At 70.2% G+C, this 450,840-nt stretch carries 448 protein-coding genes, 2 tRNA genes, 3 rRNA genes and 2 riboswitches (2 of these 455 only partly in view); of the genes, 323 read left to right on the plus strand and 130 right to left on the minus strand.

Annotated features, from left to right (window positions below):
• Window positions 1–1,045, minus strand: the beginning of a protein-coding gene (locus JOF40_RS11990; RefSeq protein WP_129185034.1) for a multifunctional oxoglutarate decarboxylase/oxoglutarate dehydrogenase thiamine pyrophosphate-binding subunit/dihydrolipoyllysine-residue succinyltransferase subunit. Its footprint begins 2,774 nt before the window's first position; 1,045 of the gene's 3,819 nt are visible here — the first part of the coding sequence; its start codon is at window positions 1,043–1,045; its stop codon lies beyond the left edge, outside the window.
• Between the two features lie 244 nt (window positions 1,046–1,289).
• Here JOF40_RS11990 and JOF40_RS11995 point away from each other — a divergent pair, with 244 nt between their 5' ends.
• From JOF40_RS11995 to JOF40_RS12005, 3 genes are all read left to right on the plus strand, one after another.
• Window positions 1,290–1,799 carry a hypothetical protein gene (locus JOF40_RS11995; protein WP_209674561.1) on the plus strand — a complete coding sequence of 170 codons (510 nt, stop codon included), beginning with the start codon at window positions 1,290–1,292 and terminating at the stop codon, window positions 1,797–1,799.
• Window positions 1,796–2,548 (plus strand): hypothetical protein, encoded by a 753-nt coding sequence (locus JOF40_RS12000; protein WP_129185030.1) that lies wholly within the window; start codon window positions 1,796–1,798, stop codon window positions 2,546–2,548. The genes JOF40_RS11995 and JOF40_RS12000 overlap by 4 nt, the downstream gene beginning before the upstream one ends.
• Window positions 2,549–2,642: 94 nt before the next feature.
• Window positions 2,643–3,089, plus strand: coding sequence for a hypothetical protein (locus JOF40_RS12005; protein ID WP_129185028.1), 447 nt, complete (start codon window positions 2,643–2,645; stop codon window positions 3,087–3,089).
• On the opposite strand, the gene JOF40_RS12010 is transcribed toward JOF40_RS12005, so the two are convergent.
• Window positions 3,086–4,129, minus strand: a complete 1,044-nt coding sequence (locus tag JOF40_RS12010) for a winged helix DNA-binding domain-containing protein (RefSeq protein ID WP_129185026.1) — start codon at window positions 4,127–4,129, stop codon at window positions 3,086–3,088. The genes JOF40_RS12005 and JOF40_RS12010 overlap by 4 nt on opposite strands.
• A 15-nt stretch (window positions 4,130–4,144) precedes the next feature.
• Entirely contained in the window at window positions 4,145–5,740 is a 1,596-nt protein-coding gene (locus tag JOF40_RS12015; RefSeq protein ID WP_129185024.1) for a glycosyl hydrolase family 18 protein, read from the minus strand.
• Between the two features lie 225 nt (window positions 5,741–5,965).
• Here JOF40_RS12015 and JOF40_RS12020 point away from each other — a divergent pair, with 225 nt between their 5' ends.
• Window positions 5,966–8,164 (plus strand): glycosyltransferase family 2 protein, encoded by a 2,199-nt coding sequence (locus JOF40_RS12020; RefSeq protein ID WP_246152970.1) that lies wholly within the window; start codon window positions 5,966–5,968, stop codon window positions 8,162–8,164.
• 81 nt (window positions 8,165–8,245) lie between these two features.
• Here the strand turns inward: JOF40_RS12020 and JOF40_RS12025 are convergent, their stop codons facing one another.
• From JOF40_RS12025 to JOF40_RS12040, 4 genes are all read right to left on the minus strand, one after another.
• Window positions 8,246–8,695 carry an OsmC family peroxiredoxin gene (locus tag JOF40_RS12025; RefSeq protein ID WP_129185021.1) on the minus strand — a complete coding sequence of 150 codons (450 nt, stop codon included), beginning with the start codon at window positions 8,693–8,695 and terminating at the stop codon, window positions 8,246–8,248.
• Window positions 8,696–8,763: 68 nt separating this feature from the next.
• On the minus strand, window positions 8,764–9,903 hold the full coding sequence (locus tag JOF40_RS12030) for a N(5)-(carboxyethyl)ornithine synthase (protein ID WP_129185019.1): 1,140 nt from the start codon (window positions 9,901–9,903) through the stop codon (window positions 8,764–8,766).
• Between the two features lie 73 nt (window positions 9,904–9,976).
• The gene (locus JOF40_RS12035; protein WP_129185017.1) at window positions 9,977–10,663 is read right to left on the minus strand and encodes a GNAT family N-acetyltransferase; all 687 of its coding nucleotides are present in this window, start codon (window positions 10,661–10,663) and stop codon (window positions 9,977–9,979) included.
• 54 nt (window positions 10,664–10,717) lie between these two features.
• Window positions 10,718–10,789 (minus strand) — tRNA-Arg (locus JOF40_RS12040).
• Window positions 10,790–10,842: 53 nt separating this feature from the next.
• Here JOF40_RS12040 and JOF40_RS12045 point away from each other — a divergent pair.
• From JOF40_RS12045 to JOF40_RS12060, 4 genes are all read left to right on the plus strand, one after another.
• Window positions 10,843–11,247, plus strand: a complete 405-nt coding sequence (locus tag JOF40_RS12045; RefSeq protein ID WP_188111920.1) for a response regulator — start codon at window positions 10,843–10,845, stop codon at window positions 11,245–11,247.
• A gap of 308 nt (window positions 11,248–11,555) precedes the next feature.
• Window positions 11,556–13,220 carry an arginine--tRNA ligase gene (argS, locus tag JOF40_RS12050; RefSeq protein WP_129185015.1) on the plus strand — a complete coding sequence of 555 codons (1,665 nt, stop codon included), beginning with the start codon at window positions 11,556–11,558 and terminating at the stop codon, window positions 13,218–13,220.
• Window positions 13,221–13,223: 3 nt separating this feature from the next.
• Window positions 13,224–14,618 carry a diaminopimelate decarboxylase gene (gene lysA, locus JOF40_RS12055; protein ID WP_129185013.1) on the plus strand — a complete coding sequence of 465 codons (1,395 nt, stop codon included), beginning with the start codon at window positions 13,224–13,226 and terminating at the stop codon, window positions 14,616–14,618.
• A 5-nt stretch (window positions 14,619–14,623) separates the two neighbouring features.
• Window positions 14,624–15,295 carry a DUF1345 domain-containing protein gene (locus tag JOF40_RS12060; RefSeq protein WP_209674565.1) on the plus strand — a complete coding sequence of 224 codons (672 nt, stop codon included), beginning with the start codon at window positions 14,624–14,626 and terminating at the stop codon, window positions 15,293–15,295.
• Here the strand turns inward: JOF40_RS12060 and soxR are convergent.
• The 3 genes from soxR to JOF40_RS12075 are packed head-to-tail and all read right to left on the minus strand — an operon-like array spanning window position 15,279 to window position 16,801.
• Window positions 15,279–15,752, minus strand: a complete 474-nt coding sequence (gene soxR, locus JOF40_RS12065; protein WP_209674567.1) for a redox-sensitive transcriptional activator SoxR — start codon at window positions 15,750–15,752, stop codon at window positions 15,279–15,281. The genes JOF40_RS12060 and soxR overlap by 17 nt on opposite strands.
• A gap of 45 nt (window positions 15,753–15,797) precedes the next feature.
• A complete protein-coding gene (locus JOF40_RS12070) occupies window positions 15,798–16,109 on the minus strand; it encodes an AzlD domain-containing protein (RefSeq protein WP_129185009.1) in 312 nt (103 codons plus the stop codon).
• Window positions 16,106–16,801, minus strand: a complete 696-nt coding sequence (locus JOF40_RS12075; RefSeq protein ID WP_246152976.1) for an AzlC family ABC transporter permease — start codon at window positions 16,799–16,801, stop codon at window positions 16,106–16,108. Before JOF40_RS12075 ends, JOF40_RS12070 begins: the two co-directional genes overlap by 4 nt.
• Before the next feature lie 101 nt (window positions 16,802–16,902).
• On the opposite strand from JOF40_RS12075, the gene JOF40_RS12080 reads away from it, so the two are divergent.
• The 5 genes from JOF40_RS12080 to rho all read left to right on the plus strand — a co-directional run bounded on the left by JOF40_RS12080 (window position 16,903) and on the right by rho (window position 23,886).
• On the plus strand, window positions 16,903–18,267 hold the full coding sequence (locus tag JOF40_RS12080; protein WP_129185007.1) for an MFS transporter: 1,365 nt from the start codon (window positions 16,903–16,905) through the stop codon (window positions 18,265–18,267).
• A 121-nt stretch (window positions 18,268–18,388) separates the two neighbouring features.
• Entirely contained in the window at window positions 18,389–19,723 is a 1,335-nt protein-coding gene (locus JOF40_RS12085; RefSeq protein ID WP_129185006.1) for a homoserine dehydrogenase, read from the plus strand.
• Window positions 19,723–20,787, plus strand: coding sequence for a threonine synthase (thrC, locus tag JOF40_RS12090; protein WP_129185004.1), 1,065 nt, complete (start codon window positions 19,723–19,725; stop codon window positions 20,785–20,787). Before JOF40_RS12085 ends, thrC begins: the two co-directional genes overlap by 1 nt.
• Window positions 20,784–21,665, plus strand: a complete 882-nt coding sequence (thrB, locus tag JOF40_RS12095) for a homoserine kinase (RefSeq protein WP_129185002.1) — start codon at window positions 20,784–20,786, stop codon at window positions 21,663–21,665. The genes thrC and thrB overlap by 4 nt, the downstream gene beginning before the upstream one ends.
• A gap of 196 nt (window positions 21,666–21,861) precedes the next feature.
• Complete coding sequence (rho, locus tag JOF40_RS12100; protein ID WP_246152992.1) at window positions 21,862–23,886, plus strand: transcription termination factor Rho; 2,025 nt, start codon at window positions 21,862–21,864, stop codon at window positions 23,884–23,886.
• A gap of 80 nt (window positions 23,887–23,966) precedes the next feature.
• Here the strand turns inward: rho and JOF40_RS12105 are convergent, their stop codons facing one another.
• Complete coding sequence (locus JOF40_RS12105) at window positions 23,967–24,506, minus strand: hypothetical protein (protein WP_129184998.1); 540 nt, start codon at window positions 24,504–24,506, stop codon at window positions 23,967–23,969.
• A gap of 174 nt (window positions 24,507–24,680) precedes the next feature.
• Here JOF40_RS12105 and JOF40_RS12110 point away from each other — a divergent pair, with 174 nt between their 5' ends.
• The 18 genes from JOF40_RS12110 to JOF40_RS12195 all read left to right on the plus strand — a co-directional run bounded on the left by JOF40_RS12110 (window position 24,681) and on the right by JOF40_RS12195 (window position 38,274).
• A complete protein-coding gene (locus JOF40_RS12110) occupies window positions 24,681–25,166 on the plus strand; it encodes a glutathione peroxidase (protein WP_129184996.1) in 486 nt (161 codons plus the stop codon).
• Between the two features lie 121 nt (window positions 25,167–25,287).
• A complete protein-coding gene (rpmE, locus tag JOF40_RS12115) occupies window positions 25,288–25,494 on the plus strand; it encodes a 50S ribosomal protein L31 (protein WP_056607186.1) in 207 nt (68 codons plus the stop codon).
• A gap of 89 nt (window positions 25,495–25,583) precedes the next feature.
• Window positions 25,584–26,663 carry a peptide chain release factor 1 gene (gene prfA, locus JOF40_RS12120; RefSeq protein WP_129184995.1) on the plus strand — a complete coding sequence of 360 codons (1,080 nt, stop codon included), beginning with the start codon at window positions 25,584–25,586 and terminating at the stop codon, window positions 26,661–26,663.
• Window positions 26,664–26,665: 2 nt separating this feature from the next.
• Window positions 26,666–27,514: a peptide chain release factor N(5)-glutamine methyltransferase gene (prmC, locus tag JOF40_RS12125; protein ID WP_129184993.1), complete on the plus strand. Its 849-nt coding sequence runs from the start codon at window positions 26,666–26,668 to the stop codon at window positions 27,512–27,514.
• Between the two features lie 13 nt (window positions 27,515–27,527).
• On the plus strand, window positions 27,528–28,070 hold the full coding sequence (locus JOF40_RS12130) for a VTT domain-containing protein (protein ID WP_129184991.1): 543 nt from the start codon (window positions 27,528–27,530) through the stop codon (window positions 28,068–28,070).
• Between the two features lie 139 nt (window positions 28,071–28,209).
• Window positions 28,210–28,863 carry an L-threonylcarbamoyladenylate synthase gene (locus tag JOF40_RS12135; RefSeq protein WP_129184989.1) on the plus strand — a complete coding sequence of 218 codons (654 nt, stop codon included), beginning with the start codon at window positions 28,210–28,212 and terminating at the stop codon, window positions 28,861–28,863.
• A complete protein-coding gene (locus JOF40_RS12140) occupies window positions 28,863–29,984 on the plus strand; it encodes a glycosyltransferase family 4 protein (protein WP_129184987.1) in 1,122 nt (373 codons plus the stop codon). Before JOF40_RS12135 ends, JOF40_RS12140 begins: the two co-directional genes overlap by 1 nt.
• Window positions 29,981–30,409 carry a Cg1360 family ATP-synthase-associated protein gene (locus JOF40_RS12145; RefSeq protein ID WP_129184985.1) on the plus strand — a complete coding sequence of 143 codons (429 nt, stop codon included), beginning with the start codon at window positions 29,981–29,983 and terminating at the stop codon, window positions 30,407–30,409. Before JOF40_RS12140 ends, JOF40_RS12145 begins: the two co-directional genes overlap by 4 nt.
• Window positions 30,410–30,543: 134 nt before the next feature.
• Window positions 30,544–31,335, plus strand: coding sequence for a F0F1 ATP synthase subunit A (gene atpB, locus JOF40_RS12150; RefSeq protein ID WP_246152994.1), 792 nt, complete (start codon window positions 30,544–30,546; stop codon window positions 31,333–31,335).
• 106 nt (window positions 31,336–31,441) lie between these two features.
• Complete coding sequence (locus tag JOF40_RS12155) at window positions 31,442–31,642, plus strand: ATP synthase F0 subunit C (RefSeq protein ID WP_197983596.1); 201 nt, start codon at window positions 31,442–31,444, stop codon at window positions 31,640–31,642.
• 28 nt (window positions 31,643–31,670) lie between these two features.
• Window positions 31,671–32,222 (plus strand): F0F1 ATP synthase subunit B, encoded by a 552-nt coding sequence (locus JOF40_RS12160; protein ID WP_129184983.1) that lies wholly within the window; start codon window positions 31,671–31,673, stop codon window positions 32,220–32,222.
• Window positions 32,222–33,022 (plus strand): F0F1 ATP synthase subunit delta, encoded by an 801-nt coding sequence (locus JOF40_RS12165; RefSeq protein WP_129184981.1) that lies wholly within the window; start codon window positions 32,222–32,224, stop codon window positions 33,020–33,022. Before JOF40_RS12160 ends, JOF40_RS12165 begins: the two co-directional genes overlap by 1 nt.
• 32 nt (window positions 33,023–33,054) lie before the next feature.
• Window positions 33,055–34,695, plus strand: a complete 1,641-nt coding sequence (atpA, locus tag JOF40_RS12170; protein ID WP_129184979.1) for a F0F1 ATP synthase subunit alpha — start codon at window positions 33,055–33,057, stop codon at window positions 34,693–34,695.
• A gap of 1 nt (window position 34,696) precedes the next feature.
• Window positions 34,697–35,629 (plus strand): F0F1 ATP synthase subunit gamma, encoded by a 933-nt coding sequence (locus JOF40_RS12175; protein WP_129184977.1) that lies wholly within the window; start codon window positions 34,697–34,699, stop codon window positions 35,627–35,629.
• Window positions 35,630–35,634: 5 nt separating this feature from the next.
• On the plus strand, window positions 35,635–37,092 hold the full coding sequence (gene atpD / locus JOF40_RS12180) for a F0F1 ATP synthase subunit beta (RefSeq protein ID WP_129184975.1): 1,458 nt from the start codon (window positions 35,635–35,637) through the stop codon (window positions 37,090–37,092).
• Complete coding sequence (locus tag JOF40_RS12185; RefSeq protein WP_129184973.1) at window positions 37,092–37,472, plus strand: F0F1 ATP synthase subunit epsilon; 381 nt, start codon at window positions 37,092–37,094, stop codon at window positions 37,470–37,472. Before atpD ends, JOF40_RS12185 begins: the two co-directional genes overlap by 1 nt.
• Window positions 37,473–37,506: 34 nt before the next feature.
• A complete protein-coding gene (locus tag JOF40_RS12190; protein ID WP_129184971.1) occupies window positions 37,507–37,953 on the plus strand; it encodes a DUF2550 domain-containing protein in 447 nt (148 codons plus the stop codon).
• A 111-nt stretch (window positions 37,954–38,064) separates the two neighbouring features.
• Window positions 38,065–38,274, plus strand: a complete 210-nt coding sequence (locus JOF40_RS12195; protein WP_129184969.1) for a hypothetical protein — start codon at window positions 38,065–38,067, stop codon at window positions 38,272–38,274.
• A gap of 41 nt (window positions 38,275–38,315) precedes the next feature.
• Here the strand turns inward: JOF40_RS12195 and JOF40_RS12200 are convergent, their stop codons facing one another.
• Window positions 38,316–38,888, minus strand: coding sequence for a cob(I)yrinic acid a,c-diamide adenosyltransferase (locus JOF40_RS12200; protein ID WP_129184967.1), 573 nt, complete (start codon window positions 38,886–38,888; stop codon window positions 38,316–38,318).
• Between the two features lie 122 nt (window positions 38,889–39,010).
• Between JOF40_RS12200 and JOF40_RS12205 the strand changes: the two genes are divergently transcribed.
• Complete coding sequence (locus tag JOF40_RS12205) at window positions 39,011–40,984, plus strand: ethylmalonyl-CoA mutase (RefSeq protein ID WP_129184965.1); 1,974 nt, start codon at window positions 39,011–39,013, stop codon at window positions 40,982–40,984.
• 66 nt (window positions 40,985–41,050) lie between these two features.
• On the opposite strand, the gene JOF40_RS12210 is transcribed toward JOF40_RS12205, so the two are convergent.
• The 6 genes from JOF40_RS12210 to JOF40_RS12235 form a co-directional block, all read right to left on the minus strand.
• Window positions 41,051–41,827 carry an isocitrate lyase/PEP mutase family protein gene (locus JOF40_RS12210; RefSeq protein ID WP_129184963.1) on the minus strand — a complete coding sequence of 259 codons (777 nt, stop codon included), beginning with the start codon at window positions 41,825–41,827 and terminating at the stop codon, window positions 41,051–41,053.
• 37 nt (window positions 41,828–41,864) lie between these two features.
• The gene (locus JOF40_RS20260) at window positions 41,865–44,303 is read right to left on the minus strand and encodes an ABC transporter permease (protein WP_129184961.1); all 2,439 of its coding nucleotides are present in this window, start codon (window positions 44,301–44,303) and stop codon (window positions 41,865–41,867) included.
• A 3-nt stretch (window positions 44,304–44,306) separates the two neighbouring features.
• Window positions 44,307–45,071 carry an ABC transporter ATP-binding protein gene (locus JOF40_RS12220; RefSeq protein ID WP_129184959.1) on the minus strand — a complete coding sequence of 255 codons (765 nt, stop codon included), beginning with the start codon at window positions 45,069–45,071 and terminating at the stop codon, window positions 44,307–44,309.
• 127 nt (window positions 45,072–45,198) lie between these two features.
• A complete protein-coding gene (locus JOF40_RS12225) occupies window positions 45,199–45,855 on the minus strand; it encodes a response regulator (RefSeq protein WP_281286538.1) in 657 nt (218 codons plus the stop codon).
• Window positions 45,852–47,009: a sensor histidine kinase gene (locus JOF40_RS12230; RefSeq protein ID WP_188111921.1), complete on the minus strand. Its 1,158-nt coding sequence runs from the start codon at window positions 47,007–47,009 to the stop codon at window positions 45,852–45,854. The genes JOF40_RS12225 and JOF40_RS12230 overlap by 4 nt, the downstream gene beginning before the upstream one ends.
• 106 nt (window positions 47,010–47,115) lie before the next feature.
• Window positions 47,116–47,256: a hypothetical protein gene (locus JOF40_RS12235; protein WP_188111922.1), complete on the minus strand. Its 141-nt coding sequence runs from the start codon at window positions 47,254–47,256 to the stop codon at window positions 47,116–47,118.
• A 64-nt stretch (window positions 47,257–47,320) separates the two neighbouring features.
• On the opposite strand from JOF40_RS12235, the gene JOF40_RS12240 reads away from it, so the two are divergent.
• Together JOF40_RS12240 and JOF40_RS12245 are read left to right on the plus strand one after the other, a co-directional pair.
• The gene (locus JOF40_RS12240) at window positions 47,321–47,845 is read left to right on the plus strand and encodes a ferritin (RefSeq protein ID WP_129184955.1); all 525 of its coding nucleotides are present in this window, start codon (window positions 47,321–47,323) and stop codon (window positions 47,843–47,845) included.
• Window positions 47,838–48,278 carry an SSI family serine proteinase inhibitor gene (locus JOF40_RS12245; RefSeq protein ID WP_209674569.1) on the plus strand — a complete coding sequence of 147 codons (441 nt, stop codon included), beginning with the start codon at window positions 47,838–47,840 and terminating at the stop codon, window positions 48,276–48,278. Before JOF40_RS12240 ends, JOF40_RS12245 begins: the two co-directional genes overlap by 8 nt.
• Window positions 48,279–48,396: 118 nt before the next feature.
• Here the strand turns inward: JOF40_RS12245 and nucS are convergent, their stop codons facing one another.
• Window positions 48,397–49,074 (minus strand): endonuclease NucS, encoded by a 678-nt coding sequence (nucS, locus tag JOF40_RS12250; protein WP_129184953.1) that lies wholly within the window; start codon window positions 49,072–49,074, stop codon window positions 48,397–48,399.
• Window positions 49,071–49,451 carry a hypothetical protein gene (locus tag JOF40_RS12255; protein ID WP_129184951.1) on the minus strand — a complete coding sequence of 127 codons (381 nt, stop codon included), beginning with the start codon at window positions 49,449–49,451 and terminating at the stop codon, window positions 49,071–49,073. Before JOF40_RS12255 ends, nucS begins: the two co-directional genes overlap by 4 nt.
• An 81-nt stretch (window positions 49,452–49,532) precedes the next feature.
• Here JOF40_RS12255 and JOF40_RS12260 point away from each other — a divergent pair, with 81 nt between their 5' ends.
• From JOF40_RS12260 to JOF40_RS12275, 4 genes are all read left to right on the plus strand, one after another.
• A complete protein-coding gene (locus JOF40_RS12260; RefSeq protein ID WP_129184949.1) occupies window positions 49,533–50,726 on the plus strand; it encodes a 3-hydroxyacyl-CoA dehydrogenase family protein in 1,194 nt (397 codons plus the stop codon).
• Window positions 50,727–50,865: 139 nt separating this feature from the next.
• Window positions 50,866–51,213 carry a hypothetical protein gene (locus JOF40_RS12265; protein ID WP_129184947.1) on the plus strand — a complete coding sequence of 116 codons (348 nt, stop codon included), beginning with the start codon at window positions 50,866–50,868 and terminating at the stop codon, window positions 51,211–51,213.
• A 40-nt stretch (window positions 51,214–51,253) separates the two neighbouring features.
• Window positions 51,254–51,523 carry an Rv1322 family protein gene (locus JOF40_RS12270; RefSeq protein WP_129184946.1) on the plus strand — a complete coding sequence of 90 codons (270 nt, stop codon included), beginning with the start codon at window positions 51,254–51,256 and terminating at the stop codon, window positions 51,521–51,523.
• Window positions 51,524–51,530: 7 nt separating this feature from the next.
• The gene (locus JOF40_RS12275) at window positions 51,531–52,325 is read left to right on the plus strand and encodes an alpha/beta hydrolase (protein WP_129184944.1); all 795 of its coding nucleotides are present in this window, start codon (window positions 51,531–51,533) and stop codon (window positions 52,323–52,325) included.
• Window positions 52,326–52,367: 42 nt separating this feature from the next.
• Here JOF40_RS12275 and JOF40_RS12280 read toward each other — a convergent pair whose 3' ends face one another.
• The 3 genes from JOF40_RS12280 to mce all read right to left on the minus strand — a co-directional run bounded on the left by JOF40_RS12280 (window position 52,368) and on the right by mce (window position 55,508).
• Entirely contained in the window at window positions 52,368–53,510 is a 1,143-nt protein-coding gene (locus JOF40_RS12280) for a DivIVA domain-containing protein (RefSeq protein WP_129184942.1), read from the minus strand.
• A 128-nt stretch (window positions 53,511–53,638) separates the two neighbouring features.
• On the minus strand, window positions 53,639–54,976 hold the full coding sequence (ccrA, locus tag JOF40_RS12285) for a crotonyl-CoA carboxylase/reductase (protein ID WP_129184940.1): 1,338 nt from the start codon (window positions 54,974–54,976) through the stop codon (window positions 53,639–53,641).
• Window positions 54,977–55,058: 82 nt separating this feature from the next.
• Window positions 55,059–55,508, minus strand: coding sequence for a methylmalonyl-CoA epimerase (gene mce / locus JOF40_RS12290; RefSeq protein ID WP_129184939.1), 450 nt, complete (start codon window positions 55,506–55,508; stop codon window positions 55,059–55,061).
• 131 nt (window positions 55,509–55,639) lie between these two features.
• Here mce and JOF40_RS12295 point away from each other — a divergent pair, with 131 nt between their 5' ends.
• The 7 genes from JOF40_RS12295 to JOF40_RS12325 all read left to right on the plus strand — a co-directional run bounded on the left by JOF40_RS12295 (window position 55,640) and on the right by JOF40_RS12325 (window position 61,787).
• A complete protein-coding gene (locus JOF40_RS12295; RefSeq protein WP_129184937.1) occupies window positions 55,640–56,830 on the plus strand; it encodes an acetyl-CoA C-acetyltransferase in 1,191 nt (396 codons plus the stop codon).
• 13 nt (window positions 56,831–56,843) lie between these two features.
• Window positions 56,844–57,800 (plus strand): methylmalonyl Co-A mutase-associated GTPase MeaB, encoded by a 957-nt coding sequence (gene meaB, locus JOF40_RS12300; protein ID WP_129184935.1) that lies wholly within the window; start codon window positions 56,844–56,846, stop codon window positions 57,798–57,800.
• A 73-nt stretch (window positions 57,801–57,873) separates the two neighbouring features.
• On the plus strand, window positions 57,874–58,032 hold the full coding sequence (locus tag JOF40_RS12305; protein ID WP_188111923.1) for a hypothetical protein: 159 nt from the start codon (window positions 57,874–57,876) through the stop codon (window positions 58,030–58,032).
• 7 nt (window positions 58,033–58,039) lie between these two features.
• Complete coding sequence (locus JOF40_RS12310) at window positions 58,040–58,594, plus strand: PH domain-containing protein (RefSeq protein WP_188111924.1); 555 nt, start codon at window positions 58,040–58,042, stop codon at window positions 58,592–58,594.
• 63 nt (window positions 58,595–58,657) lie between these two features.
• On the plus strand, window positions 58,658–59,569 hold the full coding sequence (locus JOF40_RS12315; protein ID WP_129184931.1) for a tetratricopeptide repeat protein: 912 nt from the start codon (window positions 58,658–58,660) through the stop codon (window positions 59,567–59,569).
• Window positions 59,570–59,742: 173 nt separating this feature from the next.
• Window positions 59,743–60,816: a hypothetical protein gene (locus tag JOF40_RS12320; RefSeq protein WP_129184929.1), complete on the plus strand. Its 1,074-nt coding sequence runs from the start codon at window positions 59,743–59,745 to the stop codon at window positions 60,814–60,816.
• A complete protein-coding gene (locus JOF40_RS12325; RefSeq protein WP_188111925.1) occupies window positions 60,813–61,787 on the plus strand; it encodes a DUF8094 domain-containing protein in 975 nt (324 codons plus the stop codon). The genes JOF40_RS12320 and JOF40_RS12325 overlap by 4 nt, the downstream gene beginning before the upstream one ends.
• A gap of 11 nt (window positions 61,788–61,798) precedes the next feature.
• On the opposite strand, the gene JOF40_RS12330 is transcribed toward JOF40_RS12325, so the two are convergent.
• The gene (locus JOF40_RS12330) at window positions 61,799–62,659 is read right to left on the minus strand and encodes an NUDIX hydrolase (protein WP_209674571.1); all 861 of its coding nucleotides are present in this window, start codon (window positions 62,657–62,659) and stop codon (window positions 61,799–61,801) included.
• A 101-nt stretch (window positions 62,660–62,760) separates the two neighbouring features.
• On the opposite strand from JOF40_RS12330, the gene JOF40_RS12335 reads away from it, so the two are divergent.
• The 6 genes from JOF40_RS12335 (at window position 62,761) to treY (ending at window position 72,041) form a co-directional block, all read left to right on the plus strand.
• The gene (locus tag JOF40_RS12335) at window positions 62,761–63,291 is read left to right on the plus strand and encodes a winged helix-turn-helix domain-containing protein (RefSeq protein ID WP_129184928.1); all 531 of its coding nucleotides are present in this window, start codon (window positions 62,761–62,763) and stop codon (window positions 63,289–63,291) included.
• Entirely contained in the window at window positions 63,288–64,595 is a 1,308-nt protein-coding gene (locus tag JOF40_RS12340; RefSeq protein ID WP_209674573.1) for an MFS transporter, read from the plus strand. The genes JOF40_RS12335 and JOF40_RS12340 overlap by 4 nt, the downstream gene beginning before the upstream one ends.
• Window positions 64,588–65,367: an enoyl-CoA hydratase/isomerase family protein gene (locus tag JOF40_RS12345; protein ID WP_129184926.1), complete on the plus strand. Its 780-nt coding sequence runs from the start codon at window positions 64,588–64,590 to the stop codon at window positions 65,365–65,367. Before JOF40_RS12340 ends, JOF40_RS12345 begins: the two co-directional genes overlap by 8 nt.
• A 224-nt stretch (window positions 65,368–65,591) precedes the next feature.
• Window positions 65,592–67,562, plus strand: a complete 1,971-nt coding sequence (gene malQ, locus JOF40_RS12350; RefSeq protein ID WP_129184924.1) for a 4-alpha-glucanotransferase — start codon at window positions 65,592–65,594, stop codon at window positions 67,560–67,562.
• Window positions 67,563–67,653: 91 nt separating this feature from the next.
• Window positions 67,654–69,768 (plus strand): glycogen debranching protein GlgX, encoded by a 2,115-nt coding sequence (gene glgX / locus JOF40_RS12355; RefSeq protein WP_129184922.1) that lies wholly within the window; start codon window positions 67,654–67,656, stop codon window positions 69,766–69,768.
• On the plus strand, window positions 69,765–72,041 hold the full coding sequence (gene treY / locus JOF40_RS12360; RefSeq protein WP_129184920.1) for a malto-oligosyltrehalose synthase: 2,277 nt from the start codon (window positions 69,765–69,767) through the stop codon (window positions 72,039–72,041). Before glgX (JOF40_RS12355) ends, treY begins: the two co-directional genes overlap by 4 nt.
• Window positions 72,042–72,047: 6 nt before the next feature.
• Here treY and JOF40_RS12365 read toward each other — a convergent pair whose 3' ends face one another.
• Complete coding sequence (locus JOF40_RS12365; protein WP_129184918.1) at window positions 72,048–72,308, minus strand: hypothetical protein; 261 nt, start codon at window positions 72,306–72,308, stop codon at window positions 72,048–72,050.
• Here JOF40_RS12365 and JOF40_RS12370 point away from each other — a divergent pair.
• Window positions 72,307–73,887: a hypothetical protein gene (locus JOF40_RS12370; protein WP_129184916.1), complete on the plus strand. Its 1,581-nt coding sequence runs from the start codon at window positions 72,307–72,309 to the stop codon at window positions 73,885–73,887. The genes JOF40_RS12365 and JOF40_RS12370 overlap by 2 nt on opposite strands.
• A 25-nt stretch (window positions 73,888–73,912) precedes the next feature.
• Window positions 73,913–75,547 carry a malto-oligosyltrehalose trehalohydrolase gene (treZ, locus tag JOF40_RS12375; protein ID WP_129184914.1) on the plus strand — a complete coding sequence of 545 codons (1,635 nt, stop codon included), beginning with the start codon at window positions 73,913–73,915 and terminating at the stop codon, window positions 75,545–75,547.
• Between the two features lie 120 nt (window positions 75,548–75,667).
• Here the strand turns inward: treZ and JOF40_RS12380 are convergent, their stop codons facing one another.
• On the minus strand, window positions 75,668–76,483 hold the full coding sequence (locus tag JOF40_RS12380; RefSeq protein WP_129184912.1) for a PhzF family phenazine biosynthesis protein: 816 nt from the start codon (window positions 76,481–76,483) through the stop codon (window positions 75,668–75,670).
• 145 nt (window positions 76,484–76,628) lie between these two features.
• Between JOF40_RS12380 and JOF40_RS12385 the strand changes: the two genes are divergently transcribed.
• The 8 genes from JOF40_RS12385 (at window position 76,629) to glgB (ending at window position 88,440) form a co-directional block, all read left to right on the plus strand.
• A complete protein-coding gene (locus JOF40_RS12385; protein ID WP_129184910.1) occupies window positions 76,629–77,582 on the plus strand; it encodes a putative endonuclease domain-containing protein in 954 nt (317 codons plus the stop codon).
• Window positions 77,583–77,696: 114 nt separating this feature from the next.
• Window positions 77,697–78,281: a hypothetical protein gene (locus JOF40_RS12390; RefSeq protein WP_129184908.1), complete on the plus strand. Its 585-nt coding sequence runs from the start codon at window positions 77,697–77,699 to the stop codon at window positions 78,279–78,281.
• A 57-nt stretch (window positions 78,282–78,338) separates the two neighbouring features.
• The gene (gene glgX, locus JOF40_RS12395) at window positions 78,339–80,468 is read left to right on the plus strand and encodes a glycogen debranching protein GlgX (protein WP_129184906.1); all 2,130 of its coding nucleotides are present in this window, start codon (window positions 78,339–78,341) and stop codon (window positions 80,466–80,468) included.
• 39 nt (window positions 80,469–80,507) lie between these two features.
• Window positions 80,508–81,188 carry an alpha/beta hydrolase gene (locus tag JOF40_RS12400; protein ID WP_209674575.1) on the plus strand — a complete coding sequence of 227 codons (681 nt, stop codon included), beginning with the start codon at window positions 80,508–80,510 and terminating at the stop codon, window positions 81,186–81,188.
• Between the two features lie 127 nt (window positions 81,189–81,315).
• Window positions 81,316–83,292: an alpha-1,4-glucan--maltose-1-phosphate maltosyltransferase gene (locus JOF40_RS12405; protein WP_129184904.1), complete on the plus strand. Its 1,977-nt coding sequence runs from the start codon at window positions 81,316–81,318 to the stop codon at window positions 83,290–83,292.
• A complete protein-coding gene (gene treS / locus JOF40_RS12410) occupies window positions 83,289–85,133 on the plus strand; it encodes a maltose alpha-D-glucosyltransferase (protein WP_129184902.1) in 1,845 nt (614 codons plus the stop codon). Before JOF40_RS12405 ends, treS begins: the two co-directional genes overlap by 4 nt.
• Window positions 85,130–86,551 carry a maltokinase N-terminal cap-like domain-containing protein gene (locus tag JOF40_RS12415; protein ID WP_129184900.1) on the plus strand — a complete coding sequence of 474 codons (1,422 nt, stop codon included), beginning with the start codon at window positions 85,130–85,132 and terminating at the stop codon, window positions 86,549–86,551. Before treS ends, JOF40_RS12415 begins: the two co-directional genes overlap by 4 nt.
• A complete protein-coding gene (glgB, locus tag JOF40_RS12420; protein ID WP_129184898.1) occupies window positions 86,548–88,440 on the plus strand; it encodes a 1,4-alpha-glucan branching protein GlgB in 1,893 nt (630 codons plus the stop codon). The genes JOF40_RS12415 and glgB overlap by 4 nt, the downstream gene beginning before the upstream one ends.
• Before the next feature lie 146 nt (window positions 88,441–88,586).
• On the opposite strand, the gene JOF40_RS12425 is transcribed toward glgB, so the two are convergent.
• The 4 genes from JOF40_RS12425 to JOF40_RS12440 form a co-directional block, all read right to left on the minus strand.
• Window positions 88,587–89,243: a class I SAM-dependent methyltransferase gene (locus JOF40_RS12425; protein WP_246152997.1), complete on the minus strand. Its 657-nt coding sequence runs from the start codon at window positions 89,241–89,243 to the stop codon at window positions 88,587–88,589.
• A gap of 8 nt (window positions 89,244–89,251) precedes the next feature.
• Window positions 89,252–90,301 carry a prenyltransferase gene (locus tag JOF40_RS12430; protein ID WP_129184896.1) on the minus strand — a complete coding sequence of 350 codons (1,050 nt, stop codon included), beginning with the start codon at window positions 90,299–90,301 and terminating at the stop codon, window positions 89,252–89,254.
• Window positions 90,302–91,015 carry a class I SAM-dependent methyltransferase gene (locus JOF40_RS12435; protein ID WP_129184894.1) on the minus strand — a complete coding sequence of 238 codons (714 nt, stop codon included), beginning with the start codon at window positions 91,013–91,015 and terminating at the stop codon, window positions 90,302–90,304.
• Window positions 91,016–91,089: 74 nt separating this feature from the next.
• Entirely contained in the window at window positions 91,090–92,352 is a 1,263-nt protein-coding gene (locus JOF40_RS12440; protein WP_129184892.1) for a glycosyltransferase family 4 protein, read from the minus strand.
• Window positions 92,353–92,707: 355 nt separating this feature from the next.
• Between JOF40_RS12440 and JOF40_RS12445 the strand changes: the two genes are divergently transcribed.
• The 16 genes from JOF40_RS12445 (at window position 92,708) to JOF40_RS12520 (ending at window position 113,071) form a co-directional block, all read left to right on the plus strand.
• On the plus strand, window positions 92,708–95,221 hold the full coding sequence (locus JOF40_RS12445; protein ID WP_129185998.1) for a coiled-coil domain-containing protein: 2,514 nt from the start codon (window positions 92,708–92,710) through the stop codon (window positions 95,219–95,221).
• Between the two features lie 64 nt (window positions 95,222–95,285).
• The gene (locus JOF40_RS12450) at window positions 95,286–96,428 is read left to right on the plus strand and encodes a hypothetical protein (RefSeq protein ID WP_129184888.1); all 1,143 of its coding nucleotides are present in this window, start codon (window positions 95,286–95,288) and stop codon (window positions 96,426–96,428) included.
• A gap of 151 nt (window positions 96,429–96,579) precedes the next feature.
• Window positions 96,580–96,747, plus strand: coding sequence for a hypothetical protein (locus tag JOF40_RS12455; protein ID WP_209674577.1), 168 nt, complete (start codon window positions 96,580–96,582; stop codon window positions 96,745–96,747).
• A 170-nt stretch (window positions 96,748–96,917) separates the two neighbouring features.
• Entirely contained in the window at window positions 96,918–97,700 is a 783-nt protein-coding gene (locus JOF40_RS12460) for an electron transfer flavoprotein subunit beta/FixA family protein (RefSeq protein WP_129184884.1), read from the plus strand.
• Window positions 97,701–97,720: 20 nt separating this feature from the next.
• Window positions 97,721–98,668 (plus strand): electron transfer flavoprotein subunit alpha/FixB family protein, encoded by a 948-nt coding sequence (locus JOF40_RS12465; protein ID WP_209674579.1) that lies wholly within the window; start codon window positions 97,721–97,723, stop codon window positions 98,666–98,668.
• A gap of 233 nt (window positions 98,669–98,901) precedes the next feature.
• Window positions 98,902–100,545, plus strand: coding sequence for a peptide ABC transporter substrate-binding protein (locus tag JOF40_RS12470; RefSeq protein WP_129185961.1), 1,644 nt, complete (start codon window positions 98,902–98,904; stop codon window positions 100,543–100,545).
• 138 nt (window positions 100,546–100,683) lie between these two features.
• Complete coding sequence (locus tag JOF40_RS12475) at window positions 100,684–101,613, plus strand: ABC transporter permease (protein ID WP_129185960.1); 930 nt, start codon at window positions 100,684–100,686, stop codon at window positions 101,611–101,613.
• Window positions 101,606–102,577 (plus strand): ABC transporter permease, encoded by a 972-nt coding sequence (locus JOF40_RS12480; RefSeq protein WP_129185959.1) that lies wholly within the window; start codon window positions 101,606–101,608, stop codon window positions 102,575–102,577. The genes JOF40_RS12475 and JOF40_RS12480 overlap by 8 nt, the downstream gene beginning before the upstream one ends.
• The gene (locus tag JOF40_RS12485) at window positions 102,574–104,301 is read left to right on the plus strand and encodes a dipeptide ABC transporter ATP-binding protein (RefSeq protein ID WP_129185958.1); all 1,728 of its coding nucleotides are present in this window, start codon (window positions 102,574–102,576) and stop codon (window positions 104,299–104,301) included. The genes JOF40_RS12480 and JOF40_RS12485 overlap by 4 nt, the downstream gene beginning before the upstream one ends.
• A 192-nt stretch (window positions 104,302–104,493) precedes the next feature.
• A complete protein-coding gene (gene imuA', locus JOF40_RS12490) occupies window positions 104,494–105,168 on the plus strand; it encodes a DnaE2-dependent mutagenesis accessory factor ImuA' (RefSeq protein ID WP_246153048.1) in 675 nt (224 codons plus the stop codon).
• On the plus strand, window positions 105,168–106,682 hold the full coding sequence (locus JOF40_RS12495) for a DNA polymerase Y family protein (protein WP_307800769.1): 1,515 nt from the start codon (window positions 105,168–105,170) through the stop codon (window positions 106,680–106,682). Before imuA' ends, JOF40_RS12495 begins: the two co-directional genes overlap by 1 nt.
• Before the next feature lie 123 nt (window positions 106,683–106,805).
• Window positions 106,806–110,207 carry an error-prone DNA polymerase gene (locus JOF40_RS12500; protein ID WP_129185956.1) on the plus strand — a complete coding sequence of 1,134 codons (3,402 nt, stop codon included), beginning with the start codon at window positions 106,806–106,808 and terminating at the stop codon, window positions 110,205–110,207.
• Between the two features lie 78 nt (window positions 110,208–110,285).
• Entirely contained in the window at window positions 110,286–110,576 is a 291-nt protein-coding gene (locus JOF40_RS12505) for a hypothetical protein (RefSeq protein WP_129185955.1), read from the plus strand.
• Window positions 110,573–111,700, plus strand: coding sequence for a putative T7SS-secreted protein (locus JOF40_RS12510; RefSeq protein WP_129185954.1), 1,128 nt, complete (start codon window positions 110,573–110,575; stop codon window positions 111,698–111,700). Before JOF40_RS12505 ends, JOF40_RS12510 begins: the two co-directional genes overlap by 4 nt.
• Window positions 111,697–112,470, plus strand: coding sequence for a hypothetical protein (locus JOF40_RS12515; protein WP_129185953.1), 774 nt, complete (start codon window positions 111,697–111,699; stop codon window positions 112,468–112,470). Before JOF40_RS12510 ends, JOF40_RS12515 begins: the two co-directional genes overlap by 4 nt.
• Entirely contained in the window at window positions 112,451–113,071 is a 621-nt protein-coding gene (locus JOF40_RS12520; RefSeq protein WP_129185952.1) for a hypothetical protein, read from the plus strand. The genes JOF40_RS12515 and JOF40_RS12520 overlap by 20 nt, the downstream gene beginning before the upstream one ends.
• A gap of 25 nt (window positions 113,072–113,096) precedes the next feature.
• Here JOF40_RS12520 and JOF40_RS12525 read toward each other — a convergent pair whose 3' ends face one another.
• A complete protein-coding gene (locus tag JOF40_RS12525) occupies window positions 113,097–114,602 on the minus strand; it encodes an ATP-dependent DNA ligase (RefSeq protein WP_129185951.1) in 1,506 nt (501 codons plus the stop codon).
• Between the two features lie 262 nt (window positions 114,603–114,864).
• Here JOF40_RS12525 and JOF40_RS12530 point away from each other — a divergent pair, with 262 nt between their 5' ends.
• Genes JOF40_RS12530 through JOF40_RS12555 form a run of 6 tightly spaced genes read left to right on the plus strand, consistent with a single transcriptional unit; the run spans window position 114,865 to window position 121,327 of the window.
• Window positions 114,865–115,554: an NUDIX hydrolase gene (locus tag JOF40_RS12530; protein WP_129185950.1), complete on the plus strand. Its 690-nt coding sequence runs from the start codon at window positions 114,865–114,867 to the stop codon at window positions 115,552–115,554.
• Entirely contained in the window at window positions 115,551–116,807 is a 1,257-nt protein-coding gene (nadA, locus tag JOF40_RS12535) for a quinolinate synthase NadA (RefSeq protein ID WP_129185949.1), read from the plus strand. The genes JOF40_RS12530 and nadA overlap by 4 nt, the downstream gene beginning before the upstream one ends.
• Before the next feature lie 9 nt (window positions 116,808–116,816).
• Window positions 116,817–118,352, plus strand: coding sequence for an L-aspartate oxidase (gene nadB, locus JOF40_RS12540; RefSeq protein ID WP_129185948.1), 1,536 nt, complete (start codon window positions 116,817–116,819; stop codon window positions 118,350–118,352).
• Window positions 118,345–119,187, plus strand: coding sequence for a carboxylating nicotinate-nucleotide diphosphorylase (gene nadC / locus JOF40_RS12545; protein ID WP_129185947.1), 843 nt, complete (start codon window positions 118,345–118,347; stop codon window positions 119,185–119,187). Before nadB ends, nadC begins: the two co-directional genes overlap by 8 nt.
• The gene (locus tag JOF40_RS12550) at window positions 119,184–120,311 is read left to right on the plus strand and encodes a cysteine desulfurase family protein (RefSeq protein WP_129185946.1); all 1,128 of its coding nucleotides are present in this window, start codon (window positions 119,184–119,186) and stop codon (window positions 120,309–120,311) included. The genes nadC and JOF40_RS12550 overlap by 4 nt, the downstream gene beginning before the upstream one ends.
• Window positions 120,308–121,327, plus strand: a complete 1,020-nt coding sequence (locus JOF40_RS12555; RefSeq protein WP_129185945.1) for a hypothetical protein — start codon at window positions 120,308–120,310, stop codon at window positions 121,325–121,327. The genes JOF40_RS12550 and JOF40_RS12555 overlap by 4 nt, the downstream gene beginning before the upstream one ends.
• Window positions 121,328–121,330: 3 nt before the next feature.
• Here the strand turns inward: JOF40_RS12555 and JOF40_RS12560 are convergent, their stop codons facing one another.
• The 3 genes from JOF40_RS12560 to JOF40_RS12570 all read right to left on the minus strand — a co-directional run bounded on the left by JOF40_RS12560 (window position 121,331) and on the right by JOF40_RS12570 (window position 123,351).
• Window positions 121,331–121,807: a DUF3995 domain-containing protein gene (locus JOF40_RS12560; RefSeq protein ID WP_209674581.1), complete on the minus strand. Its 477-nt coding sequence runs from the start codon at window positions 121,805–121,807 to the stop codon at window positions 121,331–121,333.
• The gene (locus JOF40_RS12565) at window positions 121,804–122,544 is read right to left on the minus strand and encodes a hypothetical protein (protein ID WP_129185943.1); all 741 of its coding nucleotides are present in this window, start codon (window positions 122,542–122,544) and stop codon (window positions 121,804–121,806) included. The genes JOF40_RS12560 and JOF40_RS12565 overlap by 4 nt, the downstream gene beginning before the upstream one ends.
• A gap of 144 nt (window positions 122,545–122,688) precedes the next feature.
• Complete coding sequence (locus JOF40_RS12570) at window positions 122,689–123,351, minus strand: DsbA family oxidoreductase (RefSeq protein WP_129185942.1); 663 nt, start codon at window positions 123,349–123,351, stop codon at window positions 122,689–122,691.
• Window positions 123,352–123,424: 73 nt separating this feature from the next.
• Between JOF40_RS12570 and JOF40_RS12575 the strand changes: the two genes are divergently transcribed.
• The 31 genes from JOF40_RS12575 to JOF40_RS12725 all read left to right on the plus strand — a co-directional run bounded on the left by JOF40_RS12575 (window position 123,425) and on the right by JOF40_RS12725 (window position 153,404).
• On the plus strand, window positions 123,425–123,811 hold the full coding sequence (locus JOF40_RS12575) for a universal stress protein (RefSeq protein ID WP_129185941.1): 387 nt from the start codon (window positions 123,425–123,427) through the stop codon (window positions 123,809–123,811).
• A gap of 87 nt (window positions 123,812–123,898) precedes the next feature.
• A complete protein-coding gene (locus tag JOF40_RS12580) occupies window positions 123,899–125,077 on the plus strand; it encodes a glycosyltransferase family protein (protein ID WP_129185940.1) in 1,179 nt (392 codons plus the stop codon).
• A gap of 21 nt (window positions 125,078–125,098) precedes the next feature.
• Entirely contained in the window at window positions 125,099–126,358 is a 1,260-nt protein-coding gene (tyrS, locus tag JOF40_RS12585; RefSeq protein WP_129185939.1) for a tyrosine--tRNA ligase, read from the plus strand.
• A gap of 490 nt (window positions 126,359–126,848) precedes the next feature.
• A 16S ribosomal RNA gene (locus JOF40_RS12590) occupies window positions 126,849–128,365 on the plus strand.
• 357 nt (window positions 128,366–128,722) lie between these two features.
• A 23S ribosomal RNA gene (locus JOF40_RS12595) occupies window positions 128,723–131,825 on the plus strand.
• A gap of 129 nt (window positions 131,826–131,954) precedes the next feature.
• A 5S ribosomal RNA gene (gene rrf, locus JOF40_RS12600) occupies window positions 131,955–132,071 on the plus strand.
• Together the 16S, 23S and 5S rRNA genes form the textbook arrangement of a ribosomal RNA operon.
• 110 nt (window positions 132,072–132,181) lie before the next feature.
• On the plus strand, window positions 132,182–133,159 hold the full coding sequence (locus tag JOF40_RS12605) for a tetratricopeptide repeat protein (RefSeq protein ID WP_129185834.1): 978 nt from the start codon (window positions 132,182–132,184) through the stop codon (window positions 133,157–133,159).
• 102 nt (window positions 133,160–133,261) lie between these two features.
• Window positions 133,262–133,636 (plus strand): single-stranded DNA-binding protein, encoded by a 375-nt coding sequence (locus JOF40_RS12610; protein WP_129185835.1) that lies wholly within the window; start codon window positions 133,262–133,264, stop codon window positions 133,634–133,636.
• Window positions 133,633–134,637, plus strand: a complete 1,005-nt coding sequence (locus JOF40_RS12615) for an HAD-IIA family hydrolase (protein WP_129185836.1) — start codon at window positions 133,633–133,635, stop codon at window positions 134,635–134,637. The genes JOF40_RS12610 and JOF40_RS12615 overlap by 4 nt, the downstream gene beginning before the upstream one ends.
• On the plus strand, window positions 134,634–134,861 hold the full coding sequence (locus tag JOF40_RS12620; RefSeq protein ID WP_129185837.1) for a hypothetical protein: 228 nt from the start codon (window positions 134,634–134,636) through the stop codon (window positions 134,859–134,861). Before JOF40_RS12615 ends, JOF40_RS12620 begins: the two co-directional genes overlap by 4 nt.
• Entirely contained in the window at window positions 134,858–135,688 is an 831-nt protein-coding gene (locus tag JOF40_RS12625; RefSeq protein ID WP_129185838.1) for a TlyA family RNA methyltransferase, read from the plus strand. Before JOF40_RS12620 ends, JOF40_RS12625 begins: the two co-directional genes overlap by 4 nt.
• Entirely contained in the window at window positions 135,685–136,599 is a 915-nt protein-coding gene (locus tag JOF40_RS12630; protein WP_129185839.1) for an NAD kinase, read from the plus strand. Before JOF40_RS12625 ends, JOF40_RS12630 begins: the two co-directional genes overlap by 4 nt.
• Window positions 136,599–138,308: a DNA repair protein RecN gene (recN, locus tag JOF40_RS12635; protein WP_129185840.1), complete on the plus strand. Its 1,710-nt coding sequence runs from the start codon at window positions 136,599–136,601 to the stop codon at window positions 138,306–138,308. The genes JOF40_RS12630 and recN overlap by 1 nt, the downstream gene beginning before the upstream one ends.
• Before the next feature lie 83 nt (window positions 138,309–138,391).
• Window positions 138,392–139,567 (plus strand): putative cytokinetic ring protein SteA, encoded by a 1,176-nt coding sequence (gene steA, locus JOF40_RS12640; protein ID WP_129185841.1) that lies wholly within the window; start codon window positions 138,392–138,394, stop codon window positions 139,565–139,567.
• Window positions 139,564–140,439 (plus strand): copper transporter, encoded by an 876-nt coding sequence (locus JOF40_RS12645; protein WP_188111950.1) that lies wholly within the window; start codon window positions 139,564–139,566, stop codon window positions 140,437–140,439. The genes steA and JOF40_RS12645 overlap by 4 nt, the downstream gene beginning before the upstream one ends.
• 140 nt (window positions 140,440–140,579) lie before the next feature.
• Window positions 140,580–142,259 carry a CTP synthase gene (gene pyrG / locus JOF40_RS12650; protein ID WP_245343135.1) on the plus strand — a complete coding sequence of 560 codons (1,680 nt, stop codon included), beginning with the start codon at window positions 140,580–140,582 and terminating at the stop codon, window positions 142,257–142,259.
• Window positions 142,256–142,864, plus strand: a complete 609-nt coding sequence (locus tag JOF40_RS19755; RefSeq protein ID WP_129185844.1) for an NUDIX domain-containing protein — start codon at window positions 142,256–142,258, stop codon at window positions 142,862–142,864. The genes pyrG and JOF40_RS19755 overlap by 4 nt, the downstream gene beginning before the upstream one ends.
• Window positions 142,865–142,949: 85 nt before the next feature.
• Window positions 142,950–143,879 (plus strand): site-specific tyrosine recombinase XerD, encoded by a 930-nt coding sequence (gene xerD, locus JOF40_RS12660; RefSeq protein WP_129185845.1) that lies wholly within the window; start codon window positions 142,950–142,952, stop codon window positions 143,877–143,879.
• A 124-nt stretch (window positions 143,880–144,003) separates the two neighbouring features.
• Window positions 144,004–144,852: a ParA family protein gene (locus tag JOF40_RS12665; protein WP_129185846.1), complete on the plus strand. Its 849-nt coding sequence runs from the start codon at window positions 144,004–144,006 to the stop codon at window positions 144,850–144,852.
• Between the two features lie 38 nt (window positions 144,853–144,890).
• Window positions 144,891–145,211 carry a hypothetical protein gene (locus JOF40_RS12670; RefSeq protein WP_129185934.1) on the plus strand — a complete coding sequence of 107 codons (321 nt, stop codon included), beginning with the start codon at window positions 144,891–144,893 and terminating at the stop codon, window positions 145,209–145,211.
• Window positions 145,208–146,113, plus strand: a complete 906-nt coding sequence (locus JOF40_RS12675) for a segregation and condensation protein A (protein ID WP_209674583.1) — start codon at window positions 145,208–145,210, stop codon at window positions 146,111–146,113. Before JOF40_RS12670 ends, JOF40_RS12675 begins: the two co-directional genes overlap by 4 nt.
• Entirely contained in the window at window positions 146,106–146,831 is a 726-nt protein-coding gene (scpB, locus tag JOF40_RS12680; protein ID WP_129185848.1) for an SMC-Scp complex subunit ScpB, read from the plus strand. The genes JOF40_RS12675 and scpB overlap by 8 nt, the downstream gene beginning before the upstream one ends.
• On the plus strand, window positions 146,824–147,552 hold the full coding sequence (locus tag JOF40_RS12685) for a pseudouridine synthase (RefSeq protein ID WP_246153045.1): 729 nt from the start codon (window positions 146,824–146,826) through the stop codon (window positions 147,550–147,552). Before scpB ends, JOF40_RS12685 begins: the two co-directional genes overlap by 8 nt.
• The gene (locus JOF40_RS12690; protein ID WP_129185849.1) at window positions 147,549–148,625 is read left to right on the plus strand and encodes a prephenate dehydrogenase; all 1,077 of its coding nucleotides are present in this window, start codon (window positions 147,549–147,551) and stop codon (window positions 148,623–148,625) included. The genes JOF40_RS12685 and JOF40_RS12690 overlap by 4 nt, the downstream gene beginning before the upstream one ends.
• Window positions 148,626–148,700: 75 nt before the next feature.
• Window positions 148,701–149,366: a (d)CMP kinase gene (cmk, locus tag JOF40_RS12695; protein WP_129185850.1), complete on the plus strand. Its 666-nt coding sequence runs from the start codon at window positions 148,701–148,703 to the stop codon at window positions 149,364–149,366.
• Window positions 149,363–150,064: a lysophospholipid acyltransferase family protein gene (locus tag JOF40_RS12700; protein ID WP_129185851.1), complete on the plus strand. Its 702-nt coding sequence runs from the start codon at window positions 149,363–149,365 to the stop codon at window positions 150,062–150,064. Before cmk ends, JOF40_RS12700 begins: the two co-directional genes overlap by 4 nt.
• Complete coding sequence (gene der, locus JOF40_RS12705) at window positions 150,057–151,382, plus strand: ribosome biogenesis GTPase Der (RefSeq protein WP_129185852.1); 1,326 nt, start codon at window positions 150,057–150,059, stop codon at window positions 151,380–151,382. The genes JOF40_RS12700 and der overlap by 8 nt, the downstream gene beginning before the upstream one ends.
• A 144-nt stretch (window positions 151,383–151,526) precedes the next feature.
• Window positions 151,527–151,600 (plus strand) — tRNA-Pro (locus JOF40_RS12710).
• A 152-nt stretch (window positions 151,601–151,752) separates the two neighbouring features.
• The gene (locus JOF40_RS12715) at window positions 151,753–152,349 is read left to right on the plus strand and encodes an LOG family protein (protein WP_129185853.1); all 597 of its coding nucleotides are present in this window, start codon (window positions 151,753–151,755) and stop codon (window positions 152,347–152,349) included.
• Entirely contained in the window at window positions 152,346–152,759 is a 414-nt protein-coding gene (locus JOF40_RS12720; RefSeq protein ID WP_129185854.1) for an NUDIX hydrolase, read from the plus strand. The genes JOF40_RS12715 and JOF40_RS12720 overlap by 4 nt, the downstream gene beginning before the upstream one ends.
• A 21-nt stretch (window positions 152,760–152,780) precedes the next feature.
• Entirely contained in the window at window positions 152,781–153,404 is a 624-nt protein-coding gene (locus tag JOF40_RS12725; protein WP_129185855.1) for an alpha/beta hydrolase, read from the plus strand.
• Between the two features lie 19 nt (window positions 153,405–153,423).
• Here the strand turns inward: JOF40_RS12725 and JOF40_RS12730 are convergent, their stop codons facing one another.
• On the minus strand, window positions 153,424–153,789 hold the full coding sequence (locus JOF40_RS12730) for an RNA-binding S4 domain-containing protein (RefSeq protein WP_129185856.1): 366 nt from the start codon (window positions 153,787–153,789) through the stop codon (window positions 153,424–153,426).
• A gap of 22 nt (window positions 153,790–153,811) precedes the next feature.
• Between JOF40_RS12730 and JOF40_RS12735 the strand changes: the two genes are divergently transcribed.
• A complete protein-coding gene (locus JOF40_RS12735; RefSeq protein WP_129185857.1) occupies window positions 153,812–154,045 on the plus strand; it encodes an RNA-binding S4 domain-containing protein in 234 nt (77 codons plus the stop codon).
• A 2-nt stretch (window positions 154,046–154,047) separates the two neighbouring features.
• Here JOF40_RS12735 and JOF40_RS12740 read toward each other — a convergent pair whose 3' ends face one another.
• Window positions 154,048–154,470, minus strand: coding sequence for a hypothetical protein (locus JOF40_RS12740; RefSeq protein WP_129185858.1), 423 nt, complete (start codon window positions 154,468–154,470; stop codon window positions 154,048–154,050).
• Window positions 154,471–154,523: 53 nt separating this feature from the next.
• Between JOF40_RS12740 and JOF40_RS12745 the strand changes: the two genes are divergently transcribed.
• From JOF40_RS12745 to JOF40_RS12790, 10 genes are all read left to right on the plus strand, one after another.
• On the plus strand, window positions 154,524–155,579 hold the full coding sequence (locus tag JOF40_RS12745) for an LLM class flavin-dependent oxidoreductase (protein WP_129185859.1): 1,056 nt from the start codon (window positions 154,524–154,526) through the stop codon (window positions 155,577–155,579).
• A 101-nt stretch (window positions 155,580–155,680) separates the two neighbouring features.
• Window positions 155,681–156,886 (plus strand): cysteine desulfurase family protein, encoded by a 1,206-nt coding sequence (locus tag JOF40_RS12750; RefSeq protein ID WP_129185860.1) that lies wholly within the window; start codon window positions 155,681–155,683, stop codon window positions 156,884–156,886.
• Window positions 156,887–156,908: 22 nt separating this feature from the next.
• Window positions 156,909–158,018 (plus strand): tRNA 2-thiouridine(34) synthase MnmA, encoded by a 1,110-nt coding sequence (gene mnmA / locus JOF40_RS12755; RefSeq protein WP_129185861.1) that lies wholly within the window; start codon window positions 156,909–156,911, stop codon window positions 158,016–158,018.
• A 129-nt stretch (window positions 158,019–158,147) separates the two neighbouring features.
• Window positions 158,148–159,122, plus strand: coding sequence for a methionine synthase (locus JOF40_RS12760; RefSeq protein ID WP_129185862.1), 975 nt, complete (start codon window positions 158,148–158,150; stop codon window positions 159,120–159,122).
• Window positions 159,123–159,174: 52 nt separating this feature from the next.
• Window positions 159,175–161,295 carry an NAD-dependent DNA ligase LigA gene (gene ligA / locus JOF40_RS12765; RefSeq protein WP_129185863.1) on the plus strand — a complete coding sequence of 707 codons (2,121 nt, stop codon included), beginning with the start codon at window positions 159,175–159,177 and terminating at the stop codon, window positions 161,293–161,295.
• 119 nt (window positions 161,296–161,414) lie between these two features.
• Window positions 161,415–162,347, plus strand: coding sequence for an NAD-dependent epimerase/dehydratase family protein (locus JOF40_RS12770; protein ID WP_129185864.1), 933 nt, complete (start codon window positions 161,415–161,417; stop codon window positions 162,345–162,347).
• Between the two features lie 51 nt (window positions 162,348–162,398).
• Complete coding sequence (locus tag JOF40_RS12775; RefSeq protein WP_188111949.1) at window positions 162,399–163,433, plus strand: hypothetical protein; 1,035 nt, start codon at window positions 162,399–162,401, stop codon at window positions 163,431–163,433.
• Between the two features lie 39 nt (window positions 163,434–163,472).
• On the plus strand, window positions 163,473–163,721 hold the full coding sequence (locus JOF40_RS12780) for a DUF1272 domain-containing protein (protein WP_129185865.1): 249 nt from the start codon (window positions 163,473–163,475) through the stop codon (window positions 163,719–163,721).
• Entirely contained in the window at window positions 163,718–164,425 is a 708-nt protein-coding gene (locus JOF40_RS12785; RefSeq protein WP_129185866.1) for a hypothetical protein, read from the plus strand. The genes JOF40_RS12780 and JOF40_RS12785 overlap by 4 nt, the downstream gene beginning before the upstream one ends.
• Window positions 164,426–164,523: 98 nt before the next feature.
• A complete protein-coding gene (locus JOF40_RS12790; RefSeq protein ID WP_209674811.1) occupies window positions 164,524–165,348 on the plus strand; it encodes a pseudouridine synthase in 825 nt (274 codons plus the stop codon).
• Here the strand turns inward: JOF40_RS12790 and JOF40_RS12795 are convergent.
• Window positions 165,336–165,683: a YrdB family protein gene (locus tag JOF40_RS12795; RefSeq protein ID WP_129185868.1), complete on the minus strand. Its 348-nt coding sequence runs from the start codon at window positions 165,681–165,683 to the stop codon at window positions 165,336–165,338. The two genes, JOF40_RS12790 and JOF40_RS12795, sit on opposite strands and share 13 nt — an antisense overlap.
• A 32-nt stretch (window positions 165,684–165,715) precedes the next feature.
• Here JOF40_RS12795 and JOF40_RS12800 point away from each other — a divergent pair, with 32 nt between their 5' ends.
• Window positions 165,716–167,389 carry an NAD(P)/FAD-dependent oxidoreductase gene (locus tag JOF40_RS12800; protein ID WP_129185869.1) on the plus strand — a complete coding sequence of 558 codons (1,674 nt, stop codon included), beginning with the start codon at window positions 165,716–165,718 and terminating at the stop codon, window positions 167,387–167,389.
• 76 nt (window positions 167,390–167,465) lie between these two features.
• Here the strand turns inward: JOF40_RS12800 and JOF40_RS12805 are convergent, their stop codons facing one another.
• On the minus strand, window positions 167,466–168,305 hold the full coding sequence (locus JOF40_RS12805; RefSeq protein ID WP_129185870.1) for an alpha/beta fold hydrolase: 840 nt from the start codon (window positions 168,303–168,305) through the stop codon (window positions 167,466–167,468).
• Between the two features lie 125 nt (window positions 168,306–168,430).
• On the opposite strand from JOF40_RS12805, the gene gatC reads away from it, so the two are divergent.
• Genes gatC through gatB form a run of 3 tightly spaced genes read left to right on the plus strand, consistent with a single transcriptional unit; the run spans window position 168,431 to window position 171,746 of the window.
• A complete protein-coding gene (gatC, locus tag JOF40_RS12810; RefSeq protein WP_129185871.1) occupies window positions 168,431–168,739 on the plus strand; it encodes an Asp-tRNA(Asn)/Glu-tRNA(Gln) amidotransferase subunit GatC in 309 nt (102 codons plus the stop codon).
• Window positions 168,739–170,253, plus strand: a complete 1,515-nt coding sequence (gatA, locus tag JOF40_RS12815) for an Asp-tRNA(Asn)/Glu-tRNA(Gln) amidotransferase subunit GatA (protein ID WP_129185872.1) — start codon at window positions 168,739–168,741, stop codon at window positions 170,251–170,253. The genes gatC and gatA overlap by 1 nt, the downstream gene beginning before the upstream one ends.
• On the plus strand, window positions 170,250–171,746 hold the full coding sequence (gene gatB, locus JOF40_RS12820) for an Asp-tRNA(Asn)/Glu-tRNA(Gln) amidotransferase subunit GatB (RefSeq protein WP_129185873.1): 1,497 nt from the start codon (window positions 170,250–170,252) through the stop codon (window positions 171,744–171,746). The genes gatA and gatB overlap by 4 nt, the downstream gene beginning before the upstream one ends.
• Window positions 171,747–171,839: 93 nt before the next feature.
• On the opposite strand, the gene JOF40_RS12825 is transcribed toward gatB, so the two are convergent.
• Window positions 171,840–172,724 (minus strand): alpha/beta fold hydrolase, encoded by an 885-nt coding sequence (locus tag JOF40_RS12825; protein ID WP_188111948.1) that lies wholly within the window; start codon window positions 172,722–172,724, stop codon window positions 171,840–171,842.
• Between the two features lie 94 nt (window positions 172,725–172,818).
• Between JOF40_RS12825 and JOF40_RS12830 the strand changes: the two genes are divergently transcribed.
• Window positions 172,819–174,153 (plus strand): glycosyltransferase family 87 protein, encoded by a 1,335-nt coding sequence (locus JOF40_RS12830; RefSeq protein ID WP_188111947.1) that lies wholly within the window; start codon window positions 172,819–172,821, stop codon window positions 174,151–174,153.
• A 195-nt stretch (window positions 174,154–174,348) separates the two neighbouring features.
• Here JOF40_RS12830 and JOF40_RS12835 read toward each other — a convergent pair whose 3' ends face one another.
• A complete protein-coding gene (locus JOF40_RS12835) occupies window positions 174,349–175,197 on the minus strand; it encodes an ATP-grasp domain-containing protein (RefSeq protein ID WP_209674585.1) in 849 nt (282 codons plus the stop codon).
• 73 nt (window positions 175,198–175,270) lie between these two features.
• Between JOF40_RS12835 and JOF40_RS12840 the strand changes: the two genes are divergently transcribed.
• The 6 genes from JOF40_RS12840 to JOF40_RS12865 all read left to right on the plus strand — a co-directional run bounded on the left by JOF40_RS12840 (window position 175,271) and on the right by JOF40_RS12865 (window position 181,551).
• Complete coding sequence (locus JOF40_RS12840; RefSeq protein ID WP_129185877.1) at window positions 175,271–175,921, plus strand: SatD family protein; 651 nt, start codon at window positions 175,271–175,273, stop codon at window positions 175,919–175,921.
• Entirely contained in the window at window positions 175,918–176,580 is a 663-nt protein-coding gene (locus JOF40_RS12845; RefSeq protein WP_129185878.1) for a hypothetical protein, read from the plus strand. The genes JOF40_RS12840 and JOF40_RS12845 overlap by 4 nt, the downstream gene beginning before the upstream one ends.
• 47 nt (window positions 176,581–176,627) lie before the next feature.
• A complete protein-coding gene (ilvD, locus tag JOF40_RS12850; RefSeq protein ID WP_129185879.1) occupies window positions 176,628–178,313 on the plus strand; it encodes a dihydroxy-acid dehydratase in 1,686 nt (561 codons plus the stop codon).
• A gap of 160 nt (window positions 178,314–178,473) precedes the next feature.
• Window positions 178,474–179,403, plus strand: coding sequence for a hypothetical protein (locus tag JOF40_RS12855; protein WP_129185880.1), 930 nt, complete (start codon window positions 178,474–178,476; stop codon window positions 179,401–179,403).
• On the plus strand, window positions 179,400–180,065 hold the full coding sequence (locus tag JOF40_RS12860; protein ID WP_129185881.1) for a hypothetical protein: 666 nt from the start codon (window positions 179,400–179,402) through the stop codon (window positions 180,063–180,065). Before JOF40_RS12855 ends, JOF40_RS12860 begins: the two co-directional genes overlap by 4 nt.
• Before the next feature lie 43 nt (window positions 180,066–180,108).
• Window positions 180,109–181,551, plus strand: coding sequence for an SDR family NAD(P)-dependent oxidoreductase (locus JOF40_RS12865; RefSeq protein WP_129185882.1), 1,443 nt, complete (start codon window positions 180,109–180,111; stop codon window positions 181,549–181,551).
• 88 nt (window positions 181,552–181,639) lie between these two features.
• Here the strand turns inward: JOF40_RS12865 and JOF40_RS12870 are convergent, their stop codons facing one another.
• A complete protein-coding gene (locus tag JOF40_RS12870; RefSeq protein ID WP_129185883.1) occupies window positions 181,640–181,951 on the minus strand; it encodes a hypothetical protein in 312 nt (103 codons plus the stop codon).
• A 350-nt stretch (window positions 181,952–182,301) separates the two neighbouring features.
• Here JOF40_RS12870 and JOF40_RS12875 point away from each other — a divergent pair, with 350 nt between their 5' ends.
• The 17 genes from JOF40_RS12875 to JOF40_RS12955 all read left to right on the plus strand — a co-directional run bounded on the left by JOF40_RS12875 (window position 182,302) and on the right by JOF40_RS12955 (window position 198,692).
• Window positions 182,302–184,080: an acetolactate synthase large subunit gene (locus JOF40_RS12875; RefSeq protein WP_245343136.1), complete on the plus strand. Its 1,779-nt coding sequence runs from the start codon at window positions 182,302–182,304 to the stop codon at window positions 184,078–184,080.
• Window positions 184,081–184,162: 82 nt separating this feature from the next.
• Entirely contained in the window at window positions 184,163–184,696 is a 534-nt protein-coding gene (ilvN, locus tag JOF40_RS12880) for an acetolactate synthase small subunit (protein WP_129185884.1), read from the plus strand.
• Between the two features lie 46 nt (window positions 184,697–184,742).
• Window positions 184,743–185,768 (plus strand): ketol-acid reductoisomerase, encoded by a 1,026-nt coding sequence (gene ilvC / locus JOF40_RS12885; protein WP_129185885.1) that lies wholly within the window; start codon window positions 184,743–184,745, stop codon window positions 185,766–185,768.
• Window positions 185,769–185,921: 153 nt separating this feature from the next.
• Window positions 185,922–186,017: riboswitch (TPP riboswitch) on the plus strand.
• Entirely contained in the window at window positions 186,007–186,810 is an 804-nt protein-coding gene (gene thiM / locus JOF40_RS12890; protein WP_129185886.1) for a hydroxyethylthiazole kinase, read from the plus strand. (Overlaps the previous riboswitch by 11 nt.)
• On the plus strand, window positions 186,807–187,448 hold the full coding sequence (thiE, locus tag JOF40_RS12895; RefSeq protein ID WP_129185887.1) for a thiamine phosphate synthase: 642 nt from the start codon (window positions 186,807–186,809) through the stop codon (window positions 187,446–187,448). The genes thiM and thiE overlap by 4 nt, the downstream gene beginning before the upstream one ends.
• Window positions 187,445–188,242, plus strand: a complete 798-nt coding sequence (gene thiD / locus JOF40_RS12900) for a bifunctional hydroxymethylpyrimidine kinase/phosphomethylpyrimidine kinase (protein WP_209674587.1) — start codon at window positions 187,445–187,447, stop codon at window positions 188,240–188,242. The genes thiE and thiD overlap by 4 nt, the downstream gene beginning before the upstream one ends.
• The gene (locus JOF40_RS12905) at window positions 188,239–188,895 is read left to right on the plus strand and encodes a TenA family protein (RefSeq protein WP_129185888.1); all 657 of its coding nucleotides are present in this window, start codon (window positions 188,239–188,241) and stop codon (window positions 188,893–188,895) included. Before thiD ends, JOF40_RS12905 begins: the two co-directional genes overlap by 4 nt.
• A gap of 77 nt (window positions 188,896–188,972) precedes the next feature.
• On the plus strand, window positions 188,973–189,815 hold the full coding sequence (locus JOF40_RS12910; RefSeq protein WP_129185889.1) for an amidohydrolase family protein: 843 nt from the start codon (window positions 188,973–188,975) through the stop codon (window positions 189,813–189,815).
• A gap of 84 nt (window positions 189,816–189,899) precedes the next feature.
• On the plus strand, window positions 189,900–190,424 hold the full coding sequence (locus tag JOF40_RS12915; RefSeq protein ID WP_129185890.1) for an MSMEG_0572/Sll0783 family nitrogen starvation response protein: 525 nt from the start codon (window positions 189,900–189,902) through the stop codon (window positions 190,422–190,424).
• Window positions 190,425–190,426: 2 nt separating this feature from the next.
• Entirely contained in the window at window positions 190,427–191,518 is a 1,092-nt protein-coding gene (locus JOF40_RS12920; protein WP_129185891.1) for an MSMEG_0568 family radical SAM protein, read from the plus strand.
• A gap of 4 nt (window positions 191,519–191,522) precedes the next feature.
• Window positions 191,523–192,971, plus strand: a complete 1,449-nt coding sequence (locus JOF40_RS12925) for an MSMEG_0567/sll0787 family protein (protein WP_129185892.1) — start codon at window positions 191,523–191,525, stop codon at window positions 192,969–192,971.
• The gene (locus tag JOF40_RS12930; protein WP_129185893.1) at window positions 192,968–193,819 is read left to right on the plus strand and encodes a carbon-nitrogen hydrolase family protein; all 852 of its coding nucleotides are present in this window, start codon (window positions 192,968–192,970) and stop codon (window positions 193,817–193,819) included. The genes JOF40_RS12925 and JOF40_RS12930 overlap by 4 nt, the downstream gene beginning before the upstream one ends.
• Window positions 193,812–194,120 (plus strand): MSMEG_0570 family nitrogen starvation response protein, encoded by a 309-nt coding sequence (locus JOF40_RS12935; RefSeq protein ID WP_129185894.1) that lies wholly within the window; start codon window positions 193,812–193,814, stop codon window positions 194,118–194,120. Before JOF40_RS12930 ends, JOF40_RS12935 begins: the two co-directional genes overlap by 8 nt.
• Window positions 194,117–195,370, plus strand: a complete 1,254-nt coding sequence (locus tag JOF40_RS12940; protein WP_129185895.1) for an MSMEG_0569 family flavin-dependent oxidoreductase — start codon at window positions 194,117–194,119, stop codon at window positions 195,368–195,370. The genes JOF40_RS12935 and JOF40_RS12940 overlap by 4 nt, the downstream gene beginning before the upstream one ends.
• Before the next feature lie 3 nt (window positions 195,371–195,373).
• Complete coding sequence (locus JOF40_RS12945) at window positions 195,374–196,222, plus strand: carbon-nitrogen hydrolase family protein (RefSeq protein ID WP_129185896.1); 849 nt, start codon at window positions 195,374–195,376, stop codon at window positions 196,220–196,222.
• On the plus strand, window positions 196,219–197,301 hold the full coding sequence (locus tag JOF40_RS12950; RefSeq protein WP_129185897.1) for an MSMEG_0565 family glycosyltransferase: 1,083 nt from the start codon (window positions 196,219–196,221) through the stop codon (window positions 197,299–197,301). Before JOF40_RS12945 ends, JOF40_RS12950 begins: the two co-directional genes overlap by 4 nt.
• A gap of 5 nt (window positions 197,302–197,306) precedes the next feature.
• Complete coding sequence (locus JOF40_RS12955) at window positions 197,307–198,692, plus strand: AMP-binding protein (protein ID WP_129185898.1); 1,386 nt, start codon at window positions 197,307–197,309, stop codon at window positions 198,690–198,692.
• A 9-nt stretch (window positions 198,693–198,701) separates the two neighbouring features.
• Here the strand turns inward: JOF40_RS12955 and yczR are convergent, their stop codons facing one another.
• Window positions 198,702–200,153, minus strand: a complete 1,452-nt coding sequence (gene yczR / locus JOF40_RS12960) for a MocR-like transcription factor YczR (RefSeq protein ID WP_129185899.1) — start codon at window positions 200,151–200,153, stop codon at window positions 198,702–198,704.
• Between the two features lie 60 nt (window positions 200,154–200,213).
• Between yczR and JOF40_RS12965 the strand changes: the two genes are divergently transcribed.
• Both JOF40_RS12965 and yczE read left to right on the plus strand, forming a co-directional pair.
• Window positions 200,214–200,372 carry a hypothetical protein gene (locus JOF40_RS12965; protein ID WP_188111946.1) on the plus strand — a complete coding sequence of 53 codons (159 nt, stop codon included), beginning with the start codon at window positions 200,214–200,216 and terminating at the stop codon, window positions 200,370–200,372.
• Window positions 200,369–201,016: a membrane protein YczE gene (yczE, locus tag JOF40_RS12970; RefSeq protein WP_188111945.1), complete on the plus strand. Its 648-nt coding sequence runs from the start codon at window positions 200,369–200,371 to the stop codon at window positions 201,014–201,016. Before JOF40_RS12965 ends, yczE begins: the two co-directional genes overlap by 4 nt.
• Here yczE and JOF40_RS12975 read toward each other — a convergent pair.
• Together JOF40_RS12975 and JOF40_RS12980 are read right to left on the minus strand one after the other, a co-directional pair.
• A complete protein-coding gene (locus JOF40_RS12975; protein ID WP_129185900.1) occupies window positions 200,949–202,796 on the minus strand; it encodes a hypothetical protein in 1,848 nt (615 codons plus the stop codon). The genes yczE and JOF40_RS12975 overlap by 68 nt on opposite strands.
• Before the next feature lie 58 nt (window positions 202,797–202,854).
• On the minus strand, window positions 202,855–203,418 hold the full coding sequence (locus tag JOF40_RS12980; protein WP_129185901.1) for an O-methyltransferase: 564 nt from the start codon (window positions 203,416–203,418) through the stop codon (window positions 202,855–202,857).
• Window positions 203,419–203,953: 535 nt separating this feature from the next.
• Here JOF40_RS12980 and JOF40_RS12985 point away from each other — a divergent pair.
• The 3 genes from JOF40_RS12985 to aspA all read left to right on the plus strand — a co-directional run bounded on the left by JOF40_RS12985 (window position 203,954) and on the right by aspA (window position 207,768).
• Window positions 203,954–205,039, plus strand: a complete 1,086-nt coding sequence (locus JOF40_RS12985) for a 3-isopropylmalate dehydrogenase (RefSeq protein WP_188111944.1) — start codon at window positions 203,954–203,956, stop codon at window positions 205,037–205,039.
• 42 nt (window positions 205,040–205,081) lie between these two features.
• Window positions 205,082–206,179: a branched-chain amino acid aminotransferase gene (locus tag JOF40_RS12990; RefSeq protein WP_129185903.1), complete on the plus strand. Its 1,098-nt coding sequence runs from the start codon at window positions 205,082–205,084 to the stop codon at window positions 206,177–206,179.
• A 146-nt stretch (window positions 206,180–206,325) separates the two neighbouring features.
• Window positions 206,326–207,768: an aspartate ammonia-lyase gene (gene aspA, locus JOF40_RS12995; RefSeq protein ID WP_129185904.1), complete on the plus strand. Its 1,443-nt coding sequence runs from the start codon at window positions 206,326–206,328 to the stop codon at window positions 207,766–207,768.
• Between the two features lie 131 nt (window positions 207,769–207,899).
• Here aspA and JOF40_RS13000 read toward each other — a convergent pair whose 3' ends face one another.
• The gene (locus JOF40_RS13000; RefSeq protein ID WP_129185905.1) at window positions 207,900–208,595 is read right to left on the minus strand and encodes a hypothetical protein; all 696 of its coding nucleotides are present in this window, start codon (window positions 208,593–208,595) and stop codon (window positions 207,900–207,902) included.
• Window positions 208,596–208,771: 176 nt separating this feature from the next.
• Between JOF40_RS13000 and cimA the strand changes: the two genes are divergently transcribed.
• Together cimA and JOF40_RS13010 are read left to right on the plus strand one after the other, a co-directional pair.
• Window positions 208,772–210,358 carry a citramalate synthase gene (cimA, locus tag JOF40_RS13005; protein ID WP_307800770.1) on the plus strand — a complete coding sequence of 529 codons (1,587 nt, stop codon included), beginning with the start codon at window positions 208,772–208,774 and terminating at the stop codon, window positions 210,356–210,358.
• Between the two features lie 51 nt (window positions 210,359–210,409).
• Window positions 210,410–211,159: a hypothetical protein gene (locus JOF40_RS13010; protein ID WP_129185907.1), complete on the plus strand. Its 750-nt coding sequence runs from the start codon at window positions 210,410–210,412 to the stop codon at window positions 211,157–211,159.
• Between the two features lie 21 nt (window positions 211,160–211,180).
• Here the strand turns inward: JOF40_RS13010 and JOF40_RS13015 are convergent, their stop codons facing one another.
• Window positions 211,181–211,609, minus strand: a complete 429-nt coding sequence (locus JOF40_RS13015; protein ID WP_129185908.1) for a GNAT family N-acetyltransferase — start codon at window positions 211,607–211,609, stop codon at window positions 211,181–211,183.
• Between the two features lie 117 nt (window positions 211,610–211,726).
• Here JOF40_RS13015 and JOF40_RS13020 point away from each other — a divergent pair, with 117 nt between their 5' ends.
• Together JOF40_RS13020 and JOF40_RS13025 are read left to right on the plus strand one after the other, a co-directional pair.
• Complete coding sequence (locus JOF40_RS13020; RefSeq protein ID WP_129185909.1) at window positions 211,727–212,092, plus strand: hypothetical protein; 366 nt, start codon at window positions 211,727–211,729, stop codon at window positions 212,090–212,092.
• A gap of 22 nt (window positions 212,093–212,114) precedes the next feature.
• A complete protein-coding gene (locus JOF40_RS13025; protein ID WP_129185910.1) occupies window positions 212,115–212,768 on the plus strand; it encodes a 4a-hydroxytetrahydrobiopterin dehydratase in 654 nt (217 codons plus the stop codon).
• A gap of 34 nt (window positions 212,769–212,802) precedes the next feature.
• On the opposite strand, the gene JOF40_RS13030 is transcribed toward JOF40_RS13025, so the two are convergent.
• Genes JOF40_RS13030 through JOF40_RS13045 form a run of 4 tightly spaced genes read right to left on the minus strand, consistent with a single transcriptional unit; the run spans window position 212,803 to window position 215,790 of the window.
• On the minus strand, window positions 212,803–213,192 hold the full coding sequence (locus JOF40_RS13030) for a Fur family transcriptional regulator (RefSeq protein ID WP_129185911.1): 390 nt from the start codon (window positions 213,190–213,192) through the stop codon (window positions 212,803–212,805).
• A gap of 21 nt (window positions 213,193–213,213) precedes the next feature.
• Window positions 213,214–214,059 (minus strand): metal ABC transporter permease, encoded by an 846-nt coding sequence (locus tag JOF40_RS13035; RefSeq protein ID WP_129185912.1) that lies wholly within the window; start codon window positions 214,057–214,059, stop codon window positions 213,214–213,216.
• Window positions 214,052–214,843 (minus strand): metal ABC transporter ATP-binding protein, encoded by a 792-nt coding sequence (locus tag JOF40_RS13040; RefSeq protein WP_129185913.1) that lies wholly within the window; start codon window positions 214,841–214,843, stop codon window positions 214,052–214,054. Before JOF40_RS13040 ends, JOF40_RS13035 begins: the two co-directional genes overlap by 8 nt.
• Window positions 214,840–215,790: a metal ABC transporter substrate-binding protein gene (locus tag JOF40_RS13045; RefSeq protein WP_129185914.1), complete on the minus strand. Its 951-nt coding sequence runs from the start codon at window positions 215,788–215,790 to the stop codon at window positions 214,840–214,842. Before JOF40_RS13045 ends, JOF40_RS13040 begins: the two co-directional genes overlap by 4 nt.
• Before the next feature lie 167 nt (window positions 215,791–215,957).
• On the opposite strand from JOF40_RS13045, the gene JOF40_RS13050 reads away from it, so the two are divergent.
• The 6 genes from JOF40_RS13050 (at window position 215,958) to JOF40_RS13075 (ending at window position 221,599) form a co-directional block, all read left to right on the plus strand.
• A complete protein-coding gene (locus JOF40_RS13050; protein WP_129185915.1) occupies window positions 215,958–217,358 on the plus strand; it encodes a glycine--tRNA ligase in 1,401 nt (466 codons plus the stop codon).
• Between the two features lie 25 nt (window positions 217,359–217,383).
• Window positions 217,384–217,989 (plus strand): hypothetical protein, encoded by a 606-nt coding sequence (locus tag JOF40_RS13055; protein ID WP_129185916.1) that lies wholly within the window; start codon window positions 217,384–217,386, stop codon window positions 217,987–217,989.
• A 169-nt stretch (window positions 217,990–218,158) separates the two neighbouring features.
• Window positions 218,159–219,082, plus strand: a complete 924-nt coding sequence (locus tag JOF40_RS13060) for an ABC transporter ATP-binding protein (RefSeq protein ID WP_129185917.1) — start codon at window positions 218,159–218,161, stop codon at window positions 219,080–219,082.
• Entirely contained in the window at window positions 219,079–219,858 is a 780-nt protein-coding gene (locus tag JOF40_RS13065) for an ABC transporter permease (RefSeq protein WP_129185918.1), read from the plus strand. The genes JOF40_RS13060 and JOF40_RS13065 overlap by 4 nt, the downstream gene beginning before the upstream one ends.
• Window positions 219,859–219,875: 17 nt before the next feature.
• Window positions 219,876–220,988, plus strand: coding sequence for a sensor histidine kinase (locus JOF40_RS13070; protein WP_209674592.1), 1,113 nt, complete (start codon window positions 219,876–219,878; stop codon window positions 220,986–220,988).
• Window positions 220,985–221,599: a response regulator transcription factor gene (locus JOF40_RS13075; RefSeq protein WP_129185919.1), complete on the plus strand. Its 615-nt coding sequence runs from the start codon at window positions 220,985–220,987 to the stop codon at window positions 221,597–221,599. Before JOF40_RS13070 ends, JOF40_RS13075 begins: the two co-directional genes overlap by 4 nt.
• Window positions 221,600–221,638: 39 nt before the next feature.
• Here JOF40_RS13075 and JOF40_RS13080 read toward each other — a convergent pair whose 3' ends face one another.
• Complete coding sequence (locus JOF40_RS13080) at window positions 221,639–222,265, minus strand: hypothetical protein (RefSeq protein ID WP_209674595.1); 627 nt, start codon at window positions 222,263–222,265, stop codon at window positions 221,639–221,641.
• 165 nt (window positions 222,266–222,430) lie between these two features.
• Between JOF40_RS13080 and dusB the strand changes: the two genes are divergently transcribed.
• Window positions 222,431–223,576, plus strand: coding sequence for a tRNA dihydrouridine synthase DusB (dusB, locus tag JOF40_RS13085; protein WP_129185921.1), 1,146 nt, complete (start codon window positions 222,431–222,433; stop codon window positions 223,574–223,576).
• A 97-nt stretch (window positions 223,577–223,673) separates the two neighbouring features.
• On the opposite strand, the gene JOF40_RS13090 is transcribed toward dusB, so the two are convergent.
• On the minus strand, window positions 223,674–224,987 hold the full coding sequence (locus tag JOF40_RS13090) for a PH domain-containing protein (RefSeq protein WP_129185922.1): 1,314 nt from the start codon (window positions 224,985–224,987) through the stop codon (window positions 223,674–223,676).
• A complete protein-coding gene (locus JOF40_RS13095; RefSeq protein WP_129185923.1) occupies window positions 224,971–225,462 on the minus strand; it encodes a PH domain-containing protein in 492 nt (163 codons plus the stop codon). The genes JOF40_RS13090 and JOF40_RS13095 overlap by 17 nt, the downstream gene beginning before the upstream one ends.
• Before the next feature lie 144 nt (window positions 225,463–225,606).
• Here JOF40_RS13095 and JOF40_RS13100 point away from each other — a divergent pair, with 144 nt between their 5' ends.
• The 4 genes from JOF40_RS13100 to JOF40_RS13115 all read left to right on the plus strand — a co-directional run bounded on the left by JOF40_RS13100 (window position 225,607) and on the right by JOF40_RS13115 (window position 230,498).
• Window positions 225,607–225,807, plus strand: coding sequence for a hypothetical protein (locus tag JOF40_RS13100; RefSeq protein WP_129185924.1), 201 nt, complete (start codon window positions 225,607–225,609; stop codon window positions 225,805–225,807).
• A gap of 115 nt (window positions 225,808–225,922) precedes the next feature.
• Window positions 225,923–229,474: a chromosome segregation protein SMC gene (gene smc, locus JOF40_RS13105; RefSeq protein WP_129185925.1), complete on the plus strand. Its 3,552-nt coding sequence runs from the start codon at window positions 225,923–225,925 to the stop codon at window positions 229,472–229,474.
• Window positions 229,471–229,914 (plus strand): acyl-CoA thioesterase, encoded by a 444-nt coding sequence (locus tag JOF40_RS13110; protein ID WP_129185926.1) that lies wholly within the window; start codon window positions 229,471–229,473, stop codon window positions 229,912–229,914. The genes smc and JOF40_RS13110 overlap by 4 nt, the downstream gene beginning before the upstream one ends.
• 26 nt (window positions 229,915–229,940) lie before the next feature.
• A complete protein-coding gene (locus JOF40_RS13115; RefSeq protein ID WP_129185927.1) occupies window positions 229,941–230,498 on the plus strand; it encodes an NYN domain-containing protein in 558 nt (185 codons plus the stop codon).
• Window positions 230,499–230,627: 129 nt separating this feature from the next.
• Here the strand turns inward: JOF40_RS13115 and JOF40_RS20265 are convergent, their stop codons facing one another.
• Both JOF40_RS20265 and JOF40_RS13125 read right to left on the minus strand, forming a co-directional pair.
• On the minus strand, window positions 230,628–231,515 hold the full coding sequence (locus JOF40_RS20265; RefSeq protein ID WP_129185928.1) for a M56 family metallopeptidase: 888 nt from the start codon (window positions 231,513–231,515) through the stop codon (window positions 230,628–230,630).
• Window positions 231,512–231,886 (minus strand): BlaI/MecI/CopY family transcriptional regulator, encoded by a 375-nt coding sequence (locus JOF40_RS13125; RefSeq protein ID WP_129185929.1) that lies wholly within the window; start codon window positions 231,884–231,886, stop codon window positions 231,512–231,514. The genes JOF40_RS20265 and JOF40_RS13125 overlap by 4 nt, the downstream gene beginning before the upstream one ends.
• Window positions 231,887–232,013: 127 nt before the next feature.
• Here JOF40_RS13125 and JOF40_RS13130 point away from each other — a divergent pair, with 127 nt between their 5' ends.
• Genes JOF40_RS13130 through cydC form a run of 4 tightly spaced genes read left to right on the plus strand, consistent with a single transcriptional unit; the run spans window position 232,014 to window position 237,669 of the window.
• On the plus strand, window positions 232,014–233,414 hold the full coding sequence (locus JOF40_RS13130; RefSeq protein WP_129185930.1) for a cytochrome ubiquinol oxidase subunit I: 1,401 nt from the start codon (window positions 232,014–232,016) through the stop codon (window positions 233,412–233,414).
• A gap of 24 nt (window positions 233,415–233,438) precedes the next feature.
• Complete coding sequence (gene cydB / locus JOF40_RS13135) at window positions 233,439–234,434, plus strand: cytochrome d ubiquinol oxidase subunit II (protein WP_129185931.1); 996 nt, start codon at window positions 233,439–233,441, stop codon at window positions 234,432–234,434.
• Window positions 234,435–234,439: 5 nt separating this feature from the next.
• Window positions 234,440–236,056: a thiol reductant ABC exporter subunit CydD gene (gene cydD / locus JOF40_RS13140; protein WP_129185932.1), complete on the plus strand. Its 1,617-nt coding sequence runs from the start codon at window positions 234,440–234,442 to the stop codon at window positions 236,054–236,056.
• Window positions 236,053–237,669, plus strand: a complete 1,617-nt coding sequence (cydC, locus tag JOF40_RS13145) for a thiol reductant ABC exporter subunit CydC (RefSeq protein ID WP_129185933.1) — start codon at window positions 236,053–236,055, stop codon at window positions 237,667–237,669. The genes cydD and cydC overlap by 4 nt, the downstream gene beginning before the upstream one ends.
• Here the strand turns inward: cydC and JOF40_RS13150 are convergent.
• On the minus strand, window positions 237,651–238,907 hold the full coding sequence (locus JOF40_RS13150; protein ID WP_209674597.1) for an HNH endonuclease: 1,257 nt from the start codon (window positions 238,905–238,907) through the stop codon (window positions 237,651–237,653). The two genes, cydC and JOF40_RS13150, sit on opposite strands and share 19 nt — an antisense overlap.
• A 238-nt stretch (window positions 238,908–239,145) precedes the next feature.
• On the opposite strand from JOF40_RS13150, the gene ftsY reads away from it, so the two are divergent.
• Complete coding sequence (gene ftsY / locus JOF40_RS13155) at window positions 239,146–240,294, plus strand: signal recognition particle-docking protein FtsY (protein ID WP_129184772.1); 1,149 nt, start codon at window positions 239,146–239,148, stop codon at window positions 240,292–240,294.
• A 10-nt stretch (window positions 240,295–240,304) separates the two neighbouring features.
• On the opposite strand, the gene JOF40_RS13160 is transcribed toward ftsY, so the two are convergent.
• A complete protein-coding gene (locus JOF40_RS13160; RefSeq protein ID WP_129184770.1) occupies window positions 240,305–240,736 on the minus strand; it encodes a hypothetical protein in 432 nt (143 codons plus the stop codon).
• Entirely contained in the window at window positions 240,723–240,917 is a 195-nt protein-coding gene (locus JOF40_RS19765) for a helix-turn-helix transcriptional regulator (protein ID WP_129184768.1), read from the minus strand. The genes JOF40_RS13160 and JOF40_RS19765 overlap by 14 nt, the downstream gene beginning before the upstream one ends.
• A 252-nt stretch (window positions 240,918–241,169) precedes the next feature.
• Here JOF40_RS19765 and JOF40_RS13170 point away from each other — a divergent pair, with 252 nt between their 5' ends.
• From JOF40_RS13170 to ffh, 4 genes are all read left to right on the plus strand, one after another.
• The gene (locus JOF40_RS13170; protein WP_129184766.1) at window positions 241,170–242,417 is read left to right on the plus strand and encodes an ammonium transporter; all 1,248 of its coding nucleotides are present in this window, start codon (window positions 241,170–241,172) and stop codon (window positions 242,415–242,417) included.
• A 2-nt stretch (window positions 242,418–242,419) separates the two neighbouring features.
• Window positions 242,420–242,758, plus strand: coding sequence for a P-II family nitrogen regulator (locus JOF40_RS13175; protein WP_129184764.1), 339 nt, complete (start codon window positions 242,420–242,422; stop codon window positions 242,756–242,758).
• Between the two features lie 102 nt (window positions 242,759–242,860).
• The gene (locus JOF40_RS13180) at window positions 242,861–245,143 is read left to right on the plus strand and encodes a [protein-PII] uridylyltransferase (protein WP_129184762.1); all 2,283 of its coding nucleotides are present in this window, start codon (window positions 242,861–242,863) and stop codon (window positions 245,141–245,143) included.
• A 148-nt stretch (window positions 245,144–245,291) separates the two neighbouring features.
• The gene (gene ffh, locus JOF40_RS13185; RefSeq protein ID WP_129184760.1) at window positions 245,292–246,818 is read left to right on the plus strand and encodes a signal recognition particle protein; all 1,527 of its coding nucleotides are present in this window, start codon (window positions 245,292–245,294) and stop codon (window positions 246,816–246,818) included.
• On the opposite strand, the gene JOF40_RS13190 is transcribed toward ffh, so the two are convergent.
• Window positions 246,802–247,791: an AF_0692 family protein gene (locus tag JOF40_RS13190; protein WP_129184758.1), complete on the minus strand. Its 990-nt coding sequence runs from the start codon at window positions 247,789–247,791 to the stop codon at window positions 246,802–246,804. The two genes, ffh and JOF40_RS13190, sit on opposite strands and share 17 nt — an antisense overlap.
• A gap of 117 nt (window positions 247,792–247,908) precedes the next feature.
• Between JOF40_RS13190 and JOF40_RS13195 the strand changes: the two genes are divergently transcribed.
• Window positions 247,909–248,424, plus strand: a complete 516-nt coding sequence (locus JOF40_RS13195) for a gluconokinase (protein WP_129184756.1) — start codon at window positions 247,909–247,911, stop codon at window positions 248,422–248,424.
• Entirely contained in the window at window positions 248,421–249,800 is a 1,380-nt protein-coding gene (locus tag JOF40_RS13200) for a GntT/GntP/DsdX family permease (RefSeq protein WP_129184754.1), read from the plus strand. The genes JOF40_RS13195 and JOF40_RS13200 overlap by 4 nt, the downstream gene beginning before the upstream one ends.
• 49 nt (window positions 249,801–249,849) lie before the next feature.
• On the opposite strand, the gene JOF40_RS13205 is transcribed toward JOF40_RS13200, so the two are convergent.
• On the minus strand, window positions 249,850–250,713 hold the full coding sequence (locus tag JOF40_RS13205; protein WP_209674599.1) for an alpha/beta hydrolase family protein: 864 nt from the start codon (window positions 250,711–250,713) through the stop codon (window positions 249,850–249,852).
• A 216-nt stretch (window positions 250,714–250,929) separates the two neighbouring features.
• On the opposite strand from JOF40_RS13205, the gene JOF40_RS13210 reads away from it, so the two are divergent.
• Together JOF40_RS13210 and JOF40_RS13215 are read left to right on the plus strand one after the other, a co-directional pair.
• Window positions 250,930–252,666, plus strand: coding sequence for an ABC transporter ATP-binding protein (locus JOF40_RS13210; protein WP_129184752.1), 1,737 nt, complete (start codon window positions 250,930–250,932; stop codon window positions 252,664–252,666).
• The gene (locus tag JOF40_RS13215) at window positions 252,663–254,585 is read left to right on the plus strand and encodes an ABC transporter ATP-binding protein (protein ID WP_209674601.1); all 1,923 of its coding nucleotides are present in this window, start codon (window positions 252,663–252,665) and stop codon (window positions 254,583–254,585) included. Before JOF40_RS13210 ends, JOF40_RS13215 begins: the two co-directional genes overlap by 4 nt.
• Before the next feature lie 65 nt (window positions 254,586–254,650).
• Here the strand turns inward: JOF40_RS13215 and JOF40_RS13220 are convergent, their stop codons facing one another.
• Both JOF40_RS13220 and JOF40_RS13225 read right to left on the minus strand, forming a co-directional pair.
• Window positions 254,651–255,007: an arsenate reductase family protein gene (locus JOF40_RS13220; protein ID WP_129184750.1), complete on the minus strand. Its 357-nt coding sequence runs from the start codon at window positions 255,005–255,007 to the stop codon at window positions 254,651–254,653.
• A 55-nt stretch (window positions 255,008–255,062) separates the two neighbouring features.
• Window positions 255,063–255,410 (minus strand): zinc ribbon domain-containing protein YjdM, encoded by a 348-nt coding sequence (locus JOF40_RS13225; protein ID WP_129184748.1) that lies wholly within the window; start codon window positions 255,408–255,410, stop codon window positions 255,063–255,065.
• Window positions 255,411–255,624: 214 nt separating this feature from the next.
• Here JOF40_RS13225 and rpsP point away from each other — a divergent pair, with 214 nt between their 5' ends.
• The 15 genes from rpsP (at window position 255,625) to dprA (ending at window position 266,133) form a co-directional block, all read left to right on the plus strand.
• On the plus strand, window positions 255,625–256,098 hold the full coding sequence (gene rpsP, locus JOF40_RS13230; protein ID WP_129184746.1) for a 30S ribosomal protein S16: 474 nt from the start codon (window positions 255,625–255,627) through the stop codon (window positions 256,096–256,098).
• A 2-nt stretch (window positions 256,099–256,100) separates the two neighbouring features.
• On the plus strand, window positions 256,101–256,352 hold the full coding sequence (locus tag JOF40_RS13235; RefSeq protein WP_129184744.1) for an RNA-binding protein: 252 nt from the start codon (window positions 256,101–256,103) through the stop codon (window positions 256,350–256,352).
• A gap of 10 nt (window positions 256,353–256,362) precedes the next feature.
• A complete protein-coding gene (rimM, locus tag JOF40_RS13240) occupies window positions 256,363–256,914 on the plus strand; it encodes a ribosome maturation factor RimM (RefSeq protein WP_129184742.1) in 552 nt (183 codons plus the stop codon).
• Between the two features lies 1 nt (window position 256,915).
• The gene (gene trmD, locus JOF40_RS13245) at window positions 256,916–257,596 is read left to right on the plus strand and encodes a tRNA (guanosine(37)-N1)-methyltransferase TrmD (protein ID WP_129184740.1); all 681 of its coding nucleotides are present in this window, start codon (window positions 256,916–256,918) and stop codon (window positions 257,594–257,596) included.
• 183 nt (window positions 257,597–257,779) lie between these two features.
• Window positions 257,780–259,066: an ammonium transporter gene (locus tag JOF40_RS13250; protein WP_129184738.1), complete on the plus strand. Its 1,287-nt coding sequence runs from the start codon at window positions 257,780–257,782 to the stop codon at window positions 259,064–259,066.
• Between the two features lie 399 nt (window positions 259,067–259,465).
• Complete coding sequence (gene rplS / locus JOF40_RS13255) at window positions 259,466–259,816, plus strand: 50S ribosomal protein L19 (RefSeq protein ID WP_129184736.1); 351 nt, start codon at window positions 259,466–259,468, stop codon at window positions 259,814–259,816.
• 14 nt (window positions 259,817–259,830) lie between these two features.
• On the plus strand, window positions 259,831–260,367 hold the full coding sequence (locus JOF40_RS13260) for a GNAT family N-acetyltransferase (protein ID WP_129184734.1): 537 nt from the start codon (window positions 259,831–259,833) through the stop codon (window positions 260,365–260,367).
• Entirely contained in the window at window positions 260,360–261,022 is a 663-nt protein-coding gene (gene lepB / locus JOF40_RS13265; RefSeq protein WP_246152869.1) for a signal peptidase I, read from the plus strand. Before JOF40_RS13260 ends, lepB (JOF40_RS13265) begins: the two co-directional genes overlap by 8 nt.
• 79 nt (window positions 261,023–261,101) lie before the next feature.
• Window positions 261,102–261,764 carry a signal peptidase I gene (gene lepB / locus JOF40_RS13270; protein WP_246152868.1) on the plus strand — a complete coding sequence of 221 codons (663 nt, stop codon included), beginning with the start codon at window positions 261,102–261,104 and terminating at the stop codon, window positions 261,762–261,764.
• A gap of 13 nt (window positions 261,765–261,777) precedes the next feature.
• Window positions 261,778–262,431, plus strand: a complete 654-nt coding sequence (locus JOF40_RS13275) for a ribonuclease HII (protein ID WP_129184732.1) — start codon at window positions 261,778–261,780, stop codon at window positions 262,429–262,431.
• Window positions 262,428–262,742 (plus strand): DUF2469 domain-containing protein, encoded by a 315-nt coding sequence (locus JOF40_RS13280; protein WP_129184730.1) that lies wholly within the window; start codon window positions 262,428–262,430, stop codon window positions 262,740–262,742. Before JOF40_RS13275 ends, JOF40_RS13280 begins: the two co-directional genes overlap by 4 nt.
• Before the next feature lie 25 nt (window positions 262,743–262,767).
• Window positions 262,768–262,953 carry a hypothetical protein gene (locus JOF40_RS13285; RefSeq protein WP_129184728.1) on the plus strand — a complete coding sequence of 62 codons (186 nt, stop codon included), beginning with the start codon at window positions 262,768–262,770 and terminating at the stop codon, window positions 262,951–262,953.
• 104 nt (window positions 262,954–263,057) lie between these two features.
• Window positions 263,058–263,420: a YraN family protein gene (locus JOF40_RS13290; RefSeq protein ID WP_129184726.1), complete on the plus strand. Its 363-nt coding sequence runs from the start codon at window positions 263,058–263,060 to the stop codon at window positions 263,418–263,420.
• Entirely contained in the window at window positions 263,420–265,000 is a 1,581-nt protein-coding gene (locus JOF40_RS13295) for a YifB family Mg chelatase-like AAA ATPase (protein ID WP_209674604.1), read from the plus strand. The genes JOF40_RS13290 and JOF40_RS13295 overlap by 1 nt, the downstream gene beginning before the upstream one ends.
• A complete protein-coding gene (dprA, locus tag JOF40_RS13300) occupies window positions 264,997–266,133 on the plus strand; it encodes a DNA-processing protein DprA (protein WP_129184724.1) in 1,137 nt (378 codons plus the stop codon). Before JOF40_RS13295 ends, dprA begins: the two co-directional genes overlap by 4 nt.
• Before the next feature lie 12 nt (window positions 266,134–266,145).
• On the opposite strand, the gene JOF40_RS13305 is transcribed toward dprA, so the two are convergent.
• Window positions 266,146–266,796, minus strand: coding sequence for a pyridoxamine 5'-phosphate oxidase family protein (locus tag JOF40_RS13305; protein ID WP_129184722.1), 651 nt, complete (start codon window positions 266,794–266,796; stop codon window positions 266,146–266,148).
• Window positions 266,793–267,368 (minus strand): TetR/AcrR family transcriptional regulator, encoded by a 576-nt coding sequence (locus JOF40_RS13310; RefSeq protein WP_129184720.1) that lies wholly within the window; start codon window positions 267,366–267,368, stop codon window positions 266,793–266,795. Before JOF40_RS13310 ends, JOF40_RS13305 begins: the two co-directional genes overlap by 4 nt.
• Before the next feature lie 120 nt (window positions 267,369–267,488).
• Here JOF40_RS13310 and JOF40_RS13315 point away from each other — a divergent pair, with 120 nt between their 5' ends.
• Window positions 267,489–268,424, plus strand: coding sequence for a tyrosine recombinase XerC (locus JOF40_RS13315; protein ID WP_129184718.1), 936 nt, complete (start codon window positions 267,489–267,491; stop codon window positions 268,422–268,424).
• A gap of 33 nt (window positions 268,425–268,457) precedes the next feature.
• Here the strand turns inward: JOF40_RS13315 and JOF40_RS13320 are convergent, their stop codons facing one another.
• Genes JOF40_RS13320 through JOF40_RS13335 form a run of 4 tightly spaced genes read right to left on the minus strand, consistent with a single transcriptional unit; the run spans window position 268,458 to window position 273,029 of the window.
• Window positions 268,458–269,840: a hypothetical protein gene (locus JOF40_RS13320; protein ID WP_129184716.1), complete on the minus strand. Its 1,383-nt coding sequence runs from the start codon at window positions 269,838–269,840 to the stop codon at window positions 268,458–268,460.
• A 15-nt stretch (window positions 269,841–269,855) separates the two neighbouring features.
• A complete protein-coding gene (locus JOF40_RS13325; protein ID WP_129184714.1) occupies window positions 269,856–270,665 on the minus strand; it encodes an ABC transporter permease in 810 nt (269 codons plus the stop codon).
• The gene (locus JOF40_RS13330; RefSeq protein WP_129184712.1) at window positions 270,662–271,615 is read right to left on the minus strand and encodes an ATP-binding cassette domain-containing protein; all 954 of its coding nucleotides are present in this window, start codon (window positions 271,613–271,615) and stop codon (window positions 270,662–270,664) included. Before JOF40_RS13330 ends, JOF40_RS13325 begins: the two co-directional genes overlap by 4 nt.
• Window positions 271,616–271,670: 55 nt before the next feature.
• The gene (locus JOF40_RS13335; protein WP_129184710.1) at window positions 271,671–273,029 is read right to left on the minus strand and encodes an amino acid adenylation domain-containing protein; all 1,359 of its coding nucleotides are present in this window, start codon (window positions 273,027–273,029) and stop codon (window positions 271,671–271,673) included.
• Between the two features lie 187 nt (window positions 273,030–273,216).
• On the opposite strand from JOF40_RS13335, the gene JOF40_RS13340 reads away from it, so the two are divergent.
• Genes JOF40_RS13340 through JOF40_RS13350 form a run of 3 tightly spaced genes read left to right on the plus strand, consistent with a single transcriptional unit; the run spans window position 273,217 to window position 277,515 of the window.
• Window positions 273,217–274,623: a condensation domain-containing protein gene (locus JOF40_RS13340; RefSeq protein WP_188111860.1), complete on the plus strand. Its 1,407-nt coding sequence runs from the start codon at window positions 273,217–273,219 to the stop codon at window positions 274,621–274,623.
• A gap of 47 nt (window positions 274,624–274,670) precedes the next feature.
• On the plus strand, window positions 274,671–276,128 hold the full coding sequence (locus JOF40_RS13345; protein WP_209674606.1) for a condensation domain-containing protein: 1,458 nt from the start codon (window positions 274,671–274,673) through the stop codon (window positions 276,126–276,128).
• Window positions 276,109–277,515, plus strand: coding sequence for a condensation domain-containing protein (locus tag JOF40_RS13350; RefSeq protein ID WP_188111859.1), 1,407 nt, complete (start codon window positions 276,109–276,111; stop codon window positions 277,513–277,515). The genes JOF40_RS13345 and JOF40_RS13350 overlap by 20 nt, the downstream gene beginning before the upstream one ends.
• Here the strand turns inward: JOF40_RS13350 and JOF40_RS13355 are convergent.
• Window positions 277,466–278,377, minus strand: a complete 912-nt coding sequence (locus JOF40_RS13355; RefSeq protein WP_209674608.1) for a peptidoglycan DD-metalloendopeptidase family protein — start codon at window positions 278,375–278,377, stop codon at window positions 277,466–277,468. The genes JOF40_RS13350 and JOF40_RS13355 overlap by 50 nt on opposite strands.
• A 308-nt stretch (window positions 278,378–278,685) precedes the next feature.
• Between JOF40_RS13355 and rpsB the strand changes: the two genes are divergently transcribed.
• From rpsB to rlmN, 11 genes are all read left to right on the plus strand, one after another.
• Window positions 278,686–279,684, plus strand: coding sequence for a 30S ribosomal protein S2 (gene rpsB / locus JOF40_RS13360; RefSeq protein ID WP_129184702.1), 999 nt, complete (start codon window positions 278,686–278,688; stop codon window positions 279,682–279,684).
• Window positions 279,685–279,721: 37 nt separating this feature from the next.
• Complete coding sequence (gene tsf, locus JOF40_RS13365; RefSeq protein WP_129184700.1) at window positions 279,722–280,540, plus strand: translation elongation factor Ts; 819 nt, start codon at window positions 279,722–279,724, stop codon at window positions 280,538–280,540.
• A gap of 48 nt (window positions 280,541–280,588) precedes the next feature.
• On the plus strand, window positions 280,589–281,365 hold the full coding sequence (gene pyrH, locus JOF40_RS13370; protein WP_129184698.1) for a UMP kinase: 777 nt from the start codon (window positions 280,589–280,591) through the stop codon (window positions 281,363–281,365).
• Window positions 281,366–281,428: 63 nt separating this feature from the next.
• Window positions 281,429–281,950 (plus strand): ribosome recycling factor, encoded by a 522-nt coding sequence (frr, locus tag JOF40_RS13375; RefSeq protein ID WP_245343662.1) that lies wholly within the window; start codon window positions 281,429–281,431, stop codon window positions 281,948–281,950.
• Window positions 281,940–282,848, plus strand: coding sequence for a phosphatidate cytidylyltransferase (locus JOF40_RS13380; RefSeq protein WP_245343137.1), 909 nt, complete (start codon window positions 281,940–281,942; stop codon window positions 282,846–282,848). The genes frr and JOF40_RS13380 overlap by 11 nt, the downstream gene beginning before the upstream one ends.
• A gap of 171 nt (window positions 282,849–283,019) precedes the next feature.
• On the plus strand, window positions 283,020–286,328 hold the full coding sequence (locus tag JOF40_RS13385) for a transglutaminase family protein (protein ID WP_129184696.1): 3,309 nt from the start codon (window positions 283,020–283,022) through the stop codon (window positions 286,326–286,328).
• Complete coding sequence (locus JOF40_RS13390; protein WP_129184694.1) at window positions 286,325–288,781, plus strand: circularly permuted type 2 ATP-grasp protein; 2,457 nt, start codon at window positions 286,325–286,327, stop codon at window positions 288,779–288,781. Before JOF40_RS13385 ends, JOF40_RS13390 begins: the two co-directional genes overlap by 4 nt.
• Window positions 288,778–289,659 (plus strand): transglutaminase family protein, encoded by an 882-nt coding sequence (locus JOF40_RS13395; protein ID WP_129184692.1) that lies wholly within the window; start codon window positions 288,778–288,780, stop codon window positions 289,657–289,659. Before JOF40_RS13390 ends, JOF40_RS13395 begins: the two co-directional genes overlap by 4 nt.
• Before the next feature lie 63 nt (window positions 289,660–289,722).
• On the plus strand, window positions 289,723–290,208 hold the full coding sequence (locus JOF40_RS13400; RefSeq protein ID WP_129184690.1) for a hypothetical protein: 486 nt from the start codon (window positions 289,723–289,725) through the stop codon (window positions 290,206–290,208).
• A gap of 55 nt (window positions 290,209–290,263) precedes the next feature.
• Entirely contained in the window at window positions 290,264–291,247 is a 984-nt protein-coding gene (locus JOF40_RS13405) for a zinc-binding metallopeptidase family protein (RefSeq protein WP_129184688.1), read from the plus strand.
• A 154-nt stretch (window positions 291,248–291,401) separates the two neighbouring features.
• Window positions 291,402–292,529: a dual-specificity RNA methyltransferase RlmN gene (gene rlmN / locus JOF40_RS13410; protein ID WP_246152867.1), complete on the plus strand. Its 1,128-nt coding sequence runs from the start codon at window positions 291,402–291,404 to the stop codon at window positions 292,527–292,529.
• Here the strand turns inward: rlmN and JOF40_RS13415 are convergent, their stop codons facing one another.
• On the minus strand, window positions 292,530–292,988 hold the full coding sequence (locus JOF40_RS13415) for a hypothetical protein (RefSeq protein WP_129184684.1): 459 nt from the start codon (window positions 292,986–292,988) through the stop codon (window positions 292,530–292,532).
• Window positions 292,989–293,037: 49 nt separating this feature from the next.
• On the opposite strand from JOF40_RS13415, the gene JOF40_RS13420 reads away from it, so the two are divergent.
• Entirely contained in the window at window positions 293,038–293,838 is an 801-nt protein-coding gene (locus tag JOF40_RS13420; RefSeq protein WP_245343138.1) for an HAD family hydrolase, read from the plus strand.
• A gap of 127 nt (window positions 293,839–293,965) precedes the next feature.
• On the opposite strand, the gene JOF40_RS13425 is transcribed toward JOF40_RS13420, so the two are convergent.
• Window positions 293,966–295,681 carry a TIGR03767 family metallophosphoesterase gene (locus JOF40_RS13425; protein WP_129184682.1) on the minus strand — a complete coding sequence of 572 codons (1,716 nt, stop codon included), beginning with the start codon at window positions 295,679–295,681 and terminating at the stop codon, window positions 293,966–293,968.
• A gap of 97 nt (window positions 295,682–295,778) precedes the next feature.
• Here JOF40_RS13425 and JOF40_RS13430 point away from each other — a divergent pair, with 97 nt between their 5' ends.
• Window positions 295,779–296,498, plus strand: a complete 720-nt coding sequence (locus tag JOF40_RS13430; protein ID WP_129184680.1) for an enoyl-CoA hydratase — start codon at window positions 295,779–295,781, stop codon at window positions 296,496–296,498.
• A complete protein-coding gene (locus JOF40_RS13435; RefSeq protein ID WP_129184678.1) occupies window positions 296,498–296,953 on the plus strand; it encodes an AMP-binding protein in 456 nt (151 codons plus the stop codon). Before JOF40_RS13430 ends, JOF40_RS13435 begins: the two co-directional genes overlap by 1 nt.
• 113 nt (window positions 296,954–297,066) lie before the next feature.
• On the opposite strand, the gene JOF40_RS13440 is transcribed toward JOF40_RS13435, so the two are convergent.
• The gene (locus JOF40_RS13440; protein ID WP_188111857.1) at window positions 297,067–297,546 is read right to left on the minus strand and encodes an Lrp/AsnC family transcriptional regulator; all 480 of its coding nucleotides are present in this window, start codon (window positions 297,544–297,546) and stop codon (window positions 297,067–297,069) included.
• A gap of 154 nt (window positions 297,547–297,700) precedes the next feature.
• Here JOF40_RS13440 and JOF40_RS13445 point away from each other — a divergent pair, with 154 nt between their 5' ends.
• From JOF40_RS13445 to JOF40_RS13460, 4 genes are read left to right on the plus strand one after another with little or no spacing between them, the layout of a single operon-like run.
• Window positions 297,701–298,864, plus strand: coding sequence for an ABC transporter substrate-binding protein (locus JOF40_RS13445; RefSeq protein ID WP_129184674.1), 1,164 nt, complete (start codon window positions 297,701–297,703; stop codon window positions 298,862–298,864).
• Window positions 298,848–300,011, plus strand: a complete 1,164-nt coding sequence (locus JOF40_RS13450; RefSeq protein WP_129184672.1) for an ABC transporter ATP-binding protein — start codon at window positions 298,848–298,850, stop codon at window positions 300,009–300,011. Before JOF40_RS13445 ends, JOF40_RS13450 begins: the two co-directional genes overlap by 17 nt.
• Window positions 300,011–300,922, plus strand: a complete 912-nt coding sequence (locus JOF40_RS13455; protein WP_129184670.1) for an ABC transporter permease — start codon at window positions 300,011–300,013, stop codon at window positions 300,920–300,922. Before JOF40_RS13450 ends, JOF40_RS13455 begins: the two co-directional genes overlap by 1 nt.
• On the plus strand, window positions 300,919–301,740 hold the full coding sequence (locus tag JOF40_RS13460; protein WP_129184668.1) for an ABC transporter permease: 822 nt from the start codon (window positions 300,919–300,921) through the stop codon (window positions 301,738–301,740). The genes JOF40_RS13455 and JOF40_RS13460 overlap by 4 nt, the downstream gene beginning before the upstream one ends.
• Window positions 301,741–301,815: 75 nt before the next feature.
• On the opposite strand, the gene JOF40_RS13465 is transcribed toward JOF40_RS13460, so the two are convergent.
• Window positions 301,816–303,216: an aspartate aminotransferase family protein gene (locus JOF40_RS13465; RefSeq protein ID WP_129184666.1), complete on the minus strand. Its 1,401-nt coding sequence runs from the start codon at window positions 303,214–303,216 to the stop codon at window positions 301,816–301,818.
• Between the two features lie 159 nt (window positions 303,217–303,375).
• On the opposite strand from JOF40_RS13465, the gene JOF40_RS13470 reads away from it, so the two are divergent.
• The gene (locus tag JOF40_RS13470; RefSeq protein WP_281286524.1) at window positions 303,376–304,701 is read left to right on the plus strand and encodes a flavin monoamine oxidase family protein; all 1,326 of its coding nucleotides are present in this window, start codon (window positions 303,376–303,378) and stop codon (window positions 304,699–304,701) included.
• A 10-nt stretch (window positions 304,702–304,711) separates the two neighbouring features.
• On the opposite strand, the gene JOF40_RS13475 is transcribed toward JOF40_RS13470, so the two are convergent.
• The 3 genes from JOF40_RS13475 to JOF40_RS13485 all read right to left on the minus strand — a co-directional run bounded on the left by JOF40_RS13475 (window position 304,712) and on the right by JOF40_RS13485 (window position 307,621).
• Window positions 304,712–305,698 carry an SDR family NAD(P)-dependent oxidoreductase gene (locus tag JOF40_RS13475; RefSeq protein WP_129184662.1) on the minus strand — a complete coding sequence of 329 codons (987 nt, stop codon included), beginning with the start codon at window positions 305,696–305,698 and terminating at the stop codon, window positions 304,712–304,714.
• Between the two features lie 115 nt (window positions 305,699–305,813).
• Complete coding sequence (locus JOF40_RS13480) at window positions 305,814–306,467, minus strand: response regulator transcription factor (RefSeq protein WP_129184660.1); 654 nt, start codon at window positions 306,465–306,467, stop codon at window positions 305,814–305,816.
• Window positions 306,464–307,621 (minus strand): sensor histidine kinase, encoded by a 1,158-nt coding sequence (locus JOF40_RS13485; protein ID WP_129184658.1) that lies wholly within the window; start codon window positions 307,619–307,621, stop codon window positions 306,464–306,466. Before JOF40_RS13485 ends, JOF40_RS13480 begins: the two co-directional genes overlap by 4 nt.
• 128 nt (window positions 307,622–307,749) lie before the next feature.
• Here JOF40_RS13485 and JOF40_RS13490 point away from each other — a divergent pair, with 128 nt between their 5' ends.
• From JOF40_RS13490 to JOF40_RS13525, 8 genes are all read left to right on the plus strand, one after another.
• Window positions 307,750–308,661, plus strand: coding sequence for an ABC transporter ATP-binding protein (locus JOF40_RS13490; protein WP_129184656.1), 912 nt, complete (start codon window positions 307,750–307,752; stop codon window positions 308,659–308,661).
• Window positions 308,658–309,446: an ABC-2 transporter permease gene (locus JOF40_RS13495; RefSeq protein ID WP_129184654.1), complete on the plus strand. Its 789-nt coding sequence runs from the start codon at window positions 308,658–308,660 to the stop codon at window positions 309,444–309,446. Before JOF40_RS13490 ends, JOF40_RS13495 begins: the two co-directional genes overlap by 4 nt.
• Window positions 309,447–309,583: 137 nt before the next feature.
• The gene (gene dxr, locus JOF40_RS13500) at window positions 309,584–310,789 is read left to right on the plus strand and encodes a 1-deoxy-D-xylulose-5-phosphate reductoisomerase (RefSeq protein ID WP_129184652.1); all 1,206 of its coding nucleotides are present in this window, start codon (window positions 309,584–309,586) and stop codon (window positions 310,787–310,789) included.
• Window positions 310,786–312,084, plus strand: coding sequence for a M50 family metallopeptidase (locus tag JOF40_RS13505; protein ID WP_129184650.1), 1,299 nt, complete (start codon window positions 310,786–310,788; stop codon window positions 312,082–312,084). Before dxr ends, JOF40_RS13505 begins: the two co-directional genes overlap by 4 nt.
• Window positions 312,081–313,226, plus strand: coding sequence for a flavodoxin-dependent (E)-4-hydroxy-3-methylbut-2-enyl-diphosphate synthase (ispG, locus tag JOF40_RS13510; protein ID WP_129184648.1), 1,146 nt, complete (start codon window positions 312,081–312,083; stop codon window positions 313,224–313,226). Before JOF40_RS13505 ends, ispG begins: the two co-directional genes overlap by 4 nt.
• A 65-nt stretch (window positions 313,227–313,291) precedes the next feature.
• Complete coding sequence (locus JOF40_RS13515; RefSeq protein ID WP_129184646.1) at window positions 313,292–314,134, plus strand: GNAT family N-acetyltransferase; 843 nt, start codon at window positions 313,292–313,294, stop codon at window positions 314,132–314,134.
• Window positions 314,135–314,186: 52 nt separating this feature from the next.
• Complete coding sequence (locus tag JOF40_RS13520) at window positions 314,187–314,549, plus strand: DoxX family protein (RefSeq protein ID WP_129184644.1); 363 nt, start codon at window positions 314,187–314,189, stop codon at window positions 314,547–314,549.
• Between the two features lie 48 nt (window positions 314,550–314,597).
• Window positions 314,598–316,343 carry a proline--tRNA ligase gene (locus JOF40_RS13525; RefSeq protein WP_129184642.1) on the plus strand — a complete coding sequence of 582 codons (1,746 nt, stop codon included), beginning with the start codon at window positions 314,598–314,600 and terminating at the stop codon, window positions 316,341–316,343.
• A gap of 12 nt (window positions 316,344–316,355) precedes the next feature.
• Here JOF40_RS13525 and JOF40_RS13530 read toward each other — a convergent pair whose 3' ends face one another.
• Window positions 316,356–316,760: a DUF4439 domain-containing protein gene (locus tag JOF40_RS13530; RefSeq protein WP_129184641.1), complete on the minus strand. Its 405-nt coding sequence runs from the start codon at window positions 316,758–316,760 to the stop codon at window positions 316,356–316,358.
• On the minus strand, window positions 316,757–317,239 hold the full coding sequence (locus tag JOF40_RS13535; RefSeq protein ID WP_129184639.1) for a hypothetical protein: 483 nt from the start codon (window positions 317,237–317,239) through the stop codon (window positions 316,757–316,759). Before JOF40_RS13535 ends, JOF40_RS13530 begins: the two co-directional genes overlap by 4 nt.
• Window positions 317,240–317,377: 138 nt before the next feature.
• On the opposite strand from JOF40_RS13535, the gene rimP reads away from it, so the two are divergent.
• The 9 genes from rimP to JOF40_RS13580 all read left to right on the plus strand — a co-directional run bounded on the left by rimP (window position 317,378) and on the right by JOF40_RS13580 (window position 326,232).
• On the plus strand, window positions 317,378–317,833 hold the full coding sequence (rimP, locus tag JOF40_RS13540; protein ID WP_129184637.1) for a ribosome maturation factor RimP: 456 nt from the start codon (window positions 317,378–317,380) through the stop codon (window positions 317,831–317,833).
• Complete coding sequence (gene nusA, locus JOF40_RS13545) at window positions 317,833–318,870, plus strand: transcription termination factor NusA (RefSeq protein ID WP_129184635.1); 1,038 nt, start codon at window positions 317,833–317,835, stop codon at window positions 318,868–318,870. The genes rimP and nusA overlap by 1 nt, the downstream gene beginning before the upstream one ends.
• 3 nt (window positions 318,871–318,873) lie before the next feature.
• Complete coding sequence (locus JOF40_RS13550; RefSeq protein WP_129184633.1) at window positions 318,874–319,206, plus strand: YlxR family protein; 333 nt, start codon at window positions 318,874–318,876, stop codon at window positions 319,204–319,206.
• A 140-nt stretch (window positions 319,207–319,346) separates the two neighbouring features.
• Window positions 319,347–322,178, plus strand: a complete 2,832-nt coding sequence (gene infB, locus JOF40_RS13555) for a translation initiation factor IF-2 (RefSeq protein ID WP_129184631.1) — start codon at window positions 319,347–319,349, stop codon at window positions 322,176–322,178.
• Between the two features lie 90 nt (window positions 322,179–322,268).
• The gene (gene rbfA / locus JOF40_RS13560; protein WP_129184629.1) at window positions 322,269–322,736 is read left to right on the plus strand and encodes a 30S ribosome-binding factor RbfA; all 468 of its coding nucleotides are present in this window, start codon (window positions 322,269–322,271) and stop codon (window positions 322,734–322,736) included.
• Window positions 322,733–323,611 carry a tRNA pseudouridine(55) synthase TruB gene (gene truB / locus JOF40_RS13565; RefSeq protein WP_129184627.1) on the plus strand — a complete coding sequence of 293 codons (879 nt, stop codon included), beginning with the start codon at window positions 322,733–322,735 and terminating at the stop codon, window positions 323,609–323,611. The genes rbfA and truB overlap by 4 nt, the downstream gene beginning before the upstream one ends.
• 10 nt (window positions 323,612–323,621) lie before the next feature.
• Window positions 323,622–324,863, plus strand: coding sequence for a phospholipase D-like domain-containing protein (locus tag JOF40_RS13570; protein WP_129184624.1), 1,242 nt, complete (start codon window positions 323,622–323,624; stop codon window positions 324,861–324,863).
• A 141-nt stretch (window positions 324,864–325,004) separates the two neighbouring features.
• Window positions 325,005–325,376 (plus strand): hypothetical protein, encoded by a 372-nt coding sequence (locus tag JOF40_RS13575; protein WP_129184622.1) that lies wholly within the window; start codon window positions 325,005–325,007, stop codon window positions 325,374–325,376.
• A gap of 4 nt (window positions 325,377–325,380) precedes the next feature.
• Window positions 325,381–326,232 (plus strand): serine/threonine-protein kinase, encoded by an 852-nt coding sequence (locus tag JOF40_RS13580; protein ID WP_129184620.1) that lies wholly within the window; start codon window positions 325,381–325,383, stop codon window positions 326,230–326,232.
• A 120-nt stretch (window positions 326,233–326,352) separates the two neighbouring features.
• Here JOF40_RS13580 and JOF40_RS13585 read toward each other — a convergent pair whose 3' ends face one another.
• The 4 genes from JOF40_RS13585 to JOF40_RS13600 all read right to left on the minus strand — a co-directional run bounded on the left by JOF40_RS13585 (window position 326,353) and on the right by JOF40_RS13600 (window position 329,803).
• A complete protein-coding gene (locus tag JOF40_RS13585) occupies window positions 326,353–327,213 on the minus strand; it encodes a hypothetical protein (protein WP_129185997.1) in 861 nt (286 codons plus the stop codon).
• Between the two features lie 167 nt (window positions 327,214–327,380).
• Complete coding sequence (locus JOF40_RS13590) at window positions 327,381–328,040, minus strand: response regulator transcription factor (RefSeq protein ID WP_129184616.1); 660 nt, start codon at window positions 328,038–328,040, stop codon at window positions 327,381–327,383.
• Entirely contained in the window at window positions 328,037–329,470 is a 1,434-nt protein-coding gene (locus JOF40_RS13595) for a sensor histidine kinase (RefSeq protein WP_129184614.1), read from the minus strand. The genes JOF40_RS13590 and JOF40_RS13595 overlap by 4 nt, the downstream gene beginning before the upstream one ends.
• A gap of 6 nt (window positions 329,471–329,476) precedes the next feature.
• On the minus strand, window positions 329,477–329,803 hold the full coding sequence (locus tag JOF40_RS13600; protein WP_129184612.1) for a hypothetical protein: 327 nt from the start codon (window positions 329,801–329,803) through the stop codon (window positions 329,477–329,479).
• A 108-nt stretch (window positions 329,804–329,911) separates the two neighbouring features.
• Here JOF40_RS13600 and JOF40_RS13605 point away from each other — a divergent pair, with 108 nt between their 5' ends.
• The gene (locus JOF40_RS13605; protein WP_246152866.1) at window positions 329,912–330,853 is read left to right on the plus strand and encodes a bifunctional riboflavin kinase/FAD synthetase; all 942 of its coding nucleotides are present in this window, start codon (window positions 329,912–329,914) and stop codon (window positions 330,851–330,853) included.
• Here JOF40_RS13605 and JOF40_RS13610 read toward each other — a convergent pair.
• Entirely contained in the window at window positions 330,850–331,722 is an 873-nt protein-coding gene (locus tag JOF40_RS13610) for an SGNH/GDSL hydrolase family protein (protein ID WP_129184609.1), read from the minus strand. The genes JOF40_RS13605 and JOF40_RS13610 overlap by 4 nt on opposite strands.
• A gap of 204 nt (window positions 331,723–331,926) precedes the next feature.
• On the opposite strand from JOF40_RS13610, the gene rpsO reads away from it, so the two are divergent.
• Both rpsO and JOF40_RS13620 read left to right on the plus strand, forming a co-directional pair.
• Window positions 331,927–332,166 (plus strand): 30S ribosomal protein S15, encoded by a 240-nt coding sequence (gene rpsO, locus JOF40_RS13615; RefSeq protein ID WP_372440774.1) that lies wholly within the window; start codon window positions 331,927–331,929, stop codon window positions 332,164–332,166.
• 246 nt (window positions 332,167–332,412) lie between these two features.
• On the plus strand, window positions 332,413–334,635 hold the full coding sequence (locus tag JOF40_RS13620; RefSeq protein ID WP_129184605.1) for a polyribonucleotide nucleotidyltransferase: 2,223 nt from the start codon (window positions 332,413–332,415) through the stop codon (window positions 334,633–334,635).
• Window positions 334,636–334,710: 75 nt separating this feature from the next.
• Here the strand turns inward: JOF40_RS13620 and JOF40_RS13625 are convergent, their stop codons facing one another.
• Window positions 334,711–334,896, minus strand: coding sequence for a hypothetical protein (locus tag JOF40_RS13625; RefSeq protein ID WP_129184603.1), 186 nt, complete (start codon window positions 334,894–334,896; stop codon window positions 334,711–334,713).
• A gap of 87 nt (window positions 334,897–334,983) precedes the next feature.
• Between JOF40_RS13625 and kynU the strand changes: the two genes are divergently transcribed.
• Both kynU and dapB read left to right on the plus strand, forming a co-directional pair.
• The gene (gene kynU / locus JOF40_RS13630; protein WP_129184601.1) at window positions 334,984–336,183 is read left to right on the plus strand and encodes a kynureninase; all 1,200 of its coding nucleotides are present in this window, start codon (window positions 334,984–334,986) and stop codon (window positions 336,181–336,183) included.
• A gap of 4 nt (window positions 336,184–336,187) precedes the next feature.
• Window positions 336,188–336,931, plus strand: a complete 744-nt coding sequence (dapB, locus tag JOF40_RS13635) for a 4-hydroxy-tetrahydrodipicolinate reductase (RefSeq protein ID WP_129184599.1) — start codon at window positions 336,188–336,190, stop codon at window positions 336,929–336,931.
• Window positions 336,932–336,952: 21 nt separating this feature from the next.
• Here dapB and JOF40_RS13640 read toward each other — a convergent pair whose 3' ends face one another.
• Genes JOF40_RS13640 through JOF40_RS13655 form a run of 4 tightly spaced genes read right to left on the minus strand, consistent with a single transcriptional unit; the run spans window position 336,953 to window position 338,953 of the window.
• Window positions 336,953–337,279, minus strand: coding sequence for an AzlD domain-containing protein (locus JOF40_RS13640; protein ID WP_307800771.1), 327 nt, complete (start codon window positions 337,277–337,279; stop codon window positions 336,953–336,955).
• Window positions 337,255–337,926 (minus strand): AzlC family ABC transporter permease, encoded by a 672-nt coding sequence (locus JOF40_RS13645; RefSeq protein ID WP_129184597.1) that lies wholly within the window; start codon window positions 337,924–337,926, stop codon window positions 337,255–337,257. Before JOF40_RS13645 ends, JOF40_RS13640 begins: the two co-directional genes overlap by 25 nt.
• Window positions 337,923–338,456 (minus strand): GNAT family N-acetyltransferase, encoded by a 534-nt coding sequence (locus tag JOF40_RS13650; protein WP_129184595.1) that lies wholly within the window; start codon window positions 338,454–338,456, stop codon window positions 337,923–337,925. The genes JOF40_RS13645 and JOF40_RS13650 overlap by 4 nt, the downstream gene beginning before the upstream one ends.
• Window positions 338,453–338,953: a hypothetical protein gene (locus JOF40_RS13655; protein ID WP_129184593.1), complete on the minus strand. Its 501-nt coding sequence runs from the start codon at window positions 338,951–338,953 to the stop codon at window positions 338,453–338,455. The genes JOF40_RS13650 and JOF40_RS13655 overlap by 4 nt, the downstream gene beginning before the upstream one ends.
• 52 nt (window positions 338,954–339,005) lie before the next feature.
• On the opposite strand from JOF40_RS13655, the gene JOF40_RS13660 reads away from it, so the two are divergent.
• A complete protein-coding gene (locus JOF40_RS13660) occupies window positions 339,006–339,800 on the plus strand; it encodes a thymidylate synthase (protein ID WP_129184591.1) in 795 nt (264 codons plus the stop codon).
• Entirely contained in the window at window positions 339,797–340,303 is a 507-nt protein-coding gene (locus tag JOF40_RS13665) for a dihydrofolate reductase (protein ID WP_129184589.1), read from the plus strand. Before JOF40_RS13660 ends, JOF40_RS13665 begins: the two co-directional genes overlap by 4 nt.
• Before the next feature lie 58 nt (window positions 340,304–340,361).
• Here the strand turns inward: JOF40_RS13665 and JOF40_RS13670 are convergent, their stop codons facing one another.
• The gene (locus tag JOF40_RS13670; RefSeq protein ID WP_129184587.1) at window positions 340,362–341,150 is read right to left on the minus strand and encodes a thioesterase family protein; all 789 of its coding nucleotides are present in this window, start codon (window positions 341,148–341,150) and stop codon (window positions 340,362–340,364) included.
• A gap of 54 nt (window positions 341,151–341,204) precedes the next feature.
• Here JOF40_RS13670 and dapA point away from each other — a divergent pair, with 54 nt between their 5' ends.
• The 18 genes from dapA to JOF40_RS13760 all read left to right on the plus strand — a co-directional run bounded on the left by dapA (window position 341,205) and on the right by JOF40_RS13760 (window position 360,706).
• A complete protein-coding gene (gene dapA / locus JOF40_RS13675; protein WP_129184585.1) occupies window positions 341,205–342,122 on the plus strand; it encodes a 4-hydroxy-tetrahydrodipicolinate synthase in 918 nt (305 codons plus the stop codon).
• Window positions 342,123–342,144: 22 nt separating this feature from the next.
• Window positions 342,145–343,824 carry a ribonuclease J gene (locus JOF40_RS13680; protein ID WP_129184583.1) on the plus strand — a complete coding sequence of 560 codons (1,680 nt, stop codon included), beginning with the start codon at window positions 342,145–342,147 and terminating at the stop codon, window positions 343,822–343,824.
• A gap of 8 nt (window positions 343,825–343,832) precedes the next feature.
• Window positions 343,833–344,432: a molybdenum cofactor guanylyltransferase gene (gene mobA / locus JOF40_RS13685; protein WP_129184581.1), complete on the plus strand. Its 600-nt coding sequence runs from the start codon at window positions 343,833–343,835 to the stop codon at window positions 344,430–344,432.
• Window positions 344,425–344,679 carry a DUF6457 domain-containing protein gene (locus JOF40_RS13690; RefSeq protein ID WP_129184579.1) on the plus strand — a complete coding sequence of 85 codons (255 nt, stop codon included), beginning with the start codon at window positions 344,425–344,427 and terminating at the stop codon, window positions 344,677–344,679. Before mobA ends, JOF40_RS13690 begins: the two co-directional genes overlap by 8 nt.
• Before the next feature lie 150 nt (window positions 344,680–344,829).
• Window positions 344,830–346,383 (plus strand): MFS transporter, encoded by a 1,554-nt coding sequence (locus JOF40_RS13695; RefSeq protein ID WP_129184577.1) that lies wholly within the window; start codon window positions 344,830–344,832, stop codon window positions 346,381–346,383.
• 6 nt (window positions 346,384–346,389) lie between these two features.
• Complete coding sequence (locus JOF40_RS13700) at window positions 346,390–348,534, plus strand: molybdopterin oxidoreductase family protein (RefSeq protein WP_129184575.1); 2,145 nt, start codon at window positions 346,390–346,392, stop codon at window positions 348,532–348,534.
• Window positions 348,531–350,000 carry an FAD-dependent oxidoreductase gene (locus JOF40_RS13705; RefSeq protein WP_129184573.1) on the plus strand — a complete coding sequence of 490 codons (1,470 nt, stop codon included), beginning with the start codon at window positions 348,531–348,533 and terminating at the stop codon, window positions 349,998–350,000. The genes JOF40_RS13700 and JOF40_RS13705 overlap by 4 nt, the downstream gene beginning before the upstream one ends.
• 46 nt (window positions 350,001–350,046) lie before the next feature.
• A complete protein-coding gene (nirB, locus tag JOF40_RS13710) occupies window positions 350,047–352,665 on the plus strand; it encodes a nitrite reductase large subunit NirB (RefSeq protein WP_129184571.1) in 2,619 nt (872 codons plus the stop codon).
• A complete protein-coding gene (gene nirD / locus JOF40_RS13715; RefSeq protein WP_129184569.1) occupies window positions 352,662–353,012 on the plus strand; it encodes a nitrite reductase small subunit NirD in 351 nt (116 codons plus the stop codon). Before nirB ends, nirD begins: the two co-directional genes overlap by 4 nt.
• Window positions 353,009–354,127: a uroporphyrinogen-III synthase gene (locus JOF40_RS13720; protein WP_246152864.1), complete on the plus strand. Its 1,119-nt coding sequence runs from the start codon at window positions 353,009–353,011 to the stop codon at window positions 354,125–354,127. Before nirD ends, JOF40_RS13720 begins: the two co-directional genes overlap by 4 nt.
• Entirely contained in the window at window positions 354,124–354,852 is a 729-nt protein-coding gene (locus tag JOF40_RS13725; RefSeq protein WP_129184567.1) for a sirohydrochlorin chelatase, read from the plus strand. The genes JOF40_RS13720 and JOF40_RS13725 overlap by 4 nt, the downstream gene beginning before the upstream one ends.
• A 327-nt stretch (window positions 354,853–355,179) precedes the next feature.
• Window positions 355,180–355,905 (plus strand): sirohydrochlorin chelatase, encoded by a 726-nt coding sequence (locus JOF40_RS13730; protein ID WP_129184565.1) that lies wholly within the window; start codon window positions 355,180–355,182, stop codon window positions 355,903–355,905.
• A gap of 152 nt (window positions 355,906–356,057) precedes the next feature.
• Window positions 356,058–358,553, plus strand: a complete 2,496-nt coding sequence (locus JOF40_RS13735; protein ID WP_188111856.1) for an FtsK/SpoIIIE family DNA translocase — start codon at window positions 356,058–356,060, stop codon at window positions 358,551–358,553.
• Between the two features lies 1 nt (window position 358,554).
• Window positions 358,555–358,992, plus strand: coding sequence for a hypothetical protein (locus tag JOF40_RS13740; protein WP_129184563.1), 438 nt, complete (start codon window positions 358,555–358,557; stop codon window positions 358,990–358,992).
• A 34-nt stretch (window positions 358,993–359,026) separates the two neighbouring features.
• Window positions 359,027–359,647 (plus strand): CDP-alcohol phosphatidyltransferase family protein, encoded by a 621-nt coding sequence (locus JOF40_RS13745; protein ID WP_129184561.1) that lies wholly within the window; start codon window positions 359,027–359,029, stop codon window positions 359,645–359,647.
• Window positions 359,644–360,141, plus strand: coding sequence for a CinA family protein (locus JOF40_RS13750; RefSeq protein WP_129184559.1), 498 nt, complete (start codon window positions 359,644–359,646; stop codon window positions 360,139–360,141). Before JOF40_RS13745 ends, JOF40_RS13750 begins: the two co-directional genes overlap by 4 nt.
• A 33-nt stretch (window positions 360,142–360,174) precedes the next feature.
• A complete protein-coding gene (locus JOF40_RS13755; protein WP_129184557.1) occupies window positions 360,175–360,474 on the plus strand; it encodes a helix-turn-helix domain-containing protein in 300 nt (99 codons plus the stop codon).
• A 37-nt stretch (window positions 360,475–360,511) separates the two neighbouring features.
• Entirely contained in the window at window positions 360,512–360,706 is a 195-nt protein-coding gene (locus tag JOF40_RS13760) for a DUF3046 domain-containing protein (RefSeq protein ID WP_129184555.1), read from the plus strand.
• A gap of 24 nt (window positions 360,707–360,730) precedes the next feature.
• On the opposite strand, the gene JOF40_RS13765 is transcribed toward JOF40_RS13760, so the two are convergent.
• Window positions 360,731–361,807: an ABC transporter ATP-binding protein gene (locus JOF40_RS13765; RefSeq protein WP_129184553.1), complete on the minus strand. Its 1,077-nt coding sequence runs from the start codon at window positions 361,805–361,807 to the stop codon at window positions 360,731–360,733.
• Between the two features lie 211 nt (window positions 361,808–362,018).
• Here JOF40_RS13765 and JOF40_RS13770 point away from each other — a divergent pair, with 211 nt between their 5' ends.
• From JOF40_RS13770 to JOF40_RS13800, 7 genes are all read left to right on the plus strand, one after another.
• Window positions 362,019–363,308, plus strand: a complete 1,290-nt coding sequence (locus JOF40_RS13770) for an ABC transporter substrate-binding protein (protein ID WP_129184549.1) — start codon at window positions 362,019–362,021, stop codon at window positions 363,306–363,308.
• 106 nt (window positions 363,309–363,414) lie between these two features.
• Window positions 363,415–364,326: a carbohydrate ABC transporter permease gene (locus JOF40_RS13775; RefSeq protein WP_246152863.1), complete on the plus strand. Its 912-nt coding sequence runs from the start codon at window positions 363,415–363,417 to the stop codon at window positions 364,324–364,326.
• A gap of 1 nt (window position 364,327) precedes the next feature.
• Entirely contained in the window at window positions 364,328–365,149 is an 822-nt protein-coding gene (locus tag JOF40_RS13780; RefSeq protein ID WP_129184545.1) for a carbohydrate ABC transporter permease, read from the plus strand.
• Complete coding sequence (locus JOF40_RS13785) at window positions 365,146–366,507, plus strand: GH1 family beta-glucosidase (RefSeq protein ID WP_129184543.1); 1,362 nt, start codon at window positions 365,146–365,148, stop codon at window positions 366,505–366,507. The genes JOF40_RS13780 and JOF40_RS13785 overlap by 4 nt, the downstream gene beginning before the upstream one ends.
• 22 nt (window positions 366,508–366,529) lie before the next feature.
• Entirely contained in the window at window positions 366,530–367,570 is a 1,041-nt protein-coding gene (locus JOF40_RS13790; RefSeq protein ID WP_129184541.1) for a LacI family DNA-binding transcriptional regulator, read from the plus strand.
• A 214-nt stretch (window positions 367,571–367,784) separates the two neighbouring features.
• Complete coding sequence (gene recA / locus JOF40_RS13795) at window positions 367,785–368,843, plus strand: recombinase RecA (RefSeq protein WP_129184859.1); 1,059 nt, start codon at window positions 367,785–367,787, stop codon at window positions 368,841–368,843.
• 12 nt (window positions 368,844–368,855) lie between these two features.
• On the plus strand, window positions 368,856–369,374 hold the full coding sequence (locus JOF40_RS13800) for a regulatory protein RecX (RefSeq protein ID WP_129184539.1): 519 nt from the start codon (window positions 368,856–368,858) through the stop codon (window positions 369,372–369,374).
• Window positions 369,375–369,406: 32 nt separating this feature from the next.
• Here the strand turns inward: JOF40_RS13800 and JOF40_RS13805 are convergent, their stop codons facing one another.
• Window positions 369,407–369,952 (minus strand): PadR family transcriptional regulator, encoded by a 546-nt coding sequence (locus tag JOF40_RS13805; RefSeq protein WP_129184537.1) that lies wholly within the window; start codon window positions 369,950–369,952, stop codon window positions 369,407–369,409.
• Between the two features lie 43 nt (window positions 369,953–369,995).
• Between JOF40_RS13805 and JOF40_RS13810 the strand changes: the two genes are divergently transcribed.
• The 4 genes from JOF40_RS13810 (at window position 369,996) to JOF40_RS13825 (ending at window position 373,194) form a co-directional block, all read left to right on the plus strand.
• Entirely contained in the window at window positions 369,996–371,078 is a 1,083-nt protein-coding gene (locus tag JOF40_RS13810) for a WD40/YVTN/BNR-like repeat-containing protein (protein ID WP_129184535.1), read from the plus strand.
• A gap of 50 nt (window positions 371,079–371,128) precedes the next feature.
• The gene (locus tag JOF40_RS13815) at window positions 371,129–371,587 is read left to right on the plus strand and encodes a hotdog fold domain-containing protein (protein ID WP_129184533.1); all 459 of its coding nucleotides are present in this window, start codon (window positions 371,129–371,131) and stop codon (window positions 371,585–371,587) included.
• A 32-nt stretch (window positions 371,588–371,619) separates the two neighbouring features.
• A complete protein-coding gene (locus JOF40_RS13820) occupies window positions 371,620–372,510 on the plus strand; it encodes an META domain-containing protein (protein ID WP_129184531.1) in 891 nt (296 codons plus the stop codon).
• 72 nt (window positions 372,511–372,582) lie between these two features.
• Window positions 372,583–373,194, plus strand: coding sequence for a hypothetical protein (locus JOF40_RS13825; protein WP_129184530.1), 612 nt, complete (start codon window positions 372,583–372,585; stop codon window positions 373,192–373,194).
• A gap of 23 nt (window positions 373,195–373,217) precedes the next feature.
• Here JOF40_RS13825 and JOF40_RS13830 read toward each other — a convergent pair whose 3' ends face one another.
• Complete coding sequence (locus JOF40_RS13830; RefSeq protein WP_129184528.1) at window positions 373,218–373,895, minus strand: hypothetical protein; 678 nt, start codon at window positions 373,893–373,895, stop codon at window positions 373,218–373,220.
• A 232-nt stretch (window positions 373,896–374,127) separates the two neighbouring features.
• On the opposite strand from JOF40_RS13830, the gene JOF40_RS13835 reads away from it, so the two are divergent.
• The 3 genes from JOF40_RS13835 (at window position 374,128) to JOF40_RS13845 (ending at window position 378,371) form a co-directional block, all read left to right on the plus strand.
• Window positions 374,128–374,976 (plus strand): hypothetical protein, encoded by an 849-nt coding sequence (locus JOF40_RS13835; RefSeq protein WP_129184526.1) that lies wholly within the window; start codon window positions 374,128–374,130, stop codon window positions 374,974–374,976.
• An 88-nt stretch (window positions 374,977–375,064) separates the two neighbouring features.
• Entirely contained in the window at window positions 375,065–376,534 is a 1,470-nt protein-coding gene (gene miaB / locus JOF40_RS13840; protein ID WP_129184524.1) for a tRNA (N6-isopentenyl adenosine(37)-C2)-methylthiotransferase MiaB, read from the plus strand.
• 148 nt (window positions 376,535–376,682) lie between these two features.
• A complete protein-coding gene (locus tag JOF40_RS13845) occupies window positions 376,683–378,371 on the plus strand; it encodes an alpha/beta hydrolase (protein WP_129184522.1) in 1,689 nt (562 codons plus the stop codon).
• Between the two features lie 73 nt (window positions 378,372–378,444).
• On the opposite strand, the gene JOF40_RS13850 is transcribed toward JOF40_RS13845, so the two are convergent.
• Both JOF40_RS13850 and JOF40_RS13855 read right to left on the minus strand, forming a co-directional pair.
• Window positions 378,445–380,565: a YhgE/Pip domain-containing protein gene (locus JOF40_RS13850; RefSeq protein ID WP_129184520.1), complete on the minus strand. Its 2,121-nt coding sequence runs from the start codon at window positions 380,563–380,565 to the stop codon at window positions 378,445–378,447.
• Window positions 380,562–383,444 carry an MMPL family transporter gene (locus tag JOF40_RS13855; protein ID WP_129184518.1) on the minus strand — a complete coding sequence of 961 codons (2,883 nt, stop codon included), beginning with the start codon at window positions 383,442–383,444 and terminating at the stop codon, window positions 380,562–380,564. The genes JOF40_RS13850 and JOF40_RS13855 overlap by 4 nt, the downstream gene beginning before the upstream one ends.
• 74 nt (window positions 383,445–383,518) lie before the next feature.
• On the opposite strand from JOF40_RS13855, the gene JOF40_RS13860 reads away from it, so the two are divergent.
• Window positions 383,519–384,157, plus strand: coding sequence for a TetR/AcrR family transcriptional regulator (locus JOF40_RS13860; RefSeq protein ID WP_188111855.1), 639 nt, complete (start codon window positions 383,519–383,521; stop codon window positions 384,155–384,157).
• A 7-nt stretch (window positions 384,158–384,164) separates the two neighbouring features.
• Here the strand turns inward: JOF40_RS13860 and JOF40_RS13865 are convergent, their stop codons facing one another.
• Together JOF40_RS13865 and JOF40_RS13870 are read right to left on the minus strand one after the other, a co-directional pair.
• The gene (locus tag JOF40_RS13865) at window positions 384,165–384,479 is read right to left on the minus strand and encodes a DMT family transporter (RefSeq protein WP_129184514.1); all 315 of its coding nucleotides are present in this window, start codon (window positions 384,477–384,479) and stop codon (window positions 384,165–384,167) included.
• A 9-nt stretch (window positions 384,480–384,488) separates the two neighbouring features.
• Window positions 384,489–384,552, minus strand: a riboswitch (guanidine-III (ykkC-III) riboswitch).
• 37 nt (window positions 384,553–384,589) lie between these two features.
• The gene (locus tag JOF40_RS13870; RefSeq protein ID WP_188111854.1) at window positions 384,590–385,072 is read right to left on the minus strand and encodes a GNAT family N-acetyltransferase; all 483 of its coding nucleotides are present in this window, start codon (window positions 385,070–385,072) and stop codon (window positions 384,590–384,592) included.
• 133 nt (window positions 385,073–385,205) lie between these two features.
• On the opposite strand from JOF40_RS13870, the gene JOF40_RS13875 reads away from it, so the two are divergent.
• Window positions 385,206–385,772 (plus strand): HhH-GPD-type base excision DNA repair protein, encoded by a 567-nt coding sequence (locus JOF40_RS13875; protein ID WP_129184510.1) that lies wholly within the window; start codon window positions 385,206–385,208, stop codon window positions 385,770–385,772.
• Window positions 385,773–385,808: 36 nt separating this feature from the next.
• On the opposite strand, the gene JOF40_RS13880 is transcribed toward JOF40_RS13875, so the two are convergent.
• A complete protein-coding gene (locus JOF40_RS13880) occupies window positions 385,809–386,417 on the minus strand; it encodes a hypothetical protein (protein WP_129184508.1) in 609 nt (202 codons plus the stop codon).
• A gap of 35 nt (window positions 386,418–386,452) precedes the next feature.
• Between JOF40_RS13880 and JOF40_RS13885 the strand changes: the two genes are divergently transcribed.
• Window positions 386,453–387,118, plus strand: a complete 666-nt coding sequence (locus JOF40_RS13885) for a class III extradiol ring-cleavage dioxygenase family protein (protein WP_129184506.1) — start codon at window positions 386,453–386,455, stop codon at window positions 387,116–387,118.
• Between the two features lie 34 nt (window positions 387,119–387,152).
• Here the strand turns inward: JOF40_RS13885 and JOF40_RS13890 are convergent, their stop codons facing one another.
• Window positions 387,153–387,377, minus strand: a complete 225-nt coding sequence (locus tag JOF40_RS13890) for an Rv0909 family putative TA system antitoxin (RefSeq protein ID WP_129184504.1) — start codon at window positions 387,375–387,377, stop codon at window positions 387,153–387,155.
• 63 nt (window positions 387,378–387,440) lie between these two features.
• Between JOF40_RS13890 and miaA the strand changes: the two genes are divergently transcribed.
• From miaA to JOF40_RS13910, 4 genes are all read left to right on the plus strand, one after another.
• Window positions 387,441–388,358, plus strand: a complete 918-nt coding sequence (miaA, locus tag JOF40_RS13895; RefSeq protein ID WP_129184502.1) for a tRNA (adenosine(37)-N6)-dimethylallyltransferase MiaA — start codon at window positions 387,441–387,443, stop codon at window positions 388,356–388,358.
• Window positions 388,359–388,368: 10 nt separating this feature from the next.
• Window positions 388,369–389,205 (plus strand): diaminopimelate epimerase, encoded by an 837-nt coding sequence (gene dapF, locus JOF40_RS13900; protein ID WP_129184500.1) that lies wholly within the window; start codon window positions 388,369–388,371, stop codon window positions 389,203–389,205.
• Window positions 389,202–390,611 carry a GTPase HflX gene (gene hflX, locus JOF40_RS13905; protein ID WP_129184498.1) on the plus strand — a complete coding sequence of 470 codons (1,410 nt, stop codon included), beginning with the start codon at window positions 389,202–389,204 and terminating at the stop codon, window positions 390,609–390,611. Before dapF ends, hflX begins: the two co-directional genes overlap by 4 nt.
• A 102-nt stretch (window positions 390,612–390,713) precedes the next feature.
• A complete protein-coding gene (locus JOF40_RS13910; RefSeq protein WP_129184496.1) occupies window positions 390,714–391,460 on the plus strand; it encodes a hypothetical protein in 747 nt (248 codons plus the stop codon).
• 19 nt (window positions 391,461–391,479) lie between these two features.
• Here the strand turns inward: JOF40_RS13910 and JOF40_RS13915 are convergent, their stop codons facing one another.
• Window positions 391,480–392,568: an SLAC1 family transporter gene (locus tag JOF40_RS13915; RefSeq protein WP_129184494.1), complete on the minus strand. Its 1,089-nt coding sequence runs from the start codon at window positions 392,566–392,568 to the stop codon at window positions 391,480–391,482.
• 92 nt (window positions 392,569–392,660) lie between these two features.
• Between JOF40_RS13915 and JOF40_RS13920 the strand changes: the two genes are divergently transcribed.
• The 5 genes from JOF40_RS13920 (at window position 392,661) to galE (ending at window position 398,850) form a co-directional block, all read left to right on the plus strand.
• Entirely contained in the window at window positions 392,661–393,593 is a 933-nt protein-coding gene (locus JOF40_RS13920) for a LysR family transcriptional regulator (protein ID WP_129184492.1), read from the plus strand.
• Between the two features lie 88 nt (window positions 393,594–393,681).
• On the plus strand, window positions 393,682–394,254 hold the full coding sequence (locus tag JOF40_RS13925; protein ID WP_129184490.1) for a hypothetical protein: 573 nt from the start codon (window positions 393,682–393,684) through the stop codon (window positions 394,252–394,254).
• 131 nt (window positions 394,255–394,385) lie between these two features.
• Window positions 394,386–396,239, plus strand: coding sequence for an ATP-dependent DNA helicase (locus JOF40_RS13930; RefSeq protein WP_129184857.1), 1,854 nt, complete (start codon window positions 394,386–394,388; stop codon window positions 396,237–396,239).
• A 39-nt stretch (window positions 396,240–396,278) separates the two neighbouring features.
• Entirely contained in the window at window positions 396,279–397,871 is a 1,593-nt protein-coding gene (locus tag JOF40_RS13935; protein WP_129184488.1) for a carboxypeptidase-like regulatory domain-containing protein, read from the plus strand.
• A gap of 13 nt (window positions 397,872–397,884) precedes the next feature.
• Window positions 397,885–398,850 carry a UDP-glucose 4-epimerase GalE gene (gene galE / locus JOF40_RS13940; protein ID WP_129184486.1) on the plus strand — a complete coding sequence of 322 codons (966 nt, stop codon included), beginning with the start codon at window positions 397,885–397,887 and terminating at the stop codon, window positions 398,848–398,850.
• A gap of 13 nt (window positions 398,851–398,863) precedes the next feature.
• Here galE and lexA read toward each other — a convergent pair whose 3' ends face one another.
• Window positions 398,864–399,589, minus strand: coding sequence for a transcriptional repressor LexA (gene lexA / locus JOF40_RS13945; RefSeq protein WP_129184457.1), 726 nt, complete (start codon window positions 399,587–399,589; stop codon window positions 398,864–398,866).
• 83 nt (window positions 399,590–399,672) lie between these two features.
• Here lexA and JOF40_RS13950 point away from each other — a divergent pair, with 83 nt between their 5' ends.
• Entirely contained in the window at window positions 399,673–400,509 is an 837-nt protein-coding gene (locus tag JOF40_RS13950; protein ID WP_129184455.1) for an SDR family oxidoreductase, read from the plus strand.
• Window positions 400,510–400,527: 18 nt separating this feature from the next.
• Here JOF40_RS13950 and JOF40_RS13955 read toward each other — a convergent pair whose 3' ends face one another.
• On the minus strand, window positions 400,528–401,508 hold the full coding sequence (locus JOF40_RS13955; RefSeq protein ID WP_188111853.1) for a YihY/virulence factor BrkB family protein: 981 nt from the start codon (window positions 401,506–401,508) through the stop codon (window positions 400,528–400,530).
• Between the two features lie 274 nt (window positions 401,509–401,782).
• Between JOF40_RS13955 and JOF40_RS13960 the strand changes: the two genes are divergently transcribed.
• The 5 genes from JOF40_RS13960 (at window position 401,783) to JOF40_RS13980 (ending at window position 406,132) form a co-directional block, all read left to right on the plus strand.
• On the plus strand, window positions 401,783–402,148 hold the full coding sequence (locus JOF40_RS13960) for a LysM peptidoglycan-binding domain-containing protein (RefSeq protein ID WP_188111852.1): 366 nt from the start codon (window positions 401,783–401,785) through the stop codon (window positions 402,146–402,148).
• Between the two features lie 159 nt (window positions 402,149–402,307).
• Entirely contained in the window at window positions 402,308–404,209 is a 1,902-nt protein-coding gene (locus JOF40_RS13965) for a penicillin-binding transpeptidase domain-containing protein (protein ID WP_209674616.1), read from the plus strand.
• Window positions 404,206–405,201, plus strand: coding sequence for a hypothetical protein (locus tag JOF40_RS13970; protein WP_129184449.1), 996 nt, complete (start codon window positions 404,206–404,208; stop codon window positions 405,199–405,201). The genes JOF40_RS13965 and JOF40_RS13970 overlap by 4 nt, the downstream gene beginning before the upstream one ends.
• Before the next feature lie 14 nt (window positions 405,202–405,215).
• On the plus strand, window positions 405,216–405,905 hold the full coding sequence (locus tag JOF40_RS13975) for a type 1 glutamine amidotransferase (RefSeq protein ID WP_129184447.1): 690 nt from the start codon (window positions 405,216–405,218) through the stop codon (window positions 405,903–405,905).
• Complete coding sequence (locus JOF40_RS13980; RefSeq protein WP_129184445.1) at window positions 405,902–406,132, plus strand: hypothetical protein; 231 nt, start codon at window positions 405,902–405,904, stop codon at window positions 406,130–406,132. The genes JOF40_RS13975 and JOF40_RS13980 overlap by 4 nt, the downstream gene beginning before the upstream one ends.
• A gap of 85 nt (window positions 406,133–406,217) precedes the next feature.
• Here JOF40_RS13980 and JOF40_RS13985 read toward each other — a convergent pair whose 3' ends face one another.
• Window positions 406,218–406,787, minus strand: coding sequence for a Dps family protein (locus JOF40_RS13985; RefSeq protein ID WP_129184443.1), 570 nt, complete (start codon window positions 406,785–406,787; stop codon window positions 406,218–406,220).
• Between the two features lie 143 nt (window positions 406,788–406,930).
• On the opposite strand from JOF40_RS13985, the gene JOF40_RS13990 reads away from it, so the two are divergent.
• Together JOF40_RS13990 and JOF40_RS13995 are read left to right on the plus strand one after the other, a co-directional pair.
• The gene (locus JOF40_RS13990) at window positions 406,931–407,188 is read left to right on the plus strand and encodes a GlsB/YeaQ/YmgE family stress response membrane protein (RefSeq protein ID WP_129184441.1); all 258 of its coding nucleotides are present in this window, start codon (window positions 406,931–406,933) and stop codon (window positions 407,186–407,188) included.
• Window positions 407,189–407,299: 111 nt separating this feature from the next.
• The gene (locus JOF40_RS13995; RefSeq protein WP_129184439.1) at window positions 407,300–408,151 is read left to right on the plus strand and encodes a hypothetical protein; all 852 of its coding nucleotides are present in this window, start codon (window positions 407,300–407,302) and stop codon (window positions 408,149–408,151) included.
• A gap of 16 nt (window positions 408,152–408,167) precedes the next feature.
• Here the strand turns inward: JOF40_RS13995 and JOF40_RS14000 are convergent, their stop codons facing one another.
• Together JOF40_RS14000 and JOF40_RS14005 are read right to left on the minus strand one after the other, a co-directional pair.
• Window positions 408,168–411,320 carry a sensor domain-containing protein gene (locus JOF40_RS14000; RefSeq protein ID WP_188111851.1) on the minus strand — a complete coding sequence of 1,051 codons (3,153 nt, stop codon included), beginning with the start codon at window positions 411,318–411,320 and terminating at the stop codon, window positions 408,168–408,170.
• 124 nt (window positions 411,321–411,444) lie between these two features.
• The gene (locus JOF40_RS14005; protein WP_129184435.1) at window positions 411,445–412,020 is read right to left on the minus strand and encodes a mycothiol transferase; all 576 of its coding nucleotides are present in this window, start codon (window positions 412,018–412,020) and stop codon (window positions 411,445–411,447) included.
• A 365-nt stretch (window positions 412,021–412,385) separates the two neighbouring features.
• On the opposite strand from JOF40_RS14005, the gene nrdR reads away from it, so the two are divergent.
• From nrdR to JOF40_RS14020, 4 genes are all read left to right on the plus strand, one after another.
• Window positions 412,386–412,868, plus strand: a complete 483-nt coding sequence (gene nrdR / locus JOF40_RS14010; RefSeq protein WP_129184433.1) for a transcriptional regulator NrdR — start codon at window positions 412,386–412,388, stop codon at window positions 412,866–412,868.
• Window positions 412,869–412,961: 93 nt separating this feature from the next.
• Entirely contained in the window at window positions 412,962–415,880 is a 2,919-nt protein-coding gene (locus JOF40_RS14015) for a vitamin B12-dependent ribonucleotide reductase (RefSeq protein WP_129184431.1), read from the plus strand.
• A gap of 361 nt (window positions 415,881–416,241) precedes the next feature.
• Window positions 416,242–416,376, plus strand: a complete 135-nt coding sequence (locus tag JOF40_RS20030) for a hypothetical protein (RefSeq protein WP_281064705.1) — start codon at window positions 416,242–416,244, stop codon at window positions 416,374–416,376.
• A 63-nt stretch (window positions 416,377–416,439) separates the two neighbouring features.
• A complete protein-coding gene (locus JOF40_RS14020; RefSeq protein ID WP_129184429.1) occupies window positions 416,440–418,311 on the plus strand; it encodes a hypothetical protein in 1,872 nt (623 codons plus the stop codon).
• A gap of 101 nt (window positions 418,312–418,412) precedes the next feature.
• On the opposite strand, the gene JOF40_RS14025 is transcribed toward JOF40_RS14020, so the two are convergent.
• From JOF40_RS14025 to JOF40_RS14045, 5 genes are read right to left on the minus strand one after another with little or no spacing between them, the layout of a single operon-like run.
• Complete coding sequence (locus JOF40_RS14025) at window positions 418,413–419,150, minus strand: helix-turn-helix domain-containing protein (protein WP_129185996.1); 738 nt, start codon at window positions 419,148–419,150, stop codon at window positions 418,413–418,415.
• Window positions 419,147–420,418: a hypothetical protein gene (locus JOF40_RS14030; protein WP_129184425.1), complete on the minus strand. Its 1,272-nt coding sequence runs from the start codon at window positions 420,416–420,418 to the stop codon at window positions 419,147–419,149. Before JOF40_RS14030 ends, JOF40_RS14025 begins: the two co-directional genes overlap by 4 nt.
• Entirely contained in the window at window positions 420,415–421,164 is a 750-nt protein-coding gene (locus tag JOF40_RS14035) for an AAA family ATPase (protein WP_129184424.1), read from the minus strand. Before JOF40_RS14035 ends, JOF40_RS14030 begins: the two co-directional genes overlap by 4 nt.
• Window positions 421,161–422,651: a TnsB C-terminal domain-containing protein gene (locus tag JOF40_RS14040; RefSeq protein ID WP_129184422.1), complete on the minus strand. Its 1,491-nt coding sequence runs from the start codon at window positions 422,649–422,651 to the stop codon at window positions 421,161–421,163. The genes JOF40_RS14035 and JOF40_RS14040 overlap by 4 nt, the downstream gene beginning before the upstream one ends.
• Window positions 422,648–423,139, minus strand: coding sequence for a hypothetical protein (locus JOF40_RS14045; RefSeq protein WP_129184420.1), 492 nt, complete (start codon window positions 423,137–423,139; stop codon window positions 422,648–422,650). The genes JOF40_RS14040 and JOF40_RS14045 overlap by 4 nt, the downstream gene beginning before the upstream one ends.
• 173 nt (window positions 423,140–423,312) lie before the next feature.
• Here JOF40_RS14045 and JOF40_RS14050 point away from each other — a divergent pair, with 173 nt between their 5' ends.
• Window positions 423,313–423,618 carry a helix-turn-helix transcriptional regulator gene (locus JOF40_RS14050; protein WP_129184418.1) on the plus strand — a complete coding sequence of 102 codons (306 nt, stop codon included), beginning with the start codon at window positions 423,313–423,315 and terminating at the stop codon, window positions 423,616–423,618.
• 36 nt (window positions 423,619–423,654) lie between these two features.
• Here JOF40_RS14050 and JOF40_RS14055 read toward each other — a convergent pair whose 3' ends face one another.
• From JOF40_RS14055 to JOF40_RS14090, 8 genes are all read right to left on the minus strand, one after another.
• The gene (locus JOF40_RS14055) at window positions 423,655–423,870 is read right to left on the minus strand and encodes a hypothetical protein (RefSeq protein ID WP_209674617.1); all 216 of its coding nucleotides are present in this window, start codon (window positions 423,868–423,870) and stop codon (window positions 423,655–423,657) included.
• Window positions 423,867–424,166, minus strand: coding sequence for a DF family (seleno)protein (locus JOF40_RS14060; RefSeq protein WP_129184416.1), 300 nt, complete (start codon window positions 424,164–424,166; stop codon window positions 423,867–423,869). Before JOF40_RS14060 ends, JOF40_RS14055 begins: the two co-directional genes overlap by 4 nt.
• 154 nt (window positions 424,167–424,320) lie before the next feature.
• Window positions 424,321–424,992, minus strand: coding sequence for a DUF4396 domain-containing protein (locus JOF40_RS14065; protein WP_188111850.1), 672 nt, complete (start codon window positions 424,990–424,992; stop codon window positions 424,321–424,323).
• Window positions 424,992–426,182, minus strand: a complete 1,191-nt coding sequence (locus JOF40_RS14070) for a GNAT family N-acetyltransferase (protein WP_209674618.1) — start codon at window positions 426,180–426,182, stop codon at window positions 424,992–424,994. The genes JOF40_RS14065 and JOF40_RS14070 overlap by 1 nt, the downstream gene beginning before the upstream one ends.
• Window positions 426,179–426,946, minus strand: coding sequence for a DUF3152 domain-containing protein (locus JOF40_RS14075; protein WP_307800772.1), 768 nt, complete (start codon window positions 426,944–426,946; stop codon window positions 426,179–426,181). Before JOF40_RS14075 ends, JOF40_RS14070 begins: the two co-directional genes overlap by 4 nt.
• Window positions 426,943–427,761 (minus strand): F510_1955 family glycosylhydrolase, encoded by an 819-nt coding sequence (locus JOF40_RS14080; RefSeq protein ID WP_129184412.1) that lies wholly within the window; start codon window positions 427,759–427,761, stop codon window positions 426,943–426,945. Before JOF40_RS14080 ends, JOF40_RS14075 begins: the two co-directional genes overlap by 4 nt.
• A gap of 68 nt (window positions 427,762–427,829) precedes the next feature.
• A complete protein-coding gene (locus JOF40_RS14085; RefSeq protein WP_246152862.1) occupies window positions 427,830–428,411 on the minus strand; it encodes a DUF305 domain-containing protein in 582 nt (193 codons plus the stop codon).
• A gap of 79 nt (window positions 428,412–428,490) precedes the next feature.
• Window positions 428,491–428,952, minus strand: coding sequence for a hypothetical protein (locus JOF40_RS14090; RefSeq protein ID WP_129184411.1), 462 nt, complete (start codon window positions 428,950–428,952; stop codon window positions 428,491–428,493).
• 141 nt (window positions 428,953–429,093) lie between these two features.
• Here JOF40_RS14090 and JOF40_RS14095 point away from each other — a divergent pair, with 141 nt between their 5' ends.
• The 7 genes from JOF40_RS14095 (at window position 429,094) to JOF40_RS14125 (ending at window position 433,309) form a co-directional block, all read left to right on the plus strand.
• Entirely contained in the window at window positions 429,094–429,780 is a 687-nt protein-coding gene (locus tag JOF40_RS14095; RefSeq protein ID WP_245343139.1) for a DUF4396 domain-containing protein, read from the plus strand.
• A 71-nt stretch (window positions 429,781–429,851) separates the two neighbouring features.
• Window positions 429,852–430,211 (plus strand): ArsR/SmtB family transcription factor, encoded by a 360-nt coding sequence (locus tag JOF40_RS14100; protein ID WP_129184409.1) that lies wholly within the window; start codon window positions 429,852–429,854, stop codon window positions 430,209–430,211.
• Entirely contained in the window at window positions 430,208–430,933 is a 726-nt protein-coding gene (locus JOF40_RS14105; protein ID WP_129184407.1) for a cation diffusion facilitator family transporter, read from the plus strand. The genes JOF40_RS14100 and JOF40_RS14105 overlap by 4 nt, the downstream gene beginning before the upstream one ends.
• The gene (locus JOF40_RS14110; protein ID WP_129184405.1) at window positions 430,933–431,844 is read left to right on the plus strand and encodes a cation diffusion facilitator family transporter; all 912 of its coding nucleotides are present in this window, start codon (window positions 430,933–430,935) and stop codon (window positions 431,842–431,844) included. Before JOF40_RS14105 ends, JOF40_RS14110 begins: the two co-directional genes overlap by 1 nt.
• A 35-nt stretch (window positions 431,845–431,879) precedes the next feature.
• Complete coding sequence (locus JOF40_RS14115) at window positions 431,880–432,530, plus strand: DsbA family protein (protein ID WP_245343140.1); 651 nt, start codon at window positions 431,880–431,882, stop codon at window positions 432,528–432,530.
• 121 nt (window positions 432,531–432,651) lie between these two features.
• Window positions 432,652–432,846, plus strand: a complete 195-nt coding sequence (locus tag JOF40_RS14120) for a hypothetical protein (RefSeq protein WP_129184401.1) — start codon at window positions 432,652–432,654, stop codon at window positions 432,844–432,846.
• 46 nt (window positions 432,847–432,892) lie between these two features.
• On the plus strand, window positions 432,893–433,309 hold the full coding sequence (locus JOF40_RS14125; protein ID WP_129184399.1) for a hypothetical protein: 417 nt from the start codon (window positions 432,893–432,895) through the stop codon (window positions 433,307–433,309).
• Window positions 433,310–433,333: 24 nt separating this feature from the next.
• Here the strand turns inward: JOF40_RS14125 and JOF40_RS14130 are convergent, their stop codons facing one another.
• The 3 genes from JOF40_RS14130 to JOF40_RS14140 form a co-directional block, all read right to left on the minus strand.
• Complete coding sequence (locus tag JOF40_RS14130) at window positions 433,334–433,627, minus strand: hypothetical protein (RefSeq protein WP_129184397.1); 294 nt, start codon at window positions 433,625–433,627, stop codon at window positions 433,334–433,336.
• 323 nt (window positions 433,628–433,950) lie between these two features.
• Window positions 433,951–434,409, minus strand: coding sequence for a PIN domain-containing protein (locus tag JOF40_RS14135; protein ID WP_129184395.1), 459 nt, complete (start codon window positions 434,407–434,409; stop codon window positions 433,951–433,953).
• Window positions 434,406–434,753, minus strand: coding sequence for an AbrB/MazE/SpoVT family DNA-binding domain-containing protein (locus JOF40_RS14140; protein WP_188111848.1), 348 nt, complete (start codon window positions 434,751–434,753; stop codon window positions 434,406–434,408). Before JOF40_RS14140 ends, JOF40_RS14135 begins: the two co-directional genes overlap by 4 nt.
• A 192-nt stretch (window positions 434,754–434,945) precedes the next feature.
• Here JOF40_RS14140 and JOF40_RS14145 point away from each other — a divergent pair, with 192 nt between their 5' ends.
• Together JOF40_RS14145 and JOF40_RS14150 are read left to right on the plus strand one after the other, a co-directional pair.
• Window positions 434,946–435,668, plus strand: a complete 723-nt coding sequence (locus JOF40_RS14145; RefSeq protein ID WP_129184391.1) for a hypothetical protein — start codon at window positions 434,946–434,948, stop codon at window positions 435,666–435,668.
• A gap of 116 nt (window positions 435,669–435,784) precedes the next feature.
• Complete coding sequence (locus JOF40_RS14150) at window positions 435,785–436,048, plus strand: hypothetical protein (RefSeq protein ID WP_129184389.1); 264 nt, start codon at window positions 435,785–435,787, stop codon at window positions 436,046–436,048.
• A gap of 48 nt (window positions 436,049–436,096) precedes the next feature.
• Here JOF40_RS14150 and JOF40_RS14155 read toward each other — a convergent pair whose 3' ends face one another.
• Both JOF40_RS14155 and JOF40_RS14160 read right to left on the minus strand, forming a co-directional pair.
• The gene (locus JOF40_RS14155) at window positions 436,097–437,143 is read right to left on the minus strand and encodes a hypothetical protein (RefSeq protein ID WP_129184387.1); all 1,047 of its coding nucleotides are present in this window, start codon (window positions 437,141–437,143) and stop codon (window positions 436,097–436,099) included.
• Entirely contained in the window at window positions 437,140–437,601 is a 462-nt protein-coding gene (locus tag JOF40_RS14160) for a hypothetical protein (RefSeq protein ID WP_129184385.1), read from the minus strand. The genes JOF40_RS14155 and JOF40_RS14160 overlap by 4 nt, the downstream gene beginning before the upstream one ends.
• Before the next feature lie 88 nt (window positions 437,602–437,689).
• On the opposite strand from JOF40_RS14160, the gene JOF40_RS14165 reads away from it, so the two are divergent.
• Window positions 437,690–437,941: a hypothetical protein gene (locus tag JOF40_RS14165; protein ID WP_129184383.1), complete on the plus strand. Its 252-nt coding sequence runs from the start codon at window positions 437,690–437,692 to the stop codon at window positions 437,939–437,941.
• A 54-nt stretch (window positions 437,942–437,995) separates the two neighbouring features.
• On the opposite strand, the gene JOF40_RS20375 is transcribed toward JOF40_RS14165, so the two are convergent.
• The 3 genes from JOF40_RS20375 to JOF40_RS19770 form a co-directional block, all read right to left on the minus strand.
• Window positions 437,996–438,343 (minus strand): helix-turn-helix domain-containing protein, encoded by a 348-nt coding sequence (locus tag JOF40_RS20375; RefSeq protein ID WP_129184381.1) that lies wholly within the window; start codon window positions 438,341–438,343, stop codon window positions 437,996–437,998.
• A 145-nt stretch (window positions 438,344–438,488) separates the two neighbouring features.
• Entirely contained in the window at window positions 438,489–439,829 is a 1,341-nt protein-coding gene (locus tag JOF40_RS14175; RefSeq protein WP_245343141.1) for a restriction endonuclease, read from the minus strand.
• Window positions 439,830–440,050: 221 nt separating this feature from the next.
• Window positions 440,051–440,260: a hypothetical protein gene (locus JOF40_RS19770; protein ID WP_245343875.1), complete on the minus strand. Its 210-nt coding sequence runs from the start codon at window positions 440,258–440,260 to the stop codon at window positions 440,051–440,053.
• On the opposite strand from JOF40_RS19770, the gene JOF40_RS14180 reads away from it, so the two are divergent.
• Complete coding sequence (locus JOF40_RS14180; RefSeq protein ID WP_245343683.1) at window positions 440,174–441,340, plus strand: DUF222 domain-containing protein; 1,167 nt, start codon at window positions 440,174–440,176, stop codon at window positions 441,338–441,340. The two genes, JOF40_RS19770 and JOF40_RS14180, sit on opposite strands and share 87 nt — an antisense overlap.
• A 1-nt stretch (window position 441,341) precedes the next feature.
• Here the strand turns inward: JOF40_RS14180 and JOF40_RS14185 are convergent, their stop codons facing one another.
• The gene (locus tag JOF40_RS14185) at window positions 441,342–441,869 is read right to left on the minus strand and encodes a YbhB/YbcL family Raf kinase inhibitor-like protein (protein WP_129184377.1); all 528 of its coding nucleotides are present in this window, start codon (window positions 441,867–441,869) and stop codon (window positions 441,342–441,344) included.
• Between the two features lie 18 nt (window positions 441,870–441,887).
• Between JOF40_RS14185 and JOF40_RS14190 the strand changes: the two genes are divergently transcribed.
• A complete protein-coding gene (locus JOF40_RS14190; RefSeq protein WP_129184375.1) occupies window positions 441,888–442,691 on the plus strand; it encodes a TrmH family RNA methyltransferase in 804 nt (267 codons plus the stop codon).
• Here the strand turns inward: JOF40_RS14190 and JOF40_RS14195 are convergent.
• Complete coding sequence (locus JOF40_RS14195) at window positions 442,678–443,583, minus strand: DUF5343 domain-containing protein (protein WP_129184373.1); 906 nt, start codon at window positions 443,581–443,583, stop codon at window positions 442,678–442,680. The two genes, JOF40_RS14190 and JOF40_RS14195, sit on opposite strands and share 14 nt — an antisense overlap.
• An 87-nt stretch (window positions 443,584–443,670) precedes the next feature.
• The gene (def, locus tag JOF40_RS14200; protein WP_129184371.1) at window positions 443,671–444,297 is read right to left on the minus strand and encodes a peptide deformylase; all 627 of its coding nucleotides are present in this window, start codon (window positions 444,295–444,297) and stop codon (window positions 443,671–443,673) included.
• Window positions 444,298–444,529: 232 nt separating this feature from the next.
• Here def and JOF40_RS14205 point away from each other — a divergent pair, with 232 nt between their 5' ends.
• The 4 genes from JOF40_RS14205 (at window position 444,530) to JOF40_RS14220 (ending at window position 447,953) form a co-directional block, all read left to right on the plus strand.
• The gene (locus JOF40_RS14205) at window positions 444,530–445,846 is read left to right on the plus strand and encodes an acyl-CoA dehydrogenase family protein (RefSeq protein ID WP_246152861.1); all 1,317 of its coding nucleotides are present in this window, start codon (window positions 444,530–444,532) and stop codon (window positions 445,844–445,846) included.
• A gap of 14 nt (window positions 445,847–445,860) precedes the next feature.
• Entirely contained in the window at window positions 445,861–447,078 is a 1,218-nt protein-coding gene (locus JOF40_RS14210; protein ID WP_129184369.1) for an acyl-CoA dehydrogenase family protein, read from the plus strand.
• A gap of 82 nt (window positions 447,079–447,160) precedes the next feature.
• Window positions 447,161–447,610, plus strand: coding sequence for a MarR family winged helix-turn-helix transcriptional regulator (locus tag JOF40_RS14215; protein WP_129184367.1), 450 nt, complete (start codon window positions 447,161–447,163; stop codon window positions 447,608–447,610).
• A 10-nt stretch (window positions 447,611–447,620) separates the two neighbouring features.
• The gene (locus JOF40_RS14220; RefSeq protein WP_129184365.1) at window positions 447,621–447,953 is read left to right on the plus strand and encodes a DUF952 domain-containing protein; all 333 of its coding nucleotides are present in this window, start codon (window positions 447,621–447,623) and stop codon (window positions 447,951–447,953) included.
• On the opposite strand, the gene JOF40_RS14225 is transcribed toward JOF40_RS14220, so the two are convergent.
• Complete coding sequence (locus JOF40_RS14225) at window positions 447,931–448,977, minus strand: zinc-dependent alcohol dehydrogenase family protein (protein ID WP_129184362.1); 1,047 nt, start codon at window positions 448,975–448,977, stop codon at window positions 447,931–447,933. The genes JOF40_RS14220 and JOF40_RS14225 overlap by 23 nt on opposite strands.
• Before the next feature lie 59 nt (window positions 448,978–449,036).
• Between JOF40_RS14225 and JOF40_RS14230 the strand changes: the two genes are divergently transcribed.
• Together JOF40_RS14230 and JOF40_RS14235 are read left to right on the plus strand one after the other, a co-directional pair.
• Entirely contained in the window at window positions 449,037–449,396 is a 360-nt protein-coding gene (locus JOF40_RS14230) for an FKBP-type peptidyl-prolyl cis-trans isomerase (protein WP_129184360.1), read from the plus strand.
• A 79-nt stretch (window positions 449,397–449,475) separates the two neighbouring features.
• A complete protein-coding gene (locus JOF40_RS14235; protein WP_129184358.1) occupies window positions 449,476–450,171 on the plus strand; it encodes a GAP family protein in 696 nt (231 codons plus the stop codon).
• 21 nt (window positions 450,172–450,192) lie between these two features.
• Here JOF40_RS14235 and hrpA read toward each other — a convergent pair whose 3' ends face one another.
• Window positions 450,193–450,840: the end of an ATP-dependent RNA helicase HrpA gene (hrpA, locus tag JOF40_RS14240; protein ID WP_129184355.1), read on the minus strand. It continues 2,973 nt past the right edge of the window; the window shows 648 of its 3,621 coding nt (coding positions 2,974–3,621); its start codon lies beyond the right edge, outside the window; the stop codon is at window positions 450,193–450,195.

Raw genomic sequence — 450,840 nt, forward strand, 5'->3', positions numbered from 1 at the left:
CCTGGAACTCGGGCGGGTACTCCATCGAGCCGACGCCGATGATGACGCCCTGCCCTGACATCAGACGCGGCACCGAGTGGTTGGTGCCGATGCCACCGGGGTTGGTCAGGCTCAGCGTCGTGCCCTGGAAGTCGGAGACCTCGAGCTTGTTGTCGCGCGCCTTGCGCACCATGGTCTCGTAGGCGGACCAGAACTCCGCGAAGCTCATGGTCTCGGTGGCCTTGATCGATGGCACGAGGAGGGTGCGTGATCCGTCGGGCTTCTTGAGGTCGATCGCGAGACCGAAGTTGACGTGCTCGGGCTTGAGCTGGTTGGGCTTGCCCTTCTCGTCGACCTCGTAGCCCGTGTTCATCTCGGGCATGGCCTTGACGGCCTGGACGATCGCGTAGCCGATGAGGTGCGTGAACGACACCTTGCCGCCGCGGGCGCGGGCGAGGTGGTTGTTGATGACCGTGCGGTTGTCGAAGAGCAGCTTGACCGGCACGGAGCGGACGCTCGTGGCGGTCGGGACCGTCAGGCTCGCATCCATGTTGGCCACGGTGCGGGCCGCGGCTCCGCGCAGGACGACCTTCTCGACCTCGCCGGGTCCGGAGGGCTGCTCGGCGGCCTTGGCGGGCTCGCGTCCCTTGTCGGACGCCTTGGCGCTCGACGCGGGCTTGGCGGGGGACGGGTGGCTGCCGTTGGGCGTCGGTGCGGCGGCCTCGGCGGGCGGGGTGGCGGGGACGGGCTTGACGGGCGCGGGGGAGTCGGGGGCCTTCTCCTCGGGCGGCGTCGCGGTCGCGGGCTCGGTCTTGGCGGCGGGCGTGACGTCGGAGGCGGGGGACGTCACTGGCGGCGCGGGAGTCGCGGCGGTTGCGGCCGTTGCGGGTGTCGAGCCGTTCGTCGCAGCTCCGTTCAGACCGGCACCGTCACCGGTCTCGAAGAAGGTGACCCAGGTGTCGTCGACCGAGGAGGGATCCTCCCGGTAGCGGTCGTGCATCTCTTCGACGAGCCACTGGTTCGTGCCGAAATCAGGGGTTGGATGGTCTTGGGAGGACTCGGCCACAGCCTCGATCGCCTCTTCCGATGTAAGTGCTGGCGCGCAGGGGAAAGTGTGCTCCCCACACTAACGCGGCGGGCCAGCCGGTCGCAGGCAGGTCGACAGGCGTGGTGGGTCACATGCGCGCCCCTCGACGTTCGTCCTCGGCGCAGCGGCGAGACGCCAGATGTGACCGGCATCACCCTTCACCGTCACGTGCGAGTCGCCCTAGGATCGTGACGCCCTGTCGACAACCGAAGGACTTCCCGTGGTGGAGCACGCCCAGATCGCCGCCCGTCTGACCTCTCCCGAAGGATTCCTCGAGCTCTGCGACGAGTCCGGCGTCATGGGAGCCAAGAAGAAGGCCAAGGCCGCCTTCGAGCTGTGGAGCCAAGCCGACCAGAAGTACGTCGGCACGTACCGCGGCATCCCCGCTCCCGGTGGCAAGGGAACGGGCTTCGTCATCCGCCTGTTCTGGGACCCGACGACGACCACGCCCGACCTCGCGGCCATCGAGGCCGCGATCCACGGTGCCGTGCCCGTCGACCTGATCCAGGCCGACGAGAAGGCCACCTACAAGCTGCGCGACAAGAAGCAGGGCCCGTTCTTCCACTGGCAGGGCATGAGCTCGCGGCCGCTGTCGCAGTGGTTCGGCGAGCGCTTCGGTGTCGGTGCGTGCGCCACCCAGCTGTTCGACCGCTCCGACCTGACGCAGGACGTCGCGGTCGTGGCGGTCACCGGCGGCGTCGACCACCTCTGGTCGTTCACCGCACCGCAGTGAACCCGGGCCGCGCCGCCCGCGACGTGGGCGGCTGGCTGCTCACCGCCGTCGGTGTCGTCGTCATCCTCCTCGTCACGACCGGTGACCACCGCTTCTCGCGCGGCGCAGGAGCAGTCGTCGCGGTGGCTGTCGGCCTCAGCGCGCTCGCACCCGTCCTGGCCGGCATCGCCTACTTGGCCGTGCGCCGTCGCAACCGCGCGACGGAGGCAGCAGTCGACGGGACATCCGTGTCGCCGAGGGCCCGAGCCGTGCAGACGTCGCTGGCCTCGGTGCTCGATCGCGTCGCCGAGTCGACCGATGGCGCCCTGGGGATGAGCCGCGTCGTGCTCGGCGACCGCCTCGAGCTGACCGCGACGACGCTGCGCGACATCGACGACCCGTGGGAGGCGCTGCGGGTCATGTGGTTCGTCCGTCCTTCGCAGGTGGCCGATTATCCGCAGTCGCAGCACCTGCGCAACCTCCCTGCATGGGCGCAGGACACGGTCGTGCTCCTCGACCTGCGGCGTGAGCTCCAGCTCCGCGGTGTCGGTTCGGCGCTGTCGGACGAGCCGGGCTTCTACCGCCACGGCTTCGCCCGCGTGTGCGAGGCGGCGACGCACACCGGCAGCGCCGAGCTCGTCGACGTCCTGCTGGGTGCGCGGCGGGAGGCATCGGCCGACGTCCGGACCGCCCATCGCGAGCGTCAGAGGCTGCTCGAGCTGCTCGACGACGTCGCGGTCTGGACAGGGTTGCTCGACGGTCGCCCCTAGGCGTACGCGGCAGGGCCGGCAACGACCGGCGTCGTAGGATGGCGCGACGGCGACGTGTCCGCCCGGGATGCCGGTGGACGTGAGGGGGGGCACGATGTTCGGTTCGAAGAATTCGAAGAAGAAGATCGACGACCTGATGGCGCAGCTCAGGCCGGACCTGAGTCGGGAGTCGCTCGGCGTCGGCCCCGACTTTCCGGGCGTCGCCCCGAATCCGCTCCTGAGCAGGGACGCGTCGAGACGTGCCGCGGAGCTGCGCGCCGGCTCGCTCGCGCTCGGCGTCCTCGTCGACTGGCGAGAGGTCAACAGCAATCCACGTGTCGTCCTGATGCTCGACGTCGAGACCGCCGATGGCGTCTCCTTCCGCGGCATCGCCGACGAGAGCCTGACGATCACCGAGCTCACCCGGCTGGCCGCGGGCCAGACGATGCCCGTGCGCTACCGGCCTGCCGTCATGGATCACTGCGTCGCCCTCGCCCGGGACGCGGACCCCATCGAGGTGCAGCAGCTGTCCGACAGGATCGCGAGCCGCAGGCAGAGCTAGTCGACGAGGCGCAGCTCGGGCTCGAGGCCGACGAACCGTCCGAACGCCGCGGCCTCGCCCTCGAGTCCTCGGCGCAGGCGGGCGGTCACCGGCACCGTCGGCCGCACGGTGACCACGACCCGGCGAGCAGCGAGGGTGCGGGTCCACGACCCGGCCAGGCATCCGTCGACGAACAGCAGACCGGTGGCCCGCATGACCTCATCGGTCGAGGTCGCGATGAGCGCGTAGTCGTCGGCGTCGCGGGCGTACGACACGTACTCGTCGAAGTTGGAGAGCAGCATGACCGGCGGCACCTCGGCCGGCACCGGCTCGTCGAGCGTCCAGCGCTCCGTGCCGTCGACGACGACGGGTGACAGCTCGCCCAGCACGATCGCCCGTCGGCTGTCGGTCAGGGTCAGGCTCGTCCACCATGCGAGGTCCTTGTCACGCACGGGGCCGTGGCCGCGGGCGTACCGCCGGGCCACCTCGGCGAGCATCTCGTCACGGGTCAGCCCGACGGGACGAGGCGCGAGCAGGCGGTAGGTGTGCTGCTTGCCCCGGACAGGGCCATTGGCGACGAGGGTCTCGATCTCGGCGGCCATCATGACGTGCGCGACGGCCTGGCCGGGCAGCCCGAGACCCGCCTCGTCCAGCACCGTCGCCAGCTCGGCCCGCGTGAGCGTCGCGCCGTCGGACAGCGCCTCGACGACCAGCTCGACACCTCGCTCGACGACGTCGTCCGTCAGGCCGATCGTGCGATTCGTCGACTGGATCAGTCGGCGGACGCGCGGCGCGGTCAGCGCCTGCAGCCAGTGGACGTCGTCGGCTGCGACGAGGTGCCAGGTGGGGCGCAGCACATGGGTGCGGACGACCTCGCCGCCGCCGAACGCCTGCTGCAGGTCGGCCAGCGTGGCGGCCTGCAGCCGCCGGGACACGCCCCACAGCGCCATGTCGTGCAGCTGCGACTGCACGCACCCGAGGTGACGCACGACGTCGACCAGTGCGTCGAACCTCGGCGCGTCGAGCGCCTGGGCGTGCAAGCGTCCGGTGACGGGCCTCATCGCGCGCCGGTCACGTCAGTCGGTGCCCTCCGCGGCGACCTTCGCCGCCAGCCGCAGCTCGGCATCGGTGAGCTGCCGCCACGGCGACGGCTCGTTCTGCGTCGACCGAGCGTCAGGGCTGGTGCCGGCGGAGTACCACTTCGCGACGAACGGGGTGCCCTTCAGCATGACGCGCTCGCCCTTGCGGTACGCGACGTCCTGGTCCCATGCGGGGTAGGTGCCGACGGGCAGCACGGGCAGCACGATCGGCTTCTCGCCCGGCAGGACCGGACCGATGAGCCGCCACGGGGAAGCGCTCTCGTCGACCACCGGGTCGTCCGGCACGTCGCCGAGCGACCACCACTTCGCGACGTAGGCGTTGCGGTGCCACACGACCCGTGTGCCCTCGACGTACGTCTCGTCCTGCGCCCAGATGGGGTACGGGCTCGTGCTCGGGTCGTCGGCGAGCGGCATGTCGGCACCGTCACGACCGCCGGTGGGCTTGCCGGTGGGCGTGGCGGTCGGGGCGACCTCGGTCTTGTCGGGCGTGCCCGTCATGGTGCCGCGCAGCAGCGTCGCGAAAGAGTCGGACCCCTGGTTGACGCCGCTGCAGGAGTTGGACACCACCGTGAGGTCGGGGTAGTTGGCACCGCAGGTGCGATCGCGGTTGAGCGACCACATCGACATGCGCCCGAGCCCCTTCTCGGCGGCGAACGCGCTGAGTCGGCGGGCAGCGGCGATCGAGAAGATCTCGCCCGGGACGTCGTTCTGGCCGACCATCGGCGTCGCGCCCATGCGGCGCCACAGGGTCGCCGAGCCGACGTCCTGACCTGCCCGGGCGTAGACCTGGCTGAGCTGCCGGTGGGTCGCGGTCAGCGCGGCGGTCGACGCATCGAGCATCGACTGGCCCTTGGCGCGGCTGGCGCCGTAGTCCATCGTCATGACGTTGACGCCCGACAGGTCGACCTTCTGCTCGAGCATCGCCGCGACGACCTGGCGACCCTCGGTCGACAGCCCTTCCGGCGACACGGGCAGCGTCAGCCAGACCCGCAGGTTCTTGCCGGCCTTGGCCCGCTCCACCTGGAGCGCCTTCATCGCCACCGCGCGCCGGGTCGTGGCCGTGGTGTCGCCGAGCTGGGCGCCCTCGATGTCGAGATCGATCGTCCGCAGGTCGTAGCGCTCGACCACCGACCGGTACGCATCCACCAGCGCGGCCGGATCGGTGCACGTGGTCGACAGCTCGGAGTTCACCGCACCGCCGAACGACACCACGACGCTGCCGCCCTGCTGGCGCAGTCGGGCGATGCGTCGGTCGAGGTCGAGATCGTCCGACGCGGCGTCGAGCGAGTAGGCACCGCCCCAGGCGGGCTCGCAGGTGCTGGTCTGGCTGGCCACGACGAACGACAGCACGATGTCGCGGTCGGCCTTCGTCGTCGGCTGCTCGAACTCGTAGAGCGGGGTCACGGTCGCATCGACGTACGCGGCATACCAGGCGGCACCGTTGGAGCTGGCGGCCTGCGCGTCCTGCACGTAGCGCCAGCTGGACGTTCCGGCATAGGTCAGGCCCGCGATGACCGTCACGAGGACGGCCAGTCGGGGAAGGGACAGTCGTCGTCCGTCGAATCGGCCCACCGGCCACGCTCCTCAGCACTGCTCCCCGAACACCCCCATGGTGACACCCCGTCCGGGGCCGTGAGCGAGTGGGACCTGTCGATGGCTACTGTGGCCGCGGGGGTTCACGAGGGAGAAGTAGGCGTGCGGCTCAGGCTCAGGCGCAAGGTGACAGGGACGGAACCGAAGACCCGGAGGCAGTGGGGTGCCGAACGGCGGTCGGAGCCGTTGTCGATCATCCATCCGGTGCCGAGCAGCTCCAAGATCACGCGCGGACGCATCGGCATCGTCGTCACGATCCTGGCGTGGATCGGCTACGTCGTGTCGACCATCATCCGCCAGTTCATCGACTACGGCGGCAGCTTCCGGTTCACGATGGAGGCCCTGTCGTACCTCGTCGTCGTGACGTTCCTGACGTTCTCGGCGCTGATGTACCTCGTGGCCAGGCAGGGCGCGCTGATCCGCTTCCGCGACCACGACCGCGCGCCCCGAGGGATGCTCGACCGGCACTTCGCCGACACCCGCAGCGAGCGCCTGACGGTGCTCATCCCGTCGTACGCCGAGGAGCCCGACGTCGTCCGGCTGACGCTGTGGAGCGCGGCGCTGCAGGAGTACCCCTATCTCGACCTGGTGCTGCTGATCGACGACCCGCCGACGCCGAGCGACCCCGACGTGCTCGCCAAGCTCGAGGCCACGCGCCGGCTGGCCCCCGACATCGAGGAGGCCCTGAGGGCACCCCGCGAGCGGTTCCGGACGTCGCTCGACAAGGCCTCCAAGCGCCTCGCCACCCGAGGCGTCGACCGCCGGGCGGTGACGACCTTGCTGGCCGACTATCGGGCAGCGGTGACGTGGTTGGAGGACATGGCCGCCGCCGAGGAGGTCGTCGACCACGTCAGCGAGTTCTTCGTCGACCAGGTCCTGTTCGGGCTGGCCAACGAGCTCAACCTCACCGCGATCGCCCTGCAGGCCGCGCTCGACCAGGGCGGCCTGCCTGACGCGGACCGGGTCGAGGAGCTGCACCGCCGTCTGGCCTGGACCTTCCGGGCCGATCTCTCCAGCTTCGAGCGCAAGCGGTACGCATCGTTGTCGAACGAGGCCAACAAGGCCATGAACGTCAACTCATACCTCGGCCTGATGGGCCACGTGTGGCGACCCAACCGGACCGCGGCGGGCCTGATGCTCGACAAGGTCGAGGAGGCGGCACCGGGTGACGTCGACATCCCCGACTCCGGCTACGTCCTGACGCTCGACGCCGACTCGCAGCTGCTGCGCGACTACTGCATGCGCCTCGTGTACTACCTCGAGCAGACCGAGAACCAGCACGTCGCGATCATCCAGACGCCGTACTCGTCGTTCCGCGGCGCGCCGACCCGCATCGAGCGGATCGCGGGGGCGTCGACCGATCTGCAGCACATCCTCCACCAGGGCAAGACGCATCACAACGCGACGTTCTGGGTGGGCGCCAACGCCGTCATCCGCAAGCGGGCGCTCGAGGACATCGTCGAGGTCGAGAACGTCGGCGGCTACGAGATCAAGACCTACATCCAGGACCGCACCGTCATCGAGGACACCGAGTCGAGCATCGACATCGGCACCGCGGGATGGTCGCTGGTCAACTATCCCGAGCGGCTGAGCTACAGCGCGACGCCGCCCGACTTCGGGTCGCTCGTCGTGCAGCGCCGGCGCTGGGCCAACGGCGGTCTGCTGATCATGCCGAAGCTCTGGCGGCAGGTGCGCCAGCGTCGCCACAGCCGCGAGCGGGTGCACCTGACCGAGCTCGCGCTGCGGGTCAACTACATGGGCTCGATCGCGTGGGCCAGCTTCGGGCTGATGTTCCTGCTGTTCTACCCCTACGACAGCCGGCTCCTGAGCCCGCTGGTGCTGGTGGCGGCGCTCCCGTACTTCTTGGCGATGGGCAGCGACCTGCGGGCCTGCGGCCACCGGTTCTCCGACATCTTCCGCATCTACGGGTTCAACCTGGTGCTGCTGCCGGTCAACCTCGCGGGCGTGCTGAAGTCGATCCAACAGGCGTTCACGGGCGAGAAGATCCCGTTCGCCCGCACGCCCAAGGTGCGCAACCGCACGGCCGCGCCGGCCCTGCACGTGCTGGTGCCCTACCTGATCGTCGGGTTCTCGATCCTGACGGCGTACCGCGACTTCAATCACCAGAACTGGGGCAACTTCGGCTTCGCGGTGTTCAACGCGGTGCTGGCCGGCACGGCGATCCGCGCCTACATCGGCGTCCGGGCCTCGCTGGTCGACATGGGCCTCGGCGTCGTCAACTGGCTGTTCGTCGAGCGTCGTCCCCAGAAGGTCGAGGCCCCACCGCCGACCGACACCGCGATCGACTGGGCGTCGATCCTCTACTACGGCGACCGCCGGCTGGCCCGCGACCTGAGGCGGCGCGACGACCGGCGACGGAGGCTGCGCAGCGCACCTCGCTAGCCCCCCAGATGTGTGACGATCCGCCCCGGTGCTCCGTCGGGAGCGGGGCGGATCGTCACACTTCTCGGGGACGGATGAGGGCTACGCGCTCTCGAGCGTCGCGTCGAGCGTGATCTCGGGGACGGACGCCAGTGCCTTGCTCAGCGGGCAGCTGACCTTGGCTGCCTCGGCGGCCTCGAGGAACCCGGCCTCGTCGATGCCCTCGACCTCACCGCGGACGGTCAGGGCGATCTTGTGGATCTTGAAGCCCTGGTCGTCCGGGTCCTCGCCGAGGGTGACCTTGGCCGTCGTCTCGATCGAGACGGGCGTGGCGCCCTTCTGGCCGAGGATGGCCGTGAGCTGCATCGTGTAGCACGACGAGTGGGCAGCACCCAGCAGCTCCTCGGGGTTGGTCGCGCCCCCGCCGTCGTCGGACGAGCGCTTCTTGAACGACATCTCGAACGTGCCGAGACCGGAGTCGGTGAGCTCGACCTGTCCGGAGCCGTCCTCGAAGCCGCCGTCCCAGGCGGTGCGTGCAGTGCGTGTGGGCATGCTGTGAACCTCTCGTCGGTGTGTGCCATCGACGCTACTGCCGACCCCGCGACACGCAACCGGGTTCGTCAGACGGCGACGTGCGGGAAGTCGCCCGACCGCTTCTGGAAGGCCAGGATGTCGGGGTTCTGGACGACGCCCTGGCGGATCTCGATCGAGCGCCGGACCGTCTCGTCGGCGTCCCACGAGTCCGGTCCCGCCAGCACCTTGCCGAGGTAGGGCAGCAGCGCCTGGCTGATCTCCCACGTCGCGGAGTTCCACAGGTACGACGGGCTGTGGTCGACCGCGTAGTACGTCACGCCGTGGCCCACCGTGAACGTCGGGTCGTCGAACGTCGTGGGGCGCGCCCACTCGAAGCCCATTCCCTCGTCGCACGAGACGTCGACGATGACGGTGCCGGGTGCGAGGGTCGGCAAGTCGACGTCCATCAGGAACGAGACGGGGGAGTTGGGGTCCTGCAGGACGCAGTTGACGATGACGTCGTGCTCGGCCAGCAGCGCCGGCAGCGGCACCCACTCCTGGTCTACCAGCGCGCGGCTCTCGGCGGGGGAGTCGGCCGGGTCGAAGTGCACGATGCGGGCGGAGTGGATGGGCGCGCTGACGGCCGCGACGCCGCGCTGCGTGAAGATGTCGACGTCGTGGATGCCGTGCGACGTCAGCGCCGTGACGGCGCCGCGGGCGGTCGCGCCGAAGCCGATGACGGCGGCCGTGAGCCGGCGACCGTAGGTGCCGGTCAGCCCGGCCAGCGACATCGCGTGCAGCACCGAGCCGTACCCCGCGAGCTCGTTGTTCTTGTGGAACACGTGCAGCAGGAAGCTGCCGTCGCCGCCCCAGTGGTTCATGGCCTCCCACGCGACCAGCGTGAGGCGGCGGTCGATCGCGACCTGGGTCAGTGCGGCGTCCTGCACGCAGTGCGGCCAGCCCCACAGGATCTGTCCCTCGCGCAGCTCGCGCAGGTCGTCGGCGTTGGGCTTGGTCAGCAGGATGACGTCGCAGCGCGCGATGAGCTCGGCACGCGTCAGCAGTCCGCCGACCAGAGGACGCAGCTCGTCGTCGGTCACGCCGAAGCTCTCGCCGTACCCCTCTTCGAGGAACACGTGCGGCCGCACGTCGTCGCTCAGGCGGTCGAGGTGGCGGGGGTGGAGCGGCAGCCGTCGCTCGTTCTCCTTGGCCGTGTGGGCGATGACTCCGAGGTCGAGCAGGTCCATGGAAGCTCCGTGCTGGGTGTTTCCGCAGAGGGTCCGCTGCTCGGCCAAGCCGGTCCGAAGGACTGCTGTGAGGCTACCCGGTGCGCGCCGTGGGACGTTCGTCGCGCGCGGCACGGCGGAACAGCTGCAGCGAACCGACGGGCGTGAAGCCCGCCGCCAGCACGGCTCGCAGGCTGGCCGCGTTGCCGGGCGCCACGGCGGCCACCACGAGCTCGCCGGCGGCGACGGTCGTCAGTGCGTCGCGGACGAGCGACGTCCCGGCCCCGCCCCGGTGCGCGGGGTCGACCTCGAAGCTCAGCTCGCGCAGACCGCCCACGCCGCGGCCCACCGTCGCGACGCTCGAGTCGTCGCCGCCGGGATGCCCGAGCACCTCGACGTCGTCCCGCAGCCCGGCCGCCAGGAGCGCTCGGGGATGGCTGCGCAGGTCGGGACGGGGCACGAGCCGGGCAGGGGCGTCCGTGGTCCTGGTGCCTCGTCCGACGAGCAGCGCGTCGAGGCTGTCGATCCAGGCACCCGGCCCGGCGATGGCGGCGATGAGCCTGGGGTCGTGCGCGCCGCCGAATCCGTCGGCACCCAGGGCCATCAGCTCGTCGTCACCGACGGTCGGGGAGATCGCGAACACCGCCCGGCCGGTGAAGGCGATGACGGCCTCCAGCCCCGGACGCCACGGATCGACCCGCTGCCAGCCGCCGTCGGGCGGGAGGAAGTCGCCGGCTGCGAACGAGGCGATCAGCTGTGCGACGGGGTGGTGGTGCGGCACGTGCCCTCCGCGTCTCGATCGAGACCGCGGGGGCTGCGGCACCGAGGATATCGGTGCCCCCGGGAGGATTCGAACCTCCGCTTCCGCCTCCGGAGGGCGGCGCTCTATCCCCTGAGCTACGGGGGCCAATGCGGCCAACTGCGGTGTGAGCCTACCGCACGCCCACTACCGTGATGACCATGCCCAGAGTGCTCGTCGTCGACGACACCGCCTCCATCCGTTTCCTCATCCGCACCAACCTCGAGCTGGCCGGACACGAGGTCGACGAGGCGGTCGACGGTGTCGACTGCCTCGCGATCCTGCGAGACCTCGACGTGATGCCCGATCTGATCACGGTCGACGTCATGATGCCGCGCCTCGACGGCGTGGCCACCGTGACGGCGATCCGCGCCGACCCCCTGACCCGCGACATCGCGGTCGTCATGGTGTCGACGCAGGGGCAGACCGCCGACATCCAGCGGGCCACCGAGGCGGGGGTCGACGCCTACGTCACGAAGCCCTTCGATCCCGACTTCCTGGTGCGCACCGTCGACGAGGTCATCGAGCGCACGCACGACCGCCGGCAGGGCGGCACCATCTCGTGACTCGTCGACCTCTTGAAGAGCGTCGACTTCGGACGTACCGTTTTGAGTACACGGAGAGGAGGTGGTCCCGAGAATGCATTCTTCTTGGACATGTGAGGTGGCTGTCCGCTAGTCGCGGACCCCAGTTCAGTCAGCATCATCTGCACCAACTGGACCGGTGACGGCGAATACCCGCAGTCATCCGACCCGCAGGGTTCCGAGTGTGTCCGCTCGGAAACGGGGCCTCAGCCCCAGCCCTGCGGGTCGTCCACGCTCGGGACCCTTCGACAGGCTCAGGGGGCGGGGGACGTGGCCGATACGCTGGTGACGTGACCCCCGAGCAGCTCTCCAGCACGATCGTCGATGCCCTGACCGCCCTGACCGAGTCGGGGGCGATCTCCCTTCCGGACGGCGTGCCCGCGCAGGTCCTGGTCGAGCGTCCGAAGGTCAAGGACCACGGCGACTACGCCACCAACATCGCGTTGCAGCTGGGCAAGAAGGCCGGCAAGAACCCGCGCGAGTTCGCCCAGCTGCTGGCCGACCAGCTCGCCACGGCCGAGGGCGTCGCGAGCGCCGAGATCGCCGGCCCGGGCTTCTTGAACATCCGCGTCGCGGCCGGCGCTCAGGGTGCCCTGGCCCCGCAGATCGTCGCCGCCGGGACGTCGTACGGCACGAGCGACCTCTACGCCGGTCAGAAGGTCAACCTCGAGTTCGTCAGCGCCAACCCCACGGGTCCGATCCACATCGGTGGCGTGCGGTGGGCGGCCGTCGGCGACTCGTTGGGCCGCATCCTCACCGCGATCGGTGCCGACGTCACTCGCGAGTACTACTTCAACGACCACGGCGTCCAGATCGACCGCTTCGCCCGGTCGCTCCTGGCCGACGCCCGGGGCGAGGAGGCGCCCGAGGACGGCTACGGCGGCCAGTACATCAGCGACATCGCCGCGACCGTGACGGCCAAGGTGCCGGGGGCGGCCGAGCTGCCCGACGACGAGGCGCTCGAGACGTTCCGCGCCGAGGGCGTCGACCTGATGTTCGGCGAGATCAAGGCGAGCCTGCACGACTTCGGCGTCGACTTCGACGTGTTCTTCCACGAGAACGACCTGCACGAGTCGGGGGCCGTCGACCGGGCGATCGCGAGGCTCCGCGAGCTCGGGATGATGTACGACAAGGACGACGCGACGTGGCTCAAGACGTCCGAGTTCGGTGACGACAAGGACCGCGTCGTCATCAAGTCGGACGGGCAGCCCGCCTACATCTCCGGCGACCTGGCCTACTACCTCGACAAGCGCGAGCGCGGCTTCGACCGCTGCCTCATCATGCTGGGGGCCGACCACCACGGCTACGTCTCGCGCATGATGGCGATGTGCGCGGCCTTCGGTGACACCCCCAAGGTCAATCTCGAGCTCCTGATCGGCCAGCTCGTCAATCTCGTGCGCGACGGCCAGCCGCTGCGCATGAGCAAGCGCGCCGGCACGGTGCTGACGCTCGAGGACCTCGTCGAGGTCATCGGCGTCGACGCCTCCCGCTACGCGCTGGCGCGCTACTCGATGGACTCCACGATCGACCTCGACCTCGACCTGTGGGCGAGCCAGACCAGCGACAACCCGGTCTTCTACGTGCAGTACGCCCATGCGCGGCTGTCGTCGATCATCCGCAACGCGGTCGACCTCGGCGTGACGATCGACGAGTCGACCTTCGACCCGTCGCTGCTGGTCGTCGACCAGGAGGGTGCTCTGCTGCGCTCGCTGGCCGACTACCCGAAGGTCGTCGCCCGGGCCGCCGAGCTGCGTGAGCCGCACCGCATCGCCCGCTACCTCGAGGACACCGCCTCGGCGTTCCACACGTTCTACTCCGTCGCCCACGTCCTGCCCAAGGGCGACGAGGATCCCACCGACCTGCACCGCGCCCGCCTGATGCTGGTGGCCGCGACCCGCCAGGTGATTGCCAACGGCCTCGGCCTGCTCGGCGTCTCCGCCCCCGAGAGGATGTAGTCGATGCGCTCCCACGAGGCCGGTGCCCTGCACGGCCAGGCCGGCGACCGCGGTCCCGCCTGGCTCAAGAACCCCGAAGACCCCAACCAGCTCGTCCCGCACCTGTGGTCCGACGGCGTCGCGAAGGTCGACGGCGTGCTGACCGTCGCGGGCGAGTCGGTCGTCGACCTCGCCGCCGAGTTCGGCACCCCCACGTACGTCGTCGACGAGGACGACTTCCGTCGTCGTGCGCGGGCGTTCAAGGACGCGTTCGTCGGAGCCGACGTCTACTACGCCGGCAAGGCGTTCCTGTGCGTCGCGGCCGCCCGGTGGATCGTCGAGGAGGGTCTCAACCTCGACGTCTGCTCCGGAGGAGAGCTCGCGGTCGCGCTGAAGGCCGACGTCCCGCCGTCCCGCATCGGCCTGCACGGCAACAACAAGTCGTCGGCCGAGCTGCGTCGCGCCCTCGAGGTCGGGGTGGGTCGCATCATCATCGACTCCGTCGAGGAGATCGGACGCCTGCGTGAGCTCACCGCCGAGCTGGGCGTCACGGCACCCGTCATGATCCGGGTGACCGCGGGCGTCGAGGCGCACACGCACGAGTACATCTCGACGTCGCACGAGGACCAGAAGTTCGGCTTCTCGATCTCCGGCGGTGACGCGCTCGATGCCGTCCGCCGGGTGGTCGCCGAGCCGGGTCTCGACCTGCGGGGCCTGCACTCGCACATCGGCTCGCAGATCTTCGTGACCGACGGCTTCGAGGTCGCGGCCCGCCGCGTCCTGCGGTTGCACGCCGAGGTCGAGCGCGAGCTCGGCGTGGCGATGCCGGAGTTCGACCTCGGCGGCGGCTTCGGCATCGCCTACACGACCCAGGACGACCCGTCGACGCCGGCCGACCTGGCCGGCAACATGCTCAAGATCGTCGCCGACGAGTGCGCCGCGATGGGCATCGCAGTTCCCCATCTGTCGATCGAGCCCGGGCGGGCGATCGCCGGCCCGTCGACGTTCACGCTGTACGAGGTCGGCACGAGCAAGTCGGTCGCCCTCGACGGCGGGGCGTCGCGGCGCTACGTCTCGGTGGACGGCGGCATGAGCGACAACATCCGTCCGGCGCTCTACGGGGCCGACTACTCGTGCACCCTGGCGTCGCGCGCCTCCGACGCCCCGGCCGTGCTGAGCCGGGTCGTGGGCAAGCACTGCGAGTCGGGCGACATCGTCGTCAAGGACGAGTTCCTGCCGGGCGACGTGGCCGCGGGCGACCTGCTGGCCGTGCCCGGCACGGGTGCGTACTGTCGGTCGCTGGCCAGCAACTACAACCACGTCCCGCGCGCGGCGGTCGTCGCGGTGCGCGACGGCGAGGCCCGCGTCATCCTGCGACGCGAGACCGAGGAAGACCTCCTGACGCTCGACGTCGGGTGACACCCGTGTCCGCGCCGGTGACGCACCGCTACCTGGCCCGCTTCGTGGCGATGGTCGTCGTCGCGGCGGTCGTCGGCACGGGCGTGACGGTCCTCGAGTCGTGGGAGCTCGGCCTCGTCGCCGGGTGGGCGGCGGCCTGCCTGCTCTACGTCGGGTGGGTGTGGCTGGTCATCGGCCGGATGGACGCCGCGACGACGGCCGAGCACGCCCGTCGCGAGGACCCCGCGCGTGGCGTGTCGGAGCTGCTGATCCTGGTCGCCTCGGTGGCGAGCCTCGTGGCAGTGGCGCTGCTGCTGGTCAACGCGCGGGGGGAGTCCGACACCCGGTCGGGTGCGCTGGCCGGGGCTGCCCTCGGCGGCGTCGCCCTGTCGTGGCTGCTGGTGCACACGCTCTTCACGCTGCGCTACGCCGCCCAGTACTACGGGGGAGAGGCCTACTCGGGCGAGGCCCACGCGGGCGACGTGCGCGACATCGACTTCAACACCGAGGCACCGCCGCGCTTCACCGACTTCGCCTACGTCGCGTTCTCGGTGGGGATGACGTTCCAGATCTCCGACACCGACCTGCGCACGAGCGACGTGCGGTCGCTGGTGCTGCGGCACGCCCTGCTGTCGTACGTCTTCGGCACCGTCGTGGTCGCCACGACCATCAACCTGGCGATCAGTCTCGCCGGTTGACCGGTGTCGGCGAGGGGGTCCTGAGCAGGCGGCGCGCGCCCGGACCGTCCACGGCAAGCATGTCGTCGGCGTTGTACAGCGAGCAGCTCCTGAGCGACAGGCAGCCGCAGCCGATGCATCCGTCGAGGTCGTCGCGCAGCCGCTGCAGCCGGTCGATACGGGCGTCCAGATCGGCCCGCCATCCCCGCGACAGCCGGGCCCAGTCGGCTTTGGTCGGCACGCGGTCGTCCGGCAGCGTCCCGAGAGCCGTCCGGATCTGGGCCAGCGAGATGCCCAGGCCCTGCGAGACCCGGATGAACGCGATGCGACGCAGCACGTCGCGGTGGTACCGGCGCTGGTTGCCCGCGGTGCGGTGGCTCTCGATGAGTCCCTCGCGCTCGTAGAAGTGCAGCGCCGACACGGCGACGCCGGTGCGCGACGACACCGCAGCCGGTGTGAGGTCGAGGCGCTGGCTCATGACCTCAACCATAGGTGAGGTCTGTGGCGTGGCGTGGAATGGCGCTCAGGAGATCGCGCGGAGACCGGCCGTGACGCCGACGGCCAGCACGACCGCGAGGAGCAGGGGGCCGCGGCGCAGCAGCACCAGGCCGCCGACGGCGACGCCGACCGTGTGGGCCCCGACGTGCCACCGGTCGCCGGTCGCGAACGTGCTGGTCACGACCAGCGCGGCCAGCAGCGCCGGTGCCATGAGGGCGATGACGCCCGTCAGGCGAGGCGGGACGTCGCGGCCGCCCAGCGCGACCGGGCCGATGCCCTTGATGATCGCGGTGACGACCGTGCAGCCGGCGATCGTCCACCAGACCGTCGCGGTCATGCGGTCCGTCCTCGGCGGAGGCCCCACAGTGCGACGAGGCTCGCGGCCAGGACCGGCAGGCCCGCGGGTGCCACCTCGACGAGGCTCAGTGCGAGCAGGCCGCCGACGACCGCGATCACGAGCGTCGTGCGGTCCTTCACCTCCGAGATCACGAGCGCCAGGAAGAACGTCGGGTAGATCGCGTCGAGCCCGTAGCGCGACGGATCGCTGAACAGGTCGCCGCCGAGCGCGCCCAGCGTCGTCCCTGCGATCCACGTGACGTACTGCGGTGCCGTGGAGCCGAAGAGGAACCACCGGTCGAACGTCCCGTCGCCGCGGTTGGCCATGGCCCACGAGGCGTCGATGACCGCCTGCCCCTGGGTGGCTCGCCACGGAGCACGACCCGGGAGGGAGGGGCCGAGCGCGATGCCCATCGGCAGGAAGCGGGAGTTCATGAGAGCGGCTGCGGCGATGGCTGCGCCGGCCGTGCCACCCGATGCGATGATCGAGACCGCCGCGAACTGGGCCGAGCCGGCGAAGACGATCGCCGACATGACGATGGCCGCCTCGGCCGGGAAGCCCGAGTCGCGGGCGAGGATGCCGAACGACATCGACAGCAGGAAGCCGACGGCGGCATAGGGGAGCGCGGCCCGGAAGCCCGCCCGCAGCGAGGTGTTGCGCTGGTCCTTCGCGTCTCCGGGCGTCGAGCTCACGGGATCACCCTTCCAGCACGCTCACGGTCGTCGACCGTCGGGCTTGACCTCAACCGTCATTGAGGTTGTCGGATGGAGGCACACCACGACGACGGAGGAGCATGCAGGCGATCAGACAGCACGAGCTGGGAAGGGCCGACCGGCTCTGGACCGGTCCGCACGGGCGGGTCGTGCTGGGCATCTTCTCGCTGGCGTTCCTGGTCGCGTTCGAGTCGCTCGCGGTCGCTACCGTCATGCCGGCCGTGGCCGACGAGCTCGGTGGACTGCGGCTGTATGCGCTGGCGTTCGCGGCCCCGATCGCCGTCGGCATCGTGTCGATGACGGCGGCCGGTCCCCTGATGGACCGTCGCGGACCGGGTCCCGGGCTCCGCCTGGGCGTGGCGGTCTTCGTCGTCGGCCTGCTCGTGGCCGGGCTCGCGCGGAGCATGCCGATCTTCTTGGCCGGCCGGGCCGTCCAGGGGCTCGGCATGGGATTCGTCGGCGTGGGGCTGTACGTCGTGATCGGGCAGACGTTCCACGAAGACCTGCGCGCCCGGGTGTTCACCGTCGTGACGAGTGCCTGGGTGCTGCCGGCGCTGGTCGGACCGTTCATCGCCGGGGCCGTGACGGACCTGGTCGGCTGGCGGTGGGTCTTCCTGGCTGTCCCGGCCATCGCCGTCGCCTCGCTCGGCCTGATCTGGGAGGCGCTCGACGCGATCGAGGGCGATGCCGAGGTCGTCGTCGATCGGTTCCGCGTGGTCTGGGCCGTGATCGTCGCCACCGGCGTGGTCGCCGTCAGCGTCGGAGGGCAGCGCGTGGTGCCGTGGTGGCCGGTCGTCGTGGTCGTCGCCGTGATCGCCACGCTGCGGTACGCATCGCGTCTTCTGCCGGCCGGGGTCTGGCGAGCACGTCGCGGCCTGCCGGTTGTCGTCATCACTCGAAGCCTGCTCTGTGCTGCGTTCCTCGGCGCGGAGACCTACATCCCGCTGTCACTCGTGCAGCACCGGGCCCTGAGCGTCACCCGAGCGGGCCTGCTGCTCACCAGCGCTGCTGTCCTGTGGTTCACGGGCGCGTGGCTGGCGGCGCACGTGCCCGCTCTGTCGTCCAAGCCGCTGCGGGTACGGCTGGGAGCGGCGTGCGTGCTGACGGGGGTGGGAGCGGGGTTCCTGACGTTGCTGCCCGGGGTGCCCGTCTACGTCGTGACGGCCTGGTGGGCCGTCGGCGGTCTGGGGATGGGCCTCGCCGTGTCGACGCTGGGGGTGTTGATGCTCGACCACTCGACGCCGGCCGAGCAGGGAGCCAACAGTGCGGCGATGCAGACGAGCGACGCGGTGCTCGAGTCGTTGGTGCTCGCGCTGGGCTGTGTCGTGTTCGCGATCATGCTGGCCCAGCACGAACAGGGCGGCTACCTGCTCGTGTTCGGTGCTGCCGCAGCCGTCGCGGCGCTGGGCGTGCTGGCCTCGTACCGAGTGACCAGCCCCGGATGACCGTCGGCGTCGGTGCGCCAGCGTCCACGCGGCGGCCGACCGTGGACGCTGACGCACCGCCCGACGTCCGCGGTTGCAGGGGAGTGCGAGAACCGGCCGCGTGCGCCGATACCCTTGCCCGGTGAACCCTTCATCGTCAGATGCCGTCTCGTGGACCCCCGGACGTCCGCTCCGTGTCGCCCTGCTGGGCTGCGGGGTCGTGGGCACGGAGGTCGCCCGGCTGCTGACGCGTGACGCCGACGAGCTGGCCCAGCGGGTCGGCGCGCCGCTCGAGCTGGTCGGCATCGCCGTGCGCCGGCTCGGCCGCGAGCGCGACCTCGACGTCCCCGCCGAGCTGTTCACGACGGATGCCGCGGGGCTCGTCTCGCGCGGCGACATCGACGTCGTGATCGAGGTCATCGGCGGCATCGACCTGGCTCGCGACCTGATCCTGTCGGCGCTCGAGCACGGTGCCTCGGTCGTCACGGCCAACAAGGCGCTGCTCGCCGAGGACGGCGCGACGCTGTTCGAGGCGGCGCACAAGGCCGAGCGCGATCTCTACTTCGAGGCTGCCGTCGCCGGTGCGATCCCGATCGTCCGACCCCTGCGCGAGTCGCTCGCCGGCGACCGGGTGCAGCGCGTGCTGGGCATCGTCAACGGCACCACCAACTTCATCCTCGACGCCATGACCACGACGGGTCAGGGCTTCTCCGAGGCGCTGGACGAGGCACAGCGGCTGGGCTACGCCGAGGCCGATCCGACCGCCGACATCGAGGGCTTCGACGCCGCCTCCAAGGCCGCGATCCTCGCCGGTCTCGCGTTCCACACCCGCGTGACGATCGGCGACGTGCACCGCGAAGGCATCACCGACGTCACGGCCGCCGATGTGCGCTCGGCCGAGGAGATGGGCTGCGTCGTCAAGCTGCTGGCGATCTGCGAGCGCCGCGACACCCCCGACGGACCAGCCGTCTCGGCCCGCGTGCACCCCGCGATGATCCCGCTGACGCACCCGCTCGCGAGCGTCCGCGGCGCCTACAACGCGGTCTTCGTCGAGAGCGAGTCGGCCGGCGAGCTGATGTTCTACGGCCCCGGAGCCGGCGGCGCGCCCACCGCGAGCGCCGTGCTCGGCGACGTCGTGTCGGTCGCCCGCAACCGCCGCAGCGACGTCTTCGGACCCGGCGAGTCGACCCACGCCCAGCTCGAGGTGCTCGACATGGGCCGTGCCCGCACCCGCTACCACGTCTCGATCGACGTCGACGACCGCGCGGGCGTGCTCGCCTCGGTCGCCGGGGCCTTCGCGGAGTACGACGTCTCGATCAAGACGGTGCGGCAGGAGGGCAGCGGGTCCGACGCCCAGCTGGTCATCGTGACCCACGAGGCCGAGGACGCCGCGCTGTCGGCGACCGTCGCGTCGCTGCGGGGTCTCGACATGGTGCGAGACGTGACATCGGTGATGCGCGTCGAGGGAGGATTCTGATGGCACACGTGTGGAGAGGCGTCATCGAGGAGTACCGGGAGTGGCTCCCGGTGACCACCGCGACCCCCGTCGTCTCGCTGGGGGAGGGCGGCACGCCGCTCGTCCACTCCGCGTGGCTGTCGGGCCTCGTGCGCGGCGACGTCTGGATCAAGGTCGAGGGCAACAACCCGACCGGCTCGTTCAAGGACCGTGGCATGACCACGGCCGTGTCGGTCGCCGTCGGCGAGGGCGCCAAGGCCGTCGTGTGCGCCTCGACCGGCAACACGTCGGCGTCGATGACCGCGTACGCCGCCAAGGCCGGTCTCACCCCGGTCGTGCTGGTGCCGCACGGCAAGATCGCGGCCGGCAAGATGGCCCAGGCCGTCATGCACGGGGCCGAGGTCATCCAGGTCAAGGGCGGATTCGACGAGTGCCTGCAGCTGTCGCGTGCACTCGCCGACAAGTACCCCGTCGCGCTGGTCAACTCGGTCAACCCCGTGCGGCTGCAGGGCCAGAAGACGGCCTCGTTCGAGATCGTCGACCAGCTCGGTGCCGCCCCCGACCTGCACGTGCTGCCGGTCGGCAACGCCGGCAACATCTCGGCGTACTGGCTGGGCTACCGCGAGTACGCCGACGCCGGCATCTCGACCGGGACGCCGCAGATGTGGGGCTTCCAGGCCAAGGGCTCCGATCCCATCGTCCAGGGCGCTCCCATCCCGCACCCCGAGACCGTCGCGACGGCCATCCGCATCGGCAACCCGGCGTCGTGGCACCTCGCGGTCGCGGCCCGGGACGAGTCGGCCGGACGCATCGGATCGGTCAGCGACGAGCAGATCCTGCAGGCCCAGCGCGATCTCGCTTCGCGCGACGGCGTGTTCGTGGAGCCGGCGTCCGCCGCCGGTGTCGCTGGACTGCTCGAGGCCGCCGCGGCAGGTCAGGTCGAGCCCGGCCAGACCATCGCGGTCACCGTGACGGGCCACGGCCTCAAGGACATCGACACCGCGCTGTCGGGTGCCGGCGCGCTCGTCGACGCCATCATCGAGTTCGACGTCGACGCGGCGGCCGAGGCCGCCGGCCTGCTGTGACGTTCGTCGCCGGCCCGGTGGCCGTGAGGGTCCCCGCCTCCAGCGCCAACCTGGGCCCCGGGTTCGACGCGCTGGGGCTCGCGCTGGCGCTGCACGACGAGGTCACGGGCGAGGTCGTCGACGCCGGCCTCGAGATCCGGGTGACCGGTGAGGGCATGGACGGCGTCCCGCTCGACGAGACCCACCTCGTCGTCCGGGCCATGCACGCGGCCTTCGACCTGCTGGGCGGTCGTCCGCCGGGCCTGCGCTTGACCTGCACCAACGCGATCCCGCACGGCCGCGGCCTCGGCTCGTCGGCAGCGGCCATCGTCGCAGGGGTCGTGCTGGCCAGGGCGCTCGTCGAGGGCGGCGACGAGCTGCTCGACGACGCGGCGGCCTTCCAGCTCACGGTCGACCTCGAGGGACACCCCGACAACGTCGCCGCCGCGTTCTTCGGCGGGCTGACGATCGCCTGGGTCGACGGCGCGGCGGCCGAGGTCGAGCGTCTCGATACCGATGTCGAGGTCACGGTGTTCGTCCCCCCGACCGCCGTGTCGACCGAGAAGGCCCGTGGGCTGCTGCCCGAGACGGTGCCGCACCGCGACGCCTCGTTCAACGCCGGTCGCGCCGCGCTGCTGGTCGCAGCACTCACCGGATCGCCGCAGCGGTTGATCTCGGCGACCGAGGACCGCCTGCACCAGTCGTACCGTGCCGAGGCGATGCCGGAGTCGTACAAGCTGCTGCGCCGCCTGCGCGTCGACGGCGTGCCGGCGATCATCTCGGGGGCGGGGCCGACCGTGCTGGCCTTCGCTCGTGGCGTTGCCGGCGAGGCGCCCGACGGATGGGCCGTGCACGAGCTCGGTGTCGACGCCGACGGCGCACAGGTCGCGCGCGCCTGACGTCCTGCCGCCGGTCGGCCGTGGCGTGGACGCTCGTGGTGTTATGGTGACTGAGTCGGAGTTGAGTTCATCTCCCCGACTGTGACAACGCAAGTGCGCAGCGCCACTCCCGCCGCCCGTCAGATACGGGCCTGCCTCGATGCCACCCGGACTCCCGGAGCACAGGCCGTGTGGCCTCATCCCCAAAGGAACCTACGTGACCGACACCACCACGACACCTGCTGCTTCCACGCCTCCCGACGCGCCCGCGACCCCCGCTGCCAAGCGCACCGGGGGAGGACTGGGCGGCAAGGTGCTCGCCGAGCTGCAGGAGATCGCCTCCGAGCTCGGCATCTCCGGCGCCGAGAAGATGCGCAAGGGCGCGCTGATCGACGCCATCAAGATCGCCCGCGGCGACGCCGGCACGTCGACCAAGGCGGCCGTCAAGGCTGCTTCGGGTCCGGCCGTCGACACGACGCCCCCCGCAGCCGTGACGCTGCCCGACGTCCTGCCGGAGCCGGCTGCAGCCGAGGCGGCACCCGCCAAGGCCGACAAGCCCGCCCGTACGCGTCGGGCCAAGGCCGACAAGCCGGCCCAGGCCGACCAGACCGCGCCGGCCGAGAAGGCCGATGGCGTCGAGGCCAAGGCCGACAAGAACGCCACGTCGGACAAGGGCGACAAGGCCGACAAGGCTGAGCCGAAGGCCGAGGCCAAGGCCGACGACCAGCCGAAGGACGATGACGCGGGCACCGAGGCCGGAAGCGGCAGCGGTCGTGGTCGTGGCCGTGGCCGCAACCAGAACGCCAACCAGGGCGGCCAGAACAACCAGAACGCCCAGAACGCCGAGCAGGGCGGCGGCCGCAACCAGGGTGGACAGAACAACCAGGGCAACCAGGCTGGTGGCCGCAACCAGGGCAACCAGGCCGGCGGAGCCGCGGCGGCGAACCAGAACCCGAACCGCAACCAGCCCGCGGCCCAGGGCAACGGCCCCGACGACGATGACGAGGCCGGCGGACGCCGCCGCAACCGTCGCGGCCGCAACCGCAACGCCTCGGGCGGACGGGCCGGCAATGTCGACGTCGACACGTCCTACACCGAGGACGACGTCCTGGTGCCGGCCGCCGGCATCCTCGACATCCTCGACAACTACGCGTTCGTCCGCACGACGGGCTACCTGCCGAGCGACAACGACGTCTACGTGTCGCTGTCGATGGTGCGCAAGTGGGGCCTTCGCCGTGGCGACGCCGTCGTCGGCCAGGTGCGTCAGCCCCGTGAGGGCGAGCGCAAGGAGAAGTTCAACCCGATGGTCAAGATCGACTCGGTCAACGGGATGAGCCTCGACGAGGCCAACAAGCGCGTCGAGTTCTCCAAGCTGACCCCGCTGCACCCCAGCGAGCGCCTGCGCCTCGAGGGCGAGGCCGGCGGCCTGACCGGTCGGGTCATCGACCTGGTCTCGCCGATCGGCAAGGGCCAGCGCGGACTCATCGTGTCGCCGCCCAAGTCGGGCAAGACCATGGTCATGCAGCAGCTCGCCAACGCCATCACGGCCAACAACCCCGAGTGCCACCTGATGATCGTCCTGGTCGACGAGCGTCCCGAGGAGGTCACCGACTTCCAGCGGTCGGTCAAGGGCGAGGTCATCGCCTCGACGTTCGACCGTCCGGCCACCGACCACACGATGGTCGCCGAGCTGGCGATCGAGCGGGCCAAGCGGCTCGTCGAGCTGGGTCACGACGTCGTCCTGCTGCTCGACGGCATCACGCGTCTCGGCCGCGCCTACAACCTCGCGGCCCCGACGTCCGGTCGGGTCATGTCCGGTGGCGTCGACGCCTCCGCGCTCTACCCGCCGAAGAAGTTCTTCGGCGCCGCGCGCAACATCGAGGACGGCGGATCGCTGACGATCCTGGCCACCGCGCTGGTCGAGACCGGATCGCGCATGGACGAGGTCATCTTCGAGGAGTTCAAGGGCACCGGCAACTGGGAGCTGCGCCTGCGCCGCGACCTGGCCGACAAGCGCATCTTCCCGGCCGTCGACCTCAACGCGTCGAGCACCCGCCGCGAGGAGCTGCTGATGGGCGCCGACGAGCTCGCGATCACCTGGAAGCTGCGCCGTGTCCTGGCCGGCCTCGAGGGCCAGCAGGCGCTCGAGCTCGTCCTCGACAAGCTCAAGAAGACGTCGACCAACGCCGAGTTCCTGCTGCAGATCACCAAGACGCTGCCGGCGGACGACGCCACCAGCTGATCAGCACGCTCTGAGCAGGGGTGCATCCGGTGGTCCGGGTGCACCCCTGCTCGTCGTTCTGCCTCAGTCGGGCGTCGTGGTCAGGGTGTCCGCCGTGCGACTGACGCCGGACCAGACGCACCCGCTGGACCGATGAACGGGCGCAGCCGCAGGATGCTCCCGAGCTCGGGCTGGGCGTCGTCACGGCTACCGACGGCGATGCGTGCCCCGGCTTCCCGGTAGTCGTCGAGCGCCGTCGTGGTCCTCGACGAGGCGTCGCTGGCGAAGTCGGTGACGTCGAGCACCAGCCCGCCGAGGTCGCCGTGGGACAGGAGCCGGGCCCGAACCACCGGGTCGCCCACCAGGTCGTGGGAGACGGGGATCGAGATGAATCTGTCGTCCGGCAGCGTCGCTGACTCGTGCAGGGCGACGTCGATGGTCGTCATCACGACGGCCAGCGGGTCGATGCGCTCGGCCGGATCGGCAGGACGCACCCCCGCCACCGCCTGGTGTCCCGCGGCAGCCCCCCGGGCGACGTCGAGGACAGGCCGGTAGAGCACCGTGACACCGGCGCGGCCCCTCGTGAGCGCGACGACCTCGGGGTCGGGCGGTGCCGCGTCTGGGCATGCAGGAACGTTCATGGGCGGACCTCCCGGTTCCGGCGGGTGCCGCTCCTCTTTGGCCCTGCGACCACGGTCCCGAATCTGCCCAGAACACGGCAGTTTGTGGCCTGTGGTCGCGGTGTGGGCGAACCCGTCGACCTGCCACCGGGATTTCGGATGGTCGGTGCCCTGACCCACCCCTACGATGGTCCGATGACCACCGCATACGACTTCTCCGCCACCGCGATCGACGGCACCGACCGGCTCCTGGCCGACTACCGGGGCAAGGTGCTGCTGATCGTCAACACCGCGACGCAGTGCGGTTTCACGCCGCAGTTCAAGGGCCTCGAGGCGGTCTACCAGGAGTACGTCGACCGCGGGCTCGTCGTCCTCGGCTTCCCGTGCGACCAGTTCGGCCACCAGAACCCTGACGGCGACGAGGGCACCGCGACCTTCTGCGAGAAGAACTTCGGCGTGACGTTCCCGCTGTTCTCCGAGATCGAGGTCAACGGCGACGGCGCCCACCCGCTGTACCAGTGGCTCAAGAACGAGAAGGGCGGCGTGGGCCCGTCCAAGATCAAGTGGAACTTCACCAAGTTCCTCGTCGACGCCGAGGGCAACGTCGTCAAGCGCTACGGCTCGGCCACCAAGCCCGAGAAGATCCGTGGCGACATTGAGAAGCTCCTGCCCAAGGCCTGAGCGCGGAATAATCTCGGCCCCGATTTCGCTGTAACGGGTGCCAACTGGCACAATCCATCCTTGGTTCTGGTTCACGCCACCGCACTCCGCGGGACGACCCAGCGACCGCCGAGAGGACATCATGAAGAACGGCATCCACCCCGACTACGTCGACACCGAGGTCACCTGCACCTGCGGCAACACGTTCACGACCAAGAGCACGGCACCCGAAGGCGTCCTGCGCGCCGACGTGTGCTCGGCCTGCCACCCGTTCTACACGGGCAAGCAGAAGATCCTCGACACCGGCGGCCGCGTCGCCCGCTTCGAGAAGCGCTACGCCAAGAAGTAGCAACCTCACGGCGCCGACCCCAGCCTCCGGGCTCGGGTCGGCGCCGTCGTTGTGCCCAGCCGTCGCCGCCATCCCACCAGGAGCCGTCCATGTTCGAGGCAGTCGAGTCGCTCGTCAGCGAGCACGCCGAGCTCGAGCAGCGCATGGGCGACCCCGCCGTGCACTCCGACCCGGGCCTGGCCAAGAAGCTGGGACAGCGCTACGCCGAGCTCAGCGCGATCGTCAAGACGTACCGCGACTTCCAGCAGGCCACGGACGACATCGAGGCTGCCCGCGAGCTGGCGGCGGAGGATTCGTCCTTCGCCGACGAGATCACGGCGCTCGAGCCGCGGCTGCACGAGCTGTCCGAGCGCCTGCAGCGCCTGCTCGTGCCGCGTGACCCGCAGGACGCCAAGGACGTGATCATGGAGATCAAGGGTGGCGAGGGTGGCGAGGAGTCGGCCCTGTTCGCCGGCGACCTGCAGCGCATGTACTCCCGCTACGCCGAGCAGCGCGGCTGGAAGACCGAGATCCTCGACGCCACCGAGTCGGCGCTGGGTGGCTACAAGTCGGTCACGATGGCGGTCAAGGCCAAGGGCACCCCGGAGCCGGGCGAGGCGCCGCACGCCCTGCTGAAGTTCGAGGGCGGCGTCCACCGCGTGCAGCGTGTGCCGGTCACCGAGTCGCAGGGTCGCATCCACACCTCCGCGGCCGGCGTCCTGGTGCTCGCCGAGGCCGAGGACATCGACGTCGAGATCAACGACGGCGACCTGCGCATCGACGTCTACCGGTCGTCTGGCCCCGGCGGCCAGAGCGTCAACACGACCGACTCCGCGGTGCGCATCACGCACGTGCCGACCGGCATCGTGGCGAGCTGCCAGAACGAGAAGAGCCAGCTGCAGAACAAGGAGCAGGCGATGCGCATCCTGCGGTCGCGCCTGCTCGACGCGGCGCAGGCGGCCGCCGATGCCGAGGCGTCCGACGCGCGCAAGGCGCAGATCCGCACGGTCGACCGCTCCGAGCGCATCCGCACCTACAACTTCCCCGAGAACCGCCTGTCCGACCACCGCACGGGGTTCAAGGCGTACAACCTCGACCAGGTCATGGACGGCGCCCTCGACGACGTCGTCAAGTCGCTGGTCGACGCCGAGCTGGCCGAGCGCCTCGCCTCGGTCGAGTCCGGGTCGTAGGGGTGGCCGTCAGGTCGCAGGCCGAGCGTCTGCTCGAGCAGGCGACGCTCGACCTCGAGGCCGGGGGAGTGTCGTCCCCGCGCCACGACGCCGAGGTGCTGATGAGTCACGTCACCGGGGTGCCGCGCATGATGCTGATCGGCAGCGCCCGACCGAGCGGCGTGCAGGTGCAGCAGTTCCTCGACCTGGTCGGTGCCCGTGCGTCGCGCGTCCCCCTGCAGCACCTGACCGGCAGCGCGGGATTCCGCTACGTCGACGTCGAGGTGGGCCCCGGCGTGTTCGTGCCCCGGCCCGAGACCGAGCTGCTCGCGGGCTGGGCGATCGACCATGCCAGGACGCTCGAGTCGCCCGTGGTCGTCGAGCTGTGCGCGGGCGCCGGTGCCATCTCGCTGTCGGTCGTGCACGAGGTGCCCGCAGCCCAGGTCCACGCCGTCGAGCTCGACGAGCCCGCGTACGAGTGGGCGCAGCGCAATCTGGCCGGCACCGGGGTCGACCTGCGCCTGGGCGACATGGCCGACGCTTTCGCCGACCTCGACGGGCAGGTCGACGTCGTCGTCGCCAACCCGCCCTACATCCCGCTCGACGCGTGGGAGAGCGTCGCCCCCGAGGCGCGCGACCACGACCCCGCGCTGGCCCTCTGGTCGGGCGACGACGGCCTCGATGCGATGCGGGTCGTCGACCGCGTCGCGTGGCGCCTGCTCAGGCCGGGGGGAGTCGTGGGTGCCGAGCACGCCGACGCGCAGGGCGAGTCGGCGCCGGCGGTCTTCGCCGACCGCTGGTCCGACGTCCGCGACCACCTCGATCTCGCGGACCGCCCACGCTTCGTCACCGCGACCAAGCCGCGCCGATAGGCTCTGGACCACCATGGGCATCGACGAGCTGGGACTGATCGGTGCCGCGATCGCCGTGGGCCTCGGTGCAGCGGTGCTTCCGGTGTTCGTCAACGCCGAGGTGTACGTCGTGGCGATCGGCGCGACGGTCAACAGCCGTCCGTTCCTGGCGCTGCTGATCCTGATCCACGTCATCGCGACGACGATCGGCAAGGCATTCGTCTTCCAGCTGGCCCGCAAGGGCACCAACAAGATCCGGATGGTCGAGCCGCGGCCGCCGCGCAGCGCCCTGGCCGCCCGCACCCGCCGCATCGGGCACCGGCTGGCCCGCACCCGCCTCGCGCGGTGGCTCAAGCGGGTCAACGACTGGCTCCTGACGCTGCTCGACCGGCCGTACTCGGGCGGCCTCACGGCGTTCATGTCGTCGCTGACCGGCATCCCGCCGCTGGCGGTCGTCACGATCCTCGCGGGGGCGTCGAAGCAGCCGCAGTGGCTGTTCCTCACGATGGTGTTCACGGGCCGCCTGATCCAGTTCCTCGCGATCGCCTTCCTCCTCCACCAAGTGAGCTGGTTCTGACGTGACGCAAGGATTCGCCGTCAGCATGGGCCGAGCGAGCGCAGCGAGTGAAGGCTGGCGCCCGGGCGAAGCCTGGCCGTGGCGAGGCACGAGCCACGGGGGCGACGACGAAGGAGTCGCGCGCCCTTAGGATGGGCGCGTGAGGTTCGACTGCAGCGTGGACGAGGAGTACGACCGCGGGCTCCTGGCAGCGCAGGCCGCCCTCGAGGAGGGCAAGCTCGTCGTCCTCCCGACCGACACGGTCTACGGGCTGGCGGCCGATGCCTTCTCGCCGCGAGCGGTGCAGAACCTGCTCGACGCCAAGGGTCGCGGCCGCGACATGCCGCCCCCCGTGCTGGTCGGCTCGCCGACCACGCTCGACGCCCTCGCGGTCGACATCCCGACGTGGCTGCGCTCGATGGTCGAGGCGCTGTGGCCCGGCCCCCTCACCGTGGTGTGCCGCCAGCAGGCCTCGCTCACGTGGGACCTCGGCGAGACCCACAACACCGTGGCCGTCCGGATGCCCGACGACAAGCGAGCGCTGGCCCTGCTGAAGCAGACCGGGCCCCTCGCGGTCAGCAGCGCCAACACGACCGGCTCGCCCGCCGCCCAGAACGTCGACGACGCCGAGGAGATGCTGGGGCCACGCGTCGCGGTCTACCTCGACGGCGGGCCCACGACGTCGGGCACCCCGTCGACGATCCTCGACGCGACCGGCGCGACGCCCCGGGTGCTGCGCCAGGGTGCCGTGCCCCTCGAGGTGCTGCACCAGTTCAACAACACGATCGAGCCGGCCGACGACGGATCCGTCTAGTGCGCGAATATCTCGTCGTCTTCGGCGTCGCGCTGGGCGTGACCTACCTGCTGGCATCCATCGCGCGGCAGGCGGCGCACCACCTCGGTGCGGTCGCCCGCGTGCGCGACCGCGACGTCCACGCCATCCCGACGCCCTACTTCGGTGGGCCGGCGATGCTCGGCGGGCTGCTCGCGGCCTATCTGGTCGCCACGAGCCTGCCGTTCCTCTCCCTGGCCGACGACGGCGTGTTCAAGGACGTGCGGGCGGTCGTGCTGGGCGGTGCCGTGATCTGCGCCGTCGGCATCGTCGACGACCTGTACGAGCTCGACGCGCTCAGCAAGTTCGCGGGCCAGGTGCTGGCCGGCATCATCGTGGTCGCGCAGGGCGTGCAGTTCTACTACCTGCCGCTCTACGGCACCTACATCGGGCTCGACCAGGTGCAGGCCATGATCTTCACGGTGCTGCTGATCGTCGGCACGGCCAACGCCGTCAACTTCGTCGACGGCCTCGACGGTCTGGCCGCCGGGATGGTGGCGATCGGTGCCGTCGCGTTCTTCGCCTACGCCTTCGTGCTCGCGGTCGAGAACGGCGAGACCCGCGCGATCGCCGCGGCGCTGCTCACGGCGGCCCTGGCCGGCGCGTGCATCGGCATCCTCCCGCACAACTTCTTCCCGGCCCGGATGTTCATCGGCGACTCCGGCTCGATGCTGATCGGCTTCGTGCTGGCCTGCTCGTCGATCAGCCTCACGGGACAGTTCCCGGCCCAGGACATCGCCGAGGGCATCGGGGGAGCGGAGCAGAGCTTCCTGCCGACGCTGCTGCCCCTCGTCCTGCCGTTCACGATCCTGATGGTGCCGTTCGTCGACCTCGCCCTCGCGGTGGTGCGCCGCACGCGTGCGGGCCGCTCGCCGTTCAGCCCCGACAAGATGCACATCCACCACCGACTGCTCGAGATCGGCCACTCGCACCGCCGTGCCGTGCTGCTGATGTACGCCTTCGCGGGCCTCGTGGCCTTCGGCAGCGTCGTGATCAGCCTGTTCAGCGGATGGCAGTCCATCGCCGGCTTCGGCGCCTTGGCCGTGCTGACCGTCGCGGCGGTCTTCTTGCTGCCCAAGCTCGAGGCCAAGGTGTGGTCATGACCAGGCCCGGGCCGGGAGGACTCGCAGGAGTGGCGCAGCGGGTGCTGCTGCCCGTCGTGGGCATCACGCTCGTCGTCGCGGTGGGCTTCGGTCTGGCCCAGGGTGCGGGCGGCGTCTACGGGGCGTTGCTCGGCGGAGCCGTGGCAATCCTGTTCCTGGGGTCCACCCCGGTGATCCTCACGCCCCTGGTCAGGCGCAGCGCGGCGGCCTCGTTGCCCGTCGCGCTGACCTTCCTCGGGGTCAAGTCGATCGCCGCGCTGATCGTGCTGGCGCTGCTGTTCGACATCGGCGGGCTGGCCGACTCCATCGACTTCCTCGCCTTCGGGATCGCCGCCGTCGCAGCCTCGCTGGGGTGGTCGATCCTGCAAGTCGTTGCGTTCCGCAATGAGCGTGTGCCCACCTATGACCTGGGTAACAAGCAGTGAGCAGACCCTGATAACCTCGGCACAGCGAACCGGGTCAGCGCCTTGCGCCTGACTCCTCGCACGACAATGACGCTGGCCGTATGCCCCACCGACGCGAGTCGAGGGCGACCGCGCCATGAGACAAAGGTGAATGAGTGACGCTCGCCTCCATCGCATTCGCTGCGGTGTCCGGTCCGCCCAGCCCCGGCCCCTCTGATTTCGATCTCCCCGGCATCGCCGGGTCGGCCGTCACCAAGCCGATGGTGCTCGTGGCCCTGTCGGTCGTGATCATCGTGGCGCTGTTCTACTCGATGGCTCGCCCCGCCGCAGTCGTCCCCGGACGCATGCAGTTCGCCGGTGAGCTCGTCTACGGCTTCGTCCGCAACGGCATCGCCCGCGAGAACATCGGCTCGCACGACTTCCAGAAGTTCGTGCCATTCCTGTTCTCGCTGTTCCTGTTCGTGCTGGTGAACAACTTCTACGGCATCATCCCGGTGATCCAGTTCCCGACGATGTCGCACATCGGCTACCCGCTGGCCATCGCCGCGCTCGCCTGGCTCGTCTACAACGGGGCCGGCATCGCCAAGAAGGGCTTCTTCGGCTACCTCAAGCACGAGACCGTGCCCCCGGGCATGGACTGGTGGATCCTCCCGCTGCTGGTGCCGCTGGAGTTCCTGTCCAACATCATCCTGCGCCCGATCACGCTGACGCTGCGTCTGTTCGCGACGATGTTCGCCGGCCACCTCCTCGTGATCCTGTTCTCGCTCGGCGGCGAGTACCTCCTGCTGCACTCCGACCCCGTGCTCAACAAGGTCGCCGGCGGCTTCTCGGTCATCCTCGCCATCGCCATCAGCTTCCTGGAGATCCTCGTGATGTTCCTCCAGGCCTACGTGTTCACTCTGCTGACCTCGATGTACATCAGCGAAGCCATCGCTGACGAGCACTGAGTCCAGCACCCGAACGACAACTTCACAGTCTCTCTTCCAAACCCCGACTCGGACTCTCCGCGTCGCAACGAAAGGAAATGCCGTGGAAACCATCGGCACTCTGAACATGGTCGGTCTCGGCCTCGCCGCGATCGGCCCCGGTATCGGCGTCGGCCTGATCTTCGCCGCGTTCGTCACCGGTGTCGCCCGTCAGCCCGAGGCTGAGGGCAAGCTGCGCCAGATCGCGATCCTCGGCTTCGTCCTCGCCGAGCAGTTCTTCATCATCGGACTGGCCCTGGCGTTCGTCCTCAAGGCCAGCAACACCTGATTCCGATTCTTCGACAGAAGGCAGCTACATGATCTCGACACTCGTCTTCGCGGCAGCGGAGAACGCGGAGGAAGAGGAGCTGAACCCGCTGATCCCGCACACCGCGGAGATCATCATCGGCTTGGTCTTCTTCGCGATCCTCTTCCTGCTGATCTGGAAGGTCGTCGTCCCGCTGTTCGAGAAGGCCTACGCGGAGCGCACTGCGGCCATCGAAGGTGGCATCGAGGAGGCCCAGGCAGCCCAGAAGGAAGCCAAGGCCGCTCTCGACCAGTACACCGCGCAGCTCGCGGGGGCGCGGCAGGAAGCTGCCGCCATCCGCGAGGAGGCCAAGGAGCAGGGCGCGCAGATCATCGCAGAGCTGCGGGCCCAGGCACAGGCCGAGGCCGAGCGCATCACCACGACCGCGCACGCGCAGGTCGAGGCGGAGCGTTCGCAGGTCCTGGCCCAGCTCAAGGGTGAGGTCGGATCCATGGCCACGGCGCTGGCAGGTCGCATCGTCGGCGAGGTCCTCGACGACTCCGCGGCACAGAAGCGCACGGTCGACCGCTTCATCGCCGAGCTCGAGGAGTCGGCGAACTGATGCGAGGCATTTCAGCCAAGTCTCTCGACGAGGTCCTGGCCGCGGTCAGCGCGGCCGGGTCCGGATCGGGTGACCTCGGAACCGAGCTGTTCGACGTCGTCGCGACGCTCGATCGTGAGCCCGCGCTGCGTCGCGTGCTCACCGACCCGTCGACCGAGGCCGAGGCCAAGGCCGGGCTCGCCGAGCGGATCTTCGGCGGCAAGGTCAGCGCCGACGTCGTCACGGTCCTGCGGGTCGCCGTCAGCGGTCGCTGGGCTTCGGGCCGCGACCTCACCGACGGTCTCGAGACCGCCGGCGTCACCGCGCTCATCGCGGCAGCCGACGGCAAGGGCGAGCTTGACGCGGTCGAGACCGAGCTGTTCGAGGTCGGCCGCTTCGTGCGGTCCGACGCCGAGCTGCGACAGATCGTGTCCGACCGCGGACTCCCGTCGGCGGCCAAGGGCGAGCTGCTGAGCACGCTGCTCAGCGGCAAGGTGTCGACCACGACGCTCGCGCTGGCCTCGCAGGCAGCGGCCGCACGCACCGGATCGTTCGAGCGGGTCCTCACCGCGTTCGGCGTCATCGCCGCCGACCGCCGCAGCAGGCTGCTGGCCGAGGTGCGGGTGGCCACCGAGCTGGACGACAGCGACAAGACCCGACTGGCGGCCGCGCTCGCCAAGAAGTACGGACGCGACGTCCACCTCAACATCGTCGTCGATCCCTCGATCGTGGGAGGCATCTCCGTCTCCCTCGGTGACGAGGTCGTCGACGGCTCCATGTCCACTCGCCTCGAGGTCGCCCGCCGGCGACTCGCGGGCTGACACACTCTCCACAGAAGAAGGCAGGCACACACATGGCGGAACTCACCATCCGTCCGGACGAGATCCGTGACGCGTTGCAGAAGTTCGTGGCCGACTACAAGCCGAGCGCCGCGGCCACCGAAGAGGTCGGCATCGTCGCGACCGCCGGTGACGGCATCGCCCGCGTCGAGGGTCTGCCCTCGGCCATGGCCAACGAGCTCCTCGAGTTCGAGGACGGCACGCTGGGCCTGGCGCTCAACCTCGACGTCCGCGAGATCGGCGTCGTCATCCTGGGTGAGTTCTCCGGCATCGAGGAGGGTCAGACCGTCCGTCGCACGGGCGAGGTCCTCTCGGTCCCCGTCGGCGACAACTACCTCGGCCGTGTCGTCGACCCGCTCGGAGCGCCCATCGACGGCCTCGGCGCGATCGAGACCACCGAGCGTCGCGCCCTCGAGCTGCAGGCGCCCAACGTCATGCAGCGCAAGAGCGTCCACGAGCCGATGATGACGGGCCTCAAGGCGATCGACTCGCTGACGCCCATCGGCCGCGGACAGCGCCAGCTGATCATCGGCGACCGCCAGACCGGCAAGACCGCGATCGCGATCGACACGATCATCAACCAGAAGGAGTTCTGGGAGTCCGGCGACCCGAGCAAGCAGGTCCGCTGCATCTACGTCGGCATCGGTCAGAAGGGCTCGACGATCGCCTCGGTGCGCGGCGCGCTCGAAGAGGCCGGCGCGCTGGAGTACACCACGATCGTGGCCGCTCCCGCCTCCGACTCCGCGGGCTTCAAGTACCTCGCCCCCTACACCGGCTCGGCCATCGGCCAGCACTGGATGTACGCGGGCAAGCACGTCCTCATCGTGTTCGACGACCTGTCCAAGCAGGCCGAGGCGTACCGCGCCGTGTCGCTGCTGCTGCGTCGCCCGCCGGGCCGCGAGGCCTACCCCGGCGACGTGTTCTACCTGCACTCGCGGCTGCTCGAGCGTTGCGCCAAGCTCAGCGACGAGCTGGGTGCCGGCTCGATGACGGGTCTGCCGATCATCGAGACCAAGGCCAACGACGTGTCGGCGTACATCCCGACCAACGTCATCTCGATCACCGACGGCCAGATCTTCCTGCAGTCGGACCTCTTCAACGCCAACCAGCGTCCTGCGGTCGATGTCGGCATCTCGGTGTCGCGCGTGGGTGGCGCGGCGATGCAGAAGTCGATGAAGAAGGTCACCGGCTCGCTCAAGGTCGAGCTCGCCCAGTACCGCGCGATGGAGGCGTTCGCGATGTTCGCGTCCGACCTCGACGCCGCGTCCAAGCAGCAGCTCGCCCGTGGTCAGCGCATCATGGAGCTGTTCAAGCAGGGCCAGTACGCACCGTTCCCGGTCGAGCACCAGGTCGTCTCGATCTGGGCGGCCTCGGCCGGCAAGCTCGACGCGGTCCCGGTCGAGGACGTCTCGCGGTTCGAGACCGAGTTCCTCGACTACCTCAAGCGGTCGCACGCCGGCATCCTCGATGCCATCCGTGAGACGGGCAAGTTCGAGGACGACAACGCGGCTGCGCTCGACAAGGCGTACGACTCGTTCACCGATCAGTTCGAGACCTCCGGGGGCGGCTCGATCAAGGCCGGCCACGAGGAGTTCGAGGCACTGTCCGACGAAGACGTCGAGCAGGAGCAGATCGTCAAGCAGAAGCGGGGCTGACGTGGCCGCATCGGTACGCGAGCTACGCGCGAAGATCAGGTCGACCCAGGCGACCAAGAAGATCACGCGCGCCATGGAGCTCATCGCTGCGTCGCGCATCATCAAGGCGCAGCAGCGGGCGGCGGCGGCAGCGCCGTACGCCCGTGAGCTCACGCGCGCCGTGTCGGCCGTCGCCACCTTCTCCAACGTCGACCACCCGTTGACGACCGAGAAGGACAATCCCACCAAGGCGGCGGTGCTGGTCATCACGAGCGATCGTGGTCTGGCCGGCGCCTACTCCTCGGCGGTGCTCAAGGAGGCCGAGCGCCTGGTCGAGAAGCTGCAGGGTGAGGGCAAGGACGTCGATCTCTACCTGAGCGGCCGCAAGGCCGAGGCGTACTACAAGTTCCGGTCGCGCGAGTTCGTCCAGTCCTGGACGGGATTCTCCGACCAGCCGCAGTACTCGGACGCCCGCGAGATCGGCAACACGCTGGTCCGCACCTTCGCGCTCAGCGAGACCGACGAGGACGCCCTTGACCCGGCGCTGGCGTCGGACGAGCTGCACGTCGTCTTCACGCGGTTCAAGTCGATGCTGGTGCAGGAGCCCGACGTCATCCGTCTGCTCCCGCTCGAGGTCGTGGAGGGAACGCAGGCACCTGCTGCCGACGACGTCCTGCCGCTCTACGAGTTCGAGCCGTCGGCGCACGATGTGCTCGACGCGCTGCTGCCCAAGTACGTCCACAGCCGCATCTACTACTGCCTGCTCCAGGCCTCGGCTTCCGAGCTCGCGGCACGCCAGAAGGCGATGAAGTCGGCGACCGACAACGCGCAGGACCTCATCGAGAAGTACACCCGGACAGCCAACCAGGCCCGCCAGGCGGGTATTACCCAGGAGATCAGCGAGATCGTGGGCGGCGCCAACGCGCTCGCCGATGCCACCGCTGGGAGTGAGTGAGAGAGATGACTGCACAGACCGCAGACCTGACCACGGACGACGCGACGCTGGCCACGGGCCGGGTTGCTCGTGTCACCGGCCCCGTGATCGATGTCGAGTTCCCGAGCGACGCGATCCCCGACATGTACAACGCTCTCAAGGTCGACACCACGATCGACGGCGTCACCGAGACGCTGACCCTCGAGGTCGCCCTCCACATCGGTGACGGCCTGATCCGCGCGATCAGCCTGCGTCCGACCGACGGCATCGTCCGCGGCGCGACGGTCACCAACACCGGCGAGCCCATCATGGTGCCGGTCGGCGACCAGACGCTCGGCAAGGTGTTCAACACCACCGGCGACGTCATGAACCTGGCCGAGGGCGAGGTGTGGGAGGTCAAGGAGCGTCGTGGCATCCACGGCAAGGCGCCGGCGTTCGACCAGCTCGAGCCCAAGACCGAGATGTTCCAGACCGGCATCAAGGTCATCGACCTGCTGACGCCCTACGTGCTCGGTGGAAAGATCGGCCTGTTCGGTGGAGCCGGTGTCGGCAAGACCGTGCTGATCCAGGAGATGATCGCCCGCGTCGCCAAGGACCACGACGGCGTGTCGGTGTTCGCCGGTGTCGGCGAGCGCACCCGTGAGGGCAACGACCTCATCGTCGAGATGGAGGAGTCGGGCGTCCTCGACAAGGTGGCGCTGGTCTTCGGTCAGATGGACGAGCCGCCGGGAGCGCGTCTTCGCGTCGCCCTGTCGGCCCTGACGATGGCCGAGTACTTCCGCGACGTCCAGAACCAGGACGTGCTGCTGTTCATCGACAACATCTTCCGGTTCACGCAGGCAGGTTCCGAGGTCTCGACGCTGCTCGGCCGCATGCCGTCGGCCGTGGGCTACCAGCCCACGCTGGCCGACGAGATGGGCGTCCTGCAGGAGCGCATCACCTCGACGCGTGGTCACTCGATCACGTCGCTCCAGGCGATCTACGTCCCCGCCGACGACTACACCGACCCGGCGCCGGCCACGACGTTCGCGCACCTCGACGCGACGACCGAGCTCAACCGTGAGATCGCGTCGATGGGCATCTACCCGGCGGTGGACCCGCTGACGTCGACGTCGCGCATCCTCGACCCCCGTTACATCAGCGCCGATCACTACAACACGGCCAACCGGGTCAAGAGCATCCTGCAGCGCAACAAGGAGCTGCAGGACATCATCGCGATCCTCGGTGTCGACGAGCTCAGCGAAGAGGACAAGACGCTCGTGTCGCGTGCTCGTCGCATCCAGCGCTTCCTGTCCCAGAACACCTACGTGGCCAAGCAGTTCACCGGCATCGAGGGCTCGACCGTCTCCATCGACGAGACGATCGACGGCTTCACCAAGATCTGTGACGGTGACTACGACCACGTGGCTGAGCAGGCCTTCTTCATGTGCGGCGGTCTCGAAGACGTCGACAAGAAGTGGGAAGAAATCCAGAAGAGCCTCTGATGGCCGAGCCTTTGCAGATCGAGCTCGTCGCCGCCGACCGCGTCGTGTGGTCCGGACAGGCCCGGGAGGTCCTCGCGCGCACCGTCGCCGGAGACCTCGGTGTCCTGTCGGGCCACGCCCCGCTGCTGTCGCTGCTGGTGCCGGGAGTCGTGGAGATCAGGCCGCTCGAAGGTTCTGAGATCGTGCGTGTCGCGGTCGAGGACGGCTTCTTGTCGGTCTCTGACAACCACGTGTCGATCCTGAGCGAGGACGCGTTCCTCGCCTCGGAGATCGACGCGGCGGCGGTCAAGGCCGAGATCGAGACAGCACGAGCCGAGGGCGACACCGAGGCCGAGCGGCGGGCGACCGCCAAGCTGCGCCTCGTCGACGCCTCGGCGTGACCCGCCAGGACTGAGACGACAGGAGGGAATCGGCATGCCGCTGTGGTGGTGGTTGGTCGATTCCCTCCTGTTCGTCGTCGTCCTGCTGGTGCTGCTGGTCGTGGGACTCCTGGTCCGCGGCCGGCTGTTGGCACGATCAGGTGGTGCCTTCGACATGAGCGTCACCCGTGGTGCCGACGCCCGCGCGCAGGGCTGGATGCATGGCCTGGCGGTCTACGGTGAGACCGAGCTGCGGTGGTTCCGCACCTTCTCGCTGTCGTGGCGTCCCCGCTACCGGTTCACCCGGGGCGACGTGCAGGTCGACGGCCGTCGTGAGCCCGTCGGCGACGAGGTACACGCGATCCATCCCGGTCACCTCATCGTGGGCACGAAGCACTCCTCCGGGGTGCAGCAATTCGCGATGAGCCCGAACGCGTTGACGGGGCTGCTGTCGTGGCTCGAGTCGTCGCCTCCGGGCCAGCGGGTCAACAACGTCCTGTAGGAGCCGGATTCGGCGTTTCGGTTGACGGCCTGTCGAGCAGCGCGAGACAATCGGGGGACGTTCTGCGGATTGTCTGATCCGCGCCCCCTGGAACTGTGAAGGTGAATCACCGTGACGAAGCGACTTATCGCTGGCGTGCTCCTGTCAGGCCTGACGCTGTTCGGGATCGCTCCGGTGGCCTCCGCGGCGACGTCGAGCGACAGCTCCGTGGTCAAGGTCGCCAAGGTCAAGAAGCCCAAGGTGCCCAAGGTCATCGACTGGGACGCCCCGGCACCTGCGCCGGGCGGCGGGTTCACGACGCAGCGCATCGACTGGGACTGAGCACCGCCGCTCGTTGATCGCGGCTGACTCGCCTGGGCGAGTCAGCGGTCACCACCCGGGACCCAGAGGACGTCGCCCTCGGCCCGGTTGGCGTGGCGACCGAGGATGAACAGCAGGTCGCTCAGCCGGTTGAGGTACTTCGCCGTCAGCACGTTCATGGTGTCGCCGTGCACCTCGAGCGCAGCCCAGGCCGACCGCTCGGCACGCCGCGTCACGGTGCAGGCGATGTGGATCGAGGCCGCCGCCGGTGTGCCCCCACGCAGGATGAACGACCGCAGCTTCGGCACCTGCTCGTTGTAGTGGTCGCACCAGCCCTCGAGCCGGTCGACGTAGTCGGGCTCGACCCGCAACGGCGGGTACTCGGGGTTCTCGACGACGGGGCACGACAGATCGGCACCGACGTCGAACAGGTCGTTCTGCACGTGCGTCAGCACTGCCACGACGTCTTCGTCGAGCGTCCCGAACGAGAGCGCCATGCCGATCTGGGCGTTCGCCTCGTCGACGTCGGCGTAGGCCGCGATGCGCAGGTCGAGCTTGCTCGTGGTGCTCATGTCGCCGAGGTTGGTGGTGCCGGCGTCGCCGGTGCGCGTGTATATCCGGGTGAGGTTGACCATGACGCTGAGTCTAGGTGGGATCACCGTCGGACGAGCGGGGCCGTGACCCGTCCGGGGTGACAGGCATGTGATCCGCGCCGCAGTATGGCCCCCGCAGGTTACGGAACGGTAACCTGACCCCCATGCCTGACAAGCCCTGGGTGATGCGGACCTACGCTGGACACAGCTCTGCCGCCGAATCGAACGCTCTCTACCGCTGCAACCTGTCGAAGGGCCAGACCGGTCTGTCGGTCGCCTTCGACCTGCCCACGCAGACGGGCTACGATCCCGATCACGAGCTCAGCAGGGGAGAGGTCGGCAAGGTCGGCGTCCCGATCCCGCACCTCGGGGCCATGCGGCGGTTGTTCCAGGACATCCCGCTCGACACCATGAACACGTCGATGACGATCAACGCGACGGCGATGTGGCTGCTGGCGATGTACCAGGTCGCCGCCGAGGAGCAGGGCGTCGACCCGGCGCAGCTCCAGGGCACGACCCAGAACGACATCATCAAGGAGTACCTGTCGCGCGGCACGTACGTGTTCGGTCCCGCGCCGTCGTTGCGCCTGACGACTGACATGATCGCGTACACCGTCAGCACGATCCCGAAGTGGAACCCGCTCAACATCTGCAGCTACCACCTGCAGGAGGCTGGGGCGACGCCCACGCAGGAGCTCGCCTACGCCCTGACCACGGCGATCGCGGTGCTCGACTCGGTGCGCGACTCCGGCCAGGTGCCGCCCGAGGAGTTCGAGAAGGTCGTCGGCCGCATCTCGTTCTTCGTCAACGCCGGCGTGCGCTTCGTCGAGGAGATGTGCAAGATGCGCGCCTTCGGCCGGCTGTGGGACGAGATCACCCGCGAGCGCTACGGCGTCCAGGACCCCAAGATGCGACGCCTCCGCTACGGCGTGCAGGTCAACTCGCTGGGCCTCACCGAGGCGCAGCCCGAGAACAACGTGCAGCGCATCGTCCTCGAGATGCTCGGCGTGACGTTGAGCAAGGACGCCCGGGCCCGGGCCGTGCAGCTGCCGGCCTGGAACGAGGCCCTCGGCCTGCCGCGTCCGTGGGACCAGCAGTGGTCGCTGCGCCTGCAGCAGGTGCTGGCGTTCGAGTCCGACCTGCTCGAGTACGACGACATCTTCGAGGGGTCGGTCGTCATCGAGGCCAAGGTCAGCGAGCTGATCGACGGCGCGAAGGCCGAGATCGACCGTGTCCAGGCGATGGGCGGTGCCGTTGCGGCCGTCGAGTCCGGCTACATGAAGCAGGCGCTGGTCGGATCGCACAGCGAGCGCCGCGCCAAGATCGAGAGCGGCGAGCTGAAGGTCGTGGGCGTCAACTCCTACGTCGAGACCGAGCCGTCGCCGCTGACCGCCGATCTCGACGGCGCGATCATGACCGCCGATCCCGAGGCCGAGCGCAATGCGATCGCCGACGTCCAGGCATGGCGCGAGCAGCGTGACCAAGCAGCCGTCGACGAGTCGCTGCTGCGCCTGCAGCGCGAGGCCAAGTCGGACACCAACTTGATGGAGGCGACCCTCGCGGCCGTCCGCGCGGGCGCGACGGTGGGCGAGTGGGCCGGAGCCCTCCGCGAGGTCTTCGGCGAGTACCGGGCACCCACGGGCGTCAGCGGCGTCGCCAGCATCGCCGAGGCCGGAGCCGAGCTGACCGCGGTGCGTGAGCGCGTCCGGCAGACGGGCGAGCAGCTCGGCACCAGGCTGCGCTTCCTGGTCGGCAAGCCGGGCCTCGACGGACACTCCAACGGTGCCGAGCAGATCGCCGTCCGGGCACGCGACGCGGGCTTCGAGGTCGTCTACCAGGGCATCCGCCTCACCCCTGCGCAGATCGTCGCCGCCGCGGTGGCCGAGGACGTCCACGCCGTGGGCCTGTCGATCCTGTCCGGCTCGCACATGGAGCTCGTGCCCGACGTGCAGGCCGCGATGCGCGACGCCGGCATCGGCGACGTCCCGCTGATCGTGGGCGGCATCATCCCCGAGTCGGACGCCCGCACGATGGAGGCAGCAGGGGTCGCCGCGGTCTTCACGCCCAAGGACTTCGGCATGACGACGATCATGGATCGCATCGTCGACGAGATCCGCAAGGCCAACGACCTGACCTGACGCTGAGCCTGACGTTCTGACGAACACGCCGACGGTGTGTCGGTCAAAACGTCAGGCCCAGCGGGGTCAGTTCAGACCGCGGAAGTCCTCCGGCAGGCCTCCGCCGGCGACGATGTCGGCCGTGAGGTCCTGCAGCGCCATGAGCGCGACGGACTGCGAGGTGGGCCCGTACGACACCCGGGCGACGCCGAGCTCCTGCATGCGGGCCAGCGGCACCGACCCGGGGACGCCGATCAGGGTCAGCTTCTGCGGCCCCCACACCTCGACGATCGCCGAGATGTCGTCCTCCGACAGCTTGCCGGGCACGAAGACCACAGGAGCGCCCGCCGCGAGGTAGGCCGACCCGCGCTCGATGGCGTCCGCGAGCACCTCGGCGTGGGGGCGATCTCCGGCCTTGACGAAGGCGTCGGTGCGGGCGTTCAGCACGAAGTCGATGCCCTCGGCCTGCCCGGCCGCGAGCACCGCCTCGACCGCGGCGATCGACTCGGCCAGCGGCTTCATCTGGTCCTCGAGGTTGGCACCCACGACACCGACCGAGATGGCCTTGCGGGTCGTCTCACCGGGATCGCCGTAGCCCGCTTCGAGATCGGCCGTGACGGGCAGATCGGTGGCCGAGACGACCGTGCCGACGGCCTCGATCATGAGCTCGACCGGGATGTTCTCGCCGTCCTCGTAGCCGTACGCGGCGGCGATCGAGTGGCTGGCGGTGGCGAGAGCCGTGATGCCCTCGACCTCGGAGACGACGCGGGCGCTGATGGCGTCCCACACGTTGACGACCTTCAGCAGCTCGGGAGCGGCGTGCAGGTCGAGGAGCTTGCGGGACTGGGCTTGGATGTCGGTCATGACAACAACGATATGGCCCAGCCCCAGAAGCGCGGGCTCAGTCGGCGACGAGCCCGGCCGCCGGGGGGATGCGCGCAGCCCGCCGGGCAGGCAGGACGCAGGCGACCAGGCCGGCCAGCGCGGCCACGGCCAGGATCGTCGCGATCTGTCCCCACGGCATCGTCAGGCCGGGTTCGGTGTTGAAGACGCCGACCGACGTGGTCCGCACCCCGAACCATGCGTACGCCGTGCCGAGCGCGACGCCCAGCACCGCCGCGACACCTGCCATGAGCAGCGCCTCGATCGCCAGCATGGCCCGTAGACCCGAGCGTCCGAGGCCCAGTGCCCGCAGCAGGGAGCTCTCGCGCACCCGTTCGAGCACCGACAGGCTCAGCGTGTTGCCGACGCCGACCAGGGCGATGAGGACGGCTATCGCGAGCAACCCGATCGTGACGGCCATGACGACGTCCAGGGTCTTGAGGATGTCGGCCCGGTCCGGAAGTCCTCCCGTGACGTCGAGGTCGGCGGTCCTGGCGACGGCCGTGACGTCTCCCACGACGTCCGTCGCATCGGCCGACGGGTCGGCGCGAACCCACACGGCGCGGGTCCCGTCGCCCGTCGCGCCCATCGACTCCAGCGTCTTGGTGCTCACGAGCGGCTGGTCGCCGAGACCTGTTCCGTACAGCACCTTCATGTCCCGGATCTGGCCGGCGATCGAGACCTCGACGGTGTCGCCGGACGGTGACGTCTTGACGCCGTCGACCGTGTACGGCAGGACGATCTCGTCCGGGCCGAGGCGACCGAAGTCGGGCGTCCCGTGGATCAGTCCGAGGGCCCGCTGGTCGACGCCGAGCACGTCGAGGTCCTGCGCGCCGACGCGGACCGACCGGCCCGGCAGCGTGGCGACACCGTCCACCCCGTCGACGCGTCGGATCTCGTCGGCGACACGGTCCGGCACGGGCGCCGTGCTGGAGGTGACCATCAGGTCGACGGGGTTGTTCTTGTCGAGCGAGGTGTTGACCTTGTGCGAGACCGACGCCGACCCCACGACGACGGCCGTGATGAGGGTGACGCCGATCAGCAGGGCCGTCGACGTCGCTGCGGTGCGGCGCGGGTTGCGCAGCGAGTTGGCGTGGGCCAACCGGCCGGCCAGGCCCAGGCGACGCACGATCGGCCCGGTGAGGCGGATGGCCGCAGGCACGATCACGGGCGTCAGGAGCATGAGTCCGACGAACGACAGCATGCCGCCGACCATGCCGACGGGCAGGGAGCCGCCGAGCCCGGCCACGAGCCCGCCCCCGCCGAGGACGACCAGCGTGCTGGCGCTCACGAGCCGCACCGCCCCGGATCGTGAACGGATCTCGACGACGTCCTGCGGCTGCAGGGCGCTGAGCGGCGACTGTGCACCCGCCCTCTGGGCGGGCAGGTACGCGCCGGCGGCCGTCACGGCCACTCCGAGGGCAATCGGCACTGACGCGGCGAGCGGCGTCAATGATGGCCAGCCCATCGGCGTGTCCGGTGAGAGCCGTCCGATCAGTGCCACGCCGGCCATCGCGATGCCGAGGCCCAGCAGCACGCCCGTGACGGCACCCACCGCGCCCAGCACGACACCCTCCAGGACGACCGAGCGGGCGACCTGCGAGCGGACGGCCCCGACGCACCGCAGCAGCGCGAGGTCGCGCGCCCGCTGCGCCAGCAGGATCGTGAACGTGTTCGCGATGACCAGAGCGCCCACGAACAGCGAGATGCCCGCGAAGACGTAGATCAGCTTCTGGAAGACGTCGATGCCGCGGGTCGCGTCGAGGCGCAGGCGCTCGCGGTACGTGTCGCCGATCGTGACGGTGTCGGCACCGAGCTCGCGGTTGACTGTCTCGGCCACGACGAGCGTGTCGCGATCGGTGGCCGCGACGGCGTCCACGGGAAAGGCGGCGTCGCCGAGACCTGCGAACGCCTTCTCCGGGAGGTACGCGGTGGCCGACAGGGAGGCGGCTGGGTCGTCGACCGTCCCCGTGACGGTCAGGCGACGATCGCCGCCGGGGATGTTCAGGGTGATCGTGGAACCGGTTGCGATGTCGTGCTTGGCCGCGTCCGACGACGAGACGGCGACTTCGTCGTCGGTCCGAGGCAGGCGTCCGGTGGCGGCGTGCTGCCAGCGCAGGGCGGACGCGGTGGCCACGCTTCCGAGCGAGATGTCGCGCGGCCCGTCCGGCAGGGTCGCGCTGCCGTAGGCGCTCCAGTTGACGGCGACGGCGCGCACACCGGGCACAGCTGAGACACGGGCGACCTTCTGGCCGAGCTCCTCGACGTTGCCCGTGCCGGGGACGACCAGGTCGGCCGCGCCGTACTGCTCGTCGACGGCCTCGGCCGAGCCGGCCCGTGCTGCCGAGCTCAGGGCGTTGATGGCCACGATGAAGGCCGTGGCGATGACGACCGCGACCAGCGCGGCGACGTACCGACGCGCGTAGGTGCGCATCGAGGCGAGGATGACGGTGCGCACGGGTCAGCCGCCCATCGTGCGCAGGGCGTCGAGCACGTCGTCCTGGGTGGGGGAGTCGAGCTGCCCGGCGACCCGGCCGTCGGCGACCACCACGACGCGGTCGGCATAGGCGGCGGCGGAGGGCTCGTGGGTCACCATGACGACGGTCTGGCCCAGCTCGCGGACGGAGCGGCGCAGGAACTCCAGCACCTCCGCGCTGGTGCGGCTGTCGAGGTTGCCGGTCGGCTCGTCGGCGAAGACGATGCGGGGACGGCTCATGAGCGCCCGGGCGACCGCGACGCGCTGCTGCTGCCCGCCGGACAGCTGGGTGGGTCGGTGCGTGAGGCGATCGGCCAGCCCCAGCACGCCGATCAGCTCGTCGAACCACGTCCAGTCGGGGTCGACGCCGGCCAGGTCGAGCGGCAGCAGGATGTTCTGCTTGGCGGTCAGCATCGGCAACAGGTTGAACGACTGGAACACGAAGCCGACGTGGTCGCGGCGGAATCGCGTGAGCTGGTTGTCCGACATCGCCGCGAGTCGTTGGTCGCCCACCACGACCTCGCCCGACGTGGCCTGGTCGAGGCCCGCGAGGCAGTGCATCAGCGTCGACTTGCCGGAGCCCGACGGGCCCATGATCGCGGTGAACCGCCCGCTCTGGATCGTGAGGTCGACACCGGCGAGCGCGTGCACCTGGGCCTCGCCGGTCCCGTAGACCTTGGTCAGGCCCCGGGTCTCGGCGGCGACGCCGGGCGAGGCGGTGGGATGGTCGAGGACGGGTGACGTGCTCATGCGTGCTCCTGGGCTGGACGATGTGTGCGTCCACCACGCTAGGAAGGATCGGACGCCGAATCGTCAGTCCGTGGGACCATCCGCAGAGACCGGAGTCATACCGCGGTCGTACTCGGCCACCGCCGGCTCAGCCCGCGGGGGCGACCAGCCCGGTGTCGTAGCCCAGCACGACCAGGTGGACGCGGTCGCGCGATCCCGTCTTGGCGAGGATGCGCCCCACGTGGGTCTTGACCGTCGCCTCGGCGAGGAACAGCTCGGCGGAGATCTCCTGGTTCGACCGGCCCCGTGCGATGAGCTCGAGCACCTCGCGCTCGCGCGCCGTCAGGTCAGCGAGGCGAGGGTCGCCGTCTGGCCGGGGTGCCGCCGGCTCGCTCAGGAACCGCTCGAGCATGCGACGGGTCGCGCTGGGTGCGACCACGGCGTCGCCGGCATGGACGTCACGGATCGCGGCGAGCAGGACCTCCGGCGGGGCGTCCTTCAGCAGGAAGGCCGAGGCGCCGGCGTGCAGGGCGCTGTAGACGTACTCGTCGAGGTCGAACGTCGTCAGCACGACGACGCGCGGGCGCTCTCCCCGCGCGGCTATCACACGGGTGGCCTCGACGCCGTCCATGCGGGGCATGCGCACGTCCATCAGCACGATGTCGGCGGCGGTGACGGCGAGCCGCTCGGTCGCCTCTGCGCCGTCACCGGCCTCGCCGACGACCTCCATGTCGTCCTGCGACTCGATCAGCATCCGGAAACCGGCACGGACGAGCTGCTGGTCGTCGACCAGGAAGACCTTCACGGGGCCTCCAGCGGGACGACGGCCGTGACGCGGAACCCGCCGCCGGGCCGTGGTCCGGCCTCGACCTGCCCCGCATGGACGGCGATCCGCTCGCGCATGCCGACGATGCCGTGCCCGGCCCCGTCGTCGGCGACGGTCGATCCGCGTCCGTCGTCGTCGACGCGGATGCGGACCGAGTCGGTCGTCATGCGCACGTCGACCGAGGCGCTGACGTCGGGCCCGCCGTGCTTGAGCGTGTTGGTGAGCGCCTCCTGCACGATCCGGTAGGTCGTCAGGCCCGTCGCGGCGTCGACGCGCCGCAGATCACCCGTGACGTCGAGGGAGATCGTCAGGCCGCTGGCGCGCAGCTGCTCGACGAGGTCGAGCAGGTCGGCCGCCCCGGGCACCGGCGCGAGGGTCGCGTCGGCAGCGGCGTCGTCACGCAGCAGGCCGAGCAGCTTGCGCATCTCGGCGAGCGATGAGCGGCCCGTCGACGAGATGGTGCGCAGGGTCTCGACCGCCTGCTCGGGGCGCCGGCGCGAGGCGTAGAGCGCACCGTCGGCCTGCACGACCATGACCGACAGGCTGTGCGCGACGACGTCGTGCATCTCGCGAGCGATGCGCGCGCGCTCGGCGGCGGTCGCGATCTGGGCCTGCTGCGCGGCGTCGCGCTCGAGCTGGGCCGCGCGGTCCTCCAGGGCGGCGACGTACGCACGCCGGGTGCGCGACAGATATCCGAGCAGCCACGACGCGAAGACGACCGTGGCCAGGGTGACGAGCGAGACCGTCGTCGTCTTGGGGTCGGCACGGCCGCCCATCCAGTCGGCCGTCGCCACGACGGCCCCCAGCAGCCCGGCGACGAGACCGCTCCACACCGCCCACAGCGGCCCGTACGACGCGATCGCGTACAGCGCGAACAGCAGGGCGACGTCGCCGTACCGGGACGTGTCGACCAGGACGGTCTGCGCCGCCAGGAGCAGGCAGATCGTCGCGAACGAGAGCACCGGCGCGCGCCGTCGCAGCACGAGCGGGAGGATCAGCAGCGCATCGAGGATCAGGTCGCCGTTCGCGGACGCCAGGCCGATCAGGATCGGGACGGCCATCAGCGCGCCGGCCAGGACGATGTCGAAGCCGATCGACTCCAGTGGCCGCCAGCCCCGGACACGTTCGCGCATGGCGTCAACCCTAGTGACGTCCGGCGTCGTGCGCGTCCACCCGTGGGATGACCTCAGGCCAGCCATTCCTTCGTGGCGCTGTCGCCCGGCGGTGGCTAGGGTCGAATCAGATCTTGACGAGCTTGCGCTTCTTGACGGTGTAGCCCGCCGGGAGCGTGCCTTCCTTCATCATCCGAAGAGGGCACCGCTTGCAGGCGGGCTTGTCGCTGCAGCACTTCTTCTTCGGCAGCTTCTTGGACTTGGACACGACTCAGACGATACCAGCGTGAGGTGAGGCTCGCCTTATGCGCGACACTAGGAGCATGGGACACATGGCAGCACCAGCATTCGTCGAGCGACTCAACGAGCAGATCGGCCACGAGTTCAGCGCGCACCAGCAGTACATCGCGATCGCGACGTACTACGACGCGCTGACGATGCCCCAGATGGCGGCGCTGTTCTACCAGCAGGCGCAGGAGGAGCGCGATCACGCGATGATGATGGTCCAGTACCTCCTCGACGCCGATCACACCCCGGTCATCCCCGCGCTCCCCGCCCCCCGTGTCGACTTCGCCGATGTCATCGAGCCCGTCGCGGTCGCGCTCGAGCAGGAGAAGCGGGTCACCGAGCAGATCGGCGAGCTGACGCGCATCGCCCGCGACGCCAACGACTTCGCCTCCGACCAGTTCATGCAGTGGTTCATCAAGGAGCAGGTCGAGGAGCTGTCCAAGATGGGCGACCTGCTGGCCGTCGTGACCCGCTCCAAGGCCGACTACGAGCGCATCGAGGACTGGGTCGCCCGCGAGGAGACCGGCGGCGAGACCGATCCCACCGCGCCGAGGATCGCCGGTGCGTAGGGCGGGGCTGGTCGCCGTCTCGTTCGCCGCGATGGCGGCGCTGTCGGCCTGCGGCTCGGATGCCTCGAGCGACGGTGGAGGGTCCGACGGCTCCGGCGCCTCGCCGGCCGCCGGCACGTCTCTGACGATCGCCGTCACGCCCGACGAGGGTGCCACGCCCAAGACCTACCGGCTGACCTGTGACCCGGCCGGGGGAGACCACCCCCAGGCCGAGCAGGCCTGCGACGCGATCGCCGCCGCGGGTGCATCGGTCTTCGAGCCCGTGTCGTCCGACCAGACGTGCACGCAGGTCTTCGGCGGACCGCAGCAGGCCACGGTCAAGGGCACCTACGACGGCAAGGACGTCGACGCGTCGTTCAGCCGCCAGAACGGTTGCGAGATCGACCGCTGGGAGAAGCTCGGCACCACGGTCTTCAACGTCCCCCTGCAGTAGGGCGCGCGGCTTCGCCGCTCCAGCCGTTCGTTCCTCACGGCTGCCGGGCTCCGCCCGGGCGCCTGCCGTCGCTCGCTGCGCTCGCTCGGCCCGGGGTGGCGACGTGGATCGGGTCGAGCTAGAACAGCCGGAGGCTGGGATCGTCGATGCCGCGGAGCTCGTCGTAGTTGACGATGACGCACTCGATGCCGCGATCGGCTGCCAGCACGCGGGCCTGCGGCTTGATCTCCTGGGCCGCGAAGATGCCGCGCACCGGACGCAGGGCGGGGTCGCGGTTCATGAGCTCGAGGTAGCGGGTCAGCTGCTCGACCCCGTCGATGTCGCCGCGGCGCTTGATCTCGACCGCGACAGCGGCGTTGGAGGCGTCGCGGCACAACAGGTCGACCGGTCCGATCGCGGTCATGAACTCACGACGCACGAGGCTCATGCCCGGTCCGAGAGCGGCGGTGTGCTCGGCCAGCAGCTCCTGCAGGTGCTTCTCGACGCCGTCCTTCTGCAGGCCCGGGTCGACGCCCAGCTCGTGGGCCGAGTCGTGCAGCACCTCCTCGATCAGGATGCGCAGGGTGTCATCGGTCTTGCCGGCCGTGACGGTCCACTCGATCGTGCCGTCCTCGGCCATGCCCTCGCGCAGCGTGCACGGCGGGCTCATCCAGTTGAGCGGCTTGTAGGAGCCGCCGTCGGAGTGGATCAGCACCGAGCCGTCGTTCTTGACCATGATGAGGCGCGTGGCCAGGGGGAGGTGCGCCGCCAGCCGACCTGCGTAGTCGACCTGGCAGCGCGCGATGAGGAGTCTCACTCGAGTCGGGTGGCCGTACCGAGCGTGAACTCGAGCGAGTCGCCGGTGATCTTCGCCTTGTCGGTGTTGCCGTCGTCGCCCACCAGCGAGAGCGTGTCGCCGTCGACCTTGTACTTGCCGGTGCGGAAGTCGAGCACGCCCTGGAAGTCCTCGATGAACGTGCCGTCCTCGACGAGGTGCAGGACGTACTGCTCTGACGGGATCTGCCAGTCGCCGCGGAGGGCGACCGCTGCGGGATCCTGCGGATCGACGTCGGGAGCCTCGCTGATCGTGGCCGACGGCGTGGTCGGCGACGTCTGTGGAGCATCCGATCCCTCGGAACCGCAGGCTGTGAGCGTCATCAGGACGGCTCCGGTCACGGCTGTGGCCAGCGTCATACGAACTTTCATTGTTCCCCCTAGGGCGACAGGCAGGGCCACGCTAGTGTGTCACGACCGCTTTATTACTGAGGAGTAGCCATGCAGGAAATCGTCGATCGTCTCACCTCGACTGACCCGGCCGCCGACGTCGCGCGGACGCTGCTGCTGCCCTATCTGAACCACGCAGCCACGATGTATGAGAGTGGCTACGCCACCAGCGACGACATCGACGCCTCGATGCGGTTCGGCTGCGGCTACCCGATCGGCCCGCTGGCCCTCGTCGACGCCCTGGGCGCCCAGACCGTCGTGAACGGCCTGGAGAAGCTGTACGCCGAGACCGGCGACGAGCTGCACCAGCCCGCATCGGTGCTGGCCGACCAGGCGGCGCAGGGCACCTCGTTCGCCGCTGCCGCCGATGCCGATGGCACCTCGGCCCCCCAGCTGCGCCACGAGATCACCACGGTCGGCGTGGTCGGCACCGGCACGATGGCCTCGGGCATCGTCGAGGTCTTCGCCAAGGCCGGCTACGACGTGACCTTCGTGGGACGCGGCGAGGACAAGATCGCCGGCGTCGTCGCCGCGATCACCAAGAGCCTCGACAAGGCCGTGGCCCGGGGCAAGCTCGACGAGGACGGTCGGTCGGACGTCCTGGTACGCCTGACCGGCTCGACCGAGCGCGAGGCCCTCGCCGGCGCCGACATCATCGTCGAGGCCATCGCCGAGGACCTCGACGTCAAGCTCGCACTGTTCGCCGATCTCGATCGCATCGCCAAGCCCGGCGCGATCCTGGCCACGACGACGTCGTCGCTGTCGATCAACGCCTGTGCTGCGGCGACGAGCCGTCCGCAGGACGTCATCGGCATGCACTTCTTCAACCCCGCCGCGATCATGAAGCTCGTCGAGGTCGTCACGGCCGACGACACCTCGGCCGAGGTCGACGAGACGGTGCGGGCGCTGTGCCTGGCCACGGGCAAGCACCCCGTGTCGTGCGGCGACCGTGCTGGCTTCATCGTCAACGCTCTGCTGTTCCCGTACCTCAACGACGCCATCCGTCTGCACGAGGCCGGTGGCGCGAGCCTCGACGAGATCGACGAGGCGCTCAAGGGCACCAAGCTGCCGATGGGCCCGTTCCAGCTGCTCGACGTCGTGGGCAACGACGTGTCGCTCGCGATCCAGCAGTCGTTGGTCGAGACCTTCGGCCACGCGGGCTGGCAGCCCGCGCCGACCCTCGAGCGTCTCGTCGCCGAGGGCAAGCTCGGTCGCAAGACGGGCGAGGGCTTCCACACGTACTGAGTGGTGGTGGGCGCCCACGCGCAGGAGGCGCAGACGTCACGCCCTCCGAGATGTGGTGTCTTTCTCGACGAGGCCGGTAACCCCAGGGGTGCCGGCCTCGTTGCTGTGTGCGGGGGCCGACCAGACGTAGGAGACTCCCATGACGATCGCGACGTATGCCGTCGGCGGAGCGCGCGTGGTCCGGGCACTGTCGATCGGTCTCGCGCTGAGTGTCCTGGTCGCCGTCGTCGCCTTGCAGGCCTTCCAGGCCCAGTACGGCCGCCCGACCGCCCGGGTCGCCACTCGGGCGGACGTCGAGAGTCCTCAGCTCTCCGCAGCCATCGCGCAGCAGGGGGCGCTGGGCCGCCAGTGCTCGACCCGGCCCTCGTTGGCGGACGCGATCCTGTTCCAGGCGAACGGGCAGGACGAGATCAGCGTCGTCACGTTCGACGAGGCGCTGCTCGCGTCGTCGGCGCGATCGGGCTGGATCCGCCGCTACTGCACCTGACCCCTGCGGGTCGGGCGACGGCCGACCCTAGACTTGGCCCATGCCCCGCCGCCGTGTCGCCCGCCCGGCGGCGGCACCCGTCCTGCGGACCAGCTCCGACGCCCGCGAGCACAAGTCGGACGGTGAGTGGTTCGTGCGCACGCTGCGCGGCTCGTCGACCAAGGAGTACCGCTGCCCCGGCTGCTCACAGCTGGTCCGCGTGGGGCTCGCGCACGTCGTCGTGTGGCCCGTCGAGAAGGCCCTGCTGAGCGACGCCGCGATCGACGAGCGTCGCCACTGGCACACCGCCTGCTGGGCGAGGAAGCACTGAGGAACCCATGACCGAACGAATCCGCGGCAACTCCGTCCTGCCCGCCAGGCGTGAGCCGATCACGCTCGAGACGGCCGACGGCCTCCAGCTGGTCGGCGAGCTGGCCCTGCCGCTCGACCGGCCGCCGGTGGCGACCATGATCTGCCTGCACCCCCTGCCGACCCACGGCGGCATGATGGACAGCCACCTGTTCCGCAAGGCGTCCTACCGCCTGCCCGCCCTCGCCGGCATCGCTGTGCTGCGCTTCAACACGCGCGGCACGTCGAGCGTGCAGGGCACCAGCGAGGGCTCGTTCGACAACGGGGTGGGGGAACGGTTCGACGTCGCCGCCGCGGTCGAGCACGCCGAGTTCGCCGACCTGCCGAACATCTGGCTGGTCGGCTGGTCGTTCGGCACCGACCTGACGCTGATGTACGGGTTGGAGCCGTCGGTGCAGGGCATCGTGCTGCTGTCGCCACCGCTGCGCTACTCCCGCCCCGAGCACCTCACGGCCTGGGCCGAGTCGGGCCGGCCGGTCACGGCGCTGGTGCCCGAGCACGATGACTACCTGCAGCCTGCCGAGGCGCGAGAGCGCTTCGCGGCGATCCCGCAGGCCGAGGTCGTCGGCGTCGACGGGGCCAAGCACCTGTGGGTGGGTGACTCAGAGCGCGCTCTGGACGAGATCACGCGCCGCCTCGTGCCCGATGTCGCCGTCCCGCTGCCCAACACCTGGGACGGCCCGATGGACCGCGCGGACTCATCGGCCTACGCCGACCGCACCGTGGCGGCCTTCAAGGACGTCCCGGTGCAGCCGGCCGACTGATCCGTGCCCCCCGCACTCGTCGGGCGCGGGGGTCGTGCCAGGTCAGCTGGAGCTCGAGGCCGATGACTCGTCGTCGACCTCATCGGCCTCAGGCTCGTCGGTGTCGGCAGCGGCGGTGCTGGCCTCGGTGGCCGGCGGCTCGGTCGCGGCTCCCGGGGCGAAGGTCGCCACGATGTCGCGCAGCTGACCCATCTGGGCCATGATGCCGTCGCGCTTGCGCTGCAGCTCCTCGACCTCGGCCCGCAGCGACCGGGTCTGGCGCTCGGCGTCGGTCGTGGCCGTCGCGCGGATCTTCTGGGCCTCGGCGCTGGCGCTCGACACCTGCTGCGACGCCTCGGTCTTGGCGTTCTCGAGCAGGCGTGCCGCGTCGGCACTGGCGGCCTCGCGCGACTTGGTGGCCTGCGCCATCATCTCGCGGGCCCGCTCGTCGGCGGCCTTGGCGCGGGTCTCGGCGTCCTGAACGAGCTTGCCGGTCTGCTCCATCGCGGACGCGTGGTTCTCGGACGCCTCGCGGGCCAGGCGCTCCTTCTCGACCGCGAGCACGCGACGCGCCTCGGTGACCTCGCGGTCGGCGGCGGCGCGCGCCTGCTCGACCTCGCGGGTCGCGCCGAGTCGGGCGTTCTGCGCGTCCTGCTCGGCGGCGAGCTTGACCTGTGCGGCCTCGCGCTCGGCCTGGGCGCGGAGGTCCTCGGTGTGGGCCACGGCATCGGCGTGCATCGCCTCGGCGTCCTCGAGCAGCTGCTTGCGCTTCTCCTCGAGCTCGACGACGGCCCGTCCGCGCATCTCCTCGGCGTCGTGGTTGGCCGTGGCGCGCACCATGGCGGCTTCTTCCTCGGCCTTCTTGACGAGCTCGTCGGCCTCGCGGATCGCCCGGTTGCGGACGTCTTCGGCCTCCTGCTCGGCCAGGCCGAGCAGCTGGGCCGCGTGGTTGCCGAGGCCCGTGTAGGTGGGCTTCTCGACGGCCTCGACGCGATCCTTCAGGTTCTCGATCGTCTCGCGCAGCGTCTCGTTCTCGTCCTGGCTCGCGCGCAGGCTGTCGGCGACGCGCTGCAGCTCGGCGTTCTGGGTGCGCACCCATGCGTCGACGGCGTCGCTGTCGTAGCCGCCCCGGCGCGCCAGCGGGAACGACGCGTCGTTGGAGCTCGAGGAGGAGTCGAAGATGGACAAACCGGGCTGGTCGGACATGCTGATCCCATTCGTGGCGGCGGACGTGAAGCGGTCTCGTGCGGGCGGTGCGAGTCCACCCTACCTGCCGAAAAGGGGCACCCGGTCGGCTGTCGTCAGCCGCGTGGGTGCCCCTCGTCGGTCGTGGATCAGATGCCGCGGAAGCGGTTGATCTCGGTCAGGAACTGGGCGCGCTTGGCCTCGTCGCGGACGCCCAGGCCCTCCTCGGGTGCCAGGCACAGGACGCCGACCTTGCCCTGGTGGAGGTTGTGGTGGACGTCGAGCGCCGCCTGGCCGGTCTGGTCGAGCGTGTAGACCTTCGACAGGGTCGGGTGGATCAGTCCCTTGTCGATCAGGCGGTTGGCCTCGAAGGCCTCGCGGTAGTTGGCGAAGTGCGAGCTCTTGATGTTCTTGAGGTTCATCCAGAGGTAGCGGTTGTCGTACTGGTGCATGTAGCCCGAGGTCGACGCGCAGGTGATGATCGTGCCGCCCTTGCGGGTGACGTAGACCGACGCGCCGAAGGTCTCGCGTCCCGGGTGCTCGAAGACGATGTCGGGGTCCTCGCCGCCCGTGAGCTCGCGGATCTTCTTGCCGAACCGCTGCCACTCCTTGGGATCCTGGGTGTTCTCGTCCTTCCAGAACGTGTATCCCTCCGCGGAGCGGTCGATGACGTGCTGGGCACCCAGCGAACGCACGATCTCGGCCTTCTCGGGCGACGAGACGACGCACACGGGGATGGCTCCTCCGTTGAGGGCCATCTGCGTCGCGTACGAGCCGAGGCCTCCCGAGGCGCCCCAGATCAGGACCACGTCGCCCTGCTTCATGTGGGCACCGTTCTTGGAGACCAGCTGGCGGTAGGCCGTCGCATTGACGAGGCCCGGGCTGGCCGCCTCCTCCCACGTCAGGTGGTCGGGCTTGGGCAGCAGCTGGTTGGACTTGACGATCGCGAGCTGCGCGAGGCCGCCGAAGTTGGTCTCGAAGCCCCAGATGCGCTGCTGCGGGTCCATCATCGTGTCGTCGTGGCCGTCGGGGCTCTCCAGCTCGACCGACAGGCAGTGCGCGACGACCTCGGCACCGGGCTTCCAGGCGTTGACGCCGGGGCCCGTGCGCAGGACGACGCCGGCGAGGTCGGAGCCGACGACGTGGTACGGCAGGTCGTGGCGCTTGGTGAACTCCGACAGCTTGCCGTAGCGCTCGAGGAAGCTGAACGTCGAGACGGGCTCGAAGATCGACGTCCACACGGTGTTGTAGTTGATCGCGCTGGCCATGACGGCGACCAGGGCCTCACCGGGGGCGAGCTCGGGAACCGGCACGTCGTCGAGGTGCAGGCTCTTGCGGGGGTCCTTGTCGCGGCTAGCGAGCCCCGCGAACATGTCGACCTCGTCCTTGTGGACGGTGATGCCCTTGTAGGTCTCGGGAAGGGGGATCGCCGCGAAGTCCTCCGCGGCGGTGTCGCCCGCAAGGATGGCGTCGAGGATCTGCTGCACGGTGTGACCTCCAGGTAGATATTGCCGGAAGGTTACCGAGTCGTAACCTCGAGCGTCACCCGTGCGGTGTGTGATCCGGCACTCAGTGCGTTGACGCCTTGGCGGGCTCGACGAGCTCGACCAGAACGCCGCCCGCGTCCTTGGGGTGGACGAAGTTGACCCGCGAGTCGGACGTGCCTCGCTTGGGCGCGTCGTAGAGCAGCCGGACGCCGCGCTCGCGCAGGATCGCCGACACCGCCTCGATGTCGGCGACGCGGTACGCCAGCTGCTGGATGCCCTGTCCGTTGCGCGCGATGAACTTGGCGATCGTCGACTCCTCGCTGAGGGGCGCGAGCAGCTGGATGCGGGTGTCGGAGTCGCCGACGGCGAGCATCGCCTCGCGGACGCCCTGCTCCTCGTTGACCTCCTCGTGGACCGAGTGGAGGCCGAACGTCGTGGCGTAGAACTCCAGCGCGTCGTCGAGATCGGGCACGGCGATGCCGACGTGGTCGATGGTCAACAGCAGGTGCGCGGGCACGAGGGGCTCAGTCATGTGGAGCAGCGTAGAGCAGCCCGCGGACTCCGGCAGGGGTGATCCGGCGCACACCGCCTCGACGCCACGTTACCGATGGGTAAAGTGCAGATCACTCTCTTGTCTGAGACTGCCTTCCATAGGAGCTACCCATGACCCAGTCCGTCATCGTCGCCGGCGCGCGCACCCCGATCGGCCGCCTGCTCGGCGGTCTCAAGACCCTCTCCGGGTCCGACCTCGGCGGCCTTGCCATCAAGGGCGCGCTCGAGAAGGCCGGTGTCTCCGGCGACCAGGTCGACTACGTGATCATGGGCCAGGTGCTGCAGGCCGGCGCCGGCCAGGTGCCCGCCCGTCAGGCGGCCCACAAGGGCGGCATCCCGCTGAACGTCCCGGCCCTGACGATCAACAAGGTGTGTCTGTCGGGCATCAACGCGATCGCCCTGGCCGACCAGCTGATCCGCGCGGGCGAGTACGACATCGTCGTCGCGGGTGGCCAGGAGTCGATGACCCAGGCGCCCCACATGCTGCTCGGCTCGCGCGAGGGCACCAAGTACGGCGACACCAAGCTCGTCGACCACATGGCCGCCGACGGCCTCTGGGACGCCCTGACCGACCAGGCCATGGGCGGCCTGACCGAGCAGATCAACGCCGAGAAGCAGCAGTTCACCCGCGAGCAGCAGGACGCCTTCAGCGCCGCGTCGCACCAGAAGGCCGCCGTCGCGCAGAAGAACGGTGTCTTCGACGAGGAGATCGTCCCCGTCGAGATCCCCACGCGCAAGGGCGACCCGATCGTGGTGTCCGCCGATGAGGGCGTCCGCGGCGACACGACGACCGAGTCGCTGGGCAAGCTGCGTCCCGCCTTCGACAAGGCCGGCACGATCACGGCCGGCTCGGCCAGCCAGATCTCCGACGGCGCTGCCGCCGTCGTGGTCATGAGCAAGGCCAAGGCCGAGGAGCTCGGCCTGTCGTGGATCGCCGAGATCGGTGCCGCCGGCACGGTCGCCGGCCCCGACTCGAGCCTGCAGAGCCAGCCCGCCAACGCCATCGCCCTGGCGTGCCAGAAGGAGGGCATCACGCCCGCCGATCTCGACCTCGTCGAGATCAACGAGGCGTTCGCGGCCGTCGGCATCGCCAGCACCGCCGAGCTCGGCATCAGCGACGACATCGTCAACGTCAACGGCGGTGCGATCGCACTGGGTCACCCCATCGGCGCCAGCGGGGCCCGCATCGCCCTGCACCTGGCGCTCGAGCTGGGTCGTCGCGGCGGTGGCGTCGGTGCGGCGGCGCTGTGCGGCGGCGGTGGCCAGGGCGACGCCCTGATCCTGCGCGTCCCCCAGAAGTAGTCGAGCAGCTCGCGTGGCTCGCCCCGAGGTCGACGTCGCCGCACTCGTCGCGGCAGCGACCGAGGGGCAGCCGCGCGCCGTCGCCCGGCTGATCTCGCTGGTCGAGGACCGGTCGGCGTCGCTGCGTGAGGTCAGCGCGGCGCTGACGCCGTTGGCCGGCCGCGCGCACATCGTCGGCATCACGGGCTCGCCTGGGGTCGGCAAGTCGACGTCGACCTCGGCGCTCGTGACGGCCCTGCGTGCCCAGGGTCGTCGCGTCGGCGTGCTCGCTGTCGACCCCACGTCGCCGTTCTCCGGGGGAGCGCTGCTCGGCGACCGCGTGCGCATGCAGGACCACGCGCTCGACGACGGCGTCTTCATCCGGTCGATGGCCAGCCGTGGTCACCTCGGCGGCCTGTCCGCGACCGCGCCCCAGGCCCTGCGGGTGCTCGACGCAGCCGGCTGCGACGTCGTGCTGGTCGAGACCGTCGGGGTGGGACAGTCGGAGGTCGAGATCGCCGGACTGGCCGACACGACCATCGTGCTGCTGGCTCCCGGCATGGGAGACGGCATCCAGGCCGCCAAGGCCGGCATCCTCGAGATCGGCGACGTCTTCGTGGTCAACAAGGCCGATCGCGACGGAGCCCAGGCCACCCGTCGCGAGCTGCGGTCGGTCATCGCGATGACCGACCGCGCCGACGGGTCGTGGACCCCGCCGATCCAGCTCACAACGGCCACGACGGGCGAGGGGGTCGACGAGGTGGTCGACGCCATCACGGCTCACCGCGAGCACCTCGACGTCTCGGGCCAGCTGACGCGTCGCCGCCTGGCCCGCATCCGTCGCGAGATCGAGGGCCTGGCACTCGCCGAGGTGCGGGCGCGCTTCGACCACCTGTCGGGCGACGCGCGGCTCGACACGCTCGCAGACCAGGTGCTGGCAGGGGCCACCGATCCCTTCGCCGCGGCCGACACGCTGGTGGAGACGCTTTAGGACGACACGGGTCGCGCCGTTCCCATCGGCGCGCCTGCCGCGGATCGCCGCGTGGCCCCGGCACACTGATCGGGTGCTGAAGAAGGTCATCACGCTGCTCGTGGTCGGGTTCATCGTCTACTACCTGTTGAACACACCAGCCAGCGCCGCCGACGCCGTGAGCGATGCTTTCGGCGCGGTCATGGACGCCTTCCGCCAGTTCGGGGTCTTCTTCAACGAGCTGGTCGAGTAGTCCTGCCATGATCCGGGCGCTGCTCGACTGGATCCTGGAGCTCCTGCCCGATCACGACATCGACGGCAACCTGCTCCAGAACCCGACCGAGCACAAGGTGGGGGAGTACGCCCACCACCCCGTGGTCTACGCCCGCGCCGTCGCCGAGCTCGTGGGTGCCGTGGTGCTGCTGGTGCTGGCCGTCGTCGGGCCGGCCGTCATCGGCTGGCTCCCGCTGCTGCTCGCCGCCGGCCTGGTCGTCCACGCCGCGTACCTCTGGTTGCGCGACCGGCGCGACATCTTCGTGCTGACCGACATGCGCGTCTTCCGTGTCACGGGCATCTTCTCGACCAAGCGCGCGACCGTGCCGATCAACCGCATCCTCGACGTGACGGTCGAACGTCCCCTCCTCGGGCGCTGGCCGTTCTCGTACGGCCACATGACCTTCGAGTCGGCGGCGCAGGAGCAGGGCGTGCGCCACATCCGCTACATCGCCGACGTCGACGTCATCGACCACGCGATCCAGAAGGTCGTGCAGGACGCGGGCCTGCGCGGCCGCCGTCCTGACCAGCACTTCACCTAGCCAGCACTTCAGCTGAGGGCGAGGGGCTCGGGCGGGTTGCCGGAGCGTTCATACAATGGCTGCATGAACTTCTCACGTCCCGGTGCCATCGACCTCTCAGCACTCAAGCAGCCGGCCCAGCGGTCCGCCGCGCCCGCCGCCGCGGCAGGTGGGGGCTCGTACGTCATCGACATCGACGAGACGACGTTCCAGACCGCGGCCCTCGAGGCGTCGATGTCGTACGTCGTCGTGCTGGGCCTGTGGTCGTCGCGCTCGCCGCAGAGCGGCGCGTTCAACGACTCGCTCGCCACGGTCATCAACTCGTACGGCGGCCAGATCGTCCTCGCCCGCATCGACGTCGACGCCAATGCGCAGATCGCCCAGGCGCTCCAGGTGCAGGGCGTCCCGTACGTCGCCGGCCTCGTGAAGGGGCAGCCGGTTCCCCTGTTCCAGGGCACGGTCGACGAGACGGAGATGCGCCGCTACTTCGACGAGCTGGTCCGGCTCGCTGCCGAGAACGGGCTGACGGGTCGCGCGCAGCCCTCTGGTGCGACCGCTGACACTGCCGAGACCGAGGAGCCCGACGACCCTCGCTTCGCCGCGGCAGAAGAGGCGTTCATGGCCAGCGACTTCGACACTGCGGTCGCCGAGTACGAGAAGCTGCGCGTGCAGTACCCGGCCGATGTCGAGGTGGCCGAGCGGCTTGCCCGCGTCAAGTGGCTGTCGCGCATCCGCGGTGCCGACCTGCAGGCGGCGCGCGCGGCGGCCGCCGACAGTCCGGACGATGTCGACGCCCAGTTGCTCGTGGCCGATCTCGACGTCAGCGGCGGCCACGTCGAGGACGCCTTCGACCGGCTCATTGCGTTGGTGCGCGTCACGGCCGGCGACGAGCGCGAGCGCGTCCGCGAGCGGCTGCTCGAGCTCTTCACGGTCGTCGGCATCGCCGATCCCGCGGTCATGACGGCGCGTCGGGCCTTGGCATCCGCTCTGTTCTGAGTCGTTGCCGGCCTCGGGCGACGAGAAAATCTGGGTTGGTCCGCACAGGTGCGGACCAACCCAGATTTTTCCCTCTCGCGGCGGGCCTCAGCCTCACGGCGGGGCGGGCTGGCGGAGGGTAGGGTCGCAGGCGCGTCACCGCTCGGGGTGACCCCCCCTGAGAGTGAGTGTCGATGCGGACGAGATCGGGCTGGGCGCTGTCGGTGCTCGGCGTGCTGATCGCTCTCGCCGGTGCAGCGGTCATGGTGGTGCTCGGCCCCGACAGCCGCATGACGACGGGCCCGCACGCGATCGAGACCGATGACATCGCGGTCGTGACCGCGCCGAAGGTCATCCGCTGGGCCGACGTCCAGGTCGACGTGCTGGCGGAGGTGCCGGTGCGCAAGCCGGTGTTCATCGGCATCGGCAACGCCGTCGACGTCCAGGACTACGTGTCCAAGACGCAGCGGCTCGAGATCACGAGCTTCACGAGGCCCTGGTCGATCTCGTCACGGTCCGTCGAGGGCCAGCCCAACCTGCCGGGCGCGCCCACCGCGATCGACTGGTGGATCGACAGCGCGGCCGGGCTGGGCGGAGCCTCGATCAGCACGCGGCTGCCCGACGAGACGGTGTCGATCGCGATCCTCTCGGTCGGGTCGTCCAACCTGTCCGGGCTCGAGGTCACGCTCGCCTACGGCGTCAAGGGCGGATTCTCCCGGGGGCTGGCGGCGGTGCTGATGGGACTCGCGGTGGTGTGGATCGGCGTGCTGGTGCGGCGCGGGACGTGGCCGGCTGTCGTGGTCGACGAGGACGAGGACGACGACGAGGCGTATGACGACCCCGACGGCCAGGACGTCGAGGAGGTCGAGGAGGTCGTGGTCTACGTCTACGTGGACGACGACGGCGTGGAGCACGAGCTGACCGCCGAGGAGGCCGCTGAGCTCGAGCTCGACGACGAGGTGGTCGTCGAGGTCGTGGAGGAGGTCTCCGGGATCGGTGCCGACGTCGCCGCGAAGGACGAGGACGCGGCGCTGCCGACGGTTCCGCAGGTCACGGTGCCGGGGGTGCCCACCGCGGCCGACATCGCGGCGGGTCTCGACGAGCCGGGTATCGACAAGCTGGTGCCCGGTGCGTCGCGAGAGACCGACACCGAGCCCGAGGGGGTGGTCTATGTGTACGTCGACGACGACGGCGTGGAGCACGAGATCAGCGAGGAAGAGCTCGCCGAGTTCGAGGTCGTCGACGACGACGAGGAGGATCGGTCATGAGGCGCATCGTCCCGGCGATCGTCTGCTCCCTGGCCCTGTCGGCGTGCGCGGTGCCGCACCACCGAGACGACATCACGGTCGAGAAGACAGCGGCTCGCCAGAGCGAGGTCACCGAGATCTTCGACCGCTACCGGGAGGTCCGCAGATCCGCGGTCGAGCTGCTCGACCCCAAGCCGTTGTCGACCGTCGAGACGGGTGCCGTGCTCGCGATCGACTCCGGCTCGTTCGAGGTCTCGCAGCGGCTGGCGCAGACCCAGGAGGGCGACACCGGCGCGGTCGAGGTGACCGATGTCGAGGTGCCGCGTTTCGCCCAGTACCCCCTGTGGTTCTACGCCGTGGTGCGCGACCCCGAGCTCGGCGTCAATCGCGTGCAGATCTTCGAGCGCGCGTCCTCGGTCGACCCCTGGTTGCTGACGGCGAGCCCCGAGACGCTGGCCGCGACGAGCCTGCCGCCGATCCGCCGGTCCTCCGGGGCGGCGCTGACCGTGGCCGCCGACGACGGCACGGGCATGTCGATGTCGCCCCAGGACGCGGCCGCCGCCTACGCGGCCGTGCTGGCCGACCCGAAGGCCGAGGAGGCGGCCGACATCCCCGACGACTCGTTCATCCGGCAGATGCGCTCGACCGCGCAGACGAGTGCGGCGTTGAAGGACGTGCAGTTCAGCCAGACGTGGGAGGCGCAGGACGTCTCGTACGCGCTGCGCACGACCGACGGCGGGGCGCTCGCGTTCGTCACCCTGCTGCGCAAGGACACCTACACCGTCGACGACGGCCTGACCGTCACGTGGCCCGAGGGCTCACCCCAGCGGGCGTTCCTGTCCGAGGGCATCTCGGGCTCGGGGACGCTCAGCTATCTGCACCAGGTGCTGCTGTACCTGCCGGGCGGCAAGGGGGCACCGCGGGCGCTGGGGCAGTACGGCGGTGTCGTGAGCGGTGAGGGCGGCGAGAGCGGGGCGACCGGCGTCCGCTGACCGCCCGCTACTTACTCGGCCTGCTTGGGTGCCTCGCGGTAGGTCGGCAGCGAGCCGGCCTCGACGGCCTCGAGCAGCTCGATCGCGGCACCCGTCGCCCGGTCGCGGATGTCGGCGGGGTCGCACCAGTGCACGGCCTTGATCTCGGTGGGCTGCAATGACATCCCGTCGGTGATGTCGCTGTCGACGACGCCCAGGTCGAACAGGAAGATGCACGCATCGTCCCAGCCGCGCCAGGCCGGCAGCCAGTTGACGGTCAGCAGGCGGCGCACCTCGACGGTGATGCCGAGCTCCTCCTGCAGCTCGCGCACCAGGCCGACCGACGGTGCCTCGCCCACCTCCACGACGCCGCCGGGCAGGTCCCACTCCTGCTTGTACGTCAGCTCGCACAGCAGCACGCGGCCCTGCTCATCGCGCACGAGTCCCTGGCTGATGACCCGCTTGGTCGGCAGGCCGGCGTTGAGGATCGCGATGAAGCCGTCGCGGGACTCGGCCGCGGGGTCGTCGCTGAGGCGCGCCATCAGCACGTCATCGGGTCCGTCGCCCGGCAGCCGCACGATGCCCTCGCGGCGTAGGCCGGCGATGGAGGCAGCGCGGACGTCGCGAGTCGCGTCGGCCGACAGGCGCACCTCGACCCGTCCGACGCCGAGGGTCGCGAACGCGTGACCGATCGCGAGCCGCAGCGCGCGGGCCACGACGAAGGGCTGCTCGATGCGGGACTTCCAACGGATCGAGGCCGTGCCGGCCGTCTCGGCGCGCAGCGCGACGGTGCCGACCCGTTCGCCGTCGAGCACGATCGCGAAGCCGGTGAACTCCTCGGAGCCTGACGTCGGCTCGAGGGTGAGGTCGTCGTCGCGGAGGCTCGCAGGCATGGGCTCAGGCTATCGGGAGGGGTGGGACACGGCTCAGCCGTGCGGCCGGCGTATCGCCAAGAACCCTTTGCAAAATATTCTTTGCGGTCTATCGTCGTGGCATGCCGTTCACCTCCAAGGTCGTCGACGACCTCGAGACCCTCAAGGCCGTCTCCCACCCGTTGCGGCTCGAGCTGCTCGGTCGGCTGCGCACCGCGGGCCCGGCCACCGCCTCGCAGCTGGGTCGCGCGCTGGGTCAGTCGAGCGGGTCGACGTCGTACCACCTGAGGCAGCTCGAGCGGTTCGGCTTCGTGGCCGACGACGAGGAGCAGCCGTCGGCCCGCGAGCGACGCTGGCGGGCTCTGCACGACGCGACCTCGTTCCCCTCGTCGCTGTCCGACCTCGACGGGGGTCGGGAGTACGTCGACGCGGTCCGTCGGCGGCAGGAGCGTTACCTGCGGGAGGGGCTCGAGGCGTGGACCGAGCCCCGTCCGGGCATCGGCATGAGCGACTACGGCCTGCGCCTCGATCCGGCCGACCTGCAGGCGCTGCAGGACGAGCTGCACGCCGTCGTGACCCGGTACACAGGCCGCGCGGGCACCGAGGACGTCGTGCTGCACGTGCTGACGCTGCCCAGGCCGACGGCACCGTGAGGGTCAGGACGCGGTTCTGGCTGCTCGCCGGTATCCGGTGGCTGTCGACGGGCCTGATCGTGCCGGTCGCGGCGCTGCTTCCGCTCGAGCGCGGTCTCTCCATCGCGCAGTACGGTGCCGTGGCGGCCGTGCAGGGCGTCGTCGTGCTGGTGCTCGAGCTGCCGACCGGCGGCTTCGCCGACGCCATCGGACGCAAGCCCGTCTTCCTGGCCTCGGCGGTCGTGTGCGTCGCCTCGTACTCCGTCTACGCGCTGGCGCACACGCCAGCGGCCTTCGCCGTCGCGACGGGCCTCGCCGGCGTGTACCGCGCCCTCGACAGCGGTCCGCTCAACGCGTGGTTCGTCGACGCGGTCCACGCGACGACCCCGCCGGCCGACAGGACGTCCGTGGTCGCCCGAGGCCTCGCGGGGTACGCCACGATCGGCGGGATCGGCATCGCGACGGGCGCGATCCTGGCTGCGGGACTCGTCGCCTGGGCACCTCTGGGGCGGGCCGATGCGCTGGCCCTGCCGTACTGGGTCGCGATCGGGCTGACCCTGCTGCAGATCGTCGCCGCGCTGATCCTCATGGACGAGCCGGGTCGCTCTGGGCGGGGGCGACTGGGCGCCTCGATCAGGGCGACGCCGCGCACGATCGTGACCGGCGCGCAGCTGGTGCTCAGGTCGCACGTGCTGGCAGCGCTCATGGGGGTCATGCTGCTGTGGGGCTTCGGCATGATCGCCTTCGAGACGATGACCCCGGTCCGCCTCGCCGAGCTCCTGGGCGACCGCGATTCCGCGGCGTCGGTGATGGGGCCCGCCACAGCGGCCGCTTGGGGCGTGTCGGCGGTCGGCGCGGCCCTGGTGCCGGTGATGCTGCGGCGCTGGAGCATGGTCGCGGTCTCGGTGGCGCTGCGCCTCGTCCAGGGGGCGACGGTCGTCGCGATGGGCCTGGCGGGTGGGCCGGTCGGCGTCGTCGTGGGATTGCTGGCCACGTACGCGGTGCACTCTGCCGCAGGAGCGATCCACGAGACCCTCCTGCACGAACGGGTCGGTCCCGAGCACCGGGCGACGGTGCTGTCGCTGTCGTCGATGGCGATGCACCCCGGCGGGTCGCTCGGCCTGGTGGTGCTCGGCGCGGTCGCGACCGACGCGTCGCCCGGTGCCGCGATGGTCGTCGGCGGGATCGTGCTCGCGCTGGCTGCGCCGCTGTTCCTGGTCCGCGACGGCAAGGGCCGCGGTGCTGCGACGGCGGGGCCTCCTATGCTCGACCACGACGGCGGCACCCAGCCCGCCGGCGACGCTGTGGAGGCACGACATGACTGAATTCGTCCGACTCGAGGTCACCGACGGGGTGGGCACGATCCGCCTCGACCGGCCCAAGATGAACGCGCTCGACGCGCAGCTGCAAGAAGAGCTGATCGCCGCGGCGAAGGAGGCGGATGCGCGCGATGACGTCGCGGCGGTGGTCCTCTACGGCGGCGAGCGGGTCTTCGCGGCAGGCGCGGACGTCAAGGAGATGGCCACGATGTCGCACGGCGAGATGGTCAAGCACGCCCACCTGCTGCAGGCGTTCACGCGGGCCATCGCCGCGATCAGCAAGCCCACCGTCACGGCCATCACGGGCTTCGCGCTCGGTGGCGGGTGCGAGCTGGCCCTGTCGACCGACGTCCGGTTCGCCGCCGACAACGCGAAGCTCGGCCAGCCCGAGATCCTGCTCGGCATCATCCCCGGAGCAGGCGGCACGCAGCGACTCACGCGTCTCGTCGGTCCGGCCAGGGCCAAGGACCTGATCTTCACCGGACGCTTCGTCGACGCCCAGGAGGCGCTCGCGATCGGCCTGGTCGACCAGCTGCACCCCGCCGACCAGGTCTACGACAAGGCCGTCGAGTGGGCGTCGCAGTTCGTCGGCGGGCCGAGCCTCGCGCTGCGGGCGGCCAAGAGCGCGATCGACCGCGGCATCGAGGTCGACCTGCAGACGGGCCTCGAGATCGAGCGCATCGAGTTCTCGGGCCTGTTCGCGACGGACGACCGCACGGCCGGCATGACGTCGTTCGTCGAGAACGGTCCCGGCAAGGCGACGTTCACGGGCTCATGACCCCTGCGACGGCGGCGGATGCGTCGAGGAGCCCCGAGTGGGTACACCCCACGCGTCACGTCGCCGTCGAACAGGAAACGCCATGCTGCACCCCTTGCTGATCGCCCGTTCGATCGCTGCTCGCGCCATCTCCCCGCTGGGCCCGCCCGAGCCGATGCGGCATCGTGCCGCCTTCGCGGCAGGCGGCGCCGCGACGTCACCACCCACCCGAGATGCTGGGTGGCATGCCCGTCACTCGCGCTGACCAGCTCGCCCGGCTCGCCGCCGCCCACGGCGTCGCCACGACCTACGAGGGCTCCGACCGCGAGGTCGTGCACGTCGATGACGCGATCGTCGTGGCCGTGCTGGGCATGCTGGATGTCGACGCGACGTCGGACGAGGCGGTCGCCGAGGGTCTGAGGGCAGTCGAGGAGCGCGATGCCCGACAGGGCCTGCCCCCGACCGTGGTGGTGCGGCACGGGGAACGACTGCACCGGCTCGGCACGGCGGCACGGATCGACCTCGAGGACGGCACGAGCCTGCACGTCGAGGCCGACCACGATCTTCCGGGCGACCTGCCCCTCGGATGGCACGCGATCGCCGCCGGCGACCAGACGTCGACCCTGGTCGTCGCGCCCCCACGGATGCCCGACATCCGGCCGACCTGGGGATGGATGCTCCAGCTCTACGCCCTGCGATCGGCCGATTCGTGGGGGATGGGCGACTTCGGCGATCTGGCGGAGTTCTCGCGCCGTGCCGGCACCGAGCAGGGGGCAGGGGTCATCCTGGTCAATCCCGTGCAGGCCGTGGCGCCGACGCACCCGATCCAACGCTCGCCGTACTCGCCGGCCAGCCGCCGATTCGCCAACCCGCTCTACCTCCGCGTCACCGACACCGCGGCCTATCGCTCGGCAGACGCGGCGGTCCAAGCCGCGGTCCTGGCTCTCGCTCCCCGCAACGACACCGCCGAGATCGAGCACGATGCGGTCTGGGACGCCAAGCACGCCGCGCTCGAGCTGCTCTGGCCGCACCGACCCGATGCCGAGAAGTCGTTCGAGCCCGACGCTCAGCTGCGCGACTTCGCGACGTTCTGCGCCCTCGCCGAGCTGCATGGCGGCGACTGGCGCGACTGGCCCGCGTCCCTGCACGACCCCGCGGGGTCGGCCGTCACCCAGCTGCGGGTCGAGCTGGCCGAGCGCATCACGTTCCACGCATGGCTCCAGCAGCTGTGCCGCGAGCAGCTCGACGCGGCCAGGTCGGCCGCCCGCGACAGCGGCATGGGCGTCGGCATCGTCCACGACCTGCCGGTGGGCGTCAGCGCCGGCGGCCCCGACACGTGGTCGCAGCGCGAGGTGTTCGCGCCGGCAGCGCGCGTGGGGTGCCCCGCCGACGCCTTCAACGAGCTGGGCCAGGACTGGGGACTGCCGCCGTTCAGGCCCGCCGAGCTGGCCGCCGCCGGCTACGCGCCGTTCCGCGAGGTCGTCCGCAGCGTCCTGCGCCACGCCGACGGCATCCGCATCGACCACATCGCGGGCCTGTGGCGCCTGTGGTGGATCCCGCCGGGAGAGCCCGCCCACCGCGGCACCTACGTGCACTACGACGCCGAGGCGATGCTCGCGGTGCTGGCGCTCGAGGCGCACCGCGCCGGCGCGATCATCGTCGGCGAGGACCTCGGGACGGTCGAGGACGTCGTCACCGAGACGATGCACGAGCGCGGCATGCTGAGCTCGTCGGTGCTGTGGTTCGAGCGCGACTGGGACGCCCCCGGGCAGCCCTTCGTGCGGCCCGGCGACTGGGAGCCCGAGACCATGGCGAGCGTCACGACGCACGACCTCCCGACGGCCACGGGGTGGCTCGACGCCGAGCACGTGCGCCTGCGGGCCTCCCTCGATCTGCTCGACGGCTCCGAGGACGACGCCCTGGCCGCCGCGGCCGCCGACCGGGAGTCACTGATGGACCTCGTCGAGGCCGAGGGCATCGACGTCGACGATCCCGTGGTCGCCCTGCACGCCGTCATCGCCCGGGCGGCGTCCCGCCTCGTCCTCAGCGCGCCCACCGACGTCATCGGCGAGCGCCGCCAGCCCAACCTGCCGGGCACGGTCGACGAGTACCCCAACTGGCGCATACCGTTGCCGGTGTCGCTCGAGGAGTTCTTCGACGACGCCCACGTCGCCGAGGTCATCGCGCCGTTGCAGGCCGAGCGTCCGCGCGACTGACCTCACAGCCGCCGACCGGTTGCACCTCGCCCATCAGGGGTAGTAGGGGTGGACCACCGAACGACCATCACCCACCAGCACTGGAGACTCCTTGCGCCCCTGGCCCGGAAGTGCCTACCCGTTGGGCGCCACGTACGACGGCGTCGGCACCAACTTCGCCCTCTTCTCGGAGGTCGCCGACCAGGTCGAGCTCTGTCTGTTCGACGACGACGGCACCGAGACGCGCATCCGGCTGGAGGAGGTCGACGGCTTCGTCCACCACGGCTACCTGCCGAGCGTCGGACCCGGTCAGCGCTACGGCTATCGCGTGCACGGGCCGTACGAGCCCGCCCAGGGCCTGCGCTGCAACCCCAACAAGCTGCTGATCGACCCGTACGCCAAGGCCTTCTCGCACGGCGTCGACTGGGACGACTCGCTGTTCGGCTACTCCTTCGACGACCCCGAGGCGCGCAACGACCTCGACTCCGCCGGGCACGTGCCGTACTCGCTGGTCACCAACCCGTTCTTCGACTGGGCCAACGACCGCCTGCCCCGCACGCCGTACAACGAGTCGATCATCTACGAGGCCCACGTCAAGGGCCTGACCATGACGCACCCCGACGTCCCCGACGAGCTGCGCGGCACGTACGCCGCGCTGGGCCACCCCTCGATCGTCGACCACCTGCAGGGACTCGGCGTGACGGCGATCGAGCTGCTGCCCGTGCACCAGTTCGTGACCGATCACTACCTGGTCGAGAAGGGGCTGACCAACTACTGGGGCTACAACACCATTGGCTTCTTCGCGCCGCACGACGCCTACACCTCGCGTCCCGGCGCGCAGGTCGAGGAGTTCAAGGGCATGGTGCGCGCCCTGCACGAGGCTGGCATCGAGGTCATCCTCGACGTCGTCTACAACCACACGGCCGAGGGCAACCACCTCGGACCGACGCTGTCGATGAAGGGCATCGACAACCAGTCGTACTACCGCCTGGTCGAGGACGACCAGCAGTACTACATGGACTACACCGGCACCGGCAACTCCCTCAACGTCGGCAACCCGCACGCGCTGCAGCTCATCATGGACTCGCTGCGCTACTGGGTCACCGAGATGCACGTCGACGGCTTCCGCTTCGACCTCGCTGCGACGCTGGCGCGCGAGTTCTACGACGTCGACAAGCTCGCGACGTTCTTCGAGCTCGTGCAGCAGGACCCGGTGGTCAGCCAGGTCAAGCTCATCGCCGAGCCGTGGGACGTCGGCCCCGGTGGCTACCAGGTCGGCGGCTTCCCCCCGCAGTGGACGGAGTGGAACGGCGAGTACCGCGACGTCGTGCGCGACTTCTGGCGCGGCGAGCCCGCGACGCTGGGCGAGTTCGCGTCGCGCATCACCGGCTCGTCCGACCTCTACCAGGACAACGGACGGCGACCGTACGCGTCGGTCAACTTCATCACGGCGCACGACGGGTTCACGCTCGCCGATCTCGTGGCCTACAACGACAAGCACAACGACGAGAACGGCGAGGACGGCAACGACGGTGCTGACGACAACCGCTCGTGGAACTGCGGCGTCGAGGGGCCGACCGACGACACCGAGATCATCTCGCTGCGCGACTGCCAGCGCCGCAACCTGATGGCGACGCTGCTGCTGTCGCAGGGCGTGCCGATGATCCTGCACGGCGACGAGCTCGGTCGCAGCCAGGGCGGCAACAACAACGCCTACTGCCAGGACAACGAGGTCGCGTGGATCGACTGGGAGAAGGCCGGCGGTGACGAGTCGATGACGCAGTTCACGTCGGCACTCGCGGCCTTCCGACACCAGCACCCCGTGTTCCGGCGGCGCCGGTTCTTCGAGGGCAAGCCGATCCGCAAGGACGACGAGCTCCGCGACATCGCGTGGTTCACTCCGGCCGGCGAGGAGATGAAGGAGCAGAACTGGGACGACGGCTTCGGCAAGTCGATCGTGATGTTCCTCAACGGCGACGCGATCGCCGACCGCGACCGGCGCGGCGAGCGGGTCGTCGACGACTCGTTCCTGATGGGGTTCAACGCCCACTTCGAGGACATCGAGTGGACGCTGCCGGACGAGCACTACGGACCGGGCTGGAGCATGGTCGTCGACAGCTGCGCCGGCACCGTCGAATCCACGCCGATGGGCGACACGGTGCCCGCCGGAGGGACGCTGACCCTGCCGGGGCGGTCGTTGGTGGTGCTGCAGCGGGTCGTCTCATGACGACGCCCACCTCGACGTACCGGCTGCAGCTGCGGCCGGAGTTCACGTTCGACGACGCCCGCGACGTGGTCGGCTACCTGACCGATCTCGGCGTCGGGGCGGTCTACGTCTCGCCGGTGCTCGACGCGACGCCGGGGTCGACGCACGGTTACGACGTCACCGATCCGCGCATCGCGCGTCCGGCCCTCGGCGGCGAGGAGGGCCGGCTCGCGCTGGCGGACGCGCTGCGGGCCGCGGGCCTCGGATTCGTGGTCGACATCGTGCCCAACCACATGTCGATCGAGGTGCCGTCGGCCAATCCGTTCTGGTGGGACGTCCTGTCGAAGGGCCGCGCCTCGCAGTTCGCCCACTGGTTCGACATCGACTGGTCGCGCGATCGCGTCCTCGTGCCCGTCCTCGGATCGGCCGACGACCTCGACGCGCTGACGGTCGAGGGCGACCAGCTGGCCTACTACGACCAGCGGTTTCCGATCACGGGTGACGCCTCCGGCACGCCGCAGGAGGTGCATGACCGGCAGAGCTACGAGCTCGTCGACTGGCGCCGTGGCAGCACCGAGCTCAACTACCGCCGCTTCTTCGACATCACGACGCTCGCGGCCGTGCGGGTCGAGCTGCAGGACGTCTTCGAGGCGGTGCACGCCGAGGTGCTGCGCTGGGTCGCCGACGGCGACGTGTCGGGTCTGCGGGTCGACCACCCCGACGGCCTGGCCGATCCGACCGGGTACATGCAGCGCCTGCGGGACGCCGCGCCGCAGGCGTGGATCGTGGTCGAGAAGATCCTGCACCCCGGCGAGCAGCTGCCGATCAGCTGGCCCGTCGACGGCACGACGGGCTACGACGCGCTCGGCGAGATCTTCGGCGTGCTGGTCGATCCGGCCGGCGAGGGCGCGCTGACGTCGTTGGCTGCCGACCTCGGTCAGGACACCGACTACGCAGCGGTCGAGCAGACCGCTCGCCGCCTCGTCACCGACGACATCCTGGTTGCGGAGGTTCATCGCATCGCGGCGCTGGTGAAGGACGTCGACACCGCGGCGGCTCGGGCCGCCGTGGCCGAGACCATGATCGCCTTCGACGTCTACCGCTCCTACCTGCCCGACGAGGCCGGCCACTGGCACAGCTCGATCGCCACGGCTCGCGAGCGTCGCCCCGACCTGTCAGCTGCGCTCGACTCGCTCGACAGGCAGGTCACCGACGACCCCCAGGGCGAGCTCGCGACCCGCATCCAGCAGACGTCAGGCATGGTCGTGGCCAAGGGCACCGAGGACACCACGTTCTACCGCTACACGCGCTTCGCCGCGCTCAACGAGGTCGGCGGCTCGCCCGACCGGTTCGGCATCGGCGTCGACGAGCTGCACCGTCTGGCCGCCGCCCGCGAGGCCGGCTCTCCCGGTGCCATGACGACGTTGACGACCCACGACACCAAGCGCTCCGAGGACGTCCGTGCGCGCCTGGCGGTGCTCGCGGAGGTCGCCGACGAGTTCGCCGTCCACGTCCGCGACTGGTCGCCTCGGGCCGGTCTCGGCGAGCCGTCGCTCGAGCTGCTGGCGTGGCAGACCCTCGTCGGAGCGGCCCCCATCAGCGACGAACGGCTCGTCGACTACCTGCTCAAGGCCGCGCGCGAGTCGAAGATCCGCACCACGTGGACCGACGCCGACGAGGAGTTGGAGCAGCGCATCCGCGACTGGCCGGCCGCGGTGCGCGACGCCGTCGGTGACGAGGTCGACGCCTTCGTCGACGGCATCACGCCGCACGGCTGGACCAACGCACTGAGCCAGAAGCTGCTGCAGCTCACCGCACCGGGTGTCCCCGACGTCTACCAGGGCACCGAGCTGTGGGACTTCTCGCTCGTCGATCCCGACAACCGTCGACCCGTCGACTACCAGCAGCGACGCCGCATGCTGGCGCGCATCGGCGACGGCGAGGTACCAGCCGTCGACGAGTCGGGTGCCGCGAAGCTGCTGCTGGTCCACCGCGCGCTCACCCGGCGGCGCGACCGTCCCGAGCTGTTCCGCGGCTACCGGGCGCTGCACGCCGAGGGTCCGGCGGCCGAGCACGCTGTCGCATACGCACGGGGTGCCGACGACGGCCTCGTCGTGGTCGCCACCCGGCTGCCGGTGGGCCTCGGCCGTGCGGGCGGCTGGCGCGACACCACGATCGAACTGGGCCCGGGGGAGTGGACCGACCTGCTCACCGGCGACGTGCTCGAGGGGGCACCGGCGCGCCTGGCGTCCCTGCTCGACCGCTACCCGGTGGCGCTGCTCGTCCGATCGTGACGGTGGTCAGAAGCCGCCGCTGAACCGGGTCCACGCAGCGCGTCCCTGGGCGCGACGGGCGGCCTCGTGCCCGTCGACCGACGACTCGTCGCCGACCCGGAGGGTGTCGTCGCGCGTGACGCGGTGCCGGCGGCGAAGGCCGACGACGGAGATGGCGGCAACGACGACCAGGAGCGCGGCGACGACGATCATCCGTCCACGGTAGGACGGACGGCAGACGTCGTCCATGCTGTTGGCCGAGCGTTCACCGTCTACCGTGGCGGGCATGGGGGCATCCGTGGTGAGACGAGCGCTGGCCGTGCTGTCAGCTGCCGGGCTGCTGGCCGCGTGCGGGTCGACGCCGGACGACACGGGGTCGCTGCAGCCGCAAGGCTTCCAGGCGGCGACCACGACGAAGCTCCCCGGGGGTGGACGTGTCTCGGTGGGCTCTCCCGACGGGCACCGGGTCGTCGCGCAGTGGCAGGCGAAGGGCTCGTCCGGGTGGTCGGAGCCGCAGACCGTCTACACCGAGGCCGAGCAGTTCACGCACGGCATCTCGGTCACGGCGGCGGGTGACACCATCGCGATCGACGCCGACTTCTGGACCGAGAAGGTGCTCGACGACGACTACGCGCCCCAGCACACCGCCCAGGTCATCTGTCGCGACCGCGACTGCGCGCCCGGCCACCGCACGCCCGACGGCACGCTGAGTCACACCGAGCTCGCCGCGTCGGGCCGACAGGCGTCCTTCGACCTCGCGGGCGACGACGTGCTGCTGTGGGACGACGGCACGTTCAGCACCGAGGCCGTCGTCGGACTGCCGAAGGGTGCGTCGTCCGAGATGTTCCCCGACGGCAGCTTCGGCGCGATCGCCCCGGAGGCGCACGGCGACGGCTGCCGCTACCGGCTCCTGACCAGCGCCGTGGGCGAGGCGGCCTACGTCTCCCGCGCCGTCAGCGCCGATCACGCCGCCGACCAGCCGTGCTCGATCTCCGGCATCGAGCTCACGAAGAGCTCCGCCACGGTGTACGTCGAGGACATCGCCGACTCGGTCGAGTTCCGGCGGATGAAGGACGGTTCCTGGGCCGTCGAGGAGCCGAAGGCGCCGCTGCAGGGATATCCCGACACCGAAGGGCAGTCGTCGATCGCCAACGTCACGTCCGGGAGGTCCGACGGCAGCACGCTCTCGCTGGGATCGCCCGACGGCCGGCGCATCATGGCCCAGCTGCGGCGTGACGGGTCGAAGGAGTGGTCAGCACCCGTCCAGGTCGCCACCGCGCCGCGCGGCACCACGTGCCGGTTCCTGTCGTCCGAGCGCGACGAGCTGGCGGTGCTGGCGATGGTCAGCTGCTACCGGTCCGACCGCCCGTTCGAGCTCGGCACGACCGACGACCCCGATGCCGGCATCGCGATCGCGACCGCCGACGGCACGACGTTCGACGTCGAGACGCTCGTCCGGCCCGCCGTCGAGGTCGGCCGCGGCGACGACCACGTGCACCTGTTCCAGGGCGCGGAGGCCAGCTACACGTGGAGCCCCACGACGTCCATGCGCCGGGTCGACCTGCCCAGCGACCCGCGGCGCGACGCGCTGATGGCGGCCGACGACGGCGAGATCATCCGGGTCAGCGGCAACGTCACGGGCGCGAAGGCCTGCCGCCCCTCGTTCCAGGTGGCGAAGGCCGACGCGACCAGCTGGCCGGCACCCACCCCGATGCCCGACGTCGCGACGACGACGTCCGACGACGACGGCTGCGTCGCGACCCTCTACGGCGGGGGCGACAGGTTCGACGCCGAGTTCTGGTACGCGTGGACCGGCACGATCGAGCGGCGTGACGGCACGTGGGTGGCGGTCGCCTCGGGCGGGTAGCGGTGGCGCCGCCTAGGCTCGGAGCATGACGTTCCGCGTGTGGTGCCCCGACCTCGAACGAGTGCGCGTGCGGGTCGACGGTGTCGACCACGACATGTCCCGCGAGAGCGACGGCGGGTGGTGGGCGGCGGACGTCGCCGCGTCACCCGGCACCGACTACGCCTTCGTGCTCGGCGACGACGAGACGCCCTTGCCCGATCCGCGCTCGAGCTGGCAGCCCCAGGGCGTCCACGCGGCCTCGCGCGTCTACGACCACGACGCCTTCGGGTGGTCCGACCAGTCGTGGACGGGCCGCGAGCTCGCCCGCTCGGTCATCTACGAGCTGCACATCGGCACCTTCACGCCCGGCGGCACGTTCGACGCCGCGATCGAGCGCCTCGACCACCTCGTCGCTCTCGGCATCGATCTCGTCGAGGTGCTGCCGGTCAACTCGTTCGACGGCCCGCACGGCTGGGGCTACGACGGAGTGCTGTGGGGCGCGGTGCACGAGCCCTACGGCGGGCCCGACGGATTCAAGCGCTTCGTCGACGCGTGCCATGCGCGCGGTCTCGGCGTGGTGCTCGACGTCGTCTACAACCACCTCGGGCCGTCGGGCGCCTACCTCGACCGCTTCGGCCCGTACTTCGCCGGCCAGAACGACTGGGGGCCGGGCCTCAACCTCGACGGACCGGGCTCCGACGAGGTGCGCCGCTACGTGCTCGACAACGCGCGCACGTGGTTCGAGCACTTCCACGTCGACGGCCTGCGGCTCGACGCCGTCCACGCCCTCGCCGACAAGCGGGCACTGCCGATCCTCGAGGAGCTGTCGGCCGAGACCGCCGCGTTGTCCGCGGCGCTGGGACGTCCGCTGACGCTCATCGCGGAGTCCGACCTCAACGACCCCCGCACCGTCACGCCACGCTCGGAGCACGGGCTCGGCATGGACGCGCAGTGGTCGGACGACCTGCACCACGCGATCCACGTCCGCCTGACCGGCGAGACCGACGGCTACTACGCCGACTTCGCCGCTCCGGGTGCCCTGGCCAAGACGCTGCGGGGAGCGTTCTTCCACGACGGCTCGTGGTCGTCGTTCAGGGAGCGCTCGCACGGCCGGCCGGTCGACGTCGCCGCGCTGCCCGGTACGGCGTTCCTGGCGTACGTGCAGAACCACGACCAGATCGGCAACCGGGCCACGGGCGACCGCATCTCGGCCACGGTGTCACCGGGGCTCATCGCGTGCGGCGCGGCGATCGTCCTGCTGGGGCCCTACACGCCGATGCTGTTCATGGGCGAGGAGTGGGCCGCGTCGACGCCGTGGCAGTTCTTCGCCTCTTTCCCCGATCCCGACCTCGCCGACGCCGTCCGCAACGGTCGCCGCAAGGAGTTCGGCCGGCACGGGTGGGGCGAGTCGGAGGTGCCCGATCCGATGGACGAGGCCACGTTCCGCCGGTCGAAGCTCGACTGGTCGGAGCTCGACCACCCCGACCACGCCGACATCCTCGAGCTGCACACGTCCCTCATCGCGCTGCGCCGGGAGTTCCCCGAGCTGTCCGATCCGTCGCTTGCTGACTTCCGCGTCGAGGTCGCCGACGACGACTCGTGGATCGTGATGCACCGCGGACGCTTCCAGGTGCGCGTCGACTTCGCCGCCGGGGCGATCGACGTCACCTCCACCGACTGACGGGTCCGCGAGTGGCGCAGTCTCGCGAGTGGCGGGTCCGCGAGTGGCGCAGTTTCGCGCTTCTGGGACGGCGTGTCGCGCGAACCTGCGCCACTCGGCACCCGGTTTGCGCCACTCGCGCTACAGTGCGGCCTCGCCGGAGATGCCGACGACGGTGTCGCCGCCCACCCAGATGTCGTCGCCGATGCGCTCGACGTGCACCCGACCTCGTCGCCCGAGACGGGTCCCCTGGGCTGCGACGTAGGAGTCGGTGGCCAGGCCCGAGCCGATCAGCCACTGGCCGATCGCGGCGTTGAGGCTTCCCGTGACGGGGTCCTCGCCGGGCGGGAAGAACGCCCGTACCTCGACGTCAGCCGGCCCGCCGGGCGCGTGGGGCCCCACGATGCCGATCTTGTCGATCGCCCCGAACGTGCCCGGCTCGACCGCCAGGACGGCAGCGGCGCTGCGGAGCAGCAGCGCGACCCAGCCGGGTCCGTTGTCGGCCCACTGGGCACCGATGACGTCCGCGCGGTCGATGCCGAGTGCCGTCGCGGCCGCCACGACATCGGCCTCGTCCACGGGTCCGCCGCGCTGCAGCGGGGGAGCGGCGAACGCCAGACGGCCGTCCGTCTCTCGAACCCGCACGAGCCCGGCACCGCACTCCTGCACGATCTCGCCGGCCACCTTCGGGACGCCGCCAGCGGCCAGCCACGCCCGGGCCGACCCCAGGGTGGGATGGCCGGCGAACGGCAGCTCGCGGTACGTCGTGAAGATCCGCAGCCGGTAGTCGGCCGCCGGATCGGTGGGCGCGAGCAGGAACGTCGTCTCCGACAGGTTGGTCCACCGCGCGAACGCGGCCAGCTGGTCGTCGTCCAGGCCGTCGGCGTCGTGGACGACCGCGACGGGGTTGCCGTACATGAGCTCGTCCGTGAACACGTCGACCTGGCTGAATCGCATGCCCCGAGGCTATCGATCCCGTGATCGGGGAAACGTCCGGTCACCAGGTGCCTGGATGTCTCCCCAACGACGCTCCAGAGGTCGGTCGTCCACAGGCTGCCGTGCCGTGGGGACGCCGTGCCCGACCACGGATGACGCTGGCGACGTGAAGCGGTTCCTCGTCGACCAGTCCGGCACGGTCTCCCGACAGCAGCTGCTGTCCGACGGCCTGAGCGAGAACGACGTCCGTCGGCTGGTGCGACGGCGTGACCTGACCGCGATCCACCCCGGCGTCTTCGTCGACCACACCGGGACGCCGACCTGGCTGCAACGTGCCTGGGCGGCCGTCCTCTACGCGAGGCCGGCAGCGCTCGGAGGGGAGTCGGCGCTGCGCGCCGCAGATGGCCCGGGCCGGACGCTCCGCTCGGACGACATCACCGTGGTGATCGACCACGAGCGCCGAGTCCGCGCCAGGGCGGGGCTGGTGGTCGAACGACGCCGGGCGCTGGACGACCATGTGCTCTGGAACCTGGGACCGCCGCGGCTGCGCTACGAGGACGCCACGGTGGACGTGGCACTTGCCGCAGGCACAGACCTCGATGCGGTTGCGGCCTTGGCGGCTGCCTGCGGAGGACGCCGGACGACGGCCCGTCGCCTGGCACAGACTGTGCGTGACCGGGCACGAGTGCCCCGGCGCGCGTGGCTCATGGCGGTGCTGGACGACGTCGCCGAGGGCACGAGCTCGGTGCTCGAGCACCGATACCTCCGCGACGTCGAGCGCGCCCACGGCCTGCCGCGGGCTCGCCGACAGCTGCGAGCCCTCGCCGCCGGGACCGTCACCTACCGGGACGCCGATGTCGCGGGTCTGGTCGTCGTCGAGCTGGACGGCCGGCTCTTCCACGACTCGGCGTCGGCTCGCGACCGCGACATGGAGCGCGACCTTGACACGTCGCTCGACGGGCGGACGACAGTGCGTCTCGGCTGGGGACAGGTCGTCGGGCGTCCGTGCAGCACCGCGGGCAAGATCGGGGCGTTGCTCACGATGCTGGGCTGGACTGGTGTGATCGTCCCGTGCAGGCCTGGCTGCACCGCAACGGGGAACATCCCGGTCATCAGGTGACCGGGATGTTCCCCGATCACGAAGAGCGCCCCGATCCGCCTCCGAGCGGCGGCATCGGGCCCGCCCCCGTACGGTGGGGGACGAGATTTGAACCGTCATCCACTCGGAGGTCCCATGTCGTTCCGCCTGTCCCACGTCCCGCTGCGCGCCACGGCCGGCGCGTTCATCCTCAACTCGGGGCTGTCGAAGTGGTCGGCCGACCGTGCGACGGCCGAGGGACTGCACGGATTCGCGTCCGGCACGTACCCCGCGGTCAAGAACATCGACCCGCCGATCTTCGTCAAGGCCCTCGCGGCCGGCGAGATCGCCCTCGGTGCCGCGCTGCTGCTGCCGGGCGTGTCCTCGACCAAGGCCGGTGCCGGACTCACCGCGTTCTCGGCCGGTCTGCTGGGCCTGTACGTCAAGACCCCGGGGCTGCGCGAAGGCCTGCGCCCGACGCAGGACGGCATCGCGATCGCCAAGGACGTCTGGCTGCTCGGCATCGGCACGAGCCTGGTCGTCGACGGCAGCGGCGACAGCCACAAGGTCCGCAAGGCCGAGCGCAAGGCCGCACGTGCCCAGCGCAAGACCGAGCGGCTCGAGCGCAAGGCGTCCGGCGAGGGGCTCGTCTCGAAGTCGCAGAAGAAGGCGCTGAAGAAGTCGACCAAGAAGGCCAAGAAGAAGGCCGCCAAGACGCTCGCCAAGGCCACCGCGCACTGACGGAGCGCAGCACCTCGCGTCGTCGGCGCGCACCTCACGCCTGAGACACTGGACGACATGGTCACCCACCCCACCGCCGATGCCCCCGTGCTCGCCGGTCGTCCCTTCCCGCTCGGTGCCCACCCCGAGGCGGGAGGGGTGCGGTTCGCGGTGGCCAGCAGCGTCGCCGACGGCGTCGAGGTGTGCCTGGTCGACGACGACGGCACCGAGCGTCGCATCGCGCTGACCGAGCGGACGTTCGGCGTGTGGCACGGGCTCGTCCCCGGAGTCACGCCCGGCCAGAAGTACGGCTTCCGGGTGCACGGCCCGTACGAGCCCAAGACGGGCCTGCGGTGCAATCCGCACAAGCTGCTGGTCGACCCCTACGCCCGCCGCATCAGCGGGACGATGACCGACTTGGACGCCGCCCTCGGCTATGCCGACGACCCCGACGGAGTCGAGCCCAGCACCGTCGATTCCCTGGGCAGCGTGCCGCTCAGCGTCGTCACGAGCCCCGGCGGGCCCGACACGGGCGTCAAGCCGGAGATCCCGTTCGAGGAGACCGTGGTCTACGAGCTGCACGTCAAGGGCTTCACGGCGCAGCACCCCGACGTCCCCGAGGCGCTGCGCGGCACCTACCTCGGCCTCGCGCACCCCGCCGTCATCGAGCACCTCGTGCGTCTCGGCGTCACGAGCGTCGAGCTGCTGCCGGTGCAGGCATTCAGCGACGAGCCGTCGCTCGTGCGCGACGAGCGCCACAACTACTGGGGCTACTCGCCGCTCGGCTACTTCGCTCCGCACGCGGGCTACGCGAGCGAGCCGGGTCGCGAGGTCGAGGAGTTCCGCACGATGGTCGCCGCCCTGCACGCGGCCAACATCGAGGTCATCGTCGACGTCGTCTACAACCACACCTGCGAGGGCGGTCCGGACGGCCCGACGCTGAGCTTCCGCGGCTACGAGGCACCGGCCTACTATCTGCACGACGACGACGGCCACATGGCCGACATCACGGGTTGCGGCAACACGCTCGAGGCCAGCTCGCCGACCGTCATCCGCCTGGTCACCGACTCGCTGCGCTACTGGACCACCGAGCTGGGGGTCGACGGGTTCCGGTTCGACCTCGCCAGCACCATGGGACGTCCGCGCGGCGGCGCGTTCGACCGCGACTCGGCCCTGCTGACCGCCATCACGACCGATCCGGTGCTGTCGCGGTGCAAGCTCATCGCCGAGCCGTGGGACGCGACGGGCGAGGGCTACAAGGTGGGCTTCTTCGCCGCGCAGTGGGCCGAGTGGAACGGCGTCTACCGCGACACCGTTCGCGACTTCTGGCGCGGCGAGGCCGGCGGTGTCGACAACCTGGCCTACCGCCTCTCGGGATCGTCAGACCTGTACGACCACACGCTGCGCCGCCCGTGGCAGTCGATCAACTTCGTCAACGCCCACGACGGCTTCACGCTGCGCGACCTCGTGTCGTACGACGAGAAGCACAACGAGGCCAATGGCGAGGACAACCGCGACGGCACCAACGACAACCGCTCGTGGAACCACGGTGTCGAGGGCGAGACCGACGACGCCGGGGTCAACGAGCTGCGCTCGCGCCAGGCGCGCAACCTGTTCGCGACGCTGATGCTGTCGACCGGCACGCCGATGTTCGTCGCCGGTGACGAGCGGTGGCGCACGCAGGGGGGCAACAACAACGCGTACTGCCTCGACGACCCGACGTCGTGGGTCGACTGGACCGAGACCGAGGCGTCCGAGCAGATGCTGGCCTTCGCCCGGCGGGTCGTCTTCCTGCGCGCCAACAGCCCGGCCCTGCGGCAGCCCGAGTTCTTCGACGGCCGCACGACGCCGACGGGTCGGCCCGACCTGATCTGGCTGCGCCCCGACGGCCGCGAGCTCGACGAGGACGACTGGGCTGACGACGAGTGCCGCACCCTCGGCATGTGGATCGACGGGTCCAACAGCCAGTCGCGCACGCGTGAGGGCGAGCTGCTGACCGACCACTCCTGGCTCCTGTTGATGCACGCGGGTGCCGATGCCGTCGACGTGACGCTGCCGGGTGCCGAGTTCGGCACGACGTTCGAGCCCACGCTCGACACGACGAGCCCTGACGGCGCACCGCGCGCCGGCGAGCCGCTGCCCGCCGGTGCGACGGTGACGCTCGAGGGACGGTCTCTGCTGCTGCTCAAGGCACCGCGAGAGCAGTGACACAGTGTCGGGCCGGCCACGAGGGGTAAGACTCGTCACGTGACCAACAGCCCCCGACTGATTGCCGTCTCCGAGCCACGTCGCGCGGAGGCGGTCGTGCTCGTCCTGCATGGTGGCGCGAGCCGGCGGGACGACCCGCGGGTCAGCCCGACGCAGCTGTCGGTGCTGCGCATGATCCCCATCGCCCAGCGCGTCGCCAAGGCCGACCGGCGACGTCTCGCGGTCTACCGGCTGCTCAACTCCACCCGCGGGTGGGCCACGGGCCACACGCCCGTCGACGACGTCCACTGGGCGATCGACCAGCTGGCCGACGGATTCGGCTCCGGGCTGCCCGTCGGCCTGGTCGGGCACTCGCTGGGCGGTCGGGCGGCGATCCTGGCGGCCGACCGTCCCGAGGTCCGCAGCGTCGTGGCGCTCAATCCGTGGGTCTACCCGGCCGACGGCGACGTCGACCTGACCGGTCGGCGCGTCCTCGTGGTGCACGGGTCCGACGACCGCATCGCGACGCCCGACCGCTCGGCCGCCGCGGCGAGGAGGCTGTCGCGCACCGCCGACGTGTCGTTCGTCAGCGTCACGGGCGGCAAGCACGCGATGCTGCGGCGGGGACGCGAGTTCGAGCGTCTCGCGGCAGACTTCTCGGCCGCGACGCTGCTGGACGACCGCACGCCCCGCGGCGTCGTGGCCCAGGCGCTGGCCGGCGAGTCCACGATCCAGATCTGAGCCGCGCGGGTTGTTGCGTCAGGCGTGGGGCGTGACAGGGTGGGTACGGGGCCTGCTCACGAGCGCGAGCGGGTTCACGCCCAGCACCGCGTGACCACGATCGTCCGACAACAGTGAGGGAGCGTGCATGACCGGCCGTCTCGGCATCGATGACGTCACACCTGAGGTCGCAGGCGGGAGAGACCCCGCCAAGGCCGTCGCCGGCGAACACGTCCCGGTCACCGCCACGGTGTGGCGCGAGGGCCACGACGCCGTCGCCGCCACCGTCGTGTGGACGGGCCCCGACGGCTCCGAGCGCGCGACCCGCATGGTCGAGGTCGGCTCGGGGCTCGACCGATTCGCCGCGACGATCGTGCCCGACGCGGTCGGCACGTGGACGTTCCGGGTCGACGCCTGGGGAGACCCCTGGTCGACGTGGACGCACGCCGCCACGGTCAAGCACGCCGCCGGCCAGGACGCCGCCGAGCTGGCCAACGACCTCGAGATCGGCGCGCGCGTGCTCGACCTCAAGGCCGGCACCAAGGGTCTTCTGCGCGATGCTGCGGTGGCCCTGCGCGACACGTCCCTGTCGCTCGACGAACGCCTCGCCCCGGCGCTTGGTCCTGACGTGCAGCAGGCCATGCACGACGATCCCGTCCGTGAGCTCGTCACCGAGGGCGTGCCCCACACGCTGACGGTCGACCGCTCGAGGGCGGCCTTCGGCTCCTGGTACGAGCTGTTCCCGCGCTCGACCGGTGGCGTCGACAAGAAGGGACTGCCCAAGCACGGCACGTTCAAGACGACGGCCAAGGCCCTCGACCGCGTAGCGCAGATGGGCTTCGACGTCGTGTACTTCCCGCCGATCCACCCGATCGGCCGGCTCAACCGCAAGGGCAAGGACAACACGCTCACCCCGACGCCCGACGACGTCGGCTCGCCGTGGGCCATCGGCGCGGCCGAGGGCGGACACGACGCCGTCCATCCCGACCTCGGGACGATGAAGGACTTCGACGCCCTCGTGCGCCGCGCCCGCAAGCTCGACCTCGAGGTCGCGCTCGACCTCGCGCTGCAGGCCGCGCCCGATCACCCGTGGGCGTCCGAGCACCCCGAGTTCTTCACGGTGCTGCCCGACGGCACGATCGCCTACGCCGAGAACCCGCCCAAGAAGTACCAGGACATCTACCCGCTCAACTTCGACAACGACCCCGACGGCGCGTTCGCCGAGATGCTGCGCATCACCATGGTGTGGGTCGAGCGCGGCGTCCGCATCTTCCGGGTCGACAACCCGCACACCAAGCCCACGAGCTTCTGGGCGTGGCTCATCGCGACGGTCAAGCAGACCCACCCCGACGTGCTGTTCCTCGCCGAGGCGTTCACGCGTCCGGCCCGGCTCTACGGCCTCGGCCGCGCCGGCTTCACGCAGAGCTACACCTACTTCACGTGGCGCACGACCAAGGACGAGATCGTCGACTTCGGTCAGGAGATCCGCGACCGGTGGGACGAGTCGCGCGCCAACCTGTTCGTCAACACCCCCGACATCCTGCCCGAGCACCTGCAGGTCGGCGGCCCCGCGATGTTCGCGATCCGCGCTGCCCTGGCCGCGACGCTGTCGCCCACGTGGGGCGTCTACTCGGGCTTCGAGCTGTTCGAGCACGAGCCGCAGAAGCCCGGCAGCGAGGAGTACCTGCACTCCGAGAAGTTCGAGCTGCGTCCCCGCGACTGGGTCGCCGCGCTCGAGGAGGGACGCTCGCTCGAGCCGTGGATCACCCGGCTCAACGAGATCCGCCGCGCCCACCCGGCGCTGCAGCAGATGCGCACCCTGCACTTCCACGACGTCGACCACGACGCGCTCGGGGCGTACTCCAAGCAGGATCCCGCCACCGGCGACACGGTGCTCGTCATCGTCTCGCTCGACCCGCACGAGTCGCGTGAGGGCACGGTCCACCTCGACCTGCCCGCTCTCGGCCTCGACTGGGACGACCGACTCATCGCCCATGACGAGGTCACCGGCGAGACGTACGACTGGGGCGCGGCCAACTACGTCCGACTCGACCCGCTCCGCGCGGTCGCCCACATCATCACCCTCCAGGCCAGGGGCGAACAGCCCGAGAGAGAGCTGACATGACCGACGAGCAGACCATCGACACCGCTGAGGCACCCGCGCCCGACGCGGCCCTCGCGGGGCTGGAGCAGACGCCGCACACCGGAGAGGCGGTCGAGCCCGACGGCACCTTGGTGCAGCCCGAGGCCGACGACTTCGGCCACGCCGAGCAGGCACCCAGCAACCCCGACTGGTTCAAGCGCGCGGTGTTCTACGAGGTGCTCGTGCGGGCGTTCGCCGACTCCAACGGAGACGGCACCGGCGACCTGCGCGGCCTGGCCGGCAAGCTCGACTACCTGCAGTGGCTCGGCGTCGACTGCCTGTGGCTGCCGCCGTTCTACGCCTCGCCCCTGCGCGACGGCGGGTACGACATCAGCGACTTCCGGGCCGTGCTGCCCGAGTTCGGCACGGTCGACGACTTCGTCTACCTGCTCGAGGAGGCGCACAAGCGCGACATCCGCGTCATCACCGACCTCGTCCTCAACCACACGTCCGACGCCCACCCGTGGTTCCAGGCGTCGCGCAACGACCCCGACGGCCCGTACGGCGACTACTACGTGTGGAGCGACGACGACGCCAAGTACCCCGACGCGCGCATCATCTTCGTCGACACCGAGTCGTCCAACTGGACGTACGACCCCGTGCGCGGGCAGTTCTTCTGGCACCGGTTCTTCAGCCACCAGCCCGATCTCAACTTCGAGAACGCCGAGGTGCGGGAGGCGATGATCGACGTCCTGCGCTTCTGGCTCGACCTCGGCATCGACGGATTCAGGCTCGACGCCGTGCCCTACCTGTTCGAGGAGGAGGGCACCAACGGCGAGAACCTGCCGCGCACGCACGAGTACCTGCGCGAGGTGCGCTCGACGATCGATCGCGAGTACCCCGGACGCATCCTGCTGGCCGAGGCCAACCAGTGGCCGGCCGACGTCGTGGAGTACTTCGGCAACCCCGACGTCGGCGGCGACGAGTGCCACATGGCGTTCCACTTCCCGCTCATGCCGCGCATCTTCATGGCGGTGCGCCGCGAGTCGCGGTTCCCGATCTCGGAGATCCTGCAGCAGACCCCCGAGATCCCGTCGGGCACGCAGTGGGGCATCTTCCTGCGCAACCACGACGAGCTGACCCTCGAGATGGTCTCCGATGAGGAGCGCGACTACATGTACGCGGAGTACGCCAAGGATCCGCGCATGAAGGCCAACATCGGCATCCGTCGCCGGCTCGCGCCGCTGCTCGACAACGACCGCAACCAGCTCGAGCTGTTCACCGCGATGCTGCTGAGCCTGCCCGGCTCGCCGGTCCTCTACTACGGCGACGAGATCGGTATGGGCGACAACATCTGGCTGGGCGACCGCGACGCGGTCCGTACGCCGATGCAGTGGTCGCCCGACCGCAACGCCGGTTTCTCTCGGTCCGACCCGGGTCGCGTCTACCTGCCGCCGATCATGGACCCGACCTACGGGTACGAGGCCATCAACGTCGAGGCCCAGCAGGACAACGCCGCCTCGCTGCTCAACTGGACGCGCCGCATGATCGCGATCCGCAAGCAGCACGGGGCCTTCGCGGAGGGCGAGTTCATCGACCTCGGCGGCTCCAACCCGAGCGTGCTGGCCTACCTGCGGCGTTGGGAGCGTCCGGACGGCGAGCTCGACGTCGTGCTGTGCGTCAACAACCTCTCGCGGTTCCCGCAGCCCGTCGAGCTCGAGCTGGGGACGTTCGAGGGATCCACGCCGGTCGAGCTGACCGGCAGCGTGCGGTTCCCGCGCATCGGCGAGCTGCCGTACCTGCTGACCCTGCCGGGTCACGGCTTCTACTGGTTCCAGCTCTCCGAGCTCGGCGACCAGGGCGAGCGAAGGAGCATGACATGAGCGGACCTCTCGAGCCTGTCGACTCCCTTGAGCCTGGCGAAAGGTCCCACGAGGCCACGGTCGAGGCCATCGCCGCGGCCCTGCCGCAGTGGCTGCCCTCGCAGCGATGGTTCGCGGGCAAGGACCGCGAGGTCACCGGCGTCCGGCCGCTGACCTGGTCGACGATCCTCGACGGCGACCCGCTGCTGCTGCACCTCGTCGTCGAGGTCGAGCAGGACGACCGCGCCGAGCCCTATCAGCTGCTGGTCGGCAGCCGGCGGTCCGAGGTGCCCGATGTCGCGAGCTCGGTGACGATCGTCGATGTCGACGGTGCGACGTTCTACGAGGCGTGCGGCGACGCCGACCTGACCTCCGCGCTGCTCGACTCGATGGCCGACGGCACCTTGGTCGACGGGCTGCACTTCGAGTCCGAGCCCGGTGCCGAGCTGGCCCGCGGTCTCCGCGCGCACCCCATCACGACCGAGCAGAGCAACACCTCGCTGGTCTACGGCTCGCAGTACATCCTCAAGCTGTTCCGCAAGCTCAGCCCCGGGGTCAACAAGGACCTCCTGCTTCACCGGGCCCTGCGGGAGGTCGGCTCGCAGCACATCGCCGAGCCGCTCGGCTCGATCAGCGGGACGCTGGCGGGGGAGCCCACGACGATCGGCATGCTGCAGCGCTTCATGACCGACGCCGTCGACGGCTGGGTCATGGCCACCACGAGCGTGCGCGACCTGATGGCCGATCCGTCGGTGGCACCCGAGGAGCTGGGCGGCGACTTCGCCGGTGAGGCGTCACGACTGGGTGCAGCCGTCGCCGACGTGCACGCCGACCTGCGCACGGCGCTCGGCACGGAGGACGCGGACGCCGACGAGCTCGAGCGCACGGTGCAGGTCATGCTCGACCGCCTCGACCGCGTCGCGGCGGACGTCCCCGAGCTCGCCCCCCACGTGCCGGGACTGCGCGACGCCTTCGACGCGATGCGTCACCACCCCGTCCCGGTCGAGATGCAGTACGTCCACGGTGACCTGCACCTCGGCCAGGTGCTGCGTACCCTCGGCGGCTGGTTGATCCTCGACTTCGAGGGCGAGCCCGCCGCATCCGTCGCGGAGCGGTCGAGGCTGCGGTCTGCGCTGCGCGACGTCGCCGGCATGCTGCGCTCGTTCGACTACGCGGCGCAGCAGCTGCTCGTGGGTCGTCCCGACGACCCGATCCTGACCGATGTCGCGATGAGCTGGGCACACCGCAACCGCGAGGCGTTCTGCGACGGCTACGCCGAGGTGGCGGGGTCCGACCCGCGCGACGCGGCCGTCCTGCTCCGCGCCCTCGAGCTCGACAAGGCCGTCTACGAGGTCTCCTACGAGCACGCCAACCGTCCCGACTGGCTCTCGGTGCCCCTGGCATCGATCGAGCGCATCATGACCGAAGGATCCTCATGACAGCCACCCACTGGCCCGCCAGCATCGGCGAGCTCGACCTGCACCTCATCTCCGAGGGACGCCACGAGCGCCTCTGGGACGTCCTCGGGGCCCACGTGCGGACGCTCGAGGACGCCGGCGGCGGCTCGGTCTCGGGCACTGCCTTCGCGGTGTGGGCACCCAACGCCCGCGCCGTGCAGGTCATCGGCGACTTCAACTTCTGGGGCGGCGACCAGCACGAGATGCGCCCGATCGGCTCCGGCGTGTGGGACCTGTTCGTCCCGGACGTCAGTGCCGGCACGGCCTACAAGTTCCGTGTGCAGGGTCCCGACGGGTCGTGGCGCGAGAAGGCCGACCCCATGGCGTTCGGCACCGAGGTGCCGCCCGCGACCGCGTCGGTGGTCACGGCCTCGACCCACACGTGGAGCGATGACGACTGGATCGCCCAGCGCGCGGCCGTATCACCGCTGACGTCACCCATGAGCATCTACGAGGTGCACCTCGGCTCGTGGCGCCCGGGCCTCGACTACCGCGAGCTCGCCGACGAGCTGGGCGACTACCTGACCGAGACGGGCTTCACGCACGTCGAACTGATGCCCGTCGCCGAGCACCCGTTCGGCGGGTCGTGGGGCTACCAGGTCACGTCGTACTACGCACCCACCTCCCGCTTCGGCTCGCCCGACGACTTCCGGTGGTTCGTCGACCAGCTGCACCAGCGCGGCATCGGCGTCATCGTCGACTGGGTGCCGGCGCACTTCCCGAAGGACGAGTGGGCGCTGGCCCGCTTCGACGGCACGCCGCTCTACGAGCACCCCGACCCCCGCAGGGGCGAGCAGCCCGACTGGGGCACCTACGTCTTCGACTTCGGTCGTCGCGAGGTGCGCAACTTCCTGGTCGCCAACGCCCTCTACTGGTTCGAGGAGTTCCACCTCGACGGGCTGCGCGTCGACGCCGTCGCGTCGATGCTCTACCTCGACTACTCCCGCAACGAGGGGGAGTGGCTGCCCAACCAGCACGGTGGGCGCGAGAACCTCGAGGCCGTCCAGCTGCTGCAGGAGCTCAACGCGACGGTCTACAAGCACCACCCCGACGTCATGATGATCGCCGAGGAGTCGACGGCTTGGCCGGGCGTCAGCCGTCCCACCGACGGCGGCGGACTCGGCTTCGGCTTCAAGTGGAACATGGGCTGGATGCACGACACGCTCTCGTACCTCGGCCACGACCCCATCCACCGCTCCTACCACCACGGCGAGATGACCTTCTCGATCGACTACGCGTTCAGCGAGAACTTCGTCCTGCCGCTGTCGCACGACGAGGTCGTCCACGGCAAGGGCTCCCTGTGGGGACGCATGCCCGGCGACGCCTGGAACAAGGCGGCCGGCGTGCGCGGCCTGCTGGCGTTCATGTGGGCGCACCCCGGCAAGCAGATGCTGTTCATGGGCGGCGAGTTCGGCCAGGAGAGCGAGTGGGCCGAGTCGCGGTCGCTCGACTGGGGGCAGCTCGACGACCCCCTGCACCTCGGCATCCTGCACCTCGTCACCGACCTCAACGCGTTCTACCGGTCGGCACCTGCGCTCTGGACGATCGACGACCGTCCCGAGGGGTTCCGGTGGATCGATGCGAGCGACACCGCGGGCAACGTCATCGCGTTCGTGCGCACGGGGTCGGACGGCTCGCAGGTCGCGTGTGTCGCGAGCTTCGCTGGCCAGCCGCACCACGACTATCGCATCGGCCTGCCAGCCGGCGGCACGTGGCGCGAGGTGCTCAACACCGATGCCGAGATCTACGGCGGATCGGGCGTCGGCAACCTCGGCGCGGTCGAGGCCGAGGACGTCCCGATGCACGGCTTCGAGCACTCGGCCGTCCTGCAGCTGCCCCCCAGCGGCGTCCTCTGGCTGACCCCGGCCTGACCCACGCCTGAGGGCGGTGCGCTGGCGTCCACTCGTTTCGGCGGGCGGTGCGCCAGCGTCCAAGGCTCGGGCGATCTTGGACGCTGGCGCACCGCCCCAGTCGCAGGGTGGACGCTGGCGCACCGCCTCGCGGACTGGGACGGGGTCTAGTGGTGGTGGGCGGAGAGGACGACGCGCTGCAGCACGCGCAGCGAGCCGGTGACCGACCGCTCCACGAACTCGCCGCTGTCGATCGCCTGGCGGTAGATGTGGAACGGTGCCTGGCCGCCGTCGGCGGGATCGGGGAACACGTCGTGGATGACGAGCACGCCGCCGAGGCGCACGTGCGGTGCCCAGCCGTGGAAGTCGGCCTGCGCCGCCTCCTCGGTGTGCCCGCCGTCGACGAACACCAGGTCGAGCGGCGTCTGCCACCACCGCGAGATCGCCGACGAGCGACCGACCATCGCGACAACGAAGTCCTCGAGGCCCGACAGGGCGATCGCCCGGCGGGCGAACGGCAGGGTGTCCATGAGCCCCAGCTCGGGGTCGACCAGCGACTCGTCGTGGTACTCCCAGCCCGGCTGCTGCTCCTCGGAGCCGCGGTGGTGGTCGATCGTCACGACGGTCGAGCCGGTCGCCGACGCCGCATGCGCGAGGTAGAGCGTCGACTTGCCGCAGTAGGTGCCCACCTCGAGCGCGACCCCGCCCTGCAGGTGCTCGACCGCGGCAGCGTGCAGCGCCAGGCCCTCGTCGGGCGGCATGAATCCCCGGGTCGACTCGATCAGGGCCGCGAGCTCGTGGGGCAGCGTCACAGCGGGTGTCACGGGGGGCGTCACAGGGTGCACGGGGCGTCGACCTTCCAGTCGCGGAGGAGGGGCAGACCGGTGCCGCGGAAGAGTCCGCTGCCCGGGGTGGTGCGCGACAGCGCGTCGGCGGCCAGGACGACGGTCGCTGCCGTCCACGTCGTGCGCTCGACGGGCCACCGGACGTCGTCGTCGAACACGAGCCCCGTCCAGTACGACCCGTCCAGCTCGCGCAGGTGCTGCATCGACGCCAGCAGCCTGACGGCGTCGTCGGTGCGACCCAGTGCGTCGAGCGCCAGCACGAGCTCGCACGTCTCGGCACCCGTCACCCAGTTGTTGGGCGTGACGCAGCGGCACCCGACGCCGTCGACGACGAACTCGTCCCACCGGTCGTCGATGCGGGCCTCGGCCGCCGCCCGCGGCATAGCGCCGCCCAGCACGGGGTAGTACCAGTCCATCGAGTGCGGCTTGGCGACGAACAGCTCGGGATGCTCGTCGAGCGCGTGACGCAGGCGGGATCCCGCGAGCTCCCAGTCGGGACGCTCCGTGCCGACGAGCTCGGCGAGCGCCACCCCGCACCGCAGGCTCAGGTGGATGCTGGCGTTGCCGGTGACCAGCGCGTCGTCGACCGGACCGCCGTCCCCTGACGCCCAGACCACCGCTCCGTCGGGACGTTGCATCGTCAGCGCCGCGTCGAGCCCGCGCTCGACCACGGGCCACATCTGGTCGACGAAGGAGCGGTCACCCGTGACGAGCCAGTGGTGCCACGTGCCGGTCGCGAGGTAGGCGCAGAAGTTGGAGTCGGTGTGGGAGTCGGTGACGGCCTCGTCGTCGAACCGGATGGGCCACGAGCCGTCGTCGCGCTGGGTCGAGCGGCTCCAGGCGTACGCGCGGGCCGCGTCGTCGACGAGGCCGGCAGCACTGAGCGCCATCGCGCCCTGCACGTGGTCCCACGGATCGGTGTGCCCGCCCGCGTACCAAGGGATCTCGCCCGACGGCAGCTGCACGGCGGCGATCGACCCGGCCGTCAGGGCGACCTGCGCGCGGCTCAGCACGCCCGGCACGTGGGGGAGCGCCATTCAGAAGGGCTTGGAGAAGTAGAGCGCGACGCTCTTGCCGATGACCGGGTCGAGCGCACGCTCGGCGAGCCGGGTCGTGCGCGGCGCCTTCATCATGTCCCACACCAGCAGGCGGTGATAGCCACGGACGAGCGGGTGCTGGTCGCGCTCGACGCCGACGGCGCACTTGAGCCACCAGTAGGGGGAGTGCAGCGCGTGGGCGTGGTGCCGGTGCGTCGTCACGAGACCGTGGCTCTCGACCTTGGCCTGCAGCTCGTCGGCCTTGAAGATGCGGATGTGGCCGCCCTCGTTGGCGTGGTACTCGTCCGACAGGGCCCAGCAGATGCGCTCGGGCAGCCACCGCGGGACCGTGATCGCCAGGATGCCGCCCGGGGCGGTGATGCGGACGAGCTCGGCGACGGCCTGGTCGATCTCCGGCACGTGCTCGAGGATCTCCGAGGCCAGGACGACGTCGAACGACCCGTCGTCGTACGGCATGTCGAGGATCGTGCCGACCTTGACCTGTGCGCTGCCGCCAGGGGGCACCTCGCCGACCTCGTCCATCGCGCCGAACATGTCGTCGACGGCCTTGAGCTCGACCTCGTCCATGTCGAACGCGGTCACGTCGGCGCCCCGGCGCAGCGCTTCGTACGAGTGGCGGCCCGCGCCGGCACCCACGTCGATGAAGCGGGTGCGGCGGCCGACCCTCAGGCGGTCGAAGTCAACGGTCAGCATGCTGGGTCCTCACGGTCAGGCAGATCGGGCGGGCAGGTCGGTCGGTGCATATCGGTCAGGGCAGGTCGGTGGGATCAGGGGCGGCGGGTGCGTCGACGCGCGGCGTCGACGGCCTCGGAGTACGCCGCGACGGTGGCCTCGGCCACCGCCGTCCAGCTGTAACGCTCCAGGGCACGCCGACGTCCGGCAGCACCCAGGCGCGCACGGTCGGTCGGCGACTCGACGAGCCCGCGGATCGCGCTCGCGAGCGCCTCGGCGTCGCCCGGCTCGACCAGCACGGCGCACTCGCTGATCCCGGCGTCATCGGTGCCCACGACCTCGGGCAGGGCACCGGCATGGGTCGCCACCACAGGGGTGCCGCACGACATCGCCTCGACGGTCGGCAGCGAGAAGCCCTCGTAGAGCGAGGGGACGCACATGATCTCGGCGCTGGCCAGCAAGGTGGCCAGCGCCTCGTCGGAGATGCCGGTCACGACGTGCACGGCGTCGGCGATGCCCAGCTCGGCGATGCGTCGCTCGGTCGCGCCGCCCGGCTCGAGGCTGGAGACGAGCTCGAGGTGCACGTCGTGCTCGGTACGCACCTTGGCCAGGGCCTCGAGCAGGTGGACGACGCCCTTGAGCGGCTTGTCGGCGCTGGCGATCGCGACGATCCGTCCCGGCACCCGGTCGCCGGCGGGGGCGAACAGCTCGGTGTCGACGCCGAGGGGCACGACGCGCATCTGGTCGGGGTCTAGGTCGAAGTCGGCGACGGAGTCGGCCGCCGAGGCCCCCGCCACGGCCAGGACGATCGGGATGCGGCGGGCGACGCGTGCCTGCATCGGCACGAATCCGTACCACCGCGACACCGACAGCTTGCGTCGCCACGAGGTCGCCGCGGTGAGCTCGACCCGACGGTCGCGGCTGATGGGATGGTGCACCGTGGCTGCCAGCGGCGTGCCCCGGCGCATGATCGCGAGGAGTCCGTAGCCCAGGCTCTGGTTGTCGTGCACGACGTCGAAGTCGGCGGCACGGTCCTTGAGGATCGCGGAGGCGCGCAGGCTGAACGTGAGCGGCTCGGCGAAGCAGCCCGTCAAGGTGAGCGCGTACTCGAGCACGTCGGTCGCGCTGCCGAACTCGCGGAGCCGCGGGGTGCGGAACGGATCGGGCTCACGGAAGAAGTCCATGCTCGGGACCTTCGTGAGCCGCACGCGGGGGTCGAGGTCGTCCGGGTAGGGCTGGCCCGAGAACACCTCGACCTCGTGCCCCAGCTGGGCCAGGCCGCGGCTGAGGTGGCGGACATAGACGCCCTGGCCGCCGCAGTGCTCCTTGGTCCGGTACGACAGCAGTGCTATGCGCACGCACACTCCTCGGTTACTGATCGGTAGAGGGACCATCATGCCGGGTGACGCCTCTGTCCGGTGCGGCGGCCGGTGTCGATGCCGTGGGCTGATCATTCGGAACCTCGGCCGTCCTCGCTCGTTGAGGAGTCGGTCCCGTCCCGACCGATGGAAGTGCCTGTCGCTACGGGCCGTCCGCCCGCGAGAAGTCGCGTGACAGGGGTGACGGATGGGGCATACTGATCCACGACGTGCCACCAGGGGTAGATGAAAGGGAGTCATGACCGACTCACAGTCCAACCAGCCGGTCGACCGTCGGCGGGCAGATCCCTTGCAGGTCGCCGCTGACATGATCGATCAGGAACAGGGAGACACCTTGCCCTCGCCCGCCGCCGCGTCCGCGCCCGAAGAGGGCCAGACCCGCCACGACGTGCCGTCGCGCGGCGACGACTCCGCCGGCTCCGACGACAACAGCCCCCGCGCGCGTCGCGCTGCTGCCCGTGCCGCCCGCCAGGCCGCCGCCGACAAGCGCCGTGCCGAGCGCGCCGCCGCCAAGAACTTCGCCGCCTCGCGCCGCCAGTCCACCCCGGCAACCGAGTCGTCCGACGACGGACGTCAGTCCGCCGCCGAGGCACCAGTCGAGCAGACGCTCGCCCAGAAGCTCGACGCCGCTCGCGAGGCGGTCTCGACCCCGCCCGACCGCGCACCCGAGCCCGCCCGCGAAGAGCCGGCCACCGTGACGCAGACCTTCCCGGCGGTGACGCCCGAGCCCGCCTCCGACACATCGGCCTATGAGCGCCCGCGCACCGAGCCGGCAACCTCTGCCGCGGCAACCTCTGCCCCGACGGACTCGCCCTTCGGACGGTTCGGCAGTGCGCCGACCGCCGCGGAGTTCTCGTCGGACGCCCCGGCACCGGCCGAGGAGCCGGAGCCCACGCCTGAGGTCCGCCCCGAGCCGGTCGCAGTGACGCCGGAGCCCGTCGTCGTCGAGGAGCCGGTCGTCGAGACGATCGTCAACACCGACCCCGAGCCCGAGCCGGAGCCGACCCCCGAGCCGGAGCCGACCCCCGAGCCGGAGCCGACCCCCGAGCCGGAACCGACGCCAGAGCCCACGCCCGAGCCCGAGCCGGAGCCGACGCCAGAGCCCACGCCCGAGCCGGAGCCCGCGCCGATCCCCGTGTCGTTCGGCGAGCCGGTCGAGGAGTCGCGGCCCGAGCCGCAGCCCGTCGCCGTGGCCACGTCGGAGCCCGCACCCATCACGTTCGCCGAGAAGCTCGCCGCCGCCAGCGCGGCAGCCCAGCAGCGCGTCGCCGCCGCCCGGGCGGAGGCAGCACGCCTCATGGAGGAGGCCGCCCGCGAGCGGGCCGAGGTCTCGGCCCGCCTGACGGCAGACGAGGCCGCGCAGCGCGAGGTCACCACCGCCAAGCTCAAGGCCGCCGAGCAGGCCGCCGCCGAGCGCGTCAGCGCAGCCCAGCGGGAGGCCGACCGGGTCTCGGCCGAGATCGCGCGTGAGCGCGAGGCCGCTGCCGCCAAGATCGCCGAGTTGCAGCGCGAGGCCGATGCCCGTGTGGCCGCGGCCAAGGCGAAGGCCGAGGACGAGGCACAGCGTCGTATCGAGCAGGCCGAGTCGCAGGCACGCCAGCTGGCCGAGCAGGCCGAGGCCGACGCCAAGATCACCGCCGAGCGCCGCCTGGCCGAGTCCGAGAAGGCAGCCGAAGAGGCCGCGCAGCGTCGTCTCGAGCTCGCCGAGCAGGACGCCCAGCGCCGGATCGAGGAGGCACGCGCCGAGGCCGACAAGGTCGCCGCGCAGGCCGCCGCCGACCGCGATGCGGCCACCGCACGGCTGGCGCGTGAGCGTGAGGAGGCCGACGCCCGTCTGGCCGAGGTCAGGCAGCAGGCCGAGCGCACGATCCGCGAGGCCGAGGAGACTGCCGCCAGCCACGTCGCCGCCGCCAAGGCAGAGGCCGAGAAGTACGCGCAGGAGACCGCTGCGGAGCGCGTCGCCATCGCCGTGCGGGTGTCCGATGCCGAGCGGGCCGCCGAGGAGAAGCTCGTCGCGGCCAAGGTGCAGGCCGACCGGCTTGCCGCCGAGGCTGCGCAGCGCCACGAGGAGGCTGCCGCCGAGCTCGCCCGCGAGCGCGACGACGCCAAGGCGCTGGTCGACCGCGCCAACGAGGAGGCCGCCAAGCTGGCGCGCGAGGCTGAGGCCGAGCGCGCCGAGGCCGCGGCCAAGCTCGCCGATGCCGAGCGCTACGCCGCCGAGAAGATCCGTGCCGCCGAGGCTGAGGCCGAGCGGGTCGCTGCTGACGCCGCCGAGTCCAACCGGATCGCTGCCGCTGCGCGTGACGAGGCCGAGCGCAAGCTCGCGACCGACGTCGAGGCCGCCCGCCTCGACGCCGAGCGCAAGATCGCCGAGGCCGAGCGCGATGCCGCTGCCCGCATCGCTGCCGCGCAGGAAGAGGCGCGACGAGTCGCCGAGAAGGCCGAGCAGGATGCCCGCGAGCGGGTCGCTGCCGCCCAGGCCGAGGCCGAGCGCGTCACGATGCAGTCCAAGCGCGATGCCCAGGACCGGCTCAGCCAGGCCGTCGCCGCGGCACGGTCGGCTGCCGAGGAGAAGCTGCAGGAGGCCGAGCGCACCGCACTCGAGTGGGTCGCCGCGGCCGAGGCCGAGGCCGAGCGGGTCGCCCAGGAGCACATCGTCATGGCCAACCACTCGTCGGTCGCGACGCCCCTGTCAGCCCCAGCTCCCCTCGTCGACGAGTACGTCGACGAAGCACCTGAGCCAGACACCGCACCGTCGCCAGCTGCCGACCAGACGCCCGAAGAGGTGAGTGACGAGTCCGGGGCCCTCGCCCCCAAGATCAAAAAAAGGGTCGTCCGACGCAGGTGAGCGACGTGCAGCACCCGTAGCGCCGACCACGCAGACGGTCGAGGTTTCGCCGATCACGATTCCGGTGGCCCTCGAGGCGTCGGCGGCTGAGCCGGGCCGCGAGGTGTCCGACGCGCCGGCCGACCGGCGTGCCGGCCGGTCGTCCCGGCGTGAGGCGAAGCTCGCGGTGCGACGACAGCGCGCCACGGCCAAGCAGGCTGCGGCTGACGCGCGCGCCAGGGCACGTGCTCTGGCTGCGGCGACGAAGGCCGCGGAGCGGGTCGACTCCGCCAGGGCGGACGAGATCGCCCCGGAGGTGCGCGAATCCGCTGAGCCTGACGGTGCGTCCGCGCTCGCCGACGGGACCGCCGCGCCTGCCGAAGAACACGACGAGCCGCCCGTTGCCGACTTCACTGGAGGACCTGCCGTGCAGCCCGACGAACACCCGTCCACCGATGACACCCAGATCCGGCCCGGAGAACAGATGGTGGTCGAGCAGCCCCTCCACGAGGAGCAGGCCGAGGACGTCGTGGCCGACGAGGAGCCCCGACGCGAGGCAGAGGCACCCCGACACACAGAGCTCGAGGCTCCTCTGGCGCATGCTCTGGCCCGCGCCGCGCAGTTCGAGCGCGAGAACGAGGCCGCGCGACAGGCAGCAGCCGAGGAGGCCGAGCTGCAGGCGCGGGCCGAGGCCGACAAGCCGCCCCGTGAGGGGCGCTCCGAGGCCAAGGCGCTGCGACGGAGCGCCAAGGAGTCGAAGCGTGCCGCCACGCCCCCGCGGCGGACCGCCAAGACATCCCAGCGTCCCGCCAAGGACGACCACATCGTCGAGCCGCCGCGCGAGCCGAAGGTGCCACTGCGCGAGCGACTGGTCAAGCGGCGCACGGACGGAAAGGGCTCGCCCACGGCAGCGGCTCCGGCCACGCCGCGGGGGAGTCGGGTCGTGTCGGCGGTCGCCGGGCTGATCGGCGCGCTCGGGCTGATCTGCTCGGTCGTGCTGGCCTTCGGTGCCCTGCTGGTGGCGCTCGACGAGACCGGTAGCGGGGTCTACGACACCGTCTCGTCCGTGTGCGACGCCCTGGTGGGCCCCGCACGCGACATCGTGTCCTTCTCGGGCAGCAACGCCGCGATGAAGGAGGCGCTCGTGGCCTGGGGTGCCGGCGCGATCGTCTACCTGGTGGTCGGCATCGCGGCCCAGACGGTCCTGCGGTCCAGGATCGACGACTGACCGACGCCGACCGACCGACCGCGGGCGGAGGCGGAGGCGGACGACCCGGGGCCGGGGGAGTCGTGCGCCACGTGCGATGTCGCGTCATGAAGTGCGGGCCAGCGGGTCTGTACAGGTGTCACCGCCCGTGTCACCACAGATCGGACCCCGCATGCTCCTGGCCATCGCACTCGTCGTCGTCGCGGCCTTCGTCGCCTCCGTCGTCTCGGCGGTGCTCATCAGCACGCGCCGCGCCGCATCGCTGGTCGACGGCTCGATGCTCGAGCTCGTGCTGGAGGTCAAGCCGCGTACCGCTGGCTCGAACCGATCACGGATGTGATCTACCGCATGCCGCCCATTTGTCGCCCTCATTACTACGCTTGGGTAACATTCAGGTGAAGTAGGGTCACCTCACCGAGCCGCTCGGCACGGGTTGTCAGACCCCCAACAGTCACTGACTGACGCGGCGACCGCCTGGTCGTCGTGCCCCAGATTCACAGGAGGGTCCTCGTGACCAAGATCGTTGTTGCTGTGAAGTACGTCCCGGACGCTACGGCTGACCGGACGTTCAGCGCCGATAACACCGTCGATCGTGTTGGTGTGGACGGTCTGCTGTCCGAGCTCGACGAGTACGCGGTCGAGCAGGCGCTGCAGACGATCGAGGCCGGTGACGGCGAGGTCGTCGTGCTGACGGTCGGGCCGGAGCAGGCGGCCGACGCGGTGCGCAAGGCGCTGCAGATGGGTGCCGATTCGGGCATCCACGTGCAGGATGACGCGATCCACGGTTCCGATGCGTTCGCGACGTCGGAGATCCTGGCCAAGGCGATCGAGAAGGTCGGCGACTTCGACCTGCTGTTCTTCGGCATGGCCTCGACCGACGCTGGCCTGGGTGTCGTCCCGACGCTCGTGGCCGAGCGCCTCGGCCTTCCGGCCGTCACGTTCGCCTCGGAGATCACGGTCGACGGCGACACGGTCAAGATCCGCCGCGACGGCGACGTCGCGACGCAGGAGATCGAGGGCACGGGCAAGCTCGTGGTCTCGGTGACCGACCAGACCGGCGAGGCCCGCTACCCGTCCTTCAAGGGCATCATGGCCGCCAAGAAGAAGCCTGTCGAGGAGTGGTCGCTGGCCGACCTGGGTCTGGATGCGAGCAGCGTGGGTCTGGACAACGCCTGGACCAAGGTCGAGTCGTTCGAGCCCCGTCCGCCGCGCACGGCCGGTGAGATCGTCACCGACGAGGGAGACGGCGGCGTCAAGCTCGTCGAGTTCCTCGCGTCCAAGAAGTTCGTCTGAGAAGGCCGAAGGAATCTGACATGACTGAAGTTCTCGTTCTCATCGACGCTCCCGACGGCAAGGTCACCAAGCCCTCGCTCGAGCTGCTCACGATCGCCCGCCGCATCGGCGAGCCCTCCGCGGTCGTCTTCGGCTCCGCCGACAACGGCGTCCTCGCCGAGTACGGCGCCGAGAAGATCTACACCTATGACGACGCCGTCTACGACGAGTACCTCGTCGGTCCCAAGGCCGAGGCGCTCAGCCAGCTCGTGGCCGAGGTCAGCCCCGCCGCGGTGCTCACCGGGTCGTCCACGGAGGCCAAGGAGATCAGCGCCCGCGTGGCGCTCAAGACCGAGTCGGGCTGGATCGGCGACGCGGTCGACGTCCAGGCTGATGGTGGCACGGTCACCACGACGCAGTCGGTCTTCGCCGGCAACTTCACGGTGCGGTCGCAGGTCACCAAGGGTGCGCCGGTCATCTCGGTCAAGCCCAACTCGGTGGCTCCCGAGGCCGTCAGTGGTGCCGGTGCGGTGGAGGCCAAGACGGCCGACATCACGGATGCTGCCAAGGGTGCGAAGATCACGGCGTCCAAGGAGAAGGCCGCCTCGGGTCGCCCCGAGCTGACCGAGGCCGCGATCGTGGTCTCCGGTGGGCGTGGCACCGGTGGCGACTTCACCGAGGTCGAGGCGTTCGCCGACAGCCTCGGTGCCGCCGTGGGAGCGAGCCGTGCTGCGGTCGACTCCGGCTGGTACCCGCACAGCTTCCAGGTCGGCCAGACCGGCAAGACGGTCTCGCCGCAGCTGTACGTCGCCAACGGCATCTCTGGTGCGATCCAGCACCGGGCCGGCATGCAGACGTCCAAGACGATCATCGCGGTCAACAAGGACGACGAGGCCCCGATCTTCGAGCTCGTCGACTTCGGCGTCGTGGGCGACCTCAAGGCCGTCCTGCCCGCCGCGACCGACGAGGTCAAGAAGCGCAAGGGCTGATCCCAGCCCCTCACGACGGCCGGTCCGCACCCTCGGGTGTGGGCCGGCCGTCGTCTTGCCATCTGAGACAGGCCATCACCGATCTGACCAGGTCGGATGACCCCGCGGAACTATTGACTTTTTTGGTGTCACTTTGATTAAGCAGGCCGCGAGTGCTGTCCCGTGCAGGGTCCTCGGTGATAGTCATAGGAGGCGCGCGTCAGCGTGCACCTGATCTAACACAGGAGGAATCCATGCGACTCACCCGGCGAACACGCCTTGCGGGAGTGGCCCTGATCGCCGCCGCCAGCCTCACCCTGGCTGCGTGTGGCGGCGGCAGCGGCGGCGGCAGCGGCGGCGGCAGTGGTGACGGCGTCATCACGGTCTACGGCACCAACCCCCAGAACCCGCTGATCCCGACCGCGACCAACGAGGTCGGCGGTGGTGACCCGATCCAGAACCTGTTCTCCGGTCTGACCGCATACAACTCCGACGGATCCATCGTCAACGACGTGGCCGAGTCGATCGAGCCCAACGACGACAGCACGCTGTGGACGGTCAAGATTAAGGCCGATCAGAAGTTCACCGACGGTTCGGCCGTCACGGCCAACTCCTTCGTCAAGGCGTGGAACTACGGCGCCAACCCGGCGAACAAGCAGCTCAACAACTACTTCTTCTACCCGATCGCGGGCACGGACGACGTCGGCAACACGGAGAAGGGGGCGGATACCGTCTCGGGCCTGAAGGTCGTCGACGACTCCACGTTCACGATCCAGCTCAAGGAGCCGGAGTCCGACTTCCCGCTGCGCCTCGGCTACTCGGCCTACTTCCCGGTTCCCGACGCCGCCTACGACGCGAGCGGCAAGATCACCAAGGCCTACGGCAACAAGCCGATCGGCAACGGCCCCTACATGCTGACCGACAGTGGCTGGGAGAAGAACAAGCAGATCTCCCTCAAGCCCAACCCCGACTACACCGGCCCGCACAAGCCGAAGAACAAGGGCCTGGTCTTCAAGTTCTTCAACTCGGTCGACTCGGCGTACACCGCCGTCCAGTCGGGAACCCTCGACGTCCTCGACCAGGTGCCGCCGAGCGCTCTCACGACCTTCGAGAAGGACCCGGCCGTCAAGGCCTACAACCAGCCCGGCTCGAGCTTCTCGTCGTTCACGATCCCCGAGCGCCTCGAGCACTTCGGCAATGACGAAGAGGGCAAGCTGCGTCGCGCGGCGATCTCCGAGGCGATCAACCGTCCCGAGATCACCGAGAAGGTCTTCAACAACGCCCGTACGCCCGCCACCGACTTCACCTCCCCGGTGCTCGACGGCTGGACCAAGGACGTGCCCGGCAACGAGGTGCTGACGTTCAACGCCGACGACGCCAAGGCCAAGTGGGCCGAGGCCGACAAGATCAAGCCCTGGAGCGGCACGTTCGAGCTGGCGTACAACAACGACGGCGCGGGCAACAAGGAGTTCTCCGAGGCCATGACCAACCAGATCAAGAACGTGCTGGGCATCGATGCGGCCCCCAAGGCCTACCCGACGTTCGACGAGCTGCGCACGGTCGTCACCGACCGCAGCATCAAGACCGCGTTCCGCACCGGTTGGCAGGCCGACTACCCGTCGATGCTCAACTACCTGGCACCGATCTACGCCAAGGGCGCCGGCTCCAACGACGGCGACTACGACAACCCGGAGTTCGACAAGCTCATCCAGCAGGCCGCGGCCGCCACGGGTGACGATCGCTACAAGCTCATCACCGAGGCCCAGACGGTCTTGCTGACTGATCTCCCGGCGATCCCGCTGTGGTACCAGAACGCGACTGCGGTCACGAACAAGGACCTGAAGGGGTACGTGTTCAACTGGCAGCAGAAGCCTGACTACTACGCACTGACGAAGTAGCTTCTCAGGCCCCGCCGCTCGCGGGGGCAGCCCTTCACGGGGCTGCCCCCGTGCGCTGTGTGGTCCCAAGGTGCACCATTGCCCTTGGGTCAGCGGCAATGCTCCAGTCCCATCTCTTCGACATCTCAGGAGGCTCCTGTGTGGTGGTACGTCGTCAAGCGGCTGCTCCAGGCCATCCCAGTCTTTCTCGGGGCCACGCTGATCATCTTCATCCTGACGAAGCTGCGTCCGGGTGACCCCATCCTCGGCCTCACCGGCAACAAGCCCGTCTCGCCCGAAGTCCGGCAGGCTCTGCGTGACCAGTTCCACCTCGATGACTTCATCGGTCTTCAGTGGCTGTACTTCATCAAGGACGTCGTGACGTTCAACCCCAACTTCGTGGGGCTCGACGGCCAGCCGATCTTCGACAAGATCAGCAATGCGCTTCCCGTCACAGCGACGCTCGCTGTCATGGCACTGGCGATGGACGCGGTCATCGGCATCGTGGTCGGCACCATCGCCGGTCTGCGACGCAACGGCTGGTTCGACTCCGTCACGCTGGTTCTCTCGCTGATCCTGCTGTCGGTCCCGATCTTCGTCGTCGGATTCGTGCTGCAGTTCCTGCTGGGAGTGAAGTTCACGGTGTTCCCGGCCACGGTCCCGGTCGACTGGTCCATCGGTGACCTCGTGCTGCCGGCGTTCGTGCTGGCGATCGCCAACATCGCGACGACGACCCGTCTCACCCGCACCTCGGTGGCCAACAACCTCACGGCCGACCACGTGCGCACGGCCAGGGCCAAGGGCCTCAGTGGAGGGCTCGTGGTCCGCAACCACGTGCTGCGCAACTCCCTGGTGCCCGTCGTGACGTACATCGGCATCAACCTCGGCTCGCTGATGGCCGGTGCCATCATCACCGAGGGCATCTTCAACGTCCAGGGCATCGGCAACCTCGCCTTCGGCGCGGTCAGTCGCGGCGACACCCCGTTGACCGTCTCCGTCGTCGCGGTCATGGTCATGCTCTACGTGATGATGAGCCTGGTCGTCGACCTCCTGTACGCCGTTCTCGACCCGAGGATCCGCTATGCATGACACATATCCCGGCCAGGAGCGGTTCGTGGCCCCGCTCGACGAGACCCCGCTGCGTGCCATCGACGCCGTCGACGTCGACGCGGTGCCCGAGAGCCAGTGGCGCGAGGCGTGGAAGCGTCTGCGCAAGTCGCCGCTGTTCTGGCTGTCTGCCCTGATCATCCTGGTGCTCGCCGTCATGGTCGCCTTCCCGGGGCTGTTCACGAGCGCCGATCCCAACCAGGCCTCGCTCGACAAGCAGTTCGCGCCGGCCAGCGAGGGGCACCCCTTCGGTTACAACTTCCAGGGTGCCGACATCTGGGCCCGCACGGTCTACGGTGCACGGGCCTCGGTCGCGGTCGGCGTGATCGCGACTGTCGTCACGGTCATCCTGGGCATCGTGACCGGCGCGATCGCCGGCTTCTTCGGTGGCATCACCGACACCGTGATGTCGCGTCTGAGTGACATCTTCTTCTCGATCCCAGTGTTGCTGGGCGGCATCGTGATCATCTCGGTGATCAACAACCTGTACCCCAACCGTGGGTTCTGGGGGTCGGTGCTGGCCGTCGTGCTGGCACTCGCGGTCTTCGCATGGCCGCAGATCACGCGGCAGATGCGTGGCGCGGTGCTGGAGGTCAAGAATCTCGAGTTCGTCGACGCGGCCACCGCCATCGGGGCGTCGAAGGTCACCAATCTGCGTCGCCACATCGTCCCCAACGCCCTGTCCCCGGTCATCGTGTCCGCCACGATCATGCTCGGCGTGTTCATCGTCTCGGAGTCGGCGCTGTCGTTCCTCGGCATCGGCCTGCCGCAGAGCATCGTGTCGTGGGGCAACGACCTGTCCGACGCTCAGACTCTCGTCCGTTCAGGTCAGCACCTGGTCGTCATGTGGGTGCCCGCGACGGCGCTGGCCATCACCGTGCTCGGATTCGTCCTGCTGGGCGAGGCCGTGCGCGAAGCACTCGACCCGAAGGCGAGGAAGTCATGACCACGCAGCCGCTGGGCTCAGCGCCCCTTCTCGAGATCAAGGACCTGCGGGTCGGGTTCAGGGTCGACAAGAAGAAGGTCCTCACCGCGGTCGACGGTGCCAACCTGAGCATCTATCCCGGCCAGACCATCGCGATCGTCGGCGAGTCCGGCTCGGGCAAGTCGACCCTGGCTCACGCCGTCATCGACCTGCTGCCCGGCTCGGGGCACATCATGTCGGGCCAGATCCTGTTCGAGGGTCATGACATCTCCCACGCCGATCGCAAGGCGATGATGGCACTGCGCGGATCGTCGATCGGTCTGGTGCCGCAGGATCCCATGTCCAATCTCAACCCGCTCTGGAAGGTGGGTCGCCAGATCAAGGAGTCGCTGGTCGCCAACGACATCGCGACGGGCGATGCTGCCGACAAGCGGGTCGTCGAGCTGTTGGAGGAGGCCGGGCTTCCCGATGCCGAGCGACGGGCGAGGCAGTATCCGCACGAGTTCTCCGGAGGCATGCGTCAGTGCGCCCTGATCGCCATGGGGCTGGCCGCACGGCCCAAGCTGCTCATCGCGGACGAGCCGACGTCGGCGCTGGACGTCACGGTGCAGAAGCAGATCCTCGACCACCTCGACACCTTGACCGACACGCTCGGCGTCGCGGTCATGCTGATCACGCACGACCTGGGGTTGGCTGCCGAGCGAGCCGATCACCTGGTGGTCATGTACCGCGGCAAGATCGTGGAGTCCGGCCCGGCCCGCGAGATCCTGCAGGATCCCCAGCATCCCTACACCAAGCGCCTCGTGTCGCATGCGCCCTCGTTGGCCTCGCAGAGGTTGTCATCGGTTAGCGCTCGGGCCGAGGTGCGCGAGCAGGCGGTCCAGACGGCTGCCGAGATCGCGGCCGAGGTGGCCGTGAGCGAGACGGCCCTGGGGGAGGGGCGCGACGACATCCTGGTCGCCGAGAACCTCACCAAGGTGTTCACGCTCCGGGGTGCCAAGCCGTGGGACAAGATCGATTTCGCAGCCGTCGAGGACGTCTCGTTCCGCCTGCGTCGCGGCACCACCACGGCCATCGTGGGGGAGTCGGGCTCCGGCAAGTCCACGGTGGCTCGCATGGTGCTGGACCTGTTGCCCCCCACGTCCGGCAACGTGATCTTCGACGGCAAGAACGTGCGCGAGCTCAAGGGGCGGGCCGAGCACCTGAGGCTTCGTCGTCAGATGCAGCCGGTCTTCCAGAACCCGTACGCCTCGCTGGATCCGTTGTACTCCATCTACCAGTCGATCGAGGAGCCGCTGCGCACGCATGGCATCGGCACCAAGAAGGAGCGCGAGGCCAAGGTCCGCGACCTGCTCGACAAGGTCTCGCTGCCGACGACCGTCATGTCGCGCTATCCGGGTGAGCTCTCGGGCGGTCAGCGTCAGCGCGTGGCGATCGCCCGGGCCCTGGCCCTCGACCCTGAGGTCGTGATCTGCGACGAGGCCGTTTCGGCGCTCGACGTCCTGGTGCAGGCGCAGATCCTCGAGCTGCTCAACGACCTGCAGGCCGAGCTCGGGCTCAGCTATCTGTTCATCACCCACGACCTCGCGGTCGTGCGGCAGATCGCCGACGACGTCCTGGTCATGCAGAACGGCAAGGTCGTCGAGGCCGCGCCGGTCTCGCAGGTGTTCGACAACCCGGCCGAGGAGTACACGCGTCGTCTGCTCGACGCGATCCCCGGAGGCTCGATCCGCCTCGGCGCCTGACCGCTCCGGATTCCGCGAGGCATCCCGCGAGTGGTGCAGTCTGGTCTTCTTGAGACGGCGTGTCTGACCAGATTGCGCCACTCGCGCACCGGAATGCGCCACTCGCGGGCCCGGTGACGAGGGGCTGTCCGCCCCCTGGGACGAGGCCGCCACGAGATTGACTCGTTCGAACAGATGTTCGATCATGGACGGGTGAACGTCGCCGCCCCCACCCTCAGCGAGCTGCGGGCGAGGGTCGACCAGATGCAGGGTCGGCCCGCCGCCCAGCCGGTCGCCACGCACCCTGCCTTCGCAGGCCTGCTGCAGCTGCAGGCGGGGTCGACCTACTCGGTCGACTCAATGAGCCTGGCGGTCGCGCTCATGGCCGGTCCGTCGGCCGACGGGGCGTGGTGCGGGGTCGTGGGCACTGCCGAGCTGGGGCTCGAGGCCGCTGCCGCCGCGGGCGTCGAGCTGCGTCGCACGATCCTGGTGCCCGATCCGGGCGAGGCGTGGCTCGAGGTCACCGCGGCGCTGATCGACGTCCTGGGGGTCGTGGTCTTGCGAGCCCCGGCCCACGTGGCAGCCAAGGACGTCAGCCGCATCGCCGCCCGGCTGCGGCAGCGCGGAGGCATCCTGATCGCCCACGGCGACTGGCCCCGCAGCGAGGCCCGGCTCTCGATGTGCGACGTCGAGTGGGTCGGCGTTGGCAGGGGCCACGGCCACCTGCAGGCACGACGCGCCACGGTCGAGGTGCGTCGTGGGGGAGCCGCCCCGGCCCGCCGCCGGCAGCTGTGGATGCCCGACGCCGACCAGGCCATCCGGCAGGTCGAGGACGTCGCCGCGTCCACATCGTCCGACGCCCCGACGCACCTGCGGAGCGTGTCGTAGTGAGCCGCACGATGGTGCTGTGGGCACCCGACTGGCCGATCGTCGCGGTCGGCGGCCCGGCCTCCGTCCCGGCCGCGGTGCTCGACAAGGGGTCGGTGCTGGCCTGCTCGCAGGCGGCCCGCGCCGAGGGCGTCCGCCGGGGCATGCGGCGGCGTGACGCCCAGTCGCGGTGCCCCGAGCTGGTGCTGCACGAGCACCACCCCGACGTCGACGCCCGGGCCTTCGAGGCGGTGCTCACCGCGATCGAGCAGCTCAGCCCCGGGGTCGCCCCGCTGCGTCCGGGCCTGTGCGCGCTCGAGGTGCCGGCCAGGTTCTACGGCGGCGAGGCCGAGGCGGCAGCGGTCATCGCCGAGCGGCTCGTCGAGCTGGGGGTGTGGGACGTGCGCGCCGGCATCGCCGACGGCCTGTTCGCCGCCGAGCAGGCCGCCCGCCGGGCCCTCGCGCAGGACAGCATCGTGGTGCCCGAGCGGGGGTCAGGGCAGTTCCTGCGCGACCTGCCCATCGAGGCGCTCGACGATGCGTCGCTGGTCGGCCTGCTGCGGCGCATGGGGCTGCTGACCCTGGGAGACTTCGCCTCGCTGCCACCGGCCGACGTCCACACCCGGTTCGGCACGCACGGGGCGCTGCTGCACCGCCTGGCGCGCGGGCTCGATCCGCAGCTCATCAGCCGTCGGCAGGTGCCGCCGGAGTTCGACGCCACGCTGCTGCTCGAGCCGCCTCTCGACAACGTCGAGCCGATCGCGTTCAGCCTGCGCACGACGGCGGAGGCCTTCGTCGCCGATCTGGCCGATCACGGCCTGGTCTGCACGACGGTGCTGATCGAGGTCGACGCCGACGGCTCGCTCGCCACCTCGAGACGGTGGATGCACCCGCGCTGGTTCGGGCCCACCGACCTGGTCGACCGGGTCCGCTGGCAGCTGGGTGTCGACGGTGCCATCCGCGCGCCCGTCGACGCCGTGCGGCTGATCCCCGAGGTCACCGAGCCGCTGGGCGATCACGCCGACAGCCTCTTCGGCGGTGGCCCCGACGAGCGCGTCGAGCGGGGGGTCGCGCGGGTGCAGAGCATCGTCGGTCACGAGGCGGTCGTCTCGGTGACGGTGCAGGGAGGACGCGGACCGGGGGAGCGACGGCTGCTCACGCCGTGGGGCGAGCGGCCCGTGCCTGCTCGGTCGGCCCGGCAGCCCTGGCCCGGCAGCCTGCCGGCCCCGGCACCGGCACCTGCGACGGTCTACAGCGAGCCACAGCAGGCCATGGTGGTCGGTGCCGAGGGGCAGTCGATCGGGGTCACCGGTCGCGGCATGGTGACCGGCGAGCCCGCCCGCTTCCGCGCCGCTGCCGACCAGGCCTGGCAGCCCGTCGCGTCGTGGGCCGGGCCGTGGCCGGTCGACGACCAGTGGTGGGACGAGGCCGCGAGCCGTCGACTGGCCCGCTTCCAGGTCGTCGGCGTCGACGGCAGCGCGTTCCTGATGATCGTCGAGGGCGGTCACTGGTGGACGGAGGCCCGCTATGACTGACTCCCCGGCCCGCCGAGTGGCGCATTCTCGCGATTCCGAGACGGCGTGTTGCGCGAGTCTGCGCCACTCGCGACCCCATCTGCGCCACTCGCGCCCACGACTGCGCCACTCGGCGGTCGCCTGATGGGCTGGAACAATCCCGACGTCCCGTGGGCCGAGCTCGAGCGCCGGCTCTCGGGCCGTCCGGCCCCCGACGGGGGCGACGCGCCGGGTTGGTCGCGCAAGCGCCGCAAGACCGGACCGCGCGAGATCGAGGGCCCCGACGGTCCGGTCGTCCCCTACGCCGAGCTGCACTGCCACACGCACTTCAGCTTCCTCGACGGGGCCAGCGGACCCGATGCCCTCGTCGAGGAGGCGATCGGGCTGGGGCTCGACGGTCTCGCGATCACCGATCACGACGGCTTCTACGGTGCCCCCCGGTTCGCCGAGGAAGCGGCCAAGTACCCCGAGCACGACCTGCAAACGGTCTACGGGGCCGAGCTGTCGCTGGGTCTGCGCACTCCGCAGAACGGGGTGGCCGATCCCGAGGGCAGCCACCTGCTGGTGCTGGCCCGCGGCGTCGAGGGCTACCACCGATTGGCCGCCGCGATCACCGATGCCCAGCTGCGCGGCGACGAGAAGGGACGTCCGCTCTACGACCTCGACGAGCTCGCCGACCGGGGCCGCGACCACTGGGTCGTCCTGACCGGGTGCCGCAAGGGCCACGTGCGCCAGGCGCTCGCCGCGGGCGGACGCCCTGCCGCCGCCGAGGCGCTCGACGTGCTGACTCAGCGCTTCGGCATCGACGGCGTCGGCGTCGAGCTGATCGACCACGGCTTTCCGGTCGACAGTGCCGCCAACGACGCCCTCGCCGATCTCGCCCGCGACCACGGCCTGGCGACAGTGGCCACCAACAACGTCCACTTCGCGCAGCCTGCCCAGGGACGGCTCGCGGCCGCGACCGCGGCCGTCCGCGCGCGACGCAGCCTGGCCGACATGGACGGCTGGCTGCCCGCGACGGGCGCGGCGCACCTACGGTCGGGGGTCGAGATGCAGCAGCTGTTCCGCCGGTATCCCGGAGCCGTCGCGCGCACCGTCCCCCTGGCGCACGAGCTGGCCTTCGACCTGCGCGCCGCGACCCCGCAGCTGCCGAAGCGCGGTATCCCCGACGGGCACACGGCCATGAGCTGGCTGCGGGTGCTGGCCGAGAGGGGCATCCAGAAGCGCTACGCCCACAACCAGACGGCCGCCCGTGAGCGCATCGAGCGCGAGCTCGCGGTCATCGAGGAGAAGGACTTCCCGGGCTACTTCCTGATCGTCCACGACATCGTGAAGTTCGCCCGGTCGCAGGGCATCCTGTGCCAGGGTCGCGGCTCGTCGGCCAACTCCGCGCTCTGCTACGCCCTCGAGATCACCGCGATCGACTCGATCTTCTTCAACCTGCCGTTCGAGCGCTTCCTCGCCACGACCCGCGAGGAGGAGCCCGACATCGACGTCGACTTCGACTCCGACCGTCGCGAGGAGGTCATCCAGTGGGTCTACGACACCTACGGACGCCGCAACGCCGCGCAGGTCGCCAATGTCATCAGCTACCGTCCGCGCTCGGCGATCCGCGACGCCGCCAAGGCGCTGGGGCACTCGGTGGGCCAGCAGGACGCCTGGTCCAAGCAGATCGACGGCTGGGGACCGCTGGGCAGCGAGGACGTCGAGGGCGTCCCGGCACCCGTCACGTCCCTGGCCCGGCAGATGATGACCGCGCCCCGCCACCTCGGCATCCACTCCGGCGGCATGATCCTGACCGAGCGGCCGATCGGCGAGGTCTGCCCCATCGAGCGCGGACGCATGGACAAGCGCACGGTCCTGCAGTGGGACAAGGACGCGTGCGAGTTCATGGGCCTGGTCAAGTTCGACCTGCTGGGTCTCGGCATGCTCGGCGCGCTCGACCACACGATGCGCATCGTGGCCGAGCACCTCGACGAGCACTGGGACCTCGACTCGATGCCCAAGGAGGAGGCAGGCGTCTACGACATGCTGTGCCGGGCCGACTCGATCGGGGTCTTCCAGGTCGAGAGCCGGGCGCAGATCGGCACGCTGCCCCGGCTGCAGCCGCGGCGGGCGTACGACCTGGCGATCGAGATCGCCCTCATCCGTCCCGGGCCCATCCAGGGCGGTGCGGTGCACCCCTACATCCGCCGGGCCATGGGCAAGGAGACCGTCACCTACCCGCACCCCATCCTGCAGCCGGTGCTCGAGCGCACGCTGGGCGTCCCGCTGTTCCAGGAGCAGTTGATGCAGATGGCCATCGCGATCGGCGACTGCACGGGTGACGAGGCCGATCTGCTGCGGCGCGCCATGGGGTCCAAGCGAGGCATCGAGCGCATCGAGTCGCTGGAGGACAAGCTCTTCGCCGGCATGGCGAGCCACGGCCTGACGCCCGAGGAGTCCGACGAGATCTATCTCAAGATCAGGTCGTTCGCCAACTTCGGCTTCGCCGAGAGCCATGCCCTGAGCTTCTCGCTGCTGGTCTACGCCAGCTCGTGGCTCAAGCTGCACTACCCGGGTGCCTTCCTGGCGGCGCTGCTGCGCAACCAGCCGATGGGGTTCTACTCACCCCAGTCGCTCACGACCGACGCGCGCCGGCACGGTGTGGAGGTCCTGCGTCCCGACATCGTCGTCTCGGGGGCGCAGGTCGATCTCGAGGCCCTCGACGGTCGTGGGGGACCGACCGGACGCGATGCGTGCCTCGACCGTGCGCAGCCCCCCGTGCCGCGATTCGTCCGCGGCACCCCCGACCCGACGCCGGAGCACCGGCGCGACGGACGGTTCGCGGTGCGGCTCGGCCTCGACGAGGTGCAGGGCATCGGCAAGGACGTCGCGCAGCGCATCGTCGACGTCCGTGCCGAACGGCCCTTCGCCGACATGTCCGACGTGGCGCGACGCACCGGTCTGTCGGTCGCCCAGATGGAGTCGCTGGCCACAGCGGGAGCCTTCGATGCCTTCGGGGTCACGCGGCGTCAGGCACTCTGGAACGCGGGTTACGTCGAGAGCGCCGACCAGCTGGACGGCACGGCGGTCGTCGCCCCTCCGCCGATGCTGCCGGGCATGAGCGACGTCGAGATCACGATGGCCGATCTCTGGGCGACCCGCATCTCGCCCGAGACCCACCCCATCGAGCACCTGCGACCCCTGCTGATCAGCGAGGGCATCCTCTCGGTGTCGGACATCGCGACCGCCGAGGCCCGCCGGCGGGTCAAGGTCGCCGGGCTCATCACGCACCGCCAGCGCCCCGCGACGGCGTCGGGCATCACGTTCCTCAACCTCGAGGACGAGACCGGCATGGTCAACGTCGTGTGCTCGCAGGCGCTCTGGACCCGCTACCGCGTCGTGGCCCGCAGCTCCGCGGGCATGGTCATCCGCGGCATCCTCGAGCGCAGCCCCGAGGGGGTCGTCAACCTCGTGGCCGACAAGCTCATGCGCATCGAGGAGGTCTACCCGCAGGCCGCGCGGGCCATCCCGCCCAAGCACCGGGGCCGCGACTTCCAGTGAGTCGTCCCGACCAGATGACGGATGATCTGGATGTTGCTAGCGTGCTCTCAGATTGTTCGTGAGCGCCGGGGGGCAGACGTGGCAGATCTCTACATCGACATGGATGGGCTGGCCCGCACGCGGGACGACATCGACCGCATCGGCGACCTGATGAAGGACCCGGTGGGCCGGATGTCCGACAAGGCAGGTGCTGCCACCAGCATCGAAGAGCTCCGGTCGAAGTTGCAGGCCTTCGGCGACGAGTGGGACTACGGCATCGGCCGCCTGGAGAAGTACGCCAAGGGCGTCAGCGAGTCGCTCGAGCACATCCGCAAGACGTTCGCCGACCTCGACCAGCAGCTGGCGGACGTGCTCAAGGACCAGAAGTGAACGCCGTCCGCGACTACCCGCACCTCGGGTTCGACCCGGTGGGTAGCGACGAACGCACGAGCGACGAGATCAGTCGCGATCTGCGGGCCACCGTCAACCGCCTCGCCGAGGTCGACGACGTGCTCAGGGGCTCGGGCCAGCAGGACTGGCAAGGACGAACGGCCGACGCGTTCCGCGCATCGGTCGACGAAGAGCTGCGCCCCCGCGTGCACGACGCCCACCTCAGCTTCGCCACCGCGAGCCGAGCATTCGACGGGTTCGCCGCACAGCTCCCGGGCTGGCGCCGCCAGGCAGATGCGCTGGAGGTCGAAGCCGAGGCGGCCACGAAACGGGTCGAAGCCGCAACCACGAAGCTCGACGGCCTCACGAAGCCAGAAGACGACGCCGACTCGGCAGCCAAGAGCTCCTACGACGACGATCTCGCCGCGGCCAAGACCTCGATGAGCTCGTCGCGGGCCGAGCTGGCTGACATCTTGCGCCGGGCCAACGCCTTGCGCACCGACGTCGAAGAGGTCGCCCGTGGTGTGGCGAGGGCCTTCAGCACCGCGATGGACCTCGCTCCCGACGAGCCCGGTCTGTGGGGCAAAGCGAAGGACCTCGCGTCGGACGTGGGTGACAGGCTCAGCGAGGCCTTCGACTGGTTCATGGAGAACGTCGCCCCGGTTCTCCAGAAGCTCGCCAAGATCGTGGGTGCGGTCGCCACGATCCTGTCCATCGTGTGCTTCGTCGTGGGATTCGTCTTTCCGCCCGCAGCCGCCCTCGGGGCCACGCTTGCGACGGTGGCCAAGGTCGCAAGCCTCGTCGACATCGGCATCCAGGCGCTGCGCGTCGTGCACGGAGAGCCCGGCGCGCTCCAAGGTCTTGTCCTCCAGGGCGCCAGCATGGCCGCCGGCTTCGGACTCGCGCGAGCCATCGGGCCGGTGGCGATGGAGGCTCCGCAGATCCTGCGCAACGGCCTCCTGATGCCTCAGATGGCCGGAGTGAGCGGGTCCATGGGCAGCATGGTGGCGACGCAGGCGATCAAGATCAACCCCGACTTCTTCTCGTCCCTAACCTACTGGGGCTTGACGAGCTTCAAGGACCTCAGCGGGTCGTTCGACACCATCCGCGAGGAGACGAGGTGACGGCCGCCGCAGACACGCCCGCCATGGCCACGGGACTGCCGCCGGGATGGATCGAGCTGGCTGCTTTTCCCGACGAGCGCACCCTGCTCGGATTCCTGGACACGCAGATCGACGCCGACGGCGATCTGTTCACGGCCGAGAACCGAGCGATGTTCGTGCAGGGTTGTCTGCTGGGATACCGGACAGTGCGCGACCAGGGGTGGCTGCATCTGGGCGCCGTCGCCACCTGGCTGCCGGGCGACGACGGTGAGCTGCGGACGACCGTGTGGACCATCGGGGTCGGACTCCTGCCGGTCCCGTCGTTCGGCGACGTCAACCCCGTCGGCGTCGCCGAGCGGGTGCTGGGCAGTCGCGGTGACGTGGGGCAGATCGAGCCCTTCGAGCTCGTCGACGGCCGCGAGGGCATCGTCATCGGTGCCACCACGTCGGTGGACGTCTCCGATCTCGACTTCGACCCCGTCGAGCTCATGCCGCACCTGCGCCCCGACGAGCTCGGCGTCTACATCGTGGTGCTGCCCATGAAGGACCTGCCGACGCACCTGGGTGTCACTGTCGGCATCGCACCGAACGTCGCGGAGCGGACGCCGATGTCCGTGGTCGCGTCGCAGATGGCCACCAGTCTGCAGAGACTCGACGGTGCCGACGAGCTGCCTGCCGACCTCGTTTTGGTCGACACGACGCGTACTGTTCGTCCCGAAGGCTTCATGCCCGGAACCGCCGACAAGTCCGACCACGGGAAGGCCGACGACGTTGTCACTGCTGATCTCTGACGAGGCGCTTGCGCTGATCGAGGCGGCCGGGTCCGACCCCGCGGAACGGTTCCATCACCGCAGGGCGGCCGCTCGCCTCGACGACGAGTTCGGGAGTCCCCGCCGGTTCGGGCTCGGCCTCGGGAGCCTTGTCGGCATCGTCGTGGCCGGGTTCGTGCTGGGCCTCGGTGTCGAGTCGATCGGTGACGACGGCGCGCTGGCCCTGCTGGGCCTCGCGGCTGGTCTGGCGATCGGTGCGCCGAGCGTCTGGCTGGGGATCATGGTGGTCCGGGCGGGTGATCGGGTCCGTCGCGCCTACGCGCGGTGGGTGGCCGACGACGCGTTCGGCTCGCCCGGCCGCGGCTCGATGGTGACGCGGCTGTTCTCGGGTCGCAACATCGTGCGATCCGCTCTTGCGGCCTTCGCGCTGATCGTCGCTGTCTTCGCGTGGTCGTGCTTCGGCCTCGCTCTGGCCCCGTCCGACCTCGCCGACCTCCGGCTCGCGTTCGCGACGATGAGCCTGATCTGGGCCGTGGCCTTCACTGCGTCTGCCTATTTCTTGGTCGCGGGCGAGGTGCGCATGGGCTGGGCCCACTCGCAGTCGGTCATCCGGGGACTGTGAGCTCTGCCCGTGCCCGTGCCCGACCTCAGGCCAGGTGGGTCCTGACGTCGGCCAGGGTGTCGGCCTCGGCAGCGGTCTTGTCGTCGCGGTAGCGGACGACGCGGGCGAAGCGCAGCGCGACGCCGCCCGGATAACGGGTCGAGCGCTGCACGCCGTCGAAGGCGATCTCGACGACCTGCTCGGGACGCACCGTCACGACGTGGCCGTCGTCGGATGTCTGCAGCTCGCGGAACCGTTCGGTCTGCCACCGCAGGATCTCGTCGGTCATGCCCTTGAACGTCTTGCCCAGCATCACCAGCTCGCCCGAGTCGGCGTCGCGTGCGCCGAGGTGGATGTTCGACAGCCACTCGCTGCGGCGACCCGAGCCGCGCTCGACCGCCAGCACGACGAGGTCGAGCGTGTGGACGGGCTTGACCTTGACCCACGTCGCGCCGCGGCGACCGGCCGCGTAGGGCGCGGCGAGGCTCTTGACGACGACACCCTCGTGGCCGCGCTCGAGCACCTGCGTCGCAAAGGACTCGGCCTCGACGGGCTCGGACGTGATCAGACGGGGCACGAGGTTGTCGGCCGGGACCAGCGCCTCCAGCATCTCCAGCCGCACGTGCGTCGGCTCGTCGACCAGGTCACGCCCGTCGACGTGGAGCACGTCGAAGAACGACGGGGTGAGGTGGACGCCGGTCGACGACGCTGCACGGGAGGCCGTCTCCTGGAAGGGCCTCGGCCGGCCGTCAGGCCCCAGCGCCAGCACCTCGCCGTCGAGAACGACGTCGTGGCAGGGAAGTGCCCTCGCAACGGCGACGACCTCGGGGTGCCTGGCGGTGACGTCGTCGAGCGACCTGGTCACCACCAGGACGTCGTCGCCGCTGCGGTGCACCTGGATGCGGACGCCGTCGAGCTTGGTGTCGATCGCGACGGTGCCCCCACCGGCCTTGGCCATCGCCTCGGCGACCGTGCTCGCGGACGACGCCAGCATCGGGAGCACGGGCCGTCCGACCTGCAGCACGAACTCCGCGAGGGCATCGGGGTCGCCGGTGAGAGCCGCAGCCGCCACGTCGACCGTGGACCCCGCCATCATCGCGGCTCGTCGCACCGCGGCGACCGGCACGCCGCCCACGACAGCCAGGGCCTCCTGCACCAGCGAGTCGAGCGCCCCCTGGCGCACCTCGCCCGTGACGAGCCCCTTCAGCCACTGCTGCTCGTCGGACGTCGCCCGCCCGAACAGCTCGGCCGTGGCATCGGCACGGGCGCGCTGCGAGCCGGTGCCGGACAGTGCGGCGATCTGCTCGAACGTGTGGTGCACCTCGGACACCGTCAGGCTCGCCTCGTCGGCGGGGGAGGGCAGGTGCTGCAACGACCGCCAGCCCAGCCCGGTGCGCCGCTGGCGCAGGCTGCCGGCGAGGTACGAGGTGACCGTCGTGACGTCTTCAGGGTCCTGGCCGCGCAGCAGCTGGGCGAGCAGCTCGACCTTGGCGAGACGCGAACGGGTCGCGGCGACCGCCCGGGAGGTGGCGACGACGTCGGCGAGGAGCATCTGCCCATCATCGCCGCCGCCACCGACACCCGCACGGCGTTCACGCAGCGACCCGGGTGGCGGTGACCTGGTCGCCCGTCCCGGCACGTGATGGCCGACGGACGCACCGACCGAACCGACGTCGTGCGACTGGCTCACCGCCCGCTGCACCGATGGGCGACCACGTCACCGCTTCAGGACGACCTTAGTGTTGACATGACTTTAAGGTGGGGTTACAGTCGACTTAGAGTCAGACCTACTTTAAGTCCGCGGAAGGTGCCCCATGACGGTCTCGTCGATCGACCAGCGGGTGTCCCTCGCCGTTTCGACCGTGATCTTCGCGCTGCGCCCGCACCCCGAGTCGGGCCTGATGACGCTGTGGCTGCCCCTCGTGCGCCGCATCCGCGAGCCCTACGAAGGCATGTGGGCCCTGCCGGGCGGCCCTCTCGAGGCCGACGAAGACCTCGTCGCCAGCGCGCAGCACACCCTCGAGCGCACGACCGGCCTGGCGCCGCACTACCTCGAGCAGCTCTACGCCTTCGGGCGCGTCGACCGCTCACCCGACGACCGCGTCGTCTCGATCGTGTACTGGGCCCTGGTGCGCCAAGAAGAGGTCGCGCGCGCCGTCGACGGCGAGAACGTCGAGTGGTTCGTCGCCGACGATCTGCCTCAGCTGGCGTTCGACCACGCCCAGATCGTCGACTACGCCCTCGCCCGCCTGCGGGCCAAGATCACGTACACGCCGATCGCCCACGCGTTCCTGCCGCCGGAGTTCACGCTCGCCGACCTGCGCGCCGTCCACGAGGCCGTGCTGCGCACGACGCTCGACCCCGCCAACTTCCGCCGTCAGGCACTCGGCACCAAGACGCTCGTCCCCACCGGCACGTGCCTGCAGGGCACGAGCCACCGTCCACCCGCGCTGTTCCGTTTCGAGGCCGGCGCGCCCTCTCCCGCCCCCGAGGAGCACCGATGAGTTCGGTCAACACCCTGATCGTCGACCAGCCCGCCGCCAGCTGCGACGTCGAGCTGGCCAAGGGACCGTGGGAGTTCGACACCCTCCCCGGCTACGGACCCGGCGCGTCCGAGGACGACGTCATCCCCGAGCCCGTCGTGCGCCCCGGCCAGCTGCCGGCGGCCTACCAGCGCATGAGCCCCGACGAGCTGCACCAGCGCATCGTCGCGGCCAAGCAGACACTCGGCGACAAGCTCGTGATCCTGGGCCACTTCTACCAGCGCGACGAGGTCATCCAGTACGCCGACTTCGTGGGCGACTCGTTCCAGCTCGCCAATGCCGCGCTGACCAAGCCTGACGCCGAGACCATCGTGTTCTGCGGCGTGCACTTCATGGCCGAGACCGCTGACATCCTGGCCCGCCCCGAGCAGAAGGTCATCCTGCCCAACCTCGCGGCGGGATGCTCGATGGCCGACATGGCCGACGAGGACTCCGTCGAGGCGTGCTGGGAGGACCTCATGGACCTCTATGGCTCCGCGCCCGACGCCGACGGGCGCCAGCCCGTCATCCCGGTGACGTACATGAACTCCTCGGCGGCGCTCAAGGCATTCTGCGGACGCAACGGCGGCATCGTCTGCACGTCGTCCAACGCCGCGACGGTGCTCGAGTGGGCCTTCGAGCGCGGCCAGCGCGTGCTGTTCTTCCCCGACCAGCACCTGGGCCGCAACACGGCCAAGGCCATGGGCGTCCCGCTCGACCAGATGCCGATGTGGAACCCGCGCAAGCCGCTCGGCGGCAACACCGAGGCCGAGCTCGCCGATGCCAAGGTCATCCTGTGGCACGGCTTCTGCTCGGTGCACAAGCGCTTCAGCGTCGCGCAGATCGACAAGGCCCGCGCCGAGCACCCCGGGGTCAAGATCATCGTCCACCCCGAGAGCCCCATGCCGGTCGTCGACGCGGCCGACGCCGCCGGCTCCACCGATGCGATCCGCAAGTTCGTCATCGCGTCCGAACCCGGCGACACCATCGCGATCGGCACCGAGATCAACATGGTCAACCGGCTGGCCGCGGAGTTCCTCGACCGGACGATCTTCTGCCTCGACCCCGTCGTGTGCCCGTGCTCGACGATGTACCGCATCCACCCCGGCTACCTCGCGTGGACGCTCGACGGCCTCGTCGCAGGCGAGGTCAACAACCAGATCGTGGTCGCCGACGACGTCGCGACCCACGCCCGCGTCGCGCTCGAGCGCATGCTCGCGGCGCTGCCCAAGTAAGGACCGACCATGACACGCAGCCTCATCGTCGTCGGCAGCGGCATCGCCGGCATGACCACCGCGCTCGACGCCGCCGCGACGTTCGACGTCACCCTGCTGACCAAGGCCGATCTCGCCCAGAGCAACACCCGGTACGCGCAGGGCGGGGTCGCGGTCGTGATCGACGACATGGTCGACCCCGGCGCGCCGACGCTGGGGGACTCCGTCGCGTCCCACGTGGCCGACACGCTCGTGGCCGGGGCTGGCCTGGGCGACGCCGACACCGTCGGCATCCTGTGCGCCGAGGGACCTGCAGCGATGGACGAGCTGATCGCCCGCGGCGTGCCGTTCGACCGGCACGACGGCGAGCTGTCGCACGGTCTCGAGGCCGCGCACGCGTTCCCGCGCATCCTGCACGCCGGGGGTGACGCGACCGGCGCGGCGATCGCCTACGCGCTGATCGACCGCCTGCGCGAGAGCGCCGTGACCGTCCGCGAGCAGACGACGGTCGTCGATCTGCTGCTGGAGGACGGACGGTGCGTCGGCGTCACCCTGCTGGGCGGCGAGGTGCTGCGTGCCGACGCGGTCGTGCTCGCCACCGGGGGAGCGGGACAGCTGTTCCCGTTCACGACCAACCCCGAGGTCGCGACGGCCGACGGCCTCGGCATGGCGCTGCGGGCCGGAGCCGTCGCCGCCGACCTGGAGTTCTACCAGTTCCACCCCACGTCGCTCGACGCCCCGGGCAACTTCCTCGTGTCCGAGGCCGTGCGCGGAGAGGGCGCCGTGCTGATCGACGTCGACGGGCACCGGTTCATGCCTGACGTGCACCCCGACGCCGAGCTGGCCCCCCGCGACGTCGTCGCGCGTGGCATCGCTCAGCAGATGAGCCGCCAGCCGGGCATCCCCGTGCGCCTCGACGCGACCGCACTGGGGCCTGAGTTCCTCGCCCGACGGTTCCCCAACATCGACGCGGCCTGCCGCGCCCAGGGCTACGACTGGGGACGCGTGCCGATCCCGGTCGCCCCCGCGGCCCACTACTACATGGGCGGCATCCGCACCGACGAGTGGGGACGCACCTCGCTCCCGGGCCTGCTCGCGGTCGGCGAGGTCGCGTGCAACGGCCTGCACGGGGCCAACCGGCTCGCCTCCAACTCGCTGCTCGAAGGGGCCGTTTACGGACGCCGCGTCGTTGAGGGCCTCGTCTCGTTCCCGCCGGTCGGCGTGTTCGACGACGAGTGGGCGGCACCGATCGGCCTCGACCTCACCGACGACCCCGATGCGCACGACGTCAGCCGCGCCGATCTGCAGCAGCTCATGTGGGACGCCGCCGGGCTGGTCCGCGACGGTGCCGACCTGGAGGAGGCCGCCGCCGAGCTGAGGCACTGGAAGTCGCCGGCGGTCACCGATGCCAAGGCGGCTGAGGACGCCAACCTGCTGGTCGTCGCCCGGGCCGTCGTGGCCAGCGCGCTGGCCCGCCGGGAGTCACGGGGCGGGCACTACCGCACCGACTTCCCGCAGACCGATCCCGCCCAGGCCCGCCACTCCGCGATCGTCGCCCATGCTTGAGCGCCGTCAGATCCAACGCGTCGTCGACCTCGCCCTCGACGAGGACGCCCCGTTCGGCGACCTCACCTCGCAGACCCTCGTGCCGTCCACCGCGGTCGCTCACGCCCAGCTCGTCGCGCGGGAGCCGGGCGTCCTCGCGGGTGCCGAGGTGTTCGTCGTCGCGATGACGACGCTCGACCCGACCGTCGACGTCACGGTGCACCTGGCCGACGGTGACGCCTTCGAGACCGGCGCGGTGCTGGCGAGTGTCGACGGCCCCGCGCGCGTCGTGCTGCAGGCCGAGCGCGTCGCGCTCAACCTCGTGCAGCGCATGACCGGCATCGCGACCCTCACCCGCACGTACGTCGAGGCCGTCGCGGGCACCCGCGCGCGCGTCGTCGACACCCGCAAGACGACTCCCGGCCTGCGCGCGCTCGAGCGCCACGCGGTGCGCTGCGGGGGCGGTCACAACCACCGCTACTCGCTCTCGGACGCCGTGATGGCCAAGGACAACCACCTCGCGGTCATCCCCGACATCACCGCCGCCCTGCGCCGCGCCGCCGACGACCTGCCGCACACGACGCACATCGAGGTCGAGGTCGACCGGCTCGACCAGATCGAGACGGTGCTGGCGTCCGGCGTCGTCGGCACGATCATGCTCGACAACTTCAGCCTCGACGACCTGCGAGCGGGCGTCGCCCAGGTCGGCGGACGTGCACGCGTCGAGGCCAGCGGCGGCATCACGCTCGAGACGATCCGCGGCGTGGCCGAGACCGGTGTCGACGTCATCTCGGTCGGGGCGCTGACCCACAGCGTCCGCGCCCTCGACCTCGGTCTCGACATCACGGTCCATTGATCTATCTCGACGAGGCGGCCACCACGCCGGTCAGACGTGAGGTCATGGAGGCGATGTGGCCGTACCTCGGGCCGCAGTTCGGCAATCCGTCGAGCCACCACGAGGTCGGTGAGGCGGCTGCGCGCGCTCTCGTGCAGGCCCGGGCCGATGTCGCCGCGGTGCTCGGCTGCCGCGCGTCGGAGATCACCTTCACCTCGGGTGGCACGGAGTCCGACAACACCGCGATCAAGGGCATCGCCCTGGCCGCCCCCCGTGGGCGCCACGTCGTCGTGTCGGCCGTCGAGCACCCGGCGGTGCTCGAGTCGGCGCAGTTCTTGGGCCGCATCGGCTACGAGGTCACGGTCGTGGGGGTCGACGAGCACGGCAGCGTGCAGCCGGACGCGCTCGCGGCGGTGCTGCGCGACGACACGACACTCGTCAGCGTGCAGCACGCCAACAACGAGGTCGGCACGATCCAGCCCATCGCCGAGCTGTCGGCCCTGGCCGCGGGGCACGGGGTGCCGTTCCACACCGATGCCGTGCAGACGGCCGGCTGGCTCGATCTCGACGTCGGACGTCTGGGGGTGCAGGCGTTGAGCATCTCGGGCCACAAGATCGGCGCACCCAAGGGCGTCGGCGTGATGTACGTCAACCGGCGGGTGCCGTTCGAGCCGTTGATCCACGGAGGCGGGCAGGAGGGCGGACGCCGCTCGGGCACCGAGAACGTCGCCGCTGCCGTCGGCATGGCCGCGGCGCTCCGACTCGCGGCCGGTTCGTCCGACGAGACCGCCGGACGACGCGACGACTTCATCGCCCGCGTGCTGCGCGAGCTGCCGGGTGCGAGCCTGACCGGGTCGCCGCACGACCGACTCCCCGGCAGCGCGTCCTTCGTCCTTCCCGGCACGAGCGGGGAGTCGATCCTGCTCGAGCTGGAGGCGCGAGGCATCGTCTGCTCGTCCGGCTCGGCCTGTGCCGCGGGCAGCGACGACCCCTCCCACGTCCTGGTCGCGATGGGCGTGGCCGACGAGGTGGCGCAGACGGCGGTGCGGTTCACGTTCGGCCGATCGACCACCGCGGACGACCTCGAGACGGCCGCGACCGAGCTGGTCACCGCGGTGCATTTCGTCGGCGGGCTGGCCACATGACGACCGTCGACGAACCGCGCGTGCTGCGTGCATCGCGACAGCGCTACCGCCGCTGGCTGCGCGGCAGCCTGGCGTCGGGCGGTCTGCTCGTGGCGTTCCTGGTGGCGTCCAACCTCCGCCGGGCCGACTCCCTGACCGATGTGCTGATCCTGGCCGGTCTGCTGGTGGGCACGCCGGCCGCGGCCCTCGCGGCGGTCGCGATCCACATCGCGACGAGTCGCGTCACGATCGTCGGCGACGAGGTCGAGTACCGCCGCTGGTGGCGCCGCACCGTCCTGCGTGCAGGCGACGGACTCGTCGGTCTCCTCGCGGTCTACTCCCCACGCTTCAGCACCGGTCCGGCGACGCCCGTGCTCGTCGCACGTGGTGTCGACGGCGGCCCCCGCATCCACCTCAGCGGTGCCTACTGGGACCAGGCCGATCTCGACGAGATCGCCCGGGCCCTCCGCATCCCGGTGCGTGACCGGGCGCTGGACGCCAAGGGCTACGAGCGGCGCGCCCCCGGTGCCCTGCCGTGGCGCGAGCGCCATCCCTGGGTGTTCGGTCTCGGCGGCGCGGCCGTCATCACAGCCATCGTCACCGCAGGAGTCCTGGCCTACTTCATGAGCAACAACCTCCCGCCCTTCGACGAGCAGCCGCCTCGTGGTGTCGCCGCCGAGACCGTCGCCCGCCAGGACGCTGTCGCCCGCGACGTCGTCGCCGCCGTCGGGGGCAGCTGGGAGACACCCGTCGAGCAGCTGCAGGAGTGCCAGGACGACGACGACCGCAAGGGCTGGGAGCGGACGCTCGACATCGAGCCTGTCGACGTGCCGAGTCGTCTGACGGACGCCTCGCTGTCCGCCGTCGTCGACGCGATGGCTCGACAGGGGTATCTCCGCGTGACGGGCAGCAAGGTCGACGACGTCGCCGGGCACCTCCTCGGCGCATCGTTCTCCGAGGACGAGGTCCGGGTCGATCTCGAGGATCGCTTCACCGAGATCACGGTGAGTGGGCACTGCGAGACTCCCGACCGCTGAGGGTCAGCGGCGGCGGCTCGCCCGCAGCGCCGCGAGCGTGCACGCCCCCCAGAGGAGGAACCACGGGTCCCAGAAGAATGCGTGCCACCGCAGGGCGCGCGGATCGCTGCTCCGCGAGATGTCGGCGGCACCGAAGCACACGATCGCGATGCCGGCGATGGTCAGCACGCCTCCGTACACCGTCAGGACGGCACCGGCCACCCCGGCCACCAGCCGCTCGAATCTGCCGCGACGCTGCACCGCGAGCCACAGCGCCCCGACAGCGGTGACCTTGGCGAGCACCACGCAGAGCAGCGCGAGCCGGACGACGGCACCGCCCTCGCGGCCCCAGCGTTCGAGCTGACCGCCGACGGTGTCGAGCAACCAGGGCGATCCGAACAGCCACAGCAGGCTGACGAGGGCGTGTGCCAGACCCAGCACCGCAGCTGCCGCCAGCCACCTCGTGCCGGGGCGAGGAGGCCCCATCGGCGGACGACTCACGCGTCGCGGCCCAGCAGCCCTCGCTGCACCGGGTCACGCTCGGCCTGGGCGCGGTTGGCGCGGACGAGGCCGCCCAGCACGACCGTTCCCGCGACGACCCCGGCCGTCGCGAGCAGGAGCACGAACACCGTGACCGCTGGTCCTTGCCCGTCCTGCCAGGTCGGCGTGTACCGCGGACCTCCCTGCAGCGCCAGAGCGATGAACGCCAGCGGACTCACGAATGCCGCGGCTCCTGCGAGGAGACGCAGGGGACGCCAGCCCCGTGCCAGGAACACCCGTGCCTCGACGGCGTCCAGGACGGGCAAGGCGCGCCACTGCTCGACGCCCTCGCCGCCGTGGGGCAGACGCTCGGGCAGCAGCGTCCACCAGCACAAGGCGTCGACGACGCGTCGGCCGGCGCGCCACACCTGCACGCCTGCCGCGAGGGCGACGACCGACAGGGCGAGTCCCGCTGCCGGTGCTGCGACGCGCTGCCACGACGGCGCGCCCGTCCACAGGGAGTAGGCGAGTCCCGCGTCTCCGACGACGGCGGCGACCCAGGAGATGAGTCCCACCGCCAGACGGGCGGGGGAGTCGGCGGCTCGCGTCAGCGTCTCGAGGGCGCGGTGACGCTCCGGCAGTCGACGCGCCGCGTCCTCGGCCGACGGGCCGGTCTGTTCGCGGCCGAGGAACGGTTGCGCTTCCTGACCGACCAGGACGGTGTCGAGGCGGGCGGCAGCATCGGCGAGCCAGGACATGATGGCGACGCTAGCAAAGGCCAGCGGCGAGAACGGACGGTCAGGCGGTCGTCGCCTCGTGGTCCTCGTCGGTCGGAAGGTCGCAGAAGCCATCGACGCACGACGGCGCGTCGGCGTCACCCACGATCTCGAGCGGCCCGCTGGTCATGCCGAAGCACCCGCATGGTTCGACGCCTCGCGCAGCGCTTCGGCGAAGGCCGACGGGTCCTGCGCACCGGACACGCCGAGCCGCCGATCGAGGACGAAGAACGGGACACCGCTGATGCCGTACGCCATGGCCTGCTCCTTGTCGGCGACGACGTCGGGCAGGTGGGTCGAGGCGTTCAGCGCCGCCAGAGCCTCGTCGCGGTCGAGACCGATCTCGGCGGCGACGTCGGCCAGGTCCTCGACCCGGCCGACGTGCCGTCCCTGCTCGAAGTAGGCCGCGAACAGCCGCTCGACCAGGTCGAGCTGGCGGCCCTTCGTCTTCGCGAAGTGCAGCAGCTCGTGGGCCTTGACGGTGTTGGTGTGCTGGAGGGCGTCGAAGTCGTACGACAGGCCCTCGGCGGCCGCGAGCTCGGTCATCTGCGCCAGCATCTGCTCGACCTGGCCGGCCGGCATGTGCTTGTGCGCGACCAGGAAGTCGACCTCGGATCCCTCGAAGTCGACCGGTGTGTCGGGGGCGAGCTCGAACGAGTGGTACTCGATCTCCAGCTCACCACCCTCGGCGACGAAGGCGGCCGCAGCCGTCTCGAAGCGGCGCTTCCCGACGAAGCACCAGGGGCATGCGATGTCTGACCAGATGTCGACCTTGACGGGGTTGCTCATGTGCGGGAGAACGCTCGGGTCCAGCTCGCTATTCCGCTTCCTTCAGGCACCCGCGGGGGAGTAGGTTCATGTCATGACAATTGCCGTGGCCTACCGGCCTGACGAGTTCGGACGCGCAGCCCTCGAGTGGGCGGCGGAGCACGCCACCGCCGTCGACGACTCCATCGTCGTGATCAACATCAGCCGTGGCGAGCCGCGCCTCGACGCGGGGTTCGCCCGCGGGCGCGACATCCAGGGCATCACCGAGAGCCTGACGGCCAAGGGCGTCTCGCTCGAGGTGCGTCAGACGGTCGGCGACAACGTCTCCGACGCCGTCCTGTTCGAGGCCGAGCAGGCCGGCGCGTCCCTCATCGTGGTGGGCATCCGTCGGCGCAGCCCCGTCGGCAAGATGCTGATGGGCAGCGTCGCGCAGTCGATCCTGCTCGATGCGTCCGTGCCGGTCGTCGCCGTCAAGCCCTGACGGTCAAGCCCTGACCGTCGAGCTGCTCGGCGCAGCCGCCGCGGGCCGTGGACGCCCCGACGGCCGCGCCTCGCTAGGCTCGGCTCCGTGAGAGCACTGACGCCGCGCCGCCTGTCGCACGCGCTGGCCCGACGTCGTCGGCGCGCGCAGCAGCTCGCCGAACGACGGGCCGGGCTCCTCCCGTACTACGACTTCGACGGTCACGGGAGGCGACGGCTCAACGTCACCCTGGTGCTGCGGAGCGCCAAGAAGCCCACGAGCTCGACGTACATCCGTCTGCTGGGCCCGATGGCCCGGCCGGCGTTCGGCCGGGTGGGCCTCGAGGTCGTCGACCGCAAGACTCTGTTCATCTCGCGACGGGCGGACGTCTGCATCGTGCAGCGCACGGCCTTCGACCACGCCGACACGGCGACCCGCTTCATAGACGAGGCCCGCAGCAGGGGATGCGTCATCGTCGTCGACAGCGACGACGCCTTCTCGGCGCTCGAGCCCGACCACCCCCAGTACGCCGAGCAGATCCAGCGGGCCCAGGTGCTGGAGGACGTCATGCGCCGCGCCGACGAGGTGTGGTTCTCGACCGACGACCTGCGTCGAGCCCACGATGTGCCCGCGTCGCTGGTCGTCCGCAACACGCTCGACCTCGACCTCTGGCAGCCCGGCTCGGGGCCAGCGGCCGAGACCGACCCCACAGCGCCGCTGCGCATGCTCTACATGGGCACGACGACCCACGACGGAGACCTCGCGATGCTCGCTCCCGTGCTCGAGCGGCTGCACGCCGCCCACCCGGGCGAGTTCACGGTCGTCATGGTGGGTGTCGCCAAGGGGCTGGCCGAGCAGCCCTGGATGCAGGTCGTCAAGCCGCCGAGCAGCTCGTACCAACAGTTCGTGCCGTGGCTCGCGTCGCAGGGCCCCTTCGACCTCGGCCTGTCGCCGTTGCTCGACTCGCGCTTCAACCGCGCCAAGTCCGACATCAAGTGCCTCGACTACCTCGCGCTCGGAGCACGTCCGGTGGTCTCGGACGTCGAGCCCTACCGCGTCGACGAGCTCGACGACCTGGTCGATCGCGTGCCCGAGCTCCCCGAGGCCTGGTTCGCCGCCCTCGAGCGTCACGTCGTCGGTCGCGCAGCGCTCCGTCAGGCTGCCGTGCGCGACCGGGCCACCGGATTCGACTACCTGTCGACGCAGCGATCGGCTGACCAGACCGCTGCGCTCCTGCGCGACCGGCTCGACGCCCTGGTCGCCGCCCGCTCCACGTCCCGTCCCTAGCACCGCTCGAAAGGCACACCTGTGACCCACGTCCTCGACGACCTCGAAGCGCGCGGCCTCGTCGCGCACTCGACAGACCGCGACGCCCTGCGCGCCGAGCTGTCCGCGGGGCCGATCACCTACTACGTGGGCTTCGACCCGACCGCGCCGAGCCTGCACATCGGCAACCTGCTGCAGATCCTCACGGCGCGCCGGCTCCAGCTGGCCGGCCACCGACCGCTGCTGCTGGTCGGCGGGTCGACGGGCCTGATCGGCGATCCCAAGGAAGCGGGGGAGCGGGTCATGAACACGCGCGAGACCGTTGCCGACTGGGTCGAGCGCATCGCCTCGCAGGTGTCGCGGTTCGTCGACTTCGACGGCGACAACGGTGCCACGATCGTCAACAACCTCGACTGGACGTCGGGGCTCAGCACGATCGACTTCCTGCGCGACATCGGCAAGCACTTCCCGGTCAACCGGATGCTGGCGCGCGACGTCGTCAGCAGCAGGCTCGAGTCGGGCATCAGCTACACCGAGTTCAGCTATGTCCTGCTGCAGTCGATGGACTTCCTCGAGCTCAACCGCCGCCACGGGTGCGTCCTGCAGACGGGTGGCAGCGATCAGTGGGGCAACATCACCGCCGGCGTCGAGCTCATCCGCCGTGCCGACGGCAAGAAGGCGCACGCTCTCGCGACCCCGCTGATCACCAAGGCCGACGGCACCAAGTTCGGCAAGACCGAGAGCGGCACGGTGTGGCTAGACCCCGAGCTCATGAGCCCGTACGCGTTCTACCAGTCGTGGATCCAGGCGGAGGACTCCAAGGTCGTCGAGTACCTCAAGCAGTTCACGTTCATCGAGCTCGACGAGATCGCGCAGATCGAGGCCGAGCATCTCGAGAAGCCCGGGTTGCGGGCCGCCCAGCGCCGGCTGGCTGCGGAGATGACGACCATCGTTCACGGGGAGGCCGAGACCGCGGCGGCCGAGCTCGCCTCGCGGGCACTGTTCGGGCGCGCAGAGCTCGCCGATCTCCCCGAGGCGACGTTGGCCGCGGCGCTGCGAGAGGCCGGTGCCGCAGAGCTCGCGGCCTCCGACCGGCCGACGATCGTCGACGCCCTCGTCGCCACGGGCCTGGCCGACAGCAAGTCGGCGGCACGTCGAGCCGTGGGGGAGGGCGGCGCGTACCTCAACAACGAGCGCGTGACCGACCCCGATCTCGAGCTCACGAGCGACCTGCTCCTCTACAGCACGTGGGCAGTCATTCGCAAAGGCAAACGCTCCGTCTCGGGCGTCTCGATCGCCTGAACACTGCAACGCCGGGCATCTAGCCGGCTGTGGCATGGACCACAGGGAGGCGATTTGACGAGCGGGGAAACGCCCCCGTAATGTTCTTCTTGTTGGACAGCAAAGCGGGGCTCGGCCCCGCAGCTTCTGACCAGCTCGACCGAAACGATCAACAGCACGGTGCCTCACGGCTCCCGGAGACGGATCGCAGACAACAGAGTTGTGCATGGTGACCGACCCGGTTTGACCGGTGAAAACGAGCCGTGTAAGTTGGACGAGTTGCCCTGAGGTCCTGGTCTTTTGATTGGGGGTTTGGTGTGCGTCTGATCCTTGAGAACTCAACAGTGTGCCAAAAATCGACGAGATTAATTAGATGTATCCCCGTCGAGACTGGCTGATGGCCCTTTTGGGGTTGTTGGTTGTTTTGATGGTATTAATTCCGGCAAAATTTATTTTGCCAGCGAATGTTTGGTTAGGTTGAACTGAAGTTTGAGTCACGCTTTTGTGGCTTTCAATGGAGAGTTTGATCCTGGCTCAGGACGAACGCTGGCGGCGTGCTTAACACATGCAAGTCGAGCGGTAAGGCCCTTCGGGGTACACGAGCGGCGAACGGGTGAGTAACACGTGAGCAATCTGCCCTTCTCTTTGGAATAACCATTGGAAACGATGGCTAATGCCGAATATGAACCCCTTTCGCATGTTGGGGGTTGGAAAGCTCCGGCGGAGAAGGATGAGCTCGCGGCCTATCAGCTTGTTGGTGAGGTAATGGCTCACCAAGGCATTGACGGGTAGCCGGCCTGAGAGGGTGACCGGCCACACTGGGACTGAGACACGGCCCAGACTCCTACGGGAGGCAGCAGTGGGGAATATTGGACAATGGGCGAAAGCCTGATCCAGCAACGCCGCGTGAGGGATGAAGGCCTTCGGGTTGTAAACCTCTTTCAGCAGGGACGAAGCGAGAGTGACGGTACCTGCAGAAGAAGGACCGGCCAACTACGTGCCAGCAGCCGCGGTAATACGTAGGGTCCGAGCGTTGTCCGGAATTATTGGGCGTAAAGGGCTCGTAGGCGGTTTGTCGCGTCGGGAGTGAAAACTCAGGGCTCAACCCTGAGCGTGCTTCCGATACGGGCAGACTAGAGGTATTCAGGGGAGAACGGAATTCCTGGTGTAGCGGTGGAATGCGCAGATATCAGGAGGAACACCGGTGGCGAAGGCGGTTCTCTGGGAATTACCTGACGCTGAGGAGCGAAAGCATGGGGAGCGAACAGGATTAGATACCCTGGTAGTCCATGCCGTAAACGTTGGGCGCTAGGTGTGGGGACCTTCCACGGTTTCCGTGCCGCAGCTAACGCATTAAGCGCCCCGCCTGGGGAGTACGGCCGCAAGGCTAAAACTCAAAGGAATTGACGGGGGCCCGCACAAGCGGCGGAGCATGCTGATTAATTCGATGCAACGCGAAGAACCTTACCTGGGTTTGACATATGCCGGAAAGCTGCAGAGATGTGGCCCCCCTTGTGGTCGGTATACAGGTGGTGCATGGCTGTCGTCAGCTCGTGTCGTGAGATGTTGGGTTAAGTCCCGCAACGAGCGCAACCCTCGTTCTATGTTGCCAGCACGTTATGGTGGGGACTCATAGGAGACTGCCGGGGTCAACTCGGAGGAAGGTGGGGATGACGTCAAGTCTTCATGCCCCTTATGTCCAGGGCTTCAAGCATGCTACAATGGCCGGTACAAAGGGCTGCGAAACCGTAAGGTGGAGCGAATCCCAAAAAGCCGGTCTCAGTTCGGATTGGGGTCTGCAACTCGACCCCATGAAGTCGGAGTCGCTAGTAATCGCAGATCAGCAACGCTGCGGTGAATACGTTCCCGGGCCTTGTACACACCGCCCGTCACGTCATGAAAGTCGGCAACACCCGAAGCCAGTGGCCCAACCGTTTACGGAGGGAGCTGTCGAAGGTGGGGCTGGCGATTGGGACGAAGTCGTAACAAGGTAGCCGTACCGGAAGGTGCGGCTGGATCACCTCCTTTCTAAGGAGCATCTGGCAGCTGCCCATCGTGGTGGTTGTCCATGAGTCGTTTATTCACCGTTCGTGTGGATGCGGTCTCAGCTCACTAGTGGATTGTCGATTATTTGGCTTGATGGATGCCATCAGTGATGAGTACACCTCCTTTGGGAGGCAGGAAAGTTGTTGGGACGTGTTCATTGAATCAGGCACACTGTTGGGTCCTGAGGGATCAGCTCGTCAGAGTTGGTTTCCTCGGACCGCATATTCTTACGAACCGTCAGGTTCTCCTCTTGAGGAGTTCTTGGTAGGCGTGGGGGTGTTGTGCGGGACCGATCGTATTTTGAGAACTTCACAGTGGACGCGAGCATCTTTGTAGTAACAACAAGCTACTAAGTGCACATGGTGGATGCCTTGGCATCGAGAGCCGATGAAGGACGTTGGAGTCTGCGAAAAGCCCCGGGAAGGTGACAACCGACCTGTGATCCGGGGATGTCCGAATGGGGAAACCCACCTGGAGTAAAGTCTAGGTACCTGCGCCTGAACACATAGGGCGTTTGGAGGGAACGTGGGGAAGTGAAACATCTCAGTACCCACAGGAAGAGAAAACAAAAGTGATTCCGGTAGTAGTGGCGAGCGAAACCGGATCAGGCTAAACCGTATTGATGTGATAGCCGGCAGGCGTTGTCAGTGCGGTGTTGTGGGACCACATGGTCTGGACTGCCGTCCAGGCAAAGAGTCATAAACCATGAGTGAAGTGAAAGCCGACTGGAAAGTCGCGCCGTAGAGGGTGATAGCCCCGTACACGTAAGCTCATGGCTCTTTTGTGTCATCCCAAGTAACACCGAACCCCTGAAATTCGGTGTGAATCTAGCGGGACCACCCGTTAAGCCTAAATACTCCTCGATGACCGATAGCGGACTAGTACCGTGAGGGAAAGGTGAAAAGTACCCCGGGAGGGGAGTGAAATAGTACCTGAAACCATGTGCATACAATCCGTTGGAGCTCATCCTTGTGATGTGTGACAGCGTGCCTTTTGAAGAATGAGCCTGCGAGTTAGCGTTCTGTAGCGAGGTTAAGGCGTCGAGCCGTAGCCGTAGCGAAAGCGAGTCCGAATAGGGCGACCATAGTTGCAGGATCTAGACCCGAAGCGGAGTGATCTATCCATGGCCAGGTTGAAGCGCGGGTAAGACCGCGTGGAGGACCGAACCCACCTAGGTTAAAAACTGGGGGGATGAGCTGTGGATAGGGGTGAAAGGCCAATCAAACTCCGTGATAGCTGGTTCTCCCCGAAATGCATTTAGGTGCAGCGTTGCGTGTTTCTTGTCGGAGGTAGAGCACTGGATGGGCTAGGGGGCCTACAAGCTTACTGAACTCAGCCAAACTCCGAATGCCGATAAGTGAGAGCGCAGCAGTGAGACAGTGGGGGATAAGCTCCATTGTCGAGAGGGAAACAGCCCAGACCATCAGCTAAGGTCCCAAAGCGATAACTAAGTGGAAAAGGATGTGGAGTCGCCCAGACAACCAGGAGGTTGGCTTAGAAGCAGCCACCCTTGAAAGAGTGCGTAATAGCTCACTGGTCAAGTAATTCCGCGCCGACAATTTAGCGGGGCTCAAGTTATCCACCGAAGCTATGGGATTTACACAATAACCAGGCCTTCGTGGTCCAGGTGTGTGGATCGGTAGGGGAGCGTCGTGTGGCCAGCGAAGCGGCGGAGTGATCCAGCCGTGGAGGCTACACGAGTGAGAATGCAGGCATGAGTAGCGAATGAGGAGTGAGAAACTCCTCCACCGAATGACCAAGGGTTCCAGGGTCAAGCTAATCTTCCCTGGGTAAGTCGGGACCTAAGGCGAGGCCGACAGGCGTAGTCGATGGACAACGGGCTGATATTCCCGTACCGGCATTAGATCGCCCATGCTGAACCCAGAAATGCTAAGTGCCCAAAGCTAGCGGGACTCTTCGGAGCGATGCTGGTGCTGCGCACGACCCGATCTGGTAGTAGGCAAGCAATGGTGTGACGCAGGAAGGTAGCTCATCCCGGGCGATGGTTGTCCCGGGCTAAGGATGTAGGGCGAATGATAGGCAAATCCGTCATTCACATAGCCTGAGATCTGATGGGGAGACGTTTTAGTCGAAGTGAGTGATCCTATGCTGCCGAGAAAAGCATCTAGCGAGATCTAGAGCCGCCCGTACCCCAAACCGACTCAGGTGGTCAGGTAGAGAATACTAAGGTGATCGAGTGAACCATGGTTAAGGAACTCGGCAAAATGCCCCCGTAACTTCGGGAGAAGGGGGGCCCGATTCGTGAGCACACTTGCTGTGCGAAGCGTTGACGGCCGCAGAGACCAGGCCCAAGCGACTGTTTACTAAAAACACAGGTCCGTGCTAAGTCGAAAGACGCCGTATACGGACTGACTCCTGCCCGGTGCTGGAAGGTTAAGGGGACGTGTCAGCGCAAGCGAAGCACAGAACTTAAGCCCCAGTAAACGGCGGTGGTAACTATAACCATCCTAAGGTAGCGAAATTCCTTGTCGGGTAAGTTCCGACCTGCACGAATGGAGTAACGACTTGGGCGCTGTCTCAACCATGGACTCGGCGAAATTGCATTACGAGTAAAGATGCTCGTTACGCGCGGCAGGACGGAAAGACCCCGGGACCTTTACTATAGTTTGGTATTGGTGTTTGGTTCAGTTTGTGTAGGATAGGTGGGAGACTGTGAAGCATTCACGCCAGTGAGTGTGGAGTCATCGTTGAAATACCACTCTGGCTGTACTAGATATCTAACCTAGGTCCATTATCTGGATCAGGGACAGTGCCTGATGGGTAGTTTAACTGGGGCGGTTGCCTCCTAAAATGTAACGGAGGCGCTCAAAGGTTCCCTCAGCCTGGTTGGCAATCAGGTTTCGAGTGTAAGTGCACAAGGGAGCTTGACTGTGAGAGTGACAGCTCGAGCAGGGACGAAAGTCGGAACTAGTGATCCGGCGCTGGCAAGTGGAAGCGGCGTCGCTCAACGGATAAAAGGTACCCCGGGGATAACAGGCTGATCTTCCCCAAGAGTCCATATCGACGGGATGGTTTGGCACCTCGATGTCGGCTCGTCGCATCCTGGGGCCGTAGCAGGTCCCAAGGGTTGGGCTGTTCGCCCATTAAAGCGGCACGCGAGCTGGGTTTAGAACGTCGTGAGACAGTTCGGTCCCTATCCGCCGCGCGCGTAGGAAACTTGAGAAAATCTGTCCCTAGTACGAGAGGACCGGGATGGACGAACCTCTGGTGTGCCAGTTGTTCTGCCAAGAGCACTGCTGGTTAGCTACGTTCGGAAGCGATAACCGCTGAAAGCATCTAAGCGGGAAGCGTGTTTCAAGATGAGGTTTCCCACTGGTTTACCAGGTAAGGCCCCCAGCAGACCACTGGGTTGATAGGCCGGAAGTAGAAGCACAGTAATGTGTGGAGCTGACCGGTACTAATAGGCCGAGGGCTTGTTTCTTACAAAGTTTGCACCACCGCGTCCACTGTGAGGTTCCCGAGATATGTATCGGTTACCCCATCTCCAGTCACTCTGGGAGCTCATCGGAGCTCTCAGATGGGGGTGAGGGTCTATATATCTCCATAGAGTTACGGCGACCATGGCGAGAGGGAAATACCCGGCTACATTCCGAACCCGGAAGTCAAGCCTCTCAGCGCCGATGGTACTGCACTGGAGACGGTGTGGGAGAGTAGGACGTCGCCGGACAATCATTAGCGCGAGGCCGCCCCACAGTTGGGGCGGCCTCGCTGCATTTACACAGCAATTCGTCCGTCTAGCATGGACGAACATCATCAGATCGATGGAAGGAACGACTCATGGCAGAGTCGAGAGGACCCCGCCGCGACGGCGGACAGGGTTCGTCGAAGGGCGGCACCGGCCGCGGCGCCGCTGGCGGCGGACGTGGAGGCAAGCCTGCCGGCCAGGGCGGGCGCGATCGGCGGGGCAGCGGCGACGCCCCCCGCGGTGTCGGCAAGCCCAGCGATCGCCGGGACGGCAAACCTGCTCCTGCACGCCGGGACGGCAAGCCGCAGACCCCGCGCCGCGACGGCAAGCCCTACGAGGCACGTCGTGATCGCCGCCAGGAGGAGGGCGACCGCACCGCGGCCCAGAAGATCTATGACGGTCCGCCGATCCCCGACGACGTCAGTGCATCCGATCTCGACAAGCACGCGCGTCAGGCGCTGCAGGGTCTGCCGGAGAAGCTTGCCGACAAGGTCGCCCGTCACCTGGTGATGGCCGGCCTCCTGCTGGCCGAGGATCCCGAGACTGCGCACAAGCACGCTCTGGCAGCGCGTGCCCGGGCCACCCGCACTGGCCTCGTGCGCGAGGCCTGCGGCGAGACCGCATATGCCTGCGGCAAGTGGGCTGAGGCGCTGTCGGAATTCAGGGCAGCCCGTCGTATGACCGGCGGCTACCTCTACGCGCCGATGATGGCCGACTGCGAGCGGGCGCTCAAGCGGCCCGACAAGGCCATCGCCTACGACACGACCGAGATCCGTTCGCAGCTCGACGACGCAGGTCAGATCGAGTTGTCGATCGTGGTGGCCGGTGCACGACGCGACCAGGGTCAGTACGACGCCGCGATCCGGTTGCTCGAGACGGAGCCGCTCCACACCAAGGGCCGTGGCGAGTGGGTGCCGCGTCTTCGCTACGCCTATGCCGACTCCCTGCTGGCAGCCGGTCGCAAGGACGAGGCGATCGAGTGGTTCCACCGCACGGTGGCCGTCGACGGCAACAAGACCACCGATGCCGAGGAACGTCTCGCCGAGCTCGACAAGCGTCCGCAGTCCTGAGCGCGCTGTCCTGAGTCCACAGCCGTGATCGACGCTGTTCGTCGTCCACAGAGCTGACTCGTCACGATGCCTCCCACCACCGGTGGGAGGCATCGTCGTCGTATGACCCATGACATCGCTGATCCTGCCACCGACCGACCCGTCAACGAGGTACGCCTGATCGGTCGGGTGTCCGCCGCCCCCGAGATCCGAATGCTGCCCAGCGGCGACGAGCTGGTGTCGTTCCGACTCGTGGTGAGGCGCAGTGCCGCGGCCCGCCGACGGTCCAAGCAGGTCGTCGACACGATCGAGTGCACGGTGTGGCGAGCAGCCCTGCGGCGCTCGGTCATGAGGCTCGAGGCCGGTGTGGAGGTCGCGGTGACCGGTGAGCTGCGTCGACGCTTCTCACGCGCCGGCGGCGGTGCCGTGAGCTGGGTGTCCGTGGAGGTCGACTCGTGCCGACGCGTGCCGGTGCCGGCGGTAGCCTCGGACTCATGACCTTGGGCTGTACCGCGCAACCGCTCAGCACGACGTACGACCTGGCGATGCTCGATCTCGACGGCGTCGTCTACCTGGGATCCGACCCCATCCCGGGCGTGGCCACCGCTCTGGCTGCGGCGCGTGACCGGGGGATGCGGCTCGCGTACATCACCAACAACGCCTCGCGCACGGCAGACACCGTCGCCGACAAGCTCCGCGCGATGCACATGCCCGACGTCACAGACGCCGATGTCGTGACCTCGGCGCAGGCCGTGGCGCACCTGATGGCCGACGCCCTGCCCGCCGGATCCGCCGTGCTGGTGGTGGGCGGCGAGGGCCTGCGCGTCCCGCTCGAGCAGCGAGGCCTGCGGTGCGTGTCGTCGCTCGGCGACTCCCCGGTCGCCGTCGTGCAGGGCTTCCATGCCGACATCGGGTGGCGAGACCTGGCCGAGGCGGCGTACGCGATCGAGTCCGGCCTGCCCTGGTACGTCAGCAACACCGATCTCACCGTGCCCACGGCCCGCGGCATCGCGCCCGGCAACGGCTCGTTGGTGCAGGCAGTGCGCAATGCGACGGGTGCCGAGCCGATCGTGGCCGGCAAGCCGCAGCGGGCGCTGTTCGACGAGACCATCGCCCGCGTCGGAGGCACCCGTCCGCTGATGGTGGGCGATCGCCTCGACACGGACATCGACGGTGCGATCAACGCGGGCATCGACAGCCTGGTGGTGCTCACGGGCGTCAGCAGCCTGCAGGAGATCGCCGACGCCGGTGACGGTCACCGCCCGACGTACGTGGCGGCCGATCTCCGTGGGCTCGACGAGGATCATCCCGAGGTGGCGATCGACGGCGACCAGGCCAGGTGCGGCTCCTCGGTCGTGTCCGTCGTCGACGGATCCGTGGTCATCGAGAGCGGCGAGCCGTCATCGACGACCGTGCTCCGGGCCGCGGTCGAGCTCGCGTGGCACGTGCACGATCGCTCCGACACGCCGGTGCGCCTGGATGGGACACTGGTGGCATGAGCGAGCAGCACGACGAGGTCGGCCCGATGGATGCGCCCGACACGATTCCGCTCGAGGTGCCGGTCACGGGTCATGTCGCGATCGACGAGGCTCTCGAGAGGCTGAGCCGCATCGACGGTCTCGACATCTCGCTGCACCCCGAGGAGTTCGACGCGGTCCACGGGGTGCTGCGCGAGTCGCTGGCCAATGCCGGCCGCGACGGGGTCGCGCCGGAATCTCCATGAGCAGGCGACTGCGCCTCGACGCCGAGCTCGTGCGCCGCGGCCTGGCCCGCTCCCGAGAGCACGCCAGCACGCTGATCGACGACGGACTCGTCAAGGTCGCCGGATCGGTCGCCACCAAGGCCGCCACCGGCGTCACGACCGATCAGGCGATCGTCGTGCGGGAGAGCAACGAGCCGTCCTACGCCTCGCGCGGAGCCCACAAGCTGCTGGGTGCGCTGGCGGTGTTCGAGCCCATGGGGCTGACGGTCGACGGCCGCCGATGCCTCGACGCGGGGGCCTCGACCGGCGGTTTCACCGACGTCCTCCTGCGCAAGGGTGCTCGCGAGATCTGCGCCGTCGACGTGGGCTACGGCCAGCTGGTCTGGTCGCTGCAGTCCGACGAGCGGGTGCACGTCTTCGACCGCACCAACATCAGGCACCTCGAGGCGGCCGACATCGGCGGTCCCGTGGAGCTGATCGTGTCCGATCTGTCGTTCATCTCCCTTACGGTGGTCATGCCGGCACTCACGCGGGTGTGCGAGCCGAGTCCGAAGGGCGACATCGTGCTGATGATCAAGCCGCAGTTCGAGGTCGGCAAGAGCAACCTCGGCAAGAACGGCGTCGTCCGCGACCCTGCCCTGCACGCCGATGCCGTGCACCGGGTCTGCCTGTCGGCGCACGAGCTCGGCTGGGGCACTCGGGCGCTGGCACCCAGCCCGCTGCCCGGACCGGCCGGTAACGTCGAGTACTTCTGCTGGCTGCGCTCCGATGCCGAGGCCCCGAGCCTGCAGGCCGCCCACGACGTCGTCGCGGCCGGGCCGCTGGTCGTCCACGAGGCGTCGTCGTGAGGCGCGTGCTGATCGCGGTCCACGAGGGACGCGAGGAGGCCGTCAAGGTCGCCGCGGCCTTCGCGGCCGACCTGCGTGCCGAAGGCATCCACGTCCGTGTGCTCGAGCCCGAGGCCGAGGCGCTGCTGGCCGCAGGAGTCGACGACGCCGAGATCGTCGTCGCGGGTCCGGCTGCGGCCGCCGACTGCGAGCTCGCGCTGGTGTTCGGGGGCGACGGCACGATCCTTCGCGCCGCCGAGCTGTGCCGCGGCACCGAGACCCCGGTCCTCGGGGTCAACCTGGGGCACGTGGGCTTCCTGGCCGAGGCCGACGTCGACGACATGCAGGACGTCGTCCGGTCGGTGGTCGACTGCACCTACACCGTCGAGGAGCGCCTCACGGTCGACGTCTCGGTCATGGTCGGGGGAGAGGTCGTCGCGACCAACTGGGCGCTCAACGAGGCATCGGTCGAGAAGGCCGCCCGTGAGCGGATGCTCGAGATCGTCGTCGAGATCGACGACCGTCCCGTGTCGCGCTGGGGCTGCGACGGCATCGTCTGCGCGACCCCGACCGGCTCGACGGCCTACAACTTCAGCGCCGGCGGGCCCATCGTGTGGCCCGAGGTACAGGCCCTGCTGATGGTGCCGATCAGCGCCCACGCCCTGTTCTCCCGCCCCCTGGTCGTGTCGCCCGACTCCACGCTGGCGATCGAGGTCGTGGGGGAGCAGTCCAGCGGCGTGCTGTGGTGCGACGGTCGACGTGCCGCAGACCTGCCCGTCGGCTCGAGGGTCGAGGTCGTCAAGGGACGCGAGACCGTGCGCCTGGCCCGACTGCACGAGGCATCGTTCGCCGACCGGCTGGTGCGCAAGTTCGACCTTCCCGTGGCCGGGTGGCGCGGCGGGGCCGAGCGGCGCTGGGAGGGACGTTCCTGATGGCCGACCCGCGCACGATCTGGCAGCAGCTCACCCTGCGCGACCTGGGGGTCATCGACTCCGCCGAGCTCGAGCTCTCCGAGGGGTTCACCGTCATCACCGGCGAGACCGGTGCCGGCAAGACGATGGTCGTCACCGCGCTCGGTCTGCTGCGCGGTGACCGCGCCGACCCCGGGCTCGTGCGTCGCGGTGCCGCCCAGGCGCGCATCGAGGCCAGCATCGGCGTTCCCCGCGGAGCGTCCGCGGCCTCGGCGGTCGAAGAGGCCGGCGGTCGCATCGACGACGACGTCGTGATCCTCGGACGCATCCTGTCGGCGCAGGGTCGCTCGCGCGCCGTCGCGGGCGGTGCCACGGTGCCGGCGGCGCTGCTCACCGAGGTCACAGACGAGCTCGTCGCGGTGCACGGGCAGTCCGACCAGCACCGGCTGCTCCGGGCCGCCGAGCAGAGGGCGGCGCTCGACCGCTTCGCCGGCGAGCCCTTCGCCGCGGCGTTCGCGGCCTATGCGCCGGTGCACGCCCGCTGGCGTGCGGTCGAGCGCACCCTCGACGAGCTGCGCACCCACGCGCAGGAACGGGCGCGTGAGCTCGACGTGCTGCGGTTCGGCCTCGACGAGGTCGAGGCCGTCGACCCGCAGCCGGGCGAGGACGAGTCGCTCAAGGCCGAGGAGGGCGTCCTGGCCCACGCCGAGTCGCTGGCGCGCGCGGCCGACCTGGCCCACCGGGTGCTGGTCGGCGACGCCGACCTCACGGCGGCGCGCACCCAGATCGCCGAGGCCTCGGCCCACCTGCAGGACGTCGCGGGCCACGATCCGACGCTCGACGCCCTGACCGAGCGGGTGCTCGAGGTCGGCATCCTCGTCGACGAGGTGGGTGCCGACCTGGGTGCCTACTCCGGCGGCATCGAGCTCGATCCCGAGCGGCTCGCGACGTTGCAGGACCGCAGGGCATCGCTGGCCGCGCTGCAGCGCAAGTACGGCCCCACCCTCGACGACGTCCTGGCCTGGGCCGAGAAGGGGGCCGCGCGCCTCGGCGAGCTCGGCAGCGACGACGACACCGTCGCGGCGCTGGTCGCCGAGCAGGACGAGCTGGTCCCGGAGGTCCGCCGGCTCGCAGGGGAGATGTCGCGCCTCAGAGCCGAGGCTGCCGGACGACTGGCCGAGCTGGTCGACCTCGAGCTGGCCCAGCTGTCGATGCCGTCGGCCCACCTCGAGGTGTCGGTCACGACCCATGCCGACGCTGTCCCCGGCCCGCACGGGCTCGACGACGTCGAGCTGCTGTTCGCCGCCAACAGCGGTGCGGGCATGCGCCCGCTGCACAAGGGTGCCAGCGGCGGCGAGCTGTCGCGGCTGATGCTGGCGCTCGAGGTCGTCCTCGCCGACCGCACGACCGTCCCGACCCTGGTGTTCGACGAGGTCGACGCAGGCATCGGCGGCAAGGCCGCGGTCGAGGTCGGCCGCCGCCTGTCGCGCCTGGCCCAGCACGCCCAGGTCATCGCCGTCACGCACCTGCCGCAGGTCGCAGCGTTCGCCGATCACCACTTCGTGGTGTCCAAGGACGACGACGGCACCGTCACCAGCAGCTCGGTCACCGAGGTCGAGGAGTCGGGGCGAGTCGACGAGCTCGCCCGCATGCTGGCCGGCCAGGAGGAGTCGGCGGCGGCGCAGGCACACGCCCGCGAGCTGCTCGAGCTGGCCCGCGACCGTTCCTGAGAGCTCGCCGAAAACGTGGTTTCGGCGCGACACGCCGCAGTCGCTCCCGGCTGAGCCGGCCGCAGCCGGAACCATGGAGCGCGATGGTCACCTGGAGACGCAAGACATCCCTGCCCCCTGACGCCAAGGGGGTCGTGGGCACGATCCGGCTCGCACGCCGCGACAACGACCTCGCCGCCCTCCTGGAGGGCGAGGTCGCCGTCGTCGAGCAGCCCGACCTCGACGCCCGGCAGGCCAAGGCGCTGATCGACCGCCGCGTCGCCGCGGTGCTCAACGTGGCCCGGTCGACGTCCGGACGGGCACCGAACACCGGTCCGCAGCTGCTGTCGCAGGCCGGCATCGTGCTGATCGACGTCACGAGCGAGGACACGTGGGCCCGCCTCAAGAACGGCGACCTCGTGCGCGTCGAGGGCGGGCAGGTGTTCCGTGACGAGGTGCTCGTCGCGAGCGGCATCGAGCTCGACGCCGAGCGCATCGCGGGCGACCTCAAGGCGGCGCGCGACGGCCTCGCGACACGGCTCGACTCGCTGGCGGCCAATGCGACCGACCACATCCACCGCGAGCACGCGATGCTGATGTCAGGCGCCCAGGTGCCGCACCTCAGCACGCCGCTGCGGGGCCGGGCCGTGGTCGTCGTGTCGCGTGCGTACGACGACATCGCCGACCTCAAGCGGCTGCGACGCTGGATTCGCCACCACGACCCCGTGCTGATCGGCGCCGGACCCGGTGCCGACGTGCTGATCAAGGCAGGCCTGACGCCCGGCATCGTGGTCGGCCCGCTCGACCTGATCTCCGATGCTGCGATCAAGCAGTCGGGCGAGGTCGTCGTGACGACCCCGTCCGGCATGGTCGAGGGCGTCGAGCGGCTCGAGCGCCACGGCAAGGAGATCGTGACCTTCGTGTCGACCGGCTCGGCCGACGACCTCGCGATCCTGCTGGCCGACACCAACGACGCAGGCGTCATCGTGCACGTGGGTGCCCCGAGCTCGCTGGCCAAGCTCATGGAGCAGCCGCCCACCGAGGCGTCGCGCATGTTCGTCGCCCGCCTGCGAGCCGGAGCCAAGATCGTCGACGCCAAGGCCGTCCACCACTTCTCGTCGCAGCGCAACGCGGTCTGGCCCGTCCTGCTGCTGCTGGTCGCCGGCCTCGCCGCCGTCGCCGTCGCCATCGGCATCACCCCCGTCGGGCAGGACTGGTACGACGCCGTCGGCGACCACCTGACCGATTTCGGCTCCTGGATCAAAGGACTCTTCTCGTGATCACCTTCCGCTACCACCTCGTCTCGGTCGCCGCGATCCTCATCGCGCTGGCAGCCGGCATCGCGCTCGGCTCCGGGCCGCTCGACGACGCCGGTGACACGCTGCGCGGCGACGGCGGCAGCACGGCCGTCGACCCCGCGGTGGCCTCGTTCGAGGAGGGCTTCGCGGGTCGCACCGCCGGCGGTCTGCTCGAGGACCGGCTCAAGGGGCAGTCCGTCGTCGTCCTGACCGTGCCCGGCGCGAGCCAGGCAGAGGTGGGCGGCATCGTCAGCGACCTGCAGGCAGCGGGTGCCGAGGTCACGGGCCAGGTCGAGCTCACGAGCAAGATGCTCGACGCCGCCGACCGGCAGTTCGCCGAGGGCGTCGCGCAGCAGTCCGCGGCTGACGTGCCCGGTGTCAGCAGTGCCACGGACAGCTACGGCCGCATCGGTGCCGCCTTGGCGCGGGCGCTGCTGGCCGACGAGACGACGCCCGCCGACCAGACGGCCGCGACGATCCGCTCGGCGTTCGCCGAGGGAGACCTGCTCAGCACGCCGACCCCGCCGGCCAACCTCGCGACTCTCGCGGTGCTCGTGACGGGTCCGCAGCGCGCCGGCACCGCCGACCGCAGCACGGTCATCGCGGCGCTGGCCGGCGCCATGAACGAGACCGGCAAGGGCGTCATCGTGGCCGGCCCGTCGTCGTCCAGCACTGACGGTGGCGCGGTCAAGGCCGTCCGCGACGGTGCGTTCGCGACGTCGGTGTCGACCGTCGACGTGACGGACTCCGCAGCGGGCCGCATCGTGACGGTGCTCGCCGCGGCCTCGCAGGTCGACGGCGAGCCCGGTGCGTGGGGCACGTCGCGCAGCATCGGCGGCGCTCTGCCGAAGTGAGCCGGCCTGTCGACGAGTGGCGAGCCGGGTGTGTCATTGGCTTCGGCGGGCCATTCGTTGGTAGGCTGGAATCCCGTGGAGGCCTGATGCAGATTCCTGCATCGTGAGCGCTCGACATGAACTCGACCACGGGAGTCACCTTGTCAGGTAGCGCGGTTACCAAGCACGTCTTCGTCACCGGAGGAGTCGCGTCGTCGCTCGGCAAGGGCCTGACGGCCTCGAGCCTCGGGCGGCTGCTGAAGTCACGCGGCCTGCGCGTCACGATGCAGAAGCTCGACCCGTACCTGAACGTCGATCCAGGCACGATGAACCCGTTCCAGCACGGCGAGGTGTTCGTGACCGAGGACGGTGCCGAGACAGATCTCGACGTCGGCCACTACGAGCGCTTCCTCGACGTCGACCTGTCGGGCAAGGCCAACGTCACGACGGGCCAGGTCTACTCCGAGGTCATCGCCAAGGAGCGTCGCGGCGACTACCTCGGCGACACCGTCCAGGTCATTCCGCACATCACGAACGAGATCAAGTCGCGCATCCGCGCGATGTCCGGCCCTGACGTCGACGTCGTCATCACCGAGATCGGCGGCACGGTCGGCGACATCGAGTCGCTGCCGTTCCTCGAGGCCGCCCGCCAGGTGCGCCATGACGTGGGTCGCGGCAACGTGTTCTTCCTGCACGTCTCGCTGGTGCCGTACATCGGTCCGTCGCAGGAGCTCAAGACCAAGCCGACGCAGCACTCCGTCGCGGCGCTGCGCTCGATCGGCATCCAGCCCGACGCCATCGTGTGCCGCGCCGACCGCGAGATCCCCGAGAGCATGAAGCGCAAGATCTCGCTGATGTGCGACGTCGACGAGGAGGCCGTCGTCACCGCGAGCGACGCGCCCTCGATCTACGACATCCCCAAGGTGCTGCACCGCCAGGGCCTCGACGCCTACGTCGTGCGTCGTCTCGACCTGCCGTTCCGCGACGTCGACTGGACGCAGTGGGACGAGCTGCTGCGCCGCGTGCACCAGCCTGCCGAGGAGGTCACGATCGCGCTGGTCGGCAAGTACATCGACCTGCCCGACGCGTACCTGTCGGTCGGCGAGGCGCTGCGCGCCGGAGGCTTCGCGCACGACGCCCGCATCCGTTTGCGCTGGGTCGGCTCCGACGACTGCGAGACCGAGTCGGGCGCGGCGCAGCACCTGGCCGACGTCGACGGCATCTGCGTGCCCGGCGGCTTCGGAATCCGGGGCATCGAGGGCAAGCTCGGCGCGCTGACGTACGCCCGCGAGCGGGGCATCCCGGTGCTCGGCCTGTGCCTCGGCCTGCAGTGCATGGTGATCGAGTACGCCCGCAACGTCGCCGGGATCGCGGGTGCTAGCTCGTCGGAGTTCGACGCCGCGACCCAGCACCCCGTCGTCGCGACGATGGCCGAGCAGCTCGCGATCGTCGACGGCGAGGGCGACCTGGGCGGCACGATGCGTCTCGGCTCGTACCCCGCGACCCTCGATGCGGGCAGCGTCGTCGCCGAGGCGTACGGCGCGACGTCGGTCGACGAGCGTCACCGTCACCGCTACGAGGTCAACAACGCGTACCGCGAGCAGCTCGCCGCGGCGGGTCTGGTGTTCAGCGGCACGTCGCCCGACGGCACCCTGGTGGAGTTCGTCGAGCTGCCGCGGGAGGTGCACCCCTACTACGTCGCGACCCAGGCCCACCCCGAGCTGAAGTCGCGCCCCACCAAGGCGCACCCCCTGTTCGCCGGCCTGATCGGCGCGGCGCTCGACCGCCAGCGCGAGACGCGTCTGCCGGTCGACGAGCGCCTCGCCGAGGTTGAGGCGTGACGGCACACCCGTGGCTGCCCGGGCTGCTCGCCGATCCACTGATCGGTGACTCCGACGAGTCGTGGCCGGTCAGCGGCAGCGAGGTCAAGCACCAGAACGGATACCTGAGTCTGCGAGTCGACACGATCGTCGACCCGCAGGGCGGTGAGCACCCGCGGTCGGTCGTGCAGCCCCACGGCGCTATCGGGGTCGTCGCGATCGACGAGCACGACCGCATCCTGCTGGTCGAGCAGTACCGCCACCCGGTCGCTCGCCGATTGCTCGAGATCCCGGCAGGCACGCTCGACGTGCCGGATGAGTCGACCCAGGCCGCGGCGGCCCGTGAGCTCGCAGAGGAGGCCGACCTCGTCGCCGAGGACTGGGAGTCGATCCTGCGCCTGCTGGCCACGCCCGGCTACTCGACCGAGCACTGGGAGGTGTTCGTGGCGACGGGGCTCAGTGCTGTGCCGGCCGACCAGCGCACCGTGCGGGAGGCGGAGGAGGCCGACATGGCCCAGTGGTGGCTGCCGTTCGGGCAGGCCGTCGATGCCGTCCTCGCCGGCCGGATCACTGACTCGATGACCGTCGCGGCGATCCTGGCCGTGCAGGCGCAGCGCGCGCGATGAGCCCCGCCCCGCCGCGATGTGTGACGCCTACGGCGCCAACGGCGATCGATGACGCCGTAGGCGTCACACTTCGCGGTCGCGCGCGATGAGCGAGGACGTCGGACGCGGCGTCCACGACTACCTCAGCCACCTCACGGTCGAGCGAGGCCTGGCCGACAACACGCTGCGCTCGTACCGCCGCGACCTGCGGCGCTACCTCGACTTCTTGGTGGGACGCGGCATCACCGACCCGCGGGCCGTCACCGAGAACGACATCGCGGCGTTCCTCGGCTCGCTGCGCACCGGCGACGACGACCACGCGGCGCTCGGCACCGCCAGCGCTGCCCGCACGATCGTGGCGGTGCGCGGCTTGCACAAGTTCTTCCTGCGCGAGCAGCTCGTCACGACCGACGTCACGACCGCCGTCAAGCCGCCCCGGCCCGCCTCCCGGCTGCCCAAGGCGCTGCCGCTGAACGACGTCGAGGCGATCCTCGACGCCGCCGGTGCCCCCGGGACGACGCTGTCGGCGCGCGACCGGGCACTGCTCGAGGTGCTCTACGGCACGGGGGCCCGCATCTCGGAGGCCGTGGGGCTCGACGTCGACGACCTCGACCTCGAGGAGTCCACGATCCTGCTGCGCGGCAAGGGCGGCAAGCAGCGCATCGTGCCGCTCGGCTCGTACGCCAAGGCGTCGCTGGCCGACTACCTGTCGGCCTCACGGCCCGCCCTGGTCTCGGTGCGCACCCAGACGCCCGCGGTGTTCCTCAACGCCCGCGGCGGCCGCCTGTCGCGACAGAGCGCGTGGACCGTGCTGACCAAGGCCGCCGAGCGTGCCGGCCTCACGGTCGACGTCTCGCCGCACACGCTGCGCCACTCGTTCGCGACCCATCTGCTCGACGGCGGCGCGGACGTCAGGGTCGTCCAGGAGCTGCTGGGCCATGCCTCCGTGACGACGACGCAGATCTACACGCTCGTCACGGTCGAGAAGCTGCGGGAGATCTACGCGACGGCCCATCCGCGGGCCGCACGCGACTAAGCGCCGGGGTTGCACGGCACGCTGGACGGACGGTCCGACGGATGGTCGCCATGTCGACATCTGGCGGTAGAGTGTCGGTCGTCCGCCGGGTCGAGTTGCAGGGGTAGCGCATGAGCAGGAAAGCATGACCGCGGAACTGGGGCCCACCGGCCGTCCGATGCCCGACTTCCCCGAGCCGAAGCCTCGCGATCCGGCCAAGCCGGCGACGATCATCGCGCTGTGCAACCAGAAGGGCGGCGTGGGCAAGACCACGACGACCATCAACCTGGGCGCCGCGCTGGTCGAGCTCGGCCGCCGGGTGCTGCTGGTCGACTTCGACCCGCAGGGCTCGATGACCGTGGGCCTGGGCGTCAATGCCCACGAGCTCGACCAGAGCATCTACCACGTCCTGATGGACCGCGAGATCGCGCTGAAGGACCTGATCATGTCGACAGGCGTCGAGGGCCTCGACCTCGTGCCGTCCAACATCGACCTGTCGGCCGCCGAGATGCGCCTGGTCACCGAGGTCGGCCGTGAGCAGGTGCTCGCCCGGGTGCTCAAGCCCGTCCGGGCCGACTATGACGTCATCCTGATCGACTGCCAGCCCTCGCTGGGGCTGCTGACAGTCAACGCGCTGACCGCGGCCAACGCCGTGCTCGTGCCGCTGGAGTGCGAGTACTTCGCGCTGCGCGGCGTCGCGCTGCTGAAGGACACGATCGAGAAGGTGCGCGACCGCACCAACGACGAGCTCGAGATCATCGGCCTGCTGGGCACGATGTACGACAGCCGCACGTTGCACGGCAAGGAGGTGCTGCAGACGCTCGTCGAGGGCTGGGGAGACCTGGTGTTCCACACCGTCATCCGGCGCACCGTCAAGTTCTCCGACTCCACCGTCGCCGGCGAGCCGATCACCGAGTACGCGACGACGTCCCCGGGCGCTGCGTCCTACCGTCAGCTGGCCCGCGAGGTCCTCGTTCGGTGCCCCGACGCGTGAGCACGTCATCGGGCGGCGGTGGCGGCCGGCGGCCGTCGATGCCGGGTGCCGACGAGCTGTTCCGCGCGACGGCCCCCGCGCGCCGCAGCCGTGAGTCCACGCCCGACGACGAGACCCCGGTCGAGCCCGAGGTCGCCGTCGCGGCGAGCGGACGGGTCAAGCACGACGAGAAGATGACGGTGTACGTCACGGCGGCTGAGCTGCTGGCCGTCGAGCAGGCCCGCCTGGGCCTGCGGGCCGAGCTGGGCCGCAGCGTCGACCGCGGCAGGTTCGTGCGGGCGGCGCTGGCCGTCGCGCTGGCAGATCTCGAGGCACGCGGCACGCACAGCGACGTCGCACGGCGATTGAGCGAGTCGTGAGCGTCGCGGACGTCGACGAGTCCGCGCCGACCGGCTTCCAGGTCAACCTCGCCAACTTCGAGGGCCCCTTCGACCTGCTGCTGCAGCTGATCTCCAAGCACGAGCTCGACATCACGGAGGTCGCCCTGTCGGCGGTCACGGGCGAGTTCATCGCCTACATCAAGACGCTCGACGACGACCTCGAGCAGACGACCAACTTCCTGCTCGTCGCCGCGACGTTGCTCGACCTCAAGACGGCCCGGCTGCTGCCACAGGCCGAGGTCGAGGACGAGGAGGATCTCGCCCTGCTCGAGGCCCGCGACCTGCTGTTCGCTCGCCTCATGCAGTACCGCGCGTTCAAGCAGGTCGCCGGCATCATGGCCGAACGCCTGGCGCAGGAGTCGCGTCGCTTCCCGCGCATCGTGACGCTGGAGCCACGCTTCGCCGACCTGCTGCCCGAGGTGCTGATCTCGGTCGGGCCACTGGAGCTGTCGATGCTGGCGGCCAGGGCCTTCGAGGACAAGCCCGTCCCGATCCTGTCGCTGGCCCACCTGCACGCCCCGCAGGTCAGCGTGCGGGAGCAGGCGCACCTCGTCGTCGACCAGCTGCGTCGCAAGGGCGGCATGACGTTCAGGTCCCTGACCGCCGATGCGCCCGACCTGGCCACCAAGGTCGCCCGGTTCCTGGCGGTGCTCGAGCTGTTCCGTGAGGGCGCGATCTCGTTCGAGCAGGCGACGCCCCTGGGCGATCTGCACATCCGCTGGACCGGCACCGACGACGGCGACATCGACGTGGGCGACGAGTTCGACGCGCCGCAGGGCACGTCCGACGACGAGCCGGTTCTTGTTGACGCGAGCCTGATGGACACGAGCCCGGACGACGCGTCCGTGGCCGCAGACGACCCCGAGAGCACCGATGACTGAGCACAACCTCCCCACCGGACCCCACGAGCTCGAGCTGGAGATGCTCGAGCTCCACCCCGCCCTCGAGGCGGTGCTGATGGTGGCCGACCAGCCGCTCGACCACCTGACGCTGGCGCAGGCCGTCGGGCATCCACCGAGCGACGTCGAGCAGGCGCTGACCGCGCTGGCCGACGAGTACACCGAGCAGGGCCGCGGCTTCGAGCTGCGCAACATCGCCGGCGGCTGGCGGTTCTTCACGCGCGAGGAGTACGCGGGCGCCGTCGAACGCTTCATCCTCGACGGCCAGCAGGCGCGGCTCACGCAGGCCGCGCTCGAGACCATGGCGGTCGTCGCCTACCGGCAGCCCATCAGCCGGTCGCGCATCTCGGCCATCCGCGGCGTCAACGTCGACGGCGTCGTGCGCACCCTGGTGACGCGCGGCCTGATCGAAGAGGGCGGCGTCGACGGCGAGAGCGGAGCCGTCCTGTACCGCACGACGAGCTACTTCCTCGAGCGCATGGGGCTCGGCAGCATCAGCGAGCTGCCCGACATCGCGCAGCACCTGCCCGAGATGGAGGACATGGAGGACGAGGTGCTCGCCGGGGCCGACGACGTGCTGGCCACGATCGCGGGGGAGGAGCCCGCGCAGGGGGAGATGGACGAGGCTTCGACGGGCTCAACCGGCGAGGTTTCGACCGGCTCAGCCAGCTCAACCGGCGAGGGGGACGACCGTGGCTGAGATCAGGCTCCAGAAGGTGCTGGCACAGGCAGGTCTCGGCAGCCGCCGTCGCTGCGACGACATGATCGCCCACGGGCGGGTCGAGGTGAACGGCGAGGTCATCGACGTCATGGGAGCTCGGGTCGACCCCGCGACCGACGTCATCCGGGTCGACGGCAAGCGCATCCCGGTCGCCAGCGACCACGCTTACGTCATGCTCAACAAGCCGCGCGGCATCGTGACCTCGATGGCCGACGAGCAGGGCCGCCCCGACCTGTCGACGTTCGTCGCGGGACGCAGCGACCGGCTGTTCCACGTCGGCCGGCTCGACACCGACACGTCCGGGCTGCTGCTGCTCACCAACGACGGCGACCTGGCCCACAAGCTCGCGCATCCCTCGTTCGAGATCGTCAAGACCTACATCGCCCTCGTCGACGGCGACGTGCCCGAGACGCTGGGCGCGCGGCTCAAGGCCGGCATCGAGCTCGACGACGGACCCGCCAACGTCGACCGCTTCCAGGTCAAGGACCGTTCGCGCGGGCGCTCGTTGGTCGAGCTCGACATCCACATGGGCAAGAACCGCATCGTGCGCCGGCTGCTCGACGCGGCAGGTCACCCCGTCCGCGAGCTGACGCGCACGGCGCTCGGCCCGCTGCACGTCAAGGGCCTTGCCTCGGGCGCCATGCGCGACCTGACCCGCGACGAGCTGGGAGCCCTCTACGACAGCGTCGACGACGCATGACGGCGCTGTCACCGCACGCGCTCGACGGGCCCGTCCTCGTCGTGGGCTGCGGGCTGATCGGCACGTCCGTGGGTTTGGCGCTGCGCCAGCACGATGTCGACGTCGTGCTGCACGACGCGCTGCCCGGCCACGCCGAGCTGGCCGTCTCGCTGGGCGCGGGTCGTCCGCTGACCGACGACGTCGTGCCGTACCTCGTGGTCGTCGCGGTGCCGCCGTCGGCGTCGGCGTCCGTCGTGGTCGAGAGCCTGGACAGGTGGCCCGAGGCGCTCGTCACGGACGTCACGAGCGTCAAGTCAGGCGTGCAGTCGTCCGTCGACGGGACGCCCGGTGTCGACCGCTTCGCCGGGGGACACCCCATGGCCGGCAGCGAACGGTCCGGGCCGATGGCGGCCTCGGCCCAGCTGTTCGAGGGACGTCCGTGGGCCGTGACGCCCAGCGCCGCGACCCGGCCCGCGGCACTCGACGCCGTCGTCGACCTGGCTCTGCACGTCGGCGGGGTGCCGATCGTCATGGATCCGACCGCGCACGACCGGGCCGTGGCGCTCGTCTCGCACGTGCCGCAGGTCATGTCGACCCTCACCGCGGCCCGGCTCAACGACGCGGCCGGCAACGACCTGGCGCTGTCGGGCCCGGGCCTGCGCGACACGACCCGCATCGCGGCCAGCGACGGCGCGATGTGGCTCGACATCCTCGGCACCAACGCCCGCGACGTCAAGGCAGTGCTCGAGCTGGTGCGGGACGACCTCGACCGCGTCATCGGGGCGATCGGTCACGACGACGAGGTGCTGGCCGGCGTGCTCGAGTCGGGCCGGCGCGGCACGACCCTCATCCCGGGCAAGCACGGCTCGTCGGCGGCCCGGTTCGACCTGGTGCACGTGCAGGTCGCCGACCGTCCCGGCGAGCTGTCGCGCCTGATGACTGATACGGGAGAATCGGGCGTGAACATCGAGGACCTGCGCCTCGACCACGACCTCGGACGTCCCGTCGGCCTGGCCGAGATCGCGGTCGCCCTCGGCGTCGGCCAGTCCCTGGTGCAGGCACTCACCTCGCGCGGCTGGACCGCGTACCTGTGACCGATCCGTTCCACCCAGACCCGTTCCACCCAGACCCGCGTGACCTTGACCGTCCCTGAAGGAAGTTGGACCCCTGTGACATCCCCTCTCGTCGTCGCGATCGACGGACCGTCCGGCTCGGGCAAGTCGAGCACGTCCCGCGGCGTGGCCGACCGCCTCGGGCTGGCCTACCTCGACACCGGTGCGATGTACCGCGCCATGACGTGGGCCCTGCTCCAGCGCGGCGTCGACCTCGACGACCCGGCCGCCGTGGCGTCGGCGGCCGACGCGGTGCGGCTCGAGTCGGGCACCGATCCGCTCGCCCCGACGATCCACGCCGACGGCACCGACGTCGCCGAGCCGATCCGCACCGACGAGGTCACCGGCGCGGTCAGCCTGGTGGCGGCCGTGCCGCACGTGCGCGAGCTGCTGGTCGATTTGCAGCGCCGAGCGATCGGCGAGGCACCCGGGGGGATCGTGGTCGAGGGACGCGACATCGGCTCGGTCGTGGTTCCGGACGCGCCGGTGAAGATCTACCTCGTCGCCGATCCCGCAGCCCGGGCCGCTCGTCGTGCCGCCGAGAACGGCGGTGCCGACGCCGCCGCCACCGAGGCCGCGCTCGCGGTCCGTGACCAGATCGACTCCACCCGGGCGGCGTCGCCGCTGGTGCAGGCCCACGGCGCCGTCGTCGTCGACGGCACGCACCTGACGCTCGACGAGGTCATCGACACGATCGTCGGGATCGTCGACGCGGCGTCGTGAGCGTCCCCCTCGACCCCGGCGCGGGGCTGCCCGAGCGCGGACTGCGATTCGCGCGCGGACGTGCCGTGGGCTGGTTCCACCGGCGGTGGGAGATCCACGAGCGCGGCCAGGACCTCGTCCCCGCGGACGGGCCGGTCATCCTCGCGAGCAACCACATCGGCTGGCTCGACGGTCCGCTGCTCGTCGCCACCGCGCCGCGTCCGCCGCACGCGATGGTCAAGGAGGAGGAGTTCGCCGGTCGCGCGGGTCGGCTCCTGCGCCTGGTTGCCCAGATCAAGGTCGCCCGCGACCGCACCGACACCGGGGCACTGCGCCTGGCCGTCCGTTCGCTGGCGGCCGGCCAGTGCGTCCTGGTGTTCCCCGAGGGCCGCCGCGGCGACGGCGAGCACACCGAGTTCAAGGGCGGTGTCACCTACCTGGCGCTCGTGACCGGTGCCCCCGTCGTGCCCGTCGCGGTGTTCGGCACGCGGCAGCCGGGGGAGGGCCCGAGCGCCCGTCCGGCCCCGCGGACGCGTCTCGACATCGTCTACGGCGAGCCCATCCACCTGCCGATGCAGGCCTGGCCGCGAGATCGTGGGATGCTGGAGGACGCAGGCGACACCATCCACGATCATCTGCGTGCCCATGTATCCCGGGCCAAGGACGCGCTGCAGCGCGATCTGCCCGGCCCCCTTCCGACAGGATCCCCTGATGTCTGACGTCGTTCCCGTACTCGCCGTGATCGGGCGACCCAACGTCGGCAAGTCGACGCTGGTCAACCGCATCATCGGCCGACGCGAGGCCGTCGTCGAGGACGTGCCGGGCGTGACCCGCGACCGTGTCTCGTACGACGCGGTCTGGAACGGTCGCGCGTTCACCGTCGTCGACACCGGCGGCTGGGACCCCGACGCCCGCGGCCTGGCCGAGCGCATCGCCGCGCAGGCCGAGATCGCGATCCAGGTCGCCGACGCCGTGCTGTTCGTCGTCGACGCGACGGTCGGCATCACCGACGTCGACGAGAAGGTCGTCCGCCTGCTGCGTGCGGCCAAGAAGCCCGTCGTGCTGGCGGCCAACAAGGTCGACGACCAGCGCACCGAGATGGAGGCCGCCGGGCTCTGGAACCTGGGACTGGGCGAGCCCTTCCCGGTCTCGGCCCTGCACGGCCGTGGCAGCGGCGACATGCTCGACGCCGTCATCGACGCCCTGCCCGATCCGCCGCCGGAGGACTTCGACGCCCCGATCGGCCCGCGCCGCGTCGCGATCGTCGGCAAGCCCAACGTCGGCAAGTCGAGCCTGCTCAACCGCCTCGCCGGCGAGGAGCGGGTCGTCGTCGACGACGCCTCGGGCACGACGGTCGACCCCGTCGACGAGATCGTCGAGCTGGGCGGCCGCACCTGGAACTTCATCGACACCGCCGGCATCCGTCGCCGTGTGCGCGACGCGTCGGGACACGAGTACTACGCGAGCCTGCGCACGAGCTCGGCGATCGACCGTGCCGAGGTGGCCGTCGTCATCATCGACGGCAGCGTGCCGCTGACCGAGCAGGACACCCGCATCATCAGCGCGGTCGCCGAGGCGGGTCGCGCGCTCATCATCGCGTTCAACAAGTGGGACCTCGTCGACGAGGAGCGTCGCTACTACCTCGAGCGCGAGATGGAGCGCGAGCTCGTGCAGGTGCCCTGGGCCCCGACGATCAACATCACGGCCCGCACGGGCTGGCACGTCGACCGCCTCGTCAGGGCCCTCGACGCAGCCCTCGAGGGCTGGGAGACGCGCGTGCCCACGGGCATGCTCAACGCCTTCCTCGGACGTCTGGTGGCCGAGCACCCGCACCCCGTGCGTGGCGGCAAGCAGTCGAAGATCATGTTCGGCACCCAGGCGTCCACGGCACCGCCGACGTTCGTGCTGTTCACGTCGGGCAAGCTCGAGGCGTCGTACATGCGCTTCATCGAGCGTCGTCTGCGCGAGGAGTTCGGCTTCGTCGGCTCGCCGATCCACCTGCAGCAGCGTCCGCGCAAGAAGCGCGAGCGCCGCTGACCCGTCCCCGCGGCGTCCCCGCGATGTGTGACGGTTTGCACCGTTCTGCCTGCAACACCGGGGCACCTCGTCACACTTCGCGCGGGTGGGTGGCCGATGCGGGGGACCGGAGGGGTCTGCGGTAAAGTTCCTCTTCGGTACGAACGGGCTGTAGCGCAGCTTGGTAGCGCACCTGACTGGGGGTCAGGGGGTCGCAGGTTCAAATCCTGTCAGCCCGACGTTCGTCTGAGTAAGACCGGAAGCCCCGGGCCTGCGAGAGCGGGTCCGGGGCTTCGTGCATCCCGACGCGTCGAACCGCGAGCACTGTCGAGGCGCTCGTCGGCGGCCGACGTGTCTGCGGGACGATGGTGCCCATGACACGAGGTGCGACATGGCTCTGAACACGATCGCCGTCTTCTGCGGATCCAGCTTCGGCACCGATCCCGCCTTCGCCGACGCAGCGCGCCTGACCGGCCGCACGCTGGCGGAGCGTGGCATCGACGTCGTCTACGGCGGGGGACACGTGGGCCTGATGGGGGTCGTCGCGGACGCCGCGATCGAGGCCGGTGGCCGGGTGGTCGGCGTCATCCCGCGTCAGCTCGACGACCGCGAGCTCGCGCACCGCGGCGTCACCGAGCTGCACGTCGTGGAGTCGATGCACGAGCGCAAGCAGCTCATGGCCGATCTCTCCCAAGCGTTCATCGCCCTGCCGGGAGGTGCCGGCACGCTCGAGGAGATCGCCGAGCAGTGGACGTGGGCGCAGCTGACGATCCACGCCAAGCCCAGCGGCTTCCTCGACGTCGCGGGGTTCTGGGCCCCCATGCGGCAGATGCTCGACTCGATGGTGTCGTCGGGCTTCGTGCGGACCGAGCAGTCGGGCATCGTGTCGTTCGACGACGACCTCGACGCCCTGCTGGAGAAGCTGTCGGCCCCGCCGTCGTGGACCGACAAGTGGGGCGCGCCCACCGCACCTGCTCCGACGCCGTGACGCCGCCGGTCATCCACGTCGCGGCAGCGCTTGCGGTCGACGACCGCGGCCGGGCCCTGATGGTGCGCAAGCACGGCACGACGATGTTCATGCAGCCCGGCGGCAAGATCGAGCCGGGGGAGCACCCGCTCGACGCGTTGCGGCGCGAGCTGGGCGAGGAGCTCGGTCTCGACCTGCCGACCGCCTCGTTCACCTGGGTCGGGACGTTCGAGGAGGACGCCGCGAACGAGCCGGGTCATGTCGTGCGGGCCGAGGTGTACTCGGTGACCGTCGACGGTGCATCGCCTGTCGCAGCCGCCGAGATCGCGGAGTGCCGCTGGGTCGACGTCGCCGACCCGGGCGACATCGACCTCGCGCCGCTGAGCCGCGAGGCGCTCCTGCCCATCCTGGTGGCGCGCACCGGTGGTTGAGATGTCAACTACCCTGTGGGCATGACGTTCACGATCGACGACGCCCAGACCATCCGCGGCGGGGAAGACAGCGCGCCGCTGGTGCTGCTCCTGCACGGCTACGGCTCGAACGAGCAGGACCTCCCGAGCCTGGTGCCGCATCTCCCGCCGGGTCTCGCCCACGCGTCGGTGCGAGCACCCATCGCGATGGCCCAGGGCGCATACGCGTGGGTGCCGATCGGCGTGCCGGGACGCCCCGACCCCGCAGTCATCGCCGACTCGACCCGGGCCCTGCTGTCCTGGCTCGACGGGCACGTCGCCCCCGAGCGTGTCGTCGTCCCGCTTGGGTTCTCGCAGGGCGGTCTGATGGTCACGCAGCTGCTGCGTGCCCGCCCCGACCGATTCGCTGCGGCGCTCGTGCTGTCGGGCTTCGTGCTCGACCAGCCGGCCGTCGGCGACGCGGCGCTCGCGGCGAGCGGGGTGCCGGTGTTCTTCGGCCACGGCGACGCCGACCCGATCATCCCGGCCGATGCGACCCAGCGGGCGTCCGCCTGGCTCGCCGACCACGCCGACGTCACCGACCGGACGTACACGGGACTCGCGCACAGCATCTCGGCCGACGAGCTCGCCGACGTCCATGCCTTCGTGACGTCGCACCTCGGCTGAGACTGGGACTGACGCCGGGTCAGCGTCCGCGCAGTCGGTCCATCGCGCGCCGGTCGCGCTTGGTCGGACGTCCGGCACCGCGGTCGCGGCGCGGCATGACAGCGACCTCCTCCTTGGGCGGCGGCGGAGGGGTCTTGTCGACGTAGCACTGCACCGCCACTGGGGCACCGACCCGCTTGACGATGATCTTGGTGACCACCACGATGCGCAGACCGCCCTCGGTCAGCGCCTCGATGCGGTCGCCGATGTTGACCGGCTGCGAGGGCTTGGCCTTGGCACCGTTGATGCGCACGTGCCCGGCCTTGCACTCCTTGGAGGCGATCGAGCGGTTCTTGTACAGCCGCACGGACGACACCCACACGTCGGCGCGGGCGGAGCTGTCCATGCGGCGACTCTAGACTGGCCGCATGAGCACCGAAGGGGTCGAGGTCATCGAGATCAGCGGCGACATGATCCGGCTGGGCCAGTTCCTGAAGTTCGCCAACTTCGCCGACTCCGGTGCCCACGCCGGGGCGATGATCGCCGACGGCGACGTCCTGGTCGACGGCGTCATCGAGACCCGGCGCGGACGCCAGCTCGGCAAGGGCATGGTTGTCGAGGTGCGGACGGCCGCCGAGACGCACGTCGCCCAGGTCGGCTGACCTCAGGCCAGGCGGTCGCGCCAGGCACCCACGTCGGGCACCGTGAACGCGGCCGCGTCCGTGAGCCCGTCGACGTCCCACGTGACGAGCAGCAGATCGGTACCCGTGGTCTTGCCCAGGAAGTGCCGGGTCGCACGGGTGGACGTGATCGCGTCGCGCGGCACCACGACGTCGCGCTCGGGAAGCAGCTGGGCGAACAGCAGGTGAGTGTCGCCCATCGCGAGGGTCCCCATGCCGCGGGTCTGGATGCGACCCTCCGACGCGATCCCCAGGAGACTCGCGGGCTCGGAGTGCGTGGGAGTGACGGTCGCGAGCCGCTCGCGGTGACGCGTGCGCAGCGAGCGGACGCGCAGGAGCCCGACCAGCGCGAAGGCCAGCAGACCGAGCAGCAGTCCGGCGATGACGATGATGACGATCTCCAGCACGGCCCCAGTCTGCACCAGGCACGTGCCGCGGCGGACGTCCCTACGATGGATGCATGGCTGCCCACCACACCCCGCTCGAGCTCGGCCTCGACACGTTCGGCGACGTCACGGCCGATGCCGACGGACGTCCGCTTCCCTACGACCAGGTGATCCGCGACATCGTCGAGCAGGCCGTGCTCGCCGATGAGCTGGGGCTGTCGTTCTTCGGCGTCGGTGAGCACCACCGCGACGACTTCGCCGTGAGTGCGCCCGAGGTGGTCCTGGCGGCGATCGCGTCGCGCACGACACAGATCCACCTCGGGACGGCCGTGACGGTGCTGAGCTCTGACGATCCCATCCGCGTGTACGAGCGCTTCGCGACGCTCGACGCGGTCTCGAACGGCCGGGCCGAGGTCATCCTCGGACGCGGCTCGTTCACGGAGTCGTTCCCGTTGTTCGGTCTCGATCTCGGCCAGTACGAGGAGCTGTTCAGCGAGAAGCTCGATCTGTTCGCCGCGCTGCGCGCCGAGGGGTCGATCACCTGGCAGGGTGCGCTGCGGCCCCCGTTGGTCGATCAGCACGTCTTCCCGAAGACCGCCTCGGGATCGCTCCGCACATGGATCGGGGTCGGCGGAAGCCCGGAATCCGTCGTTCGCGCGGCTCGCTACGGCATCCCGCTGATGCTCGCGATCATCGGTGGCCCGCCGGCGCAGTTCGCGCAGTTCACCGATCTCTACCGCCGGGCCCTCGACCAGCTGGGCCAGCCGCGGCTGCCGGTCGGCGTGCACTCGCCGGGACACGTCGCCGACACCGACGAGCAGGCCCGCGACGAGTTGTGGCCGCACTTCGCGCAGCAGCGCGAGCGCATCGGTCGCGAGCGGGGCTGGCCCCCGCCGACGCGAGCGGAGTTCGATGCCGCGGCGGGTCCCGAGGGAGCCGTCTACGTCGGCTCGCCACAGACCGTCGCCGACAAGATCGTCCGCAACACCCGCATCCTCGGCCTCGATCGCTTCGACCTCAAGTTCAGCAACGGGGCGCTGTCGCACGACCGCCTGATGCGCAGCATCGAGCTGTACGGCCGCGAGGTCGCCCCCCTGGTGCACGCGGCGCTCGCCGAAGGCGTCGCATGACGCCGCGGCAGGCCTGACCGAGCCGGTCAGGTGGCCACCGCCGGGGGCGCTGCACGGCGGGGGCCGGATGCCTTCCGGCGGCGGACTACGCTTGTCCTGCGATGACCACGACCCCACGCTCCGTCTACCTCGACCACGCGGCGACCACGCCGATGGTCCCCGAGGCGATCGCAGCACTCGCCGAGCAGCTGGCGGTCACGGGCAACGCCTCGTCGCTGCACGCCTCGGGTCGCGCGGCGCGCCGCACCGTCGAGGAGGCCCGTGAGCTGATCGCCGAGCGGTTCGGTGCCCGTCCCAGCGAGGTCGTGTTCTGCTCGGGAGGCACCGAGGCCAACAACCTCGCGATCAAGGGCATCTACTGGTCGCGCCGGGCCCAGCGGCCGGAGCGCAACCGCATCGTCTTCAGCTCGATCGAGCACCACGCGCTGCTCGACCCCGTCACCTGGCTGGCCCAGCACGAGGGTGCGCGGGTCGACATGACCCCCGTCGACAAGCAGGGACGCATCGTCGTCGACGAGCTGCGGGCCGCGGTCGAGCGCGATCCGTCGAGCGTCTCGGCCGTCACGACGATGTGGGCCAACAACGAGATGGGCACGATCCAGCCCATCGCCGACGTCGTCGACATCGCCCGTACGCACGGCATCCCCGTCCACAGCGACGCCGTGCAGGCCGCCGGCTACGTGCCGCTCGACTTCGCCGCCAGTGATCTGGACGCCATGACGATCACGGCGCACAAGCTCGGCGGGCCGGTGGGCGTCGGTGCCCTGGTGATCGGTCGTGAGCTCGCCGCTACGCCGCTGCTGCATGGGGGTGGCCAGGAGCGCGACCTGCGCTCCGGCACGGTCAGCGTGCCGCTGATCGCCGCGTTCGCCGCGGCCGTCGACGTGACGGTCGGCCGGCAGGGCGAGACCGTGGCGCGCATCGAGTCGCTGCGCCGGCGGCTCGTGGCCGGCATCGTCCGGGCCGTGCCCGACGCGATCGTCAACGGCGACCCCGAGCCCGGCAACGACCACCGGCTGCCCAACATCGCGCACGTCACGTTCCCGGGCTGCGAGGGCGACGCGATGCTGATGCTCCTCGACGCCCAGGGCATCGAGTGCTCGACCGGATCGGCGTGCGCCGCGGGTGTGCCGCAGCCCAGCCACGTGCTGCTCGCGATGGGCTACGACGACGTCGCTGCCCGTGGGTCGCTCAGGTTCAGCCTCGGTCACACCTCCACCGAGGCCGATGTCGACCGGCTCGTCGCGGCGCTGCCGGCCGTGCACGAGCGGGCCCGTCGGGCGTCCCTCGTGCGGAGCAGCTCGTGAGAGCCCCGTGCCGGAGGCACCGATGAGGATCTGTGCTGCGATGTCGGGCGGGGTCGACTCGGCCGTGGCCGCGGCGCGCGCCGTCGACGCGGGCCACGACGTCACGGGCGTCCACCTCGCGCTGAGTCGCAACCCGCGGTCGTACCGCTCGGGTGCGCGCGGGTGCTGCTCGATCGAGGACGCGGGCGACGCCCGTCGCGCCGCCGACGCCCTCGGCATCCCGTTCTACGTGTGGGACATGAGCGAGGAGTTCGCCGACCACGTCGTCGACGACTTCGTCGCCGAGTACACCGCCGGACGCACCCCCAACCCGTGCCTGCGCTGCAACGAGAAGATCAAGTTCGCCGCGGTGCTCGACCGGGCGCTCGCGCTGGGCTTCGACGCCGTTGCGACGGGTCACTACGCGCAGCTCGAGACGTCCGCCGACGGCACGATCGAGATGCACCGAGCGATCGACATGGGCAAGGACCAGTCGTACGTCCTCGGCGTGCTGACGCAGGAGCAGCTGGCCCACTCGCTGTTCCCGCTCGGCGACACGACCAAGGACGTCGTCCGTGCCGAGGCCGCCGCCCGGGGCATCCAGGTCGCCCAGAAACCCGACAGCCACGACATCTGCTTCATCCCCGACGGCGACAACGCGGGCTGGCTGGCCGAGAAGCTGGGTCCGAAGCCCGGCACGATCGTCGACGAGGACGGTGCCGTGCTGCGCGAGCACGACGGTGCTTACGCGTTCACGATCGGCCAGCGGCGTGGGCTGCGCCTCGGGGTTCCGGCCGACGACGGCAAGCCCCGGTTCGTGCTCGACATCGAGCCGGTCAGCGGCACCGTGACGGTCGGATCGCGCGAGGCGCTGCTCGTCGACGCCCTCGAGTGCATCAAGCCGCTGTGGTGCGGGGCACCGCCCGCGGGGACGCTCGACTGCACGGTGCAGCTGCGCGCACACGGCGACGAGCACCGGGCGCGGGTCACGGTCTCGCCGGGGTCGCCGGTTGAGCCTGTCGAAACCGTCCACGTCGAGCTGATCGATCCCGCCAGCGGCATCGCCCCCGGCCAGGCCTGCGTCGTCTACGCCGGCACGCGCGTCGTCGGATCCGCCACGATCGCCTCCACCTCCCGCGTGGCGGTGCACTAGCGTCCACCCCAGCCAGGGGCCGGTGCGCTGGCGTCCAGCCCGGCGCGTCAGGTGGACGCTGTCGCACCGCTCAGATGGCGGGTGGACGCTCACGCACCGCCTCACGAACCATCGACAGACAGGAACCGCATGGCGCTCGCCACCGGCATCGGCTCGATGCCCGGCACCGACTTCGCCGAGTCGATCCGCATCGTCCTCGACACGGTCGGCGGACTCCCGCACGTCCCGGAGCTGCCCGGTCGCGGAGTCCACGCCGGGATGATCGGCCGCACGCTGTCGCTGCTGTCGGGCCTCGAGGCCGATCTGCAGCCCGACGGGTGGCGGGTCGGCGTCGGCGAGGGCACGGACGTCCGGCGCGCCCGCTCGCTGCTGGCCCACGACCTCGACCTCGCGGAGGAGATCGCCGAGGGGCACACGGGTCCGGTCAAGATCCAGGTCACCGGCCCGCTCACGCTCGCTGCGACGGTCGAGCGTCCCCGCGGCGACAAGATGCTCGCCGACCACGGTGCCCGCCGAGAGATCAGCGAGTCGCTGGCCGAGGGCCTGCGTGACCACGTCGCCGACGTGCGCCGCCGGTTCGGACAGGCCGATCTGGTCGTGCAGGTGGACGAGCCTGCCATCGCGGCGGTTCTCGACGGCGGCATCCCGACCGCGAGCGGCTGGTCGCGTCATCGCAGCGTGCATCCGCCGGAGGCCGACGCGCTGCTGCGCAACGTCGTCGAGGCGATCGTCGCCGGGGGAGCGCGGCCGGTCGTCCACTCCTGCGCGCCCGACGTGCCGGTCGAGCTGCTCGCCGGAGCCGGGTTCACGGCGATCTCGTTCGACCTGTCGCTCGTGCGGCCCGACGACATCTGGGCCGAGACGTTCGAGCGGGGCGTCGACCTGTGGTTCGGGGTCGTGCCGTCGACCGACACCGCCGGAGTGTCCGACAAGGACCTCGTGGGCCGGGTGCGGACGTTCCTCGACCGCTTCGGCTTCGACGTCGACGAGCACGCCGACCGGCTGGTCATCACACCGACGTGCGGCCTCGCCGGTGCCTCCCCGCAGTGGGCCGGCCGGGCGCTCGAGCTGGCTGCTGCCGCCGCCGAGCGGCTCGAGGGCTGACCTCGGGCGTGCGCCGACCTGCGCTGTCCGTGCGCGGCGATAAAGTCGGGGCATGGCGACCGACGACGAGCTGAGGCAGCAGCACAAGATGCTGGCCGAGACGCTCACCGAGCACCGCGAGCGCTACTACGTCGACGACTCGCCGACGGTGTCCGACGCCGAGTACGACCAGCTCATGCGCGATCTCGAGGCCATCGAGGAGCAGCTTCCCGAGCTGCGAACCCCCGACTCGCCCACGCAGACCGTCGGCGGGCGCGCGTCGTCGTCGTTCGAGGCCTACGAGCACCGCGAACGGCTCATGAGCCTCGACAACGCCTTCTCCACCGACGAGCTCGAGGCCTGGCACGGGCGCCTGATCCGTGAGGGCGTCGACGACGCCGAGTTCCTGTGCGAGCTCAAGGTCGACGGGCTCGCGATCTCGCTGACCTACGAGGACGGCCGTCTGACCCGTGGGGTCACGCGCGGTGACGGCCGGGTGGGGGAGGACGTCACCAACAACGTCCGCACGATCAAGGTCATCCCGCACCAGCTGGCTGCGTCCGACGACTACCCTGTCCCGGCCTACGTCGAGGTGCGCGGCGAGGTGTTCTTCCCGGTGAAGGAGTTCGAGGAGTTCAACACCGCGTGGGCCGAGTCGGGCAAGACGCCGTTCTCCAACCCCCGCAACGCCGCCGCCGGCACGCTGCGCATGAAGGACGTCTCGGTCACCGCTGGCCGTCCGCTGTCGATGGTGTGCCACGGTCTCGGCTACCGCGAGGGATTCAGCCCAGAACGGCAGAGCGAGGCGTATGACGCGCTGAAGGCCTGGGGCCTTCCGACGAGCGACCGGGCCAAGGTCGTGCCCGACCTGAAGGGGGTCGAGGAGTTCATCGCCTACTACGGCGAGCACCGGCACGACGTGTCACACGAGATCGACGGTGTCGTGGTCAAGGTCGACCAGGTCGACCGCCAGCGCCGGCTCGGCTCGACGTCGCGGGCACCGCGCTGGGCCATCGCCTGGAAGTACCCACCCGAGGAGGTCAACACCCGACTGCTCGACATCCGGGTCAACGTGGGCCGCACGGGCCGCGTCACGCCCTACGGCGTCATGGAACCCATCAGGGTCGCGGGATCGACCGTCGAGATGGCGACGCTGCACAACCAGTACGAGGTCACCCGCAAGGGCGTCCTGATCGGCGACATGGTCGTGCTGCGCAAGGCCGGCGATGTCATCCCCGAGATCGTCGGTCCGGTCGTCGCCCTGCGCGACGGCACCGAGCGCGAGTTCGTCTTCCCGACCGACTGCCCCTCGTGCGGCACGCCGCTGGCACCGTCGCGCGAGGGCGACAAGGACATCCGCTGCCCCAATACGCGCTCGTGCCCCTCGCAGCTGCGCGAGCGGCTGACGCACGTGGGCGGTCGTGGTGCCTTCGACATCGAGGTCTTCGGCTGGGAGGGCGCCACGGCGCTGCTCGAGGCGGGCGTGCTGACCGACGAGGGCGGACTGTTCTCGCTGACGGCCGAGCAGCTGCTCACGGTGCCGCTCTACACCCGCGCCGCCAAGAAGAAGGAGGTCGAGGACGGTGCGGGCGACCGAGTGCTGAGCGCCAACGGACTGGCCCTGCTCGACAACCTCGAGAAGGCCAAGACGCAGCCGCTGTGGCGGGTGCTGGTCGCCCTGTCGATCCGCCACGTCGGGCCGACGGCCGCTCGTGCGCTGGCCACGCACTTCGGCACGATGCACGCGATCGAGCAGGTCATGACCGTCGACGACCCCGTGCAGACGCTGTCGGCCGTCGACGGCGTCGGCCCCACGATCGCCGAGGCCGTCGTCGAGTGGTTCGCGGTCGACTGGCATGCCGACATCGTCCGCCACTGGCGCGAGGCAGGGGTCGTGATGGCCGACGAGCGCGACGAGTCGGTCCCGCGCACCCTCGAGGGGCTGACGATCGTCGTCACGGGATCGCTCGAGCGGTTCACCCGCGACTCCGTCAAGGAGGCGATCATCGCCCGCGGCGGCAAGGCCTCGGGCTCGGTGTCCAAGAAGACCGACTTCGTCGTCGTCGGCGAGAACGCGGGGTCGAAGGCCGACAAGGCCGAGGAGCTCGGCCGGCCCATCCTCGACGAGGAGGGCTTCGAGAAGCTGCTGGCCGAGGGCCCGCCGCCTGCTCCCGACCCTGACGCAGAGTCCTGAGGTGACGCAGCAATCGGGGTTTGTCCGCGCCGGCGCGGACAAACCCCGATTCTCTGGTCCCGCCGGGCGGACGAAGTCAGCTTCGGTCCGGTCACCGGGGCGGTGGCACAGTGGGAAACATGACGTCATCACCGAGTCCTGACAGCTCCCGCCGCCCCACCGTCGTCGTCACCGGAGCCAACGGCTTCGTCGGCGGGCAGGTGTGCCGCGCTCTCGTCGAGCGGGGTTCGGTCGTTCGCGCCGTCGTGCGTCGTCCCGGCACCGCTCCGACGCATCCGGACGTCACGGAGACGGTCGGCGACTTCACGGACGCGTCGTTCGCGGCGCAGGTCGTCGACGGTGCCGATGCTGTCGTCACGACGGTCCACCCCATGGGATCGGACCGCGCCGCGCAGCACGAGATCGGCGTCGTCGGCACGTCCACGATCGCCCGAGCAGCGGCCGGCGCGGGAGTGCCCCTGCTGGTGCACGTGTCGACCGCGGCGGTCTACGACCGGTCGCCCGGCGTCGGGGACGTCAGCGAGACCTCGCCCCTGGTCGACGACGACGCCAACGACTACAGCCTCACCAAGCGCGACACCGACGCCGCCCTGGCGGCCGTGGACGGCATGACACGCGTGCTGGTGCGACCGCCGGCGATCCTCGGGCCGGGAGAGACCTCGGTCTGGAACACGCTGCGTCCCGCCGCGGTGCGCGACGACGAGGACGAGCGCCGCGCCCTCGCGGGCCAGTCGTTCCCGTGGGTGCACGTCACCGACCTCGCCGCGCTCATCGCCGACGTCGCGGTGGGCCGCATCGCGCTCTCCGACTCCGCGGCCACGGGCCCGGTCGAGGGGGCGTGCACCCCGGTCGACGTGGCGGCTCCAACGGCGCTCTACGCCGACTACCACCGGGTGGTCGCCGACGCCGTGGGTGTCGAACCGGTGTGGGACGAGTCCCCGGCGTGGACAGGACGCATCCCGGCCGACCGTGCGCGCGGATGGGGATGGTCGCCGGCCGTCACGCTGGACGCCGCGCTCGACGAGGTGAGGGCGGGCCTGACCGCGGGCTGATGATCGTCCCGATCGTGGTGCGGACGCTCGCGGTTGCCGTACGGTCGTCGTGTGCCCCCAGAGGATGTCGCGACGCTCGGTGACCTGCTGCTCGACGCCCAGGTCGCGTTCCACCTCGACCGGTTGACCGGCGACGAGCTCGAGGCGACCGTGACCCGGCTCGCCGGCTGGGCGCTCGAGGTCTCCGGGCAGCACCAGCTCGCCGACCTCGTCGACGCTGCCGCGGTCAAGGAGGTCGTCGGCCGGGCGCTGACCCAGGTGCCGTCCAGTCCGGCGGTGTCGGCATTCATCGACCTGGCGATCGAGCTCGTGCAGGCCGGCCCGCCGACGCCGTTCCCGTTGTCGGACGTCGTCGAGCGCGAGCACGTCGAGCGGGTGCTCGACGAGGCGCTGGGCCTGACCCCCGTGCTGGAGAGGGGGCTGGAGCGGCTGACGGCCAGCCCCCTCGTCGGCGCTACGGCGACCCGGTTCATGGGCCGCGTCGTCGGTGAGGCGCTCGCCGCCAACCAGGCCGTCGCCGACAAGGTGCCGGGGCTGGGATCGCTGCTGTCGATGGGCACCAAGGCCGCTGCCGGCGTGGTGGGCGCCGCCGACCGGCAGCTCGACGGCCTGCTCGCCGACACCGCCGGCAAGGGCGGCACGCTGGCCGTCCGCCGGCTCAACCGCATCATCGTCGACACGCTCAACGACGCGACGACCCGCGAGGCGGCCCTGCAGGTCTGGGACCTCGTCGCCGCCGAGCCCGTGCGTGGGCTCGGCGACCGGGCCGGGCGCGAGGAGCTGTCGGGAGTCGTCGACGCGACCCACGACCTGGTCGTTGCGGTCCTGGCGCACCCGCACGTCGTCGCGTTCGGCCACGCTGCCGTCGACGGATTCTTCGAGGCCTTCGGCGGCTACACGCCGCTGGAGCTGCTCGAACAGCTCGAGCTCGAACCGGCAGACCTCGTGGCCGACGCCGTCCGGTTCGCACCCGGGGTCGTCGAGGCGCTCGTGGAGTCGGGCGAGCTCGAGCAGCTGCTGCGGGCCGAGCTGGCCCCGTTCTACGCCTCCGATGCGGTGGCGCAGCTGCTCGCCGGTCGCGACTGACGTCCACATGAGCGCGGGGCCGACCGCCATACTGGTCGCATGCTGGAGATCCGCCCGAGCTGCGAGTGCTGCGACAGGGACCTTTCGCCGACGTCGACCGACGTGCTGATCTGCACCTACGAGTGCACGTGGTGCAGGCCCTGCGCCGACGACGTCCTGCACGGCACGTGCCCCAACTGCGGCGGCGAGCTGGTTCGTCGACCCGTGCCGTCCGCGTCGAGGCTCGCCAACGATCCGCCGTCGACCGTCCGCGTGTTCAATCCCGACTGTCGTCCGGTGACCGCATGACGACGGACGGGCACAGGTCCGACCGTGCGCTGCTCGAGGCGCTGCAGGAGCTGTTCGACGCCGACGACCCCGCGGACGGTATCGACCGTCACGACGGCTACGGCCGCGACTACCGCATCACCGGCGTGCGCCTCGTCCCGTCCGACGACGGCTTCGACGACCTCGAGGTCACGGTCGGTCACGGCAGCGAGGTGCTCGTGTCGCGGGTGCTGTTCGACCGCGCCTGGCGCGAGGCCAGCGGGCTCGTCGACGTCCGTTCGTGCGCCGCCTACGTGGTCGGTACCTGGCAGCACTGCCCGGGTGGCCAGGCGCGCACGGGAACGGCGCCGCGTCAGGCAGCAGCGGACACCGCCGGGCTGTGGAGGGGGCTCCAGGAGACGCTGGTCCGCGATCACGCGAGCGTCAACCAGCCCGGTCACGGCCGGACCGAGCTGGTCGAGGAGGACGGCGAGATCGTCACGATCCACCTCACCGCGCAGCAGTGGCGCGCCTTCGTCGACGACTGCGAGGCCGCCGCCGAGAGCGACTCGGGCGAGGACGCCTGGCGGGCCGGCGACGGGCTGTCCATCGCGCTGGGCGAGCTCGATGAGCTGATCGGCTCGCGGTGGGACGACGAGGAGCACATCGTGTTCTTCCGCGACCGGCTCTGGCTCTCGGTCCGCGCCGAGCTGCCGCCGGTGCGCAGCAGGATGTCACCGATCTAGTGCCGCCCCGCTCGCCGCTCCCGCCACGTCACGGTCTCGCCGCGGCGTGGTTGCGCACCCCCGACCGTGGTCTGCCTCGTCCCGGTGCCTGGCCGACGATGGGTGCGTGGCTGCGCGACCGGCTGCCCGAGCGGGTCGACATCGCGGCGATGCTCGCCGAACGCCGGTTCGTGCACGACGACCTCACGCCCGTGCGCGACGACGAGCCGTACACGCCGCACACCTTCGTCTGGTTCCACCGCGACCTGCCCCACGAGGTCGACGTGCCGGGCCGCATCCACGTCGTGCACCGCGACGAGCGGCTCGTCGTGGTCGACAAGCCGGCGTTCCTGTCGTCGATCCCGCGCGGTCAGCACGTGCGACAGAGCGTCGTCGTGCGACTGCGCGACGAGCTGGGCCTGCCCGAGCTGTCGCCGCTGCACCGGCTCGACCGCATCACGTCGGGGCTGCTGCTGCTGGCGACCGAGCGGCGGTGGCGGGGTCCGTACCAGTCGCTGTTCCAGGCAGGCACCGTGCGCAAGACGTACGGCGCGCTGGCCCCGGTGCGCGACGACCTCGAGCTGCCGACGACGGTCGCCGACCACATCGTCAAGCGTCGGGGGAGCTGGCAGGCCGAGGTCGTGCCCGGGGCGCCCGTCAACGCCGAGACGCTCGTCGAGCTGGAGTCGCAGGTCGATGGCGTCGGACGTTACCGCCTGACACCGCGGACCGGCCGCACCCACCAGCTGCGCATCCACCTCGCAGGCCTCGGCATCCCGATCGTCGACGATCCGCTCTACCCGACCGTGCAGGACGTCGCGGTCGATGACTTCAGCCGTCCGCTGCAGCTGCTGGCCCGCGAGGTCTCGTTCACAGATCCGGTCGACGGGACGCCGCGAACGTTCGAGAGCGTGCGGCAGCTGCCGCTGGGTCAGACGTCCTGACGCGACAGCGCGACGAAGACCCCTGAGGCGACGACCGCGAACACCAGCCCGGGCCACAGCAGACCCCCGGCGGCGCAGTAGAAGGCCGTCGTGACGAACAGCATGATCTGCGCGACGAGCCGGGTCGGCAGGTCGAGCCTGCGCGGCGACGTCGTGGCCATCCACTGCGCCCAGATGCCCACCGCGACCATCGCCAGGAATACGCCGACGGCCCAGCCGCGCCATCCGTCGACGAAGCCGTGGCCGGCCAGGACGAGGAGCACGACCATCGCGACCTCGCAGAGAAAGGCGACGGCGTCGAGCGGCCCGAGGTCCGTCGGCTTCTGTGGGGGCATGACACCACCCTAGGGACTGCTATTTTCACGCCATGACCGAGTCGCCGCGTCCGAAGCCCGTCATCCTGCTGGTCGCCACGGCGGAGAGCCGCGACGTGCTCGAGAACGAGTTCCGGGGTCGTTACGCGCGCGACTACGACGTCCGGACGCTGCTGGGGCCGGACGGCGTCCTCGAACCGGCGGGGGCGCTCGTCGCGGAGGGTCGACAGATCGCCCTCGTCGGGGTCGACCACGGCCTCGGCGAGGTGGCGCTGGGCCTCGTGGACGATCTGCGCAAGCTGTCGCCGAGCAGCCGGCGCATCGTGCTCGTGCCGTCGGGGACGTTCCAGCAGGCGCTGGAGGTGCTTCGCCCGGCGCTCGCAGTGGGCAGGCTCGACACCTATCTGCTGATCCCGCAGGGTCCGCGCGACGAGGAGTTCCACACCGCCATCACCGAGTACCTCTCGGAGTGGGCGACCTCGACGTCGACGCCCGAGGTGGCCGGGGTGCGCATCGTCGACGACGGGACCCAGCCCGCGGTGGCCGGCATCCGCGACTTCCTCGACCGGATGGGGGTGCCGTGGACGCGCTACCGCCCCGACAGCGCCGTCGCCGACGAGCTGTTCGCCGAGGTGGGGTCAGGCGCCGAGCTGCCGCTCGTGTCGGCGTTCGGCAGGCCGACCGTCGTCGGGGCGACCGATCGGCTCGTCGCGGCCGGGTTCTACGGCGCCCCGTCCGACCTCGGCGACGACTTCGTGGCCGATCTGCTGATCGTCGGTGCCGGCCCGGCCGGGCTCGCCGCAGCCGTCTACGGCGCGTCCGAGGGGCTGCGCACCGTGGTGCTCGATCCGGAGGCGGTCGGTGGGCAGGCCGGCACGAGCTCGATGATCCGCAACTACCTGGGGTTCCCGCGCGGCGTCTCCGGCATGCGCCTCGCCTTCCGGGCGCGCCTGCAGGCGACGCGGTTCGGCGCGCGGATCTTCACGGGGCGCGCGGTCGAGGGGCTCACGCTGGGCGACGTGCACGAGGTGTCGTACGACGAGGGGGTGCTGCAGACCCGATCGGTGCTGATCGCCTGCGGCGTCCGCTATCGCCGGCTCGGCGTCGACGGGCTCGAGGCGCTCGTGGGCATGGGCGTCTACTACGGCGCGGCGACGAGCGTGGCCCGCGAGATGGAGGGGCGGGACGTGTTCATCGTCGGCGGGGGCAACTCCGCGGGACAGGCTGCCCTGCACCTGGCCAGGTTCGCCCGGTCGGTGACGATCGTCGTGCGCCGGCCGACGCTCGCCGAGACGATGTCGGCCTACCTCGTCGACGAGATCGCGACGCACGACGACATCACGGTGCTCACGCGCGCGCAGGTCGTCGACGGTGGAGGCGACGGGCACCTGGAGCGGATCTCGCTGGCCGACCTCGACGCCGACGGCACCACGCGGACGGTGCCCGCCGACGGGCTGTTCCTCCTGCTGGGTGCCGAGCCCGGATGCGACTGGCTGCCCGACGAGGTGGTGCGCGATGCGCGCGGCTTCGTGCTCACGGGGCGCGACGTGCCGAAGGAGCTGTGGCGGGACGGCCTGCCGCCGGCACCGCTCGAGACGTCCGTGCCCGGGGTGTTCGCGGCCGGTGACATCCGTGCGGGGTCGATGAAGCGCGTCGCCTCGGCCAGTGGCGAGGGGGCGGGGGCCGTGTCGCAGGTTCACGCGCACCTCGCGGCCGCCCGGGACTGACACCCCGCTGGGCCTGACGTTTCTGCAGACACGCTGGCGGTGTGTCTGCGAGAACGTCAGGCCGAACCGCGAGGCGTCAGACGGAGCCCACGCGGCGCTCGATGATCTCGGCGAGCTCGACGGGGTTCTGGTCGGGGATCCAGTGCGTCGCCCCGCTCATCACCACGAGCTCGTAGGGGCCCGTGACGTACTGCGGCGTGAGATCGGCCCCGCGCCGCACCAGCGCCGTGTCGCCGTCGCTCCACACGTACGTCGTCGGCACCGAGACCTTGCGGCCGAAGGCTCCGGCCGACTTCGGGAGCGACCGGTAGTAGCCGAGGCCGCCGCGCAGGGCCCCGTCGGCGACGATCTCGGCACGAAAGGTCTCGATCATCCGGGTGTCCATGCCAGACGCCCGCAGGATCTTCTCGCCGAGCCCGCCGCGACGGCTGAGCATCCGTTCGGGAACGGCGGGCAGCTGGAACATCAGCATGTAGTACGACTTGAGCAGCTGCGAGCTGCTGACCATCGACTTCAGGAACGCGCCGGGGTGGGCCACCGACACCGCGGTCAGCGACCGGACGGAGTCGGGGTGGGACGCCGCGACGGCCCAGGCGACGGCCGAGCCCCAGTCGTGACCGACGACGTGAACAGGCGTGCGGATCTCGTCGACCAGCGCCTTGACATCGGCCACGAGCTCGTCGATCCCGTAGGCGAACCGCGACCTCGGACGGGCACCGGGGGAGTAGCCCCGCTGGTCGAGCGCGTACGTGCGCAGCCCGGCCGCGTGCAGGCGCTCGGACACCGCGGCCCACGACGTCGCGCGCTGGGGGAAGCCGTGCAGGAGGACCACGGGTATGCCGTCGAGGGGCCCGGTGTCGATGACGTCGAACGTCAGGCCGACGCGGCCGATGTGGGAGATGCGCTCGGTTGCCATGCACCGATCCTGTCAGAGAATGCCGTTATCCGGTGGGGCGTGATGCCCGGTGGGGCCGGGTACCCGCGGTCACTAGGATGGATCGGTACGCCCCCGCATCACACCCACGATCCCAAGGACCGCGCATGTCTGAGCCCGTCACGGGTATCTCGCGCGACGACGTCGTCCATCTGGCCGGCCTCGCCCGCATCGACCTCAGCGACGCTGAGCTCGACCACCTCGCCACCGAGCTGCCGGCGATCCTCGAGCACGTCGCGAGCGTCCAGGAGGTGGCCGGCGACGACGTCCCGGCCATGAGCCACCCCGTGCCGGTCGACAACGTCTTCCGCGAGGACGTCGTCCGTCCGAGCCTGTCGCCCGAGGACGCGCTCGCGGCCGCCCCGGCGTCCGACCAGCAGCGCTTCCTGGTGCCCAAGATCCTGGGGGAGAGCTGATGAGCACCGACCTGACCCGCAAGACCGCCGACGAGCTGGCCCGCTCGCTGTCGGCCAAGGAGGTCTCCTCGGTCGAGGTGACCCAGGCCCTGGTCGACCGCATCGGAGCCGTCGACGGAGCGATCCACGCCTTCCTGCACGTCGACGCCGAGGGTGCTCTCGCGACGGCCGCCGACATCGACGACCGTCGCGCCAAGGGCGAGCAGCTGTCGTACCTCGCGGGCGTGCCGATCGCCGTCAAGGACGTCCTGGCCACGCGCGGGATGCCCACGACGTGCGGCTCGAAGATCCTCGACGGCTGGATCCCGCCCTACGACGCCACGGTCACCGCCAAGATCAAGGCTGCGGGCCTGCCGATCCTGGGCAAGACCAACATGGACGAGTTCGCGATGGGCTCGTCGACCGAGCACTCCGCGTACGGTCCGACCCACAACCCCTGGGACACCACGCGCATCCCCGGTGGCTCCGGCGGTGGCTCGGCCGCTGCCGTCGCCGCGTTCGAGGCGCCGCTCGCGATCGGCACCGACACCGGCGGCTCGATCCGCCAGCCCGGAGCGCTCACCGGCACTGTCGGCGTCAAGCCGACGTACGGCGGGGTCAGCCGCTACGGCCTCGTCGCGATGGCCAGCAGCCTCGACCAGGCCGGCCCGGTCACCCGCACGGTGCTCGACGCCGCGCTGCTGCACGAGCTCATCGCGGGTCACGACCCCATGGACTCCACGAGCATCCCCGACGCCGTCCCGGCCGTCGTGGCCGCCGCACGTCGCGCCGACGTCAAGGGGCTCAAGATCGGCATCGTCCGCGAGCTCGGCGGCGAGGGCTTCCAGCCCGGCGTCGAGGCGCGTTTCACCGAGGCCGTCGAGCTGCTGACGTCCGCCGGTGCCGAGGTCGTCGAGGTCTCGATCCCGAGCATCTCGTACGCCCTGGGTGCCTACTACCTCGTGATGCCGAGCGAGGCGAGCAGCAACCTCGCCAAGTTCGACGCTATGCGCTACGGCGTCCGCGTGCCGCCTGCCGGCGTCGACGACCCCAGCGCCGAGCAGGTCATGGCGTCGAGCCGCGACGCGGGCTTCGGCAGCGAGGTCAAGCGCCGCATCATCCTCGGCACCTACGCGCTGTCGAGCGGCTACTACGACGCGTACTACGGATCGGCGCAGAAGGTCCGCACGATCCTGGCGCGCGACTTCGACGCCGCGTTCGCCGACGTCGACGTGCTGGTCTCGCCGACGTCGCCGACCACGGCCTACCCGCTGGGCGACAAGCTCGACGACCCGTTGGCGATGTACCTCGGCGACATCGCCACGATCCCGGCCAACCTCGTCGGCATCCCGGGCCTGTCGCTGCCGGTCGGCCTCGCTGCGGAGGACGGCCTCCCGGTCGGACTGCAGTTCCTGGCCCCGCAGAAGGCCGACGACCGCCTCTACAACGCGGCGGCCGCCCTCGAGCAGCTGCTCGAGCAGAAGTGGGGCGGCACGCTGCTGTCCCAGGCACCCGAGCTGGAGGCAACCCGATGACCGTCGAGACGCTCGTCCCCTTCGACGAGGCCCTGACCCGCTACGACCCCGTCATGGGCCTCGAGATCCACATCGAGCTCAACACCGCGACCAAGATGTTCTGCGGCTGCCCGACGGAGTTCGGTGCCGAGCCCAACACCCAGGTGTGCCCCGTGTGCCTCGCGCTGCCGGGCGCGCTGCCCGTCGTCAACGCCAAGGCCGTCGAGTCGGCGATCCGCATGGGCCTCGCGCTCAACTGCTCGATCGCCGAGTGGTGCCGCTTCGCGCGCAAGAACTACTTCTACCCCGACATGCCGAAGAACTTCCAGACGTCGCAGTACGACGAGCCCATCGCGTTCGACGGATACGTCGACGTCGAGGTGGACGGTGAGACGTTCCGTATCGACATCGAGCGTGCCCACATGGAGGAGGACACCGGCAAGGCGCTGCACGTCGGCGGCTCCACCGGACGCATCCACGGTGCCGACTTCTCGCTGGTCGACTACAACCGCGCCGGCATCCCGCTGATCGAGATCGTCACCCGCACGATCGAGGTGCCGCCCGAGAAGGCCCCCGCCGTCGCCCGTGCTTACGTCTCGTACGTCCGCGACCTCATCGGCGGCCTGGGCGTCTCCGACGTCCGGATGGACCAGGGATCGCTGCGCGCCGACGTCAACCTGTCGCTCAAGCCCAAGGGCTCGACGACCCTCGGCACCCGGTCGGAGACCAAGAACGTCAACTCGTTCCGGTCGGTCGAGCGCGCCGTTCGCTTCGAGATCTCGCGTCACGCGGGCATCCTCGACGCCGGTGGCAAGGTCGTGCAGGAGACCCGGCACTTCCAGGAGGACACCGGCACGACGTTGTCGGGCCGCGAGAAGTCCGACGCCGACGACTACCGCTACTTCCCGGAGCCCGATCTGGCCCCCGTCTCGCCGTCGCGCGAGTGGGTCGAGGAGCTGCGGGCCACGCTGCCCGAGCCGCCGGCCGTCCGCCGTGCGCGGCTGCAGGCCGACTGGGGCTTCTCCGATCTCGACATGCGCGACACGATCGGCGCGGGTGCGCTCGACCTGATCGTCGAGACGGTCGGGGCCGGCACGACGCCGCAGGCCGCCAAGAAGTGGTGGCTCGGAGAGATGGCGCGCCGCGCCAACGAGACCGGCCGCGACCTCGACGCGCTGGGCATCACGCCCGCGCAGGTCGCCGAGATCCAGGGCCTCATCGATGCCAAGCGCATCAACGACAAGCTCGCTCGCTCGGTCTTCGACGGCGTCATCGCGGGTGAGGGCACGCCCGAGGAGGTCGTGGTCGCCCGCAAGCTCGAGGTCGTCTCGGACGACGGTGCGCTGGGCGCAGCCGTCGACCGGGCCATCGAGGCCGATCCCGACGCCGCGGCCAAGATCCGCGCCGGCAACCAGGGAGTGGCCGGGGCGCTGATCGGTGCGGTCATGAAGGAGATGCGCGGTCAGGCCGATGCCGGCCGCGTGCGCGAGCTCATCCTCGAGAAGCTGTCGTAGACCCCCGCGGCGGCGGTGGATCTGCCACCGAAACGCGCGAGTTTCGGCGTCATTCGGTGGATGATCCACCGCCCACGGGTGGGCGCGGGTGGCTCAACCCACGCGGGCCAGCAGCTCCTTGAGCTCCTCGAGCACGACGTCGGGGAATTCGACGGGGATGAAGTGCGTGCCGTTGAGCTCGCGGTAGCGGGAGCCGCGGACTCGCTGCGAGGCGGTCAGCATCGCGGGCGCTCCCGTGAACACGTCCCACTTGCCGGCGACGAACGTCACCGGGATGTCGATGTCGCGCAGTGACACCCGGGCGTGCTCGGAGACGCTCAGTGCCAGCTTGGCGTACCAGGCGGGGTGGGTCGTGAAGAACTCCTGCAGCAGCGTTCGCAGCTCGGCGGTGTCGGCGGACGGGAAGATGATGTGCGTCTTGCGGACGACGTCGGTCGTGAGGTTGGTCCAGGGCAGCTTGCGGGTCACGGGTGCCAGCACGTGGCCGGTGACCGTGACCGACCGGGCGAGGGCGACCATCATCGCCCGGGCGACGAGCGGCGGCACGTGCAGCGGGGCGAGCATCGTCGAGAACGTGTTGCCGGGCACCCCGGCGACCGCGAGGATGCCGGAGACCCGCTCGGGGTGGCGGGTCGCCAGCTCGAAGGCGATCGTGACGCCGGTCGACCAGCTCGCGACAACCGTGGTCTCGAGCCCCGCGTCGTCCATGACGGCGAGGGCGTCCTCGATGAACGAGTCGAGGTCGACGCGGCCGTCGGCGGGGCGGGCGGATCCGCCGGTGCCGCGGTGATTCCAGCCGATGACGCGCACGCCGCTGCCCGCGCGCATGAGGGTCGGCCAGGCGTGCGGGTTGGTGCCGAGGCCGTTCGAGACCAGCACCGTCGGGCCGTCGCCATCGTTGGTCCAGGCGCGGATGCGCGTGCCGTCGGCGCTCGTGACGTCGTAGTAGCGCACGAGGGCCGCGGTGGGTGTGGTCACGCGCCGATTGTCCACGGGGAGGGCCGGTGCTGCAACGCCAGCCACATGTCGCGAACGCCCTCGCGTGCCCCACCTCATGACCGACAATGGGCCGGTGCGCCGCCTCGTCACCCGTCTCCGGTCGTCGTCGGCGGTCGCGGCGTCGGCCGTCGACCGGTTCGTCTCGCCGGAGCGGATGCTCCTCTACCCGGTTGCCCTGCTCATCGGCAGCGTGGTGGTGATGACGGCGGCCATCGCCCTCGGTGACATGCCGTTCATCGCCGGCGGGAACGTGGTGCTGCCCGACTTCCTGGCCCACTGGACCGGTGGCCGCATGCTGCTGGACGGCGACGCCGGAGTGCTCTACGACCCCTTCGCCCAGAAGGTGCTGCAGACCGACGAGCTGGGCGAAGGACCCCTCTCGTGGTTCGTCTCCCCGCCCTTCTCGGCCTATCTGTACGTCCCCTTCGCGATGCTGGACTACGGCACGGCCGCCCTCGCCTGGACGGTGCTCTCCGCAGCGTGCCTGGTGGCGGCCGGCCACCTCGTGCGTCCCTTCGCGCCTCGGCTGTTCCGCGACCACGCCCGAGGCGTCTACGTCGTGCTGCTCGCGACCCAGCCCGTGTTCGAGCTGCTGGGATCCGGCCAGGACACAGGGGCGTCGGTGCTGCTGTGGGTCGCCGGGATCAGGCTGCTGCTGGCGGGTCGCGACGTGCTCGGCGGCTCCGTCCTGGCCCTGGGACTGTTCAAGCCGCAGCTGTTCTTCGTCGTGCCGATCGTGCTCGTGGTGCAGGGCCGGTGGCGGGCGCTGGCCGCCTGGGCGGCGACCGCGGCGGCTCTGGCCCTGCTGTCCGTCCGAGCAGTCGGGGTCGATGGAGTCGTCGACTGGGCCCAGGTGCTGACGTCGGACACCTTCCACACCGTGGTCCAGGCCGCGCAGGCCTGGAAGATGCAGTCGCTGCCGGCTCTCGCGACCACACTGGGCCTTCCCTCGTCGACGAGCGGCGTCATCGCGGTCGCGGCCGTCCTCGTCGTCATCGGTCAGCTGTGGCGGGCGCGGTCACGTGGTGTGGCCGAGCTGCCGATGTGGATGCTCGCGATGACCGCGACAGTCGTCGCCTCGCCCCACCTGGTCGTCTACGACCTGGTCGTGGCCCTCGTGCCGATCCTGTGGATCGTGGAGCACATCGGGTCACGCACGACACGGCTCTCCTGCGTGGCGCTGTTCGTCCTCACCTGGACGATCCCGGTGCGTCATGTCATCGGTGGACCGTTCGAGGCAGCCTGGTCGGCGATCCCCCTGACGATCCTGTGGGTGGTGCTCGCCCGTTCGATCGGCGTCACCGGTCGAACGGTGCGCGGCCCTGCTCGACGCTGGCCCAGCAGGACCGCGTCCCAGTCACGTGTTCGCCCTGCGACACGTGGCTCAGCCGCCGGGGATGGGACGTAGCGCGAGGATCTCGGCGACGAGCGGGGCCGTCGCCGTCATGGGTCCAGCCGCGGATGCGCGTGCCGTCGCCGTCATGGGTCCAGCCGCGGATGCGCGTGCCGCCGGCGCTCGTCGGACCATCATGGCGTCGGGGGCGGTGCGCTGGCGTCCATGGTGAGATCGGAAGTCGACGCTGGCGCACCGCCTCGGGTGGGATCAGACCCGGGCGAGGATCGCGTCGACCAAGCGGTCCGCTCCGCCGCCGGACTGGGGCAGGAACAGGCTGGGCTCGGCCAGCTCGAGCTCGATCAGCAACGGCGACCCGTCGGTGGCCGTGACGAGGTCGACACGGGCGTATAGCGGCGGTTCGTCGAGCGAGAGCGCCTCGCAGGCCGCGGCGATGGCTCGCTGCGACACCTCGTGCTGGGCCTCGCTCGGCGACCGGGGCGTGATGCTCTCGCGGCTGTCCCGGTCCTGGCGGACGCCCTCGCCGCGCTCGAGCAGGGGCCCCTTGCGGATCGCGTGCGAGAACGTGCCGTTGAAGTGCAGCATCGCGGTCTCGCCCTCGTCGTCGACCGAGGCGATGTAGGGCTGGGTCATGGACGCCCTGCCGGCCGCGACGAGCGACGCGCTGTGCTCCCAGACCTCCTCGCGGGTGCCCCATCGCGCGGTGTCCTTGGATCCTGCCGAGATGGTCGGTTTGACGACCCACTCCGCGTGGTCGCCGAGGTCGTCCCCGGTAGCGACGTCCCACCGTGTCTCGATGATCGGGACGCCTGCCGCCTCGAGCTGCCGGAGGTAGACCTTGTCGGTGTTCCAGGTGAGGACGTCGGCGGTGTTGTGCAGGCGGGGCACCGAGGCGGCCCAGGCGAGGAACTCGTCGCGGCGGGCGAGGTAGTCCCAGCACGACCGCACGACGACGGCGTCGTACGAGGCCCAGTCGACCGTCGGGTCGTCCCAGACCACGACCTCGCCGCCGGTACCCCGGTCGGCCGCGGCCGCGGCCAGGAGCGGGAGGTCGGTGTCGTGGACGCGGCTGCCGGAGCTGGTGACGAAGGCGATCATGCTCAGCATGCTATCGAGTGAAGCTCGACACTTCACTCTTGCGTATTGAAGCAGGACGCTTCACTATAAAGAAATGAACCGTGACGCTTCATCTCTGTACGCCGTGATCGGCGACCTCGTGGGGTCCCGTGACCAGCCCTCGCGCGCCGAGGCCCAGCGGAGCCTGCAGGATGCCCTCGACACGGTCAACCAGCAGGTCGCGTCCGCCCTGCAGCCGCTCGAGCCGACGATCGGCGACGAGCTGCAGGGGGTGTACGCAGACCTCCACGACGCCCTGCTGGCGACGGTGCTGGTGCGACTGGCGCTGCCCGACACGATGGACTGCCGCTTCGGCATCGGGGTCGGGACGATCGAGATCGTCGGTACGTCCAACTACGGTCTGACGCAGGACGGCCCCGCTTGGTGGTCGGCGCGCACGGCGATCGACACCGCCAAGGACAAGAGCCGTCACCTGCCGGGGCTGCGCACCTGGATCGTGCGCGACGAGACGGAGGAACCCGACATGGCCAATGCCTACCTGCTGATGCGCGACGAGCTCGTCAGCGGCTTCGACGCCCGCCAGCGCCGCATCGCGCTCGGCGTGGTCCAGGGCCGGACGCGGACGCAGCTGGCCGAGCAGGAGGGCATCTCGGTCTCGGCGGTGTCGCAACGCCACCGCGCCGGCATCGGGGCGCTGATCGAGTCGATCGACCACCTGCCGATGCTCTCCGGCGGCCGGGCATGAGCGCCCTTGCCGTCCTGCTCGCAGCCGTCGGCATCGCCGACCTCGTGCGACGGTTCAAGATCGTGACGGCGCTCGTCGTGACCGTGGCGGGCCTGCTGCTGCTCGGCGGTGGCTGGCACACGATCTGGTTGACGCTCGTCATCGCCCTCGTGGTCGTCATCTGGGTCGACGCGGCGAGCCACGACTCATCGGCGGGGCTTACGGTGCTCGCGGTCGTGGCCGCGGCCCTCGTCGTCACCTCCGGATGGGTGTCGTTCGGCGAGGCGGCCCTCGACGACTGGTACGTCGACCTGCCGATCCCGCGGCTGGCCACAGTCCCGCTCGACCGGGCCGCGCTCGGGCTGGGCGTCGTGCTGTTCCTCACGACCGCCGCCAACGTCGTGGTGCGACGGGTCCTGGGTGCCACGGGTCCGCAGGTGCTGGCCCAGGGGGCCGACCTCAAGGGAGGACGCGTGCTGGGCCCGCTCGAGCGGTGGTTCGTGCTGGCCTGCGCACTGAGCGGCAACCTCGCCGCGATCGCGATCGTCGTCGCCGCCAAGGGCATCCTGCGGTTCCCCGAGATCTCGCGCGACAACACCGACGGCCTGAGGGCCGAGTACGTGCTGGTCGGCAGCTTCGTCAGCTGGGGCCTCGCGCTGCTGTTCGTCCCGCTCTTCTGAGCGGACTCGCAGACCGGCGACCGGGGCCACCGCGTAATCTGTGCACCATGCCCCCCGAGAACGAGATCGACATCAAGCCGCGCAGTCGCACCGTCACCGATGGCCTCGAGGCCACCGCGTCGCGAGGCATGCTGCGCGCGGTCGGCATGGGCGACGATGACTGGGTCAAGCCCCAGATCGGTGTCGCGTCCAGCTGGAACGAGATCACCCCCTGCAACCTGTCGCTCGACCGCCTGGCCAAGCGCGCCAAGGAAGGCGTGCACGCCGGCGGGGGATACCCGCTCGAGTTCGGCACGATCTCGGTGTCCGACGGCATCTCGATGGGCCACGAGGGCATGCACTTCTCGCTCGTGAGCCGTGAGGTCATCGCCGACTCCGTCGAGACCGTCATGATGGCCGAGCGCCTTGACGGCTCGGTGCTGCTGGCGGGATGCGACAAGAGCCTGCCCGGCATGCTGATGGCCGCCGCGCGGCTCGACCTCGCGAGCGTCTTCGTCTACGCCGGCTCGATCATGCCCGGCAACGTCGACGGCAAGGACGTCACGATCATCGACGCCTTCGAGGCCGTCGGCGCGTGCCTGGCCGGCAAGATGTCGCGTGAGCAGGTCGACAAGATCGAGCGCGCGATCTGCCCCGGCGAGGGAGCCTGCGGCGGCATGTACACCGCCAACACCATGGCATCGGCCGCCGAGGCGCTCGGCATGAGCCTGCCCGGCTCGTCCGCGCCGCCCGCGATCGACAGCCGCCGCGACGAGTACGCCATCGCCTCGGGCGAGGCCGTGGTCGAGCTGCTGCGCCAGGGCATCACGGCCCGCGACATCCTCACCAAGAAGGCCTTCGAGAACGCCATCACGGTCGTCATGGCGCTGGGCGGCTCGACCAACGCCGTGCTGCACCTGCTGGCGATCGCCCGCGAGGCCGAGGTCGACCTGACGCTCGCCGACTTCAGCCGCATCGGCGACAAGGTGCCGCACCTCGGCGATCTCAAGCCGTTCGGCCGCTACGTCATGAACGACGTCGACAAGGTCGGCGGCATTCCCGTCATCATGAAGGCGCTGCTCGACGCCGGCCTGATGCACGGCGACTGCCTGACGGTGACGGGCAAGACCATGGCCGAGAACCTCGCGCACATCGAGCAGCGCATCGACGGCGACGTCATCCGCGCGATCGACAAGCCGATCCACAAGACCGGTGGCCTCACGATCCTGCACGGCACGCTGGCCCCCGAGGGTGCCGTCGTCAAGAGCGCGGGCTTCGACTCCGACGTGTTCACGGGCACCGCGCGGGTCTTCGACGGCGAGCGCAAGGCGATGGACGCGCTGGAGGCCGGCACGATCGTGGCCGGCGACGTCGTGGTCATCCGCTACGAGGGCCCCAAGGGCGGCCCCGGCATGCGCGAGATGCTGGCCATCACGGGCGCCATCAAGGGAGCAGGCCTCGGCAAGGACGTCCTGCTCATGACCGACGGACGCTTCTCCGGCGGCACGACGGGCCTGTGCGTCGGTCACGTCGCGCCCGAGGCCGTCGACGGCGGTCCGATCGCGTTCGTCCAGGACGGCGACCAGATCACCCTCGACGTGGCCAACAAGCGCCTCGACGTCGCGGTCGACGCCGACGAGCTCGAGGCCCGCAAGGTCGGCTGGGAGCCGCTGCCGCCCAAGTACACCAAGGGCGTGCTCGCCAAGTACCGCAAGCTCGTCAGCTCGGCCGCCGACGGTGCCGTCTGCGGCTGATCTGACACTCCACCGGTGGCGTTGACCGCCGCCGCGACAACCCGGAGGCGATGATGGGTATGCCCGCCGCGGAGGTCCGCGCGACCTGCCGCGCCGCGCTCACGTCGGAGAACCTCCCCGCTCCGGGGGTTGATCTCGAGGCTCTGCGGTGGCGACAACGGTGAGGTGGCTACGCCGGTGGGTGCGCCGCCGTCCGGCCGACTCCGCCGTGGACGTGGTGCGGGACTTCTTCGCGCGACGTCAGCCGGTCGGCCTGATCCTGCCGGACGGCCGGTCCTACGACGACGGTGCCACGCTCCACGCCGTGACGGGTGACTTCCGCGGGCTCACGATCGAGCTGGACACCGGTCGCTCGGTGGTCGTGACCGGTGACGCCACGATCCGCGAGGTCGGCGGACGTCTGGTGATCCGCGACTTCGACGTCGCCACATTCGGCCGTGAAGGCGGCGGCGTCCACACCGTCCGCGAGGGAGCGATCGAGATCGGCAGCGCGGGCCCGGCGCGGATGACTCGCACGCTGACCGTCGCAGACGTCCGCGCGGCCGTCGCCGCGTCCGACCGCCCGGGCCGGCACGTGCGGATTGGTGACGACGACGGTCGCCTGCCCGGCGACGACACATCGGTCCTGCTCCATCGTCCTGACGACACCTGGTTCACGGCGTACGCCGAACGGGGCACCTACTACGACCTGCGGGTCTTCGAGGACGAGGACGCGGCCTGCCGCGACTTCCTCGAGATGATCGGCCAGCTGTCCGCCGCGGTCGTCCGCGCCTTCTTCGGGCGGTGGAGCAGCGTCTACGTGCTGATGCCGGACGGATGGCTCGGAAGGCCCTACGACAGCTGGTACGAGCTCGAGTCGGTGACCGACGACAGGATTGAGCTCACGATCGCCTTCGCGGGCGGCCTGTCCCTCACCGTTCCGCATGCTGCGACGGTGCGTGACGTGGGGGAGAGCCTGCTGATCACCGACTTCGACAGCGCGATGCTGCGCGGCGGTGGGTTCGGGACGAGGAGATATCGTCCAGGGGTGATCGAGCTCATGGCAGTCAGCCCCGGCGTGCTCCCCGTCGGCCACCACGGTCCACGATGAGCGCAGTGTTCGCGACCAGGTGGGACTTCCTGTTCGCCACCGTGCTGATCGGCGTCGACCGGACGACCGGCGTGTTCTCGGGTGCCGAGCCGGCACCCGGCCAGCAGGTGGTCGCGGTGTGGACGAGCGCCGGGATCGCCGAGCAGGCGCTGCACGTCGAGTCGTGGGAGCTCAAGCCGATCCTGGTGCGCGACCTCCTGAGGCTGCTGCCCGACGGCATCGGCGTCCAGGTCGACCCCGAGACCACGACGGGCATGACGGCGTCGCCGGCCTACGTGGCCGGTCTGAAGCCGTTCACGGCAGCCTTCCCGGTCGACGTGGCCGTGCGGGTCACGACGTGGGACGAGATCCCCGCCGGTGCCGCCGCCTCAGTCGTCCAGTCTGCCGAGATCGCGGGGGTCACCGCGCTGCCGGCCTTCATGTACACCGTCGACGACAGCCCGCCGATCGGCTGCCTCGCGTGGGACGCCGGTGACGACGTCGACCGCTCCGTCGTCAGCAGGTCGCTGGAGAGCGCGCTGCTCACGGCGGCGTCTCCTGCGGCCCTCGGCGTCGCGACGGTCCGCGTCCTTCCGTTGGCCGAGGTCCCCCCTGAGGTGCGGTCGGCCGTCGGCGGGAACGACCTGGTCGGCCGCCGCCGTCGGCGTCTCTGGCGGCGCTGAGCCCGCGGCCGGGCGCAGGTGAGCGGTCGGCGACAATGGAGCAATGCCATCCCCACGTCCCGCGTCCTTCACCGAGGACGAGCTCGCGACCGCGCTGAAGGTGCTGGGCGAGGCCCAGTTCCTCGAGGACGAGGACGCGGCCTACGTGGCCCTGCGCCACGCGTGCGGCAAGTTCTACAAGGACGTCAAGAAGCAGCGCCGCCTGGCCAAGCGCGCCGAGGTGGCCGCCGCCGACCGCGCCGTCGTAGCCACGACCGCCACAGGCTCGCCGACCCGCATCGACGACGAGACCGAGGGCATCCCGCTGGTCTCGAATGCTGCCGGAGCGTCCGCTGGGACGCTGCTGGTGCCGAGGCCCTGCTACATCTGCAAGCAGAAGTACACCGTCGTCGACGCCTTCTACCACCAGCTCTGCCCCGACTGCGCGGCCCTCAACCGGTCGAAGCGCGACGCCCGCACCGACCTGACCGGCAAGCGCGCCCTCCTGACGGGCGGTCGCGCCAAGATCGGCATGTACATCGCGCTGCGGCTGCTGCGCGACGGAGCCCACACGACCATCACGACCCGGTTCCCCCACGACGCCGTGAGGCGGTTCACCGCGATGCACGACAGCGCCGACTGGATCCACCGCCTGCGCATCGTCGGCATCGACCTGCGCGACCCGGCGCAGGTCGTGGGCCTCGCCGACTCGGTCGCCGCCCAGGGACCGCTCGACATCCTGATCAACAACGCGGCCCAGACCGTGCGCCGCACGCCGGGCGCATACGCCCCGCTGGCCGAGGCAGAGTCGGCACCGCTGCCCGACGGCCCGCTGCCCGAGCTGCTGACGTTCGGCCACACCAGCGACGCCCACCCGGCAGCTCTCGTCGGCTCGGTGTCGGCCCACCCCGTGCTGGCAGGCGACGCCTACACCGCCGAGGAACTCACGTCGCTGGCGCTGGCCGCGGGCTCGGCCGATCTCGAGCGCATCGACGCCGGGGGACTCGTGCCCGACACCGTCGACGTCAACAGCTGGACGCAGCGGGTGCACGAGGTCGACGCCCTCGAGCTGCTCGAGGTGCAGCTGTGCAACACCACCGCGCCGTTCATCCTGGTCAGCCGGCTGCGACCGTCGATGGCCGCGGCCGACGCGCGCCGCACGTACGTCGTCAACGTGTCGGCGATGGAGGGCCAGTTCAGCCGTCGCTACAAGGGACCGGGCCACCCGCACACCAACATGGCGAAGGCGGCGCTCAACATGCTGACCCGCACGAGCGCGGGGGAGATGCTTGCCGAGGACGGCATCCTGATGACCGCCGTCGACACGGGCTGGATCACCGACGAGCGTCCCCACCCCACCAAGGTGCGGCTGGCCGAAGAGGGCTTCAAGGCACCGCTCGACCTCGTCGACGGCGCGGCACGCGTGTACGACCCGATCATCCGCGGTGAGGCGGGCGAGGACGTCCACGGCGTCTTCCTGAAGGACTACGTCGCGTCGCCCTGGTGACGGTGGACGACCGACGGACGACTGACGACGCACGAGGGCCCGGCGAAGACGTGCTTCGCCGGGCCCTCGTGGAGCTACGGGGTGTTGATCAGCTGGGCGTGACGCACTTGGCGAATTCCTTGGTCAGGCTCGTGAGGGCCTTCTCGTCGTCCTTGCTGCCCTTGTAGTCGTCGTCGCTGTCGACGATCGCCTTGAGCGTCTTGTCCGAGACGTCGGAGTCGACGAGCACGCCGGCGACGCAGTCGGCGGACTTCTCGGGGATGGCCGAGCCGAAGACGCTGTCCTTGCTCGTGATCGCGGTCTTGACCTCGGCCTTGGTGGGCCGGTCGCCGCCGCCGCCACAGGCGGACGTGAGGGCGAGTGCTGCGACGACGAACGCCGCGCTCAAGGTCTTCTTCATGTGGGTTCCCCTAGGTAGATGGGTGCCTGCGTCGTGCAGGTCAGGACTCCATCTCACCGCATCGACCCGGGATGAGGCCAATCGGGGGCGTCGTCAGGGGTCGTGGCGTCCACATGGTGGTACGTCCTGTCTCGCGGCTTGATATTTGTCGTGGGGCCGATCATGCTGGATGCATGCATGCGCACCTGCTCGTAGTACGTGACTGACGCGACGTCCACCAGACATCGCGTCGCCCTCGATCGCACCCAGTGAACGCTTCTGGGGCCGAGGGCTTTTTTTATGGCCACACGCCGAGAAGGTGCCGGGCACGCCCGGCCTAGGATGAACCGAACAGTTAGGTACCGACACTCATGACAGAGCAGATCTCCGAGCAGCTGACCGGGGCGCAGAGCCTCGTGCGGGCGCTGGAGCATGCCGGCGTGGACACGATCTTCGGCATCCCGGGCGGCGCGATCCTCCCGGCCTACGACCCCTTGTTCGACTCCGAGCAGATCCGCCACATCCTGGTGCGGCACGAGCAGGGTGCCGGCCACGCCGCACAGGGCTACGCGATGGTCACCGGACGGGTCGGCGTGTGCATGGCGACCTCCGGCCCGGGTGCCACCAACCTCGTCACCGCGATCGCCGACGCCTTCATGGACTCGGTCCCGATCGTCGCCATCACGGGCCAGGTCGCGACGCACCTGATCGGCACGGACGGCTTCCAGGAGGCCGACATCCGCGGCATCACGATGCCGATCACCAAGCACAGCTACCTCGTGACCGACGCCGCCGACATCCCGCGCGTCATCGCCGAGGCGTTCCACATCGCCGGCACGGGGCGTCCCGGCCCGGTGCTGGTCGACATCGCCAAGGACGCGCTGCAGGCGTCCACGACCTTCGACTGGCCGACCGAGCTGGCGCTGCCGGGCTACCGTCCGACGACGCGTCCGCACGGCAAGCAGGTGCGCGAGGCCGCGCGGCTCATCGCCGCCGCCGAGCGTCCCGTGCTGTACGTCGGCGGAGGCGTCATCAAGGCCGAGGCGGCCGCTGAGCTCAAGATGCTCGCCGAGCTGACGCAGATCCCCGTCGTCACGACGCTCATGGCCCGTGGTGCGTTCCCCGACTCGCACGAGCTGCACCTGGGCATGCCGGGCATGCACGGAACCGTCGCAGCCGTGACGGCCCTGCAGCGCAGCGACCTGCTGATCTCGTTGGGTGCGCGGTTCGACGACCGCGTCACCGGCAAGCTGTCGACCTTCGCGCCGCTGGCCAAGATCATCCACGCCGACATCGACCCTGCCGAGATCTCCAAGAACCGCACCGCCGACGTCCCGATCGTGGGCGACTGCCGCGAGGTCATCGCCGAGCTCATCGGCACGCTGCGCAAGCAGGCCGACGACGACGGCGTCGAGGGCGACTACGCCGCGTGGCGCGAGCAGGTGCTGGGCATCAAGGCCAGGTTCCCGGTCGGCTACGACAAGCCCGCCGAGGGCCTGGCACCGCAGACCGTCATCGAGCGCCTCAGCGCGATCGCGGGTCCCGAGGCCACCTACGTGGCCGGTGTCGGCCAGCACCAGATGTGGGCCGCGCACTACGTCGACTACGAGCGTCCCCGCCAGTGGCTCAACTCCGGTGGCGCGGGCACGATGGGCTACTCCGTCCCGGCCGCCATGGGTGCCCAGGTGGGTCTGCCCGGCTCGGTCGTGTGGGCCATCGACGGTGACGGCTGCTTCCAGATGACCAACCAGGAGCTCGCGACGTGCGCGCTCGAGGGCATCCCGATCAAGGTCGCGGTCATCAACAACTCCTCGCTCGGCATGGTCCGCCAGTGGCAGACCCTGCTGTACGAGGGCCGCTACTCCAACACCGACCTCAACACGGGCCCGGAGTCGATCGGCGCACGCCGCATCCCCGACTTCGTCAAGCTCGCCGACGCCTACGGCTGCGTCGGGCTGCGCTGCGACAACGAGGCCGATCTCGACGCGACGATCGAGAAGGCCATGGCGATCACCGACCGCCCGGTCGTGATCGACTTCGTGGTCGAGCGCGACGCCATGGTGTGGCCCATGGTCCACGGCGGCGCCAGCAACGACGACATCCAGATCGCGCGCGACCTGGCCCCCAACTGGGACGACGAGGACATCTAGTGAATGAGCGCCAGCGAATGAACCATGTCAGGCATGCAGTCCCGGCTGCGTACCGTGCCCTTCCCACGCAGGGGGGACTGCGATGACGACGCAGCACACTCTCTCCGTCCTGGTCGAGAACACCCCCGGTGTCCTCGCCCGCGTGTCGAGCCTGTTCATGCGCCGCGGCTTCAACATCGAGTCGCTCGCCGTGGGTCCGACCGAGATCCCAGAGATCTCGCGCATGACGATCGTCGTCAACGTCGACGAGCTGCCCCTCGAGCAGGTCACCAAGCAGCTCAACAAGCTCGTCAACGTGCTCAAGATCGTCGAGCTCGACTCGTCCAGCGCGGTCGAGCGCGAGCTGATGCTGATCAAGGTCAAGACCGACCCGCAGACCCGCGGACAGGTGCTCGAGACCGTCAATCTGTTCAGGGCTAAGGTGGTCGACGTGGCCACCGATGCCGTGACCATCGAGGCGACGGGCGACGCCGGCAAGCTCACGGCGATGCTCAACGTCCTCGAGCCCTTCGGCATCCGCGAGATCGCCCAGTCGGGACGTGTGGCCATCGGCCGCGGACCCCGATCGATCACCGACCGCACGCTGCGCACCGTCCCCGGCACGCAGGCCAGCTGACCACCCCCGAACCCCTTCATCACGCCTTCCAAGGAGACCTGAACCCGTGGCTGAACTCTTTTACGACGACGACGCAGACCTGAGCATCATCCAGGGCCGCAACGTGGCTGTCATCGGATACGGAAGCCAGGGTCACGCTCACGCGCTCAACCTGCGCGACTCCGGTGTCGACGTGCGCGTCGGACTGCCCGCCAACTCCAAGAGCCGCGCCAAGGCCGAGGCCGAGGGCCTGCGGGTCCGCGACGTCGCCGAGGCCGTGGAGGAGGCCGACGTCATCGTGATCCTCGCGCCCGACCAGGTGCAGCGTCACGTCTACGCCGAGCACATCGAGCCCAACCTGGTCGACGGCGACGCTCTCGTCTTCGGTCACGGCTTCAACGTCCGCTTCGGCTACATCGCGCCGCCCAAGGGCGTCGACGTCGTGCTCGTCGCGCCGAAGGCCCCGGGCCACACAGTCCGTCGCGAGTTCGTCGACGGCCGCGGCATCCCCGACATCATCGCGGTCGAGCAGGACGCCAGCGGCAAGGCGTGGGACCTCGCGCTGTCGTACGCCAAGGCCATCGGCGGCACCCGCGCCGGCGTCATCAAGACGACGTTCACCGAGGAGACCGAGACCGATCTGTTCGGCGAGCAGGCCGTGCTGTGCGGCGGCATGTCGCACCTGGTCCAGGCCGGCTTCGAGACGCTGACCGAGGCGGGCTACCAGCCCGAGATCGCCTACTTCGAGGTGCTGCACGAGCTCAAGCTCATCGTCGACCTCATGTGGGAGGGCGGCATCGCCAAGCAGCGCTGGAGCATCTCCGACACCGCCGAGTACGGCGACTACGTCTCGGGACCGCGCATCATCGACGGCTCGGTCAAGGAGCGCATGCAGAGCGTCCTCGCCGAGATCCAGGACGGCACGTTCGCCAAGCGCTTCATCGACGACCAGGACGCCGGCGCGCCGGAGTTCCTGCGCCTGCGCGAGGAGGAGGCCGGACACCCCATCGAGAAGACCGGCAAGATCCTGCGCTCGCACTTCTCCTGGAAGCAGCAGGACGCCGACTACATCGACGGCCAGGCCGCCCGCTAGTCACCACCACCCCGCTCGCGAGTCACCCAGTACCCCTCGGCGAGTCACTCGTTCACACCTCGTGTGTGAGCGAGTGGCTCGCCGTTGGTGATTCAGCGACTCGCGAGCGTGAGGGGGCGCTCTGGGCGGCGGAGCGGGATGTGTATCGTCGGCGTCATACAGCCGGGGTGCCCCACGAGGGGCTGAGATGAGACCCGACGAACCTGATCCGGTTAGCACCGGCGCTAGGGAGCCTGTCATGAGTAGCACTGTCACGTCCGCGACCCCGTCGATCGTCGCGGCGGTCCGCGCGCAGTCACCGTTGGTGCAGTACCTGACCAACTACGTCTCGATGGACGTCGCCGCCAACGTCCTCAACGCCGTCGGGGCGTCGCCGGCGATGGTGCACGACCCGCACGAGTCGGGGGAGTTCGCGCGCATCGCCTCGGCCGTCGGCGTCAACATCGGCACGCCGTCACCGAGCTGGGTCGACGGGATGATCGAGGCGGCCCGGGCCGCGCACGAAGTGGGCACGCCCTGGGTGCTCGACCCCGTGGCGGTCGGGGCGACGGCCTACCGGCGCGAGATCGTCGCACAGCTGCTGGAGCACCGGCCGACGGTCGTGCGCGGCAACGCCAGCGAGATCCTCGCGATCGCCACGTCGCAGACCGGGGGCCGCGGCGTCGACAGCGACGCCGCCTCGTCGGACGCCGTCGACGCGGCGAGGGGTCTCGCCCGTGACCTGGCGACCGTCGTCGTGGTCACCGGGGTGGAGGACGTCGTCACCGACGGCTCCCGCACCGCGGTCGTGCACGGAGGCCACGCCTGGATGCCGATGGTCACCGCGCTCGGGTGCTCGGCCACGGCGCTGGTCGCGGCGTGCTGCGCCGTCGAGCCCGACGCCCTCGAGGCCTCGGTCGCGGCGATGGTGATGCTCGCGGTCGCGGGCGAGCGGGCCGGCGAGCGCTCGGCGGGGCCGGGATCGTTCCGGGTCGCGCTCCTCGACGAGCTGGCGGCGCTCGACGACGTCCGCGTGGCCTCGGCCCGGGTCGTCCGGTCGTGACCATCGACCTGCGCCTGTACCTCGTCACCGACCCCGGAACGGAGCGGCTCGACGACGTCGTGGCCGCGGCTGTCAGCGGGGGAGCGACCTGCGTGCAGGTGCGTGACAAGCACGCCACGACACGAGCCCTGACCGATCGGGCGCGGGCCCTGCGGGCGACGCTGCCGGCTCATGTGGCCGTCATCGTCGACGACGACGTCGAGGCCGCGCGGGCCGTCGACGGCGTGCACGTCGGCACCGGCGACGTCCCGCCCAGCGTCGCGCGGGCCACGCTCGGACCGGATGCCGTCATCGGCTGGTCGATCAACCACCTCGACCAGCTGGGCGACGACACGCAGCTGGCGGCGTGCGACTACGTCGCGGTCAGCCCCGTGTGGGCGACGGTGACCAAGCCCGATGCGACCGAGCCGTTCGGGCTGGCGGGCGTCCGGGCCGTGGCGGACCTGCTCGCGCGGCGGCTCCCGCTGGTGGCGATCGGCGGCATCGACCTCGACAGGACGGCCGACGTCGTCCGCGCCGGTGCCGACGGGGTGGCGGTCGTGAGCGCGATCTGCGGCGCGGCCGATCCGCGGTCTGCGGCGGAGCACCTGCGCCGCGTGGTCGACGCCGCACTCGCGGAGACGGCGGCGGTGCGATGACCCGCACGGGAGTCATGCTGACCATCGCGGGATCGGACCCCTCGGGCGGTGCCGGCATCCAGGCCGATCTCAAGACGGCAGCCGCACTGGGCGTCTACGGTGCCACGGTCGTCACGGCCCTGACGGCGCAGAACACGCTGGGCGTCACCGGGGTGCACGCCGTGCCGGCGGCCTTCGTCAGGCAGCAGTACGAGGCCGTCGTCACGGACCTCGACGTGCGCGCCGTCAAGATCGGCATGCTCGGCTCGGTCGAGGTCGTCCGGGCCGTCGCGGCGATGCTGCGGGAGCGCCCTGTGCCCGCGGTCGTGCTCGACCCCGTCATGGTCGCGACGTCCGGCGACCGGCTCGTGCCCGAGGACGCCGCCGCCGCGATCCGTGAGCTGCTCGTGCCGCTGGCGTCGCTCGTGACGCCCAACGTGCCCGAGGCCGAGGTGCTGACGGGGCTCGGCATCGACTCGCCGGACGACCTCGAGGCGGCCGCGCGGGCTCTGCTCGCACTCGGCCCCGGCGCGGTGCTGGCCAAGGGCGGGCATCTCGACGGTGACCGGTGTGTCGACGTGCTGGTCTCGGCGAGTGGCGTCCGCCGTCTCGAGTCGCCCCGGGTGCGCACCCGCAACACCCATGGCACGGGCTGCACCCTCTCGTCGGCGATCGCCGCGTACCTCGTGCGTGGGGACGACCTGCCCGACGCGGTGACGTCGGCCAAGGACTACCTGACGCGGGCGCTGGTCGCCGGTGCCGGGCTCGAGCTGGGGCGCGGCAGCGGGCCCGTCGACCACCGGGTGCACGGATGACCGCCGTCTCGCAGGAGTGCTGGCAGTCGGTCGGCGACTGGTTCGACGCGATCTGCCGGCACGGGTTCGTCATGGGGCTGGCCGACGGATCGCTGCCCGAGGACGTCTTCGCCCGCTACCTGGTCGACGACGCCCACTACCTCGACCGCTACGCGCGGGTGCTGTCGACGCTGGCGGCACGGGCCCCGGACGTCGCCGGGGTCGAGCTGCTGGCCGGATCCGCGGTGGGGGCCGTCGCCGCGGAGCGTGAGCTGCACCGGGCCTACCTGGTCCCTCGTGGCCTCGATCCCGACACGGCGGCCGTGCCCGAGGCGTCACCGACGTGCGTCGCCTACACCGGCTCGCTCGAGGCCGCCGCGCACGCGGCGCCGTTCGACGTCGCGCTGGCTGCGGTGCTGCCGTGCTTCCGCGTGTACGCCGAGGTCGGACGGCACGTCATGGCGCGCCGTGCGCCGGGCGACCATCCGTTCGGGGCATGGATCGACGCCTACGCGGCGCCGGAGTTCGACGAGGCGGTCGGCCGCGCCGAGGCCTACCTCGATGCCGTCGCGACTGATCGCACCGCGGTCCTGCACGCCTACCGTCGCTCGACCCGCTTCGAGTGGATGTTCTGGGACAGCGCCTGGCGCGGCGAGGCCTGGCCGGTCGCGTAACACGCGGACACAGCCACTTCACGGGCCTTTGTTCCGGGCGTGACCAACCCGAAACATCCGGGGCGCTGACTGGATGCATGACGTTGACCGGATGCTTGACCAAGAGCGTGTTCGACAGCCACCGTCACATCGGCGCGCTGCCTGCGTACCCGTTCTACGGCGGCCCCGCGATCCGCGCCGACGTCACCGCCAAGGAGACCGTCGAGGGCTTCTTCGCCGACCTCGACCGCGAGGGCACCGAACGCGCGCTCGTGCTGCCCAACTACGGCGTGCCGGTGCCCGATGCGGCCTTCGACCTCAACCCGTTGGCGGTCGAGGCAGCACAGAAGGACGACCGCGTCAGCTGCGGCCTCTGGGTCTCGCCCAAGGCATCCGACGCCGCGCGCAACGACGAGGCGCTGAAGCTCGTGGGGGAGTCGGGCGTCAAGGCGCTCAAGACGAGCTTCCTGCTCGGCGGTCACCCCACAGACCCCGACTGCGCCGACGAGATCGACAAGATCTTCACGACCGCCGCGCAGAACGACCTGGTCGTGCACGTGCACACCTCGCCGGGCGCCGCGTCCGACATCGACCAGGTCGGGACGCTCGTCGACACGTACGGCGACGACACCAAGATCCACCTCGTCCACCTCGGCGGCGGCATGAGCGGACACATGAAGCTCATCGGCGGTCGCCTCTTCGACTGGATCGAGGCCGGCAAGCAGGTCTACACCGACACGAGCTGGACGATCGGCTTCGCGCCGGTCTGGCTCGTGCAGGAGATCGAGAGGCGCGGCGTCGGCCACGACCGCATCCTGTTCGCCACCGATTGCCCCTGGGGCGACTTCGAGGGCGAGCACGCGCGCCTGTCTGCCGTCGCGAAGGACCCCGAGCTGTTCGAGGCATTCTTCCGCGGCAACTTCGAGAGCTTGTACGGCTGAGCCGTCGTACGGCTGACTCCCACGAACCCTGGCCGCATCCCACCGGCCAGTGCAGCACCCCATACCCATCGCACAGGAGACGACATGACCGAGATCGACGACCAGATCACCGCCAACATCGAGGCCTCGCTCGCCGAGATCCAGCACCCCTCGCTGCCGAAGGGCACCAACCTCTACGGCTCGACCAAGATCTTCCCCGACTACCAGGCCGAGGAGGGGCAGTCGTACTTCACGCTGATCCACGGCATCCCGCACGAGTCGTCGGTCAGCTTCGTCGCGATCCTGCAGGCCACCCGCGCACTGCGCAAGGGCTTCGAGACCGCGATCTACTTCTACGGTCCCGGCACGCTCGCGTGCTCGGCCAACCGCGGCTTCCCGACGACCGGCGACGCGGGCTTCCCGGGCGAGCTCAACATGAACGCCTCGCTCGAGACGTACATCGCCGAGGGCGGGACGGTCTACTGCTGCCGCTTCGGCCTGGCGCTGCACGGCATCCGCGAGGAGGACCTGATCGAGGGCGTCATTCCCGCGCACCCGCTCGACGTGCAGGACGCGATCATCCACTACGCCCGCAAGGGCGCGATCATCAACTCCGTCTACAACCTCTGATCATGACCGCGCCCGCCTGCGGTGGATCCACCGCCACACGGACGACGACCCGGGTCGACGTCGCGATCCAGGGCATCCGGCTGCTCGACGCGCCCGTGAGCCGGCAGTCGGGTGCGGGACCGAGCGATGACGGTCACGTGCTGCTCGGGGGGGTCGGGACCGCGATCCCGATCAATCCCGACAGCCCGTTCACGATCAACCGGGGGCGCCTGCTCCTCGACGGGGCCGACACCGGCCTCGGCGTGGAGCCGGTGCGCCGCCCGGCGTTCTACGACCTCGAGACCGCCGACGGCGTCTCGTACGAGAAGATCGCGCGCCTGCACTCGGCCAACGTGCTCGCCACGACCGTCGTGCAGACGTGCGTGCGGTACGACGAGGCCGAACGGTGCCGGTTCTGCGCGATCGAGAAGTCGCTCGAGGCGGGCTCGACGATCGCGGTCAAGACGCCCGCGCAGATCGCCGAGGTGGCCAAGGCCGCCCACGAGCTCGACGGCATCACCCAGATGGTGATGACGACCGGCACGTCGAACGGACGCGACCGCGGTGCGACCCACCTGGCACGGTGCGTGCGGGCCGTGCGCGAGGTGCTGCCCGATCTCGCGATCCAGGTGCAGTGCGAGCCGCCGGCCGACCTGCGCACGATCACCGACCTGTACGAGGCCGGTGCCCGGTCGATCGGCATCCACGTCGAGTCGATGGACGACGAGGTGCGCCGCCGCTGGATGCCGGGCAAGTCGACGGTGCCGCTCGACGAGTACCGCGCCGCGTGGCGCGAGGCCGTCCGCGTGTTCGGCCACAACCAGGTCTCGACCTATCTGCTGGTCGGGCTGGGCGAGGACCCGGACGAGATGGTTGCCTCAGCGCAGGAGCTCGTCGACATGGGCGTCTACCCCTTCGTCGTGCCGTTCAGGCCGCTGGCCGGCACGCTCGCGACGGACGTCGACGGCGTGGCCCCGCCGCCCGCCGAGGTGCTGCAGGACGTGACCCGTCGTGTCGCCCACGCCCTGATGGAGGCCGGCATGCACGGCTCCGACCAGGCCGCCGGGTGCGCCGCGTGCGGTGCCTGCAGCGTGCTCCAGAGCGAAGGGGCGTGACGAGATGACGATCGTCGACCTCGACCGGGGCATCCTGACCGGCACGCGGCCCGTCCCCGTGCCGACCTTCATCGTCGAGCAGGCACACGCGCGCGCCGACCTCGACGCCTTCCGGGCGCTGCGGCGCGAGGTGTTCGTCGCGGAGCAGGGGATCTTCGATGCGGACGACCACGACCGCATCGACGACGACCCGCGCGCCGTCGTGCTGGTCGCCCGGGCAACCGACGGGACGCTGCTCGGCGGAGTCCGTGTCGCGCCCGCCGTCGAGGGACGCGACATCGGCTGGTGGTCCGGGAGCCGGCTGGCCGTCAGCGCCGAGGCACGCACGCACGCGGGCATCGGCGCGGCACTCGTGCGGGCTGCCTGCGCCCGGGCCGAGGCCGAGGGTGCGCTGCGCTTCGACGCGACGGTGCAGGCACAGAACGAGCGGCTGTTCCGCCGACTCGGGTGGAGGTCGCTGACGACGCTCGACGTGCACGGCCGTCCGCACGTCCACATGCTGTGGCCGATCGACCGGGCCCAGCGGCTCGCCGACGCCACCAAGGCGGTCCTCGGATCGCTGCTGCACGACCTCGGCGGTGGCGGTGCCGCTGCCTTGACCGGTGCCCTGGGCGGTACGGGGTTCATCGGCGACGATGCGGCCCCCGTGCCCGGCTCGGACCTGCTGGCCGCATGCGACGCGATCCTGCCGTCGATGGTCGAGCGCGATCCCGAGTGGGCCGGCTGGTGCGCCGTGCTGGTCAACCTCAACGACATCTCCGCGATGGGCGCCTCGCCCGTCGGTCTGCTCGACGCCGTCGGTGCCCGGGACGCCTCGTTCGCGCGGCGGATCTTCCGGGGCCTGCGGGCCGCCTCGCAGGCCTGGGGGGTGCCGATCATCGGCGGGCACACGCAGCTGGGTGTCCCGGCCGCGCTCAGCGTCACGGCGCTGGGCCGCACCGACTCCCCGGTCGCCGGGGGTGGCGGCAGCCCGGGGGAGTCCTTGAGGCTGACCGCCGATCTCGGCGGCGAATGGCGGCCCGGCTACACCGGCAGCCAGTGGGACTCCTCGTCGCACCGCCGCGCAGGCGAGCTGCGCGCGCTGGCCGGGGTCGTCCCGGCGCTGCGCCCCACGGCGGCCAAGGACGTCAGCATGGCCGGCGTCATCGGCACGACGGGGATGCTCGCCGAGGCGAGCGGCTGCAAGGCCGTCCTCGACGTCGACCAGGTGCCCATGCCACCGGCGACGACGGCCGGCGACTGGATGACCTGCTTCCCGGGGTTCGCGATGGTCACGACAGAGCGCACCCCGGCACGCGCCGCGCTTCCGGCCTTCGTCGACACCGTCGTCTGCGGACGGCTGACCGACGGGCGCGGGGTCGACCTGCGCTGGCCCGACGGCGTCGTGACCTCCGCGATCACCGACACCGTCACCGGACTGCCCACCATCACGACGACGAAGGACCGCTCATGACCATCACCCACCTGGCCGCGGCATCGGCCGCCTTCGGGCGAGACCTCGACGAGGCCTACGCGCTGATCGCCCGGCTCGTCGACGAGGCGCGAGCACGCGACGTCCGACTGCTCGCACTGCCCGAGGCGACGCTGGGCGGCTACCTCTCGACGCTGCACACCGATGGTGACGGCCCCGACTCGCTGCCACCCGTCCTCGACGTGGACGGACCCGAGCTGCGCCGGGTCGCCGAGATCGCCGGCGACATGACCCTCGTGCTCGGCTTCTGCGAGGCGGACGGCGGCACCCGCTACAACAGCGCGGCGGCCGTGAACGGTGACGGCGTGCTGGGCGTGCACCGCAAGGTGCACCAGCCGCTGGGAGAGAACCTCTACTACGAGGCCGGAGACGTGTACCAAGCCGTCGACACTCCGGTCGGCAGGCTCGGCATGCTGATCTGCTACGACAAGGCCTTCCCCGAGGCGGCGCGCGCCCTGGCCCTCGACGGGGCACAGGTCGTTGCCTGCATCTCGGCCTGGCCCTCGTCGCGCACCGCGGGTGCTGCCGACATCGCCGAGGACCGGTGGACCAAGCGGTTCAACCTGTTCGACCAGGCGCGGGCGCTCGAGAACCAGATCGTGTGGGTCGCCGCCAACCAGGTCGGCACGTTCGGGTCGATGCGGTTCGTCGCGAACGCCAAGATCGTCGGGCCGGGCGGCGACGTGCTCGCCACGACCGGCACCGACGCCGGGCTGGCGATCGCCGGGGTCGACCTCGACGAGGCGCTCGACACCGCGCGGCGGTCGATGTTCCACCTGCGCGACCGCCGCCCCGAGACCTACGTCATGAAGGCGCCGGTCCATGCCTGAGATGACCGTGACGGTGCGCTGGCCCGACGGGCGCGTCGCCGACTGCTACTCGCCGTCGCTCGTGATGCACGACCACCTGTCCGCCGGGACGTCGTACCGCGTCGACGAGTTCGTCCGCCGGGCCGCGGTGGCCCTCGGCGAGGCGAGCGAGCGCGTCCGGGCCACGTACGGCTTCACGTGCTCGGCGTCGGCCGCCTCGCTCGAGCGCATCGAGCGGAGCGCCGCGACCTTCGACCCGCACGACTCGGTCGACGTCCTCGACATGCAACCACCCCTTCCCGTCACCCAGGAGACCGCATGAGCATTCCCGTCGCGATCGTCGGCGCCGGCCAGGCCGGACTGTCGGTCAGCTGGTTCCTGAAGCGGGAGGGCGTCGAGCACGTGCTGCTCGAGGCGTCCACCACCGCCCACGAGTGGACCGATCGGCGGTGGGACAACTTCACCCTCGTGACGCCCAACTGGCACTGCCGGCTGCCCGGCTACGCGTACGACGGCGACGATCCCGACGGGTTCATGACCCGCGAGCAGGTCGCCGCCTGGCTGGCGGGCTACGCCGACAGCTTCGCCCCGCCTGTCCGCGAGCACACCGCCGTGACGTCGCTGGTCGAGCGTGACGGCGGCGGGTTCGTGCTGACGCTGCGGGGACCGGACGGCGAAGAGACACTCGAGGCCGAGCACGTCGTCCTGGCGACCGGCGGCTACCACGTGCCGATCGTGCCGCCGTTCGCCGCGGCGATCGACCCGTCGATCACGCAGGTGCACTCGGCCGACTACCGCAACGCCAGCCAGCTGCCGGACGGCGACGTGCTCGTCGTGGGATCGGGACAGTCGGGCGCGCAGATCGCCGAGGACCTCCACCTGGAGGGACGGTCGGTGCACCTCGCGCTGGGCGACGCGCCACGCGTCGCGCGCACCTACCGTGGGCGTGACTGCATGACCTGGCTCGCCGACATGGGCCTGTACGACACCCCCGTGCAGCAGTACCCGGGCGGTCGGGCGGCACGGGAGAAGACCAATCACTACGTCACGGGCCGCGACGGCGGGCGCGACATCGACCTGCGCCAGTTCGCGGCCGAGGGCATGCGCCTGTACGGGCTGATGTCGGGCGCGGAGGGCACGACCCTGTCGTTCGAACCGACCATGACGCAGGCCCTCGACAGCGCGGACGCGGTCTACAACTCGATCTGCCGCGACATCGACGCGTACATCGAGCGGGAGGGCATCGACGCCCCGCCCGGTGGCCGGTACGACCCGGTCTGGGTGCCCGACCACGAGCCGCGGGTGCTCGACCTCGCAGCTGCCGGCGTCACGTCGATCATCTGGGGCATCGGCTACCGACCCGACTACCGCTGGGTCAAGGTGGGGGTGTTCGACGGTGCTGCGGCACCCACCCACACGCGTGGCGTGACGTCGGTGCCGGGGCTCTACTTCCTCGGCCTGCCGTGGATGCACACGTGGGGATCGGGACGGTTCGCCGGCATCGCACGCGACGCCGAGCATGTCTTCTCGTGCATCGTCGGGGCTCGCCGGCCCGCCGCGGCGGATCGCTAGGCCGTGCGCCTGGCCTCGGTCGCCGCGCACTTCGGGCGCGACATCGACCGGTCGCTCGAGAAGATGGCCGGCATCGTCGCCGACGCCCGCAGCGCTGGCGTCGACCTGCTGGTCTTTCCCGACGCGACCCTCGGCGGCTACCTCTCCGACCTGCGGCACCCGGACGCCCATGCGCTGCCGCCTGCCGTCACGGAGGACTCGTTCGAGGTCGGCCGGGTCGTCGCGATGGCCGGCGACATGACGGTGTGCTTCGGCTACACCGAGGAGGAGGTCGTCGACGGGCACGCGCATACCTACAACGCGGCACTGTGCGTGACGGGCGACGGCATCCTCGGCCGCCACCGCAAGGTGCACCAGCCCGCGGGGGAGGCCCTGGCCTACCGGGCCGGCTCGACGTTCGAGGCCTTCGACAGCCCGGTCGGGCGCATGGGGATGATGATCGACTACGACAAGACCTTCCCCGAGGCGGCCCGGTCGCTGGCCCTCGACGGCGCGCACGTCGTGGCCTGCCTGTCGGCGTGGCCCGCGAGCGTCACCGACCGGGCGTCCCGCCTGCCGCAGGACCGGCAGTCGCGCCTGTTCGACCTCTACGACAGCGCGCGGGCCGCCGAGAACCAGATCGTGTGGGTCTCGTCCAACCAGACGGGCGTCATGGGCGGTCTGCGGTTCCTGGGCCAGGCGAAGATCGTCGGCCCCGGCGGTGACGTGCTGGCCCGGACGTGGTCGAAGGGCGCGCTCGCCGTCGCCGAGATCGATGTGGAGGCCGAGATCGTCCGGGCCCGGCGCATCCTGCACCACCTCGACGAGCGCGCGCCGGACAGCTACGTCACGACGCCGCGGGGGGACGCGTGAGGATCGCGCTGCTGACGTACTCGACCAAGCCGCGAGGCGGCGTCGTGCACACGCTGGCCCTGGCCGAGGCGCTGAGCCGCGCGGGGGCCGAGGTCGACGTCTGGACGCTCGGACGTGGGGGCGACGCGACGTTCTACCGCGCCGTCGACCCGTCCGTCGGGGTTCACGCGGTGCCGTTCCCCGAGCAGCCCGGCGAGGACGTCGGGGCGCGCATCCAGCGGTCCATCGTGGTGCTGCGCGACGCCTTCAGGCCCGACGCCTACGACATCGTGCACGCGCAGGACTGCATCAGCGCCAATGCCGCGCTGCCGTGCCTGCGCACGATCCACCACCTCGACACCTTCACGACGCCCGAGCTGGTCGCGTGCCACGAGCGGGCGGTCGTCGACCCGGTCGGACGCATCTGCGTCTCGGAGTCGGTCGCCGCGGAGGTCAAGGCGGGCTGGGGCCTGCAGCCGACCGTGATCCCCAACGGGGTCGACGCTGGGCGATTCGCCCGGGCCGCCGGTCCAGACGGCGCGGCGGGGCGGGCGGCGTGGCACGACCGGCTCGGGCCGTACGTCCTCGCGCTGGGTGGCATCGAGCCGCGCAAGGGCAGCATCGACCTGCTCGAGGCCTATGCGCTGATGCGGCGCCGCTGCGCAGACGTCCGCCTGGTGTTCGCGGGCGGCGAGACATTGTTCGACTACCGCGACTACCGGGCCGCCTTCGAGCGGCGCGCCGCCGAGCTGAGCGTCGACCACGAGATGCTCGGCGTCGTCGACGAGGGCGAGCTGGCGTCCCTGGTGGCCGGCGCGGCGGCGATGGCGTTCGTGTCGACCAAGGAGGGCTTCGGGCTCGCGGCCATGGAGGCGCTCGCGGCGGGGGTGCCGGTCGTCGCCCGTGACCTGCCGGTGCTGCGCGAGGTCTTCGGCGACGCCGTGCGGTTCGCCTCCGAGCCCATGGCGATGGCCGGGGCGCTGGCCGCGGTGCTGTCCGACCCGCCCGATCCGCAGATCGGCCGCGACCTGGCGGCGTCCTACACGTGGGAGGCGGCGGCGCGGGCGCACCTCGACTTCTACGCCGCGCACCTGACGTGACGTCGATGTCGATCGGCAGGGCGTTGACGCACCTGGCCGACGCGGCACCCGACGCCGTCGCCGTCCGATGTGGCGACGCGATCCTGAAACGGCGCGAGCTCGATCGTGTCGCCGACGGCGTCGCGCGGGCCTGGGCTGAGCGCGTCGGGCACGACGACCTCGTCACGATCGCGTTGCCCAACGGGATCGACTTCGTCGTCGCGTGCGTCGCGACCTGGAAGCTCGGGGCCACCCCCCAACCCCTGTCGCCGCGGATCGGACCGGGGGAGCGCGCGGCCGTCCTCGACCTCGCCCGTCCTGCACTCGTCGTCGACGCCGAGCTCGTGCGGGCCGGTGGACTGGTGCCGTCCGACGACGACACGCCGCTGCCCGATCTGGTCGCGTCGTCGTGGAAGGCGCCCACGACCAGCGGCAGCACGGGGCGGCCCAAGATCGTCAGGTCGACGACCCCGGCGACGGTCGACCCCACGGCGGCGATCGCGCCCTTCGTGCCGCGGCACGCCGTGCAGCTCGTGGCCGGTCCGATGTTCCACGCCGCGCCGTTCGTCTACGCGATGCGCGGACTCATGACAGGTCACGAGCTCGTGATGCTGCCCAGGTTCGACGCAGCCGCGGCCCTGCAGGCGATCGAGCGCCACCGCGTGACCTGGACGATGCTCGTGCCGACCATGATGCAGCGCATCTGGCGGCTCGAGGGACGCGAGGCGCACGACGTCTCGTCGCTGGAGAGCGTCCTGCACCTCGGTGCACGGTGCGCGCCGTGGCTCAAGCGGTCGTGGATCGAGTGGCTCGGACCCGACCGGGTCGTCGAGGTCTACGCCGGCACCGAGTCGCAGGGCATCGCGATGATCACGGGAAACGAGTGGCTGGCGCATCCCGGATCGGTCGGTGGGGCCGTCTCGGGGTCGGAGTTCCGCATCGTGCGCCTTGACGGCACCGTGGCGGCACCGGACGAGCGCGGCGAGATCGTGATGCGTCGCCAGGCAGGCCCGACCTACCAGTACGTGGGAGCCGAGCCGCACGTGCGCGACGGCTGGCACACGTTGGGCGACGCGGGCTGGATGGACTCCGACGGCTACCTGTTCGTCGCCGACCGCCTCGACGACGTCATCGTGACGGGGGGTGCCACGGTGCAGCCCGCCGACGTCGAGGCCGTGCTGGACGAGCATCCCGCGGTGCGGTCGTCCGTCGTCGTCCCCCGGCCCCACGGCGACCTGGGCCAGGCCGTCCACGCCGTCGTCGATGTCGCGGCAGGCGAGGTCACCGTGGCGGAGCTGGCGGCGTGGACCCGCGCCCGCCTCGACCCCGAGAAGGTGCCCCGCAGCTGGCAGCTGGTCCGCGACGAGCTTCGGGACGACACCGGCAAGGTCCGTCGCCGCGACCACCGCTGACGTGTGCGGTCAGGCGATCATCTCGAGGGTCTTGGAGGGTGCCGTGGACGACGGGGCGACCGTGCCTGTGTCGGTGACCTCGTCATATGCGGCTCGCAGTCTCGACACGGCCTCGGTGAGCGTCTCGTGCGACTGGTTGTAGGGCAGGCGCAGGTGCCGCTCGCCGACGGTGCCAGGACGCGTGACGAACCGCGGGCCGGGTGTCAGCAGCAGACCGTGTCGAGCCGCCGCCGACGTGAGCCGCGACGACATCCGCTCGGGCAGCGTCACCCACAGGCTGAGGCCACCTGCCGGGCACGGGGCGTGGACGTCGGGCAGCTCGCGGGCGAGCTCGGAGAGCAGGTGGTCGCGCCCCGCGCGCAGACGCGAGCGGCCTGCCGCGGCTGTCTGGCCGCCCTCGACGAGCAGCTCGGACAGCACGAGCTGGTCGAACGCCGACGAGCCGAGATCGTCCATCATGCGGGCCTGCACGAGCGGCATGACGGCATCGCGGGGGGCGCGGATCCAGCCGACGCGCAGCCCGCCCCAGTACGCCTTCGAGGACGACCCGATCAGCAGTGCGCGGGGGTCGTAGGTCGCGAACACGGGTGGCAGCTCGACACCGTCGAGGTTGATCTCGCGCAGCGACTCGTCGACGACCGGGACGACGTCGTGGCGGCGTAGCTGACGGGCCCACTCGTGCCGCTCGGCATCGCCCATGATCGCGGCCGTGGGGTTGTGGAAGTCGGGCACGATCAGGGCCGCGCGGTGGGGTGCGCCCGACAGCACCGCGGCCAGCGCCTCGGTGTCCCAGGGCGAACGGTCGACCGGCAGCGGCGACAGCCGGGCTCCCGCGGCGACGAACGAGTCGTGCGCGTGCGGATACCCCATGCCCTCGACGACGACGCGCTGACCGGGGGAGACCAGCGTGCGGGCGAGCAGCGAGATGGCACCCATCGCACCGCTCGTGACGATGATCTGGCCGGGCTCGGTCGGCAGCCCGCCGTCGGTGTACCGCTGCGCCAGCACCTCGCGCAGCACCGGCAGGCCGTCGGGCAGGTAGCCGGTCGTGGCGAGCAGCCCCGGCAGCTTGGCGACGGCCGTCTCGAAGGCGCGGGTCAGCCCCGGCGGGCCGATCGGAGCCGCGTACGTCATCGCGATCGTGTCGGAGCTGTCGGGCGTGACGATGAGGCTGCTCGCGCTCGACGTCGACAGCGGCACGCGGACGATGCTGCCCGAGCCCCGGCGGGACTGCAGCAGGCCGGAGTCGCGCAGCTCGGCGAAGACGCGGGTCGTCGTCGTGCGGCTGACGCCGAGGGCCGTGGCGAGCTCGCGCTCCGACGGGAGGCGGCTGCCGTCGGCCACGCGTCCGTCGACGACGAGCAGCCGGAGTCGGTCGGCGATCTCCCGATAGGCGGGCCCCACGTGGTCGAGCGGCCCAAGCAGGTCGGCGAGCCGGCGGGCGGAGAGCGTCTGGGCCATGAGGCCACTCTCTCACAATTGGCTATGTAGACCAATGCCAATCAATGTCATCGTGGAGTCATGAACGTCGTCATGTCACTCATCGGGCTCCTGGCCCTCTTCTTGGTCGCTGTGCGTCTCGCCCGTCTCGTGGCGCGCGACGGTCTCGGCTCGAACCTGCCGCCGCGCAGCCACGGTGCCGAGCTCGGCACCTGGGCCGATCGGCAGTTGCAGCGATGAGCGGGCTCGCGGGCCGCCTGGTGCGGCTGAACGTCGGCCTGTTCCTCTACGGCATCACGATGGCCATGATGGTGGAGTCGACGCTGGGCCTCGACCCGTGGGATGTCTTCCACGAGGGCGTCACGCAGCACATCGGCCTGAGCTTCGGGCAGGTCGTCATCGCGACGGGTGCCGTGGTGCTGCTGCTGTGGATCCCCCTGCGGCAGATGCCCGGCGTCGGGACGGTGCTCAACGTCGTCGTCATCGGCCTGGCCGCAGACCTCGGCATCGCGGTCATCGCCCGGCCCGACGAGCTGTGGCTCCGGCTGCTCCTGCTCGTGGGCGGCGTGGTCGGCAACGGCTTCGCCGGCGCGCTCTACATCGGGGCCGCGCTCGGGCCGGGTCCCCGTGACGGTCTCTGGCTGGGGCTCGTGCGCCGCACGGGACGCAGCATCCGGCTGTGGCGCACGACGATCGAGGTCACGGTGCTGGCGATCGGGTTCGCCCTCGGCGGCACGGTCGGGGCCGGCACGGTGCTGTACGCCCTGACGATCGGCCCGATCGTGCAGTTCTTCCTGCGCTTCACGCAGGTCGAGGTCACGCCGGATCGGTCACCACGACGCGCCCGGCGAACCCGGGGCACGCGCGATCCAGCTGTTCGGTGAGCGTCGCGTCGTCCGTGCGGATCGTGATCGCCGGACGGACGAGCCGCGCGATCTCGCACAGGTCGTCGAGGTTGCCTGTCCGGTACGAGTACGACAGGCGGTAGAGCGGGTCGTCGTCGGTCGGGTACGGAGTCAGCATCTGCAGGATCCAGAAGTTGACGTCGTCCTCGTCGTCGGCACCGTCCGACCACCGGATCTGCGGTCGATCGGGATCGGCACCCCGCAGGATCTCGTCGGTCTGCGCGTCCGTGAACGCCGCACCGCCGACGACCCGCTGCAGAGGATTCGACGTCGGCCGGTCGCCGAGCGCCCGTGGCGTCTGCGGCAGCACGATCGTCAGGGCCAGCACGATCGCCGCTCCGACCAGGCCTGCCAGGGTGGTCCGACCGGCCGATGCCAGCAGACGGACGGTCGTGGCGACCAGCACGACGATCGCGATGACGCACGAGAGCCACGCGAGCTTGAGCGGATAGTAGTTCCAGACCGACGCCTGTCCGACGTTGACGAGCAGCAGCGCGCCCACGCCGATCACGCACGCGATCGTGAGGGCCGCGACATGCGCTGCGGCCGGGTCGCGTCGCCTCACGGCCACGACGGTCACCGCGACGGCGACCACCGATGCGCCCGCCACCACCCACGGCGAGAGCGGGTAGACCCACCCGTCGGCGTCGAGCTCCCCGCCGGAGCTGCGCAGGGCCGGTAGCGCCACGAGGGCCGCGCACGCGCACGCCTGGACGACGCCGAGACCCAGCGCGATCCTGCGTGTCCGCGTCGCGATGAGCTCGCGACGGCGGCGCAGGACGATGACGACGCCGAGGGCCGCAGGGAGCAGCGACAGGGGTGTCCACGCGGCGAGCATGACCGTCGTGGACAGCATCAGGGCGAGCAGCACGGCAGCGTCCGAGCGGGTGCCGCCCACGACGACGACCCAGCACAGCAGCAGCACGGGCAGCACGACGTGGGCGTTGAAGAAGCCGAACTCGAGCGCGTAGCCGCTGACGAACCACGTGAGCGGCAGCGCGGACCCGAGCGCGCCGGACGCCGCGGCCAGGCGTGGGTGGCGTGGTCCGACGGTCACGGCCGCCGCGAGGCCAGCCGTGAAGCACGTGGCGGCGACCAACAGGGTCCAGACCACGACGAAGCCCGTCAGGTCGTGGCGCAGCAGATCGGCACCGGGGGTGTCGCCGCGCCCTGCCCACGCACTGATGGCGATGAGCGCCGAGGGCAGCGGGACGGGGTTCTGGTCGCCACCGACCGCGACACCGCCCGCGTCCACGATCGAGCGCGCGTACAGCAGATTGGTGACCGAGTCGCCCATCATGGTCCACGACAGCCGCGCCACGGAGCCGGACGAGACGCCGGTCAGCACGGCGGAGAGCCAGACGACGGGTCCGAGGAGCGCAGGCACCCACAGCGAGGCGAGATCGGGTCCGGGTCCGGACGGACGCGACGTGGCGGGCGATCGCCCGACTGCCACGCATCCGGCGACCCCCACCGCGAGCCAGGTCGCGACGAGCGTCCCGAACGCGGGCAGGCCCGTCGCCCCGGTCACGATCAGTGTCCCCAGCAGCAGCACGAGGGTGCCCGGACCGACCAGCCCGAGAGCGGTGATGCGTCCGACGCGGGGTCCGAGCGTGGTCCACCACGTCGCCGCCGCCACGACGACCATCGGCCACAGGCTGATGCCGAGCAGCGCGGCCGCGGTGGCCACGGCGAGGGCGGTGCCGGCGGCGACGGCAGCGGTCCGGCGGGTCGGCACCACCTCGACGTTCGATCTCACGCCTGACGATCTCACGACGCGGTGGCAGCCCGCTGCGGCTCCGCTGCGCGACGGATCGTCAGCGGCGGGTGGCGATGATCAGCGAGGCGTCGACGTCGATCAGCATCTCGACCGCCGCGAACCGCTCGTCGGTCAGCCACTGCTCGCGCACCGTGTCGACGCGACCCTCGACGATCGGCGGCCAGAAGGCCGAGGGCACGAAGTCGTCGAGCACCGCGATGCCCCCCGGCTCGAGCAGGTCGGCGATGACGTCGATGCTCTCCATGACCTCGCGGATGTCGATGAACAGCAGCGAGAACGGCGCGTACTGCTCGAGCGTCGACCAGTCGCCCGCGATGACGTCGACGTTGTCGGTCTGCGCGAAGATCTTCTGCACGTCGCCGGCCAGGGCGGGGTCGAGCTCGGCGCTGACGACGCGTGCGTCCTTGGGTGCGCCGCTCGACAGCCAGGCCGACCCGACGCCGCACCCCGTGCCCAGCTCGGCGAGCGTCCCGGTCCGGGACGCCGCGAGCGAGGCCAGCAGGCGGCCCGTCTCGTTGCGGATCGAGGTGATGAACCCTCGCTGGCGCGACAGGTCGAGCGTGCTCGAGACGAGCGCGGGGACTTCTGCGGGGGCACTCACGCGATCAGTCTTTCACGATCGGAGGCCGCGTCACGCCGTCGTCGTCTCGGCGGCTGAGACACGCCGAGCGATCACCGTACGGAGCGGGCATACCTGCCGTACGATCGACGCATCATGCGGAAGCAGCTCGTACTCATCGCTTGCCGCGGCAGGGCCTCTTAGGGCCACACCCTGCCGCGGTGTTTCGGCGTTGGCCCGCCGTTTCCGCAGCAGGGTAAGCGAGACCATGACCTGGTCTCCATCACTTCTCGCACTCCCCGGTGATCCCGGATCTTGTGGCGCTTGCTGGACGGCGGACCTACGCCGGACCCGCGCCTGACCATCCGAACCATCACCGAAGGAGATCTGTCATGAACTCTCACACCACGTCCGGCAAGCTCATGGAGTGGGGACCGGCGCACCTGCGCGACGAGGCGACCCCGTTCGAGATCGAGCTCGCCGACCGCCCCGACGACAACTGACCCCCGCCCATGGGGTTCTCACATCGCGGGACGACGGTTTCACATCTTGAGACGTCACTCCTAGGATGGTCGCCATGACCACATCCTTCTCGCTCGCAGTCGTGGCCGGTGACGGCATCGGACCCGAGGTCACGTCGCAGGCCCTCAAGGTCCTCGACGTCGTCGCTCCGGCCCACGGCATCTCGTTCAGCACCACGGACTACGACCTCGGCGCGCGCCGCTACCACGCGACCGGCGAGACGTTGCCCGACTCGGTGCTCGAGGAGATCCGCGGGCACGACGCGATCCTGCTCGGCGCGGTCGGCGACCCCAGCGTGCCGTCCGGCGTGCTCGAGCGCGGTCTGCTGCTCAAGCTGCGCTTCGCGCTCGACCACTACGTCAACCTGCGGCCGTCCAAGCTGTACCCCGGCGTGACGACGCCGTTGGGCGACAACATCACGGGTCGGGGCGACATCGACTTCGTGGTCGTCCGTGAGGGCACCGAGGGGCCGTACGTCGGCAATGGCGGTGCCATCCGCGTCGGCACGCCCCACGAGCTCGCCACCGAGGTCAGCATCAACACGGCCTTCGGCGTCGAGCGCGTCGTCCGAGACGCCTTCGCCCGGGCCCAGGCGCGTCCCCGCAAGAAGCTGACGCTGGTGCACAAGAACAACGTCCTCGTGCACGCCGGTCATCTCTGGACGCGCACGGTCGACGCCGTCGCCACGGAGTTCCCCGACGTCACGGTCGACTACCTGCACGTCGACGCCGCGACGATCTTCCTGGTCACCGACCCGTCCCGGTTCGACGTCATCGTCACCGACAACCTCTTCGGCGACATCCTCACCGACCTGGCAGCGGCGATCACCGGTGGTATCGGCCTGGCCGCGAGCGGCAACGTCAACCCTGACCGCACGTCGCCCAGCATGTTCGAGCCCGTCCACGGCTCGGCACCCGACATCGCCGGCCAGTCGAAGGCCGACCCCACGGCGGCGATCCTGTCGGGCGGCATGCTGCTGGAGCACCTCGGCTTCCCCGAGGCGGCAGCGCAGATCACGGCGGCCGTCGAGGCCGACATCACCGGGCGATCGTCCGCTCCTCGTTCGACCGAGGAGGTGGGAGAGGCCATCGCGTCGCTCGTCTCTGATCGACTCAGCGCCGGGGGTGTACAGGTCGGTTAGCGACCATTCACCCCTCGTCCTGAAAGAGATATCGTGACCACCATGACCTCCACCCCCTTCGCCGCCTCGCTGACCCAGAACCCGACGGCCAAGACCGCCGAGCAGCGCGACGCGATCCTCGCCGACCCCGGATTCGGCAACCACTTCACCGACCACATGTTCCTGGCCGAGTGGACGCCCGACACCGGTTGGGCCGACGGTCGCGTCGTGCCCTACGGCCCGTTGCTGATCGACCCGGCCACGGCGGTCCTGCACTACGCGCAGGAGATCTTCGAGGGCCTCAAGGCCTACGTCCACGACGACGGGTCGGCCTGGCTGTTCCGGCCCGAGGCCAACGCCGCACGCATGCAGCGCTCGGCTCACCGGCTGGCGCTGCCCGAGCTGCCGACCGACTGGTTCCTCGGGTCGATCCAGGCGCTCGTCGAGGCCGACCGCGCATGGATCCCCGCCGGTGGTGAGAAGAGCCTCTACCTGCGTCCGTTCATGTTCGCCTCGGAGGTCTTCCTCGGCGTCCGGCCGTCGCAGCACGTGACGTACTCGGTCATCGCCTCCCCGGCGGGCGCGTACTTCTCCGGTGGCGTCCAGGCCGTTTCGATCTGGCTGTCGAGCGAGTACTCGCGCGCGGGTGCGGGCGGCACGGGAGCGGCCAAGTGCGGCGGCAACTACGCCGCCTCGCTGCTGCCGCAGCAGGAGGCCGCCCAGCACGGGTGCGCGCAGGTCGCGTTCCTCGACTCCACCGAGCAGAAGTGGATCGAGGAGCTCGGTGGCATGAACCTGTACTTCGTCCAGTCGGACGGCTCGATCGTCACGCCGTCGCTCTCGGGCTCGATCCTCGAGGGCATCACCCGTGACTCGATCATGCAGATCGGTCGCGATCTCGGCCACGAGGTCGTCGAGCGTCGCGTGTCTGTCGACGAGTGGCGCCAGGGTGCGGCCGACGGCACGATCACCGAGGTCTTCGCGTGCGGCACCGCCGCCGTCGTCACGCCCGTCGCGTCGCTCAAGTGGGACGGCGGCGAGGTCGTCAGCGGCGACGGGCAGCCCGGCAAGGTCACGACCGACATCCGCTCGGCGCTCGTCGACATCCAGTACGGCCGGGCCGAGGACCGCCACGGCTGGATGCGGCGCGTCACTCGCTAGCGCTCGTGACTTCTGCGACTTCGTCGCAGCTGCGCTTCGCGCAGGCGCCTGTCTCGCTTCGCTCGACCCATGGTCGGGTCTCGTCGCGGGCGCAAGTGTGGGTGTGAAACCCTGCTTGTGACCATCGTCACAAGCTAGGAGATCGCATGTCCGACGCCACACGTTCCGAGCACGACCTGATCGGAGACCGTGAGGTACCTGTGGACGCCTATTGGGGTGTGCACACGCTCCGCGCCCTCGAGAACTTCCCCATCACCGGCATCCCCATCTCCGTCAGCCCGTACCTCGTCGAGGCGCTCGCGTCCGTCAAGCAGGCGGCCGCGACCGCCAACAACGAGCTCGGCCTGCTCGACGACGAGCGCTTCGCGGCGATCCGCGGTGCCTGCGAGGAGATCCGCTCGGGCGAGCTGGCCGACGAGTTCGTGGTCGACGTCATCCAGGGCGGTGCCGGCACGTCGACCAACATGAACGCCAACGAGGTCATCGCCAACCGGGCGCTCGAGCTGATGGGCCACGCCAAGGGTGACTACGCGTTCATCCACCCCAACGAGCACGTCAACCTCAGCCAGTCGACCAACGACGTCTACCCGACCGCGGTCAAGATCGCGATCATCCTCGCGACGCACGACCTGCTGGCCGCGATGCAGGTGCTGGAGGACTCCTTCGCGCGCAAGGCCGACGAGTTCCACGACGTGTTGAAGATGGGCCGCACGCAGCTGCAGGACGCCGTGCCGATGACGCTCGGCCAGGAGTTCCGCACCTACTCGCTGATGATCGGCGAGGACCGCGCCCGCCTCAGCGAGGCGGTGCTGCTGCTGCACGAGATCAACCTGGGCGCCACCGCGATCGGCACGATGCTCAACGCTCCGGCGGGCTACGTGCCGTCCGCGTGCGGGCACCTGGCTGCCATCACGGGGCTGCCGCTCGAGACCGCGGTCGACCTGATCGAGGCGACGCAGGACTGTGGCGCGTTCGTGCAGCTGTCGGGCACGCTCAAGCGCGTCGCGGTCAAGCTGTCGAAGATCTGCAATGACCTGCGGCTGCTGTCGTCGGGCCCCCGGGCCGGCTTCAACGAGATCAACCTGCCGGCCGTGCAGGCCGGGTCGAGCATCATGCCGGGCAAGGTCAACCCCGTGATCCCCGAGGTCGTCAACCAGGTCGCGTTCCAGATCATCGGTCACGACATGACCGTCACGATGGCGGCCGAGGCGGGCCAGCTGCAGCTCAACGCCTTCGAGCCGGTCATCTGCTACTCGCTGTCGGCGGGCATCTCGCGGCTCGAACAGGCGGTGCTGACCCTGGCCCACCGCTGTGTCGACGGCATCACGGCCAATGTCGAGCTGCTGCGGTCGGAGGTCGAGAACTCGATCGGCCTCGTGACGGCGCTCAACCCGTACATCGGCTACGCCGCGGCGACCGAGGTCGCCAAGGAGGCGCTCGCGACGGGTCGAGGCGTCGCCGAGCTGGTGCTCGAACGGGGCCTCCTGCCGCGCGAGCAGCTCGAGGCGATCCTGCGTCCGGAGGTGCTGGCCAACCTGGCCAAGCGACCCGAGCCGCGGACCGGACCGGTACCGGTCGCGCCCGCCTGAGGGCGGTGACCTGGCGTCCACGCGTCGACGAAGGCGGTGCACCGGCGTCCAGCCCGCGTCCGTTCCTGGACGCCGGCGCACCGCCCGAGCGTCCGAGTGGACGCTGGCGCACCGCCCCAGGACGTGAGCGGTCAGGGCGCGAACAGCGCCGTGGCGGGGTCGTCGAGGAGGGTGACGACCAGGCGCTCGGCCACTGGGTCGTGGTCGATCTCGACGTCGATCGTGCGGTCGGCGGGCGTCCCGGCGGCGGCGGGGTCGCCCAGGCCGTAGGCGATGTCGCGCAGCGTGACCGTCGCGCGTCCGACCGGGTCGTTGGCAGGCCACTCGGCGATCATGCGGTGCGCCAGCCCGGCCAGCACGGCACCGTGCATCGCGTGCTGTGTCTCGTCGACACCGGTGACGACGACCTCCGGCAGCCCGAATGCCGCGAGCCCGACGGTGCCGAGTCGTCCCGAACCGATGTCGGCGTAGTCGAGGACGTACCACTGCGTCGCGTGCGACAACGACACCTCGCCCGGCCGGCCCTCCACGACTCGCGGGACCGCCAGGTCGATGACGACGCCGTCGTGGTCCTCGGCCAGCGCCAGGGCCTCGACCCGGGTGTCGCGCTGCACGAATGCGGCACCGTCGAGGTCGGACGTGCGCAGCAGCAGGGTCTGGTGCTGGCGCGACCGCAACCTCCGCAGGGCGACCTCGGACGTGCCGTAGCGGCGCAGCAGCTCGGGTGACGGGGGCGGGATCAGGTCGTCGGTCGACACCGGCTCAGGGGTCATGACGGCGTACATGACGTGTGTCTCGGCCGGACGGGGGACGGGTCTGGCGGTCATAGGCGGCTCAGTCTAGACTGGCGGCCATGCAGAGCATCTCGATCATGATCGACAGGCGCGCCCGGGGCTGAGATCATCCCCAGACGCGCTGCCTCCCATCCCCCTGGGAGGTTTTTTTGTGCCCTGACATGCCGACCGGAACGAAGGACGACCCAGTGAACGCAGGCCACCAGCACGTGAGCGACTTCCACGTCTACGACACGACGCTGCGCGACGGGGCCCAGCAGGAGGGCCTCAACCTGTCGGTCCAGGACAAGATGCACATCTCGCGCCACCTCGACGACCTGGGAGTCGGCTACATCGAGGGGGGCTGGCCCGGCTCCAACCCCAAGGACACCGAGTTCTTCCGCCTCGCGGCCAAGGAGCTCGACCTGCGGCACGCGACGCTGGCCGCCTTCGGTGCCACGCGCAAGGCCGGTGTCGCCGCCGCCGACGACGCCCAGCTCGCGGCCCTGCGCGAGTCGGGTGCCTCGGTCGTCACCCTCGTCGCCAAGAGCCACGACCGCCACGTCGAGCTGGCGCTGCGCACGACGCTCGAGGAGAACCTCGCGATGGTCCGCGACTCCGTGACGCACCTGCGCGAAGAGGGCCAGCGGGTCTTCGTCGACCTCGAGCACTTCTTCGACGGCTACCGCGCCAACCGCGACTACGCCCTCGAGGTCGTCCGCGCCGCCGCCGCGGCCGGTGCCGAGGTCGCGGTGCTGTGCGACACCAACGGCGGGATGCTGCCGCACTGGGTCACCGAGATCGTCGAGGACGTCATGTCGACGGGCGCGCGCCTCGGCATCCACGCCCACAACGACACGGGCTGCGCGGTCGCCAACTCGATGGCGGCAGTGCAGGCCGGCGTCAGCCACCTGCAGGGCTGCATCAACGGCTACGGCGAGCGCACGGGCAACGCCGACCTCGTCACGTGCGTCGCCAACCTCGAGCTCAAGCTGGGCATGTCGCTCCTGCCCGAGGGGCGACTCGCTGATGCCACGCGCATCTCGCACGCGATCTCGGAGATCACGAACTACCCGCCGCACGCCCGCCAGCCGTACACCGGGGTCTCGGCGTTCGCGCACAAGGCAGGGCTGCACGCCAGCGCGATCCGCGTCGACGCCGATCTCTACCAGCACATCGACCCCTCCCTGGTCGGCAACGACATGCGCCTGCTGGTATCGGAGATGGCCGGCCGGGCGACGATCGAGCTCAAGGGCAAGGAGCTCGGCTACGACCTAGCGAGCGATCCCGCTCGGCTCGCGCGCGTCACCGACCGGGTCAAGGCGATGGAGCAGGCGGGCTACACCTTCGAGGCAGCCGACGCCTCGTTCGAGCTGCTGCTCGCCGAGGAGGTCGACGGGGCCCGAACGTCGTTCTTCGAGGTCGAGTCGTGGCGGGTGCTGGCCGAGTCGGCCCGGGGTGCCGAGGCGCTGTCGGAGGCCACCGTCAAGCTGCGGGCCGGGGGAGTGCGCCTCGCCGTGATCGGCGAGGGCAACGGGCCCGTCAACGCGCTCGACCATGCCCTGCGACAGGCGATCGAGCAGGTCTATCCCGATGTCGCGCGGTTCCACCTGACCGACTTCAGGGTGCGCATCCTCGACCAGGGACACGGCACCGACGCCATCACGCGTGTGCTGATCGAGACCACCGACGGCAAGGACGTCTGGGTCACGGTCGGCGTGGGCGCCAACATCATCGAGGCCTCCTGGGAGGCGCTCGTCGACGCGCTCACGTACGGCCTGCGCCTGCACGGCGTGCACCCCAGCATCGACGGCTGAGCCGGGGCGGCGTCCGTTGCCGACCCGGCCGATCGCTGGCACGGTGAACGGGTGACCTCCCGGAGCCGTCTGGTGCTGATGTTCGTGCCGGTCGTCGTGACGGTCGTGCTGGCAGCCGTCGTCGGCGCCCTGGTCGTGGTGCAGGACCAGCGTCAGGGCCAGCAGGTCGCAGCGGCCGACCGGGCCGCCGAGGACTTCGTGTCCGACGTCGGGACGTTCCGCGGTGACGTGGCGCGCGAGCTGGGGAAGGTGGAGGCAACTGACCCGGCGACGCTCCGCGCAGCGCTGACCGGCGCCGTCGCGGAGCCGCCGCGACTCGCCGGCGCGCCCGATCTCGGGGTCGAGCAGTCCGAGAAGTACGCGAGGGCCCGCGAGACCGAGCGGACGTTCCTGGAGCCGTACGAGCGATTGAGCCGCGAGCTGCGCCGGGCCGAGGTCGCGCTGACGTTCGTCGAGGCCGCCCGCGACGCCCTGCGGCTGCGCGCGACCGACTACGTCGGCTTCGGGCCGCTGGGCGACAGTGCGGCCGTCCGGTCGCGGCTCGTCCCCGCGTTCGTGCAGGCCCGCGACTCGTTCTCCGCCGTGCGGGTGCCCAAGGGGCAGACGGCGCTGGCCGGGACGGTGCGCGCCGCGCTCCAGCACGTCATCGACGAGGCGACGACGCTCGCCGCCAGCATCGACGCCAACCGCAGCTTCTCGTTCTCGTACGCCGAGGAGTTCTCTGCCGCGCTGGTCGCGGTCGACGACTACGCGACGACGGTGCAGGGCGACGTGACGGAGGCCGTCAACGCCCTGTCCTAGCCGGCTTGAGCCGGGGCGGGGTCATGGCAGACGGATCATCGGCACGTGGTCGATGCCGGCCTCCACGAAGTTGTCTCCCGTCCGCACGTAGCCGTGCAGGCCGTACCAGTCCTCCAGGTAGGCCTGCGCGTTGAGCACCAGCCCAGACGTGCCCCAGCGCCGCGTGCACTCGGCGACGAGACGGCCCGACAGGCCGCGACCGCGCTGGTCGCGTCTCGTGCACACCCGTCCGACGTGCCGCACGTCGTCCTCGACGTACGACCTGACGTAGCTCGTGATGCCGGTGCCGTCGGCGAGCCACAGGTGCGTCGTCGACGGGAGGAGGTCGCGGTCGTCGACATCGGGCTCGTCGCACTGCTGCTCGACGGCGAACACCGCGTCGCGGATCTTCCAGATGTCGTGGACGTCCTGTGCCGTCAGCGCATCACCGGTCACGGCCCGAATCGTCATGGTCCCAGCCTAGGTGTCGACGGTGCCGACGTCGTCGTCGCAGGGTGCGGACATGGGTCTCGCGGTCGATCATGTGATGGTGGACGACTGACGAGGAGGATCGGCACGGGCTACGGCGTGCGGGCCGTCTACGTCGCGCTGCGCGTACGACGCGCCGTCGGCCGGGTTCGGCGGGTGTTGGTGCCGGACGTCGTGGGGCAGGCGCGGGCGGCGCAGCTCGTGTCGCTGCTCGTCAACCACGGCGCGATGTTCGAGCGGTACCTGCTGTTGCGCGCTGGGGTGGACGAGGCGCAGGTCGACATCTGGTGGGAGGACCTGGCTGATCGCCCGTGGCCTCGCCCCGGCTTCTGGCAGCTCTTTCTCACGGGGCCTGACGGCACGTACTACGACGATGGCAGCGGCACGATGGACGACGCGGCAGAGGGTGCGGCAGGTGGTGCGGGTGACGGTGAGGGCCTCGACATGGACGTCGACGGGACGTGAGCGGCCAGCCTAGGGTGAGGGGATGACCGACGACCTGTTGACCGGCGACGAGATCGCGCAGATGGGTGTCGACGACTGGCGCTCGATGCACGACGCACTCGAGGCGCGCTTCGCGACCCGTGACTTCGCGACGGGGCTGCGTCTGGTCGCGGCGATCGGCGAGGCGGCCGAGGCAGCGGGCCACCACCCCGAGATCGAGCTGCGCCCCGACCACGTCGACGTGCTCCTGACGAGCCACGATGCGGGCGGCAAGACGTCCCGCGACGTCGATCTGGCCCGGGTCATCAGCGGCCTTGCCGCCGACATGGGTGCCCGGTCCGAGCCGGCGGACGTCCAGCGTCTCGAGCTGGCCATCGACACGTGGGACGTCGACGCCATCCGGCCGTTCTGGGCCGCGGTGCTCGCGGCCCGTGAGATCGGCGACGTCGACGTGGCCGATCCGCGTCGACGTCTCCCGTCGATCTGGTTCCAGCAGTGCGAGCCGCACGACGAGCCGCACCAGCGGTTCCACCTCGACCTCCGGGTGTCGCCAGAGGTGGTCGAGTCGCGCATCGCGGCGGCGCTCGCTGCTGGCGGCACGCTGGTCTCCGACGAGCAGGCACCCCGCTTCTGGGTGCTCGCCGACGCCCAGGGCAACAAGGTGTGCCTCTGCACGCACGTCACCCGATCGAGCTGAGCGGCCCCGGCAGCGGGCTGACGGTCAGTCGAGCTCAGGACGCGCAGGAGGCGCAGGTGCCGAAGATCTCGAGCGTGTGCGCGACGTCGCGGAAGCCGTTCTCGTCGGCGATCTTGTCGGCCCACCGCTCGACCGACGGACCCTCGATCTCGACGGTGCGCCCGCACGAGCGGCACACCAGGTGGTGGTGGTGACCCGCGCTGCACTGGCGGTAGAGCACCTCGCCGTCGTCGTTGCGCAGCGCGTCGACCTCGGCGGCGTCGGCCAGCACCTGCAGGCTGCGGTAGACCGTCGAGAGACCGACGGACTCGCCACGCTTCTTCAGGATGTCGTGGATCTCCTGGGCGCTGGCGAAGCCGTCGAGATCCTCCAGGATCGCGACGACCGCGCGACGTTGCCGGGTGTTGCGGGGTGCTTCGACCATGACGTCCTCCTCAGGCCCAAACTACTCGGTGGCGCTGGCTACTCGGGCGCGCCTCGACCGGGTGCGGGTCAGAACAGCACCGCCGGTCGCCGCCGCGGCGAAGACGATGAGCGCGATCATGACGATGGTCGGCCCGGGCGGCGTGTCGAGCTGGTAGCTGCCGAACAGCCCGCCGACGGCCGCGAACAGGCCGATCGCCATGGCGAGCAGGTGCGTCGTGCGGAAGCTGCGGGTCAGCTGCTGTGAGGCGGCGACCGGCACGACCATGAGCGCCGACACCAGCAGCAGGCCGACGGTCTTCATCGCGACCGTGATGGTGACGGCGGCGAGCACCGCGATCAGGATGCTGTAGGCGCGGGTCGGGACGCCGCTGACCTTGGCGTGCTCCTCGTCCTGGCACACCGCGAACAGCTGCGGGGAGAGCCCGAGCGACAGTGCGATCACGACCACGCCGAGGATGCCGACGACCACGAGATCGGTCGTGCTGACGGTCGTGATCGCGCCGAAGAGATAGGCGTTCAGCGAGTTGATGCTCTCGTCGGCGAGGCTGGTCAGCAGCACGCCACCGGCAAGGCCTCCGTAGAACAGCATCGCGAGCGCCACGTCGGCGCTGGTGCGGCCGTACATGCGGAGCAGCTCGATCAGCACCGCGCCCACGATCGCGACCGCGACGGCAGTGAGGATCGGGGCGATGTTGGTGATGAGTCCCAGTGCCACCCCGGTGAGGGCCACGTGGCCCAGACCATCGCCCAACAGAGCGAGACGACGCTGCACCAGGAACGTGCCGATGGCGGGTGCGGCGAGGCCTGTGAAGATCGCCGCGACCAGCGCGTACCGCATGAACTCGTAGTTCAGTGCGTCAAGCATCGTGCCTCCCCCCGACGGGGTTGCCCCTGAAGCCATCGGCTCTCTCGGGCTGGCCGCTGTGCAGGTGCACGTGGACGTGCTCGGGGTCGCGGATCGCGTCGACCGGGCCGTCGTACGACACCGTGCCGTTCTCGAGCACGACGGCGCGGTGGATCAGCGGACGCAGGGGGCCGAGCTCGTGCGCGACGAGCAGGATCGACGTGCCCTCGGCGACGAGACCGGCGAGCAGCTCGGCGAGCGACTCCTGATTGTCGTGGTCGACGCCGGCGGTCGGCTCGTCCATGATCAGCAGCTCGGCCCCAGCGGCCAGGGCGCGGGCGATCAGGGCGCGCTGCTGCTGACCGCCTGACATCTCGCTGACGGCCGAGCGGGTGCGGTCGGACAGCCCGACGCGGGCGATCGCGGCCTCCACGGCGGCGAGGTCGTCCTTGGTGCGCCAGCCGGCGAATCGCCGGCGCGCGAGGCGTCCACTCATGACGACCTCGTGCATCGTCGCCGGCACGCCGGCCACCGCGCGGGAGCGCTGGGGCACGTACCCGAGGCGCTGGCGGTCACGAAAGCGGTCGAGGGGCGTGCCGAACAGCTCGACCGTGCCGGCCGAGAACGGGACGAGCCCCACCGCGGCGCGCACGAGCGTCGACTTGCCGGACCCGTTCGCACCGAGCAGGGTCACGAACTCGCCCGCCGACACGTCGAGGTCGACCTGTCGCAGGACAGGTCGACCATCGAGCGCGACGGTCAGGCCGTGGACCGCCAAGGGAGACGGAGTCGTGGGGTCAGTCATGAACAGCCGTTGGCCTTCTTCAAGGTGTCGAGGTTCTTGCGCATGAGGGTCAGGTAGGTGTCGTTCTTCGTCTTGTCCGACAGACCCTCGATCGGGTCGAGCGTAGCGGTCGTCGCGCCGGTCTCCTTGGCGATGGTGTCGGCGATCGCCGGGCTGACCAGCTCCTCGGTGAAGATCGTGGTGATGCCCTGGGCCTTCACGAGCTGGGTGATGTCGGCCAGCTGGGCCGGCGACGGCTCGTTGGACGGGTCGATGCCGGCGATCGGCACCTGCGTCAGGTCGTATCGGGCGGCGAGGTACTGGAACGCCGCGTGGCTCGTGACGATCGTGCGCGTCCGACACGTCTTCAGGCCCGTGGCGAAGTCGTCGCCGAGCGTCGTGAGCTTGCCCTCGAACGCGGTGGCGTTGGCGGCGTACTCGTCGGCGTGGTCGGGGTCGATCGTCGAGAGCTTGGACTCGACGGCCTTCGTGATCGCGATCATGTTGTCGGGGTCGAGCCAGGTGTGCGGGTCCTCGTTCCCGTGGTCGTGGCCCTCCTCGGCGTGGTCGTCGCCGGCGGGCTCCTCCTCGCCACCCGGCTGGGTGGTCTTGAGCTTCACGACCTTGGCGACGTCGACGGTGTCGTCGTCCGAGCGGTCGGCCTGGTCGACCGCCTCGTCGACCGCGTTCTGGAAGTGCTCCTCGAACACCACCAGATCGGCGTCCTGCACGGCCGCGACCTGCTTGGGCTTGAGCTCGAGGTCGTGCGGCTCGACGCCGGGGGACGTCAGGTTGTCGACCTTCACGAGGTCTCCGCCGACCTGCTGGACGGCGTACGCGAACGGGTAGAACGACGCGGCGACCGAGACCTTGTCGCCGCCGGCACCGCCCCCGTCATCGGTGGATCCGCCACAGGCGGCGAGGGAGACGAGCGGGATGACGGCCAGCAGGGCCAACGACTTCTTCATGACAACGATTGTCATTCGTCTTGACAACGATTGTCAAATCGCGGGATGGCCCACCGGGGACGGGTGCGAGCGGGTCGCTCGATAGACTGCGGCGTACCTCGGGCGCACGACATCACGATGTCGCGCACAGGCCCGCCGACACCCAGCCGGATTGGAAACATCCCCTCATGGCAACGACCGTCGACCACGTCATCAGCCTCAGCAAGCGCAGGGGATTCGTCTACCAGTGCGGTGAGATCTACGGCGGCACCAAGTCCGCGTGGGACTACGGCCCGCTCGGCGTCGAGCTCAAGGACAACATCAAGCGCCAGTGGTGGCGCTCGATGGTGCAGGGACGCGACGACGTCGTCGGCCTCGACTCCTCGGTCATCCTGCCCACTGCGGTCTGGGAGGCGTCCGGCCACCTCGCGGCCTTCGTCGACCCGCTCGTCGAGTGCCAGAACTGTCACAAGCGCTACCGGCAGGACCACCTGCAGGAGGCGTTCGCCGAGAAGAAGGCCAAGAAGGACGGCGAGACGATCGACCCCGACTCGGTCGAGATGGCGCTCATCGTCTGCGAGGCCTGCGGCACCCGTGGTCAGTGGACCGAGCCCCGCATGTTCAACGGCCTGCTCAAGACCTACCTCGGCCCTGTCGAGTCCGAGGAGGGGCTTCACTACTTGCGTCCCGAGACGGCGCAGGGCATCTTCGTCAACTTCGCCAACGTCATGACGACGTCGCGTCGCAAGCCGCCGTTCGGCATCGGCCAGATCGGCAAGAGCTTCCGCAACGAGATCACGCCCGGCAACTTCATCTTCCGCACCCGCGAGTTCGAGCAGATGGAGATGGAGTTCTTCGTCGAGCCCGGCACCGACGAGCAGTGGCAGGAGACATGGATGCAGACCCGCATGGACTGGTACACGGGCCTGGGCATCGCCGCCGACAACCTGCGCTTCTTCGAGCACCCGGCCGAGAAGCTCTCGCACTACTCCAAGCGCACCGTCGACATCGAGTACAAGTTCGAGTTCGCGGGCTCGGAGTGGGGCGAGCTCGAGGGCATCGCCAACCGCACCGACTTCGACCTCAAGACGCACGCCGAGCACTCGGGCAAGGACCTGCAGTTCTTCGACCAGGCAACCGGTGAGCGCTGGACGCCGTACGTCATCGAGCCCGCAGCCGGTGTCAACCGCTCGATGATGGCCTTCCTGATCGATGCGTACACCGAGGAGCAGGTGCCCAACGCCAAGGGCGGCACCGACACCCGCACGGTCCTCAAGCTCGACCACCGTCTCTCGCCCGTCAAGGCCGCGGTGCTGCCGCTGTCGCGCAACGAGGACCTCTCGCCCAAGGCGCGGGCTCTCGCCGCCGAGCTGCGCGGCTTCTGGAACGTCGAGTTCGACGACGCCCAGGCGATCGGCAAGCGCTACCGCCGCCAGGACGAGATCGGCACGCCGTTCTGCATCACGGTCGACTTCGAGACGCTCGACGACGACGCGGTCACGATCCGCGAGCGCGACTCGATGCAGCAGGAGCGCATCGCCCTCGACCAGGTCACGAGTTATCTGGCGGCGCGTCTTCCGGGGTGCTGAACCCCTCGTGCCGCACAATCGGCGCGTGAGGCCATTGACGACCGGTGCTGGGCGGGCTGCGGCTCTCGGCGTGCTCTGCTCGGTGCTGTTGCTGGCCGGGTGCAGCGGGTCGGAGCCGGCTCCCCGAGCGTCGGCGGCGACCTCGGCGACGCCGCGCGAGGTCGAGCCGCCGGCCGGGGTGACGCTGACGGCGGGCGGCACGGCGCTCAAGGTCGGCCAGCCGGCCTCGGTCGTGCACCGCGTCGGCGACAGCGCCGCGAGCGTCGTCACGGTCACCGTCACGGGTGCGACGAAGGGGTCGATCGACGACTTCCGATACTTCTCCCTCGACGACGCGTCCAAGGCGTCGACGCCGTACTACGTCAAGGTCGCCGTCAAGAACGAGGGCCCCGGCGGGCTCGGCGGCGCGGCACTGCCGATGTTCGCCCGCGACGGGGCGGGCACCGACATCCCCGCCAACGACATCGTGGGGACGTTCGAGCCGTGCCCCGTGCGGACCCTGCCCGAGAGCTTCCTGCCGGGCGCGACCGCTGAGCTGTGCCTGGTCTACCTCGTGCCCGAGGGGCGCAAGCTGCGGTCGGTCACCCTGCAGACCGGCACCCCCGAGGACGCCATCACCTGGACCTCCTGACCTCCCGCTTGCGGCCGAGTGGTGCGGAGTGGACGTTCCGGGACGGCGTGTCCGACCACTTCGCACCGCTCGGGGCCCGGAACGCACCACTCGGCCGGTGACATCTGTCATGGGGTAGTCGTGACGGGACGACGAGGGCACGGCCTCGCCCCGGCAGCAGGCTGAAGCCATGAACTCATCCACCCCGGCCGTCCACATCGACGGCATCGTCAAGCGCTTCGGTGCCGTGACCGCGGTCGACGGACTCAGCCTCGACATCCAGGCCGGCGAGGTCGTCGCATTCCTCGGGCCGAACGGCGCCGGCAAGACCACGACCGTCGACATGGTCCTCGGCCTGTCCCGGCCGACCGAAGGGACCATCGAGGTCTTCGGTGGCGACCCCCGCGCAGCCGTCGCGCTCGGCCGGGTCGCGGCCGTGATGCAGAGCGGCGGCCTGGTCAAGGACTTCACGATCCGCGAGACCGTCGAGCTGACCGCCTCGCTGTTCCGCCCCTCCCGTCCGGTCGACGAGGTGCTCGAGCGGGCCGGCATCCTCGACATCGCCGACCGGCTCGTCGGCAAGGCGTCCGGCGGTCAGCAGCAGCGCCTGCGGTTCGCGCTCGCGCTGACGTCCGACCCCGACCTGCTGATCCTGGACGAGCCGACGACCGGCATGGACGTGCAGGGTCGCCGCGACTTCTGGGCGGCGATCCGCTCGGACGCCGAGCGCGGTCGGACGACGGTCTTCGCGACGCACTACCTCGACGAGGCCGATGCCTACGCCGACCGGATCGTCCTGGTGCGGCATGGCAAGGTCGTCGCCGACGGCACGGCGTCCGAGATCAAGGCGCTGGCCTCCGGCCGGACCGTGCGCGCCACGGTCGAGCACGTCGACACCGAGGCGCTGAGGACCGTGCAGGGCGTCGAGTCGATCGACGTGCGCGGCGATTCGGTCCTCGTCACCTGCTCGGACAGCGACGCCGTTGCCCGCCACCTGCTGAACCACACCGCTGCCCGCGACCTGGAGATCGCGTCGCGCAACCTGGAGGAGGCGTTCCTCGCCCTCACCGCCGACGACGTCCCGGCCCCTCTGACGCAAGGAGCATCCGCATGAGCACGATCGCCACGTCCCGCACCGTCCCGCCGCTCGGTGGCTTCTCGCCCACCTTCCTGCGCATCGAGCTCAAGCGGCTCCTGCGCAACCGGCGAGCGGTGATCTTCACGCTCGTCATGCCCAGTGCCTTCTTCCTGTTGTTCGGCACCGACTCCTCGTACAGGACCAAGGACGCGGGCTACGGCAACGTCACGGCCTACGTCATGGTGAGCATGGCGGTGTACGGCGCGATGATCGCGACGACCAGCGGTGGCGCGATGGTCGCCACCGAGCGCGCCCAGGGCTGGACCCGCCAGCTGCGGCTGACCCCGCTCAACCCCGTCGCGTACGTCGCGGTCAAGGTCGTCGTCGCGATGTCGATGGGAGCGGTGGCGATCGCGACCGTGTTCGTCGTGGGCCACCTGGTCGGTGCCGAGCTGTCGTTGGGGCGACTCCTGCTGTGCGGGGTGCTGGGCTGGCTGTGCACGCTGGTCTTCGCGGCGCTGGGACTCTTCGTGGGCTACCTGCTGCCCAGCGAGAACGTCATGCAGGTGCTCGGTCCCGCCCTCGCGCTCCTGTCGTTCGCCGGCGGCCTGTTCGTCCCGCTCAACCAGATGAGCGACGTCTTCGCGTCGATCGCGGCGTGGACCCCGGCCTACGGCGTCGGTGTCCTCGCCCGCGCACCGTTCGGCGACGACGGCAGCATCCCCCTGGCAGTCCTGAACGTCCTGGCGTGGGCGGCGGTGTTCGTCGGCGGGGCAGCGTGGGCGATGAGCAGGGACACCAAGCGCGTCTGATGACTAGCCTTGACGCCGTGACCTCGTCCCGGCTCGATCCAGATGCCGGCCCCATGGACCGCGCCCGCTTCGGGCGCCTCCTCGGGGCCGGCGTCTGGCTGTTCTTCCTGACCAACCCCGTCAGCGCGCTGCTCGACCAGGACGACCTGGTGCAGCGCTACGTGGGGCTGGCCGCGCTGGCGGTGTTCGTGCCGGTCTACCTGCACGCACTCAGCCGCATCCCGCAGTTCCACATCCATCGGCAGTACGTCGTCGCCTGGACGTACGTCGCGGTGCTGCTCTCGTGCTTCGCGCTGGTCGTTCCCGGTGCGGGCGACCAGGCCATGACGTGCCTCGTGTTCGTGTGCGCGGTGTCGGTCGCGATCCTGCCGCAGTGGCAGGCGCTCGGCATGGTGATCGCAGCCTTCGCGGGCATCACGGCCGCGGGCCAGTGTGTCGACGGCTGGTCGGCGCACGGCAACAACTTCGCGGTGCTGCTGGCCGCTGCCGCGGTGTACTCGTTCCGGCTCGCGTGGCAGCGTCAGGCACGGCTGGTGCGGGCCGAGCGTGACCTGTCGGAGCTCGCGGTCGAGGAGGAGCGAGCTCGCATCGCCCGCGACCTGCACGACATCCTCGGGCACTCGCTCACGGTCATCACGGTCAAGGCCGAGCTGGCCGGCCGGCTGATCGCGACCGATCCGGAGCGGGCAGCGCGCGAGATCGACGACCTGCAGCGGCTCTCGCGCGACGCCCTGGCCGACGTCCGGTCGACCGCCTCGGGCATCCGGGGCATCTCGTTGCCCGGGGAGATCGCGTCGTCGCGCATGGCCCTGGAGTCGGCGGGCATCGAGCCCGTCCTGCCGACCGTGGCCGACGACGTGCCGTCGCGGTGGCGCGAGCTGTTCGCCTGGACGCTGCGCGAGGGCGTCACGAACGTCATCCGGCACAGCGGTGCGACCCGGTGCGAGGTCGAGCTGCGGGCCGACCGCATCCGCGTGAGCGACGACGGACGGGGGGCCGGACCGGCCCACGACGACGGGAGCGGCCTCGAGGGTCTGCGACAGCGAGCCCGGCTGGCCGGCGCGACCGTCACCACCACGGCCGGGCCCGACGACCGCGGGTTCTCCCTGACCGTGACGGTGCCGGCATGATCCGCGTGCTCGTGGCGGACGACCAGGCGCTGGTGCGCGGTGCGCTCGTGGCGCTGCTGCAGATGGAGGACGACCTCGACGTCGTCGCCGAGGTCGCGCGAGGTGACGAGGTCGTCGACGCGGCGCGTGAGCACACGGTCGACGTCGCGCTGCTCGACGTCGAGATGCCCGGCATGGACGGGCTGTCCGCGGCGCGCGCGGTGAGGGAGGCGCTGCCCGCCTGTCGCGTGCTGATGGTGACGACGTTCGGTCGTCCCGGCTACCTCAAGCAGGCGATGGCAGCGGGTGCCAGCGGGTTCGTCGTCAAGGACACGCCTGCCCGCCAGCTCGCGGATGCCGTCCGCAGGGTGCACCAGGGGCTACGCGTCGTCGACCCGACGCTCGCTGCGGAGTCGTTGACCCAGGGCGACTCGCCGCTCACCGAGCGCGAGGCCGACGTCCTGCAGGCCGCGCGGGACGGCGGGACGGTTGCCGACGTGGCGGCGGTGCTGTTCCTGTCCGAGGGCACCGTCCGCAACCACCTGTCGAGCGCGATCGGCAAGACGGGTGCCCGCACGCGCGCCGAGGCCGTCCGCGTCGCGGTCGACAACGGCTGGCTCCTGCCGCACTAGGCACCCGGCACCAGGCCCTGAGGACGAGGCCGCCTCCCGTCACAGACGGAGGCGGGAGGTGGCCACGCTCAGCACCGTCCCGAGTGCGATCAGACCGAGCACCCAGAAGGTGCCGACCTGTCCGACGAGGAGCAGCGTCGGGTGGGTGGTCTCCACGCCGTCGCGCAGCACGCCCACGAGCGGAAGGATGTCCCGCCTGCGGGGACTGTCGTACCCGAGGACGCCGATGATCGGGAGGAACCACAGGCCCGCGCCGGCCGTCGCGACGAACGGGCCCAGCACGATCCAGCGCGACCCCTCCGTGCCCTTCGGCGGCCCTTGGAAGAGGATCGAGCCGAACCCGCGGAGCCCCACGAAGCAGATCGCCTCGACCAGCACGGCCAGATAGAGGCACAGGCCGAGTCCGCCCATGATGAGCAGCATGAGTGCCCCGTAGGCGAAGGCCGTGGGTGAGATGGACAGCGAGACGACGACCCACACGGCGACGTAGCCGTAGACCGCCGGCGCGTCCCACGGCCGCCCGGTCCGGGTCCTCGGCGCGTCCGCACTGGCGACCGTCGCGGTGACCGCGCCGAACACCAACCCGGAGAAGGTCCACGCCATGATCCCCGGACCGAAGTCGTCGCCCTCGCCGAACAGCGCCACGCCCACGATCTGTCCGACCACCGCCGTCGCCCACGCCAAGTGGGAGATCACGCCCGAGGCGCGACCGAATGCCCTCCGCAGGGGTCGCCTTCTCGGGGTGGCGGTGCCCGGTCTGCGTCGTGGTCGGTTCATCGGGCACCATCCTGCCGTGTGATCGCGCAGCGCGGGTTGGGGGACAATGGAGGCATGTCCACCTCCCTGTCGCCTCCCCGATCGCTGCGCCTCGGCGACCTCGAGGTCGCCACGCCCGTCGTGCTGGCGCCGATGGCCGGGGTCACCAACGCCGCCTTCCGGCAGCTGTGCGCCGAGCAGGGTGCGGGGCTCTACGTCTGCGAGATGATCACGTCGCGCGGCATCGTCGAGGGTGACCGCACGAGCCTGTCGATGTTGACGTTCGCGCCCAACGAGCAGTTCCGGTCGGTGCAGCTGTACGGCATCGACCCCGACACGATCGGCCGGGCCGTCGAGATCCTGTGCGCCGACCACGGCGTCGACCACGTCGACCTCAACTTCGGGTGCCCCGTGCCCAAGGTGACCCGCAAGGGCGGGGGAGCGGCCCTGCCCTGGAAGGACGTCCTGCTGGGCCAGATCCTGACGGCGGCGGTCTCGGCCGCCGCGCCCTACGGCGTCCCCGTGACGATGAAGACGCGCAAGGGCATCGACGACGACCACCTGACGTACCTCGACGCCGGTCGCATCGCGCAGGACACGGGCTGTGCCGCGATCGCCCTGCACGGACGCACCGCGGTGCAGCACTACTCGGGGCACGCCGACTGGGCGGCGATCGCTGAGCTCAAGGCCTCGGTCGACATCCCCGTGCTGGGCAACGGCGACATCTGGGAGGCGTCCGACGCGATCCGCATGGTCGAGCAGACCGGCGTCGACGGCGTCGTGGTGGGACGTGGCTGCCTCGGTCGTCCCTGGCTGTTCCGTGATCTCGCCGCTGCGTTCGCCGGCGAGACCGTCACGGAGCTGCCGCGCCTCGGCGAGGTCGCCGCGATCATGCGCCGTCATGTCGAGCTGCTCGCCGGGGTCATGGGCGAGGAGCGCGGCTGCATCGAGTTCCGCAAGCACATCGCCTGGTACCTCAAGGGCTTCGCCGCCGGCAGCGAGGTCCGCCACCAGCTCGGCATGGTCTCGTCGTTCGCAGCACTCGACGAGCTCCTGGGACGGCTCGACCCGACCGAGGCCTACCCCGTGGGCGAGCTCGGCACGCCGCGCGGACGTCAGGGCACGCCGAAGCGGGTCGTCGTGCCCGACGGATGGCTCGACTCACGCCTCGTCGACCAGCCGCTCGATCCGCTCGCCGAGGACGCCACGTCGGGCGGCTGAGGGCCTTCCGCTGCCTGCGGCACGCGATCTGTGACGCCCACGGCGCCACGTGTCCGCCGTGACGCCGCTCGTGCCACAGATCGGGGGAGCGGCAGGCTCAGGCCCGCGACGACCTCGCCCGCTCGAGCTGGGCCAGCAGCACCGCACGCGCGTCGTGCTCGTCGAGGTGCCGGCCATCGGCGTCGACCGGGCCCTCGGGCGTGTGCACCTCGACCGTCGCGACCTTGCGGCGTCGCTGCAGCGGTCCCTGGCGCAGCTCGACCGACTGCGTGCGCTGGTGCGGCACGATGCTGGTCGTCTGCTGGATCCACCCCTCGTGAGCCACGAACGCCGCGGCGTCGGCGCCCACCCAGCGGTAGCGCCACCCGATCGGCGCGAAGAGGCGGGAGCGTCGGGGTGCGTGGATGTGCTCGACGTCGGCCGTCGCGTGCGACACGAGCTCGGCGATGACGGCCGCCGCAAGCGCCCGGTCGGCGATCGGCAGCAGGATCGACGACGACGAGTCGCGCTCGTCCTCGCCGTGCGAGGCGTAGCCCGCAATGTCGACCTCGAGCCGTTGCCAGCCCAGCCGCCGCCACACGAACGGCTCCTTGATCGCGATGCCCTGCACGCGATCGAACGGGATGGTCTGCGACGTGCGCGACAACAGGCCCCGCTCGATGCGCAGACCGCGCTCGCCGCGTGACAGCGTGAAGTTCCACTGCTGGAGCACGCGCATCGCGACGATCTGCGCGAGCCACGTCGCGAGCGGGATGATGCCGCCGAGGAGCACCAGCACGCCGACGAACCAGACCGCCAGGACCAGCAGCACGACCGAGCCGATCGCGGCGAACAGGAAGTCGAGCGACAGCAGCGTGCCGATCACGACCCGCTCCGGCGGCACGCGCGTGATGATGCTGCGGTGCTCCTCGCGCGGCTCGTCCAGCGACTCACCGTGCGCCCGCGCCATCAACACGCGCCGCAGGTCACGGGCGTCGGCCAGCGTGAGGAACTTGAGGGTGGAGCGCGAGTCCTTGCCGCCCGCCATCTCGATGCGCAGCTCGGCCAGCCCGAGCACGCGGGCGACCAGTGGCTCGGCGATGTCGACCGACTGGATGCGCTCGTAGGGGATGCGGCGGGACGACTTGGTGACCAGGCCGGTGTTGATGCGCAGCTCGGTGCCGTCGATGACGTAGCGGGTGAACAGCCAGCCGACGTAGCCGATGGCCACGCCGACCACGAGGCCGGCGACCAGCGCGATGCCGAGGCTCACGATGGCGGGGATGTCGCCCCACGAGTCACCGCCGAAGATCGTGCCGACGAGGCCGACGACGACCGCCACCGCGAACCGCGCACCCTGCACGACCGCCGTCAGGGGATGGGTGCGACGCCCCACCGTCTCGGAGGCGGACGGGTCAGAGACCTGCTCCACGCGACTCTCCCAGCTCGGTCAGGCGGTTGCGCAGCCTCGTGGCCTCCTCGGCCGGCAGGCCCGGGATGTCGGCGGCCGTCTCGCTGCTGGCGGTGTGCAGGGTGACGGTCGCGATGCCGTACGCCCGGTCGAGCGGGCCGGCCTCGACGTCGACGAACTGCATGCGGCCGTAGGGGATCGCGACGAGTCGCTTGAACATCACGCCCCGGGTGACCAGGAGGTCGTCAGCGTTCTCGGCATAGCCCCAGCTGCGCTGGTTGCGTCCCGCCCACGTCCATCCCCACACGCCTCCAGCGAGGCCGATCACCGCGACGGGTGTGCCGATCCACCAGAGGTCAGGCAGCACCAGCACGAGCACGACCCCGACCAGCACGACGACGGCCGCGGCAGAGGAGAGCAGGATGCGGCGCACCGTCGCGAGCCGCGGTGAGACACGCTGCCACTCACCGACCGCGGGGGCGAAGAGGTTGTCCATCCGTTCACCCTAGCCACGCCGTGCTGGGCACGCGGCGCTGAGTTGACCGGCCACCGGGCACGGTGGGAGACTGATAGACGCAGACCTCGGATTCTGCCCCTTCCCAGCACGTCATTAGTCAGTCCAGCGCGCGGAGATACAGTCATGGCCAAAGCACTTGTCGGATACCTCGGCGGACCCACCAACGACCAGCTGCAGCAGACGGCAACGATGCGACGTCGCATCGCCGATCTCGAGAACGAGGTCCTGCGCCTCAAGGTCGAGAACGACGGCCTGCTCGCGGCCCTGCGCGAGCGCGTCGACCAGGTCTCGGCCAGCGACCTGGCCGAGCCCGTCTCGCACTGACACGCGCTGACTCCCGGCGGACGTCGCGCTCTGCCGCCGCGCCGCACTAGGGTGGCTCCATCCTGATCGACTGCAGTTCGAGACGTCGCAGTCGCCGTTCGCCGTAGGAGCCACGTTGTACCTCAAGAGCCTCACCCTGCGTGGGTTCAAGTCGTTCGCGTCCTCGACGACCCTGCAGCTCGAGCCCGGCATCACCGCGGTGGTGGGGCCCAATGGCTCCGGCAAGTCCAACGTCGTCGACGCCCTGTCGTGGGTCATGGGCGAGCAGGGTGCCAAGTCGCTGCGCGGCGGCAAGATGGAGGACGTCATCTTCGCCGGCACGTCGGGCCGTCCCCCGCTGGGCCGCGCCGAGGTCGTCCTGACGATCGACAACGCCGACGGCGCGCTGCCCATCGAGTACAGCGAGGTCACGATCTCGCGCACGATGTTCCGCAACGGCGGCTCGGAGTACGCGATCAACGGCAACACGTGCCGCCTGCTCGACGTCCAGGAGCTGCTCAGCGACTCCGGCATCGGGCGCGAGATGCACGTCATCGTCGGCCAGGGCCAGCTCGACAGCGTCCTGCGGGCCACGCCCGAGGAGCGCCGCGGGTTCATCGAGGAGGCCGCCGGCGTCCTCAAGCACCGCAAGCGCAAGGAGAAGGCGCTCCGCAAGCTCGACGCGACGCAGGGCAACCTGACCCGCCTCAACGACGTCCTCACCGAGCTGCGCCGCCAGCTCAAGCCGCTGGGCCGTCAGGCCGAGGTGGCCAGGCGTGCCGCCGTCATCCAGGCGGACGTCCGCGACGCCCGGGCCCGACTGCTCGCCGACGACATCGTCACGGCCCGCACCACGATCGAGACCGAGCTCGCCGACGAGGCCGCCCTCAAGCAGCGCCGCCAGGGCGTCGAGCAGGCGATCGCCGCGGCGCGCGAGCAGGAGACCGAGCTGGAGGACCAGCTGCGGGAGGACTCGCCGAGGCTCTCGGCGGCGCAGGAGACCTGGTACGGCCTGTCGGGGCTGCGCGAGCGGCTGCGCGGCACCGCGGGCCTCGCCAACGAGCGCATCCGCCTCGCCGCGGTCGAGGCCGACGACCGGCGCGAGGGCCGTGAGCCCGAGGAGCTCGAGGCCGAGGCACGCCGTGCGCAGGAGCAGCACGAGCAGCTCAGCGCGGGCGTCGCCCGGGCGACGCAGGCCCTCGAGGCCGTCATCGCCGAGCGGGGCGAGGCCGAGACCGCGTACACCGCCGAGGAGCGTCGCGTCGCGGGCCTGCTGAGGGCCGCCGCCGACCAGCGCGAGGGCCTGGCCCGCCTGCACGGCCAGGTCAACGCGCTCAAGAGCCGCGCCACGGCCGCGGGTGAGGAGATCGGCCGGCTGACCGCCGCCCGGCAGGAGGCCGAGTCGCGGGCCGTCGACGCGCAGCGCCAGTTCACGGCGCTCGAGAACGAGATCGCGGGCCTCAACGCGGGCGAGTCGGGGCTCGACGAGAAGCTCGAGGCCGCCGAGGCCGATCTCGAGCAGGCCATCGCCGGCCTGACGGCTCTGGCCGCCCGGCTCAACGAGGCCGAGCGCCAGCAGGCGGGTCTCGCGGCGCGCAAGGAGGCGCTCGAGCTCGGCCTGTCGCGCAAGGACGGCGCGGGGGCGCTGCTCGCGGCGACCGACGAGATCAGCGGCCTGCTCGGGTCGGTGGCTGCGCTGCTGACGGTTCGCAGCGGCTTCGAGGCCGCGATCGCCGCCGCGCTGGGCTCGGCTGCCGACGCCGTCGCGGTCGACCACCTCGACACCGCCGTCTCGGCGATGCAGCGGCTCAAGTCCGAGGACCTCGGCCGCGCGGGCATGCTGCTGGGCGGGGGAGAGGTCGACGACTCCTCGTGGCCGGGCCTGCCCGACGAGGCGACGTACGCGATCGACGTCGTCGACGGTCCGCCCGCCCTGCAGGGGGCGCTGCGCCGGTTGCTGTTCAAGGTCGCGGTCGTCGACACGCTCGAGCAGGCGCAGGACGTCGTCCGGGTCGCATCCGACGTCACGGCCGTGACGCGCGACGGCGACATCCTCGGTGCTCACTTCGCGGCCGGCGGTTCGACGTCCAAGCAGAGCCTCATCGAGGTGCAGGCCGCCCTCGACGCCGCCGAGACCGATCTCGGCGCCGCGGCGCACACCATCGAGCGGCTGCGCTTCGAGCAGGAGGCGCTGGAGGCAGCGCGTGCCGCGGCCCAGGAGCGCGTCGATGCGTCCCTCGGTGAGCTGCACGAGTCGGACGCCACGATGGCCGCCGTCGCCGAGAACCTCGGGCACCTCGGGGCCACGTCGCGGGCCGCGCGGGGCGAGGCCGAGCGACTCGCCGCCGCGATCGCCAAGGCCGAGGAGTCGATGGCGGGTGACCTGTCGGGGCTCGCCGAGCTCGAGGACCGGCTCGCCCAGGCGCAGTCCGCGCCCGAGGAGGAGCCCGACACGGCCCTGCTCGAGGAGCTGGCCGAGAAGGCGTCGGGATGCCGCCGGGCCGAGACCGATGCGCGTCTGGCGCTGCGCACCAACGAGGAGCGGGCCCGCGCGCTCGCAGCCCAGGTCACGTCGCTGTTCGAGGCCGCCGAGGCCGAGCGCGATGCCCGTGCCCGTGCCGCCGAGCGTCGTGCCCGCCAGCTGCGCGAGGCCGAGACCGCCCGTGCGGTCATCACGGCGGCCGATCACGTGCTCGCGCGGCTCGAGGCGTCGATCGCCGTGGCTGCGTCGCTGCGGGCCAGCATCGAGCAGTCGCGGTCGGGCCGCGAGGAGACGCTGCGCGCCGTGCGCACCCAGCTGCGCGACCTCATGACCCAGCTCGACGGCCTCACCGACACGGTGCACAAGGACGAGATGGCGCGGGCCGAGCTGCGGCTGCGCCTCGAGGGCCTCGAGGCCCGAGCCCTCGAGGAGCTCGGACTCGACGTCGACAGCCTCGTCGCCGACTACGGCCCCGACCAGCTCGTCCCGCCGGTCACGGTGGAAGGTGAGGACGAGTCGCTGCCGGCCGAGCCCGTCCCGTACGACCGCGAGGCGCAGGTCAAGCGGCTGCGCAGCGCCGAGCGGTCGATGGCGATGCTGGGCAAGGTCAACCCGCTCGCGCTCGAGGAGTTCACGGCGCTCGAGGAGCGGCACCAGTTCCTGTCCGAGCAGCTCGACGACCTCCGCAAGACCCGCAAGGACCTGCTCGAGATCGTCGAGGAGGTCGACGCCAAGGTCGAGCAGGTCTTCACCGAGGCCTGGTACGACGTCGAGAGCGCCTTCCAGCACGTCTTCACCCGGCTGTTCCCCGGCGGCGAGGGAGCGCTGATCCTGACCGATCCGCAGAACATGCTGACGACCGGCATCGACGTCGAGGCGCGTCCCGCGGGCAAGAAGGTCAAGCGGCTGTCGCTGCTGTCGGGCGGCGAGCGCTCGCTCGTCGCGGTCGCTTTCCTCGTGGCGCTGTTCAAGGCCCGGCCCAGCCCGTTCTACATCCTCGACGAGGTCGAGGCCGCGCTCGACGACGCCAACCTCGGCCGTCTGCTCGAGCTGTACGAAGAGCTGCGCGCCAACTCGCAGCTCGTCGTCATCACCCACCAGAAGCGGACGATGGAGGTCGCCGACGCGCTCTACGGTGTCTCCATGCGGGGTGACGGCGTGTCGGCCGTCATCAGCCAGCGGCTGCGCGAGGAGGAGCCGGCGTGACGGACGAGCGCGTGGGGCCGCGACTGCGGTCGGAGTTCGTGGCGCTGCGCACCATCACGACGCGGTGGGAGGACGAGGACGTCTACGGGCACGTCAACAACGTCGTCTACTACTCGTACTTCGACACCGCGGTCAACGGCTACCTCATGGCCGCGAGCGGCACCGACACGAGGCGTCTCGACGCGGTCGGCCTCGTCGCGGAGACCCGCTGCGAGTTCCTGCGTGAGCTGGCCTTCCCGGCCGACGTCGAGGTGGGCATCGCCGTCACGCGGCTCGGCACGTCGAGCATCGTCTACCGCCTCGCGATCTTCCAGGGCGAGAGCGACGAGCCGGCCGCGGTCGGTCACTTCGTGCACGTCTACGTCGACGCCGAGACACGCGAGGTGACCCCCGTACCCGACGTCGTCCGCGCGGCGGTGGCCCCACTCGTGGTGGCGTGACGAGTGGGCGGGCGTAGGGTCCGAGCATGACGGATCGCACCACCTACGTCCTGGTCGACGGCGAGAACATCGACGCGACCCTGGGTCAGTCGATCCTCGGACGACGCCCCCAGCCGCACGAGCGTCCCCGCTGGGACCGGCTGCTGCAGTTCGCCGAGGACCACTGGGAGCAGCCGACGCGCGGCCTGTTCTTCCTCGCCGCCAATGGCGAGCTGCCGATGCCGTTCGTGCAGGCGCTGACGTCGATGGGCTTCCAGGCGGTGCCGCTGTCGGGACGCTCCGACGAGAAGATCGTCGACATCGCCATCCAGCGCACGCTGGAGGAGCTGGGCCGCCGCGAGGCCGATGTGATGCTCGCGAGCAACGACGGCGACTTCATCGAGCAGCTGTCACCGCTCGTGGGCGACGGTCGCCGCACGGCGCTGCTGGCGTTCCAGGAGTTCCGCAGCTCGGGCTACGTCCCGCTGTTCGACCGGGGTCTGGAGTTCCACGACCTCGAGTACGGCGTGCGGGCCTTCAACGACACGCTGCCGCGCATCCGCGTCATCCCGATCGACGAGTTCGACCCCAACGACTTCCTCTGACGCCGAGGCGCGGGTTCCGCCCTGCCGAGGCGTGGGTTCCGTCCCGGTAGGGCGCGCGCAACCCGCGCCTCAGGGATGCGCAACCCGCGCGTCAGGGATGCGCAACCCACGCGTCAGCGTGGTGGGGGCTCAGAGGTCGAGCGTCTGCCAGGCGTGGAGCATCCACGGGATCGCCAGCAGCACCGTGGGAGCGACCAGCACCACGACCGATATCGCGTAGGCCGCGACGGACGCCAGCGGGTTGCGCGGGTCGGGGCGCTGCAGTCGCGCCATGCGCACCGCCGCGGCTCCGCCGCTGCCGAGGGCGCCGGCCGGGGTGGGTGCCCCGGCGAGCGCGACCAGGGCCCCGGCCACGGAGGCGTCGCCGTGCGACCGGCGGGCGGCGTCGTCGGCGAGCAGCTCGACCATGATCTGGCTCTGCACCAACGGTGCGTCGGTGCGCAGCACACGCGGGAACGCCCGGTGCAGCACCGTGAACGCCTCCAGCACCAGGTCGTGGCGTCGTCGCACGTGTGCCCGCTCGTGCTCGAGCACCGCGGCGTACTCGCCGGCCGACAGCGTCGAGATCGTCCCCTGCGACACGACGATGCGCGAGGAGGAGATGCCGGGGACGCAGTAGGCGAGCGGCGTCTCCTCCTGCAGGATGCGCAGGGCCGGTGCCATGCCGTCTGCCTCGCCGAGCAGGTCGACGAGGTGGCGCTGCCGGCGTCGTCGCGCCTGCGTCTCGCGGTAGACGCTCCACGCTGCCCACCAGAACCGTGTCCAGACCAGCACTCCTGTGCCCAGGATCGCCAGGTGCAGCGTGACGCGCCACCAGGTCAGCTCATCGTGGGTCACGAGCCACAGGGCCGTGGCCAGTGCGGCACCCGAGATCGCGAGCACCGCGGCGAGGGCGAACGACTGCCACAGCACGATCCCGGCGCGGGGCACGAGCAGCGGCCACGACGTGCGGGCGAGCGCCGCCGGGACGGGGAGGGCCAGCGCCAGCCCGATCAGGCCGAGCAGGACCGGGGTCACTGGGACGTCCGTGCCACGATCTCGTCGAGAGCGGCGCGCAGCGCCTTGGCCTCGTCGGGGTCGACGGTCTGCGCGAAGTGCACGAGGGCCGCGGTGCGGTCGGAGCCTGCCTCGTCGAGCGCGGCGTGCAGCAGCTCGGACGTCGCGGCGTCACGGGTGAGGGCCGGCGCGTACTTGAAGGCGCGTCCGTCGCGGTCCCGGCGCACCATCTGCTTGGTGCCGAGGCGATCGAGGACGGTCATGACCGTCGTGTAGGCGAGATCGTGACCGTGCCCACCGAGAGCGTCGAGCACCTCCCGCACGGACAGCGGGGCGGAGGCGTCCCACAGGACGTTCATGACGGAGCGTTCGAGCTCTCCGAGGCGAGGCATGTGACCCAATCTACTACGTCAGGTAGTAATTCGTCTTGCGGAGTCGCCCTCTGGGTTACTACAGTCGGTAGTAGTTACTACGACTCGTAGTAGACAGATCGACCAAGCGTGGATCAAGGGAGCTGACATGGACGTCCTGGAGCTGGCCCGCTGGCAGTTCGGCATCACGACGGTCTACCACTTCTTCTTCGTCCCCCTCACGATCGGCCTGTCGGTGCTGGTCGCCGCGATGCAGACCGTCTGGTGGCGCACCGGCGACGAGCGCTGGCTGCGGATGACCAAGTTCTTCGGCAAGCTGTTCTTGATCAACTTCGCGATGGGCATCGCCACGGGGATCGTGCAGGAGTTCCAGTTCGGCATGAACTGGAGCGACTACTCGCGCTTCGTCGGCGACATCTTCGGTGCCCCGCTGGCGATCGAGGGGCTGCTGGCGTTCTTCCTCGAGTCGACGTTCCTCGGCCTGTGGATCTTCGGCTGGGACCGGCTCAAGCCCGGCCTGCACCTGGCCTGCATCTGGATCGCGGCCCTCGGCACGGTGTTCTCGGCCTACTTCATCCTGGCCGCCAACTCGTTCATGCAGAACCCCGTCGGCTACACGCTCAACCCCGAGAAGGGACGCGCCGAGCTGACCGACTTCGGTGCCGTGCTGACCAACAAGGTGCTGATGGTGACCTTTCCGCACCAGATCTTCGGCTGCTTCATGGTCGCCGGGGCGTTCGTCGCGGGCGTCGCGCTGTGGCACATGATGCGTCGACCCGACCGCGATGCGGACGCGTTCCGTCCCGCGTTCCGGATGGGTGCCGTCGTGCTGCTCGTCGCCGGCTTCGGCACCATGATCTCCGGCGACTTCCAGGGCAAGGTCATGACCGAGGTGCAGCCCATGAAGATGGCCGCCGCCGAGGGACTCTACGAGGACGCCAAGCCCGCACCCTTCTCGATCCTGACCGTCGGGACGCTCGACGGCTCCAAGGAGGTCTACAAGCTCGAGGTGCCCAAGCTCCTGTCGTTCCTCGGCACGGGCAGCTTCGACGGGCAGGTGCGGGGCATCGACTCCCTGCAGCGCGAGTACGAGCAGAAGTACGGCCCCGGCGACTACTCGCCCAACATCCCCGTCACCTACTGGACGTTCCGCCTCATGATCACGACCGGCGGCCTCGCGATGCTGGCCGGCACGATCATGCTCTGGGCGACCCGCAAGGGCCGCACCCCCACGTCGAAGTGGCTCCTCCGGTCGGCGATCGTCCTGCCGCTCCTGCCGATGGCGGCGAACTCGTTCGGCTGGATCTTCACCGAGATGGGTCGCCAGCCGTGGGTCGTGTTCGGCCTCATGCCGACGGCGTCAGGGGTCTCGCCGAGCACGTCGGTCGCCGAGGTGGCGACCTCTCTGGCGATGTTCACGGTGCTCTACGGCGTCCTCGCGGTCATCGAGGTCAAGCTGCTGCTGCGCTACGTCAAGGCCGGGCTCCCCGAGCTCGAGCCACCGTCCGACCCCGACGACGCCGACGCGCCGCTCGCGTTCGCGTACTGACCGAATCGGACAGGAGACAGTCCCATGGATCTCACGACCTTCTGGTTCATCCTCATCGCGGTGCTGTGGATCGGGTACCTCGTGCTCGAGGGATTCGACTTCGGTGTCGGCATGCTCATGGCGTTGCTCGCGCGCGACGACAAGGAGCGCCGCGTGCTGCTCAACACGATCGGGCCCGTCTGGGACGGCAACGAGGTGTGGCTCATCGTGGCCGGCGGAGCGACCTTCGCGGCCTTCCCCGAGTGGTACGCGACGATGTTCAGCGGCTTCTACATCCCGTTGCTGCTGATCCTGCTGGCGCTGATCGTGCGCATCATCGGCATCGAGTTCCGCAGCAAGCGGCCGGAGCCGGCCTGGAAGCTACGCTGCGACATCGCGATCGTCTTCGGCTCCGTCGTCCCCGCCCTCGTGTGGGGGGTCGCGCTCGCCAACATCGTGCGCGGCGTACCGATCGACGCCGACAAGGAGTACGTCGGCGGTCTGCTCGGACTGTTCAACCCCTACGGCCTGCTCGGCGGGCTCGTGACCCTCACGGTGTTCCTCGTGCACGGCGCGTTCTTCGTCGGCCTCAAGACGACCGGGCCGATCCGGGAGCGCGCGATCGCGATGGGCCTGCGGGTCGGTGTCCTTGCGGCCTTCCTGACGACGCTCTTCGTCGGGTGGACCGCGATGCGCGACGACACCCTGCAGGTCTGGGTGGTCGGCGCGGGCGTGCTGATCGCCTTCGTCCTCGGCCTCGCGGCGGCGAACGCCGGCCGGGACGGATGGGCGTTCGTCGGCACCGCCGTCGCGATCGGCCTGCTGGTCGTGATGCTGTTCGCGGCGCTCTTCCCGGACGTCATGGTCTCGTCGCTCGACCCGGCGTGGTCGCTGACGACCGACAACGCCTCATCGACGCCGTACACGCTGAAGATCATGTCGTGGGTGGCGGTGGCCTTCACGCCGATCGTCGTCGGCTACCAGAGCTGGTCGTACTGGGTGTTCCGCCGGCGCATCGGCGTGCAGCACATCCCGGGGTGACGAGGATGCCTCCTCTCGACCCCCGACTCGTCCGTCGCTCCCGTGGCGTCCGTCGTCTGCTGGGCGTCAGCGTCGTGCTCGGCGTGGGCACCGCCGCGACCGTCATCGCCGTGGCTCACGTCGTGTCGGTCGTCGTGGCCCGCCGGTTCGACGGGCAGCCGATCGCGGCACTGCCGCTCGTGATCCTGGTCGGTCTCGTCGTGCGTGCGGCGGTCGCGTGGACGCACACCACGGTCGCCGCCCGGGCCGCCGCAGCGGTGAAGGCCGACCTGAGGCACGAGGTCGTCGACGACCTGCTCGACCCCCGCCGGCTCGGCCCGCGTCCGAGCAGCGCAGGGGTCGTGACCCTGCTCGGCCCCGGCCTCGACGCCTTCGACGGATACGTCGGCAGGTTCCTGCCGCAGATCGTGCTCTCGGCGCTCGTGCCGCCCGCGATGCTCGTCGCGATCGGTGTCACGGACGTGCTGTCGGCCGTCATCATCGGGGTCACGCTGCCCATGACGGTCGTCTTCCTGGTGCTGGTCGGACTCGTGACCAAGGACCGCGTCGACCGCCGATGGCAGGCGCTCGAACGGGTCGGGCGGCACTTCGCCGACGTGCTCGACGGGCTGACCGTGCTGAAGGTCTTCGGCCGGCGGCAGGAGGACGGGCTGAGGCAGGTGGGCGACCGGCACCGGCGGGAGTCCGGCCGTGCCCTGCGCCTGGCCTTCCTGTCGTCGTTCGTCCTCGACCTGTTCTCGACGCTGGCCGTGGCTCTCGTCGCCGTCAGCGTCGGCCTTCGTGTCGTCGAGGGGCATCTCGCCCTCGGCCCGGGGCTGTTCGTCCTGCTGCTCGCCCCCGAGGCCTTCGCGCCGATCAAGCGGCTCGGCTCGCTGTTCCACGACAGCACGGAGGGGGCGGAGGCGACGGCCGGCCTGCTCGCGCTGCTCGAGCACGACCGGCACAACGGCACGCTCGCGGCACCCGACCTGCGGCGCGCCGAGATCGTGATCGACGGTGTCGTCGTCCGGCACGACGGTCGCGCCGCGCCGAGTCTCGAGCTGTCGCACCACCGCGTCCGTCCCGGCGAGTTCGTGGCCGTCACGGGGGCGTCGGGCAGCGGCAAGTCGACGCTCCTGGCACTGCTCATGGCCTTCGAGCGCCCGACGGCCGGATACGTGTTGGTCGACGACGTCGACCTCGCGTCGATCGACCCGGTCGCGTGGCGCGAGCAGATCGCGTGGGTGCCGCAGGTGCCGGGCCTCGTCGAGGGGACGATCGAGGACAACGTTCGCCTGGGCGACCACGCCGCGTCCGGCGACGACGTGCGGGCCGCTCTGCGGGACGCCGGTGCCGGTGACCTCGCGCTGACCCGCCCGATCAGCGAGTCGGGCACGGACGTCTCGGCGGGGGAGCGGCGGCGCATCGCGATCGCCCGAGCGATCCTGCGCGTCCGGAGCGGAGCGGCACGTCTCCTCCTGCTCGACGAGCCGACCGCGGGGTTGGACGCGGTTCGCGAGGCGGCCGTGCTCTCGACCCTGCGCGGCCTGCCAGTGACCGTGATCGTGGTCGCGCACCGTCCCGAGACGATCGGTGCGGCCGATCGCGAGCTGCGCCTCGGTCGCCGGCTGGTGGACGCATGACGCGCCTCGCATGGGGGCGCGTGTTCGGCGTCCTGTCGCAGCTCGCCGCGATCGCGCTGCTGCTCGTCTCGGCCTGGCTGATCGTCCGGGCTGCCGAGCAGCCGCCCGTGCTCTACCTGATGGTCGCGATCGTCTCGGTGCGGTTCTTCGGCCTGAGCCGCGCAGGGCTGCGCTACGTCGAGCGGCTGCTGACCCATGACGCCGCCCTGGCGCGGGTGACCGAGGCGCGTGTCGCGGCGTACCGGGACCTCGACCGGGTCGCGCCGGCCGGGGTGACGGGACGTCGTCGCGGCGATCTCGTCAGCCGGGTCGTGTCCGACATCGACGCCGTGCAGGACCGGATGCTGCGGCTGCGCTCACCGTGGGTCGTGGCTCTGGTGTCGATCGCGGCGACGACGGTGCTCGTCGCCGTGATCGATCCGGCCTCGGGCCTGGTGGTCGGCGGAGCAGCCGGCGCGGCCATGGCGCTGGTGAGGGTCATCGTGCCGTGGGCGGTCCGGCGGTCGGGTGACGACTCGTCCGGCTGGCGGGGCGATCTGGCCGCCGACGTCAGCCATGGCGTGATCGCTGCCCCCGACCTCGTTGCGTATGGTGCCACCGAGCTGCTGCGCGAGTCGGCGCACCGCAGCATCGACCGACTGGCCTCGGCACAGCGCAGCACAGCGCGCCTCGCGGGCATCGGAGAAGCCGTGGTGCTGGTCGCGACCGGCATCGCAGTAGCCGTCGTCGCGGGGATGTCGGCCGGGCTCGCTCCCGTGCTGGTCGGGGTCGTAGTGCTGGCACCCATCGCGCTGATCGAGCCGTTGACGGCTGTCGCCGACGCGGAGGGCCTGCGACCGTCCATCGAGGATGCCGAACGCCGCCTGGCTGAGCTGGCCGACGCACGTGAGGCCGTCGCCGATCCTGTCGTCGCCCGCTCGGCGCCGACGGCGTTCGCCCTCGACGTCGATGCCCTCGCGGTCGGCTGGACCGACATCGTCGCGTCCGGGATCGACCTGGTGCTGGCCGAGGGGGAGGTCGTGGCGGTCGCCGGGCCGAGCGGCTCGGGCAAGAGCACGCTCGCCCTGACGTTGTCGCGCCTGGTCGAGCCGCGCGCGGGAGCCGTCCGGCTGGGAGGCGTCGAGGTCCGCGAGCTGGCCGCTGCCGACGTCCGCTCGACGATCGGCTACCTGGCGCAGGACGAGATCGTGTTCGACACGACGATCCGCGAGAACCTGCGCATCGCCGCACCGTCGGCGTCCGATGCGGACCTGCTGGAAGCACTGGGACGAGCCGGGCTCGCCGACTTCGTGGAGTCGTTGCCGGACGGCCTCGACACGGCAGTGGGGGAGCGCGGCAGTCGTCTGTCGGGCGGTGAACGCCAGCGGCTCTGCCTCGCACGGCTGGTCCTCGGCGGTCACCGGGTGCTCGTGCTGGACGAGCCGACCGAGCACCTCGACGAGGAGGCGGCGGAGGCGCTGCTCGACGACGTCCTCGCCCTCAGCCCGGAGCGCAGCATCATCGTCGTGACGCACTCCCCGCGCGTCCTCGACCGGGTGGGACGGACCCTCGAGCTCGGCTGTCCGGGCAGGCCTGTGGGCCGCCGGACTCGTGGTCAGGCGGCTGGGGTGTAGGTGGTTCGTCGTCGGCGTCGGATGGGGCGGCCGTGGCGGGTGGTGAATTCGAAGCCGGTGACGGCGTTGCCGGTGATGTGCAGGTTGCCGCGGTGGAGGAGGTGGTGGCAGCGGGTGCAGAGGCCGACGAGGAGGTCGAGGTCGGTGGGCCCACCCTGTGACCACCAGACGGAGTGATGGATCTCCAAGTGGGTGTGATGGCAGCCGGGTGCGGCGCAGACCCCTTGTTGTCTGGCGATCACGGCACGGCGTTGCTTGAGGTTGGGCTGGTACTTCGCGGTGCCGACGTTCAGCACTTGGGCTTGTTGGCCGTGGCCGCCTTCGCTCATGAGGAATGCGGTGGCCTCGCTGATGCACATGAAGTACATGAGCAGGTGTGGCCCGATCGGCCCGAACCCGGCCAGATGGGCGGGTTTCACGTCGGGCATCGGTGACGGGGTCCGCAACGGGTTTTCGTTGGTCTGGTGGACGTGGTCGGCGGCTGCGGCGACGGTCTCGGCGTCGACGAACACTGACACGTGGGGTTTGACGCCCTTGTCCGACGGCAGGCCGTTTCCGAGGATGTCGGTGAGCAGGTCGTCGATGCCTTGGACGCGGCGTTCGGAGCCGGTGCGGGTGTCGTCCTTGTCGGTGGGTGCGGAGATGGCGTCGAGGACTTTTTTGAGCTTGGCGCCGGTGATGGCGTTGAGGAACCCGGTGACGTGCCAGCCGTCGGGGACGGCGTTGACCTGGAAGTCTTGTTTGTCCATGCCGCGTAGGTGGGCGTCGTCGAGGTCTTCGGGGTGCTTGATGTCTTTGAGCTCGCGCAGGATCTGGAACAACGCACTGGGTTCGGTGGTCTCGGCGACGACCAGCAGTGGTTCTTGGAGGTCGAGCATGATGTCGAGGCCGAGGTGTTTGAGCCCGAACGCCAATGCGCGCAGGTGGTGGGCGTTGACCCGTCCGGCGGTGGCGGCGTCGGCGAACAGGGGCAGGTCGCGCAGCACGGCGGTGTTGCGGACCAGCATCGATGCGACACCGGCGTCGACGTGCAGCTGGGTGCGGACCCACGCGTTCAACGTGGAGGTGCCGTCGATCTCGTAGTCCTTGGACGCGTCGAGGTCGGCCAGCAGCGTCGAGATCGTCGCGTCCAAGGCGTCGCGGGCAGCCTGGGCTGCGTGCAATCGGGCGCGGACGTCACCGGACTCCAGGGCGTGCGCGGCTTCGCGCATCGCCTCGATCGCCGGTGCTGAGTTCATACCCCCAACCTAGTCGAACAGGTGTTCGAGCGACAGGGTACAAAGTCCTGCAATACCGGGACAATTCTCCTGTCGGTCCCGTCTGATTGGATGCCTCCGAACAGGCTCGGCGTCCATGGCGTGGCCGCAGTCTCCGAGGACCGAGGCGCCCGGGGCAGGCGCGAGGGAGCACCTGGCCCAGGCCTACGGATAGAGCGCCACGCCGACTGGCGCCGAGCCCAACGCCTAGGATCGTCCGGTGACCACGAACGAGCTCATCGCCCTCATCGGCATCATCGCCGCCGTCCTCGTCGTCGGAGGAGGTGCCGCCTTCGTCCTGACGCGCGGCCGTCGCCAGCTCCCGCCGAGCGAGCCGAAGCGTCAGATCGAGGAGCCGGCCGAGCCGACGTTCATCTCGCCCGATCCGGAGGTCCCGGCCGAGCCTGAGCCCGAGTCGGAGTCTGCGGTCGACACCCTCGAGCGCCCCGAGGCACCACAGGGACGTCTCGTCCGGCTGCGCGCGCGGCTGGCGAAGTCGCAGGGATCGCTCGGCAAGGGCCTGCTCGCGGTGCTCGGACGCTCGACGCTCGACGACGCAGCCTGGGAGGAGATCGAGGACACCCTGCTGGCCGCCGACGTCGGGGTGACCGCCACCGACGAGCTCGTGACCAACCTGCGTACGCACCTGCGGGTCGAGGGCATCACCGATCCCGAGCAGGCCAAGGTCGCCCTGCGCGCCGAGCTGGTGCGCCTGATCGACCCGACGCTCGACCGCTCCCTGACGGCCACCGGCGCCGACGGCAAGCCCGGCGTCGTCCTCGTCGTCGGTGTCAATGGCACGGGCAAGACCACGACCGTCGGACGCCTCGCCCGCGTGCTCGTCGCCGACGACAAGAGCGTCGTCCTGGGTGCTGCCGACACGTTCCGCGCCGCCGCCGCCGATCAGCTGCAGACCTGGGGCGAGCGCGTCGGCGTCCCCACCGTCCGAGGACCTGAGGGCGGTGACCCTGCCAGCGTCGGCTTCGAGTCGGTCCAGCGCGGCATCGCCGACGCTGCGGACGTCGTGCTGGTCGACACGGCCGGACGCCTGCACACCAAGTCGGGTCTCATGGACGAGCTCGGCAAGGTCAAGCGCGTCATCGAGAAGCAGGCACCCGTCACCGAGGTGCTGCTGGTCATCGACGCCACGACGGGCCAGAACGGCCTGACGCAGGCACGGGTGTTCGGCGAGGTCGTCGACGTCACGGGCATCGTCCTGACCAAGCTCGACGGCACGGCCAAGGGCGGCATCGTCATCGCGGTGCAGCGCGAGCTGGGCGTCCCGGTCAAGTTCGTGGGCCTCGGCGAGGGTGCCGACGACCTCGCCCCGTTCGACGCCGACGAGTTCGTGGACGCGCTGCTGTCCTGAGCCCCCGGGGTCAGTGGCGGTGGTTCGCGACCGCGAATGCCGCGGCGCCGATGGCCAACTGACCGAACAGCAGCAGGGCCAGGACCATCGACGCCCCGGCACCGAGGGCGATCGCGACGGCAGCCACGCCCGTCGCGGGCAGCGAGCAGATGCCGAGCACCGCGAGTGCGTGGGTGAGCACTGCGTCGTCGCGCTCGTCACCGGACTGCGTGAAGGAGCGCTCGAACGTGCTCGCGGTGGCGGGTCGCGTGGCTGCACGCCACGAGGCGAGGGCCGCGCCGGCCACGGCCAGCAGTCCGCCGGCCAGGAAGCCGGTGCCCATGTTGCCCGGACCGTGCTCGCGCAGTGCGATGCCGCCCACCACGACGACCACCAGGCCGGCGGCGAGACCCGCCAGGGTCGCTGCTCGCCAACGGGCGGGGGTGCTCTCAGCTCTCGACATGGAAGATCTCCTCGACGGTGGTCGTGAAATGGCGGGCGATCGTGATCGCGAGCGGTAGCGACGGGTCGTAGCGCCCGGTCTCGATCGAGTTGATGGTCTGTCGCGAGACGCCGAGCGCCTCGCCCAGTGCGCGTTGCGACAGACCTGCGGCCTCGCGCAGGGACCGGACGTCGTTGTCCACGCGGTGCTCGCTCTCGTTGACGTCTGCCGCACATGATGTCAAGCATGCTTGACGTGACAAGGCTACTTGACTCAACGTGCGAAGACAAGCGTCCTTGACCATGCGCGACATGAGCCTCGTAACGCGGTGTTAACACGGCATCGGATTTCGTGACACGGTCGCAACATCGGGCACCGCGTCCTGAAACGCCCCGACCTCAGGCTGAGACGCAGCGGACGGCACCTCGTCCGCGCACTCACCTTCGGAGGTTTCATGGATACCGGCGACACCGCGTGGATCCTGGCCAGCTCGGCCCTCGTCCTGCTCATGACACCAGGACTCGCGTTCTTCTACGGCGGCATGGTCCGCTCGAAGACCGTCCTCAACATGATGATGATGAGCTTCTCGGCTCTGGCCATCGTCCCCGTGCTGTGGGTCCTCTACGGCTACTCGATCGCGTTCAGCCCTGACGGCAACAAGTTCCTGGGCGGCTTCGAGCGCCTGGGTCTGCAGAACATCACCGCCGACTCGGTCTACGGGACGATCCCCGAGTACGTCTTCGTCGGATTCCAGCTGATGTTCGCGATCATCACGCTGGCCCTGATCAGCGGCGCGATCGCCGACCGGGCCAAGTTCAGCGCCTGGATCGTGTTCTCGGTCGTCTGGATCTCGGTCGTCTACTTCCCGGTCGCGCACTGGGTCTTCGACTTCAACGAGGACAGCGGCGGCTGGATCGCCACCCACCTGCAGGCCGTCGACTTCGCCGGCGGTACCGCGGTGCACATCAACGCCGGTGCGGCCGGTCTGGCGCTGGCCCTGGTGCTCGGCAAGCGCGTCGGCTGGCGGCGCGACCCCATGCGTCCGCACAACCTGCCGTTCGTCCTGCTGGGTGCTGGCCTGCTGTGGTTCGGTTGGTTCGGCTTCAACGCCGGTTCGGCCGTCGGAGCCAACGGCCTGGCCGGACTGGCCTTCGTCAACACCGCGGTCGCGACGGGTGCCGCGATCATCGGCTGGATCGCGGTCGAGTTCTTCCGCGACAAGAAGGGCACGAGCCTCGGTGCCGCATCGGGTGCCGTCGCCGGCCTCGTGGCGATCACCCCGGCCGCCGGTGCGCTGTCGCCGTTCGGCTCGATCTTCCTCGGTCTGGTCGCCGGCGTGCTTTGCGCCCTGGCCGTCGGCCTGAAGTACAAGCTCGGCTACGACGACTCGCTCGACGTCGTCGGCGTCCACCTCGTGGGTGGTCTGGTCGGCACCCTGCTGATCGGTCTGCTCGCCGTCGGCGACGGCCTGTTCTACGGCGGCAGCCTCGATCTGCTCGGCAAGCAGTTCGTCGCAGCGGCCGTCGTGCTGGTCTACTCGTTCGTCCTCACCTACGTCATCGGTAAGTTGATCGACGTGACGATCGGCTTCCGCGTCTCGGAGGAGGACGAGGTGACCGGCATCGACCAGGTCGAGCACCTCGAGACGGCCTACGACTACGGAAGCAGCAGCGGCGGATCCAATCTCTTGAAGGAGCTCTGAGCATGAAGCTGGTCACCGCGGTCATCAAGCCGCACAAGTGGGAAGAAGTCCGAGAGGCGCTCGCCGCCGCCGGTGTCGCCGGCATGACGGTCACCGAGGCCAGCGGCTACGGACAGCAGAAGGGCCACACCGAGGTCTACCGCGGTGCGGAGTACGACGTGTCGCTCGTGCCGAAGATCCGGCTCGAGGTCGTCGTCGACGACGCCGACGTCGAGAGCGTCGTCGCGACGATCACGTCATCGGCCCAGACGGGCAAGATCGGCGACGGCAAGGTGTGGGTCATCCCGGTCGACTCGGTCGTGCGGGTGCGCACGGGCGAGACCGACGAGGCAGCTCTCTAGCCACACCACCACCCCAGGGCGGTGCGCCAGCGTCCACTTCGATCACCGGAGTGGACGCCAGCGCACCGCCCTCGGCGTCGGCGGCACCACTAGCCTGTCGGGGTGACCGATCACCCCGAGCTGGCCCAGCACCGCGCCGACCGTGCCCTCGAGGCCGACCGCCGGCTGCGTCACCTGTTCGCCGACGCGGCACCGTCACAGGGCGGCGACCCCCGCGAGGGCTCGGGCCTGGCTCTGGTGGCGGTCGGCGGCTACGGACGCTCCGAGCTGTCGCCGTTCAGCGACCTCGACGTCGTGCTGCTCCACGATCCGTCGCTCGACGACTCGCTGGTGCGGGAGGTCGCCGAGGCGATCTGGTATCCGCTGTGGAACGACGGCGTCGCCCTCGATCACTCGGTGCGCGACACGATCCAGATGCGGGCCGCCGCGGCCACCGACCACCGGGCCGCGATGGGGATGCTCGACGCCCGACCCGTCGCGGGTGACGCCGGACTCGTCATGACGCTGCGGTCGCAGGTGCTCGCCGACTGGCGGCGGGAGGCCCGCGTCCGCGTCGAGGAGGTGCGCGCGGCCCGCACCACCCGCCTCGAGCGGGCCGGCTGGCTGGCCCACGCGGCCGTCCCCGACCTCAAGGAGTCCGGGGGAGGCCTGCGCGACAGCGTCATCCTGCGGGCGCTGGTCGCGACGTGGCTGATCGACGTCCCGCACGGCGAGTCCGAGGCGCTGCGCAGCGAGCTGCTCGACATCCGCGACGCGCTGCACCAGACCGTCGGCCGGCGGGTCGAGCGGCTGGACGCCGAGGTCGTGCCCGACGTCGCCCGGTTCCTCGGCATGGAGCCCGTCGAGCTCGACCTGCACGCCCGGCAGGTCGGACGTCGTATCGCCCACCTCGCGTCCCTCGCGTGGCGCAAGGTCGACGACGCCCTCGAGCCCATCACCCGCAAGGGTGCGATCACGCCGCGCGGGCCCCTCGTGACATCGCTCGACGACGGCGTCGGCGTGCTCGACCGCGAGGTCATCGTCACGAGGGACGCCGACCCGTCCACCGATCCCGAGCTGGCGCTGCGAGCGGCAGCGGCGGCTGCCCGCCGGGGGCTCCCGATCAGCGCGGGCTCGGCGCGCCGGCTCGCGACCACGATGGGCGACCTGCCGCGCCCGTGGTCGCCGACGGCCACGCGGCACATGGTCGACCTGCTGACCGCGGGCCCGGGCCTGCTGCCGGTGTGGGACGAGCTCGACTTCGCGGGCGTCGTCGACCGGGTGCTGCCTGAGTGGGAGGCGATCCGGCTGCGCGGCTCGTCGTCGCCCGTGCACCGCTTCACGGTCGACCGGCACAGCCTCGAGACCTGCGTCAATGCCGCCGGTCTCAAGCGGGACGTCGCGCGTCCCGACCTGCTGGCCGTGGCGGCGCTGCTGCACGACATCGGCAAGGGGCGCGAGGGCGACCACTCGCAGGTCGGCCAGCCGATGGCCGTCGACATCGCGAGGCGGTGGGGCTTCGACGACTCCGACGCCGAGACGATCGGACGCCTCGTGCGGTGGCACCTGCTGCTGCCGACCATCGCGACCCGTCGTGACATCGAGGACCCCTCCACCGCGGCCAATGTCGCCGAGATCGTCGGCACCGAGGACTTCCTCGACCTGCTCAGCGCGCTGACCGCGTCGGACGCCCGCGCCACGAGCCCGACGGCCTGGTCGGGCTGGCGACAGGGGCTCATCGAAGGACTCGTCGGCAAGGTGCGCCGCGTGCTCGACGACTCCGTGGCGACGCCCGACGCGACGACCTACGAGGGCTGGCCCGCGCACGTGCCGATCCCCGACCACGGCACGACGGGACCGTCCGACTTCACGTTGACCGTCGAGCCGCACCGGGGCGGGTCGCTGCTCACGATCGTCACCGCCAATCGGGCCGGAGTCATGGCCGATCTCGCCGGGGGACTGGCACTCGCGGGTCTCGCGATCCGCTCGGCCCGCACTGTGACCCTCGGCGATGCCGCCGTGACCCTGTGGGAGGTGTCGCGCGCCGACGTCGACCCGGGCCGCCTCATCGACCGGCTCCGGCCCGCGATGGCCGGCGAGCTCGACCTGGCCGGGCGACTCGAGCTGTCGTCGATCGCGGACGCGCCGGACGCCCGCGTGCGCCTGCTGGGCCGGGTCACCGAGACCGCGACCGCGATCGAGGTGCGTGCGCTCGACCGGCGTGGCCTGGTGTGGACGGTCTGCGACCAGATCGCGTCGTCGGGACTCTCGATCCGGTCGGCGCACATGTCGACGTACGGCGACGAGGTGCGCGACGTCTTCTACGTCGTCGACGGCGAGGGACAGCGGCTCGACGACGCCACGTCCGAGGCCCTGCGCGCGGCCATCGCGTCCGCCCTCGCCTGACCCGCCACCGACCCCTGGGCGGTGCGCTGGCGTCCAAGATCGCGCGCGGGCTGGACGCTGGCGCACCGCCCGCGCAGGGGGACGTCATCGGGGACTCGGTTAGAGTTGACCAGATCTCGTTTCTTCCACCTGAGGACGCCGCAGACCCATGTTCGACACCCTGCAAGACCGCCTGCAGTCAGCGTTCAAGAACCTGCGTGGCAAGGGTCGACTCTCCGAGGCCGACATCGATGCCGTCGCCCGCGAGATCCGCGTCGCCCTGCTCGACGCCGATGTCGCCGTGTCTGTCGTCCGCGAGTTCATCGCCCGGGTCAAGGAGCGCGCCCTCGGTGCCGAGGTCAGCCAGTCGCTCAACCCGGCCCAGCAGGTCATCAAGATCGTCAACGACGAGCTCATCGAGATCCTCGGTGGCGAGACCCGTCGCATCCGCTACGCCAAGACCGGCCCGACCGTCATCATGCTCGCGGGCCTGCAGGGTGCCGGCAAGACGACCCTCGCCGGCAAGCTCGGTCTGTGGCTCAAGGAGCAGGGCAAGTCGCCGATGCTCGTCGCGGCCGACCTCCAGCGCCCCAATGCCGTCACGCAGCTGCAGGTCGTGGGCGAGCAGGCCGGCGTCAAGGTCTTCGCCCCGGAGCCCGGCAACGGCGTCGGGGACCCGGTCGCCGTCGCCCGCGCGGGTCTGGCCGAGGCGCAGCGCACGCTCCACGACGTCGTGGTGGTCGACACCGCCGGACGTCTCGGCATCGACGCCGAGCTGATGCAGCAGGCCGCCGACATCCGCGCGGCCGTCGACCCCGACGAGGTGCTGTTCGTCATCGACGCGATGATCGGCCAGGACGCCGTCGTCACCGCCGAGGCGTTCCTCGAGGGCGTCGACTTCACCGGCGTCGTGCTGACCAAGCTCGACGGCGACGCCCGCGGTGGTGCCGCGCTCTCGGTCCGCTCGATCACGGGTCGCCCCATCATGTTCGCGTCGACGGGCGAGAAGCTCACCGACTTCGACGCGTTCCACCCCGACCGCATGGCCGGCCGCATCCTCGACATGGGCGACATGCTCACGCTCATCGAGCAGGCCGAGAAGGCCTTCGACTCCGAGCAGGCCGCCAAGGACGCCGAGAAGCTCATGGGTGGCTCGTTCACCCTCGACGACTTCCTGAAGCAGATGGAAGCCATCTCCAAGATGGGCTCGATGACCAAGATCATGGGCCTGATCCCGGGCATGGGTCAGTACAAGGAGCAGATCGAGAACTTCGACGACCGCGAGGTCGACAAGATCAAGGCCATCATCTTGTCGATGACGCCGGCCGAGCGCGACAACCCCAAGATCATCGACGGCTCGCGTCGCGCCCGTATCTCGAAGGGCTCCGGCACGCAGGTCAAGGACGTCAACGGCCTGGTCGACCGGTTCTTCGAGGCCCGCAAGATGATGCAGCAGATGGCCAAGGGCGGCGGGATGCCGGGCATGCCGGGCCTGCCCGGTGTCGGCAAGCGTGCCGGGGCCAAGCAGAAGCCGCAGCAGAAGAAGAAGGGCAAGCGCGTGTCGGGCAACCCGGCCAAGCGGGCCGCCGCGGCGTCCGGCGCGCCTGCGAAGAACGAGGGTGCCAACGCCTTCGGCTTCCCGGCGCAGGGCGATCAGCCGTTCGAGCTGCCCAAGGAGCTCAAGGACCTGATGTAGTCGGCCCTCGGTCGATCCGGTCGAGCACGCGAAGCCTCCACCACGTCCCGAGCACGCCGAGCAGGCAGATCATCGCCGCGGCGCTGTCCTGCACGAGTTCGGTGCCGGACGCCACCGAGTCGTCGTACGGCTCGACCAGGAACGGCATGGCGGCACCGACCAGCACGGTGCCGACGACGAGGGCGGCGACGTGGTCGTCGGTCCAGCGGGGGCTCGTCGACCACCGGCCGACGACCCCGATGGTCGCGGTTACGACCACGACGCCCACCGCGGCGGCGGCAGCACCCTCGCCGGGCAGGTACAGCAGGTAGGCCGCGAAGCCCAGGCCGAGCACGACGGCGGGCCGGGGCACGCGGACGTCCGTGACGTCGCGCCGTCGCCACCGCAGGGCCGCCAGCACGAGGAGCGCGACGACCGCGAGTGCCGTCAGCGTCTGGACGGGTCTCGCCTGGAAGCCGTGCCCCTCGTCCTCCTTCACGCCGAGGTGGTTGACGACGCTGGCCAGCACGTAGATCGTCGCGACGACGGGCACCCCGCGACGTCCGAGCCACGGCCTGCGCCGTCCCGGGGCGCGCGTCCACGCCTCCGCCAGGGCGATGGGCGTCGCCATGCTCGCGACGACGTGCCCGCTCAGGAAGGCCAGCGCCCAGTAGAGGCTGATGTCGATGCCGCCGACGTGGACGGGGTGCTGGAAGTCGTACCGGCCGTACGCCGGGTTGAACAGCGACTGGTCGACGACGCCGGCCTGCAGCACGCCGAAGGCAGCGCCCAGCAGCAGCATCGTCGGCCAGCCGCGCCCCGTCCGACGTGCCACCTCGCGGATCAGCAGTGCGGCGCACCCGTAGAGCGGCGACAGGAACAGCAGGATCAGCGGGAGGTCCACCACAGGGAAGCCGCCCCAGGCCATCTCCGCGAACCACGGGGCCGCGACGAGCACGCCGATGACGGGTGGCCAGGTCGTCCGAGCTGTCATGTCCTCGACGCTAGGTGGGGTGAGGCCTGCCCAGCATCGTCCGTCCGTCTGCCGATCGGCGACGAAAGTCGTAGCCGCGGCTCGCGCGAGACACGGAGGAGGCATACGGTTCGAGACATGCATTCCTCCCCGCTGGTCGTGGTCATGGGCATCTCCGGAGTCGGCAAGTCGGCCGTCGGTCATGAGCTGGCCGACCGGTTCGGCGTCGAGTACGCCGACGGCGACGACTTCCACTCCGAGGCCAACATCGCGAAGATGTCGGCCGGCACGCCCCTGACGGACGACGACAGATGGCCCTGGCTCGAGAAGATCGGCCAGTGGCTCGCGGTGCACGGCGCGGACGGGGGAGTCATCAGCTGCTCGGCGCTGCGGCGCGTCTATCGCGACGTGCTGACCGACGCCGCCCCCCGCACCCAGTTCCTGCACCTCACGGGCGACCACGACCTCATCCGATCGCGCATGGAGGGCCGTGACCACTTCATGCCGCTGTCGCTGCTGGAGTCGCAGGAGAAGACCCTCGAGCCGCTGCAGGACGACGAACGCGGGTGGGCCTTCGACATCACGCCGCCGCCCGACGTGATCGTCGCCGAGTTCGTCGAGCGGGCCGGACTCGACCAGGAGGACGTCCGATGATCAGCTCCCTCGCCACCGCCACGGGTGACCCCGTCGAGGCCGTTGCCGGCACGGGTCAGCTCGTCACCGCCGCACTCGTCGGCATCGCGGTGCTCGTCGTCGCCATCACGTTCTTCAAGGTGCACCCGTTCCTCGCGCTGATCCTCGGCTCGCTGACGGTCGGCGCGATCGCGGCCCGCGACATGCTCGACGTCGTCGACAGCTTCAGCACGGGCGTCGGCGACACCGTCTCGGGCGTCGGCGTGCTGATCGCCCTGGGCGCCATGTTCGGCAAGCTGCTGGCCGACTCCGGCGGGGCCGACCAGATCGTCGACACGATCGTCGGACGGTCGAGCCCGCGGATGCTCCCGTGGTCGATGGCTGCCATCGGGGCCATCATCGGCCTGCCGATGTTCTTCGAGATCGGTCTCGTGTTGCTGATGCCGGTCATCTTCCTCGTCGCCAAGCGGGCCGAGCGGTCCATCATCTCCCTGGGCATCCCGGCGCTCGCGGGGCTGTCGGCGATGCACGGCTTCGTGCCGCCGCACCCCGGACCGCTGGCGGCGATCGACGCCGTGGGTGCCAACCTCGGCCTGACCCTGGGCCTCGGCATCCTGGTCGCGATCCCGACGATCGTCGTCTCGGGCCCGGTCTTCGCCCGCTTCGCCGACAGGTGGGTGCCCGTGCCGGCCGGTGACCTCTACGACGCCTCGTCCGACAAGCGCGAGCGCCGCCCCAGCTTCGCCGCGACGCTCGCGACGGTGCTGCTGCCCGTCGTGCTGATGATGGCCAAGGCCTTCGGCGACATCCTGGTCGACGAGGGCACCACGTTGCGCAGCGTCCTCGACTTCATCGGCGAGCCCTTCGTCGCGCTGCTCATCGCCGTGATCGTCGCGATCTTCACGTTCGGCATTGCGACGGGGATGTCGAAGGACGAGGTGTCGGACGTGCTCAGCAGCTCGCTGCCGCCCATCGCGGGCATCATCTTGATCGTCGGCGCGGGCGGCGGCTTCAAGCAGACGCTGATCGACACCGGCATCGCGCAGGTCGTGGCCGAGTTCGTCGAGGACTCCGGCGTCTCGGTGCTGCTCATCGCGTGGCTCGTCGCGGTCGTGATCCGCCTCGCGACCGGATCGGCCACGGTCGCCACGGTCACCGCGGCGGGCATCATGAAGCCGATCGCCGACGGTCTGCCCGCCGGCGAGGTGTCGCTGCTGGTGCTCGCGATCGGTGCCGGGTCGGTGTTCTTCTCGCACGTCAACGACGCCGGCTTCTGGCTCGTCAAGGAGTACTTCGGGCTCTCGGTCGGCCAGACGATCAAGAGCTGGTCGATCATGGAGACGGTGCTGTCCGTGTCGGGTCTCCTCGCGGTGCTGGCGCTCGACGTCGTCATCTGACGCGCATCGGCCGCACCCATCAGGCGACGGGTGCGGCCGGTGACGGACGTCAGTTCACGCGGTAGTCGGAGACCGGGCTCCCGATCGCGGTCGACGGCCCGGGCGAGATGAACTGCTCGTAGCGGGTGTCGTCGTCGACGTACCGCTTGAGCCACGACAGCGTGTGCTTCGCGATCGTGGTGTTCGAGGTGACGGGCGCGAAGTGGCTCGCGCCGCGCAGCTCGAGGTAGGCCTTGCGCTCGGCTCCGCTCAGCGAGTTGTAGAAGGGGATCGAGTGCGAGGTCGTGGGGGCGACGGTGTCGTTCTGCGCGCCGATCACGAGCGTCGCGGCCTCGACCTCGGGCCAGGTCTTGTCGAGGTTCCATCCCGTCAGCGGCACCGCGGCCTCGAGCGAGCGACGCGTCTTGGCGGCCTCGAGCGTGCCTCCACCGCCCATCGAGTGACCGACGACGGCCTGCCGGGTGGCGTCGATGCGCGGGCCGACCGTGCTGTCGCCGATGGCCTGGTCGAGGGCGGCGAGCAGCTGGGAGCCGCGGGACGTGGGCTGGTCGTAGCGCGTGGTCGTGTCGATCGTGACGACGACGAAGCCGAACGACGCCAGGCGCGGCCCGAGCCAGGCGATCGTCGACTGGCTGGCGGTGTAGCCCGGCGAGATCGCGACGACGCCGAACGTCCCGTCGGCCGTGCTGGTGGGGTAGTAGATGGTGCCGCCGCCGAAGCCGCGGGCGGACAGCGCCGAGATCGTCTTGGTGCTCACGGCGTACGTGCCGCGGGTGGCCTCGATGCTGGTGTTGGTGGGTGCCGGACCGCGTTGATAGGGGTTGTCGGCGGCGACCGCTGGCGTCGAGGCCAGTGAGCCGATCGTGAGGGCCGCCGCGCTGAGTGCGGCGGCCAGGGTGCGAGTGATGCGCATGGTGCTGGTTCCTTCCAGTCGGTGCGACGGCCGACTGGGACAGGTGTCGCAGGATCGCGACGTGGTGCGTCCCCCCGATGTGACCGTCGCCAGATGTGTGCCATCAGGATGGAGACAGTCCGCGATCGTGTCAAAGGCCGGGACGTCGGCTACGCCGCGAGCGAACCGTGACATCTGTCGTGGAGGAACGTCGGTGGGCCGGGCTAGCCTGAGGCCATGCTGATCCCGCTCTTGCGGACGTACCTCGCCCCGTACAAGCGGCCCATCGCGATCGTCCTGTTCTTCCAGCTCGTCCAGACCCTGGCCAACCTCTACCTGCCGGGCCTCAACGCCGACATCATCGACCGTGGCGTCGTGGTCGGCGACACCGGCTTCATCGTGCGCACGGGCCTGGAGATGCTGGCCATCACGGTGCTCCAGGTGGTCTGCACGATCGTCGCGGTCTACTACGGGGCCCGCACCGCGATGGCGCTGGGCCGTGACCTGCGCGCCGGCGTGTTCAGCAAGGTCGAGACGTTCGCGGCACGCGAGATGACCCAGCTGGGTGCCCCCACGCTCATCACCCGGTCGACCAACGACGTCCAGCAGGTGCAGCTCATCGTCTTCATGGCGCTGACGCTGCTGGTGACAGCCCCGATCATGTGCTTCGGCGGCATCGCGATGGCGCTGCGGCAGGACGTCGAGCTGTCGGGTCTGCTGCTGCTCGTCATCCCGGCGCTGGTCATCAGCATCGCCCTGGTGATCCGGCAGATGCGTCCGCTGTTCCGGCTCATGCAGGTCAAGATCGACACGATCAACGGCGTCATGCGCGAGCAGATCATGGGCATCCGCGTCATCCGCGCGTTCGTCAAGGAGGACTACGAGGCCGAGCGGTTCGGCGACGCCAACCGCGACAACATGGAGGTCGCGATCGCGGTCGGCCGGCTCATGGCCATGATGTTCCCGATCGTCATGCTGATCATGAACGTCTCGGTCGTCCTGGCCACGTGGTTCGGCGGCTACCGCATCAGCAGCGGCGATCTCGAGGTCGGCACGCTGACGGCGTTCCAGAACTACCTCGTGCAGATCCTGATGTCGGTCATGATGGCCACGTTCATGCTGATGCTGTGGCCGCGCGCCGAGGTGTCGGCCGAGCGCATCACCGAGGTGCTCGAGACCGAGCCCAGCGTGCAGGCACCCGCGGACGCGCCCCACGTCACGCTCTCCGAAGGACGCATCGACGTCCGTGGGGCGTCGTTCGCCTTCCCGGGTGCCGAGCACGACGTGCTGCACGAGGTCGACCTCGTCGCGCGTCCGGGCGAGACCACCGCGGTCATCGGCTCGACCGGCAGCGGCAAGTCGACTCTACTGGGGCTCATCCCTCGGCTGTTCGACGCGACGGGCGGGTCGGTCGAGATCGACGGCCACGACGTCCGCAGCCTCCATCCCGAGGACGTCTGGGCCTCGATCGGCCTGGTGCCCCAACGGCCGTTCCTGTTCTCGGGCACGGTCGGATCCAACCTGCGCTACGGCCGACCCGATGCCACGGACGACGAGGTGTGGGCCGCGCTCGAGATCGCGCAGGCCAAAGACTTCGTCGAACGGATGCCCGAGAGGCTCGATGCGCCGATCGCCCAGGGTGGGTCCAACGTGTCGGGCGGCCAGCGCCAGCGGCTCGCGATCGCCCGCGCGATCATCAAGCGTCCGCCCATCTACCTGTTCGACGACTCGTTCTCGGCGCTCGACTACGGCACCGACGCGGCTCTGCGCGCAGCCCTTCGCCCCGTCACCGCCCAGTCGGCTGTCGTCATCGTGGCGCAGCGGGTCTCGACGATCCGCTCGGCCGACCGCATCGTGGTGCTCGACGAGGGGCGCGTCGTCGGCACCGGCACGCACGCCGATCTGATGGACGGCTGCGACGTCTACCGCGAGATCGTCCTGTCGCAGCTGACCCTCGAGGAGGCGAGCGCATGAGCGGGGCACGGCCGGGCGGACCGGCGCTGGCCGGCATGGGCATGGGTCCGCAACGCGCGCGCGACTTCAAGGGCACGTTGCGGCGCCTGGCCGATCGGCTGCTGCGCGAGCGGATGCTGGTGTGGGGGCTCGTGTTGTTCGGCGTGCTGGCCACGTCGTTGTCGGTCGTGGGCCCGAAGGTGCTGGGTCATGCCACCGACATCGTCTTCACGGGCTACCTGTCGGACCAGTTCCCCGACGGTGCCACCAAGGCCGAGGTCGTGGCCAAGCTGCGGGCCGAGGGCAACGACCAGCTGGCCTCGCTCGTGGGCTCGGTCGACCTGAAGCCCGGCTCGGGCATCGACTTCACGAGCCTGTCGTGGGTGCTCGGGGGAGTGCTCGTCCTCTACGTGCTCGCCTCGCTGCTGCAGTGGTTCCAGGGCCGCATCACGACCGTCGTCGTCCAGCACACCGTGGCCGATCTGCGCAACGACGTCGAGGCCAAGCTCAACCGCATGCCGCTGGCCTACTTCGACCGCACCGAGCGGGGCGAGGTGCTCTCGCGCACGACCAACGACATCGACAACATCGCGCAGTCCTTCCAGCAGACCATGAGCCAGCTGCTCACCTCGGTGCTGATGGTCATCGGCACGCTGACCATGATGATCGTCATCTCGCCGCTGCTGGCCCTGGTCGCGGTCGTCACGATCCCGCTGGCCTTCGTCATCACCAAGGCCGTCACGAAGCGCTCGCAGCCCCAGTTCGTCAAGCAGTGGACCAGCACGGGCCGCCTCAACGGTCACATCGAAGAGGTCTTCACTGGCCACGACGTGGTCAAGGTGTTCGGGCGCCAGGAGGAGGCGCGGGCCGAGTTCGACCAGCGCAACGACGCGGTGTTCGGGGCGTCGTTCAAGGCGCAGTTCATCTCGGGCGTCGTCCAGCCCGTCATGATGTTCGTCGCCAACATCAACTACGTGCTCGTCGCGGTGATCGGCGGCCTGCGCGTCGCGTCGGGCTCGCTCAGCATCGGCGACGTGCAGGCGTTCATCCAGTACTCGCGCCAGTTCACGCAGCCGCTCACGCAGGTCGCCGCGATGATCCAGGTGCTGCAGTCGGGCGTCGCGTCCGCCGAGCGGGTCTTCGCCCTGCTCGACGAGGACGAGGAGCGCCCCGACGAGGTCGGTGCCCCGTTCCCCGATCCCGTGCGCGGACGCGTCGTGTTCGAGGACGTCTCGTTCTCGTACACGGCCGACGAGCCGCTGATCGACCACCTCGATCTCGTCGCCGAGCCCGGCCAGACCGTCGCGATCGTCGGGCCGACGGGTGCCGGCAAGACGACCCTGACCAATCTGGTGCTGCGCTTCTACGACCTCGACGGGGGACGCATCACGCTCGACGGCGTCGACATCGCCCGCATGGATCGCGGGCCGCTGCGTCGCAACTTCGGCGTCGTGCTGCAGGACACGTGGCTGTTCAACGGCACGATCCGCGAGAACATCGCCTACGGTGCCGACGGCGCGACCGAGGAGCAGATCATGGCGGCGGCAGAGGCGGCGTTCGTCGACCATTTCGTGCGCACGCTGCCCGACGGCTACGACACCGTGATCGACGACGAGGGCACCAACGTCAGCGCCGGACAGCGCCAGCTGCTGACGATCGCACGGGCCTTCCTGGCCGATCCGTCGATCCTCGTGCTCGACGAGGCCACGAGCTCGGTCGACACCCGCACCGAGTCGCTCGTGCAGGGAGCGATGGAGCAGCTGCGTGCCGGCCGGACGTCGTTCGTCATCGCGCACCGACTGTCGACGATCCGCGATGCCGACCACATCGTCGTGATGGAGGAGGGGCACATCGTCGAGCAGGGCACCCACGACTCCCTGCGCGAGGCGGGGGGAGCGTACGAGCGCCTCTACTCGGCGCAGTTCACCGCGTCCGCCTGACGGCGGCTCACCTGCCGGAGCTCACCTCAGGGGGGCCCCACGACCACGCCGTGCTGACGACCTGGTCAGTCGGCCAGGAAGGCGGCGACGCGGTCCTTCGGGCGCCCGATGACGGCCCGGTCACCGCGCACGAGCACCGGGCGCTGCATGAGCCGCGGGTGCTCGACCAGGAGGTCGGCGACGGCGTCGACCGTGGTGAAGTCGTCGGCGTCCAGACCGAGTCCACGGAAGAAGCCGTCCTTGCGCACCAGATCGGCCGGCGGGTCCTCGAGCCGTCCGAGCAGGGTGACCAGCTCGTCGCGGCTGAGGGGCTCCTTGAGGTACTGCACGACGTGAGCCTGCAGGCCAGTGGCCGCGACCTCCTCGACGGCGTGGCGCGAGGTCGAGCAGCCGGTGTGGTGCAGCACGGTCAGATCAGCCATGTGCAGATCCTACGGCGGTGTCACGCCGTCGACGGGCCGGTGCTCGTCGGGGCCGTCAGGCCTTCTTGACGACGCTCGACTTCAGCTGCATGGGGCCGAACCCCGGCACCTTGCAGTCGATGTCGTGGTCGCCGACGCCGTCGACCAGCCGGATGTTGCGCACCTTGGTGCCGACCTTGATCGACAGCGACTGGCCCTTGACCTTGAGGTCCTTGACGACCGTCACGGTGTCGCCGTCGGTGAGCACGGTGCCGAAGGCGTCCTTGACGACAGCACCCGCGAGCTCGTCCGGTGCCACCGCCTCGTCAACTGACCACTCGTGCGCGCACTCGGGGCACACCAGCAGCGCGCCCATCTCGTAGGTGTAGGCACTGGAGCAGGACGGGCAGGCGGGCAGGTTCATGGGGTGAGGCTATCGAGCCGTGGGAGCATCCCGGACCGCGCTGCGGCCCGAATTGGAGCCGGGCGGTCGGGTCTGGCAGAATGACCCCTTGCGTCCGGTTCGCACGGAGACCCTCTCATCTTCGCGCCGTCCGGCTCACCGATCTCGTCGGTCGTGTCCCCACGCGGCACCGACAGCTCAACCACTTTCATACATCTGAGGAGACACCACACTCGTGGCAGTCAAGATTCGCCTGAAGCGCATGGGCAAGATCCGCACCCCGTTCTACCGCGTCGTCATCGCCGACTCGCGCACCAAGCGCGACGGTCGTGTGATCGAGGAGATCGGCACGTACAACCCGAAGGCCGAGCCCTCGATCATCACGATCGACGGCGAGCGCGCGCAGTACTGGCTCGGAGTCGGCGCTCAGCCGACCGAGGCCGTCGCCGCCCTGCTCAAGATCACGGGCGACATCGGTGGCAAGAACACCATGAAGTTCGCCGACGAGAAGCGCAGCAAGGAAGACATCTTCCAGGACGCGCTCAAGGAGCTCCACAGCGAGCCCAAGACCGACGCGGTCACCAAGAAGGCCGCTGCCAAGAAGGCAGAGCCCAAGGCTGACGAGCCCAAGGCCGAGGAGCCCAAGGCCGAGGAGCCCAAGGCTGACGAGGCCAAGGCCGACGACGCTGCTGACGAGGCCAAGGCCTGATCGTGGCCGCCCCGATCATCGAGGTCATCGAGCACCTCGTCTCCGGCATCGTCGATCATCCTGACGATGTCACCGTCCGCGCCAAGCAGACGCGTGGAGGCGAGCTGTTCGAGGTCCGGGTCAATCCCGAAGACCTCGGCAAGGTCATCGGCCGCCAGGGCCGCACGGCCACAGCCATCCGCAAGGTCGCAGGTGCCATCGCCGGTCGTGGCGGGGCACGGATCGACTTCGTGGACGTCGACCGTCGTAGCTGACGGCACCGGCATGCACGTCGTCATCGGCCGGATCGGTCGTGCCCACGGCATCCGTGGTGAGCTGAACGTCGACATCCGCACAGACGAGCCCGACCGGCGTTTCGCCCCGGGCTCGTCTGTCGTCTGCGGCAGCCGTACGCTCACCGTCGCCTCGGCACGTCACCACGGCGGACGCCTCGTGGTGGCGTTCGCAGAGGTTCCCGACCGCAACGCCGCCGAGCTGCTGCATGGCACGGTGCTCGAGGCCGTCGTCGACCCCGACGACACCCCAGACGACCCCGACGAGTTCTACGACCACCAGCTGGTCGGGCTCGAGGTCCGCGGAGAGGGAGCACCCGACGGCGACCACGTCGTGGTCGGCACCGTCACGGGTCTGGTGCACCTGCCCCACCAAGACACATTGACCGTCGACATCGACGGCCGCGAGGTGTTCATCCCGTTCGTCACAGAGCTCGTGCCGGTCGTCGACGTGGCCGGCGGGTTCGTGACCGTCAAGGACGTCGAGGGCCTGCTCGACCCGTCGCGCGCCGAGAACGCCGCGTCCGACCTCGTCGGTGACTGAGATGCGCATCGACGTCATCTCGATCTTCCCGGCCTACCTCGACGCGCTGCAACTGTCGCTCGCGGGCAAGGCCCAGAGCTCGGGTCTGCTGCAGATCGCGACGCACGACCTTCGCGAGTTCACGCACGACCGGCACCACAGCGTCGACGACACCCCGTACGGCGGGGGTGCGGGCATGGTCATGAAGCCGCAGCCGTGGGGCGAAGCGCTCGACGCCCTGACGTCCGACGAGGCCGTCGTGGTCGTGCCGACGCCGTCCGGCACACCGTTCACGCAGCGCATCGCCGAGCGGCTGAGCGGCGAGCAGCACCTCGTGTTCGCGTGCGGCCGCTACGAGGGCATCGACCAGCGCGTCATCGACGAGGCGGGTGCCCGGTGGCGCGTCGAGGAGATCTCGCTGGGCGACTTCGTCCTCAACGGGGGAGAGGTCGCGGCGCTCGCGATCATCGAGGCGGTCGTGCGGCTGGTGCCCGGCTTCATGGGCAACCCGGCGTCGCTCGTCGAGGAGTCGCACGGCGCCGACAACCTGCTCGAGTACCCCGTCTACACCAAGCCGGCGTCGTGGCGCGGTCGTGACGTGCCGGGCGTCCTGCTCTCGGGCAATCACGCGGCCATCGCCGCCTGGCGGCGCGAACAGGCAGTCGAACGGACGCGTCAGCGTCGCCCCGAGCTGCTCGACTGACACGTCTCGGCATGCACCGGCACGCGGGCGTGACACGGAATTAACACGAACCGTGATCACGTAACACCAGCGTGATCCTCAGGCAAGCCTCAGAAAACCTCTCGCCGCCACAGTGGCACTGCACTGAGCGCAGCAACGTTGCTGTCCGCTCGGCCGGCTCGCCCCCCACGAGAGGTATTTCGCATGGATCTGTCTTCTGCCTGGCTGCTGCTCACCGCAGCCCTGGTGCTCTTCATGACGCCCGGACTGGCGTTCTTCTACGGAGGCCTCGTCAAGGCCTCGAGCGTGGTGTCGATGATGATGCTGAGCTTCGGCGCGATGGGACTCGTCGCGGTCCTCTGGGTCCTCTACGGCTTCAACATGGCCTTCGTCGACGGCAGCAGCGGTGACTGGATCCCGGAGGTCGTGGGCAATGCGTTCTCCGACTTCGGCATGGCCGACGCGGCGCAGGCCGCGTTCGCGGGTGAGGGCGAGCTGACGCTCGCCGGCGTGATCTTCGGCGGCACGTTCGCCATCATCACGGTCGCGCTGATCTCGGGCGCCATCGCCGACCGTGCGCGCTTCTTCCCGTGGATGGTCTTCGCCGGCCTGTTCGCGACGCTGGTCTACTTCCCGGTCGCCGCCTCGGTGTTCTCCTTCGTCACCGACGACGACGGCGTCCCGACGTTCACCGGCTGGGTCGGCCAGCTCGGCGGACACCTGGGCCTCGACGTCGGCACGATCGACTACGCGGGTGGCACCGCGGTGCACATCAACGCCGGCGCTGCGGCGCTCGCCCTGGCGATCGTCCTCGGCAAGCGCGTCAACTTCAGCCGCGAGCTGCAGAAGCCCCACAACGTCCCGCTCGTGCTCATCGGTGCGGCGATCCTGTGGTTCGGCTGGTTCGGCTTCAACGGCGGCGCTGCGCTCGCCACGGGCACGGCCGGCACCAACGGCTCCGCCGGCCTGATCTTCGTCAACACCCTGGTGGCCCCGGCCGCCGCGCTGCTGGGCTGGATCCTGGTCGAGCACTTCAAGAACGGCAAGGCCACCGCTGTCGGTGCCGCATCGGGCATCGTCGCAGGCCTCGTCGCGATCACCCCGGCCTGCGCCAACCTGTCGCCGCACTGGGCCATCGTGCTCGGCCTGGTCGCCGGCGGCGTCTGCGCCATCGCGATCGAGTTCAAGTACAAGCTCGGCTTCGACGACTCGCTCGACGTCGTGGGCATCCACCTCGTCGGCGGCGTCATCGGCACGCTCTACCTGGGCTTCTTCGCGATCGGCACGGGCCTGTTCACCGGTGGCGGCAACCTGGACCAGTTCATCGTCCAGCTGATCCCGGCTGCCGCGGTCGGCGCCTACTCGTTCGTCGTCGCCTTCATCCTGGGCACGATCATCGACAAGACGATCGGCTTCCGCATCAAGGAGGACGAGGAGGCCGCCGGCATCGACTCGGTGCTCCACGGCGAGACGGGCTACGCGCTCAACTGACCGTCCGCACCTCCGCACGACCCGACGCGCCCGCCGGTACGCCCGGTGGGCGCGTCGGCGCGTCCGGGCGCGACGGTTTCCCAGGTTCACCCCCGAAGCATTCTGGGCGCACCCCTGAAGCTGGCACCTCACCCCGGTCGCTACCGGGGTGAGGTGTCAGGAACCTGCGTGACCCAGATTCCGGCACCGGCCCCGGCGCAGATCCGGGGTGCACCTGGGAAACTGCGAACCGTGGGGCCGAGGCCGCCGAGGCGATTGGCTCCGCACGCTGCCCGTGTGGCAACATTGACCCTTGGCGTCGGACGGATCTGCCACAGGGGAGCCGTCGATCATCGCCGAACCCCTTCCTTTTGACCAACCATCCGTCGGTGACCTGTGGCACCAGCGAGGAGCAGCATCATGACCAACCTCATCGACCAGGTCGCCAGCGCGTCGTTGCGCACCGACCTCCCCGCCTTCCGCGCCGGTGACACCCTCGAGGTGCACGTCAAGGTCATCGAGGGCAGCCGCTCGCGCATCCAGGTCTTCAAGGGTGTCTGCATCAAGATCCAGGGCTCCGGCGTCGGCCGCACGTTCACGGTCCGCAAGGTCAGCTTCGGCGTCGGCGTCGAGCGCACCTTCCCGCTGCACACGCCCGTGATCGACCACATCGACGTCGCGATCCGCGGCGACGTGCGTCGCGCCAAGCTCTACTACCTGCGCAACCTGCGAGGCAAGGCTGCCAAGATCAAGGAGAAGCGCGACATCTGAGTCGTGCCCCACGCATGACCGATCTGTCACAGAAGCCCTCGCCGTCCGCGGCGGGGGCTTCTGGCGTCCCTGCGCCGTGGTCGCTGCGTCCGGCCGATCCGTCCGACGCGCCGTGGATGGCCGAGCTGCGCGCTGACGTCATGCGTCCCGACCTCGAGCGGCTGGGACGCTACGACGTCGTGAGGGTCAGGCGTCGATTCCTCGACGCCTACCGCCCCGAGCACACCAGCGTCATCGAGGTCGACGGCATCGCGATCGGCCTGTTCGCGGTACGACCCGAGCCGGACGAGCGTTGGTTCGAGCACCTCTACGTCCGCGCCGATCACCAGGGCCGTGGCCTGGGCGGTCAGGTGCTCGACCACGTCCTGCGGGCCGACAGCGACCCGCGACCGTTCCGGCTCAACGTGCTGCAGGGCAGTGCGGCCCGCCGGCTGTACGAGCGCCACGGCTTCGTCGTCGAGCGCGAGGACGCGATCGACGTCTGGATGGTTCGTTCCGCGACTGGCGACGGCCGCGAGGCCGCGCAGCCGGTACGCTCTGCGGGTGCCTGACACCTCCAAGCGGTCCCTCCCGGTCTGGCAGGAGTCGATCGTCCTGGTGGCGGTCGCGATGGTGCTGGCCGTCGTGGTCAAGACCTTCCTGCTCCAGGCGTTCTACATCCCGTCGGAGTCGATGGAGCCGACGATGCTGGTCGACGACAAGATCGTGGTCCAGAAGGTCTCGTACTGGAGCGGCGGCCCGCAGCGGGGCGACATCGTGGTCTTCGACGACCCGGGGGGATGGCTCAGCGCGGGGCAGGACGCACGTCCCGGCAACGTCGTGCAGCGTGCCCTCGAGAAGGTCGGCCTGTTCCCGAGCGGCGGGCACCTCATCAAGCGGGTCATCGGCGTCGGCGGCGACCACGTCGTGTGCTGCACGGCCGGGCGGCTGACGGTCAACGGCACCGCCGTCGACGAGCCCTACCTCATGGACGACACGTCGACCGCGCAGACCCCGTTCGACGTCAAGGTCCCCTCGGGACGGCTGTGGGTCATGGGCGACAACCGCGGAGACTCGAGCGCCTCACCTCAGCACATCGGTGATCCGGGGGGCGGCTTCGTGCCGGAGTCGACCGTCGTGGGCGAGGCCTGGCTCCGGCTCTGGCCGCTCGGTCGCGCGGGCTTCGTCGACGGGACGTCGGCCTTCGACGACGTGCCGTCACCCTGATCGACGCCTGATCGACACGGCGCACGAACACGTTCCGTCCGGGCGCGATGGCGTTGACGGTTCCGGCTAGGCTCACCGGGTGACTGAGACCAAGAAGCGGCAGCTCCCCGTCTGGCAGGAGTCGATCCTTCTGGTCCTCACCGCGATGGTCATGGCCGTCGTCGTCAAGACGTTCTTCCTCCAGGCGTTCTACATCCCGTCGGAGTCGATGGAGCCGACGATGCTGGTCAACGACAAGATCCTCGTCCAGAAGGTGTCCTACTGGGGTGGCGACGTCAAGCGCGGCGACATCGTGGTGTTCGACGACCCGGGCAGCTGGCTCGGGCCCGACGAGTCGCAGCGCGCCGGCAACGTCGTGCAGAAGGCGCTCGAGAAGGTCGGCCTCTTCCCGACCGGAGGCCACCTCATCAAGCGCGTCATCGGTGTCGGCGGCGACACCGTCGAGTGCTGCACCGACGGCAAGCTGACGGTCAACGGCGTCCAGCTCGACGAGCCCTATCTGCTCGACGAGACGGCCACGAAGGACGAGACCTTCGAGGTCAAGGTCAAGAAGGGCTACCTCTGGGTCATGGGCGACAACCGCGGCAACTCGTCCGACTCCCGTGCGCACCAGGCTGATCCGGGTGGTGGGCAGGTGTCCGAGAAGGCCGTCGTCGGCAAGGCCTGGGTGCGGGTGTGGCCGCTGGGTCGCGCCGGGTTCATCAAGAAGCCCTCCACGTTCGACGCCGTCAACGGCAAGTGACCAGGCACGCTCCATGACCAGGCTGGCCAAGGGCGCGACGATCCGCCGCGACGCGGGTCTGTACGGCTACGAGCGCGCGCTCGCCCGACAGGGGCTGCACCCCGTCGCGGGGGTCGACGAGGCCGGCCGCGGTGCGTGCGCCGGCCCGCTGGTCGCAGCGGCCGTCGTGCTCGACCGTCCCATCGCCGGGCTCGCCGACTCCAAGCTGCTGACCGAGAAGCGCCGCGAGGTCTGCTTCGACCTCATCATGCGTCGCGCCGTCGACGTGTCGGTCGTCGTCGTGCCGGCTGCCGAGTGCGACCGCATGGGCCTGCACCGCGCCAACATCGCCGCACTGCGCCGTGCGCTGTGGAGGCTCGAGGTGCGACCCGGCTACGTCCTCACCGACGGCTTCCCGGTCGACGGCTTGGGCGTTCCGGGGCTCGCGGTCTGGAAGGGCGACCGCGTGGCGGCCTCGATCGCGGCGGCGTCGGTCATCGCCAAGGTGACGCGCGACCGTCTCATGGTGCGCATGCACGAGCAGTTCCCGGCGTACGATTTCGCCACGCACAAGGGCTACAGCACGGCCGTGCACCAGGCGGCCCTGCGCGAGCACGGACCGTGCGACGAGCACCGCAAGACCTATGTGAACGTCAAGGCAGCGATGACGATGGAAGGAACGGCATGAGCTCGGAAGACCTGGAGCGGTACGAGTCGGAGATGGAGCTCGCGCTCTACCGCGAGTACCGCGACGTCGTGTCGATCTTCAAGTACGTCGTCGAGACCGATCGGCGCTTCTACCTGTGCAACGCGGTCGACGTGAAGGTGCGCTCCGAGACGGGCGACGCCTACTTCGAGGTGTCGATGAACGACGCCTGGGTGTGGGACATCTACCGGCCCGCGCGGTTCGCCAAGAACGTCAAGGTGCTGACGTTCAAGGACGTCAACGTCGAGGAGCTGCAGGGCTCGGACTTCAAGGTGCCCGGCGCGGACGACTGACGCAGGTTCTTCGGAAGGGGGCCCCATGACAGTGGTCTACGTGATGGGCGCGGTCGTCCTGGGTGCCGTGGTGCTGGGGCTCACGATGATCTGGTTGCTCGGTGCGACGCTGGGCCGCCGCGTCCGTGCGGGCCGACTGTCGGGGCGGTACACGTCGCGTCCCGGCAACTCTTCGGACAACGGGTCGTCGTCGTCCGGGGGAGCGGTCTGACGGTCTCCGGCTCGGCTGTCCACAGGTGAGCTGTTGCTGCCGGTCGGTCCACAGGGGCGGACGACGTCCTGTCGCCCGGCCCGCGGGGTGACGACGCTGGAGGCATGACCTATCAGCGCAGCAAGTCCGTCGGCGACTACGGCGAGCGGGTGGCGGCCGACCACCTCCGCGGCCTCGGGATGGTGGTCCTGGCGACCAACTGGACGTGCCGGTACGGCGAGATCGACATCGTGGCGCGCGACGGCTCCACGCTGGTCATCTGCGAGGTGAAGACGCGCACCTCGTCCCTGCGCGGGGGACCGTTCGAGGCCATCACGGGGCAGAAGGCCGCGCGGTTGCGCAGGCTGGCGAGCCACTGGCTCGAGGTGCACGACGTGTCGCCGCCCAGCGTCCGCATCGACGTCGTCTCGGTCGTGGTGCCGCCCAAGGGCGGGCCCGTCGTCGAGCGCATCGCCGGGGTGGCCTGATGGCGGCGGCGACGCACTCGGTGACGCTCGACGGTCTGTCGGGCCGGCCGATCGAGGTCGAGGTCGACATCGGTGGTGGCCTCCCGCAGACGGTGCTGGTGGGCCTCGTGGACACGATGGTCAACGAGGCACGTGATCGTTGCCGCTCGGCCGTCGCCAACTCCGGCACGACGTGGCCTGACCAGCGCGTGACGATCAATCTCGCGCCCTCGACGCTCCCGAAGTCGGGCTCGCACTACGACCTCGCCATCGCTCTCGGCGTGTTCGCGGCCAAGTCGCTCATCCCGGCCGAGCAGCTGGCGGGCGCCGCGTTCCTCGGCGAGCTCGCGCTCGACGGTCGGCTTCGGGCCATCCGGGGCGTGCTGCCGGCGACCCTCGCGGCGGCCGAGGCCGGCTTCGACCGGGTATTCGTCCCGGAGGTCAACGTGCCGGAGGCCGAGCTCGTGCGGGGCATCTCGGTCGTCGGCGTCCGCTCGCTGCGCCAGACCGTCGCGCTGCTGACGGGGCAGGAGCAGCCCGACGACCCGCCCGTGCCACCGCTCGACGACGTCCCGTCGATCTCGTGGACGTCCGGCGACCGGCTGGCGCACCTCGACCTCGCCGACATCTCGGGTCAGGAGGACTCGCGGATGGCCCTGCTGGTCGCGGCTGCTGGAGGGCACCACCTGCTGATGACCGGGCCACCCGGCATCGGCAAGACGATGCTCGCGCAGCGTCTGCCGGGACTGCTGCCCGACCTCACGCACGAGCAGTCGCTGTCGGTCAGCGCCGTGCACTCCGTGGCCGGGGTGCTGCCGAGCGACGCGCCCCTGCTCACCCGGCCGCCGTTCCTCGACCCGCACCACACGGCCAGCGCGGTCTCGATCGTCGGCGGCGGCAGCAGGGTCATCCGCCCGGGAGCGCTGAGCCTCGCCCACCACGGAGTGCTGTTCCTCGACGAGGCGCCGGAGTTCGCGTCCAACGTGCTCGAGGCGCTGCGGCAACCGCTCGAGAGCGGGCACGTGGTGGTGTCACGTGCGGCCATGACGGCGGCGTTCCCGGCCCGGTTCCAGCTCGTGCTGGCCGCCAACCCCTGCCCCTGCGGTCTCAGCTCGGCGGTGTCCGACCAGTGCCGGTGCACCCCGCTGATGCGGCGACGCTACGCCGACCGACTGTCGGGTCCGATCCGCGACCGGATCGACATCCATCGCTCGCTCACGGCGATCACCCGGCCCGAGCTGGTCTCGGGCATGACCGGCGCGAGGTCGACGTCGGAGCTAGCGGGCGCCGTGGTCGAGGCACGCGAGAGGCAGCTGTGGCGGCTGACGGGCTCGCCGTGGCGCACCAACAGCGAGGTGCCGGGTGTCGAGCTGCGCAAGCACTGGCCCGTGCACGATGCGGGGCGCGCGCTGGTCGACCACCAGCTGCGCGCCAACAAGCTCAACGCGCGCTCGGCCGACCGCATCCTGCGGCTGGCGTGGACCATCGCCGACCTCAGCGGGCGCGACGTGCCGGGTGCCGACGAGGTCGATGCCGCGCTGTCGCTGCGACGGGGCACGGCGCTCGGGGGAGCGATGCGCGACATGGTGCAGGCCTCGTGACGCGGCGCGATCGCCTGGCGCTGAGCCTCGTCGTCGAACCGGGCGACCCGCGTCTGCCGGGTCTGCTGGCCGACCACGAGCCCGGACGGATCGTCGCAGCCGTGCGCGGAGACCGGCCGCCGACCGGCGTGCCCATGCCGGCGGCGTGGCTCGAGCGGGGAGCCGACCTCGACCGCCTGGTCGAGGTCGCGACCCAGCGGGCGACTGCGGCACGCCTGCGATGGGTGTGCCCGGGCGACCGCGACTGGCCGGACCGGCTCGACGACCTCGATCACGTCGAGCCGCTGCAGGCCACCACGGGCGCGCCCCTGGGGCTGTGGGTGCGCGGGTCGGGCGACCTCGGCCAGCTCGCCGAGCAGTCCGTCGCGGTCGTCGGTGCGCGCGACTGCACGACCTACGGTGCCGAGTGTGCGTCCGACCTCGGTGCCGACCTGGCCGACGGCGGGTGGACCGTCGTGAGCGGCGCCGCCTACGGCATCGACGGCTGCGCGCACCGCGGCACGCTGGCGATGGAGCGACCCACTGTCGCGGTGCTGGCGTGCGGGGCCGACCTCGACTACCCGCGGTCGCACGCGACGCTGCTCGACCGCATCGCCGACGGCGGGCTGGTCGTGAGCGAGCAGGCACCCGGCCAGAACCCGGTCAAGAGCCGGTTCCTGTCCCGCAACCGGATCATCGCCGCCCTCAGCGTCGGCACCGTCGTGGTCGAGGCTGCCGTGCGCAGCGGCTCGCTCAACACGCTGCACTGGGCCGATCAGCTGGGGCGCGTCACGATGGCGATGCCCGGCCCGGTCACGTCCAAGGCGTCGGGAGGAACCCATGCCGCCGTGCGTGCAGGTACGGCCGTGCTGGTGACGAGTGGTCGTGACGTGCTCGAGGAGCTCGGCGGCCTGGGTGCCGAGGAGTCCGCCGAGCCCATCGCGCCGACCGAGTTCGACCTGCTCGCACCCGTCGCGCGCGCCACGCTCGACGGTCTCGACTGGCGGTCAGCACGACAGCCGGCGGAGATCGCGTCAGCGGTCCGGCTCACCACGGCGCAGGTGCGGGTGGCACTCGAGCTGCTGCGGTCCCGCGGCCTGGTCGTGCAGCGGTCGACGGGCTGGGTGCTCGACCGCCGCGCCGACACCGGCTGAGTGGCCCAGGGGCTACGCCTCGACGGTGCCGGAGGACGACGCCAGCTCGCTGCGGAGCCTGGCGTTGTCGGCCTCCAGCTGCGCGAGGCGCTGCTGTAGCGGGGCGATCTGCGGTGCGAGCTCGCTCACCGTGTAGCGCGGCGTGATGTGCTGCGGGCAGTTCCAGTCGTACGCCTCGACCGTGACGGTCACGAGGCGCTCGACCGTGCCGTCGTAGCCGGGGACGACGAGCCGCCGGGCCAGCTCGGGATCGTCGGCAGCCTGCACGACGGTCGCCCGCCCGAACAGCTTGAGCCTCGCGCGATGCGGGTAGTCGACCGCGATGAGGGCGATGCGGTCGTCCGTCGTCAGGTTGCCGGTCGTCACGTACTGCAGGTTGCCGCCCAGGTCGGCCCAACCGATCGTGTGCGGGTCGAGCACGCGGACGAACCCTCCGTCGCCGCCCCGGTGCTGCACGTACGGCCAGCCGCCCTCGCCGACCGTGGCGAGGTAGAAGCTGTCGCGGGCCGACAAGAAGGCTGCCGCACGATCGTCCAGCGCGTCGCCGGTCGCGATCTCCTGGCCGCGGGCGACGTGCTGGGCGTAGAACTCGCCGCTGCCGTGCTCGTCCTGCACGTCGCGCACGGAGTCCGTGAAGGCGATCGAGGCATAGCGCCGGCTCATGGCACGTCCTGACGGGTGAGGAGATCGGGGAGATCGGCGACGACGTCTCCGAACGGGGTCACGTCGCCCAGCACTCGAGAGGCGACCAGCGCGCCCTCGACCCGCACGAAAGCGTCGAGCGCTCGACGGCGTGCCTGCGCGGTGTCGCTGCCGGCCCGTGCCGAGGCGTGGGCCATGGCGTCGACCCAGGCGCGTGCGAGCGCTCGGGCGCGGGCCACCACAGCAGCGGGTGCGTCGCCGACGGTCATGGTGTCGAGCACGCAGGCGAGCTCACCATCGGCGTAGAACTCGGCCAGCCGGCGCGCCATCTCGGCGACGTCGGACGCGGGGGATCGGCTCGCGCCCGCGTCGAGCGGCTCCAGGACGTGCGTGAAGCGGCGCTCGACCTCGGCGAGCACCGCGAGCGCCATGCCTGCCTTGCCGTCGGGAAAGCGGTGGTACAGGCTCGCGGACCGCAGGCCCGACGATTGCGCGAGCGTCGACAGCGAGGCCGCGGCGTACCCGTCGGCGCGGAAGGTCGCGGTCAGGCCGGAGACCACGGTGTCGTCGGAGATGGTGCGTGGACGTCCCATGCGAGAAGATTACCGAACGATCGACAAAATACAAGAGGGTCGTGGTGGGATGGTCCTTGGACGACTCCTCCCGGCGCGCCGACGCGGCCTGGGCAGCACGGCGATCCACACTGGGAGGCGATGACGACCGAGACGCGCGACGAGCTGACCGAGGCGTGGTCGGCTGCCCTCGCGGCCTACGAGCACCACCTCGTCGCCGAGCGTGACCTGTCGGCCCACTCGGTGCGGGCCTACCTGACCGACGTGCAGAGCCTCGGCTCGCACGCGGGCCGACTGGGCGTCGACGATCCCGCTGACCTCACGATCCGGGTGCTGCGCAGCTGGCTCGCGCACCTCAAGACGATGGGCAAGGCCCGCACGACCCTGGCCCGCCGGTCGACGTCGGCCCGGGTGTTCACGACGTGGCTGGCGCGCAGCGGCCGGTCGACGAGCGACGCCGGTGCGCTCCTGGTCAGCCCCAAGGGGCACCGCGAGCTGCCGGTCGCGCTGAGCCAGACCGAGGTGCGCGCGCTGCTCGACGCCACGACCGAGAGCCTCGTGCACGACGGGGCACGCGGGCAGCGCGACCTCGCGATCCTCGAGCTGCTCTACGCCACGGGCATCCGGGTCGGCGAGCTCGTGGGGCTCGACGTCGACGACCTCGACCGCGACCGCAGGGTCGTGCGCGTGTTCGGCAAGGGACGCAAGGAGCGTTCGGTGCCCTTCGGACTGCCCGCGTCGGACGCCCTCGAGCTGTACCTGGCCTCGGGTCGGCAGCAGCTCATGGTCGAGAGCAGCGGGGCCGCGGTGTTCCTCGGTGCGCGCGGTGGCCGCATCGACCAGCGAGCCGTGCGCCGTGTGGTCCACGAGCGACTCGAAGCGGTCGACGGTGCGCCTGATCTGGGCCCGCACGGTCTGCGCCACACCGCGGCGACGCACCTGCTGGAGGGCGGAGCCGACCTGCGCAGCGTGCAGGAGATCCTGGGCCATGCATCGCTGGGCACGACGCAGATCTACACGCACGTCAGCAACGAGCGCCTGCGTGCTGCCTTCACGCAGGCGCACCCCCGGGCCTGACGCCGGTCTGATGATCGACGGGATGCGTCGAGGTCACCACGACCGGACGTCGATGTCCCACCGCCGACACACCTCGTGCACGCGACGTCCGAGCTCGTCGTTGCTCCCGAAGTGATCGGGGTCGACGCCGAGCACGGCGAACGTCACGGTGCTGCCGTGCCGCGACCACCAGGCGTTGAGTCCGCCGCGGGTGCGGCGCATCATCGCGGGCGTGACGCCCTGCGTGACCGACCGCATCAGCACCGACGTCGCCGTGACGCCGACAGGGGCGGCGAACTCCGCGGGCAGATCGCCCAGGTTGGAGCACAGGCACAGCGGTGCCGTCATGCTGCGCGCCAGCAGGCCGACGGCGCGGTCGGGCAGCATCTGCACCAGCGGCCTGAGCGGCGCGAGGGCGTCGGACCGCGAGCCGTCGGCGAGTGCCGAGAACTCCCGCCGGCACCGCGAGCGGATCGTGGCGAGGTCGGGCACCCGCCCGACGCCGTCGACCGCGGTCGTGTCGACGTCGATCGAGACGCCCGAGGTGGCATTCGACCTCAGGTCGCGGTCGCCGCGCAGGCTGACGGGCAGTGCGACCCGCACGGGGCGGTCGGGCGCGACTCGTCCCGCGGCGAGCAGCACCTCGACGGTGATCGCCACCAGCAGGGTGTTCGAGGTGCCTCCGTGCCGGCGGGCCGCCTGCTCCCACTGCTCGGCGTCGCAGTCGACCACCACCGTCGCCGGACGGTAGGGGGCGTCGTCGCCGGTCCGGCGCGGTCCCGCCGGGGCCTGGCCGGACGTCTGCGCCGTGCTCGTCTCGGCCCGGGCCCGGGCCGCCCTGGCGGCGGCGACCGTGCCGCGGACGGCAGAGCCCAGCTGGCCGAGGGCGTCGCCGAGATCGTCGCGGAGCGTGACGTGGTCGTGGTCGACCGGCAGCCGTCCGATGTCGGTGCCCGAGGCCGCGGCCGTCAACGCGGCGACGTGGGCCCCGCCGTCGCACACGACGTGCGACGTGAGCAGCGACAGGACGGCGCCGCCGTCGGTGGTGGCCGCTGTCGAGAGCTCCCACGCCGGTGCCTGCTCCGGGTCGAGGTCGACCTCGGCACGCTCGTCGGCCCATGCCAGCACCTCGCCGGGTGGCAGGGCTCGCTGCTCGAGATGCACGGGGCGCGCCTGCGGTGCGGCCACCCACCGGTCGCGGGCACCGGGCACCGTGGAGCGCTTGACGGCCCGGCCCAGGGGACCGCCGGCCAGAGCCGTGCGCAGGCGGTCGAGGCGGTCGGGGTGGATCGGTCGGTCGAACCGCCACACCGTCTGGTTGACGACCCCGATGCCGAGCACGCGGCGCGACCGCATGAAGAGGTCGTCGTCGTACGTCAGGCGGTTGCCGGTCCCGGCGCGGGTCGTCGTCCGGTGGGTGCGGTCGGTCATGGTCATGGCGTCTCCGTCGGGTCAGGCGCTGCGGACGTAGGCCCGGACGGTCAGCGGGGCGAAGACCGCCAGCACGGCGGCCGCGCCGACGATCGCCGTCGTGACGGAGCCGGTGGCCGGTGCCGCGTCGGCCAGGTCGCGCACGGCCGTCACGAGGTGGGTGACGGGGTTGACCTCCGCGATCGCGCGCATCCAGCCCGGCATCGTCTCGGTGGGCACGAGTGCGTTGGACATGAACGACAGCGGTGTCAGCACCAGCATCGAGACGCCCTGCACCGCCGAGGCGCTCTTCATCAGCACCCCCATGAGCGCGAAGACCCAGCTGATCGTGAAGGCGCTGACCACCACCAGCACGCAGCCGGCGGCGAGACCACCCCACGACGCCGGCCGGTAGCCCATCGCCACCCCGACCGCGACGGTCATCGACACCGCGACGACGTAGCGAGTGACATCGGCCAGCAGCGAACCGGCCAGCGGGGCCGTCCGGGCCACCGGCAACGACCTGAACCGGTCGAACACGCCCCGGTCCATGTCGTCGCGCAGCTGGACGCCGGTGACGACCGAGGCCGTGACGGCGATCTGCACCAGCACGCCGGGGACGAGCTGCGGGAGGTAGCCCGACACGCCTCCGGCGACCGCCCCGCCGAAGACGTTGGCGAACATCACGGTGCCGACGATCGGCAGCACGATGACGTCGAACAGTCGCTGGGGGTCGTGCCGCACCCGCAGCAGGCCCCGGTAGGCGAATGTCACCGACTGGGCCGCGGCCAGCACGAGCCCCGGCTCACCGAGCGCGGGACGACGGACGGACGTCACGGACGCGGTGCTCATGCGGCGTCCTGACGCTCGGTGCCGGCAGACCCCGTCAGGGCGAAGAAGACGTCGTCCATCGTGGGCCTGGCGACGCTGATCTCGTCGAGGACGATGGCGCGCTCGTGAAACGCCAGCACGACGCCGGACGTCACCGCGCTCGACGTGATGGGCACGGCCAGGCGGCCGTCGACGATCGACGGCTCGCGGCCGGTGAGCCGCTCGACGATGAGCATCGCCTCGGGCCATCGCTCGCGGTCGCCGATCTGCAGCTGCAGCGTCAACCCGCCGACCGAGCGCTTGAGCGCCTCGGAGGTGTCGTCGGCGACGACGCGACCCCGGTCGATCACGGCGATCCGGTCGGCCAGCTGGTCGGCCTCCTCGAGGTACTGGGTCGTGAGCAGCACCGTGGATCCCTCGGCGACGAGCTCGCGGACGGTCGTCCACATGTCGGCGCGGGTGCGCGGGTCGAGCCCCGTCGTCGGCTCGTCGAGGAACAGCAGGGGCGGATCGCCGAGCAGGCTGGCGGCGATGTCGAGCCGCCGGCGCATGCCTCCCGAGAAGGTCGAGACCGAGCGATGCGCCGCGTCGGTGAGGCTGAACCGCTCGAGCAGCTCGTCGGCGCGGGATCGCGCCTGCCGACGTCCGAGCCCCAGCAGCCGGGCGAAGACGAACAGGTTCTCGTGCGCCGTCAACAGCTCGTCGACCGAGGCGTACTGGCCTGTGAGACCGATCAGCGACCGGACCGCGGTGGGGGAGCGCACGGCGTCGTGGCCGAAGACGTGGGCGGTGCCCGCATCGGGACGCAGCAGGGTCGAGAGCACGCGCACGGCCGTCGTCTTGCCGGCGCCGTTGGGCCCCAGCACGGCGTGGACCGTGCCCGTGCGAACGGACAGGTCGATGCCGTCGAGTGCCCGGTGCGAGCCGAACTCCTTGACCAGGCCCTCGGCCCGGATGGCCCATTCGGTCATGATGCGGCTCCTTCGAGTGGTGGGGCGGGTGGTCGAACCAGGTCGCCCGGGCCGGCTACCACGGTCGTGCCTCGACGTCCCAGGCCGACAGGACCGTGGTCATCGCATCGAGCAGGGTCGCGTCGTCGGGCACGCGAGCGGGATCGAGGGCGCTGACGGTCAGGGTCGTCCGTTCACCCACCGCGCACGTCCAGGCCATCAGGCCCCCACCGAGCGCCGCGAGCTCTGCCCGGTCGACCTGCCGGGGGCCGGCCAGCGCCGCGATGCTCCGGGCGCGCGGACCCTCACGCCCGGTGGGGGCGCAGAATGCGTCGGAGACCGCGCCGAGGTTGGACGCGAGCACCGTGGCAGCGGGCGGCGCTGGCAGGCGCCGGACGACCACGGTCGGCATCATCTGCACCAGCGTCAGGAGGGAGCCGTCGGCTGCCGGGACCGCAGCGCCGAGCGCCGAGTACGCCTGCTTGCACCGCGTTCGGACGTCCGTGAGGTCGCGGGCGACCGGGACGCCGGCCTCGACGTCGACGTGGGCGATGCGGGTCGCGTTGGACCGGATGTCGTCGGGCGTCCGGGCGCTGACGGGCAGCGCCACACGCACGGGGCGGCCGGCGACGGCTATGCCCGACGTGGACGCGAGCGCCGCCGCCACCGCGACGAACCAGGTGTTGGGCGAGCCTCCGTGGCGGGCCGCTGCCTCCGCGATCTGGGCCGTGCTGCACTCGACGACGACCGTGGGGGGTGTCCATCCGGACGGTGGCACACCCGCCGGTCGCCGGGCAACGCCTCCGCTGCGATCACGGTCGGTGCTGCCTGGCGGGCGCTTCGGTGGCTGGGCCGGTGGCCGCAGGCCCTTCGCGCCCCAGCGTGCCACGGACCCCAGCTGAGTCGCGGCGTCGTGGGCGTCAGCCACGAGTGCCTTCGCCAGTCGCGGCCGGGTCGGGACGGCGAGAGGTGGACGGCCGGCCGACGCCCGCTCGACGGCATCGAGCATCGCTCCGCCGTCGGCGACGGCGTGATCGGCGAGCAGCGACACGACCGCTCCGCCGTCCGCGATGTCGGCGACGATGAGCCGCCACGAGTCGCCGCGCGATGGATCGAGCCGGGTCGCGCCGAGCCACCGCAGCCACGGCATGACCTCGTGCTCGTCCAGTGGCTCGTCCCGCCGGACGATCTCGGGCGGTTCTGCGACGCGCGACCAGCGGGAGCGCGCCGCCGGCACGAGGGCGCGATGAGCCCGCCGGGCCAGGGCACCGTGCGCGAGCGCATCGCGCATCCGGACGAGATCCTCGGCCGCGACGCGCTCGTCGAACCGCCACGCGAACTGGTTCACGACAGGGCTGCCCAGACCGCGGTGGCGACGCATGAACAGGTCGTCGCCGAAGGTCAGGCGCACGGCCGAACGGTCGATCAGCTGCATGGACACTCCCCCCGAAGTGCTCCGAGTGAAACCCCGTCGCGCGGTCGTTGTCCATACCCCGGGGATGGTGACCATCATCACGTCGCGCCGCACCCCCGGGCGTCGGCACACTGACCCACATCGCCGTGCAGGGAGTGCGCGGCTCAGTCCGGCGGCTCGCGCCGCCGGCAACTCGGGGGAGTGTTCGATGGAGTACAGCGAGCTGCACGACTATCCGATCCCGGCCGGGATCGTGACCACCTGGACGCCCGTAGCGTCCCCGGCGGCGTGGCGCGACGACGATCGCGACCTGTCGTACGACCACGAGGCGCATCTGGGCCGCGATGCCGACGGTGCCTGGATCGGCTCGGCCATGCGGCTGCCCGGGCCCTACGATCCCGATGTGCTGCGGCGGGCGTTGCGCGCCTGGATCGTGCGGCACGAGGTGCTGCGCACGACGGTGCAGCGGCGCGATGTCGGCTGGGCCCGACGGACGGCTGAAACTGACGGTGTCGACGTGCGGCAGGAGGTGCTCGGGCACCGCTCGGGCGGCGAGGCGCGCGAGGAGGTGGCCCAGTTCCTGGCCGCGCTGTCGCCCGTGGTGTGGCCGCACTGCGTGTTCGCGACGGTCGTCGACCCCGATGCGTCCGGGTTCGTGCTGGTGTTCGGTGCCGACCACAGCGTCATGGACGCGTACTCGCAGCTGCTGTGGTTCGCCGAGATGGCCGATCTGTACCGGCGGGCCGGCACGGGTGCCGACGATGCCGAGCTGGCGGTGCTCGACGTCGGCAGTCACGTCGACTTCGCCGAGTCCGACCGACGATCGGGTGATGACATCGCGGACGACCACGTCGCTGTCACGACCTGGCGGGAGTTCTTGACGCTCGACGGCACGGGGGCCCCCGTCGACACGCCGGTGTTCCCCCATCATCCCGACGTGGCCGGCGGCGCGGCGGCAACGGCCTGCCCGCAGCGGAGCCTGTCGACCTGGGTGCTGAGCGGCGTCAGCACCGACCTGCTGGCGGGCCAGCTGCGACAGCGCGGCGTCGGGCTGCAGTCGGCCGGCATCGCGGCACTCGCCCTGGCCGCGCGCCGGCGCAGCGGCATCGAGCGGCTGCGATTCGTCCTGCCGCTGCACACGCGCCACGACCCGCGCCACGTCGGAGCCGTCGGCTGGTACGTCGGCCTGTGCCCCATCGATCTCGACCTCACGGGCGCCACCACGGTCGCCGAGGCGGTCCAGCGGGCCGACCAGGCCGTGCGGGGGGCCAAGGACCTGGCCCGACACCCGTTCCCTCGGATCGCCGAGCTGCTCGGCATCGACGACACGCCCCACTTCGTGGTGTCGTACGTCGACGTGCGACACGTGCCGGGGGCAGAGCAGTGGCCGGCCCAGCAGGCACGCGCCCTGCGCAGCCCGGCCCATGCGCCCGACGAGGTCTACCTCTGGCTGATCCGCTCACACGTGGGCCTCAACATCTCGGCGCGCTACCCGGGCACCGATCTGGCCGATGTCGCGATGCGGGGCTACGTCGCCAACGCCCGTGCCGTGCTGTCGGAGATGGTGTGGGACGAGCAGCCCGAGCAGCTGGCGGCGACGGGGTCGGCGCGATGATCCTCGACGAGATGTCACGGTGGCGGCCTCGACCCGGTGCGATCGTCATGTTCGGTCCGTCCGGGCGGAGCCTGACGGCTGCCGCCGCTGCGCCCGCCGACTCCGCGCCGGCGTCGTTCCTGCAGGCCGATCACCTGCGCGCCTACGCCGAGCGACGTGGACAGGCAGGCGAGCACCGAGCCTGGACGGGCGTCGCGACGGACGTCGACGGCCCCCTCGACCGCGAGGCGCTCGCCCGCGCCGTGACGCGGCTGGTCGTGACCCACGAGGGTCTGCGGTCGTGGTTCGACGTGTCGGGAGCCGAGCCGGTGCGCCACGTCGTCCCGGCGGACGACGTCGAGCTCGTGGTGACCGACGAGATCGTGCTCGGCGGGAAGACGCTCGACGGGGACGTGCTCGCGGGGGACGACTGGCAGGCAGCGCTCCAGCGCCACCTCGTGAGCGTCTTCGACGCGACCTGCCGGCCGGACTCCTGGCCGGCGTTCTGCCTCGGTGCCGTCGAGCGGCCCGACGGCTTCGGCCTGTTCTGGGGATGCGATCACGCGTTCACCGACGGTGCCTCCCAGATCATGGTCGCGTCGGAGCTGGCCGATCTCTACGCCGCCGAGATCGCCGCGCCGGGCGGTCCCGAGGTCGTCGAGGGGGCCCTGCCCGGCCCCGACCAGACCGGTCCGTTCGCTGACTTCGCGATGTCCGAGCACGTCGCGGCCGCCACGTACGACGCCAGCTCGCCCGAGGTGCGGGAGTGGACCCGACTCATCGAGGGCAGCGGCGGACGCCTCCCATCGTTCCCGCTCGACCTGGGTCTCGAGCCCGGGCAGACGGCACCGGTCAGCATCAGCTCGAACGACCTGCTGGACGCCGACGGAGCCGCGAGTCTCGACGCGCGCTGCCGCGAGGCCGGTGCCAGGACCGTCGATGCGGTCTTCGCGGCGATCGCGGCGACCGAGCACGAGCTCGCGCACCGTGACAGCTACGTCGGCGTGACGGTGCTCGGGGCGCGCGAGCGTGGGCCGTTCGCCCGCTCGCACGGCTGGTTCTGCACCTTCGCGCCCATCGCCTTCGACGTCGCGTGCCACGAGGGTGATGTCGACGGGCTGCTGCGCTCCGCGCACGAGGCGATGGCACGCGGCAAGCAGATCGGCCGCATGCCGGTGCACGTCGCCCTGGCCGAGATGGTCAGGTCGGGTGTCGTGCGACCCGAGACGCTGGGATCGCCGCAGCTGGTCTCGTACCTCGACCTGCGCCGGTTCCCGGGAGCCGGCCGCCCCGCCCACGAGCGCGGCGTCCACTTCACGGGGGCCGGACGCACCGCCAACGCCTCGATGTGGGTCAATCGCGACTCGCGACGCCTCTACCTCGCGATGCAGCACCCCGACACGCCACAGGCGCACGAGAGCACCGACCTCTACCGGAGGACGGTGGCGCGCACGCTGCAGGCAATGGCGGACGGCGCGACGCGCGTTCCCCGATCCGCGACGGCCCATGCTGGTCACAGCGGCTGACCTGTGGGAGCCCGATCCGGGCACGATCGTCTCATGGCGGATCGCTCCCGGACCGGTGCCGCCGCGGCCGGTCGGTCTCTCGCTCAACCAGCGCAACCACCTCGCCGCTGCCGTGGCGGGGGAGCCCTCGGTCTGGCTCGCGGCGACCTTCGACGTCGAGGGCCCGATCGACGTCGACGCGCTCGAGCACGCCTTCCGGGCAGTCGTCGCGCGCCACAGCGCCCTGCAGTGCGGTGCCGCTGTCGTCGCCCATGAGGTGCACGGGGTCCGTCACGACGCGGCGTCGCTGGGCTGGAGCCGGGTCGACTACGGTCCGACGGTCTCGGTCGACACGACCCGCGACCTCGTGAGGGCCGAGCTCGACCGTGCCTGCTTTCCGCTGGCGTACCCGGCGATCTGGCCCGCGGCCATCTCGCGGGCCGACCGCTCGACGATCGTCCTCGGTCTCGACCACCTGCACGCCGACGCCTACTCCCTGGTGGTGCTGGTCGACGACCTGCACGCGCTGTACGACGCCGCGGCCGGGGGACGACCGGCACCCGACCTGCCGGAGGCCGCATGCTTCGTGTCGGGGCTTGACCGTCCGCCACGCCGTGTGCCGGCGCAGGACGACCGCCTGGCGGCGTGGCACGACTTCTTGCGCTCCCGCGAGCACCGGTTGCCGACCTTTCCGATCCCCTTGGGCGTCGGGCCGGGCGAACGGGTCGCCCAGTGCACCGAGGTGGCCCAGCTGGCCGACGCCGACCTGACCGAGCGGGTGGGGGCCCACTCGCAGAGGCATGGCGGCACGACCAGCAGCGCCGTGCTCGCGGCGCTCGCGACTGCCGTCGACGAGCTGGGCGGACCCGACACCCTCGCGGTGCTGACACCCGTGCACACCCGGGTCACCGAGCAGGAGCGACGAGCCGTCGGCTGGTACACGACGACGACGCCGGTCGAGCTGAGGGCACACCGCGACGGCTGCCTCGCACTGACCGAGGCGGCCGCCGCCGTGGCGACGGGCCGGGCCATGGCGGCGGTCCCTCTCGACCAGGTGCTCGAGTCGGCGTCCGCGGCGCTCGTCCGGGAGCGCGCCGACGTCTTCATGGCGTCGTACCTCGACTACCGTCGCCTGCCCGGGCACGGCGAGCTCGTGGGCCGGCGCGCCCACCACGTGTCGGCACCCACGCTCGCCGATGACCTGCAGGTGTGGATCTCGCGCACCGACTCCGGGCTCGCCGTGCGGGTCCGGCTGCCGGACACGACGACCGCGAGGCAGGTCGTCGCGGGGCTGCTGACGGGGTGGACGACTGCGCTGCGCGACCTCGGGGTGTGCGCCCGTGCCGGCGACGCCGTGGTCACAGCAGCTGCATCGGGTCGACGAGAGTCCCGTCCTGCCGGACCATGAAGTGCAGGTGGCACCCGGTCGACATGCCCGTCGAGCCGGATCGCGCGATCACCTCGCCGGCACCGACCGACGCCCCCACCGGCACGGCTGCCGACGACACATGCGCATAGGACGTCTCGACCCCGCCAGCGTGCCGGATCGTCACGCGACGGCCGTAGGCACCGGCTGTCCCGGCGGCCACGACCGTGCCCCCGGCGGCCGCGTGCACCGGCGTGCCACACGGGACGCCGAAGTCGGTGCCGTCGTGCAGCTTGCGGACCCCCGTGACGGGGTGCACCCGCGTGCCGAACGGTGACGTCACGGGGCCGCCGACCGGACGTTGCAGCGGGCCCCCGGCACCCGACGGCGGTGACGGGGGCTCGCCGTCGGGACTGATGAGCCGGAACCGCCCGCCGCCGAGCAGCTCGAGGGGGTCGAGGTAGTCGTCACCGACCCGGCGGCCGAGGTGCAGGCAGGCGTCCGCGCAGTGACTGTGCTCTCCCAGCAGCGTGCCGATGACCTGCCTCGCCTCGACGGCGTCGCCGACCTGGACGACCGCCGCGACGGGCTGGTAGGTCGAGCGCTCGGCACCGTGGTCGATCGTCACCACCGGTACCCCGCCCACCTGCCCGGCGAACGTGACCCGTCCGGCCGCCACGGCTCGCACCGGGTCGCCGACCGACCCGGCCAGGTCGACGCCTCGGTGGCCGGCCCCGTAGCGGTCGGCGGGCGGGTCGAACCGCTCGCCGACGGCGTGTCGTCCGAGCGGCCACGACCACGGCTCCGTCGAGGCCGCGGCGGGCACCGGCCGGAGCGTGACGAGGCAGAGCGTGGCGAGGCAGAGCGTGACGAGGGGGAGGAGCGCGGCGACGGGTCGAGGCATGCGACCAGCCAACGGGTCAGCCCGCCGCCGGCACAGGCGTCGGGCCGGTCCTGGGGACATCCACGCGATGCCGCGCGGTTGTGGATTTCGTCCGGGACGGGGGAGTGCCCTAGACTGGGACCACTCACCTCTCCGGAGGTGAAATTCGCGCGCCTGTCCCCGTATGACGCGAAAGCCGAATGCGGACGATGCCCTGGTCTGCCCAGCACTGCTGGGCAGGTGGTGTCATGCGACAGGTGCCAGGTCACCGCCAACCGGCGGTGAGTCAACCAGGAACCGGCACACGTGTGCCACAAGGAGATACGACCATGGCAGTCGTCACCATGCGCCAGCTGCTCGAGAGCGGCGTCCACTTCGGGCACCAGACCCGTCGCTGGAACCCCAAGATGAAGCGATTCATCTTCACCGAGCGCAACGGCATCTACATCATCGACCTGCAGCAGTCGCTGGCCTACAGCGACGCCGGGTACGAGTTCGTCAAGAACACCGTCGCTCGCGGCGGCACGATCCTGTTCGTCGGCACCAAGCGCCAGGCGCAGGAGCCGATCGAGGAGCAGGCCAAGCGCGTCGGCATGCCCTACGTCAACCAGCGTTGGCTCGGCGGCATGCTCACCAACTTCCAGACGATGCACCAGCGGCTCCAGCGCATGAAGGAGCTCGAGGAGATCGACTTCGACGACGTCGCGGGAAGCAACCGCACGAAGAAGGAGCTCCTCGGCATGAGCCGCGAGTACGCGAAGCTCTCGCGCACCCTCGGCGGAATCCGCGACATGGGCCGCACCCCGGCCGCCGCGTGGATCGTCGACACCAAGAAGGAGCACCTCGCGGTCGACGAGTGCAAGAAGCTCGGCATCCCGATCATCGCGATCCTCGACACCAACTGCGATCCCGACGACGTCGACTTCCCGATCCCGGGCAACGACGACGCGATCCGCTCGGTCGGCCTGCTGACCCGGGTCATCGCCGACGCCGTCGCCGAGGGCCTCATCTCCCGCGGTGGTGCCAAGACCGGTGACGAGCAGCCCGGTGCCGAGCTCGGCGCCGAGGAGCCCCTGGCCGACTGGGAGCGCGAGCTGCTGGAGAAGAAGGACGCGGACGCCGCTGCTTCTGCTGCTGCCCCCGCGACGACCGCCGACGCCGTCCCGGCTGCCGACGACGCCGCTGCCGCGCCCGCCGTGGTCGAGGCTCCTGCGGACGAAGCCGCTGCCGAGGCTCCGGCCAAGAAGGCCGCCGCCAAGAAGGCTCCTGCCAAGAAGGCCGAGGCCGCCGCCGACGCCCCGAAGGACGACGCCGTCACCGCTGAGTGACCCGGCCCCTTCACTGACTCACGCAAAGGAACACACCATGGCTATCACCGCCACAGAGGTCAAGAAGCTGCGCGACGCCACCGGCGCCGGAATGATGGACGCCAAGAAGGCGCTCACCGAGGCCGACGGCGACTTCGACAAGGCGATCGAGGTGCTCCGCATCTCGGGCGCCGCCAAGGCCGCCAAGCGCGGTGCCGAGCGCGAGGCCACCTCCGGCCTCGTCGCCAACTACGGCAGCGCCATTGTCGAGCTCAACTCCGAGACCGACTTCGTCGCCAAGAACGAGCAGTTCATCACGCTGGCCGAGAAGCTGGCCGAGAAGGCCGACGAGACCCGTCCGGCCGACGCCGCGGAGTTCTCCGCGACGCCGTTCGAGGGTGGCAAGACCGTCGGAGAGGCCGTTGCCGACATGGCGGTCCTGATCGGCGAGAAGATCGAGCTCGGCCGCGTGGCCAGCTTCGACGGCCAGGTCGCGACGTACATGCACCGTCGTGCCAGCGACCTGCCGCCGGCCGTCGGCGTGCTCGTCGAGTTCGAGGGCGACGCGGGTCACGACGCTGCTCGCAGCGTCGCGATGCAGATCGCGGCCATGCGTCCTCGCTACCTGACGCGCGAGGACGTCCCCGCCGAGATCGTCGCCAAGGAGCGCGAGATCGCCGAGGCCACGTCGCGCGAGGAGGGCAAGCCCGAGCAGGCGATCGCCAAGATCACCGAGGGTCGCCTCAACGGCTTCTTCAAGGAGCAGGTGCTGCTCGAGCAGCCGTCCGTCCAGGACGACAAGAAGACGGTCAAGGCTCTGCTCGATGAGGCCGGCGTGACGCTCAAGCGTTTCGCGCACATCGAGATCGGCGCCTGAGACCACGCACCACCCGAAGCATCCGCTGATCGACGAGAGGCCGGAACCGTGACCACTGCAGAGCATGTCGAGGTTCCGGCCTCTGGTCGTCCGCTCCGGCGGGTGCTCCTCAAGCTGTCGGGCGAGGTGTTCGGCGGCGGCAAGATCGGCATCGATCCCGATGTCGTCAACGGCATCGCCAAGCAGATCGCCGATGCGGTCGCCGACGGCGTCGAGGTCGCGATCGTCGTCGGCGGTGGCAACTTCTTCCGAGGTGCCGAGCTCAGTCAGCGCGGCATGGAGCGCTCGCGCGCCGACTACATCGGCATGCTGGGCACGGTCATGAACAGCCTGGCGCTGCAGGACTTCTGCGAGAAGCAGGGCGTCGACACCCGTGTGCAGTCCGCCATCACGATGGGCCAGGTCGCCGAGCCGTACATCCCGCGCAAGGCCATCCGGCACCTCGAGAAGGGCCGTGTCGTGATCTTCGGCGCGGGTGCCGGCATGCCGTACTTCTCGACCGACACGGTCTCGGCCCAGCGGGCGCTCGAGATCAAGGCCGATGCCGTCCTGATGAGCAAGTCGGGCGTCGACGGCGTCTACTCGGCCGATCCGCGCACCGACCCGACGGCTCGCAAGTTCGACGAGCTGACCTTCGACGACGCCCTGCGCATGGGGCTCAAGGTCGTCGACGCGGCAGCCTTCGCGCTGTGCATGGAGAACCGCCTGCCGATGATCGTGTTCGGCATGGAGGGCGAGGGGAACATCGCCCGCGTGCTGAGCGGTGAGAAGATCGGAACACTCGTGCACGCCGCCCCGGCCGCAGGCACGCCAGAATCACTGTGAAAGAACTACCCGGATGGGACGACTATCGTGATTGACCAGACCCTGCGCGACGCCGACAGCAAGATGGGCAAGGCCGTCGAGCACACCCGCGAGGAGTTCGCCGCGATCCGCACGGGCCGCGCGCACCCCGCGATGTTCGCCCAGATCACGGCCGAGTACTACGGGCAGCAGACGCCGCTCAACCAGCTCGCCGGCTTCCAGGTGCCCGAACCGCGCACCGTCATCATCCAGCCGTACGACGCCGGCGCGAAGCCCGCGATCGAGAAGGCCATCCGCGAGTCCGACCTCGGCGTCAACCCCAGCGACGACGGCAAGGTGCTGCGCGTGACGCTGCCCGAGCTCACCGAGGACCGGCGCAAGGAGTACATCAAGCTGGCCAAGTCCAAGGCCGAGGACGGACGCATCGCGGTGCGCGGCGTGCGGCGCAACGCCAAGCAGGCGATGGACAAGGCCGAGAAGGACTCCGAGATCAGCAAGGACGACAACACGGGGGCCGAGAAGCGGCTCGACGCCCTGACCAAGAAGCACGTCGAGGTCATCGACGAGATGCTCAAGAACAAAGAGGCAGAGCTCCTTGAGGTCTGAGTCTCCCCACGAGGAGACTCCGCCCGTCGTCTCCCCGGACGAGCTGACGCCCGACGGCGAGGTCATCCCCGCCGTCGCGCTGAAGACCAGCCGTGCGGGCCGCAACCTCCCGGCTTCGATCGCTGTGGGCGTCGGCCTCGTGGCGATGGTCATCGCGTCGCTGTTCGTCGTCAAGGAGGCGTTCATCGCCGTCGTGGCCCTCGCGCTGGCGATCGGGCTGTTCGAGCTGACCCGCGCATTCGGCACGGTGCGCATCGCGCTGCCGGTGCTGCCGGTCGTCACGGGCGGCACGATCATGCTGGTCGGTGCCTACTTCGGCACGATGGAGACCGCCGCGGTCGCGATGGCCCTGACGGTCATCGGCACCATGGTGTGGCGGCTGAGTGACGGGGCCGAGGGCTTCGTCCGCGACGTCACGTCCGGCATCTTCTGCCTGTCGTACCTCTACCTCATGGGCACGTTCGTGCTCCTGATGCTCAAGGAGGACGACGGTCCGTGGCGCATCGTGGCGTTCATCGTCGCGACGATCGCCTCCGACATCGGCGGATACATCGCCGGGGTGCTGTTCGGTCGGCACCCCATGGCACCCACGATCAGCCCCAAGAAGTCGTGGGAGGGATTCACCGGGTCGTTGATCTTCGGCATCGGCAGCGGCATCGCGACCGTGACCTACGCCCTCGACGGCGATTGGTGGGTCGGCATCCTCCTCGGCATCGCCGGCGTCGTGTTCGCGACGCTCGGCGACCTGTCGGAGTCGCTCATCAAGCGCGATCTCGGCATCAAGGACATGGGCGACCTGCTGCCCGGGCACGGCGGACTGATGGACCGGCTCGACTCGCTCATCGCGGTCGCACCCATCGCCTGGCTGATCCTGTTCCTGCTCGTCCCCGTCACCTGACGCCCGCGAGTCACTCCATCACGGCCCGCGAGTCACTGGGTCGCGCTGCTGGCGCGACGCAGTGACTCGCGATGGGGGTCGCAGCGACTCGCGACGCGTACCGCAGCGACTCGCGAGCGGGGGCGCGGGCCGGTTACCTGGTTGTCATCGGGACCGGGCACCCTTGGAGGCATGTCGATCAAGGTCGCTCTCGAGCACAGGACCACCTACTCCTTCGACCGGCCGGTCGAGCTGGGCCCCCATGTCGTGCGCCTGCGGCCGGCCCCGCACAGCCGCACGCCGGTCGAGGCGTACTCGCTGACCGTGAGCCCGGCGAACCACTTCGTCAACTGGCAGCAGGACCCGTTCGGCAATTGGTTGGCCCGGCTCGTGTTCCCCGAGAAGGTCTCGACCCTCGACATCACGGTGGGCCTGGTCGCCGACATGGTCGTGGTCAATCCCTTCGACTTCTTCATCGAGGAGTACGCCGAGACGTATCCATTCTCTTACGAGGCCTCGCTGGCCGCCGACCTCGCGCCGTACCTCCGCCCGGTGGGCGAGGACGGCTCCGACGTGCCCGGCCCGCTCGTGACCGAGTTCCGTGCCCAGCTCCCGGAGCTGCCGGCCGAGGGCATGGCGATGGTGCCCTTCCTGGTGCAGCTCAACGCCGCGGTCTACCGCGCCGTCGGCTACTCCGTCCGCATGGAGGCCGGTGTCCAGAGCCCTGACGAGACGCTGCAGCGCGGCATCGGCTCGTGCCGCGACAGCTCGTGGCTGCTGGTCTCGCTGCTGCGGCAGTACGGCCTCGCCGCCCGCTTCGTGTCGGGCTACCTGGTGCAGCTGGCGTCCGACACCGAGGCGATCGACGGGCCGAGCGGTCCGACCGAGGACTTCACCGACCTGCACGCCTGGGCCGAGGTGTTCGTGCCGGGGGCAGGCTGGATCGGTCTCGACCCGACGTCGTCGCTGTTCGCCGGCGAGGGCCACATCCCGCTCTCGGCGACTCCCCACCCGTCGTCGGCCGCTCCCATCTCCGGGACGCTGATGGAGCGGGCCGAGGTCGACTTCTCGTTCCACAACACGGTCAGCCGCGTCCACGAGGACCCGCGGGTCACCAAGCCGTACACCGACGCGCAGTGGCAGCGCATCGACGCGCTCGGCGAGGGCATCGACCTGCGCCTGGCCGCCGGTGACGTCCGGCTGACGCAGGGCGGCGAGCCGACGTTCGTGGGCCTCGACGACGTGACGTCCGAGCAGTGGAACACCCAGGCCGACGGTCCGGAGAAGCGCGTCAAGGCCAGCGAGCTGGCCGAGCGGCTGCGCGCGGTCTATGCGGGCGGCGGCCTCGTCCACCGCGGTGAGGGCAAGTGGTACCCGGGCGAGGAGCTGCCCCGCTGGCAGATCTCGCTGCAGTGGCGGGACGACGGCGAGACGCTGTGGTCCGATCCCACGCTGCTGGCCGATCCGTGGGACGAGTCCGCCGCCGACGCGGACGCCCCTGCGCGGGCGGAGTCGCTGGGGCGCGAGATCACGCGGCTGCTGGGTCTGCCGGACGGCCAGCTGCGCCCGGCCTACGAGGATCCGTTGACCGAGCTGGTCAACGAGCTGCGCCAGCCGGACGGCGACCGTCCCGGTCTCGACCCGCAGCGCGCCGACGGCACCGTCGCCGCGGCCCTCGACGCCGAGGTCGTCGACCCGACCGGCTGGGTGCTGCCGCTCGTGACCGGCGAGGAGTGGACGAGCCCCGACTGGTCGCTGCGCCGCGGACGCATCGTGCTGCTGCCGGGGACGTCCGCGGTCGGCCTGCGCCTGCCGCTGAGCTCGATCACGTGGCACGATCCGCGGGCGTCCGGCGACCCGTCGTACCTCGAGGCCGGCCCACGACTCGATCCGCGCATCCCCGCGGTGCCCGTCGTCGCGGCCGACGACCAGCCGACCACGGCGCTCACGGTCGAGGCCCGTCACGGCTTCGTCCACGTCTTCCTGCCACCGACGGAGCGCCTCGAGGACTACTCCGACCTGCTGCACGTCATCGACGTCGCCGCGACGTCGCTGGGTCAGCGGCTCGTCATCGAGGGCTACGGCCCTCCGCCCGACGCACGCCTCACGCAGCTCGTCGTCGCGAGCGACCCGGGCGTCATCGAGGTCAACGTGCAGCCGACGTCGTCGTGGTCGGAGCTGCGCGACCTCACGACGACGCTGTACGACATCGCGCGTCATGCCCGCCTCACGACCGAGAAGTTCGACCTCGACGGCGCGCACACCGGCACGGGCGGCGGCAACCACATCACGCTGGGCGGCCACGAGCCGGCCGCCTCGCCGCTGCTGCGCCGTCCCGACCTGCTCACGAGCCTCATGACCTACTGGCAGCGTCACCCGTCGCTGTCGTACCTGTTCTCGGGCCGGTTCATCGGCCCGACGAGCCAGGCGCCGCGCTTCGACGAGGGACGTCCCGAGTCGCTGTACGAGGCCGAGATCGCCTTCCAGGAGATCGACCGGCTCACCGACGAGACCGACGAGCCCCGTCCGTGGCTCGTCGACCGCGCGCTGCGCCACCTGCTGACCGACCTGACCGGCAACACCCACCGGGCCGAGTTCTGCATCGACAAGATGTACAGCCCCGACTCGTCGCGCGGACGTCTCGGGCTGCTCGAGCTGCGGGGCTTCGAGATGCCTCCCCACGCCCAGATGGCGATGGTGCAGTCGCTGCTGGTGCGCTCGCTCGTCACGATGTTCTGGGAGAAGCCGCACCGTGCGCCGCTGGTGCGCTGGGGCACAGCACTGCATGAGGACTTCCTGCTGCCGCAGGGCGCCATCCGCGACATCGCCGCCGTCGTGGCCGATCTGCGCCAGCACGGCATCGACTTCGAGGCGTCGTGGCTCGACCCGTTCACCGAGTTCCGCTTCCCCCGCATCGGCCTCGCACGGGCCGGCCACGGCATCGAGCTCGAGCTGCGGTCGGCGATCGAGCCGTGGCACGTGCTGGGGGAGGAGGCGACGTCCGGCGGCATGGCCCGCTACGTCGACTCGTCGGTCGAGCGGTTGCAGGTCACGGTGCGCGGGATCCTGCCGCACGAGCACCTCGTGACGTGCCAAGGTGTTCCCGTGCCTCTGACTGCGACGGGTGTGGCCGGCGAGTACTTCGCAGGCGTCCGCTACCGCGCCTGGCAGCCGCCGTCGGCCCTGCACCCCTCGATCGAGGTGCACGCGCCGCTGCGCTTCGACGTCGTCGACATCGCCTCGGGCACGTCGGTCGGCGGAGCCACCTACCACGTCGTCCACCCCGGCGGACGCGCCCACGAGCGTCCGCCGATCAACGCCCGCGAGGCGGAGGCACGTCGCTCGAGCCGCTTCGAGCCGTTCGGCCACACGCCGGGACGCCTCGACGTCGCGGCGATGCAGGAGGCCGGCCGCCGTGCCGCGAGCGCGGAGTACCCGCACACCCTCGACCTGCGCCGCACCGTGCCGCCCGGCACGACCGGCGGGGCGGGACGGCGGTGACGGCCCTCCGCGACTACTCCGCAGCGGTCACGCAGCCGACGCTCACCGGCGAGCCGCCACGCTTCGACGAGGTCGTGGCCCCCGACGGCGGGCTGCGTCCCGGCTGGCGGATGCTCGCCGAGAGCGCCGTGCAGCTGACCGAGGCCGATCTGCGTCGCGTCGGCGGAGACATCCAGCGGTTCCTCGCCAACGACGGCGTGACGTACACGCCGCCCGAGGAGGACCCGGGGCCATGGCGGCTCGACCCCGTCCCGCTGGTGGTCGAGGCCGCCGAGTGGTCGTCGCTCGAGGTCGGGCTCGCGCAGCGCACCGAGCTGCTCAACGCGATCCTGGTCGACCTCTACGGCCCGCAGCGGCTGCTCTCGAGCGGCGTGCTGCCGCCGGCCGTCGTGTTCGCGCACCAGGGATTCCTGCGCGTCTCGGCGCGGGCCTCGGCCGCCGACCCCCAACCGTTGCTGCTCGCCGCGGCCGACCTCGGACGCAGCGCGTCGGGGGAGTGGCAGGTGCTCGCCGATCGCGCGCAGGCACCGTCCGGCATCGGCTACGCGATGGAGAACCGGCGCGTCATCTCCCGCGTCATGCCCGAGCTGTACCGCCAGGCGGGGCTGCACCGCATGGCCCCGTTCTTCCAGGCGCTGCGCGCGACCCTGATCGACTCGGCACCGGGGCACGCGCCCAACCCTCGCGTCGTCGTCCTGTCGCCGGGCACGCACTCCGAGACCGCGTACGACCAGGCATTCGTGGCCTCCAGCCTGGGCTTCCCGCTCGTCGAGGGCAGCGATCTCGTGATGCGCGAGGGCGCGGTGTGGATGCGGGTGTTCGGACGGCTCGAGCGTGTCGACGTCATCCTGCGGCGCGTCGACGCGGCCTGGAGCGACTCGCTCGAGCTGCGCAAGGGATCGCAGCTCGGCGTCGCCGGGCTGTCCGAGGCGGTCCGGCGCGGCAACGTCCGGGTCGTCAACGGCCTGGGCGCGGGAGTGCTCGAGAACCCCGGCATGCTGCCGTACCTCTCGGCGATGTGCGAGCTGCTGCTCGACGAGCCGCTGCGGCTGCGGTCGGTGCAGACCTACTGGACCGGCGACCCGAGGTCGATGGCGTACGTCCTCGACCACCTCGACGGGCTGGCCGTCAAGACGATCGACGGTGCGGTCGACCTCGAGCACCACAGCCGCGACGAGCTCGCCGCGCTGGTGCGTGCCGAGCCGCACCGCTACGTGGGGCAGGAGCTGCTGCCGTTGTCGCAGGCCCCGACGCTCGACCGCCGGGGCCTGTCGCCGCAGTCGGTCACGCTGCGCACGTTCACGCTGCGCTACGGCTCGACGTACCGTCCGCTGATCGGTGGGCTCGCGAGCGTCCGGTCCGAGCTGCGCCTGCCGTCGAGCAAGGACGTGTGGGTGCTCAAGGAGCGTCCCGAGGATCCCGACCAGGGCCTGGTCGACGTGTTGCCGCTGACCAACGTCCGGGCACCCGCGGCGATGGTGCCGCGCGTGCTCGAGGACATGTTCTGGTTCGGCCGCTACGCCGAGCGCGCCGAGGACATGCTGCGCCTCGTGCTGACGGCCCACGCCAGTGCCGAGGACTTCCGGTCGCGGCCCCACACGGCCGGCGGGGCGAGCCTGTCGGTGCTGATGTCGGCGATCGCACGGCTCAGCGGATCGCGCTTCGGCCCCGACGCCCTCGACGACAACTTCCGCTCGCTGCTGCTCGACCCGCACCGTCCCGGCTCCGTCGCCCAGTCGATCGGAGCCCTGCGCGACGCGGCCCAGAGCGTCCGCGACCAGCTGTCACCCGACACGTGGCAGGCCTTCAGCTCGACCGAGCGGGCCTCGTCGAACCTGTCGGCGTACCACTACAGCCACCAGGTGGCCGAGAGCGCGGGGCAGATGCTGACCGGCATCCTGTCGCTGCAGGGCGTCACGGCCAACATGATGCGCGATCCGGGCTGGCGGATGATCTGCACGGGACGCGCTGTCGAGCGCGGCCTGCAGCTGTGCCACCTGCTGAGCGCCACGACGACCGTCCGCCGGGGCCTCGACATCGACCGTGACGTGCACAACGCCGTGCTGGCAGCGGCCGAGAGCGCCGTGACGCACCGCCGCCGCTACCGCGGCTACGTCCGGCTGACCAGCGTGCTCGAGCTGCTGCTGACCGATGTCGAGAACCCCCGCTCCCTGGCGTCCGGCATCGAGGAGATGCGCCAGCAGCTCGCCGCGATGCCGGAGTCGACGGGCTCGACGCGTCCTGAGCGGTTGCTCGACGACCTCGCCGAGGAGCTCGACCGCGCCGACCTGGCGACGCTCGCGGCCATCGAGGGGGAGCGTCGCCCCAACCTCGAGCAGTTCCTGACGGGCTGCATCGGGCAGCTGACCCGCCTGTCCGACGCGGTCGGCGACCTGCACTTCGCGGCGGGCCCGGTGCCCCGCTCCTTCGGCTTCGCGACGGTGACGGAGTGAGCACGCGCCGCTACCGGGTCTCGCACCGCACGACGTACTCGTATGACGAGGACGTCACCGACAGCCTCGGCATCGCCTATCTCGTGCCGCGCGAGCTGCCGTGGCAGAGGGTCGTGTCGCGCGAGCTGACCGTCGCGCCGTCGCCGCTCGACCAGTCCGAGGACGTCGACTACTACGGCAACACCGCGACCTACTTCCAGGTCACCGAGCCCCATCAGGTGCTCGACATCCTGGCGGTGAGCGAGGTCGAGGCGGGGGCACCGCAGCACAGCGACGCCGCGCTGGCCGTGCCGTGGGAGCAGGCGCGACCGGCCCACCGTCCCGACGTCGCCGACGCGTGGCGCGCCCACGACTTCGCCCTCGCCTCGTCGCTGGCCGACCAGACGCCGGAGGCCCACGCCTACGCGGCCGAGTCGCTGCGCCCCGGCCGGCCCGTGGGCGACGCAGTCGTCGAGGTCATGCACCGCATCCACGACGACTTCGCGTACGACAAGACCGCGACGACCGTGACGACGACGGTCGACGACATCTTCGACAAGCGTGCGGGGGTGTGCCAGGACTTCGCCCACCTGACGCTGGCCTGCCTGCGCTCGCACGGCCTGGCCGTCCGGTACGTCAGCGGCTACCTCGCGACGACCCCGCCGCCCGGCAAGGAGCGCATCGTCGGCGCGGACGCGACGCACGCCTGGGCCGCGGTCTGGATACCCGGCGACGGCTGGCTGACGGTCGACCCGACCAACGACCAGCTCGTCAACGACCGCTACGTCACCGTCGCGTGGGGACGCGACTACGCCGACGTCCCTCCCGTCAAGGGTGTCATCTTCACCGAGGCCAAGACCTCGACCCTGCGCGTCGAGGTCGACGTCGCGCCGCTGTGAGTCGGGTGCTGTGACCTGCGCATCTCAGCGGGCGGGATCGCATCGGACTGCGAGAATCGACGGGTGACCGACACGCAGCCCGAGCCCACCGATCCGACGGCTGCGCCCGTCACCACGCCCGAGCGGCGGCGGGGCAGGCGAGTGGCGATGGTCGCAGCCGTCGCCGTCGTCGTCGCCGGGGCGGCCACCGCCGTCGTGCTCACGACGTCGGACGGCGGGTCCGACCCCGTCCAGGCCGTCCAGGACTACGACGCGGTGTTCAAACAGAAGGACTGCGACGGCTTCAACGACCTCACGACCCGCAGCTTCCGCACCGAGCTGGGCCTGACGTCGTGCGCGAAGTTCGACGTCAACGCCAAGGACGCGTCGATCGCCTCCTTCCGGCTGACGGTGCGATCGTCCGACGTCCGCGACGACACGGCGTCGGTGCGCACCGAGGAGACGTTCTCGAGCGAGGCCGGCAAGCAGACCGTCAAGCTCGTCTACGCGCTGGTCAAGGACGACGGCGTCTGGTTGGTCGACGGGATCACGGCCGACAAGGGCGTGTGACGCGGCACGCGGCTGCAGCGCTCGCCCTTCCGCGAGACCCTGACAGACTTGTGCGGTGAAGGCCTTCTCCTGCCGCGTGTGCGGCAACGCCCTGTACTTCGAGAACTCGATCTGCGTCTCGTGCAAGACCAACCTCGGGTTCTCGCGCTCCGAGCGAGCGATCGTCCCGGTCGACACCAAGGGGCAGTACGTCGACGCCGACGGCGACATCTGGCACGTCTGCAAGAACCTCAACCTGTCGGGCTGCACGTGGCTCACGGAGTTCCCGGGCGGCTACTGCTTCAGCTGCGGCCTGACGCGCACGCGCCCCAGCGACGCCGACGTCGTCGGGCTCAAGGAGTTCAAGGTCGCCGAGGAGGCCAAGCGCCGGCTCGTCGTCGAGCTCGACACGCTGGGCTTCCCGATCGTCACGCGCGCCGAGGACCCCGACAACGGTCTCGCCTTCGACCTGCTGTCGAGCGTCGACGAGGACGTGACGACCGGGCACGAGAGCGGCATCATCACGCTCGACCTGGCCGAGAGCGACGACGCGCACCGCGAGAAGGTGCGGGTCAGGCTCGACGAGCCCTACCGGACGATGCTCGGCCACTTCAGGCACGAGGTCGGCCACTACATCGAGTGGCAGCACGTGCGCGGCGACAACATCATGCGCGCCCGCGAGCTCTTCGGCAACGAGGAGGAGAGCTACGCCGACGCGATCCAGCGGCACTACTCCGAGGGCCCGCCGGCAGGCTGGGAGAAGAACTACATCAGCATGTACGCCACGATGCACCCCTTCGAGGACTTCGCCGAGACGTTCGCGCACTACATGCACATCTGCGACACGATCGAGACCGCATCGGCGTTCGGCCTCGCGACCGTCGCCTCGCCGCAGGACTTCACCTCGTTCCGCGATCTCGTGATCGGCGTCTGGATCCCGTTGAGCATCGCGCTCAACCAGATCAACCGCAGCATGGGCAAGGGCGCGCTCTACCCGTTCGTGATTCCCACCCCGGTGCTCGAGAAGCTCCAGTTCGTCGCAGACCTGCCCCGCGGCTGACCCCCGCCCGGGATCGCCGAGTGCTGCGTCCTGGCCGTTCTGGGACGGCGTGTCTGACCACGATGCAGCACTCGGGACCCGGAACGCACCACTCGCGGTGCCGCTGCAACCGGACGATTCGGGAGATGGGGCCCTGAATGCGAGAATGGACGACGTGTCTTCCGTCAACCCGAACCCGCTGCCGCTCGTCTTCGAGCAGAAGCGCGGACGCCTCAAGCCCCCGCGCCACCTCGCCGACCTGAGCGCCGAGGAGCGCACTGCAGCGGCCGAGGCGATGGGCGAGCCCGCGTTCCGGGTGAAGCAGGTCGCCAATCACTACTACTCGCGGCTCGAGCGCGATCCGGCGCAGATGACCGATCTGCCGGCCGCGAGCCGTGACCGCATCGTCGAGACCCTGCTGCCGACGCTGCTCAACCCCGTCCGCACGATGGAGGCCGACAAGGGCACGACGGTCAAGAGCCTCTGGAAGCTCTTCGACGGTGCCCTCGTCGAGTCGGTCCTGATGCGCTACACCGACCGCGCGACGATCTGCGTGTCGAGCCAGGCCGGCTGCGGCATGGCGTGCCCCTTCTGCGCCACCGGCCAAGGCGGCCTCGAGCGCAACATGAGCACCGCCGAGATCGTCGACCAGGTCGTCGACGCGGCCGGCAAGATGGCCCGTGGCGAGGTCGCGGGCGGCCCGGGACGTCTGTCCAACGTCGTGTTCATGGGCATGGGCGAGCCGATGGCCAACTACAAGGCCGTCATCGGCGCGGTGCGTCGCATGGTCGCCCCGGCACCCGACGGCCTCGGCATGTCGGCCCGCAACATCACGGTCAGCACGGTGGGCCTCGTGCCCCGCATGAAGCAGCTCGCCGACGAGGGCATCCCCGTCACGCTGGCGCTGTCGCTGCACGCTCCTGACGACGAGCTGCGCAACGAGCTCGTGCCGATCAACACCCGCTGGTCGGTCAACGAGGCCGTCGAGGCCGCGTGGGAGTACGCCCGCAAGACCGGGCGACGCGTGTCGATCGAGTACGCCATGATCAAGGACATCAACGACCAGGCGTGGCGCGCAGACCTGCTGGGCGACGTCCTGCAGTCGTACGGCGACTGGGGCTGGGTGCACGTCAACCTCATCCCGCTCAACCCGACGCCCGGTTCGATGTGGACCGCGTCGCGGCCCGAGGACGAGCGCGAGTTCGTGCGGCGACTGATCGCCAAGGGCGTCCCGACGACGGTCCGCGACACCCGCGGCAGCGACATCGACGGTGCCTGCGGGCAGCTGGCAGCCGCGGAGTAGCTAGAGCAGGACGCGCACGGCCCCGACGTAGAGACCTGCGGCGGCGGCGAACATGCCGATCATCAGCGCGGCCTTGACCCCCGCGGGCCACGTGCGCCGCACGAAGGTGGCATTGGTCGCCATCGCCGCCGCACCGGCCACTCCGCCGAGAAGGCCGCCGAGCACCAGCAGCACCGGTAGCGCCGACAAGATCTTCAGCACGACTGGCGTGGCTGGTCCCATCGGGTAGCCGGCACCGTCCACCACCAAGGTCGGATGCGCTTGCAGGTAGCCGAGCGCCCCCTTGATCGTGGCCTCGACCGGACCCGACGTGCCGGGCAACGTCACCCGATTCCTCTGCATCCGGTTGCGGCTGGACACCCTGCGTCCGTCCACCACGAAGGTGTACCCAGACCAGAACGAGTACTCGGCCGTCACCGGCCCGGCCACGCCGGGGATGACGACGGGGGCAGATGTCATGGACGCATCGTGGCAGATCGAGCGGGTCGCACGACGGACGACTACAGTCATGAGCCTCATGCCGTCCCGCCCCCGCGTCGTCGCGACCGATCTGGACGGGACGCTGCTGCGGTCGGACGGCTCGCTGTCGAGCCGCACGCGCGAGGCGATCGTCGCTGCCGAGGCGGCCGGCGTCCCGACGTTGTTCGTGACGGCACGCCCACCGCGATGGCTCGACGAGCTCGCCGACGCCGTCGGGGGTCACGGGGTCGCGATCTGCGGCAACGGCGCGTTCGTCTACGACCTGGTGCGGCGTAAGGTCACGGCGTCGCGGGGTCATGACCCGCACGTCATGGCGCAGGTCGTGGCCGATCTGCGCGAGGCGCTGCCCGGCGTGACGTTCGCGGTCGAGCGCGCCGACGGCATGGGACGCGAGGACGTCTACGCGTACCCCGTCGAGCACAGCGCCGTGACCGTGGTCGGTGAGCTCACGGCACCCATGTCCCCGCCCGTCGGCAAGCTGCTGGCCCGCAGCCCCGGGATCGACCCCGACGAGTTCCTGCGCGTGGTCGAGGAGGTCGTGGGTACTCGCGTCGAGCTCGGCTTCTCCGGCGCGATCGGGCTGGCCGAGATGACCGCAGCAGGGGTCACCAAGGCCAGCGGCCTGGCCGCGTGGTGCGAGGAGCAGGGCATCGAGGCGGCCGACGTGTGGGCGTGCGGCGACATGCCCAACGACCTGCCGATGCTCGAGTGGGCCGGTCGCGCCCATGCCGTGGCCAACGCGCACGCCGACGTGCTGGCCGTCGCCGACGTCGTCATCGCCTCCAACGACGACGACGGCGTGGCGCAGCTGCTCGAGTCCCTGCTCTGACCCGCCGGGGACGTCATCACGTCAGTACCTGCGTTGCCGCCACGGTGATGACGTCCGCCAGGTGGTCCCGGGACGTCATCACGTCAGTACCTGCGTTGCCGCAACGGTGATGACGTCCGCGGCGGGATCAGGCGATGGGGTTCGGCAGCAGCAGCTCGGTGTTGCGGTCGTCGACGGCACCCTCCTGGGCAGCCGATCGCTGCTGCGGGTCGTTGGCCGACAGCTCTCGGGCCAGCGCCGCCAGGTGCACGGAGTCGGCGAACGTCCCGCCGTGCGATGCCGGCCCCGCGTGGTCGAGCATCGTCGTGAAGATCGACAGCGTCCCGTCGTGGTTGTCGGCCAGCTCGATGAGCCGGGACTGCTGTGGGAAGTCGACGTGCGACGCGGTGTTGATCTCCCAGAACCCGCTCGTGCCGTCGGCGCTGCGGTGGGCCGTGATCTCGTTGCGGTGCGTGTGGCCGTTGACCCAGGCCACGACGTTGCGGCTCGCCAGCAGCGTCGCCACGACGGCGTCGCCGAGCACACGGGGGTTGAGGTCGAGCCCCGTCACGACGAGGGGGTTTGTCATGGTCTTCGACGTGTGGTGGCTGAAGACGAACACGTACCTGTCGGTCGACGCCGCGAGGAGTGCCGTGAGCCACTCGTGCTGCGGCTTGTCGAGTGAGCCGTCGGCGTACCCGTTGGGGTTGACACTGTCGAGCACGATGCACCGCACGGGGCCGCGGTCGAAGCTGTAGTAGGCGGTCTTCCTCTGCCGGTTGGTCGCCGTGAAGCCGTGGCCGACGGGGGAGCCGGACGTCTTGAAGTGCTCCTCGACGACCTGGCCGCGGGTCAGCGTGCGGCGCTGCGCATCGGCGCTGACGAGCGTCGCTGACGTCAGCGAGACCGCTCCCAGCAGCGTGCCGGCGTTCGCCGTCGCGAGGCTCGCGATGACGTCCGCCTGCGACAGCCCCGGGGGCAGGGCGGTGGCCTTGAGCGGGCCGGTCGCCAGGATCGACAGCGGGAGGGTGTGCGGGAAGTTGCCCTGCACGAGACCGTCGTGATTGCCGAACACCGAGTACCACGGGATGTCGAGTCCCTGCGGCTCGAACGACCGGCGCGCTGCGTCGAGCAGCCCGGGCACCCGCGGGAAGCCGAAGCGGGACGTGTAGATGTCCTCGGTGCCGCCTGCCTTGCGAGGGCCTTCGGGGTGCCAGTAGTGCGCGTCCCAGACCTTGGTGTCGGCGACGCCCTCGTACGCGGTGCGGCTGCCCGAGTCGGGGGTGATGCGCTCGCCGTCGAGCACGTCGATGTTCCAGCGCACCTCGTTGTACTGGCAGTTGTCGGAGTTGTCGCCGGTCTGGATCGCGAAGGCGAGTTGCTGGCCCGTCACGGGCCCGCGACCCACGCGGTTGACCGAGCGCACCATCGAGTCGGCGATCTGCGGGGTGAGCATCTCCTGCGGTCGATAGCTGGACGACAGCAGGCCGCCGAGCGTCGGCGCACCGCCGTACGAGTCGTCCAACCGGTCGACGTACTCGACCCGCGCGGGTGACTGGGCGTCGATGATGTGGACGTCGGTGAGGTGCGCGAAGCTCAGCACGGGAGTCCGGCTGGTGGCGCGCGCGGCACCCGGTGCTGCGCCCAGCTCGTCGCGGACGGTGTGCGGCTCGCCGCCCGTCGACACGACCGGCGTGTAGCCGCCCGCACCGGCCGGCCCCCGGCGGTAGCAGCTGTCGAGGGTCGTGTGCTGGGGTGCGACGACGCCCGGCGCGGCCCAGCCCGTCCCCGGGCGGACGCCGACGGCGGCGACACCGCCCATCACGGCTCCGGTGCGGATGAGGGTGCGGCGGCTGATCGTCATGCTGGTGTAACGAGCCTCACACCGCGTGGGTTACCCCCGGGTCATATGTCTCCCGGCTCGGCGGGGCGATAGCGTGAGGACGACCCCGAGGAGAACCATGATCGCCACTTCCCGTGACGGCCACGTCGCCGTCGTCGAGCTCCAGCGCGAGGACCGCCGCAACGCCCTCGACCTGGCCCTGTGCACCGCGGTCCACGAAGCGGCCGACACCGCCGTCGCCGACGGGGCGCGGGTCATCGTCGTGACCGGCAAGGGCTCCGCGTTCTGCTCCGGTGCCGATCTGGGGGGTGTCTACGGGCCCGACTTCCTGCAGGGGCTCTACGGGATGCTGCGCCGCCTGACCCAGCTCCCGGTGCCGCTGATCGCGGCGGTCAACGGGCCGGCCATCGGTGCCGGCACGCAGCTGGCGATGGCGTGCGACCTGCGGGTCGCGGACGAGACGGCGAAGTTCGCGGTGCCGACCGCGCGCAACGGCCTGGCGGTCGACGCGTGGACGATCCGCACGCTCAGCGAGCTCGCCGGGGCGGGACGCGCGAGGCGGCTCATGCTGGCGGCCGAGTCGCTCGACCGCGACGAAGCGCTGGCGTGCGGGCTCGCCGACCGTCCGGGCACCGTGGCCGACGCGATCGCGTGGGCGCACGAGATCGCCGAGTTCGCGCCGCTGGCGCTGGCGCACAACAAGCTGGTGCTGAACGGTTCGTCGGCCGACGACGAGGCGATCGGGCGCAGCTTCGCCGACGTCTGGGCCAGCGACGACGTGCAGGAGGCCGCTCTGGCCCGCACCGAGCGTCGTGCGCCGGTCTTCAGGGGGGCGTGATGACTAGTCTGGTCTTCCGCATCCTCGACTGGCACGTGGTCTCCGGCCTGGCCGACGACCTCGCGGTCTCCGACGCCCGCGGCACGGTCTCGTACGCGCAGCTGCTGCACGAGTCGGCCTGCATCGCGGCGGGCCTGCGCCACATGGGCGTCGAGCCGGGCACGCCTGTCGTCCTCGACGGCCTCCATGGACGCGACCTGGTCACGTCGGTGCTGGCGTGCGCGCGCATCGGCGCGGTGCCGGCCGACACGGCGGCGTTCCGCCTGGCAGGCACCCCGCCGGTCCTGCACGCGCCGAGCACCGAGGTGACCTGGGACGTCCTCGACAAGGCGGGCCGCACCGAACCTGCCGCGGCCCCGGAGCACGACGACGAGGGCTACGAAGAACACCTGCGCACCACCTACAAGGACATCATCGAAACCCTGGAACGAGGCGGAACCATCACGGAGGTCTGAGACCGCCCCCCGATCATGGGTCGACCGAGCGAAGCGAGGGAGACAGGCGTGCTGGCGAAGCCAGCCAGACGCGAGGAACGAGCGGCTGACCGGGAGGCGCGAGGAACGAGCGCCTAACGGACGCCCCAGGCATACGTCTGCTTCTCCAGCCGCAGGTACACGAACGTCTCGGTGGAGACGACGCGGTCGAGTGCGCTGACCTGGGTGGAGATGATGTCGAGCAGCTCGTCGTCGCTCTCGGCGACGATCTCGGCGAGGATGTCGAAGCGTCCCGTGGTGACGACGATGTAGTCGAGCTGGTGCATCGTGGCGAGCTCGGCGGCGACCTCGCGGATGTTGCCGCTGACCTTGATGCCGATCATGGCCTGGCGGGCGAAGCCCATCTGCAGGGGGTCGGTGACGGCGACGACCTGCATGACGCCGCTCTCGATGAGCTTCTGCACGCGGTGGCGCACGGCGGCCTCGGACAGGCCGACGTCCTTGGCGATCGCCGAGTAGGACAGGCGGCCGTCGTCCTGGAGCAGCTCGATGATGCGCTTCGCGGTGTCGTCGAGACTCTGCGCCCGGGGGTGGACGGGCTTCCGGTCGGTCATGACGGCCATTGTGCCGCACGAGCGATCGTGTGCCGGCTGCCACGTGGTAGGTCAACGATTTCGAAAGCGAAACACAGTCTTAACGCCGGAATCCCTTGTGCTGGTCGCCGGATGTTGCGAGTATGCGTGAACACGGGAGAAGTGAGGGTGACGCATGGCGGGTGTCGACCGACGGACGGTCCTGAAGGGCGTGGGCGGTGCTGCGGCGCTGGGACTCAGCGGGGTGGCGCTCAAGTACGGCTTCAACACCGGCGACCAGTCCCAGGACCCGACGAAGCTGATGGCCAAGGATCGTTCTGCGACGGACAAGATGCTGATCGTCTCGAACTGGCCCGAGTACATCGACGAGGACGACGGCGACTACGTGTCGACGTTGACGCAGTTCGAGAAGGACACCGGCATCTCGGTGCGGTACACCCCGGACATCAATGACAACAACGAGTTCTTCGCCAAGGTCAAGAACCAGCTGGGGTCCGGCACGTCGTCGAAGCGGGACATCTTCGCGCTGACCGACTGGATGGCGGCCCGGATGATCCAGGTGGGCTGGATCCAGAAGCTCGACGCCGCCAAGGTGCCGAACCTGCACGCCAACATCATCGACTCGCTGAAGTCGCCGGAGTGGGACCCGAAGCGTGACTACTCCGCACCGTGGCAGAGCGGTCTGACCGGCATCGCCTACAACAAGGCCAAGGTCGGCGAGATCAAGTCGTTCGAGGAGATGCTGACCCGCAAGGACCTCAAGGGACGCATCTCGCTGCTGACCGAGATGCGCGACACGATGGGCTTCCTGCTGATGATCGGCGGCGGCGATCCCGAGAACTTCACCGACGACGAGTGGCAGGACGCCGTCGACCTGCTCAAGAAGACGCGCAGCGACGGCCAGGTGCGCTCGTTCACGGGCAACGAGTACGTCCAGGACCTCGCCGCGGGCAACATCCTGGCGTGCGAGGCGTGGTCGGGCGACATCGCCAATGCGGGCGACGACAACCTCGTCTGGATCCCGCCGGAGGAGGGGATCATGATCTGGGCCGACAACATGATGGTGCCCAATCTCGCGGACCACCAAGACAACGCCGAGCAGTGGATCAACTACTACTACGAGCCCGAGGTCGCGGCGAAGCTCGCCGCCTACAACAGCTACATCTGTCCTGTGAAGGGTGCGCAGGAGGCGATGGAGAAGGTCGATCCCGACCAGGTCGACAACGAGCTGATCTTTCCGACAGACGAGACGCTGTCGCAGACCCACCGCTTCATGGCCCTCGATGAGGCCACGATGCGAACCTACGAAGGGGACTACGCCGATGTCACAGGTGCATGAGGGAGCGGCGACGCCGACCGGATCGGCGTCGAGCGGGGCACGCGACCTGAGGCTCTCGGGTCTGACCAAGGAGTACGCGACGTTCACCGCCGTCAAGGCGCTCGACCTCGTCGTGCCGCAGGGCGAGTTCTTCGCGTTGCTGGGCCCGTCGGGCTGCGGCAAGACCACGACCTTGCGGATGGTCGCGGGCCTCGACGTCCCGACGTCCGGAACCATCCACCTCGGCGACACCGAGATCACGTACGAGAAGCCGTACCGCCGCCCGGTCAACACGGTCTTCCAGAACTACGCCCTGTTCCCGCACCTCGACATCGCGAAGAACGTCGCGTTCGGGCTCGAGCGCCGCGGCATCAAGAACACCAAGCAGCAGGTCGCCGACATGCTCGAGCTGGTCGAGCTGACGTCGCAGGCGCACAAGAAGCCGACCCAGATGTCGGGCGGCCAGCAGCAGCGCGTCGCGCTAGCCCGGGCCCTGATCAACAAGCCCGAGGTGCTCCTGCTCGACGAGCCGCTCGGTGCCCTCGACCTCAAGCTGCGCCGCGGCATGCAGCTCGAGCTCAAGCGCATCCAGACCGAGGTGGGGCTGACGTTCGTGCACGTCACGCACGACCAGGAGGAGGCCATGACGATGGCCGACACCATCGCGGTCATGAACCAGGGCGTCATCGAGCAGATGGGTGCCCCGAGCGAGCTGTACGAGAACCCGCGTACGACGTTCGTCGCCAACTTCCTCGGGCAGTCCAACCTGATCGCCGGCGAGATCGAGGGCCGCGAGGGCGACCACGTCAAGGTCCGGGTGCAGGGTGCCGTCGCGTCGGTCCCGGGCGACCGGGCGCACTCCGACTCCGGCAAGGGCTGGCTGGGCATCCGCCCCGAGAAGGTCCTGATCGCCGAGGCCGGGCAGCCGATCGACGCTCCCGGCGACGTCATCACGGGCGGCTACGTCACCGATGTCAGCTTCGTGGGCGTCAGCACGCAGTACTCCGTCATGATGCCGTGGGGCCAGGAGCTGACGGTGTTCGAGCAAAACACGGGCGCCCGGTCGATGCTCCCGGTCGGCACCAAGGTCGACATCTCGTGGCGTCCGGAGTTCGCCTTCCTGCTCGATGCGAGCCAGGACGCCAAGGCCGGGATCGAGGACGACTAGTGGCGACCCTGGACGATGTCGCTGCCCCGCAACGGCGGACCAAGCGCAAGCTCACGGGCTACTGGCTGATCCTGCCCGGTGCCCTGTGGCTGCTGGTCTTCTTCGTCATCCCGTTCTACTCGCTCGTCGCGTCGAGCCTGTTCGACCCCGACGGGTCGGTGCTCACGGGCTACGACATGACGTGGCACTTCGGCAACTACTGGGACGCGTTCAACCAGTACAAGGGCCAGCTCGGACGATCGCTGCTGTACGCGGGGATCGCGACGGCCGTGTGCCTCGTGGTCGGCTACGTGCTGGCCTACGCCATCGCCTTCAAGGCCGGACGCTGGAAGAACCTCATGCTGGTGCTGGTCATCGCGCCGTTCTTCACGAGCTTCCTGCTGCGCACCCTGTCGTGGAAGCTCATCCTCGCCGATGACGGCTGGGTCGTGGGTGTCGCGCAGGCCATCCACCTGACCGACGCGCTCAACATCGTCGGCCTCACGACGACCGACGACCGTCTGCTCGCGACGCCGTTCGCGGTCATCGCGGGCCTGACCTACAACTTCCTGCCGTTCATGGTGCTGCCGTTGTACGCGAGCCTCGAGAAGGTCGACTTCCGGCTGATCGAGGCCGCCGGCGACCTGTACGCCTCGCCCATGCGCGGGTTCTTCAAGGTCACGTTCCCGCTGTCGCTGCCCGGTGTCGTCGCGGGGACGCTGCTGACGTTCATCCCGGCGGCCGGCGACTACGTCAACGCCCAGCTGCTCGGCAGCACCAACACCAAGATGATCGGCAACTCGATCCAGAGCCTGTTCACGACGCAGCTCGACTACGCCACGGCCGGTGCGCTGTCGGTGATCCTGATGGTCATCATCGTCGCGGCCGTCATGGCCTATGTCCGCACCGCAGGAACGGAGGAGCTCGTATGAACGGGTTGCGTACGGCTCGCCGATGGATCGGCGACCACCTGGTGCTGGGGCTCGGTCTGCTGGTGCTGGCCTACACGTTCGTCCCCATCGCGATCGTGGTGCTGATGAGCTTCAACGACAGCAGCAAGCAGCGCAACGTCTACAAGTTCCAGAAGTTCACGTGGGACAACTGGCTGCACCCGGGCAGCTGGGCCGACGGCATGGCCGACTCGGTCTGGCTGAGCATCCGCATCGCCCTGCTCGCGACGCTCGTCGCCACGATCCTCGGCACGCTGGCGGCGTTCGCCCTCGTCCGTCACCGGTTCGCGGGACGCTCGACGGCCAACCTGATCATCTTCCTGCCGATGGCGTCGCCGGAGATCGTGATGGGCTCGTCGCTGCTGGCGCTGTTCGTGTCGCGTGGCTTCCCGCTCGGGTTCTGGACGATCCTGATCGCCCACATCATGTTCTGCCTGTCCTTCGTGATCGTCACGGTCAAGGCCAGGCTCAGTGGCCTCAACGACAACCTCGAGCAGGCCGCGATGGACCTGTACGCCACGGAGTCGCAGACCTTCTGGCGGGTCACGTTCCCGCTCGTGCTCCCCGGCATCGTCGGAGCGGCGCTGCTGGCGTTCTCGCTGTCGTTCGACGACTTCATCATCACGAACCTCAACTCCGGCCAGGAGGTGACCTTCCCGATGTTCGTCTACGGCGCCAACCAGCGTGGCGTGCCGATGGAGGTCAACGTCATCGGCACCGCGATGTTCGTCATCTCGATCGCGATCGTGCTGGGCAACGAGATCATGCGACGTCGCCAGGAGAAGGCCCTCGCCGCCTGACGGTGACAGCAGAACGCCCCTTGAGCTTTTCGAAAGGGCCCTTTCGACAAGCTCAAGGGGCGGAACGCCGAATGGTCAGATCAGGCCCTGCGCCTCGGTCAGCACCGAGCGCAGGATCTGCTCGATCTCGTCGAAGTGCGACTGGTCGGCGATCAGCGGGGGAGCGAGCTGGATGACCGGGTCGCCGCGGTCGTCGGCGCGGCAGTACAGGCCGTTGTCGAACAGTGCCTTCGACAAGAACCCGCGCAGCAGCTTCTCGGACTCGACGTCGTCGAACGTCTCCTTGGTGGCCTTGTCCTTGACCAGCTCGATGCCGTAGAAGTAGCCGTCGCCGCGGACGTCGCCGACCAGGTCGAGGTCGAGCAGCTTCTCGAGCGTCGAGCGGAACGCGCCCTCGTTGCGCAGCACGTGCCCGTTGAGGTCCTCGCGCTCGAAGATGTCGAGGTTGGCCATCGCGACGGCGGCCGACACGGGGTGGCCGCCGAAGGTGTAGCCGTGGGCGAACGATGCGTTGCCCTTCAAGAACGGCTCCATCAGGCGGTCGGACGCGATCATGGCTCCGAGGGGGGAGTAGCCGGAGGTCAGTCCCTTGGCGCACGTGATCATGTCGGGCTGGTAGCCGAACTTGGTCGCGCCGAACATCTCGCCGAGGCGTCCGAACGCGCAGATGACCTCGTCGGAGACGAGCAGGACGTCGTGCTCGTCGCAGATCTCGCGGACCCGCTCGAAGTAGCCCGGCGGGGGCGGGAAGCATCCGCCGGAGTTCTGCACCGGCTCGAGGAACACCGCGGCGACGGTGTCGGCACCCTCGGCGAGGATCGCGTCCTCGATGCGGTTGGCGGCCCAGCGGCCGAAGGCCTGCTGCTGCTCCTTCTCGTCGGTGAACCCGCCGAGGGACTCCTCGGGTGCCCGGTAGAAGTTGGTGTTGGGCACGTGGGTCGTCGACGGCACGAGCGGCTCGAACATCGATTTCATCGCCGGGATGCCCGTGATCGACAGCGCCCCGTGCGGCGTGCCGTGGTACGCCACCTGGCGGCTGATGACCTTGGTCTTGGCCGGCTTGCCGGTCAGCTTGAAGTACTGCTTGGCCAGCTTCCACGCGGTCTCGACAGCCTCGCCGCCGCCCGTCGTGAAGAAGACACGGTTGAGGTCGCCCGGCGCGTGCGACGCGATGCGCTCGGCCAGCCGGATCGCGTGCGGGTGCGCGAACGTCCACAACGGGAAGAACGCGAGCTCCTTGGCCTGCTTGGCGGCAGCCTCGGCCAGCTCTTCGCGACCGTGACCGGCCTGGACGACGAACAGGCCGGCCAGCCCGTCGAGGTACTTGCGTCCCTGCGCGTCCCAGATGTGCATGCCGTCGCCCTTGACGATGATCGGGATGTCGTGGGTGTCGTCATAGCTCCCGTGACGGGAGAAGTGCATCCACAGGTGCCGCTTGCCGGCCTCCTGCAACTGGTCGAAATCGTCGAGGCTCATGAGCCCAGTATCGCCGCGATCATGGAGCAGGACAAGGGAATTCGTCGTGCAATACGCTGGCAACCTCGGAATCCGTGGTGCAGCGATCGACGCCGCGCGGACTGGCGCGCGGTGGACGTCAACGACCGGCAGACTGAGGCGGACGAGCAGGAGGCGCAGGTGGATCGGTACGACGTGATCGTGGTGGGTGCTGGGGTGGCCGGCCTGACGGCTGCCCGTCTGCTGGCGCGGGCCGGTCGGCGGGTCGTGGTGGTCGAGGCGCGCGACCGCATCGGCGGCCGGGTGTGCACCGACCGGTCGGACGGGCTCGTCACCGATCTGGGTGCCTCGTGGATCCACGGCATCGCCGACAGCCCCGTGGCCGCCGCGGCCCGGGCGTTCGGGATGTCGATGACCGAGTTCACCGTCGGCGGGTTCCAGCCCGACAGCCGGCCCATCGCCTACTACGGTCCCGACGGGCGGCGGCTGTCCGATGGCGAGACGCAGCAGTTCGTCGACGACGTCCACCGGGTCGACGCCCGGCTGCCCGAGGTCGTCGACGCATCGGCCGCTGACGCCTCGTACCTCGACGTGACCGAGACGGTCGTCGCCGCGCAGGGCTGGGACGTCGAGCGTGCCGAGCGCGTGCGCGAGTACCTCCGGCACCGGGCGGAGGAGCAGTACGGCGCATGGATCGGGGACCTCGCGGCCCACGGTCTCGACGACGACCAGATCGACGGCGACGAGGTCGTCTTCGCGGACGGGTACGACCGCCTCCCCGAGCACCTGGCGGCCGGTCTCGACGTCCGGCTCGAGCACGTCGTGTCGCACGTCCGATGGGGTGACGGCGTCACCGTGACGACCGACCGCGGCACGATGACGGCCGACGCTGCCGTCGTGACGGTCCCGATCGGGGTGCTCCGCAGCGGCGACCTGGTCATCGAGCCAGCCCTGCCCGAGCCCGTGGCAGGCGCGGTGGGACGCCTCGCGATGAACGCCTTCGAGAAGGTGTTCCTCCGCTTTCCCGCCATGTTCTGGGACGACGACGTGTACGCCGTCAGGCAGCAGGGACCGGAGGGTGCGTGGTGGCACTCCTGGTACGACCTCACCCCGGCCGGCGGGCCCCCGACCCTACTGACGTTCGCTGCCGGCCCGGCCGCCCGGGCGATCCGAGGCTGGGACGACGCGCAGGTCGTCGAGTCAGTGCTGGCCCAGCTGCGACGCCTCTACGGCGACCACGTCGGCGTGCCGACCGACGTCCACGTCACCCGCTGGCAGGACGATCCGTACGCACGCGGGTCGTACGCGTACATGACCGTCGGCTCGACGACGTCCGACCACGACGACCTTGCGACCCCTGTCGGCGGCGTGCTGCACCTGGCGGGCGAGGCGACGTGGACCGACGATCCCGCCACGGTCACCGCGGCGCTGAGCTCGGGTCACCGGGCGGCGGTCGCGGTGCTGGGGCGCGACGTGCCGATCGAGGACGTCTGGGGCGACGCCTGAGTCGAGCTGCTCAGGCAGGCGCGTGGTCGATGCCGGCCGCGTCCAGCACGTACCCCCACACGCTGCGCCGGGCGTCGGCGTCGTCGCTCGTGCGGGGCAGGTAGTACGTCGAGCGTGCGCGCCGGTCGCTCCAGAACTGGCCGCTGGTGCGCGTCGCCAGCCCCGAGGCGGTGAGCCAGACGATCGTGTCGGCACCGTCCTCGGCCGTGCGCAGGATCGGCGCGAGCACCTTGGCGAACCTCGGCATCGACTCCGTGACGCCAGGAGTGGCGGCCCAGCCCGGATGCATGCTGTGCACGACGATCCCGTCGGCGGCATAGCGCCTGGCCAGCAGCTCGGTCATGGTCACCTGGATGCGCTTGGTGCGCGCGTAGGCGCGGATGCCCTCGTACGTCCCCCGCTCGTACTCGATGTCGTCGCCGATCGACGCGTCGAGCGGCGCGGAGTACATGCCGCCGGACGACACGATCACGACCCGGGGCGAATCGGCGGCCGTGAGGCTCTCGCGCAGCAGCTCGGTCAGCAGCACCGGCCCGATGACGTGCGTCGCGAGGGCCAGCTCGTGACCCTGCGCGGTCTCGGTGCGCTCGGGCGGCATGACGCCGGCGTCGTGGACGATCGCGTGCAATGCGGGGACGTCCTTGGCGAGCTTCGCGGCGTACGCGCGGACGGAGTCGAGGTCGCTGATGTCGCTGACCTCCTCGAGCAGCTGGGCGTCCGGGACGTCGCGGCGGATGAGCTCGGCCGACTCCTGCAGGCGGTCGGCGTTGCGGCCGACCAGGTGGACGATGCCGCCGAGGCGGGCGATGCCGGTGGCGGCGGCCCGGCCGAGTCCGCTGCTGCCACCCGTGACGACGACGTGCCGCCCGACGAGCGCCTGCGGGTCGGGGTCGGCCGCCCACCAGCGGCGACGCAGCGCCGGCCCGATCGACGAGTATCCGGGGACGAGGGTCTTGTCGAGGATCGTGTCGACGACGGAGGTCAGGTGAGAGGCCATGCCACCCACGGTAGGGGCCTGCCCCTGACCCCGCTCGTCCCGCGATCTGTGACGTTCACGGCACCAAGACCCCTCAGTGACGCCGTGGGCGTCACACAGCGCGGAGCCGGGCCAGCTACAAGAGGCCCGCCTCGTGCATCGCGATCGCGACCTGCACGCGGTTGGTCGCGTCGAGCTTGGTGAACAGGTGCGAGATGTGCGCCTTCACGGTGGCCACGCTCATGTGCAGGGCGACGGCGATCTCGGCATTGGACGATCCACGGCCGACCGCGATCGCGACCTCCCGCTCGCGGTCGGTCAGGCACGCCACGCGTTCGACGGCCCGGACCGTCAGCGTGTCGGGGACGGCGTCGGTGACCTGGCGGATGAGCTGCTCGGTGATCGCCGGCGACAGCATCGGCTCGCCGGCGACGACGCGGGTGATCGCGTCGACGATGTCGGCCGGCGGCGTGTCCTTGAGCAGGAAGCCGTTGGCCCCGGCCGCGAGCGCTCGGACGACGTACTCGTCGGCATCGAACGTCGTCAGCACGATGACCTTGGGCGGTGACGGCGTCGCCCGGATGGCCGCGGTCGCCGCGATGCCGTCCATGACGGGCATGCGGATGTCCATCAGCACGAGGTCGACGCCGCCGTCACGCACGCGCCGGACCGCCTCCTGACCGTTGGCGGCCTCGCCGACGACCTCGATGTCGGCGGACCCGCCGAGGATCAGGGCCAGCCCCGCGCGCACCAGTGCGTCGTCGTCGGTCAGCAGCACCCGGATCGTCATGCCGGCCACGGTAGCCACGCCTCGAGGACGAACTCGGCGGCGGGGGAGATGCGATGGGTCAGTCGCCCTCCGGCCAGCTCTGTCCGCTCGGCCAGCCCCGCGAGCCCCAGGCCCGAGCGTGGCGGTGCCGCCCGCAGCTCGCCGACCCGCAGCGGGTTGCGCACCTCGACCGTCACGCCGGTGTCGGGACCGCCCGTCACGACGACCGACACGAGCGTGTCGGCGGCGTGCTTGCGGGCATTGGTCAGCGCCTCCTGGACGACGCGGAACACCGTGCGCCCGAGACTGTCGGGGACGTCGCCGAGCGCGATGCTGCCGCCCAGCTCGACCCGCATGCCCGACCGGCGCGCCTCCGTGACCAGGTCGACGACATCGGCCGCCGAGGGCTGGGGCCGCTCGGGGGCGGAGTCGCCGGGCCCGTCGCGCAGGATGCCGAGCACCTCGCGCAGCTCGATCATCGCCTGGTGCGAGTTGTCCTGGATGATGCCTGCCGTCGCGCGGACCTCCTCGCGGCTGAGGTCGTCGCGGTACGCGAGCGCGCCGGCGTGCATCGTGACGAGCGAGATGCGGTGCGCCAGGACGTCGTGCATCTCGCGGGCGATGCGGGACCGCTCGGCCGTTCGGGCGCCTGCCACGCGGGACGCCTGGTCGTCCTCAGCGGCCCGCGCCCTCTCCCGCAGCGTGGCGATGAGCTCGCGGTGCGACCCGATGAACATTCCCCAGCCCACCGTGAGGGCGAGCACCAGCAGGGTCAGCGGGATGACCACGGCGTACGTCTGCTCCGTGGCACGGTCTGTGGCCTCGAGGACCAGACCCGCCGCGAGGGCCAGCGTGGTGACAGGGAGGATCTCGCGCAGCCGCCGGCGGGTCGACAACGACACCAGGGCCAAGGACGCTGGCCCGCCGACCGACCACGACCCGAAGGCGAGGACGTTGGTCGCCACCGCGACGGCGACAGGATGGCGACGCCGCCACGGCAGGACGCCCAGTCCGACCAGTCCCAGCGCCAGGTCGGTCCAGAACCACCAGCGGGCGTGGTCCCACTGCCACTGTGCGGCCTCGAACCACGTGACGGCACTGATCGCGATGACCAGCGCGTAGCGCCACAGCTGGTTCCACCACCGCAGCTGCGGCTGGTACGTCACGGGGTTCACCGTCCAAGGCTAGGGCCGCGCCGATCGCTGCGGGACGGGCGAAGGTCTGCGACGGCTCATACTTTCGGCTATCGCGACATGGACGCCGGGTGGATGACTCGGCGGCCCGGGTGCACCACAGTGGAGTCATGATCACAGTTGACCGTCTGACCAAGACCTACGGTGCCTACCGCGCCGTCGACGACGTGTCGTTCACGTGCCGCCCGGGAGCCGTCACAGGCTTCCTCGGCCCGAACGGCGCCGGCAAGTCCACGACCATGCGCATCATCGCGGGTCTCACGCCCCCGACGTCCGGATCCGCCCACGTGAGCGGCGTCAACTACCTCGACATCCCCAACCCGGGCACGCAGATCGGTGTGCTGCTCGACGCATCGGCGCAGCACGCCGGCCGCACGGGCCGGGAGATCCTCACGTTGAGCGCCCTGACGATGGGGCTGCCGATGTCGCGCGTCGACGAGATGCTGGCGCTCGTGAGCCTCACCCCGGACGAGTCCAAGCGCCGGGTCAAGAACTACTCGCTCGGCATGCGCCAGCGCCTCGGCATCGCCAACGCGCTGATGGGCGATCCCAAGATCCTGATGCTCGACGAGCCCGCCAACGGACTCGACCCGGCCGGCATCCACTGGATGCGCAGCCTGCTGCGCGACTACGCCAACCGCGGCGGCACGGTGCTGCTGTCGTCGCACCTGCTCCACGAGATCGAGGTCATCGCCGACGAGATCATCGTGATCGGCCAGGGCAAGATCGTCGCCGAGGGCACCAAGGCCGAGCTGCTCCAGACCGCCGGGACGTTCGTCAAGGCCGGCGACCCGTCGGCCCTGGCCAATGCGCTGACCGCCGCCGGCATCACGGCAGGCCCGTCGGGCGACGGCGGACTGCGCACCGAGACCGACCCGGCCACGGTCGGCAAGGCCGCCGCGGCGGCAGGCGTCGCACTCGTCGAGCTGCGTCCCGCCGACGGTGCCGGCCTCGAGGAGATGTTCCTCCAGCTGACGTCGACCACCCAGCGCGAAGCCACCCCCGAAGGAGCGAAGGCATGAGCACCGCCGCACCCATCACGATCGACACGACCCGTCCCGGTGTGCCGCTGAGTCGCCTGATCAAGGTCGAGCTCCGCAAGATGTTCAACACCCGCTCGGGCTTCTGGCTCATGATGAGCATCGCGATCGTCGCCCTGCTCGCCACGATCGGCTGCATCCTGTTCGTGCCGAACGACCAGCTCGAGTACTCGGTGTTCGGCGCTGCCATCGGGTTCCCGATGGCGCTGCTCCTGCCCGTCATCGCGATCCTGGCAGTCACGGGGGAGTGGAGCCAGCGCACGGGGCTGATCACCTTCACGCTCGTGCCGCACCGCGCCAGCGTCATCGCCGCCAAGGCGGTCGCATCGGTCATCGTCGGCGTCGTCGGCATGTCGGTCGCGCTGCTGATCGGCGTCGTCGGCAACCTGGCAGCGGCGGCCATCAACGGCGTCGACGCGGTCTGGGACTTCGGGGTGTCGGACGTCGTGGGACTCCTCGTCGCCAACGTGCTGGGCCTGCTGGTCGGATTCATGCTCGGTGTCCTGATCCGCAACACGCCCGGTGCCATCGTCGGGTACGTCGTCTACTCGTTCCTGCTGCCGGTCATCTTCCAGCTGCTCGCGGGCCTCCAGGACTGGTTCAGGGACCTGCGCCCGTGGATCGACTTCAACTTCGCCCAGGGTCCGCTGGTCGACGGGGGCCCCGAGGGTGAGCAGTGGGCACACCTCGCCACGTCGGGCCTGATCTGGCTGGTCATCCCGTTGAGCCTCGGCGTCTGGGCGGTGCTCCGCTCCGAGGTCAAGTAGACCTCCGGGTCGCGCGGCCGGCGACAGGACATCCTCAGCCGCACGATCCGGATCATGACAGTGGCGACGCGCACACCAGCGCGTCGCCACTGTCGTTCGCCGACGTGACCGTCGGCCCCGGGTGCCACAATGGCCGGATGCGCACGCGTGTGGCCGTCCTCGGCTCGACCGGATCCATCGGCACCCAGGCGCTCGAGGTCGTCGCCGCCAACCCCGACCGTTTCGAGATCGTCGCGCTGGCCGCCGGCGGGGCCAACCCACGGTTGCTCGCCGAGCAGGCCATCGCGTTCGGCGTGCCGCTCGTGGGCGTCGCCCGGGCGAGTGCGGCCGAGGACGTCCAGCTGGCTCTCTACGCCGAGGCGCAGCGACGGGGCTACGCCCACGGCGACCACCGGGTGCCGCGGCTGCTCGCCGGGCCCGACGCAGCCACCGAGATCGCCCGTACGCCCTGTGACGTCGTCCTCAACGGCATGACCGGGGCCGTCGGCCTGCTGCCCACGCTCGCCGCGCTCGAGACCGGCACGACGCTCGCGCTGGCCAACAAGGAGTCGCTCATCATCGGCGGCTCGCTGGTCATCGACGCGGCCAGGCCCGGGCAGCTCGTGCCGGTCGACTCCGAGCACTCCGCCCTCGCCCAGGCCATGCGGGGCGAGAGGCCCGAGGACGTGCGCCGGCTCGTCGTCACCGCCAGCGGCGGCCCGTTCCGCGGACGCACCCGCGCCGAGCTCGCCGACGTCACGCCCGAGCAGGCCATGGCGCACCCCACGTGGGACATGGGTCCGGTCATCACGATCAACTCCGCCACGCTGGTCAACAAGGGGCTCGAGGTCATCGAGGCGCACCTGCTGTTCGGCATCGGCTTCGACCGCATCGAGGTCGTCGTCCACCCGCCGTCGATCGTCCACTCCATGGTCGAGTTCGTCGACGGGGCGACGATGCTGCAGGCCTCGCCGCCCGACATGAAGCTGCCGATCGCCCTGGGCCTGTCGTGGCCGGGCCGCGTTCCCGACGCCGCGGCGGGCTGCGACTGGAGCAGCCCCGCCACGTGGGAGTTCTTCCCGCTCGACGAGGAGGCGTTCCCGGCCGTCGGCCTGGCGCGCACGGCGGGGACGTTCGGGCGCACGGGCCCGGCGGTCTTCAACGCCGCCAACGAGGTGTGCGTCGAGGCATTCGTCGACGGACGGTTGGACTTCCTCGGCATAGTGGACACGGTGGGCGCAGTCCTCGACGAGCATGTCTCCGACCCGGATGCCGCCCGCCAGGAGATGACCCTCGACGGCGTGCTGGGCGCCGACACGTGGGCCCGTGCCCGGGCCGAAGAACTGGTGGGACGCCGACGATGAACGCACTGATCTACACGCTGGGCGTGGTTGTCTTCGTGATCGGCGTGGTGCTGTCCATCGCGCTGCACGAGCTGGGCCACATGTACCCGGCCAAGAAGTTCGGCATCAAGGTCACGCAGTTCTTCGTCGGCTTCGGCAACACCGTGTGGTCGACCAAGAGGGGCGAGACCGAGTACGGCTTCAAGGCCATCCCGCTCGGCGGCTACGTCAAGCTCGTCGGCATGCTGCCGCCGGCCAAGGACGCCGATCCGCACGAGGTGCGCACGACCAACACGGGCCTGTTCACGCAGCTGATCTCCGACGCGCGCAGCGCCGAGTACGAGCACGTCGACGACAAGGACCTCGACCGGCTCTTCTACCGCAAGCCGTGGTGGCAGAAGCTCATCGTCATGGCGGGCGGACCCATGGTCAACATCGTCATCGCGGTGTTCCTGTTCGCGATCGTGTTCATGGGCTTCGGGGCCATCACGCCCACCACGACCGTCCGGGCCGTGTCCGACTGCGCGATCAGCGACGCCGAGGCAGGGCGCACGTGCCAGGCGACCGATCCTGAGACGCCCGCCAGCAAGGCCGGGCTCGAGGCCGGCGACCGCATCACGGGGTTCAACGGCGAGGCGATCAGCGACTGGAAGGAGCTGTCCGAGGTCATCCGCGCCAACGGCTCCCGCGAGGCCACGATCGACTTCGTCCGCGACGGGCGCGACCTGAGCGCGACCGTCGCCACCTCGGTGCTGGCCCGCGCCGACACCGACGATCCCACCAAGACCGTCGAGGTCGGCTTCCTCGGCGTCCAGCCCACCGAGGAGATGCAGCGGCAGGGCCCCGTCTACGTCGCCCAGGTCATGGGCGACTACGTCCAGGGCGCCGCCCAGGCGATCTGGCACCTGCCTGAGCGCATGGTCGACGTCACCAAGGCGGCGTTCGGTGCCGAGCGCGATCCCGAGGGACCCATCAGCGTCGTCGGCGCGAGCAGGGTCGCGGGGGAGTCGTTCACGGTCGACGACCCCACGTGGTCCGAGCGCGCCCAGCGCGTCCTGGTGCTGCTGGCGGGCCTCAACCTGTTCCTCGCGATGTTCAACTTCATCCCGTTGCTGCCCCTCGACGGCGGCCACATCGCCGGTGCCCTGTGGGAGGCCGTCCGACGCGGGTTCGCGAAGCTGCGAGGGGCGCCCGATCCGGGCCACGTCGACGTCGCCAAGATGCTGCCCGTGGCGTACGCCATGGGGGCGCTCCTTATGCTGATGAGCGTGATCTTGATCTACGCCGACATCGTCAACCCGGTATCCCTCTCATGACCGACCTCGGCCTGCCGGCCATGCCGCCGCCGGTCCTCACGCCGCGCCGCAAGACCCGCAAGATCAAGGTCGGCACCGTCGACGTCGGCGGCGACGCGCCCGTCTCGGTGCAGTCGATGACGACGACGCTGACGTCCGACGTCAACACGACGCTGCAGCAGATCGCCGAGCTCACCGCCGCGGGCTGCGACATCGTCCGGGTCGCGTGCCCCAGCCAGGACGACGCCGATGCGCTGAAGGAGATCGCGACGCACTCCAACATCCCGGTCATCGCCGACATCCACTTCCAGCCCAAGTACGTGTTCGCCGCGATCGACGCGGGCTGTGCGGCGGTGCGCGTCAACCCGGGCAACATCCGCAAGTTCGACGACCAGGTGGGTGCCATCGCCCGCGCGGCCAAGGACGCCGGTGTCTCGATCCGCATCGGCGTCAACGCCGGCTCGCTCGACAAGCGCATCTTCGACAAGTACGGCTCGGCGACGCCCGAGGCGCTCGTCGAGTCGGCCGTGTGGGAGGCGTCCCTGTTCGAGGAGCACGACTTCCACGACTTCAAGATCTCGGTCAAGCACAACGATCCCGTCGTGATGGTCAAGGCCTACGAGCTGCTGTCCGAGGCCGGCGACTGGCCGCTGCACCTCGGCGTCACCGAGGCCGGGCCCGCGTTCCAGGGCACGATCAAGAGCTCGGTCGCCTTCGGCTCGCTGCTGAGCCGCGGCATCGGCGACACGATCCGCGTCTCCCTCTCGGCCCCTCCGGTCGAGGAGGTCAAGGTCGGCATCCAGATCCTGCAGTCGCTCAACCTGCGTCCGCGCAAGCTCGAGATCGTGTCGTGCCCCTCGTGCGGCCGCGCCCAGGTCGATGTCTACACGCTGGCCGAGCAGGTCACGGCCGGCCTCGAGGGCCTCGAGGTCCCGCTCCGCGTCGCCGTCATGGGCTGCGTCGTCAACGGCCCGGGCGAGGCGCGCGAGGCCGATCTCGGCGTCGCGTCAGGCAACGGCAAGGGGCAGATCTTCGTCAAGGGCGAGGTCATCAAGACCGTGCCGGAGTCCAAGATCGTCGAGACCCTCATCGAGGAGGCCATGCGCCTCGCCGAGGACATGGAGCCCGTCGAGGGCGGCTCGGCCGCCGTCACCGTCAGCTGATCCCGACCTTCGGCACGACCGCCCCCTGCCGGACGTAGGCTGGGGGCACCCGATCGGGAGGAACAGTGCTGAAGACCACGTCGCAGGTTCGCGCGCTCACGCCCGATGACCTGCCCGAGCTGCATCTTCTGCTCGACCGCGACCCGCTGGTCAACCTGTTCGTCCGCAACCGGGTCGACTCCACGCGGCTGCAGGCCCGCTGGCTGGGCGGCCAGGTGTGGGGCTACTTCGAGGACGGCGTGCTGGTCTCGGCGTGCCACGCCGGCACCAACCTCGTGCCGGTGCAGGCGACCCGCAAGGCGCTGCGGGCGTTCGCCGAGCGCGTGCTGGGCGACAACGTCCGCCCGTCGTCGATCGTCGGTCCCCGCGACGCCGTCCTGCCGCTGTGGGAGCTGCTCGAGCCGCGGTGGGGTCCCGCTCGCTCGCCGCGCCTCGCGCAGCCGTTCATGGTGCTCGACCGCGACAGCCGCCTGACCCCCGACCCGCGCGTGCGGCCCGTGCTGATCGACGAGTTCGACACGATCTACCCGGCGTGCGTCGCGATGTTCACCGAGGAGGTCGGCGTCGACCCGGAGGCCGGCAGCCGCAGCGGCTATCGCGCTCGCGTCGCGCAGCTCATCTCGCAGGGCTGGGCGTTCGCGATCATCGAGGACGGCCAGGTGCTGTTCAAGACCGAGGTCGGTGCCGCGACGCCGCAGGCCTGCCAGCTGCAGGGCGTCTACGTGCATCCCGACCTGCGGGGTCGCGGCATCGCGGGTCCGGCTCTGTCGGCGGTCGTGCGCCTGGTGCGTCAGACCGTGGCACCCGTCGTGACGCTGTACGTCAACGACCACAACACGCCCGCTCGCCGCGCGTACGAGCGCGTCGGCTTCGAGCACACCGAGACCTTCGCGTCGATCCTGCTGTGAGGCGGCGTGGCGACCTGCCCGATGCCACGGTGCGGGCGGCTAGGGTGCCTGCATGAGTCGCGACATCACCGTCATGGGCGGGGCCTTCATCGGCATCGGCATCCTGCACTTCGTCCGTCCCGAGCCGTTCGAGAAGATCGTGCCGAAGGCGCTGCCCCGCAAGAAGGACCTCGTGCTGGCCTCGGGCGTCGTCGAGATCGCGGCGGGCGCCATGATGCTGCACCCCCGCACGCGGCGGCTCGGCGGTCTGGGCGCCGTCGCGCTGCTGGCGGGAGTCTTCCCGGCCAACCTCCAGATGACGGCCGATGCGCTGCGCAGCTCGCGCGCGCCCCGCTGGTACAAGGCCGGCACCATCGCACGTCTGCCCCTGCAGGCACCCATGATCCGCATCGCGCTGAAGGCCGCCCGCAGCTGACCGCCCACGGGGCGAGAGCCGTGCGCGACGACCGATAGGCTCGTCGCCATGCGCATGTCGAAGCTCTTCCTCCGCACGCTCCGCGACGATCCCGCCGACGCCGAGGTGCCGAGCCACAAGCTCCTGGTGCGCGCCGGCTACATCCGCCGGGTCGCCCCCGGCATCTACTCCTGGCTGCCGCTGGGGCTCAAGGTGCTCGGGAAGGTCGAGAAGATCATCCGCGAGGAGATGGCCGAGATCGGGTCGCAGGAGGTCCGGTTCCCGGCGCTGCTGCCCCGGGAGCCCTACGAGGCGTCCAACCGCTGGACCGAGTACGGCCCCAACCTCTTCCGCCTGAAGGACCGTCGCGGCAACGACATGCTGCTCGGTCCGACGCACGAGGAGATGTTCGCGCTGCTCGTCAAGGATCTCTACTCGTCCTACAAGGACCTGCCGCTGAGCCTGTTCCAGATCCAGACCAAGTACCGCGACGAGGCGCGCCCGCGAGCCGGCATCCTGCGCGGTCGCGAGTTCATCATGAAGGACTCGTACTCTTTCGACGTCGACGACGCCGGGCTGGAGCGCTCGTACCAGGCCCACCGCGAGGCCTACGTCCGCATTTTCGACCGCCTCGGCTTCGAGTACGTCATCGTGCACGCCGACTCCGGCGCGATGGGTGGCTCTGCGAGCGAGGAGTTCCTGGCAGTCTCCGACACCGGAGAGGACACCTTCGTCCGCTCGCCCGGCGGCTACGCGGCCAACGTCGAGGCCGTCACGACGATCGCCCCCGCGCCGGTCCCGTTCGACGGTCTGCCCGCGGCGCACGCCGAGCAGACGCCCGACACCCCGACCATCGCGACCCTCGTGGCGCACCTCGACGAGGCGTTCCCTCGGGACGACCGTCCGTGGCACGCGTCCGACACGCTCAAGAACGTGCTCGTGATGCTGCGTCACCCCGACGGCACCCGCGAGCCCCTCGCGATCGGCGTGCCCGGCGATCGCGAGGTCGACGCCAAGCGCCTCGAAGCCGCTGTGTCGCCGGCCGAGGTCGAGCCCTTCGGCGAGGCGGAGTTCGTCGCGAACCCCGCGCTCGTCAAGGGCTACATCGGGCCCGGCGTGCTGGGCGCCGACAACGTGTCCGGCATCCGCTACCTGACGGATCCGCGCGTCGTCGACGGCACGCGGTGGGTCACGGGCGCCAACGAGAAGGGGTCGCACGTCATCGACCTCGTCGCAGGCCGCGACTTCACCTCCGAGGGGACGATCGAGGCCGCCGAGGTGCGCGCTGGCGACCCCGCACCTGACGGCTCGGGCCCGCTCGAGCTGGCTCGAGGCATAGAGATGGGCCACATCTTCCAGCTTGGTCGCAAGTACGCCGAGGTGCTCGACCTCAAGGTGCTCGACGAGAACGGCAAGCTCGTCACCGTCACGATGGGCTCGTACGGCGTCGGCGTCTCACGCGCGGTCGCGGCTGTCGCGGAGTACGCGCACGACGACGCGGGCCTGATCTGGCCCAAGGAGCTCGCGCCCTTCGACATCCACCTCATCGTGGCCGGCAAGGACGAGGCCGTCGTCGCGGGTGCCGAGCAGGTCTACGCCGATCTCGTGGGCGAGGGCTTCGACGTGCTGTTCGACGACCGGCCCGGCAAGGTGTCGCTGGGCGTCAAGTTCAAGGACGCCGAGCTGGTGGGCGTCCCGACGATCGTCGTGGTCGGCAAGGGCTTCGCCGACGGCGTCGTCGAGGTCAAGGACCGTGCCACGGGCGAGCGCCAGGACGTCCCCCTGGCCGAGCTGATCGCGACCCTCCGCGCCTGAAGGGGCGAGAGGTCAGGGGAGACCCGGGAAGGCCTTCGGCTCCGCGCCCCACGTGAGCTCGGCAAGAGCCGAGCGACGCAGGTGGGTGATCGCGAGCGCCCTCAGATCGCCCTCGGCCTCTCCGGCCAGGGTCAGGGTCGCGGCGCTGATGCGGCTCTCGAGCGACTGCGCCGCCGCGCTCGCCTGCGCCCGTGTCGTGAGCGGGCCCGCGGCGTAGCCGAGCGCGGCCACGACCGGCTCGAGGCCCAGCGAGCGCACCGCGGCGAGCAACGCGTCGCGCGTGTCGCGGTGGGCCCGGTAGGAGGTGCCGGCGCGCTTGCGCAGTCCGTCGACGCGGGCACCGACGACGGGGTAGAGCCACACCGCCTCGTGCTCGAGCGCGAGCCAGGCCTGCACCGCCTGCTCGACGGGAGTCATCGCAGCTCCCCGATGATGCGCTGGGCCTGGGCGTGACCCGCCGACGCTGAGGCCAGCACCCGCACGAGGGCCGCCGAGCCGGCCGAGCGGGCGTCGCGGGCGCGGGCCTCGGCGGCCTCGCCGAAGGCGGTGTCGAGGGCCCGGAGGGCAGCTCGTGCATCTGCCGGGGGAGCGGTGGACGGGCTCGCGGTCGCGCCGCCCATCGCGGCGAGCTGCTCGCGGACCGTCCGGGCGACGGGCACGAGGTCGAGCGACGGGTGTGTGGCGACCGTGGCCTCGACGGCAGCCAGCAGACCTGCGGTGGACGTCGCCGCGCGGCGCAGGACACGGGTGTCGTCGGGGTCGGGCAGCGGCTTGGGATCGAGCCCGACGGCGTCGGCGACGTCGTCGAGGCGGCCCGTGCGCTCGCCCGCCACGAGGAGTCCGGCACCCACGGCGACGGCCGTGCCGGTGCCGATCAGCACACGGCGAGTCATCATCCCGGCAGGCTATCCGACGTCCACCCACCGGCCACGACGTCGTGGCGGTCGGGGCACCCTCCAGCACCCGATAGGGTGGACCGAGGCACCACGGCGGGCGACACATCCCCGCCGACAACCGAAGACGGAGGACGCACCATGACCGACAGTCTGGAGACCCTCGTCGAGAGCACCGTGACGTCGCTGGGGCTCGATCTGGAGGCCCTCGACCTCACGCCCGCGGGCAACAAGCGGGTCCTGCGCATCGCGGTCGACCGCGACGGCGGGGTCGGCATCGACCACATCACCGACGCGACCCGCGCGCTGTCCGAGGTGCTCGACTCCTCCGACGTCATGGGCGAGCAGCCCTACACGCTCGAGGTCACCTCGCGCGGCGTCGATCGTCCGCTGACCGAGCCGCGGCACTGGCGGCGCAACGAGGGACGCCTCGTGCGCCTGCGGCTCGACGGGGACGACTCGTCCGTCGACGGGCGCATCGGTGCCAGCGACGACAACGGCGTCGAGATCCTCGGCCGCGCCGGAGAGACCCGCTACGCCTACACCGACATCACCTCAGCCCTCGTGCAGGTCGAGCTCAACCGTAAGGACACCTGATGGACATCGACATGGCGGCGCTGCGCGCCCTGGAGCGCGAGAAGGAGATCCCCTTCGAGGCGATCTGCGAGGCCATCGAGACGGCGCTGCTCTCGGCGTACCAGAAGACCGGCATCGCCAAGCAGCACGCGCGCGTCGAGCTCGACCGCGCGTCGGGCCACGTGACGGTGTGGGCCAAGGAGCGCATCGAGGCACCGCCGGCACCCGAGCCCGTCGAGGGCGAGGAGCCCGCGCCGCGCCCGCCCGCGACGTTCACGCCCGAGTTCGACGACACCCCCGACGACTTCGGCCGGTTCGCCGCGACGATCGCTCGCCAGCTCATCATGCAGAAGATCCGCGACGCCGAGGACGAGTCGAAGTACGGCGAGTTCTCGGGCAAGGTCGGCGACATCGTCTCGGGCGTCATCCAGCAGGCCCGCAACCCTCAGGACGTCATGCTCGACCTCGGCCGGGTCGAGGCGATCCTGACCGGCACCGAGCGCGTGCCCGAGGAGAAGTACGCCCACGGCGAGCGCCTGAAGGCATACGTCTACGAGGTCGAGAAGGGACTGCGGGGCCCGCGGGTCAAGGTCTCGCGCACGCACCCCAACCTGGTCAAGCTGCTGTTCGCCCTCGAGGTGCCCGAGATCGCCGACAACTCGGTCGAGATCATCGCGATCGCCCGCGAGGCCGGGCACCGCACCAAGATCGCCGTGCGCGCCAACGTGCCCGGCGTCAACGCCAAGGGCTCGTGCATCGGCCCCATGGGCCAGCGCGTGCGCAACGTGATGCACGAGCTGCATGGCGAGAAGATCGACATCGTCGACTTCAGCGACGACCCGGCCGAGTTCATCGGCCACGCGCTGTCGCCGTCGCAGGTGCGCAGCGTCACGATCGTCGACGAGTCGACCCGGTCGGCGCGCGTCGTCGTGCCCGATTTCCAGCTGTCGCTCGCGATCGGCAAGGAGGGCCAGAACGCCCGCCTCGCCGCGAAGCTGACCGGATGGCGCATCGACATCCGCTCCGACACCGAGGCACCGCGCGAGCAGGCCGACTGACCGATGGCGCAACCTCTTCGCCAAACGGGTAGACTGGTCGAGGTCGTCCGGACGTGCATCGGTTGCAGGCAGCGCTCGGACAAGACCGATCTGGTGCGATTCGTCGCAGTTCAAGGGTCCACGGCAACGGTCGTGACGCCCGATCTGCGCGGAACGCTGCCGGGACGAGGGGCGCACCTGCACCCCACGACCCGGTGCCTGGATCTGGCGACACGCCGCAAGGCGTTCGGTCGGGCCCTTCGAGTCGAGGGGCCGCTCGACCTGGACGCCGTGGCCGGCATCGTCACGGATCGAGAACCTCAGCATGACCACGAGGAGCGCAACAGCGCTCCCTGACCGAAATCGGAGCACTCGCTCATGTCCCACATGAATGGCCTCGGCCGATGAGTACTGCGCGATGAGTACTGCGCAATGAGCACGTTCGTCAACTAGTGGTCTGATCCTCCTTCGGGGTCGGACCCCCCTGAAGGAGAAAAGTGGCTGTCAGAGTCCACGAGCTCGCACGCGAGTTCGGCGTCGAGAGCAAGGTCGTCCTGTCCACCCTGAAAGACATGGGTGAGTACGTGAAGTCGGCCTCCTCGACCGTAGAAGCCCCCGTCGTCCGGCGCCTCAACGAGGAGCACGGAGAGGCCCTGCGCGCGCAGGGCGCCAAGAAGGCCGGCCGCAAGGCACCGGCCAAGACCGAGTCCGAGGCTGCACCAGCCGCCGCAGCTCCTGCTGCCGCTGCTCCCGCCGCACCTGCGACACCGGCTCCGGCAGCGCCGGCCGCTCCGGCCGAGGCACCTGCCTCCGCCGCCCCGGCCCGCACGCCCGGACCCGTCCCCGGACCCCGCAAGGTCGTCCCCGACCCGGAGCCGGCTCCCGTCAAGGCAGCGCCGGCCCCCGCGGCCGAGGCACCTGCACCGTCCGCCCCGACGCCGGCAGCGCCCGCGGCTCCGGCTGCCAAGGCGACGCCGGGCCCCACGCCCGGACCGCGTCCGCCGGCTGCCGGCGGCGCACGCCCCGGCAACAACCCGTTCTCGTCCACGCAGGGCATGCAGCGCAACACGCCGCGTCCGCCGGCCGCCCGTGAGGGCGGTGCAGCCCCCGCTCCGGGTGCTCCCGGCGGAGGCACGGGCATGCCTCGTCCCAACCCGGCCATGATGCCGCGCCAGTCGGGCCTCCCGGGCCCGTCGGCCGGTCGTGGCGGCCCCGGTGGTCGTCCCGGTGGCGCTCCCGGTCGTCCCGGCGGCGGTGCCCCGGGTCGTCCCGGCGGGGGCGGTGGCTTCGCCGGTCGTCCCGGTGGCGGCGCTGGTGGCGGTGCTCCGGGTCGTCCCGGTGGCGGCGGCTTCAGCGGACCTCCCCGCACGGGTGGCCCCGCAGGTCGCAACACCCGCGGTGGCACGCAGGGCGCGTTCGGTCGCGCCGGCGGACCCGTGCGTCGTGGACGCAAGAGCAAGCGCGCGAAGCGTCAGGAATTCGACCAGATGCAGGCGCCCGCGATCGGCGGCGTCCGCGTCCGCAAGGGCAACGGCGAGACGGTTCGCCTGACCCGCGGCTCGTCGCTGGCCGACTTCGCCGACAAGATCGGCGCCGACTCCGCATCGCTCGTCGAGGTGCTGTTCCACCTCGGCGAGGTCGTCACGGCCACGCAGTCGGCCAACGACGAGACGCTGCTGCTGCTCGGCGAGGAGCTCAACTACACCGTCGAGGTCATCTCGCCCGAGGACGAGGACCGCGAGCTGCTCGAGTCGTTCGACATCGAATTCGGTGAGGACGAGGGCAACGAGGACGATCTCATCGCGCGTCCGCCGGTCGTCACGGTCATGGGTCACGTCGACCACGGAAAGACCAAGCTCCTCGACGCGCTGCGCAGCAGCAACGTGGTCGACAAGGAGGCCGGTGGCATCACGCAGACCATCGGTGCCTACCAGGTCGCGACCGATGTCGACGGCACCGAGCGTCGCATCACCCTGATCGACACCCCCGGTCACGAGGCGTTCACCGCCATGCGTGCCCGTGGTGCCCAGGCGACCGACATCGCGATCCTGGTGGTCGCGGCTGACGACGGCGTCATGCCGCAGACGGTCGAGGCGCTCAACCACGCCAAGGCCGCCGGCGTCCCGATCGTCGTCGCGGTCAACAAGGTCGACAAGCCCGACGCCGACCCGACCAAGGCCCGTGGCCAGCTCACCGAGTACGGACTCGTGCCCGAGGAGTACGGCGGCGACACGATGTTCGTCGACGTGTCGGCCAAGGCCGGCACCGGCATGGACGCGCTGCTCGAGGCCGTCATCCTCACGGCCGACGCCTCGCTCGACCTGCGCGCCAACCCGAAGCAGAACGCCGAGGGACTCGTCATCGAGGCGCACCTCGACCGTGGCCGCGGCCCCGTCGCGACGGTCCTCGTCCACCGAGGAACCCTCAAGGTCGGCGACTCGATCGTCGCCGGACCGGCCTTCGGCCGCGTCCGCGCCATGCTCGACGAGCACGGTGAGAACATCGAGGAGGCGACCCCGTCGCGTCCGGCCCTGGTGCTCGGTCTGACGGCCGTGCCCGGTGCAGGTGACAACTTCATGGTGGTCGGCGACGACCGCCTGGCGCGTCAGATCGCCGAGAAGCGCGAGGCGCGCGAGCGCAACGCCCTCTTGGCTCAGCGCACGGGTCGCCGCACGCTCGAGGACTTCATGTCCTCGATGGAGAAGGGCGAGACCGACGAGCTGCTGCTCATCCTCAAGGGTGACGGTTCGGGTTCGGTCGAGGCGCTCGAGGACGCACTGGCCCAGATCGACGTCGGCGACGAGGTCGCGCTGCGGGTCATCGACCGCGGTGTCGGTGCGATCACCGAGACCAACGTCATGCTGGCCGCGGCGTCCAACGCCGTGATCATCGGCTTCAACGTCCGCCCGCAGGGCAAGGCGACGGAGCTGGCCGACCGCGAGGGTGTCGAGATCAAGTACTACTCGGTCATCTACAACGCGATCGAGGAGATCGAGGCATCGCTCAAGGGCCTGCTCAAGCCGGAGTTCGAGGAGGCGCAGCTCGGTACCGCCGAGATCCGCGACATCTTCCGCTCCAGCAAGATCGGCAACATCGCCGGTTGCATGGTCACGAGCGGCACGATCAAGCGCAACGCCAAGGCGCGCCTGCTGCGCGACGGCTCCGTGGTCGCGGACAACCTCGACTTCAGCAGCCTGCGTCGCGAGAAGGACGATGTGTCCGAGGTGCGTGAGGGCTTCGAGTGCGGTCTCGTGCTCCGTGGCTACAACGACATCAAGATCGGCGACATCGTCGAGACGTTCGAGCTGCGCGAGAAGGCCCGCGCGTAGTCAGCACCACCTCGCGTTGCGTCATAGCTTCAGTGGTCCCAGACCAACCGAAGCTATGACGCAACGCGTCTTTCCGGAGGAGTGAGCACGATGGCAGGACCCCGCAACGCCAAGGTCGGCGACCGCATCAAGGTGATCGTCGCCCAGATGCTCGAACGACGCGTCAAGGACCCGCGCCTCGGGTTCGTGACCATCACGGACGTCCGCATGACCGGTGACGGCCAGCAGGCGTCGGTGTTCTACACCGTGATGGGCGACGAGGTGCAGCGTCAGGACACCGCGAATGCGCTGCGCAGCGCGACCGGGCTCATCCGGTCCGAGGTCGGCAAGCAGCTCGGCACGCGCATCACGCCGTCGATCACGTTCTTCCTCGACTCGGTGCCGGAGACGGCCAAGGAGATCGAGGACCTGCTCGCGAAGGTCAAGGCCTCCGACGACGAGGTGCTGTCGCGGACCGCTGGTGCGCAGTACGCCGGCGACCCCGATCCGTACAAGAAGCCCGTGGCCGACGACGAGACCGACGGCGACGTCGACCCCGACAGGTCGGCCACCGCGTGACCGACGTCGGGTCGGGCCTGGTCATCGTCGACAAGCCGGCCGGGTGGACGTCCCACGACGTCGTCGGTCGCATGCGCCGCCTCGCGCAGACCAAGAAGGTCGGTCACGCGGGCACGCTCGACCCCATGGCCACGGGGGTCCTGGTGTTGGGCATCAACCGGGCGACGCGCCTGCTGGGCTACCTGACCCACGCCGACAAGGAGTACGTCGCGACCATTCGTCTGGGCCAGTCGACCGTCACCGACGACGCCGAGGGAGAGGTCATCGCGAGCACGTCGGCGGCGCACGTCGACGAGGCGGCCGTGCGCGCCGTGCTGCCCCGCTACACGGGTGACATCCAGCAGGTGCCGTCCTCGGTCTCGGCGATCAAGGTCGACGGCGTGCGGTCGTACGCCAAGGTGCGAGCGGGCGAGGAAGTCGCACTCAAGGCCCGACCCGTCACCGTCTCGACGTTCGACCTCGACGCCTTCAGGGCTGAGGGCGACGTCGTCGACGTCGACGTGCGCGTGGTCTGCTCCAGCGGCACCTACATCCGGGCACTGGCCCGCGACATCGGCGACGACCTGGGCGTCGGCGGTCACCTGACGATGCTGCGCCGCACCCGCGTGGGCGGTTTCCCGCTACGCCTGGCCCGCACGCTCGAGGAGCTCGAGAACGAGCTGCACGTCATCAGCCTCGACGACGTCGCCCGTGCCAGCTTCGACTCGTACGACCTGCCCGAGCGCGAGGCCCAGGACGTCCGGTTCGGCCGTGCGCTGACCGGCATCGACCTCGGCGCCCCGCGCGCCGTGGCGTTGTTCGACCCGGCGGGGCAGTTCCTCGCGCTGTACGAGCAGCGGGGCGGTGTCGCCAAGCCCGTCGCGGTGTTCGTCTAGGGTCGGGGCCATGTCACTGCAGGAGTCGACGCGCCGCCTGGTCCGACAGGGCGTCCTCGGGGTGCTGGCCGCCCAGGTCGCGGCGGTCGTCTCGCTGATGGGTGCCGATCGCGTCCGCCGGTTGCTGCGGGGGCGCCGCATCCCCGATCTCGAGCCGGCACGGCCGGTGTCGCACGAGATCGCCGACGGCAGCGTCGCCACGACGTACACGTACGGTGCGGTGCTTTTCGACGACATGCTGGCCGCGATCGCCTCGGCGAAGCGGCGCATCCTGCTCGAGACCTACATCATCAAGGGCGACGAGATGGGGCGGCGCTTCAAGCAGGCGCTGATCGACGCGGCCGACCGGGGCGTCGACGTCTACGTCATCTACGACCAGTTCGCCAACCTCGTGGTGCGCCCGAGCTTCTTGACCTTCCCGGCACCGGTCAACGTCCTGCGCTACCCGCTGATCTCGTCGTGGAAGTTCCTGAGCCCGCGCCACCTGGGTCGGGACCACCGCAAGATCCTGGTGGTCGACGACGAGGTGGCCTACGTCGGCGGCTACAACATCGGCTCGTCGTACGCGACGGAGTGGCGCGACACCCACCTCAAGATCGAGGGTCCGGCTGTGTGGGACCTCGACAACGCGTTCGTCGACTTCTGGAACACCCATCCCGAGCGGACGACCGACCGCATCACGCAGCTCCCGGCGGCCGGCTGGCGTCCTGAGATCCGCGCGCACCGCAACGTCCCGCGCCAGCTGATGTACCCGATCCGCGGCATGTACCTCGAGGCGATCGACCGCGCGCACATCAGCATCGACATCACCGCGGCGTACTTCATCCCCGACAGCGACATCCTCGAGGCGTTGCTCGACGCGCGGCGGCGGGGCGTGCGGGTGCGCATCATCGTGCCGAAGGTGTCCAACCACGTCGTGACCGACTGGCTGTCGCGCGGCTTCTACGGTCGGCTGCTGCGGGCGGGCGTCGAGATCCACCGTTACGCCGACCACATGGTGCACGCCAAGACCGCGACGATCGACGGTGAGTGGACGACGATCGGGACGGCCAACATCGACCGGCTGAGCCTGCTCGGCAACTACGAGATCAACCTCGAGATCCTCGACGCCGGCCTGGCGCGGGGCATGGAGCAGATCTTCTCCGACGACTGCCGCAAGTGCGAGCAGCTGAGCCTCGACGAGTGGATGCGGCGGCCCGTGCTGGCGCGGGTCTACGAGGCGATCCTCAAGCCGCTGGGCCCGCTGCTCTGACCGCGCTGCTCTGACCCCTCTGCCCTGACGGTCCGGCCTGACGGTCCGGCCCATGAGAGCCCTCTCATCCGCGGCTCACGTGGGGCTCACGGGGCGGCGTGAGTCTTGCTCTGTCAGCACGACCCCGACAGAGGAGACATCATGAAGACACTCGTACGCGCCGGCATCGTCACCGTGGCCGCCACCGTGGGCCTGGGCACGGCAGGGTTCGCCGTGGCCAGTGCCAGCACCGCCGACACGCAGGAGCCCGTCGTCGTCAAGCGCGAGGACACCTCGTCGTCGTGGACGCAGTCGACCGACGTCGACGACGACCTGCGCGACGACCTCGACGACGTGGACGGCGTCGATTCGCCGACGGGCAGCACGGTCAACACCGTCAACACGACGGCGACCAAGAACACCGCGCCGACCAAGAACACGCCGACCAAGAACACGCCGACGGGCAACACCGTCAAGACGGTCCCGTCGATGCCGACCAAGAACACCGCACCGACGTCCGCGACGGGCGACTGAGTCGATGTCCGACACCTGGGGCCTGGCCGGGGGCGACACGATCGCCCCCGGCCTCACGGCCGTCCGCGCCGTCGGCGGCGGCGAGGTCTACGAGGCGTGGCTGGCCTTCGACGAGCGCCTGCATGCGCCCGTCGTGGTCAAGCTGATGCGACCCGGCCACGTCGACGTCGAGAGCTCGCGCACGGGACTGCTGCGGGAGGTCGAGATGCTGTCATGCCTCAACCATCCCGGTGTCGTCCGCCTCTTCGCCTACGACGACGAGGCGGAGCGCCCGTACCTCGTGCTGGAGAACATCGACGGGCCCAATCTCTCGTCGCTGATCAGCAAGCACGGCTACCTGCCCCTGCACCAGCTGCTGCCGCTGGGCCTCGAGCTGAGCTCGGCCCTGCACTACCTGCGCCACGAGGGCGTCTGCCACCTCGACGTCAAGCCCAGCAACGTCATCATGGGGGCACCTGCCAAGCTCATCGACCTGAGCGTCGCGATGCCCGTCGTTGAGGCCCGGGCGCTCGACCACCCCGTCGGCAGCGACGAGTACATGGCCCCCGAGCAGTGCCTGCCGGGGGAGCAGGGGACGATCGACCACGCCAGCGACATGTGGGGCCTGGGAGCGACGATGTTCCGCGCCGCGGCCGGCTACCGGGCCTTCGACCGCGAGCCCCGGTGGCAGCAGCTGACGACGGATCCCGCGCCGTTGCCGCACTTCGTGCCGACCGCTCTCGGCGACCTGATCCTGGCCTGCCTGGCCCCCGATCCCACCGACCGGCCCCTGCCGTCCGACGTCGCCGGAGCGCTGGAGCCGATGCTGGAGCGTCTGCCGCAGGCCCGCCTGTCCGGCTTCAAGATCTCCCGCTGACGGTGCGGCTGACCTTGAGACATCCGGGTCGTCCCAGTGACCACAAAGACTCACCGTCGGTGCCCACGCCGACTGAGCTTGAGACTTTCGGGTGGTCCCGGCGACCCGAAAGTCTCAAGGTCAGTCCCAGCCGGCGCTGCGGAGCAGACGGGTCAGCTGGTCGGCGACGAGCGCCTTCTGGTGACGGGTCGCGTACGACGTGAACGCGATCAGGCGTGGCCCGCCGATGACGACCTCGTTGGCCCGGACGACGTCGGCGCTCCACTGCTGCACCTCGAGATGGGGCAGTCCGTGGATCTCGACAGCGACGTCCCACGCGTCCCACCCGGCATCGAGGTAGTAGCGACCGGTCGGGCTCCGGACGGCTCGCTGCCGGGACGGCGCTGGCAGCCCGGCACCTCGACGGATGTCATCGAAGTCGCGCTCGGGCAACGACTGCACCCCGCCGCCGGCATCGAGCACCGATTCCCGCACGAGCGCCCGCCGCCGCATCGGTCCGCGCCGCGCCAGTGCATCGTGGACGGTCCGGGCGGCGACCAGACCCTGCTGGAACGCGGCGAGCACGATCGCCACAGCCTGCCGGTCAGAGGTGGCCCACGCCGCCGCGTCCACGACGCTGCGCGCCGACCTCGTCCGACGTGGCACGAGCAGCGGGTGGACGTCGAGGTCGCCGAGCTCGGTGCTCCAGTGGGGGACGAGCCCGGCCAGACCACTGCTGGGCCGCTTCGAACCCTCCGGCTGGACGACATCGGTGTGCGGTGGTGCGAAACCGGTGAACCCGTCGAGCCGCAACGCCGACAGTCCCGCCAGTGCCGACCGCGGCGCGCACGCGTGGAGCCGGACCACGTCGAGCTCGTCACGACTCAGAGGCCCGTTGTGGTCGACCACGACGCCACGCGCCGGACGCTGCCACCGACCCGCGGCGATCGCGTGGCGGACGGCGGACCGCCCATGGTCGGCGACTGCAGTGCCTGTCCTCATGACCGTCATCGGGTCAGCGTGCCGCCGTCTGCGAGGTACGTCGCGTTCGCCGAGGAGTCCTGTGGAGATGCCGGGACGCCGTCCCGGTCTGTGGACCGACTGATCCTGAGACCTTCGGGTCGTCCCGGCGACCTCAAGGTCTCACGATCCGTCCCTACCGTCCAAGGTCAGTCCACGCGGTAGCCGAGGCCGCGGACGGTCGTCACGAGGCCGGCACCCAGCTTCTTGCGGAGGTAGCCGATGTAGACGTCGACGACGTTGGAGCCCGGATCGAAGTCGTACCCCCACACCTGCGACAGCAACTGCTCCCGCGACAGGACGAGACCACGGTTGCGCATCAGCACCTCCGCCAGGGCCAGCTCACGAGCCGACAGCTCGACCTCCCGGTCGGCGACGAAGGCCCGCCGGCGGCGCAGGTCGAGCCGCACCTCGCCGACGACCAGCTCGTCGTCGGGTGCTGCCTCGCCGGGCGGGCGCAGCCGCAGCCGCACCCTGGCCAGCAGCTCGCCGAACCGGAACGGCTTGGACATGTAGTCGGCGGCCCCGCCCTCCAGCGCAGCGATCGTGTCGGTCACCGAGTCGCGCGCCGTGAGCACGATGACCGGCAGCGCGGGACGCTCCGCCGTCACGCGCTCGAGGATCGCGTAGCCGTCCATGCCCGGCAGGCCGATGTCGAGCACGATCAGGTCGAACTCGCCGGTCAGGGCGTAGTCGAGCCCCGTGACGCCGTCGTCGACGACGGTCGGCGTGAAGCCCTCCGCCTTGAGGCCCTTGGCGACGAACGAGGAGATGCGCGCCTCGTCCTCGACGATCAGGATCCGGTTCATGACTGCTGGCCTGCTTCCGTGCGTGGGGGGAGGGGGAGTCGGAGACGGAACGTGGCGCCCGGGGAGGCTCCGACGTCCGACGGGTCGAGGACGACGTCCCCGTGGTGCGCCTCGGCGATGGCGCAGACGATCGACAGGCCGAGCCCGAATCCCTCGTCGGACTCGTCGCCGCGGGTGAACCGCTCGAAGATCTGCGGTGCGAGCGCCGGATCGACCCCGGGGCCGGTGTCACGCACCCAGAGCTCGACCCGGCCGTCGTGCAGCCGGGAACCGATGCCGATCTCGTCGCCGGGCTGCGTGTGACGGGCCGCGTTGGCCGACAGCTGCAGCAGCGCCTGCGTGATGCGCTGCCCGTCGAGCGGCACGGTCGTGCGGGCCACGGCGTCAAGCACCCAGCGCCGTTCGGCCAGGGCCCGGGCGCGGTCGACGGCCCCGAGGGTCAGCGTCTCGACGTCGGCGGATGCCAGTCGGACGAAGTCGGGGCGCTGCGCCTTGGCGAGCATCAGGAGGTCGTTGACCAGACGCGTCATCCGCTCGATCTCGTCGAGCAGCAGGTCGCGCGTGGCGGCGACGTCGTCGGGGTCGTCGAGGTCGAGCACCTCGAGATGACCCTGCAGCACGGTCAGCGGCGTGCGCAGCTCGTGCCCCGCGTCGTCCAGCAGCTGACGCTGGGTCACGAAGGCCGACTCGAGCCGGTCGAGCATGTCGTTGAACGTCCGCTGCAGGTCGGAGAGGTCGTCGTGGCCCGTGACCTCGATGCGCCCGCCGAGGTCGCCGTCGCTGATGCCGCGGGCGGTGTCGCGCAGCCGCCTGACGGGACGCAGCAGGCGTCCGGCGCTCCACGACGCGAGACCTGCGATGGCCAGCACCGACAGCGCTGCCAGGAGCGCGTACGTCGTCATCAGGTCGTGCAGGTCGCTGCGGCTGCCGCTGACGTCGTGGACGACCACGAACGAGCCCCGCTGGTCGCCGGCGACGACCGGCAGCACCGCGATGCGGTACTCGCGCCCGGCGATCTCGGCGGTGCGCGAGCCGCCGTCGCGCGACATCTCGGCGACGACGCGCGGGAACTCCTCCGACTGCTGCAGAGCGGGGTCGGGCGCTCCTTGGTAGACGGGCTTGCCGGAGCTCGGGAACGCGAACAGCTGTTCGTTGTCATCAGGCAGGTTGCGCTCGAGGAACACCTCGAGCAGCCGGTCGGCGGACGCGAACGGAGCTCCCGTCTGCGGGTCGACCTCGTTCTGCTGGAGGGCTCGGAACTCGCCGATCTCCTGGGTCAGGCTCGTGTCGATGGCCCGGTCGATGCGGCGCGACTCGACGACGTAGAGGGTCAGGCCGACCGCGACCAGGGCCAGCGAGGTGAGCAGCGCGATCGTGACGGTGAGGCGTTGCCGCACCGACAGGCGCGACAGGGCGGGGGTGAAGGGCATCGTCGGTCAGTCGTCATCGTCGTCGTCGGGACCGTCGGGACCGTCGGGGTCGTCGTCATCGTCGTCGTAGTCGCGGGGGGCCGGGACGGTGCGGTCGAACGGCTCGTCGTCGTCATCGTCGTCATCCCCCGGCACCGGTGAAGGGGACGGGGACGTCGTCGGCGCGGGCGACGGAGCGGGAGGCGTCGTCTCGGGCCCGGGGGTGATGACGATCGGCGTGGTGTCCTGCGGGGACGGATCGGCGTCCGCAGCGACCCGCGCGACGGCCAGGGCAGCCAGCACGATCGCCACGACGGCGAGCGCGGCGGCCTGGAGCCGACGGGACGAGGACATGGCCCAACCCTGCCGCATGCACCCCGCGGCGTCGATGAGGTGCCGATGAGAGAGTTCTTAGGTTCGACCAGCCACGGCGGGCGGCGGCGCGTGTGGCACAGTTTTCCCGTGACGATCTGGCGTGACTTCCCCGGAGCTTCGACTGCGGCACGCACCTCGCCGTCCGCCGTCACGGTCGGCAACTTCGACGGCGTCCACCGCGGTCACCAGCACGTCATCGAGCGCACGCGCGACCTGTCCCGCGGCCTCCCGGTCATCGCCGTCACGTTCGAGCCCCACCCGCTCGCGGTCGTGGCCCCCGAGAGGGCACCCAAGCGGCTCGCGACGACCGAGCGCCGCGTCGAGCTGTTGCTTGCAGCTGGTGCCGACGAGATCCGCATCCTCGACTTCACGCGCGAGATGGCCGCTTGGTCGCCGCAGGAGTTCGTCGACCGGGTGCTCCGCGACGAGCTGCGGGCCTCCCTCGTGGCGGTCGGCGACAACTTCCGCTTCGGCAACCGGGCCACGGGCGACACCGCCTTCCTGCGCGAGGCCGGGCAGCAGGCCGGGTTCACGGTCGATGCCCTCGACCTCGACGGTGGTGCCGAGCCGTACTCGTCGACGCTCGTGCGGGCACATGTCGCGGCAGGACGCATGCGCGAAGCGGCCGACGTCCTCGGCCGTCCGCACGAGGTCGCCGGAGTCGTCCGCAAGGGCGACCAGCGAGGCCGCGACCTCGGATACCCGACGGCCAACGTGCCGGTCGACGAGGCGTATGCCGTCCCGCCCGACGGCGTCTACGCCGGATGGCTCGTGCGGGCCGACGGTGCGCGACTGCCCGCCGCGATCTCGGTCGGCACCAACCCGACGTTCGACGGGGTCGAGCGACGCGTCGAGTCGTACGTGCTCGACCGCACCGACCTCGACCTGTACGGCGAGGCGATCCGGGTCGAGTTCGTCGACCTGCTGCGCGGCATGGTCCGGTTCGACGGCGTCGACGAGCTGCTCGTGCAGATGGCCGACGACGTCGAACGCACGCGGGCCGTGCTCGACCTTCCGTCAGCCGACTAGCGGACTGCCGCCGCCACGACGTCGGCGACCGCCTGCATGCCGCGGGCGTTGGGGTGGAAGACGATGCCGTCGCCCGGGGTGGGGGACGTGCCGTTGGTCCACGCCGCGTCGCCGGCGCAGGCGTCGTGGCCCTCGGACGCGGTGCGCAGCGACACGTACCGCACGCCGGCCCGGTCGGCGGCGCTCGCGAGGGCGGCGTCGAGGGCGGCCTCGGCCGTCACGACCGACGAGACGTCGGCGGCGGGGATGCGCACCTCGGGGCACGTGCCGGTCGTCGGCATGATGCGTGGGTAGCCGACCAGGACGACGTCCGCGTCGGGCGCATCGCCACGCACCGATCCGAGCAGGTCGGCAAGGTCGGCCGTGGTCTGGTCGAGCACCCCCGGCAGCTCGTCGGAGACGTACGCCCGGCACGTCGAGCTGCCGGTCGCGCAGGCACGGATGAGCGCGACGAACAGGCTCCCGTCGTTGCCGCCGGCGCTGACCGTGACGAGGCCGGTGTCGCGGGGGACCGCCCCCGACGCGACGGTCGCGGCGAGGTCGGTGGTCGTCGCGCCCGTGCAGCTCACGTCCGTGAGGTCACGGTCGAGCGTCGTGGCCACGAGTGCGGGCCAGTTGGCGTTGGAGCGCTGGCACAGACCTGCGTCGGTGCTCTGCGGGTCGATGCCGGGCCCCGCGGTGAACGAGTCGCCGAGCGCCACGTACGCGTCGCGGTCGGGGGAGGACGTGGTCGCGCTCGCAGACGGCGATGTGGACGACGTCGGGCTGGGGCCGTCCGACGAGGTGCCGCCGGAGCTGCACGCGCCGAGGACGGCCAGCAGGAGCGTGGTCGACGCGGCGAGGACGCCACGACTCCACCGGACTCTCATGGTCACGAGGCTAGCCACCGCTCCAAGCGTCGATTGGCCCTGCGAACATCGCCGCTGATAGTCTGGTCGCTGCCGTGTGATCGGCCACGGATCGATAGTGCCCCGGTGGATGTGCCCGGGCGCGCCGTGCAACGGAACCCCTCAAGGAGAAACGTGTCGAAGAAGACTGCTGCGCCCACAGTTGCGGGCGTCGCCAAGGAAGACATCATCAAGCAGTACGCACTCAGTGACAACGACACCGGATCCCCCGAGGTCCAGATCGCGCTGCTGACCGGGCGCATCGCCCACCTGACGAACCACCTGCAGGAGCACAAGCACGACCACCACAGCCGTCGTGGCCTGCTGCTGCTCGTCGGTCAGCGTCGTCGCCTGCTCAACTACCTGCAGAACACCGACATCGAGCGCTACCGCTCGCTGATCGAGCGTCTCGGTCTGCGTCGCTAGCACCACCCGGAGGCGGTCACTTCACGTGAAGTGACCGCCTCCGTCACAACTCCACACCGCAACACTCCCGACGAGCGCCGCCAGGCACGATGGTGCGAACCTCAGAAGTGCTCGGTCCTCGGTAGTGGCCCTCGGGACGCTCGTTCAGAGCCGCCCCCGCAGGCCTCGATCGAAGACCGGCATGGTTCCGCCGCCCACCGGCACTCGTCCCAACAGGCAGGCCCCAGGCCTGCGGAAGGGACTTCCATGTCCGAACTCCACTCCGTCGAGACAGTCATCGACAACGGTGCCTTCGGCACCCGCAGCATCCGCTTCGAGACGGGCGTCCTCGCCCAGCAGGCCGCCGGCTCGGTGTCGGCGTTCCTCGACGACGACACGATGCTGCTGTCGGCCACGACAGCCGGCAAGCACCCCAAGGACCACTTCGACTTCTTCCCCCTGACGATCGACGTCGAGGAGCGGATGTACGCCGCCGGCCGCATCCCGGGCTCGTTCTTCCGTCGTGAGGGCCGTCCCTCCGAGGACGCGATCCTGACGTGCCGCCTGATCGACCGCCCGCTGCGCCCGACCTTCAAGAAGGGTCTGCGCAACGAGGTCCAGGTCGTCATCACGGTGCTGGCGCTCAACCCCGACACCCCGTACGACGTCCTGGCGATCAACGCCGCCTCGGCGTCGACGCAGATCTCGGGCCTGCCGTTCACCGGCCCCGTCGGCGCCACGCGCGTCGCGCTGATCGACGGGCAGTGGGTCGGCTTCCCGACGCACAGCCAGCTCGAGAACGCCGTGTTCGACATGGTCGTCGCCGGCCGCATCACCGCCGACGGCGACGTCGCGATCATGATGGTCGAGGCCGAGAGCACCGAGGTCACCTGGGACCTCGTCCAGAGCGGCGTCCAGGCACCCACCGAGGAGATCGTCGCCGGTGGCCTCGAGGCCGCCAAGGCGTTCATCAAGCAGCTGTGCGAGGCGCAGATCGAGCTCGCGTCGACCGCCGCCAAGCCGGTCCGCGACTTCCCGATCTTCCTCGACTACGAGGACGACGCCTTCGAGGCCGTCGAGGCCATCGCCAAGGCCCCGCTGGCCGAGGCCGCGACGATCCTGCACAAGGCCGAGCGCGAGGACCGTGAGGCCGAGATCAAGGCCGACGTCATCGACCAGCTGGGCGAGAAGTTCGCCGGTCGCGAGAAGGAGCTCGGCGCTGCCGTCCGTTCCGTTCTCAAGTCGGTCATCCGCGAGCGCGTCCTGCGCGACAAGGTGCGCATCGACGGCCGTGGACTGGAAGACATCCGCGCCCTGAGCGCCGAGGTCGGCATCGTCCCCCGCGTGCACGGCTCCGCGCTGTTCCAGCGTGGCGAGACCCAGATCATGGGCATCACGACCCTCAACATGCTGGGCCTCGAGCAGAAGCTCGACACGCTCTCGCCCGAGACGTCGCGCCGCTACATGCACAACTACAACTTCCCGCCCTACTCGACCGGTGAGACCGGCCGGGTCGGTTCGCCGAAGCGTCGCGAGATCGGCCACGGTGCCCTCGCGGGCCGTGCGCTGCTGCCCGTGCTGCCGACGCGCGAGGAGTTCCCCTACGCGATCCGTCAGGTCTCCGAGGCGCTGAGCTCCAACGGCTCGACGTCGATGGGCTCGGTCTGCGCCTCGACGCTGGGTCTGCTCAACGCGGGTGTCCCGCTGCGCGCGCCGGTCGCCGGCATCGCGATGGGCCTCATCTCCGGTGAGGTCGACGGCAAGCAGACGTTCGTCACGCTGACCGACATCCTCGGAGCCGAGGACGCCTTCGGCGACATGGACTTCAAGGTCGCCGGAACGCGCGAGTTCGTCACGGCCCTGCAGCTCGACACCAAGCTCGACGGCATCCCCGCCGACGTGCTGGCCGGTGCCCTGAAGCAGGCCTACGGCGCCCGCGTCGCGATCCTCGACGTCATGGCCGAGGCCATCGACGAGCCCGACGAGATGAGCCCCTACGCGCCGCGGATCATCACGATCAAGATCCCCGTCGACAAGATCGGCGAGGTCATCGGCCCCAAGGGCAAGATCATCAACCAGATCCAGGACGAGACCGGCGCGAACATCTCGCTCGAGGACGACGGCACGGTCTACGTCGGCGCCGAGAACGGCGAGGCTGCCGAGGCCGCGCGCGACGCGATCAACGCGATCGCCAACCCGACGATGCCCGAGGTCGGAGAGCGCTACCTCGGCACCGTCGTCAAGACGGTCGACTTCGGCGCGTTCGTGTCGCTGTCCCCGGGCCGCGACGGACTGCTGCACATCAGCAAGCTGCGTGACCTCAACGGTGGCCAGCGCGTCAACAACGTCGAGGACGTCGTCAAGGTCGGTCAGAAGATCCAGGTCGAGATCGCCGAGCTCGGCGACCGCGGCAAGCTCTCGCTGATCCCGGTCGTCGACAAGGCCGACGAGCCCGAGGCCCCCGCGGCCGAGGAGCCGGCCGACGCCTGATCGTCGCTCACACGAAAGGCCCCGCTGCTCCGGCAGCGGGGCCTTTCGCGTACCTGCTCGGGCGGGCAGTGGTCGTCAGGAGATGCGCCGGTCGCTCCTCAAGAGGCTGGCCAGCATCTCGCGCAGCGTGGCGCGGCGGACGACGCGCTGGGACGCCCGCTCGGCCGTGGCGCGACCGATCTCGGCGTCGTGGGAGAGGGTGCCCTCGTGGTGCCCCGTGTCGGTCCGCGGCGACGCATGGAGCTCGAATCCGCTGAACATGGCTGCTCCTCGAGGTTGGCGTTCCGGGGTCCGCCCACTGTAGGCCTGGGAGGTCTCTCTGGTCGAGGCCCGTGACAGGATCGGCGCATGACGACGTCCCCCCACGAGCTCGACTCCGCCGATCCGCTCGCGGCCATGCGTGACCGGTTCGTGATCGACGACGACCTGGTCGCCTACCTCGACGGCAACTCGCTGGGACGCCTGCCGCGGGCGACGCTCGACCGTCTGGCGGCGTTCGTCCGCGAGGAGTGGGGCGGACGGCTGATCCGCGGCTGGTCCGAGGGCTGGGTCGAGCTGCCGGTCACGGTCGGCGACGAGCTCGGTGCTGCCCTGCTCGGTGCGGCGGCAGGGCAGACCGTCATCGCCGACTCGACGTCGGTCTGCATCTACAAGCTGCTGCACGCCGCGGCGGGTCTGCGTCCGGGCCGCGACGAGATCGTGATCGACGCGACGAACTTCCCGACCGACCGCTACCTCGTCGAGGCGGTCGCCGAGGCGCGCGGCATGACGGTGCGCTGGATCGAGCCCGATCTCGTCGACAACGTCACGGCCGACGTGCTGGCCGGGGCGCTGGGCGATCGCACGGCCGTCGTCCTGCTGAGCCACGTCGACTACCGCTCGGGCACGCTGCTCGACCTGCCGGGGCTCACCGAGGCGGTCCACGCGGCCGGTGCACTGGTGATCTGGGACCTCTGCCACTCCGCGGGCGTTGTGCCGATCGCGCTCGACGCGTCCGGAGCCGACTTCGCGGTCGGCTGCACCTACAAGTACGTCAACGCAGGTCCCGGCGCACCCGCCTACGTGTACGTCGCGCAGCGGCACCTCACGCACGCACGGCAGCCCATCGAGGGCTGGTGGAGTGCCGCCGACTTGTTCGGGATGTCCGACACCTACGAGGCGTCGCCGTCGATCCGCAGGATGCTCAGCGGCACGCCGTCCGTCGCGGGCATCCTGGCGGTGCAGGAGGGTGTCCGGCTCATCGCCGAGGTGGGTGTCGAGGCGATCCGTGCCAAGTCCGAGCTCATGACCGGCCACGCGATCGAGCTGCTCGACGAGCTGGGGCTCGAGCTCGTCACGCCGGGGGATGCCGCGCTGCGAGGCAGCCACGTCACGGTCAGGCATCCGGACGCCCGGGCCATCACGGCCCAGCTGATCGAGCGCGGCGTCGTGCCCGACTTCAGGGAGCCCGACCTCATCCGTCTCGGCCTGTCGCCGCTGACGACGTCGTACGCCGAGCTCGCCGCGGCGACACGCATCCTGGGCGAGGTCGTCGCGCCGATAGGCTGACCGCATGACACGGGTCGCGGTGCTGGGTGCCAAGGGGCGCATGGGTTCGGAGTCGGTGCGGGCGATCACCGCGGCGGACGGACTGGAGGTCGTGGCCGAGATCGACCAGGGCGACCCGCTCGACCTCATCACGTCCTCGGGTGCCGAGGTGGCCCTCGACTTCACGCAGCCGGGTGTCGCCCTCGACAACGTCACGTGGTGCGTCGAGCACGGCGTGCACGTCGTCGTCGGCACCTCGGGCTTCGACGACGACCGCATCGAGGCCGTGCGCGCGCTGCTGGGCGACGAGCCCGCCACGGGCGTCCTGATCGTCCCGAACTTCTCGATCGGCGCGATCCTCATGATGCGCTTCGCCGAGACGGCAGCGCCGTTCTTCGAGTCGATCGAGGTCATCGAGATGCACCATCCCGACAAGATCGACGCCCCCTCGGGCACGGCGGTGCGCACCGCCGAGCTCATGGCCGCCGCACGCGAGACCGCCGGATCGGCACCCCTGCCGGACGCGACGACGACCGACCCCGACGGCGCCCGCGGTGCCAAGGTCGGCGGCATCCCGGTGCACGCCGTGCGCGCGCGGGGCTTCGTGGCCTCTCAGGAGGTGCTGTTCGGGGGCGCGGGCGAGGGCTTCGCGATCCGCCACGACTCGCACGACCGCAGCTCGTTCATGCCCGGCGTGGTGGCGGCGGTCTCGGGCGTGGCCTCCCGTCCCGGTGTCACGGTCGGCCTCGACGCCGTCCTCGGCTTGTAGCCCGCCCCGAGGGGCTGGGTGTCAGAGCTGGCGGACGAGCGCGGCGACGGCGGCCGACACCACGACCATCGGCAGGAACGGCACGCGTAGCGTGAGCAGCACCGCGGCGACGCCGAGGGCCAGCAGGCGGGCGTCCACCTGCACCGACGCGCCGTCGGCGAGCACCTGCACGGCGATCAGGGCGCCCAGCAGCCCCGCGGGGATCAGCTCGACGGCCCGGACGGTCAACGGGTGCTGCAGCACCGACGGCGGGACCGACAGCCCCGCGTACTTGAGGGCGAAGCAGCCCACGACCATGACCGCGATGCCGGCCCACACGCCCGTCACGATGCGGCCCGCGTCCGCCACAGCATGCCGAGCAGGACGGCCACGCCGCCGCCGAGGACGATCGGCAGCCCGGCGCTCGTGACCGGTACGAGGCCCAGCGCCACCGCGGCACCGACGAGCGCGACGATCCGGCCCTTCCAGGTCGCCAGCCGGGGCCACAGCAGGCCCAGGAAGGCCGCACCGACGGCGGCATCGAGCCCGTAGGTGCGCGGGTCGCCGATCGCGTCGCCGGCGAGCGCGCCGACGAACGTCGTGAGGTTCCAGAGCACGAAGATCGAGATGCCCGTCCAGTAGAACCCCAGGCGCGCCTGCCGCCGCGTGTCGCGGGTGACGGCCATCGCGGTCGACTCGTCGATCACGACGTGGGCGCTGGCCAGTCGGGCGAGCGGGTCGAGGTCGAGGCGAGGTGCCAGGCTCACGCCGTAGAACAGGTTGCGGCTGCCGAGCAGCGTCGCGGTGAGCGCCCCGGTCAGGGGATTGCCGCCGGAGGCGACGATGCCGACGAACGCGAACTGCGACGCTCCCGTGAACACCAGCAGCGAGATGAGGCAGGTCTGCAGCACGCTGAGCCCCGACGCGGTCGAGATGGCGCCGAACGAGACGCCGCACGCACCCGTGGCGAGCCCGACGCCGAGCGAGTCGACGACGATGCTGCGGTCGGACGTCATACGAGGCTGGTGTGGAGCCGCACCTGCTTGACGGTCGCGCCGGTCGCCGACTCGAGCTCGCGATGGGCGCCGTCGGGTGCCCAGCCCGACTCCGTCACGAACGAGCGGAGCGCGTCGTCACCCGTGCCGATCCACCACACGGCGCGGCTGAACTTGTCGGCCACGAGCGTGTCGATCGCAGCCTGCAGCAGGCGGGACCCGTGCCCGTTCCGTTGGTGGGCCGCATCGACGACGAGCTCGCCGACCTCGCCGTCGACCACCTGGTCGCTGTCGGGGTCGAACGACGGGTGGACGAGGGCGAACCCGCGCACCTCGGCCCGCTCGAGCGCCACGAGCACCCGCAGGCGGGCGTCGTGCGGCGAGCTGATCAGCGAGGTCCACCGCTCGGTGAGCTGGACGGGGTCGAGCGCCTCGACCTCGGCCGCCGCGTCGCCGAAGCTCGTCCGCCACGAGGCCAGCTGGATGCGCACGATCGCCGCGGCGTCGGCCGGCCACGCGAGGCGGGCACTGACGTCGGCATGGACGCTCACGTGTCGAGGAAGCTCTCGACGAGGCGCGACTCCGCGCCCTGGGAGTCGACCATCGCCGCGGTCAGCGAGGTGTTGCGCGGGCTCGGCCACACCTCGTACGTCAGCACCAGCATGCCCGGGAAGCCGGCGACGACCAGCGGCCAGCCGCCGTGGTCGGCCACGAACGCCACGACGACGGCCACCAGCATCGGCGTCTCGCAGAAGATGAGCTTGCGGACGGTCTGCGCGGCGAAGATGCCGACGGCATCTCGCTCGGCCTCGGCAGGATCGGTGTCGGCCGGCAGGGGAGAGGCGCTGAGCCACACCCGCTCGGACAGGAAGGCACCCGCAGCCACGAGCACGAGCAGGACGACGGTGAGCCAGATCGGCGTGAACGGCGCATCGTCGCCGCCGAGCATGAAGAACAGCAGCACCAGGAAGCCGCCGGTGAGCCCGATCTGGAGGAGCGCGAAGCTGCGGACCTCGGCGGGGGTCGCGTCGTACTCAACACTCGGCATGGGGAGAGTTTCGCATACCGTCCGGACGCTCCGGGATTGATAGTGTGGCGACATGCGGGCCTACCTCGATCTCGTCCAGCGCATCCTCGACGAAGGGGTCGCCAAGGGTGATCGCACCGGCACCGGCACCCGCAGCGTCTTCGGCCACCAGATGCGGTTCGACCTCTCCGAGGGCTTCCCCCTCGTGACGACCAAGAAGATCCACGTCCGGTCGGTCGTCGCCGAGCTGCTCTGGTTCATCAAGGGCGACACCAACACGCGCTACCTGCGCGACAACGGCGTGACGATCTGGGACGAGTGGGCCGACGGCAACGGCGATCTCGGCCCGGTCTACGGCTTCCAGTGGCGCACGTGGCCGACCCCTGACGGCGAGCACATCGACCAGCTGGCCCAGGTCATCGAGCAGATCAAGGCCAATCCCGACTCGCGCCGCCACGTCGTCAGCGCCTGGAACGTCGCCGACCTCGACGCCATGGCGCTGATGCCGTGCCACGCGTTCTTCCAGTTCTACGTCGCTGACGGCAAGCTGTCGTGCCAGATGTACCAGCGCTCGGCCGACGTCTTCCTCGGCGTGCCGTTCAACATCGCCTCGTACGCGCTGCTGACGCACATGGTCGCCCAGGTCGCGGGTCTCGAGGTGGGCGACTTCGTCCACACCCTCGGCGACGCGCACCTGTACGTCAACCACCTCGACCAGGCGCGCGAGCAGCTCACCCGCGAGCCGCGAGCGCTGCCCGAACTGTCGCTCGACCCGTCCGTCCAGTCGATCGACGACTTCACGCTCGACTCGATCACGATCACGGGCTACGACCCGCACCCGCTCATCAAGGCGCCCATCGCCGTATGAGCGAGCGCCGTACGAGCACGCGCGGCCCCATCGTCACGATCGTCGTGGCGATCGGCGACAACGGCGTCATCGGCCGCGACGGCGACCTGCCGTGGCCGCCGACGGGCGACCTCGCCCACTTCAAGGCCCTGACGATGGGGCACCCGATGATCATGGGACGCACGACGTTCGAGTCGATCGGGCGGCCTCTTCCCGGACGCACCTCGATCGTCCTGACCCGTGACGGCTCGTGGACGTCCGAGGGCGTCGAGGTGGCTGGTGACCTGCCGTCCGCCCTGGCGACGGCGGCGTCGCTCGACGACGAGGTCTTCCTGATCGGCGGGGCGCAGGTGTACGCCGAGGCGCTGGCGACGGGAGTGGTCGACCGGATGGTCGTGACCCGCGTGCACCAGTCGCCCGACGGCGATGCCTGGTTCCCGGACGTCGACTGGTCGCACTGGCCCGAGACGTCGCGCGAGCCCCACGACGGCTTCGACATCGTCACCCACGACCGCGATTCGTGACGAACTGCACCGGTCCGGACGCCGGACCCGTGCAGGACGTCACACATCGCGGGGACGGCTACAGCAGGATGCCGAGCTGTCGGCTCTGCGCCACGAGGTTGCCGTCCTCGTCCCACAGCTCGCAGTCCTCGTCGTGGAAGCCGTCGACGACGTGGCGCGTGCTCAGCCGCGTCGCGATCCAGCCGGGACGCGGGACGCGGTGCAGGAACACCGTGAGCTGCACCGTCATCGACTTCTGGTGCCCGTCGCCGAGCTCGAGCACCGGCGGGGCGAACGAGTCGCACAGCAGCGCCAGGGCCGGCAGGTCGATCGCGCGTCCGTCGTGGAGGCGCTGCCACAGCGCGATCGACGGGTCGCCGGACGGTGCGCCGGCCGCCCAGCCCGGCATCGAGGCGAGCCGGTAGTCGATGCGGCCGAAGAGCCCGTCGGCCGGCATGCCGTGGTCGAGCGGATCGGCGCACCGGTCGGGCGGGGGCAGCTGCGGAGGCGCGCCGAGCTCGCTGGTCGGGCCGTCCGGCCGGGGTCCGAAGCTCGCCGTCATCGTGGCGATCTGCCGCTCGCCCTGCCAGAGCGTGGCGCTGCCCGTCTGCACGCGGCGTCCCTGACGGGCCGACGCCGTGCGGATCTCGGCCGGCCCCGGCACGGGTGCCGTGAGATACGTGATGGCCGCCACGAGTGGGTCGTCGGCACCTGTCTCGTCGTGCAGCCCGCGCAGCATCGTGGCCAGGATGTAACCGCCGTTGGGCGTGCCGAGCGGCGTGTTCCACCGGTCGGTCAGGGTCGCGTCACGGACTCCGTCGCCCCGGCTGACGGATGCGGTGTCGAGATCGTAGTAGTCCGCAGTCATGGACTCATCCTGCCGGTAGCGGGGGAGCGGCCGGCAGACGGTAGCCTCGGGGGTATGACGTCGCCGCTCGCTTCTGAGGCCGCGCCCTTCGGGCGTGTGCTGACCGCCATGGTCACGCCGTTCACCGTCGACGGTGAGCTCGACCTCGATGCCGCCCAGAAGGTGGCCTCGCACCTGGTCGACCACGGCAACGACGGCCTCGTCGTCAGCGGCACGACGGGCGAGTCGCCCACCACGACGGTCGAGGAGGACGGACGCCTGCTGGCAGCCGTGCTCGAGGCCGTCGGCGACCGCGCCACGGTCGTCGCGGGAGTCGGCACCAACGACACCCGGCACTCCGTCGAGCTGGCCGAGCAGGCCAAGAAGCACGGCGCCCACGGTCTGCTGATCGTGACGCCCTACTACAGCAAGCCGCCGCAGTCGGGCATCCTGCACCACTTCACCGAGGTGGCCCGTGCGGGCGACGACACCCCGGTCATGCTCTACGACATCCCGGGCCGCTCCGGCGTCCAGATCGCCGACGAGACCTATGTCGCGATGGCCGACAACCCGTTGATCGTCGCGATGAAGGACGCCGTCGGCGACCTCGACCGCGGTGCATGGCTGATGGCCGAGACCGGCATCGCGATCTACTCCGGCGACGACCCGCTCAACCTGGCCTGGCTGGCCATGGGCGCCGCCGGCGTCGTCAGCGTCGTCAGCCACGCCGCCGGTCGCCAGTACGCCGAGATGGTTGCGGCCGTCGACGCCGGCGACCTCACGACCGCCCGCGCGGTCAACCTCCGACTTCAGCCCGCCGTCCGGGCGTTGATGAACCACACGCAGGGCGCGATCACGGCCAAGGCAGCCATGCAGCTGCTCGGCGTGCTCGACAACCGCACCATGCGTGCCCCTCTGCTCGCCGCGTCCGAGGAAGAAGTCGCGATCGTTCGTGACGGCCTCGTCGCAGCTGGCCTCCTTGAGCAACACTGACTCGAAAGCTGAACACACCTACATGAGCCACATGCACCTGGAGCTCGACGCTCCGCCCGCGCTGCCCGAAGGCGGCCTCCGCGTCATCCCCCTGGGAGGACTCGGTGAGATCGGCCGCAACATGACGTCGTTCGAGTACGGCGGCAAGATCGTCATCGTCGACTGCGGCGTCCTCTTCCCCGAGGAGACCCAGCCCGGCGTCGACCTGATCCTGCCCGACTTCGGACCCATCCGCGACCGCCTCAAGGACGTCGTCGGCATCGTCCTGACGCACGGCCACGAGGACCACATCGGCGGCGTGCCGTACCTGCTGCGCGAGCGCGGCAACATCCCCATCATCGGCTCCAAGCTGACGCTGGCGTTCCTCGATCCGAAGCTCAAGGAGCACAAGCTCAAGGACGCCCCCAAGTACGAGGTCTCCGAGGGCGACATCATGGACCTCGGGCCGTTCGAGCTCGAGTTCGTGGCGGTCAACCACTCGATCCCCGACGCCCTGGCCGTCGCGATCAAGACCCCGGCCGGCGTCGCGCTGCACACCGGCGACTTCAAGATGGACCAGCTGCCGCTCGACGGCCGCATCACCGACCTGCGGGCCTTCGCGCGTCTCGGCGAGGAGGGGGTCGACCTCTTCTTGACCGACTCCACCAACGCCGAGGTTCCGGGCTTCACGACGTCCGAGCGCAACATCACGCCGGCGATCGACGCGGTGTTCCAGAACAGCACGGGCCGCATCATCGTGGCCTCGTTCGCCTCGCACATCCACCGCGTGCAGCAGGTCATCGACGCCGCCGCCAAGCACGGTCGCAAGGTCGCGTACGTCGGACGCTCGATGGTCCGCAACATGCAGATCGCCCGCGAGCTGGGCTACCTGCACGTGCCCGACGGCGTCGTCGTCGACCGCATCGACGCGGCACCGCCCAACAAGATGGTGCTGATGTCGACCGGCTCGCAGGGCGAGCCGATGGCAGCCCTGTCGCGCATGGCCAACAACAGCCACCAGCAGGTCAGCCTCGAGCCGGGCGACACCGTCCTCATGGCCTCGTCGCTCATCCCGGGCAACGAGAACGCGATCTACCGTGTCGTCGACGGCCTGACCAAGCTCGGCGCCAACGTCGTCCACAAGGGCAATGCGCTGGTGCACGTCTCGGGCCACGCCTCGGCCGGCGAGCTGCTCTACTGCTACAACATCGTGCAGCCCACCAACGTGCTGCCGGTGCACGGCGAGATCCGTCACCTGCACGCCAACGCCAAGCTTGCGACGCAGACCGGCGTCCCCAACGTCATCCTGGCCGAGGACGGCTACGTCATCGACCTGGTCGACGGTCACGCGTCCATCACGGGTGCGGTCGACGTCGGCTACGTCTACGTCGACGGCTCGTCGGTCGGCGACCTGACCGACTCCGAGCTCAAGGACCGCCGCGTGCTGGCCGAGGAGGGCTTCGTCTCGGTCGTCGTCGTCATCGACTCGGCCACCGGCAAGATCCTGTCGGGCCCCGAGATCCACGCTCGCGGCATCGCCGAGGACGACAAGGCGTTCGACGAGATCGTGCCCAAGCTCGTGGCTGCTCTCGAGGAGGCCCTGTCCGAGGGCACGCGCGACAACCGCCAGCTGCAGCAGGTCATCCGCCGGGTCATCGGATCGTTCGTGGGCCGTCGCCTGCGCCGGCGTCCGATGATCCTGCCGGTCGTCATCGAGGCCTGACCGCCGCGATGGTCGAGCCCCTCGCCTACGACGCGATCGTGCTCGCGGGGGGACGCTCGACCCGCATGGGCGACGTCGACAAGCTGCAGGTGGTCGTCGACGGCGCGACCCTGCTGACGCATGCCCTGGCGGCCGTGGCGGACGCCCGTCGGGTCGTCGTCGTGGCCCCGGAGGGCACCGCCGGCCTGCCGGCGGGCGTCCTCCGCGTGCAGGAGGACCCGCCATTCTCGGGTCCCGCGGCGGCGATGGGCACGGGACTTCGGGCCCTGGGCGACGCCGCGGCCGAGCACGTGGTCGTCGTGGCCGCCGACGTTCCCCGCGTGGGCGACGCGGTCGACGCCCTGCTCGCGGGGCTGGCCGCGCACCCCGACCACGATGGCGTCGTCGCGCGCACGCCCGACGGTCGCCGCCAGCCGCTGCTGGCGGGCCACCGCACGCGGTCGCTCGTCGCGGCGCTCGCAGCGCACGAGCCCCTGGCCGATCTGTCGGCGACCCGGGTGACGAGCGGCCTCGACCTCGTCGAGCTCGATCTCGACGCCGAGGTCGTCTCCGATGTCGACACCCCCGCCGACCTTGACCGACTCACCCGGGAGAGCCCGCATGGATGAATCAGCGTTGACGGGCTGGGCCTCGGGTCTCGCCGCCGACCTCGGCATCGAGCAGGCGCTCGACGTCGACACGATCCTCGACCTTGCGTCCGATGCCGCGCACGGGGTCATGCGGCCCGCGGCGCCCCTGACGACGTACCTCGTCGGCGTGGCCGTGGGCCAGGCAGGCGGCGACCCTGCCCGGGTCGCCGAGGTGCTCGAGCACGTCCGGGCCGCGATCGACGCCTGGGACACCCCCGACCCGTGACCCGCGAACTTCTCACAGTGCGGTGACCCCGACCGTGCGCGAAGTGTTACGCGTCGCTGACGCCGCGACACATCCGCTCGAAACACGCGCTCCCTAGGTTCGGTGACACGAGATCCGGCGACCGCCGGGTCACCGACCACGGAGCGTTCCATGACCAGTGCCGTCACCAGCCCTCCTGACCACGCGCCGGCCCCGCCGGTCCCATCCGCGCGCCGTACCGGGCGCTGGATCGACGAGTGGGATCCCGAGAACCCCGCGCAGTGGGACGCCGGCGGCAAGCAGATCGCCCGTCGCAACCTGATCTGGTCGATCTTCGGCGAGCACCTGGGCTTCTCGGTCTGGCTGCTGTGGAGCGCGGCGGCGGCGCTGCTGGCCAAGGTCGGCTTCGCGTTCACCCCGCTTCAGCTGTTCTGGCTCATCGCGGTGCCCAACCTGGTCGGCTCGCTGCTGCGCCTGCCCTACACGTTCGCCGTCCCGAAGTTCGGCGGCCGCAACTTCGCGGTGTTCAGCGCGCTCATGCTGGTCGTGCCGACGCTGCTGTTCGCCTGGTTCGTGCAGCGTCCCGACACCCCGTACTGGGTCTTCATCGTCATCGCCGCCACCGCAGGCGTCGGTGGAGGCAACTTCGCCTCGTCGATGGCCAGCATCAACTTCTTCTTCCCGGCCCGGCTCAAGGGCACGGCGCTGGGGCTCAACGCCGCGGGCGGCAACCTGGGCGTCGCGGTCATCCAGTTCTTCCTGCCGATCATCGTCGGGGGTGCCGGGGCGTTCGGCCTGGTCAAGGCCAGCCAGAGCGGCATCATGCTCGAGCGGGTCGGCTACCTGTACGCCGCGCTGGCGGTCGTCGCGGCGCTGACGGCCTACTTCTTCATGAACAATCTCTCGGCGGCGTACTCCAAGCCCCGTGAGCAGCTCGCGGTCGTCAAGTACCAGCACACCTGGGTCATGTCGTTCCTGTACATCGGCACGTTCGGCTCGTTCATCGGCTACTCGGCCGCGATGCCGCTGCTCATCAAGATCAACTTCTTCAACCAGCCGGTCCCGACGATCCCCGGCATCGGCATCAACTTCGCGTTCTACGGCTTCCTCGGCGCGCTCGTGGGATCGCTGACCCGGCCGTTCGGCGGCTGGCTGGCCGACCGCTTCGGCGGCGCCCGCGTGACGCTCTGTGCCTTCATCGGGATGATCGCCGGGACGGTGCTCGTGATGGTGGCGCTCGCGCAGCTCGACGCGGTGCCGAAGCCCCCGGCTGGCGCACCCGCGCCCGACCCCGCCACGTTCCAGTACTCCGACGCCGTGCGGGCCGCGGTCGACCACAACTCGGACATCTTCCCGTGGTTCCTGGCCGCCTTCCTGGTCGTGTTCGCAGCCACCGGCATCGGCAACGGCTCGACCTACCGGATGATCCCGCTCATCTGGAAGGCGTACGCCACGCAGGCCGGACCGGACGGGACGCCCGCGCGCGTGGCCGCCGAGCGCCGCTCGACCAAGGAGGCCTCGGCCGTCATCGGCATCGCCGGCGCGATCGGCGCGCTGGGCGGGTTCTTGATCCCGATCACGTTCAGCGCCCCGTGGATCGCCGATCCCGTCGACGCGGTCAAGAGCGCATTCGTGGTGTTCACGGCGTTCTACGTCATCTGCCTGGCCGTGACGTGGGCGTTCTACCTGCGGCCGCGCTCGGTCATGGCGAAGGCCGGTGTGTAGCGCGCCATGACCGACACCCACTGCCCCTACTGCGCCCTGCAGTGCGCGCAGACGATCACGCCCGGCGGCGACGACGATGCCGTCGCCGGGCAGGTCGTCGTCGAGCCGCGCGCGTTCCCGACCAATGCCGGGGGGATGTGCCAGAAGGGGTGGACGAGTGCCGAGCTGTTGCGGGTTCCCGATCGCATCACGACGCCGCTGCGGCGGGTCCCTTCGACAGGCTCAGGGAGCGGAGGCAGCTCAGGGAGCGGGGGCGGCTTCGAGGAGGTGAGCTGGGACGTCGCGCTCGACGACATCGCGGCCCGCGTGCGGGCGATCGGCGAGCAGGACGGCGCCGACGCCGTCGCGGTGTTCGGCGGGGGCGGCCTGACCAACGAGAAGGCCTACCAGCTCGGCAAGTTCGCCCGGTTGGCGTTGCGGACCCGCAACATCGACTACAACGGACGCTTCTGCATGTCGTCGGCAGCGGCGGCGGCGAACCGCTCGCTGGGTGTCGACCGGGGCCTGCCGTTCCCGCTGACCGACCTGGCCGACGCCGATGCCGTCGTGCTGTTCGGCAGCAACCTCGCCGACACGATGCCTCCCGCGGTGCAGCACCTCGGGGGAGCGCGTGAGCGCGGCGGCCTCGTGGTCATCGACCCGCGACGCAGCGCGACCGCCAGGCTGACCGACGAGGGGGCCGGCGAGCACCTGCAGCTCGTGCCGGGCACGGATCTCGTCCTCGCGCTGGGCCTGCTCCACGTGGTCCTGGCCGAGGGGCTTGCCGACGCCGACTACCTGGCGGCCCGGGTCGACGGTCTCGACGACGTCCGTCGCAGCGTCGCGGAGTGGTGGCCCGAGCGGGTCGCCGCCACCACGGGCGTGCCGGAGACACAGCTGCGGCGCATCGCCCGGATGCTGTCCGCCGCGAGCCCGCACCGGGGCGGCCGGGGTGCCTTCCTGCTCACGGGCCGGGGTTCGGAGCAGCACGCCGACGGTACCGACACCGTCACGGCCGTCATCAACCTCGCGCTGGCCCTGGGCCTCGTGGGTGCCGAGCGCGGTGGCTACGGGGCGATCACCGGGCAGGGCAATGGCCAGGGCGGACGCGAGCACGGCCAGAAGGCCGACCAGCTCCCGGGCTATCGGATGATCACCGATCCGGCGGCCCGCGAGCACGTCGCGGCGGTGTGGGGCGTCGATCCCGGGACGATCCCCGGCCCCGGTGTGCCGGCGGTCGAGCTGCTCACGAGCCTCGGTCAGCCCGGGGGACCACGTGCCCTGTTCGTGCACGGCAGCAACGTGCTGGTCAGCTCGCCCGACGCCCAGGTGGTGCGCCGGCGGCTCGAGGCGCTCGACCTGCTGGTGGTGTGCGACTTCGTGCCCTCCGAGACCGCGCTGCTCGCCGACTACATCCTCCCAGTGACCCAGTGGGCCGAGGAGGAGGGCACCATGACGGGGCTCGAGGGACGCGTCCTGCGCCGCCGCCGGGCCGTCGAGCCGCCTGCGGGCGTCCGCTCCGAGCTGGAGGTCTTCGCCGAGCTGGCCGCGCGCCTCGACGCGCCGGGCACCTGGTCGGTCGAGCCCCGTGAGGTCTACGACGAGCTGCGCCGGGCCAGCGCCGGAGGCCGGGCCGACTACGCCGGCATCTCGTACGACCGGCTCGACGCCGGCGAGGCGCTCTACTGGCCCTGCCCCGACGAGCAGCACCCCGGCACGCCCCGCCTGTTCGCCGACACGTTCCCGACGCCGTCGGGACGGGCGCGGATGGTCGCGGTGCGCGCCGTCGGACCCGACGAGCCGCTGCGTGCCGAGGCCCCGGTCTGGCTCGTGACGGGCCGCGTGCTGCAGCACTACCAGTCGGGGGCGCAGACCCGGCGGGTCGCCAAGCTCAACGACTCCGCACCGCGGGCGCACGTCGAGATCAACCCCGTGCTCGCGGCTCGCATCGGGCTGGAGGGCATCGACGACGTCCGCATCACGTCCAAGCGCGGCTCGATCGTCGCGCAGGCACGCATCAGCGCCGACATCCGCCCCGACACGGTGTTCGTGCCGTTCCACTTCGCCGACGAAGGCATGGTCAACGCGGTCACGAACGCCGCGACCGACCCCGTCTCGGGCATGCCGGAGTTCAAGGTGTGCGCCGTGCAGATCCGCAGGGAGGACGCATGAAGGTCGTGGTCGTGGGGGCCGGCATGGTCGGCCACCGGTTCGCCGACGAGCTGGGCCGCCTGGCCCCGCACGTCGACGTCGACGTGCTCGGCGACGAGTCGTACGAGCCCTACAACCGGGTCATGCTGACCGAGCTGGTCGCGGGTCGCATCGACCTCGCGGGGCTGTCGCTGCCGACGCCCGACAGCGGACGGGTGCGCGTGCGCGCGGGCGCCACGGCGCTCGAGATCGACCGGACGCGCCGCACGGTCGTGACGGCCGACGGCGACTTCGACTACGACGTCCTGGTGCTGGCGACGGGTGCCCGCGCCCGGGTCATCGACGTCCCGGGCCTCGGCGGGACGCTGCCGCGGGGAGCGCACGTCGTCCGCCGGGTCGACGACGCCCGCGACATCACCGCGGCGACCCTCAACGCATCGACCGCGGTCGTGATCGGTGCCGGACCGCTCGGCGTCGAGGCGGCGTGCGCCCTGCGGCACCGGGGAGTCGCCGTCACGCTCGTGGCCCCGACGGGTCTGCTCGCACGTGACCTCGACGCCGTGGTGGCCTCCGTGGCCCGCGACCAGGCGACGTCGCTCGGCATCGACGTCGTGACAGGCACCGGCGTCGCATCGGTGGGCGTGCGGGACGGCCGCGTCGACGGCGTCCACCTCGACGACGGCCGCACCCTGGCGACGGGGCTCGTCGTGCTGGCCTGCGGCTCGGTGCCCGACACGACGCTCGCCGCTGCGGCGGGTCTCGAGACCAACCTGGGCGTCGTCGTCGGCGACGACCTGCGCTGCACCGTCGACCCCGCGGTGTTCGCGATCGGCGACTGCGCCGAGACACCGGCCGGGGTCAGTGGCCTGGTCGCGCCCGGCTGGGCCCAGGCCCGGGCGCTCGCCCGCAGCCTCGCCCGCGACGAGCCGGTCGAGCTGCCGACGATCGCGGGATCGGCGATGCGGCTCAAGGCCGTCGGCATGAGCGTCGTGACGATGGGCGTGCGGTCGTCCACTGCGCTGCCCACCGACCGCGTCGTGTCGCTGGCCGACCACGGTGCCCGTCGTCACGTCGAGCTCGTCGCTCGCGGCGACACCCTGGTCGGCGTCACCTGCGTCGGCTCGCCCGAGCTGGCGGCTCACCTGTCGACCCAGCTCGACCGACCCGGGATGCTACCGGCCGACCCCATGCAGCTGCTGATGGGGGCGTCCGGGCCCGGCGCGGTCGAGAGCGCCTCGCCGACCACGATGCCGGCCGCCACGACGGTGTGCCGGTGCAACGGCGTCACCAAGGGCGATCTCGTCCACGCGTGGGACGCCGGATGCACGACGGTCGAGGCGCTGGCCGGATCGACGCTCGCCACGACAGGGTGCGGGGGATGCACCAAGCTCGTGTGCGGCATCGTCGACTGGTTGCAGGCGACCGACCCCGCGCCGTCCTCACAGACCACCTCCGGCGTCCGTGAGACAAACGTTCCGACGAGGTAACACGCAGATCGCTGCCACGACACACGCAGTTCCTAGCGTTCAGGGCATGACGATCGATCAGCACGTTACGGACTCCCCGGCCACGCCACGCCGCAAGAAGCTCGCCGTCGTCGGCGCCGGCATGGTCGCCCACCGACTGGTCGAGGCGCTGGTCGAGCGGGACGCCGACCAGACGTGGGACATCGAGGTCTTCGGCGACGAGACGCGTCCGCCGTACGACCGTGTCGCGCTGACGTCGTTCTTCAACGACCGCGATCCCGACGACCTGCTGCTCGGCGACGGGAGCCTCTGGAAGCGCCCCGGCGTCCGTCTCTACCGCGGCTCCGTCGTGAGCCGCATCGACCGCGAGGCCAAGGTGCTGCACGCCCGCAACACGACGTTCGAGTACGACCGGCTCGTGCTGGCCACGGGCTCGTACGCGACCGTGCCGCCGGTCGAGGGCTCGGACCTGCCGGGATGCTTCGTCTACCGCACCGTCGACGACGTCGCCGAGCTGCGTCAGTGGGTGCTCGACCGGGAGGCGGCCCTGGGCCGCAAGGTGAAGGGTGCCGTGGTCGGCGGCGGTCTGCTGGGTCTCGAGGCCGCCGGTGCGTTGACGGCTCTCGGTGCCGACACGACGGTCGTCGAGTTCGCCGAGTGGCTCATGCCGCTGCAGGTCGACCGCGCCGGCGGCGGCGCGCTGCGTCGCATCATCGAGCAGCTGGGCGTCTCGGTGCGCACGTCGACCGCGACGTCGAAGCTGAAGGCCGGCCGCGACGGCAAGGTCACCCGCATGCAGTTCGCCGACGGCGAGAGGATCGCGGCCGACGTCGTGGTGTTCGCGACCGGTGTGCGTCCGCGCGACGAGCTGGCGCGCGAGAGCGGCCTCGCGGTGGGGGAGCGCGGTGGGGTCGTCGCCGACCCGGGCTGCCTGACCAGCGACGAGTCGATCTTCGCGATCGGCGAGGTCGCCCAGATCGCCGGACGCGTGTGGGGCCTGGTCGGTCCCGGCTACACGATGGCCGAGGTCGTCGCCGATCGCCTGCTGGGCGGCACCGCGACGTTCGAAGGAGCTGACCTGTCGACCAAGCTCAAGCTGCTGGGGGTCGACGTCGCGAGCTTCGGCGACGCGTTCGCCGCGACCAACGGGAGCCTCGAGGTCGTCTACGCCGACCCGACCGCCGGCGTCTACAAGAAGCTCGTCATGAGCGATGACGCCCAGACGTTGCTGGGCGGGATGCTCGTCGGCGACGCCAGCGCGTACACCAACCTGCGGCCCATGGTCGGCCGCGCGCTCGGCAGCGACCCCACCGGCTGGCTGCTGCCCGAGGGGATGGAGCCCCCGGGGGCCGGGGCGGCGCTCCCCGACGACGTCAACGTCTGCTCGTGCAACAACGTGACGGCCGGACAGATCCGGTGCGCCGTCACCGACGAGGGGTGCACCGACCTCGCGGGCGTCAAGGCGTGCACCAAGGCCGGCACGAGCTGCGGCTCGTGCGTGTCGCTGGTCAAGAAGCTCGTCGACGTCCAGCTGGCCGAGGCCGGCATCGAGGTCAGCACGGCGCTGTGCGAGCACTTCGCGTTCACCCGCGCGCAGCTGTTCGACATCGTCCGTATCAGCGAGATCTCGACCTTCAGCGAGCTCATCGAGCAGCACGGCACGGGACGCGGCTGCGACATCTGCCGTCCGGTCGCGGCATCGATCCTGTCGACCCTGCGGCACGGGCACGTCCTCGACGGCGAGAACGCCGCCCTGCAGGACACCAACGACCACGTCATGGCCAATCTCCAGAAGGACGGCACGTACTCGGTCGTCCCGCGCATCCCCGGGGGCGAGGTCACGCCCGAGGGGCTCGTGGCGATCGGGCAGGTCGCGGTCGACTACGGCCTCTACACCAAGATCACGGGCGGTCAGCGGATCGACCTGTTCGGCGCCCGCATCGAGCAGCTGCCGGCGATCTGGCGACGTCTGGTCGACGCGGGCTTCGAGTCGGGCCAGGCGTATGGCAAGTCGCTGCGCACCGTGAAGTCGTGCGTCGGGCAGTCGTGGTGCCGCTACGGCGTGCAGGACTCGACGACCCTCGCGATCGACCTCGAGAACCGCTACCGCGGCTTGCGGTCGCCGCACAAGATCAAGCTCGGGGTGTCGGGGTGCGCCCGCGAGTGCGCCGAGGCCCGCGGCAAGGATGTCGGCATCATCGCGACCGACCAGGGCTGGAACATGTACGTCGGCGGCAACGGCGGGTTCACCCCGCGCCATGCGCAGCTCTTCGCCGAGGACCTCACGACCGACGAGCTCGTGCAGGCGATCGACCGGTTCCTGATGTACTACGTGCGCACCGCTGACCGGCTGCAGCGCACGGCACCGTGGCTCGAGTCGGTCGAGGGAGGCCTCGACGCGGTCCGCGCGGTGGTCCTGGACGACAGCCTGGGCATCGGGGCAGACCTCGACGCCGCGATGGCCTCGCACGTCGACACGTACGAGGACGAGTGGGCCGCGACCCTGGCCGACGAGGCGAAGCTGGCGCAGTTCGTCTCGTTCGTCAACGCCCCCGACACCCCGGACCCCGATCTCGCCTATGTTGAGGAGCGCGGCCAGCGACGTCCGGCCGACGAGGCGGAGCGTGCCGTGCTGATCGCCGGCGCGAGCATCCCGGTGCGGCCCACGACGGAGGTGACGGCATGACGACGACCACGACGACCACGTGGACCCGCGTGTGCGCCCTCGACGCGTTGGTGCCCGACAGGGGCGTCGCGGCACTCGTCGATGGCCACCAGGTGGCGGTCTTCCGGCTCGGCGGCTCTGGCGACGTGCACGCGATCGACCACCACGATCCCTTCAGCGGGGCCAACGTCATGGCGCGCGGCCTGGTCGGCAGCCGCCAGGACGTCCCGACCGTCGCATCGCCGATGCACAAGCAATCGTTCGACCTCACGACGGGCCAGTGCCTCGACGACGCCGACGTGACGCTGCGGGTGTGGCCGACGAGGGTCGTCGACGGCTGGGTCGAGATCGGCGGCGGGACGGCGTGACGACCCTCGGCCCGGTGCTCGCGGGCACCCAGATCCTCGTGACGGCGCAGCGTCGGGCGTCCGACCTGTCGCTGGCGCTGGGGCGACGCGGTGCCGAGGTGACGGTCGCGGCCTCGCTGGGGGTCGAGTCGCACATCGACGAGGACACGCTGCTCGCGCAGACCCGCCAGATGATCGCGACCGGCACCGACATCGTGGTCGTCACGACCGGCATCGGCTTTCGCGGCTGGCTCGACACAGCCGAGGCAGCCGGCATCGGCCACGACCTCGTCGAGGCGTTGCAGGCCGTGCGGCTCGTCGCGCGAGGTCCCAAGGCGCGCGGCGCGCTGCAGGCGGCCGGTCTGACCCCCGACTGGGTCGCGGAGTCCGAGACGTCCGCCGAGATCGCCGACTTCCTGGTCGCCGAGGGCGTCGAGGGGATGACGATCGCGGTGCAGCACCACGGTGCCGGCGACGACGGGCTCGAGAAGCGGCTCGCCGCCGTGGGGGGACGACCGTTCGGCCTGGTGGTCTACCGCTGGGGTCCTCCGCCCGACCCCGCGGCCGTCGACCGGTCGGTGCGCGACGCGGCCTGCGGTGCCTACGACTCCGTCGTGTTCACCTCGGCGCCGGGCGCGTCGGCGTGGCTCGGCGCGGTGCGGGCCGCGGGTGTCGAGGACGAGCTGCGGCGGCTCGAGAAGGACCGTCGTGTCGTGCTGGCAGCCGTGGGTCACGTGACGGCCGATCCGCTGCGCAGCGCCGGCTTCGACCCGTTGCTGCCCGATCGCGCTCGCCTGGGGGCGCTCGTCCGGTCGCTGGTCATGTACCTCGGCGACGCCTCCGTGAGCGTGTCCACGACAGCCGGCGACCTGCGCGTCCGGGCGACGGCCGCGACGCTCGACCACGCCGTGCTGCCGGTCTCGCCCAGCGGGCTCGCGATCCTGCGGATGCTGGCCAGCGAGCCCGGCGTCGTCCGGTCGCGCGAGGAGCTGCTCGCGGTGCTGCCCGGCGAGTCCGACGACCCGCACTCGGCCGAGGTCGCGGTGGCCCGGCTGCGCGAGGCGATCGGACGTCCGATCGTCCAGACCGTCGTCAAGCGCGGCTACCGGCTCGCGGTCGGCGAGGTGGCGTCATGACGATCTCCCTGGTGGCCACGAGCCACGGCACCGACGTCCCCGCGGCGCAGTCGGCGATCACGGCCCTCGTCGACGCGGTCGCCGAGGCGGCACCCCACCTCGACGTCCGCGAGGCGTTCGTCGACGTCCAGCGTCCCCGGGTCGACACGGCGCTCGACCTCGTCGACGGGCTGGCCGTCGTCGTGCCGCTGCTGCTGGCACCCGGCTTCCACGTGCGGGTCGACATCCAGGGAGCGGCCCAGCGCGAGTGGGTCGTGGCGGCCGGCACCCTCGGCGTCGACGACCGGCTCACCGACGTCATGCTGCGTCGCCTGGCACAGGCCGGCGCGACGCGCGACGACGTCATCGTGCTCGGGACGGCCGGGTCGACCGACCCGGCCGCCCTGCGCAGCATCGACGCGGCGGCCGAGTCGCTCGCCCGCGCGTGGGGTGCACCGGTCGCCGTCGGGCACGTCGGGGGAGCAGGGACGCCGATGGCCGACGTCGTGCGAGCCGTCGCGCAGCCCGGTCGGCGCACCGTGATCGTGTCGTACCTCATGGCACCCGGGTTCTTCTTCGACCGCATGCACCGGTGCGGTGCCGACGTCGTCACGGGCCCGCTCCTCGACGACGGCCCCGTCGCGACCGAGCTCGTCTCGCTCGTGCTCGACCGCTTCGCCGAGGCGGCCGAACGGCTCGATTGGTCGGCGGCGGGCCAGGGCGCGGCCGCGCCGGCGCACTTGTAACCAAAACCAGCACCTGAGTTAACCGACGCGAAACAGCGGTCGCCCAGTCTGGTGGTGCTGATGGGGAGACCCTGGTCCGACGGTCGAAGGGGTGCACATGCTGCTCGATGGCACCACGGAGACGATGTCGGACCGCGGGTTCCACGTCGGGCACCCGCGCCGCGCCGTTCACGCAACGACGCACCGCCGGGGGTCCGCGACCGTCAGGGGGGTGCGCGCTGCCGGCGGAACCATCGGGGGTGTCCCGTCGGCAGCAGCGCATCCCGACGGCCTCGTGCCCACCGCGGACATCTCGGGCTCCGCGGTCGGCCACGCCTGGGGGTCTCGATGAACCGCACGCTCATCCTGTGCGCGCACGGTTCGGAGGCCTCCAGGGGGCGTGCGGCCTTCTCCGGCCTGGTCAACGCCGTGCGCCGCGAGGCCCAGGACCTCGACATCGTCGACGCCTTCGTCGACGTGCAGGAGCCGCGCATCGCGCAGGTGGTCGTCGAGACCGCCGGACCTCGTGCCCTCGTGCCGCTCATGCTGGCCTACGACCGTCCCGTCGGCGTCGACATCGTGCGCGCCTCCCACCTCGACCCGGCCGTCACGGTGACGGCGCCGCTGGGCCCCGACTGGGTGCTCGCCGAGGTCGGGGTGCGACGGCTCTTCGAGGCCGGTGCGCGCTCCGACGACACGATCGTGCTGGCCGCGGACACCGCCACCGACGACCGTGCGGTGTCCGACGTCGGCAAGGCGGCCAGGCTTCTGAGCGCGGTCTGGGGCGGCCGGGTGCACGTCGGGACGCTGGGCGGCCCGGACACCCACCTCGGTGACGCCGTCGACGTCGCCCGCGCCTACGGCCGGCGGGTCGTGGTGTCGAGCTACGTCCTGACGCCGGGGGCCGTGCACGACCAGATGATCGCGGCCGGTGCCGACGTCGTCACGGCGCCGATGCTCGACGGGGGGCCGCCCGATCCCCGCATCGTGAGCCTCGTCCTGGCCCGTGCGCGGTCGCGCGGCGGGTGGGCACCCGTCGGGGGAGACCCCGGACCCCGCCTCGCCCATAGCTGATGGTCAGCGGTGGAGCCGACGGTTCCTGCGACGTCGGGGTCGTTGGGACGCCCTGAACGTCTCAAGATCGGTCCCCCTTCCCGGCAACAGCAGGCACGGCCTCCCCGCGTGCCTGACGCGCAACCTTCGACCTGTGCTTTACCCTTTGGATCATGGCGTCCCGAACGACTTCCCCGCCGCGCAAGCGGCCGTCCGGCAGCCAGGCCCGCAAGAAGCCGACCACGAGCAAGCGCAAGCCCCAGGCCCGCAAGCCTGCCGCCCGCAAGCCCGTGGCCCGCAACACCGGGCCTGGTCCCTTTGCTGTCGTCCTCACGGCGCTGCTGCGCGTCTCGACGGCCCTGTGGCTGGGCCTGGCCGGCGTCGTCGGGGCGATCGCCCGCAGCATCGGGCACGGCGCCCGCGACCTCGACCCCGAGCAGCGCCGTGACGGTCTCGGCTTCGGGCTGCTGGCCCTGGGCATCGTCACCGCGGGCTCGGTGTGGTCCGACATGCCCGGCGCGGTCGGCAACGCGTTCCGGGACGTCACGTCCAGCGCTGTCGGCCTGCTGGCGTGGGCCGTCCCGATCCTGCTGATGGTGCTGGCCTGGCGCACCCTGCGTCATCCCGACCGCAATGGCCCCGCCGGACGGCAGGTCATCGGCTGGGGTGCCATGAGTGGCGGCGTGCTGGGACTCGTGCACATCGCCCACGACGTCCCCCGGCCGAGCGACCAAGACCCCGACACGATGCGCGAGGCCGGCGGCGCGATCGGCTTCCTGTTCTCCGCGATCCCGATGGACCTGCTCAAGAGCGCCTACATCGTGTCGCCGATCCTGGTGCTCGTCGTGCTCTTCGGCGTTCTCGTCGTGACCGACACCCCGGTCTACGCGATCCCCGACCGTCTGCGCGAGATCCGCGACCTGGCGCTGGGCCGCAAGCCGGACGCCGAGGAGTCGGCGGCCGATCTGCCCCCCGTGGAGCCGAAGAAGCGCCGTCACCCCCGTACGACGCCCGACGAGCCCTACGACAACCCGTTGGTCGACGGGCCGGACGACGAGAAGCCCGCCCCGGCGCGCGTCTTCGAGCCCGAGCCGGTCGCTCCCGTGCTGATCGACCTCGACGACGACGAGCCGGAGGCCGAGGTCGAGCTCCCGCCGATGGAGCCCATCCCGGCGCGCGCCGAGCAGCTGGCCCTGTCGGGCGATGTCGTCTACTCGCTGCCCGACAGCACGATGCTGCGCGAGGGCTCGCCGCACAAGGCGCGTTCCAAGGCGTCCGACGCGGTCGTCGAGCGGCTCACCGAGGTGCTCGAGCAGTTCCAGATCGACGCGGCCGTCACGGGCTACACACGTGGTCCGACGGTCACGCGCTACGAGGTCGAGCTGGGCCCCGCGGTCAAGGTCGAGAAGGTCACGGCACTCAGCAAGAACATCGCCTACGCCGTGGCGTCCAACGAGGTGCGCATCCTCAGCCCGATCCCCGGCAAGTCGGCGATCGGCGTCGAGATCCCCAACGTCGACAAGGAGATGGTCTCGCTCGGCGACGTCCTGCGCTCGGCCAAGGCGCGCAGCGACCACCACCCCATGGTCATCGGTCTCGGCAAGGACGTCGAGGGCGGCTACGTCGTGGCCAACCTCGCCAAGATGCCGCACCTGCTGGTCGCCGGCGCGACGGGCTCGGGCAAGTCGAGCTTCGTCAACTCGATGATCTCGTCGATCCTCATGCGCTCGACGCCCGAGGAGGTGCGCATGATCATGGTCGACCCCAAGCGGGTCGAGCTGACGGCGTACGAGGGCGTCCCGCACCTCATCACGCCCATCATCACCAACCCCAAGAAGGCCGCCGAGGCGCTGCAGTGGGTCGTGCGCGAGATGGACATGCGCTACGACGACCTCGCCAACTTCGGATACCGGCACATCGACGACTTCAACAAGGCCGTCAAGGCCGGCAAGGTGCAGCTGCCGCCGATGAGCGAGCGCGTGCTCGCGCCGTACCCTTACCTGCTGGTCGTCGTCGACGAGCTCGCCGACCTCATGATGGTCGCCCCGCGGGACGTCGAGGACTCGATCGTCCGCATCACCCAGCTGGCGCGCGCGGCTGGCATCCACCTGATCCTGGCGACGCAGAGGCCGTCTGTCGACGTCGTGACGGGTCTGATCAAGGCCAACGTGCCGAGCCGCCTGGCCTTCGCGACGTCGTCGTTGGCCGACAGCCGCGTCATCCTCGACCAGCCGGGTGCCGAGAAGCTCGTCGGCCAGGGTGACGGTCTGTTCCTGCCCATGGGCCAGAACAAGGCCATGCGCATGCAGGGGGCCTGGGTCACCGAGGCCGAGATCCACACGATCGTCGAGCACTGCAAGACGCAGCTGCAGCCGACGTACCGCGAGGACGTCACGGCTGTCGCCGCGGCCAAGCGCGAGATCGACGACGACATCGGCGACGACATGGACCTCGTGCTGCAGGCCATCGAGCTGTGCGTCACGACCCAGTTCGGCTCGACGTCGATGCTGCAGCGCAAGCTGCGCGTCGGCTTCGCCAAGGCCGGGCGACTCATGGACATCCTCGAGAGCCGGGGCATCGTCGGACCCAGCGAGGGCTCCAAGGCCCGCGACGTGCTGGTCAAGCCCGACGAGCTCGAGCAGTGCCTCGCGACGATCCAGGTCGGCTGACGTGGACGACGCCTTCGAGATCCGGCGCCGCACGGGGCTCTACCTCGTGCTGGTGCTGCTGTGCCTGGCACTCGCCGGGGGGTTCGGGTGGCTCGCGCTCGACCGCCGGGAGCCCCTGCACGGGGTCATCGCGGGCGTGCTCCTGGTGCTCGGGCTCAACCTGGCCCGGGGACTGCGCGACGCGCGCACGCCGCTGTTCGTCGCGGACGACCACGGTGTCCGTCTGCGCGGCGAGCGCGGCTGGGTCGGCCTGCTGTGGAGCGAGCTCGGCGAGATCAAGGTCGAGCCTCGCGAGGGCGTCCGGCACGATCCCCGCATCAAGGTCGTGAGCACCGACGGTCGACGCTTCTACACGTCGCCGCTCGGCCTCGCGACGAGCTCGTCGCCGCAGGAGGCGGAGGTCCAGTTGGCGCGCCGCCGCGAGGCTGCCGCATACTGAGGAGTCGTTTCAGCCGCGCCGAGGAGAGGCAGCCATGGACGGGGCAACCCAGCCGAGCAACCTGAACATCGCCAACGTCCTCACGGTCGCGCGGATCGCAGGTGTGCCGCTGTTCGGGTGGCTGCTGCTGACGCAGGGCGGTGAGTCCGTCGGCTACCGCGTCGCCGCATGGGTCGCGTTCGGTCTGCTGATGATCACCGACCGCATCGACGGAGACCTGGCGCGCAAGTACGACCTCGTCACCGACTTCGGCAAGCTCGCCGACCCGATCGCCGACAAGGCACTGACCGGCATGGCGTTCGTCGGCCTGGCGATCATCTTCAACGACGAGTCGTTCGGCTGGCTGTTCTGGACCATCACGATCGTGGTGCTGGTGCGGGAGTGGGGCATCACGGTCATGCGCTTCTTCATCAAGAAGTACGACGTCATGCCGGCCAGCCAGGGCGGCAAGATCAAGACGACGCTGCAGGCGTTCGCGATCGGCGGCTTCGTGCTGCCGCTCGAGATCTGGAACAACCCCTTCACCGACCTGCTGCTGTTCATCACCTGGGTGCTGATGGCCGCTGCGGTGGTGGTGACGGTCGTGACCGGCGCGATGTACGTCCGCGACGCCCGCACGATCCGCCGCGACGCCCGGGCCGCTGCTCGGTCATGAGCCCGACCGCCGAGGCCGTCGATGCGATCGGCGCTCTGCGGGGTGCCGGTGCGACGGTCGCGACGGCGGAGTCGCTCACGGGCGGGCTCGTGTGCGCGACGCTCGTGGCGGTGCCGGGAGCGTCCGAGGTGGTGCGCGGCTCGGTCGTGGCCTATGCGGCCGACGTCAAGACGTCCACCCTCGGGGTCCCCGTCGAGCTGATCGCCGAGCGGGGCACGGTCGACGCCGACGTGGCCGCCGCGATGGCGCTGGGAGTGCGCGAGCGCCTCGGCGCGACCTACGGCATCTCCACGACCGGGGTCGCCGGGCCAGGGCCCGACGAGGGCAAGCCCGCGGGCACGGTGCACGTCGCCGTGGCTGGCCCTGACGGCGTCCGCACGCGGCTCCTGCAGCTGTCCGGCGACCGCGACGGCATCCGCACCGGGACGGTCGCCGCGCTGTTGTCGTGGCTGGTCGCTAGGGTGGGGGAAGAATCTCAGCACGGTCGAGGTTGAGCACTACATGGCAGGCAAGGACGGAGGCACCCGATGACCGCGATGCGACAGCTCGTCGGCGAGGTGCTCCGCGCCCGCCGCATCTCGCAGGGCCTCACGCTGCGTGACGTCTCGGGCAAGGCCCGGGTCAGCCTCGGCTACATCTCCGAGGTCGAGCGCGGCCAGAAGGAGGCCAGCTCCGAGCTGCTCGCCGCCCTGGCAGGAGCGCTCGACGTGCCACTGTCCAAGGTGCTGCTCGACGTCAGCGCGATGCTCGAGCTCGAAGAGGCATCGGTCGACCAGATCGCGAGCATCTCCTCGATCGCCCCCGACGTGTCCGTCTCCGCCGCTTGACGCGCTCGTTCGTCCCAGCACGTCACGGCGGTGCCCGATGAGGCACAGCGAGTTCTGGGAGCTCATGGACCGTCACCTGGGTCGCGGCTACGCGCGCGTATGGGCCGACAGTCACGTCATGAGCATCCTCGGCGGTCGCACCGCCACCGAGGCGCTCGACGCCGGCGAGGACCCCAAGACCGTCTGGCGAGCCGTCCACGCCACGCGTGGTCTGCCCGCCTCCGAGCGCTGAGCCGGCCGAGCCTCAGGCGTCCGCTCAGCCGAGACGCTCGCCCGTGGCGGTGGAGAACACGTGGATCGCGGTGTCGTCGACCGGGGCCACGTTGATGGTCTCGCCCTTCGCCGGGGGGTGCCGCCAGTCGACGCGTGTCACGATCGGGTGGGGAATGGCTCCGAGCGAAGCACGGCCGTACACGTAGGCGTCGGCACCGAGCTCCTCGACGACGTCGACCTCGACCTTCAGCCCCGAGGTGCTGATCGCCAGGTTCTCGGGGCGTACACCGACCATGACGGTCGCCGCGTCGGCATCGGCGAGCGTGTCGCGCGGAACCCGCACGAGGTGGTCGCCGAATCGCACACCGCCGTCGATGACCGGAAGCTCCACGAGGTTCATGCCCGGCGAGCCGAGGAAGCCTGCCACGAAGAGATTGGCGGGGCGGTCGTACATCTCGCGGGGTGCTGCGCACTGCTGCAGAAGTCCGTCCTTCAGCACGGCGACCCGGTCGCCCATCGTCATGGCCTCCACCTGGTCGTGGGTGACGTAGACGGTCGTCGCGTTCAGCCGGCGTTGCAGCTGGGCGATCTGGGTGCGGGTCTGCACCCGCAGCTTCGCGTCGAGGTTGGACAGCGGCTCGTCCATCAGGAACACCCGGGGCTGGCGGACGATGGCGCGTCCCATCGCGACACGCTGGCGTTGGCCGCCCGACAGGGCCTTGGGCTTGCGGTCCAGGTAGCGCTCGATGTCGAGCAGAGCCGCCGCTTCCTTGACCCGGGCGGCGATCTCCTGCTTCGGGGTGCCGGCGATCTTCAACGCGAAGCCCATGTTCTCGGCGACGCTCATGTGTGGGTAGAGCGCGTAGTTCTGGAAGACCATCGCGATGTCGCGTGCCTTGGGTGGGAGGGTGGTGACGTCCTCGTCGCCGATCAGGATGCGACCTGCGTCGACCTCCTCCAGGCCGGCGAGCATGCGCAAGGAGGTCGACTTGCCGCAGCCCGAAGGGCCGACGAGGACGAGGAACTCGCCGTCCTCGATCTCGAGCTGCAGTTGGTCGACGGCAGGGGAGTCCTGCCCGGGATAGACCCGTGTGGCCTGGTCGAACGTGACGGTGGACATGGATTGACGTCCCTTCACCGGCTGGTACGTGCCGGACGATCCGAGTGATGGTGGTCACACCGTACGTGGGTCGTCGTGGTCTGTCGAGACTAATTGCCCTCTCGGACAACATATTTGGGAACGCTCCCAAAATTGGGTTGACGTGCTGATGTGACCTGGCTCATACTTCCGTGGAAGCGCTCCCACCGGGGGAGTCGGAGGAAGGTACGACGTGAATCGCACACAGCGCATCGCCGCCGCTGCAGCCTCAGCCCTCGTGGTGGGAGTGCTGGCAGCCGGCTGCGGAGGATCGGGTGACGAGAGCTCGGACGGCACGATCACCCTGCGGGTCAACCTGTTCGGCCAGTTCGGCTACAAGGATCTCTACCGGCAGTTCGAGAAGGAGCACCCCGGTGTGAAGATCGTCGAGACCGCTGAAGGTGATCTCGGCAAGTACAACACCAAGCTCTCCCAGCAGATCGCGGCGAACGCATCAGCCGGTGACGTCGTGGCGATCGAGGAGGGCCAGACGGTCAACTTCCTCCAGACACCCGACAAGTTCGTCAACCTGCAGGAGCACGGTTACGACGCGATCAAGGGTGACTACCTGCCGTACGTGGCCAATGCCACGACGACCTCGGACGGCTCGGCGACGATCGGTCTCGGAACCGACGTCGGCGGCCTGGCGATGTGCTATCGCCGCGATCTGTTCGAGCAGGCCGGCCTGCCCACGGATCGCGAGGAGGTGGCCAAGCTGTGGCCCACGTGGGAGGACTTCATCACGACGGGCGAGAAGTTCCAGCAGGGCATCGGCGACGACAAGATCCACTTCGTGGACGCCGCCACCAACACGTACAACTCGATCCTCATGCAGGGCAGCGACGAGACGTACTTCGACCGCGACAACAAGCTCGTGGTCGAGTCCAATCCCGCGGTCAAGAACGCGTGGGACATCGCCAACGAGATGATCGATGCCGGTCTCACGGCCAAGATCGTGGCGTTCTCCAAGGAGTGGGACGCGGGGTTCAAGAACGGCTCGTTCGCGACCGTCGCCTGCCCCGCCTGGATGACGGGCAACATCAAGGGCCAGGCCGGTGATGCCCTCGCCGGCGTCTGGGACATCACGACGGTTCCCGGAGGCAGCGGCAACTGGGGTGGCTCGTGGCTCGCGGTACCCAAGTCGAGCAAGCACCAGAAGGAGGCCGTCGAGCTGATCAAGTTCCTCTCCAGCGCCGAAGGTCAGATGGGTGCCTTCGAGGCGGAGGGGCGACTGCCGTCCCTCCCGGCCCTGTACGACACTCCGGAGCTCAAGGACGCGACGAATCCCTACTTCAACGACGCGCCCGTCGGTCAGCTCTTCGTGGCCGGCGCGAAGAACCTGAAGCCGGTCTACCTCGGTGCCAAGAACGTCCCCGTCCGTGACGCCTTCGAGAACGTGCTCCGCAGCGTCGAGAACGGTCAACGATCGGCCAAGGAGGGCTGGCCGGAGGCCGTGAAGGCCGCGGAGAAGGCCGCCAAGTAGCGCATCCGCGCACATCGAGCCCCGGTGCCCGCATCCGTCATCCGGTGGGTGCGGGCACCGGCTCGGCCGGACCAGACGAGACCAGACGAGCGCAGGAAGGGAACACGTGAAGATCCGCGATCGGCTCACCAAGACCGAGGCCCGCGTCGCCCCGTACGCCTTCATCTCCCCGTTCTTCATCGTGTTCGCGATCTTCGGGCTGTTCCCGTTGATCTACACGCTGTGGGTGTCGCTCCATGACTGGAGCCTGCTGGCGGGCAACCAGGGCTTCGTGGGGCTCGACAACTATCGCGAGCTGGCACAGGACGCCGATTTCTGGCGGGCGCTGACCAACACGCTCGGCATCTTCGTGCTCGCGACCGTGCCGCAGCTGGTCCTCGCGACCGTGCTCGCACAGGTGCTCAACAGCAAGTTGCGTGCCAAGACGTTCTGGCGGATGGGGGTGCTGCTGCCCAACGTGACGTCCGTGGCCGCGGTCGGCATCATCTTCGGGCTGATCTTCGCCCGTGACTACGGCGTCGTGAACTGGGGCCTGGGGCTGGTCGGCGTCGGCCCCGTCGACTGGCAGGGCCACCGGTGGTCGTCCTGGCTGGCGATCTCGGTCATGGTCGACTGGCGGTGGACGGGTTACAACGCGCTGATCCTGCTCGCGTCCCTCCAGGCCGTGCCGAAAGAGCTCTACGAGGCTGCGCGCATCGACGGAGCATCGGCGTGGCGCCAGTTCTGGTCGGTCACGGTGCCGATGCTGAGGCCCACGATCATCTTCGTGTCGATCGTCGCGACGATCGGCGGCATCCAGCTGTTCACCGAGCCACTGCTGTTCGGCGCCGGTGTCAACGCCATCTCCGGGGGCTCGACGGGGCAGTTCCAGACCGTTGCGATGTATCTCGTGCAGCAGGCCTTCACCGGTCAGCGCTTCGGCTACGCCTCGACGGTCGCCTGGGTGCTCTTCCTGCTCGTCGCGGTCTTCGCGGTCATCAACGTGGCGCTGCTGCGCCGGATCAGGTCGGTGGACTGACATGAGGACCAAGAACCCGCTGATGTACGTCGGCCTGTCGGCCGTGGTGCTGCTGTCCGTCGGCCCCCTCTACTTCATGCTCGTCATGGCGTCGCGGGTCAACGACGAGATCGTGGCCCTGCCGCCGCCGTTCTCGCTGGGCGGCGAGCTGTTCCCCAACCTCGACCGCGTGTTCGGCAACGCCGACGTGCTGTTCGGCCAGGCGCTGCTCAACAGCCTGCTGGTCGCCTCGGTCGCGACGGTCTGCGTCGTCGTGACGTCGTCCTTGGCCGGATTCGCCTTCGCCAAGCTGAAGTTCAGGGGCCGCAATGCGCTGCTGCTGTTCGTCATCGGCACGATGATGGTGCCGGTTCAGCTGGGACTCATCCCGCTCTACATGCTGATGACCAAGCTGGGGCTGAGCGGCGGGCTGCCGTCCGTGACGTTGCCGTTCGTGGTCGCGGGATTCGGCGTGTTCATGATGCGGCAGTTCGCCGAGCAGGCGATACCCGACGAGATGATCGAGGCCGCGCGTGTCGACGGGGCCTCGACGTTCCGCATCTTCTTCAGCATCGTGTTCCCGGCTCTGCGTCCGGCCGCAGCCGTGCTGGGCCTGCTGACGTTCATGGAGCGGTGGAACGACTTCCTGTGGCCGTACCTCACGCTCGACGCCGAGCACCCCACGGTGCAGGTCGCGCTCTCGCGGCTGTCGAGCGGCTACTACTCCGACCAGTCACTCATCATGGCCGGCACGTTCATCGGCACCCTGCCGCTCGTGGTGGTCTTCATCGTTTTCGGCCGCCAGATCATCGGCGGCATCATGGAAGGTGGGCTCAAGGCATGACCCTCGACATCTCAGGACTCCCGGCCGGCTTCAGCTGGGGCGCTGCGACCTCGTCGTACCAGATCGAGGGTGCGGTGGACGAGGACGGCCGCACGCCGTCGATCTGGGACACCTTCGCCGCCACGCCCGGTCGGGTCGCGAACGGCGACGACGGATCGGTGACGATCGACCACTACCACCGCTGGCGCGAGGACATCGACCTGATGGCCGAGCTGGGGCTCGACGCCTATCGGTTCTCCGTCGCCTGGCCGAGGATCCAGCCGGACGGCGAGGGCGCTGGCAACGCGCCGGGCATCGCCTTCTACGACCGGCTGGTCGACGGGCTGCTGGAGCGGGGCATCACGCCGTGGGCGACGCTCTACCACTGGGATCTGCCCGAGGCGCTCGAGCAGGCCGGCGGTTGGCCCGTGCGCGACACGGCGAGTCGATTCGCCGAGTACGTCGCGATCACGGCCGAGGCGCTCGGCGACCGGGTCAAGCACTGGATCACGCTCAACGAGCCGTGGTGCGCGGCCTTCCTCGGCTACGCCAGCGGCGTCCATGCGCCCGGGCGGACGAACGGTGCCGACGCGGTCGCTGCCTCGCACCACCTGATGCTCGGTCACGGCCTCGCGGTGCAGCGTCTGCGTGACGTCGTGCCGGACGCCCAGGTGGGTGTGACGGTCAATCTCTACCCGGTCACGCCGGTCGACGACTCGGGTCGGCACGACGACGCGGTGCGACGGATCGACGGGCTGATGAACCGCTGGTTCCTCGATCCGCTGCTGAAGGGCAGCTACCCGAAGGACGTGCTGAATGACCTGGCACCGGTCACCGACGCGTCGTTCGTCCTCGACGGCGACACCGGCACGATCGCGCAGCCGCTCGACTTCCTCGGCGTCAATTACTACACGCGGCACGTGGTCGGCGCCGGGAACTGGCCGGGCAGCGCGGACGTCCGGTTCCAGCTCGAGAACGGGCTGCCGCGCACGGCGACGGGATGGGACGTCGACCCGCAGGGTCTGGTCGACATCCTCACCCAGGTGCAGCGCGACTACCCGCCGATCCCGATCTACCTCACCGAGAACGGGGCGGCGTTCGACGACGAGGTCGTCGACGGCGTGGTCCACGACGCGGAGCGCGTCGACTACATCGAGACGCACCTGGCCTCGCTGGCCGAGATGTGCCGCCGTGGCATGGACGTCCGCGGGTACTTCGCGTGGTCGCTGATGGACAACTTCGAGTGGGCCGAGGGCTACGACAAGCGCTTCGGCATCGTCCACGTCGACTACGAGACGCAGGTGCGGACGTTCAAGGACAGCGCTCATCGGTACGCCGACCTCATCCGGGAGCACCGAGCCGGGATACTGGGCTCGTGAGCACGAACACGCGGGCGCGCGGATGAGCTTGGACGAGACGCGCACCCAGCAGCCGACGCTTGAGCAGGTCGCGGCCCGCGCCGGGGTCGGGCGGGGCACGGCGTCGCGGGTCATCAACGGCTCGCCGCAGGTCAGCGAGCGCACGCGCGAGGTCGTGATGCAGGCGGTCCGCGAGCTCGGCTACGTGCCGAACCAGGCAGCCCGCACGCTCGTGACCCGGCGCACCGGCACCGTGGCGCTCGTGATCGCCGAGTCCGAGGAGCGCATCTTCGGCGAGCCGTTCTTCGCCGGCGTCGTCCGTGGCATCTCGTCGGCGCTCAACGAGGCATCACGCCAGCTCGTGCTGTCGCTCGTGCACAGCACCGACCAGGCCGAGCGGCTCGGGGGATACCTCACCCGCCAGCACGTCGACGGGGTCTTGCTGCTGTCGTTGCACGACGACGAGCCGTTCCCGGTCGACCTCGATGCCAGGGGCCTGCCGGTCGTCGTCGGCGGTCGGTCGGCCCACTGGGCGGGGTCTTACGTAGACGTCGACAACGTCGACGGGGCCCGGCAGGCCGTCGCCCACCTCGTCGACACGGGTCGGCGCACGATCGCGACGATCTCGGGACCCCAGGCGATGGCATCGGGGCGGGACCGTCGCGACGGCTACGTCGCCGCGATCGAGGCGGCGGGGATGGAGCTCGACGGCGACCTGGTCGTGGAGGGCGACTTCAGCGAGCACAGTGGCTGGAGCTGCATGGAGGAGCTTCTGGCGCGTCGTCCCGACATCGACGGTGTCTTCGCCGCCAGCGATCTGATGGCCATGGGCGCGATGCGCTCGCTGCGCGCCCAAGGCCGACGCATCCCCGACGACGTCGGTGTCGTCGGCTTCGACGGCACGACCGCGTCCGAGACGACGGACCCGCCGCTGTCGACGGTGCGTCAGCCACTGGTCGAGCTCGGACGGAGCATGGCCGAGATGCTGCTGCGCCACGTCGACGCCGATGAGCACCGACCCGAGCAGATGGTGCTGCCGGTCGAGCTGATGCTGCGACGCAGCAGCGTCCGCGACGACGGCTGAGGGCGCACGTCCGCCACGATCTAAGGGTCCGGCGTGTCGGCGCGCCATCGAACACCTGTTCGGGCTAGAGTCGTGCACAGGTTGGATGCCAGAGGGGCGGTATCCACAGACGGGTCGATGAGGCCCACTTATGTCTGAGGGTCCTTCTAGCGTCGTCGATGACCGGCCACCCACGAGCAGAGACGGACACACCATGGCACAGCCCAACAGCTCCATCGCGACGAGCAAGGACAAGGACAAGTCCCTCGAGAACGCGATGGCCCAGATCGACCGCGCCCATGGCAAGGGAGCCGTCATGCGACTGGGCGACCAGGCCCGCGCGCCGATCGAGGTCATCCCCACCGGCGCGACGACGCTCGACATCGCGCTCGGCATCGGCGGTCTCCCGCGCGGCCGTGTCGTCGAGATCTACGGTCCGGAGTCGTCGGGTAAGACGACGGTCGCCCTGCACGCCGTGGCCAACGCCCAGCGCGCCGGTGGCGTCGCGGCGTTCATCGACGCCGAGCACGCGCTCGACCCCGACTACGCCCGCAAGCTCGGCGTCGACACCGACGCCCTGCTGATCTCCCAGCCCGACAGCGGTGAGCAGGCGCTCGAGATCGCCGACATGCTGATCCGCTCGGGTGCGCTCGACATCATCGTCATCGACTCCGTGGCGGCCCTCGTGCCCCGCGCCGAGATCGACGGCGAGATGGGCGACAGCCACGTGGGTCTGCAGGCCCGGCTCATGAGCCAGGCGCTGCGCAAGATGACCGGTGCCATCAACGGCTCGGGCACCACGGCGATCTTCATCAACCAGCTGCGCGAGAAGATCGGCGTCATGTTCGGATCGCCCGAGACGACGACGGGCGGCAAGGCGCTGAAGTTCTACGCCTCGGTCCGTCTCGACGTCCGCCGCATCGAGACGCTCAAGGACGGCACCGACATGGTCGGCAACCGCACCCGCGTCAAGGTCGTCAAGAACAAGCTGGCCCCGCCGTTCAAGCAGGCCGAGTTCGACATCATGTACGGCCAGGGCATCAGCCGCGAGGGCAGCCTGATCGACGTGGGTGTCGACATCGGCCTGGTCCGCAAGGCCGGTGCCTGGTACACCTACGACGGCGATCAGCTCGGCCAGGGCAAGGAGAAGTCCCGCCAGTTCCTCAAGGACAACCCCGATCTGGCCGAAGAGCTCGAGAAGCGCATCATGGAGGCCAAGGGCATCGGCCCGCAGGCCGACAAGCCTGCGCTCGAGGTCGTCGACGGCCCCGATCTGCCGGCCACCGAGTTCTGACGGTCCTGACCCATGGCGCGGACGCCTGTCGAGGAGATGACCTCCGAGGAGCTGGCCGGCTTCGCCAAGGAGATCGTCATCCGCAAGCTCAGCGAGCGTGCGCACAGCCGCAGCGACCTCGCTCAGGCACTTGCCAAGAAGCAGGTGCCTGAGGGGGTCGTCGAGGCGACCCTGGCCAAGTTCGAGGCGGCCGGGCTGATCGACGACGAGGACTTCGCCCGCTCGTGGGTGCAGGCCCGCCAGCGCGGCAAGGGGCTCAGCTCGCGGGCCCTGGCCAATGAGCTGCGCACCAAGGGCGTCGACGACGAGATCTCCAAGGAGGTCATCGGCGAGCTCGATCCGGAGGCCGAGGTCGAGGCCGCCCACCGGCTGGTGCGCACCAAGCTGCGGTCGATGTCGCGCTTCGACGACACCACCAAGACCCGCCGGCTCGTCGGCATGCTGGCCCGCAAGGGCTACCCGTCCCAGCTGGCCTTCCAGGTCGTCCGTGAAGAGCTGGGTGCCGAGGTCGAGCCGCTCGAGAGCATGTGAGGCGAGCGGTCGTCACGGGTCACAGGGAGGGGTCAGAGCGAGTCGCGGGTCTGCTCGATGGCCCTGGCCTCGGCGTCGAAGAAGGTCAGGCCCCAGTCGGCGACCCGTGCCGCATAGGCCACCGACTCGCGGTCGCCGAGCATCTCGCGCACTGCTTCGAGCTCGCGCCGACGCTCGTCCAGCGCCTTCTCGTAGCGGTCGAGCATCGTGGTGACCTCGTCGGTGCCCATCATGGCTCCGAGCATGAGCCGCAGTGCAACGGGATGCTTGAGCACCGGGAAGTCGTCCGACGGCTCGCGCAGCCAGGCGTGCAGCGCCGCGCGCCCGGCCGGCGTGATCCTGAAGTGCTTGGTGGTGCGGCGGCCCGAGGAGTCCTCGTCGACGCTGACGTAGGAGTGGGAGGTCAGCTTCTCGAGCTCGGTGTAGATCTGGCTCATGGCCGGCGAGACCCAGTAGAAGCGCAACGTGAAGTCAGCGCGCTGCTTGAGCTCGTAGCCGGTCAGTCCGTCCTCGGACCCGCTGTCGATGACCAACAGGCTCAGCAGGGCGTACGACGTCGTTGACAGTGATGGAGTCACGGGCCTAGCGTACTGTTCCTACCAGGAATAGCGAGGCTGCGTCATGACTGACACGATCCTGCTGGCCGGCACCCGCAAGGGCCTGTTCATCGGTCGCTCCGACGAGCACCGCTCCGCGTGGACCTGGGACGCTCCGACGTTCCCGATGGAGGGGGTCTACTCCGTCGCGATCGACGACCGCGGTGACACGCCGCGACTGCTCGCTGGCGCCACGAGCATGCACTACGGGCCACAGGTGTTCAGATCTGACGACCTGGGCCGCACGTGGGACGAGTCGCACTCGGGCACCGTCCGGTTCCCGGAGGGCCTCGGGGCGTCGGTCGAGCGGGTGTGGCAGCTGCAGCCCTCCCCGGCGGACGGCCGTGTGGTGTGGGCCGGCACCCAGCCGTCGGCGCTCTTCCGGTCAGACGACGGCGGTGAAACGTTCGAGCTCGTCCGCAGCCTCTGGGACCACCCCCACCGTCCGCAGTGGGGCGAGGGCTTCGGTGGTCAGGCGATCCACACCGTCGTTCCGCACCCGACCGAACCCGACATCGTCACGGTCGCGATGTCGACCGGGGGCGTCTACCGGTCGTCCGACAGGGGCGAGACTTGGCAGCCGCACAACCGGGGCATCACGACGGAGTTCCTGCCGGGGGAGCCGCCGGAGTTCGGCCAGTGCGTGCACAAGGTCGCGGTCGACGCGGGCGACCCCGACCGGCTCTACGCGCAGAACCATGGGGGAGTGTTCCGCTCGGACGATGCCGGCCGCAGCTGGACGTCGATCGACGAGGGCCTGCCGTGCGACTTCGGCTTTCCGATCGTCGCGCACCCGCACCGAGCCGGCACCGTCTACGTCTACCCGCTGCTCGGCGGCGACCAGCGGTTCTCTCCGGGTGGACGCCCCGCGGTGTGGAGGTCGCAGGACGCCGGCCACACCTGGGAGGAGGTCGCGACCGGTCTGCCGCCCGAGGCGTGGACCTCGGTGCTGCGCGACGGCTTCAGCACCGACCGGGCCGACCCGGCCGGCCTCTACATCGGCACCCGCCACGGCGCGATCTGGGCCAGCAATGACGAGGGGTCGACGTGGACGGAGATCCGGTCGAACCTGCCCGACGTGCTGAGCATCCGCGCCGCGGTGCTGTGACGGCTCGACGCCGGCCGCGAGCGAGAGTTACTTGCCGGTAACCTACTGCCATGTCATCCACCCTCGCGCTCTACAAGAAGGTCACCGCGTTGCCCCAGGGCAAGCGCATCTTCTCGGTCCTGTTCTCGCAGAAGGCTCCCTACTTCGCCTCGGTGCACCTGACCGTCGAGGAGATGAAGCCGCACCTGGGGCAGGTCGTGGTCCCCAAGCGTCGGTCGGTGCAGAACCACATCGGCACGGTCCACGCAATCGCGGCGTGCAACGGTCTCGAGGCGGCGATGGGTCTGCTCGCCGAGGCCACGTGCCCGCCCGACATGCGCTGGCTGCCCAAGGGCATGGACGTGCAGTACCTCGCCAAGTCGACGACCTCGCTGACGTGCACGGCCGAGACGACCGAGGCCGACTGGGCCGGTGCGCCTGACGTGCCCGTGACGGTCAAGGCCGTCACCCAGGACGGCACCGTCACGGTCGCCGGCACGATCCACCTCTGGGTCACGCCGAAGAGCTGAGACGATCGGTGGCCGGCGGACACGCTGCAGGTGTGCGCCGTCCAGTTCTGCTCCTCGCATCTGCGATCTTCGCCCTCGCCATCGCGAGTGGCTGCTCGTCGTCCGGCAGCGATGCCGTGCAGCCGCCTGTCGACACCTCGGCCCCGACGGTGGCGCGGCCTGCGATGACCGCGGAGCGCCTGCTCGGCCGGTGGGGCGCGGACCCCGACACTGCCCAGCGTCGGGGCGAGCCGTGGGTACGGTTCGCCCACGACGGCACGCTCACGGGGTCCGACGGGTGCAACCGGGTGGCCGGGCGGTGGATGTTGGACCGTGACGGCACGACCGTCAGGTCGGACGTCCGGCTTGCCTCCTACGTGGCGTGCCCGTCTCGACCGCGCGTCCTCCTGGATCGACTGACGTTCGACGGCGCCGACCTGACGTATCAGCGCGAGCGCGCTGGCCCCGGGGCGATGACGAAGTCCGCGGCGCCCCAGATCGTGATGTACCTGATCGAATCGGGCTCTGGCTCGCTGCGACCCGTCCCGATACCGGTCGAGCCCGCCGACGCGTCCACGCTCCGGCAGCGGGCCGCGGCCGGGGTCGCGGCGCTGCTGGCGGCGGCCGAGTCCGGCGAACGCTACTCGAGCCTGTGGGGCCGGATGTGCGGCCTGGGTACGGGAGTCGAGTCGGTCGAGCCGCCGTCGGAGGGGAGGCCGGTGGTCGTCCGGCTGACCGGCGAGGGCGGCGCTCTGTGCGACCTGAGTCGTGGGGCCCTCGTGCTGAGGGAGCAGCAGCTCGCCTGGACGGTCGTGACCAACCTCGACGTCGACCCCGGGACGTCCGTCCGCGTGCTCGGGCCTCGAGGCGATCGGCACCTCAGCGACGTCGTGCCCGATGCGGCTCACCTCGCCGAGGGGTCGGCGGGCCCGGAGAGCCCCTAACCCCCACGGAATGTTGACAGGCAGTCACGAGACCTCGAGACTGTGCTCACCTCTGACCGACGGGACGGAACCGTGAAGCGGATCTGGCTGGGCATCGCAGCGCTGGCGGGCTTCGGCCTGAGTGCTGCCGCAGGTACGGTTCTCGTGCACGGCGTCGACACGGACGTGGCAGCGTGGACTCCGCCTCCTCCCGTGAGCCAGGTCCGGTCGGCCGGCGGCGAGAGCGGCGAGATCGAGCCCGTGATCGACGTCGACGGTGGTCACGCCACGGTGCGGGTGGTCGACCCGGTGCTGGTGCTGAACAGCGACGGATCGACCGCCGTGGGTGCCCAGCTGGAGGGCGGGATCCTCGACGTCGCACTCATGGATGTCTCGATCTGGGTCGACCGATTCCCCATCCACGTCACGTCGACGGAGATGTGGCTCCCGGTCCTGGCCGGCGAGCGATCGCAGGTGGGAGCAGCCTCAGACGCCGGCGGGTTCCTGGTGCCCACCGGCATCAGCGACGGCACTCACGCAGAGGTCGCGTTCCGCTTCGACGACGGGACGTGCGTGCTCACGACGGTCGTCGCCGTGGCACGCACGAACAAGCACCGCATGATCTATCCCAGGAGCAACAGGACCATCGGACCGGAGACCGTCGACGACCCGCAGTCGCCAGCCTCAGCCTGCGACGCCACGTAGCGACGGTCGCCTTTCCGGCCGGGTCACGATCCCCGGAACGGCGAGATCGTGGCGACGATGATGCTGATGGCTGCAGCGACCAGCATGAGCTCCAGCCCGCACTTCGTGAAGAAGGGGCGCGTGGCCCAGGCGTCCTCGTCGAGGATGACGGCGTCGGGCGGCGGGAGCGGTGCGGAGAGGTGTCTCATCAGCACCACCGTCGAGAGCATGCCGGTGGTGAGTATGCCGAGCATCGAGCTGACCGGTATCGCGGCGGAGCAGACGGCGAGTCCGACGATCAGGAGTCCGACGGCTGCCAGGTAGCCGAGCATGATGGCCGCGATCGTGCGGAAGGGCGCTGCTGACGCGCACCGATTCGCGCCAAGGATGCGCCGAACCTTCTCGGCAGCGACCTCGGACGCGGCTGTCGCCGTGCCGGCCGCAGGGGTCTGCAACACGGCCATGGTCCCGGTGATGGTGAGGGCCAGCCCGCTACGGGCGCTCGCGAGCTTCAGGGACTTCAACGACACGAGCGGGATCGCCAGGAGGTCGTCGGCGTTACCGGCCGTCCAGTCGTCGCCCGCGATGTGGATCATCGGCAGGTCGTCACGATAGGGCTGCTCGAACGCCATCGCGTCGCACAGCTCGCGCAGGGCCGCAGGGCCCAGCCGGACGCGGCGGTGCGGCTCGTGGATCCTGTTGAGGGTCTGCTGCGGTGCCACGACGTTCCTCTCGTCCGGGCCGGAGCGCCAGAGTAGCCACGGTGCGGGTCACCCCGCGCCGAATCGCAACAGGGTGTGACGTACCCGCGACGCCCGGGGGTCCGGCACGCGGATGGAGTCGTTGCCGCCGTGAGCCGCTCGACGTCCCGTCAGGAGTGATCTGATGATTCGCCATCCGTCCGTCGACCACGTGATCCGCCGTTCTGCCCCAGGTGACTGGCAGGATGTGCGCATGTCTGTCGCAACCGTGGAGCACGTGCCTGCGGTCGGCGGCCGTCGCGAGCGCCGCGCCGTCGGTTGGCTCACCGTGGGGCTGCTGCTGGGTCCGATAGGGCTGTGCGTCGGCTGGTACCACGTGCTCACGGCACCACGCTGGCCGTGGCGCGACAAGATCATGGCCGCAGTGCTGCCTGTGCCGCTGGCGATCATCTCGATCATCGGGCGGGCCGAGCTCGATGCCGAGACGTGCCGGCAGTCGGCCGACGGCTCCATCGCCTGCGCAACTCACGCCACGTGGACGATCGCGGCGTGGGCTGTCCCGGTCGTGATGTTGATCCTCCTGGCGCTGATGATCAGGCACCTCAACCGCTCGGCACGGTCGTCCGACACGCATCCCGTGACATCCACGACGGCAGCCGTGGTGCTGGCTCTCGTCGCGGCCTGGGCCGCTCCGATGCTCGTCGACAGGGCCGAGGACACGTGGTCGTACGGTGAGCGGGACGCCGTGGTCGGTGCGGCTGCGGACGCCGACGCGGCGGGGGAGGCCTACGCGGTGGTCGATGAACAGACTCAGAGCGACTGGGCATCGGACTCGGGCGCCCGACCCACCGAGGACGAGATGGATCGGCTGGTCGGCGTCGGCAACCGCCGGTTCGACCTATTGTTCGAGGAGCTCGCGGCCGAGCGATGGGACGAGGACGGCGCTCCGAGCATCTCCGACGCCGACCGTGGCACGTGCCACGTCTTCCCGGTCGTCCCCAGCGGTGACCCGGACGACGTGCAGGACGTGACGGCCCTCGCCCGGCTCTGCTACGGCCCCGCGGAGTGGACGTCGGTCATCTCCCTCGACGACGGGTACTGACCACGACGATCCTGATGCACCGACACCGATGGGCTGTCGGGATGCATCAGGATCCGCGGCCGGCCGCGCCGCGTACGATTGACCAGTCATGACGAAGACCTACGAAGTGCGCACCTACGGCTGCCAGATGAACGTCCACGACTCCGAGCGCCTCGGCGGGCTTCTGGAGACGGACGGCTACGTCCGCGCCGACGACGGCGTCACGCCCGACCTCGTCGTCTTCAACACGTGCGCGGTGCGCGAGAACGCCGACAACAAGCTCTACGGCAACCTCGGACACATCGCGTCGGTCAAGGCCAAGAACCCCGGCATGCAGATCGCCGTCGGCGGCTGCCTGGCCCAGAAGGACCGCGACACCATCACCAAGAAGGCCCCGTACGTCGACGTCGTCTTCGGCACCCACAACATCGGCTCGCTGCCGGTGCTGCTCGAGCGCGCGCGCATCGCCGAGGAATCGCAGGTCGAGATCCTCGAGTCGCTCGAGGTCTTCCCGTCGACGCTGCCGACCAAGCGCGACTCGGTGTTCGCGGCGTGGGTCTCGATCAGCGTGGGCTGCAACAACACCTGCACGTTCTGCATCGTCCCGGCCCTGCGCGGCAAGGAGAAGGACCGTCGCCCCGGTGACGTCCTCGCCGAGATCCAGGCGCTGGTCGCTGACGGCGTCGTCGAGGTGACGCTGCTGGGACAGAACGTCAACGCGTACGGCGTCGAGTTCGGCGACCGGCAGGCCTTCGCCAAGCTGCTGCGCGCGTGCGGCGAGATCGAGGGCCTCGAGCGCGTGCGGTTCACGAGCCCGCACCCCAAGGACTTCACCGACGACGTCATCGCCGCGATGGCCGAGACCCACAACGTGATGCCGCAGCTGCACATGCCGCTGCAGTCGGGTTCCGACCGGGTGCTCAAGGCCATGCGTCGCTCGTACCGTCAGGACAAGTTCCTCGGCATCATCGACCGGGTGCGCGAGGCCATGCCCGACGCGGCGATCACGACCGACATCATCGTGGGGTTCCCCGGCGAGACCGAGGACGACTTCGCCCAGACGATGGACGTCGTCCGCAAGGCCCGGTTCACGGGAGCCTTCACGTTCCAGTACTCCAAGCGTCCCGGCACTCCCGCCGCCGACCTGCCCGACCAGCTGCCCAAGGACGTCGTGCAGGAGCGCTACATGCGACTGACCGCGGTGGTCGACGAGGTCGCGACGGCCGAGGCCAAGAAGCAGGAAGGTCAGGTCGTCGAGCTGCTCGTGGCCGACCACGAGGGCAAGAAGGACGGTGCGATGCGTCGTCTGACCGGACGCGCCCGCGACAACCGGCTCGTCCACTTCGTGCCGGGCGACCACGACGTCCGTCCAGGCGACATGGTCGAGGTGCGGATCACGTACGCAGCGCCGCACCACCTCGTGAGCGATGACGCGCCACTGAGCTACCGCCGCACGCCGGCCGGCGACGCCTGGGAGTCGCGTCAGGGACGCACCGAGGTTCGCTCGGTCGGCCTCGGCATGCCGTCGCTCGGCGTGCCCGATCCGCTGCCGGTGGTCGAGTCGCCCTGCGCGGTCTGAACGACCGTCGGAGACCGGCCGGACGGTACAGCTTGTCTGCGTCGACGTAGCCGTTTCGACACCCAGGTTCTGTTGCGCAATGAAACTGTCCGTGTGATGTTGAGCGGGTCGTTCCGACACAGGGTCGGTCGATCCCATTGGGGGGAACATGCACAAGAAGATCATCGGGACGTTGGCGGCCACGGCCGTCGCGACCGCGACGCTGAGCGGAGCGGGCATCTCGTCGGCGCAGGCGTCGACCGCGTCCGCCGGCTCGGACGTGTCGGCCGCCAAGTCGTCGATCAGCTGGGGAGCCTGCACCAGCGCACGGCTCCAGAAGGCCGGCGCGCAGTGCGCCAAGGTGTCGGTGCCACTCGACTGGAACAAGCCACGCGGCAAGAAGATCAAGATCGCGATCTCGCGCGTCAAGCACACCGTGAAGTCCAGCAAGTACCAGGGCGTCATGCTCGTCAACCCCGGCGGACCCGGCGGCTCGGGCCTGTCGCTGTCGCTGCTCGGCGGCGCCGTGCCCGACTACAAGGGACGCGTCGTGGGCGGTGCCTACGACTGGATCGGCTTCGACCCGCGTGGCGTCGGCGAGAGCGAGCCGGCCGTCAGCTGCGATCCGAACTGGGCGGGCTACAACCGTCCCAAGTACGACCCCACCAAAGCCGTTCCCTACCGCTCGTACGACAAGAAGGACCCGTGGCCGTCGATCACGAACGCCTACACGCGTGCGTGCAAGGCCAACAACACCTCGGGCATCCTGCGTCACCTGACGACCAAGGACGTCGCGCGTGACCTCAACCTGATCCGCCAGCGCCTCGGTGCCAGCAAGATCAACTACTTCGGCTTCTCGTACGGCACGTACCTCGGTCAGGTGTTCTCGTCGATGTTCCCCGAGCGCGTGCGCCGCATGGTCTTCGACGGGACGGTCGACCCGCGAGGTGTCTGGTACGAGGCCAACCTGAGCCAGGACACCGCGTTCGACCGCAACATCAACATCTGGTTCAAGTGGCTCGCCAAGTACGACAGCACGTACCACCTGGGCAAGAGCACCAAGGCCGTCCGCAACACGTTCTACGCGACCCGCAACGCGCTCTACGCCAACCCCGTCACCGCTCCCGGCGGCGTGCACGGCAGCAGCGACAAGCTCGGCGGCAGTGAGTGGACCGACGCCTTCCTGTACGCGGGCTACTACGAGTCGACGTGGACCGACCTGGCCACGACGTTCTCGAACTACGTCAACAAGGGCGACGTGGCCGGGCTCGAGGCGGCCTACCTCGACGCCTCGGGATTCGGCGACGACAACGGTTACGCGGTCTACCTCGGCGTCCAGTGCACCGACACGTCCTGGCCGTCCAGCTGGAAGACGTGGCGCAACGACAACAACAAGATCGCCAAGAAGTCGCCCTTCCTGACCTGGTCGAACGCCTGGTACAACGAGTCGTGCCGCCACTGGCCGGCCCCGTCGCGCACGCCCAAGAAGATCGACGGCTCGAAGGTCAAGAGCGTCCTGATGCTCAACGAGACCCTCGACGCGGCGACCCCGTACGAAGGCAGTCTGCAGGTGCGCAAGCTGTACCCGAACGCCAGCCTGGTCGCGACGCAGGGTGGCACGACGCACTCCAACTCGCTCAACGGCTACAGCTGCGTCGACGACAAGATCGCCCGCTACCTCTACAACGGCACGCTGCCGTCGCGCAAGAAGGGCAACCGGGCGGACGCCTACTGCAAGGCCATCCCGCAGCCCAGGCCCGAGCCGGCCGGGGCCCAGGCCCAGGCGCAGTCGGCGAAGAAGCTCTCGGTGCTGCAGCAGGTGCGGCTCGAGCAGCAGAAGATCGCCGCCCCGCGCTGACGATCACCGGCTGACCCGCCACAGCACAGGAGCCCCCCGACCAGCCAGGTCGGAGGGCTCCTGCGTTGTGGTGTCAGACCTGCAGGGTCGGATGCAGCCGCGCGAGCGTGACGGTCTGGCGGCGACGGGCCGCGATGACCGTGACACCCAGGGCCAGGGCCGTGAACACCCCCAGCACCACGAAGTCGCGGACGACCCCGTCGGTGCCGCCCGCGAGAGCAGCTCGCAGGCCGTGCACGGTGTACGTCATCGGCAGCAGATCGTGCAGCAGGTTGAAGAACCGCGGCGCCGTCTCGATCGGGTACGTGCCCCCGGCCGAGGTGAGCTGCAGGCTCACGAACACCAGCGCCGCGAAGCGTCCGGCCCCGCCGAACAGGGCGACGAACATCTGGTTGATCGCGGTGAAGACCGCCGCAGTGGCCAGCGCGATGCCGATGAGCAGCAGCTCGTTGGCCGGTCGGACGCCGAGGACGCCCTGCAGCACCGCGAGCAGCAGCACGACCTGGACGACCGACACCGCCAGGCCCGGCGCATACCCGGCGAGCGCCACCCGGATGCTGCCGGTCGTGGACGCGATCGCCCGGGCTGAGATCGGTCGCAACAGCAGGTAGATCGCCATCGCGCCGACCCACAGCGCCAGTGAGATGAAGTACGGCGCGAGCGCGGCACCGTAGTTGTCGACGGGGTTGACCCGGTCGGCGACGTCCTCGATCGGCGTCGCGGCGGTCGTGGCGAGCCGGTCGCGCTCGGCCTTGTCGTAGTCGGGCACCTTGTCGCTGCCGTCGCGCAGGCCGTCGGCCAGCTTGCGTGCCCCCGCCGACAGCTCGCCGGCACCGTCGACGAGCCGGTCGCCGCCGTCTGCCAGCCGCGTGCTGCCGGCGGCCAGCTGATCGGCGCCACCACTCAGCCTGCTGGCACCCGCAGCGGCGGCGTCGGCACCCTTGCGCAGCTGGGACGTGCCGTCGGTCAGCTGCTTGGCGCCGTCGCGGGCCTGGCCGATCGCCCCGACCAGGGCCGGGACGTTGCGGGCCAGCTCGGCGTTGCCGTCGGCCACCTGTCGGGCCCCGTCGGCGAGCTGCCGGGTCTGCTGACTCGCGCCGGTCGCCTGCCCGCGGACGTCGCGCACGAACGTCTTGAGGTCGCCGGCACGGCCGGCCGCGCTCTCGATCGCGGCGCAGTCGAGCCCGGGAGGCGGATCGGTGCGGCAGTCGTCGGCGAGCCCGCGCAGGGTCGTGGCGAGTCGGTCGATGTCGGCATCGGCCCCGTCGGTCGCACCGAGGATGCCGCTCGTCACGCCCTGCACGAGCCGGTCGACCTGGGCCGTGCCGTCAGCGACCTGACGCGATCCGTCGGCGAGGCGTTGCGTGTCGCGGGGGAGCGTCGCCGTGCGCGACTGCAGCTGGCCGAGCCCGTCCGAGAGCGTCCTCGCTCCGCGGTCGACCTCGTCGGCACCGTCCGCGAGTCGCCGGTTGCCGGCGGCAAGATCGTCGGCACCGTCGGCCAACGTGCTGGCACCGTCGGCGAGATCGTCGGCTCCGTTGGCGAGCTTGCGGGCCCCGACGCCGAGCTGGTCGGCACCGTCGGCGAGGTCGGAGGCGCCGCCGGCCGCATCGGTCAGCGAGCCCTTGATGTCGGAGAAGCTGAGGTAGACATTGTCGAGGTAGGTCTCGGTGACCTGCGCGTTCAGCGCGCCCTTGGCGGCGCGCAGGATGGTCTGCGCGATGGTCCCGTTGATGTAGTTGACGGCGTCGTTGGTCTGCAGGTCGAGCCGCCCCTGCACGGCCTGCGCCGGGTCACCGCTGGTCGAGGTCGCTGCGGCCGAGAGGTTCTCGGGGATCGTCAGGACGGCCTTGTAGTCGCCGTCCGCGAGACCGCGCCGGGCGTCTGCCGCATCGGTCAGCACCCAGTCGTAGTTGGTGTCGTCGTCGTTGCTGACCAGGTTGCCGGCCAGCTGCCGGCCGATCGCGACGGGTTGCTTGGCACCGTCGGTGCCCTCGATCTCGACCAGCTGGTCCTCGTTGACGACGGCGGCCTTGACGTGGTCGAGGCGGCCCGTGGGGTCGAGGTTGGCCCAGACGTACATCGCGCCGTAGAACAGCGGCACGAGCATCACGGCGATGACGGCCGCACGGGTCAGCCGGCTGCGGCGGAACCGGGCGAGCTCGAACCAGGGCAGGGTGGGGGACGGGATCATGGCAGCATCAGCTCGTGGAGGGTGCGGTGGGTGTCGAGCTCCAGGTGGTGGAGCCTCGCGGACGGTGGGGGAGCGGCGGACTCCGACGCGACGCTCGCGACGAGCGTGACGTCGCGTCCGTCGAGCAGTGCCGCGAGCGCCGACCACAGCAGGTCGATGTGCTCGGCGGCGCGCAGGTCGTCCGCGTCGTCGACGATGACGATGCGGGGGGCGTCGGTCAGGGCCAGGACGACGCCGAGCAGCTTGCGCTCGAGGCGGCTCAGCGACGACACGAGCGCCGAGCCGTCGACCGGCTCGAACGGGATGCCGGCCTCGTCGTGCGCGATCTCGAGGGCGCGGTTGAGCCCGGCGAGGATCGGCGCGACCCGGTTGCGGCTGACCCACAGCCCGAACGAGCGGATCGAGAGACGCTCGGCGATGTGCTGGTCGACCGTGAGGTTGTCCTCGAGGTCGTTGACGCCGGTCAGCTCGGCCAGCGCGACCGAGTGGCGCACGCGCGACGCCTCCTGTGGCAGCAGGTGACCGTTGACCCTCAGGCGTCCGGTGTCGAAGGCCATGCGGCCCGCGAACGTCAGCAGCAGCGCGGTCTTGCCCGCGCCGCTCGGGCCGTGGACCACGAGCCAGTCGCCGGCCTCGACCTCGACGGACACGTCGTTGAGCACGAGTCCGTCCGGGCCCTGCGTCGTCACCGATGCCGCCGTGATCGCGGCGGTCGAGGCGGGTCGCGGCCAGGCCTGCAGCTCCACGCGGCGGTGCAGGCCCTCGCCCTCGACGTCGACGTGGGGGAGACGGCGATCGAGGCCTGCCGGCAGCGTCCACGCGCGGCGGCCGAAGATCTCGAGCACGGCCGGTGCGAACAGCATCCGGATGAGGAACGCGTCGACGAACACGCCGACCGCCAGCGCGAACGCGATGGGCTTGATGTTGGGATCTCCCTCGGGCACGAAGGCCGCGAACACCGCCAGCATGATGACGGCCGCCGCGGTCACGACCCGGGAGCTGCCGACGAAGCCGTCGACGATCGCACGGTGCGGATCGCCCGACCGGACGTACTCTTCCTTCATGCGGGCCATCAGGAAGACCTCGTAGTCCATCGACAGGCCGAACAGCACGGCCATCAGGATGATCGGCAGGAAGCTGATGAGCGGGCCGGTCTGCTCGAGGTGGATCGCGTGCATCAGCCAGCCCCACTGGAACACCGCCACGACCGCGCCGAACGACGCCCCCGTCGACAGCAGGAAGCCGATGGTCGCCTTGAGGGGCACGACCAGCGACCGGAACACGATCATCAGCAGCAGCACCGACAGCCCCACCACGACGATGCCGAACGGGAGCAGGGCGCCCTGCAGGCGCTCCGAGACGTCGATGCCGCCGGCGGTGAGGCCCGTCACGGCGACCGGCACCCCGTATTCGGCTCGCCACTGCGGCTCGCGGTCACGGATCTCCCGGACGAGGGCGGCCGTCGCCTCGTCGGTGGCACCCGTCGTGGGCACGACCTGGACGATGCCGGTGTCGGCGGTGCGGTTGGGTGTCGCCAGGCCGATCGCGGCGACGCCGGGCATGGTCCGCAGGTCGTCGGCGATGTCGTTGACGACGCCGACCGGGTCGGTCGTCGAGATGATGTCGATGCTGACGAGCAGGGGACCGTTGTAGCCGGGGCCGAAGTGCTCGTCGACGAGGTCGTAGGCCGTGCGCTGCGTGCTGCCGACGGGGGCCGTGCCGTTGTCGGGCAGGGCGAGCTGCAGGTCCTTGGCCGGGACGGCCGCGATGGCCAGGCCGACGACGACCACGACGATCGCGATGAGCGGGAAGCGTGTCATGACCGTGACCCACCGGCGCGAGAACGCCCCGGGGCGGTGCCCGGTGCCCGGTGTGAGCTTGTCGCCGGCCCGGCCCAGCAACGCCGGCAGGACGGTCAGGGCCACGGCCACCGCGATGACGACCGACAGGGCGGCGACGGCGCCCATGATGGTCAGGAACGGGATGCGGGCGATCGACAGGCCGAGCAGCGCGATGACGACCGTGACGCCGGCGAACACCACGGCCGATCCGGCGGTGGCGACCGACCTGGCTGCTGCCTCCTCGGGCTCGAGCCCGTCGGCGAGCTGCTCGCGGTGTCGCGACACGATGAACAGGGCGTAGTCGATGCCGACGGCGAGACCGATCATGAGCGCCAGCAGAGGAGCCGTGGCCGAGATCGTGATGAACCCTGTCAGCGCGATCGTGATGGCCATCGTCACGAGCACGCCGAGCAGTGCTGTGACGATCGGCATGACCGCGGCCCGCAGCGAGCGGAACATCAGGAACAGCACGATGAAAGCCACGACGACGCCGATGACCTCGACGATCGACAGCTGCGGCCCGGTGCTCGTGAAGACGTCGCCGCCGAAGGCCGTCGTGTAGCCGGCCGCCTTGAGGGCGTCGCCGGTGTCGACGAGCTGGTCGCGCTCGGCCGGCGTGACGTCGGTCAGCTCGCGGTCGAACTGGATCTGCACCTGCGCGGCGCGCCGGTCGGGCGAGACGCCGATCGTGTTGCTCTCGTCGTAGGGCGACACGGCCTCGGTGACGCCCTCGACCTTCTTCATGCCGGCGATGGCATCGGTCACGAGGCGACGGGTCTCGGCGTCGTCGACGGTGCGGCCGCGGTCGGCCACGACGACGAGATAGGCCGAGGTGCCGCTCAGCTCGGGGAACGTGCGTCCGAGCGAGTCGATCGCCTCCTGCGACTCGGTGCCGGGGATCTCGAAGGAGTTCTTGGTGCCGCCGCCGAGACCCACCGCGGCGATCGCGGTCACCAGCAGGACAAGCACCCACGAGGCCAGCACGCGGCCCGGGTGACGGAAGGCCCACCGGCCGAGGGCATACAGGGAGTTCGACACGTCATTCACGATACGTTTGTGTATTGGATACGTCAATGTATCGAGTATGCTGTGCGCGTCACACGAGGAGGACCATGCCCCAGCAGGATGAACGTCCCGCGGTGCGCCGTCGCGCCGTGACGCGCGAGCGGATGCTCGATGCGGCGCGCGAGGTGCTGGCCCGCGAGGGCATCCAGGGTGCTTCCGTCGAGCACATCTGCGAGCAGGCTGGGTTCACCCGTGGAGCGTTCTACTCCAACTTCGCGAGCAAGGACGACCTGCTGCTGGCGCTGTTCCACCGCGAGCGCGACCGGATGTTCGCGAGCATGCGGGCCGCCAGCGAGCCCGATGCGCTCCGGGGCCTCGACCCGACCGCGGCGGTCGGGGTCATCATCGACCGCTTCCTGGGCCTGCAGTCGCTCGACCGCGCCGGGCTGCTGGTGCACATGGAGTTCGCGATCCGCGGCATCCGCGGCGACGAGGTGGGCGCGGAGTTCAACACGTCGTGGCGCGGGATGAAGGACGAGCTCGTCGAGCTCATGACGTCGGTCGTCACGGCGCTCGGCCGCGAGTTCACGATCGACCCGCGCCATGCCGCGACGGTGCTCGCGGGCACGTACGACGAGGCCCTGCGCGAGGCCGTCACCGAGGGGCGCGAGGTCGACCCCGCTTTGCTCCAGTCGACGCTGCCGATGCTGCTGCTGGCTGGCACGAGGCCGCTGCCGAGCCAGTGATGCGAGCTCAGTGCAGCAGCTTGAGGCCGGCGACGCACACGACGATGCCGGAGATCAGCAGCACCCTCAGGACGGACGCCGGCTCGTCGCCCGACACCATCGCGTAGGCCACCGTCAGGGATGCGCCGATGCCGACCCAGACTGCGTACGCTGTCCCGACCGGCAGCTCGCGCATCGCGTACGCGAGCCCGCCCATGCTGAGCGTGACGGCGACGGCGAAGACGACGCTGGGGACGAGCCGGGTGAAGCCCTCCGAGCGGCCGAGGGCCGTGGCCCACACCGCCTCGAGGACACCGGACAGGGCGAGCACGAGCCAGGACATGAGTTCTCCTTGGCGCCGTCTTGTCGCTGACCGGGTACGGCACCGCTCGTCCGGGAGCCCGTCAGGGCTCTACCGCGAGTGTGTCACACCGTGGGCAGCTGGGCAGGTGCTCAGTCGGGCAGGTGACGGACGACCCGACGCTCGATCGTGGCGTCGTCACCCGGACCGGTCTGCTGGACGTCATCGGTGACGGTCCACCCCGCGCGCTGGTAGACCGTGAGGGCGCGGTCGTTGTCGGCGATGACCCACAGCTCCAGCGAGGAGTGTCCGAGTGCCTTGGCCTGCTCGTCGACGGCCGCGAGCAGCACGCCGCCGACCCCGCCACCCCAGGCCCGGGGCGCGACGGCGAGGTAGAAGACCTCGAGCGACGACGTCCGCGGGGCCACGATCGCGAATCCCACCGGAACGCCGTCCGCACGTGCGACCAGGAGCGCCGCCCCGTCCAGCTCGAGGCGTCGACGCACACCCGGCAGGGTCTGCGCGGCATCGCGGGGCTCGCTCCCGTCGCGGCGAGCCGTCGCCTCCGCCCAGATCTGGGCGGCGACGCGTTCAGCGGCCGCACCGCTCTCGACGTCCACGATCAACTGGGTCACGAACGCAACTCTCGCAGGTGCGCTCCAGCAGCGATGTGTGACGTTCTGCACCGGTCTCGGCATCGGACCGGTGCAGAAGCGCACAATTCGCGTGAGGGGCGGCGCGGACGCGCGTGGGTGACAGGATGAGCGCATGCCGATCCAGATCGCCCAGGGCGCCCACGCCGACCAGGTGCTGACCGACAGCCCGTTCGCGCTGCTCGCCGGGATGCTGCTCGACCAGCAGTTCCCGATGGAACGGGCGTTCGCCGGTCCGGCCAAGGTGCTCGACCGGTTCGGCACGCTCGACCCGGCTGCGATCGCCGAGGCCGATCCGGAGGCGTTCGCCGACCTCTGCGCGACTCCTCCCGCGATCCACCGCTACGGACGCTCGATGGCCGGTCGGCTGCAGGACCTCGCCCGCATCGTCGTCGACGAGTACGACGGTGACGCGGCACGCATCTGGACCGAGGCGAAGACGGGGGAGGCGCTGCTCAAGCGGCTCAAGGCGCTGCCCGGGTTCGGTGAGCAGAGGGCGAAGATCTTCACGGCCCTGCTGGCCAAGCAGCTGGACGTCAAGCCGCGCGGATGGACGACCGTCACGGGCGACTACGGCCGCAAGGGCTTCCGGTCCGTGGCCGACGTCGTCGACGCCGAGTCGCTGGCCAAGGTGCGGGCGTTCAAGCAGAAGGCCAAGCAGGCCGCACGCGACTCAGCCTGACAGCCCTGAGCCTGACGCCACTCAGCCTGACGACACTCAGCCTGACAGGGCGTCGGCGTCGGGCGCCGTCAACGCGACCGGCACGGTGCACGTCGGCACGAACGGCCACACGTCGTCCATCCGATCGGTGATCGGATCGCCAGCGCGGTCGACCGGCACGACGAGGGACGCATTGGGATCGCTCAGCAGCTCGTCGGCCAGCTCGGCTCGGGCGTCGACGAGACTCTGCCAATCGTCGAGCCACTGGTCGGCGGGCGGATCGGCGAGGATCTCGTCGGCCCGCTTCGACCGGATCGCCGCGATCATGACCTCGACGGCACGGTTCTGGTCGCGGATCGCGTCGGACTGCTGCTGGGCGGTGCCGTAGACCGGCATCGACTCGACGGTCGACTCCATCACGACGCACTCCTCCGCGATGGTCTGCGTGAGGGCGTCGTCATCGATCGTGGTGGGGGAGGTCGACTGCGCGATGGCCACCCCGATCGTGATGATGCCCGCGACGGATCCTGCCGCGACCACCGCGAGGACCACGCCGAGTGCCACGAGGGCGGCGGTGCGCCGACGGCTGTTGCGTCGCGCCGGGGGAGCGAACTGCCAGGTGCTGTGCGCCGGCGGGTACGCGGGTGTCTCGTGAGCATCGACCACGGTGTCATCGTGCCATGCCGGGTAGCGTTCGACCCGTGATCGTCGCCGCTGCCGTCTGCCCGCACCCGCCCCTGCTGGTGCCGGAGGTCGCACCGGGCACGACCGACGAGCTCGCCGACCTGCGCGCCGCCTGCCACGCCGCGGTCGGGACGCTGACGGCGATGGAGCCGGACCGGATCGTGGTCGTCGGGGCGGGCGAGCTCGACCGCGATCTCGACGAGACCGCCGGCGGCACCCTCGCCGGCTACGGCGTCGACCGGCGTGCCGGCGGAGACGACGTTCTGCTGCCGCTCAGCCTCACGATCGGTGCCTGGCTGCTCGACGAGGCGGGCTGGACGGGCCCTCGCACGTACTCGACCGGCCGGCCGGCGATCGACGCCGGCAGCCGCGTCGCCGTCCTCGTCATGGCCGACGGCAGCAACGGACGCTCGGAGAAGGCACCGGGATTCCTCGACGACCGGGCCGAGCCGTTCGACGCGTCGATCTCGTCGGCGCTGGCCGGCGGCGATCCCGCCGCGCTCGTGGCACTCGATCCTGCGCTCGGAGCCGAGCTGGGTGCCAGCGGCGTCCCGCCGCTGCGCACCCTCGGCACCATCGTGCTGGACGCAACGAGGGGTGCCTCCGTCACGGCGCACCTGCGCTACGACGGGGCACCCCTGGGCGTCGGCTACGTCGTGGCCGACTGGCTGCTCACGACCTGACCGCCGCCGGCAGCCCGACCGCTGCCCCGACCGGCTACGGCTTCTTGCGACCCTCCTCGGCGAGCTTGTCGGCGGCCTCCTTGGCCTTGCCGGCGGCACCGTCGATCTTGGCGTCGTACTTGCCCTTGGTGGCCTTGCGCGCCACGCCTGCGGCCTTGTCGATGCCCTGGTCGATCTTGGCGTTCTGCGTCGCTGCCAGGTCGGCCGCCTTCTCCTTGAGCTCAGGGGCCTTCTTCTTGAGGTTGTCCAGGAATCCCATGACTGCTCCTCGTGCGTCGGTGTGGTCGTGCGTGACCATCACGGTACTGCGACAATTCAAGCCATGCCCGAGCGAAATCACGTCGTCGCCGTCGTCGGGCCGACTGCCTCGGGCAAGTCGTCGCTCGCCCTGCGGATCGCCCAGCGCCTGGGCACGGCCGAGGTCGTCAACGCCGACTCGATGCAGCTCTACCGCGGCATGGACATCGGCACGGCCAAGCCCAGCATCGAGGAGCGGGCACTCCTGCCGCACCACCTGTTCGACGTCCTCGACGTCACCGAGGACGCGAGCGTCGCCGAGTTCCAGCAGCAGGCACGCACTGTCATCGCCGACCGCCATGCCCGTGGCGTGACGCCGGTGCTGGTGGGCGGGTCCGCCCTGTACGTGCGGGCCGTCCTCGACCGGCTCGACTTCCCGGGCACCGACCCTGCCGTGAGGCTCTGGTGGGCAGGCGAGCTGGAGCGACGGGGCCACGAGGCGCTGCACGCCGAGCTGGCCAGGCGTGACCCCGCGGCGGCCGCGCAGATCCTGCCGACCAACGGCCGGCGCATCGTCCGCGCGCTCGAGGTCGGCGAGCTGACGGGACGGCCGTTCGTCGCCTCGATGCCGCCGCTCGAGTCGATCTACGACGACCTGACGATGCTGGGCCTCGACGTGCCGCGCGACGTCCTCGAGCCGCGGCTGTCCGACCGGGTCGACCAGATGTGGGCCGACGGCTTCGTCGACGAGGTCAGGGGTCTGCTGCCTGCCGGCATCGAGGGCAGCCTGACGGCGTCGCGGGCTCTCGGCTACCAGCAGATCCTGGGGTTCCTGCGGGGTGAGATGACCGAGGACGAGGCGAGGGTGGCGACCGTGACGGGCACGCGCAAGTTCGCCCGCCGACAGGACCGGCTGTTCCGCAAGGACCCGCGCGTTCACTGGCTCCCGTCGGGTGCCGACGACCTGCTCGAGCGCGCCATGTCGCTCGTGGCACCGCGATAACATGGGAGATATGACGTTCGCATGGCTCAAGGGGCACGGCACCGAGAACGACTTCGTCCTGCTCCCCGACCATGACGGCACGGTCCACGGCGATCTTGACGCGTCGTTCGTCGCCGCACTGTGCGACCGCCGGCGCGGCATCGGGGCCGACGGGGTCCTGCGCGTCATCCGCAGCAGCGCGATCGGCATCGAGTCGGCCGGCGAGTGGTTCATGGACTACCGCAACGCCGACGGCTCGATCAGTGAGATGTGCGGCAACGGCACCCGGGTCTTCGCCCTGCACCTGGCGGACGAGGGCCTCGTCGACCCGTCGCAGCCGTTCGTGATCGGCACGCGCGACGGCGACAAGACGATGTCGTTCGACCTGTCGACAGGCTCGAGGGGCCACTCGATCAGCGTCGACATGGGCGTCCCGCACGTGCGCGACGTCTCGAAGGTCTCGGCTGCCGGAAATACGTGGGAGGCGCAGGACGTTCGTACTGGTAATCCCCATGCCGTGGCCTTCGTCGACCGGCTGGACGAGGTCGGCCCGCTGCTGACCGAGCCCGACTACGACCAGGCCGTGTATCCCGACGGCGTCAACATCGAGTTCGTCGTCCGCGAGGGCGATCGCCACGTGGCGATGCGTGTGCACGAGCGCGGTGCGGGGGAGACACGTTCGTGCGGCACCGGTGCGTGCGCCGTGGCGGTGGCCGCCGCCGTGGCCGATGCGGCGCAGCGACCCGTCACCTACCGGGTCGACGTGCCCGGCGGCACGCTGCACGTCACGTGGGATGCAGACGACCACATCACACTCACCGGCCCCGCAGAGATCGTCGCGCGGGGCACCATGGAATGGACTGCATGACCGACACTTCGACAGGCTCAGTGGGCAATGGCCCGCAGCAGCAGGGCACCGACGGGCTCGAGCTCGAGGAGCGGCAGTCGCTGCGGCGTGTCGCCAACATCCGCACCGAGCTCGAGGACATCACCGAGGTCGAGTACCGCCAGCTGCGGCTCGAGCGGGTCGTCCTGGTGGGGGTCTGGACCGAGGGCACCGTCGAGGACGCCGAGAACTCGATGGCCGAGCTCAAGCTGCTCGCCGAGACGGCCGGCTCCGAGGTGCTCGACGCGCTGATCCAGCGCCGCCAGAAGCCCGACCCGGCCACCTACATCGGCTCGGGCAAGGTCGAGGACCTGCGCGCGGTCGTCGAGGCGACCGGTGCCGACACCGTCATCTGTGACGGTGCGCTCGCGCCCAGCCAGCTGCGCAACCTCGAGGACAAGGTCAAGGTCAAGGTCGTCGACCGCACGGCGCTGATCCTCGACATCTTCGCGCAGCACGCCAAGAGCAAGGAGGGCAAGGCCCAGGTCGAGCTCGCCCAGCTGCAGTACCAGACCCAGCGGCTGCGCGGCTGGGGTGGCAACCTCTCCCGTCAGGCCGGTGGACAGGCCGCGGGCGGCGAGGGCATCGGTGGACGAGGTCCGGGTGAGACCAAGCTCGAGACCGACCGTCGTCGCATCCAGATGAAGATGACCAAGCTGCGCCGCGAGCTCAAGGAGCTCGGCAAGGCCCGCGAGACGAAGAAGGGCAACCGGCAGCGCAACGAGATCCCGTCCGTCGCGATCGCCGGCTACACCAACGCCGGCAAGTCGAGCCTGCTCAACCGGCTGACCGATGCAGGCGTCCTGGTCGAGAACGCGCTGTTCGCGACCCTCGACCCGACGACGCGGCGCACGCAGACGTCCGACGGTCGCGTCTACACGCTGTCCGACACCGTGGGTCTCGTGCGCAACCTGCCGCACCAGCTGGTGGAGGCGTTCCGGTCGACGCTCGAGGAGGTCGCCGAGTCCGATCTCATCCTGCACGTCGTCGACGGCTCCGATCCAGACCCCGAGGGACAGATCAGCGCGGTGCGCCAGGTCATCCTCGAGGCGGGTGCCGCCGAGGTGCCCGAGCTCGTCGTGATCAACAAGGCCGACGCCGCCGACCCGCTCGTCCTCAAGCAGCTGCTGGTGCGCGAGCCGCACGCCGTGGTCGTCAGCGCCCGCACGGGCGAGGGCATCGACGAGCTGCTGAGCGCGATCGAGGCCGATCTGCCGCAGCCGTCGAGTCGCGTCGACATCGTGCTGCCGTACGCCCGCGGCGACCTGCTCAACCTGATCCACACGCAGGGCGAGATCGAGTCGCTCGACCACGAGGCCGATGGCACGCACGTCGTCGCGCTCGTCAACGGCGCGCTGGCCAACGAGCTGGAGCAGTACTCGGCCTGATCGGACGGCCTGAGAAGTTCCCGGCGATCCGACCCATCCACGGGTGCGTCGGTGCCGAACTGTGAGCAATCAGTGTTACCTACCTCACAGAAGGTCGTCCCCATGCGTCCCAGCATCAAGGTCACTCCCGCATTCGTCATCGCCTCGCTCGCCCTCGTGGTGGTCGCTTCCGGCGGCACCGCCTATGCCGCCACCAAGATCGGCTCCGCCGAGATCAAGGACAACTCCATCCGCGGTGTCGACGTCAAGAGCAACGAGATACGCAGCTCCGACATCAAGAACGGCGCGCTCCGCGCCCAGGACTTCGGCCCCGGCGTCCTCCAGCAGGGCCCGAAGGGCGACAAGGGTGCCACCGGTCCGGCCGGTGCCGGCCGCTGGCTGCTCGTCGACGCCAGCGGAGCGATCGTCGCGCAGTCGGGTGGTTTCAGCGTCGCGTCGGCCTACAACGCCATCCCCGGCACCACGCCGCCCGGTGCTGTCGGCAACGTCTACATCAACGCCAACGAGGACCTCAGCAACAACGCCATCTCCGTCTCGATCGCCCTGCAGAACAAGACCGAGCAGGACGCGGAGAGCACCCCGGGCGCGGGCAACGTCAACGGTCGCGCCGACGCCGCCGACGCCAACCCGGAGTTCTCCGGCGAGATCACCTCGACGGTGTGCGGCATCACGAACGTCGTCGCCTGCGCGCCGGCCGGCACGGACAACCGCAAGCACCTCGTGGTCAGCCCGCGACTCAGCGACGGCCGGGTCACGACGGACGCGAACCGCAAGCGGTTCTACGTGACGATCACGGGCGACTCGACGGATCTCGTCGCGACGCCGGACATCCCGGCCAAGGCCCTCTAGGTCGAACGTCGGGTGTGAGTCACCCGCGCCTGGTCGGCGGTGCCAGCAGTACACCGCCGACCAGGCCGCGCACCGTCAGCGCCGCGACGACCGTCCAGGCACCGACCAGTGCGACGAACAGGCCGGCGGCGAGGGCCGACAGGACGTCCGAGCCGGTGGCGACGGCAAGGCCGGACGTGCCGGTGACCACGGTGCCGACCGGGAACGTGAACGACCACCAGGTCAGGGCGAAGGGGAGTCCATCGCGGATGGCACGGGCCACGATCACCGCGGCGACCAGTGCCCACGTCAGGGCGACCCCCACGGCGGCGCAGCCGTAGCCGAGCGCGACGGCCTGAGCGGTGCCACCGGCGAGCCCGCCCAGCACGTGCGCCGCAGTGGCCGACTGGCCCAACGGCCCGAGGACGATGACCAGCGTCGGGATGCTCGTCGGCTCCCCGATGTGCCCGTCCAGCGTGCGACGGACGATCGTGAGCAGCAGCGGGGCGCTCGCGACCAAGGCGACGGCGAAGAACGCACAGCATCCGACCTTCATGGCGGGTCGCAGGCTGGCAGCCAGGTGCGGGACGAGCAGCGCGCCGGTCGCGGCGCTGACCATCGGGGGGACGACCGGCATGAGCCATCCGCCGAACGCCGGCCCGCCATAGGGGTCCGCTCCGCGCAGGGTGCGGCGGGGAATGCTGATCAGCGTCCACAGGCCCAGTGCCGTGCCGGCAGACCACAGGACGACATCGACGGCTACGGCAGCGCCGAGGCCCACGAGGTCGACCCCGACCAGCAGTGTGGCCGCCCCGACGGTCATGAGTGCCATCGCGGGCGCACCGTAGAAGTGGGCAATGACGGGGTGCTCGACGTGGCCGCGTGCCGTCGAGGGACGCAGCCCCCACTGCGCCGCCGTCGCTGCGCCGACCGCGAGCAGGAGCAGCGACGCCAGGGCCCACATCACGATTGACAGCGCGTGGAGACCGCGGGCGTGGACCGGCAGGCCGGCCGCGGCGGTGGCGACGATGCCGGTGCCCATGACCCACGTGAACCAGTGCGGCCCGACCGCCGACAGCGCGTCGTCGGACGAGCCGCGTCGCAGGCCGAGGGAAACGGTCGTGGTCATGAGTCCACTGTCGTCCGGGACGCCGCCCGGCAGTAGAGGCAGATCGGCGTGCATCCACAGGGTCGACCTGTGGGTGGGCGTACGCTGTCGACGTGCCGCCCAGCCCCCACCTGCCCGATGTCGCAGCCCTCGCGCTGCTGGTCGAGGTGGCGCGCCTCGGCAGCATCGGTGCGGCCGCCCGCTCGCACGGCACGACGCAGCAGGCTGCCTCCGAGCGACTGCGGTCGCTCGAGACCCAGGTCGGCTTCGCGGTGCTGCGCCGTGGCGCGCGGGGATCGACGCTGACGCCGTCGGGCACGGTGCTGGTCGAGTGGGCGTCGCGTCTGCTGGAGGTCGCCGACGAGGTCGACGGTGCCATCGCCACGCTGCGCGACGACGTCCGCCGCGAGCTGCACGTCGCCGCCAGCATGACGATCGCCGAGCACCTCGTGCCGCGGTGGCTCGTGCAGCTGCGCCGCCGACAGGTGCGAGAGGGCGTCCCGCCGACCACGGTCAGCCTGCACGCGGCCAACAGCCGGGACGTCGTCGCCGCGGTCGTCGACGGATCGGCCGACCTCGGCTTCGTCGAGGGCACGGAGCCGCCGAAGGGCAAGGGCCTCGCCGTCCGCGACGTCGGGTCCGACGAGCTCGTGCTGGTCGTCGGAGCCGACGACCGGCTGGCCGCGACCCGCCGGGCGCTGGGCCCGCAGCTGGTCGCCGGCCTGACGCTGACCAGCCGCGAGGTCGGATCGGGCACCCGCGAGGTGGTCGAGCGCGCCCTCGCCGAGCACGGCCTGGAGATGGCACCGCCCGAGGCCGAGCTCACGACGTCCACCGCGGTGCGCTCGTCGGTGCGGGCCGGGGGAGCGCCGGCCTTCCTCAGCTCGCTGGTGGTCGAGGGCGACCTGGCATCGGGGCACCTCGTCGCGGTGCCCACGACAGGTCTCGACCTGCGGCGCACGTTTCGCGCGGTCTGGGCAGGGAGCGACGCGCCGCCAGCCGGGCCCGTGCGCGAGCTGCTCGGGCTCGCGAGTGCCGCGGGCTGATCGCACGGGCCGAGAACGCGGGAAAACCCCACTGTTCGGACGGCCCTGCGGCGAGCAGGATCAGGAGACCCCGACCCAAGGAGCTCCCATGTCCGCACCGTCCCGCACGCGCCGCGACAGCTGGTGGCGCACCGCGCCCGTCCTGACCATCGCGGTGCTGGCCCTCGTGATGTCGACCGCCGGTGGTGCGTACGCCGTCGCCAAGAACAGCATCGGCAGCAAGCAGCTCAAGAACAATGCCGTCACCACGACCAAGATCAAGAAGAGCGCCGTGCAGTCGTCCGACATCCGCGACGGTGTGGTCACGGGGGCCGACGTCAAGGACGGTTCGCTGACGGCCGGTGACTTCGCGCCCGGCCAGCTGCCGCCCGTCCCAGCCGGATCCAGCCGCATCTTCTTCGCGAAGGTCGACGCGTCCGGGCTCCTGACGGCCAGGTCGCCGGGTGTGGTGTCTGCCAGCAGGGCAGGCACCGGAACCTACGACGTCCAGCTGACCTTCGACGCCTCGCCGTGCGGGGTCACGTCCTCGGCGACGACCTCCAACCGCAACACGGGTGCCGTCACGGTCAGTGGCAACCAGGTCGAGGTCGTCGCACGCGACGTCACCGCGGGAGGGGCGCCCTTCGCCGACGCGGCGTTCAGCCTGATGATCGTCTGCTGACGCGGCGGTGTGGACGGCGTCGCGTGACGTCGGAGCGCCCCGGATAGCCTTCGGGGGTGCCTGACATCCGCGACGTCCTCCACGCCGCCGTCGAGGCCGTGGGCGGCGAGGACCGTCCCGGCCAGATCCAGATGGCCGAGGCGGTCAAGCACGCCCTCGACTCCGGCGAGCACCTGCTCGTGCAGGCCGGCACGGGCACCGGCAAGTCGCTGGGCTACCTCGTCCCGAGCCTCCTGCACGGCAAGCGCGTCGTCGTCGCGACCGCGACGCTCAACCTGCAGCACCAGCTCGTCGAGCGCGACATCCCGGCACTCAAGGACGCCGCCCGGGCGACGCTCGACAAGGTCCCGCATCACGCCGTCGTCAAGGGGCGCAGCAACTACGCGTGCCTGCATCGGGTGCGCGAGGGCGCGCCCGACGACCAGGGCACGCTCGTCGAGATCCCTGACGGATCGCTCGGTGCCGAGGTCGTCGAGCTGCGCGAGTGGGCCGAGGAGCAGGCCGCCGCGGGGCACACGGGCGATCGCGACTCCGCGCCGTCCCACAACGACCGCGCCTGGCGGCAGGTGAGCGTCAGCCACCGCGAGTGCCTGGGTGCGTCCCGCTGCGCGCACGCCCTCGAGTGCTTCGCCGAGCTGGCCCGCGAGGACGCCCACAGCGCCCAGGTCGTGGTCACCAACCACGCCCTGCTCGCGATCGACGCGATCGACGGCGTGCCGATGCTGCCCGAGTACGACGCCGTCGTCGTCGACGAGGCGCACGAGCTGGCCGCCCGCGTCACGCAGGCCTCCACCGACGAGCTCGACCCCGTCATCGTCGAGCGAGCAGCCCGACGCGCTCGTGCACGCATCAGCTCGGGGGAGGGTGACGACCTCACCGACGCCTCCGACGCGCTGGCCGACATCCTGGCCCGCACCGAGGCCGGACGCATCGACGAGCTGCCCCAGCCCCTGCACGCCGTGCTGTCGCTGGTGCGCGACTCAGCGCGAGCGTGCCTGTCGGCGTTCCCCAAGGAGGACAAGGGCGAGCCCGACGCCGCCCTGCAGCAGGCCAAGGGCATGGTCGACGACGTCCGCAAGATCGCCGAGCGCATGGCCTCCAAGATCGAGACCGACGTGCTGTGGATCAGCGACAACCGCGGCAACAAGCAGCTGCACATCGCGCCCATCGACGTGTCCGGCGCGCTGCGCGACAAGCTCTTCGCCGACAAGACCGTCGTGCTCACCAGCGCGACCCTCAAGCTCGGGGGCGGTTTCGAGCCCGTCGCGCGGTCGCTCGGCCTGTGGGGGGACGACCCGCCGTGGGCGTCGCTCGACGTCGGCTCGCCTTTCGACTACGCCAAGCAGGGGATGCTGTACGTCGCCCGACACCTGCCGGCCCCGGGCCGCGACGGCCTGGAGGAGGCGCAGCTCGCCGAGATCACCGATCTGATCGAGGCGGCGGGCGGCCGCACCCTCGGGCTGTTCTCGTCGCGCCGCGGTGCGGAGAAGGCGGCCGAGGAGGTGCGCGAACGTCTGCCCGACCTCGACATCTGGTGCCAAGGCGACGCCCAGCTGCCCGAGCTGGCCCGGCGGTTCGCCGAGTCGCCCAGCTCGTGCCTGTTCGGCACCCTGAGCCTGTGGCAGGGCGTCGACCTGCCCGGCGACACGTGCCAGCTGGTCATCATCGACCGCATCCCGTTCCCGCGGCCCGACGACCCGCTCATGAGCGCGCGACAGAGGCTCGTCGAGAAGCGCGGCGGCAACGGCTTCATGACCGTCGCGGCCCAGCACGCGGCACTCCTGCTGGCGCAGGGCACGGGACGGCTCATCCGCCGGGCCACCGACCGGGGCGTCGTGGCGGTGCTCGATCCCCGCGTCGTGACGGCACGTTACGGGTCGTTCCTGACCGCCTCGATGCCCGACATGTGGCGCACGACCGACCGTGCGACGGCCCTCGCGGCGCTCCGGCGGCTCGATGAGGCCGCTCTCGCCGCATCCGGCTGATATTGTCATCGGGTTGTTCGCCTAGCCTTCGGGGATTCCATGAAGTTTCGTCCTGCACTCCTGATCCCTGCTGTCGGCGCTCTCGTCGCCGGCCTCCTGGTCGCGTCGCCGGCCGAGGCGGTGGGGTCACAGGTCATCACCGGCACCGTGGCTGGCCCGGGCGGTGCCGGCAACGTCGGACCCGTGCGTGTCGAGCTCATCTCGGTCGACCGCGGCGGCAACACCCGGGTCGTGCGCTTCGTCAACAACATCCCCGACGGCGGTGCCTACTCGTTCAGGGTCCCGCTCAACGGCAAGAAGAAGACCAACAAGCTGTCCCGCCCGTACCGGCTGCGCATCGTCGCGGCACCGTCATCGGGCGAGGCCCGCTCCTGGTACTGGCGGGGTCGCACGGGCGCACCCACGACCGGCGGTCGCCACCTGCGTGACGCCACGGCCATCACCGCGACGAAGTCGGCGCCGTTCCGCGCCGACTTCCGCTACTCCTCGATCGGCGGCACCGCGCCCAACGGCACGCGCCTGACCGTGACCGCGGCACCCCCCACCTACTCGGGCGGCAACGACGCACGCCGTGAGCTCGACATCCCGGGCTGCGCCAACACGTATGCCACCACCCAGGTGACCGGCGGCTCGTACCGCGTCGACTTCCTGCCGTTCTCGCCGGGCGACAAGCGCTTCATGGTCGCGGCCCGACTCGGCACCGACGAGCGCTGGAACAACTCCTTCGGCAGCTGCTTCGACGTCCAGGACTACCGCTACTCGCGGTCCAACATGATCGCCCTGGACCAGGGCGGCACGAACTACCCGGTCAGCGTCGGTGCCAGCGGCAACCAGCTCACGGTGCGCGGGACGTTCAAGGGCTTCAAGGCCACGCCCCAGGGCGACCGCTGGGTCACGCTGCGCGAGGCATCGCCGCGGGTGCCGATCCTCGACTCGCCGATCGTCGCCGAGAAGCAGGCCGCCAGCAGCACGGGCAGCACGACGTTCTACAACGTCGCCCCGGGTCGCTACTACGTCGAGCTCGGCCGCCGCACCGGGTGCGCCGACTGGTACGCCAGCCGCTACACCAACAACAACACGTACTTCAAGGGCCTCGACCGCGGCTCCGAGCGCTGGAAGACCTTCCCGTACCTGAGCAAGTTGTCCGGCGGCGAGAACAGCGGCCTCGAGGGCATCGCGCGCCGCGTGCAGCCCAACCCCGCGACGTCGGCGGCACAGGGCCGCAAGCCCGCCGGCGGCAAGGGCTGGATGTACCGCAAGCACTGCAAGGCGCTCGGCGCAGGCGCGATCAAGGTCGTCGAGATCGGCTCACCCGGCTCGGGCGAGAAGCGCACGTCGCTGGTCTCCAAGCGCGGCGGTGTCGTCAAGGGTCACGTCAGCCGTGCCCCCGGCCGCACCAACAAGGAGATGATGGTGACGCTGTCGTCGACCGACGGCAAGCGCGTCCTGCGCACCGACCTGACCGACGGTGCCGGCAACTTCTACGTCGCCGGCCTGGCCCCGGGCCGCTACAAGGTCACGGTCAACGCCGACTCGTGGCGTGGAATCGGCCGCACGTTCAAGGGCCGCCACTTCGTCACCGTCAAGTCGGGTCGCACGCGCAACGCGGGCAACCTCCGCTTCGGCGACTGACCACCTCGCCTGCATGACCGTCCTCGTCACCGGCGGTGCCGGCTACATCGGCTCGCACGTCGTGCGTGCCCTCGGCGCCGCCGGACTCGACTGCGTCGTCGTCGACGACCTGTCGAGCGGTCATCGACAGTTCGTGCCCGACGGCGTGACGTTCGTCGACGCGACGATCCTCGACGCAGACGTCGTCGCCAAGGCGATGGTCGAGCACGAGGTGCAGGCCGTCGTCCACCTCGCGGGCTACAAGTACGCCGGGGTGTCGGTGCAGCGTCCTCTGCACACCTACGAGCAGAACGTGCAGGGCACGGTCGCGGTGCTGCAGGCCATGCAGGAGTCGGGCGTCGACAACATCGTGTTCTCGTCGAGCGCTGCGGTGTACGGCACGCCCGATGTCGACCTCGTGACCGAGACGACGCCGACCGCGCCGGAGTCGCCCTACGGCGAGACCAAGCTGATCGGTGAGTGGCTGCTGCGCGATGCTGCACGCGCCTCAGGGCTGCACCACACCTCGCTGCGCTACTTCAACGTCGTCGGGTCGGCGGTGCCGCACCTGTACGACACCAGCCCGCACAACCTCTTTCCGCTGGTCATCGAGGCGCTGCTCGAGGGACGCACGCCCCGCATCAACGGAGCCGACTACCCGACCGCCGACGGCACCTGCGAGCGCGACTACATCCACGTCGCGGATCTCGCTGACGCACACGTCGTCGCGGCGCGCCGGCTGCTCGCAGGGGAGCCGGTCGAGCCGGTCTACAACCTGGGCAGCGGCGACGGCGTCTCGGTGCGTCAGATCATGGATGCCGTGGCGCGGGCGACGGGCATCGACTTCGAGCCCGAGATCGGCGAGCGCCGTCCCGGTGATCCGGCGCGCATCGTCGCCTCCGGCGAACTGGCGTCGCGAGACCTCGGCTGGACGATGCGCCACTCGATCGACGACATGGTGCGCAGCGCCTGGGAGGCGCGTCACGCCCACCCGGCCTGAGCGGCCTCCTGCCTCAGACCCGGCGGATGACGGCGGTGACCTTGCCCAGGATCGTGGCGTGGGTGCCGTCGATGGGGGAGTAGTCGTCGTTGTGCGGCAGCAGCCAGACCTGGCCGTTCTTGCGCTGGAAGGTCTTGACCGTGGCCTCGCCGTCGAGCATCGCCGCGACGATCTCGCCGTTCTCGGCGTCGGGCTGCTGCCGGATGACGACGTAGTCGCCGCTGCAGATCGCCGCGTCGATCATCGAGTCGCCGGAGACCTCGAGCATGAACAGCGTGCCGTCGCCGACCAGCGACTTGGGCATCGGGAAGATCTCCTCGACGCGCTGCTCGGCCAGGATCGGTCCGCCGGCGGCGATGCGTCCGACCATCGGGATGTTGACCGCCGTCGGGGCCGCATCGTTGATGCCGGTCTCGTCGATGTGCCCGTCGTCGGGCGTGGCGCTCATGGACCGGCGAGCCGCCATGACGTCGGGCAGGAAGATCTCGAGCGCCCGGGGACGGTTGGGATCGCGCTTGACGTAGCCGAGCGCCTCGAGGGCACGCAGTTGGTGGGCGACCGACGAGGTGCTGGTCAGACCGACCGCGGCACCGATCTCACGCATGCTGGGCGGGTAGCCGCGCTTCTCGATCTCGTCGCGCAGGAACTCCAGCACCTTGCGCTGGCGGGCGGTGAGCCCGGAGGAGTCGGCGGGGCCGTCGGGCAGCTCGGTGACGTCTGCGGTGCGCTCATCGGTCATGGCCCGACCCTAGCCCGCGCAGGGGGGTCAGTTCAAACATATGTTCGATGGCGTGTCGCCGGCGTGTCGCCTACCTTGGCGCGATGCCCCCGTCCCGCACGACACCCACACGTCCCCGTTCCGCCGTCGTGACGGGAGCCGCCCGCGGCATCGGACGGGCGACGGCCGTTGAGCTGGTGCGCCTCGGCTACGAGGTCGTCGTCAGCGATCTTGACGCCGTCGGTGCCGCCGCGACGGCCGCCGAGATCGGTGCCCACTCAGGGATGGCGCTCGACGTGCGAGACCCCGACGCCAATCGGCAGGTCGCGGCCGTGGCGAGGGACATCGCGCCCCTCGGGGCCTGGGTCTGCAACGCGGGCGTCGCCTTCGACAGCGATCTGGTCGACCTGACCGACGGTCAGGTGCGGCTGAGCGTCGACGTCAACGTGCTGGGCGTCATGTGGGGAATGCGCGCCGCGGCGGACGTGTTCCGCGACCAGGCGGCGATCGGCGTACGGGGCGGCGAGATCGGCGTCGTCGCATCGCTCAGCGCCCACGCGCCCGTCCCCAACCTCAGCGTCTACGCGGCGACCAAGGCGGCGGTGCTGTCGTTGACGACATCGGTCGCGTCCGAGCTGCGCGCCGACGGCATCCGCGTCCACGCGGTGTGCCCCGACGGCGTCGCGACGGCGATGGTCGACGGCTTCGACGTGCACGGCGGCACGCGTGCGATCCTCGCCGCCGGCGTCATGCTGACGCCCGAGCAGGTCGCCCGCGAGCTCGTCGCGATGTTCGGCACGCGCCGCGTCTACCGCACGATGCCGGTGTGGCGGGGCGTCGTGGCGCGCGCGGCGTCGCTGTCGCCGGCCGCGTCGATGCACGCCGACCCGCTGCTGCGTCGCATCGGGGCGCGCCGGCTCCGCAGGGCGGGTCTGCGCTGAGCCTCGGGGAGGACGCGGTCAGCGGCGGAACGGGTTGCGGAGCCGCTTGAACACCGGGGTCGGCCGCGCCGGTACGGACGCAGGCGCGTCCTCGTCCTCGTCGACGACCTCGACGGGCACGTCGTCGCCGCCGGCCTCGGTGCCGCGCAAATCGGCGATCTCGGCGTCCTCGGCGACGGTGTCGGCGGTCACGATGTCCTCGCGGACCGCCTCGACCGTGGCACCCAGCAGCACGGCGTACAGGCCGATCCACAGCCACAGCAGCAGCACCACGACACCCGCGAGCGCCCCGTACGTCTTGCCGTAGCTGCCGAAGTTGTCGACGTACACCGAGAAGCCGATCGACACCACGACCCACAGCGCGCTGGCCACGAGCACGCCCTTGGTGACCAGGGGAGTGGAGTCGTGGCGGTCGGGTGCCACGCGGAACAGCACGGCGATCGCGACGACGAGTGCGCCGAGCAGCAGCGCCCACCGGGCCAGCTCGAGCAGCGCGCGGGTGCCCGGCACGACGTCGATGGCGTCGAAGACCGCCGGTGCCGCCGCGACCAGGCCGACGACGACGATGAGGAACACCAGCGCGCCCGCGGTGAGGCCCAGGGCGACGAGCTTCTTCTGGATGAAGTTGCGCTGGTCGCGGATGCCGTACATCGCGTTGATCGCCGTCACGAGGTTGCCGACCCCGCCGGACGCGCTGTAGATCGCGAGGGTCACGGCCAGCACGAGCCCCAGGCCGAGTGAGCCGTTGTCGGTCGAGACCAGGGCGTCGAGCTGACCCGTGACGAGCGAGGCGGCATCGGCCGGCAGGGCGTCGGCGAGCTCGGCGGACTGGCGGCGGACGGTCTCGGGTGACGCGACGATGCCGTACGTGAGCACGCCGGCGATCAGCGCGGGGAACAGGGACAGGAACGTGTAGAAGGCGACACCGGCCGCCAGCAGGGGTGCCTGCTGGGCCGACGCCTGCTTCCACGACGTGACGATCGTGCTCTTCGCAGCCATGTGTCGACGGTAGTGCTGACGCTGCGGCGATGCCTCCCGGACCGACCTGCAGGTGTGACGTGTGACAAATGTTCGACCACTTTCCCCTGTGGTTGCAGGCCGCAGAGGCAACTGTTCGAAATTCTGTTCGATCAGACCTTCCTTTTGTCGGACCCGACCCCTATCGTCGTACATGTGTTCGATCGAACGCCTGTTCGCACCATCGAATGACATCGAGAACAGCGTCCGGTCGAGCACACCAATCATCCGTCTCACTTCCCCCACGGAGGCACACATGAGCACCATCACCCTCGGACAGGTCCACTCGTTCCAGCGTCCCGCCGCCCCGACGGTCGCACCCGCGGTTCGGCTGACACGTCGCGGCAAGGCCGTCGTCCTGGCCTTCGCGATCCTCGCGATCGGCGTGCTGGCCATCGTCCTCGGCCCGTCGTCAACGGCCACCGACCTGCCCGGCACACCGCAGGAGACCACGACGGTCCAGGTGCTGCCGGGTCACACGCTGTGGCAGATCGCGGCCGAGGCCAACCCCGACGGCGACATCCGCGCCACGGTCGACGACATCATCGAGCTCAACTCGCTCCCCAACGCCTCCGCCCTGCAGATGGGCTCGGAGATCGCGGTGCCGGTCTACGACAAGTAGCCGACTCGCGGTAGCAAGCAGCAAGCAGTACGCAACACCCAGCACGACGCAGCCCGGTGTGGTCACAAGGGAAGGTGACCCCGCCGGGCTCGGTCGTTGACCCGGGGGACCACACCTGTTTGACTCGCGGTGGCCTGACACCAACGGGGGAGCAACCAGGTGAGCATCACCGAGCGGTCCGGTCGACGGACGACGTCCATGATGTGCGTGCTGGCGCTGACCGCGGCGGTGCTGGCAGCCTGCTCGTCGGGCCGCCCCGACGCGCGTGACGCCGCCGACGAGCTCGCCGCCGGGCTCACCCGGCAGGACGTCTCGAAGGTGCCGTTCGTGGCCGGTGGCCGCGAGCCGCAGGCCGATCTCGAGCGCATCGTCAAGAGCATGGACGGTGCCAAGCCGAAGGTCTCGGTCGAGGACGTCTCCGAGGACGACGACACCGCCACGGCTACGCTGCGCTCGACGTGGACGCTGTCCGACGACGACTGGACCTACTCGACGCCCGTCACGCTGTCGTACGTCGGCGAGACGTGGCAGGTGCGGTGGAGCGCTGCCGTCGTGGCACCCGATCTCGCGGCGGACGACCGGCTGCGGCTGCGCACGACCCTCGCGGACCGCGGCGACATCCTGGGTGCCGGCGACACGCCGATCGTCACCGAGCGCGACGTCCGACGCGTCGGCATCGACAAGACCAAGGTCGATGCAGCGCAGGTCGACGCGTCCGCGAGGGCTTTGGCGCAGCTCGTCGACATCGACGCCGACGCGTACGCCAAGCGGGTGACGCAGGCCGGAGCACAGGCCTTCGTGCTCGCGCTCGTCGTGCGCGCCGACGGTGGAGGCGCGCCGAGCCAGGAGCAGCTGGCCGGTGTTCCCGGTGCCGTCCAGCTGGCAGGGTCCCTGCCGCTGGCGCCGACCCGCACCTTCGGGCAGCCCATGCTGGGCGTCGTCGGAGAGGCCACGGCCGAGATCGTCCAGAAGTCCAAGGGCGCCGTCCAGTCCGGTGACATGGTCGGACTGTCCGGGCTGGCCCTGCGCTACGACCGTCAGCTGCGCGGCACTCCGGCAGTGACGGTCGAGGCGGTGCCGTCCGCCGCGGGGGCCGAGCCCCGCGAGCTGTTCGCCGGCAAGGCCGTCGCCGGCAAGCCCCTGCGCACCACGATCGACGTCGACCTGCAGGCATCGGCCGACGACATCCTCGCCGATGTCGGACCGGCCAGCGCGATCGTCGCGATCCGTCCGTCGACCGGTGCCGTCGTGGCGCTGTCGAGCGGCCCGGGCGGAGACGGGTCCGACACCGCAGCCGGCGGCAGATTCCCGCCCGGCTCCACCTTCAAGCTCGTGACGGCGCTGACGCTGCTCCGATCGGGCCTGACGCCCTCGACCGACGTCCCGTGCACGCCGTCGATCACGGTCGACGGCCGTACGTTCACCAACTACTCCGACTACCCCGGCAGCGCGATCGGCGACATCCCGCTGCGGTCGGCGATCGCCAACTCGTGCAACACCGCGATGATCGCCGAGCGCGACAAGGCCCCGCAGGCCGATCTGGCCGACGCTGCGGCGGCGTTGGGTCTCGGCCCCGACCTCGACCTGGGCTACCCGGCGTTCCTCGGGTCGGTGCCGACTGAGGCCGAGGGCACCGAGCGCGCGGCCTCGATGATCGGGCAGGGACGCATCGAGGCGTCGCCCCTGGCGATGGCGGTCGTCGCAGCATCGATCGCGAAGGGCGAGCGGGTCACGCCGACGCTGCTGGCGGACACCCCGACCACGGCGGCTGCCGCGGCGAAGAAGCCGTTGAGCCCGCAGGAGGCGTCGCAACTGCAGGAGCTGTTCCGCGGAGTGGTCACCGATGGCAGCGGACGCTTCTTGTCCGACGTGCCCGGCGGGCCGGTGTCGGCCAAGACCGGCACGGCCGAGTTCGGCACCGACACCCCGCCGCGCACCCATGCGTGGATGATCGCCACGCAGGGCGACCTGGCCGTCGCGGTGTTCGTGGCGGAGGGCGAGTCTGGCTCTCAGACCGCGGGTCCGCTGCTCGAGACGTTCCTGCGCAGCGCAGCGTCGTGACGATCGAGCTGCCTGGGACAGCAGCGAGGCACGACGAGCGCGAGCACGAGCGGCACCGGAGCGGGCTGCCCGCCCTGGCGCTGGTTCCGCTGGCCGCGGCCGTCTGGTGGCTTGCCGGTTTCTCGTGGTGGATCGTCGACCTGTTCGGCAGCAACATCATGACGGTCAACGGTTACCCCCGTGCTGCGCTGCCGCTGCTGGCGGCCAGCAGCACCGACAGCCTGATCGTGAGCTCTGGCGTCGGCGGCATCCTCGCCGGGCTCGTGGTGCTCCTCGGGCGTGGCAGCCGCCTCGCGCGGCTGTCCGCCGTGGTGGCAGGCGTCATGCTGGCCGCGACGGCGACGATCGTCCAGTCGCGCGCCGCATTCGGCGACGGCGGCACCGGCGGTCAGACGACCGATCCGCGGGTGACGGCCGGCCTGGGCGCGCTCGTCGTCGGGGTGGCCCTGGTCGCCGTCGCGCTGGGTGCGTCGTCACTGGCCGGACGCCTGGGTCTCGGCCTCGCCTTGGCGGCCGCGGCGGGGGCCGCCCCGATGTGGGTCTACCAGCTGGGGTCGAGCATCTCCCGCACCGCGGCCTTCAACGGCTATCTCGACGTTCCGGCCGAGTGGTCGATGGCCGTCGTGCTGATCGTCGCCCTGGTCGCGATCGGTGTCCGCCCGGTGCGTCACCTGGGCGGCTGGCTCGTGGCGCTGTCACTGGCCTGGCTCGTCGCACCGACGGTGACGGCCTCGGGTTACTTCGCGATGTCGCTGAGCCGGGGTCCGCGCTCGGCGGTTTTCGTGCAGGAGTACCTCTCTGCGGCGGGCCAGCTGTGGCGGCAATCCGTCCAGCCCGCCGATCGGCCGCTCGCCCCGTGGATCGTCGCGATCGTCGTCGCAGGTCTGCTCGCGTGGGCGATCGATCGCCGAAGGTCCGAGCACGAGCGACCCGAGGAAGAGCGCCCAGACGTCCTGCCGCGACCCGACCCGCCGACGGCGTCCTGGCCGTAGGCGACAATGGACGCATGCGAGTCCACGTGGTCGCCGACGCGACCGACACCGACGGCGGTTACGTCGCCGAGCGCCTGAAGCAGCGGGGCGCCGAGCTCGTCCCCCTCGACCGCGACGACCTGCCGACGTTCGACACGATCGGTGGGTCCGACCTGGTGCTGCTGCTCGGGTCCGACAAGTCGGCCCACGACGAGACGTGGATCGAGTCGGTGACCGCCGAGATCCGGTTGATCCGGGCGTCCCTCGCGGCAGGCACGCCCGTCATGGGCATCTGCTACGGCGCGCAGGTGATCGCCCGGGCACTGGGCGGGACGTCGTGGCGCGCCGACAAGCCCGAGCTGGGCTGGCAGCGGGTCGACACGACCGACCGGGTGCTGTGCCCGGAGGGGCCGTGGGGGCAGATGCACAAGGACGTCTTCGCGCCCGGCCCGACGTCGCGGGTCATCGGCACGTCGTGGCGCGGCCCCCAGTGCATCGTCGACGAGAGCTGGGGTGCGCGCGCGATCGGCTGGCAGTTCCATCCCGAGGTGACCCCGGCGACGTACGAGCACTGGGTGCACGAGCTCTACTACGGCGACACGGGCGACGACCCGAAGGAGCTCGTGCGCCAGGCTCACGCGTGGGCGCCCAAGACCCGCAACCTCGCGCACGCCCTCACCGACTCCGCGCTGACCTACCTGCGCGTCGACCGGGACGTCGCGTGAAGGGCCGGCCCAGTGGCTATGCCTGGGAGGTGCGCGGCAAGGAGGTCGTCATCAGTCACCACGGTGCCGAGTCGGCGGTGCTGCGCGGCGAGCGGGCCCACCAGTTCGTCCGCGAGGTCGAGAAGGGTGACCCGCAGCTGCTGATGGCGCGCATCGCCGGCGGCACCTACAAGGCGCCCGACCAGCGGCGCAGCGGCCCCAAGCCGAAGCCCCGCGGCAGGCGCTGACACCAGCCAGCTCACGCGCCGCGAGACAGTACGAGGCCCCGACCCAGCGTGTGGATCGGGGCCTCGGGCTTGGGAGGCGTCGACGTCAGTCGGTGACGTCCGCTGCGTCGTGGGCGGCCGAGGCGGCCGTCTTCTCCGAGCTCGCGCCCTCGGTGGAGAGGGCACCGCCGGTGCTCTCGAGGTGGGCCCGGATGAACCAGTGGAACAGCTCGAGTTGACGTTGCTGGCCGATGATCATGTCCTCGGTGACCGGGTCGAGGTCGGAGGTGGCCTCCTGCGCCTTGCGGTGGTCCTGCAGCAGGTTGACGTACACCTCGTCGAGCGCGCCGAGGTGCTCGTTGGTCGTGGCGCGGCCCAGCGAGTAGTCCTCCCACGAGCGGCCGTTGACGATGGCACCGGGCGTGCCGAGGGGCGAGACGCCCAGCGTCGCGATGCGCTCGGCGGTCTCGTCGACCATCGCGATGACCTCGTCGACATGCGGGTCGATCATCTCGTGAACCGCGATGAAGTGCGGTCCGACGACGTTCCAGTGCACGTGCTTGAGCGTCAGGTGCAGGTCGTTCAGTGCGTTGAGGCGTTCCTGGAGGATGCCCGCGAGCTTCTCGCCCTCAGCAGGGCTCAGGCCGGGAATGGTGAATTTCGGTGAAGTAGCCATGGCGTGCTCGTACCCCTTGCGGCCGAGATCATGCGCGCCTCGCAAAAGATGCCGTCCCCGACCGTCGTGGCTATCGTCTGCTGTCGCCGCCGCGCGCACACCCTGCGCATCCGCGTCGGCAACACCACCAAGGGAGGAACCCCATGGGCATCATCGGATTCATCATCGTCGGCCTCATCGCCGGATTCGTCGCTCGCGCCGTCGTGCCGGGCAAGGACGACCTCGGCGTCATCGGCACGATCATCCTGGGCATCGTCGGCTCGTTCGTCGGCGGATTCCTCGGCTCGCTGATCCAGGACGGCCCCGCCGACCTGACGGCGTCGGGCATCATCGGCTCCATCATCGGCGCGATCATCGCGCTGCTGGTCTGGCGCAAGGTAGGCGGACGCTCGCGCGTCTGACCCCCACAGATATCCCCGCCGCCCCCGACGTGCTCACGAGGCACACGGGGGCGGTGCTGTGGGCGCCCGGGCGCTCGGTGAGTCGTGGGGGCCCGGCCGTAGATTTGACCCATGGCCCTGATCGTCTGCCCGCTGTGCGTCCGCGAGGACGACGTCCACCTCGTCCGCACCCTCGAGGACGGCCGCAAGGAGGCCCGGTGCGACGACTGCGACTTCGCCTTCGTCTACGGCGCGCCCGTCGAGCCCAAGAAGGTCGCAGCACCCCGCAAACGGACGTCCACGGCCCGGGTGGCCAAGCCCGTCGTCGTCCCGATCGCCGTCGTCGCGAAGCGCTTCCCGCTCGCGGGTGACGTCGATCCTGCCGCCCAGGAACGGGCCGACCGGCTCAAGCAGGAGTTCCTCGCCGCCGGGCCCTGGGAGCCCAGCGCGCTCGTCGCGCCCCACTGGACCAAGTACCGGTGGGTGTTCTCAGCCGACGGCCTCGAGAAGGTCGCGATCGCCGATCTCAAGTACTTCGCGGACTCGCCGATCGGCGGCTCGACGGGCGACCCGACGGTGTTCGACAAGGCATGGGTGCTGCTGGGGGAGTTCGAGGCTGCACGGCGCATCCGCGCCACCACGACCCACCTGCTGCGTGGCAGCGGAGATCTCGAGGACCGTCTGACGACGCTGGTCGACGGCTCGTTCGCGCAGTCGATGCCCGGCTGGGACGAGGCGCTGCTCACCAAGACGCTCGCCGTCGCGGAGGCGTACCGGTTCGTGCCGATCGTGACGTACGACGAGAAGCGGGCCATCGCCCTCGCGGTCTACGGCATCGAGTTGCCGGTCGTCGACGAGGTGTCGCTGACGATCGGTCGTCTGGCGGTGTGGAGCAACGACCTGCTGGTCGAGCTGGCCGGCGACGGATTCGACGACCTGCACCACACCGCGGCGTTCCTGCGGTGGGCGGCCACGCAGCACTGACGACCGACAGCGCTCATCACTGCGCCCGGGTGTCGACGGCGGCCGCCGCGAAGCGGTCGGTCAGGATCCTCGACGCCCGCAGGGCCTCGACCGACACCGCCGGGCTCCACAGCCACCCCTGCCCGAGTCCGCACCCGCGGGCGCTCAGCTCGTCAAGGTGCGCCTGCGTCTCGACGCCCTCGGCGACGACCTTGATGTCGAGCGACCGAGCGAGCTCGATGAGTGACCGGACGATCGCCAGCGAGTGCGTGTCCTCGGGGATGCCCTCGATGAAGCCGCGGTCGATCTTCAGCACGTTGATCGGCAGGTCGCGCAGGTAGGCCATCGAGCTGTACCCGGTGCCGAAGTCGTCCAGCGCGATGTCGAATCCCCGGTCGCCGAGCTGCTGCAGGATCGTGATCGCCATGTCCTGGTCGGTCATCAGGGCGCTCTCGGTGATCTCGAGCATGACCTCGCTGGGCTGGAGCCCGGCCTCTTCGACGGCGTCGACGATGTAGGCCGCGAGACCCTCGTCGGACAGGCTCTGACCCGACAGGTTGATCGAGACGTACGCGTCTTCCGGCATCGTGAGGTCGGCCTTGAGCTCGCTGATGTCGCGCAGGGCACGCCGGACGACCCAGCGGTCGACGTCGGTCGAGCTGGCGTTCATCTCGGCGAGCGCCACGAACCGCTCGGGACGGATCTCGCCGTACGTCGGGTGGTGCCAGCGAGCGAGGGCCTCGACGCCGACCACCTCGCCCGTGCTGATGTCGACGACGGGCTGGTAGTGCAGCTCGAGGTCGTCGTTCTCGAGGGCGTCGAGCAGCTCGCTGGACACGACCGAGCGCTCCTCGGTCTGCGCCGCGAGCTCGGCGTCGAACACCCTGACACGGCCGCGTCCACCGGCCTTGGCGGCGTACATCGCGGAGTCGGCGAAGCGCAACAGGTCGTCACCGGACTCCGCGGGCGAGCGCGCGACGCCGATCGTCGCGCCCACCCGGATCATGTGGTGACCGACCGCGTACGGGAGCGTCAGCTCGGACAGGATGCGTCCCGCCATGGTGCGGGCCGCCGGCTCGTCGACGTCCTTCATGACGACGACGAACTCGTCGCCGCCGAACCGCGAGACCATGTGCTCGGGCCCGACCGTCGCGACGATACGGTCGGCGACCTCGGTCAGCACGCCGTCGCCGGCGGTGTGGCCGCGTCCGTCGTTGACCTCCTTGAAGTGGTCGAGGTCGACGAACAGCAGGGCGACCCCCGACCGGTGGCCGAGGTCGAGCGACTCGAGGTGGGTCATGAGCGTCGACCGGTTGGGCAGGTCCGTCAACGCGTCGTGCTCGGCGGCGTGCCGCAGCTCGTCGATGCGCTGCAGGCTCTCGGTGATGTCGGTGATCATCGCGAGCGATCCCTGCCGCTGACCGTCGATGTCGGGCATGGGGGACGCGGAGACCCGCAGGACGTGCCTGCTCCCGTCGGGGTGCTTGTACGGCACGCGGTAGCGCTCGACCCCTCGGGTGTGGCGCGTGCTGACGCGGTCGATGACGAAGTCCCTGGCGTCGCCGTCCAGGACGCTCCACACCGGCGAACCGGTGATGACGTCGAGGGGCAGGGCGAGCATCGTGCTGAGGCGGGCGTTGGCGTAGGTGGCTGTGCCATGGGGCGAGATCACGAGGATGCCCTCCTCGGCGGTCTCGGCGATCGCGCGATATCGGGCCTCCGACAGGCTCAACGCCTGCTGCGTAGACACCTCGACGGTCACGTCGCGGATCGTGGACAGGATGCCTCGGATGCCGGTGTCGAGCAGGTTGATCGAGGTGTGCTCGACCCACATCCACTCGCCGTCGGCACCTTTGCAGCGAAAGCGCATCGTCTGCGGCTCGGTCGTGGTCTGCGCGTCCAGCCACGTCGCCGTGACCTGATCTATGTCGTCAGGATGGACGGACCGGCTGTGGTCGGTCGCCGGGTCGGCGTAGCCGGGGCCGAACATCCGTCGTCCCGGGGGAGAGGCGTACAACGTGCGTCCGCTCGCGTCGTGCAGCGTCACGAAGTCGCGCGACCGCTCGGCGACGACGTCGAACAGCTGCTGCAGCTCCTGCCTGGCGCGCTCGCTGTCGTGGAGCGGACGCAGGTCCTCGATGCTCACGGCGTATCCCGTGGCCTCGCCGTCGTCGCCGCGCAACACCGTCAACGTGGCCCGGACGGGGATGGCTTGGTCGTCGGTGCCGCGCAGGGTGCGCTCGACCTGCATCGTGTCGATGCCCTGCGCGGCGACCTCGGTGACGCGTGAGTGCACCGAGTGCCCGTCCTCGGAGTGGAGGATTGTGGCCATCGGTTGGCCGACCAGCTCCTCGCGCGAACGACCGACGAGTGCGCAGAAGGCGTCGTTGACCGCCGTGAGGGTGTCGTCGAGCCCGTGCATCGTCTGCGGGACCCGCGACTGCTCGAACCGGCTGCGGAACCGCGCCTCGTCGGCCCGGCGCGCCTCCTCGGCGAGCTTCTTGCCGGTGATGTCGGTGGCGTTGCCCACGACGGCCGCGACATCGGGGTCGTCCCGCAGATCGGTGATGACGAGCCTCGTCCACGACACCGATCCGTCGGCGTGTGCCAGGCGCAGCTCGAGGGTCTCCTGGCGGCTCCCGCGCTCCGAGACCGCGATCCAGGCGTGATAGGCGCGCCTGCGGTCGTCGGGGTGCACGAAGTCGAGACCCTCGACGCCCACGACGTCGTCGGCGTCCCAGCCCATGCGTCCGCGCAGGGCGGATGTCACCGAGGTGAGGGTGCCGTCGTCCTGGATCGTGAAGACGATGTCGGCGGCGTTGCGCACGAGCGACTGCCAGCGGCGGTGCGACGAGGCCAGGTCGCGCTCCTCGTGGATGCGCTCGGTCTCGTCGATCACGACGACCAGGATCTGGTCGCCCGCCGGCGTGGCCACGAGCTGCACGTGCAGCCCGTTCGCGTCGAGCGAGCGCAGCGACACCTGCGCCTCGGCGGTCTGGCCGCCTGACGCTGCGAGCACGCAGGCGCGGATGTCCTCGACGTCCGGCGCGCTCCGGCCGAGTGACTCGAGCTGCCGACCGACGACCTCGTCGAGCGGGACGTCGAGCATGAGGGCCAGGTCGGAGTCGGCCCGCAGCACCTCGCCGGTGCGGCTGAGGGTTGCAGTCGGGACGACGTTCGGAGCGTGCATGGGGCTGCGTCTCCGGTCTGGTCGGGCAGTGGTGCTCGTTCGGCCCATCGTAGGACCGTGAGGGGTTCACCGAGGTGGTTTGGCCGCACGGAACGGCAGCGTGCCTCGACGGGGTCTCCCGGGCCTACTGGCCCACGCGTCCGTCGACGCACTCGCGCAGCAGGTCGGCGTGACCGCAGTGGCGGGCGTACTCCTCGATGCGGTGCACCAGCAGCTCGCGCACCGAGATGCCGTCCTTGGCGAGTCGCTCGGCCGGATCGGGGTGCGATGCGAGAGCCGCATCGGTCAGTGACTGCTCGCGTGCCAGGTCGGCACGGGCGGCCTCGACCTGGGCCTCGTCGGCGGTCGCGTCGTCGAAATCGGCATCGCGCCGGCCGTAGAGCTTGTCGAGCGGCTCGCCGTCGATCCAGGTGCGCCAGTCGCGCTCGACCTCGGCCAGGTGCCGGATCATGCCCAGCAGCGACATCGTCGACGGCGGCACCGAGCGGCGGGCGAGCTGCTCCGCGTCCAGCCCGTCGCACTTCATGAGCAGCGTCATGCGGTAGTCCGACAGGTAGTCGTCGTACGTCGCGAGCTCGCCGTCGGGGCTCGGCCCGTCGCTGTTGCGCGGGTCGTCGGCGGGGTCGGCCCACATGTCGGGGTACACGGTCGCGCGCGTCCAGCGTTCGGGCCGATCGGGACGTCCTGGGTGCTCGGTCATGGCCCCATCGTGGTCCCGCGGGACGCTGATTGGCCAGGGGAGCGGACGTCTCGCGGCGCGTGTCGCGTGTGACGGGTGTGACTCGCACGACGTCTGACCTGCGCATTTGCCGGCACCCCGGGACATACCCGAGAAATGTCCGACCCGTTTGCCAAGGTCGTTGCATGCGTGGTGCCCGACGCGTATGGTTACCACTACATCTAGTACTTACACCGATGTAGTTCTCCACATGTGGGTCCACAGGATGTCGCCGCTGGTGCACAGATATCGACCTGAGTGCACAGCATCATCCACAGAAGCGTCCACAGATCCACCCCCAACCCCCGTCCCGTCTCGCTGAGACAGCCACCGGAAGGAGCGCCGCGATGCACTGCCCGTTCTGCAAGAACACCGACACCAAGGTGCTCGACAGCCGTGTGGCCGACGAGGGCGGTGCCATCCGGCGTCGCCGGGTCTGTGCCCAGTGCGAGAAGCGCTTCACGACGATCGAGCAGATGCAGCTCATGATCGCCAAGCGGTCCGGTGCCACCGAGCCGTTCATCCGCGACAAGGCCATCGCCGGTGTCGCCAAGGCGTGCAAGGGTCGCCCGGTCTCGGCCGACGACCTCGCACGTCTGGGCCAGCAGGTCGAGGACGCACTGCGTGACCGCGGTGCGGCCGAGATCCCCGCTCACGAGGTCGGCATGGCCATCCTCGAGCCCCTGAAGGCACTCGACGAGGTCGCGTACCTGCGCTTCGCGAGCGTCTACAAGTCGTTCGAGTGCGCCGACGACTTCGCCGCCGAGATCGCGACCCTCATGGTCGCGGCCGCCGATGGCGAGCTGGCAGAAGAGACCCGCAACGCCTGAACTTCCCGCACGACCCCTGCACGACCGCACGACCACGCAGCACCGCACGAAACTTCACTCACGTATGCACGGCAACCACACAGGAGCAGCAGGATGACAGAGACGGTCAGCGGATCCACCGGATCCCCACGCAAGTCGGCCAAGGCCAAGGCCGGAGCCGGCCTCAAGATCGAGCGTGTCTACACGACCGAGGGCGTCCACCCCTATGACGCCGTCACGTGGGAGCGCCGCGACGTCGTCCAGACCAACTGGAAGACCGGCGAGACCGTCTTCGAGCAGCGCGGCGTCGAGTACCCCGACTTCTGGAGCGTCAACGCCTCCACGATCGTGACGACCAAGTACTTCCGCGGTGCCGTCGGCTCGCCCGAGCGTGAGCAGAGCCTCAAGCAGCTGCTCGACCGCGTCGTCCTCACCTACACGCAGGCCGGTCGCGACAACGGCTACTTCTCCTCCGAGGAGCAGGCCACGATCTTCGAGCACGAGCTGACGCACATGCTCCTGCACCAGGTCTTCAGCTTCAACAGCCCCGTGTGGTTCAACGTCGGCACGTCGAGCCCCCAGCAGGTCAGCGCCTGCTTCATCCTGGCCGTCGACGACTCGATGGACTCGATCCTCAACTGGTACAAGGAGGAGGGCCTGATCTTCAAGGGCGGCTCCGGTGCCGGCCTCAACCTGTCCCGCATCCGTTCGTCCAAGGAGCTGCTCCGCTCCTCGGGCGGCACGGCGTCCGGTCCGGTCTCCTTCATGCGCGGTGCCGATGCCTCGGCCGGCACGATCAAGTCGGGCGGCGCGACGCGTCGTGCGGCCAAGATGGTCGTCCTCGACGTCGACCACCCCGACATCCAGGAGTTCGTCGAGACCAAGGCCAAGGAAGAGGACAAGATCCGCGTCCTCCGCGACGCCGGCTACGACATGGACCTCGGCGGTGCCGACATCACCTCGGTGCAGTACCAGAACGCCAACAACTCGATCCGCGTCAACGACGAGTTCATGCGCGCGGTCGAGGACGGCAAGGAGTTCGGCCTGCGCGCCCGCACCAACGGCGAGATCATCGAGACCGTCGACGCGGTCAAGCTGTGGGACGACATCGCCAAGGCCGCCTGGGCCTGCGCCGATCCCGGCATCCAGTACGACGGCACGATCAACGACTGGCACACCTCGCCCGAGGCCGGACGCATCACGGCGTCCAACCCGTGCTCGGAGTACATGCACCTCGACAACTCGAGCTGCAACCTCGCATCGCTCAACCTGCTGAAGTTCCTCAAGGACGACGGCTCGTTCGACACCGCGACGTTCGTCAAGGCCGTCGAGTTCATCATCACCGCGATGGACATCAGCATCTGCTTCGCCGACTTCCCGACCGAGGCGATCGGCGACACCACGCGCGCCTACCGTCAGCTCGGCATCGGCTTCGCCAACCTCGGCGCGCTGCTCATGGCGTCGGGCCTGGCGTACGACTCCGACGGCGGCCGCGCCCTCGCCGGGTCGATCACCTCGCTGATGACCGGCACGTCCTACCGCCGCTCGGCCGAGATCGCCGGCGTCGTCGGCCCGTACGACGGCTTCGCGCAGAACGCCTCGGCGCACGAGCGCGTCATGCGCAAGCACCAGGCCGCCAACGACGAGATCCGCACGCTGCACTCGATGGACATCGACGTGCACCGTGAGGCCGCCAAGCAGTGGGCCGAGAACCTCACGATCGGCTCCAAGAACGGCTGGCGCAACAGCCAGGCGTCCGTCCTGGCCCCGACCGGCACGATCGGCTTCATGATGGACTGCGACACGACGGGCATCGAGCCCGACTTCTCGCTCGTCAAGTTCAAGAAGCTCGTCGGTGGCGGCTCGATGCAGATCGTCAACCAGACGATCCCCGCGGCGCTGCAGAAGCTCAAGTACAACGTCGAGACCATCGAGGCCATCGTCGAGTACATCGCCGAGAACGGTCACGTCGTCGACGCGCCCGGTCTCAAGACCGAGCACTACGAGATCTTCGACACCGCCATGGGCAAGCGCTCGATCAAGCCCATGGGCCACGTGCTGATGATGGCCGCCTGCCAGCCGTTCCTGTCCGGTGCCATCTCCAAGACGGTCAACCTGCCCGAGACGGCCACGGTCGAAGAGATCAAGGACGTCTACTTCCAGGGCTGGAAGCTCGGCCTCAAGGCGCTCGCGGTCTACCGCGACAATTGCAAGGTCGGCCAGCCGCTCTCGGACGGCAAGGAGGCCAAGTCGTCCGGCTCGACCGAGGTCAAGGAGGTCGTGCGCGAGGTCATCGTCGAGAAGCCGATCCGTCGTCGTCTCCCGAAGTCGCGCCAGGCCATCACGACGTCGTTCTCCGTCGGCGGCGCCGAGGGCTACATGACCTCGGGCGCCCACGAGGACGGCTCGCTCGGCGAGATCTTCATGAAGCTGGGCAAGCAGGGCTCGACCCTGGCCGGCATGATGGACGCCTTCTCGATCGCCATCAGCATCTCGCTGCAGTACGGCGTGCCGCTGGAGACCTTCGTGCAGAAGTTCACCAACATGAAGTTCGAGCCCGCCGGTCTGACCGACGACCCGGACGTCCGCATGAGCCAGTCGATCATGGACTACACGTTCCGTCGCCTGGCCCTGGACTACCTGGACTTCGACACGCGTTCGGCTCTCGGCATCCACTCGTCCGAGGAGCGCCAGCGCTTCCTCGACACGGGCTCCTACGAGGCACCCGTCGGCAACGGCACCACCGCCGCCGAGCTCGTCGAGACCTCGCCGGCTGAGCCTGTCGAAGCCTCGAACTCCAAGGTCACCGAGTCCGCCTCGGCGATCGAGTCCCCGTCGGTGTCGGGCGACAGCCACGAGGCAGCCGCCTCGAAGCCCGCCCCGGCCACCGCCCACACGAGCGCCGAGCTCTTCGAGCAGATCACCGGATCCGCCGTCGACTCCCCGCTCTGCATGACCTGCGGAACCAAGATGCGCCCCGCCGGCTCCTGCCACGTGTGCGAGGGCTGCGGAAGCACCAGCGGCTGCAGCTGATCTCAAGTTGCGTCATTTTGTCACGAGGAGTTGCGTCAAATGTCAACGAGTTGCGTGATTGACATTCACCATCACTATGACGCTGAAAGTCATAGTCGAAGTGATAGCTCGATGTCGCAACCCCTCAACCCGGCCCGTGCGCTCCCTCATGGAGTGCCCGGGCCGGGCCCGTTCCTGGGTGCGGCGTACGCGGCACTCGCAGGTCGGTCGCCCACCCGGGTCGGCCGGAAAACACGAAACCCCGCCTTGCAGGGCGGGGTTCGCGTGGCACGGACAGGTGGTGTCCGCATCGGTGTTCCAACCGCATCTCACCACCTCTTCGTGTGCCCGAGCAAGTCGAGCACGAAGAGAGGAGGAGACGATGCCCAAGAACCCCAAGCAGACCGGTAGCAAGGCTGCGAAGAACGCGAGCAAGGTCATGCGCGGCAACTACAGCAAGGCCGCGAAGTCCGCGGCCGCCAGCGCCCTGGCACAGTCGCCCAAGCGCGGCAGGTGAGGCAGCGGCCCGTCCGGCATCGCCGGGCGGGCCGTCCTCGGTCACCACTAGGAAGGACAACCCATGACCACGCCGCCTCCGGACCTCCGCCACGCCATCTCCAGCCTGACGCACGCCGTCTCCAGCCAGGACCCGACCGACCGCACCTACCTCAAGGTCGTTCGTCCAGGTGACGAGTTCGCGTACGGGACAGTCGCACCAGCTATCAACGACGGGTGGGCCTTGGACACGTGCGGGATGTGGTTGCCGCGAGGAACTGCCAAGCCGCGCGGGCCCATCGAACGCGCCTACGTCTTCATCACTCCCGAGGAGTTGTTCGGTTTCACCCTGTCGTTCGCGCAGGTGCTGACCATCCTCAAGCAGGTGTCGCGGTTGAACGCGGTCACCTTCGCCGCAGCCATGCTGGCGAAGCGCGCTACTCCCGGGCTTCGGCTCCGCGGCGGCGACGTCGAGTTCATCGAGGCGTTCCTCGCCGACCCTTGGAAGACCAAGGCGCTCAACCTCATGCGTGAGCGGGACCGGGCGCTCGTCGTCCCCCAGGCGATCCATCTCCTGGCCAAGCTCGCGTTCATCGTGTGCCCGGAGGAGGCACCGGTCGAAGTTGACCAGGGCGAGGCGCTCTTGACCGTTCTGCTGCACCTGCCGGCGCACCTGGACTCTGGCGTTGAGGCGCTCGCGGAGGACGAAGACCACACCGTGACCGCCGATGCGGGGCCACTCGCGTGCTACTTCATCGCCAACCACCTGTTCAACTCGCACCTGGACGTCATGACCGCGACCGCGGTGTTCCAGCGCTGCTGGATCGAGATCCCTGCAGAAGACGTCGAAGACCCTCGGATGCTTGACCTTCCGGCCGAGTTCGAGGATGCGACCGGGGTGCCGCTAGGCGACCTCACAGCCCTGTGCGTGATGTTGTGGGCCAGCGCCGTGAACGGCAACACCGTCCTGGAGATCTCGAGAGTCAACGCCTTCGGGTGGTCTACCGAGCGTCTCGAACGGGCACTAGACCTCATCAGCTGCGACCCAGACCAGATGCGAACCAACATCGTCACCGCTGAGCACAGGTACGGGTTGCTGTGGACCACCCGCAACTTCGCGTATCACCCGGTCATCCGGTGGGGGAGCCACGTCACCGTGCTCGACCCTGAACTCCTGCTGCGTAGGGCCACCGGGCTGTGGCCGCTCATGGACATCCAACGCGCCCTTGAGGACGGGCCCCAACGAGACCGCGACCGCGCGAGCCAGGTCAGCGCGGCGGCGCACCGGGCTCATGAGAAGTTCGCGCTGGAGACTCTGAGGGATGTCGCCGGCAAGAGCCGGCTCTACGACGAGGACGCGCTCGTCGCGGCATACGGACGCAAGTCCAAGGTCGCCGACATGGCAGTGGACTACGGGCACTCGTGGGTCGCCATCGAGGTGACTACCACCGGGTTCCAGGACCTGACCGCCGCCGGCACCAGCCCCGAAGCGGTGACACAGGACCTGAACAAGGCCGTCCGCAAGGCCAAGCAACTTCACGCCACCATCGACAACCTGCGACGCGACACCAACCGGCTGACCAAGGACGGCCGTAGCAACACGGTCCGCACCTTCTATCCGGTCCTGGTCGTCACCACGAGGTTCCCCGCCTCGCCGATCACGATGACGATGCTGTGGGAACGTCTGCGCGAGGAGGATCTCCTTCAGGGTGACGACGTCGCTCCGTTGGAGGTGATGGAGCTGGAAGACCTGTGCGCTACCGAGGGTGCCGTCGAAGTCGGGCACAGCCTGATGGCGCTGCTGGACGAGAAGAGGACCTCCCCGATGCAGCGCATGTCGATGCGGGACTTCCTGCAGGACAAGCTGCGCGGCATCGTGCGACAGCCAAAACGGGTGCAGGACAGGTGGCAGAAGGTGTTCGATCCCGTCATCGACGCCGTCCGCGACGCCGCCTGAGGTCAGCGGTCGGGTTCGCTACGGTGACACTCAACATCCCGCGGCACTAGCGCGTCCCGGTCGTCCGAGTGCTTCTACCGCCCGCGGGCCGGTCTGCGTCACTACCGCTCGGCATCGTCCAGAGGATGCTGGCGCGACGTCGTAAGCAAGAGCGAGTAGGAGACGTCCTCAGCGAGTTCGAGACCACCGCCGGACGTGGTCTCGACGATGCCCGCGTTCAGCAGCGCTCCCTTGGTGACCCTGTCGACGTTGCTGGTCGACTTCAACCGCTTGCCGCGGGCGGTCCGAGACACCAGGTTGGCCTGGCTGATGTCCAGCTGGACGCGGCCCAGGTGACGGCGGGTCAGGTCCTTCAGGGCCTCTACTGGGGCAGCGCGGAACGCTGGGACCAGCTGGACTGTCCCATCAGTGGTCCGGACCTCGAGGCCCGCGACGGCGACTGTGGCGGCCAGCTCGGTCAGGGCGCCGGCCAGGGTCTCCAGGTCGGTGCCGAGGGCAGTTGCGAGTGCGTCAACGGGCGCGGGTGAGTCCAGCGCACGCAGCGTTGCTCCGACCTGACGCAGGAGCTCGCTGCCCTCGGACGAGGCTGGGGTGGCTGAGTGACCTTCGACGACAAGGAGCGCGTCGGAGGACAGCTCTAGGACCTTCGCGAGACGCCGTACGTCACCCAGGGTCAGGTCGGAGCTGGTGTTGCCGGACTCGATGCTGCGGACCATGGACGTGGAGAACGCCTCGCCCAGGTGTGCGGCGAACGTCCGTTCGGACCAGCCCAGCTCGAGCCGACGCGCCCGAACGAGGCCGCCGTCGATGGTGGGGTCGGTGGCCAGGTAAGCGCTCATGTCAGTTCCCTGATGCTCAAGCCCCACCGGGTCAGCCACCGGCTACCCGAGGCGAGGTCGCGCTCCTTGTACGACGCGGCCACAGCCACTCCTGCTTCGCGGCGTGCTTCGGTCAGGAAGCGCGCCAGGCGCTGGTCGGTCTTGTTCTGGTTCTGGCCCTCGAAGAACACGTCATCCGGCCCGGCGCCCTCATTCGTGCGGAGGTGGTGCTGTGCGCGTACGAAGGGTCGGGCCGGCTCGAAGATGTCGTAGACGCCGGCCTCGGTGCGGACGGTCGACCCGTCGGCTGCGACGTCACCAACGAGCACGATGGCCGTGTGCCCGAGGGGCACGCCGGCGGCTGCGAACGCGCAGGCCGCACCCCGGGCTGGGTCGGCGTACGCCCGCAACCGTCGCCAGGCGTGCGGGCGTCGCAGCGCGTCGTGCGGCATGGTCTGCGCTGTCCCGACGAGGCGGTCCAGCTCGACGCGCAGGTGGAGCTGGGACGCGAACAGTCCGACCTGTGCGGCACGGACCACGACGACGAACTGGGTGACGGTCTCGACCTCGCGCCATCGGGCATGGAACCAGTCGGCCATGGCCTGTTCACGGGCGACGGTGTCCCGTGGCAGGGTCTTGGCTACGTCTGCGGCGGCACGGGCGTGACGGACGAAGAACTCGTCGACCACCTCCAACACCGGTGGTGCCAGCAGGTCTCGGCACGCGGCGCGGAACGTCGTGAAGTCATCGCTGGGAACGTGCTCGGGCCAGTTCACGACCGGTACGACGTCTTCGATGGGGTCGGGCTCTGTGAGCGCGGTCTTGAACGTGTCGAGGAACTGCGACGCGTCGACGACGTCCGCTGGCGGGAGCTGGTGGTTGCGGCAGAAGTCGTCGACGGTGTCCTGGACGGTTGTGCGGTAGCCGGTGTCTCCGACGAGCCAGACGTGCCAGCCCGCCGAGATGGTTGTTGTCAGGAGCTCGGTGATGACAGGCAGGGGGAGCAGGAACGCGTTCTGGACGTACAGGTCGTCGATGTCGTACGCCCGGGCCCAGGCCACGACGCGGGTCAGCTGCCCTTCGCCGGGGCGGCCGTTGCCGGCCAGTCCGTCTTGGACGCCGAACGAGGTGAGGATGTCGGTGGCCAGTGTGCTCATCCGGCGGGTGTCCGGGCGAGCCCACACCCCGACTCGAGACTGGGTGAGGTTGGTGAACGTTGACGCGTGGACGTCGCGGGTGCTGGAGTCGTGGTCGTTGACGACGTGGACCCGGCTGGGGGCGGCGCTCATCCTTGGACCATGGCCAGGGCGGCGGACAGGTGCTTGGGTGTGACCTCCGTGCCTGCTGGCAGCTGTTTCATGAGGTCCAGGAGCGCGGACAGCAGCTGTCCCCACCGGCGCCAGTTGCCGTACCCGTAGGTGGAGTCCAGCTGCAGCAGGAACTTGGGCTCGATGGTCTCCATGAGGGGGTGCCAGGCGCGGATGGCCCTCAGAAGCGCCTCGTCCTCCAAGGGTGCGAACTGGATACGGGCGGACACCCGGCTACCGAGTTCGGGGGCCCGGTTCATCGCCTCGTCGACGGTCGACCCGACCAGCACGAGAGCCCACGACGCACGGCCCATGTCGTGCAGGTATCTGACCTGTTGCAGCGACGCCTGGCGCAGGTTCTGGGCTTCGTCGATGACCACGATGCGCCCGGTCAGCTCGGGGACGAGCTGGTCGGTGAGCTCGAACTGGGAGTCCCGTGTGCGGTGGGGGACACCGATGGCCGACAACAGCCTGACGGTGACCTCCTTGGGGGCCGGGGCGGGAGGCATGTCGAGCCAGTGGACAGGCCGGCCGCCCGGGACGCGGTGCCGGTCCAGGAACTGGTCGACGGTGAACGTCTTGCCGTTGCCGGGTGCCCCGTGGACGACGGCGATGCCGTTGCGGTCGATGGCCGATGCCAGGTTCAGCTCGGCGAACGCCGTGGTCTTGGTGCGCACGACGTTGGCGTCGTCCAGTCCGGGCAGGTGGCGCGGTCCTTGGGCGCTCACAGGTCATCGTCCCCGAGGAGGTCGGTCAGGGCGTCGGACTCAGCGAAGATGCCAGTCGCGCCGGCCGCGTCGTACGGCGGCCTGCTCGGCGTGGGCGTTGCCGTCTTCGTGGCCGGCGGCGCTGTGGCAGCGTTGATGACGGCCGTTTGCGCTCGAACTACGGCGGCGCGTTCGTGGGCGGCCTTGATGGTCTGCCAGTCCGCGTGGCGCTGCTGGACGACGGTCCGGCGCTCGTCGGTGCCGAGCTGGCCGCTGGGCACGGCTTCGCAGATGAAGTCGTCCCCGTCGAAGACGTAGATGGTGTTGCCGTCCAGCGGGAGCAGCCTGATGTCGACCTTGCAGCCGCGGTACTTGGCCAGCCCGGCGGCCAGGTAGCGGCGCCCCTCGAACCGGATGCCGTCCTTGCTGACGGTCCGCTTGCTCGAGGCGCGCAGCATCAGCGGGAACAGCTGCTGGGGGGCAGCCTGGGCCACGTTGGTCGCTTTGGCCTTCCACGCGGTCAGTGGCGTGCACCCGATGGCTGAGTGGACGCGTTCGGTGTTGTACTCCACGACCCAGTCCTGCATCTTCAGCACGAGCGCGGAGAACGGCAGCAGGTTGGTGTCGGCGCCTCGCCACCACTCGGTTCCCTGGAACGACCGTGGCCCGTCCGACGCACCGGGCAGGTGGGAGTACAGCTCGGTCTGGATGGTCCGATGCCAGCGCTCAATCTTTCCCTTCTGCCATGGCGAGTACGGGGCGGCTGGGAACGGTGCGATGTTGAGCCGCAGGCATGCGGCGGTCACGGTCTGGTTGATGAACTCGGTGCCGTTGTCCCACTTGATGGTCTGTGGGATGCCGCCAACGAACGTGCCGTCGGCAGTGCGGAACCCGCGCACTGCGGCAGCAAGCGCGGCGACGGCGTCCTCACCGCCGGGAGGTCCGGGCAGCAAGATGGTGGCCATCACCATGCGGGTGGCCTCGTCCACGAACGTGACCTGCCACGGCTTGAACGGCGCCGTCCCGTTGTCCGGGCGCACCCAGACCGGCACCTCCTGGGAGTCGGCCTGCCAACGGGTGTTGGGGCGCTCGGGCACGTCCTCGAGGTAGAGCGACATCTGTAGGTAGTCCTCGCGGCCGTTGCCTCGCAGACCGGCCGCCACAGCCGGCGCGATGTTGTCGCTGTACTGGCGCGTGAACTGCGGGTAGCTGACCGTGATGGTCTTGTCAGCGTGCAGGCGGCGCCACGCCTGCTTGAGGCTGTCGCAGCTGGCGACGGCGGCCAGCACCAGTTGTCTGGTCTGCGGGTCGCTCCACCACCCGGCACGCACCGTGTGGGTGGCTGGGCCGCCGTCGCGCATGGTCTTGAGGTGGCGGTGCACGGTACGGGTGGAGATGCCGAACCCGTCGGCAGCACGACGGACGACGTCGCCGGTGACGTTGCCTCCGCCGGCGGCGATGGCCTGGTTCAGCATCGCTGTCAGGGCCTGCCGCTCGGAGGCCCTCATGCCAGCTTCTCGAGAGTGGTCTTCGGCGCCTTGGGGTCAGGTGACGGTGCCCACCCGCGGGTCTTGCCGACGTAGGTGACCGACTGGTGAGGGTTGGTCAGGTCGCAGACCCGCAGCAGCGTCCCGGTGGTCAGCGGCACCGTGTCGACGCCGGGGAAGGAGCTGAGGCCGCGTCCACAGACCCGGTCGATGACGAGGTCTCCGGTGGCCGACTTCTGCCATGCGATGAGCCCGGAGCTGACGTTCGCGCCGGCCCGCTGCCAGCTGTCGTCCATGGTGAAGTGGCGGCGGTAGGTGATAGCGGCCGACGCCAGCAGCTGGAGCGAAGCGCTGGGACCTCTGCCGCGCAGGCTGCCGTGTTCAGCCATCAGGTCCTTGATGACGTCGGCCTGGAGCGTCTGCTCGGGCTGGTCGAGCAGCAGCAACCTGACGGTGAGCTGGTCCAGGGCGTTCGCGGTGGCGAACATAGGGGTCGAGTGGTCTCGCATGACGTGGTCCTTGGTTGGAGCAGGTGGTGGGTGCCTGCTTGGCAGCTGATTCCATGGACTGTGCTGCCTGCCTGCATTCCTAGCAGCGGCGTCTGACGCAAATGCGGACGCTAGTGACGCAACTACAGTGACAAGAGAGCTAGCGTGGAGCATTGCTCGCCTACGTTGCGCAGGTGCCTGCCACCCGCCCGCCCAGCTCGTACGCCAGGGCCGACCAGTGGCCCGAGGGACCCTTCACCCGCACCGACATGAGTCCCGCGCTGCGTGCCGCGGTCACTATGGCCGCGAACATCGCCGTCGAGGTCAGGGCTGCTCGGTCGCGCCGGTACTGGTCGCAGGAGGACCTGGCTAAGCAGGCAGAGGTGTCCAAGTACACGGTCTCCAGGCTGGAGTCCGGCGGTGCCTGGACCGACATGCGCGTGGTGCTGCAGATCTGCGCAGCCCTGGACCTTGAGCTGTCGGTCAGTCCCAGGACGTGACTCGCGCGGCCGAGTTCGCCGTCGAACTAGGCACGCTCAGCTGCGCGTCGAGTCGAGTTCGGTGTCGTCCTCGGCGGTGTGCACGGATCGGTGCTCCCATGGGAACACCCAGCGGAACAGGCTCAGGCCGGGCTTGCGGCACCAGCAGTCCGTGGCGCAGCCGCAGCGCATTGCGCCGAGGTGCTCCGCGAGCCTGTTGCCGGCTGCGATGAGGACGTAGGCGCCGACCAGGACAAGAACCGCGCGTCTCACGGCAGGGCCGCGATCAGCTGGTCGGTGGTGGGTGAGCCACTGAGCCCTGTCGGCGTGGTGTAGACCCGGCAGGCGAGCCCCACCTGCTCGGTACCGGACGCGAACGGGTCGATGCCGTCGATGCGGATGGTTGGAGACCCCAGGAACCCGGTCGCCTCTGCCTCCTCGACGGTCTCGACCCGGCGACGCTCCACGGTGGCGTTTTGGTGATCAGCGGCCCGAAGTGCCTCGGACAGTCGCCCGTCGGCGACCGTCCAGTTCGGGCATCCATCGAAGTACAACAGCTCAACACGCATCGGATGCTCCTTGTGGCCGGCAGGGTTCGCTTCCTACTGTGCCACCGCCGTCACCGGCGGACGACCCGATCGGCGCGGTCCGCAGCGCCGGGGCCGCGACCTTGCCGGGTGCAGGCTCGGTGCGGCCCCTTCGCGTGCGCGCTCGTTGTGGTGTCTACCGCGTGCTGGCTGTTGTGGCGGCACCGTTGCGGCGTGCCAGGGCCGCGGCGACTGGGTAGCCGGTTGCCAGGCCGAGCACGATGCCGATCTGCATGAGGAACCAGAACGACCCTTCCGAGGCGGGGGGCATGTACTCGTTGAAGTGCAGCAGCAGCATCCATCCGGCCATGCCGATGTCGAACGCCAGCACGGTCAGCACCGCTGCGCCTGCTGCGGCGCCGACGCTCAACCCTGTCGCGGCGGTTCGCTCGAACGTGAACAGCAGCACGATGGCCAGTGCGCCGATGACCAGCAGCATGACCCACAGGTCGATGCCGGCGATGGTCAGGCCTGAGGCCAGGACCAGGGGCACTCCGATGAGGTGTGCGACGGCGCTGGCCGCTCCGCCGGGCAGGCTGACGCTCGCCGCCGACGCTGCGGAGTCGCGGTTGACGTGGCCGGTGCGGGCAGGGGCTCGACCGGTCTTGGTGTACAGCCACAGTGCTGCGGGTCCGAGGTAGAGCCCAGAGCAGACCCAGACGACCTCGGCGGCGACGGTGCGGTGCCGGCGCCTTAGGCCGTAGATGTCGATGGCGATGAGGGCGGCGCTGAGCACCGCAAGGGCGATGAACGCCCAGGCGATCGGCGTGAGCCAGTCCGGGACGTTGTTGGTCATGTTCATGTCCATCAGGGTTCCTTCGGTTGAGGTTTCGCGGGGTTGGTGACTGTCGGGATGGGGTGTGCTTGGTTCTGCGCTCGACCCCACAGCTCGTGCGGGACGTCGCACGCCCACACCGGTGGCGACGTCTGTCCCTCTGGGGCGAACCCGACGGCGGCGGCTGCGACCTGCTCGACTGAGCCAGGCCGGACGCTCCATGCCAGGCGCCGTGCGCCTGTAGTGTCCGCGACATCCAGCAGCGTCTGGGCTACTCGCTGTGCGCCGTCTAGGTTCTTGAGGTCGGTCCAGACCTCAAGGGTCGAGGTCCCGTGGTCGTGCCGTATGTCCGCCACTCCGGCAGGCGAGCCGTCGTCCATGGTGACCGTCCCGAAGCCGTCGTGGGGTAGACGCACCCCGTGGTCGTGCGCGTGTGGAAGCTGCGCCGACGGTGTTGTGGAGCGGCGCAGGACCCGGCGACCGCGTCGAACGGCCACTCGCGCGCACGGCAACATCATCAGGGCGCATGAACGGAGCGTCGTCGCCCATGACCGGCCTGTCACTTGTCGCGCGAGGTCGGGAGCAGCCTCCGCCGGTGTGGTGCGAGGGAGCCACCAGATGTCGTGGTCGGTCGGGACGCCGTCGTACGGGCGAAGTTGCCTGGTGGTCGCGCGTCGGGTGAAGCCGAGCTCGGTCAGCATCCGCCCCGGCCCCGTGTTGGTGACTGCCACGGGCGCGACGACGCCGCGGACGGCGGCCGGTAGCCCGACCACGCGAGTCAGGGCGGTGCGCCACGCCCACGCGCGTGCTGGTGCTGATGTGTTCGCGGACAACCAGATCGACAGCTCGGCAACACCGGTGCGGGGGTCGACGGCAAACGAGATCTCGCCCAGGACATCACCGCCACCGTTGGCCAGGACGAGAGGGACCAGCCGCCCGGCGCGTGCCGCGGCCCGTTGAGCAGTGACCTTGTCCGCCCACGAGGTCAGCGAAACGGACTTCTCCCAGTCCACGTCCGCGGCCCCGATCGACGGCTTGAGCCGATCGGCTTCGCGCAGACACGTGTGGCGCCAACCTGGGCCGTCCAGAAGCTGTGGCGGCCGCAAGACGAGATCGTGGTTTCCGAAGCGTCCTGTCGTGTGGACGGAGGCCGCTCGTGTGGACGCTGAGTCCAGGGTGAAGTCTTTCGGGCCCGAGGACCCGGGGTGCGTGTCGTGGGTCATGGCCATGGGTTCGCCGCGCAGCCGTCGAGGCCCAGGGTCTGCTGGAGCATGACCGGTGCCTTGGCGCCAGGCGCAGGGCATGGTTGGTGGTTGAACCCGAGGGCGTGTCCGACCTCGTGGTTGATGACGTACTGGCGGTACTTGCCCAGGTTGTCGTAGGAGTCGACGCCTTGGACCCACCGTTTGGCGTTGATGACCACGTCGTTGCCGTTGCGGCACGACACTTCGCCTCGGGTGCGCAGCGGCGCGCACAGGCGATCGGTCGTCGCCGGGCTGGCCAGCACCACACGCAATGCCGCGTCTGGGGTGCGGCGGAACGAGCGTGTGCCGGTGGCGGTCCAGCCCCGTCGGTCACCCAAGGTGGCGTCGACGGCGCGGGTGAACCGGCTGAGCTTCAGTCCAAGTCCGTCCTCAACTTCCACCCGGTACGTGATGACGGTGCCGGCCTGACCCAAGCGGTCACTTGTGCTCTTGGCCGTGGTGAACGTGCCGTCGGCTGCCTTGGGGACGGTCGTGGGGTCAGGGGCTGGCGTTGGTCTCGCCGTGGCTGGCTCTGGCGCCGTGGTGGCAGGTGTTGCGGGGGCTGGTGGTGTGCTGAGGGTGGGGGCGATCCGGGCGGCGGGGTCAGGACGTGGCGGTGCTGTTTGACCTGCGACGCCGGCGGCCACCAGCAACGTCGCCGCAGCGAGCGCGGCCACGGCTACCGACAGCCGCCGAACCGTCAGCTCACTCTTGGTCGGGTGGCGTCGCCGAGCGCCGCTCACAGCATGGTCTTCCAGGTGGCCCCGTCGTCGGTGCTCTCGTAGATGCCGGTCGTGGTGGCGGCGTACCAGGCGTCGTCGTTGGCGGTCAGCGCTTGCGGTTGCCCGGGCAGCTCGCCGCGACCCTTCCAGGTCTGACCGTCCTCCGAGGACCACACCAGCCCGGTCGGCGAGATCCCGGCCAGCGTGGTGTCGCCGTCGATGTAGACCAGCGGCGGCGCGGTGCTGACTCGTTCGGTCTGACTGCCGGTGGTCTGCCTCAGCGTGTAGTTGGCGCCGGTGACCAGGACGCTGTCGTCTGGGCCGATTGCCACGTCAATGGCTGGCAGCTCTGCCAGCGGGGTGAACGTGCGTCCGTTGTCGGTGGACTCGACAACGGTCTGAGTGACCGCGTCGTAGGCCACGACTCTGGTTCCGGTGGTGTCGATGGCGTGCAGGTCGGCCTGCCCGGTCAGGCTGATCGGGTCGAGGGTGCGGCCGGCGTCGGTACTGGTGACCAGCCCCATCGGGTTGGTCGCGTCGGCTGTCGCAGGGTGTCCGCTGGCGGCGAACTGGTCGGGACCGGTGACGGTGAAGCCCATCAGGTCGTGCGGGGCCTGTTCGACCCGTTGGGGCACGCCGTCGTCCAGGGTGAACAGGCCGTCGTGGGTCGCGATCCACAGATCGCCGGTTGTTGGGTTGGGGCCGAGGCCGTGGACGTGCCCGAACGCAAGAGCGGTCGGGGCGTCTTGGGCTGGCTGCGAGCAGGCAGCCAGCAAGGTGAGCATCAGGGTCAGCGCTGTCGCGCCGACCCGAGCGGGAAGGTGTGTGTGATTCATGGCGTCGTCGACCGTCCGGCCCGCGCCAGCCCTCTTGCAAGGGCTGGAGCGGGCCAGGTGCTCGGCTCCTAGGAACCGAGCAGGTCCCGCATCGTGGCGATCTCGGCGGTCTGGTCCTTGCGGATCGTGCCGGCGAGCGCCTTCGCTTCGGCGTTCTTGCCGTCGCTCTGCTCAGCCTTGGCCATCTGGACCGCACCCTCGTGGTGCGCCACCATCATGGTCAAGAACATTTGGTCGAACGCCACGCCCGAGGACGCTTCGAGCTCGGCCATCTGGTCGTCGCTCATCATGCCCGGCATCGAGCTGGAGTCGTCGCCCATGTTCGAGTGGTCCATCCCGCCCATGTCGTCGCCGTCGGCAGGGACGTCCTTGCCCCACTCCTTCAACCAGCCGGTCATCGTGTCGATCTCCGGGCCCTGGGCGGCCTCGATGTCCGCAGCCAGTTCCAGGACGGCGGCGGTGTCGGTTCGCGTCTTGGCCAGCGCTGCCATCTCGGTGGCCTGGCGGTGGTGCGGGATCATGTCCTGGGCGAACGAGACGTCCGCCTTGTTGAAGTCGGCACTGGCCGACGAGTCGTCACTGCTGGAACAGGCGGTCAGGGCTGCTGCCGCCACGGCGACGAGGGTCGCCACCTTCATTCGGGTACGCACGAGCTGTTCTCCTTGGGGTCTGCTTGACAGGGGTCGCTTGAACGGCGTGAACCCGCAGGATCACGCCGAAGGCTGCCTGTCAGCAGCGCAGAACGGTCGTGCGTTGTCGCGCCGTCATGGCCTCGAACGCATCGCGTAGCGTTCCGAGCCGTACTGCTGTCGGCGGCGGGCGCTGCCACAGCACCCATCGGAACACCCCACGGGGCCACCCGATCAGCGCGACGAACGAGACCAGCAGCGCCAAGCACATCGCCATCAAGCCGCTGCAGTCGGCCATGCCACCCTCGGTGCCTTGACCCATCGGATCCCCGCCGTCCGGAGCGGCCACCACGGCCACCACGGCCACCTGCGCGACGTCGGAGTGATGCGCCGGCGCCGCCCCCAAAGCCATCTGGGCGTGAGCGTCGTGCCCGCCAACGGACGCCGGCTCGAGCAGAAGGCTGTGCATCAGCACGATCCCCAGGATCAGCGCAGGCGCCAGAAGCGCCATCAGCCACCGGGGGCCGACGGACGCTCTCGAGCGTGCGACGGGGTACGACATCAGCCTCATCCTACGGACCCGCGCCCCGACCGGCCCGACAGAACGAGAACAGACCAGCGTGGTCTCGAACACTCGCCACCAGAGACCTATACCCCCCGGGGGTATGCTTGAGTGACCAGACAAAGGGCTCAGGAGGACGCGATGGACCAGCACGGCACACACCACCACCACGACATGGACCACACCGACCACGGCGACGCGGGGCACGCCGGCCACGGGGGTGGCGTGAACTCGATGGCGGCCAGCGCGACACTGCACTGCCTGACCGGGTGCGCCATCGGCGAGATCCTTGGTTTGATGATCGGGACTGCCGCAGGCCTGTCCAACGGGGTCACCATCGTCATCTCGGTGGCGCTGGCGTTCGTGTTCGGCTTCTCGCTGTCCTCGCTACCACTGCTGAAAGCAGGCCTGGGAGTGGGTGCCGCGCTGAGCGTGGTGCTGGCCGCGGACACGCTGTCCATCGCAACCATGGAAGTCGTGGACAACCTGGTCATGGCAGTCATCCCCGGTGCCATGGACGCCGGGTTGGTCAACGTCCTGTTCTGGGTGGGGATGATGATCTCGCTGACGGTGGCGTTCTTCGCCGCCTACCCGGTCAACCGGTACCTGCTCCAGCGAGGCAAGGGCCACGCGCTGACTCACGAATACCACCAGGCCGCCCCCGCGGCTACCGGCTTCCGGCGCTTCATCCCGTCCATCCCGACCAACGCCCTGGTCGCGGTCATCGTCGCCTTCATGCTCGGCGGACTCGTCGTGTCGATCGCTGACGACCTCGGAGCGGGAAATGACTCGCACTCGGCCGCAAGTGCCGGACTGCTCGACCGCTGAACCACCAAGGCGTCCGCCCGTCGGCGCCTTGACCTTACCCGGAGCTCACCAGACTGCGCTATCATCGCCGCATGACGATGACATTGGATGCAGCCGCTGCGACAGCCGAAGAGCCTCTGACCGCTGCTGCGTGCCTCTTTCACGGGTTCAGTGACCGCTCGCGCCTGGTGATCTTGCAGCACCTGTTGTCCGGCGAGCACCGGGTAGTTGAGCTGACCGAGCACCTGGGACTGGCCCAGTCCACCGTGTCCAAGCACCTGGCCTGCCTGAAGGAGTGCGGCCTGGTCACCTCCCGGCCACAGGGCCGGGCGTCGGTGTTCAGCGTCACCCACCCTGAAGCCACGACCCAGCTGCTGGCAGCGGCCGAGACGTTGCTGGACCTGACCGGCTTCGCCGTCACCCTGTGCCCGACCTACGGAGTCAACCGATGAGCACCCTCGACCAAGCAACCAAGCAGCGCCTCGGACGTCGCGCCAAGATGCTTGCCGGCCTGTCGGTGACGTACAACGTCGTCGAGGCCGTCATCGCCATCACCGCTGGCATCGTGGCCGGATCCGTAGCCCTGGTCGGGTTCGGCCTGGACTCGGTCGTCGAGGTCTCCAGCGGGCTGATCATCTTGTGGCAGTTCTCCCACCGCATCCCGGAGTCCCGCGAGCAGCAGGCGCTGCGACTGCTGGCGTTCTCGTTCTTCGCCCTGGCCGCCTACGTCGGGTTCGAGTCCATCCGCAGCCTGCTGACCGGCGCCGAGTCCGACCCATCGACCGTGGGCATCGTCCTGGCAGCGGTGTCGCTGGTCGTGATGCCGTTCATCTCCTACGCGCAGCGCCGCACCGGCAAGGCGCTCGGCTCGAACGCGGTCGTCGCCGACGGCACGCAGACGCTGCTGTGCACGTACCTGTCCGCGGTGCTCCTGGTCGGTCTGGTCCTCAACGCGACGCTGGGCTGGTCGTGGGCTGATCCCATCGCCGGGCTCATCATCGCCGGCGTCGCCGTGCGTGAAGGACTCGAGGCGTGGCGCGGCGACGGCTGCTGCTCACCCATCAGCCGAGACAGCGACGACGCTGGCTGCGGTTGCACCGACTGCCAGGACGACTGCTGCGCACCGTCGAGCGCGCCGCAGGTCCTTCAGCTCGGCACAGACAGCAAGTCCTGATGGGGTCCGGACACAGCCACGGGCCTCCCGCAGGACACGCCGGCGCCAAGTATCGCGGCAAGCTGGCCATCGCGTTCGGGCTCATCGCAACGTTCTTCGTTGTCGAGCTCGTCTACGGCCTGCTCGCGGACTCCCTGGCGCTGATCTCCGATGCCGGCCACATGGCGGCCGACGTCGTAGCCCTGGGCGCGGCACTGGCTGCGACCAAGATCGCGACCCGCAAGGACACGACCGGCCGCCGGTCGTTCGGGTCCTACCGGGCCGAGGTCTTCGCGTCCGGCCTGACCGTCCTGCTGATGCTGGGAGTGTCGGCCTACGTGGTCATCGAGGCCATCAGCCGCATCGGCAGCGACCCTGAGGTCTCCTCGGGGCCCATGGTCGTGGTCGGCGGGCTCGGTTTGGTCGTCAACGTCGTCGTGATGCTCCTGCTGCGGGCCGCGTCCAAGGAGAGCCTGAACGTCGAGGGCGCCTACTTCGAGGTTGTCGCCGACACCGCCGGGTCCGTGGGCGTCGTCGCCGCCGGCATCCTCATCGCCACCACCGGGCAGGCGTGGTGGGACACGGCCGTTGCCGTGGCCATCGGTGCGTTCGTCGCTGTCCGCGCCGTCATCCTCGGCCGGCAGGTCCTGGCCGTCCTGGGTCAGCACGTCCCAGAGGGGATGGCCATCGACGCGGTCGCTGACGACCTGGCCGCCATCCCCGGAGTCACCGACGTCCACGACCTGCACATCTGGGTCCTGACGTCGGGCATGAACGTGGCCACCGCCCACCTCGTCGCCGACGACACCGATGAGTTCCCCCGCATCCTCGAGCGCGCCCGCACCACGTTGAAGACCACCTACGCCATCGAGCACGCCACCCTCCAGGTCGAACGCACCGCAGCACGCGAGTGCCACGAGATCGACTGGTGACCAACACCCCAGGAACGAGACGACCGATGAAGACCATGACCAGACAGACCAAGATCGCGATCCTGTTCGGGCTCATCGCAGTAGCCCTGTTCGGCGGGGCGTTCGTCTACCAGAACCTCGGTGGCACCGAACCCGCCGACGCTACCGAACGACAGGACATCACCGTTCGCGCGGACAGTCACCGTCTCGACACCGCCGATGACGGCAAGGTCACGCTGGTCGAGTTCCTGGACTTCGAGTGCGAGGCCTGCCGTGCCGCGTACCCGTTCGTCGAGCAGCTCCGCGAGCAGTACGACGGCCAGGTCACGTTCGTCCTGCGCTACTTCCCGATCCCCAGCCACACCAACGCGAACAACGCCGCGTACGCGGTGGAGTCCGCCGCCCGCCAGGGCAAGCTCGAGGACATGTACAAGCGGATGTACGACACCCAGGCCGAGTGGGGAGAGTCCCAAGACTCCAAGGCCGACCTGTTCCGCAGCTACGCCCAAGAGCTGGGCCTCGACATGGCCCAGTACGACGCCGACGTCGCCAGCCCCGACGTCGCAGCACGCGTCGCCAAGGACGTGGCCGACGGGCAGCGGCTCGGCGTCACCGGGACCCCGTCCTTCTACCTCAACGGCGAACCCCTGATCCCGTCGACGACCGACGAGTTCATCGACGCCATCGACAACGCCCTGGCGAAGTAGGACGAGCGCGAGCCTTCTTCAAGGCCGCGTCCCCTCCTCGGCGCACCGTTCCTGCCCAGACGTGAGGTGCGTCAACTGCTGCCCCCTGGATCCGCGAGCGGTACGGGAGCACACTGGAGGCATGAGCGTCTTGCCTCGCAGGAGTGCCGCAGAGCAGGCCAAGAACATGGCCCTAGCGGAGGCGCTCGCACGCGCGGTCGAAGAAACCCACCTCGGTGACATCCTAGCTACCAGTGGCATCACGACCGTCGCGCTGGACGAGGACGGACGCATGGTCGAGTACCGGCCCGACGGCACCACCACCGTCCTGAGCTGAGTCCGGCCACCACGGCTCTGTCGGTGGCGGGAGCCACGATGGGACGGTGACCGACCCGACCGAGAAGTGGCGCCAAGCGTTCCGCGACCTGCAAGCGCGCCTGCTCGAGTCCGGGGTGCTGGATCTTGAAACGCTCCGTTCCCAGCGACGCGACCCCAACACGGCAGCCACCGCAGACTGGGCGAGAACGCAGGGGAGCGCAGTCCTTGTCCTTGCCGACGCCGCCGGCCCCGTCTACCCGACGTTCCAGTTCACCGACACCGGCGACCTGCGACCTGAGCTAGCCCCGCACGTCGCAGTCCTTCAGGATGCGGGCCTGTCACCATGGCTGGTCTGGGCGTGGCTGACTGAGCCTGTCGCGCTGCTGTCCGGCGACGTCCCGGAGCAGATCATGGTCACCAACCCGCGCCGCGCAGGACGTGCTGTTCGACGGTACGCCGACAGGTACCGCGTCGGAGGCTGACCAGAACCGTCTCCGCAGGGATGGCTACTTCGGTGTGATGTTGACGTCGCACATCTGGTCGCCGTGCTGGAGACCGACCATCCCGTTCATCACCTCGGTGGGGACCTTCTCCGAGAACGGGACGCGGACATCCTCGCCCGGGCCGACGGTGACGGTCTTGGTCGCCGTGTAGGCCTCCTGCCCGACCGGGAACCACTGGGCCGTGACGTCGACTTCACCCGCGACGGTGCCGGAGTTCGAGACGTTCCCGGTCGCGACCAACGAGTAGGTGGACGGCTCGATGACCAGCGGGAACTCGTTCTCACACGACGACGTCACGGCCAGCACAGCCTCATCAGGGAGTGCCGGCGTCGCAGAGTCAGCAGTCGTCGTAGCGGCCGCGAGCGGTACGGGAGCTGAGTCTGACTGAGAGTTCGTGCTGCACGCGGCGAGCATCATCGCGCAGACCGCACCGATCGCGGTGCATAGCAGGTTCTTGCCTGTCACCAGCGGCATCCCTTCGTAGATGGTGGCGCCCGAACAGGACTGTACGGGTCCACCTGCGCCCGTGAGGCCGATTCTGGCTGGCCAAGCCGCGGGGCTTCGTCGCGTGAGGCTGGACTGCTCAGGGTTGCGGCTTCGGCCGTTGTGAAGGTGTCTGTCTACGGGAGCGTGACGATGTCGTGCTTGATGAGGCCTGCCTTGACCATCCACTCCCAGTGTTTGTCTGCGGTCAGTATTCGTGCCTTGTGACGCTCTGAGATGGCCAGGATGGTGGCGTCTGCCAAGGAGAGCGTGGACCCGCCGTCGTGAGGGTTCTTCGGTGGCCCCGGGTGCGCTTCGGAGATTTCGAGCAGATCGGCGGCCCGGATGAGGTCAACCTCGGTAGCGGGCTCGATGGTCAGCCCGTGGCTTAGCAACGCCGAAGCGATCTGCTGACCGGAGCTGGAGTTGCCCTTCGCGCGCGATCGGGCGATGACTTCGGTCAGGACCGGGCCAGCCATGATGCCGGCGTAGTCCTCATCGTTCTGGATCTTCCTGAGAGTGGTTTGGATGCCCTTCCACCCCTGCTGCTTCAGTATCAGACGGATCAGGGCCGAGGAGTCGAAGCTGAGCTTCATCCAGCCAGTCCCAGACGTGACAGCAGGTCATCGGCCAGGGCGTCTTCGGTCAGGGGGTCGGCGGGGGTGTCCGCCAGCGCCGCGTGTCGGGCGTTGTCCAGCGCGGTGTCGCCGTCGCGGAAGGCGCGCACGTCCGCGCCGGCATCTCCAGTGGGTTCGCCACTGTTGTTGGCCCACACCTCAGCCATCAGGGCGTGGGAAGTCGTCACCTTGAGAGACGCGCCTTCCAGCGACAGGTGCAGGACGTCGCCCGCCTTGACGCCGAGGGCTCGACGGAGCTCGGCAGGGATGACGACGCGGCCTTCCTTGCTCATCGTTGTGTCAAAAGAGGTCTCGTGTGCCATAGAAGCCATCATACGGCAGAACTGTGCTGGTTTGCCATCTGATGACAGTGGTTCAGTGACGCACCCGGTCGGGTGCCGCGCGTGCGGCCGTTCTTCGGGTGACCGCGCGGTGACGACACTTCACAAGTGACGCTCCCGCTACGCTCCCTCTGGTCTACGACCAGCACACGTCCGCAGTCGCGTAGGAGCAGCATGTCCGTCATCGTCGCCGTGCTCGGCCATCACGGCGTGGCACTGGCTACTGACAGCGTCCACATCGACCTGCCCACCGGCCGGTGGGGTACCGGCTACGTCAAGCACGTCCAGGTCGGCACCAGGGCCGGAGCCTTCGCCGGTCTGTCAGACGTGTCTGGCCAGCAGGTGGCGACCTGGCTGACCCAAGCACTACGACGAGCGAACACCCTCGCGGACGTCACCGGTGAGTTCATCCAAGCCGCAGGACCTCTGCTGACCGGCGCGTACTCCCAGTGGCGGACCCTCGTGGGGCATGAGGTGGATGCGTCGGAGTTCCTTCAGGTCCTGGTCGTGGGCTCCGAAGGCGGTTCGTACCGTGCTGTGGAGATCCAGGCTGGCTTGTCGGGTTCTGGCGGTGTGGCCCTGTTCCCGACCTACTACGGGCCTGCTGACAATGCTCGCGTTCTCGTTGCTGGCGCCATCGACTACGACCTGATGGCCCACTCGGACGTCGGCAGGATGGTGCGCTTCGCAGACATGGTGCAGCTCGGCGCTTCTTCTATCCCGGCTGTACCGGATCTGTCTGCTCACCTCACCGCAGACCAGTACGAGCAGCACGCACGACGACTGGTCGAAGCCGTCTTGTCTCGTGAGCAAGCGGGCGGGCGACTTCAGCTTCCTGACGGGTGGCCCGCCGTGGTGCCGACGGTGGCCGGCCCGGTGCATGCGATCGGCTTCTAGTTCGCCGGCAACGCGCGCACGATCGGCAGAGTTGTCGGCGTCTCGTCCTAGGCTGCTGGTCATGAGCTCGAACTTGGCCACCTGTCCGTCCTCTCGTCGGCGCAAGGGCGAGTGACGTGTCATCCGAGGTGCTGGAACTCCAGCTGGACCTGAGCGCCCATGGGGGTGCTCGGGTCATCGAGGCCCGCCTACCTAGGTCCGCCTTCGGGCGCCTGAGCGTGGGTGACGTCGTCATGGTTGTAGATGACTCTGTCGAGCAGCGCCTCTACCTGGTGGCCGAGCTGAGCAATGGCGACCGGGACGTGCGCCTACTGGCCGTTGACCCCGTCTCGGCTGCCGCCGACCGCCCGGCAGGTACTGACGGCGCGGACCGGGCCTAGAACTTCGCGCCCCGGCGTTCGCGGACCGCGGGCTCCGGGCGTGCGGGGTCAGCCGAAGATCCGCTTGAACAGCGAGGGCTTCTTCGCAGCACGGGCTGAAATGGCGTCCAGGTCGATCTCGTAGGTGATGGTCAGGCCGCCGTCGGCGTCGCGCTTGGGCGAGGGGACGCACACGCACGGGGGCTTCTGGCAGTCCAGGTGCGGCACCGGCATCGACGCCTCGACCTCGTCGTGGGTGTACGTGCGCGCTGGCAACGTCTGGCATGGCGGGCACGGGCACCGCATGAACACGAGCTCGGGGTAGCGCGACAGTGACGCCAACGTGGACTGGACCCGCAAGGTTGCGGCCTGGACCCAGTCGCGGCCCTCGGCGTGCAGGAACTGGGCCTGCTCGTAGTAGACCGAGGAGAGCCCGAACGTGTCGTTGTCCTTGGACAGCTCGATGACGCGCCGGTTGCTCAGCGCCCAGTACACGTCTCCCAGCAGGGCAGGTGTTCCGAACCTGGCGGTCAGCTCGTCGGCCTGGGCGTCGAACGCTGCCTCGTCGAACCCGATGCGCCCAGCCAGCAAGAGGACCTTGTTCCGCTCACGTGCTGCGGCGTCGGACACCTTCAGCTCGGCGGCCTGCTCGAGGGTGAACAGCTGCGCCTGTCCGGCACGCTTGCGGACCACGATGCCGACACCGCACTCCGGGCACGTCGCGGACTTGGCAGGCTTCTCGGGCAGGACGACGCCGCACCCCGGGCACGCCGGCGGCGCGTCAGCCTCCTTCGCCGCGGCCACCATCTCGTTGACCTTGCGCAGGCGTGCGGCCATCTTCGGGGCGCCGGACCCTGGTGCGGCAGGTTGGCTGTCGTACCGCTGCAAGATCGCGAGCTCGCCTGCGAGGTCGCCGCGCTTGCGGTAGATGATGGCGATCTGTTCGTAGTAGAACGGGGGAACACCGTGGCCGGTGGACTTGGCTTCGCTCTCGACAGCCTTCACGAGTCCGTTCAGCAGGGTCAGGGCTTCGTCGAGCCGGTCGTCGCGCTTGAGCTCCTTGACCTTGTCGACCCAGTCCGTGTAGTGCTTGCCCCGGTAGTTGCCGGCGGTCACGTTGTTCTCCTGCCCTCGTCAACCAGACGCTGCGCGCTGACGCGAGCTCGGAACGCGTAGTAGAGAAGCACGAAGAGTGCCCCGATGACGCACACCGCGTACACGACGATGTCCGCTCCTTCAGCATCAAAGCAAGCCTGTGCGGCTACCGCCATGGCAGTGCCTAGGGCAACCATGGGAACGATGAGCTTCATGCGCTTTCGGCATCGCCGGATGGTTCCTGTACCAAAACCTTCGAGGTAGGGCTCCCAGTGGTCGAGTACCGCGTACAGAGACAGAAGCACGGCGGCGGCGGTCCCAACGATCCGCAGACGCCCGCTGGCGACGTCTTCAGGCGAACCGACCAGCCAGCCGATGACGGCGCCAACGGCAAGGCACAGGATGGCCGTCAACAACAGCCTGCTCATGGCCTCGATTTCACCGGACTCATCCGACGGTTCGGGCGGAGGGCTGCTCACTACGTCATCCAACCGCACTGTCGCCTGCCCGCGCAGTTGAACACTCCGAGATCCTGGCCGCCGCAAGCTTTGCCCGGACCGTGTTGACATGCTCACCGACAACGGCTTCCTCGCTAACGCTTGCGCCGGTCTGTACAACGTTGCCGTCACCGGCGGATGCATCTGGCTCTTCTTCCTGACCACGGTCCCGCTAGCGGCGTACCACCGTTTCATGGGGGAATGGCACGACGCGAGACCCCTACACAAAGTCGGCTACGTTTTGGCCTGGGTGGTAGGCGGCACCTTCGCGGTCGCATGTTGGTTCGCGATCCCGGTGCTCATCGACCGCCGTCCCTTCTGACGCAGACCGAGGCATCGAACCCGGCGCGGGACGTCGCACGCTCGGCGACTCGGGCTAGCGGACGTCCGATCGTCCGTCCGGGAGTGCGCGCCAGACCGCTGGCGTCTCGGAGCTGGCGGTGACGAGGCCCCGGTCGGCTAACGCCTTCAGGATGCGAGGAGTGTTTGTCGACGCGATGCCCGTCTTGGTGGCAACCTCCGCTGCCGTCAGCCCTGTGGCAGACGTTGCCGCCACAGCATCTAGGACCTTCTGCTGCGACCTGCCTAGGGACCGCCCGAGTGTCGCAGCTGCTGCGGCTGGCGGTGGAGACGTATCCTCTTCTCGGAGACGTTCGGCGAACGCCACAAGCGCGCGCCCGACATCTTCAGCGAGAGACGCGATCGCGTCTTGTCGAGATGTCATAGCAACATGATAGTCGCGATGATGGTGATAGTAGATGGCATCGTGTTACGACCTGTGACAAGTCGATGAAACGCGACAGCTGATATCCAGGTAGTAGAAGCGGAAGGACCCCGGCCGAATCGACCGGGGTCCTTCCGCATACTGGTTAGGCCAGCAGGATCTCTTCGGGCCTTCGGTGAGCTACCGACGTCGCGTGAGCATCGAACGCCGATGCGAGAAATGCGTCTACGTCGCCTCCGAACGACTCCGCAGCGATGTTGAGGACTTCTTCGACGAGTGTCTTTCCGTGAATCAGTACGACGGGGTACTGATCGTCAACAATTTCGATCTGAGCTTGCCTTGAGAAGCTGCCAGTGGTGACGAAGACCCCGACCCATCCCCGTTTGAGTCGGGCAACAAGCCGCGCCACCTCGTCGGGACTGATCGACGACGAGGTTTGCTTGCACTTGGCCTGTCCGAGCACCACGATTGGGGTGGTTGATCCACCAAAGCCGATGTCGAGTCGGCCGACGAAATCCAGTCCACCGTCGCCTCCGGCCTTCGTGATCCAACCGTCCCGGTAGCTAGCTCCGGAGCTACCAAGAACACGGCCAGCAACCCTTGCGGCGAGACTCTCGAAGGCGTGCTTGTTGTCGTCAAACTGGTGATAGATGCGCTCGAGTACGTCCGCCTGGTCAGAGCCTGCTGGCGGCTGTTGATCGGACTTGGCCAATACGCGGGAGCTGATCACACGGCGTCTCACACGAGAGATAGACGCCTTTCCCTCTCGAGTCCACCGCTCCCATGCGTCAGGGGCGTGACGAAGGGTTTGGGCGCTCGACAGTTCGGGGTTGCGGCGGTCGTCGATCCATCGGAAGTCGAACCGGTCCTCGCGGTCTGACAGATCAACCACGCACAGGTCGACGACGATGTTGGGAAACGTGATACCCGTGATGGGGTCCTTCTGGACGACATGCTCCAGACGCTCGATGACGGCGACACCACAGAAGTCGACGTACCCCTTGTCAACGCGGACGTTGCCTATGAATTGCGGTACTGCTCGAAAGATCAGGATGGGGGGAGCGTCCAGTCGCTCGGATTCGACAGGACTCGCGTGAAGGTTCCACGCTTCCAGCAGTGCTCCGTTGCCTGGCGTGCTGCCGACCGGGCCCATCGTCGACACTTTGTGGTCGCCGAAGTATCGGACGTGGCCGTAGTCAAGCGAGAAGACATCTTGCCAGGGGGTCGTCGCGACCCCTGCTTTCCAAGGACTAGACCGAAGAGCTAGAAGCGGACGGCGCTCAACTCCGTCGTGGGTCACGGTGGAAACGCGATTGATCCCACTCTCTAGGAGAATTCGCTTCCCTGTGGGAACTTCGGGATCACGAGTCAAGTAGTGAAAATTCGTGAATCCATTGAGTTCGGGAATGCTCCTGTCAGCGCCTTTGGAGTAGCGCAGGACCTCGCCCACCGCTGGCCATCTGATGTCCATCCTGGACGAGGTCAAGGTGACGTCCTTGAGGTTCGACTATCGGCGAGAAGCTCTCGTTTGCGCACGGCATCAGCGTGGCACATGCAACGCCAGGACGTTGTAGCTAATCGTGTCTGTAGTGCCGGGTGCTGCCCGTGAAGGACGGCGTGCGCCGACATCTGACTCGCGCCCGGTACTCCGACAGATAGTTGTCCACGTGGCGGCGCTTCGCCTGAAAGTGTTGTCGGACCCTGTCTCTAGAGTGGGAGAAAGGTTGAGACGGCGGGGGTTTTCGGGTGTTGGAAGATCGGCAGGTCATCGAGCAGGTGGTCGTGCGTCGTGAGGCGCTGGCCGCGCTCGAGGCTGCCGAGGCGGTCGACATGCTGGACTTCGTCGACCGCGCCCGTGCCGCTGGCGAAATGGCGAGTGAGGCGCAGGGACGTCGTCGGGTCGATGCGGCGGTGCACGAGCTGTCGCTCGCGATGCGGCTACCGGTCCCTACGGTCGAACGCCGTGTGGCCCGTGCCCGGCGGTTGCGGTCGAGCATGCCCGACGTGTGGCAGGCGTGGCTCGACGGACGCATCAGCACCACCCACGTCACGGCCATCGACCGCGCCGCGACGCGTCTGGTCCACGCGGAGTCGGTGGCCGCGTTGGATGACGTCGCCGTCGAGCGGGTGGGTCGGTTGACGCCGGGTCAGGCGACCCGGTGGCTGGACCGGTGGGTCGAACGCACCGAAGCCACCGAATCGGCCCGCCGCCATGAACGTGCCCACGCCGACCGCAAGGTCTCCTCCCGGCCGTTGGGTGACGGGATGACCCGCCTGACCGCAGACGTCGCCTCCACCGACGCTGCGGCAGTCATGCAGTCGCTCACCGGCACCGCGCATGGGCTGCCTGCTGATGACGGTCGGACGATCGACCAGGCGCGTGCTGACCTCATGGTCGACGCGCTGCTCGGTCGTGAGCCCGGTGGGCTCGGGTACAAGGCGGTCATCGGTGTCACGGTCCCGCTGTCATCCCTCTTGGGATTCAGCGATGTCCCGGGCGAGCTGACGGACCGGTCCGCGACGATCCCGGCGCACATCGTGCGGGCCGCGATGGCCGACGAACATTCGCTGCTCTACCGGTTGGTCACCGATGACGTCGGCAACCTGATGACCGTCACCTGGCTCGGAAGGTTCGCACCCACCCGGTTGGCGCAGGTGCTGGAGTTCCGCGACGGCACCAGCGTCTTTCCGACCAGTACCGTCCCAGCCAGAGCCTGCGACACCGACCACAGTGACCCCTGGCCCGCCGAAACCTCCGCTGCGAACACTGGACCGTTGAACCGGCGTGCACACAACCTCAAGACCGAGGGACACCTGAGGCTTCGACAACCCGCGCCCGGGGTCTTCGAATGGACCACCAGCACCGGGCACACCTACACACGCACCCCAGAACCGTTACCTATCGCGAGCTGGGATAACGAAGCCCCAGAGCTACCCGCCGACCCCTGGGCCGACGAGTTCGCCGAAATGGTCGAGTACCTGAGCCAGACCGTCTAGCTCAGTGCGCGTAGGTGCCGTGGATGATCGCGCGCCCCAACGTCTTGAACGCGAGGTTGAAGCTCACGACCGCGGGGGAGGCCGAGGCGTCCACGCCGAGCGTCTCCTCGCCGACGGCGTGCACCACGAAGTAGTAGCGGTGCACCTGGTCACCCTGCGGGGGAGCGGCACCCATGAAGTCGAGCGAGCCGCCGTCATTGCTCACGTGGAAGGCCGCACCCGGCAGTGAGTCGTCCGACGCACCAGCACCCGTGTCGAGCGAGGTGACGTCGGCCGGGATGTCGACGGCCACCCAGTGCCAGAAGCCCGACGGCGTCGGAGCGTCCGGGTCGAAGCACGTCACGACGAACGACTTCGTGCCCTCCGGCGCACCGCTCCACGACAGCTGCGGCGACGTGTTGCCGGCATCGGCGACCTGGTCGTCCTTGAGCGGCTCGCCGTCGGCGACGTCGTCGCTCGTGACGGTGAAGCTCGCCACCGAGGGCAGCAGGTCGTACGGATCGGGTGTGACGGGTCGGTCGAGGCTCATGACCTCTACGCTAGCCCGGTGGCTCAGATCGTACGACTCGACGACCTCGACGATCCGCGACTCCGCGACTACACCGACCTCCGCGACGTCCAGCTGCGACTGAGGCTCGAGTCCGAGCGCGGGCTGTTCCTCGCCGAGGGCGAGAAGGTCGTGCGCCGAGCGGTCGAGTCGGGCCACCGTCCCCGATCGTTCCTGATGTCGCCACGGTGGCTCGAGGGTCTCGCCGACGTCCTCGACACCACCGACGCGCCCTGCTTCGTGCTCGACGACGCATCGATCGAGCGGCTCACCGGCTTCCACGTGCACCGCGGCTCCCTCGCCGCCCTCGAGCGCCCCGACCTGCCGACGCCCCGCGAGGTGCTCGACGCCGCGCGCCGCGTCGTGATCATCGAGGACCTCGTCGACCACACCAACGTCGGAGCCATCTTCCGCAGTGTCGCCGCCCTCGGCTTCGACGCCGTGCTGCTGTCACCCCGCTGCGCCGACCCGCTCTACCGACGCGCGATCAAGGTGTCGATGGGATCGGTCTTCTGGCTGCCCTACGCCCGTGTCGACGACTGGTACGGCGCGCCGCAGCTGCTGCGCGACGCCGGCTACACGACGTACGCGATGACCTTGGCCGACGACTCCGTGCCCCTCGACGAGGTGCCCCGCGACGTCGAACGGCTCGCGCTCGTGGTCGGCTCGGAGGGCCACGGCCTGACGCCGCACTGGGAGCAGCAGGCCGACCACCGCGTCACGATCCCCATGGCCGCCGACATCGACTCGCTCAACGTCGCCTCGTCGGTGGCGGTGGCGTGCTGGGAGCTCAGACCGCGCTGACGTCGCCGGCAGGAACCGCAGAGGACGTATGCCCCAACGGGTGCCGCGTCAGCTGGTCGGACTGTGCGAGCACCCGGCTCAGGTAGTCGGCGACCTGCTCGCGATCGGGATCGGCCGGGCTCGGGCGCGCGCAGTCGTCGCGCTCGTGGAGCAGGCACTCCAGGACGGCCCGGTCGGCCGGTCCGATCAACTCGGCGACGAGCAGCAGCTCGATGAGCTCGGCACCGCTGACCCGGCGCATCAGGTCGTCCGCGTCGAGCGTCGCCCGGCGGGCGGACGTGCGCAGGATCGCGAAGTCGTCATCGGCCAGGTGCGCGAACGCCAGCGCCGCATAGCTGCTCCATGCCGCGACGACCGCCGGCCGGCGCAAGTCGTGCTGCAGGCAGACGCGGGCGGTGTCGAACTCGCTGATCGACGTCTGCAGCAGCCTGCTGATGTGACTCACGACGGCGCGCCGCTGGCGAGCAACAGGGGAGACGGGGGAGTCCGTGAGGTGCTCCGACAGCTCGCACAGTGCCAGGAACGTCGAGACGACCTGGGGGACGACATCGCCCGGGACGTCACCCTGCTCGGTCACGAGCTGCGCCAGGGCATCCGGCTCCGTCGAGCCAGCCTCGAGCAGCGGCGCATATGTCGCACGCATCGCCTCGCCCAGCACGCCCGGGCGGTCGTCCGACTCGCGGTAGCCGACCCACACCGGCGTCGGCACGCCCGCGGACGTCACGAAGTCCAGCGACTCAAGCAGCTCGCGGACGCGATCGGCGTCGTCCTCGGGGATGCCGTTGGCGGCGAGGTGCTTGGCGGTGACGGTCGACGGCATGGTGCCGCGCTCGACCAGGCGGAGGGCGCGGCGGACGTCACGGACGTCGCTGACGTACGGCAGATCCGACATGACCCTCCCTGATCATCGGCGCAGTGGACCCACGCTACCGGTCAGAAGGCTCACTGTGACAAGAAAGGATGTCTCCAGCGCGACGCCTCAGCGCTCGATGACGTCCTCGTCGACGAGGATCGTGACGGGCCAGTCGTCGGGGTAGTTGTCGGCGAGCTCGTCGTGCTGCTTGTAGAGCTTCTTGCGCGCCCGCTCGGGGACGCGATCGCCGAACACCGTGCCGTAGAGGTGGTCGGTCTCGTGCTGCAGGCAGCGGGCCAACAGCCCGGTGCCCTCGAACGCGACCGGCTCGCCGTTCTCGTCGACGCCGGTGACGCGGGCGAGGTCGGGACGTGCGCAACCGGTGAACGCGCCGGGCAGCGACAGGCAGCCCTCGTCGGCGTCCTCGAGGTTGCGGTCCTTGCCCTCGGGCAGGACGAGTACGGGGTTGCAGACGACACCCGTGACCATGACGTCGTCGTCATCAGGGCAGTCGAACACGAACACCTTGAGGTCGACGCCCACCTGGTTGGCCGCGAGGCCGACCCCGCGGGCGGCGTACATCGTCGCGACCATGTCGGCCACGAGGGTGCGCAGCTCGTCGTCGAAGACCGTGACGTCGGCCAGCTCGTGGTGCATCACGGGAGTGCCCCACCGCGTGATGGGTCGCACTGAACCGCCGCCGGGCAGGGGACGGGACTGCGACGCGCTGGACGGTGTGTCGGTGCTGGGCACGGGGCGGTGCTCCTCTGTGTCGATGTGGTCGTCGTCGTCGGCGGTCGCGGGGTGACCTGGCCGACCGACCAGAACAGGCTAACGAGAACATCGTCAGCGTGGTTCTCTGGTCCCCGCCTGTGAGGTCGGATACCATGGGTATGTAGAAACGTAACTCTCAGTTACAGTCATCACGGGGTGGGCACCTCAGTCCAACCCGTCGTCGCAGCACCGCAGTCACCTAGGAGTCCTTGTGGCCACTCGTCGCGATCCCATGGGCATCGGCCTGGCGGTCCTCAACCGCATCGCCAGCTCGCCGACCATCGACAAGCTCAAACTTCGCAAGACCACCGAGCGCGCCGTCTACGAGGGTGCCAAGGGTGGCTTCCGCGTGGCCGGCGCGACGACCCGCGCCTTCAAGCGCGTCAAGGGTGGCGGCAAGCCGACCCGCCTCGCGCGGACGTCCGACAGCGGTGTCTTCGACCTCGAGCCCACCGAGGACCAGCAGATGATCGTCGGCGTCATCAAGGAGTTCGCCGCCGAGGTGCTCCGCCCGGGCGCGGCTGACGCCGAGAGCAGCAACGACACCTCCAAGGAGGTGCTCGCGCAGACCAGCGACTTCGGCCTGACGCTGCTCAACATCCCCGAGAGCCTGGGCGGACTGTCCGAGGACCGCTCGGCCGTCACGGGCGTCCTCGTGGCCGAGGCCCTCGCCGAGGGCGACATGGGCCAGGCCGTCGCGTGCCTAGCACCCGCCGCCGTCGCCACGGCGATCTCGCTGTGGGGCTCCGACGCCCAGCAGCAGACCTACCTGCCGGCCTTCTCCGGTGACGACGTGCCCGCCTCCGCGCTGGCCGTCGCCGAGCCGCGGGTGCTGTTCGACCCCTTCGAGCTGCAGACCACGGCGGTCAAGACCGACGCCGGCCTCGTGATCAACGGCGTCAAGTCCGCCGTCGTCCGCGGCAGCGAGGCCGAGCTGTTCGTCGTCGCAGTCGACGTCGAGGGCAGCGGCCCCACCCTCGTGCTCGTCGAGTCGAGCAACCCCGGCGTGACGATCGAGGCAGACCCCAGCATGGGCCTGCGGGCAGCCGGTCTCAGCCGGCTGGTCCTCACCGACGTCACAGTGGCGGCCGACGCCGTCCTCGGGGACGGGTCGGCCGACGACTACCGCGAGTGCATCCGTCTCTCGCGCCTCGCCTGGGCCGGGCTCGCTCTCGGCACGGGTCGCGCCGTGCTCGACTACGTGTCCGACTACGTCAAGACGCGCTCGGCCTTCGGTGAGCCCATCGCCCACCGCCAGGCCGTCGCGTTCATGGTCGCCAACATCGCGATCGAGCTCGAGGGCATGCGCCTCGTGACCCTCAAGGCCGCCTCGCGCGCCGAGCAGGGCATGGACTTCGCCCGTGAGGTCGCGCTCGCCCGCCGCCTCACGTCGGAGTACGGCATGAAGATCGGCACCGACGGCGTCCAGCTGCTCGGTGGTCACGGCTTCGTCAAGGAGCACCCGGTGGAGCGGTGGTATCGCGACCTGCGAGCCGTCGGCCTGATGGAAGGAGCAGTCCTCGTCTGAGGGCGGACAACACCATGATCAATCTCGAGACCCCCCGCAAGTTCCGACCGTTCATCAAGCAGGCCCACCAGGTCGCCGACGAGTTCCTGCGCGCCAACTCGCGCAAGTACGACCTCGCCGAGCACGCCTACCCCAAGGAGCTCGACCTCCTCGCGTCGCTCGTCGACGGCATGGGCGACTCCGGCCAGGGCCAGGGTGCCGGTGCCGCGGCGGTCGGCAACCAGGACGACGACAAGGCGACCAAGGGCAAGGTGAAGAACGGCACCAACATGTCGTCCGTGCTCTCGATCATCGAGATGTGCTGGGCCGATGTGGGCCTGCTGCTCTCGATGCCCCGCCAGGGCCTCGGCAACTCGGCGATCGCCTCGGTCGCCAACGAGGAGCAGCTCGAGCGCTTCAAGGGCACGTGGGCCGCGATGGCGATCACCGAGCCCGGCACGGGCTCCGACTCGGCCAATATCGTCACGACGGCGGTCAAGGACGGCGACGCCTACATCCTCAACGGCGAGAAGATCTACGTGACGTCGGGCGAGCGCGCCGACTCCGTCGTCGTCTGGGCGACGCTCGACAAGAGCATGGGCCGCGCGGCGATCAAGTCGTTCCTCGTGCCCAAGAGCCTCCCGGGCATCCGGGTCGAGCGCCTCGAGCACAAGCTCGGCATCCGCGCGTCGGACACCGCGGTCATCCTGCTCGACAACTGCCGCGTGCCGGCCGAGAACCTCCTGGGCAACCCGGAGATCGACACCAAGCAAGGCTTCGCCGGTGCCATGGCGACGTTCGACAACACGCGTCCGCTGGTCGCCGGCATGGCCGTGGGCTGCGCCCGCGCCGCGATCGAGGAGACACGCGAGCTGCTCGAGAAGGCCGGCGTCGTGATCGACTACGACCGTCCCGCGCAGACGCAGTCGTACGCCGCCGCGACGTTCATCGCGATGGAGGCCGACTGGGAGGCAGCGCTGCTGCTGACGCTCGAGGCCGCGTGGCTGGCCGACAACCGCAAGCCCAACTCGATGGAGGCCTCGATGGCCAAGGCCAAGGCGGGACGTGTCGGCAACGACATCACGCTGCGGTGCGTCGAGCTCGCCAGCACGCTGGGCTACAGCGAGAACGAGCTCATCGAGAAGTGGTCGCGCGACTCCAAGATCCTCGACATCTTCGAGGGGACGCAGCAGATCCAGCAGCTCATCGTGGCTCGCCGTCTGCTCAACCTCAGCTCGTCCGAGCTGCGCTGAGACCGAGCGGAGCGACACCACCCACGACCGTGCACCCCCTCGGACCTCGAGGAGGTGCACGGTCGTTCTATAGGGTTCGGGCATGACGAATGAACTCCCAGCCGGCCTCGACGTCGACTTCGAGCTGACGCGCTTCGTCCGCCGTGTCCGTAACCGCACGCTGCGGCACCTCGGAGACATCCACCCCAAGCTCGACTACGGCAACTTCATGTTCCTGCTCGCGATCGTCGACGCGCCCGACGGCATCCGCGGTTCCGAGCTCGCCGAGGACCTCGGCGTGCACAAGTCGACTGCCAGCCGGTCGGTCGCCACGCTCGAACGTCTCGGGCTCGTGACGCGCGTCCCCGACCCCGACGACGGTCGCGCGCAGCTGCTGGTCGCCGAGCCCGTCGCGACCCAGCGCGTGGCGGAGTACCGTCGCCGCAGCCACGACCGGCTCGTCACCCTGATCGACGACTGGACGCCCGACGAGGTCGCATCGTTCGCCCGCAGCCTCACGCGGCTCAACGACCGCGCCGAGCGCGACTTCTGAGGCGGACGCCGTGCAGATCTTCCACCTCGCCCTGCAGAGCGCCTGGACCGACGCCCAGGCCAACGGCACCTACCGGGTCTCGACCTTGGGCCTCGACCTCGACGACGTGGGCTTCATCCACTGCTCGCAGGCCGAGCAGGTCGACGGCGTCCACGAGCGCTACTACGGCGGAGTGACGGAGCCGGTCATCCGGCTGACGATCGACACCGACCTGCTGACGTCGCCGTGGCAACTCGACGACGTGCCGGGCCAGCCGCTGCCATTCCCGCACGTGTACGGCCCCGTCAACGTCGACGCCGTCGTGTCGGCCGAGCCGTACGTCAGAGGCTCAGCATCGTCTTGATCGCCGTGCGCTCGTCCATCGCGCGGTAGCCATCGGCCACCTGGTCGAGCGGCACGGTCAGGTCGAACACGTCGCCCGGGGTGATGCTGCCGTCGAGCACGTCGGGCAGCAGCTCCTCGATGTAGCCGCGGACCGGGGCGATGCCGCCGGCCAGGCCGATGTTGCGACCGAACATCTGCGGGACGTTGAGCTGGACGTCGTGGGGCACGCCGACGTAGCCGATGCGGCCGCCGGGACGGGCCGAGAGCATCGCCTGCTTCATGCTGTCGCCGGTGCCCACGCACTCCAGCACGAAGTCGGCACCGATGCCGTCGAGCATCTCGCGCACGGCCGCTGCGCCCTCCTTGCCGCGCTCGGCGACGACCTCGTCGGCACCGAACCGGCGCGCGATCTGCTGGCGGCTCTCGTGCCGCGACATGGCGACGACCCGGGCAGCGCCGAGGCGCTTGGAGGCCAGCACCGCGCTGAGTCCGACGGCCCCGTCGCCGACGACCACGACGGTGCTGCCGGCGGTGACACCTGCCGAGACGGCGGCATGGTGGCCGGTCGGGAAGACGTCGCTGAGCGTCAGCAGCTGCGTGACCATCTCCTGGGACGGCTGAGAGGGCGTCGCGACGAGCGTCCCGTCGGCCCACGGCACGCGCACGAGCTCGCCCTGTCCGCCGTCGGTGGCGTGGCCCTGCTTGTCGGGGTGGCCCCAGAAGCCGCCGTTGGTGCACGACGTGTGGACGCCGCGCACGCACAGGGCGCACGTGTTGTCGGAGAACGTGAACGGCGAGATGACGAAGTCGCCCGGGGTCAGGGACGACACGGCGTCGCCGACCTGCTCGACGACGCCCACGAACTCGTGCCCGATGCGGGTCGGCTCGTTGACGGGGTTGAGCCCGCGGTAGGGCCACAGGTCGGAGCCGCAGACGCAGGCCGCGACGACCCGCACGATGGCGTCGGTGCCGAGCTGCAGCTGGGGGTCGTCGACGTCGTCGAGGCGGATGTCACGGGGGGCATGGAGGACGGTGGCGCGCATGGTGCCCAGTCTGTCAGGCACGCGCTGCGACGGCTCGGCGATGTGGAAGGATCGAGACCATGACTGACAAGCCTGAGATCGACTTCATCGAGGGGCCCGCGCCCACCGAGCTCACCATCACCGACCTGATCGTCGGCGACGGCCCCGAGGCCGTGCCCGGCGGACTCGTCGACGTCCACTACGTCGGTGTCGAGTTCGACACCGGCGAGCAGTTCGACGCCTCCTGGGACCGTGGCCAGTCGGCCAAGTTCCCCCTCCCGCAGCTCATCGCCGCGTGGCAGCAGGGCATCCCGGGCATGAAGGTCGGCGGACGTCGCCAGCTGATCTGCCCGCCCGAGCTGGCCTACGGCCCCGCCGGTGGCGGACACCGCCTGTCGGGCAAGACCCTCGTCTTCGTGATCGACCTGCTCGGAGTCTGAGAGCGACTCCGACCTTCGGCCACGGCGGTGTAGTCGCTCGGCCGATGCGCGAGGGCCAGCGTCCTGGTGGACTGACGGCATGACCGTCACTCTGCTCGGGACGCTGGCCCTTCTCGCGCTCGTCGACAGCACGAGCTTCGGGACGCTGTTGATCCCGATCTGGTTGATGCTGGCACCGGGACGCCTGCGGCCCGGACGCATCCTCGTGTTCCTCGCGTCAGTGGCGACGTTCTACCTTGCCCTCGGCCTGCTGCTCGTCGCCGGTGTCGCGAGCTTCTCGGACGAGATCTCCGACGCCCTCGACACCCGGCCCGTGCAGGTGGCGCAGGTCGTGCTCGGTGCCGCGCTGCTCGGCGCGGGTCTGTGGGTGGGCATGCGCAAGAAGCGGGACGGATCCGGACGCCTGATGCGCTGGCGTGAGCGTGCCGTCGGCGACGAGGGTTCGGTGCGTGGGCTCATGGCGCTCGCCCTGACCGCGGCGCTCATCGAGGCGGCGTCGATGGTGCCGTACCTCGCCGCGATCGGGCTGATCGGCACCTCCGACCTGTCCGGTGCCGCGATCGTCGCGACGCTCGTCGGCTACTGCCTCGTGATGATCCTGCCGGCGCTGCTCCTGCTGGCCGGTCGCATCGGCGCTGCGCGCCAGGTCGAGCCGGTGCTGCGACGCATCAACGACTGGATGGCGCGCACGGGTCAGGAGAACACCGCATGGATCCTGGGCATCATCGGCGTCCTCATCGCGTCGTCGGCGCTGCAAGCCCTCGGCGTCCTCTGAGACTGGCCGGGGCCGGCCAGCTCAGAGCGCGTCGACGAGGGCTGTGACGCGCTTGACCGAGACCGGGAACGCCGTGCGCAGCCCCTGCGCGAGCAGGCCGATGCGCAGCTCCTCCAGCGCCCACCGCACGTGCTGCACCCGCGGCGACAGCCGCGCCCACACCGACAGCTCGGCCGTCCGCGCGTGGAAGCGGGCCTCGAGGTCCTGAGCCGCCAGCAGGTCGTCGGTCAACGGCGCCGCGAGCCGCTTGGCCGCAGCCTGCAGGTAGAGCGGCAGGCGGCGCAGCTGGTCGACACCGACGTCGCGGATGAAGCCGGGGTAGATGAGCCACGACAGCTGCACGCGGACGTCCTCGCCCGCCTCGGTGGACGGCAGGGGAGTCACGTCGCCGAGCGCCCGCAGCGTCGCGATGACGCCCTGCACGGCCCGCTCGGTCGTGCCGTACGCCTCGGGGCGGACGGCATCGTGCAGCAGCGACCACGTGGCCTCGTCCCACACCGGCCCGCCGTGACGCACCACGAGCGACTCCAGCGCCGCGAGCCAGCACTCCTCGATGACCGCGGCGGCATCGCCGTGCGGGCCGGTCGACAGCAGCAGCTTGGCGTGCAGGTCGAGGGACCGGCCTAGCTGCGGCACGGGTGTCGCGAGGCTGAACGACAGCAGCCGTGC

Origin of the sequence: Aeromicrobium fastidiosum (genome assembly GCF_017876595.1) — a bacterium.
In the GTDB taxonomy this organism is placed as follows: domain Bacteria; phylum Actinomycetota; class Actinomycetes; order Propionibacteriales; family Nocardioidaceae; genus Aeromicrobium; species Aeromicrobium fastidiosum.

Excerpts from the sequence above, each read along its gene's own strand:
- glgB (WP_129184898.1), top strand. The coding sequence starts at position 86,548 with ATGACAGCCACCCACTGGCCCGCCAGCATCGGCGAGCTCGACCTGCAC.
- JOF40_RS13600 (WP_129184612.1), bottom strand. The coding sequence starts at position 329,803 with ATGTCCTCGTCCCGTCGGCTCCAGGCCGCCGCGCTCGCCGTCGTGGCG.
- xerD (WP_129185845.1), top strand. The coding sequence starts at position 142,950 with ATGAGCGAGGACGTCGGACGCGGCGTCCACGACTACCTCAGCCACCTC.
- JOF40_RS14180 (WP_245343683.1), top strand. The coding sequence starts at position 440,174 with ATGCTGGACTTCGTCGACCGCGCCCGTGCCGCTGGCGAAATGGCGAGT.
- thiD (WP_209674587.1), top strand. The coding sequence starts at position 187,445 with ATGACCCGCACGGGAGTCATGCTGACCATCGCGGGATCGGACCCCTCG.
- JOF40_RS13835 (WP_129184526.1), top strand. The coding sequence starts at position 374,128 with ATGTCTGTCGCAACCGTGGAGCACGTGCCTGCGGTCGGCGGCCGTCGC.
- JOF40_RS14120 (WP_129184401.1), top strand. The coding sequence starts at position 432,652 with ATGAGCGTCTTGCCTCGCAGGAGTGCCGCAGAGCAGGCCAAGAACATG.
- JOF40_RS12915 (WP_129185890.1), top strand. The coding sequence starts at position 189,900 with ATGACCGAGATCGACGACCAGATCACCGCCAACATCGAGGCCTCGCTC.
- JOF40_RS12280 (WP_129184942.1), bottom strand. The coding sequence starts at position 53,510 with ATGTCCGACCAGCCCGGTTTGTCCATCTTCGACTCCTCCTCGAGCTCC.
- JOF40_RS13000 (WP_129185905.1), bottom strand. The coding sequence starts at position 208,595 with ATGACCGCCAGACCCGTCCCCCGTCCGGCCGAGACACACGTCATGTAC.
- yczE (WP_188111945.1), top strand. The coding sequence starts at position 200,369 with ATGAGCGGGCTCGCGGGCCGCCTGGTGCGGCTGAACGTCGGCCTGTTC.
- lysA (WP_129185013.1), top strand. The coding sequence starts at position 13,224 with ATGCGCTCCCACGAGGCCGGTGCCCTGCACGGCCAGGCCGGCGACCGC.
- JOF40_RS13595 (WP_129184614.1), bottom strand. The coding sequence starts at position 329,470 with ATGCCCTTCACCCCCGCCCTGTCGCGCCTGTCGGTGCGGCAACGCCTC.
- JOF40_RS12470 (WP_129185961.1), top strand. The coding sequence starts at position 98,902 with ATGCGACTCACCCGGCGAACACGCCTTGCGGGAGTGGCCCTGATCGCC.
- JOF40_RS14105 (WP_129184407.1), top strand. The coding sequence starts at position 430,208 with ATGAGCACCCTCGACCAAGCAACCAAGCAGCGCCTCGGACGTCGCGCC.
- JOF40_RS13285 (WP_129184728.1), top strand. The coding sequence starts at position 262,768 with ATGACAGTGGTCTACGTGATGGGCGCGGTCGTCCTGGGTGCCGTGGTG.
- JOF40_RS13695 (WP_129184577.1), top strand. The coding sequence starts at position 344,830 with ATGACCAGTGCCGTCACCAGCCCTCCTGACCACGCGCCGGCCCCGCCG.
- JOF40_RS12840 (WP_129185877.1), top strand. The coding sequence starts at position 175,271 with ATGAACCGTGACGCTTCATCTCTGTACGCCGTGATCGGCGACCTCGTG.
- JOF40_RS13215 (WP_209674601.1), top strand. The coding sequence starts at position 252,663 with ATGAGCGGGGCACGGCCGGGCGGACCGGCGCTGGCCGGCATGGGCATG.
- JOF40_RS13480 (WP_129184660.1), bottom strand. The coding sequence starts at position 306,467 with ATGACGATCCGGGTGCTGCTGACCGACGACGACGCACTGGTGCGCGCG.
- JOF40_RS12870 (WP_129185883.1), bottom strand. The coding sequence starts at position 181,951 with ATGAAGAAGACCTTGAGCGCGGCGTTCGTCGTCGCAGCACTCGCCCTC.
- JOF40_RS14095 (WP_245343139.1), top strand. The coding sequence starts at position 429,094 with ATGGACCAGCACGGCACACACCACCACCACGACATGGACCACACCGAC.
- JOF40_RS13585 (WP_129185997.1), bottom strand. The coding sequence starts at position 327,213 with ATGAGGACAGGCACTGCAGTCGCCGACCATGGGCGGTCCGCCGTCCGC.
- JOF40_RS12045 (WP_188111920.1), top strand. The coding sequence starts at position 10,843 with ATGCCCAGAGTGCTCGTCGTCGACGACACCGCCTCCATCCGTTTCCTC.
- JOF40_RS13530 (WP_129184641.1), bottom strand. The coding sequence starts at position 316,760 with ATGACTCCCGTCGAGCAGGCGGTGCAGGCCTGGCTCGCGCTCGAGCAC.
- JOF40_RS14000 (WP_188111851.1), bottom strand. The coding sequence starts at position 411,320 with ATGCACGCTCCGAACGTCGTCCCGACTGCAACCCTCAGCCGCACCGGC.
- JOF40_RS12165 (WP_129184981.1), top strand. The coding sequence starts at position 32,222 with ATGCGAGGCATTTCAGCCAAGTCTCTCGACGAGGTCCTGGCCGCGGTC.
- JOF40_RS12920 (WP_129185891.1), top strand. The coding sequence starts at position 190,427 with ATGACCGCGCCCGCCTGCGGTGGATCCACCGCCACACGGACGACGACC.
- JOF40_RS12455 (WP_209674577.1), top strand. The coding sequence starts at position 96,580 with ATGCTCCTGGCCATCGCACTCGTCGTCGTCGCGGCCTTCGTCGCCTCC.
- JOF40_RS13325 (WP_129184714.1), bottom strand. The coding sequence starts at position 270,665 with ATGAGCACCGCGTCCGTGACGTCCGTCCGTCGTCCCGCGCTCGGTGAG.
- JOF40_RS12615 (WP_129185836.1), top strand. The coding sequence starts at position 133,633 with ATGACCTTGGGCTGTACCGCGCAACCGCTCAGCACGACGTACGACCTG.
- recN (WP_129185840.1), top strand. The coding sequence starts at position 136,599 with ATGGCCGACCCGCGCACGATCTGGCAGCAGCTCACCCTGCGCGACCTG.
- nadC (WP_129185947.1), top strand. The coding sequence starts at position 118,345 with ATGCTTGAGCGCCGTCAGATCCAACGCGTCGTCGACCTCGCCCTCGAC.
- JOF40_RS14020 (WP_129184429.1), top strand. The coding sequence starts at position 416,440 with ATGACCACGCCGCCTCCGGACCTCCGCCACGCCATCTCCAGCCTGACG.
- dusB (WP_129185921.1), top strand. The coding sequence starts at position 222,431 with ATGTCCACCTCCCTGTCGCCTCCCCGATCGCTGCGCCTCGGCGACCTC.
- JOF40_RS13340 (WP_188111860.1), top strand. The coding sequence starts at position 273,217 with ATGGAGTACAGCGAGCTGCACGACTATCCGATCCCGGCCGGGATCGTG.
- JOF40_RS14090 (WP_129184411.1), bottom strand. The coding sequence starts at position 428,952 with ATGTCGTACCCCGTCGCACGCTCGAGAGCGTCCGTCGGCCCCCGGTGG.
- JOF40_RS12130 (WP_129184991.1), top strand. The coding sequence starts at position 27,528 with ATGGGCATCGACGAGCTGGGACTGATCGGTGCCGCGATCGCCGTGGGC.
- JOF40_RS12575 (WP_129185941.1), top strand. The coding sequence starts at position 123,425 with ATGACAATTGCCGTGGCCTACCGGCCTGACGAGTTCGGACGCGCAGCC.
- trmD (WP_129184740.1), top strand. The coding sequence starts at position 256,916 with ATGCGCATCGACGTCATCTCGATCTTCCCGGCCTACCTCGACGCGCTG.
- JOF40_RS13075 (WP_129185919.1), top strand. The coding sequence starts at position 220,985 with ATGATCCGCGTGCTCGTGGCGGACGACCAGGCGCTGGTGCGCGGTGCG.
- steA (WP_129185841.1), top strand. The coding sequence starts at position 138,392 with ATGGTCACCTGGAGACGCAAGACATCCCTGCCCCCTGACGCCAAGGGG.
- JOF40_RS12730 (WP_129185856.1), bottom strand. The coding sequence starts at position 153,789 with ATGGACAGCTCCGCCCGCGCCGACGTGTGGGTGTCGTCCGTGCGGCTG.
- dxr (WP_129184652.1), top strand. The coding sequence starts at position 309,584 with ATGCGCACGCGTGTGGCCGTCCTCGGCTCGACCGGATCCATCGGCACC.
- JOF40_RS12205 (WP_129184965.1), top strand. The coding sequence starts at position 39,011 with ATGCCTGACAAGCCCTGGGTGATGCGGACCTACGCTGGACACAGCTCT.
- cydC (WP_129185933.1), top strand. The coding sequence starts at position 236,053 with ATGACGCGCCTCGCATGGGGGCGCGTGTTCGGCGTCCTGTCGCAGCTC.
- JOF40_RS12240 (WP_129184955.1), top strand. The coding sequence starts at position 47,321 with ATGGCAGCACCAGCATTCGTCGAGCGACTCAACGAGCAGATCGGCCAC.
- rimM (WP_129184742.1), top strand. The coding sequence starts at position 256,363 with ATGCACGTCGTCATCGGCCGGATCGGTCGTGCCCACGGCATCCGTGGT.
- JOF40_RS13680 (WP_129184583.1), top strand. The coding sequence starts at position 342,145 with ATGAGCCACATGCACCTGGAGCTCGACGCTCCGCCCGCGCTGCCCGAA.
- JOF40_RS13755 (WP_129184557.1), top strand. The coding sequence starts at position 360,175 with ATGACCGCGATGCGACAGCTCGTCGGCGAGGTGCTCCGCGCCCGCCGC.
- JOF40_RS12110 (WP_129184996.1), top strand. The coding sequence starts at position 24,681 with ATGACCACCGCATACGACTTCTCCGCCACCGCGATCGACGGCACCGAC.
- JOF40_RS13425 (WP_129184682.1), bottom strand. The coding sequence starts at position 295,681 with ATGACGATCAGCCGCCGCACCCTCATCCGCACCGGAGCCGTGATGGGC.
- JOF40_RS13890 (WP_129184504.1), bottom strand. The coding sequence starts at position 387,377 with ATGGGATTCCTGGACAACCTCAAGAAGAAGGCCCCTGAGCTCAAGGAG.
- JOF40_RS13435 (WP_129184678.1), top strand. The coding sequence starts at position 296,498 with ATGACTAGTCTGGTCTTCCGCATCCTCGACTGGCACGTGGTCTCCGGC.
- rbfA (WP_129184629.1), top strand. The coding sequence starts at position 322,269 with ATGGCAGGACCCCGCAACGCCAAGGTCGGCGACCGCATCAAGGTGATC.
- JOF40_RS13815 (WP_129184533.1), top strand. The coding sequence starts at position 371,129 with ATGTCATCCACCCTCGCGCTCTACAAGAAGGTCACCGCGTTGCCCCAG.
- JOF40_RS13295 (WP_209674604.1), top strand. The coding sequence starts at position 263,420 with ATGGCGGCGGCGACGCACTCGGTGACGCTCGACGGTCTGTCGGGCCGG.
- dapF (WP_129184500.1), top strand. The coding sequence starts at position 388,369 with ATGACGTTCGCATGGCTCAAGGGGCACGGCACCGAGAACGACTTCGTC.
- JOF40_RS12715 (WP_129185853.1), top strand. The coding sequence starts at position 151,753 with ATGGCTCTGAACACGATCGCCGTCTTCTGCGGATCCAGCTTCGGCACC.
- JOF40_RS13095 (WP_129185923.1), bottom strand. The coding sequence starts at position 225,462 with ATGGACAACCTCTTCGCCCCCGCGGTCGGTGAGTGGCAGCGTGTCTCA.
- rpsB (WP_129184702.1), top strand. The coding sequence starts at position 278,686 with ATGGCAGTCGTCACCATGCGCCAGCTGCTCGAGAGCGGCGTCCACTTC.
- JOF40_RS12200 (WP_129184967.1), bottom strand. The coding sequence starts at position 38,888 with ATGGTCAACCTCACCCGGATATACACGCGCACCGGCGACGCCGGCACC.
- JOF40_RS13765 (WP_129184553.1), bottom strand. The coding sequence starts at position 361,807 with ATGTCCACCGTCACGTTCGACCAGGCCACACGGGTCTATCCCGGGCAG.
- JOF40_RS13700 (WP_129184575.1), top strand. The coding sequence starts at position 346,390 with ATGACCGACACCCACTGCCCCTACTGCGCCCTGCAGTGCGCGCAGACG.
- JOF40_RS12835 (WP_209674585.1), bottom strand. The coding sequence starts at position 175,197 with ATGATCGCCTTCGTCACCAGCTCCGGCAGCCGCGTCCACGACACCGAC.
- JOF40_RS13445 (WP_129184674.1), top strand. The coding sequence starts at position 297,701 with ATGGCGGGTGTCGACCGACGGACGGTCCTGAAGGGCGTGGGCGGTGCT.
- JOF40_RS14195 (WP_129184373.1), bottom strand. The coding sequence starts at position 443,583 with ATGTCGGATCTGCCGTACGTCAGCGACGTCCGTGACGTCCGCCGCGCC.
- JOF40_RS12435 (WP_129184894.1), bottom strand. The coding sequence starts at position 91,015 with ATGCTGACCGTTGACTTCGACCGCCTGAGGGTCGGCCGCCGCACCCGC.
- JOF40_RS13260 (WP_129184734.1), top strand. The coding sequence starts at position 259,831 with ATGACCGATCTGTCACAGAAGCCCTCGCCGTCCGCGGCGGGGGCTTCT.
- JOF40_RS13450 (WP_129184672.1), top strand. The coding sequence starts at position 298,848 with ATGTCACAGGTGCATGAGGGAGCGGCGACGCCGACCGGATCGGCGTCG.
- JOF40_RS12255 (WP_129184951.1), bottom strand. The coding sequence starts at position 49,451 with ATGACGCTGGCCACAGCCGTGACCGGAGCCGTCCTGATGACGCTCACA.
- JOF40_RS12080 (WP_129185007.1), top strand. The coding sequence starts at position 16,903 with ATGCAGGCGATCAGACAGCACGAGCTGGGAAGGGCCGACCGGCTCTGG.
- galE (WP_129184486.1), top strand. The coding sequence starts at position 397,885 with ATGACCGTCCTCGTCACCGGCGGTGCCGGCTACATCGGCTCGCACGTC.
- JOF40_RS14145 (WP_129184391.1), top strand. The coding sequence starts at position 434,946 with ATGTCCGTCATCGTCGCCGTGCTCGGCCATCACGGCGTGGCACTGGCT.
- miaB (WP_129184524.1), top strand. The coding sequence starts at position 375,065 with ATGACGAAGACCTACGAAGTGCGCACCTACGGCTGCCAGATGAACGTC.
- JOF40_RS13490 (WP_129184656.1), top strand. The coding sequence starts at position 307,750 with ATGATCACAGTTGACCGTCTGACCAAGACCTACGGTGCCTACCGCGCC.
- JOF40_RS12565 (WP_129185943.1), bottom strand. The coding sequence starts at position 122,544 with ATGTCCTGGCTCGCCGATGCTGCCGCCCGCCTCGACACCGTCCTGGTC.
- JOF40_RS12160 (WP_129184983.1), top strand. The coding sequence starts at position 31,671 with ATGATCTCGACACTCGTCTTCGCGGCAGCGGAGAACGCGGAGGAAGAG.
- JOF40_RS12105 (WP_129184998.1), bottom strand. The coding sequence starts at position 24,506 with ATGAACGTTCCTGCATGCCCAGACGCGGCACCGCCCGACCCCGAGGTC.
- JOF40_RS12335 (WP_129184928.1), top strand. The coding sequence starts at position 62,761 with ATGCCGTTCACCTCCAAGGTCGTCGACGACCTCGAGACCCTCAAGGCC.
- JOF40_RS12430 (WP_129184896.1), bottom strand. The coding sequence starts at position 90,301 with ATGGCGCTCCCCCACGTGCCGGGCGTGCTGAGCCGCGCGCAGGTCGCC.
- JOF40_RS13025 (WP_129185910.1), top strand. The coding sequence starts at position 212,115 with ATGACCGACGACCTGTTGACCGGCGACGAGATCGCGCAGATGGGTGTC.
- JOF40_RS12265 (WP_129184947.1), top strand. The coding sequence starts at position 50,866 with ATGACGATCGCGACGTATGCCGTCGGCGGAGCGCGCGTGGTCCGGGCA.
- JOF40_RS12380 (WP_129184912.1), bottom strand. The coding sequence starts at position 76,483 with ATGCGATTCAGCCAGGTCGACGTGTTCACGGACGAGCTCATGTACGGC.
- JOF40_RS13810 (WP_129184535.1), top strand. The coding sequence starts at position 369,996 with ATGACTGACACGATCCTGCTGGCCGGCACCCGCAAGGGCCTGTTCATC.
- JOF40_RS12310 (WP_188111924.1), top strand. The coding sequence starts at position 58,040 with ATGATCCGGGCGCTGCTCGACTGGATCCTGGAGCTCCTGCCCGATCAC.
- aspA (WP_129185904.1), top strand. The coding sequence starts at position 206,326 with ATGTCCGACGCCACACGTTCCGAGCACGACCTGATCGGAGACCGTGAG.
- JOF40_RS13935 (WP_129184488.1), top strand. The coding sequence starts at position 396,279 with ATGAAGTTTCGTCCTGCACTCCTGATCCCTGCTGTCGGCGCTCTCGTC.
- JOF40_RS13335 (WP_129184710.1), bottom strand. The coding sequence starts at position 273,029 with ATGCAGCTGATCGACCGTTCGGCCGTGCGCCTGACCTTCGGCGACGAC.
- JOF40_RS14030 (WP_129184425.1), bottom strand. The coding sequence starts at position 420,418 with ATGAGCGCCGCCCCCAGCCGGGTCCACGTCGTCAACGACCACGACTCC.
- JOF40_RS12270 (WP_129184946.1), top strand. The coding sequence starts at position 51,254 with ATGCCCCGCCGCCGTGTCGCCCGCCCGGCGGCGGCACCCGTCCTGCGG.
- rpmE (WP_056607186.1), top strand. The coding sequence starts at position 25,288 with ATGAAGAACGGCATCCACCCCGACTACGTCGACACCGAGGTCACCTGC.
- JOF40_RS13985 (WP_129184443.1), bottom strand. The coding sequence starts at position 406,787 with ATGGCTACTTCACCGAAATTCACCATTCCCGGCCTGAGCCCTGCTGAG.
- JOF40_RS13310 (WP_129184720.1), bottom strand. The coding sequence starts at position 267,368 with ATGGGACGTCCACGCACCATCTCCGACGACACCGTGGTCTCCGGCCTG.
- JOF40_RS14165 (WP_129184383.1), top strand. The coding sequence starts at position 437,690 with ATGCTCACCGACAACGGCTTCCTCGCTAACGCTTGCGCCGGTCTGTAC.
- JOF40_RS13355 (WP_209674608.1), bottom strand. The coding sequence starts at position 278,377 with ATGCCTCGACCCGTCGCCGCGCTCCTCCCCCTCGTCACGCTCTGCCTC.
- JOF40_RS13670 (WP_129184587.1), bottom strand. The coding sequence starts at position 341,150 with ATGACTGCGGACTACTACGATCTCGACACCGCATCCGTCAGCCGGGGC.
- gatC (WP_129185871.1), top strand. The coding sequence starts at position 168,431 with ATGTCTGAGCCCGTCACGGGTATCTCGCGCGACGACGTCGTCCATCTG.
- JOF40_RS12010 (WP_129185026.1), bottom strand. The coding sequence starts at position 4,129 with ATGAGGCCCGTCACCGGACGCTTGCACGCCCAGGCGCTCGACGCGCCG.
- JOF40_RS13705 (WP_129184573.1), top strand. The coding sequence starts at position 348,531 with ATGAAGGTCGTGGTCGTGGGGGCCGGCATGGTCGGCCACCGGTTCGCC.
- der (WP_129185852.1), top strand. The coding sequence starts at position 150,057 with ATGTCTGACGTCGTTCCCGTACTCGCCGTGATCGGGCGACCCAACGTC.
- JOF40_RS12780 (WP_129185865.1), top strand. The coding sequence starts at position 163,473 with ATGCTGGAGATCCGCCCGAGCTGCGAGTGCTGCGACAGGGACCTTTCG.
- JOF40_RS13225 (WP_129184748.1), bottom strand. The coding sequence starts at position 255,410 with ATGAACCTGCCCGCCTGCCCGTCCTGCTCCAGTGCCTACACCTACGAG.
- ffh (WP_129184760.1), top strand. The coding sequence starts at position 245,292 with ATGTTCGACACCCTGCAAGACCGCCTGCAGTCAGCGTTCAAGAACCTG.
- dapA (WP_129184585.1), top strand. The coding sequence starts at position 341,205 with ATGACGTCGCCGCTCGCTTCTGAGGCCGCGCCCTTCGGGCGTGTGCTG.
- JOF40_RS12315 (WP_129184931.1), top strand. The coding sequence starts at position 58,658 with ATGAACTTCTCACGTCCCGGTGCCATCGACCTCTCAGCACTCAAGCAG.
- hflX (WP_129184498.1), top strand. The coding sequence starts at position 389,202 with ATGACCGACACTTCGACAGGCTCAGTGGGCAATGGCCCGCAGCAGCAG.
- JOF40_RS12940 (WP_129185895.1), top strand. The coding sequence starts at position 194,117 with ATGAGCATTCCCGTCGCGATCGTCGGCGCCGGCCAGGCCGGACTGTCG.
- JOF40_RS13320 (WP_129184716.1), bottom strand. The coding sequence starts at position 269,840 with ATGACCATGACCGACCGCACCCACCGGACGACGACCCGCGCCGGGACC.
- JOF40_RS12260 (WP_129184949.1), top strand. The coding sequence starts at position 49,533 with ATGCAGGAAATCGTCGATCGTCTCACCTCGACTGACCCGGCCGCCGAC.
- JOF40_RS12795 (WP_129185868.1), bottom strand. The coding sequence starts at position 165,683 with ATGCCCCCACAGAAGCCGACGGACCTCGGGCCGCTCGACGCCGTCGCC.
- ilvN (WP_129185884.1), top strand. The coding sequence starts at position 184,163 with ATGACGACGCAGCACACTCTCTCCGTCCTGGTCGAGAACACCCCCGGT.
- frr (WP_245343662.1), top strand. The coding sequence starts at position 281,429 with ATGGGCAAGGCCGTCGAGCACACCCGCGAGGAGTTCGCCGCGATCCGC.
- JOF40_RS13015 (WP_129185908.1), bottom strand. The coding sequence starts at position 211,609 with ATGACGATTCGGGCCGTGACCGGTGATGCGCTGACGGCACAGGACGTC.
- JOF40_RS12955 (WP_129185898.1), top strand. The coding sequence starts at position 197,307 with ATGTCGATCGGCAGGGCGTTGACGCACCTGGCCGACGCGGCACCCGAC.
- JOF40_RS13690 (WP_129184579.1), top strand. The coding sequence starts at position 344,425 with ATGGATGAATCAGCGTTGACGGGCTGGGCCTCGGGTCTCGCCGCCGAC.
- JOF40_RS13050 (WP_129185915.1), top strand. The coding sequence starts at position 215,958 with ATGGCAACGACCGTCGACCACGTCATCAGCCTCAGCAAGCGCAGGGGA.
- JOF40_RS14110 (WP_129184405.1), top strand. The coding sequence starts at position 430,933 with ATGGGGTCCGGACACAGCCACGGGCCTCCCGCAGGACACGCCGGCGCC.
- JOF40_RS12750 (WP_129185860.1), top strand. The coding sequence starts at position 155,681 with ATGACCACGACCCCACGCTCCGTCTACCTCGACCACGCGGCGACCACG.
- JOF40_RS14005 (WP_129184435.1), bottom strand. The coding sequence starts at position 412,020 with ATGACCGAGCACCCAGGACGTCCCGATCGGCCCGAACGCTGGACGCGC.
- JOF40_RS12330 (WP_209674571.1), bottom strand. The coding sequence starts at position 62,659 with ATGCCTGCGAGCCTCCGCGACGACGACCTCACCCTCGAGCCGACGTCA.
- atpA (WP_129184979.1), top strand. The coding sequence starts at position 33,055 with ATGGCGGAACTCACCATCCGTCCGGACGAGATCCGTGACGCGTTGCAG.
- JOF40_RS13990 (WP_129184441.1), top strand. The coding sequence starts at position 406,931 with ATGGGCATCATCGGATTCATCATCGTCGGCCTCATCGCCGGATTCGTC.
- thrC (WP_129185004.1), top strand. The coding sequence starts at position 19,723 with ATGGCACACGTGTGGAGAGGCGTCATCGAGGAGTACCGGGAGTGGCTC.
- JOF40_RS12860 (WP_129185881.1), top strand. The coding sequence starts at position 179,400 with ATGAGCGCAGTGTTCGCGACCAGGTGGGACTTCCTGTTCGCCACCGTG.
- JOF40_RS13625 (WP_129184603.1), bottom strand. The coding sequence starts at position 334,896 with ATGTTCAGCGGATTCGAGCTCCATGCGTCGCCGCGGACCGACACGGGG.
- JOF40_RS20030 (WP_281064705.1), top strand. The coding sequence starts at position 416,242 with ATGCCCAAGAACCCCAAGCAGACCGGTAGCAAGGCTGCGAAGAACGCG.
- JOF40_RS13060 (WP_129185917.1), top strand. The coding sequence starts at position 218,159 with ATGAACTCATCCACCCCGGCCGTCCACATCGACGGCATCGTCAAGCGC.
- JOF40_RS13035 (WP_129185912.1), bottom strand. The coding sequence starts at position 214,059 with ATGCTTGACGCACTGAACTACGAGTTCATGCGGTACGCGCTGGTCGCG.
- JOF40_RS12555 (WP_129185945.1), top strand. The coding sequence starts at position 120,308 with ATGACGACCGTCGACGAACCGCGCGTGCTGCGTGCATCGCGACAGCGC.
- JOF40_RS12845 (WP_129185878.1), top strand. The coding sequence starts at position 175,918 with ATGAGCGCCCTTGCCGTCCTGCTCGCAGCCGTCGGCATCGCCGACCTC.
- JOF40_RS13665 (WP_129184589.1), top strand. The coding sequence starts at position 339,797 with ATGAGCGAGCGCCGTACGAGCACGCGCGGCCCCATCGTCACGATCGTC.
- JOF40_RS13045 (WP_129185914.1), bottom strand. The coding sequence starts at position 215,790 with ATGAAGAAGTCGTTGGCCCTGCTGGCCGTCATCCCGCTCGTCTCCCTC.
- JOF40_RS13195 (WP_129184756.1), top strand. The coding sequence starts at position 247,909 with ATGCATTCCTCCCCGCTGGTCGTGGTCATGGGCATCTCCGGAGTCGGC.
- prfA (WP_129184995.1), top strand. The coding sequence starts at position 25,584 with ATGTTCGAGGCAGTCGAGTCGCTCGTCAGCGAGCACGCCGAGCTCGAG.
- JOF40_RS12935 (WP_129185894.1), top strand. The coding sequence starts at position 193,812 with ATGCCTGAGATGACCGTGACGGTGCGCTGGCCCGACGGGCGCGTCGCC.
- JOF40_RS13495 (WP_129184654.1), top strand. The coding sequence starts at position 308,658 with ATGAGCACCGCCGCACCCATCACGATCGACACGACCCGTCCCGGTGTG.
- JOF40_RS13315 (WP_129184718.1), top strand. The coding sequence starts at position 267,489 with ATGACGACCGAGACGCGCGACGAGCTGACCGAGGCGTGGTCGGCTGCC.
- JOF40_RS12070 (WP_129185009.1), bottom strand. The coding sequence starts at position 16,109 with ATGACCGCGACGGTCTGGTGGACGATCGCCGGCTGCACGGTCGTCACC.
- JOF40_RS14045 (WP_129184420.1), bottom strand. The coding sequence starts at position 423,139 with ATGCGAGACCACTCGACCCCTATGTTCGCCACCGCGAACGCCCTGGAC.
- tsf (WP_129184700.1), top strand. The coding sequence starts at position 279,722 with ATGGCTATCACCGCCACAGAGGTCAAGAAGCTGCGCGACGCCACCGGC.
- JOF40_RS12485 (WP_129185958.1), top strand. The coding sequence starts at position 102,574 with ATGACCACGCAGCCGCTGGGCTCAGCGCCCCTTCTCGAGATCAAGGAC.
- nirB (WP_129184571.1), top strand. The coding sequence starts at position 350,047 with ATGACGATCGATCAGCACGTTACGGACTCCCCGGCCACGCCACGCCGC.
- JOF40_RS13525 (WP_129184642.1), top strand. The coding sequence starts at position 314,598 with ATGCGCATGTCGAAGCTCTTCCTCCGCACGCTCCGCGACGATCCCGCC.
- JOF40_RS12415 (WP_129184900.1), top strand. The coding sequence starts at position 85,130 with ATGAGCGGACCTCTCGAGCCTGTCGACTCCCTTGAGCCTGGCGAAAGG.
- JOF40_RS14115 (WP_245343140.1), top strand. The coding sequence starts at position 431,880 with ATGACCAGACAGACCAAGATCGCGATCCTGTTCGGGCTCATCGCAGTA.
- JOF40_RS13130 (WP_129185930.1), top strand. The coding sequence starts at position 232,014 with ATGGACGTCCTGGAGCTGGCCCGCTGGCAGTTCGGCATCACGACGGTC.
- JOF40_RS12155 (WP_197983596.1), top strand. The coding sequence starts at position 31,442 with ATGGTCGGTCTCGGCCTCGCCGCGATCGGCCCCGGTATCGGCGTCGGC.
- JOF40_RS12605 (WP_129185834.1), top strand. The coding sequence starts at position 132,182 with ATGGCAGAGTCGAGAGGACCCCGCCGCGACGGCGGACAGGGTTCGTCG.
- mce (WP_129184939.1), bottom strand. The coding sequence starts at position 55,508 with ATGACTGAGCCCCTCGTGCCCGCGCACCTGCTGTTGACCATCGACCAC.
- JOF40_RS13200 (WP_129184754.1), top strand. The coding sequence starts at position 248,421 with ATGATCAGCTCCCTCGCCACCGCCACGGGTGACCCCGTCGAGGCCGTT.
- JOF40_RS12190 (WP_129184971.1), top strand. The coding sequence starts at position 37,507 with ATGCCGCTGTGGTGGTGGTTGGTCGATTCCCTCCTGTTCGTCGTCGTC.
- JOF40_RS13305 (WP_129184722.1), bottom strand. The coding sequence starts at position 266,796 with ATGAGCCGGCGCTATGCCTCGATCGCCTTCACGGACTCCGTGCGCGAC.
- rplS (WP_129184736.1), top strand. The coding sequence starts at position 259,466 with ATGACCAACCTCATCGACCAGGTCGCCAGCGCGTCGTTGCGCACCGAC.
- atpD (WP_129184975.1), top strand. The coding sequence starts at position 35,635 with ATGACTGCACAGACCGCAGACCTGACCACGGACGACGCGACGCTGGCC.
- JOF40_RS12760 (WP_129185862.1), top strand. The coding sequence starts at position 158,148 with ATGGCGCTCGCCACCGGCATCGGCTCGATGCCCGGCACCGACTTCGCC.
- JOF40_RS13505 (WP_129184650.1), top strand. The coding sequence starts at position 310,786 with ATGAACGCACTGATCTACACGCTGGGCGTGGTTGTCTTCGTGATCGGC.
- JOF40_RS13205 (WP_209674599.1), bottom strand. The coding sequence starts at position 250,713 with ATGCGCATCACTCGCACCCTGGCCGCCGCACTCAGCGCGGCGGCCCTC.
- JOF40_RS13845 (WP_129184522.1), top strand. The coding sequence starts at position 376,683 with ATGCACAAGAAGATCATCGGGACGTTGGCGGCCACGGCCGTCGCGACC.
- JOF40_RS13465 (WP_129184666.1), bottom strand. The coding sequence starts at position 303,216 with ATGAGCCTCGACGATTTCGACCAGTTGCAGGAGGCCGGCAAGCGGCAC.
- mobA (WP_129184581.1), top strand. The coding sequence starts at position 343,833 with ATGGTCGAGCCCCTCGCCTACGACGCGATCGTGCTCGCGGGGGGACGC.
- treY (WP_129184920.1), top strand. The coding sequence starts at position 69,765 with ATGACGACGCCCACCTCGACGTACCGGCTGCAGCTGCGGCCGGAGTTC.
- JOF40_RS14080 (WP_129184412.1), bottom strand. The coding sequence starts at position 427,761 with ATGAATCACACACACCTTCCCGCTCGGGTCGGCGCGACAGCGCTGACC.
- JOF40_RS14040 (WP_129184422.1), bottom strand. The coding sequence starts at position 422,651 with ATGAGGGCCTCCGAGCGGCAGGCCCTGACAGCGATGCTGAACCAGGCC.
- JOF40_RS13580 (WP_129184620.1), top strand. The coding sequence starts at position 325,381 with ATGTCCGACACCTGGGGCCTGGCCGGGGGCGACACGATCGCCCCCGGC.
- cydD (WP_129185932.1), top strand. The coding sequence starts at position 234,440 with ATGCCTCCTCTCGACCCCCGACTCGTCCGTCGCTCCCGTGGCGTCCGT.
- JOF40_RS13280 (WP_129184730.1), top strand. The coding sequence starts at position 262,428 with ATGAGCTCGGAAGACCTGGAGCGGTACGAGTCGGAGATGGAGCTCGCG.
- JOF40_RS12905 (WP_129185888.1), top strand. The coding sequence starts at position 188,239 with ATGACCGCCGTCTCGCAGGAGTGCTGGCAGTCGGTCGGCGACTGGTTC.
- JOF40_RS12790 (WP_209674811.1), top strand. The coding sequence starts at position 164,524 with ATGGGTGCGTGGCTGCGCGACCGGCTGCCCGAGCGGGTCGACATCGCG.
- JOF40_RS13875 (WP_129184510.1), top strand. The coding sequence starts at position 385,206 with ATGCCGATCCAGATCGCCCAGGGCGCCCACGCCGACCAGGTGCTGACC.
- JOF40_RS14015 (WP_129184431.1), top strand. The coding sequence starts at position 412,962 with ATGACAGAGACGGTCAGCGGATCCACCGGATCCCCACGCAAGTCGGCC.
- cydB (WP_129185931.1), top strand. The coding sequence starts at position 233,439 with ATGGATCTCACGACCTTCTGGTTCATCCTCATCGCGGTGCTGTGGATC.
- JOF40_RS13800 (WP_129184539.1), top strand. The coding sequence starts at position 368,856 with ATGGCGCGGACGCCTGTCGAGGAGATGACCTCCGAGGAGCTGGCCGGC.
- JOF40_RS12910 (WP_129185889.1), top strand. The coding sequence starts at position 188,973 with ATGACGTTGACCGGATGCTTGACCAAGAGCGTGTTCGACAGCCACCGT.
- JOF40_RS13645 (WP_129184597.1), bottom strand. The coding sequence starts at position 337,926 with ATGACGTCCGACCGCAGCATCGTCGTCGACTCGCTCGGCGTCGGGCTC.
- JOF40_RS13520 (WP_129184644.1), top strand. The coding sequence starts at position 314,187 with ATGAGTCGCGACATCACCGTCATGGGCGGGGCCTTCATCGGCATCGGC.
- miaA (WP_129184502.1), top strand. The coding sequence starts at position 387,441 with ATGCCCGAGCGAAATCACGTCGTCGCCGTCGTCGGGCCGACTGCCTCG.
- JOF40_RS14060 (WP_129184416.1), bottom strand. The coding sequence starts at position 424,166 with ATGCGTGTTGAGCTGTTGTACTTCGATGGATGCCCGAACTGGACGGTC.
- JOF40_RS12620 (WP_129185837.1), top strand. The coding sequence starts at position 134,634 with ATGAGCGAGCAGCACGACGAGGTCGGCCCGATGGATGCGCCCGACACG.
- JOF40_RS13960 (WP_188111852.1), top strand. The coding sequence starts at position 401,783 with ATGAGCACCATCACCCTCGGACAGGTCCACTCGTTCCAGCGTCCCGCC.
- JOF40_RS12370 (WP_129184916.1), top strand. The coding sequence starts at position 72,307 with ATGGGGGCATCCGTGGTGAGACGAGCGCTGGCCGTGCTGTCAGCTGCC.
- JOF40_RS13190 (WP_129184758.1), bottom strand. The coding sequence starts at position 247,791 with ATGACAGCTCGGACGACCTGGCCACCCGTCATCGGCGTGCTCGTCGCG.
- JOF40_RS13100 (WP_129185924.1), top strand. The coding sequence starts at position 225,607 with ATGGCCAAAGCACTTGTCGGATACCTCGGCGGACCCACCAACGACCAG.
- JOF40_RS12530 (WP_129185950.1), top strand. The coding sequence starts at position 114,865 with ATGACGGTCTCGTCGATCGACCAGCGGGTGTCCCTCGCCGTTTCGACC.
- JOF40_RS12800 (WP_129185869.1), top strand. The coding sequence starts at position 165,716 with ATGACCGAGTCGCCGCGTCCGAAGCCCGTCATCCTGCTGGTCGCCACG.
- JOF40_RS13865 (WP_129184514.1), bottom strand. The coding sequence starts at position 384,479 with ATGTCCTGGCTCGTGCTCGCCCTGTCCGGTGTCCTCGAGGCGGTGTGG.
- JOF40_RS14135 (WP_129184395.1), bottom strand. The coding sequence starts at position 434,409 with ATGAAGCTCAGCTTCGACTCCTCGGCCCTGATCCGTCTGATACTGAAG.
- nrdR (WP_129184433.1), top strand. The coding sequence starts at position 412,386 with ATGCACTGCCCGTTCTGCAAGAACACCGACACCAAGGTGCTCGACAGC.
- dapB (WP_129184599.1), top strand. The coding sequence starts at position 336,188 with ATGACACGGGTCGCGGTGCTGGGTGCCAAGGGGCGCATGGGTTCGGAG.
- JOF40_RS12210 (WP_129184963.1), bottom strand. The coding sequence starts at position 41,827 with ATGACCGACATCCAAGCCCAGTCCCGCAAGCTCCTCGACCTGCACGCC.
- mnmA (WP_129185861.1), top strand. The coding sequence starts at position 156,909 with ATGAGGATCTGTGCTGCGATGTCGGGCGGGGTCGACTCGGCCGTGGCC.
- JOF40_RS13735 (WP_188111856.1), top strand. The coding sequence starts at position 356,058 with ATGGCGTCCCGAACGACTTCCCCGCCGCGCAAGCGGCCGTCCGGCAGC.
- JOF40_RS13610 (WP_129184609.1), bottom strand. The coding sequence starts at position 331,722 with ATGAGAGTCCGGTGGAGTCGTGGCGTCCTCGCCGCGTCGACCACGCTC.
- JOF40_RS13440 (WP_188111857.1), bottom strand. The coding sequence starts at position 297,546 with ATGACCGACCGGAAGCCCGTCCACCCCCGGGCGCAGAGTCTCGACGAC.
- thiM (WP_129185886.1), top strand. The coding sequence starts at position 186,007 with ATGAGTAGCACTGTCACGTCCGCGACCCCGTCGATCGTCGCGGCGGTC.
- JOF40_RS12405 (WP_129184904.1), top strand. The coding sequence starts at position 81,316 with ATGACCGGCCGTCTCGGCATCGATGACGTCACACCTGAGGTCGCAGGC.
- JOF40_RS13915 (WP_129184494.1), bottom strand. The coding sequence starts at position 392,568 with ATGACCACGACCGTTTCCCTCGGCCTGCGACGCGGCTCGTCCGACGAC.
- JOF40_RS13175 (WP_129184764.1), top strand. The coding sequence starts at position 242,420 with ATGAAGCTGGTCACCGCGGTCATCAAGCCGCACAAGTGGGAAGAAGTC.
- JOF40_RS12480 (WP_129185959.1), top strand. The coding sequence starts at position 101,606 with ATGCATGACACATATCCCGGCCAGGAGCGGTTCGTGGCCCCGCTCGAC.
- JOF40_RS12745 (WP_129185859.1), top strand. The coding sequence starts at position 154,524 with ATGGCTGCCCACCACACCCCGCTCGAGCTCGGCCTCGACACGTTCGGC.
- JOF40_RS13790 (WP_129184541.1), top strand. The coding sequence starts at position 366,530 with ATGAGCTTGGACGAGACGCGCACCCAGCAGCCGACGCTTGAGCAGGTC.
- nadB (WP_129185948.1), top strand. The coding sequence starts at position 116,817 with ATGACACGCAGCCTCATCGTCGTCGGCAGCGGCATCGCCGGCATGACC.
- JOF40_RS13220 (WP_129184750.1), bottom strand. The coding sequence starts at position 255,007 with ATGGCTGATCTGACCGTGCTGCACCACACCGGCTGCTCGACCTCGCGC.
- JOF40_RS12295 (WP_129184937.1), top strand. The coding sequence starts at position 55,640 with ATGACCCAGTCCGTCATCGTCGCCGGCGCGCGCACCCCGATCGGCCGC.
- JOF40_RS13345 (WP_209674606.1), top strand. The coding sequence starts at position 274,671 with ATGTTCGGTCCGTCCGGGCGGAGCCTGACGGCTGCCGCCGCTGCGCCC.
- yczR (WP_129185899.1), bottom strand. The coding sequence starts at position 200,153 with ATGGCCCAGACGCTCTCCGCCCGCCGGCTCGCCGACCTGCTTGGGCCG.
- JOF40_RS12570 (WP_129185942.1), bottom strand. The coding sequence starts at position 123,351 with ATGAGCAACCCCGTCAAGGTCGACATCTGGTCAGACATCGCATGCCCC.
- JOF40_RS12230 (WP_188111921.1), bottom strand. The coding sequence starts at position 47,009 with ATGCGCGAACGTGTCCGGGGCTGGCGGCCACTGGAGTCGATCGGCTTC.
- JOF40_RS13040 (WP_129185913.1), bottom strand. The coding sequence starts at position 214,843 with ATGACTGACCCCACGACTCCGTCTCCCTTGGCGGTCCACGGCCTGACC.
- JOF40_RS14025 (WP_129185996.1), bottom strand. The coding sequence starts at position 419,150 with ATGAGCGCTTACCTGGCCACCGACCCCACCATCGACGGCGGCCTCGTT.
- JOF40_RS12965 (WP_188111946.1), top strand. The coding sequence starts at position 200,214 with ATGAACGTCGTCATGTCACTCATCGGGCTCCTGGCCCTCTTCTTGGTC.
- JOF40_RS12670 (WP_129185934.1), top strand. The coding sequence starts at position 144,891 with ATGCCGGGTGCCGACGAGCTGTTCCGCGCGACGGCCCCCGCGCGCCGC.
- JOF40_RS13660 (WP_129184591.1), top strand. The coding sequence starts at position 339,006 with ATGCGGGCCTACCTCGATCTCGTCCAGCGCATCCTCGACGAAGGGGTC.
- JOF40_RS14100 (WP_129184409.1), top strand. The coding sequence starts at position 429,852 with ATGACGATGACATTGGATGCAGCCGCTGCGACAGCCGAAGAGCCTCTG.
- JOF40_RS14225 (WP_129184362.1), bottom strand. The coding sequence starts at position 448,977 with ATGCGCGCCACCGTCCTCCATGCCCCCCGTGACATCCGCCTCGACGAC.
- JOF40_RS13995 (WP_129184439.1), top strand. The coding sequence starts at position 407,300 with ATGGCCCTGATCGTCTGCCCGCTGTGCGTCCGCGAGGACGACGTCCAC.
- JOF40_RS12465 (WP_209674579.1), top strand. The coding sequence starts at position 97,721 with ATGACTGAAGTTCTCGTTCTCATCGACGCTCCCGACGGCAAGGTCACC.
- JOF40_RS13850 (WP_129184520.1), bottom strand. The coding sequence starts at position 380,565 with ATGATCCCGTCCCCCACCCTGCCCTGGTTCGAGCTCGCCCGGTTCCGC.
- JOF40_RS13745 (WP_129184561.1), top strand. The coding sequence starts at position 359,027 with ATGGACGGGGCAACCCAGCCGAGCAACCTGAACATCGCCAACGTCCTC.
- lexA (WP_129184457.1), bottom strand. The coding sequence starts at position 399,589 with ATGACCGATGAGCGCACCGCAGACGTCACCGAGCTGCCCGACGGCCCC.
- JOF40_RS14140 (WP_188111848.1), bottom strand. The coding sequence starts at position 434,753 with ATGGCACACGAGACCTCTTTTGACACAACGATGAGCAAGGAAGGCCGC.
- JOF40_RS13725 (WP_129184567.1), top strand. The coding sequence starts at position 354,124 with ATGACGATCTCCCTGGTGGCCACGAGCCACGGCACCGACGTCCCCGCG.
- JOF40_RS12725 (WP_129185855.1), top strand. The coding sequence starts at position 152,781 with ATGACGTTCACGATCGACGACGCCCAGACCATCCGCGGCGGGGAAGAC.
- JOF40_RS12610 (WP_129185835.1), top strand. The coding sequence starts at position 133,262 with ATGACCCATGACATCGCTGATCCTGCCACCGACCGACCCGTCAACGAG.
- treS (WP_129184902.1), top strand. The coding sequence starts at position 83,289 with ATGACCGACGAGCAGACCATCGACACCGCTGAGGCACCCGCGCCCGAC.
- JOF40_RS13430 (WP_129184680.1), top strand. The coding sequence starts at position 295,779 with ATGATCGCCACTTCCCGTGACGGCCACGTCGCCGTCGTCGAGCTCCAG.
- JOF40_RS13955 (WP_188111853.1), bottom strand. The coding sequence starts at position 401,508 with ATGGCTGCGAAGAGCACGATCGTCACGTCGTGGAAGCAGGCGTCGGCC.
- JOF40_RS12325 (WP_188111925.1), top strand. The coding sequence starts at position 60,813 with ATGAGGCGCATCGTCCCGGCGATCGTCTGCTCCCTGGCCCTGTCGGCG.
- JOF40_RS14210 (WP_129184369.1), top strand. The coding sequence starts at position 445,861 with ATGATCAATCTCGAGACCCCCCGCAAGTTCCGACCGTTCATCAAGCAG.
- JOF40_RS12275 (WP_129184944.1), top strand. The coding sequence starts at position 51,531 with ATGACCGAACGAATCCGCGGCAACTCCGTCCTGCCCGCCAGGCGTGAG.
- JOF40_RS13290 (WP_129184726.1), top strand. The coding sequence starts at position 263,058 with ATGACCTATCAGCGCAGCAAGTCCGTCGGCGACTACGGCGAGCGGGTG.
- JOF40_RS12625 (WP_129185838.1), top strand. The coding sequence starts at position 134,858 with ATGAGCAGGCGACTGCGCCTCGACGCCGAGCTCGTGCGCCGCGGCCTG.
- JOF40_RS12345 (WP_129184926.1), top strand. The coding sequence starts at position 64,588 with ATGACTGAATTCGTCCGACTCGAGGTCACCGACGGGGTGGGCACGATC.
- ilvD (WP_129185879.1), top strand. The coding sequence starts at position 176,628 with ATGCCCCCCGAGAACGAGATCGACATCAAGCCGCGCAGTCGCACCGTC.
- ispG (WP_129184648.1), top strand. The coding sequence starts at position 312,081 with ATGACCGACCTCGGCCTGCCGGCCATGCCGCCGCCGGTCCTCACGCCG.
- JOF40_RS14185 (WP_129184377.1), bottom strand. The coding sequence starts at position 441,869 with ATGAGCCTCGACCGACCCGTCACACCCGATCCGTACGACCTGCTGCCC.
- JOF40_RS12925 (WP_129185892.1), top strand. The coding sequence starts at position 191,523 with ATGACGATCGTCGACCTCGACCGGGGCATCCTGACCGGCACGCGGCCC.
- JOF40_RS12735 (WP_129185857.1), top strand. The coding sequence starts at position 153,812 with ATGAGCACCGAAGGGGTCGAGGTCATCGAGATCAGCGGCGACATGATC.
- JOF40_RS12525 (WP_129185951.1), bottom strand. The coding sequence starts at position 114,602 with ATGCTCCTCGCCGACGTCGTCGCCACCTCCCGGGCGGTCGCCGCGACC.
- JOF40_RS12320 (WP_129184929.1), top strand. The coding sequence starts at position 59,743 with ATGCGGACGAGATCGGGCTGGGCGCTGTCGGTGCTCGGCGTGCTGATC.
- JOF40_RS12985 (WP_188111944.1), top strand. The coding sequence starts at position 203,954 with ATGACCACATCCTTCTCGCTCGCAGTCGTGGCCGGTGACGGCATCGGA.
- JOF40_RS13750 (WP_129184559.1), top strand. The coding sequence starts at position 359,644 with ATGAGCCCGACCGCCGAGGCCGTCGATGCGATCGGCGCTCTGCGGGGT.
- JOF40_RS14235 (WP_129184358.1), top strand. The coding sequence starts at position 449,476 with ATGACCGTCACTCTGCTCGGGACGCTGGCCCTTCTCGCGCTCGTCGAC.
- JOF40_RS14230 (WP_129184360.1), top strand. The coding sequence starts at position 449,037 with ATGACTGACAAGCCTGAGATCGACTTCATCGAGGGGCCCGCGCCCACC.
- JOF40_RS13030 (WP_129185911.1), bottom strand. The coding sequence starts at position 213,192 with ATGGTCGAAGCACCCCGCAACACCCGGCAACGTCGCGCGGTCGTCGCG.
- JOF40_RS13250 (WP_129184738.1), top strand. The coding sequence starts at position 257,780 with ATGGATCTGTCTTCTGCCTGGCTGCTGCTCACCGCAGCCCTGGTGCTC.
- JOF40_RS13910 (WP_129184496.1), top strand. The coding sequence starts at position 390,714 with ATGCGTCCCAGCATCAAGGTCACTCCCGCATTCGTCATCGCCTCGCTC.
- JOF40_RS20375 (WP_129184381.1), bottom strand. The coding sequence starts at position 438,343 with ATGACATCTCGACAAGACGCGATCGCGTCTCTCGCTGAAGATGTCGGG.
- JOF40_RS13385 (WP_129184696.1), top strand. The coding sequence starts at position 283,020 with ATGTCGATCAAGGTCGCTCTCGAGCACAGGACCACCTACTCCTTCGAC.
- JOF40_RS12865 (WP_129185882.1), top strand. The coding sequence starts at position 180,109 with ATGCCATCCCCACGTCCCGCGTCCTTCACCGAGGACGAGCTCGCGACC.
- JOF40_RS13415 (WP_129184684.1), bottom strand. The coding sequence starts at position 292,988 with ATGACATCTGCCCCCGTCGTCATCCCCGGCGTGGCCGGGCCGGTGACG.
- JOF40_RS13170 (WP_129184766.1), top strand. The coding sequence starts at position 241,170 with ATGGATACCGGCGACACCGCGTGGATCCTGGCCAGCTCGGCCCTCGTC.
- JOF40_RS13570 (WP_129184624.1), top strand. The coding sequence starts at position 323,622 with ATGTCACTGCAGGAGTCGACGCGCCGCCTGGTCCGACAGGGCGTCCTC.
- JOF40_RS13975 (WP_129184447.1), top strand. The coding sequence starts at position 405,216 with ATGCGAGTCCACGTGGTCGCCGACGCGACCGACACCGACGGCGGTTAC.
- JOF40_RS13950 (WP_129184455.1), top strand. The coding sequence starts at position 399,673 with ATGCCCCCGTCCCGCACGACACCCACACGTCCCCGTTCCGCCGTCGTG.
- JOF40_RS13350 (WP_188111859.1), top strand. The coding sequence starts at position 276,109 with ATGCTGGTCACAGCGGCTGACCTGTGGGAGCCCGATCCGGGCACGATC.
- JOF40_RS13330 (WP_129184712.1), bottom strand. The coding sequence starts at position 271,615 with ATGACCGAATGGGCCATCCGGGCCGAGGGCCTGGTCAAGGAGTTCGGC.
- JOF40_RS12875 (WP_245343136.1), top strand. The coding sequence starts at position 182,302 with ATGACAGAGCAGATCTCCGAGCAGCTGACCGGGGCGCAGAGCCTCGTG.
- JOF40_RS13460 (WP_129184668.1), top strand. The coding sequence starts at position 300,919 with ATGAACGGGTTGCGTACGGCTCGCCGATGGATCGGCGACCACCTGGTG.
- JOF40_RS12500 (WP_129185956.1), top strand. The coding sequence starts at position 106,806 with ATGGGCTGGAACAATCCCGACGTCCCGTGGGCCGAGCTCGAGCGCCGG.
- JOF40_RS12365 (WP_129184918.1), bottom strand. The coding sequence starts at position 72,308 with ATGCCCGCCACGGTAGACGGTGAACGCTCGGCCAACAGCATGGACGAC.
- JOF40_RS12990 (WP_129185903.1), top strand. The coding sequence starts at position 205,082 with ATGACCTCCACCCCCTTCGCCGCCTCGCTGACCCAGAACCCGACGGCC.
- JOF40_RS13620 (WP_129184605.1), top strand. The coding sequence starts at position 332,413 with ATGTCCGAACTCCACTCCGTCGAGACAGTCATCGACAACGGTGCCTTC.
- JOF40_RS13780 (WP_129184545.1), top strand. The coding sequence starts at position 364,328 with ATGAGGACCAAGAACCCGCTGATGTACGTCGGCCTGTCGGCCGTGGTG.
- nadA (WP_129185949.1), top strand. The coding sequence starts at position 115,551 with ATGAGTTCGGTCAACACCCTGATCGTCGACCAGCCCGCCGCCAGCTGC.
- JOF40_RS13115 (WP_129185927.1), top strand. The coding sequence starts at position 229,941 with ATGACGGATCGCACCACCTACGTCCTGGTCGACGGCGAGAACATCGAC.
- JOF40_RS14065 (WP_188111850.1), bottom strand. The coding sequence starts at position 424,992 with ATGGACATGAACATGACCAACAACGTCCCGGACTGGCTCACGCCGATC.
- JOF40_RS12030 (WP_129185019.1), bottom strand. The coding sequence starts at position 9,903 with ATGGACCTGCTCGACCTCGGAGTCATCGCCCACACGGCCAAGGAGAAC.
- JOF40_RS13930 (WP_129184857.1), top strand. The coding sequence starts at position 394,386 with ATGGCCGAGGCGGTCAAGCACGCCCTCGACTCCGGCGAGCACCTGCTC.
- treZ (WP_129184914.1), top strand. The coding sequence starts at position 73,913 with ATGACGTTCCGCGTGTGGTGCCCCGACCTCGAACGAGTGCGCGTGCGG.
- JOF40_RS13160 (WP_129184770.1), bottom strand. The coding sequence starts at position 240,736 with ATGTCGAGAGCTGAGAGCACCCCCGCCCGTTGGCGAGCAGCGACCCTG.
- JOF40_RS14070 (WP_209674618.1), bottom strand. The coding sequence starts at position 426,182 with ATGACCCACGACACGCACCCCGGGTCCTCGGGCCCGAAAGACTTCACC.
- JOF40_RS13590 (WP_129184616.1), bottom strand. The coding sequence starts at position 328,040 with ATGAACCGGATCCTGATCGTCGAGGACGAGGCGCGCATCTCCTCGTTC.
- JOF40_RS12770 (WP_129185864.1), top strand. The coding sequence starts at position 161,415 with ATGACGTCATCACCGAGTCCTGACAGCTCCCGCCGCCCCACCGTCGTC.
- JOF40_RS12690 (WP_129185849.1), top strand. The coding sequence starts at position 147,549 with ATGACGGCGCTGTCACCGCACGCGCTCGACGGGCCCGTCCTCGTCGTG.
- JOF40_RS13785 (WP_129184543.1), top strand. The coding sequence starts at position 365,146 with ATGACCCTCGACATCTCAGGACTCCCGGCCGGCTTCAGCTGGGGCGCT.
- gatB (WP_129185873.1), top strand. The coding sequence starts at position 170,250 with ATGACCGTCGAGACGCTCGTCCCCTTCGACGAGGCCCTGACCCGCTAC.
- JOF40_RS13420 (WP_245343138.1), top strand. The coding sequence starts at position 293,038 with ATGAGCCTCATGCCGTCCCGCCCCCGCGTCGTCGCGACCGATCTGGAC.
- JOF40_RS12930 (WP_129185893.1), top strand. The coding sequence starts at position 192,968 with ATGACCATCACCCACCTGGCCGCGGCATCGGCCGCCTTCGGGCGAGAC.
- glgX (WP_129184906.1), top strand. The coding sequence starts at position 78,339 with ATGGTCACCCACCCCACCGCCGATGCCCCCGTGCTCGCCGGTCGTCCC.
- JOF40_RS12005 (WP_129185028.1), top strand. The coding sequence starts at position 2,643 with ATGTTCGGTTCGAAGAATTCGAAGAAGAAGATCGACGACCTGATGGCG.
- JOF40_RS13730 (WP_129184565.1), top strand. The coding sequence starts at position 355,180 with ATGAACCGCACGCTCATCCTGTGCGCGCACGGTTCGGAGGCCTCCAGG.
- JOF40_RS13125 (WP_129185929.1), bottom strand. The coding sequence starts at position 231,886 with ATGCCTCGCCTCGGAGAGCTCGAACGCTCCGTCATGAACGTCCTGTGG.
- JOF40_RS14215 (WP_129184367.1), top strand. The coding sequence starts at position 447,161 with ATGACGAATGAACTCCCAGCCGGCCTCGACGTCGACTTCGAGCTGACG.
- JOF40_RS12025 (WP_129185021.1), bottom strand. The coding sequence starts at position 8,695 with ATGCCCACACGCACTGCACGCACCGCCTGGGACGGCGGCTTCGAGGAC.
- JOF40_RS12145 (WP_129184985.1), top strand. The coding sequence starts at position 29,981 with ATGACCAGGCCCGGGCCGGGAGGACTCGCAGGAGTGGCGCAGCGGGTG.
- JOF40_RS13150 (WP_209674597.1), bottom strand. The coding sequence starts at position 238,907 with ATGAACTCAGCACCGGCGATCGAGGCGATGCGCGAAGCCGCGCACGCC.
- soxR (WP_209674567.1), bottom strand. The coding sequence starts at position 15,752 with ATGAGCCAGCGCCTCGACCTCACACCGGCTGCGGTGTCGTCGCGCACC.
- JOF40_RS12185 (WP_129184973.1), top strand. The coding sequence starts at position 37,092 with ATGGCCGAGCCTTTGCAGATCGAGCTCGTCGCCGCCGACCGCGTCGTG.
- JOF40_RS12220 (WP_129184959.1), bottom strand. The coding sequence starts at position 45,071 with ATGAGCACGTCACCCGTCCTCGACCATCCCACCGCCTCGCCCGGCGTC.
- kynU (WP_129184601.1), top strand. The coding sequence starts at position 334,984 with ATGACGACGTCCCCCCACGAGCTCGACTCCGCCGATCCGCTCGCGGCC.
- JOF40_RS12805 (WP_129185870.1), bottom strand. The coding sequence starts at position 168,305 with ATGGCAACCGAGCGCATCTCCCACATCGGCCGCGTCGGCCTGACGTTC.
- JOF40_RS12665 (WP_129185846.1), top strand. The coding sequence starts at position 144,004 with ATGACCGCGGAACTGGGGCCCACCGGCCGTCCGATGCCCGACTTCCCC.
- JOF40_RS13860 (WP_188111855.1), top strand. The coding sequence starts at position 383,519 with ATGCCCCAGCAGGATGAACGTCCCGCGGTGCGCCGTCGCGCCGTGACG.
- JOF40_RS13210 (WP_129184752.1), top strand. The coding sequence starts at position 250,930 with ATGCTGATCCCGCTCTTGCGGACGTACCTCGCCCCGTACAAGCGGCCC.
- JOF40_RS13760 (WP_129184555.1), top strand. The coding sequence starts at position 360,512 with ATGAGGCACAGCGAGTTCTGGGAGCTCATGGACCGTCACCTGGGTCGC.
- JOF40_RS13275 (WP_129184732.1), top strand. The coding sequence starts at position 261,778 with ATGACCAGGCTGGCCAAGGGCGCGACGATCCGCCGCGACGCGGGTCTG.
- nirD (WP_129184569.1), top strand. The coding sequence starts at position 352,662 with ATGACGACGACCACGACGACCACGTGGACCCGCGTGTGCGCCCTCGAC.
- rimP (WP_129184637.1), top strand. The coding sequence starts at position 317,378 with ATGACCGACAGTCTGGAGACCCTCGTCGAGAGCACCGTGACGTCGCTG.
- JOF40_RS13655 (WP_129184593.1), bottom strand. The coding sequence starts at position 338,953 with ATGCCGAGTGTTGAGTACGACGCGACCCCCGCCGAGGTCCGCAGCTTC.
- gatA (WP_129185872.1), top strand. The coding sequence starts at position 168,739 with ATGAGCACCGACCTGACCCGCAAGACCGCCGACGAGCTGGCCCGCTCG.
- JOF40_RS12785 (WP_129185866.1), top strand. The coding sequence starts at position 163,718 with ATGACGACGGACGGGCACAGGTCCGACCGTGCGCTGCTCGAGGCGCTG.
- JOF40_RS13550 (WP_129184633.1), top strand. The coding sequence starts at position 318,874 with ATGGCGCAACCTCTTCGCCAAACGGGTAGACTGGTCGAGGTCGTCCGG.
- malQ (WP_129184924.1), top strand. The coding sequence starts at position 65,592 with ATGCCCGTCACTCGCGCTGACCAGCTCGCCCGGCTCGCCGCCGCCCAC.
- ligA (WP_129185863.1), top strand. The coding sequence starts at position 159,175 with ATGGCGACCGACGACGAGCTGAGGCAGCAGCACAAGATGCTGGCCGAG.
- JOF40_RS13535 (WP_129184639.1), bottom strand. The coding sequence starts at position 317,239 with ATGATGACTCGCCGTGTGCTGATCGGCACCGGCACGGCCGTCGCCGTG.
- nusA (WP_129184635.1), top strand. The coding sequence starts at position 317,833 with ATGGACATCGACATGGCGGCGCTGCGCGCCCTGGAGCGCGAGAAGGAG.
- scpB (WP_129185848.1), top strand. The coding sequence starts at position 146,106 with ATGACTGAGCACAACCTCCCCACCGGACCCCACGAGCTCGAGCTGGAG.
- JOF40_RS12390 (WP_129184908.1), top strand. The coding sequence starts at position 77,697 with ATGTCGTTCCGCCTGTCCCACGTCCCGCTGCGCGCCACGGCCGGCGCG.
- JOF40_RS13575 (WP_129184622.1), top strand. The coding sequence starts at position 325,005 with ATGAAGACACTCGTACGCGCCGGCATCGTCACCGTGGCCGCCACCGTG.
- JOF40_RS13065 (WP_129185918.1), top strand. The coding sequence starts at position 219,079 with ATGAGCACGATCGCCACGTCCCGCACCGTCCCGCCGCTCGGTGGCTTC.
- JOF40_RS13475 (WP_129184662.1), bottom strand. The coding sequence starts at position 305,698 with ATGGCCTCTCACCTGACCTCCGTCGTCGACACGATCCTCGACAAGACC.
- JOF40_RS13925 (WP_129184490.1), top strand. The coding sequence starts at position 393,682 with ATGTCCGCACCGTCCCGCACGCGCCGCGACAGCTGGTGGCGCACCGCG.